This is a genomic window from Vibrio penaeicida (genome assembly GCF_019977755.1).
GTDB lineage: Bacteria > Pseudomonadota > Gammaproteobacteria > Enterobacterales > Vibrionaceae > Vibrio > Vibrio penaeicida.
The window spans coordinates 2,532,178-2,993,550 of record NZ_AP025144.1 but is presented as its reverse complement, the minus strand read 5'-3'; the positions used below and the strand labels follow the sequence as shown (position 1 = coordinate 2,993,550).

General features: G+C 44.2%; 400 protein-coding genes, 8 tRNA genes, 1 other RNA gene, 10 pseudogenes and 1 riboswitch (2 of these 420 cut by a window edge). Of the genes and pseudogenes, 251 read left to right on the top strand and 168 right to left on the bottom strand.

The window, feature by feature from the left end:
* From LDO37_RS13380 to bepA, 4 genes are all read right to left on the bottom strand, one after another.
* Window positions 1-285 carry the 5' portion of a DUF2069 domain-containing protein gene (locus LDO37_RS13380; RefSeq protein ID WP_101112919.1) on the bottom strand. Its footprint begins 132 nt before the window's first position, so 285 of the gene's 417 nt are visible here — the first part of the coding sequence; it begins with the start codon at window positions 283-285; its stop codon lies beyond the left edge, outside the window.
* 24 nt (window positions 286-309) lie between these two features.
* On the bottom strand, window positions 310-897 hold the full coding sequence (wrbA, locus tag LDO37_RS13375; RefSeq protein WP_126608727.1) for an NAD(P)H:quinone oxidoreductase: 588 nt from the start codon (window positions 895-897) through the stop codon (window positions 310-312).
* Window positions 894-1,244, bottom strand: coding sequence for an arsenate reductase (glutaredoxin) (gene arsC / locus LDO37_RS13370; RefSeq protein ID WP_126608726.1), 351 nt, complete (start codon window positions 1,242-1,244; stop codon window positions 894-896). Before arsC ends, wrbA begins: the two co-directional genes overlap by 4 nt.
* Before the next feature lie 116 nt (window positions 1,245-1,360).
* Window positions 1,361-2,818, bottom strand: coding sequence for a beta-barrel assembly-enhancing protease (gene bepA, locus LDO37_RS13365; RefSeq protein WP_126608725.1), 1,458 nt, complete (start codon window positions 2,816-2,818; stop codon window positions 1,361-1,363).
* A gap of 234 nt (window positions 2,819-3,052) precedes the next feature.
* Between bepA and LDO37_RS13360 the strand changes: the two genes are divergently transcribed.
* Together LDO37_RS13360 and LDO37_RS13355 are read left to right on the top strand one after the other, a co-directional pair.
* Window positions 3,053-3,283: a sulfurtransferase TusA family protein gene (locus LDO37_RS13360; protein ID WP_101112915.1), complete on the top strand. Its 231-nt coding sequence runs from the start codon at window positions 3,053-3,055 to the stop codon at window positions 3,281-3,283.
* Entirely contained in the window at window positions 3,283-4,359 is a 1,077-nt protein-coding gene (locus LDO37_RS13355) for an AI-2E family transporter (protein ID WP_126608724.1), read from the top strand. Before LDO37_RS13360 ends, LDO37_RS13355 begins: the two co-directional genes overlap by 1 nt.
* 64 nt (window positions 4,360-4,423) lie before the next feature.
* Here the strand turns inward: LDO37_RS13355 and bcp are convergent, their stop codons facing one another.
* Complete coding sequence (gene bcp / locus LDO37_RS13350) at window positions 4,424-4,894, bottom strand: thioredoxin-dependent thiol peroxidase (protein ID WP_126608723.1); 471 nt, start codon at window positions 4,892-4,894, stop codon at window positions 4,424-4,426.
* 17 nt (window positions 4,895-4,911) lie between these two features.
* Window positions 4,912-5,454, bottom strand: a complete 543-nt coding sequence (locus tag LDO37_RS13345; RefSeq protein ID WP_104402042.1) for a glycine cleavage system protein R — start codon at window positions 5,452-5,454, stop codon at window positions 4,912-4,914.
* A 302-nt stretch (window positions 5,455-5,756) separates the two neighbouring features.
* On the opposite strand from LDO37_RS13345, the gene dapA reads away from it, so the two are divergent.
* Together dapA and bamC are read left to right on the top strand one after the other, a co-directional pair.
* Window positions 5,757-6,635: a 4-hydroxy-tetrahydrodipicolinate synthase gene (gene dapA / locus LDO37_RS13340; protein ID WP_104402043.1), complete on the top strand. Its 879-nt coding sequence runs from the start codon at window positions 5,757-5,759 to the stop codon at window positions 6,633-6,635.
* 69 nt (window positions 6,636-6,704) lie between these two features.
* A complete protein-coding gene (gene bamC / locus LDO37_RS13335) occupies window positions 6,705-7,727 on the top strand; it encodes an outer membrane protein assembly factor BamC (protein WP_126608722.1) in 1,023 nt (340 codons plus the stop codon).
* A gap of 67 nt (window positions 7,728-7,794) precedes the next feature.
* On the opposite strand, the gene LDO37_RS13330 is transcribed toward bamC, so the two are convergent.
* Genes LDO37_RS13330 through LDO37_RS13315 form a run of 4 tightly spaced genes read right to left on the bottom strand, consistent with a single transcriptional unit; the run spans window position 7,795 to window position 10,144 of the window.
* Window positions 7,795-7,968, bottom strand: a complete 174-nt coding sequence (locus LDO37_RS13330; RefSeq protein ID WP_126608721.1) for a DUF2897 family protein — start codon at window positions 7,966-7,968, stop codon at window positions 7,795-7,797.
* A gap of 1 nt (window position 7,969) precedes the next feature.
* Window positions 7,970-8,644: a M15 family metallopeptidase gene (locus LDO37_RS13325; RefSeq protein ID WP_126608720.1), complete on the bottom strand. Its 675-nt coding sequence runs from the start codon at window positions 8,642-8,644 to the stop codon at window positions 7,970-7,972.
* Window positions 8,641-9,780 carry a succinyl-diaminopimelate desuccinylase gene (gene dapE, locus LDO37_RS13320; RefSeq protein ID WP_126608719.1) on the bottom strand — a complete coding sequence of 380 codons (1,140 nt, stop codon included), beginning with the start codon at window positions 9,778-9,780 and terminating at the stop codon, window positions 8,641-8,643. The genes LDO37_RS13325 and dapE overlap by 4 nt, the downstream gene beginning before the upstream one ends.
* A 16-nt stretch (window positions 9,781-9,796) precedes the next feature.
* On the bottom strand, window positions 9,797-10,144 hold the full coding sequence (locus tag LDO37_RS13315) for an ArsC family reductase (RefSeq protein WP_101112944.1): 348 nt from the start codon (window positions 10,142-10,144) through the stop codon (window positions 9,797-9,799).
* Between the two features lie 355 nt (window positions 10,145-10,499).
* On the opposite strand from LDO37_RS13315, the gene LDO37_RS13310 reads away from it, so the two are divergent.
* The gene (locus LDO37_RS13310; RefSeq protein WP_101112879.1) at window positions 10,500-10,781 is read left to right on the top strand and encodes a winged helix-turn-helix domain-containing protein; all 282 of its coding nucleotides are present in this window, start codon (window positions 10,500-10,502) and stop codon (window positions 10,779-10,781) included.
* 235 nt (window positions 10,782-11,016) lie between these two features.
* Here LDO37_RS13310 and LDO37_RS13305 read toward each other — a convergent pair whose 3' ends face one another.
* Entirely contained in the window at window positions 11,017-11,358 is a 342-nt protein-coding gene (locus tag LDO37_RS13305) for a DUF4156 domain-containing protein (RefSeq protein WP_126608717.1), read from the bottom strand.
* On the bottom strand, window positions 11,351-11,698 hold the full coding sequence (locus tag LDO37_RS13300; RefSeq protein ID WP_126608716.1) for a DUF2956 domain-containing protein: 348 nt from the start codon (window positions 11,696-11,698) through the stop codon (window positions 11,351-11,353). The genes LDO37_RS13305 and LDO37_RS13300 overlap by 8 nt, the downstream gene beginning before the upstream one ends.
* Window positions 11,699-11,772: 74 nt before the next feature.
* On the opposite strand from LDO37_RS13300, the gene LDO37_RS13295 reads away from it, so the two are divergent.
* From LDO37_RS13295 to LDO37_RS13285, 3 genes are all read left to right on the top strand, one after another.
* Window positions 11,773-12,225: a DUF2919 domain-containing protein gene (locus tag LDO37_RS13295; protein ID WP_101112943.1), complete on the top strand. Its 453-nt coding sequence runs from the start codon at window positions 11,773-11,775 to the stop codon at window positions 12,223-12,225.
* A gap of 116 nt (window positions 12,226-12,341) precedes the next feature.
* Complete coding sequence (locus LDO37_RS13290) at window positions 12,342-13,241, top strand: Dyp-type peroxidase (RefSeq protein ID WP_126608715.1); 900 nt, start codon at window positions 12,342-12,344, stop codon at window positions 13,239-13,241.
* Window positions 13,242-13,488: 247 nt separating this feature from the next.
* Window positions 13,489-14,622 (top strand): flagellin, encoded by a 1,134-nt coding sequence (locus LDO37_RS13285; protein WP_101112871.1) that lies wholly within the window; start codon window positions 13,489-13,491, stop codon window positions 14,620-14,622.
* A gap of 30 nt (window positions 14,623-14,652) precedes the next feature.
* Here the strand turns inward: LDO37_RS13285 and LDO37_RS13280 are convergent, their stop codons facing one another.
* A complete protein-coding gene (locus LDO37_RS13280; protein ID WP_126608714.1) occupies window positions 14,653-15,537 on the bottom strand; it encodes a LysR family transcriptional regulator in 885 nt (294 codons plus the stop codon).
* A gap of 125 nt (window positions 15,538-15,662) precedes the next feature.
* Here LDO37_RS13280 and LDO37_RS13275 point away from each other — a divergent pair, with 125 nt between their 5' ends.
* The 53 genes from LDO37_RS13275 to LDO37_RS13015 all read left to right on the top strand — a co-directional run bounded on the left by LDO37_RS13275 (window position 15,663) and on the right by LDO37_RS13015 (window position 72,689).
* On the top strand, window positions 15,663-16,562 hold the full coding sequence (locus tag LDO37_RS13275; protein WP_126608713.1) for an N-acyl homoserine lactonase family protein: 900 nt from the start codon (window positions 15,663-15,665) through the stop codon (window positions 16,560-16,562).
* Between the two features lie 472 nt (window positions 16,563-17,034).
* Window positions 17,035-18,168 carry a flagellin gene (locus LDO37_RS13270; RefSeq protein ID WP_126608712.1) on the top strand — a complete coding sequence of 378 codons (1,134 nt, stop codon included), beginning with the start codon at window positions 17,035-17,037 and terminating at the stop codon, window positions 18,166-18,168.
* A 415-nt stretch (window positions 18,169-18,583) separates the two neighbouring features.
* The gene (locus LDO37_RS13265; protein WP_126608746.1) at window positions 18,584-19,717 is read left to right on the top strand and encodes a flagellin; all 1,134 of its coding nucleotides are present in this window, start codon (window positions 18,584-18,586) and stop codon (window positions 19,715-19,717) included.
* 279 nt (window positions 19,718-19,996) lie between these two features.
* The gene (locus LDO37_RS13260) at window positions 19,997-21,130 is read left to right on the top strand and encodes a flagellin (RefSeq protein ID WP_224055235.1); all 1,134 of its coding nucleotides are present in this window, start codon (window positions 19,997-19,999) and stop codon (window positions 21,128-21,130) included.
* Window positions 21,131-21,597: 467 nt separating this feature from the next.
* Window positions 21,598-22,731, top strand: coding sequence for a flagellin (locus tag LDO37_RS13255; protein WP_224055234.1), 1,134 nt, complete (start codon window positions 21,598-21,600; stop codon window positions 22,729-22,731).
* A gap of 1,092 nt (window positions 22,732-23,823) precedes the next feature.
* Window positions 23,824-24,957, top strand: coding sequence for a flagellin (locus tag LDO37_RS13250; protein ID WP_126609867.1), 1,134 nt, complete (start codon window positions 23,824-23,826; stop codon window positions 24,955-24,957).
* A 171-nt stretch (window positions 24,958-25,128) separates the two neighbouring features.
* Window positions 25,129-26,259, top strand: coding sequence for a flagellin (locus tag LDO37_RS13245; RefSeq protein ID WP_126609868.1), 1,131 nt, complete (start codon window positions 25,129-25,131; stop codon window positions 26,257-26,259).
* Window positions 26,260-26,843: 584 nt separating this feature from the next.
* Entirely contained in the window at window positions 26,844-27,977 is a 1,134-nt protein-coding gene (locus LDO37_RS13240; RefSeq protein WP_126609869.1) for a flagellin, read from the top strand.
* Between the two features lie 76 nt (window positions 27,978-28,053).
* Window positions 28,054-28,458: a flagellar protein FlaG gene (locus LDO37_RS13235; protein ID WP_101112852.1), complete on the top strand. Its 405-nt coding sequence runs from the start codon at window positions 28,054-28,056 to the stop codon at window positions 28,456-28,458.
* A gap of 19 nt (window positions 28,459-28,477) precedes the next feature.
* Window positions 28,478-30,352, top strand: coding sequence for a flagellar filament capping protein FliD (gene fliD / locus LDO37_RS13230; protein ID WP_126609870.1), 1,875 nt, complete (start codon window positions 28,478-28,480; stop codon window positions 30,350-30,352).
* A 3-nt stretch (window positions 30,353-30,355) separates the two neighbouring features.
* Window positions 30,356-30,661 (top strand): flagellar protein FliT, encoded by a 306-nt coding sequence (locus LDO37_RS13225; RefSeq protein ID WP_101112849.1) that lies wholly within the window; start codon window positions 30,356-30,358, stop codon window positions 30,659-30,661.
* A 12-nt stretch (window positions 30,662-30,673) separates the two neighbouring features.
* Entirely contained in the window at window positions 30,674-31,084 is a 411-nt protein-coding gene (gene fliS / locus LDO37_RS13220; protein ID WP_101112847.1) for a flagellar export chaperone FliS, read from the top strand.
* Window positions 31,085-31,320: 236 nt separating this feature from the next.
* A complete protein-coding gene (locus LDO37_RS13215; RefSeq protein WP_224056031.1) occupies window positions 31,321-32,793 on the top strand; it encodes a sigma-54 dependent transcriptional regulator in 1,473 nt (490 codons plus the stop codon).
* A gap of 121 nt (window positions 32,794-32,914) precedes the next feature.
* Window positions 32,915-33,955 (top strand): sensor histidine kinase, encoded by a 1,041-nt coding sequence (locus LDO37_RS13210; protein ID WP_126608652.1) that lies wholly within the window; start codon window positions 32,915-32,917, stop codon window positions 33,953-33,955.
* Entirely contained in the window at window positions 33,955-35,370 is a 1,416-nt protein-coding gene (locus LDO37_RS13205; RefSeq protein WP_101112841.1) for a sigma-54-dependent transcriptional regulator, read from the top strand. The genes LDO37_RS13210 and LDO37_RS13205 overlap by 1 nt, the downstream gene beginning before the upstream one ends.
* Window positions 35,371-35,469: 99 nt before the next feature.
* On the top strand, window positions 35,470-35,781 hold the full coding sequence (gene fliE / locus LDO37_RS13200; RefSeq protein WP_101112839.1) for a flagellar hook-basal body complex protein FliE: 312 nt from the start codon (window positions 35,470-35,472) through the stop codon (window positions 35,779-35,781).
* A gap of 15 nt (window positions 35,782-35,796) precedes the next feature.
* On the top strand, window positions 35,797-37,536 hold the full coding sequence (gene fliF / locus LDO37_RS13195; protein ID WP_126608653.1) for a flagellar basal-body MS-ring/collar protein FliF: 1,740 nt from the start codon (window positions 35,797-35,799) through the stop codon (window positions 37,534-37,536).
* Entirely contained in the window at window positions 37,529-38,581 is a 1,053-nt protein-coding gene (fliG, locus tag LDO37_RS13190) for a flagellar motor switch protein FliG (protein ID WP_126608654.1), read from the top strand. The genes fliF and fliG overlap by 8 nt, the downstream gene beginning before the upstream one ends.
* A 54-nt stretch (window positions 38,582-38,635) precedes the next feature.
* Complete coding sequence (gene fliH / locus LDO37_RS13185) at window positions 38,636-39,436, top strand: flagellar assembly protein FliH (protein ID WP_126608655.1); 801 nt, start codon at window positions 38,636-38,638, stop codon at window positions 39,434-39,436.
* Entirely contained in the window at window positions 39,436-40,758 is a 1,323-nt protein-coding gene (gene fliI, locus LDO37_RS13180) for a flagellar protein export ATPase FliI (RefSeq protein WP_126608656.1), read from the top strand. The genes fliH and fliI overlap by 1 nt, the downstream gene beginning before the upstream one ends.
* Window positions 40,759-40,769: 11 nt before the next feature.
* Complete coding sequence (gene fliJ / locus LDO37_RS13175; RefSeq protein ID WP_101112829.1) at window positions 40,770-41,213, top strand: flagellar export protein FliJ; 444 nt, start codon at window positions 40,770-40,772, stop codon at window positions 41,211-41,213.
* A gap of 146 nt (window positions 41,214-41,359) precedes the next feature.
* Window positions 41,360-43,495 (top strand): flagellar hook-length control protein FliK, encoded by a 2,136-nt coding sequence (locus tag LDO37_RS13170; protein ID WP_126608657.1) that lies wholly within the window; start codon window positions 41,360-41,362, stop codon window positions 43,493-43,495.
* Between the two features lie 36 nt (window positions 43,496-43,531).
* Window positions 43,532-44,026 (top strand): flagellar basal body-associated protein FliL, encoded by a 495-nt coding sequence (gene fliL, locus LDO37_RS13165; RefSeq protein ID WP_126608658.1) that lies wholly within the window; start codon window positions 43,532-43,534, stop codon window positions 44,024-44,026.
* A 7-nt stretch (window positions 44,027-44,033) separates the two neighbouring features.
* Window positions 44,034-45,113 (top strand): flagellar motor switch protein FliM, encoded by a 1,080-nt coding sequence (gene fliM, locus LDO37_RS13160; protein ID WP_101112824.1) that lies wholly within the window; start codon window positions 44,034-44,036, stop codon window positions 45,111-45,113.
* Window positions 45,114-45,123: 10 nt separating this feature from the next.
* Entirely contained in the window at window positions 45,124-45,531 is a 408-nt protein-coding gene (gene fliN / locus LDO37_RS13155) for a flagellar motor switch protein FliN (RefSeq protein WP_101112822.1), read from the top strand.
* A gap of 2 nt (window positions 45,532-45,533) precedes the next feature.
* Window positions 45,534-45,917 (top strand): flagellar biosynthetic protein FliO, encoded by a 384-nt coding sequence (gene fliO, locus LDO37_RS13150; RefSeq protein WP_126608659.1) that lies wholly within the window; start codon window positions 45,534-45,536, stop codon window positions 45,915-45,917.
* Window positions 45,904-46,773, top strand: a complete 870-nt coding sequence (gene fliP / locus LDO37_RS13145; RefSeq protein ID WP_101112819.1) for a flagellar type III secretion system pore protein FliP — start codon at window positions 45,904-45,906, stop codon at window positions 46,771-46,773. The genes fliO and fliP overlap by 14 nt, the downstream gene beginning before the upstream one ends.
* 12 nt (window positions 46,774-46,785) lie before the next feature.
* Entirely contained in the window at window positions 46,786-47,055 is a 270-nt protein-coding gene (gene fliQ / locus LDO37_RS13140; protein WP_101112817.1) for a flagellar biosynthesis protein FliQ, read from the top strand.
* Between the two features lie 8 nt (window positions 47,056-47,063).
* On the top strand, window positions 47,064-47,846 hold the full coding sequence (gene fliR / locus LDO37_RS13135) for a flagellar biosynthetic protein FliR (RefSeq protein WP_101112815.1): 783 nt from the start codon (window positions 47,064-47,066) through the stop codon (window positions 47,844-47,846).
* A 24-nt stretch (window positions 47,847-47,870) separates the two neighbouring features.
* The gene (gene flhB / locus LDO37_RS13130) at window positions 47,871-49,001 is read left to right on the top strand and encodes a flagellar biosynthesis protein FlhB (RefSeq protein ID WP_126608660.1); all 1,131 of its coding nucleotides are present in this window, start codon (window positions 47,871-47,873) and stop codon (window positions 48,999-49,001) included.
* 119 nt (window positions 49,002-49,120) lie between these two features.
* Window positions 49,121-51,214 carry a flagellar biosynthesis protein FlhA gene (gene flhA, locus LDO37_RS13125; RefSeq protein WP_126608661.1) on the top strand — a complete coding sequence of 698 codons (2,094 nt, stop codon included), beginning with the start codon at window positions 49,121-49,123 and terminating at the stop codon, window positions 51,212-51,214.
* A gap of 55 nt (window positions 51,215-51,269) precedes the next feature.
* Window positions 51,270-52,730: a flagellar biosynthesis protein FlhF gene (flhF, locus tag LDO37_RS13120; protein WP_399481237.1), complete on the top strand. Its 1,461-nt coding sequence runs from the start codon at window positions 51,270-51,272 to the stop codon at window positions 52,728-52,730.
* Between the two features lie 13 nt (window positions 52,731-52,743).
* Complete coding sequence (locus LDO37_RS13115; protein ID WP_101112794.1) at window positions 52,744-53,631, top strand: MinD/ParA family protein; 888 nt, start codon at window positions 52,744-52,746, stop codon at window positions 53,629-53,631.
* Entirely contained in the window at window positions 53,624-54,358 is a 735-nt protein-coding gene (locus tag LDO37_RS13110; RefSeq protein ID WP_101112942.1) for an RNA polymerase sigma factor FliA, read from the top strand. Before LDO37_RS13115 ends, LDO37_RS13110 begins: the two co-directional genes overlap by 8 nt.
* A 44-nt stretch (window positions 54,359-54,402) precedes the next feature.
* A complete protein-coding gene (gene cheY / locus LDO37_RS13105; protein WP_000697871.1) occupies window positions 54,403-54,771 on the top strand; it encodes a chemotaxis response regulator CheY in 369 nt (122 codons plus the stop codon).
* Between the two features lie 59 nt (window positions 54,772-54,830).
* Window positions 54,831-55,553, top strand: coding sequence for a protein phosphatase CheZ (locus LDO37_RS13100; RefSeq protein WP_101112791.1), 723 nt, complete (start codon window positions 54,831-54,833; stop codon window positions 55,551-55,553).
* Window positions 55,554-55,562: 9 nt separating this feature from the next.
* A complete protein-coding gene (locus LDO37_RS13095) occupies window positions 55,563-57,794 on the top strand; it encodes a chemotaxis protein CheA (RefSeq protein WP_126608663.1) in 2,232 nt (743 codons plus the stop codon).
* Between the two features lie 13 nt (window positions 57,795-57,807).
* Window positions 57,808-58,950, top strand: coding sequence for a protein-glutamate methylesterase/protein-glutamine glutaminase (locus LDO37_RS13090; RefSeq protein WP_126608664.1), 1,143 nt, complete (start codon window positions 57,808-57,810; stop codon window positions 58,948-58,950).
* A gap of 9 nt (window positions 58,951-58,959) precedes the next feature.
* Window positions 58,960-59,736 carry a ParA family protein gene (locus LDO37_RS13085; protein WP_126608665.1) on the top strand — a complete coding sequence of 259 codons (777 nt, stop codon included), beginning with the start codon at window positions 58,960-58,962 and terminating at the stop codon, window positions 59,734-59,736.
* Complete coding sequence (locus LDO37_RS13080) at window positions 59,729-61,024, top strand: chemotaxis protein CheW (RefSeq protein WP_126608666.1); 1,296 nt, start codon at window positions 59,729-59,731, stop codon at window positions 61,022-61,024. Before LDO37_RS13085 ends, LDO37_RS13080 begins: the two co-directional genes overlap by 8 nt.
* Window positions 61,025-61,063: 39 nt before the next feature.
* Entirely contained in the window at window positions 61,064-61,558 is a 495-nt protein-coding gene (locus LDO37_RS13075) for a chemotaxis protein CheW (RefSeq protein WP_004407897.1), read from the top strand.
* Window positions 61,558-62,058 (top strand): DUF2802 domain-containing protein, encoded by a 501-nt coding sequence (locus tag LDO37_RS13070; protein WP_101112762.1) that lies wholly within the window; start codon window positions 61,558-61,560, stop codon window positions 62,056-62,058. Before LDO37_RS13075 ends, LDO37_RS13070 begins: the two co-directional genes overlap by 1 nt.
* A gap of 260 nt (window positions 62,059-62,318) precedes the next feature.
* Complete coding sequence (gene ccmA, locus LDO37_RS13065) at window positions 62,319-62,936, top strand: cytochrome c biogenesis heme-transporting ATPase CcmA (RefSeq protein ID WP_126608667.1); 618 nt, start codon at window positions 62,319-62,321, stop codon at window positions 62,934-62,936.
* A gap of 3 nt (window positions 62,937-62,939) precedes the next feature.
* On the top strand, window positions 62,940-63,608 hold the full coding sequence (ccmB, locus tag LDO37_RS13060; RefSeq protein WP_101112753.1) for a heme exporter protein CcmB: 669 nt from the start codon (window positions 62,940-62,942) through the stop codon (window positions 63,606-63,608).
* Between the two features lie 154 nt (window positions 63,609-63,762).
* Window positions 63,763-64,515 carry a heme ABC transporter permease gene (locus LDO37_RS13055; RefSeq protein ID WP_126608668.1) on the top strand — a complete coding sequence of 251 codons (753 nt, stop codon included), beginning with the start codon at window positions 63,763-63,765 and terminating at the stop codon, window positions 64,513-64,515.
* A 3-nt stretch (window positions 64,516-64,518) separates the two neighbouring features.
* Entirely contained in the window at window positions 64,519-64,725 is a 207-nt protein-coding gene (gene ccmD, locus LDO37_RS13050) for a heme exporter protein CcmD (protein ID WP_104402279.1), read from the top strand.
* A complete protein-coding gene (gene ccmE, locus LDO37_RS13045; RefSeq protein ID WP_126608669.1) occupies window positions 64,722-65,207 on the top strand; it encodes a cytochrome c maturation protein CcmE in 486 nt (161 codons plus the stop codon). Before ccmD ends, ccmE begins: the two co-directional genes overlap by 4 nt.
* On the top strand, window positions 65,204-67,180 hold the full coding sequence (locus tag LDO37_RS13040; protein WP_126608670.1) for a heme lyase CcmF/NrfE family subunit: 1,977 nt from the start codon (window positions 65,204-65,206) through the stop codon (window positions 67,178-67,180). Before ccmE ends, LDO37_RS13040 begins: the two co-directional genes overlap by 4 nt.
* Window positions 67,181-67,735: a DsbE family thiol:disulfide interchange protein gene (locus tag LDO37_RS13035; RefSeq protein ID WP_126608671.1), complete on the top strand. Its 555-nt coding sequence runs from the start codon at window positions 67,181-67,183 to the stop codon at window positions 67,733-67,735. It abuts the gene before it with no gap.
* Window positions 67,732-68,226: a cytochrome c-type biogenesis protein gene (locus tag LDO37_RS13030; RefSeq protein ID WP_126608672.1), complete on the top strand. Its 495-nt coding sequence runs from the start codon at window positions 67,732-67,734 to the stop codon at window positions 68,224-68,226. Before LDO37_RS13035 ends, LDO37_RS13030 begins: the two co-directional genes overlap by 4 nt.
* Window positions 68,223-69,443, top strand: coding sequence for a c-type cytochrome biogenesis protein CcmI (gene ccmI, locus LDO37_RS13025; protein ID WP_126608673.1), 1,221 nt, complete (start codon window positions 68,223-68,225; stop codon window positions 69,441-69,443). The genes LDO37_RS13030 and ccmI overlap by 4 nt, the downstream gene beginning before the upstream one ends.
* Before the next feature lie 406 nt (window positions 69,444-69,849).
* Window positions 69,850-70,608, top strand: a complete 759-nt coding sequence (locus LDO37_RS13020; protein ID WP_126608674.1) for an MlaA family lipoprotein — start codon at window positions 69,850-69,852, stop codon at window positions 70,606-70,608.
* 236 nt (window positions 70,609-70,844) lie between these two features.
* Window positions 70,845-72,689: an ABCB family ABC transporter ATP-binding protein/permease gene (locus LDO37_RS13015; RefSeq protein ID WP_126608675.1), complete on the top strand. Its 1,845-nt coding sequence runs from the start codon at window positions 70,845-70,847 to the stop codon at window positions 72,687-72,689.
* Window positions 72,690-72,771: 82 nt separating this feature from the next.
* Here the strand turns inward: LDO37_RS13015 and LDO37_RS13010 are convergent, their stop codons facing one another.
* From LDO37_RS13010 to LDO37_RS13000, 3 genes are all read right to left on the bottom strand, one after another.
* Window positions 72,772-74,067 (bottom strand): outer membrane protein transport protein, encoded by a 1,296-nt coding sequence (locus LDO37_RS13010; RefSeq protein WP_126608676.1) that lies wholly within the window; start codon window positions 74,065-74,067, stop codon window positions 72,772-72,774.
* A gap of 359 nt (window positions 74,068-74,426) precedes the next feature.
* Window positions 74,427-75,143 carry a DUF3379 domain-containing protein gene (locus tag LDO37_RS13005; protein WP_126608677.1) on the bottom strand — a complete coding sequence of 239 codons (717 nt, stop codon included), beginning with the start codon at window positions 75,141-75,143 and terminating at the stop codon, window positions 74,427-74,429.
* Entirely contained in the window at window positions 75,136-75,699 is a 564-nt protein-coding gene (locus LDO37_RS13000) for a sigma-70 family RNA polymerase sigma factor (protein ID WP_101112731.1), read from the bottom strand. The genes LDO37_RS13005 and LDO37_RS13000 overlap by 8 nt, the downstream gene beginning before the upstream one ends.
* A 606-nt stretch (window positions 75,700-76,305) precedes the next feature.
* Between LDO37_RS13000 and fadI the strand changes: the two genes are divergently transcribed.
* The 3 genes from fadI to LDO37_RS12985 all read left to right on the top strand — a co-directional run bounded on the left by fadI (window position 76,306) and on the right by LDO37_RS12985 (window position 81,042).
* Entirely contained in the window at window positions 76,306-77,613 is a 1,308-nt protein-coding gene (fadI, locus tag LDO37_RS12995; RefSeq protein ID WP_126608678.1) for an acetyl-CoA C-acyltransferase FadI, read from the top strand.
* A complete protein-coding gene (gene fadJ / locus LDO37_RS12990; RefSeq protein WP_126608679.1) occupies window positions 77,613-79,730 on the top strand; it encodes a fatty acid oxidation complex subunit alpha FadJ in 2,118 nt (705 codons plus the stop codon). The genes fadI and fadJ overlap by 1 nt, the downstream gene beginning before the upstream one ends.
* A gap of 268 nt (window positions 79,731-79,998) precedes the next feature.
* On the top strand, window positions 79,999-81,042 hold the full coding sequence (locus tag LDO37_RS12985; protein ID WP_126608680.1) for a hypothetical protein: 1,044 nt from the start codon (window positions 79,999-80,001) through the stop codon (window positions 81,040-81,042).
* A gap of 120 nt (window positions 81,043-81,162) precedes the next feature.
* Here the strand turns inward: LDO37_RS12985 and LDO37_RS12980 are convergent, their stop codons facing one another.
* The 3 genes from LDO37_RS12980 to LDO37_RS12970 form a co-directional block, all read right to left on the bottom strand.
* Entirely contained in the window at window positions 81,163-82,659 is a 1,497-nt protein-coding gene (locus LDO37_RS12980; protein WP_126608681.1) for an FGGY-family carbohydrate kinase, read from the bottom strand.
* On the bottom strand, window positions 82,652-84,319 hold the full coding sequence (locus LDO37_RS12975) for a glycerol-3-phosphate dehydrogenase/oxidase (protein WP_126608682.1): 1,668 nt from the start codon (window positions 84,317-84,319) through the stop codon (window positions 82,652-82,654). The genes LDO37_RS12980 and LDO37_RS12975 overlap by 8 nt, the downstream gene beginning before the upstream one ends.
* Window positions 84,320-84,490: 171 nt before the next feature.
* Window positions 84,491-85,297 (bottom strand): DeoR/GlpR family DNA-binding transcription regulator, encoded by an 807-nt coding sequence (locus LDO37_RS12970; protein WP_185829867.1) that lies wholly within the window; start codon window positions 85,295-85,297, stop codon window positions 84,491-84,493.
* Window positions 85,298-85,499: 202 nt separating this feature from the next.
* On the opposite strand from LDO37_RS12970, the gene LDO37_RS12965 reads away from it, so the two are divergent.
* A complete protein-coding gene (locus LDO37_RS12965) occupies window positions 85,500-86,342 on the top strand; it encodes a class I fructose-bisphosphate aldolase (RefSeq protein ID WP_126608684.1) in 843 nt (280 codons plus the stop codon).
* 191 nt (window positions 86,343-86,533) lie between these two features.
* On the opposite strand, the gene LDO37_RS12960 is transcribed toward LDO37_RS12965, so the two are convergent.
* Window positions 86,534-87,928, bottom strand: a complete 1,395-nt coding sequence (locus tag LDO37_RS12960; protein ID WP_126608685.1) for an FAD-binding oxidoreductase — start codon at window positions 87,926-87,928, stop codon at window positions 86,534-86,536.
* Between the two features lie 427 nt (window positions 87,929-88,355).
* On the opposite strand from LDO37_RS12960, the gene LDO37_RS12955 reads away from it, so the two are divergent.
* The 5 genes from LDO37_RS12955 to LDO37_RS12935 all read left to right on the top strand — a co-directional run bounded on the left by LDO37_RS12955 (window position 88,356) and on the right by LDO37_RS12935 (window position 98,741).
* On the top strand, window positions 88,356-89,417 hold the full coding sequence (locus tag LDO37_RS12955) for a substrate-binding domain-containing protein (RefSeq protein ID WP_126608686.1): 1,062 nt from the start codon (window positions 88,356-88,358) through the stop codon (window positions 89,415-89,417).
* 113 nt (window positions 89,418-89,530) lie between these two features.
* Entirely contained in the window at window positions 89,531-91,057 is a 1,527-nt protein-coding gene (locus LDO37_RS12950; protein WP_126608687.1) for a sugar ABC transporter ATP-binding protein, read from the top strand.
* A 52-nt stretch (window positions 91,058-91,109) separates the two neighbouring features.
* Window positions 91,110-92,117 carry an ABC transporter permease gene (locus tag LDO37_RS12945; protein WP_126608688.1) on the top strand — a complete coding sequence of 336 codons (1,008 nt, stop codon included), beginning with the start codon at window positions 91,110-91,112 and terminating at the stop codon, window positions 92,115-92,117.
* 10 nt (window positions 92,118-92,127) lie between these two features.
* A complete protein-coding gene (locus LDO37_RS12940) occupies window positions 92,128-93,117 on the top strand; it encodes an aldo/keto reductase (protein ID WP_126608689.1) in 990 nt (329 codons plus the stop codon).
* Between the two features lie 200 nt (window positions 93,118-93,317).
* Window positions 93,318-98,741, top strand: coding sequence for an NPCBM/NEW2 domain-containing protein (locus tag LDO37_RS12935; RefSeq protein WP_126608690.1), 5,424 nt, complete (start codon window positions 93,318-93,320; stop codon window positions 98,739-98,741).
* 103 nt (window positions 98,742-98,844) lie between these two features.
* Here LDO37_RS12935 and LDO37_RS12930 read toward each other — a convergent pair whose 3' ends face one another.
* A complete protein-coding gene (locus LDO37_RS12930) occupies window positions 98,845-101,622 on the bottom strand; it encodes an insulinase family protein (RefSeq protein ID WP_126608691.1) in 2,778 nt (925 codons plus the stop codon).
* Between the two features lie 232 nt (window positions 101,623-101,854).
* Here LDO37_RS12930 and sixA point away from each other — a divergent pair, with 232 nt between their 5' ends.
* Complete coding sequence (gene sixA / locus LDO37_RS12925; protein ID WP_126608692.1) at window positions 101,855-102,319, top strand: phosphohistidine phosphatase SixA; 465 nt, start codon at window positions 101,855-101,857, stop codon at window positions 102,317-102,319.
* Window positions 102,320-102,359: 40 nt separating this feature from the next.
* Here sixA and smrB read toward each other — a convergent pair whose 3' ends face one another.
* Window positions 102,360-102,890: an endonuclease SmrB gene (smrB, locus tag LDO37_RS12920; RefSeq protein ID WP_101112699.1), complete on the bottom strand. Its 531-nt coding sequence runs from the start codon at window positions 102,888-102,890 to the stop codon at window positions 102,360-102,362.
* A gap of 54 nt (window positions 102,891-102,944) precedes the next feature.
* Between smrB and prmB the strand changes: the two genes are divergently transcribed.
* Both prmB and aroC read left to right on the top strand, forming a co-directional pair.
* Complete coding sequence (prmB, locus tag LDO37_RS12915) at window positions 102,945-103,877, top strand: 50S ribosomal protein L3 N(5)-glutamine methyltransferase (protein ID WP_101112698.1); 933 nt, start codon at window positions 102,945-102,947, stop codon at window positions 103,875-103,877.
* Between the two features lie 197 nt (window positions 103,878-104,074).
* Window positions 104,075-105,160, top strand: a complete 1,086-nt coding sequence (aroC, locus tag LDO37_RS12910) for a chorismate synthase (RefSeq protein ID WP_126608693.1) — start codon at window positions 104,075-104,077, stop codon at window positions 105,158-105,160.
* Between the two features lie 83 nt (window positions 105,161-105,243).
* Here aroC and LDO37_RS12905 read toward each other — a convergent pair whose 3' ends face one another.
* The gene (locus LDO37_RS12905) at window positions 105,244-106,155 is read right to left on the bottom strand and encodes a LysR family transcriptional regulator (RefSeq protein WP_126608694.1); all 912 of its coding nucleotides are present in this window, start codon (window positions 106,153-106,155) and stop codon (window positions 105,244-105,246) included.
* Between the two features lie 105 nt (window positions 106,156-106,260).
* On the opposite strand from LDO37_RS12905, the gene LDO37_RS12900 reads away from it, so the two are divergent.
* Window positions 106,261-106,995, top strand: coding sequence for an SDR family NAD(P)-dependent oxidoreductase (locus LDO37_RS12900; protein WP_126608695.1), 735 nt, complete (start codon window positions 106,261-106,263; stop codon window positions 106,993-106,995).
* A 55-nt stretch (window positions 106,996-107,050) separates the two neighbouring features.
* Here LDO37_RS12900 and LDO37_RS12895 read toward each other — a convergent pair whose 3' ends face one another.
* The gene (locus LDO37_RS12895; protein ID WP_101112691.1) at window positions 107,051-107,674 is read right to left on the bottom strand and encodes a trimeric intracellular cation channel family protein; all 624 of its coding nucleotides are present in this window, start codon (window positions 107,672-107,674) and stop codon (window positions 107,051-107,053) included.
* A 210-nt stretch (window positions 107,675-107,884) separates the two neighbouring features.
* Between LDO37_RS12895 and LDO37_RS12890 the strand changes: the two genes are divergently transcribed.
* A complete protein-coding gene (locus LDO37_RS12890; RefSeq protein ID WP_126607032.1) occupies window positions 107,885-108,415 on the top strand; it encodes an elongation factor P hydroxylase in 531 nt (176 codons plus the stop codon).
* A gap of 20 nt (window positions 108,416-108,435) precedes the next feature.
* Window positions 108,436-108,705, top strand: coding sequence for a YfcL family protein (locus LDO37_RS12885; protein WP_101112687.1), 270 nt, complete (start codon window positions 108,436-108,438; stop codon window positions 108,703-108,705).
* A gap of 8 nt (window positions 108,706-108,713) precedes the next feature.
* Here the strand turns inward: LDO37_RS12885 and LDO37_RS12880 are convergent, their stop codons facing one another.
* From LDO37_RS12880 to mnmC, 3 genes are all read right to left on the bottom strand, one after another.
* Entirely contained in the window at window positions 108,714-109,151 is a 438-nt protein-coding gene (locus LDO37_RS12880; RefSeq protein WP_224055231.1) for a GNAT family N-acetyltransferase, read from the bottom strand.
* Between the two features lie 45 nt (window positions 109,152-109,196).
* Window positions 109,197-110,033, bottom strand: a complete 837-nt coding sequence (locus LDO37_RS12875) for a phytanoyl-CoA dioxygenase family protein (protein ID WP_126607031.1) — start codon at window positions 110,031-110,033, stop codon at window positions 109,197-109,199.
* A 142-nt stretch (window positions 110,034-110,175) separates the two neighbouring features.
* Window positions 110,176-112,188 (bottom strand): bifunctional tRNA (5-methylaminomethyl-2-thiouridine)(34)-methyltransferase MnmD/FAD-dependent 5-carboxymethylaminomethyl-2-thiouridine(34) oxidoreductase MnmC, encoded by a 2,013-nt coding sequence (gene mnmC, locus LDO37_RS12870; protein WP_126607030.1) that lies wholly within the window; start codon window positions 112,186-112,188, stop codon window positions 110,176-110,178.
* Between the two features lie 125 nt (window positions 112,189-112,313).
* Here mnmC and fabB point away from each other — a divergent pair, with 125 nt between their 5' ends.
* A complete protein-coding gene (gene fabB / locus LDO37_RS12865; RefSeq protein WP_101112683.1) occupies window positions 112,314-113,525 on the top strand; it encodes a beta-ketoacyl-ACP synthase I in 1,212 nt (403 codons plus the stop codon).
* 135 nt (window positions 113,526-113,660) lie between these two features.
* Here the strand turns inward: fabB and LDO37_RS12860 are convergent, their stop codons facing one another.
* Window positions 113,661-113,990, bottom strand: coding sequence for a winged helix-turn-helix domain-containing protein (locus LDO37_RS12860; RefSeq protein WP_126607029.1), 330 nt, complete (start codon window positions 113,988-113,990; stop codon window positions 113,661-113,663).
* A gap of 727 nt (window positions 113,991-114,717) precedes the next feature.
* Between LDO37_RS12860 and LDO37_RS12855 the strand changes: the two genes are divergently transcribed.
* From LDO37_RS12855 to purF, 11 genes are all read left to right on the top strand, one after another.
* A complete protein-coding gene (locus tag LDO37_RS12855; protein WP_126607063.1) occupies window positions 114,718-118,122 on the top strand; it encodes a hypothetical protein in 3,405 nt (1,134 codons plus the stop codon).
* Window positions 118,123-118,356: 234 nt separating this feature from the next.
* Window positions 118,357-119,868, top strand: a complete 1,512-nt coding sequence (locus LDO37_RS12850) for an O-antigen ligase family protein (RefSeq protein WP_224056030.1) — start codon at window positions 118,357-118,359, stop codon at window positions 119,866-119,868.
* Window positions 119,869-119,917: 49 nt separating this feature from the next.
* Window positions 119,918-121,063: a 4-phosphoerythronate dehydrogenase gene (locus LDO37_RS12845; protein ID WP_126609926.1), complete on the top strand. Its 1,146-nt coding sequence runs from the start codon at window positions 119,918-119,920 to the stop codon at window positions 121,061-121,063.
* Window positions 121,047-122,060 carry an aspartate-semialdehyde dehydrogenase gene (locus LDO37_RS12840; RefSeq protein WP_126609925.1) on the top strand — a complete coding sequence of 338 codons (1,014 nt, stop codon included), beginning with the start codon at window positions 121,047-121,049 and terminating at the stop codon, window positions 122,058-122,060. The genes LDO37_RS12845 and LDO37_RS12840 overlap by 17 nt, the downstream gene beginning before the upstream one ends.
* Window positions 122,061-122,268: 208 nt before the next feature.
* On the top strand, window positions 122,269-128,595 hold the full coding sequence (locus LDO37_RS12835; protein WP_224056029.1) for a FimV/HubP family polar landmark protein: 6,327 nt from the start codon (window positions 122,269-122,271) through the stop codon (window positions 128,593-128,595).
* 157 nt (window positions 128,596-128,752) lie between these two features.
* A complete protein-coding gene (gene truA / locus LDO37_RS12830) occupies window positions 128,753-129,544 on the top strand; it encodes a tRNA pseudouridine(38-40) synthase TruA (protein ID WP_126609923.1) in 792 nt (263 codons plus the stop codon).
* Window positions 129,545-129,838: 294 nt separating this feature from the next.
* Window positions 129,839-130,765, top strand: a complete 927-nt coding sequence (accD, locus tag LDO37_RS12825; RefSeq protein ID WP_101112675.1) for an acetyl-CoA carboxylase, carboxyltransferase subunit beta — start codon at window positions 129,839-129,841, stop codon at window positions 130,763-130,765.
* 42 nt (window positions 130,766-130,807) lie between these two features.
* On the top strand, window positions 130,808-132,082 hold the full coding sequence (gene folC, locus LDO37_RS12820; RefSeq protein WP_126609922.1) for a bifunctional tetrahydrofolate synthase/dihydrofolate synthase: 1,275 nt from the start codon (window positions 130,808-130,810) through the stop codon (window positions 132,080-132,082).
* Entirely contained in the window at window positions 132,072-132,602 is a 531-nt protein-coding gene (locus LDO37_RS12815) for an SPOR domain-containing protein (RefSeq protein WP_126609921.1), read from the top strand. Before folC ends, LDO37_RS12815 begins: the two co-directional genes overlap by 11 nt.
* 62 nt (window positions 132,603-132,664) lie before the next feature.
* Complete coding sequence (locus tag LDO37_RS12810; RefSeq protein WP_104401733.1) at window positions 132,665-133,156, top strand: CvpA family protein; 492 nt, start codon at window positions 132,665-132,667, stop codon at window positions 133,154-133,156.
* A 33-nt stretch (window positions 133,157-133,189) separates the two neighbouring features.
* Window positions 133,190-134,704 (top strand): amidophosphoribosyltransferase, encoded by a 1,515-nt coding sequence (gene purF / locus LDO37_RS12805; protein ID WP_104401734.1) that lies wholly within the window; start codon window positions 133,190-133,192, stop codon window positions 134,702-134,704.
* A gap of 98 nt (window positions 134,705-134,802) precedes the next feature.
* Here purF and LDO37_RS12800 read toward each other — a convergent pair whose 3' ends face one another.
* Window positions 134,803-135,693 (bottom strand): LysR family transcriptional regulator, encoded by an 891-nt coding sequence (locus LDO37_RS12800; RefSeq protein WP_126609920.1) that lies wholly within the window; start codon window positions 135,691-135,693, stop codon window positions 134,803-134,805.
* 231 nt (window positions 135,694-135,924) lie between these two features.
* On the opposite strand from LDO37_RS12800, the gene LDO37_RS12795 reads away from it, so the two are divergent.
* The 7 genes from LDO37_RS12795 to recR all read left to right on the top strand — a co-directional run bounded on the left by LDO37_RS12795 (window position 135,925) and on the right by recR (window position 141,906).
* Complete coding sequence (locus tag LDO37_RS12795) at window positions 135,925-137,028, top strand: response regulator (protein WP_126609919.1); 1,104 nt, start codon at window positions 135,925-135,927, stop codon at window positions 137,026-137,028.
* A gap of 124 nt (window positions 137,029-137,152) precedes the next feature.
* On the top strand, window positions 137,153-137,290 hold the full coding sequence (locus LDO37_RS12790; protein WP_167404833.1) for a hypothetical protein: 138 nt from the start codon (window positions 137,153-137,155) through the stop codon (window positions 137,288-137,290).
* A 169-nt stretch (window positions 137,291-137,459) separates the two neighbouring features.
* A complete protein-coding gene (locus LDO37_RS12785) occupies window positions 137,460-137,852 on the top strand; it encodes a YbaN family protein (protein ID WP_126609927.1) in 393 nt (130 codons plus the stop codon).
* 119 nt (window positions 137,853-137,971) lie between these two features.
* Window positions 137,972-138,517 carry an adenine phosphoribosyltransferase gene (gene apt / locus LDO37_RS12780; RefSeq protein WP_126609918.1) on the top strand — a complete coding sequence of 182 codons (546 nt, stop codon included), beginning with the start codon at window positions 137,972-137,974 and terminating at the stop codon, window positions 138,515-138,517.
* 36 nt (window positions 138,518-138,553) lie between these two features.
* A complete protein-coding gene (gene dnaX, locus LDO37_RS12775; protein WP_126609917.1) occupies window positions 138,554-140,863 on the top strand; it encodes a DNA polymerase III subunit gamma/tau in 2,310 nt (769 codons plus the stop codon).
* 92 nt (window positions 140,864-140,955) lie between these two features.
* Window positions 140,956-141,285, top strand: coding sequence for a YbaB/EbfC family nucleoid-associated protein (locus LDO37_RS12770; RefSeq protein WP_101112665.1), 330 nt, complete (start codon window positions 140,956-140,958; stop codon window positions 141,283-141,285).
* A gap of 21 nt (window positions 141,286-141,306) precedes the next feature.
* Window positions 141,307-141,906 carry a recombination mediator RecR gene (recR, locus tag LDO37_RS12765; RefSeq protein ID WP_101112664.1) on the top strand — a complete coding sequence of 200 codons (600 nt, stop codon included), beginning with the start codon at window positions 141,307-141,309 and terminating at the stop codon, window positions 141,904-141,906.
* A gap of 91 nt (window positions 141,907-141,997) precedes the next feature.
* On the opposite strand, the gene LDO37_RS12760 is transcribed toward recR, so the two are convergent.
* Both LDO37_RS12760 and LDO37_RS12755 read right to left on the bottom strand, forming a co-directional pair.
* Window positions 141,998-142,531, bottom strand: a complete 534-nt coding sequence (locus tag LDO37_RS12760; protein WP_126609916.1) for a DUF2799 domain-containing protein — start codon at window positions 142,529-142,531, stop codon at window positions 141,998-142,000.
* Window positions 142,532-142,693: 162 nt separating this feature from the next.
* Entirely contained in the window at window positions 142,694-142,942 is a 249-nt protein-coding gene (locus tag LDO37_RS12755) for a YkgJ family cysteine cluster protein (protein ID WP_126610062.1), read from the bottom strand.
* Between the two features lie 110 nt (window positions 142,943-143,052).
* Between LDO37_RS12755 and LDO37_RS12750 the strand changes: the two genes are divergently transcribed.
* A complete protein-coding gene (locus LDO37_RS12750) occupies window positions 143,053-143,949 on the top strand; it encodes a LysR family transcriptional regulator (RefSeq protein WP_126610061.1) in 897 nt (298 codons plus the stop codon).
* A gap of 40 nt (window positions 143,950-143,989) precedes the next feature.
* On the opposite strand, the gene LDO37_RS12745 is transcribed toward LDO37_RS12750, so the two are convergent.
* Complete coding sequence (locus tag LDO37_RS12745; RefSeq protein WP_126610060.1) at window positions 143,990-144,832, bottom strand: SMP-30/gluconolactonase/LRE family protein; 843 nt, start codon at window positions 144,830-144,832, stop codon at window positions 143,990-143,992.
* A 243-nt stretch (window positions 144,833-145,075) separates the two neighbouring features.
* Between LDO37_RS12745 and LDO37_RS12740 the strand changes: the two genes are divergently transcribed.
* The gene (locus LDO37_RS12740) at window positions 145,076-145,513 is read left to right on the top strand and encodes a YcgN family cysteine cluster protein (RefSeq protein WP_185829949.1); all 438 of its coding nucleotides are present in this window, start codon (window positions 145,076-145,078) and stop codon (window positions 145,511-145,513) included.
* Between the two features lie 89 nt (window positions 145,514-145,602).
* Here the strand turns inward: LDO37_RS12740 and LDO37_RS12735 are convergent, their stop codons facing one another.
* The 25 genes from LDO37_RS12735 to gap form a co-directional block, all read right to left on the bottom strand.
* Window positions 145,603-146,073 carry a glycosyltransferase gene (locus tag LDO37_RS12735; protein WP_126610058.1) on the bottom strand — a complete coding sequence of 157 codons (471 nt, stop codon included), beginning with the start codon at window positions 146,071-146,073 and terminating at the stop codon, window positions 145,603-145,605.
* Window positions 146,070-146,519, bottom strand: coding sequence for a glycosyltransferase family protein (locus tag LDO37_RS12730; protein WP_126610057.1), 450 nt, complete (start codon window positions 146,517-146,519; stop codon window positions 146,070-146,072). The genes LDO37_RS12735 and LDO37_RS12730 overlap by 4 nt, the downstream gene beginning before the upstream one ends.
* Window positions 146,520-146,558: 39 nt before the next feature.
* Window positions 146,559-147,449, bottom strand: a complete 891-nt coding sequence (locus LDO37_RS12725) for a glycosyltransferase family A protein (protein ID WP_126610056.1) — start codon at window positions 147,447-147,449, stop codon at window positions 146,559-146,561.
* Between the two features lie 511 nt (window positions 147,450-147,960).
* Entirely contained in the window at window positions 147,961-149,838 is a 1,878-nt protein-coding gene (locus tag LDO37_RS12720; RefSeq protein WP_126610055.1) for a BCCT family transporter, read from the bottom strand.
* 167 nt (window positions 149,839-150,005) lie between these two features.
* The gene (gene choV, locus LDO37_RS12715; protein ID WP_126610054.1) at window positions 150,006-151,226 is read right to left on the bottom strand and encodes a choline ABC transporter ATP-binding protein; all 1,221 of its coding nucleotides are present in this window, start codon (window positions 151,224-151,226) and stop codon (window positions 150,006-150,008) included.
* A 2-nt stretch (window positions 151,227-151,228) separates the two neighbouring features.
* A complete protein-coding gene (gene choW / locus LDO37_RS12710) occupies window positions 151,229-152,071 on the bottom strand; it encodes a choline ABC transporter permease subunit (RefSeq protein ID WP_101112940.1) in 843 nt (280 codons plus the stop codon).
* A gap of 99 nt (window positions 152,072-152,170) precedes the next feature.
* On the bottom strand, window positions 152,171-153,109 hold the full coding sequence (locus LDO37_RS12705; protein WP_101112651.1) for a choline ABC transporter substrate-binding protein: 939 nt from the start codon (window positions 153,107-153,109) through the stop codon (window positions 152,171-152,173).
* Window positions 153,110-153,137: 28 nt separating this feature from the next.
* Complete coding sequence (gene betA, locus LDO37_RS12700) at window positions 153,138-154,838, bottom strand: choline dehydrogenase (RefSeq protein WP_126610063.1); 1,701 nt, start codon at window positions 154,836-154,838, stop codon at window positions 153,138-153,140.
* Window positions 154,839-154,863: 25 nt separating this feature from the next.
* Window positions 154,864-156,324 carry a betaine-aldehyde dehydrogenase gene (gene betB, locus LDO37_RS12695; RefSeq protein WP_126610053.1) on the bottom strand — a complete coding sequence of 487 codons (1,461 nt, stop codon included), beginning with the start codon at window positions 156,322-156,324 and terminating at the stop codon, window positions 154,864-154,866.
* Window positions 156,325-156,343: 19 nt separating this feature from the next.
* On the bottom strand, window positions 156,344-156,952 hold the full coding sequence (betI, locus tag LDO37_RS12690) for a transcriptional regulator BetI (protein WP_126610052.1): 609 nt from the start codon (window positions 156,950-156,952) through the stop codon (window positions 156,344-156,346).
* Between the two features lie 586 nt (window positions 156,953-157,538).
* Window positions 157,539-157,898, bottom strand: coding sequence for a hypothetical protein (locus tag LDO37_RS12685; RefSeq protein ID WP_101112648.1), 360 nt, complete (start codon window positions 157,896-157,898; stop codon window positions 157,539-157,541).
* 138 nt (window positions 157,899-158,036) lie between these two features.
* Window positions 158,037-158,990, bottom strand: a complete 954-nt coding sequence (locus tag LDO37_RS12680) for a ChaN family lipoprotein (protein ID WP_126609090.1) — start codon at window positions 158,988-158,990, stop codon at window positions 158,037-158,039.
* Between the two features lie 393 nt (window positions 158,991-159,383).
* Window positions 159,384-161,390, bottom strand: coding sequence for a Fe(3+)-hydroxamate ABC transporter permease FhuB (gene fhuB / locus LDO37_RS12675; RefSeq protein ID WP_126609091.1), 2,007 nt, complete (start codon window positions 161,388-161,390; stop codon window positions 159,384-159,386).
* Complete coding sequence (locus tag LDO37_RS12670; protein ID WP_126609092.1) at window positions 161,390-162,301, bottom strand: iron-siderophore ABC transporter substrate-binding protein; 912 nt, start codon at window positions 162,299-162,301, stop codon at window positions 161,390-161,392. Before LDO37_RS12670 ends, fhuB begins: the two co-directional genes overlap by 1 nt.
* A complete protein-coding gene (locus LDO37_RS12665; RefSeq protein ID WP_126609093.1) occupies window positions 162,295-163,062 on the bottom strand; it encodes an ABC transporter ATP-binding protein in 768 nt (255 codons plus the stop codon). The genes LDO37_RS12670 and LDO37_RS12665 overlap by 7 nt, the downstream gene beginning before the upstream one ends.
* Before the next feature lie 12 nt (window positions 163,063-163,074).
* Complete coding sequence (locus LDO37_RS12660; protein WP_185829897.1) at window positions 163,075-163,791, bottom strand: siderophore ferric iron reductase; 717 nt, start codon at window positions 163,789-163,791, stop codon at window positions 163,075-163,077.
* Between the two features lie 130 nt (window positions 163,792-163,921).
* Window positions 163,922-166,060 carry a TonB-dependent siderophore receptor gene (locus tag LDO37_RS12655; RefSeq protein ID WP_126609095.1) on the bottom strand — a complete coding sequence of 713 codons (2,139 nt, stop codon included), beginning with the start codon at window positions 166,058-166,060 and terminating at the stop codon, window positions 163,922-163,924.
* Between the two features lie 272 nt (window positions 166,061-166,332).
* Entirely contained in the window at window positions 166,333-167,226 is an 894-nt protein-coding gene (locus tag LDO37_RS12650) for an AraC family transcriptional regulator (RefSeq protein ID WP_126609096.1), read from the bottom strand.
* Window positions 167,227-167,306: 80 nt separating this feature from the next.
* Complete coding sequence (gene rlmA / locus LDO37_RS12645; protein WP_126609097.1) at window positions 167,307-168,125, bottom strand: 23S rRNA (guanine(745)-N(1))-methyltransferase; 819 nt, start codon at window positions 168,123-168,125, stop codon at window positions 167,307-167,309.
* A gap of 79 nt (window positions 168,126-168,204) precedes the next feature.
* Entirely contained in the window at window positions 168,205-168,537 is a 333-nt protein-coding gene (locus LDO37_RS12640) for a hypothetical protein (RefSeq protein WP_101112639.1), read from the bottom strand.
* Between the two features lie 86 nt (window positions 168,538-168,623).
* A complete protein-coding gene (locus LDO37_RS12635; protein ID WP_126609098.1) occupies window positions 168,624-169,637 on the bottom strand; it encodes a DUF2860 family protein in 1,014 nt (337 codons plus the stop codon).
* A gap of 78 nt (window positions 169,638-169,715) precedes the next feature.
* A complete protein-coding gene (locus LDO37_RS12630) occupies window positions 169,716-171,353 on the bottom strand; it encodes an ATP-binding protein (RefSeq protein WP_126609099.1) in 1,638 nt (545 codons plus the stop codon).
* 10 nt (window positions 171,354-171,363) lie between these two features.
* On the bottom strand, window positions 171,364-172,074 hold the full coding sequence (locus tag LDO37_RS12625; protein ID WP_101112938.1) for a response regulator transcription factor: 711 nt from the start codon (window positions 172,072-172,074) through the stop codon (window positions 171,364-171,366).
* A gap of 328 nt (window positions 172,075-172,402) precedes the next feature.
* Window positions 172,403-173,290 (bottom strand): D-hexose-6-phosphate mutarotase, encoded by an 888-nt coding sequence (locus LDO37_RS12620; protein WP_126609100.1) that lies wholly within the window; start codon window positions 173,288-173,290, stop codon window positions 172,403-172,405.
* Between the two features lie 273 nt (window positions 173,291-173,563).
* Entirely contained in the window at window positions 173,564-174,559 is a 996-nt protein-coding gene (gap, locus tag LDO37_RS12615; protein WP_101112635.1) for a type I glyceraldehyde-3-phosphate dehydrogenase, read from the bottom strand.
* Between the two features lie 302 nt (window positions 174,560-174,861).
* Between gap and msrB (LDO37_RS12610) the strand changes: the two genes are divergently transcribed.
* The gene (gene msrB / locus LDO37_RS12610; RefSeq protein ID WP_101112634.1) at window positions 174,862-175,317 is read left to right on the top strand and encodes a peptide-methionine (R)-S-oxide reductase MsrB; all 456 of its coding nucleotides are present in this window, start codon (window positions 174,862-174,864) and stop codon (window positions 175,315-175,317) included.
* 299 nt (window positions 175,318-175,616) lie between these two features.
* On the opposite strand, the gene LDO37_RS12605 is transcribed toward msrB (LDO37_RS12610), so the two are convergent.
* Entirely contained in the window at window positions 175,617-176,447 is an 831-nt protein-coding gene (locus tag LDO37_RS12605) for a DUF2989 domain-containing protein (RefSeq protein WP_101112633.1), read from the bottom strand.
* 111 nt (window positions 176,448-176,558) lie between these two features.
* Here LDO37_RS12605 and LDO37_RS12600 point away from each other — a divergent pair, with 111 nt between their 5' ends.
* Window positions 176,559-176,843: a YeaC family protein gene (locus tag LDO37_RS12600; RefSeq protein ID WP_101112632.1), complete on the top strand. Its 285-nt coding sequence runs from the start codon at window positions 176,559-176,561 to the stop codon at window positions 176,841-176,843.
* A 108-nt stretch (window positions 176,844-176,951) separates the two neighbouring features.
* Here LDO37_RS12600 and ansA read toward each other — a convergent pair whose 3' ends face one another.
* Both ansA and sppA read right to left on the bottom strand, forming a co-directional pair.
* Complete coding sequence (ansA, locus tag LDO37_RS12595; RefSeq protein WP_126606571.1) at window positions 176,952-177,965, bottom strand: asparaginase; 1,014 nt, start codon at window positions 177,963-177,965, stop codon at window positions 176,952-176,954.
* A 282-nt stretch (window positions 177,966-178,247) separates the two neighbouring features.
* A complete protein-coding gene (gene sppA / locus LDO37_RS12590) occupies window positions 178,248-180,098 on the bottom strand; it encodes a signal peptide peptidase SppA (protein WP_126606570.1) in 1,851 nt (616 codons plus the stop codon).
* 170 nt (window positions 180,099-180,268) lie between these two features.
* Here sppA and LDO37_RS12585 point away from each other — a divergent pair, with 170 nt between their 5' ends.
* The 3 genes from LDO37_RS12585 (at window position 180,269) to LDO37_RS12575 (ending at window position 184,997) form a co-directional block, all read left to right on the top strand.
* A complete protein-coding gene (locus tag LDO37_RS12585) occupies window positions 180,269-182,272 on the top strand; it encodes an NADPH-dependent 2,4-dienoyl-CoA reductase (protein ID WP_126606569.1) in 2,004 nt (667 codons plus the stop codon).
* Between the two features lie 82 nt (window positions 182,273-182,354).
* Window positions 182,355-182,903, top strand: coding sequence for an NAD(P)H nitroreductase (locus LDO37_RS12580; protein WP_126606568.1), 549 nt, complete (start codon window positions 182,355-182,357; stop codon window positions 182,901-182,903).
* 114 nt (window positions 182,904-183,017) lie between these two features.
* Complete coding sequence (locus LDO37_RS12575; protein WP_126606567.1) at window positions 183,018-184,997, top strand: DNA topoisomerase III; 1,980 nt, start codon at window positions 183,018-183,020, stop codon at window positions 184,995-184,997.
* A 23-nt stretch (window positions 184,998-185,020) separates the two neighbouring features.
* Here LDO37_RS12575 and LDO37_RS12570 read toward each other — a convergent pair whose 3' ends face one another.
* Window positions 185,021-185,917 (bottom strand): LysR family transcriptional regulator, encoded by an 897-nt coding sequence (locus LDO37_RS12570; protein ID WP_126606566.1) that lies wholly within the window; start codon window positions 185,915-185,917, stop codon window positions 185,021-185,023.
* A 141-nt stretch (window positions 185,918-186,058) separates the two neighbouring features.
* Here LDO37_RS12570 and accD (LDO37_RS12565) point away from each other — a divergent pair, with 141 nt between their 5' ends.
* The 8 genes from accD (LDO37_RS12565) to LDO37_RS12530 all read left to right on the top strand — a co-directional run bounded on the left by accD (LDO37_RS12565) (window position 186,059) and on the right by LDO37_RS12530 (window position 194,685).
* Complete coding sequence (gene accD / locus LDO37_RS12565; RefSeq protein ID WP_126606565.1) at window positions 186,059-186,946, top strand: acetyl-CoA carboxylase, carboxyltransferase subunit beta; 888 nt, start codon at window positions 186,059-186,061, stop codon at window positions 186,944-186,946.
* A gap of 145 nt (window positions 186,947-187,091) precedes the next feature.
* Window positions 187,092-188,225 (top strand): peptide-methionine (R)-S-oxide reductase MsrB, encoded by a 1,134-nt coding sequence (msrB, locus tag LDO37_RS12560; protein WP_224055226.1) that lies wholly within the window; start codon window positions 187,092-187,094, stop codon window positions 188,223-188,225.
* Window positions 188,226-188,447: 222 nt separating this feature from the next.
* Window positions 188,448-189,365 (top strand): NAD(P)-dependent oxidoreductase, encoded by a 918-nt coding sequence (locus tag LDO37_RS12555; RefSeq protein WP_126607202.1) that lies wholly within the window; start codon window positions 188,448-188,450, stop codon window positions 189,363-189,365.
* The gene (locus tag LDO37_RS12550; RefSeq protein ID WP_126607201.1) at window positions 189,362-190,900 is read left to right on the top strand and encodes an aldehyde dehydrogenase family protein; all 1,539 of its coding nucleotides are present in this window, start codon (window positions 189,362-189,364) and stop codon (window positions 190,898-190,900) included. The genes LDO37_RS12555 and LDO37_RS12550 overlap by 4 nt, the downstream gene beginning before the upstream one ends.
* 15 nt (window positions 190,901-190,915) lie before the next feature.
* Window positions 190,916-191,680 carry a serine O-acetyltransferase EpsC gene (gene epsC, locus LDO37_RS12545; RefSeq protein WP_101112617.1) on the top strand — a complete coding sequence of 255 codons (765 nt, stop codon included), beginning with the start codon at window positions 190,916-190,918 and terminating at the stop codon, window positions 191,678-191,680.
* The gene (locus tag LDO37_RS12540; RefSeq protein WP_126607200.1) at window positions 191,680-192,573 is read left to right on the top strand and encodes a VOC family protein; all 894 of its coding nucleotides are present in this window, start codon (window positions 191,680-191,682) and stop codon (window positions 192,571-192,573) included. The genes epsC and LDO37_RS12540 overlap by 1 nt, the downstream gene beginning before the upstream one ends.
* Window positions 192,574-192,575: 2 nt before the next feature.
* On the top strand, window positions 192,576-193,781 hold the full coding sequence (locus tag LDO37_RS12535) for a M20 aminoacylase family protein (protein WP_126607199.1): 1,206 nt from the start codon (window positions 192,576-192,578) through the stop codon (window positions 193,779-193,781).
* Between the two features lie 4 nt (window positions 193,782-193,785).
* Complete coding sequence (locus LDO37_RS12530; protein ID WP_126607198.1) at window positions 193,786-194,685, top strand: LysR family transcriptional regulator; 900 nt, start codon at window positions 193,786-193,788, stop codon at window positions 194,683-194,685.
* A 1-nt stretch (window position 194,686) separates the two neighbouring features.
* On the opposite strand, the gene LDO37_RS12525 is transcribed toward LDO37_RS12530, so the two are convergent.
* Complete coding sequence (locus LDO37_RS12525) at window positions 194,687-195,388, bottom strand: SDR family oxidoreductase (protein ID WP_126607197.1); 702 nt, start codon at window positions 195,386-195,388, stop codon at window positions 194,687-194,689.
* 314 nt (window positions 195,389-195,702) lie between these two features.
* Between LDO37_RS12525 and LDO37_RS12520 the strand changes: the two genes are divergently transcribed.
* Window positions 195,703-196,629, top strand: coding sequence for a histone deacetylase family protein (locus tag LDO37_RS12520; protein ID WP_126607196.1), 927 nt, complete (start codon window positions 195,703-195,705; stop codon window positions 196,627-196,629).
* Window positions 196,629-197,117 carry an NUDIX domain-containing protein gene (locus tag LDO37_RS12515; protein WP_126607195.1) on the top strand — a complete coding sequence of 163 codons (489 nt, stop codon included), beginning with the start codon at window positions 196,629-196,631 and terminating at the stop codon, window positions 197,115-197,117. Before LDO37_RS12520 ends, LDO37_RS12515 begins: the two co-directional genes overlap by 1 nt.
* Window positions 197,118-197,854: 737 nt before the next feature.
* On the opposite strand, the gene LDO37_RS12510 is transcribed toward LDO37_RS12515, so the two are convergent.
* The 3 genes from LDO37_RS12510 to LDO37_RS12500 form a co-directional block, all read right to left on the bottom strand.
* Complete coding sequence (locus LDO37_RS12510) at window positions 197,855-198,406, bottom strand: GNAT family N-acetyltransferase (RefSeq protein ID WP_185829759.1); 552 nt, start codon at window positions 198,404-198,406, stop codon at window positions 197,855-197,857.
* The gene (locus tag LDO37_RS12505; protein ID WP_126607193.1) at window positions 198,382-198,672 is read right to left on the bottom strand and encodes a type II toxin-antitoxin system TacA family antitoxin; all 291 of its coding nucleotides are present in this window, start codon (window positions 198,670-198,672) and stop codon (window positions 198,382-198,384) included. Before LDO37_RS12505 ends, LDO37_RS12510 begins: the two co-directional genes overlap by 25 nt.
* A gap of 339 nt (window positions 198,673-199,011) precedes the next feature.
* On the bottom strand, window positions 199,012-199,335 hold the full coding sequence (locus tag LDO37_RS12500; RefSeq protein WP_126607192.1) for a hypothetical protein: 324 nt from the start codon (window positions 199,333-199,335) through the stop codon (window positions 199,012-199,014).
* 329 nt (window positions 199,336-199,664) lie between these two features.
* Between LDO37_RS12500 and LDO37_RS12495 the strand changes: the two genes are divergently transcribed.
* Window positions 199,665-200,420, top strand: coding sequence for an IclR family transcriptional regulator (locus LDO37_RS12495; RefSeq protein ID WP_126607191.1), 756 nt, complete (start codon window positions 199,665-199,667; stop codon window positions 200,418-200,420).
* On the opposite strand, the gene serC is transcribed toward LDO37_RS12495, so the two are convergent.
* Complete coding sequence (gene serC / locus LDO37_RS12490) at window positions 200,392-201,534, bottom strand: 3-phosphoserine/phosphohydroxythreonine transaminase (RefSeq protein WP_126607190.1); 1,143 nt, start codon at window positions 201,532-201,534, stop codon at window positions 200,392-200,394. The genes LDO37_RS12495 and serC overlap by 29 nt on opposite strands.
* A gap of 198 nt (window positions 201,535-201,732) precedes the next feature.
* On the opposite strand from serC, the gene LDO37_RS12485 reads away from it, so the two are divergent.
* On the top strand, window positions 201,733-201,975 hold the full coding sequence (locus LDO37_RS12485; protein ID WP_126609233.1) for a hypothetical protein: 243 nt from the start codon (window positions 201,733-201,735) through the stop codon (window positions 201,973-201,975).
* Window positions 201,976-202,012: 37 nt separating this feature from the next.
* A complete protein-coding gene (locus LDO37_RS12480) occupies window positions 202,013-202,702 on the top strand; it encodes an MOSC domain-containing protein (RefSeq protein WP_126609234.1) in 690 nt (229 codons plus the stop codon).
* A 71-nt stretch (window positions 202,703-202,773) separates the two neighbouring features.
* Here the strand turns inward: LDO37_RS12480 and LDO37_RS12475 are convergent, their stop codons facing one another.
* Both LDO37_RS12475 and LDO37_RS12470 read right to left on the bottom strand, forming a co-directional pair.
* The gene (locus tag LDO37_RS12475; RefSeq protein WP_126609235.1) at window positions 202,774-203,508 is read right to left on the bottom strand and encodes a glutamine amidotransferase-related protein; all 735 of its coding nucleotides are present in this window, start codon (window positions 203,506-203,508) and stop codon (window positions 202,774-202,776) included.
* Window positions 203,509-203,564: 56 nt separating this feature from the next.
* A protein-coding gene (locus tag LDO37_RS12470; RefSeq protein WP_224055501.1) for an IS3 family transposase occupies window positions 203,565-204,676 on the bottom strand; the annotation gives its coding sequence in 2 pieces (ribosomal slippage) (window positions 203,565-204,424 and window positions 204,424-204,676; 1,113 coding nt in all).
* Between the two features lie 113 nt (window positions 204,677-204,789).
* Between LDO37_RS12470 and LDO37_RS12465 the strand changes: the two genes are divergently transcribed.
* Window positions 204,790-205,629, top strand: a complete 840-nt coding sequence (locus tag LDO37_RS12465; protein WP_399483226.1) for an AraC family transcriptional regulator — start codon at window positions 204,790-204,792, stop codon at window positions 205,627-205,629.
* 493 nt (window positions 205,630-206,122) lie between these two features.
* On the opposite strand, the pseudogene LDO37_RS12455 reads toward LDO37_RS12465, so the two are convergent.
* The 4 genes and pseudogenes from LDO37_RS12455 to LDO37_RS12440 form a co-directional block, all read right to left on the bottom strand.
* Window positions 206,123-206,857, bottom strand: a pseudogene (locus LDO37_RS12455) (NUDIX domain-containing protein); the annotation flags it as partial.
* Window positions 206,858-207,375: 518 nt separating this feature from the next.
* Window positions 207,376-208,101, bottom strand: a complete 726-nt coding sequence (locus LDO37_RS12450) for a hypothetical protein (protein ID WP_126607218.1) — start codon at window positions 208,099-208,101, stop codon at window positions 207,376-207,378.
* 379 nt (window positions 208,102-208,480) lie between these two features.
* Window positions 208,481-208,571 (bottom strand) — tRNA-Ser (locus tag LDO37_RS12445).
* Window positions 208,572-208,699: 128 nt separating this feature from the next.
* Window positions 208,700-210,625 carry a sigma-54-dependent Fis family transcriptional regulator gene (locus tag LDO37_RS12440; protein ID WP_126607219.1) on the bottom strand — a complete coding sequence of 642 codons (1,926 nt, stop codon included), beginning with the start codon at window positions 210,623-210,625 and terminating at the stop codon, window positions 208,700-208,702.
* A 289-nt stretch (window positions 210,626-210,914) separates the two neighbouring features.
* On the opposite strand from LDO37_RS12440, the gene LDO37_RS12435 reads away from it, so the two are divergent.
* From LDO37_RS12435 to LDO37_RS12420, 4 genes are read left to right on the top strand one after another with little or no spacing between them, the layout of a single operon-like run.
* The gene (locus LDO37_RS12435; protein WP_126607220.1) at window positions 210,915-212,066 is read left to right on the top strand and encodes an NAD(+)/NADH kinase; all 1,152 of its coding nucleotides are present in this window, start codon (window positions 210,915-210,917) and stop codon (window positions 212,064-212,066) included.
* Window positions 212,059-213,042 (top strand): thiamine pyrophosphate-dependent dehydrogenase E1 component subunit alpha, encoded by a 984-nt coding sequence (locus tag LDO37_RS12430; RefSeq protein WP_101112598.1) that lies wholly within the window; start codon window positions 212,059-212,061, stop codon window positions 213,040-213,042. The genes LDO37_RS12435 and LDO37_RS12430 overlap by 8 nt, the downstream gene beginning before the upstream one ends.
* A 20-nt stretch (window positions 213,043-213,062) precedes the next feature.
* Window positions 213,063-214,076, top strand: a complete 1,014-nt coding sequence (locus LDO37_RS12425) for an alpha-ketoacid dehydrogenase subunit beta (protein ID WP_101112597.1) — start codon at window positions 213,063-213,065, stop codon at window positions 214,074-214,076.
* The gene (locus tag LDO37_RS12420) at window positions 214,073-215,194 is read left to right on the top strand and encodes an acetoin dehydrogenase dihydrolipoyllysine-residue acetyltransferase subunit (RefSeq protein ID WP_126607221.1); all 1,122 of its coding nucleotides are present in this window, start codon (window positions 214,073-214,075) and stop codon (window positions 215,192-215,194) included. The genes LDO37_RS12425 and LDO37_RS12420 overlap by 4 nt, the downstream gene beginning before the upstream one ends.
* 243 nt (window positions 215,195-215,437) lie before the next feature.
* On the opposite strand, the gene LDO37_RS12415 is transcribed toward LDO37_RS12420, so the two are convergent.
* The 6 genes from LDO37_RS12415 to LDO37_RS12390 form a co-directional block, all read right to left on the bottom strand.
* Complete coding sequence (locus tag LDO37_RS12415) at window positions 215,438-216,652, bottom strand: tyrosine-type recombinase/integrase (protein ID WP_126607222.1); 1,215 nt, start codon at window positions 216,650-216,652, stop codon at window positions 215,438-215,440.
* Window positions 216,652-216,849: a MerR family transcriptional regulator gene (locus LDO37_RS12410; RefSeq protein ID WP_022612936.1), complete on the bottom strand. Its 198-nt coding sequence runs from the start codon at window positions 216,847-216,849 to the stop codon at window positions 216,652-216,654. The genes LDO37_RS12415 and LDO37_RS12410 overlap by 1 nt, the downstream gene beginning before the upstream one ends.
* Before the next feature lie 95 nt (window positions 216,850-216,944).
* Window positions 216,945-217,895 (bottom strand): RecT family recombinase, encoded by a 951-nt coding sequence (locus LDO37_RS30235; protein ID WP_284190140.1) that lies wholly within the window; start codon window positions 217,893-217,895, stop codon window positions 216,945-216,947.
* Window positions 217,896-217,905: 10 nt separating this feature from the next.
* The gene (locus tag LDO37_RS12400; protein WP_221768522.1) at window positions 217,906-218,979 is read right to left on the bottom strand and encodes a YqaJ viral recombinase family nuclease; all 1,074 of its coding nucleotides are present in this window, start codon (window positions 218,977-218,979) and stop codon (window positions 217,906-217,908) included.
* A complete protein-coding gene (locus LDO37_RS12395; protein ID WP_022612939.1) occupies window positions 218,966-219,337 on the bottom strand; it encodes a hypothetical protein in 372 nt (123 codons plus the stop codon). Before LDO37_RS12395 ends, LDO37_RS12400 begins: the two co-directional genes overlap by 14 nt.
* 272 nt (window positions 219,338-219,609) lie before the next feature.
* A complete protein-coding gene (locus tag LDO37_RS12390; protein WP_126607223.1) occupies window positions 219,610-220,239 on the bottom strand; it encodes a LexA family protein in 630 nt (209 codons plus the stop codon).
* A 99-nt stretch (window positions 220,240-220,338) separates the two neighbouring features.
* On the opposite strand from LDO37_RS12390, the gene LDO37_RS12385 reads away from it, so the two are divergent.
* The 10 genes from LDO37_RS12385 (at window position 220,339) to kwaB (ending at window position 226,645) form a co-directional block, all read left to right on the top strand.
* On the top strand, window positions 220,339-220,524 hold the full coding sequence (locus LDO37_RS12385) for a Cro/CI family transcriptional regulator (protein WP_022612941.1): 186 nt from the start codon (window positions 220,339-220,341) through the stop codon (window positions 220,522-220,524).
* A gap of 20 nt (window positions 220,525-220,544) precedes the next feature.
* Window positions 220,545-221,147 carry a hypothetical protein gene (locus LDO37_RS12380; RefSeq protein WP_126607224.1) on the top strand — a complete coding sequence of 201 codons (603 nt, stop codon included), beginning with the start codon at window positions 220,545-220,547 and terminating at the stop codon, window positions 221,145-221,147.
* Window positions 221,144-222,091 (top strand): replication protein, encoded by a 948-nt coding sequence (locus LDO37_RS12375; protein WP_224055224.1) that lies wholly within the window; start codon window positions 221,144-221,146, stop codon window positions 222,089-222,091. The genes LDO37_RS12380 and LDO37_RS12375 overlap by 4 nt, the downstream gene beginning before the upstream one ends.
* 11 nt (window positions 222,092-222,102) lie before the next feature.
* Entirely contained in the window at window positions 222,103-222,807 is a 705-nt protein-coding gene (locus tag LDO37_RS12370) for a replication protein P (protein WP_126609785.1), read from the top strand.
* Window positions 222,800-223,771, top strand: coding sequence for a BRO-N domain-containing protein (locus LDO37_RS12365; RefSeq protein WP_185829930.1), 972 nt, complete (start codon window positions 222,800-222,802; stop codon window positions 223,769-223,771). The genes LDO37_RS12370 and LDO37_RS12365 overlap by 8 nt, the downstream gene beginning before the upstream one ends.
* Entirely contained in the window at window positions 223,758-224,093 is a 336-nt protein-coding gene (locus LDO37_RS12360; RefSeq protein ID WP_224055223.1) for a hypothetical protein, read from the top strand. Before LDO37_RS12365 ends, LDO37_RS12360 begins: the two co-directional genes overlap by 14 nt.
* A gap of 263 nt (window positions 224,094-224,356) precedes the next feature.
* Window positions 224,357-224,605 carry a hypothetical protein gene (locus LDO37_RS12355; RefSeq protein WP_126609787.1) on the top strand — a complete coding sequence of 83 codons (249 nt, stop codon included), beginning with the start codon at window positions 224,357-224,359 and terminating at the stop codon, window positions 224,603-224,605.
* On the top strand, window positions 224,605-224,940 hold the full coding sequence (locus tag LDO37_RS12350) for a hypothetical protein (RefSeq protein WP_126609788.1): 336 nt from the start codon (window positions 224,605-224,607) through the stop codon (window positions 224,938-224,940). Before LDO37_RS12355 ends, LDO37_RS12350 begins: the two co-directional genes overlap by 1 nt.
* Before the next feature lie 146 nt (window positions 224,941-225,086).
* Window positions 225,087-225,674 (top strand): anti-phage protein KwaA, encoded by a 588-nt coding sequence (kwaA, locus tag LDO37_RS12345; protein WP_126609789.1) that lies wholly within the window; start codon window positions 225,087-225,089, stop codon window positions 225,672-225,674.
* Window positions 225,671-226,645: an anti-phage protein KwaB gene (kwaB, locus tag LDO37_RS12340; protein ID WP_224055222.1), complete on the top strand. Its 975-nt coding sequence runs from the start codon at window positions 225,671-225,673 to the stop codon at window positions 226,643-226,645. Before kwaA ends, kwaB begins: the two co-directional genes overlap by 4 nt.
* A 33-nt stretch (window positions 226,646-226,678) precedes the next feature.
* Here the strand turns inward: kwaB and LDO37_RS30230 are convergent, their stop codons facing one another.
* Complete coding sequence (locus tag LDO37_RS30230; RefSeq protein WP_263422433.1) at window positions 226,679-226,813, bottom strand: hypothetical protein; 135 nt, start codon at window positions 226,811-226,813, stop codon at window positions 226,679-226,681.
* 183 nt (window positions 226,814-226,996) lie between these two features.
* Here LDO37_RS30230 and LDO37_RS12335 point away from each other — a divergent pair, with 183 nt between their 5' ends.
* The 7 genes from LDO37_RS12335 (at window position 226,997) to LDO37_RS12305 (ending at window position 231,574) form a co-directional block, all read left to right on the top strand.
* The gene (locus tag LDO37_RS12335; protein ID WP_126606835.1) at window positions 226,997-227,464 is read left to right on the top strand and encodes a hypothetical protein; all 468 of its coding nucleotides are present in this window, start codon (window positions 226,997-226,999) and stop codon (window positions 227,462-227,464) included.
* 210 nt (window positions 227,465-227,674) lie between these two features.
* Window positions 227,675-228,136 (top strand): hypothetical protein, encoded by a 462-nt coding sequence (locus LDO37_RS12330; protein ID WP_022612949.1) that lies wholly within the window; start codon window positions 227,675-227,677, stop codon window positions 228,134-228,136.
* 343 nt (window positions 228,137-228,479) lie between these two features.
* Entirely contained in the window at window positions 228,480-229,280 is an 801-nt protein-coding gene (locus LDO37_RS12325; protein WP_126609872.1) for an HNH endonuclease, read from the top strand.
* Window positions 229,281-229,669: 389 nt separating this feature from the next.
* Window positions 229,670-230,119, top strand: a complete 450-nt coding sequence (locus tag LDO37_RS12320) for a hypothetical protein (RefSeq protein ID WP_224055221.1) — start codon at window positions 229,670-229,672, stop codon at window positions 230,117-230,119.
* Between the two features lie 209 nt (window positions 230,120-230,328).
* Window positions 230,329-230,847, top strand: coding sequence for a hypothetical protein (locus LDO37_RS12315; protein WP_126608206.1), 519 nt, complete (start codon window positions 230,329-230,331; stop codon window positions 230,845-230,847).
* Between the two features lie 2 nt (window positions 230,848-230,849).
* Window positions 230,850-231,023, top strand: coding sequence for a hypothetical protein (locus LDO37_RS12310; protein WP_185829826.1), 174 nt, complete (start codon window positions 230,850-230,852; stop codon window positions 231,021-231,023).
* 272 nt (window positions 231,024-231,295) lie between these two features.
* Window positions 231,296-231,574, top strand: a complete 279-nt coding sequence (locus tag LDO37_RS12305) for a hypothetical protein (RefSeq protein ID WP_022611494.1) — start codon at window positions 231,296-231,298, stop codon at window positions 231,572-231,574.
* A 132-nt stretch (window positions 231,575-231,706) separates the two neighbouring features.
* Here the strand turns inward: LDO37_RS12305 and LDO37_RS12300 are convergent, their stop codons facing one another.
* On the bottom strand, window positions 231,707-232,024 hold the full coding sequence (locus LDO37_RS12300) for a CcdB family protein (RefSeq protein WP_126608207.1): 318 nt from the start codon (window positions 232,022-232,024) through the stop codon (window positions 231,707-231,709).
* Window positions 232,024-232,269, bottom strand: a complete 246-nt coding sequence (locus tag LDO37_RS12295) for a type II toxin-antitoxin system CcdA family antitoxin (protein ID WP_126608208.1) — start codon at window positions 232,267-232,269, stop codon at window positions 232,024-232,026. The genes LDO37_RS12300 and LDO37_RS12295 overlap by 1 nt, the downstream gene beginning before the upstream one ends.
* A gap of 67 nt (window positions 232,270-232,336) precedes the next feature.
* On the opposite strand from LDO37_RS12295, the gene LDO37_RS12290 reads away from it, so the two are divergent.
* Window positions 232,337-232,525 carry a T6SS effector amidase Tae4 family protein gene (locus tag LDO37_RS12290; RefSeq protein WP_126608234.1) on the top strand — a complete coding sequence of 63 codons (189 nt, stop codon included), beginning with the start codon at window positions 232,337-232,339 and terminating at the stop codon, window positions 232,523-232,525.
* A 358-nt stretch (window positions 232,526-232,883) separates the two neighbouring features.
* Window positions 232,884-233,633, top strand: coding sequence for a competence protein CoiA family protein (locus LDO37_RS12285; protein ID WP_224055220.1), 750 nt, complete (start codon window positions 232,884-232,886; stop codon window positions 233,631-233,633).
* Between the two features lie 291 nt (window positions 233,634-233,924).
* Here LDO37_RS12285 and LDO37_RS12275 read toward each other — a convergent pair whose 3' ends face one another.
* Window positions 233,925-234,461 (bottom strand): hypothetical protein, encoded by a 537-nt coding sequence (locus LDO37_RS12275; protein ID WP_022610427.1) that lies wholly within the window; start codon window positions 234,459-234,461, stop codon window positions 233,925-233,927.
* Between the two features lie 375 nt (window positions 234,462-234,836).
* Here LDO37_RS12275 and LDO37_RS12270 point away from each other — a divergent pair, with 375 nt between their 5' ends.
* From LDO37_RS12270 to LDO37_RS12165, 22 genes are all read left to right on the top strand, one after another.
* The gene (locus LDO37_RS12270) at window positions 234,837-235,256 is read left to right on the top strand and encodes a hypothetical protein (protein WP_126608209.1); all 420 of its coding nucleotides are present in this window, start codon (window positions 234,837-234,839) and stop codon (window positions 235,254-235,256) included.
* A 227-nt stretch (window positions 235,257-235,483) separates the two neighbouring features.
* Window positions 235,484-235,840 carry an antiterminator Q family protein gene (locus tag LDO37_RS12265; RefSeq protein ID WP_126608210.1) on the top strand — a complete coding sequence of 119 codons (357 nt, stop codon included), beginning with the start codon at window positions 235,484-235,486 and terminating at the stop codon, window positions 235,838-235,840.
* Between the two features lie 153 nt (window positions 235,841-235,993).
* Complete coding sequence (locus LDO37_RS12260) at window positions 235,994-236,398, top strand: M15 family metallopeptidase (protein ID WP_126608211.1); 405 nt, start codon at window positions 235,994-235,996, stop codon at window positions 236,396-236,398.
* On the top strand, window positions 236,398-236,802 hold the full coding sequence (locus LDO37_RS12255; protein WP_126608212.1) for a 3TM-type holin: 405 nt from the start codon (window positions 236,398-236,400) through the stop codon (window positions 236,800-236,802). The genes LDO37_RS12260 and LDO37_RS12255 overlap by 1 nt, the downstream gene beginning before the upstream one ends.
* 3 nt (window positions 236,803-236,805) lie before the next feature.
* A complete protein-coding gene (locus LDO37_RS12250; RefSeq protein WP_022610430.1) occupies window positions 236,806-237,000 on the top strand; it encodes a phage holin in 195 nt (64 codons plus the stop codon).
* A 27-nt stretch (window positions 237,001-237,027) separates the two neighbouring features.
* Window positions 237,028-237,462, top strand: coding sequence for a terminase (locus LDO37_RS12245; protein ID WP_126608213.1), 435 nt, complete (start codon window positions 237,028-237,030; stop codon window positions 237,460-237,462).
* On the top strand, window positions 237,440-238,933 hold the full coding sequence (locus LDO37_RS12240; RefSeq protein WP_224056028.1) for a hypothetical protein: 1,494 nt from the start codon (window positions 237,440-237,442) through the stop codon (window positions 238,931-238,933). The genes LDO37_RS12245 and LDO37_RS12240 overlap by 23 nt, the downstream gene beginning before the upstream one ends.
* Entirely contained in the window at window positions 238,934-239,191 is a 258-nt protein-coding gene (locus tag LDO37_RS12235; RefSeq protein WP_126608215.1) for a hypothetical protein, read from the top strand.
* Window positions 239,191-239,931 (top strand): hypothetical protein, encoded by a 741-nt coding sequence (locus LDO37_RS12230; protein WP_126608216.1) that lies wholly within the window; start codon window positions 239,191-239,193, stop codon window positions 239,929-239,931. The genes LDO37_RS12235 and LDO37_RS12230 overlap by 1 nt, the downstream gene beginning before the upstream one ends.
* Window positions 239,928-242,054 (top strand): portal protein, encoded by a 2,127-nt coding sequence (locus LDO37_RS12225; RefSeq protein WP_126608217.1) that lies wholly within the window; start codon window positions 239,928-239,930, stop codon window positions 242,052-242,054. The genes LDO37_RS12230 and LDO37_RS12225 overlap by 4 nt, the downstream gene beginning before the upstream one ends.
* The gene (locus LDO37_RS12220; RefSeq protein ID WP_022550650.1) at window positions 242,044-242,280 is read left to right on the top strand and encodes a hypothetical protein; all 237 of its coding nucleotides are present in this window, start codon (window positions 242,044-242,046) and stop codon (window positions 242,278-242,280) included. The genes LDO37_RS12225 and LDO37_RS12220 overlap by 11 nt, the downstream gene beginning before the upstream one ends.
* A 39-nt stretch (window positions 242,281-242,319) precedes the next feature.
* Complete coding sequence (locus tag LDO37_RS12215; protein WP_126608218.1) at window positions 242,320-243,285, top strand: hypothetical protein; 966 nt, start codon at window positions 242,320-242,322, stop codon at window positions 243,283-243,285.
* A gap of 26 nt (window positions 243,286-243,311) precedes the next feature.
* Complete coding sequence (locus LDO37_RS12210; RefSeq protein ID WP_022609969.1) at window positions 243,312-244,301, top strand: DUF5309 domain-containing protein; 990 nt, start codon at window positions 243,312-243,314, stop codon at window positions 244,299-244,301.
* A gap of 59 nt (window positions 244,302-244,360) precedes the next feature.
* Window positions 244,361-244,567: a hypothetical protein gene (locus LDO37_RS12205; RefSeq protein WP_022609970.1), complete on the top strand. Its 207-nt coding sequence runs from the start codon at window positions 244,361-244,363 to the stop codon at window positions 244,565-244,567.
* 26 nt (window positions 244,568-244,593) lie between these two features.
* Window positions 244,594-244,884, top strand: a complete 291-nt coding sequence (locus LDO37_RS12200) for a hypothetical protein (RefSeq protein ID WP_126608219.1) — start codon at window positions 244,594-244,596, stop codon at window positions 244,882-244,884.
* Window positions 244,884-245,456 (top strand): phage adaptor protein, encoded by a 573-nt coding sequence (locus LDO37_RS12195; RefSeq protein WP_126608220.1) that lies wholly within the window; start codon window positions 244,884-244,886, stop codon window positions 245,454-245,456. Before LDO37_RS12200 ends, LDO37_RS12195 begins: the two co-directional genes overlap by 1 nt.
* A complete protein-coding gene (locus LDO37_RS12190; protein WP_185829827.1) occupies window positions 245,453-246,061 on the top strand; it encodes a phage adaptor protein in 609 nt (202 codons plus the stop codon). Before LDO37_RS12195 ends, LDO37_RS12190 begins: the two co-directional genes overlap by 4 nt.
* Window positions 246,051-247,676 carry a hypothetical protein gene (locus LDO37_RS12185; protein WP_185829828.1) on the top strand — a complete coding sequence of 542 codons (1,626 nt, stop codon included), beginning with the start codon at window positions 246,051-246,053 and terminating at the stop codon, window positions 247,674-247,676. The genes LDO37_RS12190 and LDO37_RS12185 overlap by 11 nt, the downstream gene beginning before the upstream one ends.
* Window positions 247,673-248,125: a hypothetical protein gene (locus LDO37_RS12180; RefSeq protein WP_126608222.1), complete on the top strand. Its 453-nt coding sequence runs from the start codon at window positions 247,673-247,675 to the stop codon at window positions 248,123-248,125. The genes LDO37_RS12185 and LDO37_RS12180 overlap by 4 nt, the downstream gene beginning before the upstream one ends.
* 100 nt (window positions 248,126-248,225) lie before the next feature.
* Complete coding sequence (locus LDO37_RS12175) at window positions 248,226-249,590, top strand: tail fiber domain-containing protein (RefSeq protein ID WP_221768541.1); 1,365 nt, start codon at window positions 248,226-248,228, stop codon at window positions 249,588-249,590.
* Window positions 249,587-250,837 (top strand): hypothetical protein, encoded by a 1,251-nt coding sequence (locus LDO37_RS12170; protein WP_126608224.1) that lies wholly within the window; start codon window positions 249,587-249,589, stop codon window positions 250,835-250,837. The genes LDO37_RS12175 and LDO37_RS12170 overlap by 4 nt, the downstream gene beginning before the upstream one ends.
* Window positions 250,837-252,936, top strand: coding sequence for a hypothetical protein (locus tag LDO37_RS12165; protein ID WP_126608225.1), 2,100 nt, complete (start codon window positions 250,837-250,839; stop codon window positions 252,934-252,936). Before LDO37_RS12170 ends, LDO37_RS12165 begins: the two co-directional genes overlap by 1 nt.
* Here LDO37_RS12165 and LDO37_RS12160 read toward each other — a convergent pair.
* A complete protein-coding gene (locus LDO37_RS12160; RefSeq protein WP_126608226.1) occupies window positions 252,933-253,133 on the bottom strand; it encodes a hypothetical protein in 201 nt (66 codons plus the stop codon). The two genes, LDO37_RS12165 and LDO37_RS12160, sit on opposite strands and share 4 nt — an antisense overlap.
* A gap of 165 nt (window positions 253,134-253,298) precedes the next feature.
* On the opposite strand from LDO37_RS12160, the gene LDO37_RS12155 reads away from it, so the two are divergent.
* Both LDO37_RS12155 and LDO37_RS12150 read left to right on the top strand, forming a co-directional pair.
* Window positions 253,299-254,936 carry a hypothetical protein gene (locus LDO37_RS12155; protein WP_126608227.1) on the top strand — a complete coding sequence of 546 codons (1,638 nt, stop codon included), beginning with the start codon at window positions 253,299-253,301 and terminating at the stop codon, window positions 254,934-254,936.
* Window positions 254,937-254,938: 2 nt separating this feature from the next.
* Window positions 254,939-255,463, top strand: a complete 525-nt coding sequence (locus tag LDO37_RS12150; protein ID WP_126608228.1) for a hypothetical protein — start codon at window positions 254,939-254,941, stop codon at window positions 255,461-255,463.
* Window positions 255,464-255,667: 204 nt separating this feature from the next.
* Here LDO37_RS12150 and LDO37_RS12145 read toward each other — a convergent pair.
* The 3 genes from LDO37_RS12145 to LDO37_RS12135 form a co-directional block, all read right to left on the bottom strand.
* A tRNA-Pro gene (locus LDO37_RS12145) sits at window positions 255,668-255,744 on the bottom strand.
* An 86-nt stretch (window positions 255,745-255,830) separates the two neighbouring features.
* Window positions 255,831-257,627 (bottom strand): DUF3413 domain-containing protein, encoded by a 1,797-nt coding sequence (locus LDO37_RS12140; protein ID WP_126608229.1) that lies wholly within the window; start codon window positions 257,625-257,627, stop codon window positions 255,831-255,833.
* A 25-nt stretch (window positions 257,628-257,652) separates the two neighbouring features.
* Window positions 257,653-257,880 (bottom strand): YejL family protein, encoded by a 228-nt coding sequence (locus LDO37_RS12135; RefSeq protein ID WP_101112594.1) that lies wholly within the window; start codon window positions 257,878-257,880, stop codon window positions 257,653-257,655.
* An 83-nt stretch (window positions 257,881-257,963) separates the two neighbouring features.
* Here LDO37_RS12135 and yejK point away from each other — a divergent pair, with 83 nt between their 5' ends.
* The 4 genes from yejK (at window position 257,964) to LDO37_RS12115 (ending at window position 262,511) form a co-directional block, all read left to right on the top strand.
* Window positions 257,964-258,965: a nucleoid-associated protein YejK gene (yejK, locus tag LDO37_RS12130; protein WP_126608230.1), complete on the top strand. Its 1,002-nt coding sequence runs from the start codon at window positions 257,964-257,966 to the stop codon at window positions 258,963-258,965.
* A gap of 70 nt (window positions 258,966-259,035) precedes the next feature.
* Window positions 259,036-260,436: an Hpt domain-containing protein gene (locus tag LDO37_RS12125; RefSeq protein WP_126608231.1), complete on the top strand. Its 1,401-nt coding sequence runs from the start codon at window positions 259,036-259,038 to the stop codon at window positions 260,434-260,436.
* 237 nt (window positions 260,437-260,673) lie between these two features.
* On the top strand, window positions 260,674-261,786 hold the full coding sequence (gene asd / locus LDO37_RS12120; RefSeq protein ID WP_126608232.1) for an aspartate-semialdehyde dehydrogenase: 1,113 nt from the start codon (window positions 260,674-260,676) through the stop codon (window positions 261,784-261,786).
* 215 nt (window positions 261,787-262,001) lie between these two features.
* Window positions 262,002-262,511: a hypothetical protein gene (locus LDO37_RS12115; RefSeq protein ID WP_101112591.1), complete on the top strand. Its 510-nt coding sequence runs from the start codon at window positions 262,002-262,004 to the stop codon at window positions 262,509-262,511.
* Here LDO37_RS12115 and LDO37_RS12110 read toward each other — a convergent pair.
* The gene (locus tag LDO37_RS12110) at window positions 262,495-263,373 is read right to left on the bottom strand and encodes an ion transporter (protein WP_126608233.1); all 879 of its coding nucleotides are present in this window, start codon (window positions 263,371-263,373) and stop codon (window positions 262,495-262,497) included. The two genes, LDO37_RS12115 and LDO37_RS12110, sit on opposite strands and share 17 nt — an antisense overlap.
* 816 nt (window positions 263,374-264,189) lie before the next feature.
* Here LDO37_RS12110 and adhE point away from each other — a divergent pair.
* Window positions 264,190-266,907 carry a bifunctional acetaldehyde-CoA/alcohol dehydrogenase gene (gene adhE / locus LDO37_RS12105; RefSeq protein WP_126608959.1) on the top strand — a complete coding sequence of 906 codons (2,718 nt, stop codon included), beginning with the start codon at window positions 264,190-264,192 and terminating at the stop codon, window positions 266,905-266,907.
* 145 nt (window positions 266,908-267,052) lie between these two features.
* On the opposite strand, the gene LDO37_RS12100 is transcribed toward adhE, so the two are convergent.
* Window positions 267,053-267,733, bottom strand: a complete 681-nt coding sequence (locus tag LDO37_RS12100) for an SDR family oxidoreductase (protein ID WP_126608958.1) — start codon at window positions 267,731-267,733, stop codon at window positions 267,053-267,055.
* A 258-nt stretch (window positions 267,734-267,991) separates the two neighbouring features.
* Window positions 267,992-268,495 (bottom strand): VC2046/SO_2500 family protein, encoded by a 504-nt coding sequence (locus LDO37_RS12095; RefSeq protein ID WP_126608957.1) that lies wholly within the window; start codon window positions 268,493-268,495, stop codon window positions 267,992-267,994.
* A gap of 179 nt (window positions 268,496-268,674) precedes the next feature.
* Here LDO37_RS12095 and LDO37_RS12090 point away from each other — a divergent pair, with 179 nt between their 5' ends.
* Window positions 268,675-270,111 carry an IS1182 family transposase gene (locus tag LDO37_RS12090; protein WP_126608956.1) on the top strand — a complete coding sequence of 479 codons (1,437 nt, stop codon included), beginning with the start codon at window positions 268,675-268,677 and terminating at the stop codon, window positions 270,109-270,111.
* A gap of 148 nt (window positions 270,112-270,259) precedes the next feature.
* Here LDO37_RS12090 and LDO37_RS12085 read toward each other — a convergent pair whose 3' ends face one another.
* Together LDO37_RS12085 and sodB are read right to left on the bottom strand one after the other, a co-directional pair.
* Complete coding sequence (locus tag LDO37_RS12085) at window positions 270,260-271,573, bottom strand: 3-deoxy-D-manno-octulosonic acid transferase (RefSeq protein WP_224055217.1); 1,314 nt, start codon at window positions 271,571-271,573, stop codon at window positions 270,260-270,262.
* 163 nt (window positions 271,574-271,736) lie between these two features.
* The gene (gene sodB, locus LDO37_RS12080) at window positions 271,737-272,321 is read right to left on the bottom strand and encodes a superoxide dismutase [Fe] (RefSeq protein WP_101112586.1); all 585 of its coding nucleotides are present in this window, start codon (window positions 272,319-272,321) and stop codon (window positions 271,737-271,739) included.
* Window positions 272,322-272,653: 332 nt separating this feature from the next.
* On the opposite strand from sodB, the gene LDO37_RS12075 reads away from it, so the two are divergent.
* Window positions 272,654-272,986, top strand: a complete 333-nt coding sequence (locus tag LDO37_RS12075) for a Grx4 family monothiol glutaredoxin (RefSeq protein ID WP_101112585.1) — start codon at window positions 272,654-272,656, stop codon at window positions 272,984-272,986.
* 472 nt (window positions 272,987-273,458) lie between these two features.
* On the opposite strand, the gene LDO37_RS12070 is transcribed toward LDO37_RS12075, so the two are convergent.
* Both LDO37_RS12070 and rnt read right to left on the bottom strand, forming a co-directional pair.
* Window positions 273,459-274,784 carry a Na+/H+ antiporter family protein gene (locus LDO37_RS12070; RefSeq protein WP_126608955.1) on the bottom strand — a complete coding sequence of 442 codons (1,326 nt, stop codon included), beginning with the start codon at window positions 274,782-274,784 and terminating at the stop codon, window positions 273,459-273,461.
* Between the two features lie 72 nt (window positions 274,785-274,856).
* A complete protein-coding gene (rnt, locus tag LDO37_RS12065) occupies window positions 274,857-275,507 on the bottom strand; it encodes a ribonuclease T (protein ID WP_201797008.1) in 651 nt (216 codons plus the stop codon).
* A 234-nt stretch (window positions 275,508-275,741) separates the two neighbouring features.
* Here rnt and motY point away from each other — a divergent pair, with 234 nt between their 5' ends.
* Complete coding sequence (gene motY, locus LDO37_RS12060) at window positions 275,742-276,596, top strand: flagellar protein MotY (protein ID WP_370693428.1); 855 nt, start codon at window positions 275,742-275,744, stop codon at window positions 276,594-276,596.
* Window positions 276,597-276,688: 92 nt separating this feature from the next.
* On the opposite strand, the gene LDO37_RS12055 is transcribed toward motY, so the two are convergent.
* Together LDO37_RS12055 and gloA are read right to left on the bottom strand one after the other, a co-directional pair.
* Window positions 276,689-277,126 carry a DUF2753 domain-containing protein gene (locus LDO37_RS12055; protein WP_101111504.1) on the bottom strand — a complete coding sequence of 146 codons (438 nt, stop codon included), beginning with the start codon at window positions 277,124-277,126 and terminating at the stop codon, window positions 276,689-276,691.
* Window positions 277,127-277,323: 197 nt separating this feature from the next.
* Window positions 277,324-277,740, bottom strand: a complete 417-nt coding sequence (gloA, locus tag LDO37_RS12050; RefSeq protein ID WP_126606655.1) for a lactoylglutathione lyase — start codon at window positions 277,738-277,740, stop codon at window positions 277,324-277,326.
* Between the two features lie 182 nt (window positions 277,741-277,922).
* Between gloA and LDO37_RS12045 the strand changes: the two genes are divergently transcribed.
* From LDO37_RS12045 to LDO37_RS12030, 4 genes are read left to right on the top strand one after another with little or no spacing between them, the layout of a single operon-like run.
* Window positions 277,923-279,452, top strand: a complete 1,530-nt coding sequence (locus LDO37_RS12045) for an ABC transporter substrate-binding protein (protein WP_126606654.1) — start codon at window positions 277,923-277,925, stop codon at window positions 279,450-279,452.
* Complete coding sequence (locus LDO37_RS12040; RefSeq protein WP_126606653.1) at window positions 279,445-280,398, top strand: ABC transporter permease; 954 nt, start codon at window positions 279,445-279,447, stop codon at window positions 280,396-280,398. The genes LDO37_RS12045 and LDO37_RS12040 overlap by 8 nt, the downstream gene beginning before the upstream one ends.
* The gene (locus LDO37_RS12035) at window positions 280,395-281,180 is read left to right on the top strand and encodes an ABC transporter permease (protein ID WP_126606652.1); all 786 of its coding nucleotides are present in this window, start codon (window positions 280,395-280,397) and stop codon (window positions 281,178-281,180) included. Before LDO37_RS12040 ends, LDO37_RS12035 begins: the two co-directional genes overlap by 4 nt.
* On the top strand, window positions 281,177-282,562 hold the full coding sequence (locus tag LDO37_RS12030; RefSeq protein ID WP_126606651.1) for an ABC transporter ATP-binding protein: 1,386 nt from the start codon (window positions 281,177-281,179) through the stop codon (window positions 282,560-282,562). Before LDO37_RS12035 ends, LDO37_RS12030 begins: the two co-directional genes overlap by 4 nt.
* Before the next feature lie 64 nt (window positions 282,563-282,626).
* Here LDO37_RS12030 and nth read toward each other — a convergent pair whose 3' ends face one another.
* From nth to LDO37_RS11955, 15 genes and pseudogenes are all read right to left on the bottom strand, one after another.
* Window positions 282,627-283,307 carry an endonuclease III gene (nth, locus tag LDO37_RS12025; RefSeq protein WP_180958351.1) on the bottom strand — a complete coding sequence of 227 codons (681 nt, stop codon included), beginning with the start codon at window positions 283,305-283,307 and terminating at the stop codon, window positions 282,627-282,629.
* Between the two features lie 98 nt (window positions 283,308-283,405).
* Window positions 283,406-284,098: an electron transport complex subunit E gene (locus LDO37_RS12020; protein ID WP_101111482.1), complete on the bottom strand. Its 693-nt coding sequence runs from the start codon at window positions 284,096-284,098 to the stop codon at window positions 283,406-283,408.
* Window positions 284,095-284,724: an electron transport complex subunit RsxG gene (gene rsxG, locus LDO37_RS12015; RefSeq protein WP_126606650.1), complete on the bottom strand. Its 630-nt coding sequence runs from the start codon at window positions 284,722-284,724 to the stop codon at window positions 284,095-284,097. The genes LDO37_RS12020 and rsxG overlap by 4 nt, the downstream gene beginning before the upstream one ends.
* A 2-nt stretch (window positions 284,725-284,726) precedes the next feature.
* On the bottom strand, window positions 284,727-285,779 hold the full coding sequence (gene rsxD / locus LDO37_RS12010) for an electron transport complex subunit RsxD (protein ID WP_126606649.1): 1,053 nt from the start codon (window positions 285,777-285,779) through the stop codon (window positions 284,727-284,729).
* On the bottom strand, window positions 285,779-288,598 hold the full coding sequence (rsxC, locus tag LDO37_RS12005; RefSeq protein ID WP_224055216.1) for an electron transport complex subunit RsxC: 2,820 nt from the start codon (window positions 288,596-288,598) through the stop codon (window positions 285,779-285,781). The genes rsxD and rsxC overlap by 1 nt, the downstream gene beginning before the upstream one ends.
* Window positions 288,599-288,610: 12 nt before the next feature.
* On the bottom strand, window positions 288,611-289,189 hold the full coding sequence (rsxB, locus tag LDO37_RS12000) for an electron transport complex subunit RsxB (RefSeq protein WP_126606762.1): 579 nt from the start codon (window positions 289,187-289,189) through the stop codon (window positions 288,611-288,613).
* Window positions 289,189-289,770: an electron transport complex subunit RsxA gene (rsxA, locus tag LDO37_RS11995; RefSeq protein ID WP_101111487.1), complete on the bottom strand. Its 582-nt coding sequence runs from the start codon at window positions 289,768-289,770 to the stop codon at window positions 289,189-289,191. Before rsxA ends, rsxB begins: the two co-directional genes overlap by 1 nt.
* Before the next feature lie 546 nt (window positions 289,771-290,316).
* Window positions 290,317-290,392: transfer RNA gene (locus LDO37_RS11990), tRNA-Asn, on the bottom strand.
* Between the two features lie 203 nt (window positions 290,393-290,595).
* The gene (locus LDO37_RS11985) at window positions 290,596-291,171 is read right to left on the bottom strand and encodes an imm11 family protein (protein WP_126606763.1); all 576 of its coding nucleotides are present in this window, start codon (window positions 291,169-291,171) and stop codon (window positions 290,596-290,598) included.
* Between the two features lie 137 nt (window positions 291,172-291,308).
* Window positions 291,309-291,491 (bottom strand): AHH domain-containing protein, encoded by a 183-nt coding sequence (locus tag LDO37_RS30360; protein ID WP_233448307.1) that lies wholly within the window; start codon window positions 291,489-291,491, stop codon window positions 291,309-291,311.
* Window positions 291,484-291,735: a transposase gene (locus LDO37_RS11975; RefSeq protein WP_399480222.1), complete on the bottom strand. Its 252-nt coding sequence runs from the start codon at window positions 291,733-291,735 to the stop codon at window positions 291,484-291,486. Before LDO37_RS11975 ends, LDO37_RS30360 begins: the two co-directional genes overlap by 8 nt.
* Before the next feature lie 59 nt (window positions 291,736-291,794).
* The gene (locus tag LDO37_RS11970) at window positions 291,795-291,977 is read right to left on the bottom strand and encodes a hypothetical protein (RefSeq protein WP_224055215.1); all 183 of its coding nucleotides are present in this window, start codon (window positions 291,975-291,977) and stop codon (window positions 291,795-291,797) included.
* On the bottom strand, window positions 291,974-292,282 hold the full coding sequence (locus tag LDO37_RS11965) for a transposase (protein WP_221768601.1): 309 nt from the start codon (window positions 292,280-292,282) through the stop codon (window positions 291,974-291,976). Before LDO37_RS11965 ends, LDO37_RS11970 begins: the two co-directional genes overlap by 4 nt.
* 112 nt (window positions 292,283-292,394) lie before the next feature.
* On the bottom strand, window positions 292,395-293,168 hold the full coding sequence (locus LDO37_RS11960; protein WP_126610076.1) for a restriction endonuclease subunit S: 774 nt from the start codon (window positions 293,166-293,168) through the stop codon (window positions 292,395-292,397).
* A gap of 2 nt (window positions 293,169-293,170) precedes the next feature.
* Window positions 293,171-295,018, bottom strand: a pseudogene (locus LDO37_RS11955) (N-6 DNA methylase).
* Between the two features lie 738 nt (window positions 295,019-295,756).
* On the opposite strand from LDO37_RS11955, the gene LDO37_RS11950 reads away from it, so the two are divergent.
* From LDO37_RS11950 to LDO37_RS11935, 4 genes are all read left to right on the top strand, one after another.
* On the top strand, window positions 295,757-296,020 hold the full coding sequence (locus LDO37_RS11950) for a phage protease (RefSeq protein ID WP_185829735.1): 264 nt from the start codon (window positions 295,757-295,759) through the stop codon (window positions 296,018-296,020).
* Window positions 296,021-296,688: 668 nt separating this feature from the next.
* The gene (gene uvrB / locus LDO37_RS11945) at window positions 296,689-298,719 is read left to right on the top strand and encodes an excinuclease ABC subunit UvrB (RefSeq protein ID WP_126606786.1); all 2,031 of its coding nucleotides are present in this window, start codon (window positions 296,689-296,691) and stop codon (window positions 298,717-298,719) included.
* Window positions 298,720-298,989: 270 nt separating this feature from the next.
* Window positions 298,990-300,381 carry a quorum-sensing sigma-54 dependent transcriptional regulator LuxO gene (gene luxO / locus LDO37_RS11940; protein ID WP_126606785.1) on the top strand — a complete coding sequence of 464 codons (1,392 nt, stop codon included), beginning with the start codon at window positions 298,990-298,992 and terminating at the stop codon, window positions 300,379-300,381.
* A gap of 30 nt (window positions 300,382-300,411) precedes the next feature.
* Entirely contained in the window at window positions 300,412-300,759 is a 348-nt protein-coding gene (locus LDO37_RS11935; protein ID WP_101111490.1) for an Hpt domain-containing protein, read from the top strand.
* Here the strand turns inward: LDO37_RS11935 and yvcK are convergent.
* A complete protein-coding gene (yvcK, locus tag LDO37_RS11930) occupies window positions 300,748-301,635 on the bottom strand; it encodes a uridine diphosphate-N-acetylglucosamine-binding protein YvcK (RefSeq protein WP_126606784.1) in 888 nt (295 codons plus the stop codon). The genes LDO37_RS11935 and yvcK overlap by 12 nt on opposite strands.
* Before the next feature lie 211 nt (window positions 301,636-301,846).
* Window positions 301,847-301,990, top strand: a riboswitch (molybdenum cofactor riboswitch).
* On the opposite strand from yvcK, the gene moaA reads away from it, so the two are divergent.
* From moaA to moaE, 5 genes are all read left to right on the top strand, one after another.
* Window positions 301,978-302,970 (top strand): GTP 3',8-cyclase MoaA, encoded by a 993-nt coding sequence (gene moaA, locus LDO37_RS11925; RefSeq protein WP_126606783.1) that lies wholly within the window; start codon window positions 301,978-301,980, stop codon window positions 302,968-302,970. Its footprint overlaps the riboswitch before it by 13 nt.
* A gap of 66 nt (window positions 302,971-303,036) precedes the next feature.
* Window positions 303,037-303,549 (top strand): molybdenum cofactor biosynthesis protein B, encoded by a 513-nt coding sequence (gene moaB / locus LDO37_RS11920; RefSeq protein ID WP_101111493.1) that lies wholly within the window; start codon window positions 303,037-303,039, stop codon window positions 303,547-303,549.
* Between the two features lie 10 nt (window positions 303,550-303,559).
* Window positions 303,560-304,036 carry a cyclic pyranopterin monophosphate synthase MoaC gene (gene moaC, locus LDO37_RS11915; protein ID WP_126606782.1) on the top strand — a complete coding sequence of 159 codons (477 nt, stop codon included), beginning with the start codon at window positions 303,560-303,562 and terminating at the stop codon, window positions 304,034-304,036.
* A complete protein-coding gene (gene moaD, locus LDO37_RS11910; RefSeq protein WP_126606781.1) occupies window positions 304,036-304,281 on the top strand; it encodes a molybdopterin synthase sulfur carrier subunit in 246 nt (81 codons plus the stop codon). The genes moaC and moaD overlap by 1 nt, the downstream gene beginning before the upstream one ends.
* Window positions 304,282-304,284: 3 nt before the next feature.
* Window positions 304,285-304,740 carry a molybdopterin synthase catalytic subunit MoaE gene (gene moaE / locus LDO37_RS11905; RefSeq protein WP_126606780.1) on the top strand — a complete coding sequence of 152 codons (456 nt, stop codon included), beginning with the start codon at window positions 304,285-304,287 and terminating at the stop codon, window positions 304,738-304,740.
* 259 nt (window positions 304,741-304,999) lie between these two features.
* On the opposite strand, the gene LDO37_RS11900 is transcribed toward moaE, so the two are convergent.
* A complete protein-coding gene (locus LDO37_RS11900) occupies window positions 305,000-307,540 on the bottom strand; it encodes a glycosyl hydrolase family 18 protein (RefSeq protein WP_126606779.1) in 2,541 nt (846 codons plus the stop codon).
* Between the two features lie 685 nt (window positions 307,541-308,225).
* Here LDO37_RS11900 and LDO37_RS11895 point away from each other — a divergent pair.
* The 9 genes and pseudogenes from LDO37_RS11895 to LDO37_RS11855 form a co-directional block, all read left to right on the top strand.
* On the top strand, window positions 308,226-309,857 hold the full coding sequence (locus LDO37_RS11895) for an ABC transporter substrate-binding protein (RefSeq protein ID WP_126609182.1): 1,632 nt from the start codon (window positions 308,226-308,228) through the stop codon (window positions 309,855-309,857).
* Window positions 309,858-309,947: 90 nt separating this feature from the next.
* Window positions 309,948-310,868 (top strand): oligopeptide ABC transporter permease OppB, encoded by a 921-nt coding sequence (oppB, locus tag LDO37_RS11890; RefSeq protein WP_126609181.1) that lies wholly within the window; start codon window positions 309,948-309,950, stop codon window positions 310,866-310,868.
* Between the two features lie 14 nt (window positions 310,869-310,882).
* A complete protein-coding gene (gene oppC / locus LDO37_RS11885) occupies window positions 310,883-311,785 on the top strand; it encodes an oligopeptide ABC transporter permease OppC (RefSeq protein WP_126609180.1) in 903 nt (300 codons plus the stop codon).
* Window positions 311,786-311,841: 56 nt separating this feature from the next.
* Window positions 311,842-312,813 carry an ABC transporter ATP-binding protein gene (gene oppD, locus LDO37_RS11880; RefSeq protein ID WP_233448342.1) on the top strand — a complete coding sequence of 324 codons (972 nt, stop codon included), beginning with the start codon at window positions 311,842-311,844 and terminating at the stop codon, window positions 312,811-312,813.
* Entirely contained in the window at window positions 312,810-313,799 is a 990-nt protein-coding gene (gene oppF, locus LDO37_RS11875) for a murein tripeptide/oligopeptide ABC transporter ATP binding protein OppF (RefSeq protein ID WP_284190143.1), read from the top strand. Before oppD ends, oppF begins: the two co-directional genes overlap by 4 nt.
* A gap of 291 nt (window positions 313,800-314,090) precedes the next feature.
* Window positions 314,091-314,606, top strand: coding sequence for a hypothetical protein (locus LDO37_RS11870; RefSeq protein ID WP_126609019.1), 516 nt, complete (start codon window positions 314,091-314,093; stop codon window positions 314,604-314,606).
* A gap of 252 nt (window positions 314,607-314,858) precedes the next feature.
* On the top strand, window positions 314,859-315,797 hold the full coding sequence (locus tag LDO37_RS11865; protein ID WP_126609018.1) for a glutathione S-transferase family protein: 939 nt from the start codon (window positions 314,859-314,861) through the stop codon (window positions 315,795-315,797).
* A gap of 87 nt (window positions 315,798-315,884) precedes the next feature.
* The gene (locus LDO37_RS11860) at window positions 315,885-316,394 is read left to right on the top strand and encodes a helix-turn-helix domain-containing protein (protein WP_126607613.1); all 510 of its coding nucleotides are present in this window, start codon (window positions 315,885-315,887) and stop codon (window positions 316,392-316,394) included.
* A pseudogene (locus tag LDO37_RS11855) lies at window positions 316,394-317,233 on the top strand (IS3 family transposase); the annotation flags it as partial. The gene LDO37_RS11860 and the pseudogene LDO37_RS11855, both read left to right, overlap by 1 nt.
* 54 nt (window positions 317,234-317,287) lie before the next feature.
* Here LDO37_RS11855 and LDO37_RS11850 read toward each other — a convergent pair.
* The 5 genes from LDO37_RS11850 to LDO37_RS11830 form a co-directional block, all read right to left on the bottom strand.
* Window positions 317,288-317,372 (bottom strand) — tRNA-Tyr (locus LDO37_RS11850).
* 100 nt (window positions 317,373-317,472) lie between these two features.
* Window positions 317,473-317,557 (bottom strand) — tRNA-Tyr (locus LDO37_RS11845).
* A gap of 101 nt (window positions 317,558-317,658) precedes the next feature.
* Window positions 317,659-317,743: transfer RNA gene (locus LDO37_RS11840), tRNA-Tyr, on the bottom strand.
* 101 nt (window positions 317,744-317,844) lie between these two features.
* Window positions 317,845-317,929: transfer RNA gene (locus LDO37_RS11835), tRNA-Tyr, on the bottom strand.
* A gap of 102 nt (window positions 317,930-318,031) precedes the next feature.
* Window positions 318,032-318,116: transfer RNA gene (locus LDO37_RS11830), tRNA-Tyr, on the bottom strand.
* 274 nt (window positions 318,117-318,390) lie between these two features.
* Between LDO37_RS11830 and LDO37_RS11825 the strand changes: the two genes are divergently transcribed.
* From LDO37_RS11825 to LDO37_RS11815, 3 genes and pseudogenes are all read left to right on the top strand, one after another.
* Window positions 318,391-319,473, top strand: coding sequence for an efflux RND transporter periplasmic adaptor subunit (locus LDO37_RS11825; RefSeq protein ID WP_126607236.1), 1,083 nt, complete (start codon window positions 318,391-318,393; stop codon window positions 319,471-319,473).
* Window positions 319,474-319,475: 2 nt separating this feature from the next.
* Window positions 319,476-322,643: a multidrug efflux RND transporter permease subunit gene (locus LDO37_RS11820; protein WP_126607237.1), complete on the top strand. Its 3,168-nt coding sequence runs from the start codon at window positions 319,476-319,478 to the stop codon at window positions 322,641-322,643.
* A gap of 2 nt (window positions 322,644-322,645) precedes the next feature.
* Window positions 322,646-322,771, top strand: a pseudogene (locus LDO37_RS11815) (DUF1244 domain-containing protein); the annotation flags it as partial.
* A 6-nt stretch (window positions 322,772-322,777) separates the two neighbouring features.
* On the opposite strand, the pseudogene LDO37_RS11810 reads toward LDO37_RS11815, so the two are convergent.
* Window positions 322,778-323,895: pseudogene (locus LDO37_RS11810) on the bottom strand (IS3 family transposase).
* 176 nt (window positions 323,896-324,071) lie between these two features.
* Between LDO37_RS11810 and LDO37_RS11805 the strand changes: the two are divergent.
* Window positions 324,072-324,344 (top strand): hypothetical protein, encoded by a 273-nt coding sequence (locus LDO37_RS11805; RefSeq protein WP_185829956.1) that lies wholly within the window; start codon window positions 324,072-324,074, stop codon window positions 324,342-324,344.
* On the opposite strand, the gene LDO37_RS11800 is transcribed toward LDO37_RS11805, so the two are convergent.
* Together LDO37_RS11800 and LDO37_RS11795 are read right to left on the bottom strand one after the other, a co-directional pair.
* A complete protein-coding gene (locus LDO37_RS11800) occupies window positions 324,341-324,550 on the bottom strand; it encodes an IS66 family transposase (RefSeq protein WP_126610227.1) in 210 nt (69 codons plus the stop codon). The genes LDO37_RS11805 and LDO37_RS11800 overlap by 4 nt on opposite strands.
* A 179-nt stretch (window positions 324,551-324,729) precedes the next feature.
* Window positions 324,730-325,044, bottom strand: a complete 315-nt coding sequence (locus LDO37_RS11795; RefSeq protein ID WP_126610226.1) for an IS66 family transposase — start codon at window positions 325,042-325,044, stop codon at window positions 324,730-324,732.
* A 607-nt stretch (window positions 325,045-325,651) separates the two neighbouring features.
* Here LDO37_RS11795 and LDO37_RS11790 point away from each other — a divergent pair.
* From LDO37_RS11790 to LDO37_RS11740, 11 genes are read left to right on the top strand one after another with little or no spacing between them, the layout of a single operon-like run.
* Window positions 325,652-326,851 carry an ATP-grasp domain-containing protein gene (locus tag LDO37_RS11790; protein ID WP_224055212.1) on the top strand — a complete coding sequence of 400 codons (1,200 nt, stop codon included), beginning with the start codon at window positions 325,652-325,654 and terminating at the stop codon, window positions 326,849-326,851.
* A complete protein-coding gene (locus LDO37_RS11785) occupies window positions 326,845-329,130 on the top strand; it encodes a PEP/pyruvate-binding domain-containing protein (RefSeq protein ID WP_224056027.1) in 2,286 nt (761 codons plus the stop codon). Before LDO37_RS11790 ends, LDO37_RS11785 begins: the two co-directional genes overlap by 7 nt.
* Window positions 329,114-330,085 carry a creatininase family protein gene (locus LDO37_RS11780; protein ID WP_224055211.1) on the top strand — a complete coding sequence of 324 codons (972 nt, stop codon included), beginning with the start codon at window positions 329,114-329,116 and terminating at the stop codon, window positions 330,083-330,085. The genes LDO37_RS11785 and LDO37_RS11780 overlap by 17 nt, the downstream gene beginning before the upstream one ends.
* A gap of 2 nt (window positions 330,086-330,087) precedes the next feature.
* Window positions 330,088-331,782, top strand: a complete 1,695-nt coding sequence (locus LDO37_RS11775; protein WP_224056026.1) for a Gfo/Idh/MocA family oxidoreductase — start codon at window positions 330,088-330,090, stop codon at window positions 331,780-331,782.
* A gap of 26 nt (window positions 331,783-331,808) precedes the next feature.
* Window positions 331,809-333,176, top strand: coding sequence for a hypothetical protein (locus LDO37_RS11770; RefSeq protein ID WP_224055208.1), 1,368 nt, complete (start codon window positions 331,809-331,811; stop codon window positions 333,174-333,176).
* 27 nt (window positions 333,177-333,203) lie between these two features.
* On the top strand, window positions 333,204-334,433 hold the full coding sequence (locus tag LDO37_RS11765; RefSeq protein ID WP_185829925.1) for an MFS transporter: 1,230 nt from the start codon (window positions 333,204-333,206) through the stop codon (window positions 334,431-334,433).
* Between the two features lies 1 nt (window position 334,434).
* On the top strand, window positions 334,435-335,703 hold the full coding sequence (locus tag LDO37_RS11760) for a nucleotide sugar dehydrogenase (RefSeq protein WP_224056025.1): 1,269 nt from the start codon (window positions 334,435-334,437) through the stop codon (window positions 335,701-335,703).
* Between the two features lie 12 nt (window positions 335,704-335,715).
* Window positions 335,716-336,642 carry an aspartate carbamoyltransferase gene (locus LDO37_RS11755; protein WP_126609711.1) on the top strand — a complete coding sequence of 309 codons (927 nt, stop codon included), beginning with the start codon at window positions 335,716-335,718 and terminating at the stop codon, window positions 336,640-336,642.
* Window positions 336,632-337,891 carry an enolase-like domain-containing protein gene (locus LDO37_RS11750; protein ID WP_224056024.1) on the top strand — a complete coding sequence of 420 codons (1,260 nt, stop codon included), beginning with the start codon at window positions 336,632-336,634 and terminating at the stop codon, window positions 337,889-337,891. Before LDO37_RS11755 ends, LDO37_RS11750 begins: the two co-directional genes overlap by 11 nt.
* Before the next feature lie 23 nt (window positions 337,892-337,914).
* Window positions 337,915-338,187, top strand: coding sequence for a 2Fe-2S iron-sulfur cluster-binding protein (locus LDO37_RS11745; RefSeq protein WP_126607072.1), 273 nt, complete (start codon window positions 337,915-337,917; stop codon window positions 338,185-338,187).
* A gap of 2 nt (window positions 338,188-338,189) precedes the next feature.
* Entirely contained in the window at window positions 338,190-339,143 is a 954-nt protein-coding gene (locus tag LDO37_RS11740; RefSeq protein WP_126607073.1) for a fatty acid desaturase family protein, read from the top strand.
* 92 nt (window positions 339,144-339,235) lie between these two features.
* Here the strand turns inward: LDO37_RS11740 and LDO37_RS11735 are convergent.
* Window positions 339,236-339,499: pseudogene (locus LDO37_RS11735) on the bottom strand (integrase core domain-containing protein); the annotation flags it as partial.
* A gap of 15 nt (window positions 339,500-339,514) precedes the next feature.
* Window positions 339,515-339,817: pseudogene (locus LDO37_RS11730) on the bottom strand (integrase core domain-containing protein); the annotation flags it as partial.
* 714 nt (window positions 339,818-340,531) lie between these two features.
* On the opposite strand from LDO37_RS11730, the pseudogene LDO37_RS11720 reads away from it, so the two are divergent.
* Window positions 340,532-340,750: pseudogene (locus LDO37_RS11720) on the top strand (DUF1244 domain-containing protein); the annotation flags it as partial.
* A 78-nt stretch (window positions 340,751-340,828) separates the two neighbouring features.
* Here the strand turns inward: LDO37_RS11720 and LDO37_RS11715 are convergent.
* Window positions 340,829-341,884 (bottom strand): PLP-dependent cysteine synthase family protein, encoded by a 1,056-nt coding sequence (locus LDO37_RS11715; protein ID WP_126607075.1) that lies wholly within the window; start codon window positions 341,882-341,884, stop codon window positions 340,829-340,831.
* A gap of 257 nt (window positions 341,885-342,141) precedes the next feature.
* Here LDO37_RS11715 and LDO37_RS11710 point away from each other — a divergent pair, with 257 nt between their 5' ends.
* Window positions 342,142-342,609, top strand: a complete 468-nt coding sequence (locus LDO37_RS11710) for an Lrp/AsnC family transcriptional regulator (protein ID WP_126608175.1) — start codon at window positions 342,142-342,144, stop codon at window positions 342,607-342,609.
* Between the two features lie 219 nt (window positions 342,610-342,828).
* Here the strand turns inward: LDO37_RS11710 and tesB are convergent, their stop codons facing one another.
* A complete protein-coding gene (gene tesB / locus LDO37_RS11705; RefSeq protein ID WP_101115741.1) occupies window positions 342,829-343,689 on the bottom strand; it encodes an acyl-CoA thioesterase II in 861 nt (286 codons plus the stop codon).
* Between the two features lie 103 nt (window positions 343,690-343,792).
* Here tesB and LDO37_RS11700 point away from each other — a divergent pair, with 103 nt between their 5' ends.
* The gene (locus tag LDO37_RS11700; protein ID WP_126608174.1) at window positions 343,793-344,233 is read left to right on the top strand and encodes a YbaY family lipoprotein; all 441 of its coding nucleotides are present in this window, start codon (window positions 343,793-343,795) and stop codon (window positions 344,231-344,233) included.
* 160 nt (window positions 344,234-344,393) lie between these two features.
* On the opposite strand, the gene LDO37_RS11695 is transcribed toward LDO37_RS11700, so the two are convergent.
* Window positions 344,394-344,696 (bottom strand): MGMT family protein, encoded by a 303-nt coding sequence (locus tag LDO37_RS11695; RefSeq protein WP_101115745.1) that lies wholly within the window; start codon window positions 344,694-344,696, stop codon window positions 344,394-344,396.
* 44 nt (window positions 344,697-344,740) lie between these two features.
* Between LDO37_RS11695 and LDO37_RS11690 the strand changes: the two genes are divergently transcribed.
* The 7 genes and pseudogenes from LDO37_RS11690 to cas6f all read left to right on the top strand — a co-directional run bounded on the left by LDO37_RS11690 (window position 344,741) and on the right by cas6f (window position 351,349).
* Entirely contained in the window at window positions 344,741-345,481 is a 741-nt protein-coding gene (locus LDO37_RS11690) for a VP0952 family biofilm-associated protein (RefSeq protein WP_101115747.1), read from the top strand.
* A gap of 166 nt (window positions 345,482-345,647) precedes the next feature.
* Entirely contained in the window at window positions 345,648-347,636 is a 1,989-nt protein-coding gene (locus LDO37_RS11685) for a GGDEF domain-containing protein (protein WP_126608173.1), read from the top strand.
* 151 nt (window positions 347,637-347,787) lie between these two features.
* An RNA gene (ffs, locus tag LDO37_RS11680) (signal recognition particle sRNA small type) lies at window positions 347,788-347,884 on the top strand.
* Window positions 347,885-348,004: 120 nt separating this feature from the next.
* Window positions 348,005-348,286 (top strand): annotated as a pseudogene (locus LDO37_RS11675) (Tn7 transposase TnsA N-terminal domain-containing protein); the annotation flags it as partial.
* Between the two features lie 52 nt (window positions 348,287-348,338).
* Window positions 348,339-349,492 (top strand): IS3 family transposase gene (locus LDO37_RS11670; RefSeq protein ID WP_224055256.1). Its coding sequence is split into 2 segments (ribosomal slippage): window positions 348,339-348,585 and window positions 348,585-349,492, totalling 1,155 coding nucleotides; the frame shifts between segments, so codons are not numbered across the junction.
* A gap of 211 nt (window positions 349,493-349,703) precedes the next feature.
* Complete coding sequence (gene csy3, locus LDO37_RS11665; protein WP_126610347.1) at window positions 349,704-350,735, top strand: type I-F CRISPR-associated protein Csy3; 1,032 nt, start codon at window positions 349,704-349,706, stop codon at window positions 350,733-350,735.
* 8 nt (window positions 350,736-350,743) lie between these two features.
* Window positions 350,744-351,349: a type I-F CRISPR-associated endoribonuclease Cas6/Csy4 gene (gene cas6f, locus LDO37_RS11660; protein WP_126610345.1), complete on the top strand. Its 606-nt coding sequence runs from the start codon at window positions 350,744-350,746 to the stop codon at window positions 351,347-351,349.
* Window positions 351,350-352,179: 830 nt separating this feature from the next.
* On the opposite strand, the gene LDO37_RS11655 is transcribed toward cas6f, so the two are convergent.
* Genes LDO37_RS11655 through LDO37_RS11635 form a run of 5 tightly spaced genes read right to left on the bottom strand, consistent with a single transcriptional unit; the run spans window position 352,180 to window position 366,974 of the window.
* A complete protein-coding gene (locus tag LDO37_RS11655) occupies window positions 352,180-353,004 on the bottom strand; it encodes a class I SAM-dependent methyltransferase (RefSeq protein ID WP_004746578.1) in 825 nt (274 codons plus the stop codon).
* Window positions 353,005-353,015: 11 nt separating this feature from the next.
* Window positions 353,016-353,528, bottom strand: coding sequence for a peptide deformylase (def, locus tag LDO37_RS11650; protein ID WP_008220345.1), 513 nt, complete (start codon window positions 353,526-353,528; stop codon window positions 353,016-353,018).
* A 17-nt stretch (window positions 353,529-353,545) separates the two neighbouring features.
* Window positions 353,546-359,701 carry a non-ribosomal peptide synthetase gene (locus LDO37_RS11645; protein ID WP_126610343.1) on the bottom strand — a complete coding sequence of 2,052 codons (6,156 nt, stop codon included), beginning with the start codon at window positions 359,699-359,701 and terminating at the stop codon, window positions 353,546-353,548.
* Window positions 359,688-365,237 (bottom strand): type I polyketide synthase, encoded by a 5,550-nt coding sequence (locus LDO37_RS11640; RefSeq protein WP_126610342.1) that lies wholly within the window; start codon window positions 365,235-365,237, stop codon window positions 359,688-359,690. The genes LDO37_RS11645 and LDO37_RS11640 overlap by 14 nt, the downstream gene beginning before the upstream one ends.
* Before the next feature lie 60 nt (window positions 365,238-365,297).
* Entirely contained in the window at window positions 365,298-366,974 is a 1,677-nt protein-coding gene (locus LDO37_RS11635; RefSeq protein ID WP_004746586.1) for a non-ribosomal peptide synthetase, read from the bottom strand.
* Between the two features lie 380 nt (window positions 366,975-367,354).
* Here LDO37_RS11635 and LDO37_RS11630 point away from each other — a divergent pair, with 380 nt between their 5' ends.
* Window positions 367,355-368,101 (top strand): 4'-phosphopantetheinyl transferase family protein, encoded by a 747-nt coding sequence (locus tag LDO37_RS11630; RefSeq protein WP_158217698.1) that lies wholly within the window; start codon window positions 367,355-367,357, stop codon window positions 368,099-368,101.
* Window positions 368,102-368,798: 697 nt separating this feature from the next.
* Here the strand turns inward: LDO37_RS11630 and LDO37_RS11625 are convergent.
* From LDO37_RS11625 to LDO37_RS11615, 3 genes are all read right to left on the bottom strand, one after another.
* Window positions 368,799-371,981 carry a DUF1566 domain-containing protein gene (locus LDO37_RS11625; RefSeq protein WP_224055204.1) on the bottom strand — a complete coding sequence of 1,061 codons (3,183 nt, stop codon included), beginning with the start codon at window positions 371,979-371,981 and terminating at the stop codon, window positions 368,799-368,801.
* Between the two features lie 676 nt (window positions 371,982-372,657).
* Window positions 372,658-373,296 carry a pentapeptide repeat-containing protein gene (locus tag LDO37_RS11620; protein ID WP_126609721.1) on the bottom strand — a complete coding sequence of 213 codons (639 nt, stop codon included), beginning with the start codon at window positions 373,294-373,296 and terminating at the stop codon, window positions 372,658-372,660.
* A 43-nt stretch (window positions 373,297-373,339) separates the two neighbouring features.
* On the bottom strand, window positions 373,340-375,091 hold the full coding sequence (locus LDO37_RS11615) for a methanol/ethanol family PQQ-dependent dehydrogenase (protein WP_126609720.1): 1,752 nt from the start codon (window positions 375,089-375,091) through the stop codon (window positions 373,340-373,342).
* A gap of 463 nt (window positions 375,092-375,554) precedes the next feature.
* On the opposite strand from LDO37_RS11615, the gene LDO37_RS11610 reads away from it, so the two are divergent.
* The 4 genes from LDO37_RS11610 (at window position 375,555) to LDO37_RS11595 (ending at window position 379,507) form a co-directional block, all read left to right on the top strand.
* Window positions 375,555-376,727 carry a DUF1611 domain-containing protein gene (locus tag LDO37_RS11610; RefSeq protein ID WP_126609719.1) on the top strand — a complete coding sequence of 391 codons (1,173 nt, stop codon included), beginning with the start codon at window positions 375,555-375,557 and terminating at the stop codon, window positions 376,725-376,727.
* A gap of 2 nt (window positions 376,728-376,729) precedes the next feature.
* Complete coding sequence (locus LDO37_RS11605) at window positions 376,730-377,257, top strand: hypothetical protein (protein WP_126609718.1); 528 nt, start codon at window positions 376,730-376,732, stop codon at window positions 377,255-377,257.
* A gap of 159 nt (window positions 377,258-377,416) precedes the next feature.
* Window positions 377,417-377,809, top strand: coding sequence for a GFA family protein (locus tag LDO37_RS11600; protein WP_126609717.1), 393 nt, complete (start codon window positions 377,417-377,419; stop codon window positions 377,807-377,809).
* A 357-nt stretch (window positions 377,810-378,166) separates the two neighbouring features.
* On the top strand, window positions 378,167-379,507 hold the full coding sequence (locus tag LDO37_RS11595; protein WP_224055203.1) for a thrombospondin type 3 repeat-containing protein: 1,341 nt from the start codon (window positions 378,167-378,169) through the stop codon (window positions 379,505-379,507).
* A 62-nt stretch (window positions 379,508-379,569) separates the two neighbouring features.
* Here the strand turns inward: LDO37_RS11595 and pelG are convergent, their stop codons facing one another.
* The 18 genes from pelG to LDO37_RS11505 form a co-directional block, all read right to left on the bottom strand.
* Complete coding sequence (gene pelG, locus LDO37_RS11590; RefSeq protein WP_126607963.1) at window positions 379,570-380,943, bottom strand: exopolysaccharide Pel transporter PelG; 1,374 nt, start codon at window positions 380,941-380,943, stop codon at window positions 379,570-379,572.
* The gene (gene pelF / locus LDO37_RS11585; protein WP_126607962.1) at window positions 380,931-382,436 is read right to left on the bottom strand and encodes a GT4 family glycosyltransferase PelF; all 1,506 of its coding nucleotides are present in this window, start codon (window positions 382,434-382,436) and stop codon (window positions 380,931-380,933) included. Before pelF ends, pelG begins: the two co-directional genes overlap by 13 nt.
* Window positions 382,433-383,401 (bottom strand): HEAT repeat domain-containing protein, encoded by a 969-nt coding sequence (locus LDO37_RS11580; protein ID WP_126607961.1) that lies wholly within the window; start codon window positions 383,399-383,401, stop codon window positions 382,433-382,435. Before LDO37_RS11580 ends, pelF begins: the two co-directional genes overlap by 4 nt.
* Window positions 383,364-384,740, bottom strand: coding sequence for a PelD GGDEF domain-containing protein (locus tag LDO37_RS11575; RefSeq protein WP_126607960.1), 1,377 nt, complete (start codon window positions 384,738-384,740; stop codon window positions 383,364-383,366). The genes LDO37_RS11580 and LDO37_RS11575 overlap by 38 nt, the downstream gene beginning before the upstream one ends.
* Entirely contained in the window at window positions 384,737-385,285 is a 549-nt protein-coding gene (locus tag LDO37_RS11570) for a hypothetical protein (protein ID WP_126607959.1), read from the bottom strand. The genes LDO37_RS11575 and LDO37_RS11570 overlap by 4 nt, the downstream gene beginning before the upstream one ends.
* Window positions 385,286-385,294: 9 nt before the next feature.
* Complete coding sequence (locus LDO37_RS11565) at window positions 385,295-388,813, bottom strand: tetratricopeptide repeat protein (protein WP_126607958.1); 3,519 nt, start codon at window positions 388,811-388,813, stop codon at window positions 385,295-385,297.
* Window positions 388,814-388,846: 33 nt separating this feature from the next.
* Window positions 388,847-391,627 (bottom strand): endo alpha-1,4 polygalactosaminidase, encoded by a 2,781-nt coding sequence (locus LDO37_RS11560; protein WP_126607957.1) that lies wholly within the window; start codon window positions 391,625-391,627, stop codon window positions 388,847-388,849.
* A 190-nt stretch (window positions 391,628-391,817) separates the two neighbouring features.
* On the bottom strand, window positions 391,818-392,615 hold the full coding sequence (locus LDO37_RS11555) for a hypothetical protein (protein ID WP_126607956.1): 798 nt from the start codon (window positions 392,613-392,615) through the stop codon (window positions 391,818-391,820).
* A 1,205-nt stretch (window positions 392,616-393,820) separates the two neighbouring features.
* A complete protein-coding gene (locus tag LDO37_RS11550; protein WP_224055202.1) occupies window positions 393,821-395,848 on the bottom strand; it encodes an RCC1 domain-containing protein in 2,028 nt (675 codons plus the stop codon).
* A 252-nt stretch (window positions 395,849-396,100) separates the two neighbouring features.
* Complete coding sequence (locus tag LDO37_RS11545; protein WP_126607487.1) at window positions 396,101-396,604, bottom strand: hypothetical protein; 504 nt, start codon at window positions 396,602-396,604, stop codon at window positions 396,101-396,103.
* Window positions 396,605-396,637: 33 nt separating this feature from the next.
* Entirely contained in the window at window positions 396,638-397,144 is a 507-nt protein-coding gene (locus LDO37_RS11540; RefSeq protein ID WP_126607486.1) for a copper chaperone PCu(A)C, read from the bottom strand.
* The gene (locus LDO37_RS11535) at window positions 397,141-397,773 is read right to left on the bottom strand and encodes an SCO family protein (RefSeq protein WP_101115178.1); all 633 of its coding nucleotides are present in this window, start codon (window positions 397,771-397,773) and stop codon (window positions 397,141-397,143) included. The genes LDO37_RS11540 and LDO37_RS11535 overlap by 4 nt, the downstream gene beginning before the upstream one ends.
* Window positions 397,773-398,687 (bottom strand): heme o synthase, encoded by a 915-nt coding sequence (gene cyoE / locus LDO37_RS11530; RefSeq protein WP_101115179.1) that lies wholly within the window; start codon window positions 398,685-398,687, stop codon window positions 397,773-397,775. Before cyoE ends, LDO37_RS11535 begins: the two co-directional genes overlap by 1 nt.
* Before the next feature lie 12 nt (window positions 398,688-398,699).
* On the bottom strand, window positions 398,700-399,038 hold the full coding sequence (gene cyoD, locus LDO37_RS11525) for a cytochrome o ubiquinol oxidase subunit IV (RefSeq protein WP_101115180.1): 339 nt from the start codon (window positions 399,036-399,038) through the stop codon (window positions 398,700-398,702).
* Window positions 399,038-399,655 carry a cytochrome o ubiquinol oxidase subunit III gene (gene cyoC / locus LDO37_RS11520; protein ID WP_101115181.1) on the bottom strand — a complete coding sequence of 206 codons (618 nt, stop codon included), beginning with the start codon at window positions 399,653-399,655 and terminating at the stop codon, window positions 399,038-399,040. The genes cyoD and cyoC overlap by 1 nt, the downstream gene beginning before the upstream one ends.
* Before the next feature lie 16 nt (window positions 399,656-399,671).
* Entirely contained in the window at window positions 399,672-401,702 is a 2,031-nt protein-coding gene (cyoB, locus tag LDO37_RS11515; RefSeq protein WP_201797035.1) for a cytochrome o ubiquinol oxidase subunit I, read from the bottom strand.
* Window positions 401,703-401,730: 28 nt separating this feature from the next.
* Complete coding sequence (cyoA, locus tag LDO37_RS11510; protein WP_101115183.1) at window positions 401,731-402,618, bottom strand: ubiquinol oxidase subunit II; 888 nt, start codon at window positions 402,616-402,618, stop codon at window positions 401,731-401,733.
* 1,140 nt (window positions 402,619-403,758) lie between these two features.
* Window positions 403,759-404,709: a LysR family transcriptional regulator gene (locus LDO37_RS11505; RefSeq protein ID WP_263422431.1), complete on the bottom strand. Its 951-nt coding sequence runs from the start codon at window positions 404,707-404,709 to the stop codon at window positions 403,759-403,761.
* 287 nt (window positions 404,710-404,996) lie between these two features.
* On the opposite strand from LDO37_RS11505, the gene LDO37_RS11500 reads away from it, so the two are divergent.
* Window positions 404,997-406,286 carry an acyltransferase domain-containing protein gene (locus LDO37_RS11500; protein ID WP_126610292.1) on the top strand — a complete coding sequence of 430 codons (1,290 nt, stop codon included), beginning with the start codon at window positions 404,997-404,999 and terminating at the stop codon, window positions 406,284-406,286.
* Here LDO37_RS11500 and LDO37_RS11495 read toward each other — a convergent pair.
* The gene (locus LDO37_RS11495) at window positions 406,266-407,057 is read right to left on the bottom strand and encodes a thioesterase II family protein (protein WP_126610290.1); all 792 of its coding nucleotides are present in this window, start codon (window positions 407,055-407,057) and stop codon (window positions 406,266-406,268) included. The genes LDO37_RS11500 and LDO37_RS11495 overlap by 21 nt on opposite strands.
* 372 nt (window positions 407,058-407,429) lie before the next feature.
* On the opposite strand from LDO37_RS11495, the gene LDO37_RS11490 reads away from it, so the two are divergent.
* The 3 genes from LDO37_RS11490 (at window position 407,430) to LDO37_RS11480 (ending at window position 409,407) form a co-directional block, all read left to right on the top strand.
* Entirely contained in the window at window positions 407,430-407,984 is a 555-nt protein-coding gene (locus LDO37_RS11490) for a GNAT family N-acetyltransferase (protein ID WP_185829960.1), read from the top strand.
* Complete coding sequence (locus LDO37_RS11485) at window positions 407,977-408,450, top strand: GNAT family N-acetyltransferase (RefSeq protein WP_126610288.1); 474 nt, start codon at window positions 407,977-407,979, stop codon at window positions 408,448-408,450. Before LDO37_RS11490 ends, LDO37_RS11485 begins: the two co-directional genes overlap by 8 nt.
* An 84-nt stretch (window positions 408,451-408,534) precedes the next feature.
* Window positions 408,535-409,407: an alpha/beta hydrolase gene (locus tag LDO37_RS11480; RefSeq protein WP_126610286.1), complete on the top strand. Its 873-nt coding sequence runs from the start codon at window positions 408,535-408,537 to the stop codon at window positions 409,405-409,407.
* Window positions 409,408-409,412: 5 nt separating this feature from the next.
* On the opposite strand, the gene LDO37_RS11475 is transcribed toward LDO37_RS11480, so the two are convergent.
* The 5 genes from LDO37_RS11475 to LDO37_RS11455 all read right to left on the bottom strand — a co-directional run bounded on the left by LDO37_RS11475 (window position 409,413) and on the right by LDO37_RS11455 (window position 414,742).
* Window positions 409,413-410,057 (bottom strand): sigma-70 family RNA polymerase sigma factor, encoded by a 645-nt coding sequence (locus tag LDO37_RS11475; protein ID WP_126610284.1) that lies wholly within the window; start codon window positions 410,055-410,057, stop codon window positions 409,413-409,415.
* On the bottom strand, window positions 410,047-410,439 hold the full coding sequence (locus LDO37_RS11470) for a c-type cytochrome (protein WP_126610283.1): 393 nt from the start codon (window positions 410,437-410,439) through the stop codon (window positions 410,047-410,049). The genes LDO37_RS11475 and LDO37_RS11470 overlap by 11 nt, the downstream gene beginning before the upstream one ends.
* Window positions 410,440-410,527: 88 nt before the next feature.
* Window positions 410,528-411,133 carry a ferritin-like domain-containing protein gene (locus LDO37_RS11465; protein WP_126610282.1) on the bottom strand — a complete coding sequence of 202 codons (606 nt, stop codon included), beginning with the start codon at window positions 411,131-411,133 and terminating at the stop codon, window positions 410,528-410,530.
* A gap of 120 nt (window positions 411,134-411,253) precedes the next feature.
* Complete coding sequence (locus LDO37_RS11460; RefSeq protein WP_126610281.1) at window positions 411,254-413,146, bottom strand: metallophosphoesterase family protein; 1,893 nt, start codon at window positions 413,144-413,146, stop codon at window positions 411,254-411,256.
* 150 nt (window positions 413,147-413,296) lie between these two features.
* On the bottom strand, window positions 413,297-414,742 hold the full coding sequence (locus LDO37_RS11455) for a lipopolysaccharide biosynthesis protein (RefSeq protein WP_126610280.1): 1,446 nt from the start codon (window positions 414,740-414,742) through the stop codon (window positions 413,297-413,299).
* A gap of 345 nt (window positions 414,743-415,087) precedes the next feature.
* Between LDO37_RS11455 and LDO37_RS11450 the strand changes: the two genes are divergently transcribed.
* Entirely contained in the window at window positions 415,088-416,233 is a 1,146-nt protein-coding gene (locus LDO37_RS11450; protein WP_126609178.1) for a glycosyltransferase family 4 protein, read from the top strand.
* A gap of 119 nt (window positions 416,234-416,352) precedes the next feature.
* A complete protein-coding gene (locus LDO37_RS11445) occupies window positions 416,353-416,742 on the top strand; it encodes a hypothetical protein (RefSeq protein ID WP_101115198.1) in 390 nt (129 codons plus the stop codon).
* Window positions 416,743-417,147: 405 nt separating this feature from the next.
* Here the strand turns inward: LDO37_RS11445 and LDO37_RS11440 are convergent, their stop codons facing one another.
* The 8 genes from LDO37_RS11440 to LDO37_RS11405 all read right to left on the bottom strand — a co-directional run bounded on the left by LDO37_RS11440 (window position 417,148) and on the right by LDO37_RS11405 (window position 427,452).
* Window positions 417,148-418,164 carry a hypothetical protein gene (locus tag LDO37_RS11440; protein ID WP_126609587.1) on the bottom strand — a complete coding sequence of 339 codons (1,017 nt, stop codon included), beginning with the start codon at window positions 418,162-418,164 and terminating at the stop codon, window positions 417,148-417,150.
* Window positions 418,165-418,175: 11 nt separating this feature from the next.
* Entirely contained in the window at window positions 418,176-419,549 is a 1,374-nt protein-coding gene (locus tag LDO37_RS11435; RefSeq protein ID WP_185829921.1) for an OmpP1/FadL family transporter, read from the bottom strand.
* Between the two features lie 28 nt (window positions 419,550-419,577).
* Window positions 419,578-421,893 carry a patatin-like phospholipase family protein gene (locus LDO37_RS11430; protein WP_126609585.1) on the bottom strand — a complete coding sequence of 772 codons (2,316 nt, stop codon included), beginning with the start codon at window positions 421,891-421,893 and terminating at the stop codon, window positions 419,578-419,580.
* 41 nt (window positions 421,894-421,934) lie between these two features.
* On the bottom strand, window positions 421,935-423,536 hold the full coding sequence (locus tag LDO37_RS11425; RefSeq protein WP_126609584.1) for a Dyp-type peroxidase: 1,602 nt from the start codon (window positions 423,534-423,536) through the stop codon (window positions 421,935-421,937).
* Window positions 423,536-424,231 carry a hypothetical protein gene (locus tag LDO37_RS11420; protein WP_101115203.1) on the bottom strand — a complete coding sequence of 232 codons (696 nt, stop codon included), beginning with the start codon at window positions 424,229-424,231 and terminating at the stop codon, window positions 423,536-423,538. Before LDO37_RS11420 ends, LDO37_RS11425 begins: the two co-directional genes overlap by 1 nt.
* 15 nt (window positions 424,232-424,246) lie before the next feature.
* The gene (locus LDO37_RS11415; RefSeq protein WP_126609583.1) at window positions 424,247-424,903 is read right to left on the bottom strand and encodes a hypothetical protein; all 657 of its coding nucleotides are present in this window, start codon (window positions 424,901-424,903) and stop codon (window positions 424,247-424,249) included.
* A 75-nt stretch (window positions 424,904-424,978) separates the two neighbouring features.
* Entirely contained in the window at window positions 424,979-426,253 is a 1,275-nt protein-coding gene (locus tag LDO37_RS11410; protein ID WP_185829920.1) for a cytochrome P450, read from the bottom strand.
* 317 nt (window positions 426,254-426,570) lie between these two features.
* Window positions 426,571-427,452, bottom strand: a complete 882-nt coding sequence (locus LDO37_RS11405; protein WP_126609581.1) for a LysR family transcriptional regulator — start codon at window positions 427,450-427,452, stop codon at window positions 426,571-426,573.
* Window positions 427,453-427,724: 272 nt separating this feature from the next.
* On the opposite strand from LDO37_RS11405, the gene LDO37_RS11400 reads away from it, so the two are divergent.
* From LDO37_RS11400 to LDO37_RS11330, 15 genes and pseudogenes are all read left to right on the top strand, one after another.
* Window positions 427,725-429,068, top strand: coding sequence for an aspartate aminotransferase family protein (locus tag LDO37_RS11400; RefSeq protein ID WP_126609580.1), 1,344 nt, complete (start codon window positions 427,725-427,727; stop codon window positions 429,066-429,068).
* Window positions 429,056-429,874, top strand: a complete 819-nt coding sequence (locus LDO37_RS11395) for a 3-keto-5-aminohexanoate cleavage protein (RefSeq protein ID WP_126609579.1) — start codon at window positions 429,056-429,058, stop codon at window positions 429,872-429,874. The genes LDO37_RS11400 and LDO37_RS11395 overlap by 13 nt, the downstream gene beginning before the upstream one ends.
* A gap of 142 nt (window positions 429,875-430,016) precedes the next feature.
* A pseudogene (locus LDO37_RS11390) lies at window positions 430,017-430,978 on the top strand (TAXI family TRAP transporter solute-binding subunit).
* Between the two features lie 194 nt (window positions 430,979-431,172).
* Complete coding sequence (locus LDO37_RS11385) at window positions 431,173-432,189, top strand: substrate-binding domain-containing protein (RefSeq protein ID WP_185829919.1); 1,017 nt, start codon at window positions 431,173-431,175, stop codon at window positions 432,187-432,189.
* On the top strand, window positions 432,186-434,864 hold the full coding sequence (locus LDO37_RS11380; protein ID WP_224055200.1) for an ATP-binding protein: 2,679 nt from the start codon (window positions 432,186-432,188) through the stop codon (window positions 434,862-434,864). The genes LDO37_RS11385 and LDO37_RS11380 overlap by 4 nt, the downstream gene beginning before the upstream one ends.
* Window positions 434,851-436,047: a hybrid sensor histidine kinase/response regulator gene (locus LDO37_RS11375; protein ID WP_185829840.1), complete on the top strand. Its 1,197-nt coding sequence runs from the start codon at window positions 434,851-434,853 to the stop codon at window positions 436,045-436,047. The genes LDO37_RS11380 and LDO37_RS11375 overlap by 14 nt, the downstream gene beginning before the upstream one ends.
* Before the next feature lie 218 nt (window positions 436,048-436,265).
* On the top strand, window positions 436,266-437,264 hold the full coding sequence (locus LDO37_RS11370; protein ID WP_101115212.1) for a BMP family lipoprotein: 999 nt from the start codon (window positions 436,266-436,268) through the stop codon (window positions 437,262-437,264).
* A 292-nt stretch (window positions 437,265-437,556) separates the two neighbouring features.
* Window positions 437,557-439,098: an ABC transporter ATP-binding protein gene (locus tag LDO37_RS11365; protein WP_126608380.1), complete on the top strand. Its 1,542-nt coding sequence runs from the start codon at window positions 437,557-437,559 to the stop codon at window positions 439,096-439,098.
* On the top strand, window positions 439,098-440,195 hold the full coding sequence (locus LDO37_RS11360; RefSeq protein WP_101115214.1) for an ABC transporter permease: 1,098 nt from the start codon (window positions 439,098-439,100) through the stop codon (window positions 440,193-440,195). The genes LDO37_RS11365 and LDO37_RS11360 overlap by 1 nt, the downstream gene beginning before the upstream one ends.
* A gap of 11 nt (window positions 440,196-440,206) precedes the next feature.
* Window positions 440,207-441,181 carry an ABC transporter permease gene (locus tag LDO37_RS11355; protein WP_101115215.1) on the top strand — a complete coding sequence of 325 codons (975 nt, stop codon included), beginning with the start codon at window positions 440,207-440,209 and terminating at the stop codon, window positions 441,179-441,181.
* Between the two features lie 307 nt (window positions 441,182-441,488).
* Window positions 441,489-442,793 carry an inosine/guanosine kinase gene (locus LDO37_RS11350; RefSeq protein WP_126608379.1) on the top strand — a complete coding sequence of 435 codons (1,305 nt, stop codon included), beginning with the start codon at window positions 441,489-441,491 and terminating at the stop codon, window positions 442,791-442,793.
* A gap of 134 nt (window positions 442,794-442,927) precedes the next feature.
* On the top strand, window positions 442,928-443,239 hold the full coding sequence (locus LDO37_RS11345; RefSeq protein WP_126608378.1) for a Rho-binding antiterminator: 312 nt from the start codon (window positions 442,928-442,930) through the stop codon (window positions 443,237-443,239).
* Window positions 443,240-443,475: 236 nt separating this feature from the next.
* Window positions 443,476-444,150, top strand: a complete 675-nt coding sequence (locus tag LDO37_RS11340; protein ID WP_101115219.1) for a response regulator transcription factor — start codon at window positions 443,476-443,478, stop codon at window positions 444,148-444,150.
* A complete protein-coding gene (locus tag LDO37_RS11335; protein WP_126608377.1) occupies window positions 444,134-445,408 on the top strand; it encodes a sensor histidine kinase in 1,275 nt (424 codons plus the stop codon). The genes LDO37_RS11340 and LDO37_RS11335 overlap by 17 nt, the downstream gene beginning before the upstream one ends.
* A gap of 336 nt (window positions 445,409-445,744) precedes the next feature.
* Entirely contained in the window at window positions 445,745-447,388 is a 1,644-nt protein-coding gene (locus tag LDO37_RS11330) for a methyl-accepting chemotaxis protein (protein ID WP_126608376.1), read from the top strand.
* 189 nt (window positions 447,389-447,577) lie between these two features.
* On the opposite strand, the gene LDO37_RS11325 is transcribed toward LDO37_RS11330, so the two are convergent.
* Window positions 447,578-448,555: a chemotaxis protein CheV gene (locus LDO37_RS11325; RefSeq protein WP_126608375.1), complete on the bottom strand. Its 978-nt coding sequence runs from the start codon at window positions 448,553-448,555 to the stop codon at window positions 447,578-447,580.
* A 311-nt stretch (window positions 448,556-448,866) separates the two neighbouring features.
* Entirely contained in the window at window positions 448,867-450,867 is a 2,001-nt protein-coding gene (locus LDO37_RS11320; protein WP_126608374.1) for a bifunctional diguanylate cyclase/phosphodiesterase, read from the bottom strand.
* Window positions 450,868-451,652: 785 nt separating this feature from the next.
* Here LDO37_RS11320 and LDO37_RS11315 point away from each other — a divergent pair.
* From LDO37_RS11315 to udp, 7 genes are all read left to right on the top strand, one after another.
* Window positions 451,653-452,072 carry a CBS domain-containing protein gene (locus LDO37_RS11315; protein ID WP_126608373.1) on the top strand — a complete coding sequence of 140 codons (420 nt, stop codon included), beginning with the start codon at window positions 451,653-451,655 and terminating at the stop codon, window positions 452,070-452,072.
* A gap of 107 nt (window positions 452,073-452,179) precedes the next feature.
* On the top strand, window positions 452,180-453,685 hold the full coding sequence (locus tag LDO37_RS11310; RefSeq protein ID WP_126608372.1) for an MATE family efflux transporter: 1,506 nt from the start codon (window positions 452,180-452,182) through the stop codon (window positions 453,683-453,685).
* A 144-nt stretch (window positions 453,686-453,829) separates the two neighbouring features.
* Window positions 453,830-455,248 (top strand): SLC13 family permease, encoded by a 1,419-nt coding sequence (locus tag LDO37_RS11305; protein WP_126608371.1) that lies wholly within the window; start codon window positions 453,830-453,832, stop codon window positions 455,246-455,248.
* A 4-nt stretch (window positions 455,249-455,252) separates the two neighbouring features.
* The gene (locus tag LDO37_RS11300) at window positions 455,253-456,590 is read left to right on the top strand and encodes an ATP-binding protein (RefSeq protein WP_126608370.1); all 1,338 of its coding nucleotides are present in this window, start codon (window positions 455,253-455,255) and stop codon (window positions 456,588-456,590) included.
* Entirely contained in the window at window positions 456,577-457,050 is a 474-nt protein-coding gene (locus LDO37_RS11295) for a response regulator (RefSeq protein ID WP_101115228.1), read from the top strand. The genes LDO37_RS11300 and LDO37_RS11295 overlap by 14 nt, the downstream gene beginning before the upstream one ends.
* 160 nt (window positions 457,051-457,210) lie before the next feature.
* Complete coding sequence (locus LDO37_RS11290; protein WP_126608369.1) at window positions 457,211-459,499, top strand: zinc/cadmium/mercury/lead-transporting ATPase; 2,289 nt, start codon at window positions 457,211-457,213, stop codon at window positions 459,497-459,499.
* A 586-nt stretch (window positions 459,500-460,085) separates the two neighbouring features.
* On the top strand, window positions 460,086-460,844 hold the full coding sequence (udp, locus tag LDO37_RS11285; RefSeq protein ID WP_126608368.1) for a uridine phosphorylase: 759 nt from the start codon (window positions 460,086-460,088) through the stop codon (window positions 460,842-460,844).
* 76 nt (window positions 460,845-460,920) lie between these two features.
* Here udp and LDO37_RS11280 read toward each other — a convergent pair whose 3' ends face one another.
* Window positions 460,921-461,373, bottom strand: partial view of a DUF1887 family protein gene (locus LDO37_RS11280; protein ID WP_126608367.1) — the end only. Its footprint extends 711 nt past the window's final position; 453 of the gene's 1,164 nt are visible here — the last part of the coding sequence; its start codon lies off the right edge, out of view; its stop codon occupies window positions 460,921-460,923.

Sequence of the window (461,373 nt, the reverse complement as noted above, 5' to 3'; positions counted from 1 at the left end):
CACCACCGCAAGCCATCGCTCGCCTTCATTAACATACAAAATGGTCAGCGCATGCAGAAAATACAACATCAAAACAAAATTAGCCCATGCGTGTGTGTAAGGCTTACCTGCTAAAATACCCGGTAAGGGAAGTAGCAGTGGGACACACCATGCAAGTGCGAGTGTTACGCTATTGATATGAGGATGAGGAGATAGGCTGATCTGCCATAAAGCAACCCAGCCTAAAAGACCAATGTTTCCAGCTAACGCTAAGTATCGATACTTAATGGATTGAGATTCCGTCATACAGAGTCCTTAGGGCGATTAACCCTAGCTTTTCAGTTTTTTTGCACACTCTGCCAGACGTTTTCCAAGAGCAAAAGCTAACTGCCCTTCATCTGACTGGTTTGATTGTATCTGACTACCAATAGTGGATGCACCATAAGGAGTACCACCTTGTGATGTAGTGTGCAAAGCGGGCTCAGAATAAGGAATACCCAATAACATCATGCCGTGATGAAACAACGGAAGCATCATACTTTGAAGTGTTGTCTCTTGACCGCCGTGCATGGAAGAGGAAGACGTAAATACGCAAGCGGGTTTATCGATAAGGTCGCCACCGACCCAAAGAGGGGTTGAGGTGTCCCAGAAATGTTTGAGTGGTGCCGCCATGTTTCCAAACCAAACAGGGCTACCCATAGCAAGACCATCGCAGACTTTTAACTCGTCAAGCGTGAGAACAGGGTCGTCTGGTTCAGCGGGCTCACCTGAATTAACGGAATTGTCTGAAATTTCGTTGACTGTTCGGAGCAGCGCTTCGCACTGTTCAACAGAGGCAATGCCACGGGCAATCTGGCGAGCCAGCTTTTTGGTGCTTCCGTGGCGGCTGTAATAAAGGACAACAACCTTTATGCTCATAAAATTTCCAGAACCTGTTCTGGTGGTCGGCCAAGACGAGCAGCGTCGCCTTTAATGACAATAGGGCGCTCAATCAATTTAGGATTTTCGACCATAGCTTCAAAGAGTTGCTCATCAGTGACAGACTCATCGCCTAAACTTAGTTCTTTGTATATAGACTCTTTGGTTCGCATCATATCTCGTACGGAACTCAGACCCAGCTGCGCGTAAACGGTTTTCAGTTGCTCAACACTTAACGGGCTTTCCAAATACTTGATGACTTCTGGTGTAATGCCTTTTTCTTCAAGTAAAGCAAGTGTTTGTCGGCTTTTTGAGCAGCGAGGGTTGTGATAAATCGATACTGACATGTTGATTCCTTATTAGCTTTTTACCTTGCACACAGTTTGAATTCACAGACGGTAAGTTCTCAGGCTGTGGTGCTTATCTTTTCTAAGTGCCTATGTTTTCTAAGTGCTTATGTTTTCTAATTTTGAAGGGCGTAAAAGCGGTCGCGTTGCAGCCCTAGCTGGTCAATTCTTGCGTCATATCGCGCCTGTTTTAGGCTTCCAAGTTCTACCAGCTTACTGGCTTCGGCATAGAAACTGATGGCTTGCTTCCAATCCGCTTTGAGAGCAAAAATCTCGCCTCTCGCTGCTGCCTCTTCGTCTCGTTTGCCTTGCTGAGCGGTAGAATCCGCAAGCATTGCCCAGCCGTTTACGTCTTCTGGGTGAGAATGTGTGTAACGTTGTAAAAGCCGAGTTGCCTCATTATACCTTTCGCTTTCTACTAACAAGTTAGCGTAGTTGATTTCAAGTACAGGGTTGTTCGGCTTTTTATCCAGGGCTCTTTTTAGCATAGCCAGCCCTTTATCGTATTCTTTTTTATATAAATACAAGTCTGAAAGCGCATCTAAATAAAAATTGTTGTTTGGATCTTGTTTGTCTAACTGGACTAACAGCGTTTCTGCTTCATCCAGTTTTTTCATATCGAGCAATGCGAGGGCTTTACCGTATTTTAATGTCGGTACGATATCTCGATGAGCTTTCTTAAGCCTTCTGTCCATCCAATCTATGGCTGCTTCACTATCAATACCAGCGTGCCGTGCAATGATTCGTGCTCTGGCTAAGTTGTATTCGATAGATGGACCTAACCGTTTTGGAGGCATGCTTTGTGCTCGCGCGCGCGAATCCGTAATTCGGTCTTCAGGCAATGGGTGCGTCAGTAGCATTGGAGGCGGCTTACTCACGTAACGAAACTCATCCGCCAATCGACCAAAGAATTGCGGCATGGCTTGGGGATCGAAACCAGCTTTAGACATGGTGACAATACCAAAGCGATCGGCTTCTTTTTCATTAGAGCGAGTGTAGTTAATTTGGCTTTGAATCATCCCTGCTTGAGTGGCAGCAATAGCAGCAATACCTGCTTGAGGTGCGGCAACGGCAAGCAATAAAGAACCTACCAATGCAGCGATGGTTGCAGGAGAGCGACGAGCTTGGTCTTCCATTGCTCTCGCGAGATGGCGCTGAGTAATGTGTGCGATTTCGTGAGCAAGTACTGAAGCTAATTCGCTTTCTGTTTGTGCGTGTAGGAACAGACCAGAATGGAGTGCAACGTATCCACCAAAAAAGGCAAAGGCGTTGATGTCTCTATCTTGAATAAGGAAGAAGTTAAACGGTGTTTTTACGTCGTTGGCATTAGCAACGAGTTGATGACCAATGGTACTAATGTATTCGTTTAATACTGGGTCATTAACGATGGGTTGGCTTCTGCGCAACATGCGCATGTACGCATCGCCATACAATGATTCCTGATCGATCGTCAGTGTAGAGGCAGCAGCCGTTCCTATATCTGGCAATTCATACCCCGAATTCTGCGCCAGAGTTGGCTGACTCAGGAGAGCGGCCATGCTGAGGTACAGGGTTGAACGAGTAAATTTAAACATTCTGCTCCATTACATTGTCATTTTTATGTCGTATCGTGTAATTGGACTGTTGAACACAGATATGGTTCGCCTATCAATTTTTGATTGCTATTTATTTCATCAATGGGCGCAGTTTAAAACATAAAGAGCTCAAACATTTTGGCACGATCATCTCCACTTCTGCGAATGAAGTGGGAGACCATAGGTCCAAATGCTATTACAATACAGGCACAATAGTAAGTATTGGTGCTAAGAATGAACAGCTACACGCTTGATTTATGTGAAGAACGCTGCCCAATGGCGTTGCTTCTAGCGAAGCGTCGCGCAGCAAGCTTAAAAGAGAAAGAGACCTTAGTCATTCAAGTGCATGATAAAAGCTCAATACAAGATATGATACGATACTTTTCTTCATCCCTCTTTTCGGTCCATTTGGAAGAGAATGAGTGTGTGTCCACTTTAACCGTAGTAAGAGAGAGCGATTCATAATGTTCGATATGGTCAGCCGCTGGTATAAGCGACGTTTTTCCGACCCTCACGCAGTCAGCTTGGTTGCTATTCTTCTGTTTGGCTTTGCCACTATCTACTTTTTCGGACACTTAATTGCGCCGCTGTTAGTCGCAATAGTGATCGCTTACTTGCTTGAATGGCCGGTAATGCAAATGATCCGTTTGGGGCTGCCTCGTGCGGCGGCAGTGCCTATTGTGGTGTTGGCTTTTCTAGGTCTTATGCTAATGGCTGTTTTTGGTTTAATGCCAACCATATGGAGCCAAGTGGGTAACTTGATTAACGATATCCCTAATATGTATAACGGGCTTCAAGGGTTTATCGCTTCTATTCCAGAACAGTATCCAGAGTTGGCTAACCTCCAAATAGTCGAATCGATTGTTTCAAATGCTAAGAACAAAGTTCTTGGCTTAGGTGAAAGCGTGGTGAAAGGGTCACTGGCTTCACTCGTTAGCATTGCAACACTTGCAGTTTACCTAATCTTAGTGCCCTTATTGGTGTTCTTTTTGTTGAAAGACAAAGCAGAAATGATGTCAATGTTGAGTGGCTTTCTACCTGAAAATAGACGTTTAGCGACCAAGGTTTGGCGCGAGATGAACCAACAAATTTCGAATTACATTCGCGGAAAAGTGATGGAAATCTTAATCGTAGGTGGTGTCAGTTACGTGACGTTTGCCATTCTCGATCTGAGATATTCCGTTTTACTAGCAGTGGCGGTGGGTTTGTCTGTGCTGATTCCTTATATTGGTGCGGCGGCAGTGACTGTGCCGGTGGCCATTGTCGGGTTATTCCAGTGGGGGTTAACACCACAGTTTTACTGGCTTCTTGTTGCGTATGGCATCATTCAAGCGCTTGATGGCAACGTACTGGTTCCAGTGTTGTTTTCTGAAGCAGTAAATTTGCATCCAGTCGCCATCATTGTTTCAGTTCTGGTGTTTGGAGGGCTCTGGGGGTTCTGGGGCGTTTTCTTTGCTATTCCTTTAGCAACCTTGGTGAAAGCCGTCATTAACGCGCTGCCCAATACGGAATCAAAAGCCCCAATACCTAAATCCGATTAGCTTTAAATGTAGATATAAAAAAAGCCTCTGATATCAGAGGCCTTTTTGGTTTTACAGTAAATTCTTACGCAGATTGATTGAAATAATCCAATACAACTTCATGGTGCGTCTTAGTTTTGAACTTGTTGAACACATGTTCAATCACACCTTCTTCATTAATCAGGAAGCTGATGCGGTGCAGACCGTCGTACACTTTCCCCATGAATTTTTTCTCGCCCCAAACACCGAACTGTTCAGCAACGGTATGATCTTCATCAGAAAGTAGGGTGAAGTTGAGTTCATCTCGTTCGATGAATTTACCCAAGCGTTTTACTGGGTCGATGCTAACACCAAGAACCACAACATTGTGTGCATCCAGTTCGGCTTTGACATCTCTAAGACCTTTCGCTTGCACTGTGCAACCTGGAGTCATGGCTTTAGGGTAAAAGTAGAACAATACTTTTTTGCCCTCAAAGTCAGATAATGTCACGGTGTTACCGTCTTGATCTAATAGTGAAAAGGCTGGAGCAGGCGCGCCAGCAGTCAAAGTTTCCATTGAGCGATCCTTTATTTTTATTGGCTGTTTTTTATGAAATTTAGTGAGCCTTGAACCGATAGCTGTGAACACAGTAATTGGAAGTCTTCTTCCAACTGCATCAGGTTACATTCGCCATCGACGTGGGCTGTCAACGCAATATGAAATTGATTCTGTTCTTTTTCGACCTTGGATTTATCGATAGTTTGCGCACTGAGTGAAGACATACCGATTTGTCGGTCAGCAAAAAACTGAGTGAATTTCTCAGTCAACCCTAGTTTGTCTTCAGATTCAACAAAGACTTCTATCCGATAGACATGATCGGGGTGCTGATGAGGAGAGGTACGTTTCATGATCGTAATTAGATCATGTTCTTGACCTAAAAGAGGAAGGCGAGTTTCAACTCGGGCTAAGCTGTTGCTATTTCCAGACAACAACATAATCAACGTAAATTCGCTGCCAAAGAGTGCAATGCGGCTGTCGATAATATTGCATCCCGATTCGGTAACCAAATGGGTAATTTGGTTACTGATACCCGGGCGATCCGTACCAACAGCGGTAATCACTAAATGTTGTAACATGAGGAGGCAATTTTTCAATAACTGTTAATTTGCATGTTAGCACAGTTCCAACTATTCGCTCGGATACCCACTGAGAATTTCAGTGGGCAAACCTGAAAATTTACCCAATTCGATAAATTTTCGACCAATCCATGCTTAACCTCCAATTATTAACGTGAGATTGTCATCTAAGGCGCTCTGAACCCTTGTTTTATTCAAGGGTGTTACAGTACCATGCTAGAAGCCCATTTGAGCTGAGGTAGACCTGCTGGAGGTCGTTGAAGTGACGCCATTTGGTATAAGAATTTATTAAGGAGATGGACATGTTTTCTGGAAGCTGGGTTGCGCTTTTGACACCGTTTAATAATGAAGGTGAAGTGGATTTCGAAAGCCTGAAGCAACTTGTTGAATACCACGTAGAAGCGGGCACCGATGGAATCGTCGCTGTTGGCACTACGGGTGAGTCGGCCACTCTAACAATCGAAGAGCATGTCAAGGTGGTGAGCAAAGCAGTCGAGTACGCTGATGGTCGTATTCCTGTTGTTGCGGGAACAGGAGCAAACGCTACTCACGAATCTGTAACGTTTAGCCGCTTGCTTCAAGGCTCTGGTATTGTAGGTGTGCTAAGTGTTACGCCTTACTATAACAAACCGACTCAAGAAGGTTTATACCAGCACTACAAAGCCATTTCTGAAGCCAGTGATGTGCCTATCATTCTTTACAACGTACCAGGTCGCACAGCGGTTGATCTTCAGCCTGCTACCGTGGCTCGTTTAGCCAAAATTGAAAACATCGTTGCTTTGAAAGATGCGACAGGTGATTTAGAAAGAGTTGCAATTCACCGTGAACTTTGTGGCGAAGATTTTATCTTACTAAGTGGTGATGACTCGACAGGGCTCGAATTCTGTAAGTTAGGTGGTCATGGCGTAATCTCTGTAACGAACAATATTGCAGCAGCAGATATGGCGAAAATCATGCACTTAGCTCAAGATGGAGAGTTCGAAGAAGCGGAATCTATCAATGCACGATTGATGACATTGCACAAAAACCTGTTTATTGAAGCTAGCCCTATTCCAGTTAAGTGGGCTGCGCATAAACTTGGTTTGATCGCAAATGGTAGCCTAAGACTTCCAATGACAGAGCTTTCTGAAGAGGCTCAGCCAGTTATTGAAAAGTCTCTAGCAGAAGCTGGGATCAGCTAGGGTCAAACCAACGAACCCAATAAAGTTAACCCCGAAGCCAATAGCTTCGGGTTGTATTTAGGAGTTTTAATGAAGTTTTCACGTCAGCTAGTGATCAGTTCACTGGCTGTTTTTGTTCTCGCTGCTTGTTCAAGTGACCCTTCATCTCGCCGCCAGGCGAAAGATGATTTTTCGTACCTTGATTCAACGCCGCTAAAAGAGTGGTCGCTTCCACAAGGTGCCACACCGCAGTTCTATCCTAACTACGATATTCCAGCGGGTGAATACACGGGTGGAATTGGTAAGAACGTTGATATTCGTCCGCCGCAACAAATTTTGAACTTAATTCCTGGTGCACGTTCAGAAGTGAAAGACGGCGAAGCAACCTTGTGGTTGGTTCGAGAAACGGAACAAGAGAAAGTATGGCGAACCGCTTTACAGATGCTCTCAAACCAAGGCGTTCGGTTGAGAGAAAATACAAATACTCGTATCGAAACGGAATGGGTAACGTGGAAATCGAAAGATGAGGACTCTGAGATCGGCAGCCGCTATTCAATAGAAAAGTTGGAATCGAACCGTCGCTACGGTTTTAAAATTTCACTTATCGATTGGCGTGAAGGCAATCAAGTTAAGCCTGTTAAAGCGACTGACAAAGAGCGCTACAACATTCTGATGACTAACTTAGTTACGTCAACTTATGATCAGAATTTGCGTGCTGAAGCGGCGTTAAAGGCACAGGATCTAGTGAAGCGTATTCCTATCAGTCTTGGTAAAGACCGTAGCGGATTGCCTGTTATTATCGCTCGAGCGCCATACGCTACATTGTGGCAACACATGCCAACTATTCTGCCGCAAATTGGTTTTAATATTGAAGAACGAAACCAGTCCCAAGGTATTATCAAGGTGAAGTACGCCAAACCAGATGATGAATTCTGGCAAGAAATTGGTGTTAAGCCGTTAGACTTGAGTGGCAGTTCATTTACGTTCTTGATGGGTGACTTAGACAACAGAACATCTATCAACGTAACGGACAGTTCTGATAAGCCGATTAGTGAACAGTTGCTTACTGATTTAGCGCCCATCTTGGCTAAGATAGCTGAGAAGTCGCTTTAAGTTTGTTGATTTCACAAGTCGAAAGTCATAAATAGATCAGAAGAGCCAGTCGATTGACTGGCTCTTTTTATTTATCTTTTTCGTGGGCTTTTTTGTCTAGCTCGTTGAGTCTATCTAAGTCACTTTCCCTTTTAGAAGGTGTAAACTTCATTTTTGCAGTGTATTTTAGCGCCGCAATGTTGCCGATAACGACAGCCAAAACAATGGTGATAATGACCCAAGGGTTGGTTAGGAATTCCATCTTAGTCCCTCACATTTATTATGAAGCGATTGTACAGAGTATCCAGTAAAGGTAGCACCGCTGATTGCCCTTCAATAGGCGATAGGTGCAATGCCTCACGAATTATTTCAGTCGTTAATGAAGCGAGATTTTTACTCGCAACACTAAGGTAGCTTATGTGCCAAGGCTCGATTGCGACGCCGCCCAAATCTTCACGATAAGGAAGAAAAAAACCGAACTCTGGCATCGCTTCTTGTAACCATTCTGAAAAATCTTGTTGATGACCCGTTTGGTATTCCCAAGGCTCAAGTTGCAGCTGTATATTTTCAGGTAAACAGTTCTTAGCATAGACATCGAAATCCGTTCCCCAATGATGGCGGCTTGCACCTGGCAATGCCGACCAGCGCATAATGGCAACAGCCTTCTCTTCATCAGACAACGTAGAGATATCTATGGGGTTGGATTGACTGTCTAAGATAGCCCTTTGACCGGAATACTTGGCGTTCCAAATGGATTTTTGACGCTCATAGTCTCGAAATCCACTGGCGACTGCCAGTTCAAACCCTTTGTTTTTGGCTTCCTTGTGCAGGGCAATTAGTGCCTTTCCTGCTTCTGGGGAAGCTTGGATCTTTTGAGCACCAACGATGTGATCAATAAGATGGGATTGGGTTTGTCCGGTCAGTTGGGCTGGAGTCATTTGTTTGCCAATAGCTCTTCTAATGTCGCTTCGTACATGTCAGTCAGCAGCTCTAAATCTGCTACGCTTACACATTCGTTCACTTTGTGAATGGTTGCGTTAACTGGACCAAGCTCGATAACTTGCGCGCCCATGGTCGCAATGAAGCGACCGTCTGAAGTGCCACCTGTTGTTAGTAATTCAGGTTTCTTGTGATTCACTTTTTCGACAGCACGAACAATGGCTTCTTTAAGCTCACCTGTATCGGTTAGGAATGGGTGACCACTTAACGTCCAGTTAAGGTCGTAATCTAACCCGTAAGAGTCTAGCGTGGAATGCACGCGACGTTTGATTTCTTCGTCGGTCAATTCAGTACTGAAGCGGAAATTGAATTGAACATTGAATTCGCCAGGAATAACGTTCGACGCACCTGTACCAGAATGCAAATTTGGAATTTGGAAACTGGTCGGTGGGAAGTATTCATTACCCTCATCCCATTTCGTGGACGCCAATTCCGCTAACGCAGGCAATGCATGGTGCACTGGGTTATTCGCCAAGTGAGGGTAAGCGACATGACCTTGCGTGCCTTTAACAACAAGATCGCCAGTAATTGAACCACGACGACCATTTTTAACCACATCACCAACGTGCAGCGTACTTGAAGGTTCACCAACGATACACATGTCGATGATTTCGTTTCTCTCAACAAGGGTATCTACAACACGTGTTGTACCATTGATGAATGGACCTTCTTCATCTGATGTAATCAAAAATGCAATAGAGCCTTTGTGGTCAGGGTTTTCAGCAATGAAACGCTCAACCGCCACTACCATACAGGCGAGTGAGCCTTTCATATCCGCAGCACCACGACCATGCAAATGACCATCAATGACCGTTGGCTCAAAAGGTGGAGTGTGCCATTGTTCTAGAGGGCCAGCTGGCACAACATCGGTATGCCCTGCAAATGCAAACAATGGGGCTTCTGAGCCTCGGCGAGCCCAAAAATTGGTGGTGTCTTCAAACACCATGATTTCAATTTCAAACCCTAGCGTTTTTAAGCGGTTGATCATGAGTTCTTGGCAGCCTTCATCCAACGGAGTGACCGATGGGCGGCTAATGAGATCTTTGGCAAGCGCCAATACAGGGCTGTCTGTCATCCTTGAAAATCCTTACTTACTTAAAAATAGTTTGGTACTGATCGGCTTTGAAGCCAATGTGGTATGTATTTTCTACCACTAAAATAGGGCGCTTGATCATGGCTGGGTGCTCTACCAGCAATTCAACCGCAGTTTGTTCATTGAGCGAATCTTTTTGCTCTTGAGATAGCTGACGGAATGTAGTTCCACGCTTATTTAAAACTTGCTCCCACCCCAATTGCTCGCAGAAAGTTTCAACCATGGATTTATCGATACCTTGCTTACGGTAATCGTGAAAGTCGTATGCGATGTTTTCAGCTTCTAACCACTTTTTTGCTTTCTTAATTGTGTCGCAGTTAGGAATGCCATACATAGTATTTGCCATAGCGTTTTCTTGTCCTTTTTTCTTTCGAAGCCCAAATCCTATCAGGTTGAAAAAGTGGAGCAAGAGGAAACCGCGTGTGGGAGCAAAATTAACGTTCCATATTGAGCTTTTAGTAAGTAATTGGTGTTTATTAGTGAAATCGACTATTCCCAATAGAAACAAATCGGTTCACGTACGATAAACGAGAAGTTAATCACCTCCAATCTCATCAAATTTGATCACGCGCAACATTCCGCGTGCCAGAAAATCAATAATGTGAATAGACCCAGTTGGTGTGGGGAAATAATCAAGACCTCAATAGCAGGTCTCTAGGGCGACGAGCTCTAGTAAAAAAATACAGCGGTAGGAGGCATCAATGGAATTGAATCCTGTATTTGCGAGACGACTATATTTGGCTTTGTTGGTTGAAAGTCTAGAAAGACCCAATGTTCCTAAGCTGATTGAAATTACAGGTTGGCCTAGACGAACCATTCAAGACGTATTGAAAGCCTTACCAGGCTTGGGTATTGAGCTGATGTTTGTGCAGGATGGACGTCGCCATAACGACGGGTATTATCAGTTATCTGATTGGGGACCGTTTGATAGCCAATGGGTTTTAGATCGACAAAAAGACATTGCATCGACCCTAGGTTATTAGGGGCAAAGAAGGTTATTAGGGGTAAAGAAGGTTATTAAGAGAAAAGAAAGGGGCTAGGAGCAAATAAGGCGACTAGAAACCCAAATCCAGAATAAGATGATTCGGAACCACAAATCTTAAGATAGAACAGAGCTTAAGACAGATTGCGTTTGGTTGCTAAAAATCCGTAAGCCAGCCCACAACCTGTAGGCTGGTTTTTTGGTATTCGCGAATCAATATTGATAGAAATAATGAGTTACTTGCAAAGGTAAGCATTGCCTAGAAAGGTAACGGATGTTTTAAAGTGAATTGGACTGTTCAGGTAAACCCGGTTCGCACCTAGGCTTACTGCCTGATTTTTTATGTCATTTACCGCACCCTGAATCATGGCGTCGTTGTTATAGAACAAAAATGAGTACCAATGACCCTCACTACCAGTGACTTCACCTTTCCATTCACATCCCGAAGCGACAATGGCTGAATCAGCATACACAGAGACGCTCTGAGCGTCGGAAATCAATTTTTGCGACGGTGTGGCGCACGCCGTTATTAAAGGAATGATGGCAAAAGCAAGACAGCGCCAACCTAGCTTATACATATTGGTTGCCTATTACATACGCAATAAAGCCTACCCAACTCACGATAAGAAGAATCCAAGGCAATAGATTGGATGATTTCTCTGTTGTCGTTGGCTCGACCGGTTGATGTTCTTCAACCGAATCTGTTTGCTGTTTGCTCCTTTGCGCTTTTTTCTTCGCTTTATCGGCTTCACGCTGCCTTTCTTTCTGCTGTTTTTTGTACAGCGCAATGCCTTTTTCGATACCTTGCGCAATTAGCTTGGTTTGTTCCTTGGTTTGACCAGGCTTTTGCGTAGCTTTAGCAATTTTTTGCGCATCAGATTGTGTTTCTGCAGATGGAGTGTTTTTTTTCTGTTTCATTGCTAACCGGGGATTGATATGTTTGGCCTATAGGGTGAAACCCTAGTCTACCATTATGAAATGCAGAGGTGATAGTGCGCTATCCAATTGAAGACTACGACAAACATGGTTATCTAAAAGCGCCGATCTGGCTTTGGCTCGGTTGGATATTTCTAGCTAAGGCATGGGTAGTATTTGTTGTAGCAGGGGTCAGCCGAGAGTCTGGCAGTAAGCTTCTTGAAATCATTTACCCAGTAAAAGACACGCTATACCTTGGGTTGGCCATTGGTCTTCCTTCAATCTTGTTGATGTGGTTAATTGGCTTTCGAAACCCAGATAGAACATGGATAAATCGCTTCATTAGCTGGGGGAGAGGGCTCACCTTGCTATTGATCGCTGGGCATTTTGGTTTGGTTATTTATCAAATCACACTCGACAAAGGGGTGTTTAGCTGGTCGCATTCTATAACGGCTGTTTTACTCATTTGGTTTTTTTTGTTTGTTTGGAAAAGCCGTCGATTGAAAGAATGTTTGAAAATAACGAAATAAAGATCACACTTCTTTGATATTGCTTGCACTTTTTTGACTCACGTTTATGGCACTATATTTTTATATCCGTTCATCAAGAAACGGAACAATAACGCTAACTAAATGTGAGAATAAATATGTCGAATCCGCAAACTGCGATTGTACCGGAAGGAAGCCCTTTCGCGCTTTACTCTTTATTTAAAATCACGAGCGAACCTCAAACGGTATTGTCTTCGCTTCAAACGCTGCCAGCCTTAGTGGAAGAGATCAATCAGCAGCAAGGTGCCAATGTTAAACTGACGGTGTCTTTCACGCATCAATTCTGGTCGAAGCTGAATCAACCTATGCCTAGCGAGTTAGAACCCTTTCGCGAACTGGGCAAAGATAAGGTGATAGCACCATCAACTGATGTCGATTTTCTGATTCATTGCCATTCTGATCGTCACGACTTGCACTTTTTTGCTCTGCGTAAGTTCTTAACACCGATAGCTGAATGCGTAGACCTCGTCGATGAAACTTATGGTTATCGCTATCTCGACTCGCGTGATATGACTGATTTTGTTGATGGCACAGAAAACCCAGAAGGTGAACAGCGCCATCAGGTTGCCATTATCCCTGAAGGGGAGTTTTCTGGCGGCAGCTACGTGATGCTTCAGCGCTTCGTGCATAACTTGCCTGCTTGGAATCGGCTCAACGTGTCAGCGCAAGAAAAGGTGGTAGGAAGAACTAAGCCTGATTCAATTGAATTGGATGACGTTCCGGCGGCATCTCACGTTGGACGTGTTGATATAAAAGAAGAAGGGAAAGGGCTTAAGATTGTTCGCCATAGTTTGCCTTATGGCAGTGTGTCTGGTGATCACGGTTTGTTGTTTATTGCCTACTGCCATACGCTTCATAACTTTAAAGCCATGCTTGAGAGCATGTACGGTGAAACAGATGGAAAAACAGACCAACTCCTGCGTTTCACAACAGCGGTGACTGGGGCGTATTTCTTTGCACCTTCGCAATCCATGCTGTCTTCTTTAGAAATGTCGTGATGTTACCTTGTCAAAATGCAGATCGGCATTAACGCTGATTGAGCATAAGACTGTTTCATCATAACTAGCCCAAGCGATGTTAGTTGCACCATTCTTCTAACGTTTGCTTGGGTCTACCAATCCCATCTGTGAATCAACCAGATAACTGAAATTTCCCACCGGATAAAAAATATTCAAATTTTTGCTAAAGGTTTCTTTTTCACTGCCGCTATAAAGCTGAATACCCTTATTTTGAGTGTGCAGGTTTATGGCCGTTACGGTTAATACAAATGTTTCAGCGATGGTCGCCCAGAGAAATCTCGGGGTGGCGACTCAGGCGTTGAACCAATCTTTGGAGCGGCTTGCTTCAGGGAGTCGTATTAACAGCGCAAAAGACGATGCTGCGGGTCTGCAAATTTCCAATCGATTGGAAACACAAATGCGTGGTTTGGATGTCGCGGTGCGCAATGCTAACGATGGCATCTCCATCATGCAAACCGCAGAAGGAGCGATGAAAGAAACCACGAATATTCTGCAACGAATGCGTGATTTGTCGCTGCAGTCTTCAAATGGTTCAAATAGCCGGGCAGAACGAATCGCTCTTCAAGAAGAGATGAGTGCGCTCAATGATGAGCTTAATCGGATAGCAGAAACTACGTCGTTTGGCGGCAAAAAACTCCTTAATGGAACCTATGGCACTTCCGCTTTCCAAATCGGAGCCAGTGCCGGTGAAGCGGTCAATGTGTCACTTAGTAATATGCGTTCAGATACCCTTGCCATGGGCGGAGCAAGTTACATGGCGGCCGGAAAAGCGGACTCAAGCTGGACGGTTAGTGCAGGGCAAAACGAGTTTAACCTTAGTTTTACCGACAAGGCAGGGGACCTCGTTAATATCAATGTTCAAGCAAAAGTTGGCGATGATATTGAAGAGCTGGCAACTTACATTAATGGGCAAACCGATCAAGTTTCGGCATCTGTTAATGAAGATGGGCAATTACAAATTTTTGCTTCGGCAGATGTCGTTGCAAGCCCCATTACCTTCAGTGGCAGCTTAGCTTCTCAATTAGCGATGTCTGGACCTGCTCTAGAAACGGTTGATGACCTCGATATTACAAACGTTGGTGGTGCTCAACGCGCGGTTTCAGTGATTGACACGGCGTTGGAATATGTGGATAGCCACCGTGCGCAATTGGGGGCTTTTCAAAATCGATTCGACCACGCCATCAGCAATTTAGATAACATTAATGAAAACCTCGCGTCTTCCAATAGCCGAATCAAAGATACCGACTTTGCTAAAGAGTCGGTCGAAATGATAAAGCAGCAAATGCTGCAGCAAGTCAGTACCACTATTCTTGCTCAAGCCAAACAAGCACCAAATATTGCTTTGACTCTTTTAGGGTAGTCCCAGTACCGAACGATAACATGCGCTAAGTTACAATTGAGAAAACTTCATCTCAAGAAAGTGCAGCAACGCTTGTGTTTTCTGAGACAAATATTTCTTAGATGGATACACACCATAAATCGGTCCCGGGGTTTCCACTTGGTAGTCCGGCAGCAACTTAATCAATTGACCTTTCTTCACAAACTCTTCGCCAAACGTTGTTGGCAAAACGCCCAGTCGATCTCCATGAATTAACGCTTCAGACAGCGGTCCAAAATCATTACTGAAAACACGATATCGCGTTGCGATGACCTCATTATGATTGCCCTTAAAAACACGCCAATCTCTAGCTAGATAAGGGATGGTGAGTGATTCCATTTGATTTAATTGAGATGGGTGCTTAGGCAGTTTATGTTTTTTAAGCCATGTAGGGCTCGCAAATATACTCATTTTGGTTTGGTAAAGTTTACGTGCAACCAAACTAGAGTCTTTGAGTGGTCCGGGTCGGATTGCGACGTCAATTTGATCGCTGAGTAAGTCGTCAAGTTTATTGCTGATACGATATTCAATATCAAGCTTTGGATGCAAAGCCTGAAATTCGGCAATCCATGATGAAAGGCGAAAATAGGATAGGAAAATAGGCGAAACTACGGTGAGCTTTCCACTTATCGAACTGCTTTGTTCCTGCAAAAAAGAGACGCTATCAATTAATCCTTGTACATGAGGGCTCGCTTGTTGATTCAATATACTGCCAGCTTCCGTTAAGGACGCGGAACGTGAGGTACGCTGAACCAAAGCGACACCCAATTCTTTTTCCAGTTCCGAAAGCCTTCGGCTTACTGTGCTGGTGGGCATGTTGAGTACTTGTGCCGCCGCACCAAAACTGCCTTTATCGGCGATAGCTTTAAGTACTTGTAAATCATTGAAATTAATCATTGTGGGTGTTTTCAAGGTAACCAGAATTATCATCCCGAAAATGGGATGCTGCTTTCAGTGTATCGTATTTAATTATCATTTTTGGGTCTATAACATGACGGGAAATTCATGAGAGGATTCAAACAATGACAATACGTTGCATTCTGATCGGTCTATTAAGTGCTTCATTTTTGCCAGCACAAGCCAGTGTGATAAATCAAACTTCTAACCCCGCGCCAAATCCTGTCAACTTTTCCCAATTTTCGACTAAGGGTAACGTGAACGTTGCTATCAGCATTATTGATTGTGGTCGAATTGAGGCGCGAAAGCCCACGATGTTTAACCCGAAAGCATCCAACGATAACCCTATAGAAATGGTGAACAGTTGTTATGTTATCTCTCATCCGAAAGGCAAGTTGTTTTGGGATGCGGGTATTAACGACAAATTTGTCGCACAGAAGGATGGCATTGAAGTGATGGATGGCGCATTTCATTTTTCTGTGCAGAAAACTCTCTCATCTCAATTGGAATTGCTAAACATTGATGCTAATGACATCGAACATCTCGCGTTGTCGCATCTTCATTGGGATCATTCCGGTAATGCTTATAAATTTTCAAATGCGCAATGGTTAATCCAAAAACCAGAATATGACATCGCTTTCGATCAAGAAAAATTTAAAAACTACGGCTTCAATCAGGATGATTACGCAAGCCTAAAACCCAATGCAAAAGTAATAGAGGGTGATCATCAAGTGTTTGGTGACGGGTCTGTTGTTCTTATCTCTGCATACGGGCATTCGCCAGGTCATCAAGTTTTGTATGTTGATCTGCCTGAATACGGCCCCATCATTTTGTCTGGTGACCTGTACCATACTCGTGAAAACCGCAGGTTACGCGCCATCCCTATTTTTAATCAGGTAAACCAAAGCAAACTTGCCTTTGAAAAGGTGGATAAAATTTTAGAAAGAACAGGTGCAGAGCTTTGGATTGGGCATGATGCAGAGGAGTTTTACGAGAAAAAACACGCGCCGTATTGGTACAAATAGCGCATATACCTAGGTAAATTGAGGTTACTTGGGTTTGTAATCTGGAACGTCGTTTTTTACAGGGTTAATAAGGCTACTTAGTAAGCATACTGCAAAGTTGTCCTGAATTTGAGAGGTTGGTTTTTATTGAATCTTTACTTAGTGAAAATAACAACCTCCTTCTTATACCTTTATATATAAGGGGTGCAAGGGAAAAAAGAAATTTGTATCGGCAAAGGGAATACTAACTTTAGAAGGAAATGACAAAATATATCGCGTTTGGTTTATTTGTAACCACTTAAGCTAAAAAATCCATTTTTTCTTAAAAAACGCCTCAAGGAAAAAAACTTTGTGTCGTTAACTGGTTCATCTTGAAAATACCCAAGTGACTTTCGATTCTGATTAATTAGGTCACTTAGGTATCAATCAACTTGGTTTTCCGAAGCTGAAGCTCGGAAAGCGCAGTATCGGAAAATCATTTGGAGCAGTAATCATGGGCATGACAGTAAACACCAACGTATCGGCGATGACAGCACAACGCCATCTTAATAACGCGGCAAGCGATCTCACGACATCAATGGAGCGCCTATCATCAGGCTTCAAAATCAACAGTGCGAAAGATGACGCTGCTGGTTTGCAAATCTCCAACCGTTTGAACGTTCAAAGCCGCGGTTTGGATGTCGCAGTTCGAAACGCTAATGATGGTATTTCTATTGCTCAAACTGCCGAAGGCGCGATGAATGAAACCACCAACATCCTTCAACGTATGCGTGATTTGTCTTTGCAATCAGCGAACGGTTCTAACTCTAAATCTGAACGCGTTGCCATTCAGGAAGAAGTAACGGCATTAAATGACGAACTGAACCGAATAGCCGAGACAACATCTTTTGGTGGTAACAAATTACTAAATGGTACTTACGGCACTAAATCGTTCCAAATCGGTGCTGATAACGGTGAAGCTGTCATGTTGACACTAAAAGACATGCGCAGCGATAACTCGCTGATGGGTGGCCAGAGCTATCAAGCGGCTAACGGCAAAGACAAAGATTGGACAGTATCCGCTGCTGCATCAGATTTGACGATTAACTTGACGGACAGCTTTGGTCAAGCTCAGGCGTTGACTATTAACGCTAAAGATGGCGATGACATTGAAGAATTAGCAACGTACATTAATGGTCAAACGGATTTAGTGAAAGCATCGGTTGGCGAAGAAGGTAATCTGCAAATTTTTGCTGGCAATAATAAAGTATCCAGTGACCTAACATTTGGTGGTGGGCTTGCTGGTGAACTTGCCATGGGACTGAAGCAAGATGTTACTGTTGATAGTATTGACGTGACCACCGTTTCTGGATCACAAGAATCTGTCGCCATCATTGATGCTGCACTTAAGTATGTGGATAGTCACCGTGCAGAATTAGGGGCATTCCAGAACCGCTTCGATCACGCTATCAGCAACTTAGATAACATCAATGAGAATGTGAACGCGTCGAAGAGCCGAATTAAAGATACGGATTTCGCATCTGAAACCACTATGATGACGAAGTCACAGATCTTACAACAGGCTTCAACTTCAATTCTTGCACAAGCCAAGCAAGCACCTAACGCTGCGATGAGCCTATTAGGTTAATTAGATACTTGGCTAACAAACCCTAAAGATCAGAGCGTGCTCTGATCTTTTTTATTATCCCAACCTCAATAATTGGCTGATGCGCAGGTTATTCAAGTGAGTTGTCTTTAAAGAAACGAGCCTTGAGAGCGTTTACGAATGGAAGCTGAGCTGATTTCGATATGATTTTTTTGTCTACTTCATTTGATTAGTATAAATAGCGAATCTATTGCCCTCGATTTTTACACCGTCCAATGTGATTTCTAGCTCTCAATGTATTGATTTTATTTCAGTTTGAAAATTCATCTATTAACAGATGAATTTTTGCTAAAGATCTTTTCAATTGAGCCGTTATAAAAAGCACGAGAGAGAAATACGCTTGGTTTTCCGCGACGGCGGAGACCGTAATATCGGAAAATCAATTGGAGAATACATCATGGGCATGACTGTAAACACCAACGTATCAGCAATGACAGCGCAGCGTCACTTAAACAACGCAACCAGTGACCTAAACCTATCCATGGAGCGCTTGTCTTCAGGTTTCAAAATCAACAGTGCAAAAGACGACGCAGCGGGTCTACAGATCTCAAACCGTTTGAATGTACAAAGCCGAGGCTTAGACGTAGCCGTGCGAAATGCCAACGACGGTATTTCCATTGCTCAAACCGCCGAAGGTGCGATGAATGAAACCACGAACATCCTTCAACGTATGCGTGACTTATCCCTTCAATCTGCCAACGGTTCGAACTCAAAATCTGAGCGTGTGGCGATCCAAGAAGAAGTCACCGCATTGAACGATGAGTTGAACCGTATCGCAGAAACCACCTCGTTCGGTGGTAACCGCCTACTTAACGGAACGTACGGCACAGCCGCATTCCAGATAGGTGCCGATAACGGTGAAGCGGTCATGCTTACTCTAAAAGACATGCGAAGCGACAACTCTCTAATGGGGGGTAACAGCTACCAAGCCGCGAATGGTAAAGACAAAGATTGGACGGTGCCAGACGCCGCAACGGATCTGACCATTTCACTGACCGACAGTTTTGGTGACGCTCAGGTGCTGAACATCAATGCCAAAGGTGGCGATGATATTGAAGAGCTGGCGACGTACATCAACGGTCAAACCGACTTAGTGAAAGCGTCGGTGGGTGAAGGCGGGACACTGCAAGTCTTCGCAGGGAACAACAAAGTGGTTGGCGACGTGACCTTCGGTGGTGCCCTGGCAGGGGAGCTGGCGATGGGAGCGGCAAACAGCGTAACAGTCGACACCATAGACGTGACAACAGTCGCGGGTGCACAAGAATCGGTAGCGATAGTGGATGCGGCGCTGAAATACGTAGACAGCCACCGAGCAGAGCTGGGTGCCTTCCAGAACCGATTTGGTCACGCGATCAGCAACTTAGATAACATCAATGAGAACGTGAATGCTTCGAAGAGCCGTATCAAAGATACCGACTTCTCATCAGAAACGACCTCAATGACGAAAGCTCAGATCTTACAACAAGCGTCAACATCAATATTGGCACAGGCGAAACAAGCGCCAAATGCTGCGATGAGTTTGCTTGGCTAATCAAATTTAAATCCAAAAAATATGACTTTAAAGGAGCTGTTCAGGCTCCTTTTTGTTTTTGTTGAGCTTAAAATTAAAAATGCATGTTTTTATTGAAATATCATGGTTTTTTTCTTTTTGTAATTGGTTGTTTTTATAGTTTGGGTAATTAATTTAAATAAAATGATTAAAATTACTAAAGTAATCGAATTTGTTGCCGTTAAATAAAGTACAGAGAGAGGAATGGGCTCCATTAGAGAGGGAACCCATAAATACACAACTTAATTTGGAGAATACATCATGGGCATGACTGTAAACACCAACGTATCAGCAATGACAGCGCAGCGTCACTTAAACAACGCAACCAGTGACCTAAACCTATCCATGGAGCGTTTGTCTTCAGGTTTCAAAATCAACAGTGCAAAAGACGACGCAGCAGGTCTACAGATCTCAAACCGTTTGAATGTGCAAAGCCGAGGCTTAGACGTAGCCGTGCGAAATGCCAACGACGGTATTTCCATTGCTCAAACCGCCGAAGGTGCGATGAATGAAACCACGAACATCCTTCAACGTATGCGTGACTTATCCCTTCAATCTGCCAACGGCTCGAACTCAAAATCTGAGCGTGTGGCGATCCAAGAAGAAGTCACCGCATTGAACGATGAGTTGAACCGTATCGCAGAAACCACCTCGTTCGGTGGTAACCGCCTACTTAACGGAACGTACGGCACAGCCGCATTCCAGATAGGTGCCGATAACGGTGAAGCGGTCATGCTTACCCTAAAAGACATGCGAAGCGACAACTCCCTAATGGGGGGGAACAGCTACCAAGCCGCGAATGGCAAAGACAAAGATTGGACGGTGCCAGACGCCGCAACGGATCTGACCATTTCATTGACCGACAGTTTTGGCGACGCTCAGGTGCTGAACATCAATGCCAAAGGTGGCGATGATATTGAAGAGCTGGCGACGTACATCAACGGTCAAACCGACTTAGTGAAAGCGTCGGTGGGTGAAGGCGGGACACTGCAAGTCTTCGCAGGGAACAACAAAGTGGTTGGCGACGTGACCTTCGGTGGTGCCCTGGCAGGGGAGCTGGCGATGGGAGCGGCAAACAGCGTCACAGTCGACACTATAGACGTGACAACAGTTGCGGGTGCACAAGAATCGGTCGCGATAGTGGATGCGGCACTGAAATACGTAGACAGCCACCGAGCAGAGCTGGGTGCCTTCCAGAACCGATTTGGTCACGCAATCAGCAACTTAGATAACATCAATGAGAACGTGAATGCTTCGAAGAGCCGTATCAAAGATACCGACTTCGCTTCAGAAACGACCTCAATGACGAAAGCTCAGATCTTACAACAAGCGTCAACATCGATATTGGCACAAGCGAAACAAGCGCCGAATGCAGCGATGAGCTTGCTGGGCTAGTCGACTCTCTCGCGGGGAGGAGCGCCTGCCCATGACGTTCCTTCCCGCCTCTCTTTCTTATGAGAGGCAGGGAGAAAACAATGGGTGTAACGATCACAGTGGACATTAATCGAAACAAATACATAGACCGTTTTGCTGTTCTGACTTCTTAGTCGAAACAGCAAAGCGAATCTGTAAATGAAGACAGATTTCCACCATTTAATATCAAATTAAGAACTCATGATGAATAAGGCAGTGTTTTTCGGCTTTCTGCCGATAATCTTGAGTGTTTTTCTTACTTTGTTGTTTGTTTTTGTGATTAGAATTTGATTTGTGCTTTTAGCGTTAATATTTTTAAGTTTTGTCTGTTTTTTAACTAAAGAATTTTAACGTTGAGCCGTTACATAAAGTACAGAGAGAGGAAAGAGACTTAGCAAATACGCAAGGCTCTTTAATTACAAACAATCAACTAATTTGGAGAATACATCATGGGCATGACTGTAAACACCAACGTATCAGCAATGACAGCGCAGCGTCACTTAAACAACGCAGCAAGTGACCTAAACCTATCCATGGAGCGCTTGTCTTCAGGTTTCAAAATCAACAGTGCAAAAGACGACGCAGCAGGTCTACAGATCTCAAACCGTTTGAATGTGCAAAGCCGAGGCTTAGACGTAGCCGTGCGAAATGCCAACGACGGTATTTCCATTGCTCAAACTGCCGAAGGTGCGATGAATGAAACCACGAACATCCTTCAACGTATGCGTGACTTATCCCTTCAATCAGCTAACGGCTCGAACTCAAAATCTGAGCGTGTGGCGATCCAAGAAGAAGTCACCGCATTGAACGATGAGTTGAACCGTATCGCAGAAACCACCTCGTTCGGTGGTAACCGCCTACTTAACGGAACGTACGGCACAGCCGCATTCCAGATAGGTGCCGATAACGGTGAAGCGGTCATGCTTACCTTAAAAGACATGCGAAGCGACAACTCTCTAATGGGGGGTAACAGCTACCAAGCCGCGAATGGTAAAGATAAAGATTGGACGGTGCCAGACGCCGCGACGGATCTGACCATTTCATTGACCGACAGTTTTGGCGACGCTCAGGTGCTGAACATCAATGCGAAAGGCGGCGATGATATTGAAGAGCTGGCGACGTACATCAACGGTCAAACCGACTTAGTGAAAGCGTCGGTGGGTGAAGGCGGGACACTGCAAGTCTTCGCAGGAAACAACAAAGTGGTTGGCGATGTGACCTTCGGTGGTGCCCTGGCAGGGGAGCTGGCGATGGGAACGGCAAACAGCGTCACAGTCGACACCATAGACGTGACAACAGTCGCGGGTGCACAAGAATCGGTCGCGATAGTGGATGCGGCACTGAAATACGTAGACAGCCACCGAGCAGAGCTGGGTGCCTTCCAGAACCGATTTGGTCACGCAATCAGCAACTTAGATAACATCAATGAGAACGTGAATGCTTCGAAGAGCCGTATCAAAGATACCGACTTCGCTTCAGAAACGACCTCAATGACGAAAGCTCAGATCTTACAACAAGCGTCAACATCGATATTGGCACAGGCGAAACAAGCGCCGAATGCTGCGATGAGCTTGCTGGGCTAATCGACTCTCTCGCGGGGAGGAGCGCCTGCCCATGACGTTCCTTCCCGCCTCTCTCTTTCAAGAGAGGTGGTGAGACAGGCCACGAGAAGCATTGAGAAAAAAATGGGTAGAAGAGCAACACAATCGGTTCCAAACCAATTGAAAACAACAACCTAAAGGCAAATGAGATCCCAAACGATCGAGATCTCGCGCGGCATAGACCAGTTTGCTGTTCTGATTGAACAGTCGTAACAGCAAAAAGGTTTAAAGCGATATTGAAGTTTTAAACGATATCGTTCTTAAAGTTCAAGCAACTCAATAAGGTGCTTGAAGACATTAAACAGAGACTAAGGAGACAGATACGATTAGCTAAACAATGCTCAGGCTGATTTGCTTTTTAATATAACGGGGAAGTGGGATGGATCTATCTGGACGCGATAAGCGAATCGAGATCGACGCATTCATGGTAACTGGATAATTAAACTGCGAACTATCAACCTAAAACGCAATAACTAGGTCACGAGGGAAAATATTGGCAGAGTGAAATGTACTGAAGAAACCTTATAGTTCATACATTTATACAACACTTGCTCATATCGAATTCGTTTCATTAGAAGTGATCTATCCAGGGGTTGGGTAGTGATTCAGAACCATAGAGTACGGGTGCCTCGTCAGTAATTTACTGGACGTTAGAGCATCGATGTATTCTCTGAATTTCTACAGTTATTCTTGGTACTAGTTCCTCTAATTTCTATTTGTTTAGGCGTATCTAAAACATTAGATTTCTGAATAGGTATTACATTATACCTATGCCTCTCTATATCTTCATACTGCCGTTCTGGTAGGGGTCTTTTGTATCTAAACCAAATTGGATTATATTGTATTTTTATACAATTATAACTTCATGTATTTAAAGATAAATTTTTTTAAAGTTTATTTAAATAAAGATTTCAGTGGTTTAGATGTGTTTTTGTGCCATTTCTTAAGATTTATTTCAAAAATAGCTAAAGAAAATAAATAGTAAGTCGATACATTTTATGACTTTGAGAGAACTAATTGGTTTTCCGAGACGTCGGAAACCGCCCTTAACGGAAAATCAATGGGAGAAACACCATGAGTATGACAGTAAACACTAACGTATCAGCGATGACAGCACAGCGTCACTTAGGCAACGCAGCAAGTGACATTAATACATCAATGGAACGTCTATCATCTGGTTACAAAATCAATAGCGCGAAAGATGATGCAGCGGGTCTGCAAATCTCCAACCGCTTAAATGTTCAAAGCCGCGGTTTGGATGTGGCAGTACGAAATGCTAACGATGGTATTTCTATTGCACAGACAGCTGAAGGTGCGATGAAAGAAACCACTAACATCCTGCAACGTATGCGTGACCTATCTTTGCAATCTGCTAACGGCTCGAACAGTAAAGACGACCGAGTAGCGATTCAGGAAGAAATCACTGCATTAGATGACGAACTTAACCGTATTGCTGAAACCACATCGTTCGGTGGTAACAAGCTTCTAAACGGTACCTTCGGCAACGCATCATTCCAGATTGGTGCAGACAGCGGTGAAGCAGTAATGCTGGGTCTTAAGAGTATGCGTTCTGACACAACCAATATGGGTGGTCAAAGCTACCAAGCAGCTAACGCTAAAGGTGCTGATTGGACTGTTGATGGCGCAGCTGCTGACCTAACTATTGCATTCACTGACAAAGATGGTGCTGCTCAGAACCTCACCATTAACGCGAAAGCAGGTGATGACATTGAAGAAGTAGCGACATTCATCAACGGTCAAACGGATGCAGTAAAAGCGTCGGTAGGTGATGACGGTGTACTTCAAGTCTTTGCAGACAACAACAAAGTAGACGGTGCAGTTACGTTTGGTGGTGGTCTAGGTGGTGAGTTAGCCATGGGAGCAGCACAAGCAACGACGGTAAGTGACATCGACGTAACCACAGTATCTGGTTCTCAGCAATCAGTAGCGGTAGTGGATGCAGCGCTTCAATATGTTGATAGCCACCGAGCTGAACTGGGTGCATTCCAGAACCGATTCGACCACGCTATCAGCAACTTAGATAACATCAACGAGAACGTGAACGCGTCTCAAAGCCGAATCAAAGACACAGACTTTGCGAAAGAAACAACAGCAATGACTAAGTCTCAGATTCTGCAACAAGCATCAACCTCGGTACTTGCTCAAGCAAAGCAATCTCCAAATTCAGCGTTAATGCTGTTGGGCTAGTACTCGAAGTTTAAGGGCGGTCTAGGTGGTTGATTGTGTTGCAACCACCTGGCACACCACAGGGATAACGACGGTTTACCGTTATTGCAATAAATCGTCAATCCCGTGCCCAAGCAAAAGTTTTGCTTAAAGTGGTTTTTCTACGGACTCAAAGATTTTCAGGAGCTTTCAGTGGCATTAACGGTTAACACCAACGTATCTGCAATGGCAACCAGACACCAATTAAAAGGTGTTATGAGCGATGCAAATACATCACTGGAACGCTTATCTTCAGGTACGAGAATCAACACAGCAAAAGATGACGCAGCTGGTCTGCAGATCTCAAATAGACTCCATGTACAAACTCGCGGGATAGATGTAGCAATTCGCAATGCAAATGATGGGTTGTCCATCGTTGAAACGGCTGAAGGTTCGTTAGACGAAGCAACCAATATCATGTTGAGAATGCGAGATTTATCCATTCAATCTGCCAACGGAAATAACAGCGATGACGATCGTCAGGCACTGCAACACGAAGTGTCCTCTCTCAATGACGAACTTAATCGAATTGCTGAAACAACCAGCTTTGGTGGTGAGAAACTGATTAACGGAACATATGGAACCAAATCGTTTCATATCGGACCTAACACTGACGCCATTATGGTATCACTGACGGACATGCGCACAGATAGTGAGCGTATGGGAGGAGACAGCTACGAAGCACAAAATGGAAAAGACAGCGACTGGATAGTTACCGACTCAAGCAACGAATTAAATATCCAGTTTCAGGATGTCGCAAACCAACCCGTTAATTTGCAAATTGTGGCTAAATCCGGTGACAACATCGAAGAGTTAGCGACATACATTAACGGACAAACGAACGAGATCAGTGCTTCAGTCAATGAAAATGGGAAACTACAACTGTTTGCACCTAATCATGATGTAAAATCTGATCTTACGTTTGGTGGCAGTCTTGCCTCAGAACTTGCACTATCGAAACAGGGTCAACTTACCGTCGATACTCTCAACATCAGTACGGTGGGCGGCGCACAGCAAGCAATCGCGGTGCTCGATGCGTCATTGACCTATGTCGATAGCCAGCGTGGCCAGCTGGGAGCAATTCATAATCGATTCGAAAGTGGTATCTCTAACCTAGGAAACATGAGCATTAATGTGAATGACTCCAAGGGGCAACTTAGAGATGCCGATTTCGCAAAAGAAGCCACTAGCCTGACAAAGTCGAAAATTTTGCAACAAGCTTCAAACGCGATCATCGCGCAAGCTAATCAAATGCCTTCAGCGGCGACAAACCTACTGCACTAATCAACAAACCTACTGCACTGATCAACAAACCTAGTGCACCGACAAAACAACCAGCCGCATAAATTTCCAAGCCTAAAGCGCAACCATCTCAAATGTGTTGAGTTTCGTTCTTCTTCTTTCCACCCTTCTTAACTCAGTATTGCTAGAACCCATAACTCTCTTATCTTTACAGGCGCTAGATAGAGAGAACCAGCACTTCTCCCGTAGACGCTCTCTGAGGCTTCTAGTGAATCGAAATGTATTTTATACATAACGCTAGTGCTTAAGATGTAATTCACCCTATAGCAAGCTTTGTAGGCGTTTTTTTAAGAATCTAAGAATACTAACGCTTGGCGTTTTTTCTACTGTCGAAATCTTTTTATTACGACATTGTGAGCTCTTAGTGAAATGACCTGTAATGCTAACTTACTGATCATCATGCGGTTATTGAGTTCCCTGCACTTTACTCCATAAAAACATAAAAAAAACGTGTTTTTCTCTAAAGAACTTAATGGATCCGCCGTTAAAAGGAATGCGAGAAATGAGATGGTTTAGCGAGGTGAGAGACGCGACGCCATCATCCTTAATGTCAAAGGAGATCTAATATGACAATATCAGTAAACACTAATGTGTCTGCTATGACGGCTCAGCGTAACCTGAATAACGCTGCTTCCGACATGAACAGATCAATGGAGCGTTTATCATCGGGATACCGTGTAAATAGCGCGAGAGATGATGCCGCTGGGTTACAAATATCGAATCGATTGGATTCACAAAGTCGCGGTTTAGACGTGGCAGTGCGAAATGCAAACGACGGGATATCGATAGCTCAAACGGCGGAAGGGGCGATGAAGGAAAGTACTAACATCCTTCAACGTATGAGAGACCTTGCACTTCAATCGTCTAACGGTTCCAACAGCCGCTCAGAGCGGATTGCGATTCAGGAAGAAGTGGGTGCTCTAAACGATGAGTTAAATCGTATTGCAGAAACGACTTCATTTGGTGGCAATAAGTTGCTGAACGGTACATATGGTACTCAATCTTTTCAGATAGGTGCCAGTTCCGGTGAAGCTGTATTGTTGAAAATGGGTAACGTCCGTTCCGACCATGAAAGCATGGCAGGAAAAAACTACACAGCTGCGAATGCGAAAGATGGCAACTGGGTAGTGGATAGCGGAGCTACTGACATGACCTTTGCGTTTACGGACACAGAGGGTAACGCGCAAAACATCACTATCAACGCTTTGGCCGGCGACGATATTGAAGAAGTTGCAACTTACATCAATGGTCAGCAGGATTACCTAAAAGCTTACGTAGGCGACAATGGTGAGTTGGGTGTGTTTGCCCACAACCAAAAAATAGATGGCGATGTGACGTTCAGCGGCGGGTTAGCTGGAGAACTGAGCATGGGAGCAAGCGCTGATGTTGCGGTTAATGATATTGACGTAACAACGGTTGCTGGTTCTCAACAAGCCGTGGCCGTCATTGACGGTGCACTAACAAGTGTCGACAGTAAGCGCGCAGAGCTTGGTGCATTCCAAAGCCGATTTGACCACGCTATCAGTAACTTAGATAGCATTAACGAAAACGTGAACGCATCGATGAGTCGTATACGCGACACTGATTTTGCAAAAGAGACCACTCAATTGACGAAGTCTCAGATCCTTGAGCAGGCGAGTACATCTATCCTCGCTCAAGCAAAACAGTCACCATCCGCGGCACTGAGTTTGTTAGGTTAAATCTGGTATACTTCTGTGTAAGAAGCGTGCATAAGGGCAACCTTTTGTAAGCTATCAAGGTGGAGGTGAGATCGTTATGGACATATCATCCTACACATCGATTTCCCAGCCTTCTTATGGTAGTGGCACAAAGATTGCTTCTACAGCTGAGGATGTATCCAGTGCTAATGCGCTAAAAAGAGCAGAGAATGAGGATCCGAAAGAAGCGATTCAAAACGATTCCGCACAATCATTCGCTGAAGAGCGTACTAAGATTAATGCAGATGAGTTAGAAAAGCGGATTGATGAAGTAAATGATTTTATTTCTTCACTCAATAAAGGATTATCGTTCAAATTCGATGACGAGTCTGGGAGACGAGTTGTCACTGTATTCGATGCGGATACTGGTGATATCATCAAACAGATACCGAGCGAAGAAATGCTCGAAATATTAAGGCGCCTAGCCGCCAATTCCTCCGGGTTAATCGTGGAAAAGGTGTAATAGGTTTGAAGGTGAGAGAATGAGTGTAAACCCAATGGGTGGAATGTCTGGTATGGACATCAACTCTATGGTGAGCAAAATTGTGGATTCGGAGCGGCTTCCAAAGCAGCAACGGATCGATAATGAGCGCACCAAAGTTGAGACCAATATCAGCGCCTATGGTCGACTCAGGGAATCACTGGATTCTATGAAAGCACTGATGGCTCAGTTTCGTCAGGATAAGGCTTTCGCCGTACGTTCGGTGGAGTCATCCGATGAAGAAGTAGTTTCAGCTACAGCCACAACGGACGCAATCGCAGGCAGATATGCCGTCGATGTGGTGCAGCTTGCTCAGAACCATAAGTTGGGTTCTAACATTGTGGGTGAGAAAACTCGCTATGGGGCTGGTGAGCTGCAGATCCGTTTAGGAAACAGGGATTTTACTGTTGAAGTAAAACAAAATGCCAAGCTCATTGATGTTGTTAAAGGCATCAATGCAGCTACCGGCAATCCTGGTGTTCGCGCTGCCATCATCAACGATGTTGATGGTCAGCGCATTATTTTAGCTTCAGAAAAAACGGGTGTAGAAAACCAAATCTACGTTTCAGCTAACTCTGCTGACCCAAACAACCCCTTGGAAGCGCTTGAATACAAAACGCTAGAAGACAGGATGAAAGACCTGGAAGAAGCGCAAGCGGCACTCCTCAAATTACAAACTTCGCCAGTTTTAACTGCAGATGGGCAAGATGTTGCCGTTCTGGAGAACAAATATTCACCAAAGGAAATCGAAGAAGCCCTCGAAGGCAAACCGATCAATCCCGACGGTGCACTGCCTGTCTATGTCGTCAACCTACCGGGAATCGAAGAGCCGGTCATCATTGATGGCGTAGAGCAAAAGCCGCCTAAGCCGGAAGACACTATTCCCGGCTTCTCTGAAGCGGCGTCAGGGACACTACTTAGCTCTTACGAGCCCGGAACAGACGGGTTGGACGACAAAGCACGAGAGAAGTCGTCCGATATTCCTGGTTGGTCGCCAACAGCGTCAGGGACACTCACGGACTCCTATGTCACGGTGAAAGAACGTGACGCCATGCTGATGGAAAATGCGAAAGCTCAGCATGATAAAGACATCAAAGATGCACTAGCAAGAATTGAAGCTGCCCAAAAAGCGTTTGATGGCTACGGCGGTATGAATGAATTGCAAGAAGGTCAAGATTCTCTCGTAATCTTGGATGGCATTGCGCAAGTCAGTAGCGACAATAATGTTATCGAAAACGCGATTGATGGCGTAGATCTGACGCTAAAAGGCGTGTCAGACTCCAAGAAACAAACTGAAATCGGAATAGACTACGACAGAGAGCGCGTTAGAAACGACATCCTGACATTTGTTGATTCATACAATCAGTTCTATAAGCTCAGTAAAGAACTTTCGGGGGCTGACCCTGCCTCTGGTGTCGCTGGTCCTCTTTCTGGTGACAGTATTGTCCGTGGTGCTGAGTCGCGTTTAAAAACAGTGTTTACCACCGCGATTAAAGACGCACCAGAAGATATTCGAACCCTAACAGAGTTTGGTATTACAACAACACGTCAAGGTACACTTGAAGTGAACTACGACATGCTTGATCGCCAACTCAATAAAAACTTTACTAAGCTTGGAGAGTTTTTTGGTGGGAATGATGGCTTTGCAAAAAAAGTAGAAGACGCCATACATTCGATGACGGGTGTCACTGGTTCTATAAGTACTCGAGAGAAGAGCTTGTATGAGCAGAACTACCGTCTAAACGATCAGCAGGTTAATTTAGATCGTCGAATGGACAGCCTTGAACAAAGAACACATGATAAGTTTTCTGCTATGCAGGAAGCCACGAGTAAGATGCAGGCACAACTTTCTGGCATGATGAATGCATTTGGTTAATGTATGTCCAATATATTGACAGACCTAAGCGATCTGGATCAGCAGCTTCTATCTTTTTTGGAAAAAGATGAAATAATTGCTGAAGAAATTGTTGCTGTGGTCGATAAAAGAGAACAGTTGTTGCAAAGTGCTTTGCAAGAGTTTGAAAAATCGCCTGACCTCGTCAATAAAGAAGAGTGGCAACAAGCAGTGGAAAGAACACAGAAAATTGTGTTACTGATGCAGGCGAATACCAATAAAATTGCTGATCACTTGAAAAAGTACCGACACGGAAACAAGTCTGTTCAGCTTTATAAGAAGTTTCTATAAGAGAGGATTACCATGCGAGGTTCTTTACAGGCTTACAAAAAGGTTTCAGTAGACAGTCAACTGTCTGCGGCCTCTCCGCATAAGATTATTCAAATGCTGATGGCTGGTGCAATTGAGCGCCTGATTCAAGGTAAGGCTGCAATGCAGCAGGGAAATATAGCAACAAAAGGTGAGCGTTTAGGTAAAGCGCTAGACATTGTTATCGCATTAAGATCTTGCTTGTCTATGGATGACGGTGGTGATATTGCTAAAAACCTAGACCAGCTTTACGAGTTCATGATTACGCAAATCACTGTGGCGAATCAGAGTAATGAACCAAAGCCGATCGACGACGTGGTTGATATCATTCGTGAGATCAAATCAGCGTGGGATCAGATTCCAGCAGAGTTCCATAACTTAACCTCTGCAGAATTAGGCCAGTAATCACGGATTTAGGATGTTTTAGAACAAAACTCACATCCGCAAAGTGCTTGGTTGCCTTATTTTTTTTATCGCATAGAATAGAGTCATTATTAGAGCCTACTCTTTTAATGGCTTTTTTGTTTTTGCTGCGCTCTTAATGCCCATGAATTTGCACACTTTATTCGTAAATGAAACAAAGTTGCAGGGCTTAGGTATGTACGATAATGATTAAAATCTAAAGGCAAACACTTATTTCTATGCAAGGCTTGGCACAATTGTTGGTTATTGAAGATGATCAGCAGGTTAAACATAATTTAAGCATAATTCTTGAGTTCATCGGTGAACACTGTGAAGTTATCAGTACCGATGAAATCGACAGCATTGATTGGACCGCGACATGGGCTGGATGCATTTTAGGCTCCATAAACCATAAATCGCAGACAGCACCTCTTACTAAGATACTGAAACAATCCAACCATATTCCACTTCTAACACTAAGCAGTAACACCATTTCTGTGGACGATTTTCCACATTATGTTGGTGAGCTTGAACAGCCTTTGAATTACCCTCAGCTCAGTGATGCGTTGCGACATTGCCAAGAATTTCTTGGACGCAAAGGGGGACCGCTTCCGTCTGCCAGCCGAAAAAATACGCTTTTCAGAAGTTTGGTTGGTCAAAGTCAAGGCATACGAGATGTGCGCCATTTGATTGAACAAGTGTCTGCAACCGAAGCCAATGTACTTATTCTTGGCGAGTCTGGTACGGGTAAAGAAGTGGTGGCGAGAAACATCCACTATCACTCGCCGCGTCGAAACGGTCCATTTGTTCCTATTAACTGTGGCGCAATTCCACCTGAACTTTTGGAAAGTGAACTGTTTGGTCATGAGAAAGGCGCGTTTACGGGGGCAATCACTGCACGTAAAGGGCGTTTTGAGCTAGCCGAGGGCGGCACACTTTTCCTTGATGAAATTGGCGATATGCCAATGCCAATGCAGGTGAAATTGTTAAGAGTACTTCAAGAGCGCAATTCCGAGCGAGTTGGCGGTAACAATACAATCAAAGCGGATGTTCGAGTTGTTGCGGCGACGCACCGTAATCTTGAAAAAATGATTGAAGCTGAAAAGTTCCGTGAAGACTTATTCTATCGATTGAATGTTTTTCCTATCGATATGCCTGCTCTGAAGGATCGCAAAGAAGACATTCCACTGTTGTTAAAAGAATTGCTAACCAGAATGGAAGCGGAAGGTGGCATGCCGATATGCTTCACTCCACGAGCTATTAACTCAATGATGGAACATGACTGGCCTGGTAATGTCCGTGAGCTTGCCAATCTCGTTGAGCGCATGGTTATTCTTTTTCCAAACAGCTTGGTGGACGTTAATCATCTGCCCACCAAATATCGCTACAGCGACATTCCAGAGTTTCAACCGGAGAATCTTGGTTCAAGCCAATCCATTGAAGAACAGGAGCGTGATGCACTTTCTGACATCTTTTCGGAAGATTTCAATTTTGAAGAAAGCGCTCTCGATATGGAAGAAAACGCCAACAGTCCTCAGGAATTACCCCCAGAAGGCGTTAACTTGAAAGAGCTTTTGGCAGACGTTGAAGTGAATATGATCAGCCAAGCGCTAGAAGCTCAAGGTGGTGTCGTTGCGCGAGCTGCGGACATGCTAGGAATGCGCCGTACAACCCTTGTTGAGAAAATGCGTAAGTATAATCTCAACCGATAAGCGCGTTTTTGTCAATCAATTGACACTGACAATATAATTTAAACTTTTGATTTTTAACGACAAATAGCCTGGCATGCATTATGCATTACAGGCTATTGTTGTTTTTAGTCGGAAACCTGTCATGACACCATCAGAAATTCAAGAAAGTACCTCAGCACTTGGATCCTTAGAAGATCAGGTTGCGCGTTACAAACAAGTTTTGGATGTGATGCCAGCTGGGGTTATTTTACTTGATACACAAGGCAGTGTTTACGAAGCGAACCCTGAAGCAGAAAGGTTGCTTGAAGTTCCTCTGGTCGGTCAGAAGTGGTTTGAAATTATTCAGGCCGCATTCGCACCTCGAGAAGATGATGGCCATGAAATTTCGCTCCGAAATGGTCGTAAGGTACGTCTCGCTATTTCTGCATCTCAAACTGGACAGCTTATTTTGATCACGGATTTAACCGAAACTCGGTTATTACAAGCTCGTGTTGGTGATCTACAGCGATTGTCTTCATTAGGGCGAATGGTCGCATCTCTAGCGCACCAAGTACGCACGCCCCTTTCTAGCGCCATGCTTTATGCTTCCAATTTAGGTGCGCCAAATCTACCGGCTCCCACGCGTGAACGCTTTCAAACCAAATTGGTCGACCGATTACACGATCTCGAAAAGCAAGTGAACGACATGCTGTTGTTTGCCAAAGGTGGAGACAACAAGGTCGTTAAGCCATTTACAGCTGAAGATTTGCGAACCGAATTTCAACCCATGGTGGAAACCGCAATCAAAACCAGTTCGATTGATTACCATCTCGAATTGGAAAACCCTGATGCAATGTTGATGGGTAACGCAAATGCAGTGGCTTCGGCGCTCAGCAATCTTGTGATCAACGCAATCCAAATTTCAGGAAAAGGGGCACAAATAGATGTCTATTTCCGAGTAGTAAATAACGAATTAAAAATTTCGATTCAGGATAGCGGCCCTGGTGTCCCACCTGAATTACAGCAAAAAATTATGGAACCTTTCTTTACCACCCGATCTCAAGGTACAGGGTTAGGGCTCGCCGTTGTTCAAATGGTTTGCCGCGCCCATGAAGGAAGGTTAGAACTGATTTCAGAGCCGGGAGACGGTGCTTGTTTCACTGTCTGTCTGCCCCTTGCAACGACAAACTCTGGAGAAGAATGATGGCTCAAAGTAAAGTATTAATAGTTGAAGATGATGAAGGTCTACGTGAAGCTCTTGTCGACACCCTTGCTTTAGCAGGTTACGAGTGGGTTGAAGCAGATTGCGCTGAACAAGCTTTGATTATTCTGAAGTCAGAAGAAGTCGATATCGTTATTTCAGATGTTCAAATGGCAGGAATGGGTGGGCTTGCGCTGCTTAGGAATATTAAACAGCATTGGCCAAACTTGCCTGTATTGTTGATGACGGCGTACGCCAATATTGAAGATGCAGTTGCAGCAATGAAAGAAGGGGCCATTGACTACATGGCTAAACCATTTGCGCCAGAAGTGTTGCTCAACATGGTAAGCCGTTACGCCCCAGTAAAAAGTGATGATGAAGGTGATGCCGTCGTTGCTGATGAGAAGAGCCTAAAATTGCTTGCCCTTGCGGATAAGGTAGCGAGAACAGACGCAAACGTCATGGTGCTCGGACCAAGTGGTTCAGGTAAAGAAGTGATGTCTCGATACATACACAATGCATCTCAGCGAAGTGATGGCCCTTTTGTTGCTATCAACTGTGCCGCTATTCCCGATAACATGCTGGAAGCCACACTGTTTGGGTACGAGAAAGGGGCGTTTACCGGTGCCGTTCAGGCATGCCCAGGGAAATTTGAACAAGCGCAAGGCGGTACCATTTTGCTAGATGAAATCAGTGAAATGGACTTGAATCTACAGGCTAAACTGCTCCGTGTTTTACAGGAACGGGAGGTTGAACGTTTAGGTAGCCGTAAAAGTATTAAACTGGATGTACGTGTGTTAGCAACCAGTAACCGTGATTTGAAACAATACGTAGCTCAAGGCAATTTCCGAGAAGATTTGTATTACCGCTTGAATGTATTCCCAATTGCTTGGCCACCACTGTGCCAGCGTCAGGGGGATATTGAGCCGCTCGCCAAACATTTGGCGGAGCGCCATTGTAAAAAATTAGGCATGCCGGTTCCTAACGTTTCTGCTACTGCTTTGCAAAAATTAGTTTCGTACCCTTGGCCTGGTAATGTTCGTGAGCTCGATAACGTTATCCAGCGAGCATTAATATTAAGCGAACAAGGCGATATCGGGTCCGACCATATCCTACTTGAAGGTGTTGATTGGGAAGATGCGAACAGCTTGCAAGCCGTTGTTGAATCGGGTGATGTGGCCATACCTTCCGTTAAACCTATTGCTGAACCCGATAATGAGATCACAAAAACCATGGGAGCTTCTGCTGATGGTCTAGGTTCTGAGCTAAGAGAGCAGGAATACGCTATTATTTTGGATACTTTGGCAGAATGTAACGGGCGCAGAAAAGAAATGGCAGAAAAGCTAGGTATCAGCCCAAGAACCTTGCGCTACAAGTTAGCAAAAATGCGTGATTCAGGTATTGATATCCCTAACTGATAAGCGTCATACTTGCGCCACTGGTTAGTGGCATATTAATTGCAGCGTCAAAGAATAGAATGCAGTAACAAGTCAGAATATTGACGACAGAGGTGAACAATGAAAATTGGTGGAATGAATCAGGAAATGCAAGCGATGATGCTTGAAGCGACAAACTCCACTAAACCCGCTACAGGACAGCAGGTTTCCTCTGATTTTGGTGCGCTATTGGATAACGCCATAAACAACGTTAATGCGCTACAGAAGCAATCCGGAGAGCTAGCAACTCGATTTGACCAAGGCGACCCTAACGTATCGTTGTCTGATGTGATGATTGCTCGAAACAAATCTAGCGTGGCTTTTGACGCGACGATTCAAGTAAGAAATAAACTGGTAGAAGCTTATAAAGAGCTGATGAACATGCCAGTATAAAACAGGTAGTGACAAGTGGCTGAAGACAAATCAACAGATCTCGCGGTATCCGATGGTGGTGCAGTAGCAGTAGGAAGTGACCTGGATAACGAGAGTCAAAACCTAGACTTAGATGAGCAAAGCTCCTCGAAGTTTGACATGTCAATGGGTGATCTAGACCTATTGCGTCAGGTGGTTTTGGTTGTTGCTATTTCAATATGTGTAGCGCTTATCGTCATGGTGTTCTTTTGGGTGCGTGAACCTGAGTTACGTCCGCTAGGAACATATGAGACAGAAGAACTGATCCCCGTTCTTGACTATCTTGACCAACAGAAAATTGACTATAACCTCGAAGGGAATACGATTCGTGTTCCAGTGAGCGAATACAGCAACATCAAACTCAACATGACCCGAGCGGGCTTGAATCAACCGGATCCAGCGGGTGATGACATTCTTCTGCAGGATATGGGGTTTGGTGTTTCCCAGCGTTTAGAGCAAGAACGCTTGAAACTCAGCCGAGAAAGACAACTTGGTAAAGCTATCGAACAAATGCGACAAGTTCGTAAAGCACAAGTTTTACTCGCCTTACCTAAACAAAGCGTGTTTGTTCGCCATAATCAAGAAGCGTCAGCTACCGTATTTTTGACGCTTGGTTCCACAAACTCTCTTAAGCAAGAAGAAGTGGATTCCATTGTCGACATGGTATCCAGCGCCGTACCTGGCATGAAGCCGACACGAGTAACCGTAACCGATCAGCATGGTCGGTTGCTCAGCTCGGGGTCGCAAGATCCAATGGCAACAGCTCGCCGAAAAGAACATGAACTAGAACGCAAGCAAGAGCAGGCTTTACGAGAAAAAATCGATTCGGTTCTTATCCCTATTTTGGGTATCGGGAACTACACCTCTCAAGTAGACATTGAGCTCGACTTTAGTGCTGTGGAGCAAACTCGCAAACGATTTGATCCCAATACACCTTCTACACGCAGCGAATATACGTTAGAAGATTACAACAACGGAAATGTGGTTGCCGGTGTACCTGGTGCGCTTTCAAACCAGCCGCCTGCGGATGCGTCCATCCCTCAAGATGTGAAACAGATGAAAGATGGCTCTTTGCTTGGGCAAGGTTCTGTTCACAAAGAAGCCACTCGAAATTTTGAGTTAGATACCACTATTAGCCATGAACGTAGACAAACAGGTACCGTAAACCGCCAAACGGTGTCTGTAGCTATCCGTCATAAACCGAGCGTTAATGCGGAAACGGGTGATGTGACTTACCAACCGTTGGCTCAAGCAGAGATTGATGCCATTCGAAGTGTACTGATCGGTGCTGTTGGGTTTAATGAAACACGCGGTGATTTGCTGAACGTTCTTAGTGTCAAGTTTGCAGAACCAGAAGCCGAAGTCATGATGGATGTGCCAATCTGGGAACACCCGAATTTCAACGACTGGATTCGTTGGCTGGCAAGTGCGCTGGTTATCATCGCAATCATCTTGATTTTGGTACGCCCAGCGATGAAGAAACTTATCAACCCTCATTCGGAAGAGGACGAGGATTCAGAATTTGGTGCCGATGGACTTCCACTGTCGGCGGATGGCGATACCAGCTTGATTGGTAGTGATATCGACGCGGGCGATGCCTTTGAATTTGGTTCAGGTATTGACTTACCTAACCTGCACAAAGATGAAGATGTATTGAAAGCGGTGCGTGCACTGGTTGCAAACGAACCAGAGCTCGCAGCACAAGTAGTGAAGAATTGGGTGTCAGAAGATGGCTAACGACGTTGCAAAAACAGAAGATGGCGGTGAAAAAGGCTCGGAAATCGATATTGAGTCGATTCCTGGAGAGGAACGTGCCGCGATATTGCTTTTGAGCCTAAATGAATCGGATGCCGCAGGCATTATTCGTCATCTAGAACCCAAGCAGGTTCAAAGAGTGGGTAGTGCTATGGCGAGGGCAGCCGATCTAAACTCAGATAAAGTTAGCGTTGTGCATCGCGCGTTTCTGGAAGATATTCAGAAATACACCAACATAGGTATGGGTAGTGAAGACTTTATGCGAAATGCTTTGGTTGCTGCCCTGGGTGAAGACAAAGCGAACAACCTCGTTGACCAAATATTGTTAGGTACTGGCTCGAAAGGCTTGGATTCTCTTAAATGGATGGACCCTCGTCAAGTTGCCAGCATCATAGTGAACGAGCACCCGCAAATTCAAACTATCGTACTTTCTTATCTCGAAGCCGATCAATCTGCAGAGATCTTGTCGCAGTTTGCCGAGCGTGATCGTCTCGACTTGGTTATGCGTATCGCCAACTTAGAAGAAGTTCAGCCTTCTGCATTGGCAGAGCTAAACGAAATCATGGAGAAACAGTTCGCGGGTCAAGCCGGTGCGCAAGCTGCCAAGATTGGTGGTACTAAGGCTGCCGCTGAAATCATGAACTTCATGGATAACAGTGTCGAAGGCATCTTGATGGACCAAATCCGTGAACAAGATGAAGACATGGCGACTCAGATTCAAGATCTGATGTTCGTGTTCGAAAACTTGATGGAAGTGGACGACGCCGGTATTCAAAAATTGCTGCGTGATATTCCACAAGATGTATTACAACGAGCGCTTAAAGGTGCCGACGATGGTCTTCGCGAGAAAGTATTCAAGAACATGTCAAAGCGTGCAGCCGATATGATGCGCGACGACATGGAAGCGATGGCTCCGGTAAAAGTTTCCGATGTGGAAGCTGCTCAAAAAGAAATTCTGGCGATTGCCCGACGTCTTGCCGACAATGGCGAGCTCATGCTGGGTGGTGGCGCAGACGAATTCCTATAACCCCATACGCTCAATTAGTGAGCGCAGCTTGAACAATTCAAAATAGGTAGTGTGATGTCATTAGAACGTAAACGCGGCTTTCTACGACCGGATGAAGATGACATAGCCGAAAAAGCGGAAGCGTGGGGGTTACCTGACTATACAGGTGATGCCAATGCTAACGCCAAAGATACCGCCCTCAAATACGATCCTTCTTGGGTCCCCAACTTTGACACGCCCGAAGCTGAAGAGCCGGTAGAACTGACCGAAGAACAAATAGAAGAAATAAAGCAAGCCGCCTATCAAGAGGGCATGGCGTTAGGTCAAGAGAAAGGGTACCAAGACGGATTCGAAAAAGGTAAAGAAGAAGGGTTTACCGCAGGTCATCAAGAGGGTACAGAGCAAGGTAAGCAAGAGGGGCTTGAAGCTGGTCAAACTTACATTGAAGAACAAGTAAATCACTTTATGACGTTGGCAAGCCAATTTGCTCAACCTCTTGAATTAATGAATGCTCAGGTTGAAAAGCAATTGGTAGACATGGTTCTCACCATGGTTAAAGAAGTGGTTCACGTAGAAGTGCAGATGAACCCACAAGTGATATTGGATACGGTTCGTCAAAGTGTTGAAGCTCTGCCTATTGCGGGTCACGCTATCACAATAAAACTCAATCCCGAAGATTTGGCCATCGTTCTTTCGTCTTACGGCGAGGAAGAACTTAAAAATCGCAGCTGGACGTTATCCAGTGAACCATCTCTGAATCGAGGAGATGTGCATATTGAGGCCGGCGAATCGAGTGTGAGCTTTAAAATGGAAGAACGAATCCGTTCAGTCATTCAATCCTTCTGTGGTTCAAATCGGCATCAGGAGCAAGTGTAATGCTGGCTCTTGAAGAAAGACTTTCCAATTATAAAACCCAAGGTTTAACCACGAAAGCCATTGCTTCCGGCAAGCTAGTTCGCGTGGTGGGCTTAACGCTTGAGGCAACGGGGTGTAAAGCCCCTATCGGTAGCCTTTGTAAGGTTGAAACACTCAGCGGAGAAATGGAAGCTGAAGTGGTTGGGTTTTCAGGGGAAAGCCTTTATTTAATGCCGAGTGAACAAATTACAGGTGTTCTACCAGGCGCAAAAGTAACGCCAATTACCACTGACAGTGGTTTGTCGGTTGGAATGGAGTTACTTGGCCGGGTCATTGATGGTGTGGGCAATCCACTGGATGGCCTTGGTGATATCTATACAGAGAAAAAAGCCTCATTCAATGGTCAGCCCATAAACCCATTGGCACGAAAGCCGATTTCAGAACCGCTGGACGTGGGGTTGAAGGCGGTAAATGGATTACTAACGGTAGGCAAAGGTCAACGTATTGGCCTCTTTGCTGGCTCCGGTGTCGGTAAGTCGGTCACTCTCGGTATGATGACGAGAGGCACAACCGCGCAAGTGGTGGTAGTGGGGCTGATTGGTGAGCGTGGGCGCGAAGTAAAAGAATTCATTGAAGAGATCTTAGGAAAAGAAGGCCGCCAGCGTTCGGTCGTTGTTGCTGCTCCTGCCGACTCTTCACCTCTTATGCGTTTGAAAGGGTGTCAGACAGCGCTGACCATTGCGGAATACTTTCGCGATCAAGGGTTAGATGTTCTTTTGCTAATGGATTCATTAACGCGTTTTGCCCAAGCACAGCGTGAAATTGCCCTTTCTGTAGGCGAGCCGCCAGCGACCAAAGGCTATCCGCCATCGGTATTCGCTAAGTTACCAGCGCTGGTTGAGCGTGCTGGTAATGGTGATGATAATCAGGGGTCGATTACTGCCTTCTTTACCGTGTTAACGGAAGGGGACGACTTACAAGACCCGATCGCCGATGCGTCGCGAGCCATTTTGGATGGTCACATCGTGTTGTCACGCGAGTTGGCTGATGCTGGTCATTATCCTGCGATTGACGTCGAGAAATCCGTCAGCCGTGTTATGCCTCAAATCACAACAGATGAACACATGATGATGGCGAAAGCCGTACGTCAGGTGCTTTCAGTTTGTCGTAAAAACCAAGATCTTGTTTCTATTGGTGCATACAAACCAGGAACAGACCCAGCGATTGATACCGCTTTTACTCTCAAACCTAAATTGGATGAGTACGCGCAGCAGGGTATGGGAGAAGCGGTCCCATATGAAATGTGTGTGAATATGCTTCGCAGTATATTGCAGCCATCTTAAGAGAGGAATAAGTGAATAATGCTCTAGAGTTTTTACTTGAACAGGCGAAAGATAAAGAATCTCAGTCCGTGCTTGCTCTCAATAAGTCGAGAGCAGAGCTTGAAGATTACTACCGCCAAGTCGAGCAAATAGAAAAATACAGATTGGATTATTGCAATCAGCTGGTAGAGCGAGGAAAAGGTGGGCTTACTGCGAGTGAGTATGGACACTTAAATCGATTCTTAACTCAGCTAGATGAAACCTTAGCTAAGCAAAAAGCTGCAGAAGAACACTTTGTTTCACAGGTCAATAATTGTGAAGAACACTGGTTGGAGACTCGTAAAACCCGTCGTTCTTATGAGTGGATGATTGAAAAAAAAGCAAAGGATAAGCGCATTCAGCAAGAAAAAGTAGAGCAAAGACAAATGGATGAGTTTTCCACTTTGCAATTTGCTCGTAGAAAAAGTTCATTTTAGTCTTGTAACTAGAGTATATGAATTCAAATTGGCTCATTTTTTGCAAACTTTCTGACTTATATAAACTGAATTGAATCGCCGAAAGTCGACTGTTAATCGTGACGCAGTTGGTCACTAGAGTGAACCAACGCATAGAGAGTGTGTTTATGAGCCAAAATCCTCTGTCAGTGAACGAATCCGGAAGCAAATCCTATTTGCTGGGAAAATCCAACCAATCTACTGATTCTGCAAAAGAAAGTGAATCGGGAGGGTTTCTTAACGCGCTAAAATCTGTCTTTTCATCTGAGTCTGAGCCCACTGAATCAAGTAAAAAAATCAAAGTAGATGGTTCAGAAGAGTCTAGTAAAACAAAAGGTGAGCTAGGTACAGAGAATGTAGAAGGCAAAGGCTCTGAATCATCAAAGGTTGCCGCGGTGGCGGCAGTATCGACAGATGAAGCTGGTGGAGAAGAATCTGTCGACAAGCTTCTATCAAGTTCTGAGGAAAGCTCAGACGTAGCTGGCGATGTAAAAAACGCTAAAAAACAAAACGTTGACCAAACTATGACTGAGGGGAATGACTTGCTTGGTCGGCTCGACGATTCAAATAAAGCCTTAAAAACAAAAGACACTCCAACCGACGCTAATTCAGCTGAAAACATCGATTCCAATGGCAACAAGTTGCCACAAAATTCTGCGGTTGTCGCAGGGGCGGCAGGTCAGCCATTAAATGAAAAGGCTATTTCTGAGCAAGATATAGCAGACGCAAAATCCAAATACCTTCAACAGTCTAATGTCGACGCTTCTAACGGAATAGGCGCAGCTACTGTTGATAAAGCATCAGCAGAAACGAGTAAGCTTTCGTCTTCGCAAGTGACAGATGAAACAAGCAGTGACTTTGTGAAAGGCGCGGTCGCCGTTTCAGGAGGCATGGCTTCTGGAGGCATGATTGTTGCCAACCAAGGTCAAATAGCACAAACATCAGCTGGAGCAATGTCAAACCTCTCTGTTGATGGGGCACAAAGTGGAGCCGAGTCACTACATAAGACTGGACAAGCAGGAATGGTCCAAGGTACTTCCGAGCTAAGTGGTGAAGATGCGCAGCTTGCAGGTGCAGCAACCGCTAATAGCGCAGTCAGTCAAAACGGTTTGAAACACGCTAACCAAAGCCCTCAAGACGCACAGATTGACTGGACACAAAATACAGCGACTCAGTCAGCGATGGATTCTGATACTAAGCTTGCTACAACGTTTTCAGATACTCAAAAGGTTGACTTGAAAGGTGCTCAAGCCAGTGCCGTTGGAGCCGGAGTTATCGCAAATCAGGTAGCTTCAGAGACATCGTTTGATGGCCAACCACTGGCGGCTTCTGAACAACTTCAAGGTCAATATACCGAGCCAATGTGGACAACAACATCTTCAGAGATGAGCAAAGCGGAATTACAGGCAGCGAAAGGCGCGATAGAGTCTACAAACAATGCCAAAATGGCCGCTAGCGCAGCTCTTGCTGCCCATTTAGCAAATCCAACGTCGACTCCGTTGCCAGCCGATAGAATGGCGGCGGCTTCCGCGACACAAATTATGCCACAAGAAATCAATGCCGCAGCAATGAACCAGCAGATGATTGCACAAAGCATGACGGCTGGTGCAGCGACTCAAACCAGTAATGTGGCAGCAGCATCGGTAGCCGGAAGTGCAGCTGTTTTAGGCGCGACTAAACTGGCTAAAGGCAATGAAAATGGTCATGGCGAAAAAGCTGATTTTTCCCAACAACTCGCTGGTGTCGCGTCGCAACAAGGTTTAACCGCGGCACAAGCTAAAGCAGAGGGGCAAGCTGTAGCAACCACTCAGCAATCACCACTACAGTTATCTCGAGACGGTGCCGCGGCAGGTGATCAGCTCGCCGAACGTGTTCAGATGATGCTGTCTAAAAACCTCAAAAATGTCGACATTCGCTTAGACCCGCCAGAATTAGGGCGAATGCAAATTCGCATGACGATGAATAACGACATTGCGTCGGTTCAATTTACGGTTGCGAACCAACAAACCCGAGACATTGTTGAACAAGCAATGCCCAGATTGAGAGAAATGTTGTCTCAACAAGGTTTACAGCTTGCAGATACGTCCGTTCAGCAGCAAAATGCAGGACAACAGCAACAAAGTCAGTATGTTGCGGGGCAGGGTTCCGGAAAAGGTAAAGATGGCGATGGCATTGATAGCGAATTTGGCTCAGAGGGTGACGAATCGCTCGAAGTTAACGTTGATGTGAAACCAAACCGTGATGGAATCAGTTTTTACGCTTAACATTATAACTTAACCTTCTATTTAACCGAGACGTTTATGGCAGAAGAACAACAAGACGCAGACGCGCCCAAAGGAAAAAGCAAGCTCCTGATCATCATCATAGCGGTAGTCGTTTTACTTGCTGGTGGCGGTGGCGCAGCCTTTTTCTTGATGGGATCCGATCCTGCAGAAGAAACTCCAGTAGCAGAAGAAGCAGCAGTTCCCACTAATGAACCCGCTTCTTATGTCAATATCCCACAGCCGTTTGTATTTAACGTTACAGGGGATAAGAAAGACAGATTGGTGCAAATCAAAGTCCAAATTATGGTGAGAGGGAGCGAAAATGAGGGAACGGCAAAACACCATTCTCCTCTGATTGAAAGCACCCTTCTTTCTACGTTTGGAGTCGCTACTGCTGAGCAACTTCGTACTCCTTTAGGTCGTGGGCAGCTACGTGATCAGGCAACTGACGATATTAAAGCTGCTTTGAGTCAGCTAGTAGGGCAGCCTGTCATTGAGAAAGTGCTGTTTACTGACTTCGTAATGCAATAGGTATCCTGTGACAGACTTATTAAGCCAAGATGAGATTGATGCGTTACTGCATGGTGTAGATGATGTAGATGACGGAGATGATGATGATCTTGATGCCGGTGGTGGGTCCCCCGAGAACACATCCGACTATGATTTTTCGTCTCAAGACAGAATTGTTCGTGGTCGAATGCCGACCTTGGAGCTCATCAATGAGCGCTTTGCTCGGCACCTTCGAATAAGTTTGTTTAACATGCTGCGGAAAACCGCAGAGGTATCGATTAACGGTGTACAAATGGTGAAGTTTGGTGAATACCAAAACACCCTTTATGTACCAACCAGTTTGAACATGGTGCGTTTTAGACCACTTAAAGGTACAGCGCTTATTACCATGGAAGCGCGATTAGTTTTTATCTTGGTGGAAAACTTCTTTGGTGGTGATGGTCGCTTCCATGCTCGGATCGAAGGGCGAGAGTTTACACCGACGGAACGTCGAATTATCCAACTGCTTCTGAAAATCGTATTTGCAGATTATCAAGAAGCGTGGTCACCTGTTATGGGCGTTGAATTTGAGTATTTGGATTCAGAAGTAAACCCAAGTATGGCGAATATCGTGAGCCCGACTGAGGTGATCGTCGTGAGCAGCTTCCATATTGAAGTGGATGGTGGAGGCGGTGATTTTCATGTTGTGATGCCGTACTCCATGGTTGAACCGATCCGTGAGCTCTTAGATGCCGGTGTTCAATCCGATAAGATGGAAACTGACGTACGTTGGAGCTCGGCGCTAAAAGAAGAAATTATGGATGTTCCCGTCAATTTCCGAGTGAACTTGTTGGAGCGGGATATTTCCCTTCGCGACTTGATGGAACTAAGACCTGGCGACATTATCCCAATTGAGATGCCTGAGAACGCGACAATGTTTGTAGAAGAACTGCCAACATACCGAGTTAAAATGGGTCGCTCCGGTGATAAATTGGCTGTGCAGGTTTCTGAAAAAATTAAGCGTCCAGATGTGGTTAAATCCGATTTGGTATTCCTTGGCAATGACATGGAATCAGAACTAGATAGTGGCGATGAGTTTGAAGAAATCTCGCCAGAAACAAATGAGTAGGTGATTGAGTATGGATCCAAACGAAGATCAAAAACTGGCAGATGAATGGGCCGCTGCATTAGGCGAAGACCCGTTAGCATCTGGTGGCGATGATGATGTTGAAGCGGCTCCCCTTGAAGAATTGTCTAATGAGCCAGCTCCGATTTCTGAAGATGAGCGTCGTAAACTCGACACCATCATGGATATTCCCGTCACAATTTCGATGGAAGTTGGGCGTTCACAAATCAGCATTCGTAACTTATTACAACTGAACCAAGGTTCCGTTGTTGAATTGGACCGAGTTGCTGGTGAATCACTGGATGTACTGGTCAATGGAACTTTGATCGCGCACGGTGAAGTCGTTGTGGTGAACGACAAGTTTGGTATTCGTCTAACCGACGTTATTAGCCAAACTGAACGAATCAAGAAACTTAGGTAGCCATGAAAAAACTCTTTGGCTGGTGGTTGTTTCTGCCTGTGCCGGCATTGGCCTCCAGTGCTGGTCAGTTAGATATGGCTGCAACACTGGGATCTTTGCTCTTTGTTATCGCGATTATTTTCATATTGGCATGGGCATTAAAGCGAATGCGTTTGCCTAGTATGATGGGGCAAGATGGGCTAAGAATAGTTCGCCAGCTACCTGTTGGAACAAAAGAACGGCTAGTGATAGTGCAGGCCGGAGAAGAGCAGTTTCTCGTAGGCATAACCGCGAACTCTATAAATTTGGTTTCTAAACTGGACAAGCCTGTCGAAGACGCACAACCCGTGTCGGCACCCTTCGCCCAACAACTTAGTCAGTTATTGAAAAAAGATGAAAAAAAATAATTTTATCGCTGCCTTACTGGCAGCGTTTCTGTTTTTATGCCATTCGACCTCGGTGGTAGCGCAGGAAGAATTGGCGAGTACAATTCCGACGAATGCGGTAGGTTCGCAAAATATTGCGGTGGCGGAATCACAGACTGCAACAGGCTCTTCAAGTGCGTTTATCTCAGGTGGTGCTCCCGGAAGTGGTATTCCAGCGATAACGGTGACTACGAACCCTGATGGTACTGAAGATTACTCGATAAACTTACAAGTCTTGGCCTTAATGACATTGTTGGGCTTCTTGCCTGCAATGGTGATTTTGATGACGTCGTTTACCCGAATTGTCGTGGTGATGTCGATATTGCGTCAAGCTATGGGTTTGCAACAAACGCCGTCTAATCAGGTGATTATTGGTATTGCCATTTTTCTCACCTTCTTCATCATGTCCCCTGTAATAGACCGAGTAAATAATGAAGCCATTCAGCCATATGTAAATGAACAGATTACCGCTCGTGATGCGTTTACTTTGGCTCAAGTACCTATGAAGGACTTCATGCTTAAGCAGACGCGTGTTAAAGATTTGGAAACATTCGTCAATATCTCAGGGGCTCAGGTAAATAACCCCGAAGACGTGCCGATGAGTATTCTTATCCCTGCATTTATAACGTCGGAGTTGAAGACCGCGTTTCAGATCGGTTTTATGCTCTTTTTGCCATTTTTGGTCATCGACTTGGTGGTTGCCTCTGTATTAATGGCTATGGGTATGATGATGCTTTCTCCGATGATCGTTTCTTTGCCCTTTAAACTCATGCTATTTGTGCTGGTTGATGGTTGGAACCTCATCTTATCCACCTTAGCTGGCAGTTTTGCAATATAGCGGAGGGAATGTATGACTCCTGAAATGTTCGTTGACCTTTTCCGAGAATCGCTATGGTTGGTTCTGGTCATGGTATGCGCAATCATTATTCCCAGCCTTATTATTGGTTTGGTTGTTGCCATTTTCCAAGCGGCTACGTCCATCAACGAACAAACACTGAGTTTTCTTCCTAGGCTAGTTGTCACGCTCTTGGCTTTGATGTTATTCGGGCATTGGATGACACGTATGCTGATGGAGTTTTTCTTCGAGCTGATTGAACGCATGCCAACTGTTCTGCATTAGAGGCGGGTATGGAGTTTTCTGCAGACATCATTCTCGACTGGATAGCTAACTACTTCTGGCCTTATAGCCGGATTTCAGCGATGTTAATGGTCATGACCGTGACGGGGGCAAGATTTGTATCTACCCGGATCCGTTTGTATCTAGGTCTCGCTATTACGTTTGCGGTAATGCCCGCTATTCCCGCTGTTCCTGAAGATATCGAGCTATTGTCTTTTCAAGGTTTTTTAACGACGTTTGAGCAACTGGTGATCGGCATTGCCATGGGGACCGTTACTCAGTTTATGCTGCAAACGTTTGTTGTATTGGGTCAAATCCTAGGTATGCAGTCCAGTTTGGGTTTTGCGTCTATGGTCGATCCCGCAAACGGACAAAATACGCCCTTACTTGGTCAGTTATTCATGTTTTTGGCGACCATGTTTTTTCTATCGACTGATGGTCATCTGCAAATGATCCAATTGGTTGTTATGAGTTTTACCGCTTTACCTATCGGCCAAGGGGCGTTGAATTCGGTTGATTACCGAGAGCTCGCTTTGTGGTTTGGTACTATGTTTAAAATGGCGCTGAGCATGTCGTTGTCGGGTATTATCGCTCTACTTACCATTAACTTGTCGTTCGGGGTAATGACAAGAGCGGCACCTCAATTGAACATATTCTCGCTCGGTTTTGCGTTTGCCTTGTTAGTCGGTTTACTGATTTGTTGGTATATCATCGCTGGGTTGTTTACCCACTACGACTTGATTTGGCTCGAAGGGCGTGGGCAAATTTGCCGCCTTATCGATATGAATTGTTAGGTCAATAAGCACTAGGAGGCTTTTTTGGCAGAATCAGACGGTCAGGAACGCACAGAAGACGCCACGCCCAGGCGGCTAAAACAGGCGAGAGAAAAAGGGCAAGTCGCCCGCTCTAAGGAACTTGCTTCCGTGTCTGTTTTAGTGATTGGGTCTGTGGCGCTAATGTGGTTTGGTGAATCTCTCGCAAGAGGGCTGTTCACGGTGATGTCACGCCTATTCTCTTTGAGCCGAGAAGAAATCTATGACTTTGGCAAGCTCATCGAGATTATCTTCGGAGCCATGGTTTACCTGATACTTCCTCTCCTGTTGATTTTGGTTACTCTCTTTGTGGCAGCCTTAGCAGGTGCTGCTGGAGTGGGGGGGATCAGCTTTTCTGTTGAAGCTGCGATGCCAAAAGCGTCTAAAATGAACCCACTTAGTGGCCTGAAACGGATGGTCGGTATGCAGAGTTGGGTTGAATTGATTAAATCAATCTTGAAAGTGCTTTTGGTCGCGGGTGTTGCGTTTTACCTGATACAAGCGTCCCGTAAAGACCTGTTTCAGCTGAGTTTAGATTTGTTCCCAGCCAATATATTCCACGCTTTGGACATTCTGCTTAACTTCACATTGCTTATTAGCTGCTCATTGCTGGTTGTGGTGGCCATCGATATTCCTTTCCAAATATGGCAGCACGCGAATCAGTTAAAAATGACTAAGCAGGAAGTGAAAGACGAATTCAAGGAGACGGAAGGTAAGCCAGAGGTGAAAGGGCGCATTAGAATGCTTCAGCGTGAAATGGCGCAGCGTCGGATGATGGCAGATGTTCCACAGGCCGATGTGATTATTACCAACCCAGAGCACTTCTCTGTTGCGCTTCGCTACAATCAAAAAACCGACAAAGCACCCATTGTGGTCGCAAAAGGTACCGATCATATCGCGTTAAAAATTCGAGAAATCGCCAGAGAGCACGATATTTACGTCGTCCCTGCACCACCACTTGCTCGTGCACTTTATCATTCCACTGAGCTGGAACAACAAATTCCTGACGGTTTATTTACGGCGGTGGCTCAAGTACTTGCGTATGTATTCCAGTTGAAGCAGTTCCGAAAACGAGGCGGAGAACGCCCTACACTAAAAGAGAAGAACATGCCGATTCCACCAGACTTAAGACATTGATAATTCAATACTCTCGCTATCTATCGATAAGACAAATTTTTGACTATTCAAATGGACTGGAATTTGCATAATAGCCTTCACCTTGCGTTTTAACTTATAAATCTTCTATTTAGCTTCTTATGAAATTGAACCTGCCATTTGCAGAAAAACTGCCCAATATGAGTAATCGGGCAATGCCCGCAATAGGGGCTCCGGTACTGGTCCTCGCGACACTCGCGATGATTGTGTTGCCCATGCCTCCGTTTCTGCTGGATTTAATGTTCACGTTCAATATTGCGCTCGCAATGGTCGTTTTGTTAGTGACGGTATACACTCGTCGCCCTCTTGATTTTGCAGCGTTTCCTACGGTCCTACTGGTCGCGACTCTTATGAGGCTTGCGCTCAACGTAGCGTCTACTCGTGTTGTTTTGCTCTATGGTCACGAAGGACCAGGCGCGGCAGGTAACGTAATCGAAGCCTTTGGTAACGTTGTTATTGGGGGTAACTACGCTGTTGGTTTGGTTGTCTTCCTTATTTTGATGATCATTAACTTCATGGTTGTCACCAAAGGTGCAGGGCGAATTTCAGAAGTAAGTGCTCGATTTACTTTGGATGCATTACCAGGTAAACAAATGGCGATTGACGCCGATTTGAACGCAGGGCTTATCGATCAGGAGCAAGCCAGGACTCGGCGCTTTGAAGTGACCAAAGAAGCTGACTTCTATGGTTCGATGGATGGTGCGTCAAAGTTTGTTAAAGGAGATGCCATTGCTGGTATTTTGATCTTGTTTATCAACATCATTGGTGGTCTCTCCATCGGTATGATCCAGCACGACGTGAATTTTGGTGATGCAGTTCAAATCTACACATTGCTAACCATCGGTGACGGTTTGGTCGCTCAATTGCCGTCGCTCTTGCTCTCGATTGGCGCAGCGATAATGGTGACTCGCCAAAATACTGACGAAGATATGGGACAACAAATGGTGTTCCAGATGTTCGATAACCCGAAAGCGCTCATGATCACAGCGGGCATATTAGGGGTTATGGGTATTGTGCCTGGAATGCCACATTTTGCTTTCCTACTGCTGGCTATCATCGCGGGTGGTGGTGCTTACTACATCAACAAAAAACAGAAAGAAGAAGCGAATAAACCGAAGACTCCAGCGAAACAAGAAGCTGAGCCTGTTTCTCAGAAAGAACTGTCGTGGGACGATGTTCAGCCTGTAGACGTGATTGGATTGGAAGTTGGTTATCGCTTGATTCCGCTAGTTGACCGGGACCAAGGTGGAGAACTGCTTGAGCGCGTAAAAGGTGTCCGCAAAAAGTTATCACAAGATTTTGGTTTCCTCATACCTGCTGTCCACATTCGCGATAATCTCGAACTGCCACCAAACAGTTACCGCATAACGTTAATGGGCGTGGCAGTAGGTGAAGCCGAAATTCGTGCCGATCAAGAGTTGGCGATTAACCCTGGTCAAGTTTATGGCGTCGTAGAGGGTGAAGCCACCATTGACCCTGCATTTGGTTTAGAAGCCGTATGGGTGAAAGACGATCAGAAAGAAACCGCTCAGGCTCTAGGTTATACCGTTGTCGATTCGTCAACCGTACTTGCGACTCACTTGAGCCAGCTACTCACAAACAATGCTTCGCAGTTAATTGGTCATGAAGAAGTCCAAAATCTATTGGAAATGCTGGGAAGAAATGCACCGAAATTGGTCGAGAATTTTGTACCGGACCAGCTTCAGCTTGGTGTGGTGGTTAAAGTGCTACAAAACTTGCTCAATGAAGCCATTCCTATCCGAGATATTCGCACCATTGTTCAAACTCTGTCCGAGTATTCATCAAAGAGTCAAGAACCCGACATACTTACCGCTGCGGTTCGAATTTCGTTGAAACGACTAATCGTTCAGGAAATCAACGGGATAGAGCCAGAATTGCCAGTAATTACCTTAATTCCTGAGTTGGAACAAATATTGCATCAAACTATGCAGGCGTCAGGTGGAGAGTCGGCAGGCATTGAGCCAGGATTAGCAGAGCGATTGCAGTCCTCGTTGAGCCAAGCCACACATGACCAAGAGCTCAAGGGTGAGCCAGCAGTATTACTGACATCAGGTGTATTAAGAACAACGCTCGCAAAATTTGTGAAGAACACCATCCCGAACTTAAGAGTACTTTCCTATCAGGAAATACCGGATGAAAAGCAAATTAGAATTGTTCAGGCCGTCGGAAACTAAACATTGTTAGATTTGGAAAGCGATTTTGAAAATTAAACGATTTTTTGCCAAAGATATGCGCGGTGCGCTGCTTCAAGTGAAAGAAGAACTTGGATCGGACGCTGTGATCATGTCTAACAAGCGAGTGACTGGCGGCGTCGAAATAGTTGCGGCGATCGACGGCGACAGCGCGGCAAAAAATGGAAATAGAGATTCTAGCGCTTCTCGTAGCTCAAACGACTATTCACAAATGTCGTCTCCGAGAAGAGAACTAAAAGATGACAAAGTCAGCATAGGCGAGGGTAGCGGTTCAATGACTCGCCGTTTTGCCAACATGTTAAAGCAGTACAGCCAAGAAGCTGACTCAGAAAAAAGCACAGAAGCAGATTCATTGGAAGCGCTATTAAAGCGTCAATCTTCAAACAAAGACTCAGAACCTTACGATCGCCGTCGCTCTTCTTCACCTTCTGGAATGGGTGCCTCTGGACGCTCGCTTGCCGAAGAGTCTGGGTTATCTCGGTTACTCAAAGATGATTCTTCCACAGACAGGCGCGCACCTAAGTTAGATCCGACTCGATACGATAAAGGCGAACGCGACACGCGCGACAATGGAAATCCAGAAGAACTGGAGAACATGCGTGAAGAAATGACGTCTATTCGCCGTCTACTTGAGCACCAAGTTTCTGGATTAATGTGGCAAGAGGTTGAGCGTCGTGAGCCTCTAAGAGCCATGTTGATAAAGCGATTGGAGCGAATGGGGGTTTCTCAGGAGCTTGCAGATCAAATGGCATGCTACATCCCTGAAGACACCCCACCAGTACATGCTTGGAAAGCCTTGTTAGGTCTGATTTCAGATCAAGTAACCATTCCCCGTGAAGATATTTTAAAACGCGGTGGCGTTGTGGCCTTGCTCGGACCTACAGGTGTGGGTAAGACAACAACTGTAGCAAAACTGGCTGCGCGAGCTGCCATGGAGTACGGTGCCGATAATGTCGCGTTGGTGACAACAGATACCTATCGTATCGGTGCACACGAACAACTGTCGATTTATGGTCGAATTATGGGCTGTCCGGTAAGAGTTGCTAAAGATTCTGAACAACTTGCCGAAGTCATATATCAGCTTAGAAATCGAAGACTTATCTTAATTGACACAGCTGGTATGGGACAAAGAGATGTACGACTTTCCGAACAGCTAGATACGTTAATGCAGGAAAGCGGTGAAGTGATTAGCAGCTATCTCGTTTTACCTACAACAGCACAGCGAAAAGTGCTGCAAGAAACCATCGACCATTTTAAACGGATTCCTCTTTCTGGCTGTATTTTGACCAAGTTAGATGAGTCCCTGAGCTTAGGAGAGGTTATCAGCGTGGTTATTCAAAATGCCATCCCTGTGGCTTACATTGCCAACGGACAAAGGGTGCCAGAGGATATTGTGATAGCTCAACCTAAGTATATGCTTGCAAAAGCAAATGAGTTGCTAGAGAAGTCAGCGGAAGATGAACCTCACTATTGGAATAGTGAATCGGAAGGACTTTAAGCGGCGGACTACTATGAATAAAAATATGATACAAGATCAAGCCAGCGGCCTCCGTCGCTTAACGCAACCAACTCTTACTAAAGTAATTTCGGTTACTGGCGGTAAAGGCGGTGTTGGTAAAACAAATGTCACACTTGGTTTAGCACTTTCAATGGCGCGTCAAGGCAAAAAAGTTGTAGTGTTGGATGCCGATCTCGGGTTAGCCAACGTTGACGTAATGCTAGGCATTCGACCAAAAAGAAATCTAGGGCATGTATTGGCTGGAGAATGCGAGCTGAAAGACGCCATGGTCGAAGGACCTTTTGGCGTAAAAATTATTCCAGCTACTTCGGGTACTCAAAGCATGACAGAGTTGTCACCAGCCCAACATGCTGGTTTAATTCGTGCTTTCGGTTCTCTTGAAGAAGATATGGATGTACTTCTGATTGATACCGCGGCAGGTATTTCAGATATGGTCGTAAGTTTTTCACGTGCAGCTCAAGATGTCTTGATTGTGGTGTGTGACGAGCCTACATCCATTACAGATGCCTATGCATTGATTAAACTATTAAGTCGTGAACATCAGGTTCAACGCTTTAAAATTGTAGCCAATATGGTAAGAAGTTACCGTGAAGGGCGAGAATTGTTTGCAAAATTGACCTTGGTCACAGAACGATTTCTCAATGTTAGTCTCGAGCTCGTCGCTTGTATCCCTCTTGATGATAAAGTACGTCAGGCGGTGAAAAAGCAGAAGATTGTGGTGGACGCATTTCCGCGTTCTCCGGCTGCATTGGCTATCAGTTCGTTAGCAAACAAAGCATTAACTTGGCCAATTCCTAAAACTCCGAGTGGACATTTAGAGTTTTTTGTTGAACGCTTACTTAATAACAGAGAAGTAGCAGGAGAGCCTTTTGGTGACTAAGGCGCTGACATACGATCAATTTGGTAACCCAGGAAGCCAATCGGCTTTCTTGGAGCGTTACTCCGATCTTGTAAAGCGAATTGCCCATCATCTCATTGGTCGATTGCCACCTAGTGTATTGGTGGATGATTTGATTCAAGCAGGAATGATAGGGTTAATTGAAGCTCAGCAAAACTACGATGGAAGTAAGGGCGCAAGCTTTGAAACCTATGCTGGTATTAGGATTCGCGGCGCTATGTTAGATGAAATGCGACGTGGTGACTGGGTACCAAGATCGGTACATAAGAACAATCGAAGCATCAGTCAGGCGATAAATGAGCTAGAATCACAATTAAACCGTGATCCAACTGATGCAGAAGTAGCCAAACACTTAAATATGTCGCTAGAACAGTACCATAATGCGCTAACTGATATAAACTGTTCACGACTGGTAGGAATTGAAGACCTTGGTGTGTCAGAAGATGCAATATCTCCACACGAAGCGTCCGAAGATAACCTACCATTCAAAGGGGTAGCAGACGAATCTTTCCGACATGCCCTTATTGAAGCTATTAAAACTCTTCCTGAAAGGGAAGCCCTAGTTCTCTCGCTTTATTACGATGAAGAGCTAAATTTAAAAGAAATTGGGGAAGTATTAGATGTCAGCGAATCTCGCGTTAGTCAAATACATAGCCAATCTATGCAACGTTTACGAGCTAAGCTTAGTGCGTGGACAATTAACGAGTAATAACACTGACTTCGACCTCAGTGGAGGCAATTTTGAATAAAAACATGAAGATCCTCATTGTTGACGACTTTTCAACAATGCGCCGTATTGTTAAGAACCTACTTCGTGACCTGGGTTTCAACAACACTCAGGAAGCTGATGATGGTCTTACCGCTTTACCAATGCTCAAGAAAGGCGAATTTGACTTCGTCGTAACGGATTGGAATATGCCTGGTATGCAAGGCATTGACCTGCTTAAGAATATTCGAGCTGATGATGAGCTTAAGCACCTTCCTGTTTTGATGATTACTGCTGAAGCCAAGCGCGAGCAAATTATCGAAGCAGCACAGGCAGGGGTTAATGGCTACATCGTCAAACCTTTTACTGCTGCAACGCTGAAAGAAAAACTAGATAAAATCTTCGAGCGTTTGTAAAGCCATTATTACGCTTATAACAAACACACATACAGAGGCGTTGAAAGGGCAAAAGTAGAATGATTTCTTTAGAGCAAGCGAAAGAGTTGGTTAGCTTGTTGGAAGGCGACAAGCAACAAGAAGCTAACGATCTCGTCAAATCTATTTCAAAGACTATCGAGAATCCAGTGATCCATGAAATTGGAACATTGACTCGGGAATTGCACGATTCTTTAACGCAATTCAAAGTCGATCAGCGAATGAATGAAATCGCTACAGATGAGATCCCTGATGCGAGAGATCGTCTAGAGTATGTGATAGAAAAAACGGAAACCGCTGCAAATAAAACTATGGACGCGGTCGAACGTTCTCTTCCAATGGCAGACAACCTGCATGAGCATTTAATGCTGGTTCGCCCTCAATGGAACCGGCTTATGAACGGGCGTATTGAGCTGGATGAGTTTAAATCTCTTTGCCATCGAATCGATGAACTGATGACCCAGGTTGAGGGGGATAGCTCTGAGTTGAGAAGCCAATTAACGGAAATTCTTATGGCTCAGGACTTTCAAGACCTTACTGGACAAATCATCCGACGTGTCATTACCTTAGTTCGTGAGGTAGAAGACCGACTTGTCGAAATTTTGACGGCCTTTGGTGTTGAGCAACAAACAGACGAGCACGAAGAGGACAAAGCGAAGAATGGTGCCGAAGCAGAAGGCCCAATTATTAACGCTCACGAGCGTGAAGACGCTGTCGCTTCACAAGACGATGTTGATGACTTGCTGTCGAGTCTTGGCTTCTAGGGGTTATATATGAGTTACGAATTAGACGAAGATATTCTACAGGACTTTTTGGTCGAGGCTGGTGAGATCCTGGAACTGCTTTCAGAGCAGTTAATAGAACTGGAAAACAATCCAGACGATAAAGATCTGTTGAATGCAATATTCCGTGGTTTCCACACCGTAAAAGGCGGTGCTGGGTTTTTGGCTCTTACCGAGCTGGTAGACGTTTGTCACGGTGCGGAGAATATCTTCGACATTTTACGTAATGGCCAGCGATCTGTAAGTGCTGAGCTGATGGATACCATTCTGCAAGCACTTGACGCAGTGAACATCATGTTCGAAGCCGTTCAAGAGAGACAGCCGCTTACGCCTGCAGACCCAGTATTAATCGAAGAGCTTCATCGTTTGTGTAAACCTGAAAGTGCTGATGAAGCTGCCCCAGTTGCTGAAGAACCTGCTCCCGTCGCGGCTCCTGATCCTGTGGTGGAAGCGCCAGCTGCACCTGCTTCTAGTGATTCCACTGATGCAGGGTCAATTGATGAAATAACTCAAGATGAGTTTGAAGCTTTGCTCGATGAATTGCATGGCAAAGGTTCGCCATCAGCTTCAAGTAGTACGCCTGCACCAGCCCCAGCTCCAGCTGCAGACATTGCGTCTGGTGGTGATGACATTACGGATGATGAGTTTGAAAAGCTTCTCGATGAGCTGCATGGCTCAGGTGGCAGCCCTACTGGTGGCGCATCTGATTCTCCTGCCCCAGCTCCTGTCACACCAGCCGCTCCTGCCCCTGCAGCGCCTTCTGGTGGTATTGGCGGAGACTTAAAGACAGATGATGAATTTGAGAACTTGCTTGATCAACTTCATGGTTCTGGTAAAGGTCCATCTCCCGAAGAGCTTGAAGCTGCAACAAACCCTGTAGCTCCAGCTGCCGCAGCACCAACTCCTGCGCCAGCGCCAAAAGCTGAGCCGAAGCCTGCCGCTAAACCAGCACCTAAACCTGCTGAGAAGCCTGCCGCAGCGAAACCAGCAGCACCAGCGAAAGCGCAGACACCAGCAGCGGCAAAAGAGTCGAAGAAGCCTCAAGCTGACGCAACAGTTCGTGTTGATACATCAACATTGGATGACATCATGAACATGGTTGGTGAACTTGTATTGGTTCGTAACCGATTGGTTAGCTTAGGATTGAATAGCAACGACGAAGAAATGTCGAAAGCTGTCGCTAACCTAGATGTTGTTACTGCAGACCTCCAAGGTGCGGTAATGAAAACTCGAATGCAGCCTATCAAGAAAGTATTCGGGCGTTTCCCTCGAGTTGTGCGTGATATAGCACGTACCTTGAAGAAAGATATTGTTCTAGAAATGCGTGGTGAAGAGACCGACCTAGACAAAAACTTGGTTGAGGCACTCGCTGATCCATTGATTCACTTAGTTCGTAACTCGGTTGACCATGGTATAGAAATGCCTGATGTCCGTGTCGAAAATGGTAAGTCGCGTACAGGTAAAGTGATACTTTCTGCATCGCAGGAAGGTGATCATATTGAACTGAGTATTGTTGATGATGGCGGCGGTATGAACGCCGACAAACTCAGAAGCATCGCTGTTGATCGTGGTTTGATGGATGCGGATGCAGCGGGACGACTGTCTCCTAAAGAGTGTTATAACCTCATCTTCATGCCAGGATTTTCGACCAAGACAGAAATCTCGGATATTTCGGGGCGTGGTGTAGGTATGGACGTGGTTAAAACCGCGATCAATACCTTAAACGGGTCTATTGATATTGACTCCGAAATGGGTAAAGGCACCAAGATCACCATCAAGGTTCCGTTGACTCTAGCTATCCTGCCGACACTTATGGTAGGCGTGTCTGGACAACCATTCGCTTTACCATTAGCAAGTGTAAACGAGATATTCCATCTAGATTTGAGCAAAACTAACACCGTCGATGGTCAACTTACGATCATTGTTCGAGAAAAATCGATTCCACTGTTCTACCTTCAGCATTGGCTCGTTCCAAGTAGTTCTGATGGAAAGAAAAAGTCAAACCATGGGCATGTTGTTATTGTTCAATTGGGGAGTCAGCGTGTTGGGTTTGTCGTGGACTCTTTGATAGGTCAAGAAGAAGTGGTTATCAAACCACTCGATGAATTATTGCAAGGTACGCCGGGTATGGCTGGTGCGACAATTACCAGTGATGGTCATATTGCATTGATTCTAGATGTACCAAACTTATTGAAGAAATATGCCACTCGCTCGCATATTTAATTGAAGGGATAATATGGCGGTAAGAGTATTAGTAGTTGATGATTCGAGCTTTTTTCGCAGACGCGTAAGTGAAATTATCAACTCAGATCCGCGCCTAGAAGTAGTGGATATGGCCGTCAATGGTAAAGAAGCTGTTGAAAAAGCCATCAAAATAAAACCAGATGTAATCACAATGGACATCGAGATGCCCGTCATGGACGGCATCACGGCTGTTCGTGAAATCATGAAGGCGCAACCAACGCCAATTTTGATGTTTTCTTCGCTTACTCATGATGGTGCCAAGGCTACTCTAGACGCACTTGATGCTGGGGCTTTGGATTTTCTTCCTAAGAAATTCGAAGATATTGCTCGTAATCGCGATGAAGCTGTTACTTTATTGCAGCAGCGCGTACAAGAAATTTCGCGGAAACGTGTGTTTATGCGTCGTCCAATTGGCGGCGTATCCGAAAGCAGTATTTCGACTGGCGCGACTGCACGTACACCTGCACGTCCGGCGGCTTCTGCATTGCAAAGATCGGCTCCTGCTCCGGCACAAGAACGCAGTCGACCAGTGAGTGCCAAATTTCGAGCAACGGGTAAGAAATATCAAATTACAGCGATTGGTACTTCAACGGGAGGACCTGTCGCGCTACAAAAGATACTGACCAAATTGCCTGGCCACTATCCGCACCCGATTGTTCTTATTCAACATATGCCTGCTACGTTTACTGCTGCATTTGCCGCTCGTCTAAATTCTTTATGTAAGATCCAGGTGAAAGAAGCAGAAGATGGCGACATCTTAAAGCCTGGTTGTGCGTACCTTGCGCCTGGCGGTAAGCAAATGATGATTGATGGTCGCCCTGGTTCTGCAAAACTGCGAATTATCGATGGCGGTGAGCGGATGAACTACAAACCTTGTGTGGACGTAACCTTCGGCTCTGCAGCAAAAATCTACCAAGACAAAGTGTTGTCTATGGTACTAACCGGCATGGGGGCAGACGGTCGTGAAGGCGCGCGGATGCTTAAAACCGCTGGTGCGACCATTTGGGCACAAGATGAAGAGAGCTGTGTGGTTTACGGCATGCCACAGGCTGTGGCAAAAGCGGGCTTATCGACAGAAGATTTGCCTCTGGATCGAATTGCAGAGCGTATTCTGGTCGAAGTTGGACTATCCTAAGGAGCCAATGTGGTAGTTTGGAGCGTTGCTAACCAAAAGGGTGGAGTGGGAAAAACCACGACTACGGTTACTCTTGCTGGGTTGTTAAGCAAACAAGGTCACCGAGTGCTATTGGTTGACACCGATCCGCATGGATCGTTAACAACTTATTTGGGTTACGACTCCGATGAAGTTCCCTCGAGTTTGTTTGATCTTTTTCAATTAAGACAAGTTGAAAAGTCGACCGTTCAGACCTTAATACTGGGTTCGGATATCGAAAATATCGATATTATTCCAGCGCATATGTCATTGGCAACATTGGATCGTGTCATGGGTAACCGAAGTGGAATGGGGCTAATTCTAAAGAAAGCGCTAATGTCTGTTCAAGATGAATATGACTATGTGCTTATAGACTGTCCGCCGATTCTTGGTGTCATGATGGTTAATGCGCTTGCGGCAAGTGATAGAATATTAATTCCGGTTCAAACCGAGTTTCTTGCCATGAAAGGGCTTGAGAGAATGGTTCGCACATTGGCGATTATGCAGAAGTCGCGTCCAGAACCATTCAAGACCACAATTGTTCCTACGATGTATGACAAACGCACTAACGCCTCATTGCAAACACTAACTCAGCTAAAGAAAGGGTATCCCAATCAGGTATGGCCTTCCGCTATCCCTATTGATACGAAATTTAGAGATGCGAGTTTAAAACATCTCCCTGCCTCACACTTTGCATCAGGTAGTCGTGGCGTTTTTGCCTATAAGCAGCTATTACTTTATCTCGAGAGGTTAGCTTTCGATGATTAAAGATTCAGTGCTTTCTAGCGAACAGGCTTTAGATGAATATTTTACCTCGCTTCTTGATGAAGAGGGGTTGTTGTCGTCTGCGGAAGCAGAAGCACTTGATGCCAAAACAAGGGTGACAGAGGATACGCTCGCAGAATCGGACAATCCATCAGACTCTGTAATTGTAGACAAGCCGGATCTTGATATAGCTGGCGATGTCGTATCTGAGGATGATATACCGCTTTCTGAACCTGCAGAGTATTCTGTAGAATCGCCGTCAATAGCTGAATCGCCTGAAGAGTTGGAGTCGGAGCAAGAGAGTTTTAACCTCGACCCTCAACCTGAAGTACAACCCGAGCCTATTCCGTCCTATACTGAAACGGTATACAACGAATTTGAAGCACCTGATTTGGAAGATGTTCAACGTTTGTTGAGCCAACTCGAATCAACCAATATTGCTGATGAACCGGAAATTGATGAATTAATCGGTCAAAACACAGTTGAGATTGCGACACTTAGTGCCGAAGAGCCTGAAGTTGCAGTTGTCGATAAAACCGCTGTTGAAGAGGTTGCCACTCAGTTGGAGCCAGATGAAATTCAAGAGTGGGCGGTTGACGAACCAGAGGTAGCAATCGCTGAGCCAGACATCGCTATTGCAGAACCTGAGATCGTCGTTTCAGAGCCAGAGATAAATGTCGATGAGCCTGAAATTACCAAAGTAGAGAGTGCACCTGAAGTACAAAGACCTATTGTTGAAGATAAGGTCGAAGAGCCAGAGGTTGAAGTAGCAACCGAAGTTGAGGCTCAAACTAAAACAGGTGGTGATGCAGAGGATACTTGGCACACAGTCGCAAGGCATGAGGCGTTCCAAGTACTCTACTTTGATGTAAATAACGTGACTTTTGCGGTGCCGCTAGACGAACTAGGCGGGATTCATCGCAAGAACGAAGAATTGAATCACCTGATTGGTCGACCTGATTGGTATTTAGGTTTACAAACCAGCCGTAAAGAACAGCTTGATGTTGTCGATACAGCTAGGTGGGTTATGTCGGAAAAGCTGGTTGATGATTCTCATCGTGAGAATTATGAATATATTGTAATGCTGGGCGAAAGCCATTGGGGGCTCGCTGCTAATCAATTGATGGGCACCGAGTGGTTAGAGCCGGAAAAGGTTCGCTGGCGTGAAAGCGCAGGTAAGCGACCTTGGTTGGCAGGCATGGTTAAAGAGAAAATGTGTGCTTTAATTCATGTAGAAGAGTTAGTTTCCATGCTCAATGCCGGGCTGGATGTCAAAGCATTAGACAGTTAGTAGTAGAATTGTCGGTAGCGACACAGATGAGGATAAAACATGTCTCAAGCTAATGAAGTAGAAGTAAGAAAAGACCAAGTTAACGACGAGGTTCTGCAGTGGGTAACGTTTCAGCTAGAAGATGAGACCTACGGTATCAACGTAATGCAAGTTCGTGAAGTTTTGCGCTACACGGAAATTGCTCCTGTTCCAGGTGCACCAGATTACGTGTTAGGTATTATCAATTTGCGTGGTAACGTTGTTACTGTTATCGACACTCGTTCTCGTTTTGGTTTAATGCAAGGTGAGATCACTGACAATACACGTATTATTGTTATCGAATCTGAGCGTCAGGTTATCGGTATTCTTGTCGATAGTGTGGCTGAAGTTGTTTATCTACGTTCTTCTGAAATCGACACTACTCCAAGTGTTGGTACTGACGAAAGTGCTAAATTTATCCAAGGTGTGAGCAACCGCGATGGCAAGCTTCTAATCTTGGTTGATTTGAACAAGCTTCTTTCTGATGAAGAATGGGAAGAAATGGCTCACCTATAATGAGCGATGAGTTGTATTCTGTTTTACCTTTTGTAGCAGGTGGCTCCGTTTTAGTTGCCTTGTTACTGGTATTGTTTTTCCTCAGAATTCGGAAAAGTGGTCGTAAAAAAGTAGATCAGCAGCGCCAACAGGTTCGAGCTTTAGAGAAAGAGCTTCAAAAGACGAACAAACAATTGCTTGAAGTGAGATCCGTAATGGTCGGGCTTGGGCAGAAAGTGGCAGAGCAGCAGGATATAATTCAGCACTTAAACGAGCGCATTACCGAGATTGAACATACTGATAATGATGGTCGATTGTATACCCGAGCGAGCAAAATGGTTCAACTGGGTGCAGGTATAAACGAACTTATTGAAGAGTGCGAGTTACCTAAAGCCGAAGCTGAACTAATGATGTCTTTGCAAAATAAGATAGCAGGCAAAGAAAAAGTTCCTCCCCTTAGTGGTCGAACCGCTCCGCGTCGAAGACAAGATCAAAGGCGTCCTCAAAAAAACGTAAAATGATCAAAAAGATACTTCTACATAATTGAAAGGAGCCAATGGCTCCTTTTTTTATGACGTCTCCCATTCTGTATATCCCCATTTACCCCAGCAAATAACGCCTCTCTATTCTGAAAATTATATGATCTAGCAGGCATATTTATAAAAATATGACTTTTGATTAATGTTTTTTTACGCTCTTTCATGAATCTTGGTGGAGCATCCTGTTTAGTGTATTTAGCATTGTGCTAAGATATACCCTTAATAAAATCAAGACATTTACCATGTTAGACGTATCCAATCTTACTGCTGTCCGTGATGAAAGAGTGCTGTTCGAAGCGCTTTCTTTTGAGGTTAACCCAGGTGATTTAATCCAGGTTGAAGGGCGAAATGGAACCGGAAAGACAACACTGTTGCGCATTATCGCCGGTCTTGGAGATTCTGAAGAAGGCTCTATATGCTGGAAAGGTGAAAGCATTTTTTCTTCAAGGGAAGAGTACCACTCCGATCTTCTCTTTTTAGGGCACCAAACGGGTGTTAAAAAAGAGCTCAGTGCACAAGAAAACCTTGAATTCTATATGAACGTCCATCAAGGATTGAAAGACAAAAATGCATTATGGGAAGCGTTAGCTCAAGTCGGTCTTGCAGGAAGGGAAGACATACCCGTTGGTAAATTGTCTGCAGGGCAACAAAGGCGAGTAGCATTAGCAAGATTATGGCTTAGCGAGCACCCTCTTTGGATATTGGATGAACCGCTAACTGCAATCGATAAACAGGGTGTTAAAGTTCTAGAATCACTATTTGTCTCTCATGCGCAAAAAGGAGGAATGGTGCTCTTAACCACTCACCAAGATATGTTCGCAGACAACCCTCTTCTCAGAAAAATTAAATTGGGCGAGTAGTTAATGACCGGAGCAATGATATCAATAATAAGGCGTGAACTACTCATTGCCTTTCGTCGTCAGGCAGACATTCTTAATCCACTTTGGTTTTTCATTATCGTCGTTACTTTATTTCCTTTAAGTATCGGTCCCGAGCCAAATTTACTTGCAAGAATATCGTCCGGCGTCGTCTGGGTTGCAGCGTTATTGTCTGCTTTGCTGTCATTAGAAAGGCTCTTTCGAGATGATTTTCAGGATGGAGCACTGGAACAGATGATGTTGATGCCTGTTCCTTTACCGTTGGCGGTAATGGCAAAAGTTATCGCGCATTGGATTTTGACCGGAGTACCACTGATACTCATTAGCCCGTTGTTGGCAATCTTATTGTCTCTAGACTTTAATACTTGGAGTGCCGTGGTTTTAACACTTCTAGTTGGGACACCAACATTAAGTTTCATTGGCGCAATAGGTGTTGCTCTTACTGTTGGATTGCAGAAAGGTGGCGTTCTTTTGAGTTTACTCGTATTGCCTCTGTATATCCCGATACTGATTTTTGCGACCTCAGCGATAGATGCAGCTGGTCTAGGGGTCGCGTACAACGGTCAAATTGCCATACTGGGGGCAATGCTGGCTGGTGCAGCAACGCTAACGCCTTTTGCGATAAGTGCATCATTGCGCATAAGCGTCAATTGATATTGAACAAGTTTTTTTAGTTAACATTCCGTTAAAGTGTTAGGAATGTGCTACAGCTTTTTAAGTAACACATATAAATAATTAATATTACAACTTCCAAAGACCTAACCGTCTTAAAAAAGGAAGCCCTAGAAGTAAGAGTGAGACCTTAACCATGTGGAAATGGCTACATCCCTATGCCAAGCCCGAGAAAGCCTACCGGCTAAGCGATAAGCTTCTGCCCTGGTTTTCCATCTTGGCCGCCGTCTTTTTAGTCTCTGGTACCATCTGGGGGTTAGCGTATGCGCCTTCTGATTATCAACAAGGAGACAGTTTCCGGATCATCTATATTCACGTTCCTTCGGCAATTTGGTCGATGGGGGTGTATATGTCGATGGCAATCGCAGCCTTTATTGGTCTTGTTTGGCAATTACGTTTGTCGGACATGGCAGCAGCGGCAATGGCACCTATCGGCGCTGTTTACACTTTTATTGCACTGGTTACTGGTGCAGTATGGGGTAAGCCAATGTGGGGCACGTGGTGGGTATGGGATGCACGATTAACTTCCGAATTAATTCTTCTATTTTTATACCTTGGTGTAATCGCACTTTATCACGCATTTGATGACCAAAAGACAGGCGCTAAAGCGGCCGGTATTCTGGCTATTGTGGGCGTAATTAACCTTCCTATCATTCACTTTTCTGTTGAATGGTGGAATACCTTGCACCAAGGCGCAACGATAACAAAATTCGCCAAACCGTCGATATCTAACGATATGCTTTGGCCGTTGCTGTTGAATATTTTGGGGTTCGCTTTTTTCTTCGGTGCAGTCACAATGATCCGATTCAAAAACGAAATTATTAGCAAAGAAAGCCATCGTCCTTGGGTACAAGCGTTGGCGTCATCTCCAGCCAGTAGTAAGGAGTAGACAATGCATTTTGAATCTATCAGTGATTTTTTCGCCATGGGTGGCTACGCGTCCTATGTATGGGGTGCATTTGGTATTACGTTTCTTTCCATGTTGATACTGCTGTTTAGCAGCATCAAGCGCGGTAGGAATCTAATGAATGAAGTGAATGCCAAGATCGATCGCCAAGCGCGAATTGATGCCGCTAAGAATTTGGAGAACACCCTATGAATCCAAGACGCAAAAAAAGGCTCGGTCTTGTTCTTGCCCTAGTATTTGGCTTAAGTGCCACTGTTGGTTTGATGCTGTACGCCTTGAACCAAAATATGGATCTATTTTACACGCCAACTGAACTTGTTAATGGTAAGCCAGATGGTTCCAAACCTGAAGTTGGTCAGCGCCTAAGAATTGGCGGAATGGTCGTAAAAGGTTCTGTATCTCGCGATTCTCAATCGCTTAGAGTGCAGTTTGATCTGGCTGACGTCGGTCCCAAAGTCACGATTCTGTACGACGGAATTCTTCCGGATCTTTTCCGTGAAGGTCAGGGTATCGTTGCGCAAGGTGTCTTAAAAGATGCCACGACGATCGAAGCTTTTGAAGTCCTAGCGAAACACGACGAAGAGTACATGCCACCGGAAATTGCAGAAGCGATGAAAAAAGTGCATGAACCCTTAGAATATACAGATGCACAAAAATCGGAGAGCAAGCAATGATCGCTGAATTTGGGCATTTTGCTCTGATAGTGTCTCTTGGCTTTGCTGTCTTGCTAAGCTTACTGCCTCTGGTTGGTGCAACTAAAAACAACATCACGCTAATGAACACCGCAAGGCCGCTGTCTTGGGGAATGTTCTTACTCATTCTTGTCTCCTTTTTTGTGCTTCTTTGGGCATTTTATACCAACGACTTTACCCTTACGTATGTTGCAACTAACTCAAATAGTTTGCTTCCTTGGTACTACCGCCTAACCGCTGTATGGGGAGCTCATGAAGGTTCACTACTTTTATGGGTATTGATTCAAGCCGCTTGGACGGTTGCGGTTGCGACATTTAGCCGAGGAATGCCTCAAGAATCGGTTGCACGTGTTTTAGCCGTAATGGGAATGATCACTGTAGGATTTCTACTGTTTATCATCGTTACTTCTAACCCGTTTCTTCGCACGTTGCCATTCTTTCCTGTTGATGGACGTGATTTAAACCCTCTACTTCAAGATCCAGGTTTAATCATTCACCCGCCAATGCTTTACATGGGATATGTAGGCTTTTCTGTCGCGTTTTCATTCGCAATTGCTTCTTTGATGACTGGACGGTTAGATACCGCTTGGGCGCGTTGGTCTAGACCATGGACAACAGCCGCATGGCTATTTTTAACGTTAGGTATCGCATTGGGTTCTTGGTGGGCTTACTACGAACTCGGCTGGGGTGGCTGGTGGTTCTGGGATCCAGTAGAAAATGCCTCTTTCATGCCTTGGTTAGCGGGAACAGCGTTGATGCATTCACTGGCAGTAACAGAAAAGCGCGGAACATTTAAAGCGTGGACGGTGCTTTTAGCGATTTCTGCATTTTCACTCAGTTTATTAGGCACATTCCTTGTTCGCTCCGGTATTTTGGTCTCGGTGCATGCGTTTGCATCGGATCCTGCTCGCGGTATGTTTATTTTAGGGTTCTTGGTGTTCATTATCGGTGGTTCGTTACTGCTGTTTGCGTTGAAAGGTTCATCAGTTCGTGTGCGTGGCAGTTTCGCTCTATTTTCCCGCGAGAATGTCCTACTTGCCAATAACGTAATTCTTGTTGCAGCTTTGGTGGTAGTTCTAGTCGGTACTTTGCTGCCCTTGGTCCACAAGCAATTGGGGTTAGGGTCAGTTTCTATCGGTGCGCCTTTTTTCAATATGTTGTTCACGTGGTTGATGGTGCCTTTTGCTTTCTTGTTGGGTATCGGTCCTTTAATACGATGGAAGCGTGACGATCTTAGTAGTCTTAAAAAGCCGATGGCAGTGTCAGTTGTGATTTCTCTAGTACTTGGCGCGGTTTTCGTCTTCCTACTTGCTGACTCGTTTGAGGCGCTAGCCTATCTAGGGTGGGTAATGGCGATTTGGATCATCGCTATGCATGGTTTCGAACTGCATCAAAGAGCGACTCACCGACACAGCTTTAGTGTGGGAATTAAAAAGCTACAACGCAGCCATTGGGCGATGATGCTTGGGCATATTGGCATGGCGATCACCGTGATCGGTATTGCTATGGTACAGAACTACAGCATCGAGCGTGATGTGCGCTTAGCACCTGGAGAAAACTTCCAAATCCAAGGGTATAACTTCTATTTCCAAGGATTACGCGACAACGACGGACCAAACTACGATGGTTATATCGCGGATTTTGAAATCACGAAAGATGGCCAGTTTGTTAACGTTCTTCATGCAGAAAAGCGTTTCTACAACACGGCAAAATCCATGATGACAGAAGCAGCGATAGATCGTGGCGTCACACGTGATTTGTATATTGCAATGGGTGAGAGACTGGACGATGGCGATGCGTGGGCGGTACGCATTTATTACAAACCTTTTGTTCGGTGGATTTGGCTTGGCAGTTTATTCATGACCTTTGGTGGCATCGTGGCAATCAGTGATAAGCGATATCGATTCCGAAAGCCTTCTAAACGAGCAACAGAGCTGAAAGAGAAGGAAGCCTAAATGAATCGGAATATACTTTTTGCTCCACTGGCTTTCTTTATGATACTGGTCGCGGTTTTTGCAACTCAGTTAAGCCGCAATGCGGGTGGGGATGACCCAACAAAATTAGAGTCAGTATTGATTGGTCAGCCTGTACCCAAGTTTAAGCTTGAAGACTTAGCTGAACCCGGTCGATTATATGAACAAGACATATTTGTCGGTGAACCATTACTTATCAACGTATGGGCAACTTGGTGTCCGACATGCTATGCCGAGCATAAATACTTAAATGAGCTATCGGCTAACGGCGTGAAGATTATTGGTCTTAACTACAAAGATAACCGCGAAAAAGCAGTGCAGTGGCTTAATGAATTGGGCAACCCTTACTTGATCAGTTTGTTTGATGGTAACGGTATGCTTGGTTTGGACCTAGGCGTATACGGGGCACCTGAAACTTACATCGTTGATGCGAATGGTGTTATTCAGTATCGACACGTTGGTGATGTAAACGTGAAAAATTGGAAAGAAACATTGCAGCCAATTTATCAACGGTTAGTGGAGGAGTCTGCGAAATGATTAAGCAATTACGCAGTGTATTCCTTGCTATCGCTTTGTTCGCTTTACCTACATTGGCTAGCATAGAAATATACGAATTTGATTCTGTTGAGCAGGAACAGCTATTCAAAGAGCTGGGGCACACGCTACGTTGCCCTAAGTGTCAAAACAACTCCATTGGCGATTCTAACGCCGCCCTAGCGCAAGATCTCCGCCTCAAAGTCTATGAGATGTTGAAAGAAGGCAAAACGGAGCAGGAAATCATCGACTACATGATCGCCCGCTATGGAAACTTTGTTACCTATAATCCGCCGATAACCGTGGTTACCTCTATATTGTGGGTCGGACCCATTGGTGTATTGGTCATTGGTTTTGGGTTTATCGTTTTGAGAAGCCGTCGTAAGCACTCCCGTCAAGATTCCGTGAAATCTGAAGACTGGGACGCAGAAAAAGAAGCACAGCTACAAGCTTTACTCAAAGAAGAATCGGAAACGGGAGATGAGCGAAAATGACTTTTTTCTGGATAGCTACAGCCGTTATCATTGCTATCTCTAGCGTGCTTATTGCTTTTCCGTTAGTCCAGCGACGTGCTGTTGATGACGACGCGCGACGTGACGAACTTAATAAAGCGTTCTACAAAGATCGTTTAGATGAGCTAGAAGAAGAAGCAAAAGAAGGGTTAGTCGAAAATCAAGAAGATTTGATTGCAGATCTGAAGCAAACGTTGCTAGACGACGTTCCTAAAGCCAAGAAAAATGAAGCGACAACTCAGATTTCGACAATGGCTGTCGCCATTCCGTCGGTATTATTTGTTGCTGCGTTGTCTTACGGGATGTATTACCAATTTGGCGGTTCTCAGAAAGTGGTGGATTGGCATCAAGCTGAGAGCAACCTTCCTGCTCTTACCAAGAAGCTGATGTCGCCAGAAGGTCAAGCGCTCACAGAAGATGAGATGCAGGATTTGACACTCGCTCTTCGCACTCGCTTACATCATCAACCAGACGACTCAACTGGGTGGATGCTTTTAGGGCGTATTGCATTGGCAAATAGAGATGTGACCACAGCGATAGGCGCTATGAAAAAAGCGTATCGTATTGAACCTAAAGATTCCGATATTCAGTTGGGCTATGCGCAAGCTTTAATGCTTTCATCTGACGAAGTGGATCAGAATAAGGCACGCTCCTTGTTACACCTATTAGTTAAACAAGATCGAGTCGATTTACGAGTTCTTTCACTGCTCGCGTTTGATTCTTTTGAGCGTAGTGATTACGCGGCAGCCATACGTTATTGGGGAGCAATGCAACAAATGATTGGTCCACAAGATAACCGTTATGAAATGTTGGGTCGCAGTATTCAAAACGCAAAACTTAAATTGGGAGAAACCGCTGCGGTAGCAGGTAAATCAGTTCAAGTCAGTATTGCGTTAGCCGATGAAGTGAACCCTGATCCTAATGCTGTCTTGATCGTTTCAGTGCACAGAGCCGATGGTAGCCCTATGCCAGTCGCTGCTGCGCGTTACCCACTAGGGTCTTTTCCTAGAACAGTCGTACTTGATGACGGAAATAGCATGATACAAGGCATTAAACTATCGAGCTTAGATGAGCTTGTAGTGAAAGCCAGAATTGATGCGGATGGCAATGTTGCTAGCAGAGACGGTGATTGGCATGGTCAAAGCGACATTGCTAAATTAGGTGATAATGTTGCTTTAACTATAGATAAACGTTATTAATGGTATTGTTTTGTGTTTGGCGTCGTTATCAATTCAAGTTGATGAATGATATGAAATCATTAGAATAAAGAAAATTACTTGAGTGCGCTAAGAATTGATAATATACCCAAGTGACCTCAAGATGCTGAATTCAGAGCCTCATATTCTGTTCCAGTTCAAGGAGAAGAACGCAGTGGAATGACCAGTCCTTTCCAAGTTATTTGACGATGAAATGGGAAAGAATATGGGCTCCCAAGGGCGAGTTTAACTGGCTTTCATACTTCGTTACCGATTTTTGATTTAGAATGACTAGATCTTCAAATCGGTGTCTTGTCTGGAAGCCAGTTAATTCTCGCTGAACCAAGCACCTTGAGGTGACTTGGGTATTAGACCGGCAGAAGCCGGTCTTTGTTTTTGGTAAAGGACTATGTTGTTGAATAAAGTTAGTTCCTGGCTATTAGTGTTATTAGCCTCTTTTTTAGTCGGTTGCTCCTCTGTACCGGAGGAAGAACATGCCAGTCTTTCTCATCCGAATGACCCGTTTGAAAGCTTTAACCGGACAATGTTTGATATCAACTATGATTATCTGGATCCTTACATTGTTCGCCCAGTGTCAGTCGCCTATGTTGAAACAGTGCCTGAACCAGTTCGTGGTGGTATTGGTAACTTTCTGGCAAACCTTGATGAGCCAGCCAGTATGATCAATAACCTTTTAATGGGCGAAGGTGAACAAGCGCTTACAAACTTTAATCGCTTTTGGATCAACTCTACATTGGGCCTATTAGGGTTCATTGATGTCGCATCCGCTGCTGGTATCACACAGCAAGATGACCGTGCGTTCAGTGATATGCTTGGTTACCACGGCGTGGGTCATGGTCCCTATTTTATGGTTCCCGGATACGGACCGATAACGTTACGGAAAACAACGGATACTGTTGATGGCATGTATGTTCCGTTGTCTTATTTGAATTTTTGGGCAGGCCTTGGAAAGTGGGCTCTAGAAGGCTTGGAAAAACGTTACTTGTTGATTCCACAAGAAGGTACGTTGGAGTCGTCACCGGATCCGTACGCATTGTCTCGTGACGTTTACCTACAACGACGCGATTTTAAAGCGGGAATTGCCGAAACAGTAGAAGAAGAGGAAGAAGATTTCCTAGACGACTACTTAGATGAAGAATTTGACTAGGTGCCTGATTGGATGAATAGTTTGATTAGGCGAAAAGCTTAGGTAAAACATACAGACTTCACAAATTTGAAAGCCTGACGATAAATCGTCAGGCTTTTTTCTTTCTGAACCGTCGTATACCAAGGAATCTCATTGTCGGATCAAAAACCTCTCTATACTCACCTAAAAAGTAGAATAAACCTCGGGTACAGATCTTTGATCATATAAAAGTTAGATAACCCAACAACAGGAAGCGTATGTCAGAAACTAGCGATGTCGGAAAACCAGATCAAGCCAATCAAAATAATCGAGAATTAGAAAGCCAAGCGCGTGAAAGCGGTTGGAATACGATTCAGAAAATTTCGCCTTATTTGTGGCCGAAGGATAAACTTTGGGTGAAACGCAGAGTTGTCATAGCGATGGTTGCGCTGGGTTTATCCAAGTTGGTAGCCGTATTCACTCCGTTTTTGTACAAAGCGGTCGTCGATATAATGGCGACCGAAAATGATTCCCCCGAGTGGTTGTTGGCCTTGGGGGCTGCTGGGTTAGTCGTTGCGTATGGAATGAACCAAGTTTTGAAAATCGGTTTTGAAGAAATACGTAATGTCGTTTTTGCTAAAGTTGGGCAACACGCTCTTCGCTCCGTCGCGTTAGAAACCATATCGCATATTCACCGCCTTTCTCTTCGCTACCACCTTACGCGAAAAACAGGGGGATTAAGCCGAGTCATGGAGCGTGGCGTAAAAGGCATAGAGTTTTTGCTTAGATTTATGCTCTTTAGCATCGGTCCGCTCATTCTTGAACTGTTGCTCATTTCTCTTATTTTATTGTTTGCTTTTGATTTCTGGTACTTGCTGGTGGTGAGCTTAACCGTTGTTATTTATATCGTGTTTACTGCGAAGGTGACGGAATGGCGAGTACGTATTCGTAAAGAAATGAACGACAAAGACAAAGACGCGAACCAGAAAGCGATCGATAGCTTACTTAATTTTGAAACAGTTAAGTATTTTGGAGCGGAGAAGCGAGAGGCGAATCGTTACGACCAATCGATGGAGGGCTTTGAAGCCGCATCGATAAAAACGGTGAACTCACTTGCCTTACTCAACCTAGGGCAAGCCCTTTTGTTAAATGGCGGTATGGTACTCGCGTTGCTGCTTGCCGTTAGGGATGTTAATTCGGGTGTGTTAACTGTGGGTGGTTTCGTCATGGTGAACGCGTACATGATGCAAGTCATGATGCCGTTAAACTTCCTTGGGTTTGTGTATCGAGAGATTCGCCAGTCATTGATAGATATGGGAGAGATGTTTGATCTACTTCGCCAAGAGCCGGATGTGAAAGATAAAGAAAATGCACCCGATTTAGCGGTGTCAGCTGGAAAGTTAAGTTTTAAAAACATCGATTTCTTTTATGAATCTCAGCGCCAAATTTTAAATGACGTGAGCGTCTCGGTAGGCGCTGGAATGACTGTCGCTATAGTAGGTTCTTCCGGGTCAGGTAAATCGACCCTAGGAAGGCTTCTGTTTCGATTTTACGACGTAAGCGGCGGTAACATACTAATAGATGGTCAAGACATACGATATGTGACACAGGAAAGTCTACATAATGCGATTGGCGTTGTCCCCCAAGATACCGTGCTATTCAACGATACCATTCAATACAATATTGCCTATGGCAGACCTGACGCCTCACAGAATGAAATTATTGAAGCGGCAAAAGCGGCTAAAATTCACCATTTCATTGAACAGCTGCCAGATGGCTATCAAACCCAAGTGGGCGAACGAGGGTTAAAGCTGTCTGGTGGTGAAAAGCAGCGCGTAGGCATTGCCAGAACATTGTTAAAGAACCCGCCTATCTTGTTACTTGATGAAGCGACCTCGGCTCTGGATACAGAAACAGAAAGAGAAATCCAGGAGAGCTTGAAACTGATGTCGAAAGGGAGAACAGTGATAACAATCGCGCATCGTCTTTCGACCATAGTAGATGCAGATACCATCGTTGTGCTATCACAGGGGAAGGTTTTGGAGCAAGGAACACATCAGGCATTACTCGATTTGAAAGGGCAGTACGCGCAAATGTGGCAAAGCCAGCTTAAAGAAGTCTAATAAATTCCTGTAACTTCAAAACAAACAAAAAGAGTTGGCGCAATGCCAACTCTTTTATTTCCGCTTAGCTAATCCGTTTGGATTAGAACGTACGGCTGTACTGTACGCCTAGCAGGATTGCATCTGCACGTGTTGTACCTTCAATTTTGCTCAAAGGTAAGTTACTTTCTGATACTTTAACATCTTGACCTAAAAGGTAAGTGGCACCGAAATCTACGTTAGATTGGCTGTCGAGGTTATAAGTAAAGCCAGCGGAGAGCCAGTTGCGGTTTGAGTCAGGCACAGAAATTGAAGTTAACTCGTCTTGGGCACTCGTGTCGTGCATATAACCGGCACGAACAGTCCAGTCTTGACTTACAAAGTACGTACCACCGATAGAGTAGTGCATACCATTCTGCCACTTGTATTCGTTAAGAACGCCTGCTTTTTCAGCTTCTAGTTTTTCAAATACAGACCAGCCGATCCACTGCACGCTGTAGTGAACCGCGAAATCAGTGCCATCTAAGCGATGGTAACCAGAAAACTCTGCCATATCAGGTAGAGGCATGAGAAGTGTGTCGTCTTTAGATACCCCTTTGCTTGCAGTTACATCACCTTTTGCTTTTAAGGTAGGGCTATTTCGATAAGACAAACCAAAGCGGTTGTTTTCATCTAGCTCATATACTGTACCTAGGTTAAAACCTAGTGCCCAACCAGAAGCATCTACATCTAATGCTGTTTGTCCAGATAAATCACGAATAACAACTGGCGATGTGCTGACAGGAACATGTGTCAATTTGTCGCTCAGTTTGCGCTGCATTTTTCCTGAACCATAGATAATATCTAAGCCAGCACCAATACTTAGTTGTTCATTAATACGGTAAGAACCAGCAAGACCAATGTTCATGCTCTTAACATCAGTTAGGCCGCCGTATTCTGCGCCAACAAATGTGTCGTCAAATTGGGTTTTTGTACCAAAGTTAGAGTATACGTTAGCGCCTACAGCAAATTTTTCGTTCAAAGGAACAATAACGTGTAGGTTAGGTACTACGGAAGTATCGCCCGCATTACTGAAGTTGGAATCGACAGTAGACATGTAACCAGCAGTTGGACCTGCAAGTGCATTGGCGTAGGTGTACTTAGCGTCTTTAACTTCGATCATAGATGTAATCGTTGTTACACCAACTGACAGTGAAGTTTCTTCAAACAGCGCCATTGCAGCGGCGTTACGTGCCATTACAGAAGCGTTATCTGCAATTACAGCGTCGCCTGCAAACGCTCGACCAAGACCGGTCGCGGATTGTGCGTTAAGTTGGAAACCTGCAGCGATAGCTTGCTGAGATGCGAGAGCGATTGTGGTAGCGATGACCGTTTTTTTAAACAGACGCGACTTGTTCATAGGATTAACCTTATTATTGTATTCCCAGACATTAATTGTCGGGTGATATGTGTATCTACCCAGAAGGGCAGACAACCCTGCTTTATGTACTGATATAACTTTTAAGCTTGATTGAGTAGTTACTCAACGGCGGAGATAGTAATTCTGCGATTGATTAAATGAAATCCGACCATTGTTTAAATAAGCAGATAACAGTCAATAAAGCAAAATTTGGGGTGAGTAAGCACTCGTGAACTGTGAAGAAGTCTTGTTTATTCTTGATAGGGATTCTATGAGAAGAATTTTGAGCAATGTGAAAATAAAAAGGTCCGCTATAAGTCGCGGACCTCGATTAATTAATGAGTAGCTGGATTAAACACTTAGCCAGCAGGGTGTATAATGGGTTTTAATGTTTCAGCGATTTTCGCTACATCTTCATCCATACTTCCTACAATTACCATGCTTGCATCCATTAATGGCATGACAATGCCAGACATTCCATCTTTGACAAATGCCTGAGATTCAGGGGCAGGGATATTAGTAACAAAAAGTGTCACTCGTCCATGCTCCCCTTCAAATACCATATGCATCGCATTTGAAGCACCAAAACCACAGTGGTTTAAGTAATACACGTGATAAGGGAAGTTTTGCGAAAAGTGATACGCAAAAGGTTTCATTTTCACGTTAATTTGGCTAGATGAAACATTTTCATCAATTGGGTTGATGAATGGTTTCTCAGCCGTTACATGAGCCAAGGCCGTATTTGCCAACGTTGCGTAAGCTGGCGTAACCACAAGTCCACCCCAATTGACTTGTCCTGCTAAAAGCCCAAAAGCAAAGGCTACCGATGCCGCCATAGCGAGTGCTTTTCTAGCAAACCTAGGCCTTTCCGTTTCTGCGCTTTGGTTAAACAACACACGATCGGCCAACCCATCTGGCACATCGACTTTCATTGCTTTTTCTAGTTGTGCATCTAGACCTAAAATGTCATCGACAAATTTGGCATTTGCACTGTTTTGAGAAATCGCTAATTCGATTTCGTCGTCTCTGCCCTTTGGATCTGACATAATGCGACGGCGAAATTCTAAATCATCCATTATGCACCCCCATATCCGATTGAGAATCTTCAAGCATCTCTTTGAGCTGGTTTCTGGCTCTGAACAAACGTGTCATTACCGTGTTCTTATTTAATTCCAGAATTTGCCCAATTTCTTCACCGCTGAATCCCCCTACAACTTGGAGAAACAGAGGCTCTCGATACTCGACCTCTAATTTCATAATTTGATTTTGAAGCCACTGTTGCTGGTGATGCGGGTCGTCAGAAACCTTTGCATCGTTGCCGTGGTCATCAATATCCACCAATTCTAACTGTTTTCGTTCGAAGCGACGTGCGTTTTCACGGCGTAGAATGGTAATTAGCCAAGATTTTGCTGCTTTTTCGTCTAGCAGGCTATCTATTGCCCGCCAAGCACGTAAACAGGTTTCTTGTACCAAGTCTTCCGCAACATGACTGTCTTTACACAACCAGTACGCATAGCGATATAGGTCGGTGTGATAAGCGCGCACGAGCGCTTCGTATCTTTTTTGCTTGTCCATATCAGAATTGACCGGACGCTTCTCTTTTTTCTTTCCAAAAAAATCGATAATCGACACTTGAGCCTCCGTTTGCTCTCGCTGTGTCTATGGAAGGTCAACACCCGAGAGTTCTAACTCACTGAAAGTAAGCGAACTTCTAATTAAGAGGATGGTTTGGCATAAAAAGCCGAGCTTAGAAATTTCATTTCGGATCTTTCTTAAGCGATTATCCACTAGGCAGCATTGCATAAACTACAAATAAATTGATCTAATTCAAAATCCATATATGGAATCTGGTTATAGTACGTCTTGTCATCTGGTTAACCATTCGTGGTTAACACGTTGAGCAAGATGACACTTCCTTTTGAAGGCTGACTTTACTTTCTCCTAATCAGGAAACTGATTTTTTAATTTTAGCGATACGCTATATATCGATTCATGCCACACTTTATGTGTGGTTTTTTTTATCTAAAATTCCTGATTCACAGTTTTAATGTAACGCAATCTGATTATTTATCACAGTTATTACCCCGTCTTTTCTGCACTACACTTACGATTTCTTACGTGTAACTCTCTACATTTTAGTTCTAGATCACGCTATAAAATAAAAAGCGATTCAAACATGCGTTTTAATCTGATAACATTTTTGTTACATGACAGGTCTGACCTCTTTAAGGAGATATAATGGGCATTCAGGATTTAAGGACGCGTTCCGGAGAAAGGATTGCGGTTGTTGCTGGGCTAAGAACGCCGTTCGCAAGACAAAGCACCGAGTTTTCTCAGGTACCCGCTGTAGACTTGGGTAAAATGGTCGTCAGTGAAATGCTGACACGCGCCGATATTGATCCAGCCCTAATCGATCAAGTGGTATTTGGACAGGTTGTGCAAATGCCAGAAGCGCCAAATATTGCCCGTGAAATCGTATTAGGTACAGGTATGAATATTCATACCGACGCGTACAGTGTAACGCGAGCTTGTGCGACGAGTTTTCAGTCTGCGGTGAACGTGGCAGAAAGCATTATTTCTGGTTCGATTGATATTGGTGTCGCTGGTGGCGCTGATTCCTCTTCTGTACTGCCGATCGGTGTATCCAAAAAACTGGCTGCCTCTTTACTTGCTCTGAGTAAGGCAAAAAAAGCGGGGCAGAAGCTTTCTATTATGCGCAAGCTCTCCTTCAAAGACTTGATGCCAGTGCCTCCAGCAGTAGCCGAATATTCGACAGGGCTGTCCATGGGACAAACGGCAGAGCAAATGGCAAAAACACACGGAATTACTCGCCAAGCCCAAGATGAATTAGCTCATCGCTCTCATACTTTAGCTGCGCAAGCTTGGAAAGAAGGAAAAATTCGAGACGAAGTGATGACCGCTTTTCCCGAACCTTACAAGCAATGGATCGATACCGACAATAATATTCGTCAGGACTCAACCATTGAAGGGTACGCAAAATTGCGCCCAGCGTTTGATAGGCAATATGGCAGCGTAACGGCTGCGAATGCAACACCACTGACAGACGGAGCAGCGTCGCTGCTTATTATGCGTGAAGGTCGAGCCAAAGAGCTAGGGCTCGACATCATGGGCTTCATACGCTCTTATGCATTTTCGGCCATTGACGTAAAAGAGGATATGTTGATGGGACCTTCGCATGCGACGCCAATGGCACTCGATCGTGCAGGTATTAGTTTGTCGGATCTTACACTTATTGATATGCACGAAGCCTTTGCAGCACAAACGTTGGCTAACGTGAAGATGTTCGCCAGCGATAAGTTCGCTAAAGAAATACTAGGAAGAGACAAAGCCATAGGCGAAATCGATATGGATAAATTCAACGTTCTTGGTGGTTCTATCGCTTATGGACACCCATTTGCAGCAACTGGTGCGCGAATGATTACTCAAACACTGCGTGAGCTTAAACGCCGTGGAGGGGGATTAGCGTTGAATACTGCATGTGCCGCGGGTGGTTTAGGTGCAGCGATGATTTTGGAGGTGGAATAATGGCGGGTCAAAGTGCATTTACATTATCAATAGACGATCAAAATCTCGCGTGGCTAGCCATTGATGTTCCTGGCGAGAAAATGAATACGCTTCAAGCAGAGTTTTCGGATGAAATGCAGGCGATTTTGCTTGAACTGGAAGCTAAAAAGAACGAACTCACCGGATTAGTGATTTACTCGCTTAAACCCGATAATTTTGTGGCGGGTGCTGACGTAAGAATGCTGGATGCATGCACCACTGCGGAAGAAGCAGAAGGGTTAGCCAAACAAGGGCAGCAAATGTTCGCGCGTTTGGAAGCCTTACCTTTTCCATCCGTGGCTGCCATTCACGGACCTTGTTTAGGTGGTGGTTTGGAGTTAGCGCTTGCCTGTGACTATCGAGTGTGTACGGATTCAGATAAAACCCGATTGGGGCTACCAGAAGTACAATTAGGTTTGTTGCCTGGTTCAGGTGGAACTCAGAGACTTCCTCGCTTAATAGGGCTGCTGGGTTCTTTGGACTTGATTTTGACAGGCAAACAGCTTCGTGCAAAAAAAGCGAAGAAATTGGGCGTTGTTGATGCCAGTGTGCCCCAATCCATTTTATTGGATGTCGCCAAGACATTTGCGGGTAAAAAGAAAGCTAAGCGTTCGGCGGACACGAAAGAGAAGCTTATGTCTGGCAATCGCCTTGGTCGTAAATTCATCTTTGACCAAGCAATTAAGAAGACATTAGCGAAAACCCGTGGAAACTACCCTGCTGCCGAGGCGATTCTTGAAGTCATTGCTGAAGGCTTAGAAAAAGGCGCACAAGCCGGCTTGGCGATAGAAGCCAAAAAATTTGGTGAGATGTGCATGACGACTGAGTCTAAAGCGCTTCGTTCCATCTTTTTTGCAACCACTGAGATGAAAAAAGAGAACGGCAGTGAAGCTAAACCAAGAAACATATCGAAAGTAGGTGTGTTAGGTGGTGGGCTAATGGGAGCGGGGATAAGCCACGTATCGGTTGCGAAAGCGAACGTCCCAGTTCGTGTTAAAGACGTGTCTAACGATGGCATCTTGAATGCGATCAACTACAACCACAAATTGTTTGCTAAGCAGAAGAAACGTCGAATTCTAACCAAAGCGGGTGTGCAATATAATATGTCACAGCTGACGGGGGGAACCGATTATGTTGGATACCGCGATACTGATATTGTCATTGAAGCCGTATTCGAAGACTTGGCTCTAAAACAATCGATGGTGAAAGAAATAGAGCAACACGCGAAAGATACCACCATATTTGCTACCAATACGTCGTCTCTACCTATTCACCAAATAGCGGCAGAATGTGAACGCCCTGAAAATGTGGTCGGTCTGCATTACTTCAGCCCCGCTGAAAAAATGCCACTGGTTGAGGTCATTCCTCATGAAGGTACGTCTGATGAGGTGATATCCACCGCTGTCAACTTTGCGCGTAAACAAGGCAAAACTCCCATTGTGGTTGCCGATAAAGCGGGCTTTTTTGTTAACCGAATCCTTGCGCCTTACATGAATGAAGCTGCTCATGTTTTATTGAGTGGTGAGCCGATTGAAACTCTGGACGAAGCATTGCTCAACTTTGGTTTCCCTGTTGGTCCTATTACCCTGCTGGATGAAGTGGGAGTGGATGTGGGCGCTAAAATCATGCCCATCTTAATCGAGGAGTTGGGTGCTCGATTTAAGGCACCCGATGTGTTTGATACGTTGTTAAACGACGGTCGCAAAGGGCGTAAGAGTGGAAAAGGCTTCTATACGTATAAAGGCAAGAAGAAAGAGGTGGATAAGAGTGTTTATAAGCTGCTCAAGCTTACGCCTGAATCCAAACTTCCAGAGAAAGACATCGCGCTTCGCTGTGTTCTCCCAATGCTGAATGAAGCCGTAAGGTGTTTGGACGAAGGTATTATTCGCAGTGCTCGTGACGGTGACATTGGTGCGATCTTCGGGATCGGGTTCCCACCGTTTTTGGGGGGACCTTTCCGTTATATGGACCAGATTGGTTTGAAAGAACTGGTCGCGATCATGAACGAATACGCACAGAAATACGGCGATCGTTTTGCTCCATGCGATGGTTTGTTAACCAGAGCAGGTAACGAAGAAAATTTCTATACCGCTTCTTAACAATAAGAATAAAGACGAAGTTCATAGGCCAGCGTATAGCTGGCTTATTTTTTATCTGGCACGGGTGGCATTTTGATTACTTAGTGCGCGTGACAAAAGTATGACGATCTGAAGTATTGCTTCCCAAATTTGCACTAACTGCCGAAACGAGAATATTCCCTAAGTCGCGGAGAGAGTAGACTTCTATACCCAAGTGACCTCAAAGTGCCTGAATCCTGCACCTTGAGGTCACTTGGGTATAACTTAAAGATAGATATCAGGAGTGGCTATGCTAGGTAACACAATAAATTCCGACATTTATGTCGGCAGCGTAGTTGAAACGCTTGTCAATGAAATGGCTATTGATGCGCAAGCGCTTGCAACAACGAAATTTGCGCAGTATTTGGATAAGTTTGGAGTTGATCAAAACCCGTCTTTGAAGACTCTTCAAGGAGAGGGAGTGCTGAAGGAAGGGGCGTTAACACTAAGTTCTCAGCATAAATGGATAAACGGTGAAAGCAAGTCCGTCACTGATGTTTCCGTGTATAAGTGGAATACGGATGGTCTGAAAGAAGCGTTAGTTGAGACCGATACAGATTTCATCAACGTGAAAAACTTTGTAGATGTAAATGTAAACGCCTTGTCTGATACGGGAACGACGGTGAACGTTTATGGTGCCAAGCGCGGAGACATCTCTACGGGTAACGGTAACGATGTAGTAAACGTGCATGTGCAGTCGAACGGCGCCGCTTGGAGTAACCACTTCGAGATCGATACCGGAGACGGCAATGATACGATCAGTTTTTTTGAAATAGCAGGCGGTGATTACACAGAATTTAATATCTCCGCAGGCAAAGGTAATGATGTGGTTAATGTTGCTGGGTTGTCAGAAGCGGATTGTAATACTCATCGAATTGTCCACGGAGGAGAAGGCATAGATGCGCTCTACTTAAGTGGCAACAATGCGCTGGAATTTACAGGCTTTGAAGTTGTCATTGGCGATGGTGCTTCTGACTTACACATTACCCAAGAACTTCTGGATAACAACGTAGCAGGCTCGTGGGAAGATAATCCAGACGGCAGTGCCAATGTTATGGTTTTTACCGATGTGAACCTAACGATAGATGCTGGGTTGGTTGAATATGCGAGTTATTTTTCAACGTATACTGCTGAGGATTTGACTGGTGCTATGACTCAACGGCTTGCAGACTTTGGTGTGGATTACACAGCGCAGTACACAATAGCTGAATTTTATACGGAAAGTGGCGATTACTTGATCGTTACAGATACAAATGCCAGTGACTTGATCGATTCAGTGATCGATTATGTATAACTGGATGAGATGTGTCTTGCTCTACCTAATGAGCTGACCAAGGTAAAATGAAGTGTTCGGAGCAAGTTACCGAAAACTTCATTGTTACCTTAATGAATTACCGGATTTTTTTGTATCTGGTTAAGGTGTGCCTTCAATGAGTTTTTTGTAGGCTGTTATATAAGGTTCATAGGCCTCATGTAACTCACGTCTAGGTTTGTATACTTTTTTGGGCGTACAAATATCAGAAGTAGCCTGTTCAAAGTTTTCAAATAGTCCAATCGAAACGCCTGCAGTTATTGCGGTACCCAGTGCTGTTGCCTCTTTATTATCCATTTCTACGTAGGGTAAGTTGAGGATGTCTGCCTTCATTTGATTCCAAAGTGAATTGTTAGCCATTCCACTCACGCCTCTTATCTCTTTTACTTGTTCGCCCAGATCGTTTGAAAGCTGATTGAATGTAAGGGACAAGTCATATGCCAAAGCTTCCAAAAAGGAACGATACAGATGCGCTCTTTTGTGTCCCCAATTTAAGCCGACGAAGGCGCCCGAGTTTATATGGGCATCTGGAGGGCATGCACGACCTCCGAAGTGAGGGTTACAGAGCAAACCATCGGAACCTGGAGCGATAGACTCAGCCTCTTTTGATAGGGCTTCATAGTGGCTAATTTGGTCACCATCATCACCAAACATGATATCCACAAGCCATTTCTGAGTCAGCCCCCCACCATTGATGAATACCGAAGGGTGGCAGATATTAGGCAAAGGTGACCCAAATATTTCGCCCACTTTTTCAATGCGATCATAAGATGTAAAGGGCGTCGACATCGAGAGAATGGGATAGGTGCCGGCGATATCAACAGCGACGGTGTTAGAAAACCCTCCAGCACCAACAATACTGGCTGGTGTATCACCAAGCCCTGCCAGTATCGGTGTGCCACTCGGTATAGAGGTGAGCGTAGACAGCTTACGGGTTGTATGTCCAACAATATCGGTAGACTCAGCAATGTAGGGCAGCAGATTCAGATCAATACCGAGCTTGGAAGCGATGTTTTGATCCCACTGCTGGCTAGATTTGTTTGAAAGACCTGTCATCCAGAGTAGAGACTTATCAATCGCCCACTTTTCGGGTGGAAGCTCGGCAAGGTGCCCAACGATATAGCTAGTGACTGGCACAACTTTGACTGTTTTTGCAAAGTTTTCTTTTGATTGGCTTTCCATCCATTTCATTTTGGGTGCGAGTATGGGATACCAAGTACCGGTTACCTCACGAATCTCGGTGCCGTGCTCACGTGTTATGTTTTCATAATGGGGAAGAAAACGCGTGTCTAGCGACGTGGTATAGGGAAACGTTGGGGAGCCGTATTTATCGACCCCCAATACTCCTCCCATCATCCCTGATACACCAATGACGCAGACATCTTCGGCAGAAAAAGAGCCAGTTGCAAAGAGCTGATTTATTGACGACAACACGGAATCATACATCCGGTTTATATCGTAAGTTGCTTTGCCGCTGGTGTCTGTTTCAGGTGTATAGGTTTGTTTTTGTTCGTTTAGCAGTTTCCCTTTATTGCTGAAAACAGATAAAAGCATTCCACTAGAGCCCAAATCAATGGTCAATATCAGTTTCTTAGTCATAACTACCACCTTGTTTTAAATTTGCTTGATTCATTGATTGGTATTGAGGTACTGAGGAACCAAACTCACGATTAATGGTCACTTCTTCTTGGTACGCAATGATTTCGTTATTTAGCCTTTCTGGAGACCAATTAAGCTCACTGGCAGCGAGTTTTCCAATCGCGTGAAGTTGAGACAATCCGGCATCTTTCAATTGAAAGAAGATATTAGTTCGTCTTATCAAAATGTCAGTTAGATGAACGACGTGCTCGTTGCGCGCTATATAGCGAATTTCTGCCGCAGTGAGAGGAAAGTTAGACCCGAACATTTCTTTTCTGTCTTCTTGATACGAAGCCAGCTCAAACACTTGATGTGCGTTGCTACCAAAATTGCGTTGTATCCTCGCGACATCTTGGTCTGATAAAACGTCAACACTGGGAAGAGGTAAATGAGAGAAATCTTCGCCGCCGGAAATCGGTGTAACATGACTTAAACTTTTTGTTTTGCAAAGCTTTTCTTGGTTTTCGATAAAATCAATGGTTTCTTCTGCCATGAGCCGACAAGTACTCAGCTTTCCACCAGCCAAAGTATACAACCCTGAAGAACTTTGAGTGATTAGATGACGCCGAGATACTTTACTGGCATCCGGTATCGACTCTGTTTTAACTAAGGGTCTTAATCCTGACCATGCAGAAATAATGTCTTGTTCTGTCAATTCAGCGTTGGGAAACATTTCATTTGTCGCATTCAATACATGTGTAACATCGGATTCGGTTATCGTCGGGTTATCAATATCACCCTCGTAATAGGAATCGGTCGCACCTGCAAAGACATACCCTTCATCATTTTTAGGTAATACCCAATTCATGCGACCGTTATCGCTTGCCACGTGCATGAATACACCATGGTTAACTTTGAGTCTCTTATTGCTGAACGCTAGGTGGACGCCCTTGGACGGAGACATCAATCGGTGGGCAGTAGGGTCATCGATTAAGCGGATGGAGTCGACACCTGGACCACATGCGTTGATCACGTAGGACGCCGATATTTCATAGCTTTCATTGGATATTTGATTTGTCGCTTTGACGCCGCAGACTTTGCCTTTCTTATACAGTAAATCGGTCACTTGAGTGTAGTTCATGGCAACAGCCCCAAGAGATATCGCGCTTTTTAAGGTGTCTATAGTCAATCTGGCATCATTTGTCGCTAAATCATGGAACAGCCCAGCCCCATTGAGCCCATTTGAATTTAAATGAGGTTCTTTGTCTTTCAGCTTCTTCTTATTAAAGATTCGGCTCTTCCTATTTTTAGGGTTGCCCGAGACAAAGTCGTAAAAAGAGAGCGCTATCTTTAGCTGCCAAGGGGCGTATTTGCCTTGTGAATTTGATACGAACAGAATGGGCTGGGTTTTCGCTAGGTGAGGCGCTATGTTTAACTGGGTTTCTCTTTCTTTGCAGGATTCACGAACGACCTTGAGGTCAAGCGTTTCCAAATATCGTGCTCCCCCATGTATGAGTTTCCCTGAACGACTACTCGTTCCTGAAGAGAAGTCATTCTTCTCCAACAGCGCGACGGAGTATCCCCTTAATACGGCCTCACGGGCAAGAGAGACCCCAGAAATACCTCCACCGATTATCAAAACATCATAGGCTTTAGATGCAATATTGTTATGTAATTCCATTTCCTCTCCTTGGAAAATGACGGCTCAATATAACCTTGTGTAGTTTTTTATAGCATTATGGTGTTTTTGTGTAAAGGTGGATGTTGCTTTTTGTGTTTTTAAGATGTAAAAAAACCGAATCACTATGATTCGGTTTTGCAATGTGGAGTTGAAGAGCTCCAAGTAGACTAACTAAATGACTTCAATGCCATTTTCTTCTGCCCAACGTCGATACTCCAAAGGGAAGTCATCATCAACAATAAAGGCATCGAATACCGTTAAATCTGACACTTTGCTGAAGTTAATTCTTCCCAGTTTTGAAGAGTCACACACAAGGTATTTCTTTCTTGCTTGACGAAGCATCATTTGGTTTGACGGAACTTCAGCATGTGCTGGATGTGTCCAACCCGCGTTGAGATCGATAGCGGATGCACCGAAAAAGCCTCGGTCTAAATTGATAGACGCTAATGCTTGCTCCGTAACCGTGCCAGACAGTGCGTGAGATGTGTTCCTGTAATGCCCGCCAGGGACAAATAAGTCTACAATAGGTAAACGGACGGCTTTCTCGGCAATGTTTAGCGCCAATGTCGTCACGGATAAATGCTGAACATCATCAGATAAGTAATCTAGAATCATAGGGACAGTACTACCTGCATTGAGACCTATGCTTTCGTTAGACTTAATGAGCGCTGCGGCTTTTTGAGCGATAGTTTGCTTTGTCGTTAAATGAATGTTTTGTTTTTCTTCTAACGTGATTTCACTTTCATAGGGAGAAGGCGCAATGGATTCACTTTTAAGTTTAGCGCCTCCATAGACAACCGTGACTAACCCTTGTTTTTCAAAAGTAGTGAAGTCACGACGAATCGTCGCAATGTTGACGCCAAATTGTTTAGCCAATTGCGCGTTTTTTGCTACCCCATTTTTTCGGATTATTTGTAAAATCCGACTTTGACGTTGTTCAGGCAGCATGGTTTCTTCTGAAACGTCTCCTCTACTCATAAATGTTCCTTTGAGTTTAGTGAGCTGTAGGTTGTGAAATATCATAACATCGTACTGTTCTCAAGCTTCACGCCGTGCTTATGTGCTCGCGCGCTCTATTTATTTCTTTTTTTACTTTTATGTAGCTCTATGGTTGACATTATACTACATAAAGCTACATATTGTTTGGTGTGATAAATTCAGAAAAACATAGGGAAGTGTTATGGAAGGGAAAACAATTCGTCTCAACAGAATGTTTGATAACAAAAAAGCGGTCTTCGCTGCACTAGTGAACAGTATGTATTTGGGACCACAGCCAGGCATTACGTCGGATAGCGAGTTCAGGAGAATTCTACTTGAGCTATCGAACAATGGCTTAACGGGGGCAATGCTCTCGCCAGGGTATATAAAGCAGTACTCTAGCTTACTAGGACATCGACATTCCCCCGCCGTTATTATGTCGGTTGGTTGGACGGATAAGTGGCGCAATGCCGATTTATTAGGACACGATGGCTTCAAAGGGCAGCATGACTTTATTGCAACGGCTGAGCAAGCCGCTGCCTATGGGGCTGATGCTGTGCACGATTATGTCTTTCTTGGGTCGAGTAACCCTGCCGATGATGTCGCTGAAATGAAACGTTTAGGAACGTTAGTCAGGGAATCGGAGCGCCTTGGGCTTCCTGTTTTATGTGAGCCTTTGGCTCGTGGAACAAACGTTGCAGAGGGTGAGCAAAACAGACCGGAGTTTGTTGCGCTCGCCGCCAGAATGGCCGCCGAAGCAGGGGCTGATATCGTCAAAGTCGAATATACAGGGGACCCTGTAACATTTAAGACGGTCGTCGACTCAACACCGGTTCCTACGGTGATGATGGGTGGGGCAACGCGAAGTAGTTTCTTAGACTTTCTTGTGAGTTTGGAAAGTGCGATGACGGCAGGATGTTCAGGGGTGGCTGTAGGACGAAACCTCTATTTGCACGAGCGTCCAGCCGATGCAATCCGCGCTATTACCGATGTTATTTGTAAGGGGAGAGCGGCTCAGGACGCGGCTAAAGAGTATAATTTGTAGGGCACTTTGCTTCCTCATTTATGAGGGCTTTGGCGTCTTGTGGCGCCTTTTTTGATCGTATGATTCCCTCTTTTCCAGTGCAGTGTCTCGGAAGGTGAATCCAATGATGACAACTGCCATCCCCTCAAATAAAAATCCACCCGATACAAAGGTGGATTTAATGTGATGAGCGTTTTTTCGGTTAGCGCTTCTTAACCAAGAAGCATTCGGCAAAACAGAATGTTGTTCGGGTCCAACTTTTCTTTAATTTGTTTATGGATAAAGCCGACATCCGTTTGTATATAATGAGCTGAACGTTCCGCGCCAACCCCATGGTGATGAGCCAACGTACCATTATGTTCTTTTACAATCGCCGCCATAGTATCTTGGCAGTAGCGCCAAGTTTCCATTGCTTTCGCGTCGCTACCTTCCTCAATAAAGAAAAGTGCGTACATGCATGCGCCTGTTTGATAGGCATGAGAGAAGTGTGTATAAAACTGATCTACTTTATCGTTAAACGCTTCTTCTAAAGCTAGTGCACAATCTGCAGCGTGATTCCAAGGCAATGTCACTTCGACTGTGTCAAACATCTTCCCGTTGACGACATTACGATCTTTCATCATCGTTTCGCACTGGTAACGGTTAATAAACCAAGTGTCTGAAATATCGTCTGATAGTATTGTTCCCCCAACATTAATTACTTTTTTTCTTGCTTCGATGGTGAGCGCTGAGAGAGATTCCTCCGGTGCGATAAGGGAGAAGGTTAGCAGAGCAAAATCGCCTTTCGGCACCCCTTTAGAAATCGACTCTGTTATATGGTTTGTTTCCGCGATGTTGTATGCGCGAAGTAAACCCACAGGGAACCCACCATGTACCAGTTGACGTTGTGCATCAATCGCGTCTTGGTAATCGTTAAAGGCTACTGACGTAAACGAAGTCGGCAGTTTTCTGTGAACTTCGAGAGTCACGGATGTAATAACAGCAAAACTGCCTTCCGATCCAATAAGGAGTTTAATTAAATCTAGCCCGCCGGGTGTTCTAGCACTGGGAGTAGCCGTAATGATTTCGCCAGTTGCAAGAACCGCTTCGAGACCGATAACCGCATGCTCAATACCACCATAGTAGGTAGACGATGAGCCTGTTGCTCGAGTATTAATCCAGCCTCCAACCGTTGATATAAAGAGTGATTGAGGATACTGACCCAGTTCAAAGCCCCACTGTTCCATCGTTTTGAGAAGATCACCGCCGTAGACACCAGCACCGACTGTTATTTGGTTAGTTAAACGCTCTACGGATTCGATAGCATTAAGGTTTTCCGTTGATAGATATACTTCGGGACCGCCTTCAAAACTGCCAACTACGTTAGAGTGCCCCCCTAAAACAGAAATTTGGATCTTAAGTTTGTTCGCGAGTTTAAGAATAGTAGAAACATCATTGGAATTATCTGGCTTGAAAATCAAAATGTTTGAACGTTGTTTTTTTTGTTTAAAGTACCTAGGCCAATGTTCTTCAGGGTCCAAATCCTTGGTGTTTAGAACGTCATAATCAATCTTTTCGATTTGATTCGTTTCTAAAGCATTTAGAACCTCTTCAATTGTTTTCTCCATACTTTTTTACTCCACTTCATTTATGTCCATATATGAGGGTTGTATACCCGCACCTCTAACTCATCTAGAGTCCCTGTTTTATTTTTTAGCATTATGTAGTTTTGTGTTCAAGTTCTTTTGGCTTTATTGAGTTTTAAATACTAGTCTAGCGACGGTTATCAATGCATTGTATGGTGTGTTATACCTGTTTTTCATTTATTACCAGAATTATAATCTATTTATTTGTATTTATTATGGCTATATATTTCACTTGTTATCGATATGTTGGATTTGTAATTCTTTTTTCACTTCTTGTGCGATTTGAACTTGTAAAACGACATTATGCTAATTATTGTGGTGTTTATATGTTGGGTTGTGTGGTTTGGTGTTTAGTTAGTGCACTTCCATATAGCTAAATCAAGGAAGACGATGTTCAAGGAGAACTGAAATGAGGTTTACAAGAGAAAAAGAAAGTCTATTCAAGCGAGGGGTAAAGAGAGCAGCAGTCTCTGTTCTTACGGCTTGTATCGCATTTTCGACGGTTGCAGCAGAGAAAGAAGCCAACGGTTTTGTAGGTGATCCCGAAGAAACTTACTACATGAATGTTTTCGTATCAGGGGTTGAATATTGGTTCCCCGTATATGAAATGATGAAACAAGCAGGGAAAAAGCTGGGCGTGAAAACCGTTTACACCGGGACGCCAGAATATGATGTAAACAAACAGCTCGCGTCTTTTGAGCAAATCCTTGCGCGCAAACCAGCTGGGATTCTGCTCGCACCGATTAATCCAGACCCTTTCGTTGAGCCTATTAAGCGAGCCAGAGAAATGGGCATTCCGGTTGTAACTTTTGGTGCCGACTCTCCAAATAGCGAACGTACTGCTTATGTTACTTCAGATAATGAACGTGAAGGGATCTATGCAGCGGATGCGATTGCTGAAGATATGGGAGGAAAAGGTGAGTATGCCGTTTTAGAAAACCCTGGGCAAGATAATCACGATAAACGTGTAGCTGCATTTATTGGTCGAATGGAAGAAAAGTGGCCTGGCATGAAACTCGTTACGCGCGCCGCAAGTAATCAAGATCCAACCAAAGCTTACAACGCCTTGCTAACGATGTCTCAAGCACACCCAAATCTTGGTGCTGTATTTATGCCAGAAGCGAATTCGGCAATGGGGGCAGCGCAAGCAGCAAAAGAGCTAGGAAAAGGCATTCGAGTCTTTAATTGCGATATCAATGCAAAAGTTTTAGACATGATCAAAAACGAAGAAATCTTCGGTGCTCTTAACCCGAACCAGGGGGTTCAAGGGTTTATGGGAATGACATTGCTCTTCTTAGCGAAACACTCTGAGCTCATCGATCCGATGAATGACCATGTAGCCAAAGGCATCAACCCAATGCAAGTGCCTTATGTCGACAATGGATTCTCTATTGTAACAAAAGAAAATGCAGAACATTTTTATTGGGATACGTACATGAAGCGAAGAGAGTCCAAGGGTGTAAGAGACTAGCTCGCGTCAGCTTAAGAGGAAAGGGGGCGGAGCGGCGTGCTCCCTTATTCCAACCTTTGGCTTACGACAATAATAAAGACGAAGATCTATCTGTTTGCTGTAGGAGAGTTGTTGTGGATGGAAATGAAGTCCTAGAATTGAAAAATATCACCAAGAGATTCGGACCAACCGTAGCTTTATCAAACGTTAACTTTTCGTTAGCTAAGGGCGAAGTTCATGCGTTGTGCGGTGAGAATGGCGCTGGCAAGTCCACGTTAATGAAAGTGATCAATGGCATCTATCAACCTGATAGTGGGACCATTCTAGTAAAAAACAAAAGCGTTCATATTGATAGCCCACGAAAAGCCAAAGCGTTAGGCGTGAATTTCGTTCATCAAGAAATTGCACTCTGCCCTGACGTCACGGTGGCTGAGAATGTATTCATGTGTGGTGCTGAAAAAGGTGAAAAGTGGCGAATTAATTATTCAGAAATAAATAAAAAAACGCTCGATATCTTATCACAATTGATGCCCATTCAACCCGACATTAAAGTAAAAGATCTGGGTATATCGACACAACAAATCATTGAAATCGCTAAAGCACTCACAGAAGAGTGTGATGTTTTAATTTTAGATGAGCCTACCGCAGCACTGACTGAAAAAGAATCGGAAGCACTATCTAATATTATTCTGGATTTAAAAAATCGTGGTGTAAGTATTATCTACATTAGTCATAGAATGGCTGAAGTATTCGATTTTTGTGATCGAGTGACTGTATTAAGAGATGGAGAATACATTTGTACTAAGGAAATTAAAAATACCTCACCAGAAGATATCGTAAATAATATGGTAGGAAGGAAAATAAATGATCTCTACCCACCTAAAAGTAATGAAATCAAATCAAATGACACACCCATTCTGTCGGTAGAAAACCTTTGTGATAAAGAGCGGTTCAATAATGTTAGCTTTCAGCTTTATGAAGGTGAAATATTAGGAGTGGCAGGGCTGATTGGTTCGGGGCGCAGTGAGCTTATACAAACCTTATGTGGCTTGCGCCCTAAACAGTCAGCGAATATAACATTGGAAGGGAAAAAGACTCAGTTTAAATCTTATGATGACAGCTTGAATAACAAAGTAGTTTATTTGTCTGAAGACCGTAAGCAAGAAGGTGTGTTTCTCGATATGTCTATTCGAGAAAATATCTCTGTTTTGGGGCTCAATAATTTAAGAAAGAGTTTCGGAAGAATAGATAAACAAAAAGAAATAAAACAAGCTGAATTACTATCAAAAGTACTTACCGTAAAATATAGAGATATTGAGCAGCTGACAAGAGAACTCAGCGGTGGCAACCAGCAAAAAATTGCCATTGCTCGAATGTTAGCAATAGAACCGAAAATAATTATTATGGATGAGCCAACAAGAGGAATTGATGTTGGCGCAAAACATGAAATTCACGCATTACTTCGAAAACTAGCCAATCAAGGCGTCGGTATTATTATTATTTCTTCTGAATTGCCAGAAATAATCGGAGTGAGTGACCGAGTCATAGTTATGTATGAGAATTGTATATCGGGTGAATTAAATAGTGACGACGTTACAGAAGAAAATATCATTCGGTTGGCATCTGGATTAAATATTGAAAGTGAGGTGAAAGTCGGATGATGGTATTAAAATTTGACGGCTTTAACCGCAAGGATTGAATCAGGATAAAAATATGAAAACGGAATTTGTAAATAACTCAGGAATGACTGAGAAAGTAGAACATAAAGGATTACTTCCACTGATCTCAAGGTTTGCTGGGGCGCGTGAAGCAGCACTGGTTGCCATTATCGTTATTCTATTCGTGGTGATGAGTTTTGCTTCTCCTTACTTCCTCACATGGGCGAACATGCGTGCCATGCTTCTTTCTTTTTCAACGGAAGGCTTGGTCGTTGTCGGAATGACCATACTGCTTATCGTTGGCGGGTTCGACTTATCTGTCGGTGCCGTGATGTGCTTATCTATGGTGATAGCCGGTAAGCTTTTCCTCTTAGGCATGGACCCATGGGTTGCGAGTTTGGTTGCGATTGCAGCCTGTGCTGGCATCGGGAGCATTATGGGTGTTTGTGTGACAAAGGTAGGATTGAGCCACTTTATGACGACTCTCGCCTTTTTGGGGATAGCACGAGGGTTGTGCTTTGTTATCACTGAAGGGTCCCCTTTGTCGCTGTATAGCCTACCGCCAGAGTTCAAGTTTATTGGTCAAGGAGATGTGTTTGGTTTGCCATTTTCGGTGATCATATTCATCGCGGTTATATTTTTATCCGACTACATGCTTAGAAACCTATTGATGTTCCGACGTGTTTATTACACCGGAAGTAATGAAAAAGCAGCATTGTATTCTGGTATTCGAACTGACCGAATCAAATTTTGGACGACCGTATTGTGCTCCTCAATGGCAGGTCTTGCGGGCATTATCTTTATGTCTAAATTTGGTGGCGCGACGCCAACATTCGGTGTGGGGCTTGAATTAAACGTTATCGCTGCCGCTGTTATAGGTGGGGCAAGTTTGAACGGTGGTGCAGGAACGATTTTTGGCGCTATTTTGGGTATCGCGCTTCTTTCTATTGTGTCTTCGTCTCTTATTTTGCTCAACGTTCCCGTGTACTGGCAGGAGCTGATTAGAGGATTGATTTTATTATCAGCGATTGCGATTGACCACGTCATTCAATCTAAAAAATAAGGAGCCCGTGATGCAGTACAGGAAAATTGGTCGTTCAGACATCTCTGCTTCCGCGGTTGTCCTTGGTACCTGGGGGATTGGTGGCGGTTCTATATGGGGGAAAGAAGCGGATGAAAAGGAGCTGATTAATACGATTCATGCTGCGTTGTCTTCAGGGATCAACTTTATTGACACGGCTCCAGGTTATGGATTTGGTGAGTCAGAAAGGATTATTGGAAAAGCCATTAGAAAGCGTCGAGATGACGTTGTCGTGGCAACAAAATGTGGTTTGGTATGGGATTGGGAAGGAACCGAGCACTTTTCTACCGATGGGCAAACACTAAGGCGTAACTTGTCGCCACAGAGTATTCGTCTCGAAGTAGAAGAAAGCTTAAAGCGTTTGCAAATCGATTACATCGACCTTTATCAAGTGCATTGGCCGTCTCTATCACCTCATCACACGCCAATTTCAGAGACACTTGAATGCCTGATTGAGTTAAAGAGAGAAGGAAAAATACGGGCAATTGGGGTGAGTAATCTATCCGAAGAAGAAACATTGGCGTATTGCGAAGGCAATCATATTGATACGAATCAGATTCGCTACAGCATGCTTTGGGAGAAAGAAGCGAGAGCTACCGTAAACCAAAACCAGCGCTTGGGAGTCTCCATAATGGCGTATCAGGCGATGGAGCAAGGATTGCTTTCTGGAAAAGTGACGATGGACACCCAATTTGATGCCAATGATATTCGCAATGTAGACGCTTGGAACCCTTGGTTCGTCAAGGAAAAGCGCGCGCAAGTGTTACAGCAAATGGAAGCATGGAAACCGTTGCTAGATAAGTACAGTTGCACCATGGCACAGCTTATTGTCGCTGCTACTAGTCAGGTATCGGGAATTGATTTTGTGTTGTGTGGCGCGCGATCGGTTGGGCATGCCGAGCAAAATGCGAAGGCAGGATCGCTGAATATTGATAAGGAAGATGCAAATACCATGTTGTCACAATTGAATGCATTGAGTTGAAATTTCGAAGGGGCACTTTAACTGGTTGTATTTACGAAAATAGTAAAAAACTATTGTAAGAACACGTGTCCCTAAAAGTTTCAATTCACCAAATTTAAGACGTCTTGGCTGGGTAAATGTCGCACATAGATTCGAAACACTTGGTTGGAGTGTTCAATTAAATATATGTGTATTTTAGTTTTAGACACAAGGACGCAGTCATGAAAACACAGGGACATTTAAAGCGTTTACTTATAGCTACAAAGCACGTTCAAAAAGGTGCAGTCGCAGCTTTGTCATCCTTTTTTATCTTAAACCCGGTCCAGGCTAATGGACCGGGTTTAGGCAATCCAAATTTTTCATCTAATGATGTCTATACACATGTATCGCCGTTAATTGATGATACGACGGGGTTTATCCCACCTGATTATCCTGGTCGGGCTCATTATGGGCTCAATATGTTAACGATGGTCAATGGATATGCGGTTGGCGTATTTGCGCCAGATCATGGTCAAAATCCAGGAGGGTGGATTGCCCTTGATGTTTCTGACCCAATAAATCCCGTGAAGGTTAAACAAGTTTACGAGCCTGATGGTACAAATATTCATCGCACAGGTGACGCGATTCGAACTCGAGATTTTACAGAGGCTCATTCTTTAGGTTTGTCTGAAGGCCACCTTATCGTCACTCACAATTCCCGTAGCATTGAAATCTGGGATTGGTCAGATGTAAATAATCCTGTGCGGCGCTCGAAGTTAACATTCCCAGATATCATATTAGGCGGATACAGCAATATACCTTGGAATGTTTTCTGGCAGGCTCCTTACCTTTATGTCGCTCGAGGTACTTCGGGTATCTCCATTGTGGATACAACGGATGTCGATAATCCAACGTTGGTAAAAACCATCCCGCGTTCGGAACTGGGTGGTTTTGTTGTTGGCTCTGTATTGGCGTTAGGTAATGAACTGCATTTGGCGAGCCGTGAAGACCGAGGTGGTTTTTCAATTCTTAATATTGATGATCCACTTAACCCAGAATTAAAAAAGGTCGTGAACAATCTTCCTTATAACTTCTACATCAGTTGTTGGGATGGAAAATACGCGAATTTTGGACCTCGATCTTCCGCGAATAATTTAGTGACGTACGATACCACGACTACGCCAATGGCCTTGGTTAATGAACATGAAGGTGAATACGTTAATCTGTATTGTAACGGGCAAGACAATAAATTGTTTCTTGGGAACCAAGAAGATGTTGCTGTCATTGATGTTTCAGACAAACAGAATTTTGTCGATTTAGGTAAAGGTAGTTTAAATGCGAGCGGAAGTGACACGGATCATGGTCAAGTTTTCCCTTTTGGTAACATGGTGTGGGTAGGGAATGATCACGGGAGCGGAAGCGGATTTTTGGCTCACAGCGAGGGAAGGGATTTAACGCCACCTCAAATTATTAGAACGTTACCAGCACACGACGACACCAATGTATCTCCCACTACTCGTATTGGGCTAGCGCTTTCAGACAGCGTTTTGATGGACTCTGTGACTGATTTAACCTTTCAAGTTATTCCGGCAGGCTCTGTGACACCTATTGATGGCACGTACAGCGTCAATTTGGGTTTTGTGCATTTTTCGCCAAGCGCACCGCTGGGAGGGAATCAAATCTATCAAGTCGTTGTAAATGGCATTAAAGACTTTACTGGCAATGCTATGCCTGAAGTTCGCTATAGTTTCTCCACAGGTAATGTGGCATCGCACAATGTGTCTGTTTCTTTTCCTAATACTGTCGAAGTAGGTAGTTACGTAAATGCGACTGCCAATGCCAGTCCGATTTTTGGAGGCACCCTAGAATATTCGTGGAATTTGGGCGACGGAACCCCTCCGACTCCATTCAGTTCAAGCAACACAATTTCTCATCAGTATGATAAAGCCGGGCATTGGTCTCCAATTGTCACTGTGCGGGAAAGTGGTTTTACTTCGAGCGAAAGTGAAAGTTTAACGGTTCATTACCCCATATCAGCAAATCCCCCGAGTCATTCATCGACCATTGTGGGGTCTGCAAATCGGGTTTTCGTCGTGAATCCTGATAACGATACCGTATCCGCGGTTTCGGCTGTTGCGCCTTTTCAAAAACTCTGGGAAAGAGCGGTAATGCAAGGGCCAAAATCGCTCGCTACTGCGCCAAATGGCAATATATGGGTCGTAAGTGAAAAGAGCGACACGATTCATGTTTTGTCGGCTTCTAATGGCTCCGTCGTAGACATCATAAGATTGAACCGCGGTGCTCGCCCTAATGGAATAGCGTTTACGCCGGATGGGACGAGTGCGTTAGTTTCTCTCTATGGCTTAGGGGAGCTCATTAAAATTGATCCGAATACTCGAAATGTTATTGGTCGAATTGATATCGGTCACTCGGCTCGTGGCATTGCGATAACGTCTGATTCAAATAAGGCTCTGGTTACTCGATTTATATCTCTTCAAGAGAAGGCTGACGTCGCCGAAATTGATGTCAATTCGATGACTTTGGTTCAGAACATCTCGTTAAACAAAGATACCTCGACGATTGATGGACCCGACCGTAGCCGCGGAATTGCCAACTATCTTAACAGCGTAACAATATCACCAGACGAGAAATACGCTTGGCTTCCATCTAACAAGGCGAACGTAGACAGAGGGACATTTAAGGAGTCCGACCCAAATAAAGGGTTAACGTTCGAAACCACAGTACGAGCAATCGTTTCCCAAATTGACATGGCGACGCTGAATGAGGTGCCAGCTAGACAACTTGATATCGACAATAACGCACAACCAAAGGCAGCTGTTTTCAGCCCGCTGGGTGATTATTCTTATGTTGCAATGGAAGGGCGAAGCAACATAGAAGTATTGGATGCATACACGGGAGACGTGGTATCTCAGCTGGGTGGTTATGGTCTCGCACCGAATGGTTTGGTGAGAGTAGGCAATTATCTTTTTGTTCATAACTTCTTGTCTCGTTCGGTTTCAGTTTGGGATGTGAACGCGTTGGAGACTATCCAAGGTGATGCGCGACACATTGCGGAAGTTGATGTGGTTGCGACAGAGAAATTGTCACCGAGGACCTTAGCAGGTAAACAACTATTCCACGATGCAGCGAACCCACGCATGAATAAGGATGGGTACCTGTCATGTGCAAGTTGCCATGCGGATGGCGGATCGGATGGTAGAAACTGGGATTTCACTGATCGAGGGGAAGGCGTTCGTAATACTATTCCGTTGACGGGGCGAGCAGGGATGAACCATGGCAATGTTCATTGGACCGCTAACTTTGATGAAATTCAGGACTTTGAGAACGATATTCGCTTTGCATTTGAAGGGCGTGGGTTTATTCCTGATGCATTATTTGAGGACGTTAAGAACCCTCTAGGTCTCGCCAAATCTGGTATCAGTACCGACTTAGATAACTTAGCGATTTATGTTTCAAGCTTAACGACATTTAATAAAAGCCCCTATCGAAACGCCGATGGAACTCTTACTGCAAGTGCACAGACTGGGCGCTCTCTCTTCGTAAGCAAAAGCTGTGGTACCTGCCACTTTGGGAGCAACTTTACAGACAATAAACGCCATGATGTGGGCACCATTGATGCTTCTTCGGGTACAGGAATAGGAACATCACTAAACGGCGTTGGGTTTGATACACCAACACTTCTTGGGTTGGTGGATTCAGCTCCCTATTTTCATAACGGTAAAGCGGAAAGTTTAGGTGATGTATTACAAAGTACGGGTGTGCATTACATTGGGAACCAAACGGAACGAAACCATCTGATCTCGTATTTGTTAGAACTAGAATACGAAGGGTTAACCGTTGTTCCTTCAAGCAGTGAAGATTTTGAATATGGCAGTGATTTGCCCATTAAGTCTTCGAGTAATGGATGGGGACCAATTGAAATTGATCAAAGTGTCGGAGGTCAGGGAAGTAATGATGGAGGCACGTTAAGTATTGGTGGCGTGTCATTTGATAAAGGGTTTGGTACTCACGCTAACTCGGAAATTGTCTTAGATATATCCGGTAAACCTTATGATCAGTTTAGTAGCTTCATCGGTATAGATGGCGGCGCAGGTTCGTCAGGTTCTGCGATATTTGAAGTCTGGGTTGATGGTGATCTTAAGTATAGAAGTACTGTCTTAAGAGGCGGTGATCCTATTGAGTTTGTCGTGGTTCCTCTTTCTGTTACAGCAGAAGAAATAAAGCTGATCGCAACGGATGCTGGTGATGGCATAGGGTTTGATCATACTAATTGGGCTGATGTGAAACTGCGTTTGAATACCCCTTCGTATGTTTTCGCGTCTGATTTAAATGAGGAAAGTGCCACAAATGGGTGGGGTCCCCTAGAGAAAGACATGAGTGTCGGTTGGACAGAACTTGGAGATGGAGATGTTTTGTCCGTTGGCGGAACTCGCTATGCCAGAGGGCTTGGAGCTCATGCGAACTCATCGATTGTGTATGACATTTCAGAATACGATTTTGAAGAGTTCAGCGCTGTTATTGGTATCGATGATAAGGCTGGTAATCGAGGCAGCGTCGTCTATAAAGTGTTCGTTGATGGCGTATTGAGCTATGAAAGCGGCGTGGTTAGAGGGAGTGATGATGGCATTCGAATCAGCGTACCTCTTTATGATTTGAATAATGAAGTGCGCCTTGAAGCAACAGATGCCGGTGATGGTAACGGATATGACCACGCTAACTGGGCTGATGCTAAGTTTCGAGTTCGACAGGTAAGGCATGTTTATGCCGGTGACCTTCAAGCGACGGAGTCAATAAACGGTTGGGGACCTGTAGAAAAGGACATGAATGTTGGCCAGCAAGCGCTGGGAGATGGTCAGCCTATGTACATCGACGGTGAGTACTTTGCCAAAGGGTTGGGAGCACACGCAAACTCCCGAATAACCTACGATCTTACCAGCCAGCCTTTTAGCGCATTTTCCGCAACGGTCGGTGTTGATGATGGAACGGGTAATGCTGGATCTGTTGTGTTTAAGGTGCTTGTGGATGGGAATGTTAGGTTTGATAGTGGACTCGTGAGAGGAAGTGACGAAAGCCTTGAGGTATTTGTTCCAATTGGCGACCAAGATACAAATATAGAGCTTATAGTGGAAGATGGTGGCGATGGAAATGGCTACGACTGGGCGGATTGGGGTAATGCCAAGTTTGTTCTTAGTGACCGAACTTACAGTTACGCAAGTGATTTAGCTGAAGTGTCTTCTACTAATGGCTGGGGGCCGATAGAAAAAGACATGAATGTAGGTCAGCAAGCGCAAGGAGATGGTCAACCAATATCCGTGGGAGGAGTACAATATCCAAAAGGGCTTGGGCTACATGCTGACTCTGAAGTGGTTTACAGCCTGACGGGTACAAACTTTGATAGATTCAGTGCGGTCGTAGGCGTGGATGATGGGACTGGCACGGGAGGCTCTGTTATTTTCCAAGTGTTTGTCGATGATGAATTGCGCTATCAAAGTGCAATTCTTACTGGCGGAAGCGTGCCTGAGAACGTCGACATCCCGATTAGCCCTGAAAGCAGTGTCATCCGTTTAGTTTCCGGTTCGGGAGGTGATGGCATTGGTTATGATTGGGCGGATTGGGCCGATGCGAAATTCCGTCATGCGCAGTAAAGCCAACAAGAGTACTCGTCTGATTTACATGCTTGGTAGGTGAATTTTGGTAATTAGACGATTTTGGGACCGCAAGGGCGCGGTCCCCTTTTTGTTGTGCGAACTAACCGAGTTCCACGTCTTTTGGTCTCAACTGGAATTCTTCCACAGAGCCAATTTCTAACCCTTCATTCAAACAAGGATCATCTTGGTGTTCATTGCCTTTGCTATGCATAATCAAGCGGTTCGAGGTGCGAGGTTTTAATACGCTGACGACGAAGCGAATCATTTCACTGCGAGTCAGTGTTTTTAGCTCTTCGAGTACTTTGTCTCTTTGACTGAATTGATGATCTTTGTTACCAATCGCTACCCATAAACGCTGAGCTCGACCTCTTAAATTATTATCAGGTGTTGCGATTTGGCTCCAGAGCCCTTTCTTACTGCTTTGCCATTGGTATTCGTTGAGCTCAAGCAGCACCATGTAAAACGCATTTAAGAATTCATCTATTGCTGAAAGCAAATCAATCGGTGCAGCATTGGGCGATTGTACGTACAGCACTAAACCGGGATGGCGGTTTAGGGGTAAATTCCCCGTTCCTACCATATAACCAAGCTGTTGCTTCGTCCGAATTTCATGAAAGAAAGTCGCCGACATCAAATGGTTGGCTAAGGAATGCAGCGCAATGCTTCTCGGGTCAATTTCGGGTGATTGGTAGTAAATAACAATCGCAGAATCCGCTTGGTTACACTGAACTTCACGTTGAAATGTGCCATTACTTCCTAGCATGACAAGAGGGCGTAGTGATTCTTCATAGCGTTGGTCTTTTACACGCAGTGCATTTTTAATGGTCTCGGCAAGCTCAATCGACTGAGATTGATTCCAGTCACCATAGACAAACAGCTCCACATGTAATTCGTTCAAAATGGTGTCGACAAATTCAGGTAGCTCGTCCAATTCAATGGATTCTAACGCCTCAATTAGCTCCGGATAAGGGGGGTTATTCGGTTGAAGAAGCCCCGTCATCGCATTAAACAACTGAGACACTGGGCGATCTTTTGCGGCGTTTTTCCAATTGCGTAGCATTTGTTGTTTGATTGTATCGAAACGGCTAGAACGGAAATCTCGGTTTGCGAAACGGGTTAAAATAACATTGAGTAATTGAGGCTGCTTCTGGCTAAAGCCACTGAGCGTTAACGTTACACCGCCCTGATGCGCGTACATATTGTAGCCCATGCCTGCTATTTCAGCTTGGTAAGTTTCTTTTACTAAAGCGTCGAGAAACAGCTCAACGCATAACCGCGTTTGAACAATTTTTCGTGGGGTAGAAACGGCATGAGGGCTATCAATGGCAAGATAGAGCACCCCTTTAGGAACTCTAAAATCTTTCTCTTGAAGGTGCCACAAACGAAAACCGGGAAGATCTTGTATCAACTTGGGTTTGGTTTCATTCCCTTCCAAAGGCTGTGGCGTCAGGTCATAGCAAATGTATGGGTTGACCTCAGGCAGTGTTAGTTCAGGGTTAAGAGCAACTTCTTTCCAGCGGCTGGTTTGCTCGTCTGTAAAGCGCTTCACAGAATAGGGTGTGTCATACCATTTTGCGACTTTGTTGCATTCCACACCTTTGGCGATCAACGTCAATCGCATATTGTCTACCGTGAAATATTCGGTAACCTTGCTAAGCAAAGCGGTATCAAAATGAGCCATTTTGTAATCACCATACACCACGTCTTCTTCAGGGTAGTGGTGAAGGTTCATGACTAGATGGCTGACTAAATCGAGCGGTCTGGCTGCTTCTTGAAACTGAAAAGCAGATTCTAATACGGCTTGCTTTTCTTTATAACGCCATTCATCAAAACCAGAATCAGTGATTAATTTTATGTACGCAAAAGTGGCTTCAACAATATCATCGACGTGATCTAAGCCTTCCTGAGTTAAGGTGCAACTTACGGAGAACTCGCGGAAATTGCTGCCGCTCATTCCGCCGCCCGCAGCCAATCCATTGATCCAGCCAAGCTCTTTGAGATAAAGCATTAAACTCCCTTCTCCTTCATAACCCAATAGGTGGGCAAAGTAGGAAAGAGGTTTAGATGAGTAATGCTCGTCCATACAAGGTAAAGTGAAAGCGAGCACTAACTTACGAGAATCCTTCTCAGGTTCAACTTGGACGTAACACGAGGGTAATTCAGGGTTAGTAAGAGGAACCGTCACTTTCTTGCCAAACAAACGGCGGTTTTGAATAGGGGAGAACAAGTCTTCGACCCATCGCTCTAATTCATCCAACTCTTGTGGGCCGACTATGGCAAGCGTCATCAAATCGGCAGAGTAGTGGGTGCCATAAAATTCGATGATTTCTTCACGAATAGAACTTCCTTCTCTATCAGACAAGGTTTCAACGTTACCAACCGAAAACTTGGAAAAAGGATGTTCCGGGTTGACCACTTCTTTGTGTACTTGAAATAGCCGACGCATATCGTCTTTTAGCTTTAAACGGTATTCAGACTCAACTGCCTGACGCTCTTTTTCTAGGGCATCAGGGTTAAATAGAGGAGCAATGAAGAACTGGCTGAATCGTTTTAAACTGCGCTCAAATGCATTCGGTGACACATCGAAAAAGTAACAAGTGTGTTCAGTTCCCGTCCATGCGTTATTATTTCCGCCATGTTGGCTAATAAAAGCTTGAAATTCGCCTGTCTTCGGGTATTTTTCTGTGCCCAAAAACAGCATATGCTCAAGATAATGAGCCAGACCTTCTCTGTCTGAAGGATCGTCGAAATGCCCTACATTGACAGCTAGAGCAGCTGCCGATTTTTGAGCATGTTCATCGCGGACAATGAGAACTCTTAAGCCGTTGTTTAATTTAATATAACGATATTGGTTGCTGTCGTTGGGGCTCAGGTACACAAGTGTGTCTCCGTTATAGCTATTGAGTTAATTATGACTGCCTAAATGCGTGCTGCAAACCAAAAGCTGTCATTTTTTAATAGATTGTTAACGAAGTCAGAGTCTTTGGGCATTGACTTGATATAATTAAAGAGCAGTTCGGTTCAATTCATTGATGCGTGCTGCCCCGTAGATCGAAACAAAAACAAAGAAGCCGATAAAAGTGGTTCGGCATACAAACGGGTACAACCGAATGAAAATATTTATTATGCGTCACGGAGAGGCAGAAACGTTTGCCAACAGTGATGCTGAAAGAGCCCTGACTTCTCGTGGAGTCAATCAATCTGTTTTGGTCGCTAAGGCTTGTGCCGAGCAGGGTGAAGCAGAATTTAGTAAAGTCTTGGTTAGCCCTTATTTGCGTGCTCAGCAAACATGGAACGCCATCAAACAATATCTAACCACATCCGATCAAGAAACGAGTGACGACATTACGCCTTATGGCAAATCAGATTATGTCTTCGAGTACATTTGCGCTGCCGCACAAGTGCAGAATCTTGAATCCGTTTTGTTAGTATCACATTTACCGCTGGTCGGTTACCTAACGGCTGAGTTCGTGTCTGACATGACACCGCCTATGTTTCCAACGTCGGGTTTAGTGTGCATCGATTTTGATTTAGAAAAGAGAAAGGGTGAAATGCTTTGGCATATTCACCCTTAAATTTTTTTGAAGCGACTTGACTTGAACTCTGGGTAAGAGGTTATTTATCCGGAATACTGAGTAAGACTAACAGTGCGCCATCGCCGCCAAATTCCAATGGAGCTTGGTGGTATGCCATTACATCTGGGTGTTGTGCCAGCCAGACAGGCACTTTTTGCTTCAATATATGCTTACCGATTCCGTGCATGACACAAGCACAATGCACGCTTTCCTTTATACAATGAGAAATCATTGCGCCCAGTTCGCGTTTGGCTTCTTGTTGAGTCATACCATGCATATCCAAATACACATCCGGCACATAGACGCCGCGTCGTAACCTTTTCACCTCAAACTTCGATACATCAGAACGCGCATAACGAGTCGGTCCATCTTCATCTAGGTGAGGGATAAACTCATCCGAGAAGAAAAATTCATTGTCGGATGCTTCTCGCTTTACTCTTACGGCTTCTTTCTGTTTTGAGTTTCTGTTTGGTTGCTGGACTATGGTATCCTGTTGCAACTTTTTTACGCCCTTTACTGCGTCTCGAAACAGGTCAAAGCCGTCATCCTTATCGTTGTCGTTCTGGCTCATGAGATTCTTAAAAATTTGAAATATGCAGTATTGTAGCGCTTTTCGGAGGCAAATTTGGATAAGATTTTTGTAGATGAAGCGGTTTCTGAACTTCATTCGCTTCAAGATATGATTCGTTGGACAGTCAGTCGCTTTAACGCCGCCGGTCTTTTTTATGGTCACGGCACGGATAACGCTTGGGATGAAGCAGTTCAATTGATATTACCGACACTCTACTTGCCAATCGATGTGCCTTCTCATGTACTGAATTCCCGCTTAACCAGCAGCGAACGATTACGTATCGTTGAGCGAGTGGTAAAACGCATAAATGATCGAACGCCAACTGCTTATTTAACCAATAAAGCTTGGTTCTGCGGGTTGGAGTTCTTTGTTGATGAGCGTGTATTAGTGCCTCGTTCTCCTATTGGCGAGTTGATCGAAGCTCAGTTCCAACCTTGGTTGGTGGAAGAGCCAACACGCATTATGGATTTGTGCACGGGTAGCGGGTGCATTGCGATTGCTTGTGCTCATGCGTTCCCTGATGCGGAAGTGGATGCGATTGATATCTCTTCTGATGCGTTAGAAGTCGCAGAGCAAAATGTTCAAGACCATGGAATGGAACAGCAGGTTTTCCCAATCCGCTCTGACTTATTCCGTGACCTACCAAAAGACAAATACAACCTTATTGTTTCGAATCCTCCTTATGTGGATGAAGAAGACATGAATAGCTTGCCTGAAGAGTTTACTCACGAACCGGAGCTTGGCTTGGCAGCAGGAACGGATGGGTTGAAGTTGGTTCGACGTATTCTAGCGAATGCACCAGATTACCTAACCGACGATGGCATTCTGATTTGTGAAGTTGGTAATTCCATGATTCACATGATAAACCAGTACCCAGACATGCCATTCACATGGATTGATTTTGAAAATGGTGGTCATGGCGTATTTATGATTACCCGAGCACAAATGCTAGAGCATGCAGAAGAGTTCGCTATCTATAAAGATTAGTCGTAACGGTTAACTTATTGATTTAATATTTAAAACGCCAGTTTGATACTGGTGTTTTTTTTATTTTTGCTAGCAAGGGGTTTACAACGCCTGCCTATAAAGCGACTATGAAATCACGAAAAATGACAGGTTTGAACGAAAGACAGGGATGAAGCCTTTAAAAAGAGGTGAAATGTCTTTCAAAACAGAGGAAGTAAATGGCAGGAAACAGCATTGGACAACATTTTCGTGTAACGACATTCGGTGAAAGCCATGGTTTGGCACTGGGTTGTGTCATCGACGGATGCCCTCCGGGTCTAGAGCTAAGTGAAGCCGACCTGCAGGTGGATTTAGATCGTCGCCGTCCTGGCACGTCTCGCTATACCACGCAAAGACGTGAACCGGATGAAGTGAAAATTTTGTCGGGCGTATTTGAAGGTCAAACAACGGGCACATCCATTGGCTTGTTGATTGAAAATACTGACCAACGCTCAAAAGATTACTCCGAAATCAAAGACAAGTTCCGCCCGGGTCACGCCGATTATACTTACCACCAAAAGTACGGTGTTCGCGATTACAGAGGCGGAGGCCGTTCCTCTGCTCGTGAAACTGCGATGCGTGTTGCGGCGGGTGCTGTGGCTAAAAAGTACCTTAAGAAAGAGTTTGGTGTTGAAGTCCGTGCCTACCTTTCCCAAATGGGTGATGTGAAGATCGATAAGGTTGATTGGAACGAAATTGAAAACAATCCATTCTTCTGCCCTGACGTCGATAAAATTGAAGAGTTTGATCAACTGATCCGAGACCTCAAGAAAGAAGGTGATTCAATTGGTGCTAAGATCCAAGTGGTTGCAACGCAAGTACCTGTTGGGTTAGGTGAGCCAATATTTGACCGCTTAGACGCCGATATCGCTCATGCGTTGATGAGCATTAACGCTGTAAAGGGCGTTGAAATTGGTGATGGGTTCGAGGTAGTAAACCAGAAAGGCAGCGAACACCGTGATCCACTTACACCGGAAGGGTTTTCCAGTAATCATGCTGGTGGCATTTTAGGTGGGATTTCGACAGGACAAGATGTGGTTGCGAATATTGCACTTAAGCCGACATCAAGCATTACCGTTCCGGGTGAAACCATTACTCGGAAAGGTGAGCCTACTCAACTGATTACTAAGGGGCGTCATGACCCTTGTGTTGGTATCCGTGCCGTACCTATTGCAGAAGCTATGCTAGCCATCGTTTTGCTGGACCACTTGCTTCGTCATCGTGGACAAAACCACGGGGTGACAACGGAAACGCCTCAGATTTAGTCGCTAGTAGTGACCTAGTCTAATATAGGTTGATATTTGATTAGTTAAAGCGCTCTGATGAGCGCTTTTTTATTGTCTGAATTTTACTGAAAGTGCGACGGCAGTATATTCGCCAGTTCTTCCCAAATAACTTTAGCGGCTTTAGAACGAGTGGCTCTGCCTAAACACAATAGTTGAACGGGTTGAGTACAGGTAACATTGAATGGCTCCAGAATTTGGATAAGTTCTCCCGTACTCATTTCATTTCGAATTAGATTGGGGTCAACCATCGTGATGCCTAATCCTGATTTCACCATATCAATCAGTGCTCGGGCATCATCACAAATCAGAGTTTCGCGAATCGGAATAGGGTGTGTACTTCCTTCCGAATTCTGAAAGTGCCAGTAGCTGTGGTTGCTGCTTTTGCTCTTAAACACTAAGCACTGGTGTACATCCAGCTCTTCAGGGGAAGAAGGCGTTCCATGAGTAAGTAAATAGTCTGGACTGGCTACGCAAACCAAGCTCTTATCACCTATTTTCCTTGCCAGCATAGGAGAGTCTGGTAGGTTGCCAACACGAATTGCAATGTCTACCCGTTCCTCAACCAAATCGACATAGCTGTCGTTAAAGCTCAGCTCAAGCGTTATTTTGGGGTACTTATCTCTGAGCAATTTTATGTGCGGAAGCAGGTATTGATGACCAATTAAGGTTGAGCAACTTACTTTTACTTTCCCGACAGGTGCTTCTTGGAAATCAGACACAAACTCTTCTATGTCATTGAGAATATTTGGTATCCCTTCAGACAACTTCAGTAGCTTGTTTCCACTTTCGGTCAGCACGAGTTTGCGGGTGGTTCTTTGTATTAACCGTTGTTCAACTAATGACTCTAGCTGCGAGATCTTTTTACTGACTGATGATCTCGGCAGGTTAAGATCATTGGCGGCGCCTTGAAAGCTGCCTTTTATGGCAACCAAGCGAAAAATGGGAAGATAGGGAAGCAGCTTGTGTGTATTCATTTATTGGTATCCAAATGGAAACAAAATGATGAGTAATTGGTATCTAATCATGCTTATTACCATGAGGTAGTCTGAGTTTGTGTTCAACCGCAAGGAAAGAAAATCATGAGCTCTAACACAATTTTGATTACAGGTGCAACGGCTGGCATTGGTTTAGCAACAGCAAAATCGTTAAGTGAAAAGGGTCATCGCTTGGTCGTGACCGGGAGAAACTCAGAAAAACTAGAAGCGACTGTGAAATGCTTACAAGGAGAAGTAATCCCAGTTCTATGTGACAGCGAGAAAATGTCGGATATTCAAACTCTAGGGGAAAAGCTAAAGACGGATAACATCCGCTTAGATGGCGTGGTGCTAAATGCTGGCGTGTATTTTCCAAACGAATTGGAGACAACAACGTTAGAAGCCTTTGAGCTAACGATGAATGTTAATTTCAAGGCACCATACTTTACTCTTCAGGCATTGCTGCCTGTTCTAAATAACCCCACAAGCGTTGTTATGGTGTCGAGTCTTGTGGTGAAAAAGGCATTCCCCAGTTCGTCTTTGTATTCGGCGAGCAAAGCCGCGTTAGAAGGCGTTGTTGGGTGCCTGAATGTGGATCTCGCGGAGAAGGGGATTCGTATTAACAGTGTTAGACCGGGTGTAACCGCAACAGAGATTCAAGGAAAAGCGGGTATGAATGATGAAGCATTCGAAGGGCTTAAATCGTTCATGAATACAACGCCTCTTGGGCGTATTCTTGAAACCAGTGACATTGTTCCTGCCATTGAGTATTTGCTCTCTCCTGTATCTGAAGGCATGCGAGGTGGGAGTTTAGATGTGGATGCGGGGCATGCACTATAACGTGATTTCTCTGGCGTGCCATACGCCAGAGATAATTGATTGATATCACAATGCTTTAGTGCAGGGGCTCTTCGGTTTCCAATTGGAAGGAGGGCAGCTTCCATTTGAACCTTACGGCAGCCATTCTTAACAAATAACCCGCGATTAATGTTGCAATGGTGCTTGTAACTTCGTTGATACCAAAATACATCAGCGTTAAATAGAGCACAGAGGCAAGCAGGGCGACAGATGCGTAAAGTTCCTCATGCAAAACGAGAGGAGATTGGCGGCAGATCAAATCCCGAAGTAAGCCACCAAATACCCCTGTCACTACCGCAGATACGATACAAATAATGGGGTGCAATCCCATATTCAGCGCAACTTTTGTCCCGATGATACTGAAAACGATCAAGCCAAGAGCATCTAATCTTATGAACAGCCCTTTTAGTTTGATTACCCACTTTGCAATGCCTGTTGTAACAACACCAGCAACGCATGTAATCACCAGGAACTGAGGGTTTTCAACCCAAGTAAGGGGGTAATGTCCAAGCAAAATATCGCGCACAGTCCCACCGCCAATAGCGGTTGCGCTCGCAACAAACATAACACCGAACCAATCCATGTTCTTTCGACCAGCACTGAGTGCGCCAGTCATCGCTTCCGCTGTGATACCTAAAACATAGAGCGTGCTTAAAAGCATGGTTCCAGACCCAGCAAGTAGAGGAAAAAAAGAGCGGCAATTCTAGTGTGAAATGGCAGAGCTGGCGAGTAAAAATTAGTATGGCATGTGGTTATTTGGATTAGAAAACCTAATGTTGGAGGCATGATATAAGGACAGGACGTAAATTGGGTTTACAAATGAGAAAATCCAAGGAAAATATGCGCTAGAAAGTGACAACATCAAAGCCTTATGTCTCATCAATACACAGATCTTATCGATATATTTAATCGCACCTTCTATGAAGACTTTAATACAAGGTTGGAACTAGGAGGGGATGAACCTATTTACCTGCCTGCAGATCAAGAAAAAGACTACCACCGAATAGTATTTGCACGCGGCTTTTACGCCTCTGCAATGCATGAAATTGCTCATTGGATGGTGGCGGGACCGGAACGCCGGCTTAAAGAAGATTTTGGCTATTGGTATGAGCCCGATGGTCGAACTGAAGCAATACAAGCAGAGTTTGAACGAGTCGAACTTCGCCCTCAAGCGTATGAGTGGATTTTGTCGAAAAGCGCAGGCTTTCCTTTTACGGTCAGTTGTGACAATCTACACGGCGATTTTGAGCCAGATAGACTGAGCTTTATGAGCACAGTGCATAAAGAGGTTTTAGAGATCCTCGAAAGTGGGCTATCACCCCGAATGAGAAGCCTATCTGACGCACTGCGCCACTTCTATAAAACCGATTCTCTTCACCCTGACCAGTTTCAAGTGAAGTAACAGTGAAATAAGAGACCAGAATGATCCTAGAGTACGAAGAAAAAATGCTGGAATTGATTGATTCCAAAGTAGAAACTGCATCAGACGATGAGCTATTTGCTGGTGGCTACTTAAGAGGTCATATTTCATTGTCTGCAGCAGCATGTGAAGCTGCAGGGGAAACGGAAATTACGGATCTTAAAGTCCGAATCGAAGAAAGCTTAGAGGGAGCAAAATCTGAACTGACTCCTGCGGATCGCATTATTGTCAGTGAGCTTTGGCATCAGCTACATAAGTTACTGCTGAATTAGACCTCGCGTTATTCAGAATATTTTTCAAAAACGCATTGAGTTTTACAGGTCGTAAATCCTACATTTTCGTAAAACTGGTGCGTTTCCTTTCTCGTTTCACTGCACCTTACTCGCCACTTTCCTGAATGGCTAGACATCGCATGATCAACGAGTAACTTTCCAATGCCTAATCGCCTCGCTGACGGACATACTACCATTCCTCCGATTTCATAAAAGCTCTCGGACGCCAGCCTCAAAGCATGAAAACAATGAAGCCAACCAACCATATCCTTCTTTTGTTCTGAGTTTACTGATTCTGCGACGTATACCCAATGGTCACTGCTTTCAATGAGTTTGTTAAGCCGTAAACGTGCTTCGCTTTGGCTGGAATTTTTGTATTGTAGATGTTGAGAAAGTGGCATGATGGCATCCACGTCATCCGCTCTCGCTTTTCGTATAGTGAGCAAAGATTTTTCCTTATCTGAGTGAAGATTTACTGTTTCCACAAAACATTAATCGAATCCGCGCAGAGGTAGCAGAATGGTTTGCAGCCAGTTCTCTTTGGCGTAGTGGGTACTCCCATCTGTGACATGCAAAGTGAAAGCCTGCCTCGATTTTGCAGAGCGGTTAGGCGCACTGTAATGGGGAAGCAGCCCTTGAAAAATAACTAAACTACCCGCTTTGACTTCCACAGGAATACCGCTTTTTTCAGTTGGCCATGGTGTATCGTCAAGCTTAACCATTTCGATGTTATCCCCATCTCGATTAAACCGCTCTCGAAGAGGTCCTGTGTGACCTTTTGGCTCTACCCACAAACAGCCGTTTTCCAAGGTGGCATCCTCTATGGCAAACCAATACGTAACAACGCTTTGCGGTGTGGTGAAGAAAAACGTCGCGTCTTGGTGCCAATTCACGACACCACCAATTTTGGGTTGCTTGAAAATGTACATGGATTGACGAATTTCAGGTTCATCTACACCGATATCATTGGCTATGTCTCCAAGAACTGGTAGATGGCTGAACTCACGAAATACAGGGTCGAGTTCATGTAATGCATGACCGATTTTATTGATGCACAAAGCTTTTTGCTCAATCAGTTGACCGTTCTTATCGAATGCTTCCTCTTCAAAGAAGCAACGAACTTTTTCCGCCGAATCGAGAAAATAGCTGTCCCCAGTTCGATCATTGTCATTGGTAGTGAATATAGAAGTGGTGATATCTGGTTTCCATTCGTCAACAATCTTCGCCGCTCGTTGCTTCAATTCGTTCAACGTTTCTACGGGAATCATTTGATCAAGAACCAAATAGCCCTGCTCGTGATACTGCAAAACTTGTTGCTGACTTAGCATGGGTAAACTCTAAAATTTTGCCTGTTTGACGTCTAATATAGGGGGTATGTGGTTAATTGTAAAAGAAATGTTAACTTATGTGTGATGTTGATGGGCAATAAAATAAGGCGCTTAAAGCGCCTTATTTTCGATTATGGGAGGATTACAATCCCGTAATGGTTTTCCCCTTACGCAGCCTTCTAACCCACATTCGAGAGGGGTGCAGTTCATTTAACGTATCCACAGCGAATGGCATGGGGTCTTGGCAAATTTGAGAAGCCAATAGTTCACCTAATAACGGGGCAGAGCTTAACCCTCTGGAGCCCAAACCAACCATACAAAAGAGATCGGAATACACGGGGAGGTCAATGACATCTGCTTCGGTTTGATCGCGCAGGTTTGCATATTCGGTCACGATTCTGTCGTAGCGACCAACGGGACCGACAAAGGGTAAGTGGTCCCGTGAAACGCAGCGAATGCTTTGGCGTGAATCCCCTTCGGACACGTCGACATCTTGAGTCCAAGCTTGATTAGGTACGCAGTTGCGCAGCTTTTCTGCATTCTCATTCTGTGCGATTTGATCAAATTCCTTGTCTATGTTGTCTCGGTCATAACTCGCACCAATGCAGTGCTGCATATTGTTTGGGTTATGCGGTGTCAGATATCCGTCGTAGCAAAGAACCGTTTTGAGCTTCTGAAGGTTGTCCGTTGTCGGTATGTGGCTAACTTGCCCTTTTACAGGTGAGGCTGGGATTGTTTTTGAATGTTCGAACTGGCTGAATAAGTGCCCATTCGCAATAACGGCGACTTGATGAGTGAATGTCCCTTGCTCGGATAGTAGGCTCCAACCCCCCTCTACTTCCTCGACACTCTGTATTTCTGTGTCATACATACAGGTTAGGTGACCGCTTTCTTCCAATTCTCTAAGGATTTCATTTGTGAGCTGTTGAGGGCATAACCAACCTCCTAGCGGGTAGTGAACACTTCCCATATCAAAAGTCAGCCCCGTTTTTTCGCATGTCTGGTTTTGATCTAATTTTTGAACTAACTGCTCTGCAAAATCACCCTGTAGCATTTTGCTGAGTTTAGCTTCTGCTTTTTCATTCCATGCTAATTGGGTAACGCCGCACCATTCATGATCAAACTGAAGTGTTGCACTCATTTGCTCCACAAACTGCCTGGCGTACAAAAAGGCAGGAGCAAAAACACGGGAAACGCCTGAGTGAGTACCATTGAGCAACGGGTAGACCGCACCTTGGCGGTTTCCAGACGCTTGCTGTGCAGGTGACGAATCTTTGCAATACAGCGTGGTTTTAATGCCACGACGCGCTAAGCTTTTCGCCAAAGTAGCGCTGGCAATACCACCGCCAATAATCGCGACGTCTTGCACATTGCAGGTCCCCGAGCGATGAAACCATGGCTTAATGTTGGTTGTTGGCACCTTTTGCTCAATGGTACCCACAATCATGTCGCGCTTGGTTCCAAAGCCTTTGACCTTCTTCATAGAGAATCCGGCTTCAATCAGCCCACGACGCACAAACCCAGCAGCCGTGAAGGTGGCACAGGTACAATCTTGTTTCGCTAGCTTGGCCATGCCGTTAAACAGGTCTTGATTCCACATCTCGGGGTTTTTACTGGGTGCAAACCCATCAAGAAACCATGCATCGACAAAGCCTGTTTTAGGCGTTGGCACACTAGGCATGCAGTCTTTAATATCACCAAACCACAAATCCAGCGTTACAGCACCATCTGCAAGCACAATTCTGTGGCAGTCTGGCACGGCTATTGGGTAGTGCCTTTGAAGCTGCTCGGCGTATTCAGCAAGTTCTGGCCAAGATTGATGCGCTTTTTTGAGGTCGTCTTGCGTTACAGGAAACTTTTCGAAGCTGATAAAATGCAGCTCTTTTAGTGGCGTATTCGGATTGGTTTTTCTGAAAGCATCAAACCATTGCCACAGAGCCAAAAAGTTTAAGCCTGTGCCAAAGCCCGTTTCAGCGACAACAAATCGTCTATCGGAGTATTCGTTCCAACGTTCAGGCAATCGATTTTGTGACAAGAAGACATAACGAGTTTCTTCCAGCCCGTTTACATTAGAAAAATAAACATCATCGAATTGATCAGACACAGGGGTTCCGGCTTCATTCCAGCCTAGAACTGCGTTCTTAATGGTCGTCATAGTGGTATGATCTTGGGTAAATGTGCGAGACTATCGCGGATTGTACGTATTTCTGGGAAAGCTGACCACTTTTGTGTGGCAACTTGGTTATTATTCTACGGATTTTTGAATTATAGGAATGTCTCATGAAACGAGCCGTAATCACCGGTATGGGTATTGTTTCCAGTATCGGTAACAACGTCGAAGAAGTATTAGCGTCATTGAAAGCGGGTAAATCAGGCATTAACGCATCTGAGCAGTTCAAAGAAAAAGGGCTGCGTTCACAGGTGTGGGGTGATCTGAAAATTAACCCAGCTGAGCACATCGACCGCAAAAAAATGCGTTTTATGGGTGATGCTGCTGCTTACGCATACCTTTCGATGGAACAGGCTATTGCTGACGCAGGTTTAACTGAAGAGCAGGTTTCTAACGATCGCACAGGTATCGTTGCAGGTTCAGGTGGTGCTTCCTCTCTGAACCAAGCTGTGGCAGTGGATACGCTACGTGAAAAAGGCGTGAAGCGTATTGGCCCTTACATGGTACCTCGTACTATGTCTTCAACTGTGTCTGCTTGTTTGGCTACGCCATTCAAGATTCGCGGTGTGAACTACTCTATGAGCTCAGCTTGTGCAACTTCTGCACACTGTATTGGGCACGCTGTTGAGTTGATTCAACTTGGCAAACAAGATGTCGTATTCGCAGGTGGTGGTGAAGAGCTAGATTGGACTCTAACCATGATGTTTGATGCGATGGGCGCACTTTCAACGAAATACAACGACACACCTGAAAAAGCATCACGTACTTACGATGCGGATCGTGATGGTTTCATCATCTCAGGTGGTGGCGGTATGTTGGTTATCGAAGAGCTAGAACATGCTCTGGCTCGTGGTGCAACTATCTACGGCGAAGTTGTCGGTTACGGTGCAACGTCTGACGGCTTCGACATGGTTGCTCCGTCTGGTGAAGGCGCAATCCGCTGTATGAAGATGGCAATGCAAGATGTCGATGGCGTTGATTACATCAACACACACGGCACTTCAACGCCAGTAGGCGACGTGAAAGAGCTAGGAGCTATCCAAGAAGTATTTGGTGGCAACAGCCCAGCGATTTCAGCGACTAAAGCGATGACTGGTCACGCTTTGGGTGCCGCAGGTGTACACGAAGCGATCTACTCCACGCTAATGCTTCACCACAACTTTGTTGCACCTAGCATTAACGTTGACAACTTAGATGAAGCTGCAGAAGGTCTAGACATTGTGACTGAGACACGTGAGCAAGAGCTGACAACAGTGATGTCTAACAGCTTCGGCTTCGGCGGAACCAACGCGACTTTGGTAATGAAAAAATACCAAGGCTAAACAGCGGTAATATTATTGAAAGTTTCCAGAGCTGATCAGCCTAGCTGATCACACAGACGCGGAAAGTTCCCCAAGGAGAGCGGGGTTCAGTCCTTTTGTTCTGGATTTTACCGGTCTCGTTTGAGACCGGTTTTTTTATTCTGGTTCTCTTACCAACATGTAACCTTTCCCTCGCGATGTAACGATGTATTGAGGCATTTTGGGGTTGTCATCAATCTTTCTTCTCAATCGCCCAATTAACATGTCTACAGACCGGCTAGACATTGGGTGGCGCTTCTTTCCTAATGCCAATGAAAGTTCTTCTCTAGAAGAGTATTTACCCTTGTTACCAATTAAATGAAGAAGCAGCATATGTTCTCCGTCGGTTAGGCTTTTATTGATGTCTTGAGTTTTGAGTTCACGCGTTTCTAGGTGAAGAGAGTATTTTCCGAAGCTGACATGACTTTCAGAATGAAGGTGAGGCATGTGCTTTCGTTGGGATACGTTAATAATCCGTAGAGTCAGCTCTTCTGCGGTATATGGAGGAACTAGAAAATCATCGGCACCTGAATTAATAATTGAGAAAGCACGTTTTTTATCTCTACAAATAATAATTGAACTTAACTCTGAATTTCTTATGAAATGCCTTGTTCTATAGAAATCCGTTTCAGATGTTATATTCCTGTCTATGACAATAGTACTAAAGTTAATATTTTTATCTAATGTTAAGTATGAAGCATTATTTGAGAGACCACAGCTGTCTGAATAAAAGAATATATTGACCTTTATGTCTTTAAAAAAACGTGAAATGGGTTCCTTATAAACGTGCCTGTCGGTGATATAAGCTACATTATATTGTACCGTATTTATGCTTTTATTCATGTATTTCTCCCCAAAGTGGTTTTAGCAATCATTACTAATATTTTTAGGTGTTTTGCTTATCCTACGGTAATTTTTTGTATGTTCTAAAGTAACCGAATGTAACATGTAAGGATAATGCTAAAAAACTGAGCGATATCTAATTGCATTCCAATTTGTTGTGTTTTTTTCATGAAAGTAAATAGTTCTAAGTAACATATTGTAAATAATGTTAGTAACACATTGTAAATAGAAAATAATTTTCATTGTTTATGCGTATATATTTCTCGTTGCTGTTTTTAATAAAGCCATAACTATATTTGGCTTATCTTTTAACATAATTGAGAAGATTAATATGAAGCGCAAAGGAATATTGCAATTTATTTATGCATTGATGATTTCTATCGTCGTCACTGCATGCGGAGGAGGTGGAGGTGACAGTAGCAATCAATCTGTCAGTGACACTTCAGCCAAAGGTACGTTGAATTTAGTTTTGAAAGATGAAACGAATTCAAGACAATTTGAATCTTCCCCTGTGGAAGTAACCCAAGGGCTTTCTCGTTCTTCAAATGGTGTGTTTAAAAACACGACTGCATCATCTCTTGATTACGCCGAAGGTCAGTCTCGAAATGGTGATTTATCTCCTAAAGGGGCAACAACCAATGAACCGGCGTTAGACTTAAAGCTTGATAAGTTCACGATATCCGGTGTAGGTCCAGAAGGCGCGACGTTTACCGTAGACGTAAACGGTCGGGGTGGAAGGCAAATTCAAGGTCTTCTTAATGGTGAGTGGACTATTACAGTTTCAGCAAAAGATGGGAGTGGAAAGGAGTTTGCTCGGGGACAGCAAAATGTATTTGTTCGAGCTGATGAAACGACAGCTGCCATTATCAATTTGTCCTTAGAAGAAGGGAACGGTAGTTTTGATTTTGAAGTGTCTTGGCCGAAAAATATTGCATTAAATCCGGTAGTAACGGCTGAATTGCAATCTAGTAATGGCGTTTCTCTTTCAGGTTTTGACATTACTATTTCTGAAAAAGATGAGAATAACTGGGTAGCGAGAGCATCACTTAACGATCAAGTCGCTTCAGGTTATTACGCATTAGTTTTTACTGTACATGATGGAAATTCTTCTGGTGAGAAAGTACATCTTGCAGCGGGTTTCGCAGAAACGGTTCGAGTAATCAAAGGAAATCAAACGTCAGTATCTCAAGCTCTAAAAGGTGTTAAAGGTATTGGCAGTATTGATCTTGGGATTGAACTCGACATCAATGATAACTTACCTCTTGCAATTCTAGATTCTGAAACTTATCCGCAGCATTTTGCGTTTGACTCAATAACAGAGTTCACTGTTTCTGCTGATGTATCAGAAGACGATGCTGACTTTGGAAATATCATCAAAACTTGGTATTTGAACGGTCAGATGGTGGAAGTTGGACCGACGTTTACGATTAACGCGGCTACGTCACCTTTATCTACAACATACAACGGTCGCTACATCTCGGGTCATTATCGTCTAGATGTTGCTGGTGTTACGCCAACGGGTGAGCGAAGCGGTTCTGCAAGTTACGAGTTTTTGGTAACAGGTGACCAAGTTGCTGCGGTTCAACAAGGCTCTATAAATGGTCAGGTATTCCTTAACTTTGCTACTACAAAGCCTTCTTCGTACCAGTTGAGTGCTTTGGAAGTGAAGCTCAAAAACGTTGACGGAACCGAAGTCCAAGGTGCTGTTTTACTTCAAAATGACACGGGTTTATTTGGAGGTGAAAACATTGCTATAGGTGATTATGTCTTAGAAATATCTCTGGGTAATGGATACCTACCGTATTCAACTCCTATCAAGATTGAAGCAGGGCAGCTAAACGATTTGGGTATCGTGCAGCTAATGAATGGCACACAGACTAATATTTCGTCTACACAAGCTTCAACCGTTACGTTAGATGAAAAAGCCTCGATCAAATTTCCTATCAACGCATTTAAAAAGGCTGATGGCTCAGTTTATACGGGGAATGTAAATGTTTCCCACCGAGCGATGAATCCATCGGATGCTGCTTTTGTTGAGGCATTCCCTGGCGGATTTACAGGGATATCGACTGACGCGGATGGTCAACCTTTAGAAGTGGACATTATTTCATTTGGTGTGATTGGCGCGAAGTTGACAGATGACAATGGTAACCCACTAAACATAGCAGATGGCAAAACCGCTACTATCAGTATTGATGTTGCGAATCCAGAAACCGCTCCTCTAACCATGCCTTTGTGGCACCTAGATCCTGTTACCGGAAAATGGGTTGAAGAAGGCGAAGCGACGTTGCAGGGCGACAAATATGTTGGTGAAGTTTCCCACTTTAGTTGGTGGAACTTTGATTACTCCTGTGGAGTCACTGATTCTGGCCGTTGTCCTTGGATTCGAGTTCAATTCGAAGCCATCGATTTGCAAGGAAATGGAGTACCTTATGCCAAGATAAAACTTGAAGGTTCAACTAACTTTGCATATAGCAAAACAGTGACAACGGATTACTTGGGTAGAGTGAATACCAAAGTGCCTTTCTCGCCTCAAGCGACAGAGGATGAGTGGGAGTTCATTTCGTATACTGTTTCTGCACAACAAGCTAAACCAAACGCAAATGGTAGTTTGCTAAGCAGCAAGCCGACATCTATGCAGTTCTACCTTGATCATACCGACGGTGTTGCTGGGTATGGAAAACGTTATGCGAAGACCATTGTATTAGGGGAAGACGCACCTTACCTGACGGTTAAGGCTCTCGATGACGCGGAATGGCGTGCCGTTGAAAATTCAAGCGCACCTGTCAAAGTTCGTCGTCCAAACGATAGTGCTGCAAGCGCAGAAACCTCTGTGCTCATTAAAAACCCAGGAAAAGCAGACCTTAATATTTCGAGCTACGACTTTAAGAATACGGATGGTTCGCAAGCATCAGGTTGGTCGATTTCGGGTTATCAGCCTAATTTCTTGACAGCTTCAGGTAGTCAGCAAATTCAAGTTAAATATCAAGGGAGTAATTGGGAACTAGACCGAGCAGAACTTGTTATTGTAAGCGATGACCCAACGGGTGATACTAAAATACCTCTTGTGACTGTCGCTCCAAATCAAGCTGGTGTGGTTGAAACGATTACTTTGAATCCAATGCAAACGTTCTCAGGTCAAGTCGGGTACAGCACAATCAGAGATCCATACTCACCCACAGACCCATATGCGCCAACGGACCCGTATGCACCAACCGATCCTTACGCACCGACCGACCCGTACGCGCCAACGGATCCATACGCTCCGGTACCAACCGTTAAGTCTTACCACGCGTACAACAGCACTTGGGGTGCGTCAGTATACAAAGGCAATAACGCAAACGGTCCTTATGAATACCGTGCTTACTTTGCTTTTGACCTCAGTACAGTGCCTGAAGGTGTTCGAATTATTAACGCCAAACTGGTGAACAAATACAGAATAAACTCTGCAGTGAAATTATACGAAGGGAAACAATCTGAATCGCTGAATACAGACAATGCGGAAGAGGAATTCCGTTTGGCTTGTCAATTTGGAGATACGACTTGTTTGCTAGGTCAATTGAGCAGTGGTAATGCACCACTAGAGTTGAACTTCAACAAGATTGGGTTAGATGAAGTCAGAGAAGCGGTACTTGATGGATCTATTCTGAAATTTGCTGCCGTGGCAGAAAGCAATTCTGGTTCTAGCTACATCCGTTTTAGAGATTTGGAGCTGGTTGTCGAATTCGGCTACTAACAATGGGAATGCATAGGGAGCTAATCGCTCCCTATTTTTTACTGTATGACAATAAAATCTTTTAAAATATACGCTGATAACAAACTGAAAGAGTTTTGGCTGGTTTTTATTCCAATCGCTCTCGCTTTGTTATCCAACTTGCATTGGAGTGGCTTCTATTACAGCCATGATGTTCCCAAATGGTTGTTCATTGACCTTCTTCTTTCTGTTTTTGTGTTTGCTCATAGAGAGAGAGTGGGTTTTGTTAGGGCATATATAAGTACTGTTTTTTTGCTGACCGTTTACTGGATTGCTATTACGTTATTGTGGGCAAGCCACGTCTATGCCGGGTTGGAGTTTTTATTTCGTTTCGCATTATTTGGTGTCGCTTTTTCTCTGCTAATTTCATGCTACACAAGTGATCAAAGATGCAAACTTTTACTTCATAGCTCTGTTGTATCAGCGAGTCTATTTGTTTTCGTATTCTGCATTGAACGTTGGATAGGAGTTCCTGTTAGTAACGGAGCTTTTACTCCTATAGGCTTTACCAACAATGCAGGGCATGTATTTAATATCTGGATACCAGCTCTTTGTTATTTGACTTGGAAATCAAAATCGAATTACCTTCTTTGCTTTGTTGCTCTTTGCACCTTGATTGGCATTCTTTATGTTTTGAATATTTCACATATTAGAACAACGGTAATCGCAATTGCTATAGGTGTATTTTTATTATTATTAATTCGAAGTCGCAGATATATTCATCAAATACCATTTGCCCATAAGCGTGTTGTAATAACTATTATTGCGCTGAGCATTCTGGGCTTACTCGCAATGCAAACCAAAGTGCCGCTACCAAGAACAATTAGCCAATCACTAACGACGATTGAAAATCCAATAGAAAACTATCGACCAAGACTAAATATGGTAGTGAACAGTTGGGATATGCTGAGAGATAACCCTTTCGGTGTTGGTGCCAATAATTTTGAATTTATCCACCCTGAATACGCTAGGGCAGGGACAAAACACGGGTCAGACTATGTTAACGAGCGACAGATTCTAAAAACACCGCACAACTTTCTTACAAAAGTGTCAACAGAGTTAGGGTGGGTAGGCACGGCGTTGTTTTTAGCCATTTACATTTGGTTAGTCAGTAAAACGCTATCTTTGGCATTGTATAGGGAAAAGCAGGGGTGGATATTTGTAGCGTCCATTGCCTTTTTGCTGCACTCCTTAATGAGTCAAGTGTTTTTGTCTCCAATGAGCTATGTATTTGCAATCCTCCTTTTCTCGAGTTTAGTGAATACGACACGTCGATCTCCTGAGCATACAACAAGCAAACTAGCTTCTAAGTTATCTATTGTAGTTTTAATTTTACCCGCACTGAGCATCATGACAGTGGTATCTCACTTCTATCATTACCAAGGCGTACACCAGCGAGATATATCGAAAATTGAAAAAGCGGTTTCCATATACCCAGGGAATGAAGTGGCATGGTTTGATTTATCGAGATCGTATTTTCGCGATCCTCAAGACCTAGATAGTGCGATATGGGCGTCGGAGAAATTTTTGGCACTCAATCCGAATCATATTTATGGACGGTATTTTTATAGTGAGCTCCTAGTCTATAGGCGCAATTGTTCAGGGGCGGTTAAAACCCTTACGGAACTTCTTAGTCATTACCCTAGCTACTTGGCTGCTCAGTCATTGATGACAAAAGCACTGGATTGCCGCGCAAGAGAACAAAACAAACTTTTAACTCAGCGCTGATTGGGGCAGAATCAGTGCATCTTTTCTAACGTAACCTTGCTCAATTGAAATGAAAATCCTTATTGATGAAAACATGCCTTATGCTGAAAAGCTTTTTAGCCAGCTAGGTGAAGTGGTTTTGAAACCAGGACGTACCATGACTGCCGAAGATTTGGTCGATGTGGATGGCTTGATGATTCGCTCAGTAACAAAAGTGAATAAAGAACTGATTTCCAAAGCCAACAAATTAAAGTTTGTTGGGACCGCAACAGCAGGAATGGATCATGTTGATCAAGCGCTGCTTAAAGAGAAAGGCATTTTCTTTACGGCTGCGCCTGGCTGCAACAAAGTCGGTGTTGCTGAATACGCGTTTAGCGTGATGATGATTCTAGGGCAGCAGCAAGGTTTCTCTGTATTCGATAAAACCGTCGGTATTATTGGGGCGGGTCAGGTAGGCTCTTATCTCGCTAAATGCCTTCAGGGAATGGGTATTAAGGTTCTATTGAATGACCCTATTAAACAAGCAGAAGGCGATGAGCGTACTTTTACCGCGCTTGAAACATTGCTTGAACAGTCAGATATCATCACTTTACATACCCCAATCACACGTGATGGAGAGTACCCAACTCATCATATTCTCAATGAAACGCGTCTAGAAGCATTAAGAGCGAATCAAATCCTCATTAATGCTGCGCGTGGTCCTGTCGTTGATAATGCAGCGCTGAAGAAGCGTTTGCAACGCAATGACGGCTTTACGGCTGCATTGGATGTCTTTGAATTTGAACCAGAAGTCGACATGGATCTACTTCCATTGCTTGCATTTGCTACCCCTCATGTGGCTGGCTATGGTTTAGAGGGTAAAGCGCGCGGTACTACCATGATCTTTAACTCTTTTTGCGAGTTTCTCGGCAAGGAAAATCGGGTTTACGCATCTGAGTTGCTGCCAATAGCACCTGTGCCGCGTGTTCAGCTGGACAGAGCCTGGGACAACGCAACACTGCACAATCTTACTCAATTGATTTATGATGTCCGTCACGATGACGCCATATTCCGTCGTAATATTGCCCGAGCAGGTGCGTTTGATGAAATGCGCAAAAATTATTGGGATAGACGAGAATACAGTGCCGTCACTTTAGTGGGGAATCACGAGTGTAATCTCGAACCACTCGCTAAACTAGGTTTTAAAATTGAGGTAACAAATGAGCCAAGAATTTAATGTTGCAATATTAGGTGCAACAGGTGCCGTGGGTGAAACCATTCTTGAAGTGCTAAAAGAGCGTGAATTTCCAGTTGGAGAGTTACACTTATTGGCAAGCGAACGCAGTGAAGGTAAGACGTATCGCTTCAATGGGAAAACCATTCGCGTACAAAATGTGGAAGATTTTGACTGGTCACAAGTACACATCGCGTTATTTTCGGCAGGTGGCAGTCTTTCTGAAAAATGGGCGCCAATTGCGGCGGATGAAGGGGTTGTTGTTATCGATAACACGTCCCAATTCCGCTACGACTACGATGTGCCTCTAGTCATACCAGAAGTGAACCCAGAAGCGATTGCAGAGTTTCGTAATCGTAATATCATCGCGAACCCAAACTGCTCAACCATTCAAATGCTTGTTGCGCTTAAGCCAATCCACGATCAAGCTGGTATCGAGCGCATTAACGTATCTACTTATCAGTCTGTATCCGGTGCGGGTAAGTCTGGGGTAGACGAACTGGCGGGTCAAACTGCACATTTGTTGAATGGTAAGCCAGTGGAAGAGAAAGCATTCAGTCAACAGATTGCTTTTAACTGTATTCCACAAATTGACAAGTTTATGGATAACGGTTACACCAAAGAAGAGATGAAGATGGTTTGGGAAACTCAAAAAATCTTCAACGATGCTTCTATCATGGTGAACCCAACTTGCGTTCGAGTGCCAGTGTTTTACGGGCATGCAGAAGCCGTTCATGTCGAGACCAGAACACCTATCGATGCAGACCAAGTTGCTCAGCTTTTAGAGCAAACAGATGGTATCGAAGTATTTTATGGTGAAGAATTCCCAACCCAAGTTCGTGATGCTGGTGGTAAAGACCACGTTATGGTTGGTCGTATTCGAAACGACATCAGCCATCACAGCGGTATAAACCTCTGGGTTGTTGCAGACAATGTACGAAAAGGTGCGGCTACAAACGCTGTTCAAATCGCCGAAGTGCTAATTCGGGACTATTTCTAAGTATAACTATTTTAAAAGCCTCACATTGTGAGGCTTTTTTCTTGCTCCTATTTTGTTCAAAAAATGCAAAATTGAGTAAGAATGGTACGAATATCAACTCGGACACACATTTTTTCGTGCGGCCGCTATAGTTTTACGACATTTATCCGATATATTTAGCAGATCACATTATTATTCAAGATAAGAAAGCAAGAAAGCTGAGCCTTATATGCATCATTTTTTCAAGCGTTTGTTAACGCCCTTGCTTCTGATGGTCTCGACTCAAATTCCAGTGGCTACCGCTGATACCATCAGAGTTATTGGTTCCAACGGAGAGGTTTCAGACTCCCCACGCTTTGCTGAGCAGATCCGACAACCTGCCGCTCAGGGGCAACCCTCTTTGTTCTATGGTCCAACACGGGGAAACGAAACCCTGTGGGGTATCGCTACGGCTTTAAGACCAGCAAATAGCCTTACAGTTCAACAAACTTTGCTTGCGATTTATCGTCTTAATCCCCAAGCGTTTGAAGACCAAAATATCCATAGCCTGATTCCAGGTAGTACTCTTCGTATACCTTCGTTACAGCAAGTCCAATCTGAAAGCACTGCCAATGCAGTAAGAATTATGTCTGCTCACCAAGCTCGACTTGATGGGCAAAATAATAATCAAACAGCACAGCCTGTTGTAAGGCCTCGACCAGCGGCGGCACAGCCAAAGCCTGCTGAGCCGAAAATAGAAGTGCCGAAAGAAACCGTATCGACTCAGCCCAAACCTGAAATGGTGAAGGAAGAACCAAAAGCTGAGCCGATGGTTGATCCTAAACCTGCGATGAAAGATAACGGTCAAGTGAATGAGCTGAAAGAACAGCTCGATATGTCCGAAAGTGAACTTTCGTCGCTCGAAGAAAAGAACCACCAACTTCGCTTAATGCTTTCTGAAGTTCAAAATGAGGTAGAAACTCTCAAAGATGAACTAGGCGATGAAAATCGCATTAGAGATGAAGTTCAAAAGCTGCTTGATGCTGAAAAAATGAAGCAGCTAGAAAGCCAGCAAAATGCGCCGACGTTGATGGAAAGAATTGTCGGCAACCCATTATTGCTAGGCGCATTGGCGTTGGTCCCAGGCCTATTGATTGGTTTACTGGTCGTTATGCTTCTTAGCAGGCGAAAAGAACCTGAAGCGGAAGAAGAAGTTCAAGAACAAACTCAAGCAGAAATCCCACCAGTTCCTGCTAATGAAGACGAAGAAATTGATGAGATAAATCTGGATGATGACCTCATTGGTGATATTGAAGATGAAGAGCTATCTCTGGACGACGAGTTGTTTGGGGATGAGTCTGAAGTCGCGTTCTCTGACGAATCATTGGAAGAAGGCGACAAAGACAAAGAATCCGATGATGTCTTTGGCGACCTGAATGATGAAGACCTTGATTTTAATCTTGACGATGAAGGTGATGACCCATTCGCGAGTATCGGAGAAGATGGTGAGCTCGATACCGACTTAACGGATATTGAATCCAGCGCCACAGGAATCAGCGTTGATGCTGACGAACAAGCGCTCGGTCTCGAGGAAATGGAGCGAGCTCTTGATGAGATCGAACCTGAAATCGAAGAAGATACCTCAGGGGATGAGACAGAAGAGTTCGACCTCTCAGGCGATGACGAGCTATCCAATGATGATATTGATGCGCTGTTTAGTTCCGATGGACCAGAAGAGGACTTAGGTGCTGACGAGCTTGATCAGTCCACGTTAGACGATTTGTTTTCCGGTATAGATGACACCGAAACCGACGATGACTTGGATTTTGGAACTCTACTATCTACTAGTGAAAGCAGCGAAGATTCAGGCGATGCAGCGACCGATGGAATCGATCTTGAATCGGAACTGGGTGAAGATGCGTTTAACGAATTATTGAGTGAGGGAACCGACGATATTGGCGATGGAGACTCTGACCTTCTCGATGATATGTTGGAAGCAGGCACTGACTTAGATTCAAGTAGCACAGATTTACTAGATGACGTTTTAGATGCCGATGATTCCGAACTGAATTTAGAACCTGATGCACTCCTCGATGAAGCGCTAGAACAAGATGAAATAAGCAGCGATGCTGCTGACGATATCCTTGCTGAGTTCGATTTAAGTGCAGACAGCACTGACTTACTTGATGACGTTATTGATGGTCCGTCAGAAGACACAGAGCAATTGGATCCTGAGTCAACAGATCTATTAGACACTTTGTTGGACGAGTCGGATTCAAGTGACACCCCCGAATCGCTAGATGAAAATAGTACAGACCTTCTAGATGATTTTATTGACGACGACTCTAAAACCTCTATTGATGCGGATAGCACAGATCTTCTTGATAGCGTGCTTGAAGAATCAGATGAAGATGACTTTGATCTCGATATTCCGGAGTCGTTGGATGAAGACAGTACAGACCTGTTAGACGATGTTTTAGAGGAATCAAAGGCAAGCGTTGATCCAGAAAGTACCGATCTACTCGATGAATTAGTTGAAGAAGATTCATCCGTAGAAAGCGAGTTTGATGCGGATGATTTCGACCTAGGTTCTGATACACCAGATGACACAATTGCTCCATCTGAAACTCAGGGTGGCGACTTTGATTTTGATTTCGAGTCTGAAAGCCATCTAGATGATGACGAAGCTGAGCAGGCTGAGGTCGAAGATCCGGCAACAGAAGCACCAGAAGAGAACGCATTTGAGCAGGAACTTGAAAATGCGTTCGAACAAGAACCGTTAGAACAGGAATCCTCAGAACATACGAGTACTGATGAAATAGCGACCGCTGATACTATTGATGAAGTATCGGAAGAGGACGAATCAAAGGTAGCTCTGGAACAGATCGAGCCTGAAATTGATGACCAAGAGCCAGTTGATCAAGAGCTAGCTGATCCAGAGATTGAAGCCACTGATACAACTTCAGCTGACGAAACGGAGTCAAACACAGAATCAGCAACTCCTGAAGAATTTCCTGCTCAGCCAATACAAGACGCAGAAACAGCGTTTTCATTGAAAGGCCACGATGACGAGCCCCTCGATGTTTTAATGGGTGAAACTCGTGAAGAACCTGAATTCACCGATGCAAATATTGGTGAACTCGATGAAAGTGCACTGAAATCGGATGTCGATTCAATATCTGAAGACGGTGAACCTGTTGAAGATTGGCAAGAAGAAGCATTCTCAGGCGAAGTCAGTAATGACGAAGATGCACCAGATTTACCTGATATTGGCGAACTCCCTCAGAACGAAAGTGCACCTGAAGATAACGTTTCAAACACTTCTGAAGAAGAGATTGAGTCAGAAGAACCTTTACTAGAAGAGCCGTCGTTAGAAGAATCTTCTATAGATACCGAAGAAACTTCAAATGAAGAACTTTCGATTGACGAATCGACCATAGAACCAGGGCTGGAACCTGATATAAGCCAAGCTCAAAGTGAAGATATTGATATAACTTCTGATGAAAGCGTTGACAGTAGCGAGACGGACTTATCATCTGAAGAGCCAGAGCCAGAGCCAGAGCCAGAGCCAGAGCCAGAGCCAGAGCCAGAGCCAGAGCCAGAGCCAGAGCCAGAGCCAGAGCCAGAGCCAGAGCCAGAGCCAGAGCCAGAGCCAGAGCCAGAGCCAGAGCCAGAGCCAGAGCCAGAGCCAGAGCCAGAGCCAGAGCCAGAGCCAGAGCCAGAGCCAGAGCCAGAGCCAGAGCCAGAGCCAGAGCCAGAGCCAGAGCCAGAGCCAGAGCCAGAGCCAGAGCCAGAGCCAGAGCCAGAGCCAGAGCCAGAGCTCGATATGCCAAAGTCAGTGCCAAACGAGTTCGGTACACCACAAAATGAAGACTGGGATTTTGATGATACTGACCTTAGTGGTCTTGAGGAATTGTCAGATACGCCAGATTCAACAGATGATCTCGGCTTAAATGAATTGGACGATAACGACTTAGTCGCAGATCTCGACACTACAGAGTCAGAACCCTCCGTACCAGACGCAGCAGAACCTGAAGTTGCAGACGTTGAAGCTTCGGAGCCAGAAATTTCTGAGTCAGAAGATGCGGAATCAGTAGAAAGTGAAATCGCTGAAGAACTGGATGAACCGGACGCCATTGAACTTGACGATGCGGATTTAGGTGAGTTCGATGAATCTGCCGCATTGGATGCGATGGCAGATGAGCCAGCGCCACTGCCAGAAGATTTGGATGCTACCGAGCCAGTATTAGAAACCGCGGAACCTGAAGCTGCAGACGTTGAAACTTCAGAGCTGGAAATTGCTGAGTCAGAAGCGATTGAACCGGTAGCAAGTGAAATCGCTGAAGAGCTTGATGAACCTGACGCCATTGAGCTTGACGATGCGGATTTAGGTGAATTCGATGAGTCTGCTGCATTGGATGCGATGGCAGAAGAGCCAGCGCCACTGCCAGAAGATTTGGATGCTACCGAGCCAGTATTAGAAACCGCGGAGCCTGAAGGCGCAGACGTTGAAGCTTCAGAACCAGAAATTACTGAGCCAGAAGCGATTGAACCAGTAGAAAGTGAAATCGCTGAGGAGCTGGATGAGCCTGACGCCATTGAACTTGACGATGCGGATTTAGGTGAATTCGATGAATCAGCTGCATTGGATGCGATGGCAGATGAGCCAGAGCCACTGACAGAAGATCTGGATGCTACTGAGCCAGTATTAGAAACCGTGGAGCCTGAAGTTGCAGACGATGAAACTTCAGAGCCAGAAATTTCTGAGCCAGAAGCGGCTGAACCAGTAGAAAGCGAAGTTGCTGAAGAGCTAGAAGAGCCTGACGCAATTGAACTGGACGATGCGGATTTAGGTGAGTTCGATGAGTCTGCCGCATTGGATGCGATGGCAGATGAGCCAGAACCACTACCAGAAGATCTGGATGCTTCTGAGCCAGTATTAGAAACCGCGGAGCCTGAAGTTGCAGACGATGAAACTTCAGAGCCAGAAATTTCTGAGCCAGAAGCGGCTGAACCAGTAGAAAGCGAAGTTGCTGAAGAGCTAGAAGAGCCTGACGCCATTGAGCTTGACGATGCGGATTTAGGTGAGTTCGATGAGTCTGCCGCATTGGATGCGATGGCAGATGAGCCAGAAGCGATTGAACCAGTAGAAAGTGAAATCGCTGAAGAGCTGGATGAGCCTGACGCCATTGAACTTGACGATGCGGATTTAGGTGAGTTCGATGAATCAGCCGCATTGGACGCGATGACTGGTGAGCCAGCGCCACTGCCAGAAGATTTAGATGTTTCGGATATAGCTGGTGATACGGTAGACAGTGCTGATTCGATAGAGCTGGACGATGCGGATCTTGGGGAGTTTGACGAATCAGCGGCTATGGAAGCGTTGACGGACGAACCTCTCTCCATACAAGAAGCTCTTAATCCTGTTGACGATGATATTGCCGCCGAAATTGAAGCTGAAGAAGCCGCTCGTGTAGAAGAGGCTTCTGCTAGCGACCATGAGTTAGAAGAGCCTAATTCTCAAAATCAGCTGGATGTAAGTCCACCCACTGACACTTCGATTGAATTGGACGACTCAGAGTTTGAGGGTTTGGATGAATCCTCGGTTTCGGAAACACAGCCTGATGAAGCACGATCACTGCAAGAGGCTCTCAATCCTGTAGATGACGATATCGCTGCAGAAATTGATGCTGAAGAAGCAGCTCGAGTAGAAGACGTTTCTTTGACTGATGAAGAGTTAGGTGAGTTTGACGAGTCTGCAGCATTTGATGCGATGGAAGATGAGCTTGAGCCTCTTGATTCATTGGAGCCAGAACCTGTTTCCGAAGATTCGATTGAATTGGATGATTCTGATCTCGGTGAGTACGACGAAGCTGCTGCGCTGCAAGACGCATTTGACCTTTCTTCCTCCGAAGATAGCAGTACACCACTTGCTGATGAAGACCTAGCTCAATTTGATGAGTCAGCGACAATGGCTACGCTATTGAGTGAGCCAGAAGGTGATTTGGTTGAAAGGTTTGATCAGCCATTAGACAGTAAAGTGGTTGATAGTGCTGGCATGGATATCGACGCCATGCTGGATACAGGTGAAGACTGGAATGGTTTCAATCTCACGCCAGAACAGCAAGCTTCAATTTCAGAAGATGTTCCCGAAGAAGAAAAGGAAGTTTGGGGAACAGCTGAAGCGTTACAAGACCCTGAGGTTCGCGAAGAAGATTGGGAAAATCAACCAGATCTTTCTAGCGAAAAAGAAGCGGACCAGAAGTTCATGAGTGTAGATGAACTTATGGCACAGGTGGAGAAGGAAGAAGCCGAATCTGGTGACAAGCCAGATCCCGATGCTGAAGCTCTAGAGTTAAGTGTTGGGTTAGATGAATTCCCAGATGTGCTCGGTGAGGTAGAACCTTTTGATGTCGACGATAACAGTGAAGCCGCTGGCAAACTGGATTTAGCCAAGATTTATGTTGAAATGAACGATAATGAAGGTGCGATCAAGTTGCTCGAAGAAGCCATTGTTTATGGCGACGATGATGTACGACGAGAAGCCAAGTCCCTTATCGATAAATTGAATGAATAGTAGCGCATAGAGCAATTCTAACAGGCAGCCAATGGTTGCCTGTTTTTTTATTGAATAGATGACGCTGCGCTAAGCTTAGATGGCTTGGAGAACCTAGCACCATTGGGTTGTTTGGGTATATACTCTCCGCCCCCGTAAGACAGAGAAGTAAACGATTATGCGAATAGCGTTAGGCATTGAGTACGATGGTGCAAAATACTATGGTTGGCAACGTCAAAGAGACGTAACCAGCGTTCAAGAAAAATTGGAAAAGTCACTTTCCATCGTGGCAAATCACCCTGTAGAAGTCCAGTGTGCCGGAAGAACTGATGCGGGAGTTCATGGCACAGGGCAGGTGGTCCATTTTGACACGACCTCAGTACGGAAGATGGCGGCATGGACCATGGGAGTCAATGCCAATATGCCAAAAGATATCGCAGTTCGCTGGGCAAAAGAGGTTCCCGAAGAGTTTCATGCTCGTTTCACTGCAACAGCTAGACGCTATCGTTATGTGATCTACAACCACGCTTATCGTCCTGGAATTTTATCTTCAGGCATTAGCCATTATCATGGTGAGTTGGACGAAAAGAAGATGCATTTAGCTGGTCAGTTCTTGCTTGGCGAGAACGATTTTACTTCTTTTCGTGCGGTGCAGTGCCAGTCTCGTAGCCCTTGGCGAAATATCATGCATTTAAATGTGAGTAGACATGGTCATTACGTTGTCATAGACATTAAGGCAAATGCTTTTGTCCACCACATGGTGAGAAATATCACTGGAAGTTTGATTGAAGTAGGGCGTGGTAATCAAAACCCGGAATGGATTCAAAGGTTGTTGGAAGCAAAAGACAGAAGGCTTGCGGGAGCCACAGCTAAAGCGGAAGGGCTCTATCTTGTTGATGTGGATTACCCCGAAAATTTTGAGTTGCCAAGAGAACCATTAGGACCGATATTTTTACCTGACAACCTTTAAACGCTATCGTTGCGTTGATAGCGTAAATTGTTGATGCTTTTCTGTTGAATTAAAACCAGTTAGCGTCGCTTTAAACGGCAGAAAATATAAAATTAGTGTCGCATGATTTTGGTTCTTTTGTGGTCACCAAAAGTATTGAAAAGTTGTGAGTTATCGCACTTTGTTGTTGCTTTAAAATAGGTACAACCAGTTTTTGATCCACAGTGTGAGAATATTATGTTTTAATCCTCACGCATCATTCAGAATTTGTATCTTTCGCAATTAGGCGAAAGAGTTAATAGAAAAAGGTCTTCCATGAGTTGGCTTGAAAAGATTTTAAATAAAAGCAGTATCGTAAGCTCACGTAAAGCGTCCATCCCAGAAGGGGTTTGGACCAAATGTACTTCCTGTGAGCAAGTTCTGTATCATGCAGAACTAGAGCGTAACTTAGAAGTATGTCCAAAATGTGACCATCACATGCGTATGGGCGCACGTCGTCGCCTTGAGTCATTCCTCGATGAGGGTGAGCGCGAAGAATTAGCAACTGAGTTAGAGCCTCAAGACAAACTAAAATTCAAAGATTCGAAGCGTTACAAAGAACGTATTTCGACGGCTCAGAAAAACAGTGGCGAAAAAGACGCACTTGTTGTTATGAAAGGCGAATTGCTTGGATTGCCTGTTGTAACTTGTGCCTTTGAATTCAAATTTATGGGCGGCTCGATGGGTTCTGTTGTCGGTGCTCGCTTTGTCCGTGCTGTTGAAGCCGCAATTGAAAACAACTGTGGCTTGGTTTGTTTCTCTGCTAGTGGCGGTGCCCGTATGCAAGAGGCTTTAATGTCTCTTATGCAAATGGCTAAAACCAGCGCTGCCTTAGAACGACTATCCGCCAAAGGATTGCCTTTCTTCTCAGTAATGACTGACCCAACTATGGGTGGTGTTTCTGCAAGTTTGGCGATGTTAGGCGACATCAATATTGGTGAACCTAAAGCATTGATCGGTTTTGCTGGTCGTCGTGTTATTGAACAAACTGTACGTGAAGATCTTCCAGAGGGCTTCCAACGCAGTGAATTCCTTCTTGAGCACGGTGCGATTGATATGATTGTTGATCGTCGTGAAATGCGACAGCGCATAGGCGGTTTGTTGGCAAAACTGACTAACCAGACTTCTCCAATGGTGGTATCGGTTAACGATTCTCCAAATGAAGAGCAATACGAAGTACCAGTCGCGGACGAAAAAGAGTAAAGTATTCATTAAACAGCCGCTTAAGAATTAGTTAAGAGTTTAATGAGTCATATTCAAGTACCTAAAGCCACATCACCCTTATCGATGTGGCTTCATTATTTAGAAAACATCCACACTAGCGCCATAGACCTCGGTTTGGAGCGCGTACAGGCAGTCGCCGAAAAAGCCCAGCTAACCAAACCTGCTCCTAAAGTGATTACCGTTGCCGGAACGAATGGTAAGGGATCTACCTGTGCCCTTATGGAAGCGATCTTGCTTGATGCAGGCTATTCTGTTGGCGTATACAGCTCTCCTCACCTTATTCGTTACACTGAGCGAGTGCGTATAAATGGTAGTGAGTTGGAAGAGGCTAAACATGCGCAAGCATTCGATTTCGTCGAGAAAAAACGTGGCGACATCAGCCTTAGCTTTTTTGAATACGGAACATTAGCCGCTCTTCGCCTATTTCAAACAGAGAGCGTTGACGTAGTCTTGCTTGAAGTCGGCTTAGGCGGAAGACTGGATGCGACCAATGTAGTGGACCATGACGTATCCGTCATTACTAGCCTTGCGGTTGACCATGTTGACTGGTTGGGTGACGACATCAACGTCATCGGTTACGAGAAAGCAGGTATATTCCGCAGCAACCGACCTGCGGTATGTGGTCAGCCAAAGGCTCCTGCAACGGTTGCGGCACACGCTGATGATATTGGTGCTAAGCTACACCAAGTAGGGATTCAGTTTAGTTACTCCACGGAAGGCGACATATGGAAGTGGCGTTCAGGTCAGTTCGCTTTGGATGATCTTCCCCTTCCAGATCTCCCGCTACCTAATGCTGCAACGTCTTTAATGGCGCTTGGGTGTGCAGAGTTAGATATTTCAGACGTTAATATCGTAAAAGGTTTGAAAAGCGCAAAACTTGCAGGTCGAATGCAAAAGCTGTCTCAATCCCCTATGATTTTGCTCGATGTTGCCCACAATCCGCATTCAGCTGAGTATTTGGTTGAGCAGCTAAATAAACATTACCCCAATACGTCAATCCATATGGTCGTAGCAATGTTGCATGACAAAGACATTGCCGAAACACTGAAGGTACTCGCACCCGTTGCCACAAAATGGTATCCAGCTTCGCTGGAAGGTGAAAGAGCGGCTAAGGCGGAAGAGCTTATCATGCACTTGCCATCGAACACGGGTAAGTTTGATACGCCAACAGAGGCATTTGACGCAGCAAGAACACAGGCAGAATCAAATGAACTTATTGTCGTTGTAGGTTCGTTCCATACTGTTGGAGCCGTATTGGAGCACTGGGAATCAGAAAGGAGCCATGATGGCGAGTAGGTTTCAAAGTAGGCTGGTTGGGACCATTTTATTGGTCTCTGTTGGCGTAATTGTGTTACCCGATCTTTTAGATGGGAAGAAAGAGCACTTCAAAGAAGAGCTTGCCACTATTCCAATTAAGCCAGAGCTTGAGGGAACGGTAGAAGTATTTGAAGTGTTGGAGCCTGTTGAAGACGATTTAGTGTTACCAGATAGCCCAGTATCAGTCACTGTTTCAGAAGAACCTGAGCTTGAAAAGATAGAAGTATCACCAAGAGCTGTCGCCGAGAAAAATGATTATGCTGACAGTGCATGGATCATACAGTTAATGGCACTTAAAAATGTCGATAACGCGAAAAAGCTAGTGAAAGACCTTCAGAAACGGGGTTATCAAGCGCATATCAAGCAGGAGAACGCATTTTCAAGAGTTATCATAGGTCCCGATGTTTCCAAGCCTAAATTGGAAAAGCAAATCAAGGAATTGGAAAAAATCACAGGGGCGAAAGGTCAACTGTTGAAATTTAAACCACTAAATCCATAAGAAAACGTTTGCGTCGCGATTTTTTCTGTTAAAATGCGCGCCAACTTAAGATGTAGAACAGAATGAACTGGATAGATTTTGTCATTTTAGGGGTAATCGGGCTGTCCGCAGTGATCAGTTTGATTCGAGGCTTCGTGAAGGAAGCATTGTCTCTTGTTATTTGGTTTGGCGCGTTTTTTATCGCCAGTCATTATTACGCCAAATTAGCGGTGTATTTTACCAATATACAAGATGATATGTTTCGGAATGGAGCCGCCATTGCAGCTTTGTTTATAGCGACATTGGTTGTTGGCTCATTAGTCAACTATGTTATTGGACAACTGGTGCAAAAAACGGGTCTGTCTGGAACCGATAGAATTTTAGGAATCGTCTTCGGAGGGTTACGTGGAATTCTTATCGTGTCTGCAGTGCTGTTTTTCATTGATGCATTTACTGCATTGCCAAATTCAGAGTGGTGGATTAACTCGCAATTGATTCCTGAATTCAGCCGAATCATTGCTCCGTTTTTCGAGCACCTAAAAGAAACTTCAAGCTTTTTGTCTGGCACCGTGTAGTGCCAGCCTACTGTCAAAACCGAGGATTATGACATGTGTGGTATTGTTGGAATCGTGGGTACAACACCTGTAAACCAGTCAATTTATGATGCGCTGACTGTATTACAGCATCGTGGCCAGGATGCCGCTGGTATTATTACCATAGAAAGCAATCGTTTTCGTCTGAGAAAAGCGAACGGTCTAGTTAAAGATGTATTTGAAGCCAAACACATGCAGCGTTTACAAGGTACTGTCGGTATCGGTCATGCGCGTTACCCAACTGCAGGTAGTTCAAGTGCTTCAGAGGCACAGCCTTTCTACGTAAACTCCCCTTACGGTATTACCCTTGCTCACAACGGCAACCTAACTAACGCACATGAATTGCGTGAAAGCCTATTGGAAACAGCTCGTCGTCATGTAAACACGACTTCTGACTCCGAGGTACTTCTTAATATCCTCGCACATGAAATTGACTTGTCGAAAGACGTAACCAAAGACACTGTATTCTCTGCGATTTCAAATGTTCATAAGCAAATTCGTGGTGCTTATGCGGTTGCAGCGATGATCATCGGACACGGTATGGTTGCATTTCGTGACCCACATGGCATTCGCCCGTTGTGTTTGGGTAAGCGAGAGCTAGAGTCAGGTCGTACCGAGTACATGGTTGCATCTGAATCTGTTGCTTTAGATGCGGTTGGGTTTGATTTTGTTCGCGATGTCGCACCAGGTGAAGCGATTTATGCCACCTTTGACGGTGAGCTATTTACTCAACAGTGTGCTGAAAATCCTCAGTCAAATCCGTGTATCTTCGAGTTTGTATACTTTGCTCGTCCTGATTCGTTTATCGATAAAATTTCGGTTTACAGTGCTCGTGTTGAAATGGGCAAAAAGCTTGGCGAAAAAATTAAACGTGAATGGGAAGATTTGGATATCGATGTGGTTATCCCAATTCCAGAAACGTCTTGTGATATCGCATTGGAAATTGCACAGATAATTGACAAGCCATACCGCCAAGGCTTTGTAAAGAATCGTTATGTTGGTCGTACCTTTATCATGCCTGGTCAGCAACAGCGTAAGAAATCAGTTCGCCGTAAGCTCAACGCTATTCGTTCTGAATTTAAAGGTAAGAACGTATTGCTTGTTGATGATTCGATTGTTCGTGGTACCACTTCTGAGCAAATCATTGAGATGGCTCGTGACTCCGGCGCTAAGAACGTGTACATGGTTTCAGCTGCACCAGAAGTTCGTTTCCCTAACGTTTATGGCATCGATATGCCTAGTGCAAATGAGCTTATTGCGCACGGTCGTGATAACGAAGAAATCTGCCAAATGATTGGCGCTGATGCATTGATTTTCCAAACGCTGGAAGATTTGGTTTCTGCAGTTGGTCTTGGCAACCAAGATATCGCCCGTTTTGAAAGTTCGGTATTCAACGGTGAATACGTGACTGGCGATGTTGACCAGAAGTATTTAGATTTTCTTGATTCACTACGCAATGACGATGCGAAAGTGCAGCGCGAAATTCAACAAGATCTTGCGAATTTGGAACTTCACAACGAAGGCGCATAATAGTCTCATTAAGAAGTGAGTTCGTAAGACAGATTAAGAACGAAAATGCCAGAGTATATGATGCTCTGGCATTTTTTATTGTTTGGAGTAAACGTCAACTATTCTGGATGAAGTGTATTAAGTGAGTGCTGACTGAAAAAGTCGATGAGGAGGCGGACCTTTTCTGGTTGATGGTCTTTATGATTGTAAAGCATGTATACGTCTCTTGGGTTTGCGCTCCAGCCCTCCAAAACTTGAACTAAGCTTCCATCAGCAATGTACGTATCCAGCATCACGTTTGGCATTAATGTGATTCCCAACCCAGCGGAACAAGCACGCCTAACCACATTGAGTTCGCTTGCTTCAAGCCGACCGCGTTCATTAATAATTACGGTTTCATCTTCACTATTGGTTAGCTGCCACCGCATCAACGGGTGACCTTTCAATAACGCGTGTTCTCGTAAATCCTCAGCGTGTAAAAGTGGACGATGTTTGCTTAGGTACTCAGGGCTTGCGACCAAAATATCCTTTACTGAATTAATCTTCCGGACTATCAAACTGGAATCACGTTGGGGACCAACTCTGAAAATGATATCCCATTCGGTCGGATCAAGTTGGTCTGCCATATTGGTTGTCGTCAACTCAACTCGGATATCTGGGTATTCCGTCATAAATTGATTGAGCAAAGGCATGATCATTCGTTTTGTAATATTGGCTGGCGCAGAAATTTTTAGCTTTCCTGCAGCGCCTCGGCAGTCATCGGAAATATGTTCAGCCGCAGAAGCCAGCTGCTTTAGCAGAGGTGAGCATTCCACATAAAACCGTTCACCGGCTTCCGTAAGCGCCAATTTCCTTGCATGGCGGTTGAGCAATCTAAGATTGAGAGAGTCTTCAAGCGCTTGAATGCGGCGAGTGATCGTGGCAACGGGAATCATGGTTTTACGGGACGTTGCAGTGTAGCTGCCGTTCTCGACAACTAGACGAAAAAGGTTGAGATCATCAAGTTTCATTTGTAAGACACACAAAAAATGCAAGAGAAACAGTGTAACGTAACTTTTCAAAAGAAGGTTGTTTTAAGTCAACGATTTCTTGCAGAAGAAAGTACAGTCGTCAACGCAAATTGCGGCATGGGTAACATTTGCAAAGTTGTGGAAGTGGTGTTTTCTGACTACTTTTTATATTACTGAGCAAAAAAATAATAAGAACTATTTCGGAAGTATTTATTTTTTGAGGTTAGATCCATGATTAAATCAAGCGTATTGCAACATCAGGTGGCTGGAGGGGTTGCACTAGACAAGCCCACAGTTATGATCGTCGATGACGACGCCATATTTCGTCGTATGCTCACGAGCTATCTAGAGTCCAACGGTTATCGGATACTAGAAGCGGAAGATGGGCTCGATGGATTGAAACAACTTCGTTCTGAAGTCCCCGACTTGGTCATATGTGACATATCGATGCCCGTGTTGAACGGTATCGAATTTGTTGAAGAAGTGTGCTGGGAGTACCCATCCCTTCCTATGATTGTCGTTTCTGCAACCGAAGAAATGTCCGATGTAGCCAGAGCGCTCCGTTTTGGCATTAAAGATTTTCTTTCAAAACCCATCCCAAACATGGACCATTTGGAAAAAGCGATCAGTAATACTTTGGAAGACGCTGAATCCAATGATTCCGACCAACGAGACTTTGCAAGCCAGTGGTTTCGTGTGGACGAATCAGGTGACTTGCCAGAAGAACAAGAGCTTCATTGGCACCTGGACCATCTGCAAAATAACCCAAATATGGCTCGAGATCTGCTCGAAGCACTTCTACCTGAGAGAGACACAAAAACAGGCGGTTGGAAATGCACGTATCGTCTTCTCCAATCTTCAGAATCATTACCTTTAGTTTTTGATTATGCATGGGTGATGGACGGACATTTTGTTTTTTACTTGGTCGATGCAGCATCGGGTGGCGATCAATCAGTAGCGACCACTTTGCTGATTCGAGCGTTGTTTAACGACCAATTACGTAACAATAAGAGCGATACTGTTGACCTAAATCAGCTGATCGATGCGGTAGAGAAGGGGATTACATGCTCCGAATACGCATCTTCCATTAGCGCATTGTTTGGTGTGGTAGACATGACCGACAGCTCATTGATCGTGCACTCTGCTGGATTGGACAGTGTTTGGTCTAGTGGGGGGCAAAATAAGCATCTGCCCGAAGGTGTAAGGCTAGGAGAGGGATGTTTACGTAATAAATCTGAGTCGCCTCTCATTGTTCATAATGGTGGGCAGCTTACTATGAGTAAGTTAGGGGCAAGCAGTTTTTGTTTGGATATTTACCAAGGTAATTTGCAGTAAGGTTAACCCCTAATTTGTTAAGGAAAAGTGAGATCGTTGTTGCGAAGGTTAAATAACCTTTCATTTGTAGGTTTATTGAAAGTACTACGTCCTATATAGTCAGTCGTCTAATAACGAGGAGATAGTGAGCACCATGTCGGAACAAGATAACTACAAAGATCCATACAACTTTCTTTACTTTTTAGGTTTTATTGCTGTGTTACTTATACCTACGCTGCCTGCAACACTTACTTGGATTCGGGTATTTACCGGTTACCAGTAAATATGGTTTGGTATCGATGGATAAAAACGGCTTCTCAATAGAAGCCGTTTTTTATTGGCGCCTGCCTGAAAGCCCCTAGTCTTTGGTAGAGAGGTCTCTGAACCTAGTACCTTGATTGGGACCACTTAGGTATAATACTCCTTTGCAAAGGGTGCAGGAGAATCAGGTTATTAGTATTCGTCGTACAGCTTGGAATGTTTTAGGTTGGATCTCGTTGCTACTTGGCTTATTGGGGATCGTATTGCCATTGTTACCAACAACGCCTTTCCTATTGCTGACAAGCGCATGCTTTTTACGTGGAAGCCCGAGATTTTACGAGTGGCTGCACTCCCACCCTAAACTAGGTCCTGTACTAAATGACTGGCAACGACACAAATCGCTTAGAGCAAAAGTAAAGCGGCGTGCGTATGCCTTTATCATAATCAGTTTTTCGGTCTCCATATATGTTGCCCCAATTATGTGGGTAAAGGCTATGCTATTGGTGTTACTTTGCGTTTTATTGGCATGGTTTTCGCGAATACCTGTCCTCGACCCTGTTGCTGATAAAGAAGAAAATCACTAACATTAAGCGCCGCTGGAAAGCGGATTTCATTTTTCTTTTTCCAGTTCGCAGACTAAAGCGAATTGGAGTATTACAATGTGCGTTTATTGTTTAACGCCTAAGATTAAAAGATTGAGCCTATGACTACTGAAACCATCGCCCAAATCCAAGCGAGCATTAAAAGCATCCCAGATTACCCAAAACCAGGGATACTTTTTCGCGATGTAACCAGTTTGATGGAAGATGCTGCCGCGTACCGTGCGACGATTGCATTGCTTGTTGAAAAATACAAAGACATGGGATTCACAAAGATTGTGGGAACGGAAGCTCGTGGCTTTTTGTTTGGTGCGCCTTTGGCATTGGAGCTTGGTGTCGGGTTTGTACCTGTGCGTAAGCCAGGAAAATTACCACGCAAAACTATTGGTCAGTCTTATGAGTTAGAGTACGGAACCGATACTCTCGAGATCCATACCGATGCTATTGCTAAAGGCGATAAAGTGCTTGTGGTCGACGACTTACTTGCCACGGGTGGAACCATTGAAGCGACAGTGAAATTGATTCGACAACTTGGTGGCGATGTTGAACACGCAGCGTTCGTAATTAACCTGCCAGAAATTGGCGGTGAAACTCGCTTGAAAGAATTTGGTCTGAATGTATACAGCATCTGTGAATTTGAAGGGCACTAAGCCTTTTTGGTATTCATTCGTAATTGGAAAGCGTGAATGAGTTATTTAGCGTTAGCACGTAAGTGGCGACCACACCAGTTCAGCGAAGTCGTTGGGCAAGGTCACGTTCTCACTGCGTTGGAAAATGCACTAAGCCAGAACCGATTGCATCATGCCTATCTGTTCAGTGGAACGCGTGGTGTCGGCAAAACGACAATAGGTCGCTTGTTTGCCAAAGGGTTAAATTGTGAAACCGGAATTACGGCTAAACCGTGTGGTGAGTGTTCTACATGCAAAGAGATTGATGAAGGTCGATTTGTAGATTTACTCGAAATCGATGCTGCTTCTCGCACAAAGGTGGAAGATACACGCGAGTTATTGGATAACGTTCAGTACAAGCCTGCTCGTGGTCGGTTTAAAGTCTATCTTATAGATGAAGTTCACATGCTTTCTCGCCATAGCTTCAATGCGCTTCTGAAAACACTGGAAGAACCGCCTGAATATGTGAAGTTCTTGCTTGCCACAACGGATCCGCAAAAGCTCCCAGTTACGATCCTTTCCCGCTGTCTTCAGTTTCATTTGAAACCAATAAGTGTTGATAATATTCATCAGCAACTGGATCATATTCTTGGGCATGAGCAAATCACGGCTGAACCACGCGCATTAGGGATGATTTCTCATGCAGCTGATGGCAGTATGCGAGACGCGTTAAGCTTAACCGATCAAGCTATCGCGCTCGGAAACGGTGCCATTGATACCAGTACCGTGTCGAACATGCTGGGTACATTGGATACCGACCAAGCCATTCACCTGCTAGAGGCGATCAGCGCCCATAGAGCTCAAACGGCACTGGATGCACTGACTCGGCTCGCGCAAAATGGTGTGGATTGGGATGGGTTGCTCCAAGAACTTGCTACTCAGCTTCACCGAATTGCTATGTATCAGGCTTTACCTGCAACCTTGGATAAAGGGCAGCCGGATGCGGAGAAAATCGAGTTATTGGCTAAAGCACTTTCCCCAGAGGAAATACAGCTTTACTACCAGATCGTGATTAAAGGTCGCGAAGACATCGCTATTGCACCATCAGTTAAAATGGGTGCGGAGATGATTGTCTTACGTTTAATTGCCTTTAAACCAGCTGGTGCAAAAGCGTTACCTTTGAATGCTCAGCCAGAAGAAAACAAACCTAAAGAAGAAACTCCTACAAACAATAGTTCAACACTTGAACGACCATCTTCTGCTAGTGCTAACTCAGGTGTTCAATCGCCAGTTGATAATAAGCAGCACGTAAGTGGAGCATCTACAGCGCTAGAACCAACTTCGCCTGCGGATGCTGCGCGTGAAAAGCTTAAAGAAGTACGAAACCCTGCTCAGCAACAGCAACCAGCTTCGCAGTTTGTTTCGAATGAGCCTGCTCCAGATTATGGTGATATGCCAAACTACGGTGACTACGAGCAAGACACAATGCCACCGCAGTATGATGATCCGGCTTATGCTCAACCTTCCGCTTCGGCTCCAAATCCTTCGATTTCAAAATCATCGGTTTCAAATCAAAGGAATCAGCCTGTATCTCAAAGCAGCGCACCGGTACAGCAACAATCAGCACCTGCAAATCCTATATCGGGGCTCCGTCACCAATTAAGAAGCCGCCGTAATCAAGCAGGAAGCGAAAGCAAAGCGAACACTGAAAACCGAGGCATTGGCGCGTCGCCAAAAAAGGCTAGCGCGACACCCGCAAACAAAAAGCAGACGGCAGCAGAGCGCATAGCGCAATTTGCATCCGCTGGGCAGGTGTCGCCAGCTAATTCGTCAACTATTCGTTCTTCAAATACGAGTGCTGAAGAAAAAAAGGCGGTCAATGAACCTTATCAGTGGAAGCCTTCCAAGCCAGTAGAAAAACCGAAAAAGACCGAACTGACACCTACTCAGATAAAGCAAGCGCTAGAGCACACTAAAACACCTGAAATGGCCGCCAAATTGGTTGATGAATCGGTCGCCGCCGATCATTGGTCTGCCTTGATTCAAAAATTGAATACCGCAAAGTTGGTGGAACAATTGGCATTGAACTCTTCTTATCATAAAGAGGGGAATGCTATCCATCTGACATTGAGAGCTGCTCAAGCGCACCTAAATACCGAAAAAGCGCAAAAAGATTTAGCGGAAGCGTTGGCAACAGCGCTGGAAGAGCCTTGTGAGCTTATTGTCAAAATTGGCGAAGAAGGGGAATCTCCATTGGAATTAAGAGACAAACTGTATCAGAGCAAACTGCAACAAGCTCACGATAGTCTGGCTCAGGATCCTCACATACAGTTTATTACTGCTCGTTTTGCAGCCGAAATAGACGCCGATAGCGTGAGGCCAATCTGATTTACAGATGACAAATTGGAATGGGCGTTGAAAGCATGGTCTTTTACCCCCATAAAGAATTCATAACCTAAGATAAACCAGAGAGAAAAGAAATGTTTGGTAAAGGCGGTATGGGCAACCTAATGAAGCAAGCCCAACAGATGCAAGAGCGCATGCAAAAGCTTCAAGAAGAAATCGCGAACATGGAAGTAACTGGTGAGTCCGGTGCTGGTTTAGTTAAAGTAACCATTACTGGCAGCCACAGTGTTCGCCGCGTTGACATCGACGAAAGCTTGATGGAAGACGACAAAGAAATGCTTGAAGACCTGATTGCAGCAGCATTTAACGATGCCGCTCGTCGTGTTGAAGAAACTCAAAAAGAGAAAATGGCGTCAGTCACTGGTGGAATGCAAATGCCTCCAGGCATGAAAATGCCTTTCTAATTGACGCAGTAGATACAATTTATGCGAACCAGCCATATGCTGGAACAATTGATGGAAGCCTTACGTTGCCTACCTGGGGTTGGTCCCAAATCGGCGCAGCGTATGGCTTTTCATTTGTTACAGCGCGATAGAAAAGGCGGCCTTCAATTAGCGGATGCACTTTCTCAAGCAATGACAGAAATTGGTCATTGCAGCGAATGTAGAACGTTTACCGAAGAAGAAACCTGCCATATTTGTCTTAACCCTAAGCGCCAAGAAAATGGTCAGCTGTGTGTGGTGGAAAGCCCATCCGATATTGCTGCGGTTGAAGCGACAGGTCAGTATTCAGGTCGTTATTTCGTGTTAATGGGGCATTTGTCTCCGTTAGATGGAATCGGACCAAGTGATATTGGGCTTGATGTGCTCGATTTTCGGTTAAGGCGCAAAGATATTACTGAAGTGATACTGGCAACCAACCCCACTGTAGAAGGCGAAGCGACAGCCCATTACATCGCAGAGCTTTGTCATGCACACGACGTGGACGTGACTCGAATTGCTCACGGCGTGCCCATGGGAGGCGAGCTGGATCTGGTTGATGGGACTACACTGTCCCATTCAATATTGGGAAGACACAAATTGTAAAGGCTTCTTATACCGAAACATCCAGTCTCGACAGTTTTATAAAAATGCCGCAATTCTGCGGCATTTTTGTCTTAGAAGGCAACATCAAACTTTAGAAAGTAATATGAAATTGATAGCTTCTCGTCGTCTCAAGTAAACTTGCTCGTTCACTCACAAGACTTTTTCGCTCAGCATCCAATCGCTTGCGCTCATCCGGATCTAGACCATTTTTATCAAGTAGCTTTCTTTCAATGTCTAGGAGCTCTGTTTCAATATCTTTAAGTCGAGTTTCCTTAAGGTAGGCTTGACGACCAAGTTCATAATTCTCATTAAACTGATCGTTATCACACACACCGTAGTAATGTTGACCATTGCGCCCAACTTGATACCCATTTCTTGGCGAACAATACAGAATAAGGCCTTGTTCAAAACCCTCACTCCATCCCACTTTATCTACCTTTACGCCACCTTCTGAGCAATCTTTAGCGTAATCGTAAATAATGTTCGGGTTCACTCCCGTTTTACCTTGGTGGTATCCTAAGTCTCGCCAATGTGTGGTTTGGCATTCCTCAATGGACATAGAACTGCAGCCAGTTAGGAAGAAAACGGCCAGCAAAATTGAAAAGAAAATATTTCTTGTCGTCATTTTATTTATTATACCTGTTATGCAAATGTGAAACCCTCAGTATAAGTGACAATATTAACAATAAAAAGTTCGAGGAATATATCGCCATTTATTTTAACAGGCTGTAAAACGACCGAAATTAGGTTGAATGGTAATCAATGATGCCAAAAAGAATGCAGAAAACTAGGTCAGACGTTCCAATTCCGCAATGTTAGCCAGCGCGCCCGCATTGGTTGACCCGCACACAATTGGGCAAGGTTTAAATTGATGGCACACCTTAGGACGTTCTGGTTTTCCAAATAACTTACAGAGGTTGTCGTCGTTTAGCTGAATGCATCGCACACCAGCAGGCTTGCCATTCATCATTCCCGGAATAGGGGAAGAAATGCTTGGAGCAATACAACACGCCCCGCAACCTAATCGACAGTCCATAATAATCAACCTCTGAAAAATAGGGCGCGATATTAGCAGAAAAATTGGTCGATAACATCTTCATCAATTACTATTGCATCATGGCAACAATGTGTAGGTAAAGTGCTCTAATGATAAACAATGTGAATCTCGCGGATATTCGTTCTTTTGTATTGATTGCCCAACTAGGCAACTTTACCAAGGCAGCACATGCGCTTTCCGTATCGCGATCGCATGTTTCAAGGCAGATTAGCGCATTGGAAAATCAGATGGGAGTGACGTTACTGACTCGTACTACCAGAACATTAAAGCTCACTCAGGCGGGTGAACGTTTTTTCAAGCAATGTGAAAGCGCTTTAGAAAAGATTGACCAAGCATTAGTGGCCGCCGTGGATGATACTGAAGACGTGAGGGGGCTTATTCGGGTTAACTGTGTCGGTGGGCTGATTGGTGAAGACATCATTGCAGTTTACGTAAGTGAATTTATGGCCACCTATCCAGATACACAGGTTCATTTGGACTTCACCAGCCACAGAGTTGACTTGATAGATGATGATTTTGATGTTGCCTTTCGAATGGGCGATCTGCAAGATGCGGGGTTTGTCGCGCGTAAGTTATTGAACATTGAGATAGTAACGCTGGCTAGTCCTCAATATCTCGCCAAAACCGGAGCGCCGATTCATCCGAAAGATCTCATAGAACATCGTTGTTTAACCGGGTCGGTTAATCGATGGAGTTTTCAGTCTACGGAAAGCTGCAGTGATGAAATCGATGTGACTGTAGAGGGGCATTTAGTTTGCAAAAATGGTCGAGCGCTGATTCAAGGAGCGTTGCTTGGTAATGGCATTATTCGGGTGCCTGCAATGTATTGCCAAGACATGATTGATGCTGGAAAATTGGTCCCTGTATTGACCGAATGGCGCATACCTCATATCCCGCTTTCTGCCATATATCATAAAGATAAATATCAGCCCAAAAGGCTAAGAACCTTCATTGAATTCATAAAAAACAAATTTGATGCCGCTTAAGCGCCGTGCATATTTACACGGGCGCTTTGCCAATTTCAAATCAGTATTGGTAAACTAGCACTTCGCCTTCTAAAGCCATTGGCACCATAAGCGTTTTTTGCTTTTTGGAGTAATAGATATCGCCCGATCCCCTTGGTAAATCAATGGTTTTTTGAATCTCTCCTTGGGTTGAAACGGTAAATATAACCCCTTGTTTCCAGTCGGATACGATCAGATTTCCATCCTCATTAATTTGAATACCGTCTAAATTCCCAAACGGCTTTTCGGTCACACGTTTTATGGATTTAGTCTCGGGATTGATCTTTAGCAAACGTCCAAAAGGAGCATTAAGTGGGTCGCCATCGTTAAAAGAACCCCACGCAGCGATATATAAATCATCATCTATGAACTTAAGCCCGTTAGGATTTTCTAGTTCCGGTGTATCCATCCAAACCGACAAGGTGTTGTTTGCCAGCTTATAGATAGCTGATGTAAACATATCAGACACATAGACGTTTCCATCAGCGTCAATCTCGACGTCGTTAAGAAATTCGGCATTCTCAGCGTGGTGCGTGACCACCTTTCCGGTTGCTAAATCTATTTCTAGAAGGGCTTTCATATCGCTGACAAACAGAAGGTTGCCTTGTAGTGCGATCCCTTTTGGATTGTCTAAGCCGCTGGCGATTGTAGCGATAAATTGATAATCCGCATTCAGGGCGACGATGGATCCATCTCCAGGTTCGTTACCAGATTGAAGAGAAACAAAGTACACCCCTTTGTTTTCATTGAACACAACTGACTCTGCACCTGGCAAATTGGGGAGCCTTTCACTCAAAGTTGGTGCAGCCATTGCTTGTTGGCTTAAAATTAGAGAGGCAGTAGCCGCGAGTAATAGCTTTTTCATTTGAACTCCTATTTGTTGATTTAATTGTCAGGAGGGATAATAAAGCGTGCTCATTTGTTGATATATAGGGATTTAATCAAATGACTGTTGCCATATGGAAACAAAGGGTAATAAGTTTCGGCGGTTAAAGAGAGGGGCGTGTTAGACAGAGATTTAAATCACTTGCACTACTGGTGCTGAACAGATATAACGACGCCTCCTTAACGTACTTGGTTAAGGCGTGAACATTAAGCAGGAAAAATCATGGCACAATTTTGGGAAACAAAATCACTGGAAGTAATGACAGAAAAAGAGTGGGAATCTCTTTGTGACGGTTGCGGAAAGTGTTGCCTGCATAAGCTGATGGATGAAGATACCGATGAGGTTTACTACACCAATGTTGCATGCAGCTGGCTAAATGATAAGACCTGCGGCTGCAAAGATTACCCTAACCGTTTCCAATCTGGCGAAGAGTGCCTAAAACTGACTCGCGACAAAATTGACGAATTCCACTGGCTACCTGAAACCTGCTCGTATCGTGTTCTTGCTGAAGGCCAATCCCTGCCGGAATGGCACCCGTTAATCACTGGATCCAAATCTGCCATGCATGCAGCAGGTGAAAGCGTACGCAACAAAGTGGTCTATGAAATTGATGTGGTGGACTGGGAAGACCATATTTTGAATCATCCTAACACCAGATAAGAAATTTAATTCGATTATGTATTGTTAAAGAAAAAAAGCCTCATTGATTAATCCCATGAGGCTTTTTTGAGTCATTAGGTTTTTAATCGCTATACCATTTGGCTTTTTAGAAAGTCAACCAATCGTGTTCTATCTGCATTTTTAAAGCCACTCGGTGGTGTAAGAGTGTCGGCTTTTTTTATTAACTCCACCAATTCTTTTTCATCGAATGCTGGGTATACACCTACAAGCTCAGCAAACGAATTGATTGTGTCTAGCTGGTGGTCGTTGCGGTGTTCACCTAGTTTACTTAGCCTCGGGAAAAGAATAACGGGTTTACGGAGGTTGATGCATTTAATGATAGTACCCATACCTGCATGTGATATAACGACTTTTGACTCGTCCATTAATTTATCGAGTTCGTCTGGCTCCATAAATTTATCTGCTTTGATGTTTTTGGCTTCGTATTCCGTCTCACCAATTTGTGCATGGATTTCCATGGGCGAAGAGTCCGCATTGTCATCAATGATAGACACTAAGCGATCGAAAGGAAGTTGCGTTCCTACCGTTAATAAAATCATATCAATCTTCCGTAATAGTTAACGTCACATTTTTCGGCAACTTTTTCCCACTGAGATAGTACTTGTACACCCAGTTTCTTGGCTATTTTACCGGATAGAGACAATGTTTGAGAGTTGGCAACGCTATCAATCCAAATGGACTTTATACCCAAAAATTTACTTAGAAATAGCATGACAAGCCCTGGAGCTGCGCCTGTTGTAATGACAAGTTTGGGCTTTTCTTTCCTAAGGAGTTTCAAACATTGGAACAGTACTTTTACCGATTTGTATGCATCATCTCGACTAAAGTCGTCTACCTTGTAATAACGGTCTGCAACGATGAAGGATGGTTTTTTGTCGTATGTGCCCGCTACGATAACGTCATATTCGTCCAGCATTTCAGCGAGTAGACTCAGTTGTACGAAATGCCCACCGGGGGACGATATGAGAAGTACTTTGTTTTTCATTTTTGCTTACCTACTGACGGTTTTAACTGCTGGCTATTTTTAATTGCTTAGCGCGCGCTTCTTTAATTTAGTATCAATAATATTGGAAAGGTTGATTGGGAATACAGTGAGCTTTCGAGTTAGACTCATATTAAATATTCTCTTAATCATTGCACCATTGAGCACACGCTTGTACTTAAGGAGGACAAAGATAACGGAGTTTCTATATTCTTTTAAGCCGTGTTCACAACAGTATTCGTTTCTCTTTAACTCGATCAGCAAGCGTGATGTCATCACTGCAGAGTTGAACTGCTTAGTTAGCGAACCTTGCCCACTTGTCACACAATATACGGTGCTTTTCGACACGGAGAATGTTCTCAAATTCACGCCAACACGAAGCGAAAACATCAGGTCATTTGAAGCAATGACTTCATCGAAACGGATGTTGCTCTCTTTGATTAAAGACATTTTTATGACCTTACTCCAAGGCACATAAAACTTGTATCGAATGGATAGGTCGCCATTATTTAGGTAATCCGAAATCAGTTTTTCATATTCGATATGTCGATTAGAGAGCTGGTTGTTATGTAGATATATGCTGGTTGGACTGAAAAAGACCACATCAATATCATCAGCAGTTTCTTGATCCATTGAATCAAATGCTTGTTTAGTAAAGTAATCATCCGAGTCTGCGAAGACCGCCCAATGACCCGTTGCTATATCCAATGCTATGTTACGAGCCGCGCCTGCCCCTTTTACTCCAGAGTCGTTTACTTTAGTAAGGAGCTTTGCATTCTTGAATTGTTTTTGAATGTTCAACGGTTGGTGACTGTTGTCATCCACCACGATGATTTCAACATCATGTCGATCTGGGATACTTTCTAGAAGGATTTCAAGTGCTTGTTGGCTATTATAATGTGGCACGATGACTGAGTACTTTATCGTTTCCATCTTATTGTGTTTTCCCTAGCGTTGTTTGTACTTTCATCTCTATCTGAATATTAACGGTTGTCTAAAGTGATTAGTATGCCGTTGCCACTGACTCTCAAATATTTTCATGTGCAGGCAACAATTGTTGGGTATCTGTCTTAACTTTCAGACAGTAACGCTCCTAGAGCGGCGATATACCAAAGACACTGTATTTACGAACCTTTGTGGAATTTAGTTGTTTGAATAGCTCACATAATTAACCGAGCAAAATCCTATCACGCAGTCTACTAGTTGGGTACTCAATGAGGTCAAAACCATGAAAACTTACTACTCATTGGAGGTGCCAAGCCTCTGTGGTTGGTAATCAAGTCATACTATTGGTGGGAATCTAACGTTGGGAATTTGAGGAAGACGGCTTTAAAGGTGTGACCAAATTATGCAGGATACAAATGTAGGTGCAGTTATTTCATCAATTGAACATGAAGCTCGAACCGCAGGAGTACGAGCTTAAATTGCCTTTATTCAAAAGAGTTCAGCTTACTGCCTGATTAAATTCCATCCTTGCTTCTTGTGCTTGCTGAGACAAAAGTTCTTTGTTTTCCTTGGCTTTTGTCATAAGGCTCTGCAAAGTCTGAAACTCTTCTTGCATCTCAGCTGGTAGTTGATGGTCAGCTACATTTTCATCGTCACAATGTTCAAGCACATAGGCGCGAATACGTTTTTTCATCGCGATTAACTGATTGAACGCATCTCGCTCTTGCTCTGCCGCTTCTTGGGCGGCGTCTTTACTGCGTTCAAATCTCGCAAGTGCCATCCCTTCTGAAGACCAAGGATCCATATCGGGCAAGTCTTCGATATTGATGGTCGGCTCCACGTAATCTTCTTGGTGGCGAATATCCAAGCTGGTAGCTCGTACCGCGGATACCATTAACATAACGGAGATGACCAAAAGCGGTAATCCGCCCACAATTGCAGCGGTTTGTAACGTGCTTAATCCACCCAGAAACATCAATACTGTGGGCAGAAAAGACAAGGTAAATGCCCAAAACATTCGGTTCCAACGCATGGGCTCTTCCGACACATTGTTTTGAACTACTGATGCCAAAATGTAAGAAATGGAATCGAATGTGGTCGCGGTAAAAATGATGCAGAGTAGAGTGAACACTGCAATCACGACTTTGTTAAATGGCAGTGCGTTTAACATGGCAAAGATGGCTTTGGTCGCGCCCTCTGCATTTAATATAGCGACTACATCCAATTCTCCCGAGAGCTGGAGCGATAGCCCGTAGTTCCCCAAAATCATAAAGAACAAGAAACAACCTAGGGAGCCAAAGAATATCGAGCCAGTAACCATTTGTTTGATGGTTCTTCCGCGTGAAATACGGGCAACGAATAGCCCCATGCTTGGTGCGAAAACCAACCACCATGCCCAATAGAAAATGGTCCAATCCTGTGGGAAGTGCGTGTTATCAAAGCTGCCGTAACCGCCAAAGGGCTCTGCCCACGTTGCCATCGTAAAGAAATTAGACAGCATTCTACCAAGTGAATCTAACCCTGTTTCCAGCATGAAAATGGTAGGCCCTACCGCGAGTACAAAGGCCAGTAACCCCATGGCACCCCAAAAGTTGATGTTACTGAGAATCTTTATGCCTTTTTCCATGCCCGCATATGAGGAATAGGCGAAAATAGCGGTGCAGACCAAAAGTACGCCAATTTGGCTGTAGGTATTTTGAGGAATACCAAATAGTTGGTTGAGCCCCTCGCCAATCAACGGTGCCGCTAGCCCTAAGGTTGTTGCGGCTCCACCTAACAATCCAAAGATGAAAAGCACATCGATGATTTTTCCGGGGGCTTTTTTGGTTCGAGCTTCACCAAGTACCGGCATTAGTGCACTAGAAACCTTTAGCACTGGCTGTTTACGTACATAGAAAAAGTAAGCAATGGGCAATGCGGGGATCAAATAGATCGACCAAGCAATCGGCCCCCAATGAAAAATGCCATAGGTGGCCGCCCATCGTACCGCTTCTTCACTGCCGGCTTCTAGCTGGAACGGGGGAGATTGGTAGTAATATGCCCACTCAATACAGCCCCAATATAAGATACTGGCACCTATCCCTCCGCAAAAAAGCATGGCTGCCCAAGATGCAGTAGCGAATTCAGGTTTTTCATCCGCTTCTCCCAACTTGATTTGCCCCATGTCGCTGAACACAACATAAATCATAAAGAAAAAAGCACTAATTCCGAGAGTAAGGTAAAGAAACCCTAGTTTGTCTGTCATAAAGCTTTTGGCTATCGATATCCAGTGTGCCCCTTCAATAGGGAACAGAATGAGTGGAATCGTTATCAGCGTCAGCAGTGCGATCGCGCCAAAAAAAGTGGGTTTGTCGATAAGAGAAAAGGGGTTATTCACAAGAGATTTCCACAAAAAAATGAGTGGGTTATTATGAATTTGTGATTGAGATTTGGACAAACAAAGATATTTGTCCTGAGGATAAATTTTAGTGAGCAAATGTTGATTGTAAGTGAATAATTAATCCTAGCCTCTGTACTTGAAGAGGCTAGGGAATAAACTGTAATTTAAGCCGCGTTGTGGTGGTGCTTGCCCAATAACCCCGCGTAAAAATCACTGTCGTCGAGCACGCCAATCAGCTCATTGTTTTCGACCAGCAGAATCGGTAGACCGCTATGTTGTTTTAGGGCAATGGCTTCACGCATACCGATATCTGGGCTGGCTATGACAACGGAGTCTCTTTTTATATCACTGAGTGTGACAGATTCTTCACGCCAATCGACCAGTTTCAAATTCACTTTATTTTCTTGTGCCGATGAATTCCCCGAATAGGCAGAGCTGTCTAAGCAAAGTTGATTATTGCGTTCTTCAACCCAAACGTGTTGCGTCGGACAAATCTGCCATTTCGCACCATTTTGTTTTAAATCACTCACTGGCTGCATTAAAGAGCGACCTTTAAGCACGTTCAGCGGGTTGGTATGGGAGACAAAATCCTTCACATAATCGTTTTCAGGAGATAGGACAATCTGCTCTGGCTTACCATGCTGAATAAGTTTTCCTGACTCCATTATTGCAATGTTGTTGCCAATTTTTAATGCTTCATCAAGGTCATGGCTGACAAATAAAATGGTCTTGTTGAGCTTCTTTTGGAGTTGGATTAATTCGTCTTGCAGTTGCGCTCGAATTAATGGGTCTAAAGCCGAAAAGGGCTCATCCATCAACAAAATGTCGGTATCCATAGCGAATGCTCTCGCGAGCCCAACGCGTTGTTGCATACCGCCAGAAAGTTCATGCGGGTACTTACTTTCCCAATCCGCCAGTTCTACCATTTCAAGTTGTTCTCTGGCTTTTGCTCGGCGTTGCGTCTTTGACATGCCTTGCATCTCTAGCCCAAACGCGACGTTGTCGAGAACCGTTAACCAAGGCATTAAGGCAAACTTTTGGAATACCATCGATACGCGGTGAGTACGCAGCCGTTGCAGCGTATTTTCATCGCAAGACGATAGCTCCACTTGATTACCTTCGTCTTTAATTTGAAGCGAACCGCGAGTAATGCTGTTCAAACCATTCACTGCTCGTAACAGACTGGATTTACCAGACCCAGATAACCCCATAAGAACGCAAATCTCACCTTCCTTTACGGTCATCGTTACGTTATCGACGCCCACGACTTGCTGGGTCTGATCGATGATCTCTTGACGCGTTTTACCTTCATCCAGTAAATCCAAGGCAAGTTGAGGCTTATCACCAAAGACAACATCAAGGTTTTGAATCTTAATCGCATCCATGATTACACTTCCTTTTGATTCGGTGATTTGCAAAGTCGATCAAGAATGATGGCGACAAGCACAATGGCGAGACCTGCTTCAAAACCCTGAGAAATATTCACGGTGTTGAGCGCTCGTACCACGGGTTTCCCTAAGCCATCAGCGCCGACCAGCGCGGCGATCACCACCATTGAAAGCGATAACATAATGCACTGAGTGATACCTGCCATAATGCTTGGTAGTGCTGCTGGCAGCTCGACTTTGAAAAGCAGCTTCATTTTGCTGGCGCCAAATGCTTTTCCAGCCTCGATAAGTTCTTCTGGAACCTTTGTAATGCCTAAGTACGTCAGGCGAATTGGAGCTGCTATAGCGAAGATAATGGTAGAAATAAGCCCCGGAACAATGCCCAAACCAAACAATACCAGCGTCGGAATCAGGTAAACGAACGTTGGAACAGTTTGCATAAGATCCAATATGGGTCGAAGCAGGGTATAGAGCCATGGTCGGTGTGCTGCCATTACGCCCACTGGAATACCAATTAATACGGAAATCGTTGTCGCAGCAAATACCAAGACAAAGGTTTCCAGCATTTCTTGCCAGTAGCCTAGATTAAGAATGGTTAGCAAGGCCCCGATGATAAATATCACTAGGGGAATACTTCGGTGTAGATACCACGCCAATGCAGCGGTTAGAACAATTGGAATAGCGGGAGGCATCCACTTAAAGATGTCGACAACAAAAAGGATGACGGTTTCAAGGAGGATTGAAATGGCATCAAAAAAACCAGCACCGTTCATGGTGAGCCAATCAACGCCTGTTTCCATCCACTCACCAACAGGAATTTTGTTGTTAGTTATAAAGTCCACAATAAAACCTTGTTTAAGGATAAAACCCAAGTTAAGAATAAAATCTAAGTTAATAGAGGAAATTAACGCTAACAGGGGGCGAACACCCCCCAATTAATATTATGCGTTTGAATTAACGTAGCTATTTACGGCTTTAGCAGCATCGCTACCGGAAAGGGTTTTTACACCTTTAAGCCAAGCTTCAACTTGTTTTGGGTTGTCTTTCAGCCATTGAAGTGCTGCTTTTGAAGGTTTGACATTCTGGTTAAGAATCGCTTCCATCAAAGCATTTTCCATTTCGAGGCTGAACGCTAGGTTCTGCAAAAGTTGACCGACGTTCTTACACTCATTTAGGTAGTTTGCACGCACATTGGTGTAGACATTGGCTCCACCATAGTTAGGACCGAAGAAATCATCACCACCGTCGAGGTATTCCATATCGACGTTGCTGTTCATTGGGTGAGGAGCCCAACCTAAGTAGACGATCCACTGGTTGCGACGTACCGACCTTGCTACTTGAGAAACCATGCCCGCTTCGCTTGATTCAACAAGGCTGAAGTCTTTTAACCCAAATGCATTGCTGTCGATCATGGATTGAATAAGACGGTTTCCATCATTACCAGGTTCAATGCCGTAAATACGATCTTTAAATTTGTCAGCGTGTTTTGCTAAATCGGCAAAATTCTTTACGCCCGCATCGTAAACGTATTTAGGAACGGCAAGGGTGTATTTTGCCCCTTCTAAGTTGGCACGAACAGTTTCGACTGTACCAGCTTCACGGTATTTAGCGATATCTCCCTCCATGGTTGGCATCCAGTTGCCAAGGAAGATATCGATATCACCGTTCGCCATTGAGGAATATGTGACAGGCACAGACAGCAGATCGATTTTGGTTGTATAACCCAGACCTTTCAGAAGCTCAGACGTGACAGCCGTGGTTGCGGTAATGTCTGTCCAGCCCACATCTGAAAAACGTACTGTCTCACATTGGTTGGCATAGGCATTAGCCGCTATCGTGCTAAGTGCGAGTGTCGACAGGGTTTTTGTCATCATAGACATAGTAATTTCCTTGTAATAATTACTGACTTTAATCAATAGACCTTACGTCTCTTTTTGGTGTCTCTGTTCTTTGTTTCTCTTCCCAATTTGGTGCTATCCAAACGGGTAAATCTTTTCTTGCTAATAGTGGGTTGCCCAAAATAATGTCGGCTGCTCTTTCTGCCACCATAATGGTAGGCGCATTCAGGTTGCCATTTGGAATGGTTGGGAAAATGGAAGAGTCAACTACGCGCAGTCCTTGAATTCCACGTACGCGGCAGGCTTCATCCAATACCGCCATTACATCGCCATCGGCACCCATTTTGCAGCTGCATGAAGGGTGATAAGCACTCTCGACATTCTGCTTTACCCATTCATCAATCGCTTCGTCGCTGGTGATGGAAAGCCCTGGTTGAATTTCTTCACCGCGGTAATCATCCATCGCAGGTTGAGACAGAATCTCTCGAGTCAATCGAATGCAGTCTCGCCAGTCTTGTTGATCTTGTGAGGTTGAAATGTAGTTAAACTCGATTTTAGGCTTGTCTAAAGGGTTACTAGATACAATGGCAACTGTGCCTCGGCTTTCGGGTTTATTAGGGCCTACATGTACTTGAAAACCGTGATCTTCGAATGCGGCTTGTCCGTCGTAACGCATGGCAGCGGGTAAAAAATGGTATTGAATGTTTGGCCATTTCAACCCTTTCCGTGACCGGATAAACGCGCAAGATTCGAAGTGGTTAGTTGCGCCTAACCCTTTGCGAGTCAAAATCCACTCTGCGCCGATCAACCCTTTACTTACCAGTCCGAGTTTACTGTTAAGCGTGATGGGTTCTTTGCATCGATATTGGAAATAAACCTCTAGATGGTCTTGCAGATTTTCTCCCACACCGGGTAATTCATGTTTCAATTCCACACCGGCTTGTTCAAGCACGTGAGATGGACCAATTCCCGACAGCTGCAATAATTGAACGGAGCCGATTGAGCCAGCGCTCGAAATGATTTCTTTGTTCACATAGCATTTGGTTCGCTTGCCTGAACGTTCGAATTCAATACCAATGGCTTTTTTATCTTCCAGAAGAACGTTATGAACGACGACCCCTTTTAACAGTGTTAGGTTTGAGCGTTTAAGCGCACGCCTAAGGTAGGCGTTGGAAGTCGAAGCTCGTACGCCTTTGTCAACCGTCATGTGCATGGGGCCAAAGCCCTCTTGCTGATAACCGTTGTAATCCGAAGTCTCTGGGTAGCCAGCGTCTTTTCCGGCTTCTATAAAGGCTTGATACAACGGGTTCAGAGCCATGTCGTTACCGTTGCATGTGCCAACGGGACCCTCGCCACCACGGTATTCGTCCGCACCGCCCGACCAAGACTCTGCACGCTGGAAGTAGGGCAAGCAAGAGGGGTAATCCCACCCTTTAGCGCCTTGTTCTTCCCATTCATTAAAGTCACAAGCGTGACCGCGGACGTACACCATACCGTTGATAGAGGAGCTTCCACCTAAAACTCGTCCCCTTGGGCAATGAAGCTTTCTACCACCAAGCCCTTTCTCTTCAACGGTTTCGAATTGCCAGGCGTATTTTTCCGTGTTCATCGGATAAGAAAGAGCAGTGGGCATTTGAATAAAGATACTTTTATCCGTGCCACCCGCTTCAAGCAGCAGAACCTGATGTTCACCGCTTTCAGAGAGCCTATCTGCCAACACACAACCCGCTGAACCGGCACCAACGATAATATAATCGTAGCGTTGCTCCATTTCTTTATCTCCGTTTGGTTGCCGTTTAAGCGTATGGGCTTTCATAATCGCCAAGTTCAATCAGCACACTTTTGGTCTGAGTGTAATGACGTAACGTTTCCGGCCCGTTCTCGCGACCAATACCGGAATGTTTGTAGCCTCCAACTGGCATTTCTGCTGGTGAATCACCCCAAGTGTTTACCCAGCAAATGCCCGCTTGAAGCTGGTGGATGACTCTATGCGCTCGGGATAGGTCTTGAGTAAACACACCAGCTGCTAATCCGTAAGTGGTGTCGTTGGCTCTTTTGATAACGTCTTGTTCGTCTGAAAACTTCAGCACAGACATAACAGGACCAAAAATTTCACTTTGAACGTGTGGCATCCCATCTTCACAATTCACAAATACTGTCGGTGCAACAAAGTTACCGTTTTCCAACCCGTTGTCGGTAACCTGATAACCGCCAGTGAGTAGCGTGGCGCCACTTTGTTTTGCCGCTTCAATTGCGCCTAGCACTTTGCCCAAATGTTCTTTGGAAATCAGAGCACCGATTTGAGTCTGCATTTCGGTTGGGTCACCGACGATCAGTTTTTCAGTTCTTTCTTTTAATTGGTCAATGAATGCATCGTAAATGCCTTCGTGAACGTAAACGCGTGTACCGTGGGTACAAACCTCACCCTGCGTGTAGAAATTGGCAACCATAGCAGCAGAAACAGCGCCATCGAGCTTGGCATCATCAAAGATCACCATTGGTGACTTACCGCCTAGTTCCATGGTGACTTGTTTTAAGGTTTTCGCGCTGTCTGCCATGACTTGTTTTCCGGTTCCGGATTCGCCAGTGAAGGAGACTTTGGCAATGTCTGGATGTGCGGTAAGCATTTGACCGACCCGATGATCACCCTGCACGACATTAAATACGCCGTCTGGAAGCCCAGCTTGAGTAAAGATTTCAGCCAGCTTTAATACGGATAACGGTGTTTCTTCCGAAGGCTTAAAGATCATTGCATTTCCGGCAGCCAGAGCAGGAGCAGATTTCCACATAGCAATTTGAATAGGGTAGTTCCATGCTCCTATACCTGCACAAATGCCTAAAGGCTCGCGACGTGTATAGAAGAATTGGTTTTCACTCAAGGGTTGTTGCTCACCCTGCATACCGGGTGCTAGACCTGCGAAGTACTCAATCACATCAGCGCCAGTCACAATATCAACATCTATGGCTTCTTGGATGGGTTTACCCGTATCCGATACTTCCAATTTAGCCAGTTCGTCATTTTGTTCACGTAACAGAGCCACCGCTTTCAGTAAGATCCGGCTGCGCTCGGTTGGCGACATGGCGGACCAAACGCTAAATCCTTGCTTGGCAGATTGAATGGCACGTTCCAGATCTTGTTGGCTAGCCTGACCAATTTCAGCTAATGGCTGTCCTGTCGCAGGGTTATAGGTTGTGAAGCTTTCTTGCGAAGTTGCGTCACATGCGTGACCGTCGATATAAAGTGATTTCATATTCATTTAAAAGTACTGGCTGTCGTTATTTTGTGTTTAGTTGCTGCGTATAGAAAGTCAGTTGTTTGTCTAAGTAATCATTGATAATGAGGCGTGCTTTTTCCGCATCAATCCCTTTAGGGTTCAATGTTCCTCTTAACCAAACACCGTCGATTAAAGCGGCAATACCGTGGGCAATAATTTCTGCCTGTTCCTTCTCAAACAAAGCTTTTAGCTCAATTTTCAAATGCGAGAGAAGGCGTTTTTCGTTTACACGTTGAAGTCGTTTTAGTTCTGGGTCGTGGACTGAATAAGACCAAAATGCTAACCAAGTCTTTGCGACTTTGTTTTCTGCTTGGTAGCCCACAAAGTTGCCATCAATAATGGCGTTGATACGTTGTTGATGAGCGTCTTTAGGCAACTGACTTAATTGTTCAGTAATTGTTGAAGAGAGCTGACGAAGAATCTCTTTCATGGTTTCTTTTAGAAGACCATGTTTACCGCCAAAGTAGTGGTTAATGATCCCACTCGATACACCAGCTTCTTTGCTGATCAGTGAAATGCTTGCAGCATGCAACCCAACTCGATCGATAACGGTCATCGTTGCTTGAACAAGCTGTGGTTTCCTGATTTCTGGCATCCCAACCTTGGGCATGACGGCTTCCTTATTTTTAATTGAACGATCAATTAATAAAAATAATGCCCTAAAAATGCTTAGTACTCAAAACATTTTTTTTTAAAACGTCGCTCAGGATTTGACTAAAAGTAGGGAGATTAGAACCTTTTTTGTCTAAGAAATGTTAAATACCTCACCTTGAATAACATAGCGGGGAGTGAAGTGATTTTTACTTATCTTTTTGTATTTTATATTTATTTTTGATTTTCATTTAAAGGGGAGTTCAAGTTTGTAACGAAAGAGCACATATTTAGTACTGTTTAATTACATCGCTCATTTTGGTATGAATATTTTTTTATTTTTTAGCCAGATACTTTGCGTATTCAATAAGAATGATAAATACAAAGTGGTCTAATGAAAGTGAGTGAGCATACTTAGGTATGTTTGTAGGTGCTAAGATAGGTTGTCTAATAGTCTGAGTGGGAAATAGAAAGCCGTAAAAGAATGCCATAACGCAAGAAATTAGCATTACGGTTGTTGAGCGAAAGTTTCGCTTATTTAGTTAAGCACGTTAGCTATAAGAAGAAGGCAATGTCGGTAAAGGCTAATTTATACTGGCTTTAAGCTATACCAACAGTGCCAAGATTCCACCTATGGTTGCCGCTGCGGATAAATATTGCCCCGCGGAATAGGAAGTATCATCTTCTTCTTTAAACTTGTCAGGGTGATCCATTCCTAATGCACCATGAGCAAAGGATTCAACTTTGTCACCCACACCTTTATCTTCTGGATTTGCCGCGGCATCTTTTTCAATCTGCTGAAGTGCGGCAAGTAAGGCTTTGCCCTCATTGGACAACGTGACTTTGTTCTGCTCGACTTTGACAGCTGAACCGGGAACGGTATCTTCTACCGCTTTTGATTTTGCGCTGTTTGTCGCTGTGGCTGTAGGGGTAACCCTAACTGGCTCCGCTCCAATCGAAGTCATATTGTTCTCCTCAATATGGTCTGAATACTTTATCGGCAGATCTGCAAATAACTTTGACTATTTTTTCTGCCTAGCCTGATTATTTTTCCTACCCAATCTGATAGTTTTTTAAGCAAGAATCAGTCCATAAATTGAGGGTTACTCTTTTTCGCAGTTTAACCCTGAGTTTCGCTTACCTATTTGATGGTAAGCTTTCATTCTATTTTCTTGTTTTATGTATCTTGGTGGCAGCTCTGCAACCAACACTTGATAGCCTTTTTTGTCTGCAGTGATTTCCGTTACGGGCTCAATAATGGCAATGTTGAGATCTGGGTTTCTACGCTGGATAGACGCAGCAGTTCCAAGACCGTCGGACACATGAAATTTGCCAGCAGTGAGCAAGACTTTTTTATCGTAATTCTTGTTTAGATAGTGAACAATACTTTCCGCCATTGTTTCGTCCCAAGTAACTTGTGCAGCGTATTGGTTGGCGGTTTGTTCTGGTTTTCCGTGGTGCATAGAAGCCATGAATTTTTGTTTGTAGGGTGAATCGCTGGTGTCTATGTTTTCCGCAATAAATCCACGTTCTTCCTTGCTTAGGTTTTGAGTCCAACCGAGTCCTTTTCGGCCGATGCACTTAACGGTTTTCTTCGGCGCGTTTGCGGCTATAACATCCAGTTTATTCAAACGTGCATACTCAACCAGCGGGCGATAATCACTGGTGTAATTTGGCCAAGCATTACCCTGTTGAATTAGGGTTTGTTCGCCTATTTCTCCGTTCAAATAGTCGTTAATAAGACCTTGCTTGTCTCTAGAAAACTGTTCCATCGCAAGTGCGGTTGATAACCCTGATTGGTTCATGGCCGCGAACAAATCCGTTTGAAATTTATGAGTGCCAGCATGGCTGTGCCACTCACCGACTAAAATCACATCTGCGTTCTTTAATTCTTTGACTAATTGCTGCAAAGGCAACGCAGTTTCGGAGGAATAAATTTTATAATCGTAAAAGTTGGAAACAATCGCCGATGTTGGCGAAGTTACGGTTGATTGCGAAGTAGTAACGGCAGAGCAGCCTGCCAAAAGAAGCATGGGTAAAGGAATTATTTTTTTCATAGTCATCTCCGAAAGAGCGGGCAGTGTAGACCAGCCCTTATCATTATTCAACGAGTGAGAATGATTTTCATTAAGGGCTGGTGAGGTGACCCATTCTGATTCGTTTATACTTAGGGTCTGTTGATTTTTCGCGGTTAAATTTTGTTCGAGTTCTATGCATTTTAATCGCGGCGCAAGGTGTGTGGCCTAGTCATTCTAAGTAAATACCTTGCAACAAAGAGTAAAGTGCATAGAGCGGGGACGCCTAGTCGAACCCTTCGGGCAGCATTTGTGGTCTATTTCTACTACGTTATCGCCTATTGATGTAGAGCGACTACACCGAATAAGCTCTGCCTTGTATAAATAACCCACAAATTGCTGCAAAAATCATCTCGAAAGATCAACAGACCCTAATCACCCAGTGGCAAAGCGGTTTAAGTTACTTCTCATCAGAAGCAATAGGAAATAAGTACCACCAATGATAGAAACGACAATGCCAGCAGAGACTTGTCCCGGATAGACCACATTTTGCCCAAGCCAGTCAGCGAACATCAGCAGAGAAGCGCCTGTGAAGCCTGCGACCCACATTTGATCTTTTGCGCGCTTTGCTCCCAGCATAACCGCGACATGTGGAGCGAGTAAGCCAATAAACGATACTGGTCCCATCGTTGCCGTTACGGCAGAGCAAAGCATCGCAACCAAAATCAGCAGTAGCTTAAACTTAGCCGGAACATTTAACCCTCTTGCTTGAGCAAAACCTCGTCCTCCCGAGATTAGCGTTAGCCATCGATGGAGAGACAGCGCCAGCCCAGAAAGAACCACCGTACAGCCAAATAATGCAATGGCAGAGCCTGCTTCTACACGATAAGTTGACCCAGATAGCCAAGTTAGCAACAAATACGCAGTTTCACTGCCTTGTGCTAGCACGAAATGGATCAATGATTCTATTAGAGCTGTGAGTGCTATTCCCGTAAGAATGAGCATTCCGGGCGAGTATTCATGTTTTCTGCCAAGCAGCAGTAACAACCCTAGAACCGCGAGGCAACCAATAAACGCTAATGTGAATTGGAGTTCGAATAAGGTTGTTCCTAACAACATCATTCCTACAACCAAAAACAAACTAGCACCTGCTGAAATGCCAAGAATATCGGGGCTAGCCAACGGGTTATATATGATTCGCTGTAAAATGACACCAGCAATGGCTAGCCCAAATCCTGCGCTAAAGGCGGTGAGCATTCTTGGATATTGCTGGCTCCAAACAAATTCGGTGGGTACTTGCCATACCCAACTAGAGGCGTCGCCAGTGTTATAGAAAAATGCGCCTAGTATGACGAGTAATCCCGTACTGAACACGGCACTGTACAACGTTTTTGGTCGGTAACGGGCAGTTGAATTGGGTAAAGAAAGACTCATTTGGTCATGAGCTTTTAACTTACTGCGAGCAAACCAAACCAGTACAGGCGCACCAATGAGGGCTGTTGTGGTACCAGATGGAATGACGCTAATGGATACATAATTGATAGCGATGGTGAGCGTATCGGTAAACAGCAATAAACATGCGCCCAGCACCATACTCACCCAAAGTTCGCTTTTGGGAGTTCTGGCACCAGCAAAGCGAGCAATATTTGGTGCGATAAGCCCGATGAAACTTATAATGCCCACACTCGCAATAGCTGAAGAAACCAACCAAAGACCAAGCACAATGAGCCCAAAGAAAGCAGGAACTAGGTTAAGACCGCGAGCTTCAGCATTGGTATGCCCGAGCCTCAACAGTGCAAGGATTCTAGGGGAAATCAATAAGATGACGAGCCCAAGTAACAGTTGAGGGAAGAGCCAATCTACCTGTTGCCAGCCGTTCTGCGCGAGGTCGCCTGCGCCCCATATGAAAATGTCTTTTGCAAATTGGTCGTGAAAAAGAGCAATTCCCGTTGCGATCGCGCCAAAGAGTATATTAACCGCCATTCCTGCAAGCACGACTCGAAGACCAGATAGATCTTTCAAGCCGACAATACACATCACAACAGCCAGGCTGACCATTGCGCCAATGAAGGGCACCAATGTGGAAGTAAACGCACTCAATGTGGGTAGCCACACCGTGGCGCACATAAGTGCCAACCATGCTCCGGCAGATGTGCCTAACGTTAGCGGTGAGACTAGGTGATTTTGTGTCAGTTGCTGGAGAAGGCTACCAACCAACCCAAGAACAGCACCGGTCATGATAGCCATCAGTAATCGAGGAAGGTGGGCTTCTACAAAAAGTATTTCTTCAAATTCAACAGGTGAAAACTCTAAGCCGTAGAACTTTGACATAACCATGTCAGAAACGATGTGCCACTGCTGGTTAAGCGTGAGTTCACTGCCAATATAGCCAGACGCCAGTATTAGGGGGATTAACAATAAACCTATCCGTAGAATCGCCATTACTCACCTGCACTCGGTGCAACCGACTCTAAGCTTTCAGCGAGCGCTTCTGCTACATACAATAGAGACATGGCTCCACCATAGTTCCAAACAGGAGAAACCGAAGCGACTTTGTTATTTTTAACAAAAGGCATCGCGTTCCACATTACGGATTTCTCCAACTCGGATTCCTGTTTAAACGGCTTAAAGTACAGCGCGACACCATCACCAATGGAGTACAGTTTTTTCAAGCGCTTTTGAGTGACTCCCCACTGAGTGGTTGGCTGTGGTAGGGCAGGTTCAAATCCCAAAAGTTGAAGTGCTTCTTGGGTACTAGAGTTATCGCCGTAAAGGTAGACCGTCGTGGTACTAGCAAAACGAAATGCCGCTACCTTCGGTTTCTGACCGGCATAGGTTTTATCGAGTTTGATCTTTAGCGCATCAATCTTAGAGTACATTTGCTTGAGTCTACGTTCGGCGACATCGGATTTACCCAGAGCATGAGCAATTTGGCGAAAGTGTTTTATGGAGCGCTCTACATTGCCTGGTTCTTGTTTGTATGTGTGGTAATACAATACGGGTGCAATTTTTTCTAGGCGCTCGGTTAAGTCAATTTGTGGTGAACCAATAATGATGACATCGGGTTTTAGCTGTTCTAAGCGAGCGAGGTTTGGTTCCATACGCGTCCCAATATCTTCAACCGATTCTGGGACTTCAGGCTTAACCACCCAAGCTCTGTATTCAGGGATATTTGGTATGGCGACAGGTGCTACACCGAGTTCTAGAACTTGTTCGGCTATGTCCCAATTGAGAGCAGCAATCCTAACGGGAGTTTTGGGAAGAATCTGTTCGCCACGGCTATCTTCAGCGATGATTTGTGCCTGCAAAGTGAAGCTGAAAAAGAATAGGGTAAACAATGCTTTCTTTAACATATTATGGCTACCTTGTGGTCGTTGTTAGGGTGGTCTATCAGTGATACAGGAGTGTTATAGAGACTGGCTAATCGCTCTTCATCAAACAAAAGTTCACGTTTTCCTTCAAACAGGATATTCCCTTTTTTCAATGCGATAACGTGAGTGGCGTAGTGTAACGCTAAGTTCAAATCGTGAAGAATTACCAAGACACCTCTACCAGAATGTTGATTGAGTTGTTGGAGTAGATCCATCACTTGATATTGATGCTGGACATCCAAAGCGGAGGTGGGCTCATCAAGGATCAAAAAGTTAGATTGCTGCGCTAATAACATGGCGATCCAAGCACGCTGTTTCTCGCCACCAGATAGCTGGTCTGCCAGTTCATTGCTCATTGAGTGGACTTCTGTTTGAAGCATGGATGTTTCGATAATTTGATTGTCTTCACTATTCCATTGTCCAAAGACACCACGCCAAGGGTAGCGACCTAATCGAACTAACTCTTTTACATTCAACCCTGCAACTTCGGGCAACTTTTGTGGAAGATAAGCGACTTCCTTAGCCAATGATTTTGCAGAAAACTTTTCGAGTGGCTGCTGACCGAGCTGAATATGACCTTCTTCTGGACTGAATTGTTTAGCGAGCAGGTTAACTAATGTGGATTTTCCCGAGCCGTTATGACCCAAAACCACAGTAAAACCTTTGGGGTCAATGGAAAGTTCATCGATGTCCAATATGGTTTTTTCTTCACGAATGACTTTGATTTGATTGAGTTGATACATACGCTTTCGTTCTTAGTTTTGAATCGGGGACGAGTTCTTGAATCGAGGACAGTCTTCGCAAAGTGTCCCTTGAGTTGTCTTGTATACTAAACAACAGCTTTTTCTCACGTAGGAGAGGGCACCTTGTTTTTCTTCAATTCGACTGATTTGATCCAGAGGTAATTGAAATGCACTGAGCCACATGGCGGCATTGTTTCTTATGTCATCCAGAGTTAATTGAGGGTCAAATTCTTTCAGTCTTAAGCAACAATTTACGATAGCGTCAGCCAGCAAGTGCTTCACAAAACCTGGCCGACAACGATACTGTTGATCGAGTTGGGTTCTGTATTTTTCAAATAATACATTCAGTTGCAATGCAGCTTCGGGCACTAACTCTTGCACTTCACCATGTCGATGTTTTTGGTTTGAAAAGCAAAATCCCGTGACAAAAGAACCCATTTGGGACTGCCCGAAAGAATTGAAATCGGGCAGTGTTTTGAAGCCATATACGCTGATAAAGGCAATATATAGAGGTTGCCAAGTGGCCAAGTCCCAACATCGAGTTATCCAATAGCTTTTTCCTGCTTCAGGGTGCAAAACTTGCAGTTGAGAATACAGCTGATTGAAGAATGCCTCGCCGCTATGGTGCGAACGGAGCATTGATTCGTCTGGCTCCGTTATTTTACCTGATAGATAAGGCGTAATTTGTTCGCATGCACTGAAAAGTTGTTGGTGAAATGACTCTTGCACGGCTATTCGCTTTCCATGTTTTAAAATAGTTACATATACCCATGCATCTTGAGGTGACTTGGGTATGATCTTAAAACGCGAAAACAGGTGATGTTTACACACCACCTGTTTTGCGCTTTTTTACGGTTGATTAAAAATCAATTTTGACATTTAACTCCACCGTCCTTTCCTGACCGTACCAGCAGTAGCTTTCGTTCCAGCAGGTGTAGTATTCGGTGTTGAAAAGGTTATTTGCCACAACATTTGCCGAAGCCCCATTTAGGGAATCGCTGAATCGACTTAAATCGTATCCGAGCGACATATCGACGAGCGTGTAACTTTCCACTTTCCCAAGATTCTTATCAGTACTGTCATTTAATACAGCTTCACCAACGTAGCGAACACCGCCGCCTACACGTAACCCTTGCATAGCACCGTCGTTAACGTAGTAGTTTGACCAAAGGTTTGCAGCTTGCTCAGGCACAAATACTGGGACTTGACCGATGTTGTCTGGATTGTCATCTTTTGTGGTTTCGATATCGGTGTAGGTGTAGTTAGCGATGACATCTAGGTTTTCAGAGAGCAGTGTTCTGGCTTCAAGTTCAAGACCACGAGATCGTACTTCACCAATTGCGGTGTAAGGTGACGCTCCATCCTTACGAACACCGACATTTTTCTTCTTGATTTCAAACAGGGCAGCCGAAGCGGTAGATAAGCCATCTGCTGACGCATATTTAACACCAACTTCAATTTGCTCACCTACTTCAGGCTCAAGATTGTTGCCATCTTTATCCAGCTTCGCATTCGGTTCGAAACTGGTTGCAAAGTTTAGGAATGGCGAGAATCCATTTTCGAATTGATACATCGTACCAAGGCGATATGAGAACTTCGAGTCATTGTTGTCTGCGGTTGTTGTCGGTGGAGCGGCATAGGTCGTGCTAACTTCACTCTTCACATCATCGAAGCGACCACCTGCAATGAACACCCAATCATTCCAAAGAACCTGATCTTGGAAATAAGCGCCAAGTTGCTTCATTCTGACGTTTTGAGTCTGTGTCCAAGTTTTAGCAAAGGCACTTGGGTTTGCTGTGTTATTGTTTGGCGCATACAGATTAATGTCTGAAACATTGGCGAATGACTCGTATAAAGCCGAACCTTCAATTTCGCGATAATCGACACCAAATAGAAGGTAATGTTCAGACTCACCTACATTCGCAAAGCCGGATAATTGGTTATCAACACTGAACCCTTTTGACTTTTCGTCGGTAAGGTAGGCTGTTCTTTTCAATGTCCCTGTTGCAGCATCAAACGCACCACTCGCCGTCCCTTCTTGATAGAACTTTGAATCCATATAACGGAAGTTTTGCAGGAATGCCCAATCGTTGTTGAATTCGTGGTTAAACTTGTAGCCAGCTAACCAGAAATCACGTTTCATGGTGTTGTAATTTACGTCACCTGCATACGTTGAACGCGCAATTTTTTTACTTGGGTCCGTTGCTGTAATGCCTTCTAGAGGGATCGTAACATTGTGACCAAGGGCTGGGTCGTTTTGATAGTACAGATTAAAATTGACGAACGTCTTGTCAGACACGTACCAGTCAATAGATGGGGCGATCATGTATCGCTCTTCTTTAACATGATCGATCTGAGTATCCGATTTTCTTGCTAGAGCAATAAGGCGATAAGCCACGTTGTCACTTAGTGAGCCCGTTGTATCCACAGAGGCTTCAAGCAAGCTATTTGAACCAGTCGCCAAGTTAACCTGTGTGCTCTTTTCTAGCTGAGGTGCTTTCGCGATAACATTCACCATCCCACCCGGAGGCATGGTTCCATAAAGAACCGATGTTGGTCCCTTAAAAATCTCTAGTCGCTCAATGGCAACAGGATCAATTTGAGGTTGTACATTCCAACCCGGTAGCATTGGAAGCATTAAGCCATCGTAGTAATTGTCCGAAGAACTGAAACCGCGAATGTTTACCCAGTTCGATAAGACGACTGCGCCACCTTTGTTTTCTGTAGAGACACCAGGCGCGTATCGCAATGCCTGCATCACGGATTTTACGCCTCGTTGCTCAAGCTGCTCGCTTTCAATAACGTTAAGTGTTTGCGGCGTTTCTTCCGGCTCTAATACCGTTTTTGTCGCGGTATTTCGGTAGGCTTTACCAAAGACTTCAATGGTTTCTGTCTCTCCCGAATCCGCATTTACAAAAGGTGCGTAAGAAAAAGTAGCGGCAACAGCCAGTGCAATCACGGAGCGGCGCATTGTCGGGGTGTGGGATGGTTGGTTCATTAATACCTCAGCTATGTCCTTTTTAATCAGCGAGATGTTTACGCTGTAGTGACGTGTTCACGTTGTTTTATCAAGGAGAAGCGAGAGCATAACCATGGTTTACCTTATGGATAGGTTACCTTATGGTGGTTCTCTTTCAGCGGAGCCCGCCGTTTATGCCTTTTTTATTGTGAACACAAATGATAATGATTATCAGGTAGGAATCATATAGCTAATGATGAAGTGAAAATTAACAATTTGGTGCAACTCTCATTTTAATGATTAATTACTCATTAATTTTTAATGACAGGGAACCAGTACTCCATATAAGAGGTGTCGCTAGTGGCATTGAACCTGTGATCATAGACCTCAATTTCATAGCCATCTACACCCTGATATCCAGAATCAGGGAGCCAGAATAGAATGAACCATTCCACTAAGTCGGCTAACTTTTCTATTGGACCATGAACGGGTAACACCGCGTAATCGTGTTCAGGAATGTCTAGAGAGGAAAGTTTTGCTTTCGTCCGCTCACTTAACTGTTCGGCGTTTAGCCCTGACCAATATTCCAAGCCTTCTTCACCCATTACACTATGGGTAGCGTCAATGACACCAAGCTGGGGGGAAAGTCCCCGAACTTCTTTACACTTCGAATGAAGTTCTTCCCAGATTTGAGGAACCTTTTGCTTGAAATTAGGGATTTGGGCAAACAAGCCTTTTATTGGTTCACGGATGCCATATAAGGTCGAGGCTGCTCTGTGCTCTATTCGAATCTGGAAGTAGTCGGTATCGGGTTGAAATCTGGGAGCACTAGCGCTCGGACGCACGAGTGGGATTTTGATTCGGTTTCGATTGCCTTGTTGGCGGTATGCTCGAGGACTTAAGCCAAAGTATTGTTTGAATGCACGGCTGAAGCTGATTTCAGAATTGAACCCAAATGCGACTGAGATATCCACCATACGATCGTGAGAGGTGAGAATTTGTTCTGCGGCCAGACTGAGCTTAATTTCTCTGACGTACTGCGCAACGTTCAGCCCAGTCTTTGAGTGGAAAACCCTTTGAAGCTGCCAGCGCGACCAACAACTCTGCTTGGAAAGATCTTCCAAAGTAAGTGGCAAATCGACGTTGCTGTGGATATAGGACAGTAATTTTTCTATCCGATTTAATGAAGGGTCAGTAACGCTCAAAATATAGCTCAATCCGATTAACGATATCGTCTTACCATACCATGGTTTGTATTGATTCTAACCCTTCAAAACACGAGGGATTAGACTCTCTGGTAGGCTCTGATAATGAAGTCTGCCTCGCATTCAAACGTCGAAGAATTAGACAAAGATTGCCTGAATTCGTCCGTCGCTTTCCAAGCAAACGGCGTCATTTGAAGCAGGTCTAGCGCTTCGTTTCCATTTAAGGGCATCGTGTAATTCAACTTTTCTTCGCCCAATAAACTGAAGCCATCGATAGTTTCATGGGCTTCGTCATGTAGCCTGACGTCGTCGTATATGCCTTCACGAAGTTGATATAGGTGACGAGCAGCGGGTGTAACTGTAACAACGACGCCTTGGGGGCGAATAGCACGCTTGAGTTCATCTGCTTTGCAGGGCGCATAAATTCTCAGTACGGCGTCAAGAGATTGATCCGCAAAAGGCAAGCGATGGCTTGACGCCACACTGAATTGGCAACCTCTGTAACGCTTTGCAGCATAACGGATAGCGACTTTTGAAATATCGAGTCCAAACACCTTGGCGTGGGGGTTCGATGCGCGCAATGTGCTCTCTACTTGGTTGGTGTAATACCCTTCACCACAGCCTATATCGAGCAATTGCGCTGACGTATTGTCGAGCCACTTTCGACATGTATCCGCAACCGTATCGCGAAGCTTATCGTAGTGACCACTATCGAGAAAACGGCGCCGAGCCTGAGTCATCTCTTTATTGTCACCGGGATCTTTTGAGCGCTTATGATGTGCGGGCATAAGGTTAACGTAGCCTTCTTTTGCAACATCAAACTGATGGTTATTTTCACATCGATAATGATGCTGAACGAAATCAAGTTTCGTTTGGCAAAGTGGGCATTGATAAGACATGTTCAACTCGCAGAGACAATTGGGTCGCAAATTTTAGCGGTATAGGTCGACCATTGCAAAGATTCAAAGGCGTTGAACATCAATCCCGGTATTCGTCTAATAGGTGTTCCCATCGAGCATATTGTTGATGAGGAGAGGGCAGCCGCGCTGTCATGACATACAAACTGATTTTTGTGATGACGTTTTTAGCGACCGCTTCCGATAGACTGTCTGATTCGATCGAGTGAAAGGGGCTTTGCTCAATCTGCATATCGGAAGAATTCATTTCTCTGAACAATACCCATTCACCCGGTGGTGTCACTTGTTCTAATGAGGGAAGGGGCATCCATTTCATAATGTCGTTATGAGGAAATCGAGAGCAACCCGACAGAGTGAATAGTGCTGTAATGGCCAAAATGACTGTGATACGCATTGATTTCCTCCTTGAAACTCATTTGAATCGAAGTAAGTGAGCGATACCCAAGAAACGATGCGCTGCTTGGGTATTTGCTAATCATTCTAAAAGAAGTAGTTAACACCTGCTGAAATGTAATTGGATTTAGTGTCATGGAAATTGATGTCTGAATCTTCATTGCCAATACCACCAATGACACTAATACTTGCTCTTTCCCAACCAAATGGTTGCGCATAGGAATAAAGTGCGAATAAGTTGGTTATTGAGGTGTCTTGTTTTTTGTTAAACACGGGGTTTTTAGCATCAAAACCACGTTGTGCGATACCAGCGTGAACAACAAAGCTGTGCTTTCCTAGAGAATACTGCAGGCCTAAATCACCACCAAACTCTTTGAAGCTGTTGGCTTTGCCATCGGCATCACGAACGGTGTAGTTTAGAGCAGGCAAAAGTGCCATGTTGTCGGTTAGAGGGAAAACCGTTTCAACTGCCACTCTTTGGTATAGGCTGTTTCTTTCCAGCTTTTTCATATTTTCAGCGGACAAATTTTGCCCTTTACCAGATTTGTCGTTTTCTACGTCGTACTTAACAAAAGCGTAGCGGAACGTTAAAGGCAAAGTGGTTTCTGGTGAGTAGGCGATACGTCCACCTTGAGCGTTAGAATTTGTTGTTTTACGGGCAGATCCAATCAAATAGGCATCTTCCCAAACTTCATTGACTCCAGGGATTTTCGGGAAGTACGCAGCATTAATTAAGCCCACGCCATTCAGGTAGTGGTTCACACCAATTTCCGCTTGAAACTGTTCGTTAGTTACCTGATCTTCACTTTGACCTAAGTAAAATTGTGTATAGCCGCTATCTAATGTGTACTCCACTCGTACAAAAGGGAAGGCACCAATTCCAGATGTTGATTTTCCGCTGCTTTGTAGCGAGTCTGTTGTTTTGTTGTCATCGTGAGTATTAAGTTGAGATTGCTCGGTTCCAACTCCAACGTTCGCTGATAAAACAAATTGCCAGCCTGGATCAAATGGTGTTTCTTGCTCCGCAATTTCTGAGTTTGCGATTAGAGGAGTGCTCATCATCAAGCAAGTGATACCAACCGTTCTGTGTAGATATTTCATCCCTGTACCTTTTTAAATGTTGAGATTGAGTAGCTATTGTGTTCAATAATTGAACGCTACTCCATGCCAAAATAAAGACTAACTGTGACCGTTTGTGACAACTTTCGCTCGGCTTCCCTGTTGATCCTCTTCTGGTTTTGCGTTCCAAGATAAGATGAACTTTGCTCCACCAAGAGAAGACTGCGAAATCAGTACGTCACCTTCATGCCAAATGGCAATTTGTTTAACAATGGCTAAACCCAGCCCATGACCTGTTGTGGTGTCTCTTTCTTCATTGTCTACCTGTGTAAATGGGTCAAATATTGATTCCCATAACTCCTGAGGGATACCAATGCCGTCATCTTCAATGGTGAGCTGCCAAGTTTTTGGGTGGCGTTCAAAGGTGACAACAATGGTGCTTTTCGCAAATCTAGCGGCATTCGAAAGTAAGTTGTTCATTGCGCGGACCATGGCTCTTTGATCGACCATGATTTCTTCTTCCTGAAGTAAGGATGAGCAATTGAATTCGATATGAAGATCGGCGTGTTCCAATTGAAAGTGATGAATTTCAGCGCGCAATATAGGTTCAAGCACGCATGGAACGATTTGTTTCGCATTAGGAACACGGCGAGAATAACGTGAAAGAATTAATGTTTGATTGATGAGATGATCGAGGTCATCAATACTCTTTTCAACGACGTTGTTGTACTTTTCCCTTTGTTCCTTGGTGATGTCACCATTGAGCATTTCAAAAGCAAAGCGCAGGCGGTAAAGAGGGGTTCTTAAATCGTGTGCAATCGCGTTGGTGAGCTCACGATGCCCCAATATCAATTTCTCAACACTATCAGCCATGTTATTGAACGATGTGCTTAACTGCGCTACCACTGACATTCTAGATGTTTTTGCGCGTGCTTGAAGATCGCCTTTACCGTATTGATTCGTTGTTGCTACTAATCGTTTTAAATCGCGCCAAAGGGGGATAGCCCAAAGCACAATAACGGCGGCAATACAGAGCATGATCCCCATGATGATCGCGCCCATGAACTGAATTTGGATAGTGCTCGATTGGCTGTCCATTACTCGTAAAATATCGCTACCTTCAATTTGAGCGAACAAAACAAGCCCTCCTTCTTCACTCAGTTCAGAAGTGATTTCACCGGATAAAAGCAGGCTTACATTTTCTTCCGAGAGTTCGAGTGAATCCAAAGGCTCAATGGTCGCGTAAACGGGCATTTGTTGGGTAATCTTTTCCAGTTCGACTTCGCGCTGATCTTTGGGCGTTTTCTTGATTTCTCGTGCCAAAATATACATCGGCCCCTTAGCTTGCATCCTTCCATAATCGTTACTGGCTAAATCTGTAGCAAAATAAATGGCTTGTTCACTTTGATGAATTCGCATGAGTAACGCGGGAGGATCGGAAATCTGGTAAACAATTTCCCCTGCTTTTAGGCTTGATAATAAATCGGCGTCGTTTAATGGGAAGTCCGCGATCTCAATAATCTTCAAGTCCACACCAAAATGCGGTTGCAGCTCTTTTATGTATTGCGACCAGTTTTCCGACGGAATAGCGTCTAAGTCGTCTTGAAGGGTATAGAGCGTCGGACCGTAAATATTTTCATAAAAGTCTTTTGTTAATATATTGCTGATATGGTTGAGTGGGTTGGCGGAAAACGGGCTGAAAAATAATGCAATCGGGATAAGAATTACCAGCCAAAGAACAGAAAATGCCTTAATCATAGAAGCTCCGTTAGCGCTTATCTGCGCAGAGCTGATAGCCCTTACCGCGAACAGTTTTAATGATTTGAGGTTGGTTAGGATCGTCCAAGAGTGTTCTCCTTAACCGAGAAATCCTTCGATCGATTGACCGGTCCAGACCATCGTATTCATAACCCCTTATCTGCTGGACAATGTCGTCTCGTGATACGACTTTTCCGGGGTTTTGGGCAAGAAGGTGTAAAAGCTCGAATTCGGCCGTGGTTAACTGGATTTCATTGTTATTCATAGAAACTTGTCGTTTTTGCAAGTCAATCTTTAACGCGCCAAACGTCAGTACCGTTTGAGTATCTGCGGGCGTGTTGGTGCGTTTATTTCTTCGAAGTAATGCGCGAACGCGCGAAAGTAAAAGCCTTGGTTGTACTTGCTTTACAATGTAATCATCGGCACCCAACTCCAACCCCATCATTTGATCAATGTCGTCATCAAGCGCGGTTTGCATCAAAATCATGCCAAGGTAGTCGGTTCTCACTTGTCGGCAAACGTCCATACCCGATTGCCCAGGAAGCATGACATCCAATATGACAATATCAGGTTGCTCTGCCACAATTCGTTGTGCTGCATCTATTCCGTTGCTCACGTGTGTTACGTCGAACTCATGACCTTTTAAATAATCACAGATCAGCTCAGCCAGTTCCATATCATCTTCAACAAGCATTAAGCTGTATTGATTAGTAGGATCCATTAGATACATTTCCTCTCCTTGGGTATTGTGCCAATTTTATTTCAATCTCATTGACTGGACTGTGACGATTTGTGACTAGTAATCTGAACTCTGAACTGTCTCCAGAAAGGTTGTTTTGAATCATATCAGTAATGATGCGAACTAAAGATTAACAAATACTAATAGAGTAAGTTATTTGGGAGTTGAATGTGTAAAAAGATGTAAACAGCGGCTAATGAGTTAGCCGCTTGAAAATATGCCAATTGAATTGTGGCCAGTTGGAATTTTCTGGCCGAACTTAAACGCGCACTTCAGTGCCCAACAATGGCTTTGAAAGGTCTGTTAACGTTTAAGCGTTGTAAGAGAGCTTGGTAACAAGCTGATGACTTTCACCTGGCTGTAATGTCTTTCCTTCCTCAATAGTAGGGGCATGAAGAGTTGATTCCACACAAAGCATGGTTAGATAGCCATCGTCTTGCATGTCTCCCATACCTTCCGCTCCGTCTTTCCATGGATTCCAAAGTACGGCGGAATTGTGACCTTTATTTTCAACAACTAATGAGCGATTTAGGGATGCGTCAGCGACTTTAATTTGTCCTTCAGGCTGAGTGTAAACACGATCAATACTTTCAGTGAGTGTCAGTGTGCTACCACCTTGAGTCACTTGATTGCCGTTTAACCCGTCAATGAATTCTGACCCCATTCCTGTTGTTTCTGTATCGTGGATGTTGCCAACATTGAGGTAAGTATGAAGAGCACCGGAGAATGTCCATTCAGATGTATCTGTGTTTTTTACATCCAACGTAATAGTAAGATCGTCCGAGATTTCTACATTCAAAATGGCTTCAAACTGATGGTTCCACACCGCGAGTGTTTCGTTGCTTGTTTTCAAGCCAAGACTAACAATAACACCTTCGGCATTTTCTCTATGTTCAACCAATTCCCACAGGCTAGTACGTGCAAAGCCATGTGCTGGTGCGGCAATACGGCCAAACCATGGCCAACAAACCGGTACACCACCACGTAGTGCAGCTTTCCCATCAAAATTCGCTTCTTTACTCATCCAAATAAGGTCTTCTTGACCCGTTGGTTTGAAAGAAACAACGTGTCCGCCATGAAGTGAAATACCCGCGGTAGCTTTTTCATGCATCACTCGAACTATTTTAAGACCTTCATATTCTACGATTGTGACGTTATCTGAAAGTACGGTCAGAGCAGGGAGAGTTTTTAGTTCCATCTTCTTATCCTGATGTGTTATACCAATCGTAGTAAGTAATCACTCATTCTAGCTTGTTAAAACACTCGATAACTGCGTTAAAAAATTTGATTGTAGAATAACTACTTATCGAAATTTTTTGCCTTGTTCTCAAGCGTTTTTCCTTCGCTATTTATGAACACTTACTTACTTTGATTGGTGTTAATCTAATTTTGTTGATCTGCAGATAAACAAAAAGGCGACACAATGGTCGCCTTTTTTAATCTTTCATCAAAGAAAGTCTTTTACTAATGCTTACTTAGAGATGTGAGCAACTAGGTCAAGAACTTTGTTTGAGTAACCGATTTCGTTGTCGTACCAAGATACAACTTTAACGAAGTTTTCAGTTAGTGCGATACCAGCTTTAGCATCGAATACTGAAGTTTGAACTTCGCCAATGAAGTCTTGAGAAACAACTTGGTCTTCAGTGTAACCTAGAACGCCCTTTAGAGGACCTTCAGAAGCTTCTTTCATAGTTGCACAGATTTGCTCGTATGAAGCGCCTTTCTCTAGGTTAACAGTTAGGTCAACTACAGAAACGTTAGCAGTTGGTACGCGGAAAGCCATACCAGTTAGTTTGCCGTTTAGTTCTGGAAGAACAACGCCTACAGCTTTAGCTGCACCAGTTGATGATGGGATGATGTTCTGAGAAGCACCACGACCACCACGCCAGTCTTTAGCAGAAGGACCGTCAACAGTCTTCTGAGTAGCAGTAGTTGCGTGTACTGTAGTCATAAGACCAGAAACGATACCGAAGTTGTCGTTTAGAACTTTAGCGATAGGCGCTAGACAGTTAGTAGTACAAGAAGCGTTAGAAACGATGTCTTGGCCTGCGTAAGTGTCTTGGTTAACACCCATAACGAACATTGGAGTTGCGTCTTTAGAAGGACCAGTTAGAACAACTTTCTTCGCGCCCGCAGTGATGTGCTTACGTGCAGTCTCGTCAGTTAGGAAAAGACCAGTTGCTTCAGCAACTACGTCTACACCGATTGCATCCCACTTAAGATCTTCAGGGTTACGCTCAGCAGTTACACGTACAGTTTTGCCGTTAACGATTAGGTTTCCGCCTTCAACTTCAACAGTACCGTTGAAACGACCGTGAGTTGAGTCGTACTTAAGCATGTAAGCCATGTACTCTACGTCGATAAGGTCATTGATACCTACTACTTCGATGTCTGCACGCTCTTGAGCAGCGCGGAATACGAAACGACCGATACGGCCAAAACCGTTAATACCTACTTTGATAGTCATTATAGTTGCTCCACAACTTAATTTCTGATTAAAGATAACTGGTAGTAAAATTACAGAATCCAGTAAAAATCTGCAACAGATAATCAAGGTTAACTTGTCTAAAGTCAAAAAAAAGCGATGCTTTTTTTAACATATCTTTGCAAATGTATATTTTTTACACATGACTGGGTGGATCTAACGCCAACAATCATGCGTAGAAGTATTCAGTCAATATCTGTGTGTCAAAAATGACGCACAAGTCATATTTCGGTTAAGAAGTATGTGCTACAACCCCAGTCTTAGGCAAGACTTTGTTTAATAAAATGAATAAAAAACAAAAAAAATGGAGGAATATAAACGTGAACCAAAAGGCGCAACCAGTTGAAAAAACGGAAAAAGAGTGGAAAGAACAACTAACTGACGAAGAATATCGTGTTTGTAGGGCACACGGAACAGAAGCTCCTTTTTCTGGAAAATTACTTCATAATAAACAAAGCGGCGAATATCAGTGCACCTGTTGTCATACCCCTCTTTTTCACTCGGAAAACAAGTACGATTCTGGGTGTGGCTGGCCAAGTTTTGATGCACCGATTAACGAGGCTGCAGTTCGTTATATTGAGGATCTGAGTCACGGAATGAAGAGGGTCGAAATCCGTTGTTCAGCGTGTGATAGCCATTTGGGTCACGTTTTTCCTGATGGTCCTAAAACCACTGGCGAACGGTTTTGTGTTAACTCAGTGTCGTTAATTTTCAACAATACGAAAAAAGGTGACGTGTAACACATCACCTTTGAAAATTAATTTCACATATACCCAAGTAACCTCAAGATGCTTGATTCAGCGAGAATTAACTGTTTTTCAGACAAGACACCGATTTGAAGATTTAGTGGGTCTAAATCAAGAATCGGTAACGCAGTATGAAGGGCAGTTAAACCTCGCCCTTGGGAGCCCATATTCTGTCCTATTTCATCGTCAAAGAACTAGGAAAGGACTTATCATTCCGCTGCGTTCTCTTCCTTGAACTGAAACAGAATATGAGGCTCTGAATCCTGCATCTTGAGGTCACTTGGGTATGGTCTTTACCATTTTCTGAGTGTGTCTATTTCCGGAATCAAAGACGGTTTGTAAAGCCCACTTTTGACGGAATCAGCCACATCATCAGCCAAGTCGTTTAGCTTATCTAGCTTTTCCTCTGGGTATGGATACATTCTTCTAAGGTTTCTATCTGAGGCAATAGGTAGCTCAAACTCTTTGCCTACCATTGCCCAAATATATGCGTATTCCAAGTTCCCGAGCGATTGATTAGTACTGGCTAATGACTTAATCACCTCGTTATTTAGCTCACCTTTTTTGGTGAGCGTTAAGGCATTTTCAAGAAGAATGAGTGTCTTATTGCGATCTCGGTTCGCGTAGTAGGTAGCTAACGCATATTGAAGTTTGGCGGTATTGAGTTTCTCCGTTCCTTCCAATTGCAAGAACTCACGTTGGGCGTCATCATCGCCTTGTGTCCAGCGGAAGTACAACGCGTAAGGATCGGTTGACGACTTTAAGTCGTTTAATATGCGTTTCTGTTCATCATAGGTATGAACCAGCGCATTGAATCGACGTTCTTTAAGATCACTTTGGTCTATGGGTTGTATCTGAGCCGCTAACTCAAGACATTGTTGATATTCATGTAAGATCTCAAATTCTTTCAGTATCTTGTCAACGTTATTGTTTCTCAGCGCGTCATATCGGTGCCAGATGAGATTTGTTCTTGGTATGCGACATTGCCCGTCGCGCATGTTGAGTTTTTCACACCTAAGTGTCGGATTTGCTTCACACAATTCCCCTGTGTTTTGATGAGCTTCAAAACATCCAGAAAGCGTTGCTACAGAAGCGATACAAATAAGAAGTCGAGTTTTTATCATTGGCATCCCGCTTGTGATCTAATGCTCTAATTTGTTGTCCATTACTTGACTAAGCATAGTAGCCGGATATGGTCTTATTCAAAACCTATTTACTTAAAATTAGGAAAGAAAGTGAATGTAGAGCAACTTATTGAAGCAATGACCCCAGAGGTGTACGAGCGCTTAAATTATGCTGTAGAAACGGGTAAGTGGCCGGATGGTACTCCGTTAAACCAAGAGCAGCGAGACTCTTGTATGCAAGCCGTTATGCTGTATCAATCCAAGCACAATACTGAAGCGCAGCATATGTCTGTTGCAGCGGGCGGTGAAATTGAGTTCAAATCCAAAGTTGAGCTGAAGAAAGAATTTTCTAAAGGCGAAGAAGAGATTGCTCGAATCAAAATTGATAAAGAATAAATCAACAGCACATCGATAAAGAACGTCAAATACAAAGAGAGGAGGCAATTGCCTCCTCTCTTGTTTTTTCTAATGATCAATATTTCTCGTAGTGAGAAATGCATCATTCTACAGGCTCATTTCACCACGCAGGATTTTTTGCATTTGGCTTTTTATCTCTTCGTAGCCGAGGTTTTGACTCAGCAAGTAGTGCAATTTAGCAAGTGCTGCCTCTGGCGTCATATCGTACCCGCTGATAACACCAGCTTCTGCTAAAGCACACCCTGTGGCATAGCCTCCCATGTTTACCTTGCCAGCGAGACATTGCGTTAGGTTCACGACAATTACACCGCGTTCAGAGGCTTCTTTGAGATGACCCAATAGCTCAGGATTTTGTGGAGCATTTCCGACACCAAAGGTCAGAAGAATCATTGCGTTCACAGGTTGGCGCAGCGTATTTCGAATGACCTCGTGTGAAATGCCAGGGTACATAGTAATGACACCTATTGGCTGGGGGGTAATGCTATGCACTTTAAAATCGCCTGCAGGCTTTTTATCCACTTCAATGTAATTACTTACTTGAATGTTAATACCCGCTTCCAGCAGAGCTGGCAGGTTAGGGGACGTAAACGCATTAAACCCATCAGCATGCGATTTGGTACTGCGATTTCCCCTCATCAACTGGTTATTGAAAAATAGCGTGACTTCATTAATCGGGTAATTCGCCGCGATGTGTAATGCATTAAGTAGATTGGCTTGCCCATCGGATCTCAGCTCTGCTAGAGGGATTTGCGACCCCGTAACGATGACTGGCTTACCAAGGTTTTCAAGCATAAACGAAAGCGCCGAAGCAGTATAAGCCATGGTGTCGGTGCCATGAAGAATAACGAAACCATCGTAGTTGTTATAGTTGTCACGAATGTCATCAGCGATTTGCTGCCAATCCATAGGCGTCATATCGGATGAATCGATGAGTGGATCGTATTCGTGAATGGTGTAATCGGGCATTTCAGAGCGATGAAATTCTGGCATGCTTTGAAGTTGTTTTTCCATAAACCCAGCAACTGGAATGTAACCTTGATCAGATTTTTGCATTCCAATAGTGCCGCCAGTATAAGCGATGTATATGTGTTTTTTTTGCATAGGGCTATGTTTCTATTCGTTACACGTTGTAATTATGGCGGGATTATAGCGAATTCTGCTCAAAACCCCAGAAGGAAATACTGGAAGAGTGCATCCCAATTAACAAAAGTGTAATTGCGATAATAAAGCCCCCTTCACTGAACAAGACGAGCTTATCTAAACGGTTTCAAAGTTTGAGTTTGTTTATGGATAAGTTGTGTTTACAGATAAGTTTAGCAGCATAAAAAAATAGACGCCGAAGCGTCTATTTAAAAGGTTGTTGCTAACGTTTAAGTGTCAGAACTATTGAACTTGGCAATTTAAGCAAAATGCATAGTGCCCTTTAGGATCGTTAAAGCTCTGCATCACACTTAGGTCTTGCTTAAGTTGGTTGGCAACAGGCTGTAGCGATTGAGGTAACACGCTATTCATATCGATGCCTAGCTTCACAGAGATATTTTGCATCAACTCCTGAATGATCTGTTCGGTTGAAGATAGAGGCTCTTCTACCCAGTAAATGTTGTATGAATCCAGTTCTGCCAATTCAGCAGCCAGCTTAACGGCATCATCAAAGTCGCCCATTTGGTCGACTAACCCGAATTCCATAGCATCTTTCGCTGTCCAAACACGCCCTTGGGCGACTTTATCAACGTCTGAAATACTCATATCGCGGTTTTCGCCAACGAGACCAATAAAGCGCTGGTAGCCGTGCTCAATACCCAGTTGAATCGCTTCCGATGCTGCAGGAGTTAGCCCGCGTGTAACGCCAATACCAGAGAAAGGAGAAGTGCCGATACCATCGTTATAAATACCAAGGTTGTTCAGGCCTTTCTCAAACGTTGTAATCACGCTGAATATGCCAATGGAGCCAGTAAGGGTAGTCGGTTGTGCAACGATTTTGTCGGCACTCATCGAAATCCAGTAGCCACCAGAAGCCGCCAAGCTTGACATAGATACAACGACGGGCTTTCCAGCATTACGCAAAGCTTGTACTTCGTTACGAATGACTTCAGAAGCAAACGCACTGCCGCCTGGGCTATCCACTCGAAGTACAACAGCTTTAATTTTGTCGTCAATTCTTGCGTCGCGCATCAGTGATGCAATCGTATCACCGCCCACCGTTCCACGAGGTTGGAAACCATCCATAATCGCGCCACTGGCCACAATTACGCCGACGTCGTCAGCAGCAAAATTCAACTTCGGAGTCATTGTTGCCAGGTATTCGTAGTATCCGATGTGATTAAAGCTGTCGTTGCCATTACTACCAAACTCTTCAACCAATGCTTTTCTGACTTGCTGTCTGGTCGCCAGTTCATCAACTAAGCCAATGTTTTTGGAAAGCTGTGCTAAATCGCCTTTAGCTTCGTTGAGCAACTTCAACATGTCATCTTCACTAGGCGCAAGCGTGGAGGCTTCAATTTGGCGGTTTAGTGCAACATCATGAATGAACGCATCCCAAAGTTGTGTCAGCCAGCGAGACGCCGACTCTTTGGCTTCCTCAGACATGTCGTTACGAGTGAATGGCTCAATCGCAGATTTGTAGGTGCCGACTCGGAACACGTGCGTATTAACATCCAGCTTTTCTAACATGTCTTTGTAGTAAAGATTGTATGCGCCATAGCCTTGCATCAGTACTGCACCATCTGGTGCCAAGTAGACTTTATCAGCGTAACTGGCCAAGTAATACTGGCTTTGGTTGTAAAAGTCACCAATGGCATAAACAGGTTTGCCAGAGGTTTTAAATTCGTTCAGCGCTTTAGCAATGTAGCGAAGTTTGGTCAGATTGGTTTCTGGCATTTCACGCAGCGCTAAAACCAAACCCGTCACGTTGTCGTCGTTTTGCGCGTGTCTAATCGCTTCGACAATATCAAACAAAACGTTCTCTTTTGGCAGTTCACTGCCGAGTAACGATCCAGTGAAAGAATCCATAGGAGCAACGTAGCTGCTTTGCTCCACTATCGGACCGGACAAATTCATGACAAGCGCCGATTTTTCTTGCACAACAGGTGCAGTGGTATCGGCTTGGGTGTAAACGAAATAGATGATCGCTAAAGAAAATAAAAAGAATAGGTTGATGATGGCAACACGTAGGAAAGAAATCGCTTTCCATATCCACTTAAAAATCAATCCTATAACTCGAAATATCTTTTTCATGTCTTTCCAATACAAGTACTTAGCTAATCGCTCCATCCTACGTGATCTTAGCGAAGAAAAACACAGAAGATTGATCGTTGTTGTAAAAATGTAAACAGGTGTTTGATTTTTTGTTTTCTGGCTTTTAGAGTGGTCATACCATTACTATAAAATTAAAGTGAGCTCTCCCTATGTATTCTAATTTACTTTCGCCGCTGGACTTGGGTTTTACCCAGTTACGCAACCGGGTATTAATGGGTTCCATGCACACCGGTTTAGAAGAAGATAAGCAAGGTCTACACAAACTTGCTGCTTTTTATGCAGAGCGCGCGAAGGGGGGAGTGGGGCTAATAGTAACAGGCGGTTTTTCACCAAATTTACGGGGAAGGCTGCATCCGTTCAGTGCTGAGTTTAGTAAACGTAAACATGCTCAAGCCCATAAAGTTGTCACCGATGCCGTGCATGAAAACGGTGGGAAAATTGCGCTTCAATTACTGCATGCGGGTAGATATGCCATGCATCCTTTTTCTCAAAGCGCATCAGAAATCAGAGCCCCAATCGCAAAGTTCACACCCAGTGAAATGAGTGGGCGTCAGATCCGAAAAACCATTGGTGCATTCGCCAATTCTGCCTCCCTCGCGCAAGAAGCGGGGTATGATGGCATCGAAATCATGGGTTCGGAAGGGTACTTGATCAACCAGTTCATTTGTAAACGTACCAACATGCGTTATGACGAATGGGGCGGAGCCTATGAAAATCGCATGCGCTTTCCGATTGAAACGGTAAAAGCAATCCGCGAAAAAGTGGGTAAAGAATTCATCATCATATTCCGTTTATCTATGTTGGATTTGGTGGAAGAAGGCAGCACGTTTGAAGAAGTCGTCTTGCTGGCTAAAGAGCTGGAAAAAGCTGGAGTCACCATCATCAATACCGGTATTGGTTGGCATGAAGCGCGAGTTCCGACTATCGCAACACAAGTTCCGCGCAGTGCTTTTGCATGGGTAACGGAAAAAGTGAAGCCGCACCTTAATGTTCCGGTTATCACGTGCAACCGAATCAATACACCGGATGAAGCCGAGAAGATCATAGCCTCTGGCCAGGCAGACATGGTATCGATGGCGCGCCCTTTCTTAGCCGATCCTGACTTCGTCAATAAAGCTGAAGCACAGCAAAGCCACCTTATTAATACCTGTATTGGCTGTAATCAAGCGTGTTTGGATAACGTGTTCAAAGGCAAACGAGCAAGCTGCCTTGTTAACCCTAGAGCGTGTTACGAATCGGAAATTGTGGTTCAGCCTGCAGTGAAGAAGAAAAAGATTGCTGTTGTTGGCGCAGGACCTGCTGGGTTGTCATTTGCGACCACGGCTTCAGAGCGCGGCCACGATGTGGATTTATATGAACGCAATGATCGTATTGGTGGTCAATTCCGCTTAGCCATGCAAATCCCGGGTAAAGAAGAGTTTCGTGAAACCATCCGCTACTTTGCTAATCGCATTGATACCACAGGCGTTAACCTTAAACTGGAAACAGAAGTCACCTTTGACATGTTGGAGGGGTACGATGAAGTGGTGATGGCTTCTGGGGTGGCTCCTCGTGAAGTGAATATTGAGGGCTTCGATAATGCCGAGAAAGTGGTGGATTACCAGACACTGATCCGTGATAAGACAGCAGTAGGAGAGAAAGTTGCCATTATTGGCGCAGGTGGTATCGGGATTGATGTCGCCACCATGTTAACGGAACCAAATGGTCATGACTTGGATGACTGGCTGCATGAATGGGGCATCGATAAGAACATTGATCACCCTGGCGGTCTATACCCTTACCCCGACTCTGTCAGCGACAAAACCGTTTGGGTGTTGCAGCGTCGAAATGGACGAGTAGGGAAAGGGCCAGGCAAAACAACGGGCTGGATCCACAAGCGCACGTTAGAAAAGCGTGGCGTGAATTTAATCGGTGGTGTTCAATACCAGCGACTTAACGGAAAAGGCTTGTACATAGAGCATCAAGGTGATGAAAAGCTGTTAGATGCCGATACGGTAGTGGTTTGCGCAGGGCAAGAATCAGTAAGGCCATTTGAGTCAGATTGGAGCAAGCTTGGTGACAAGCTCCATATTATTGGTGGAGCCGATCATGCAGGCGAGCTGGATGCCGTTCGAGCTATTCGCCAAGGTGTGAAGTTAGCGGTAGCACTGTAAACACAGAAATAGCCCCTGAAAAACGGGGGCTAAATTTGAGTAGGTTTATGCTACATTTGAAAAAAACAAACAAGGACTTCAAATGGAAGCGTTAGACCTTTTATTGAATCGTCGTTCAATCGCTAAGCTTTCGGCGCCCGCGCCAGAAGGGGAAGCACTTCAAAATATCATCAAAGCTGGGCTTCGCGCCCCTGACCATGCTGGGTTAACCCCTTGGCGTTTTGTGATTTCACAAGGTGAAGGGTTGGCAAAGCTTGCAGATATTTTGGTATCAGCCGCTGAAGCGGAAAACAGTGAAGAAGCGGTGATAGAAAAACTGAAAAACGCCCCTTTTCGTGCCCCTATGGTGATTACCGTTATCGCCAAAGTTACTGAGCACGAAAAAGTGCCCGCACTGGAACAATACCTTTCTGCCGGATGTGCTGTTCAAGCCATGCAAATGGCCGCTGTCGCGCAAGGTTTCCAAGCGTTTTGGCGCTCAGGAGCCTGGATGTTCCACCCGAAGGTACACGAAGCATTTGGCTTAGAAGGCAAAGACGAAATCGTCGGCTTCCTTTACGTGGGTACTCCGGGCTGCACGCCAATGAAAGTGCCAGAGCGTGATTTAAGCCAATTTATCGAATTTCTATAGCGACCTAGATTCGGTATTAACACCAAACGACTGTATAAAAAAACAGTTTTTCTTGCATTCTGAAAGCCACATTAGATAATGTGGCTTTTGTTTTATCTGAATCTTTTCACATTTATGTCTCGACTCATCATTGCCGAAAAACCCAGCTTAGGGCGCGCGATTGCTGCAGCTCTACCCAAGCCTCAAAAAAACGAAAATGGTTTTATTCGTTGTGGGAATGGTGACATCGTTACTTGGTGTATCGGTCACTTGTTGGAACAGGTGGAGCCCGATGTCTACGATGAACGTTACAAAAAATGGAACATGAATGACCTGCCAATTGTTCCAGACCAATGGCAGCTCAGACCTCGTAAGACGTCAAGCAAACAGCTCACGGTGATCCGTAAGCTATTAAAAGAAAGTAGCCACCTTGTTCATGCTGGCGACCCAGATCGTGAAGGGCAACTGCTGGTGGACGAAGTGATTGATTACTGCAAAGTCCCCAAAGGCAAAAAAGAGAACATGGAAAGGTTGCTGATCAGTGACTTAAACTTACCTGCGGTCAAGCGTGCACTTTCTCAGCTTCGCAGTAACCGTGATTTCATTCCTCTTTCTGTATCGGCGCTCGCTCGTTCCCGTGCCGATTGGCTGTATGGCATGAACATGTCGCGGGCGTATACCTTGCTTGGTCAAAAAGCCGGTTATCAAGGCGTATTATCGGTAGGGCGTGTTCAAACCCCTGTGCTGGGTTTGGTGGTTCGTCGAGACGAAGAAATCGAGAATTTTGTCCCGCGAGACTATTTTACCCTTCATGCGCTGATCCCTTACCAAGATCAAAATAGCAGCTTTGATATTCGTGCTCGCTGGAAACCGAGCGAAGCCTGTAAGCCTTGGCAAGATGAAGAGGGCAGAGTACTCAACCGAAAACTGGTAGAGAACGTCGCCTCACGTATCGCTAATCAGCCTGCTACGGTAACGAAGTCGGAACAAAAACAAACCAAGCAAGCCGCGCCGCTCCCGTATTCACTTTCCGCATTACAAATCGATGCTGCAAAACGTTTTGGTATGAGTGCGCAAGATGTGCTGAATGTTTGCCAATCGCTGTATGAAAAACACAAACTGATTACCTACCCACGTTCAGATAGCCGATATTTACCGGTGGAGCATTTTGGGCAAGCTGCGTCGGTAACCGATGCTATTAGCAATAACGCTAAAGAGCTTGCTCAGGCGGTTCAAGGTGCAGACTTGTCCCGTAAATCAAAAGCGTGGAACGACAGCAAAGTCGATGCCCACCATGCCATCATTCCAACACCCAAAAAAGCATCGGTAAACGGGCTTTCTGGTAATGAAATGAAGATTTACCAACAGATTGCCCGTCAGTATCTTATGCAATTCTACCCACCAGCCGTATTTGCAGAAGCTAAGCTGATCTTTGATATCGCTGGTGGAACATTTGTTGCGTCTGGTAAGCAGTTGATTGATCCAGGATGGAAAATACTGATGGGGAAAGACAAAGCAGAGAAAGAAGAAGGTGTCGATACAGTTCCTCCCTTACCAGAAGGAACGGTACTTACTTGCCGTGAAGGTGAAATAAAAGACAGAAAAACAGAACCGCCCAAGCATTTCACCGAAGCCACATTACTTCAAGCCATGACGGGTATTTCCCGATTTGTGGAAGACAAAGAGCTCAAAAAAATCCTACGTGAAACCGATGGGTTAGGAACAGAAGCCACACGAGCTGGCATTCTAGACACTCTATTCAAGCGCCAATTGCTTACCCGCCAAGGCAAATCTATTTTAAGTTCTCCGGCCGGTAGAGGTTTGATTCATGCTCTGCCGAACGAGTCCACCTACCCAGACATGACCGCCAATTGGGAGCATCAACTTCAAGGTATGGCAGAGCGCAACCAAGCCTACCAACCTTTTATGCAAGCATTGGAATCCAAAATTACGGGTTTAATGGAAACAGTAAAACTTGGTCCTGTTCCAGAATCGCTCAGGCACTTACCCAAAGTAGAGCGACCAGCCTACAAAAAGCGCCGCAGCACTGGAAAAAGCACAGCGAAAAAGTCAGGGACTACGAGAAAGCGCGGAACTTCCACCAAAAAGAGTTAGTCAAACTCAACAAGAAAATTCCGTTAACCCGCTTTTGATTGCCGCAATAGATGTTCAATAAACATGGCGGTTTTCTTTGCCAAATGTTTTCTAGAGGCATAAAACGCATACAGAACCAAATCTTCAGGTTCATATTCAAGTTCAATGGTATTGAGAAGACCTGAATTGATTTCATCACAGCAAAATTCCGTTGGAAGTATGGCAAACCCAAGACCAGCCAATGCCCCTGATTTAGCAAGATGCCCACTGTTTACCCTAAATGAAGAGTTCACTTTCTGTGTGATAAGTTCGCCTTTTTTATTTTTGAAGATCCAAGGTGTGCCATTCAAAACGGAGAAACTGCTAATACAAGGTACATGATTTAAATCGGTAATCCGAAAAGGGGAAGGGTGAGCTTGAATGAGTTTCGGTGCTGCCACCACCACACTTGGCCAGCGTTTAATCTCTTTTGCAATCCAATTGCTGTCGGCAAGTTTCCCGCGGTGGAAACTCAAAACAACGTCAAACCCATCCAGCAAATCCTCTTTCGGGTGAATGCTGGTATCGCAACACAAGGAAATGGAAGGGTACTGAGAACAGAAAGACACAACAGCCTCAGCTAATGTAGGAGAGTCGGGCATCAGAATCCTAAGTTGTCCCATGGCTTCACTCGTGTGTTGAGTGATGTCTTCAAGCGCATCATTGAGTTTATTGAGCAGTGGTTGTGTGCGAGTGTAAAGCTGCTCGCCGGCTTCCGTTGGGGCTATCTTGCGCGTCGTTCTATCGAAAAGTCGTGTGCTTAGCTTCTCTTCCAATAATGCAACATGGCGACTCACGTTGGAGGTCGGTAAGTCGAGAAATTCAGAAGCTCTTTTAAAACTGTTGTTTTCATAGACACAATGAAAGCTCTTGAGCCATACCTGATCAATCTTCTCTAGCATTCTAACTGTCCCATATTGTTGGATTATGAATCCTATTTACGCCACTTTATTACCAAAAGTAGGCTTATACAATGCAATACCATGAAAGGTTTATCTGGAGAGTGCTCACAGATAGGTATGGTATTTGAATAAGGTTGCCCAATGAGTTGGTTAGAAAAGCTGTTAGATACAAAGAACATAATCAGAACACGAAAATCCACAATTCCGGATGGGGTCTGGACCCAATGCCCTTCGTGTGAACACACGCTCTATCGCGCTGCGGTAGCGGAAAACCTAGAGGTCTGCCCTAAATGCGATTATCACATGAGAATGGCGGCACGACGTAGGTTAGATGTCTTTTTGGACCAAGGAGATCGATGTGAAATTGCGAGTGAACTCCAGCCAAAAGATCTTCTCGGTTTTAAAGATTTAAAGCGCTATCAAGAGCGATTGACGCTTGCTCAAAAAAGCACGGGTGAAAAAGATGCCTTAGTTGCTATGAAAGGTGAACTTTTTGGGTTACCAGTGGTGGCTTGCGCTTTTGAATATTCTTTTATGGTCGGCTCCATGGGATCGGTGGTGGGTGCTCGTTTCGTTAGATCAGTGGAGGCCGCTATTGATGCAGAATGTGGGCTGGTGTGTTTTTCTGCTTGTGGAGGTGCCCGCATGCAGGAATCTTTAATGTCCCTAATGCAAATGTCCAAAACGAGTGCTGCCCTAAAGCGTTTATCTGATGCGGGATTGCCTTATATTTCGGTACTAACAGACCAAACCTTTGGTGGCGTATCGGCAAGTCTAGCGATGCTTGGTGACATAAATATCGGCGAACCTAAGGCCCGAATTGGATTTGCTGGGCGACGAGTCATTGAGCAGACGGTTCGCGAAAAACTTCCAGATGAATTTCAGCGAAGCGAGTTTTTATTGGAACATGGCGCGTTAGATATGATCGTAGATAGACGAGAAATACGTAGTAAAGTGGGTGGGTTATTGGCGAAGCTGACCAACAAAAATACGATTAATGGAAATATAACGGTGAAATCAAATCGTTAACCGAAGGAACGGTCATAGGTACGGTTAGGAGACTCCGCCTGTCGATTCTAAGAGGGAGAGAAATTTTCATTATCGCTGTAACTTTTTTGTGATTACGCCTGTCTTCTTATGTAACTCCATTGATAAAAATGACGTTAAGGAAGTTATGAATACAGTCTCGAAACTATTAGTGGGATTCTCTGTTCCTGTGATGTTCTTCTTGCTCAGTCAAACTGGAACAGCAGATACAATGGAAACCAAAGCTGCATCGGGTAAATCAGAAATAACAACGCTCGCCGGTGGGTGCTTTTGGTGTACCGAATCTGATTTAGAAAAACTGCCAGGCGTGCTGGATGTGGTGTCTGGATATTCTGGAGGAGATCTAGAAAACCCAACCTATCGCCAAGTTGCTTCTGGCGAAACGGGTCATATCGAAGTGATAAGCGTGACGTTCGATTCTAATGTGGTTAGCTATGAAGAAGTGTTGGACCACTTTTTCCGCCATATCGACCCGACAGACAACAAAGGGTCATTCGTCGATCGCGGTGCACATTACCGTCCTGCTGTGTTCTATCACAATGCGGAGCAAAAACAGATTGCCGAGCAATTTATGATGGAAATTGATAAGGCGATGATTTTCCCGAAACCGTTGAAAACCGAATTGATCGAGTTTGACACGTTTTATCCAGCAGAAGCCTACCATCAGGATTACTACAAAAAGAGTAGCCTGAAATACAACTACTACCGCTTTGCTTCTGGTCGCGATCAGTACCTAGATGAAGTGTTTGGTGATGATCGTAAAAAGAATCCGAAAACGTTGCGCCAATTGATCGACGCGAAAACTACCCCCTCAGCGAAGGTGTATGAGAAACCTGCGGATGAGCAAATTAAAGCAAAACTCACAGATCTTCAATATTACGTGACGCAAGAAGACGGTACAGAACGTCCATTCAACAACAAGTATTGGGACAACAAAGAAGCGGGTATTTATGTCGATATAGTCACGGGTGAGCCGCTGTTTTCGTCCACAGATAAGTACAAATCGGGTACGGGCTGGCCAAGTTTTACCAAGCCTATTAGCACGAGCTATGTGGTTGAGAGAACCGATTTTAAACTGGTGTTCCCAAGAACCGAGATTCGCAGTAAGTTTGGCGACTCTCATCTCGGTCATGTGTTTACAGATGGGCCCAAGCCAACCGGTCTGCGTTACTGCATGAACTCAGCAGCGATGAAGTTTGTTCCTGTAGAGCAAATGGATAGCCAAGGTTACGGCGACTACCTGTATTTGTTTGAGGCGTAAACAGCACTGAGTTTTTTCTAAAGCTAAGACCAACATACCTAATCCAAAAGAGGCGCTAACGACGCCTCTTACTTTTTACCTATCCCTCATTTATAACAGCCTTCCAGATCCACACAATCCCACGTTGCCAAAATTAGAACAATAAAGTCTCTTTGTTGTCATTCTTCACTTTCTTATCTTTGTCTACTATGACTCTATTGAGTGTTAATGGAATGTGACGAAATGAAAGATCAGCAGACGAAAAATCAAAATACGAAAGCGCAGCAAGCCATCGGTATTGTCGGGTTAGGCAGTATGGGGCATGGCATGGCGATGACACTCCTTCGCGAAGGGTTTACCGTTTATGGGCTGGACCCTTCTTTTGAGCAACAGGAAGCCGCTAAAGCTTTAGGTGTTACGGTAGTACCGGATACCGAATCCCTTTGCCTTTCGGTCGATAACATTCTTCTCTCTCTACCCACAGCAAAACACGTGCAATCCGTTATTGAAGGGGAAGGCGGCATTATCGAGCACGCCAAACCCAACACATTAATTATGGACACCACCACATCGGAGCCCGATGTTACCCGCTGTTTAGCCGAAAAACTTAACAGGCTTGGGCATCAAATGCTGGACTGCCCACTCAGTGGCGGTGCGGCAGGCGCTTCTGCGGGGACCATGGTGATTTTGGTGGGAGGTGAGCCAGAAGCACTTGAAAGAGCAACGCCATATCTAGACGCTTTGAGCGCAAAAACGGTGCACCTTGGCAAATCGGGTAGTGGGCATGTCGCCAAGCTGGTGAATAACCTCTTGTGTGCTGCCCATTTAGTTACCACGGCAGAAGCCATTACCTTGGGTGTGAAAGCGGGGTTGGATCCGGAACTTCTGATTGATGGGCTTAATGCCGGCTCAGGAAGAAGTGCGATCAGCGAGGTGAATTTCCCAAGATGGGTTCTGAATGAAAGCTTCGATTCCGGTTTCACCGCTCAGTTGATGCGAAAAGATTTAGGGTTAGCCAAACAATTAATAGAAGAGTGCCAGCTTTCGCTTCCAGTATCGGAAGATGTCACTCAGATTTGGTCAGACAGTCAATTCACCGTTTTAGGGTCAGAAGACTTTAATCGCATTGTCGATTACGTGCGCAAGGAGGCAAACTCATGAAAGTGAATGTCGAAAACCATGGCGAACAGCAAGTTGAATCATTGTTGAACTCGTTCTTAGGCTCAACCAGGTTCGGAAGTTGGGTAAATGGTCGTCTAGTTGAAGGCGATGGAGAAGAACTTTTTTTAACCAACCCAGCCACAGCAGGACGTTTTCTTAGCTATAAAGACGCAGGAGAATCGTTAGTCGATCAAGCCGCTGAAGCCGCGGTTGCGGCGCAAAAAAACTGGTGGAAAACAACAGCACCAGAAAGAGCGCGAGCCATGTGGAAATGTGGCGATGCCATTCGACAATCAGCAGACGATCTTGCTTGGTTAGAATCGATATCAGCAGGAAAACCAATTCGAGACTGCCGTGTTGAGGTGGCGAAAGTCGCTGAAATGTTTGAGTACTATGCAGGTTGGTGCGACAAGCTAACGGGCGACGTGATTCCGGTTCCGACCAGCCATTTAAACTATACGCGTCATGAACCCTATGGCGTTGTGACTCAAATTACCCCTTGGAATGCCCCCATCTTTACCGGCGGTTGGCAGATCGCCCCTGCGATATGTGCAGGAAATGCGGTCCTAATAAAACCGAGCGAGTTAACGCCATTAAGCACAACGGTTCTCGTGAAGTTAATTGAAAGTGCAGGCATTCCCAAAGGGTTAGTGAACGTTATTAATGGGTTGGGGCGCACAACGGGCGCAGCCGCGATAGCGCACAACGCGACGAAGAAAGTGGTGTTTGTTGGTTCACCCAATACGGGCAGTATTATTGCTTCTGCCGCGGCCCAGCGAGTGATTCCTTGCGTATTAGAACTTGGGGGCAAGTCTGCCAATATTGTGTTTAACGATGCTGACATCGACCGCGCAGTAATAGGGGCGCAAGCGGCAGTATTTTCCGCCGCAGGGCAAAGCTGTGTGTCTGGCTCACGTTTATTGGTGCAAAAAGGCATTTATGAGCAAGTGGTAGAAAGGCTGGCATCCGCCACGAAGAAAATCACGCAAGGGTTGCCGTGGGAAGAAAGCACCATGGTCGGTCCCATCAATAATCAGGCCCAGTTTTCTCACATCCAAAACTTGGTTCAGGCAGGGTTGGCGGATGGTGCGGAAGTCGCCGCTGGTGGCAACCACGCAAAAATTGCAGGCGGAGAGCAAGGATATTTTTATTCTCCGACAATTTTAGCTAATGTAAACAATGATATGTCCGTCGCACAGCAAGAGATATTTGGTCCGGTGGTTTCTGTTATTCCATTTGATGATGAAGAGCAGGCCGTAACCATCGCGAATGACAGCAAGTTTGGCTTAGCGGGGGCAGTGTGGACAAAAGATGTGGGTCTCGCGCACCGCATGGCATCGCAGGTTAACGCTGGCACTTTTTGGGTCAACAGTTATAAGGCAATCAATGTGATGTCGCCATTTGGTGGGTTCGGAGAGAGCGGGTATGGACGTTCTAGCGGATACGATGGATTAAAAGAATACACGCAGACCAAAAGCGTGTGGGTTGAAACCGCAAAGGAACCGAGTATGGCATTCGGGTACTCGGTGGAGTAGCAAAGGAGCAAGCAAATGTACGATTACCAAAGAACAGTAGACAAAGCGCGCCTGTGGCAATCCATTCAAGGAGAAGCGTTCGAAGTTATGCAGCAAATGCCATTGCTCGCGGGCTTTTATCAAAGACATATTCTTGAAAGACGCAGCTTTAATGACGCACTTTGTTCAGTGTTGGCGGAAAAACTCAAGGATGAGCACAGCGGGGCAGAAAAGTGGCACGACTTCCTGAGTGAGCAGATGTTGCGCTCGGGTGATATCGCCCAGTCGGCGATGCAAGATTTACTGTGCCAATTGGAAAGCAACGCCAGCATCAAAGATCACTCCACGCCATTACTCTACTTTGGTGGTTACCAAGCATTGCAGTGCTACCGAATTGCTCATTACTGCTGGCACAACAACATGCAGCCTATGGCGCTCTATATTCAAGCGAAAGTGGCCAGCGTATTTGGCATTGATATTCACCCAGCCGCAAAAATCGGCAGTGGTATTTTTCTTGATCACGCAGTGGGTATCGTAATCGGTGAAACGGCGGTAGTTGAAGACGACGTAACCATATTCCAAAGCGTCACCTTGGGTGGCACAGGTAAAGGCCAAGGAGACAGGCACCCTAAAATCCGAAAAGGCGCGTTTATTGGTGCAGGCGCGGTGATATTTGGGAACATCGAAGTCGGCGAAAATGCCAAAGTGGCAGGTGGCGCGGTAGTTGTAAAACCTGTTGAGCCCAATACAACGGTAGCGAGTTCGTTCTCCACGCCAATCGGTCATCCAAGGAACCAATAATGAGCAACAATCACCTAGGGATCGATCATCCGCTGGTTGCTGTCAAAGACATGGACAAAGCCTGTGAAGATTTCGCTAGGCTAGGATTCTTCATCAACCCCAGGCATCACCACCCTTGGGGAACAGATAACCACTTGTTGATGTTCCCTGAAAACTTCATTGAAGTGATCAGCATTTACGATCGAAGCACGTTGGATATGAAAAACGAACGCGGGTTTGCGTTTGGTCGATTCATCAGTAATTCGATAGAAAGACGTGAAGGGATCTCATTGGTTGCCTTGCACAGTGAAGATGCTCGCCAAGATCACCAATTGATGGAAGAACGTGGCGTTGAGAACAACGGGATAGTCGATTTTAGGCGTGTAGCGCATCGCCCCGACGGCACGGAAGAAGAAGCGGTTGTTTCATTGGTCATGCTGATCAATTCTGAAACGCCCTCTATTTCGCATTTCTTCTGTCACCAACACAAACCAGAGCTGGTGTGGGTAGAAGATTGGATGAACCACCCTAATGGCGCAAATGGCATTACCTGCGTAACGTACATTGCGCATGACCCAAGTGATCTTGAAGCGCGGTTCAGCGGTATTTATGGTGAAGCAGCCACGGATTTACAAGAAGGCTACCTGAAGGTGCAAACCGACAGAGGAATATTTGAAGTCGTGTCTCCAGACTTTGCACGCGCTCGATTCTCTGGTATCGATTTGCCCATCGATGAACAAGAACTCCCCACCGGCGTCGCGATTCGAGTGAGTACCACCTCGATGGATAAAGCGAAAAAACATTTGAACAAAAATGGGGTGGATTACGTCCAAACTGAAGAAGGCGGGGTCAGAATTCCTGCCCACTACGCTGGCAACACAATCATTGAAATCTACCCAGAAGAGGCGAAGTAAATATGAAGTCAGAATTGCCCATTGGAGAGGATTTACAGCAAGACATGCAGGCGTGGAGGCGTGACATACACGCTCACCCTGAAACCGCGTACGAAGAACACAGAACGTCAGAAAAAGTCGCGGCATTGCTAGAAAGCTTTGGTCTTGAGGTACACCGCGGTTTAGCGGGAACAGGGGTTGTTGCAACAGTAAAAGGGAAGCTAGCGAGTTCACAAGCGAACGATTCAGGGGTAAATGAATCAAAAGCAATAGGGCTAAGAGCAGACATGGATGCTTTAAACCTAACCGAACTCAATGACGTTGATTATTGCTCAAAGCACAAAGGAAAAATGCATGCCTGCGGTCACGATGGACACACAGCCATGTTACTCGGTGCCGCGAAATACTTATCTGAAAACCGCGACTTCGCGGGCACGGTCGTTTTGATATTTCAGCCAGCAGAAGAAGGGGAAGCGGGGGGGCGAGCCATGGTCGAACAGGGCTTGTTTGAACAGTTTCCCGTGGATGCGGTGTACGGCATGCACAATTGGCCTGGGCTAGAAAAAGGAAAATTTGCCGTCCATAACAGCGCTGTGATGGCTTCCATGGATTTATTCGATATCTCCATTACCGGTAAAGGCTGTCATGCGGCGATGCCACACCTTGGTGTTGATCCTGTGGTGATTGCCGGCCAGCTTATCTCATCACTACAAAGTATTGTCGGACGTACACTTAGCTCGCTAGAGTCTGGGGTCGTGAGTATTACTAAGATGCAAGGAGGCGAAGCCTACAATGTCATCCCCGACAGTGTAACGCTATCCGGCACCTGTCGAGCTTTCTCACCCGAGGTGCAAGAGCTACTGGAATCCCGCATTCGTACTCAAGTTCATCACATTTGTGAAGCCTATGGGGCGAATGGAAAAGTCGACTATCGCCGTATGTATCCACCAACCATCAATGTGCCCGAGTATGCCGAAAGGTGTTCAAAGGTCGCAGAATCTTTGGTCGGGGCAGAAAACGTGAAGCACTGCATGGCACCGAGCATGGGCGCTGAGGATTTTGCTTTTATGTTGCAGGAAAAGCCAGGCGCGTACATATGGGTAGGTAACGGTGTGGGCGAAGAAAGCGCAGAATTGCACAACCCACATTACGATTTTAATGACGACATCCTTTCGCTTGGGGCAAGCTATTGGGTTGAGCTTGTACACGCTCAGTTGAAACCGGAATAACCGTTTGAACCCAATTAACGAAAAGCGCGTGGCGTATTTTTATGAAGCCGTGATGTTAGGGACGATTCGCGCCGCGGCAGACAAGCTCAATGTTGCTCCTTCTGCGGTGAGCCGTCAGATTTCGATGCTGGAAGAAGAGCTCGGCTGCGTGCTGATAGAGCGCCACCGCAAAGGCGTTGCAACAACCGATGCTGGGGATATTGTCCTAAAATATTACCGTGAATCCATATCAAACCAAGAAGCGTGCCTAACCAGTTTAGAGTCGCTTCATGGTTTGCAAAGTGGCCATATAAAGTTGGCCGTTGGAGAAGGGTTTATTGGCGATTTGATGTCGGGGCCTTTACCTCAATTTCAGGCTCAGTATCCCGAGCTTACCTTTTCCGTCACCTTGGGCGGTTCGAACGATGTGATTCGCAAAGTCGAGCAAGATGAAGTGCATATTGGGTTGTTATTTCACCCCAGCAAACACCCCAATATACGTTCCCAAAGTATTGTGCTTAAGCCCATTTGCGCTATTGTTCCCCCCGATCATCCACTGACAACGGTGGATACTCCCGTCACCTTAGAAACTTTGCTTGAGTACCCAATAGGTCTACAGGATGTGGACTATGGTGTACGTCAGTTAATTGGTATGGCGGAATTTCAGCAACGAATCCGATTTCACCCCAAACTAACCACCGACTCAATTGCAGTGCTTAAACACTTCGTGCGTTCTGGAATGGGGGTAACCTTGTTGCCGGAGTTTGTGGTGGCAAGAGAAGTAGCCGACGGTCAGTTGGTTGCGATACCCATCGCGCACCCCATATTACAGCAAGGTGAGGTGCACTTAATTACGCGGCTCGGTCGCCAGCTCTCAGAAGGACCGCAAAAATTGGTTCAGCACTTAAAACGCTGGCTTGGGTAAATCACCAAGGAATCGTATTACCTTGGTAGTCGTAGAACCCACCACTTTTTTCTGCATCAATAGATTCGATAACTTCGTAAAGCCCCTTTGCAGACTCTTCCGTTGAAATAAGCGCATTTGGTCCGCCCATTTCCGTTTGCACCCAACCAGGGTGAAGAGCAACAACATGGAACCCATGTGGATGAAGATCGTTATGCAGGCTTTTCGCAACAGAGTTTACCGCTGCTTTGGATGAGCGATACAGATAGCCGCCGCCAGAGGTATTTTCAGCCATGCTGCCCACCTTAGACGAAATGCATGCTACGGTTTTTCCCTGACCAGAGTTAAGATTCTCAAAGAACGCTTCCACCAACTTAAGTGGGGCAATACTGTTGATCTCGAACACCTTTCGCCACTCTTCTACATCGGTATTGCCAAACCCATACCCTTTAGGACCGTAGTAACCCGCATTGTTGATCAACAAATCCACGCTTCCTACGTTCTTGATAAACGAGCTTTGGGCAAATTGATTCACGGCAGGGTAGTCGGTGACATCGAGCTCAACCGCCGTTAGAGCCGCTTCATTTTGAGCAAGCTCGATAAGCTCTGCGGAATTCTTTGCGTTACGGTAAGTAGCTGTAACAGTCCAGCTTTGGAGTAAGTAGTGTTTGACGAGCGCTAGGCCAATTCCTCGGTTTGCGCCTGTGATAACGACATGTGGCATGAGTCTATTCCAACGTTTTTCACGAAATAAGAAGAGTAACGGCAAGCCAACTGCTAAAGCAAATCAAAGCGAATAAAATCATAGCAGCGAGCGCACCAAAGAGTGTGCCTGAGATAAGCATCAGATTTTTGTTCATATCCATTCCATAGAAAGTGACAAGACGTAGACGATAGTGGATTCTTTATTTCTTGTAAATGAGAATTATTATCCCTAAAGGGAGAGGCGTATACCGTAAGTTTTGCGTCCACAGAACCTAGTAACTAGAGTGGGCTAAGGTATATACTTCTTCCAAACATCTTCACAACGATTTATTAATGATTCCGGTTATTTATCACCCGATCTATTCAGAGCTCTCTCTTCCACCGAAACATCGATACCCGATCACCAAATACCGCAGGTTGTACAAAAACGTAGTTCAAACATTGGAACACGATGCGCAGTGGCGTGAGACATTAGCGTTTGTGGAGCCACGCGCGCTTAACGCAGACCAAGTGGCGGCGGTGCATGATGAAACGTACATTCAGCTGCTGTTTTCTGGCGAAATGCCCGCAGCAAAAATGCGACGAATTGGGTTTCCGTGGAGTGAACAACTGATCACCCGAACTCTAACCTCCGCAGGGGGCACGGTAGAAACGGCAAAGCAAGCGATTGAACACGGTATCGCGCTGCATTTGAGTGGTGGATACCATCACGCGCACAAAGATTTTGGCAGTGGCTTTTGCCTTATCAACGATTTGGTTTTGGCTGCGCATGAAGCACTGAGCCACGAACACATTGATAAAGTTTTGATTATTGATGCCGACGTTCACCACGGTGATGGCACCGCAACCCTATGTGAAGATAGAAGCGATATCATTACTTTGTCGTTCCACTGTGATAAAAATTTCCCAGCCAGAAAGCCAACATCGGATATGGATGTACCACTTGCCCGTGAAATCGGAGACGAGGAATTTCTTTCAAGTTTTAAGCAAGTGGTTGAGATGGCGATCAATATTCATCAGCCGGATTTGATCATTTATGACGCAGGCGTGGATATTCATACCGATGATGAACTAGGCTATTTATTGGTGAGCACAGAAGGCATTTATCAACGTGATCACTATATGTTTTCAATAGCAAAAAATGCCGGTATTCCCATTGCCTCCGTAGTGGGCGGCGGTTACCGAACCGAGCATCAGGACTTGGTACCTATTCACAGGCAGCTAATTCAAGCTGCCATTAACGTGTTTAAGGATGATTGATGGAACACAGAATCCGAGCTGCAGGTATTCTCATCGAGGATGAAAAAATTCTCTTGGTGAGAGTGAAAGACCACACTGGGGTGTATTGGATCCCACCCGGTGGAGGAATGGAAAATGAAGATTCCACCACCAAAGACGCGTTGCGCAGAGAGTTTCGAGAAGAGACCAACTTACGAGTGAAAGTGGGCGATTTGATATGTGTGCGAGAGTTTCAAGAGCAGCACCCATTGCGATATCACGCCGAGTTTTTTTACTTGATAGAGAGTTATGAGGGAGAGCCAAGCAAGGAAAACCTGATAGGTCTTAACGATCAGGATTACATTCAAGATGTCGAGTGGGTAAGGCTGGATACCATAAAAAACCTGAGAGTTTACCCAGCGGAATTAAAAAGCTCACTGATAGAAGACGCACTCAACAAACGCTTCAGCACTCACCTTGGCAGCTATGTTCAAGGGGAAAACGAATCCAAGAACTGGCTTGAGGCGTAAATAAAACCCCAAGAAATCGATATTTGAAAGACCAAAGCCTCGCTATTGTGAGGCTTCATTTTGTTGACGTAATAATTAGAGATGGCAAGGTAGAAACCGCAAAGGCTTGTTTTCAATAATACAAACTCCTACTCCTGTTAAGCAATCCAAGCTTTTAGAGTTTAAGGACAAGTATAGGAATTACCTGAATGAGTAAATCTAACTACGACACCAACACTGGACGACGGTTTATCACTAAGGCAAAGACTTGTTTTAAGCTCCACATTTACATACCTGACAATTCAATTTATTGGCGTTCTGTGGGATTCATAAAGATAGGTAAGTTTTGAAACTGCGTGACGAGATTGGGCGTAAAGCGTGGGGACGTTTTTTGGATGCGCGTTCTTAACGAACCTGACTTATTTGCGCGTTTGCCACATACCTTAGAGCCTTATGAATCTATCGAACATGGTGGCATTGTAATACGTGCTACGTGGTCAGCAAGCGTAACTACATGAAACGCTCAATTTAAACACACAGACAGAAAGAGGCTTACAGGCAGTGCAAGAAAGTAATGATGGATGCAGCGCTGGAATACATACCTGTTATGAAGTGTATGGAGTGATTCAAGGACATGAAATTTTAATGAACATTAATGATTATTTTGAAGATAGCTTTAGCCAATTAGCAACAAATCCGCACATAAAGGCGGCTTTATTGTTTGAATTCATAAGAGTTTTTAAAACGTGTTAATTTTTTTATTTGAGTCTTTTTTCTGCACGTCTTTTTAGATCATTTTCGTACTGCTTTAGCGGGTATATAAACATATTTGGTTGTACTTTTGATTGAATCATACCCGCTTTCTTGTAAAAATCTAATTTGTCATCACGTGACTGCAAGAACAAGGCGTATACCGCGACATCTAATGATGACACATAGGCTGTTCTTATCGCATGACCTAGTAGTCTCTTTCCGCATCCTGTTCCCTGAATTGATTTACAGACGGCAATCTTGCTCAATAAGATGCAAGGAACCGAACTATACGTCATTTTCTTACGTTCATTGGCAGAAAGGTGAGACCTTTCAAATGAGTTACTACCCAGTGTGTAGTAACCCACTACAACTTTCACATCGCTCTCATCTCTGTAAAAACAGAGGTGAGGAATGCAGATTTTGCGCTCATACTCCTTGTCCATTCGTTTTGTAAGAAAAGAGTTAAAACTCTCTGTTCCACAATCAAATTTTGAGAAGTCATAATTATTTTGAGGGTCGTACCTCTCCATCTCTAACGTTTGACTTGTACCTGCCACGTTTCCTCCAAAGACATATCGATAATTTCTCTCATCAAGTCTGTTGGTTCGGCTGGATTATGTAGAGCATCCATAACCTCATCCCACTGACTTGACCTAATTTGTAGTCTCTTATGTTCTTCGATAACCTCTCTAGCTCTTACTACTGCAGACTCAGACACAAACTTACTTACTGTTGTGTTTGATAGTTCTGCGGCTGTTTCTAAAGAAGATTTCTCATTCTCAGAAATTCGAAACTCAACTCTCTCTTTCTTAATTGCTGTCATGATTTCCTCCCCGTTCACTATCAAACTCTATGGCTATTAAATGCAATGGGTATTCCTTCTTAATGGTTGAAGTCTTAACTTATTGAAAATTAATAAAAATGTTTTTCATCGTGTTGGTGTTTAACACAGGTATACCTCTAACATAGGCTCGGTATATATCTAGTATATTCCTCACATATGTCCGGTATATAACCGTACAAAGAATCTTAACCATGATATCAAGGAAGTCAACATGTTTTTGTACGGTTAATTACCGGTGATATTTAGCAAATACAAAGTGCAAAAGTATGACAACAACCACTCAATCGCGTGGCTTTATTTATATGGTCTAATAGGTTACTAATCTTCTAATGGGGACTTGTTTTGGCTTCCTGATTCATCTTTAGAATCATTGTTATTGCTTACCCAAAGCAGGATGAAAACACTAAAAAGCATTGCGCCTTTATCAAGGGTGTAAACCAAGCCACACCCAAAAATCACCAGTAGCACACCACTTAACTTACGTTTGATTGCGCAATTTGATCTTATCAATCTATAAGCAAAGACAGACGCTCCCAACATCAATATCCATTGCGCATCGAAGTCAGTTTTCAAGCCAAGGATAAATGCCATTGCGAAGGTAATGAAAAGAAGTTTAAGCCTAGAAGAAGGGTTCTTTAACATTGTCACATGCTACTGACTCTATGTTATGAAAGGTCAAAAAATATCAATGCATCAAAAATATCGATAGCTAAATCATCATTCACGCTCGCAAAGTATTCTCGGACATTTATCACCCAATTTAGTATGTGATACGTCGCATACACTTCGACTGACTCAATCATAACAATGAAATACATCTATCTAACTCGCCTTTTTTAATGCCTTTTCCGAGCCCATGTTCGCTTGTTCATCTCTGTACAATTGAGTATCTCGCGGTAGTATAAGCAACATTCAGTCGCGACCAGATCCCGCGCTAATCGATTTTTTCGAGTACGCCCAGAAGACACACTATGGAAAAGAAAAACCAAGGCATTCAGTCCGTTGAGCAAGCGTTCGACATCATTGATTTTTTTGCCGATCAAAAACACGCCATTTCGCTGAGCGATGCCGCAGCGCAACTGGACATGTCGAAAAGCAAGCTGCACAAATATCTGGCGAGCTTGCTAAGAGTTGGCGTAGTGGTGCAAGACGATGCAGGGAATTACCTTCATGGCTCTAAGTTGCTGGAACTGGGCGCAAAAATCCTTGGCAGAACCGACATCATTCAAACCTGTGAACCGTTTCTTCATGCATTAAGGCAAAGCAGCCAGCAAGCGGCGGCACTGGCGGTTTGGACACCCCACGGCCCAATGATTGTTCGTTTTTTCGACCACCCTTCACCTGTGTCGGTGAATTTCAAAATCGGCTTTTACGCCCCTGTCACTAGCAGCGCGGTAGGGCGATGTTTCGCGGCTAACCTGCCGACATCGGCGTATGAAGTTCTCGCTAAGAAAGAGCTGGGCGACAATTCACAGCATTGGCAAGCTTTTACCGAAAGCTGCGAGCAGATTAAAGCCGATTTTGTCTCGGTTCGAGAAGAGGTAAACCCTGTGATCCCCGGTGCCAAAGCGGCGGCGGCTCCTATTTTTGACGCCGTCGGGCAAATTGCAGCCAGCCTAATCCTTATCGGTTTTGACAGCTCTGAAACCGTAGAACAAAGCAGCCTAGATTTGATCAGCAATGCAGCGCGAGACATCTCTAAGCAGTTGGGCTATTTACCGAACTAACGGCGGAGTGCAAACGCTGCGAATGCTCTATTTCGAAGGCTTTCATAAAATGGATTAACGCCTCCACACCTTCATAAGGCATCGCGTTATAGATGGAGGCGCGAATGCCTCCGGTCACTTTATGCCCCTTCAATCCTTTCAGTCCTGCCTGATGAGCGCGATCTAAAAACCGTTGTTCCGTTTTGGGGCAGGTAATCCGAAACGTCACGTTCATGATTGAGCGGTAATCTGGGTGAATGTCATTGATGTACAAGTCGGATTCATCAATACATCGGTATAAGGCGCTGGCTTTTTCCTGATTTCGTAAGAAAAGTGCTGACACGCCACCTTGTTGTTCCACCCACTTCAGTACTTCTCCACATAAATACCACGCAAACGTAGGCGGCGTATTTGCCATCGAAAGCTGCTCTACCTGACGGCGATAATCCAGAATTTTAGGAATGTTGTGGCGATCCGCTCGGATTAAATCCTTTCTGACAATAGTGATCGCCAACCCAGAAGGGCCAATGTTCTTCTGAGTACCAGCATAGATTAAACCGTAACGGGAAACATCGATAGGGCGCGAGAGAATCGAAGACGACATATCCGCCACGATAGGCACGATCGTTTCAGGCAGTGCGTGATATTCGATACCATTGACGGTTTCATTCGGGCAAACAAAGACAAACTGGGCGCTCGGGTCGATGTGCCAGTCTTGCTCTGGTGAAATGGCGCGCAATCCTTCGCGGGTACAGGCGATATTCAGCTTACGAGGCAGACAAAACTTTTTCGCCTCTTCGTAAGCACCGCTTGCCCAATGCCCGTATACCAGAAAGTCGGCGCGTTGTCGGCTCATTGCTTCTCGCTGGTCGATCAAATTCAACGGCACCGCCGAGAACTGGCCACTGCCACCACCGTGAGAAAACAGCACATGGTAGTCGTCGGGAATCGACATTAATGCCCGCAGCCTTGCTTCGGTTTCTTCCCTGATAATGGCGAACTCATCACTTTGGTGGCTGAACTCCATTACAGACATACCCGTTTGTTGCCAGTTCAGTAATTCGCTTTGCGCCTTTAAGAGCACTTCGCTAGGCAGCATCGCCGGTCCCGCCGAGAAACTGTATACCTTTCCCATCTCACCTCTACCTCACAACTTCTGGTGTTTCTTATTCGCTAAAAAATGTTCACGCGTTTCTTAAAATCGTTAGTTGTACACTATTAGTGAATAACATATCCTAATATTAAATATTGGACAATAACATACTAAGAGAATTCTCAACCGTAAGCTCAACCATTTGAGAACACAGCTTTTTGGTAAGAAGCAGGAGAAGCAATGAGATATCGCGTGGACATTTCCCAAAACAACACGGCGCTTTTTTCCATTCACATCGAAGCGTTAAGCCAGGCAGCCTGTAAGGAAAAGCTCGAAATTGCACTGGAAGCGTTCCCCGTGACAGCCGGGTTTGAGCGACAGGTATTCGTATCCGACAGTGAAGAAAGAATCTTAAAAAGCGCGAATTCGCGCATTGAGGTGCTTGCGATCAATCCGGTATATCAGCCGTTAGGTTCAATGTAATTTCGTATTCGCCAGTGAATGGATGGAGGGAAGGGGCATGCGCAAAGTAGGAACGGTCACATCGCTGCTGACGGGTAAGGTCAGTTCAATAACAGAGGGTGTTACCAGCGGCATAGACAAACACCCTGTGGATACTCGCCATTGGGTGAATCTTCTGGGGTTAGTTGGCGATGAACAAGCCGACAAACGCTATCACGGCGGTGTGGAGAAAGCGCTTCACGCCTATGCCAGCGAACATTACGAACGCTGGATAGCCAAACTCGGTGATGCGCCTAGGTTCCATCAAATTGGGGCATTTGGAGAAAACTTAAGTACAAAAGGGCTGGATGAAGACACCATCTGCTTAGGCGACAACTACCAAATTGGTGAATGCTTAGTTCAGGTTTCTCAGGGAAGAATGCCTTGCTGGAAACTCAATATCCGTTTCGGTCGCCCTGATATGTCTCTTCTGCTTCAGGAAACGTTATGGACAGGGTGGTATTTTCGAATCCTGCGCGAGGGCAATATTGGCGCGGGGGACGACATCTATTTATGTGAGCGACCTTTCCCAGAATGGCCGATATCCAGAGTCACGGGCTTGATTTTTACTGGTTGTCTGGAGCAGGAAAAGCTTAAGTTGTTGCTGAATGCTCCTTTGGTGGATTCATGGAGAAAGCTGGTGGAACGCCGTTTATCAACCGGAAAACTCGAAGACTGGAGCTATCGGCTTTACGGAGCACAAAAGTAAGATCATCAGAAGTGCGGGCGCCTCGCACTGCTGTGGTGTCAGGGGATTACTGTTATGGGCTTAATGAGGGATCAGCCTCGCTGCGCTTTTTTTGCTTGGTACATGGCGACAAGCCCATCTAAGAACTGCCCGAGTAAGGCATTCATATGTTGAGTGGGCATAGCTTTGATCTCGCTTGGGGATTGCACAAACGGCTTGCCTTTCAACGTAGTCAGATCTTGTTGGCTGTTTTCAATCAGCGCATCGAATTGCTCCGGCACAAATTCCAGATGGCATTGAAACCCATACACCAAATCGCCATAGCGAACAATTTGCCTTGGGCAACCTTGGCTCGCAGCAAGCACTTTTGCATTGGTGGTAAGCCCCGGCATATCGCCATGCCAGTGCCCGACCTGTTCTTCTAGGCTAAAGCCAGTCAATAATGGGTCTTTAATGCCTTCAGGGGTGAGTTGAATAGGAAAACTGCCGATTTCGGGTTCTGGGCTGGTTTTATGTTTTGCTCCTAACGCTTCGCCAATCAACTGCGCCCCTAAGCATACGCCTACCACAGGCTTGCCCGATTCAATGGTGTGCAGGATAAGCGAACGCTCTTTGTTGGCATCAAAATGGGCGCATTCTTGAGTTGTGGTTTCGGGTTTTTGAGGGCCGCCAAGCACCACTAATAAGTCGAACGCGTCACTGTTCGCGGGCAGCGCGTCGCCAAGGTAAAGCTTGGAATAATGGGTGGTAAATTGGTTGTCTTTGGCCCACGTTCCGAAGTAGCCTTCACTTTCAAAATATTCGTGGATGATAAAATGCACGTTCATAGATTGTCTCCTTTAAGTTACAGGACAATCTTAGTGGTGGTGTAAACATCCCTTTTTTAGTGACACCCTAAATTAGAGTCTTCCGGCAATTTCAACTTAGCAAGATATTCCCAAGGGGTCAGGTCACCCAGCGAGCTGTGGGGACGTTCATCGTTGTATTCTCGAACCCAGTTTTCTGTTAGCTCACGTACCTCTTTTAACGTTCTGAACACATACATGTTGAGTATTTCATCTCGATAGGTCCGGTTGAACCTTTCAACAAACGAGTTTTGTGTGGGCTTGCCTGGCTGTATGAATTCGAGTTGTATGTCATGTTGTTCCGCCCATTCAGCTAAAGCCGTTGAGATAAACTCTGGACCGTTATCCATACGTAACTGACTCGGATAACCTCGCCAGGCGACGATGCGTTCCAACACGCGAACAACTCTTTGAGCGGGAAGATTCAAGTCAATTTCAATGGCCAGCACTTCACGGTTAAAGTCATCGATAACATTGAACGTCCTGAAGCGTCTACCACACATCAGTGAATCGCTCATGAAATCCATTGACCAACATTGATTGAACGTTTCTGGCACACAGAGAGGGGCAGGCTCTCTTGTTGGTAGCCGCTTCTTTCCACGACGGCGCTTATTCAACTTCAGTTCGCAGTAGAGTCGATGCACTCGTTTGTGGTTCCAGCGATACCCCCATCGCTTAAGCACTTTGAATAACATGCCAAAACCATATGCAGGATAACGTTCAACGGCTTCTTGCAAGGCGGCAATCACAGGGGTATCTCGGTGCTTATCTGGTCGATACCGATAGACCGAGTCACTGATGCCGACTAAACGACAAGCCCTACGCAGACTCACACAGTGACAATTATTGACGTAATCCACCCACTCTCGCCGAATCGTGGGCTTTACAGCTTTTTTTCGACGATATCCTTAAGGATTTTATGGTCGAGGCTCAGTTCAGCAAACATTTGCTTCAGGCGTCGGTTTTCATCCTCAAGCTCCTTCAGTCGCTTCACGTCTGAGGCTTCCATGCCGCCGTACTTGGACTTCCAGTTGTAGTAAGTGGCATCTGATATGCCATACTCTCGGCAGACCTCTTTGACCAACCTGCCAGCCTCAACTTCTTTCAGAATCTTGACGATTTGCGTTTCTGTATAGCGTGATTTTTTCATCAGTGTTCTCCATTTGGTTTAGTTTAAACCGAAGAACTCTAATTCTAAATGTCCCTAGTTTAGGGGATGATTACAGTGGAAGACCAAACCCGATAAGGATAGCCAGACACATGATGACGCCAACCCGACAAGACGTTTCCATTAACCAAGTCATAAAGGTTCGGCAGCACAGCGTGGCACTGTTCAAACGCATCTCGATGGAAAAAGGTTACGTGGATTCGTGGCATGGGCACGACTGGCATCAGGTAATTTTTCCGCTAAAAGGCTTACTGCAAACCCAAACCAAACACGCCCGATTTCTGGTTCCTCATACCTCAATTTTGTTTGTGCCAGCAGGGGTTGAGCACGAATCGGTAGCGCTCAGCGACACCCGGTTCATTGGTATTTACCTCAACCCTGCGCAGCTAAACCCAGAGCATTCCGAGTCAGATATAAGATGCCCAACCGAGGTTCAGGCGGTGTCGCTTTCTCCGTTCTTGCGCCACTTGCTGCTTGAGATAGAGCGTTTTTGTGAGAAACCAGAATCGGACGGCATACTGCGCAATTTGATTGCGGTATTAAACGACCAATTTGCCCTAGGAGAGCCCTTTCAGTTTAAAACGATGCTGCCAAGGGACAGACGGCTTAAAACCATATTTGAACGCTTAAGCGAAGCGCCAGCACAAAACCAGACACTGGCAGAGTGGGGGGAAGAAGTTGGCGCGTCGGAAAGAACCTTATCTCGCTTATTCGCCAGCGAATTCAGTATGTCGTTTGCCTTATGGCGTCAGCTCATCCGAATGGTGCACTCCCTTGCGCTGCTCGACAGCGATCTGCCTATCCAAGCAGTAGCGAGCCAAATCGGGTATGAGAACGACTCTTCCTACATCAAAACCTTCAAAGGCATGTTTGGCATTACCCCCAATCAATACAAAAAGCGCGTATTAGATGAAGACCCGCTATTTGCCGAGTAAGCGCCCGCTATTTCGCCTCGCCTTATTTCACCTGAGCAAACTTCAAGTAGGAATGCAGCTCACCGTTTTTGTGCTCAACCGCAGAGTGAACATTGTGATCCTGATTACCGACAATGGTGAACTGATAGGTGTTATCGCCCTTGGTAATGCTGACTTCCAATAACCCATATTCCAGCCGCCATGTGCCTTGGGTTTGGAAACGGTCGAACAATCGAAACTCGTCTAATGTGCCGTTTTCATGGAACATCACCTCGGTAATGTAACCGCCCGTGCAGGTTTTTATCCAGCGGGTATTCGCCACATCTTGGTTCGTGAAACCACGCTTGGATTCAAGCCAGTTTTGGAATGGCTCGCTGTTCAGGGCATCGGCACTGATTTCGGACTGCTCAACCAGCTCACTTTGGCCTTCACGGATAAACAGTTGTTGCAAAACAGGCATCAGGTTCAAGGCTGGCTCGGAATTCAACGTGAGTGGTGAATGAGCCGCACTGCTAGTTTGAGCAAAGAAAGTCTCTTGTTTTTTGTGCCTGCCAGTATTGCCTGCCAATTCCACCAATGCCAGCCCATCTTGATTGAGGAGTGCGCCGACCATTTGGCGATTAAACGGGTAGTTGATTTCGTCTTGCAAAAACTCGTTCACCGAAACCCATTTCGCTTCGGCTATTTCATCGACATCCTGAATGTTGATGGTTTCTTCCGTCGCCGTCAGTTTGCAGACGATGTACATATTCGACTTACCAAACTGAAACGGGTGCTTGGTGGTGATACCCAAAATGGACTCAAATTCTGCTGTAACCCCTGTTTCTTCCCATACTTCTCGCACCACCGATTCACCGATGGGTTCCCCAAGTTCCACATGCCCACCGGGCAGTTTATAACCCTTCATGCCGTGTTCTTTGATCAGCAAAATCTCTTTCTGGTCGTTTTGAATCAGCGCTCCAGCGCCCACGGTGTGAGTAGGAATAAACGGCACAAAAGTATCAGGCTTAGGTTTGTGAATCAGGGTTATGGCGCGTTCTTCACAGTTGTGAAAGGTAAAGCCCTGCGCTGTCGCTTCGCCAATAAGGTGGGATTGCTCAATGGGTAAGGTTAACCAAATCAGGTTTTTGCGGTTGTCTGTGGCATAGCTAAGCACCTCGCGCAGCTCACTGGCAAACGCGGCATTGCTATTAGGAACAGTTTCGGCAGAAAGGATGATGCCATTGAAGTTATCGAGCTCGAAGTCCAAAGAATTTCCTTATTGGGGCAGACGTTATTATTGATATAAGCCATAAAGTGCCTGAAATGGGTGAGAAATCCTAGAGGGGATGGTGAAAAAGCCGCTGAGTTTGAACTGACCCCCAATAGTTGGACAAAAATGAGTTAGTCGTATTACTAAATTAGGGTGTAACAGATTAGTGCATGTATGGAAAAGTAACACAAGGTTGAGGTGCCAAAAAACATGACATATACCTTCACCTAGTGAAAATGCCACGCATTGCGAATCACTCTTAAACAGTTATGTGCAAATGCAGTAATTTGGAAAAGCCGAATATAGGAAGGGGACCCCATAAAGGGTCCCCATTGAGCATTTTACAACCGCAAGTTGAAGAAGCCGCTGCCATTCTTATGTTACTATTTGTTCCCTACGAACTGACTGTAACAAGTGCTGCACGGGTCCACATACTAAGTATGCCTCATATTTAAAGACCAAGGGACGTATGCTTGGTCTGACGTAATAGTAGGCTATATCAAAAGTTTCTTCAACTACTTTCGAGTTGTCAGGTCACTAAGTAAGCAAAATGAGCCTTGAACATTAATACCTTGAACTCTAAGTAACTTTTCTGATGATAACAACGTAGTTCCAGTTGAAAGCAAATCATCTACAATCAGAACATTACCATTTAGAATCGGTCCTGCATAGCTAGTGTTTGGAGCAACAGGCTCGAAATAGTGTCGCACTTTATTCTCAATTTTTTTTAATGAGACCTCTTCACAAGGATCAAGCTTCCTGTATGTAGACAGTACTCTTTTTACAATGTTCTTGTGCCTAGCCTCAACCGCGCCAAGGTTAAAGTTTGCCAGCACAGTACCAACAGTTTGTTTTACAAAATAGTCATCTACATATACTGCGTCTAATTGCCTTGCTACACGATTGCCAAAATGAGTCACAACATTATGTGAGGACGGCATCCCTACAACAAAATCTATATCTAGACCATCACTCATTTGAGAGAGTATTTCTTTAAAACTAGAGCGAAAGCGAAAAAGTTCTCGGTTTGTTATTGAGTACGGTGACTTACGCTTCAAAGCATAAATAAAAGGGTTACCGTCTCTCTTAAAATCACCATGTTTTGTTCGCCTATAAACACATTTAACAGTAAGTGAGCCTTTATCTGAGATCACAGGGTTGCGTTCTACGCTTGTGACTAACCTTAGCTCATGAGCTTCATTCAAGCTAACCGAATGAGCTGTACAAATATCAATCCCCAAGCTATACCCTACGCTGTTATCTATTCATTTGCATATTACATGTTTCCCTGAGGAAGTGAAAGAGACTTGCACATAACGCTTTATAGACGGGCTTTTTCCGTCTTTGCTTTCCGTCTGTGTTGCTACAATTCATTATGAAACTCAACTTGTATCAACCTGTTAAGTGAATCGGCATATAGTTATGTGGGGCGAGGTACGGAAAATTCCGCATAAGAGATCAAAGTACGGATTAGATTAACTTGGTCTATTGATTTATTGGTGAGGAGTTCTGTTCACAAGTCCTGAGAAGGTTTGGGGCAAAAATGATATAACAAAACCACAACTCAAGAATTCCAAAAACGAAAAAAGCCGCTGAAAAAATCAGCGGCTTTTTAGAATGTGGCGGAGAGATAGGGATTTGAACCCTAGATACGCTATTAACGTATGCCGGTTTTCAAGACCGGTGCTTTCAACCACTCAGCCATCTCTCCGTTGTTGAGGCGCATAATATATAGGGTTAGAAATCTTGTAAACCCCTAAGTGGTTTGTTTGATTGAAAAAACGTCAAAACCATCAAAAAAGAAGTTTGGCTGGTTGTGCGGTGATCAGTTTGTGGGTTTTATCGCCGGTTGGGTGGGATCAATCCACAGCGCTTCATTCGTCTGTGTACTGTGCTTCGGTTAACCCCCAAGTAGTTGGCCGTTGCGGTAATGTTCCAGTTCAGGTTATTCAGCAGGGTTTCAAGCTGGGTATCCACGGGCAAGGTGGGTGCGTCCTGTTGGTATTTCGAGAACGAATCGGGCAGGTGTTCGGGGTGAATCTTCTCCCCTTGGCTAAACGCCAGCGCAAACTGCAATACATTGCTCAGCTCGCGAATGTTACCCGGCCAGTGGTGCTTGTTCAGCAGTTGAGTGGTGCCCTGGCTAATGGGAACGGGCTGGTCGGCGTATTCCAATAGAAGCTTGCTCGATAGCCATTTAATGTCCTTTCTTACCCGCAGGGGCGGCATCTCTAATTTGGCACCGGAAATACGGTAGTACAAATCTTCTCGGAATCGCCCTTGCTTCACCAAGTCTTCAAGGTTTTGGTGCGATGCCGCCAGTACCCGAAAGGTAACGGGAACAGGGGTGTGCCCGCCCACAGGGGTCACCTCTTTCTCGGCAATCACGCGCAGCAATCGGGCTTGTAAGGCGAGGGGCATGTCGCCAATTTCATCCAGAAACAGCGTGCCTCCATTGGCGCGTTCGATTAACCCTTTTTTGCCCTTTCTGTCTGCGCCCGTAAATGAGCCCGCGGTGTAGCCGAACAGCTCGCTTTCAATCAGGCTTTCTGGAATTGCGGCGCAGTTGATCGCCACAAAAGGGCGTTTTCCTCTTGATGCATCGTGAATCGCTTTGGCGAGGTACTCTTTGCCTGCACCCGTTTCGCCCGAGATCAATATGGAGATAGAAGAATTGGCAAGGGTTGAAGCCTTTTCTGCCATCGATTTCATGATCGGGTCGCGAAAGAACAGCCTTTCAAGCGGCTTAGCGATGGGGCGTTCTGTCGGAACGGATTTGGGTGTGACCGGAACGGGTTCAATTGCCTGAATGTAGAGCAAGTCACCGGATTGGGTGGTCACGGCAACCGGATTGGGGCAGTAGCGCCTTGAGTATTTCGGCAGGTCGTTGATGTCTAAATCCAGTAGGCTATCTAATGGTACGCCGCCAAGTTGATGGGCGTTTAACGGATTGGCTGTGGCGGAATGCCCTTTCATTAATATGCCGTAAGCCGAATGGGTTAACCCTACGATTTGTCCGTCGTCATTCACCGCGAGGGCGCAATCGGGGTCGAGTTCTAAAAACTCGGGGGTTTTACTCAGTTTCAGCACCCATTGATGGCGAAAGCTGGAGAGTAGGGTGGTCATCTCGATGCGCTTGGTAACGTTGCGAATCAATTGTAACGACAACAATTGGCTGCTTTTGGGTTCTGGCGAGTGCAAGGCTGAAATGTCCAACACCGCAGCGAGGTGCCCATCTACACCATAAATGGGAGAAGCGCTGCAGGTAAGTTGCCCGTGCGTGGCATCGAAGTGATCGGTTTGATGAACCGTAATAGGTTGACCAGTATAAATACACGATCCTACGCCACAGGTGCCTGCCCGTTCTTCCGACCAAGACGACCCCAAATACAATCCTGCGGATTTCAGCTCGTTTTGTTGAGTTGTGTTGCCAATGTAATCGACGGTGACGCCTTCGTGATCCGTCAGCAGCAGCACATAATTTTGGCCTGATATCTGTTTGTACAGCATTTCTAGGGCATGGCGCGCGGTGTGAATGAGTCGATCGGTTCGTTCCTGATGAAGTTTCAGTTCGTAGCTGGGCAGTATGTAGGCTTCTTTTAAGCTGGCTGGCGCTAACTGGTGAGTCTCGACGCAGCGTTTCCACGAATTGAGGATAATAGGGTCGCGCTCCACCTCGTTACCGCTTACGGCATGTTCCACCTCTTTTATGTGAGAGCGGATAAAGGTGTTACTGCGAATGGCATTCACTTCTGAACTTCTCATGATCGATTCCTTTCGATGCATACCCCAGTCACCTTAGGGCTTGAGTACATTAATACAGATCTAGCATTCACCCCACTAATTTGCATCTAAGAACGGCGTTGAAATCGGCTGTTTTGTGTGTTTCTCAATCTTGAAACGCTCTCGTGCAACACCTGTTGCAGCATCCTGTCGCGGTGCTACGAATTCCCTTAATGGCTTTTAAGATTCTCAATAAAAATCAATTGGATAGATTTATTTCAAAGTCGGCATCTTGCTTGCTCTAGTAAAGGAGCTATCAAGGAGAGATGTTGTGAATCAAGGTGTTGTCGGCATGATTGCCAATCCCGTCTCCGCAAGAGACATAAGACGTGTGGTCGCGGCTTCTGGAAGCCTAACGCTGAACGATCGCGTGAGTATCGTATTGAAAATACTGTCCGGTTTGAAAGCGGGCGGCGTGCATCAGGTGTGGATGATGCCTGATAAGACCGGATTATCGGACATGGTGCAGCGAGAGGTGAATCGCGGGCAAGCAGCTTTAGCTAAATCAGCCATATCTAAACAAGCCAGTTCCAAACAGGCTGCGCCTAAAAAAGTGGGCGAGCGACAAGGTTTTCCTGAGCTGAAACTTCTCCCCACCCCGATAACCGGAACCGATCAAGACACCATTAGCGCGGCACGTGAGTGCGAAGAGTACAAAGTTAGCGCAATAGTGGTGTTGGGAGGCGATGGTACGCATCGGCTGGTGGTTAAACATGCGAGAAACACACCCATTACAGGCTATTCCACGGGCACCAATAACGCCTTTCCCGAAACCATAGAGCCGAGCTTGATTGGCTTAGCCACAGCGCTGTACGCCAGTGGCCAAATCTCGAAAGAGACAGCGCTTTCGCCCAATAAGTTGTTACAGCTTCGCATTCAAGAGAAAGCCGACTCCGGCGCAGAAGGCAAAACTGCACTAATAGAAGACATTGCGTTAGTGGATGCGGCGATAACGTCCGATAGGTTTGTCGGCAGCAAAGCCGTTTGGCAACCGGATACGCTACGCGCGGTATACGTGACCTTTGCGTCTGCCATGCAAGTTGGGCTTTCTTCAATCATTGGCTTGAGTGCCCCCGTTGAACGTACGGATCCGTGTGGGCGGTTTGTCGAGCTTTCGAGCGACGCGGACGTTTCTAGTCTGACGAACACTTCTCGCCTAATGGTGCCTCTGATACCCGGAGCGTTTTTGCCTGTTGCGATTCAAACCCTTTCAACCCTTAACCCGAATCAGCCTGTCGGTCTTCGTTATGGCAGCGCTGCGATTGCGCTGGATGGCGAGCGAGAACACATCGTAGAGGCGCTAGATGATGTGACCCTCGAGCTGATTCCCAATGCTTTTTTTACCATCAATGTAGAAGCCTGCATGAACGCATGCGCTGCAAGGATGCTTTTATGTAATCAACAAGGAGAATGTGATGCCTAGTATCAGCGAATCACTGAGCAAAGAGAAATTGCTCGACGCTTATCGAATGATGAAAACCATTCGTGAGTTTGAGGAACGCCTACACGTGGACTTTTCACGGGGTGATATCCCCGGATTTGTGCATTTGTACGCGGGGGAAGAGTCGGTCGCGGTGGGGATCATGATGCATCTTCACGACAAAGACCGGATTGCGTCTACCCACCGTGGTCACGGGCACTGTATTGCCAAAGGGGTGGATGTGCACGCCATGATGGCGGAGATCTATGGAAAAGAAACCGGAGCGTGTAAAGGCAAGGGCGGTTCCATGCACATTGCTGATCTATCGAAAGGCATGATGGGGGCTAATGGCATCTTGGGGGCAGGTTCGCCTTTAGTGTGTGGTGCTGGCTTTGCGGCGAAACATTTGGGGCACGACGGTGTGGGCATCAGTTTTACTGGTGATGGTGCGTCTAACCAAGGCATGTTTTTAGAAAGCTTAAATCTGGCGGCGGTGTGGGAATTACCCGTAATTTTTGTGATTGAGAATAATGGGTACGCCGAATCAACTGCTGTGGATTGGGCGGTTGCGTCCAAGTCTTACATCGACCGAGCAACAGGGTTTGGTTTACCGGGCATTACCGTAGATGGCACTGATTTTTTTGCTGTATATGAAGCGGCAGGCGAAATTGTTCAGAAAGCCAGAAATGGTGATGGTCCGTCTTTGATGGAATGCAAAACGGTGCGTTTTTACGGGCACTTTGAAGGGGACGCGCAGACCTATCGCGCGAAAGGCGAGGTTGAAGACCTGCGAGAAAATCATGATTGCATCAAGAAATTTAAAGCGCAGGTGCTAAAAGCAGGCTTAGCAGAAGAAGGGGATTTTTCTGCCATTGATGGCGAGGTATTGGCGCTGATTGACGATGCAGTTCAGCAAGCGAAAGACGCACCAGAGCCGTCACCAGAAGCACTGCATCGCGATGTTTACGTGAGCTACTAATCGAATTCAAGGAGTGAAAGATGAGCAGACAATTAACCTTTAAAGACGCGATCAACGAAGCGGTCGATCTGGAAATGACGCGAGATGAAAATGTGGTAATGATGGGGGAAGACATCGTCGGCGGTACGGGCGCACCGGGCGAGGATGACGCTTGGGGCGGCGTGCTGGGTGTTACCAAAGGGCTTTACGCCAAACACCCTAAACAGATGATCGATACTCCGTTATCGGAATCCGCTTACGTAGGCGCGGCGATTGGGGCTGCAACCTGTGGGTTAAGACCGATTGCAGAGCTGATGTTTATCGACTTTATTGGCGTATGTTACGACCAGATCCTCAATCAGGCGGCGAAGTTTCGTTATATGTTTGGCGGCCGAGCGGAGACGCCTGTCGTCATCCGCGCCATGTGTGGTGCTGGCTTTCGCGCTGCGGCACAGCACAGCCAAATGTTGACCCCGATGTTTACTAACTTACCGGGGGTGAAGGTGGTGTGCCCTTCAAATGCCTACGATGCTAAGGGGTTGCTGGCGCAATCCATCCGCGACAACGATCCGGTCATCTTTTTGGAACACAAAAGCCTTTATCAAATGGAAGACGATGTGCCGCAAGAGGCTTATGCCATCCCATTTGGTGAAGCCAATGTGTTGCGAGAAGGGAACGACGTTACGCTGGTTTCTTACGGATTAACCGTCCACCGAGCAATGGAAGCGGCGAGCCTAGCAGCGAAAAAGGGCATTTCGTGCGAGGTTATCGACTTGAGAACGCTTTCTCCCATCGATATGGATACGGTGTTGGAAAGTGCAGAAGTTACGGGGCGTATTGTGTGTATTGATGAAGCCAACGAAAGGTGTTCCATTGCCGCCGATGTGTGCGCCAAAGTCTGTGAGCAGGGGTTTTCGTATCTGAAAGCGCCAGCGCAAATGGTCACCGCGCCTCATACGCCAGTACCTTTTTCTCCCAGCCTTGAAGATGCGTATGTGCCAAGTGCCGATACGATTTTGAAACGCATTGAGTACGTGATGAAGGAGGGGCTATGAGTTCAGAGAACACAGCGATCATCCCGATTGTTATGCCGAAATGGGGGCTTTCCATGACGGAGGGAACCCTGAATGAATGGCTGGTGGAAGAGGGGGATTCCATTGAAGTTGGTCAAGTAATCATGGACGTTGAGACCGACAAAATCGCCAGTATGGTGGAAGCGCCGGATGCAGGAGTGCTGAGGCGAAAAGTGGCAGAAGAAGGTGAGCTCTATGATGTGAAAGCCTTGCTGGGCGTTCTAGCAGACGATTCAGTATCGGATGAGGAGATCGACGCTTACATTGAGCAGTTTGAATCCGCCGCAGACGATGCAGAGGAAGAAGCTGAAGAGTCGCTTCGTTCTCAATTCATTGAGCTGAGTACGGGTACTGTTCGCTATGTGCATCGCGACGGCGAAGGTACGCCTTTACTGTTCATTCATGGATTTGGCGGCGATCTCGACAATTGGTTGTTCAACCTTGAAGCATCTAGCAATCCGGTGTATGCGTTGGATTTGCCTGGTCACGGGCAGTCGACAAAAGCACTCAATGGCGACCCGATTGAATGTCTGAGCCAGACTATTTCGGAGTTTGTCAGCACGCAAAACATTGAGTGTTGCCATCTTGTCGGGCATTCTATGGGCGGATTACTGGCAGCGAAGTTTGCGGTTGAAAATGCCAGCTCAGTAGCTTCGCTGACTTTGTTGGCTTCGGCAGGGTTAACGTCTGATATCAATGAAGACTACTTAGTTGGGTTTTCTGAGGCAGATTCACGCAAAGCCATGAAAGAAGCAGTTTTGCATTTGTTCGCCGACCAAAGTTTAGTAAATCGAGCCATGGTGGACGATTTGCTCAAATATAAGCGTCTGGATGGCGTAGATGCCTCGCTTCATCTGCTTCGCAATGCGTTATCAAACAACGGAAAACAGACCATCAATTTGGTGAAACCGCTGTCAGCGTTGGAGGTACCGATTGCCCTAATATGGGGTCAGGAAGATAAGGTGGTGCCAATCACCCCCGAGGTAGAGGATTCGAGCTTAAGTACTCATACCAGAATCGAACTTCTACCAGACGTAGGACATATGCCTCAAATGGAGGCAGTCGATAAGGTTAACGAGGTACTCGCTCGATTGCCTTAGCCTAAACGCAAAAAACCGCTGTAAAAACAGCGGTTTTTTTAACATGGTCGGACTGACTGGATTTGAACCAGCGACCCCTGACACCCCATGTTCATGCGCTTTTTTGGTGTTTTTCCTTTCTTTTACAGATGGTTATCATATGTTTTTTTGCTTTTTTTGCATGAAAATTAGGCGGAAATGGAAAAAATCATAATTGAGGAAAAACAAAGAGTTAGTAAATTGAAAACCACTGTATATTACCACCTAAATTTCGACCTCTTTTGCCGGGATTTCGTGCCACTCAATGTTGTTTGAATCGGTGTAAATTTTTGTGGTTTCAGGTCGGGAATGTGCCATTCTTTGTTGTGGGTTTTCTCCCATTTCTTGTAGCTTTTGAGCGGCTAGTCTGCGGATTTCGTGAAAGGTTGGTCTGAGGGATTTGGGGAGGTCGGAGTATAAATTGAGCTCGTCACGCACTTTTGAAAATGTTCTGCTGATGATTTTACTGGTGCACTGGAATTGGTGATCGCATTCTTTAGCGATGCCATTGGTCAGTTTATTTCTGCGGTGGACGACATAAGGGCAGATGAGTTTATCTTTTCGAGAGCGTTCAACGGTATCCTTTATGGCTTGAGTGACCGGAATAGCCACATAACTCGCTTTGCTGTTTTTGACTTTTTGTCGGTGGATATACAGAGTGCCGTATACCGTGACGCCATTTTGATGTGTGGGAACTTCAAACCACAATATCCCGCATTTGCCTGGTGCCGGCTTTTTTATGCTGTACTTGATCCGGTGCAGTTCTTTCACGGCATGAGTGGATTGAAGCGCAATTTCCATTGCTGTCCTGAGAAACAGCGGGGCTTTTTGATGGATTGCCTTAAAGTCGTCTATGGTCAAATCAAGCCTGTCTTTTGCCTTATCTTCTGGGTTTAACCGGCGGGGTTTCTTTTGCTCAGCAACATTGGTGTTTACTGCCGATTCATCCGCGAGGTAGGCAAAAACTTTTTTCAAAAAAGACACTTTTCGGTTGTAGACGTTTTTTGACTTGCTACCAAAGTAGTGATTCAGCCAATCATTGAGATCCATCAGTTTTATCTGTTTCGATAGCTTATGACCAAGCCGCTCAATAAGGCGATCGCAATCATTCAGAAAAACTGAGTAGGTGTCGGGGCTCATGTTTTCTTCGTCTGAAACCCGATTTTTCACAACCGCAATCCATTCCGATAGAGGTTTATTGAACTTGTCTGTGGGTTTAATGAATTTTTGACTCTCTAAACTGAATGACTCCATGGCTCGATGTTTGGCGTTATAGGCGATAGCAGCCTGTATCGCCTGATATTCTGTTGTCCCAACAGGAAACATTTTCTTTGTTCCATCAACGCAAGTGAATCGATAGCGAACTTTTCCAGCGCGTTTCTCTACATAGAGAAAATCTGGGAAATCTTTTCTGTTTGAGTGTCTTCGTTTTGCCGCCACTATTCCGTCTCCAGAAAGTTCAGTAGCTCCTGCGTGACTGAGTAGTTATCGGCTTCAACAAGTACTAGCCAGCGTCCCGTGGGCGTTTGCTCTCCTCTAAGCTTTCCTTTTTTTATCCAGTTTGTCACCGTTTTCGGACACATACCCGATCCAGGGTAGAACTCTTCAATATAATCTTTAGGTTTCAGCTTTCTCATATTGCTATCCTCTTACCATCCTGTAGTCATTCAAAAACGCCACGTTAGGTTGCATACGCTCAGCAAGAGCAGCCAAAGCGGTTAGGTGTCACTCCTCAATTCAAATCTTGCTCTGAAGATTCGAGCGCCCTGAGTTTAATCAACTGCTCTTTATAGGCTTTTCTTGCCTTAGTTTGCTCGGTATTTTTTAGATGTTTTGCATCAGCCACCACTTCGTTCAGTTCTCTCTCGCTTTGGGCGTGCTCAATCTTGAGCAAAATACCATCTAACGTAACAGTTTCCTCTTCGTCTGAAACCATAGGTGCATCTGCCGTCAGTTTGCTTCGAAGTCGTTCAGTTCGAGAACTGTTTTTCGCTGGAGTAGGATTGATACTTTTTTCTTCAACAGGCTCAAGCTCGTCGGGGGTATACACACCCATAATGACATCCGGAGTGTGTAATCTTGCCCACCGTTTTACTGCTAAATAAGCCAGTTGTTGTTTGGGGTCGGACGCCCAGAGCGTTGAGTTTCTGACTTGTGCCTGGGTTAAAAGTAGCTCGAGCACTCGCGGCTCATCTTCTCCTTTCAGGGTTGCCCAAGCGCGAACACCCAGACCCTGCTCATCTTCCGGTTTCCAGTTAGGTGCCTGATAGGATTTCCCACTTCCGTTTTGCCTAGTGGCGAACTTTCCAATGACCTTGTGCCAATCACCAAACCACTCATAGTTAATTCGGTCTTTGGTTGGCGCCATGGCAGTCACCACAGCGTTAACAAGCTGAGCTTCGTAGCCAAGCGTCCCGTTCACTACATGCGTCTTCTGCGCTACGGCGTGTGGATTCATACGCCATTGCATAGATTGAATCGTTATGGCGAGACAGTCTCCAGGACTGCCTCTGAGATGGGCTGGAATGGTCGATTTACCCGTAGCCATCAGCTCTGCAAAGCGCTCAAGCCTCCCCATTAAATCAGGGTCAAACATCATGGTGCTAACATCAAAGCCGCATGGAGCCGGTCCCGGCATTGCACCCAGTATGGACATTTCCTGGTCAGAAAGTTGTATGCTCATCATGGACTCCTTACGCTCTAAAAACGCGGCTATGTGATTCGGTAGTAAACTGTTTGGCGATAGCCGGCTCTGCCTCTTTCAAAGCTGTCGTATCAACGCGCTTGCTGCTTTGCGATTTCCAGGAGCAGAGCTTTTTACCATTTTCATCAAGTAACACTTCGGCGTTATCGCCCATGAAGTGCTTAATCGCGAAATCCAGTCCGCCAATGTGTTTGCCTCCAACCATTGGACCATATGCCTCTGTTTCCAGCGCTTTGATTTGGTCTTTGATGGTTTTAAATCGTTTGAAGACATCCAGTATTTCATCGGTTACCACGATACTTCGACCGTTATCCTTAGCATGCATGGTATCGAGATCATGAAGATTGAGTGGGGAAGGGGGTATGTCGGCAATGACATGCTCAAACCAGAAGACCTTCAGCTTTTGTGTCACGATGTCAGCCAAGTGATTATCATAAAGCATGGTGTAGATTCGAAAATCGTTGCCACCAATTAACACAGCCAAATCCCAGACTTTTTTGTCACACACCATCATGTAGTGAAGCATTTGCAGCATGTAAGTTTCAGGGACTTCGTCACTTTCTTCCACACATTCGATAACGCCGTTTTTCTCCATATAAGCGTTACCATTTCCCCACAAGTCCCGGCTTGCCCACTTGTCGGCAGTTTTACATTCAAGCCCTTTCTTAGCTCCGACTATATGGCGGTCGATGTTGGCCCGGAGCCAGGGCATAGTCTTGTGAATGTACGGGCTATTGCGTTTTTGTACTTTCAAACCGGTGCGCCTCGTATATTCACGAGCCACTGTTTCTTCCAGTTCAATGCCAAAGTGCACACGGTCATTATTAGAAAGGTCTTCTGGCTCTTCTCGCCCGGTCTTTTCCAACCAAACATCGTGAGGCGTTCGATAGGGACAGATACCGAGAATAGCCGCTACGTCGGAGCCTCCAACACCAAAACGCCTCTGAAAATGAAAGCTCTCAATGTCAGTCTGTTTCATACCATTGCGACGAGCCAGAATAATTAAGGACTTCACATATTCTTTGTGTATAGACGCGAGGGATACAGCGTTAGCGGTAGTCATAAAAACCTCCGTGTTTACGTAGATGAAAAATACGTTCCGCGAGCGTGCTGGCCAGAGCTTCAGCAGCGGCTTCGATCATGTATTGATAGCTGGTACGTTGAGCGAGGAAGCGTTCTGGCTCAGTTGTGCTTTGAGCCAGGGCTTTACAGATGTCACAGAATTCTTCGGTTTCAAAGGCGACAGACAATACATCATCAAAAGTCCACCTTTGAGAACCAATGCGAACTTCATTGTAATGAAGTAGATCTTTGGTCACTTCTTTAGTGATGGAATCTAGCGCATCTAAGACGTTATCCAGCCTCTCTTGTTCGACGAGATAACGCTGTAAATCCATAGTTACAATGCATGGGGTAGTCATGGATACACTCCTTAGACAAAGTCCAAAAGCGAATGTGTTCCCATTACTGCTATAAAGTAGAGATATTCGAGGAGCTGCTTATATGTTGCATACAATATGAGTGTCCACGAAAATGAGGTTCTCTATAAATGCGAACTAACAAAATTAGTTTAGAGTTCTAAACTAAAGCTGTCAATAGAAAGTTTAAAAAATTAAACTAGTGTTAAATTCTCTAAACTGTGACAAAAGAAAACCCGCAGATAGCGGGCTTATGGGAAATTATTTGGAATGGTTTAGAAGGTGCGACCACCAAAGATTATCACTCCAAGGATAAAACTCTCTTCTATAGGAACCAATTGCTCAGGCCAATTGGGATTATTAGGCTTTAGGAATAAGCGTTTGCCCTCAATGATAAGCTGCCGAAAGGTTACTTCTTCTTCGCCTTCTATGATTGCAATGACATACTTTCCATTAGTTTTGTCTGCTTCAGGGTCAATAAAAATTAAGTCTCCATCATTAAAGATAGGCTGCATGCTAACCCCCTGAACTTTGAGTACAAACGTACTGTCACTACAGGAAACAGGGCATCTATATCTGGTATTGTCTTCTAAGTTGAAGTCGAAGTCTCCTCCAACCTGTCTGGCTTGAGTCCAACTCAGCAGTGGGTAACTTCCTGCCAAGTCAGATTCGCTCCTAACATTTGATATAGCAAAGTTATTGGGGGCTCCCTTTCCTGAAAGTAACCAATCAGCCTGACAATCAAGTGCTTTTGACAATGCAAGAATGTAACCACCACTGGGTTTAGCAATCCCATTAAGCCACTGACTCACAGTGCCCTTTGATGCCCCTGTTAATTTAGCTACGTCGACTGCACGTAGACCAGAAGCATTCATTCTTTGTTTTATACGATCTGATGTGTCCATAGTTAAGAATTCTAAACCCTTTTCGGTTTGTTTTTATAGACTGATTGGTTTAATATGCTAAACTTTTCGAATGGTATAGGTCTCTCACGGGAGGAACCCATGAAGAAACAAGACACAATTAAGTATTTTGGCAGCGCAACCAATTTAGCTAAGGCACTCGATATTACTCTACCTTCAGTATCTCAATGGAAGAATGTCATTCCTGAGAAACAAGCACTTAAGTTAGAGAAAATCACTAATGGTGCTTTGAGGTACGACGCTACTTTATATGTGAAGACAGCTTAGCGGCTTTCGGAGAAGACGCCATGAAACAGCAATCACGCCTTAGATTGTTGAACTCGGCAATCAACAATTGGCTAGCGTTACCTAAAACTAGCCGCGCGACCATTACCGCTGAAATCATAGAGGCCGTTGAACGAATAGGGCTAACTTCCATCTTGGAAGAGCAGGGCATTACGTTCAACCATAGCGATGACATTTACAATGATATGAGGGTAAATGCTCAGAAGCTTTTTCGGTGGCTTGGACACTATGACGGTATCCATGATTTCAAAGATCGTATCTGGGATATTGAACAAGCCATAGTGGCAGCACTGCCATGTGATATCCGTATCCAATATCTCAATGATGCTTATGCGATACCCGATTTATACATAGGGACGACATCTCAGCAAAAAGAACATCTCAATTGTGACCGGATAGCGGCGTCACTTACGAAAGAAAATATGGAGGCTCAGCTTTCCGTCATTGAACTGCGAGACAACCCTGAGTCATCCCCCTCCATTTACAAAGCCCATCGAGAACTGAAAGAGTCCGTTGCGACTAGTTTGGCTGCCATCGACATTCTTGAACACCATTACCCTGAATTGTCCAACTTACACGATAACCATGGAAGGAGGAGACTATGAATGCTCAAGTTGAAAATATCGTTGTATTCCCCAAAAGTGAACAGGAAACCGCACGCAAAGCATCGCTAAAAGAGGGCTATTATCAGGTCGCGAATCAAATTGGATTGGCCTTGTGCAAAGTCTCATTAAGCAGTCGGGAAAGCCGATTGGTTCAGGCGATCTTGTTTAAGACCTTTGGATACCACAAATCTTCAGATTGGATTTGTTATGACCAACTGAGCGAGCTGACAGGAATCGACAGAAGTAATATCGGTAAGGTGAAAGCCTCATTGATTCACCGCCGGATCTTACTGCGTGATGGTAAGAAAATTGGCATCAATCCCGCGACATCGCAGTGGGTAATGAATATCAGAAATGGCTCAACTCGGTCAGCTCAAAGAGAAACCCAACCTTTAAGCGGGACGTCTGAGGAAGAAAAAAGAGTCAGAATCGACTCATGTCAGAGTCAAAAACGACTCAAAAAGTCTCTCTCGGACAGCGCACAAAAAGAGTCAGAATTGACTTTCGAAAAAGTCGAAATTGACTCACAGAAGAGTCAGTTTCGACCCCCACAAAAGAAAAACACTCTACAAAATACAAATAGAAAAAAAATAAATAAAAAAAAGAACCCCATTCCTCCAGACAAAAAACCGCTCCTTCCACCTGCTGTGGATTTTTCCGTATTCGAAAACATCACTCCAGAGCAGGTTTCTGAAATCAAACGGATCCGAAAATCCAACAAAGGCGGTCCCATTAGCCAACGTGTCGCTAACCAGCTTGCCAAGGAATTCGTTCAAGCCAGACAGTACGGATTCTCTTTGGAGGACTGCCTGACCGAGTGGGAATCTCGAGGGTGGAAGTCTTTCAAAGCAGCATGGGTTGCCCCTAAAGAGCGTTACCACTCAAAACCTTATCCCGACTTTCACAGCGGTGATACCAGCTGGGCGAAAGATCTCGGCTGGTAGTGGAGGCACACATGAAAAATGTTAATCAACTGAGCCAAGCGTATCGCAACAACCCAAAGCGGTTCTCAGACACGTACGCCCCTAAACCTGAGATAAAACAGTCGATTGAAGAAACCGCGGCTCAGATAGTCAATGAGCTGTTTGTTGAGTTGCAATCGATTTTTCCATCGTGGCGACACGCGTTGCCGGACGATGAAACGCTTGCTCGAACTAAGAAAACCTGGACCAAGGCGTTTATCGAAAATCAGATTGTGACCCATACCTTGTTGCAGCAGGGACTCCGAAAAGCCCGAAGTCACAAGAGCCCATTCTTTCCCAGTGCAGGCGAATTTATCGGCTGGTGTCTGGGGAGTCCAGAGCAACACGGTATCCCTGACGTTCGCAGTGCGTATCTGGAAGTGTGCCGAAATGCATCAGATCCACTCGAAGCCACCTGGACGCATCCTGCGCTGTACGTGATGGGGAGAAACACCGACTGGTATGCGCTGAGAACCCGGACGGAGAAAGACACCTATCCGGCTTTCCAAATCCAGTACTACAAAATTTTGGGCTGTCTCGCGCGTGGGGAGTCGTTTGATGATGTCATTCCCAAGGCATTGCCGAGTGTGCCAAAAAACTGTCCAACTCGTCGTGAACAGTCTCTTGAACGGATCCGGAGTCTACAGGACAAGTATGGCTTTCGGCACCAAGGCGGGGAGGCTGACCACGATGAGTAGCCAAAAAACCGTTGACAAGCTGGTACAGGTGAGCAAAACTGATTTCATTGCGGCAAAATCCGCAATCGGGATTTGCACCCCGTTCTTTACTCGGCGCAATGACGCCAGCTTCTTGATGCTGGTTTTTTATTGCGTAAATTCAGCGCACCTGTCGTTTATTCGTTCGAATTATGGTGGGCTGGATGAGGGCGCTTCGGCGCGCCGTTTCCGAGTATACGGTAGTGCAAACCTTGTCCAGCTCGCCGCCAAACGAGATTTGCACCTCCTTGGTGGTGATTTAGTAAAATCATACTCGGAGGTCATCATGCCTAACTCTATTCGCATATTTGATTTTTCTAGTGAACCCGTTCGTATCGTTTTAATCGATGACCAACCTTGGTTTGTCGCCAAAGATATTTGTCGCGTTCTTGGTGTTAAAAACCATAAAGATGTTGTTTTATCACTGGACGATGATGAAACTAAGGGGGTAGATATTACCGACCCCCTTGGTAAGAACAGACAAACCGCAAAAGCTATCAACGAATCAGGCTTGTATGCCCTGATCTTTAAATCTCGCAAACCCATAGCGAAACAATTTCGAAAGTGGGTGACAAACGAAGTCTTACCCCAAATCCGCAAAACGGGCGCGTACATTCCCAACCGCAGTATCGAAACCATTACCCCGGAGCAGTACCAAAGTCTGCGCTATATCGTGTGGTGCATCGGCAATCGGTTCCAAAAAAGCAACGCCGCCGAATTTGCGGCATGGCGAGCACTCAGACAATACGCAGGCGTGAACCGCGTCCAGCTCATCCCCAACGACAAACTCAACGACTGCATCGCCTTCCTTCAGCACCTTCAAGCTTCACTCGAACCTTTCAAAGAAGCGGTAAGCCAAGCCGAAACCCGACTGCTTCAGCGTAACTTTGTTTTGTCGGATCAGGATATTCGGCACATTGAGCAAGAAGCGAATGATGGCGAGTAAACTCGAGGCTGAGTTTGCTCTACAGGTGAGAGCGCTGAAATTGCCAGCGCCTCACCGAGAGTTTCAATTTCATCCCACCCGCAAATGGCGCTTTGATTTCGCCTGGCCAGAGCATGACCTCGCCGTTGAAGTCGAGGGCGGCGGATGGAGCCAGGGGCGACATACGCGCGGGAAGGGCTTCTCTGACGACCTGAAGAAGTACTCTGAGGCGATGAGGCTAGGGTGGCTTGTCTATCGCTGTGATGGCGCGCTGATTCGGTCAGGAGAGGCGATTCAGGTGGTGATGAAGCTGCTTGAAAGTGAAAAAAAGCGAGGGGGATAAATAAGGTCAAATCCTTCAGCTTTTCAGATCGAGTTAATTGAAGTACTCACCCCAGAGACCGGTTATTCCTTACGCGTTGATTAAAATTTGACTAGTGTCCACTTTCACGCCAGATAGTCGACAGAATGAAGTGCATAAGTCTAGATTGTGCAATGAATTGCATGGTATTCTGTCGAAGTGGTCAGAATACTGTGGGACACACTTTGAATGAATTATTCAGACATTTTTGTCCCATAAGAATTGTTAGCTTTCAAGGAAAGATTATGAAATACAAATGTAGACACTGTAACAATGTGTCGGATATACCTGATGGAGAATCACCAGCAAATTATCGCTGTGGGTATTGTAACAATTCATTCAAAGACGCAGTAAAAGTTACTGGTGAAGCTTCAGCGGCGGTAGGCTTAATTGGTGGAGCAGCATTAGGTGCTTCAATTGGTGGACCTGTTGGAGCAATTTTAGGTGGTGTTTTAGGAGCGCTCCTAGGCAAAGAGTCAAAAGGAGTTGGGTGATGTCTTTTGATGGAACTGCTCTAGGTATATTAATCGGGGTTGTATTTAGTTTTACATTTGCTTGTTTAGAGTTTTATAAACGGAAGGACTTCAAAGTTAATAACGTAGCACTCGTATTCCTAGCCGTGTATGCCATATCATCTGGTTTTGAGTTAATAATAGCAGCGCTTCATGGCGATCCAAATAACTTGCCATCCAGCTGGCGAGAGTATATTGGTGTTGCAGGTATGGTTGGTATTGGCTTATCACTGAACTACGTCATTAATGCAGTTAAAGAAGTGCTCGCCTCTAGTCCTGTAAGAAAGTCCGAAGAAACCGCGGAGAATAAAAGCTAACAAAAGCTTTAAACCGACAGCCAACGCATGGCAGTTTTGGTTTGTAGTGATTTTAGAGTTTAAGGTGGTTTGCAGAAATGGCATTTGTAAGTTTTTGGCTACTTAACTGGGTGTTAGAGCACCAGTAATCAAGCATGGATGAAAATATGAAGTTTGGTGAAATTTGGGACAAATTCGAATTATACATAATGTCTCTTTGGTTTCTATTTTTCTTAATCATAGTGATAACAGTAGATATTCCTATGTGTTTTGGAGACAACTGTCAATTCATTGGATTTTTGGAGGTTATTAAGAAGAACATAGTTCCTGCTATTTCTTTGCTATTGGTCTTATTTGGAATTATTTTTTTTTACCGCTTTGATTACAGGGTTTCAGGTAGTAAGAAATTACCTGTTGAAATTACAAAAATTGAAGACCTAAATTACGAACACCTTACATTTCTCACTACTTATATTATCCCCTTAATTTGTTTTAACCTTGCAAGTACAAGATATTTGGTAGCTTTAGCATTTTTGTTAATTGTCATAGGCATTATTTATGTAAAAACAGATAAGTTTTATGCTAACCCGACACTTGCTGTTTTAGGTTTTAGGCTATACAAAGTCACGGTTAAGACAAGGACAGGTATAAAAGAAAATATTGTTGTAATAACAAAAGATAGGTTAAGTGAACTTGATCAATTAAATACGTTGGATTTAGATAAAAAAGTATATTTTGCGAGGAAAGTCGAATGACTATTGAAAACTTAAAGGAAGAAATTTCATCTGTTATAACAGCGAAAGGATGTTCTGCTGAATTTTTCTTTCTTTTAGATAGCGATGAAGGAATGCGTGTTAAATCTGTTGATATTAACGAAGCTGATCAAACTAAATTAGCAGAAATGTTTACTGAATCATTGAGTAATAAAATTCTTCTTAACGATGATCTGTCACTTATTCCTATATCAAGTGCAGACGATCGGAAGAATGCTCTATACGAATATGATTTAGACGATATCCCTGATGAGCTATCTAACTTAAAAAAAATAATTGAAAGTGAAAAGTTTGACCCTTTCTCATTTAGTGATGACTCATTAAAACAACTGGAAGGTGTACTTATCTTAATTGGCAATCAAGACGTTCAACTTGCCATTTATAAGCATCATTATCCAATTACATTATTACAAAAAGATAGTGGTTTTAGCTTAACTAAAATGCGAGGTTCAAATAGGTTTCAGAAACTGGACCAAGACATCCTTAAAATTGATCCCAAGTTTCAGTTTATAAAATTGAATGGCAAATATTATATCCTCGATATTAAAGCACTAGAAAGGTTTTTTGGTTTCCATGATGCCATTAAAAACATTGCAACTCAGGGTGTAGAGAATATTAAAACATCTGACTTAGTAATGGACTGTGGCGTGTTTGAATCTCGTCTTGATGACATAACTTTTTCAAGAAAGTTGGTTAAATCAGCCAGTCAATCGCCTGTTTTATCAGTAATACCTAATCGTGAAATATTGTCTTTTACAAATACTCACCCTGCGTTAAAAGGCAAATTTAAATATAGTGCTGATGGCTCTCAATTCGATTTGAAAACAAAAAAATCTCAAAACTTATTTCTTAAGTTACTAAACGATGACTTCTTACAATCAGAATTGACTAAGAAATATTATGAGAGTGTAGCAAAAGATAATATAGAAGAAGCTGCTGAAAATGCGGCGTAATGGTACTCTAACAAGAGACTATGGCGTCAATAGCTAATTTTTAGCTATATTTTCATCCCACATGGCGCCATCTCTTAGCTTCAAACCGACAGCCAACGTCAGTATTTTTACGGTGCGTTGGTTACAGTCATTAAGGCGGTTTGTGACAGCTTCATTATAGCGTTGCATGCCTCTAATCAGGGTAGTATACCGCCACAAACTCACATGCATCTTTTAAACCATATGCACTTAATGTTGTGGCATAATCGCATGAGTTTAAGAATTAAGCGCTAACCCGTTAGGTGGGAACGTTCTGCTGAGATAGACGGATTGTTTCGGTCTAATAAGTTGTTATGCGAATAAAGAGGAAATATGGCAGATATAGTTACAATAGGAACTGCTTTAACAAGTCTAAAAACAGCTGTGGAACTAGCTAAAGCTGTTCGCACAAGTGCTTCTACTCTTGAGCAAGCAGAGGTAAATCTGCAAATAGCAGATCTCATATCAGCACTTGCAGATGCGCGAATTGAAGTGTCAGAAATTCAAACTCTATTGCTTGAGAAAGATGAATTGATTTCTAAGCTTCAAAAAGAGGTTGAGAACAAAGGAAACACTATATATGAAAAGCCGTATTATTGGTTAGAGACTAATGGTCAAAAAGAAGGTCCTTATTGCCAACGCTGCAAAGATGTAGATGAATTACTTGTTCGTCTTCAACGAGCCAGTTCTAAAGGGCGCTGGGCGTGCAGATCTTGTAAAGAGATATACATTGATAGTTCTTATGTAGCGCCTCCAAAGAGAAAACGTGTTGTTAGCACAGGGTTGGGCAGCCGCTGGTAAATATGCATACAAACAATTCAAGCAGACCAAAAACGCGTGGCATTTTTAGTTTGCGGTGAAATGAGTGTTTACGGTGGTTTGCGGAAACGCCATGGGGGCGCTTTTGGCAGCTTAATTGGCAGTTGTGTAAATCCGAAGTTGACTTTCCGCACGGAACTGACTGGTAGGTGATGGTACACTCGCCTAATATGCAACTCATTTGGTTTAATTATGCGTTATATCTATACTTTAATCTTATCAATACTATCTTTTTCCGCTCTGTCTAGTTCAGAGGTGGATGCTTGGTATACATCAAAAGGCGGAGATTATCTCGTAAAAGAATCTATACATGGCGTGGCTTATGGCTTGATTGGAGTATCTAAAGCGGGTGATATGGCGGTTTATTTCCAGTTTTGGGAAGAGGAATGTTTTTCACTTTTAGGTGATGGAGTGAAAGCTCATGACCCAATCAAGGTTAACGATCAATTAGTTCGGATGCTCCAGAGTTGTAATGGTAATTGGAGAACAATTTTTGCTGCCAGTGATAAGGGTCGTAAATATATAATAAATCAGTTTAAAAAGAAGAAATTCGTCGAGCTTAAGGGATACGATGATAGCTATAGACTGTTATTCTCTGCAAAAAACTTTACAAAGTTATTTAACTTAAAAGTATCTTCATCCGCTGCTATATAAGATTTACATAACACATATGAGCCTTCCGCCTGTCAATAGGCAATAACATTCTATTGGCTGCGATAGCAGCCAATCTTTCTCGAACATCAAAGTCATCTACTTCATTTTGTCATTTCGTTCACGAATGCGCGCCTCCACACACTTCTAAATATATGCGCACGAGTGCATTTCTGGTAAAGTAGTCAGCAATTTAGGGCAAGTTACGGATTTGCGGAGAATGGCTTTCCCGTCGGAGTTGACAACGTAGATGCTAAAGTGATTTCGCTAAGTCGATACCACCACAGTGTGGCAGGTTCTAGGAGAGGAGTCATGTCATTCGTGATGTTTATGAGGATGTATCAGTATGGCAATTAACCAAGTAGAGCGAGCCTATAAAGCTTGGCCTATATTGGCTCAAAGAGCTAGAGCTCGTAAAACGATTACATACAAAGAGTTAGGTGATGCTATAGGCGTCCATCATCGAGCCATAAGGTTCGTCTTAGGTGTCATACAAGACTATTGCTTGGCAGAAAAAATACCGCCTTTAACTATTCTGATAATTAACTCTACAGGAAAGCCTGGAGATGGCTTTATTGCATATGACTTAAGAAATTTTGGAGATGGTCTAGAAGAGGTATATGACTTTAAGTGGGAAGAACATGGCAACCCATTTGGTTTTTCTCTAGAAGGGCTCTCTTATCCAAATATTATTAAGTCATTGGTTGATAACCCTGACTCGTCAGAGGATATTTACAGTAAAGTAAAATCCCGTGGTATCAAGCAAATGTTATTTAGACAAGCTCTACTCAAAGCGTACTCTTATCAATGTGCGTTTACTGGACTTTCATTTGTGCAAGGGCTCGAAGCCGCCCATATAATACCTTGGAAGCATGCAACAGACGCACAAAGAATGGATGTGCGCAATGGTATTCTGTTAAATAGCTTTCATCATCGTCTATTTGATGCTGGTCTTATAACACTATCCAGTGAGTATAAAATTCGCTATCACGACCCAAATGGCAGCGACGGCGATTATTCTAAACTTGATCGCTTAATGTCTACCAATCTGCATGGAAAAACTGTCAACCTTCCACGCAAGATTAAAAATAGACCTTCAAGTAAATTTATAGCTGTCCATAACCGTTTACACGAGTGGGGAGAATAAACATATGAGACTTCCGCCTATCAATAGGCAATAACACTCTCTTGGCTGCGTCAGCAGCCAATCCATTTCGAACAACAAAGTCATCTAATTCGTTTCGTCATTTCGTTCACGAATGTGCGCCTTTACACGCTTTCAACTATATGCATATAGACGAATAACTGTTAAAGTAGTCGCGTTTAGGGTGGGTGACGGATTTGTGTAGAATAGCTTTCCCGTTGGAATCGATGACGTGGATGCTAGAGTGATTTTTCGCCATGTTGATACCGCCAAAAATAAGAACAATTAGACATGGTGCCTCCGCGTTAATCGATACCACCTCAGTGTGGCAGCCTCTAGGGTGGGGGAATCCATGTCATTCGTTATATTCTTATATGGTAATGGAGAGATAAATGGCGATTTTTGGCGCAGGATCAAATTGGGGTGGCACTGAAGTTAAAGAAAATTTTTTTGAAAATAACAAGTTTGTACTTGGCTGGAATGAAGACAACTCTAAAGATCTTTATGAGGCGGTTTCTCAATTAAAAGTCGGCGATATTATCTACTTAAAAAGTGTCAGTCCGAGGTACATTCGCAATATCGAAGTTAAAGGTATCGGTATCGTTACTAAAAGCTTTATTCAGTGCTTACAGTCCGGAGAGTATGGTACGGCTGATATATCTGATTGGAATGCACTGTTTATCAAGGTTAATTGGGTAAAGCAGACGAGCTTCGAAATTAAGGTGCCTGTTGACGAAGGAAAGCTTACAAACGTACGTCCTGCAACATTCTATGAAGAGTACCTCCCTTATGTCCAACAAAGAATCGTAAGCGAACTTACGTCATCGTTAGGACGCGTATAACAATCAACTCAAGCCTACCAAAAACGCGTGGCATTTGTGATTACGGCGAACTGTTTGGATTTATTACATTAGCATCTGCTTAAATTGGGTTGTATGCAAGGCGTGAAAATTTCAAATTTATCAATGGGATGTACTTCTTATAAACCAGCTTTCAGTTTTGCCTAAAGTACAGTCGTCAATAAGATGTCTCCATTTGAAAAGGAGATATCATGAAAGCGACGCATTTAGATGCTGAACAGCGCTATTCTCAAGTTAGGCTTAACACAGTAAAAGCCGCTCAAATTAAGCTGAATAAAATAGCTGAGTACAAGAGTATAGAACTCAAATGTATTGATAGTAAGGCCTTAAAAATGGCTAAATGGTGGGCGAACTCTGAAAAAAGGCAGGTAGATTGGGATTGGGTTGAAGGTTATTCAGCGTTTAAATTTAGGTATCCAAAGAGATTTGAGTTGGCCGTTTGGTCAAAAGGTGAACTGTTAAGTTTATCGTTAGGGCGCCCGACATATTACGGCTCTTCTATGAGGTTGGATTTCATCGAAGCAAACCCTGAAATATCTGGACCTAGGGTATTTCCTGCTACTCTGTTTACAATGATTACGTATGCTGAGTTACTTGGAGCAACCGAAATTCGGGTAATGAAACCTATTAATTCAGATGTAAGAAACTACTATCAGTCGTTTGGGTTAACATACGTGAGTAAAGGCGACTACTTGTTTATGAGGCTGTAAATATGAAGGAAGAGAAAGGAAAATTGATAGACATAAAAGGTGTCAAGGAAAGGAAAGGAGTAAGTAAGAATTTCCTAGATACCCTTGGCAACCAAGAAGAGCCAGAGGCTTTAGCTTCCGGTGGTCAGATGGATAAGATACTTGATGAGAATAACGATGATGAAAAAGACCAATAATCATAAAGACAAAAGTGATGTTGGGGAGAAATCTAAAGATATTGACCCTAATAAAATGACATCAGATCTCGCGAAGGCTCTTCATAAAGCTGCAAGGCGTTGTAAACTGCCAAGTTAGAAAAGTTGCATATGAAAAAGCTTCAACCGACCACCAACGTGTGACACTTTCAGTTTGCTGTGGGTCTAGTGTTTAAGGTGTTGTGCGGTAGTTGTTGTAGTGCGTGGCAGCAGCTTAAGCGGGCGTTATATGCCAATACAGCTAGGAAGTAAAAATGAACTTTGTATATGAATTTTTATATGTGCTTTCATTATCCAAAAGAACTCAATTAGCATTGATTCTTGGTGTCGTTTTTCACGTCGTAATTTTATTGGTCGGCAAATATTACATCGCTGAAATTGAGTTCCAAGGGGTAATGAAACCTTTGGAAGATGCCATAGTTGGGAAGCTATTACATAGATACGACAAGGTAGCTTTGTTTGCCTTGGTTTCGCTCTGGGTCTTGGCTTTTAAGTGTTATCGCAAAGATCGTAAAAGGCTATATAGCTTGTAGTTCTTACTTTGGGTGCAGGCATATAACAATGATTTCATTCAGATTCTCAACGCTTTGGGTTTGAATTGGCTTAAGTGTTTAAAGCGCATTGATGTAGCCGTTGTAGTGCGTTGGCAGCGGCATAAGCTGGCATTATATGCCAGTGATCAAAAAGTCTATTGCAGCAATTATTTCGTTTCTAAACGTACTTATTTCGTTGACTGGGGTCGCAAGAATCCCTACAGGTACACTAGCCATTTGGTGGGTAAGAATCACGAAGTCCCCTTCATCGATATGAATGATTGGACATAAATGACTTGGTACTTTTTTTTCTAGTAGTTCGATAGGCGTTAAAGGTATGACTAAGCGAGTATTAAGTGAATCTACCAACTCGCTTTGGACATCAACAAAATATGGATAAGCGGTAGCGGTGCTCTTGTCGTTGTTTTTATAAAGCGTAAATTGAGGCATTAGAATACTCGGTATGAATCGGAAAATAGTCCGTGTTTTGTTGTCAAATCGTTACAAGCTTCAATCGCTTCAGTGTTTTCCTCTAACCATTCGGCTTTTAATTGTTGTTTGACTTCCTTTTCTAATGCCTTCTCCATAGTAGCGGATAGATTGATGTTTAGGCGCTTAGCTTCGGCTAGTAACTCACTGTTTAAGCTAAGGTTTGTTGCTTTCTTTGGTGCATTCTTGCTATATGTGTTTCCCATAAAATAATCCTATGCGCATTAATAATGCGCATATAGTATAGGCGAAAGTTAAACATATAACAAAAGCATCAAACCGACAAACAATACGTGGCACTTTTATGAAGCCTTTTCTAACCGAAGTGGAGATCATATTGATTTATGGAATAAAGACGAAATCACTAGTGACGGAATGTTTAGACGATCCCTGTATGAGTTCTTTGGTGTTGTGTCTGATTTTAATGATAGTCGTGAAGTTTGGTTTTGGGAGGTGAAGTAAATGAGAAAAATTATCTCCCTTCTTATCAGTGCCCTTCTAGTAGGCGGTCTAAATTTTGGAATGTTTTTAGTTGCATATAGGAAGCTATCGTTCCCATATATGAGTGAAGAGCAAAGAGTCGCTAATGCACCATACATATTTGAGTATGTCTTACCCTGTTTTATAGTTGTTGCCATTTTTTCGGTGCTAGCATATATAGCCGCATCGAAGCTGTCTAATGGCTAACAAAAGCCTCAAACCGACAAACAACGCGTGGTACTTTTGGCTTACGTTGGGTTTTGTGTTTACGGTGGTTTTCGGAAACGCCATGGGGACGCTTTTGGCTACTTAATTAGTTGTTATGTAACAAGAGGATAGAATGAAGTTTTCGTTAGTTGACGGAGTTAGGCAGGAACCGTCTCCGAAGGTAAAAGGTTTATGTCAGTTTTGTGGCAAGCCTACGCTGTCTAAGTGTGGCACTAAAGTACGTTGGCATTGGGCTCATACACGCAAAGATTCATGTGACCCTTGGTGGGATAATGAAAGTCAGTGGCACAGAGACTGGAAAAACCATTGGGCAAATGACTATCAAGAGATTGTCGACTTTGATGAGGTCGGTGAAAAACATATAGCAGACGTTAAATTACCTAATGGTATGGTATTAGAGTTCCAAAACTCATCGATGTCGCATAAGGAATTACAGTCTCGTGAGCAATTCTACGGAGATATGATTTGGGTTGTAAATGGTAGGAACCTAGCCAAAAATATGAAGTTAAGGGCTGCATTACCAGACCCGAACCATGCATCTATGGTGGACATTGGCGTTCAAAATACGAATCATAAAACACACTTTATCTACTTCCATATTTCTGAATACCAACCAGATGAACTAATCGAAATACATTCATCTGATAAAATAGAGAGCTTAATTAAAGATACTCATGTTGGTCATTTTTTCTATGAGTGGAAACGACCAAAACAAGTGTGGTTAAATGCAACGAAACCAGTGTATCTTGACTTTGGCAAGGGCATTCTATGGCAGCTAAAACGCTTCAACGAATTCAGTTCTTTCTGTATTCAAGCGCATCGCAAAGAAGAGTTCTTAAGACGCTATGGAGCAGTTGCATAACAATCTGTTTAAGAGTGATTCGCAACGCGTGGCATTTTTGCTATGCGTTGTGTTTAAGGCGTGTTTTGTGCGTTGTCTGCGGTATAAGCTGAAGTTATAAATGCTCGCTCTTCTTTTGCTCTTTCAGCTTTTCTAGCTTATGGGTGTAATAAGCATTTTGGAAAAAGGCTAGCGTAAATACAAAGAAAAATAACCCAGTCTTTGTTGACTCACTTGAGTCGTTCCAATACCAAGCAACCATGCCGAATAAAAAAATACTGAATAGCACTTTGATAATAATTGATTGTATCATTAGTACATACCCGAAGATTGTAATGTTGTTCTATTCTCTAGCTCGTTGCGTGCTTTATTTAGCTCTTTTTTATTAAAATAGATGCAACCCCATATTACAATCGTTACCCAATGTTTCTTTCCCATCCTCTTAAGAGACCACAAGTCTTTGACCAGGTCTTTCCCACTTAGCACGGAAGCCCCAACACCAACATAGCCTGCGAAAGAGTCGATTGTTGAATGTACCGCAATATCTTTCTTTAACTCATCATTAGATAGCGACCAAATCCCCCATTGAGGGTTAACATACGTTGTATCAAGTGTTTTGGATATGATCTTACCCATTAATGCTCTGTTCGGGACGCTACGAATTAAACGCATGGCTTCAATCCTTTGAAGTCTATCCATATGGCGATACAAGACCATAGATGAAATAGCTTCTACTTCTAGTTCTCCAGCATCTACCAAGAGATTAGATGGGATAGAAGTAATCTTTGAAAGGATTTTAAGTTGCTCTTTTGTGTTTTTCGGTAGTGTGTATGGTAGGTTTTCTTTCATTGAGCTTATGTTATTAGTGACCTTTCAGAACAGAATATGGATTTTGCATTAGAATGCAACTAAGTGCTTAATGGTTGCGTATGAGATCACTTTAGGGTTAGTTGTAAGTGAAATCTGGAAAATCATAACAAAAGTTTTAAACCGACAGCTAACGCGTTGTATTTTTAGTTTTCAATTAATAATTGTGTTTAAGGCGCAATGCGGCAGCAGCGGTTTAAGTGGGCGCTATGTTCACCTAGTACTTTGAATATCCTCACAATTTCCAATGAAAGTATTGAATTATGCTCTATATAAGCTTTAGTTCCTGTTTTGGTATTAGTACTTTAGGCTTAGTTGGTATGAAGTATATAAATGTTAATGTGTTGGAGGTTAAAAATGGAATGGTTAGTGGGCTTAGGCGTTGTTGCTTTAGTCGTATTTTTTATTTCATCAGAATTAAAGGCGCGTAAAAAGCGCGCAGCATTGATAGAAACTCTCAAAAGTGAAGGTTTCTCTGAAGATTATAAAATGGTTGGTAGACCTTATGTTGTATTAGTTGACAAATCTAACCAAATGCTTGCATTTGTAGGTGTGGAGGTTAGTAAAAAAATTGAATTTAGCAAGGTGATCAGTTGGCAGCATACATATACAGAACAGAATAAAACGGTTAACGGGAGACACAAGCACTCATTAATTAACAACAAACTGGAGTTTACGATTAGCGACACTGATACACCTCTAATTCAAGTGTCGGTCGGTAACTACGAATATGCTAAACAGTGGTCAGCAAGATTCTCAGCTTTGTTTCAATCCTAGAAAATGAAGATAAAACATATGAGCCTTACGCCGGTAGATAGGCAATAATCATCTATTGTCTGCATTGACAGTCATTCAAACCGCCCAACACGTTCTCTGTCCCTTTCCTAATTGGTCATTTGCGATTATGGTTATCGCAAAGCAGTTGTGTCAGATGATGAGTGAAACCCTTAAGTGGTCTAAGATTTCATCGCATTATCTGCACGTTCAAAAAAGAGAGGACATTTATGGCGGAGCTTATTACTCATAACACTCCTTGGCTCTTAGAGCAGTGGGGACGATGGGCGAGGGTGAATAGCGACCTGACCGTGGGCTATCCGTCCATCACCACTTTCACGAAGTTACTGGGCTCAACTTTGCCTTCTCCGCTCATCAATGATGACGATGCCATGTTGGTGGACAGTGCCGTCGCCAGGCTCAATCACCGAGATGAAGAGATGGGGCAGGCAGTGGTGTTGTTTTACACCGGTGGCAGTAATGTCTCTCAAGTCGCCAGGTGGCTCGATATTGACCGACGCAGAGCGGATGTTCTGGTGAAATCCGGCACAGCTTGGGTTGATGCGGCGATAGACAACGTGGCTTAGCGCCTTGTCAAAATAGTTGATTTTTTGTACACAACCAACTAGATTAAATCCCATATTATGAAGATATGCGCCCTGAACTCAGTTCGGGGCGTTTTCGTTTGTAAACCCGGTTGCCTTAAGGTGCCGGGTTTTCGCGTTTTAAGGGCTATCAAAATGGCTTATCGACTGGGTAAACGCTCACGCCAACACTTAGTTGGGGTTCACCCTGACCTTGTACGTGTGGTTGAAAGGGCGATTAACATCACCTCCGTTGATTTCACCGTATTGGAAGGTTTGAGAGCTATCGAACGGCAAAGACGCCTGCTCAGTTCCGGTGCGTCAACAACCCTGCGAAGCCGTCACCTTACCGGTCATGCTGTTGACTTGGGGGCGTGGGTAGATGGAACAGTTGATTGGAGTTGGCCACTTTACTACAAGATTGCGGACGCCATGAAACAGGCGGCTGATGAGCTTCGAATTCCGATTGAGTGGGGCGGTGACTGGAGGACATTCAAAGACGGTCCACATTTTCAGCTTCCCTGGGCTCAATACCCAGAAGACGAAAAGGAGAGGGCTTAATGAGCATTTGGAATGTCCTTACCGGATTGGTCAAACCCGTCACCGACGTGATTGATGCGTTGCATACCAGTGATGAAGAACGCCTTCAAATTAAAGCCAAACTGTTTGAGATGCAAAACGTCATGGCCACACAGGTGATGGATTATGAAGCGAGGCTCCTGGAAGCGAAAGCTCAGGTTATCACCGCTGAAGCGCAAGGGGCGAGCTGGTTACAGCGTAACTGGAGACCCGTCACCATGCTGACGTTCTTGGCACTGGTCGTCGCAGATACCTTTGGTCTGACTGAGTTTCGTTTGTCAGATGAAGCCTGGACACTATTGCAGATAGGTCTGGGCGGCTATGTGGTGGGGCGCAGCGCAGAAAAAATCGTTCCTAAAGTCACCGACGTGATGAAAAAGGACTGAGGCATGGTCGAGAGAGCGGCGGTGACGACCACTTACAGCGCCTCTGCCATTACCGTGCTGGCTGGACTCACCATCAATGAATGGGTGGCACTGGGAGGACTTCTTATTGGGTTGGCGGGCTTAGCCATGAACTGGTGGTTTAAAAAAGAACACCTCAAACTGGTTCGAAGAAGGGAGCATGATGAAGATGAATCATAACTGGCTGCGAAATGACGGGGTGTGAGCATGCCGACATGCAAACGCACTCAACGCAGGGACAATCGATTCTTTGATGCCCTGGAAGCGGGCTTTGGCGTCGGAGAATCGGCACGCCGTGCTGGGTATTCCCGAAGAAGCACCTACGATTATCGAGACCAGGACGCAGACTTTGCCAAACGCTGGGAAGAGGCGATAGAAAGCCACGTTGAAGCCCTTGAAATTGAAGCGGACAGACGAGCCAGTATCGGGGTTGAAGAGCCAGTATTTTACAAGGGGAAAGAATGCGGACGGGTTCGAAAGTACTCAGACAATCTTTTGATGTTTCGCCTGAAAGCACTGGCACCGGAAAAGTATCGAGAACGCCGGGAATTGACGGGCAAAGACGGTGGACCAATTGAGACCGCCGTGTCATTTACTTGCATGGTACTAGAAGCCATTGATGGACAAACCCGATCTAAATAAAGCCATTGCCTTACTGGGTGACCGGAAATGGCGGTTAAACCATCTGTATTACATCGAGGACAAAAAAGGGCAGGGTGTACGATTTCAACTGAATGCGGCGCAGGAAAACCTGCTTCATAACCTTCACTATCTCAATCTGATTTTAAAAGCCCGGCAGATGGGATTCAGCACATTCATTCTTTTGCTTGCTCTGGACTGCTGTCTGTTCAATTCCAACTTAGCCGCTGGGCTGGTCGCGGACACGCTGGACAATGCCAAAGGCTTGCTCAGTCGTATCAAATTTGCCTATGAGCGTTTGCCCGCTGATATCAAACAGGCAGTGCCTGTGCTGACAGACAACGCGCTTGAGGTACGATTTGGCAACGAAAGTTCGGTGGAAGTCGGGGTATCACTTCGGTCGAGCACCAAGAACTTTCTGCACATTTCTGAATACGGCAAAATTTGCGCGCAATCGCCAGATAAAGCCAGTGAGATCCGTTCGGGTGCACTCAATACGTTGGCACACGGACAACTGGGATTCATTGAAAGTACGGCAGAGGGAAGAGGCGGGGACTTTTTCAACAAAACCGAGCAGGCGAGAAAGATACAGGACGAAGGACGTGATCTGCTGGACATGGAATGGAAGTTTCACTTCTTTCCCTGGTTTCAGGACCCGTCCTACCAAACCCGTGACCGTATTCGGATGACGGCAGACGAGATGAAATACTTTGATGAGCTTGCCACTGAGTTCGGTATTCAACTCACAGAAGATCAACAACACTGGTACGTACTGAAATGGCGCGAACAAGCCGAAGACATGAAAAAAGAATACCCGTCGACACCGGAGGAAGCGTTTTGTGGAGCGCGCGAAGGGGCGTATTTCGGCAAACCTATCCAGGCACTGCGACAGCGTGGAAAGATTGGTCGTTTCGAGTTTGAACCACGGAGTGTGGTCAATACGTTCTGGGATTTAGGGGTATCAGACAGCACCACCATTTGGCTGCACCAGGAAATCGCGGGCAAACACCGCTTTGTCGGGTACTACGAAAACAGTGGTGAAGGCATCGCGCATTATATTGACTGGCTCGACCGCTGGCGAACCCAACGTGATGCCCGTTTTGGTCGTCACTTCGGTCCTCATGATGTCGAGCACCGAAAACAGGGACTCGAAGCCAAATCCATCAAACACATCGCTGCGGAAATAGGTTTCGCGTTTGAGGTCGTCCCAAGAACCCCGGACAAACTCAATTCCATACAGTCGGTGAGAACCGTGCTGCCGGAGTGCGAGTTTGACGCTTCCGCGTGTGATGAAGGGATCCTACATTTGGAAAACTACAGCCGGGACTGGGATGAAAAATATGGCGTTTGGAAACGACACCCACGTCATGATGAGCACTCGCACGGGGCAGATGCATTCATGGTGTTCGCTGACGGGTATCAGTCAGACACCTCAGTGAAGGTTCCAGAGTATAAAGTGAGAAAGGTGGTTTAAATGCAGACAACGCAAATACTGGTCAGGGATAATCATTGGTCAGAAATTACGCTCTCTTCGACGGGAGTGATCTTATCAAGAGCCGCTGAAGGTGTGTTGCTGTCAGTGGGCAGCACCGCGCCATTGCAAAACCAACATGCCCATGAAATTTCAGGTGCTGACGCATACAAAGGGCTTTCAATAGGTGGCTTGTTGAGCACAGACAAAGTCTATTTAAAAAGCCTGAAAGGCGACCAGTATCTTGTGGTGACGTACTGATGGAATGGGATACAGGGCGCTTTGGTTTCAACCCCGGTATGACAGGGTTTCGCTTTATTCAGGTCGCCAAGTCTTTTAGACCATCGGATGTGCCAGGATTGATTGGGTGGTACGACGCCAGCCAGGCAAACACCATCACGCTAAACGGCAATGAAATTACGCGGATAGCTAACCGGGTCGCAACGGGTCAGCCCATCGAAGCGCTGGCCTTTGGTGGTCCCGATTACGTCCCAAGCCATGCGGTGGCTAACGGTATGCCCGCCGTTGTCTGGCCTTATACCGATAACAAAAAGGGACTGGGACTAGGCGTTGATGCCAGTGTCAAACATCTTTTCGTGGTCGCGGCGTATAAAAACGGAGTCGAAAATCAATTCAGTCAATACAACACCATCTATACGGCTCTCGCCGGTATCACCTGGTTTAGCCCAACCCGCGTGATGGGGACGTTGAATGCATCAAGCATATTCAATCAAGCGGAATTCGGTGTGTTAGCGTCGGTCAATGATGGACCGTTGACGAATGCGACCACCATACTGCCGCTTCCTCTTTCTGTGCTGCATTTTAGCCAATCCACCCAATTTGATGTCTCTGCATTTGGCTCTAACAACGGCAGTAACGACAACAATCGAGCATGGCAGGGGTGTGTATGTGAAGTACTGGCATTCAGCGGTGATGTTGCCCCTTCAGAGATACAGGCGATTAAAGATTACCTGTATCGCAAGTGGGGGATCCAGCCTTGAATGACGAGCCATTAGGCAAAGACCATGAACGCCTGACCAGTCATGTGGCCGGGCTTATCGACGCCTGTGAGCAATACTCCGAAGAACAAAAAGCCAGTCGTGACCGGTCACTGAATTACTACAACGGAGAAATGGACGATCTTACGCCAGAGGAAGGGCGCTCTGCGTCCGTATCAAAGGACGTTCGTAGTGTCATCAAAAAACTGATGCCCTCCATCATGCGTACTGTGTTATCGAACGACAAGATTGTCGATTACGAACCCGTTGGACCTGAAGACGAAGAGAGCGCTGAACAAGCCACCGACTACGTTAATCATGTGGTGGTACCGGAATGCGGAGCAGAGCAGGCCATTCATGATGCCGTGTTTGATGCTCTGTTGGTCAAAACGGGCGTATTAAAATGGACGGCTTACTCTCGAAAACAGATCAAGGTCTACGAATTCACCAACCAGCCTTCTTCGGCGTTACTTGGACTCGAAGGAGAGGCAGACATTGACATCATTGCGCTTCAGGAACGACCGGAAAAAGACACACCAGATAATGATCTCGACGCCCAGCGCTATGATTTTAAACTCCGGCGTATCGAAGACCAGATCGATATCCAGCTTGAAGCCATACCACGAGGCGCCTTTTTAATATATCCGGGCAGTACCAGTATTGAAGAGAGCCCGATTGTGGGGGAGCGCCAAATTGTGACCCGATCTGAACTGGTGAGTCGTGGTTACGATAAAGAAGACATCGCCAGCCTGCCTGAGTATGACCGAATTGGTGACGAGGATGACAGCCATTCGAGGCAAGGGGACGACTGGAGTGACAACCGAACGCAAACGTCGAGCGCCATGGACTCTGTCCTGATTTATGAACTGTATGTGCGGCTGGACCTGGATGACGATGGCATTGCTGAACTTTACAAGATGTGTTTTGCCGAGTGCAGTCGGGACCAGGAAGGAAAACACCTGATCCTGGCGATGGAAGCGGTCAGTGACGTGCCATACGCCGAGGTGGTGGCAGAGCGTGAAGCGCACCAGTTTGAAGGTCATTCGGTGGCAGAAGACGTGGTGGACATACAGCGTATTAAAACCGCTTTGCTCCGGGAAACCCTCGATAACATCTACTGGCAAAACAAAAAGCAACCCGCACTCGACCCTTCAAAGCTGACAGAAAGTGGGATAGAAGCCGTCTACAACCCGGCATTTGGTAAACCGATTACCTTGAAGTCCGGGGCGAACGTTCATGATGCGGTTCAGTGGATGGAGGTGCCGTTTGTGGCAGACAAGTCCTTTGGCATGATGGATTACCTGGACAATGTCGTTCGCGACCGTACCGGTATTACCGACCAGTCTGGCGGACTCGATCCTGAGGCTTTTCAGGGTATGACCGCCACCTCTGTACAGTTGATGTCTGAAAGTGGGATTGCCCAGGCGGAAATGATCATCCGTTCTCTTACACGTGGCATTAGGAAAGCCTTTAAAGGGCTACTGAAACTGGTGATTGCTCATGCGGACGAACCTCGCACGGTACGTCTTCGCGGGGAGTGGGTTGAATACGACCCTCGCCACTGGAATGTGGATATGGATTGCAAAGTGAATGTTGGGTTGGGGGCGGGTTCAAAAGAACGAGACCTGACCGTACTGCAATTGATCCTCGGTTTACAGAAAGAGATTTTGGCGTCTATCGGTGCCGATAACCCCTTTGTCAAACCCAACCAGCTATACAACGTTTTGGAAAAAATCACCGAAACAGCCGGTTTCCCCAGTGCAGAACCGTATTTCACCAAACCCAATGAGGAAGAGATTGCGGCAAAACTGCAACAAGAGGGACCAACCGAGGCAGAAAAGAAACTTCAGGCGCAGATGCAGTTGGAGCAGATGAAAGCGAGTGCCAAGTCCGCCATTGAACAGGCCCAGATGGAAGCAGACATTCGAGTACAACAGGCAGAATTGGAAAAAGACACCCAGCTTCAAATGATGAAGGCGCAGCAAGCCCGCGAACTGGCGGTAATGAAAGGCGAACTCGACCTATTAAAACACCGTGAAAAACTGCAATTTGAGCGGGAAAAAGCCGGGCTTGAGGCTGGAGAGTTAAGCCCGTTTACGGCTGGACATTTATACGATGGCACATAAAGCGTCACCCAATGGGGAAGCCGAAAGGCTATTGAACCACCCCCTTATTCACCAAATTTTGGACGATCTGGAACGCGACGCGTTGGACGCGATAATCAATACCAATGACGAAAGACATCGCGCAGAAAACGTTTGGGAAGTTCGTTCTATCCGATCTTTACGGCAGAAGTTAAAGACCCTCGCTGAGGGCAAGACCATCCTGCCTAAAAAGGGCACCGTAGCGTAATGCATGGTGCGAACCGACGACATGAGAGGACGTTGAGACATGCCAGAGCAAGAACAACACCTTGAAGGCGATATCACCATCGACAAGGATACGGCAGACAGAGCATTGGAAGAGGATCACGAGTTTGACACCCTTGAAGATGCGATGGACGCACTCGGAGACGATGACACCGTAATCGACGAGCCCACCGAACCTAACGATTTGGACTCAACATCGGACGATGGTCTGTCTTTGGATGCCGAAGAGGCATCTGACGAGGCGGACTTTGAAGACGACAATGATGAGTTAATCACGTTAGATGATGGAGAATCTGTTCAGCTGGACGAGCTGAAAAAGGGCTATTTCCGTCAAAAGGATTACACCCACAAGACTGAAGCCCTGGCGCAGGAGCGCAAAGCCGTGGCGACTTTACGAGAGAACTACGACCAACAGGCTCAGTCACTCCAAACAGCGTATCAAAACCTGACCCAGTTTTTGGAAAGCCTTATCCCACCCGAACCGGATTTGGGACTGGCACAGAGTGATCCCGCCGCTTTTCAGTATCAAACCGCCTTGCGCAATAGTGCGGTCGCGGAAATTGAGAAAGTCTTTGCGGCGAGTGAGCAAGCACAGAGCACCATACAGGCAGCCAGTGAGCAAGACAAAGCCCACGTGCGTTCAGAAGAAAACGCAAAACTGCTTAATGCCATGCCTTTGCTTAAGGATCCCGGTCGTCGGGCGTCGTTCGATGCCGCGAACAAAAAGACGGCTCTGGAGTTTGGTTTTTCTGAACAGGACATCGAGTCGACAGCGGATCACCGTATCTTGCAACTGGTGCATTACGCCCGAATTGGCAAGGTCGCGGAGAAAAATCGCAAAAATGCTCGTCGCCGTCTGACTGAAAAACCGAGCAAGGGCAACCGGTCCACGCCTGCACCAGGCAAACCACCCAAAAATCGAGAGGCCATGAAACGCTTAACCGAATCAGGGACGTTGGAAGACGCCATGGCGGTGGATTTCGACTGATCCTTTGAAAAAGAGAGGAAAGCCAAATGGCAAAGCTAGCCAATACCTTTGTGTCTTCGGATGCGGTGGGTAACCGCGAAGAGCTGTCTGATGTGGTCAGCCGCATCACCCCTGAAGATACCCCCATCTACTCCATGATCAAAAAAGAAAAGGCAAAATCGACGCACCCGGAATGGGAGATTGACGAGTTAGCCGCGCCTGGAGAGAACTTTCATCCAGAAGGCGACGAATTTGATTTTGACCGCATTGACACTCCCGCTCGGGTCGGAAACTACACACAAATCTTTCGAAAATCCTGGGCAGTCTCCCGGACACAAAATTCGGTGGATAACGCAGGGAATGCCGAGAAGATTAAGTACCAGAAGCTGAAAAAGGGCATCGAGATCCGAAAAGACATTGAATATGCCCTGTTAGATAACAAGGGGTCGGTGGCAACGGATCCAAGGAAGATGGGCGCGTTGACCTCTTGGTATGAAACCAACGTTGATCGCGGCGCTCTCGGTGCGAACGGCGGTTTTAACGCGGCGACAGGGCTGACCGAACCGGCGACGGCGGGGACTCAGCGGGCGTTCAGCAAAGCCTTACTCGACACGACCATGCAGCAGGTCTATCACTCGGGGGGGACGACGAAATTTGCGGTGTGTTCACCCTACGTCAAATCGGTGTTCACCACCTTCATGTCCGATCCTAACGTGGCGCAATTTCGTTATGCCACCACGGGAGGCAAAAACACCATCATCGCAACGGCAGATGTGTACGAAGGGGACTTTGGAAAAGTGATGATCGTTCCCAATCGGGTGCAGTCTGCAAACGCGGCGATGGCCTCTAATGTACACCTTCTTAATCCCTCTCTTTTGAGCGTCAAGATGCTCGACAAAATCAAAAACGTTCCCAACCTTGCTAAAACAGGCGATGCGGAAAAAGGCGTCGTGCTCGGGGAAGGGACGCTTTGCGTGAAAAACGAGAAAGGGTTGGGGGTCATCGCGGATGTGTATGGGCTGAGTGCAACCCAATAATCGACAGGTTATGGCACCGAGTAACTTGCGTCCTCGGTGCCAACTAAGGAGTGACTGAAATGAGTAGAAGCAGAGCCGACCAGGCAACCACACCAAAAGAGAACACACTTACCCCGATTATTTTACGCCGGGACTACTGGGATGAGAGCGGGGAGAGGCATTCACAGGGAGCGCAGGTCAATGTATCGGTGCCGACAGCGAAAGCCCTAATACAAGCAGGGAAAGCGGAACGCGCCGATCCTCTGCCAGGCGAAGCGTTGTCATGACCATTCAAGAGGGTGCCTGGACGCTGGTGGACCATGATCCTTTGACGGGTCGAATGGTGTGGCGAACGGAGCAAGATGGAATGACTCATTTTCGCACCGACTACCCGGTGGACGCCGTGATTGATGATAATGAAAGGGCGTTCAATGAGAGTTTACATCAACGATTTGGTGATGGTCAGCGGATAGCTTCCATCCCTTTGAATGTCTACTTTGAACAATTGCATGAGGCTCACTTACAAGGGGATAAGCAGTATCTTAGCCAGTGGCTTAACGACCCGAATAACCGCGCCTTCCGGACGTTTAAAGGAAAGGTGTGATGATCCAGGACTATTCTGAACTCATTGCTGAAGCGTCCCATCGTTCAGGTCTCACTAACATTGCTCAACGCGCCAGGATGTTGGTGGGGATGGCTGAAAAAAATCTGTCCAAGCGTTTGCGACTGGCGAACATGGAAGCGGTGGCAGAACTGACAACAGACGCCAGCGGATCAGCCAGTCTTCCTTCTGACTATCAGGAAATGCGGTCTATCCGTGTCTGTGGTCGGGAAATCAAACGCCTGCCGCTTGATGTGTGGCTTGAGGGGCGTCAATGGGGTTTTGCCATTCAAGGAAAGGCACTGAAATCCTCATACCCGTCCAAAGTACACCGACTTGTTTACTATGCGACGATCCCCAGTCTTGAAGCCGAAAACACCAGTTGGTTATTGGATGATGAGCCTGAACTCTACCTTCACGCGCTGCTTTTCCAGATCTACACCGCGAGCAACGACATCGACAAAGCTCAGGCAACCGCCAGCTATCTATCCCTGTTGATTGAATCCGCAAACCAAGCCGACCATATGTACCGGCACGCGGGGACGCGCATTCACCTTGGAGGGATAGTGCCGTGACCGCGGAAACGGTGCTGACCAACGTGCTGTTGGAAATCGGGCTGGACAATCCCTCTGCCCAGCTTACCAGTCATGAATACGAAATTCGCCAGATCAAAACGTTCATGAATGCGGCAGGGTCCGAAATAGCCCGCCGAGCAGAATGGTACCATCTGGTGAAAGAGCAGGTGGTCTCTGGCGGGGTGAGTGAGGCGACCCTACCGGATGATTTTCAAATGCTGACCGAACACAATGCCGTGCGTCTGAATAAGGCGGGCTTCCATCCCGTCAGGCTCGCATCCAGCCCTGAAGTATGGGCGTTATTGTCAGAACGTCCATCCGCGCAACCATACTGTCATCTCCATGCAGGAAAAATTCTGTTTTCACCCGCGCTTGAGACGGAAGGCGCAACCGTCCGTTATGTGTCAAAGCATTGGGTTGAAGGTAAAGCCGAAGTGACTCAGAACGGGGATAAGTTGCTTGTCCCTGAACGGCTGATTGAAAAAGGGACCATTTGGCGTTGGAAACGTCAGAAAGGCTTGCCGTTTGATGATCTTTTAGCGGAGTTTGAAGCCGACTTTGTGACGGAAATTCAAGCTGACCGAGGGGGAGAAGATGCGCATTAACCCTGCTCGTGTGCGCTCACTGAATCGAAAAAATACCCCGAGTGACAAGTCTCCGTCCGCCCAAAATCAAACCTATATGGCGCCTGTAGGCGGCATGATGACCAACACGCCTTTGGCAAGCCCACAGCGTCAAACCGCACTGGTTTTAGAAAACTTCTGGCCAACGGCAACAGGCATTGAACCTCGTGGCGGGACAAAACAACGCTGCACGATTTCCGGGGGAGTAGAGGCACTGTTTCAATACCGTGCTGGGATCCAACCGACCTATTTTGCAGCAGACACCAACCATATTTATGAATTCTCTGATGCCACCTTGTCTGGCTCTACCTTATCCGCCGTTGTGACCGGACAGACCAGCGCCGACTATTCTGTTTTGGAAATGCAGACCGACGGGGGCGCATTTTTGACCATTGTAAACGGACAAGATCATGCTCAAATTTACGACGGAACACACTGGCAGCCGATCACCAATACGTCCACACCGTTCGCCATCACGCAGGTTGCAACGGATCGGCTTAGCCACGTGTGGTCATACCGCAATCGTACCTTCTTTATCGAACGAGCAACGATGAATGCCTGGTACCTGGGCATCAATTCCGTGGCGGGTCCCGCGAGCAGGCTCCCGTTGTCGGGGGTATTCAATAAAGGCGGAGCCCTGTTATTTGGGGCAACCTGGTCTTCCGACAGTGGTGCGGGTATGGATGATCGCTGCGTCTTTGCAACCAATCAAGGGGAATTTGCTGTCTTCAGTGGAGGCAACCCCGGCGATGCATCAGACTGGCAGTTAAACGGGGTGTATGACATCGGTGAGCCACTGGGCAAAAATGCCATCATGCAAGTGGGTGGCGATCTGATAGTTGCCACGAAAGCCGGTTTGATGCCCATCTCCGCCGCCACAACCAAAGATCCGTCCCAACTCAAACTGGATGCCCTCAGCTATCCGGTCGACACCGACTGGCGACGTGAAGCCATTCTGTCAGGCAATATTAGCGGATGGCGCCTGATCAAATGGGACAGCCGTAACATGGCCATTGTCGCGCCGCCAAATCGTGACGCAGAACAGGGCTATTGCTGGGCCGTGAATATGGAAACCGGCGCCTGGACGAAGTTTACCGGATGGCGAATTGGTGACATTTTTGTTTTGGGGAACCATCTCTATTATGGCGATGACAGAGGCAATATTTATCGCTGTGATGTCGGCGGGTTCGATAATAACAGCGCATTTGAATGTCGCGCCTGTTTCAGCTTCGATAACCTTGGAATGCCAGGCGCACTGAAAACAGCGCATGCCGTGAAAGGCATATGGCGCTACCGCACACCTTTTTCAGTCCGCCACACCATCGGCAAAGACTATAAGCCTGCTTTTGGTGCCGCTCTTTCTGTTCCACTATCCACAGGCGGGCAGCAGGGCAAGTGGGACGAGTCATACTGGGATCAAGTTCAGTGGGCAAACAACGACGATGGCTATCAAATCAAAGAAAAATGGGAAAGCGTGTCCGCGCAGGGTGAAGTATTGGCACCCCAAGTCCAAATCACGTCTGCCCAAAGTTTCAAACTGGACTGCGAATTGGTATCGATTGATTTGATGTATTCGACAGGGGGGCTTGTCGTATGAAACCCACCTTTCCCGTCTGCGATTGCCAGGCTGAAATCAAAGCGTTTGTTGAAAAAGGTCTATGGCAAGGCACACGTCATTTTGGACCCTGTCACTGCTTGGGGTTTGCCAACGATTCTGAGGGATTGGTGGCGGGCATGGTGTACCACAACTACGACCCTCACGCCGGGGTCATCGAACTGTCTGGGTATGCGGCAAGACGGGACTGGACGAACAAGCGGTGGGTTCACCTTGTCTTTGATTATCCCTTCAGAAGTTGGGATATCCGCCTTCTGGCAGGTCGGCACAGCGAACGCAATCGTCTGGTTCGTCGCATCTGGCGCAGAGTCGGTGCGTGTGAATATCTGATCCCCGAAATGTGGGGGGCAAATGAAGCCGAAGCCATTGCCGTTTTAACCCGTCAGCAGTGGGCGCAATCAAAGTTTAGAGGAGCATCTGAACATGGGTAAGAAATCCTCCCCACCACCACCTCCAGCTCCGCCGCCACCAAAGGAAACGGCGGCGGCACAAACATCGACCAATATTGGGACGGCGATTGCGCAGCAGGCATTGAACAATGTCAATCAAGTTACCCCAGGCGGGAGCTTAACGTATTCTCAATCAGGCTCACACACCTACACTGACCCCGGAACCGGCCAAACGCACGTTATCCCAACTTACACCGCCACTCAGACACTGAGTCCTGAAAATCAGCGTATTCAGAACAAAACCGAAGAAGCGCAACTTAACTTTTCCACCTTAGCGGCAGATCAGTCTGCCCGCCTGAAAGGACTGCTTGGTCGTCCTGTAGACGCGAGTACTCTGCCTGAAAGCGGGGATGCAGATGCCATTCGTCAGACAAACTTACAGAGAGTGGGTCAAGGTCCGGTATTGCAAACCGAGTTAGGTGACGTGGGCGATGTTCAGCGTCACATCGCGGATGCCGGACCCATCACACGCACGTATGGCACGGACTTTTCAAAAGATCGCCAACGAGTAGAAGACGCGTTGATGGCGAGAATGTCACCAAGATTAGAGCAAGATCGCCAGCGACTGGAAAGCCGCCTGGCGTCCCAAGGCATTCGTATAGGCTCTGACGCGTACCAATCGGCGATGGACGACTTCAGCCGCCAGACCAATGATGCACGTTTTGGCGCAATACTGAATGCTGGACAGGAACAAAGCCGTCTGACTGGATTAGCCGCATCACGGGCTAACTTTGAAAACGCCGCTCAGGCTCAGGCGTTTAAGCAAAATGCCGCGAACGCGCAGCTGAACAACAGTGCGCAGTCACAGGCATTTCAGCAAGAGTCGGAGCGGGTGGGACAGCGTAACGACGCTCTTCAGCAGATGCACCGCAACCGAGCCCAGGGCATCGGGATGGACAATCAGACGACGACTCAGGAAGTCAACGCCGACATAGCCCGCTTTGATGCCATGAACAATGCTCGCAACCAGGCATTGCAAGAGCGGTTTGCCCTTCGCAATCAGCCCATCAATGAAATCACGGCATTGATGTCAGGCTCGCAAGTGACTCAACCCAGTTTCATTACCCCCCAGACCGCGCAGCTGGCAACCACAGATACTGCCGGTATTCAGGCAGGGTATGACAACGCGATGAGCAACCGGTATGCCCGACTGATGGCCAACCGAGGTCAGAACATGGGATTGGCAGGCAGTCTGTTTGGCGGACTTGCCGGTTTGGGTGGTGCGGCGATCATGGCGTCAGATAGGCGGGTGAAGAAAGACATCAAGAAAGTGGGTAAGACCAACGACGGACAACCGATTTACACGTTCCGCTACAAAGACAGTGACGGTATCCAAATGGGCTTGATGGCTCAAGATGTGGAGAAGAAGAAACCGGAAGCTGTGATAGAGCGACCTGATGGCATCAAAATGGTGAATTACGATCTCGCATTAAAGGGGGCAAAATGAGTACACAGCCTTTTATTTTCGGCGGTAACACAGGTCGCTCTTACCAAGACATTAAACGGATCCGTGACCAAGCCGAAGCGTTAAAGCCTTCTGGGCGTATTTCTGGTGGTATTTCAGGTTTCGGTGACGGGCTGTCGGCACTTGGTCGCGCTTTGTTGTATCGGATGACGACAGACAAAGCAGACAAGCTGGAAGAAAAGGGGCGCCAGAGTTTCAATGCCGAGTTTCACCAATGGGCAAATCAGCCTGATTTCAAGTCTTCAGAGATAGCCCAACAAAGTCAGAAACCACCATCGACCTTTGGTGGGATAGATCCCCGCCTGGTAAAGATGAGCAGCAACTCTTTTGCCACGCCTGGACAACAAGCCCTAATGCAGATGGTGCTCAAACGTCAGATGGATGCCAGTGCACCCTCCGATCCGCTGAAGCAAGTACAGCTTCAGAAAGCACAGTTGGAACTCGAAAAAATGCGTAACCCTGAACGCGCCGTTATCCAAGGGGCAGATGGGTTTAAATATTATCAAGACACCGGTGAACGGGTATTGCCCGGTGTGGAGATACCTAACGATCCCTTGCGCGACATTCAGCTTCAAAAGGCACAGTTGGAGCTTGAAAAAATGCAGAGTCCACAAGAAAACTATCGTCAAGTGTCCGGTGATACTGCTACCGCGATGGGCTTGGATGGTAAAAAATTCTACAACATTGCTCCCGATGGCAAAGTGTCTCAAATTGGCGGCGCTGGTGTGAATGTTAATGTTGGCGGCTTCAATGAATCACAAGCAAAGGCGGCTGGTTTTGCTGATCGAATGATCCAAAGCGAAAACGTTCTTCGTGATGTTGAACAAGCCGGTACTGGTATTCTGGACAACATTGCGTCGAAACTCCCCGGTAGTAACTTCATGGTGAGTGACGACTACAAACTATACGACCAAGCGCAACGTGATTTTATTAATGCGGTGCTTCGTCGTGAAAGTGGAGCGGTTATTTCTGATCAGGAATTCGACAACGCCAGAAAGCAGTATTTTCCACAGCCGGGCGATACAACGGAAGTCATGGAACAAAAGCGCAGAAACCGTGAAACGGCAATTTTCGGGATTGGTCGTGCCGCTGGTGGTAACTACAACGCACCACAGATAAAAGTGGCTCAAGAAAACGAAGGTAGTCTTCCACAGGCGGGTCAGGTTATCGGTGGCTATCGCTTCAAAGGCGGTGATCCGGGCGATCAAAACAACTGGGAGAAGCAATAATGGCTGGTCCCTGGGAACAGTATCAAAAAGCAACACAACAGGCAGAAGGTCCTTGGTCAATTTACAAAAAACCGGAACAGCCTGCTGAATCTGCTGGACAACAAGGGCAACCTTTTGAACCTCCAATTTTGTACACGACTAAAGACGGCGGGCGTATCTATCGAAGTTCTGACGGCAAGCTGGGTTATGTAAGCGAAGGTTTCGCAACAAGTGACCAAAATACTATTGCACGATTACTGGAAGGGGCAACACCTGCCGAAGCGTCTGAATGGGAACCCATCGTTGATTCTGGCGGGGCTGGCGTGTCAGGTATGCGCGGTGCTATTCAAGGATTGACGTTTGGGCTGGGTGATGAAATTGTGGCGCGTGGAGCATCCACACTGTCAGGGCGCCCCTATGAACTAGAACTGAAAGCAGAACGCCAACGTTTAAAGCAAGGTCGTGAAGAACACCCTGTATCAACTTATGGGGGCGAATTCGCTGGTGGAATGGCAACAGCTTTGACTGGTATCGGTACTGCAGGACAGGCAGCGACCCGCACAGGGCAAGTTGCACGGACTGCTGGTTTAGGTGCAGCCGAAGGCGGTATCTATGGCTTTAATTCTGGCGAAGGAGATTTTGAAAACCGCGTTAAGTCAGGCGGCAATGGCGCTGCTTTCGGCACTTTTGGTGGGGTAGCTGCCCGCCCTGTAGGTGCCGGTTTGTCCAAGCTTGGCGAGTCAGGAAAGTCCGTGTTCCAAATGCTGATTGGGCGTGGTCAACCTCAAAGGGCACAAAATGCCATCGGAACTGCCCTTGAACGATCCGGTCAACAAGGTGAAGAAGTTGTGGCCGCGTTACGTCAAGCGACAAGTGAAGATCAGCCACAATATGCTATAGCGGATGCTTTGGGGCGTCCTGGTCAGCGTATGCTATCTGGTTTGATTCGATCTACCCCAGAAGTGGCGCAAGAGATTCAAGACTATCTTATTTCACGACAAGCCGGGCAAGGCAATCGTGTAGCGTCGTTTGTTGCTGATGCTTTTGATGCACCAAACAGTGCCAATGCGACAAAGGAAGCAATGGAACAGGCGCGCAATAGAGCTGCAAATGCGAACTATAGTGCGGCCAGAAACAACGCTGATCCGGTCGATGTCCGTGGTGCGTTGGCTATCATTGATGACCGTATTGGTGGCATGCAAGGCAGCGGTGTCCGCGGTGATGGTATCGATGCAAAATTACTCACATTCCGAAATCGTCTAGCCGCTGCTACACCGGAAAACACCAAGTTTAAACCCACCCCAACAGCCGTTGAACTTTCAGATTTCAACCGTGTTTTGGGCGTAAAACAAGACGTACAAGATGCTATCGGGGCAGCACGACGGGCGGGTAGAAATAACGAAGCCCGCGAACTGGGAAAATTGGTTAGTTCTCTTGATGAAGCTTTGGAGGCATCCAGCAGAGGATACCGTCAGGCAAATGATGCTTTTGCCCGTGCTTCCCGCGAAATTGATCAAGTGGCTTCGGGTCAGCGTGCTGCCGGGTCACGTTCTCGCCCTGAAGACACCGTGGCGGCCTTCAACAAAATGACTGATGGTGAACAAGCCGCTTTTCGGGCTGGGTATGCTGATCCTCATATTGCCCGTATAGAAGCTAGCGCTGTTGGTTCAAACGCGGCACGTCCGTTTACTTCACAGAAGTTTCAGCAGGAAGCGGCTGTAATGGCAACTGATCCCGAATTACTTACTAGGCGCTTAAAGCGGGAAAACCAGATGTTTTCAACGAACAATACCGTGCTTGGTGGTAGCCGAACTGCTGACAACTTGATTGATATGGAAGATGTCAGCCACTTCGATACCGGAGCGTTAGCTCTTTTGCTTCGTGGACAGATCATTGATGGAACTACCCAACTTGCAGGGCCAGCGATTAACCGATTACGGGGACACGGGCCTTTAGTACGTGAAGAAATGGCGCGCATGTTGACCAGCAAAGGTGATGAAGGTGCAAGCCTTATTCAGCAACTATTAATCAACAAACAGAAAGAACAGGCAGCGCGTCAAATTATGATTGACCGCATGACGGCGGCGGGTGGTGTGGGTGCAGGGATATCTCAGGACTAAGCAGTGTTACTACCAAGGTATACGGCAACCATGCCAATAATAGCAGGTACGCCAATTGCCAGAATTGAATGCCAATCCCAGTCATCTTCTTTGTTTAACCGCCAAAAGCCATAGATAGCCCACAACGTAAGCACGTTTGCCACGAGAACCAAGGCAAGTATGTCAAAGCCGTCTAGCGGTGGATCGAAAATAGTCATACGGCAATTGTAAATTATCCAAGGGTATAGCGCATCTTTACAGATGCGCTATTTGCACTCTACGGATAGGTTTTTCAAGCTAAGATTATGCTAAATCAACAGATTATTTTACTCAGCCCCGCCAGTCGGGGCTTTTTTGTGACTAATTTCTAGGAGATGCAAATTATGCCATTCAACGCGAGTGGATTCTTTCAGCGTCTATTCAGCTGGCGCGATGACCGTGATGCAGGAGTGAAAATTCTTGCTGAACGTATGGATCAGGAAATGGATGGGATCGTTGCCGGTATCAATGACATCGTGTCTGGCAATGTTGACTGGAAGGGGTCAATGACGGGTGTGTTCGGTACCTCAGCGGCACCGGCTTATTCTTTCCAGGAAGACTCAGATACAGGCATATATCGAGAATCTACCAACACGTTGGGTTTCAGTCTCGGTGGTGTCTCAGTCGCTCTGTTGGACGAAAACGGTTTTACGGTCAACGGAGCGGTTGACGCAACCAAGTTTAATGCGGGTGGTACTGAGTACAACACAACAGCCGGCGGTTGGTTCTTCAGTAACTGGAACACGGATACACAAAAGGGCATGGCTTTATTTGCTGACAACAATGAAATGTTTATCAAGAATGTTGCAGCAAGCAATCCGACAGCAAACTCAATTGCGCCAAGTGTCCTGAAGCTCTGGGATGGTGCAAACTGGAAAAACGTACTGACCGAAGGAAGCGCGGATTTTGGCAGATATGGCAATACACACCAATTTACAGTAGGCGGTGACGCGAATACTTATTACCCAGTAAGAATTGATGGTCCAAGTAACTTTGATTTCGCTGATATTGGGATTAGTCGCCATTATAACTGGCCAGCGCCAAACTCATGGAACACATCCACGCACAAAGGCGGGTTAACACTGAACTTTCGTTGGTCAGGTGACGGCAATTGGGGCGGCAATGATAAAACAATCCGTATCGTGCAGTTCGCAGAGTCCTACACGTCAATGGTCGGCGGCATTCAACTTTCAACAGGCGGCGTTATTGTCTGGCTACGTGGCGGCGGTGCCAGGTATAACCTCACGAGTTCAAACGGCAAGGTGACGAGAGTTCAGATATACGCTACCTCTGCAGGCTATACAGATTCAAGACCCACCAATTTTGTGCCAAGAACAGGCACACCGGATCAAATTAGAGCAAACAGACAAGCAGAAATCGATTCTTACTGGCCAGTACGAGGCAACAGAAACGGCGTATTCGGTGACATGGTCGTCAAGAGAAACTCTGCAAGTTCTAAGCTGCTGGATTTGAGGAATGCTACGCCAAACAGCTGGGCATACATTGCAATATCATCAGGGATTGAAGACCAATACGCGGGTGATAACACCGTGCACATCGGCTTTGCTGACTTTGCCACTGCCGGACAACCCGCTAAGAGTTTGCATTTCAGAGTGGGTGAGGGAAATACAAATCATACCCGCCTTGCAGTCCATAAAAATGGTGTGAATGTACCCAATAAGTTGACGGTGGGGTATTTCGTTTGCGGCGGTAATATTGAGCTCAAGTCTAATCAGAGACAGCATATTACTTTTAAAAACGCTCAAGGAGTCGCTAAGGCTTACATATACAAAGATCACGATACAACGTTTTTAACGCATACTGCCGAATCAAGGTTTGAGCAGGATGTAAAGGTCGGGGGTGATTTAGATTGTGATCGAGTTCTATTGAAAGGCAAGGTCATGGTGACTGGCGCGGCAGGATTAGGCGCTCCAACAGGCGCTGCGGTTCCCCCCGTTGGAGGCTTATTTGTGAGGTGGTAACCATGGCGGCTGAGTTTTGGTTTAACGACAGTGGAACACAACGCAAGGCGAAAGAAATCTATTTCAATGACAGTGGCACGCTGAGAAAAGCCAAGGAAATTTGGTACAACGATAACGGAACTATGCGAAGGGTGTTTAATACGGACTCTAGCCTAAGAATCAATATTCAAACTCAAAACGTTTATAACATGTTTTACAACTTCATTTCTGGTACTCAGGGAAGAATAAACGGACAATCTATATTTAGTTTTACCGATAGATTAGAGGTATCTGGTACATATTTTATACTGGCCATAGGTGGAAGAACGACAGATAACCAGTGTTTATTAAGGGTTTCAACCTCATCAAATGGGTCGCATACAAAAATTGGAAGCTTGAATAGCGTTAGAGTCAGGTTTGGAGCTCAATCTACTGTTCTTAGTTGGGCTAACAACACATTACAATATGAGGTTATTAGCTCTGAGTTAACTAACTATCTTAAATCTTCGGTTAGCTCTGCAAACCCAATGATCATAGAAAAGGTATAAACAGACTAAACGGGTCTCTTTTTAGGGGCTTTTTTTATGGGCGAAGATCATGCTTGAGAAATGTCTAAAACTTAAAGATAACCCGGAATAAACCGCGAAAAGTGGACTACTGTATATTACCACCTTGTTACCACGTTGTTACCACCCTTGAGTGTTTTATAAAATGAAAAAGCCCGTAACTCATTGAGCTACGGGCTAAAATCATGGTCGGACTGAGAGGATTTGAACCTCCGACCCCTGACACCCCATGACAGTGCGCTACCAAGCTGCGCTACAGTCCGATAAAAACAATGTAATCCCTTTCAAGAGGATGAGTCAACGATTTTTAGTCTTTACAATGAACAAGTGATTGATATTTATTCACCTATCACTGCTCGGTGTAAAATCTTTTCTGTTCAGTTAAGCCCTGCATCAAGATAGAAAGCTTAGGGTTGTCGTCGCGTTTTCTATTGTATTCAGAGTCGTACACTTTGTAATTACCAAAACGGTCGACAACGGTTGTTTCACCATCCGCAATCATTGCAACTTCACGTCGGTTTCCGGCGATTATCCAGCTTCTTTCATCAGTATCGAATAAGCTGCGCCCGCTGCTGTAGTCCGTCGGGTTTGAACTGACACCAAGGATTTGGTGCATCAACGTTGGCGATAAATCCAGATGACTGGTTTTATGTGTAAATTCTACTGCTTCTTTTCCAGGCCATTGAATGATCATAGGTACTTGAAGCTGGAATCGGCTGTAGTTGGTGCTAGAACCCCAAGAGCTACTCTTGGTTTCATTGAATTCGGTGCCATGATTTGAAGTAACAATCACCACGGTATTATCGGTCAGTTCTAATTTTTCTAGCTGTTCAAACATTGATGCCAATAGTTGGTCTGCTTGCATCGTTGAACTCATATAGCCTTCTTTCAGCTGCGCTTCTAATTGGCTGCCTGGACGGGTTGGATGAGCTGTTTCAAAGTTGGCTAAACCATTGAGTTCGACATAGCTAAACCAAGGTTGGTTAGGTTTAGACTCTAGCCAAGTGGACCAATTAGAAATCGCTAACTTGTCGTCAGTGGATTCCAAAGTTGTTAAGTCGTCCGGCAGAAGATCTTTGAAAATAATGTCTCGGTATAGCTTGTCGGCAAAGTTGTCGCCACTGAACAAGCCAAAGTTGTAGTTTTTCTTTTCCAAAAGCTGGATGAATAAAGGTGCATCTTGTTGCGCTTTTATGCTTTCGGCGTAGCTGCTTGGTAAACCGTAGAACAATCCAAACACGCCGTACATGTCATTACTGGCACTGTAATGGTTGGTGTAGTTTAAGTGCTGGCTCGCATAGGCGTTTAGCGTTGGCATGGTGTCAGCGGTAACGGCATCGGCTCTTAGGTTATCGACCATGACGATTAAGACATTTAAGTTTTTGCCTCGGCTTTCGTACACCAATGGCTCAATCGGGTACTGAACCAGTTTTACATCGCCAGAATAGCTATCAAGTCTGTCCAAATATTCTTCTTTATCCAGTAAGCCGTGTTTTTCCATAAAGCTTTTTGCCGTCATTGGGTAAGAAAGCGGAAAGTTTGCGCGTTGGCTGGTAATTGGGTTGTAGAAGAATGCATCAGCCCAGATGTAGATTAGGTGGCTTGCAATAAAACACACGAAGAAAACAGCAGCCAGCGGCTTACCAATGTGTTTGTGTGCAAGTTTACGTTTTTTGCGCCATACCCATTCAGACAGGGCTATTTGCATCAAAAAGATGACAGGCACGAAAATAAAGAATTGTTGCCACTCAGGAGTGAAATTACCTTCTTCACTCATCAATAAATCCATGACGACTGGATTCAAGTGAAGGTGAAGGTTCTGATAAACCTGAGTATCAAGCAGTAAGACAGTAAGACCAGTGGTGGCAAAACACGCTGAGAGGAATCGGAATAATTTCCGCGATGGCACCAAAAAGGTGAGCGGAAATAGCACCAATATGTAGATAGCAAAAATCAAAAAAGCAAAATGCCCAAGCCAAGATACGGCTAAATAGACTTGCCCTAGCAGGGTGTCGGGCCATGGGGACTGAGTAATGTACCGAGTACCAATCAGCATTGCCGCAATGATATTGAAGAAGGCAAACCAATGCCCCCAACTCACAAGACGAGAAACGCGTTCACTGTATGTATTTTCGCTATCTACCATTTATATTTCAGTCTTATTGATTGAATTAGTGCGTTGCATCGCTATCGACGGATGAGATAAGTGCTTGAGCGAATTTTTCAGCAATTACCTTACGTTGTGAAGCAGGAACGTTTTGATTTAAGACATTCGTTGCGATATTTCCCGCGATCATCAATGAAAGCTCAGTATTTGCGCCGTTTTTGTCAAGTACGGCTGCAATCTCAGCCAAGATAGATTCAACTTGTTCGTCACTGTATTTAGATGTTATCGGCATATAGACTCTGATAATGATAGTAAAAGCGGCTTATGATAACCTACTCTCCCTCTCAACTGAAACTAGAACACGACAAAATTATTATGAGTCTGCATCTTTCAAACGTCATCCTTCATAAGCTGGTTAAAAATGAGCAAGAAGAATTGACTGTTAATTTTCGCCAAGAGTCGCTTCCTAATGAAGGGTCATCCGAAAACCTGGTTGCCGAATTGCATCGGGTTTTTAATAGCAAAGCAGGTAAAGGCTTTGGTACGTTTAAACCAGACAGCGATTTTAAAGCATGGTTGCAAGAACTTCGCCAAAATGAGAAGAGCTTTTACGATTTTTCTCAGATAAGTGCTATCAGGTTAAAAGAAGAATTGTCTAAGTACCCATTTGCGGATGAAGGCATTTTGGTTTTTGCTGAGTATCAATCACTTGCGACTGAATATTTGTTTGTGGGCTTGCTTCCATCAAATGAAAGCTTGAAAGTGACAGAAGGGCTAGAAATCAGTGCAACAGACTATCTTGATATCAGCAAAATGGATATTGCGGCAAGAATAGACCTATCGACTTACGCGACAGACGAAGAATCGAACCGGTATCTTACGTTTATTAAGGGGAGAGTGGGGCGCAAAGTCTCGGATTTCTTCTTAGATTTCCTCCAAGCGGATGTCGGGCTTGATACGAAAGTGCAGAACCAAGTTCTCATGCAGGCAGTGGAAGATTTTTGCTCGGACTCAAAACTTGAAAAAGAAGAAGCCACTCAATATCGTAAGCAAGTCTTCGATTACTGTAATGAGCAGATTAAATCGGGTGATGAAGTTGAAATTCGTGAGCTGTCTGGCGAATTGCCAACAAGTAATGATGGGACCAGTTTCTTAGACTACACTCAAGAGCAAGGCTATGATCTTGAAGAGAGTTTTCCTGGTGACCGTTCTACCGTTCGGAAATTAACGAAGTTTGTTGGCGCTGGTGGTGGTGTTTCTATCAATTTTGACAGTTTGCTGCTAGGCGAGCGCATTTTTTACGATCCAGAAACAGACACGCTAACACTAAAAGGTACGCCGCCTAACTTGCGAGATCAGTTAACGCGTCGTTCATAGAACTCGAATAGATAAGGTGGTTGTAGAGCCACCTTATCTAATTAACTCACGCACAATAAAGAGCTATTTTATGGATGAAAGTAGCAAAAAAAACATCAAGTTCCTTATCTTTGCTGTCTTGTTGGTTTGGGGCGTTATTTCTACCGTCTTTTATGTTCAGTTTAGCCAGTTGCGTCAGGAAGCAGAATCTGTAGATTTGTTGTCTAGCCAGATAGAAGAATTCCGCTATACCCTCTCTTTCCCCGATCCTATTCGAGCTCAACATATTGAGCAGATGTCTCTTAGCCTTGAGCTGGTTAAATCCGTTGCTGTTCAGATAGAGTCCGGCACAAACGCAGGTTTCTGGAGCCCAGAAACGGCGCAATTGGTCTATCTGACCGATCGATTTGTAGAGCGGGCTGAAAACTATTTGAATGTTGCAATGGACATTCGTGGGCTGTCGGACCAAATTCTCAAGGCGAAAAGCAGTGAAGGTGTTCCCGATGGGTTAGTCACTCTTTATAATGAGCTTGGTGCTTATATGTTTAGCTCGTTTTATGCGGATACTAACCTTAACCCTCCCAATTTCATGACGCTTGAATCGATAATGCTTCGGTCTGAGCAATTTGACGCTTCTTATAAAAGACAGATTCAAACTTTGTTATCTCAATCCTCGATTATTTTGGCTGAGCACGCGCAGCTTAGCTATGTGACAGAAGAGATCATCAAGCATTCGATAGTACGAGAAATAGATGAGGTGAAATTTGGCTTTAAGGAGTCTGAAAAAAGGATTTTTACGCTCACCCTTCTCTTGGGTGGGGTGTTGATTTTCGCTCTCTCGTGGTTTGTGTATAGAGGGGTATCTCGATCTACTCGGTTAGGGACAGTAAGTACAAAACCCGAGGGAGATGAACTAAGCAGTCAATCTAAAAATACTTCTATAGTTCAAGGGTCGAGTACATCGACTCAAACTGTAGCTGGCGAAATGGATGGAGATCCACTTGTCAGAAGTGAAAGCCTTCAAAATTCTGATTTGCCAAGTGCGCACTCCCAAAAAACAGGCTCGCATACGTCATTCGTTTTACCGAGTGAAAGCAAGAACTCGACGAGTATGAGTGAACCTGTCAACGTGTCAAATACGGCTCTTCCGAGTGGTTTTGACCCAGATACGATGCTTGAAACCTTTGATCATGATGAAGAGTCTGTTTTGATGGTTCTCAATGTATTTTTGCAAGACCATGGCGATGATGTGAATAAGCTGAAAGATGCACTGGTAAAAGAAAAAGATCAGGCACATCGAATCGCGCATAGCTTAAAAGGCGTTGCAGGCAATTTAGGTGCTACCAGCCTTCGAGACATTTGCGCCGAAATAGAGAATGTTTTGAAAGAGGGCGCTTTTCCGTCAGAGCAATCAATATTAGAGCTTGAGCGATGTTTGAAGCTTACTGTAGATGATGTTGAATCTTACTTGGGTGCAGTAAATACCGCTTAGATTCTTGATAGATAGAAACACCATGGAATTTCCATGGTGTTTTTGTTTTTAACCCCATTCCGCAAATCTCCGCATCTACTTTTTTCTTAATCCTGACGAAGTAAACAATTCCAAAAGTCGTCAATTTCCTCTGTATCGTGGTTTTTTTGTGTATTTAGGCTGAAAAGGCTTGTTTTCATGTCTCAAAAATCTTATAGATGGGGGGGTTTGTTTAAAAAGAGACATGGAGTGTAAACAATGAGAGTAGGTCTTGTAGGCTGGCGTGGTATGGTCGGTTCGGTTCTGATGCAGAGAATGGTCGAAGAAAAAGACTTTGATGTCATCGAGCCAGTTTTTTACAGCACCTCGCAGGTTGGTATTCCAGCCCCAAACTTTGGTAAAGAGGCTGGTGTTCTTCAAGATGCGTTTGATATTGAAAGCTTGAAACAGCTTGATGCCGTTATTACTTGCCAGGGTGGCAGCTATACAGAGAAAGTATACCCAGCGTTGCGTCAGGCAGGTTGGAAAGGTTACTGGATCGATGCAGCGTCGACACTCCGTATGGCTGAAGACTCCATTATTACACTTGATCCCGTTAACCTAGCGCAAATTCAGCAAGGTATTCATGGCGGTACAAACACATTTGTTGGCGGTAACTGTACGGTTAGTTTGATGCTTATGGCATTGGGTGGGCTATACGAAAAAGGTCACATTGAGTGGATGAGCGCGATGACGTATCAAGCGGCTTCTGGCGCTGGCGCGAAAAACATGCGAGAGCTTATCTCTCAAATGGGCGTAATCAATGATTCAGTTAGCACGGAATTAGCTAACCCAGCGAGCTCTATCCTCGATATCGACAAAAAAGTAGCAGACACACTGCGTGCCTCTTCTTTCCCAACAGACCAATTCGGCGTACCTCTTGCGGGCTCTTTGATTCCTTGGATCGACGTTAAACGCGAAAACGGCCAGAGCAAAGAAGAGTGGAAAGCTGGCGTAGAGGCAAATAAGATCTTGGGCTCTCAAAGCTCACCAATCCCTATTGATGGCACATGTGTTCGTATCGGTGCAATGCGTTGCCACGCTCAAGCATTAACGATTAAGCTGAAGCAGAACATCCCATTGGATGAGATCGAAGAGATGATTGCAACCCACAATGACTGGGTGAAGGTTGTTCCAAACGATCGCGATATCACCGCGAAAGAATTAACACCGGCTAAAGTAACTGGCACGTTATCTGTTCCAGTAGGTCGTTTACGTAAAATGTCGATGGGAGACGATTTCCTTAACGCATTTACCGTAGGTGATCAGCTACTTTGGGGGGCTGCAGAGCCGTTACGTAGAACATTAAGAATTATTTTGTCTGAAAAGTAATATTTTCAATGACATGAATTCCTTTGAAAGCGCTTCTAATCCAGAAGCGCTTTTTTTTGATTTCAATTTGACTTAATCCCTTTCCATTTTTTCTACATTCGCAGGTTCGCTCTTTCCTAATTATTTCCTAGCGTTTACGTACTTCTGACTGGCAATTTTTAACATCCAACTATACTCAAGTTATAAAGTACGGATTGTGAGCTGAAGGAAAGGCAATGCTTAGGCTGAATTATGGGTTTTCAATGTTTGAAGGACTAATGGGAATGACGGTGTTCTCGTTAATGGCAGTCACCGCTGCACCTAAGTTTTTCAGTATGCAGAAAGAGTACAACCAAGCGCTCATTGAGGGGTTAGCCAGTAAGGTTACGCATGCTGCGGAAGTGGCTAATTTACAAGCTATTGAAGAAGGCGTGGAACAAGATGAATTCGGTATGCTACAAGGGTTTGGGCAACTGCAGTTTGGTTACCCAAGCGTTAGAATCGGTGGTTTAGCGAACTTTGTTGATATAAATATGGGGTATCGCCATACCGACAAGCCTTGGGTTTGGGTCGCGCATCATGCGGTTCACACCAATCGAAAAGATTCTTGGTTGTTGACGCGTTCCGAGTGGGTTGAACACCCAAGCCGAAACGGTATCTTAGAAACGCAGTGCTATATAAGGTATACCGCGCCGATGTATGTGGGTGACCGATTTATTGTCGAAAGTGTTACTCGCGGTTGCTGATTTTATTTTTCTTTGCTTCATCCATTTCAACAGGTACGACTCTCGCGTCTGGTGACGCTAATTCTCCTCCACAATGCTTACAGTAAAGCGCATCTGACTCATGCCCATTGCTTGAACAGTTAGGGCATTTAACTAGGTTTCGATGCGCATTCATCTCATGATTCAATTCAGCTGTAATGATCCCCGTAGGCACCGCCAAAATAGAGTAACCCAGTAACATGGTCAGTGATGCAATGGCCTTACCGATAGGGGTTTGAGGCACGAGATCACCATAGCCAACTGTCGTAATGGTTACGATTGCCCAGTAAATACTTTGCGGAATGCTCGTAAAACCGTTATGTGGTCCTTCGATTACAAATATAAGCGAGCCAAAAATGGTGACCAATATGGCGACGGTGCTGAAAAAAATCAGAATTTTCCTGCGTGACATTAACAGAGAGCGAAGCAACAGGTTGGAATCTTGAAGATAGCGAACCAACTTCAAAATTCTGAAAATACGCATTACACGGAGTAAGCGAATGACTGCAATAAAAGACGCAGAAGGGAAAAGGAGTACAAAATAAGTGGGCAATATGGCTAGTAGGTCGATGACACCGTAAAAGCTTTTGGCGTATGCACTAGGTTTTGGTGAGCAGTAAAGCCTAAGTAGGTATTCGACTGTGAATAATGCTGTAAAGGCATACTCTGCATAAAGAAGCCTAGTGGACCAAATACTGTCTGCCGGTAAAGTGGAGTCCACAACCAGTACGGTTAACGATGCCAAAATAGCGATGATAAGCGATATGTCGAAAATTCTTCCTGCTGTGGTATGAGTACCGAAAATAACGACGTAAAGATGATGTTTTAAAGCGTGTTTTGGCATGTTGAATAAATATTTGAAATTCTTGCCCGTATTTTAACCGAATTCGAGTAGATAAAAAGCCCAAGTAAAATGCAAAAAATCGTGTGTAACCGTTAACGTATTGGGTATATAGGCTAAATATGCGTGCTAAGACCACAACGTTCAACTCGCCAGACGGGTTTTCTCTCATATCTTCTGTTAGAAAAAACGCGTTTGGATGTGGTATAAAAGCCATCTTAAAAGTCACCTAAAAGGTAGGGGAATTATCTTCTGTAGGTGAAGTATATTCTAACGATTTACTCTGTTCGGAAGTGTATTCGTTACTCGTTGCCAGCATGGGGTGATGAATGTGTTACAGGCTGTGAAATAAGTGGAAATGAAAGATGTTTTGTACGAATATGAAAAGTTATTAAAAAACACGTTGTGTTCATCTGTCTGAAACGGTTGCATGGTTGAGTAACCAGTTGCACCTCAAGTGTGGAATTGGAGTGTTTTGTTCTAGAAATGAACAAAAATGAAATTTTCTTACAGAGTGCTGTTGTTTTTTTGTATTTAATTATTTGTTTGATTCATTTTTGAGCACATTGTTATTTGCTCAGATATACTTAATTATCAATCACTTATTTTAAATTTCCTTTTTCATGTACCCAGTAAGTAGTATTTAATTTTTCATAACTGATCTGAGTCAATTTTTTTCATACCCTGAAATATTATACTCAGTCCTGAAAGCAATTTACTAAGACTGTGGTTCGATAAGCGATTGACGAAACGTTGAAAACTTAAGGCAGCAACCTTAATAAAAAGTTTTTAATATTTTTCTATTTTAGGAGATTCATTATGCCTGTAACTAATCTGGCTGAACTTGATGCAATGGTCGCACGTGTTAAAGCGGCTCAAGCAGAATTTGCTACTTACTCTCAAGAGCAAGTAGATAAAATTTTCCGCGCAGCATCTCTAGCCGCTAACCAAGCTCGTATTCCTCTAGCACAGCAAGCGGTAGAAGAGTCTGGTATGGGTATTGTTGAAGATAAGGTTATCAAAAACCACTTTGCTTCTGAGTACATCTACAATAAGTATAAAGATGAAAAAACATGTGGTGTTCTAGACGAAGACGAAAGCCTTGGCACAATGACCATCGCAGAGCCTGTGGGCATCATCTGTGGTATCGTTCCAACAACAAACCCAACTTCTACAGCAATCTTCAAATCTCTTATCTCTTTGAAGACGCGTAATGCGATTATATTCTCGCCACACCCTCGTGCAAAGAATTCTACGAACGACGCAGCTAAGCTTGTTCTAGATGCGGCAGTCGCAGCTGGTGCTCCAAAAGACATCATTGGTTGGATCGACCAACCTTCTGTTGAGCTTTCTAATGCACTAATGAAGCACGACGACATCGCACTTATCCTTGCAACTGGTGGTCCAGGCATGGTTAAAGCAGCTTACTCTTCTGGTAAACCAGCAATCGGTGTTGGCGCAGGTAACGTTCCTGTCGTTATCGATGAAACTGCAGACATCAAACGTGCAGTCGCTTCTATCCTAATGTCTAAGACTTTCGATAACGGTGTTGTATGTGCTTCTGAGCAGGCAGCTATCGTAGTTGATGATGTTTACGACGAAGTGAAAGAGCGTTTTGCTTCTCACAAAGCTTACGTTTTAAGCAAAGATGAAGCAGCGAAAGTACGTAAAATTCTTCTAATCGAAGGTAACCTAAACGCAAAAATCGTCGGTCAGCCAGCGCCAGCTATCGCTGAAATGGCAGGTGTAACGGTACCAGCAGACACGAAAGTACTTGTTGGTGAAGGTTTGGGTAAAGTTTCATACGACGACGAGTTCGCTCACGAGAAATTGTCTCCAACTCTTGGTTTGTTCCGCGCTGATAATTTCGAAGATGCAGTGGCTCAAGCGGTAACAATGGTTGAGATTGGCGGTATCGGTCACACATCTGGCTTGTACACTGACCAAGACAAGAACGCAGACCGTGTTCGTTACTTTGGCGATAAACTAAAAACAGCTCGTATTCTAATCAACATCCCAACGACTCACGGTGGTATCGGTGACCTGTACAACTTCAACGTTGCACCTTCACTAACATTGGGTTGTGGTTCTTGGGGTGGTAACTCAATCTCTGAGAACGTAGGTCCTAAGCACCTAATTAACAAGAAAACTGTAGCTAAGCGAGCTGAGAACATGTTGTGGCATAAACTACCTAAGTCTATCTACTTCCGTCGCGGTAGCCTTCCAGTTGCACTTGGCGACCTTGAAGGTAAGAAGCGTGCATTCATCGTAACAGACCGTTTCCTATTCAATAACGGTTACGCAGATGAAACCATCAGCATCTTGAAAGCGAACGGTATGGAAGTTCAAACGTTCTTTGATGTAGAAGCGGATCCAGTATTGTCTGCTGTACAAAAAGGTGCAGATTCAATGAAGAGCTTCCAGCCTGATGTCATCATCGCGCTTGGTGGTGGTTCACCAATGGATGCTGCGAAAATCATGTGGGTAATGTACGAGCACCCAGAAACAGCATTTGAAGACCTTGCAATGCGCTTTATGGACATTCGTAAGCGTATTTACAAGTTCCCTAAAATGGGTAAAAAAGCAGAAATGGTTTGTATCCCAACCACTTCAGGTACAGGTTCAGAAGTGACACCGTTTGCGGTTGTTACCGACGACAAAACTGGTGCGAAATACCCACTAGCCGACTACGAACTAACGCCTCAAATGGCTATCGTAGATGCTAACCTAGTAATGAACATGCCTAAGTCTCTATGTGCATTTGGTGGTTACGATGCAGTTGTTCACGCACTTGAAGCTTACGTATCAGTTCTTGCGAACGAATACTCTGATGGCCAAGCTCTACAAGCGCTTAAGATGCTAAAAGAGTACCTACCATCTAGTTATGCGAACGGTTCTAACGACCCGATTGCACGTGAGAAAGTTCACAATGCTGCAACTATCGCTGGTATCGCATTTGCTAACGCATTCCTAGGTGTTTGTCACTCAATGGCGCACAAGATTGGTGCAGAGTTCCACCTTGCGCATGGTATGACTAACGCAATGTTGATTGATAACGTTGTACGCTACAACGCAAACGACAACCCAACTAAGCAGACTGCATTCTCTCAGTACGACCGTCCACAAGCGCGCCGTCGTTACGCTGAAGTTGCAGATCACCTAGACCTAACTCAACCAGGTGACCGCACGGCTCAGAAGATCGAGCGTCTTCTAGGTTGGTTGGACGAGCTTAAAGATAACTTGGACATTCCTAAGTCTATCCAAGCTGCAGGTGTGAACGAAGCTGATTTCCTAGCGAAGATTGATGAACTAGCGGTAGACGCGTTCGATGACCAATGTACTGGTGCGAACCCACGTTACCCTCTAATTTCTGAGCTGAAAGACGTGATGTTGTCTGCATACTACGGTAAGCCATACATTGAAGGTGAAACTTTCGAAGGTACAACCGTAATTAAGAAAAAAGCAGACCAAGTTGCAGCAAAGCCAGCACCTAAAGCAGCTGCAAAGGCAACAAAGAAAGAAAAAGCAGAAGCGTAAGCAAGATGCTTGAAAAAGGTTCTCGCTAGCACTCGATAACCTTTCGGGAAAAATAAAGCTCCACCATTTGGTGGAGCTTTTTTGTATCGTTCCTATAAAAAGTCGCAAATAAACCGTTTGTTCATCTAACCTGAGTTCAGGTTATCTATGCTTCTGAAGCCATTACGCGACCATTAAAATAGTCATTGGAGACTATGTATTCAGTGTTTCTAATCATTTCATCCTGCACATATGCCCAATCACCATTGGCACTGTCCTTAGCGCGAAATTGTGTGGGTATGACACCTCCCACACGGATGTTAAACGGGTCGAGCTCTTTCGCCCATGTTTGAGTAAATCCAACAATCATCGCAGAAACATTCTCGTGCCCTTCTGGCAGATTGTGTTGCTGGTGAGAAGTTAAATTTACAATAACCCCCGATTTTTTATGCATGCGCATCCTCAGAGCACTGGCTTTTCCGTAACCATATAGGGACGAAGCCAATGATGACAATTTGTGAGTGAACTCCTCTCCTTGTTCACTGCCAAATAGTCTTGGAAGCGGCATGCTGGGCCAATTATTAATCAGCACATCAACACCATTTGGAAACCGCTCGTCAATGTAATTAAACAAAGACTGAATACTCTCGGAAGAGTGGTCTGGAAGCGGGTAATAGTAAATACTGTCTGACAAAGTGCGGCAGCGTTTTACGGTATCTAAAAGCGCTATCGAATCTGTGTCAGCGACAACAACGCGAGCCCCTAAAGAGGTAAAATGCACTGCTAATGTACTGCCTAGCCCTGAACCTGCAGAAGTGATTAAAACCACTGAGTTTCGTATATCCATTGGGATACCTCACTCTAGTTAACGTATTGTTATTATTTGGTTCTTTAAGTTATTCACACTGAACTCTGGATAAGTCGTTATTAAGCGCGGAGTAACGTGTGAATAACTATCATGGGTAAAATATCGAGCGCATGATGTGAATAACATCATAGTTTTCTGATGAAAGGGTTTTGGGGTGATTCTTTATGATTTGAGTCTCGCTAGAAATGCTTGCGATCTGAAAATTGTCTCAAAAATGAGATTGCATCTTGGCTTAGATTAAGCCGACATCTTAAGTTTGTGTAGTAGGCTTGCTTCAGACATCTGCTTATAGATTTCCTGAGGAACAACGTTGGTGGTCGTTGTTTCAGCGAGTTTGCGGCGTTCGTGGCCTGAGAGGTTGTGATAAACCTCTTCAGGTAGATCATGAGTGCCTTGAGGTAAGTAGGCTAGAGCATCAGGGGAAAGTCCGTGAGCGAGTCTTGCGCTAGCGATACCCGATTTATGAAATAAATTTGCCTGCAGTGCAGAACGTTCATAGGATTCTTCACTAGAACGAAGTGCCTGAGGTTCGGCTAAGTCAAACTGTTGTCTCAATCTATCATCGCTGATTTCTTGAGTCTCAACGGCTTCAACGGGGGTATTGTCTCGAACATCGTTTGAAAACATGGATACAAGTAAAGCAAAATCGGCGCGACGCCCAGTGTTGACTGCCTGGCTGATGCCAGAGCCCACATTGAGTTCGCTAATGATAGCCGCTTTGTCTAATGTATGAATGTTCATGACGCTCCTCGCTCGATGTTCTTTTAGCGGCAGGAGAATCGTTAACTTTAGGAAATTTTGAGTTTTTTTCGATTTAGAAAAATAGGCGACCAAATGGTCGCCTCAGACTGCTGACAAAGGTCTAGCCATCAGGCTAGACCTTTGATCTAATAGGGGTATCAAAATATGGATATTCCAACATGCTTCAAGAACCTTCTCCTCAACAGTACGAACTTGAAATGGTCACCATGGAACAGCTTGTTCCTAAAAACCATTTGGTTCGCAAGATTGATAAAGTCATCGACTTCGAATTTATCCGTGATGAAGTCGCTCATCTCTATTGTAAAGATAATGGGCGCCCACCCGTTGACCCTGTGCGCTTGTTTAAAATCATTCTCCTTGGCTATCTCTTCGGAATAAAAAGCGAGCGACAGCTCGTGAAAGAAATTGAAGTGAATGTCGCCTATCGTTGGTTCTTACGAATGTCCTTAACGGAGAAGGTTATCCATGCCTCGACACTCAGCCAAAACCGCATTCGTCGCTTCAATGGTACGGACATATTCGAACGTATTTTTATCAATATCGTTGAGCAGGCTATGGCTAAGGGCTTAGTGGCGGGGCAACAATTATTCACTGATAGCACTCACCTAAAGGCAAATGCCAACAAGAACAAACACACCAATGAAGTAAGAGAAGTTCGGGCTAGTGCTTACCTTGATATGCTTGATGAAGACGTCGCATTAGACCGAGAAAAAGAAGGAAAGAAGCCACTTAAAGCACGAGAATCTGAGCCTAAAATCAAGAATACAAAAGTCAGCACTACAGATCCTGAAAGTGGGTTTATGACCCGTGATAACAAGCCACAAGGCTTCTTCTACCTTGACCATCGCACTGTAGATGGACTGCATGGGATTATCGTGGATACCCATACTACCGCAGGGAATGTCAATGACTCTCAACCCTATGTCGGACGACTGGATTATACGTTAGAACGGTTCAACCTTAATCCAATAGCGGTCGGGCTGGATGCGGGCTATTTTACGGCACCAGTCGCAGAGTCATTAGAGCGGCGAAGTATTTTAGGTGTGTTTGGTTACCGAAGACCCTCACGAACAAAGAATACCTTCAAGAAAAAGCACTTTATCTACCACAAAGGAAGTGACAGTTACCAATGTCCAAATGGGCAAAATCTCATCTATAAAACGACCTCAAGAGACGCTTACAGAGAGTATCACTCCGACCCGAAAGAGTGTGCGTTCTGTCCACTGAGGGAGGACTGTACCCAAAGCAAAAACATGAAGAAGGTAATTACTCGGCATATCTATACCGATGCCGTAGAGAGAGCCAACGAAATGCGGCTTTCTCCCTACGGAAAGAAAACGTATAGACGGAGAAGTGAGACGGTCGAAAGAAGCTTCGCCGATGCGAAACAGCATCATGGTCACCGTTATGCTCGGTTCCGAGGTCTGACGAACGTGCAAATGCAGTGTTGGCTTGCAGCCACCGCTCAAAACATCAAGAAGATAGTTTTAGTGGTGAGTTATCTTCGAAAAAACGGTCTAAATATGCCCCAAATACGTCAAATATTAGCTTTTTGCTGCCAATTAAAGAATTGGGTACTTCCAAACTTCGCATGACAAAAAATATCGCGATCGCGGCCTACGGCACTCAAAAAAGAGAACCCCACTGCGAAAAGTGGGGTTCGTCATCAATCTGAGGCGACCAAATGGTCGCCTATTTTTGATCTAACAGAGTATTTCGCAAGTTACCTAGTATCTTTAGTACTCATTCACTCTTTTTGTAAATCACAGAATGATGATCTTTTACAAACTTATTCACTTGCTCAACATAACTGGCGGATGATGAGTATTTCCTACTGTCGTTAGACGCGACGATATTCACCAACACCAGATGACAAACTGCAATCAAGAAGAACAACTTAAAGCGCTCTGGTTTGCTTTCTAAAAACTGCTTAACACCGTATAGAATAGGGATGATGGCGAAAGGGTAGGCGAGCATTAAGTGCCAATAGTTGAATGTGATAGGGGCTAATGCTGCGCATATCAGAATCGCAATGAAGACACCAAAAGCATAAAGTGGCAGCCAATCTTCTTTTGTGGCGACGTCTTCAGATTTCCGAATCATTGGTTTTACGTGTTTCCATAAACGCCAGCTATAGCGCGCAGACACGACAACTGTAAATGCACCCACTCCAAATACCCAAGCTTTCCAGATGTAGACTAACGCTAATCGAGCAAACTCTATTGTCGTGATCCATTCAAATGTACTATTTGCGATGGCTTTGTTAGAGAACATCATGGATCCATAGCGAATCCAATAAAGCACAGATTTTAATACAGGATATACATGGGTTAATCCGTAGCCGATATAGCGGTCGCTTTCTTGTACAATTTGATCATTGTTCATCATCTCGATGAAATATGGAATCAATGAAGCTCCAGTCACCAAAACCCCACAAATAACGCCTACCCAAGAAACTTTCCCTAAGCCACGATACAGCAAATAAAACGAGACAAACGCTAACAACGGCCATGAGAAATGAAGTTGCATTGCCATACCAATGGAAAGCACATGCAAAAAGCTGTACCCAAAAGACACTCCCTCACGCATTTTGAAAGCAGTCCAAAAATGAAGTGCAGCAAAAAACAGAAGGTAAGAAGGGTTATAGAGAACGTTGTCGTATTGCATCCATGGGCTAAACCAAACGAGCAATACAAAAACCAGTCGCACTGGTTTTGAGAAATAATGTTTAAGAACGGCATCTAAGATAAAAACAGAAGCAATACGGATGGCGATCAAAAAGGCCATTGGAGCCCAAGGGGAATCCCATAAAAGAAGAGGACCACCTACAACCAATGCTGAGAGATAACCGGGTACATTGCCGACTGTACTGCCATAGTTACCAAACGGGAGCCAATTACCGGCATAAGCGCCCATATAGCCTTTTAGAAGCATTTGGTCTTGGTCGCCATCTAGTAGCTGATTTCCCGAGTAATAAATGGAGAAGAGGGTGCCAGCAGCCAAAATAAGAAAGAACAGAATTTGAAAGTGCTTTTCTAAATAAGCGTCAAATTTCACGATGTGCCTTTGAGGGATTAAGAGATATGGTGAATATCCTACCTTTTTACATGTTTACATCAAGTTGCAATTCGCCCAGATTTCAAAAAAACAAGAATGCAAAAAAAGAACATAAAAAAACCCACGCTTATCGCATGGGTTCGAATTTTCTATCTGTACTGTCTTACTTTGCTAGGTTTTCTGCTACGAAGTCCCAGTTAACCAATGCCCAGAATGCACCCATGTAATCAGGACGAACATTACGGAAATCGATGTAGTAAGCGTGTTCCCACAGATCAACAGTTAGAAGAGGAGTAATACCTTCTTCAGTAAGTGGTGTTGCTGCGTTTGAAGTGTTAACGATGTCCAAAGAACCATCAGACTTTTTCACAAGCCAAGTCCAAGAAGAACCAAAGTTATTGATTGCGGAATCAGTGAACTTTGCTTTGAACTCTTCGAAAGAACCGAATGATGCGTTGATAGCGTCAGCTACTGCACCTGTTGGTTCGCCGCCAGCGTTTGGTGCTAGGCAGTGCCAGTAAAACGTGTGGTTCCAGATCTGTGCTGCATTGTTGAAAATACCGCCCGTTGAAGATTTGATGATTTCTTCAAGAGATTTGTTTTCGAATTCAGTACCAGGTACTAGACCGTTCAGCTTTACCACGTATGTGTTGTGGTGTTTGCCGTGGTGAAAATCTAAAGTTTCCGCAGAAATATGTGGTTCTAGCGCATCTTTAGCGTAAGGAAGAGCTGGTAGTTCAAATGCCATTGCTCGATTCTCCATTGTATGTGAAAGAGTGCTACCTCTTTCGGATTGCTTCCAGTGTGTATTTTATTATTAAGTCTTTTTGACTTTTATATGAGCCAATACTGTCTGTATCCAAGAAAACTCAAGATACTAAGTTCAGCGCAAATTTTTGATTTAGTTTAGCAAGTTTTTACTTTATTAAAAGAAAAAGCAGAGAGTTTTTTAAAACTTAGAATGGGAACCCGGTGTCTGATAGATTAAAAAGTAATAACCCTAGTCATTAAGGACTTTTTATTCTGACTTAAACCAGTAGAATGGTCTGAATAGTTAACGCATCCATTAACGAGGACGCAATGGAAACCATCGACAAAATCAAGCAACAGATTGCTGAAAATACAATCCTTCTTTACATGAAAGGCTCCCCAAAACTGCCAAGCTGCGGTTTTTCTTCTCAAGCTTCTCAAGCGCTTATGGCGTGTGGCGAGAAATTCGCCTATGTAGACATTCTGCAAAATCCGGATATCCGCGCAGAGCTTCCAAAATACGCTCAGTGGCCGACATTCCCACAGCTTTGGGTTGAAGGTGAGCTAGTTGGTGGTTGCGATATCATCATTGAGATGTTCCAGAAAGGTGAACTACAGCCTCTTATTAAAGAAGCTGCAGCGAAAATTGAAGACGCAGAATAATACTTTTTGCGCTTAAGAATTTTCTGTACTTAAGCTTTCTGTATTTAAGCTTTTTGTATTTAAGCTTTTTGTATACAAAAAGAAAGAAAAGGCTTGGTGATTTCGATCACCAAGCCTTTTTTATTTCAATAGACCTTTATACCCAAGTGACTTCAAGGTGCAAGATTCAGAGCCTCATATTCTGTTTCAATTCAAGGAAAAGAACGCAGCGGAATGACGAGTCCTTTCCAAGTTCTTAGACGATGAAGTGGGGCAGAATATGGGCTCCCAAGGGCGAGTTTAACTGGCTTTCATGCTGTGTTATCGATTCTTAATTTAGAACCACTAGATCTTCAAATCGATGCCTTGCTTGAAAGCCAGCTAACTCTCGCTGAACCTAGCATCTTGAGGTTACTTGGGTATAGGGCTCAACAGATTTTTTTAGAACAACAGTTCTTTTAAAAACAACAAGTGTTAGGGGCTGCTATAAAAACTACAACACCATCGCTGCAATCCAGCCAAAGGCGATGAGCGGTATATTGTAGTGAACGAATGTCGGAACCACAGTTTCCCATATATGTTCATGCTGCCCATCCGCATTTAGCCCAGATGTAGGCCCCAATGTGGAATCTGATGCTGGTGAACCTGCATCTCCTAACGCGGCAGCTGTACCGACTAAAGCCACAGTTGCAAGGGGAGAGAAGCCAAACGTAATGGCTAAGGGTACATAAATCGTTGCCAAGATAGGAATGGTCGAAAACGACGAGCCAATGCCCATTGTGACCAGTAAGCCGACAATCAACATTAACAGCGCGGCTAAGGGCTTGTTATCCCCAATAGAGGTAGAAAGCGCTTCTACTAGCGATTCAACGCCTCCAGTTTGTTTCATTACGGCTGCAAATCCGGCAGCAGCTATCATGATAAAACCTATCATTGCCATCATGTGAACACCTTTAGTGAAAACATCTTGCGTTTCTTTCCACGCAATAACGCCACCAAATGTGAACACCATAAAGCCCGCTAAGGCACCAATAATCATTGAACCAGTAGCCAGTTGCACGGCAAGCGCTGTCACAATGCCGACTATAGCTATCCAAATGTTTTTGCTTTTCACTTCTGGCTGTTGATTTTGAGCTGAGTTATCTAACGTTATCTCTTTATAGTCCCGTGGCTTGCTGTAACTAAAGAATAACGCAGTGAGTAAGCCAAATATCATTCCGGCTGCAGGGAGTAACATGGCAACAGGAACTTGCGATGCCACGACATCCAAACCGTTGTCGTGCAAGTTCTTAAGCAAGATGTTGTTTAGAAAAATCCCACCAAATCCAATAGGTAAAACCATGTAAGGGGTGATCAACCCAAACGTGATCAAGCAAGCAATTAAACGTCTGTCTAGCTTGAATTTGGCGAACACTTGCAAGAGAGGTGGGATCAGAATGGGGATGAACGCAATGTGCACGGGAATGATGTTTTGAGACGACATGGTAACTAAAATGAGCGCAACAAGAATGAAGTATTTCAATCCAGTGGACGCTGTTTTACTTTCCGAGCCATTTATCTTTCGAATAACGGCATTGGCGAGCATATCGGTAATGCCAGACTTCGAAATTGCCACAGCAAATGTGCCAAGCATGGCATAGCTTAGAGCGATGGTTGCTCCGCCGCCCAGACCGCTTTCAAACGCGGATACAGCTTCATTGAGTGACATTCCAGATACAAGGCCGCCAACGACGGCGCTAAAAGTGAGTGCAACGACAACGTTGACTCGCATCAGAGCGAGTACCAACATGATGCACACAGAAATTACAACGGGGTTCATATATTTCTCAGGTAGTTTTAGATGTAGTGTTTGCGAATAAGTTTTAAGATTTATTGTTGTGAAATAACGGTATTAAGATTCTGTTTCTGTATGAAGTGGCCACCCACCCAGTGCTTTCCATTTGTTTACGATGCCACAAAACAACTCTGCGGTTTTTTCTGTATCATAAAGCGCTGAGTGAGCTTCTTTGTTATCGAACTCCATTCCTGCCACTTTACATGCCTTTGCTAGTACAGTTTGTCCATATGCAAGACCACTTAGGGTTGCTGTATCAAACGTTGCGAACGGGTGAAAAGGTACTCGCTTGAGTTTGCTTCTCTCGCTTGCCGCCATAACAAAGTTATGATCAAACGTCGCATTGTGAGCAACAATAATGGCGCGATTACAGTCTGCTGCTTTTTGTTCCTTACGCACGAGCTTATATATTTCTTTGAGTGCTTCGGCTTCTGTGACTGCACCTCGAAGAGGACTGAACGGGTCGCGAATGCCATTGAATTCAAGTGCTTCTTTTTCTAAATTTGCCCCTTCAAACGGCTCGACATTGAAATGAATGGTCGACGCTGGCACTAAGTTGCCTTCTTCATCCATTTTTAACGTGACGGCACAAATTTCTAGAAGTGCATCGGTTTTTGCATTAAATCCAGCTGTTTCCACATCAATTACGACAGGGAAGTAGCCTCTAAAGCGTTGTTTCAATGTAAGGTCGCTGTTTATCTCAGTCATATTTATTCTGTTCCATGTGACAAGCATCGCATTATACCCAAGCGATACCGTTTAGCGATACTTAATCCTTTCTAAAGACGAATAGAAAATCTGGCGGGGTTTTTGCATTGATAATGTAAATTTACATAAAAGCGTCAATTAGAGGGGCTTTTGTGGCAAAAGCGGCAACGCCAAGCCGTTTTGATGAAAGAAGAGATAGTAATGAAGAAAAACATGTGGTTCAATTTTAGCCTTATGGGTTTAGCTATGGTAGCGTCGAGCAGTGCTTCCGCCATGCAAACTCGTTATGTGGCTAATCCTGGTCAGTCGAAATGGGAAATGTCGGTGAATACACCATTAGAGTGCCAATTGGTGCATCCCATACCTAATTACGGCTCAGCTGTGTTTACTTCTCGTGCTAGCAAGAAAATCAATCTCGACTTTGAATTAAAAATGTATCGCCCTATGGGAGAAACTCGCAACGTTTCATTGGTATCGATGCCGCCTATATGGAGAGCGGGAGAAAATGCAGAACAGATTTCCAATTTGAAGTTCTTCAAGCAGTTTGATGGTTACATTGGGGGGCAAACTGCTTGGGGACTTCTCTCCGAACTTGAAAAGGGGCGTTATCCGACTTTTGGCTATGCGGACTGGCAAAGCCGCGATAAAAGGGTAGAGGTTGCTCTTTCATCGGTACTGTTCCAACACTCTTACAATGCTTTTAGTATGTGCATTAGCCAACTATTGCCGTACAGCTTTGAAGATATTTCCTTTACGATTTTGCATTATGATCGCAATAGTGACCAACTAAACAAAGCCTCACAAAAACGGCTGGCCAAAATTGCCGAGTACGTGAAACACAATAAGGACATCGATTTGGTTTTGGTCGCGGCTTATACCGACTCTAGTGGTGGTAAAAAGGGCAATCAGAGCTTGTCCGAACGCCGAGCTGGTGTATTGAGTGAATACTTCCAGTCGATAGGGTTACCGCAAAATAGAATTGAAGTCCAAGGGTTCGGTGAGAGAAGACCAGTAGCCGATAACAGCTCTCCTCTTGGTAAAGACAAAAACCGTCGAGTAGTGATTTCGTTAGGGCGTACACAGGTTTAGTAAAAGATTCGGTTAAACAAAAAAAAGAAGCGCCAATCGGCGCTTCTTTTAGTTTGTTTCTTCGATTTCACGAAAGTGCGGAATTTGTACGATCAGTTTAAGCGGAAGCTAGCAATGATTTCGCAGTTCGTCGCTGTATCGATATGCTGTACTTGCTCGGCAACTTTTGGATTCGGGTGGCGCTTCATGAAATCAATCAGAGCTTTACGGCAACAGCCTAGGGAATCTACAAAGCTATCACAATGCGTTTTAGGGCACTGAGGGACCAGAGAGAGAATCTTCTCTGATGCAAGCTGCAAGTATTTCAGCTCGTAATCGTTATCACCGTTCTCGCGCCAGAATTTTGCCAGATTGTGGCAAGAGATTACGTTGATCGTCAGCAAATCGTCGACCTCGACTTCTTGCTCATCAATCAATGTTTCTGAAATAGCTAATGCTTGCTGGTAATGAATGATACTGCGCTGAAAGTCTTTTTCCTGCAAGGCGACATCGGCTTTCAGTGTATGCTGTTCCCAGTCTCTAACATTCATTGTCAATTCTTCCGTACGATCATAAAACATATATTCCAAATATATTAAATGATAATTGTTTTCATGTAAAGTGATGGCTTTATTTATAATGCGCTAACCGCCGAATTATATTCGGTAATTTCACTTAAAATGGAGACTGAAAATTACTTAAAAAGAGGCGAATAGAAAGCTCGTTTCTACAGAAGTAAGTTTTTCACTTAGCCTTTCAAACCAGCGGATGCTGATTTGTTTTGAATCAATTCGATCATATAGCCATCTGGGTCTTTAACAAATGCAATATGGGTTGTTCCGCCTTTTACTGGACCAGGCTCACGAGTAATGTTGCCGCCCGCTTCACGAATAGCATCACAAGTTTGATAGATATCATCAAAGCCGAGTGCCACATGACCAAATGCTGTACCTAGGTCATATTCGGTTGTGCCCCAGTTATACGTTAGTTCTATCACGGCGCCTTCAGATTCGTCTGAATATCCCAAAAAGGCGAGTGTATATTTGTATTTCTCATTTTCATTGGTGCGCAGAAGCTTCATGCCTAAAACTTTGGTGTAAAACTCAATTGAGCGGTCAAGATCACCAACACGAATCATGGTGTGTAGAATGCGTCCGTTTGACATTGTTGTTCTCCAAAAATCTTTCATCGTTAAGAGTATAAGAATATCGAATACTTGCGCGCTCTCAAAGCAATTCTGCTCTCCGTTTTCTTCTTTTGATAAATCTCATAGTTGCAGATAGACAGAGCAATCAAATTACGATTCAATAGCAACCCGAATGTTATAACGTATCAGGAAGATTTAAATTGAAAAAGCTCGCCCTATTTTTGTTGGTTGGACTTGGTCTGCTCGCGTATTTTTCGTTGGACAAAAAAGACGAACCACAAACACTTACTATTTCAGGTCCATTTGAGTTCAGTAGCCAAGACTTAGCAAAAGATGGTTTTTTGTTTTCCCGATTACAAGTCGTTGAAGCGCTAGTGGCAATTAACGAGCAGTCAGAATTGGTGCCGTTGCTGGCGGAAAGCTGGGAGCAAAGTGACGATCGGTTAACCTGGACATTTAAAATTCGTGATGATGTCACGTTTCACGATGGTTCCCCGCTCAATGCCGATGCTGTTGTGTTTTCTTTGAAACAAGCCATGTCGAGACCAGGGGTTATTAAAAGAGCCCCGATTGAATCCATTCGCGCTCAAGATAACAGTGTTGTGATCAGTCTGTCGAACCCCTTTGTTCCTATGTTGTCGGTTCTTGCACACTACTCGACCTCTATTGTTTCGAAGAAATCATTTAATGCCGCGAACGAAGTGACCCACTTACATGGTACGGGTCCCTATAAAATCGAAAACTTGGTGCCACCACACAAAGCATTGGTCAGCACCAACGAAAATTATCGTGGTGTTCAACCTAAGATTGCCCAAGTGAGTTACTTAGCGGGTCATCGCTCAGAGAGTCGAGCATTGTTGGCGCAATCGGGCCAAGCGGATTTAGTGTACACATTGGATCCACTGAGCTTGGAGAGTTTAAATGCCTCTGACAATTTAAAAACACACGTTATCTCTATGCCGCGCACGGTATTGATAAAACTTAATAATGAACATCCATTCCTTAATCACTCCGATATTCGCAAGGCAATAAGTTTAGCGTTGGATAGGAAAGGCATCGCTGATCATGTGCTTCGTTTGCCTGGGTCTGAAGCTTACCAGTTGTTTTCACCCGCTTTAGGTGTTTGGCACATGGGTAACTACGGTGTGAGCGCTCGAAATCTAGATACGGCAAAAAGCCTATTAACAGATCATGGCTGGACGTTAAATGGCGATAACAAACTAGAGCGTGAAGGAAAGATTTTTGAGATAAACTTAACCACTTACTCTGATCGCCCTGAACTTCCCCTAATTGCGACTGCCATTCAAGCGCAGTTAAGCGATGTAGGAATCTCGGTCGACATTTCTATCGACAATTCTAGTGCTATCCCATCAAAACATCATGATGGTACGTTGGAAATGGCGCTTGTCGCGCGTAACTTCGGCACGTTGGCAGATCCGTTAGCGTTGCTGCTTAACGATTTTGCGAGCCATAAAGGCAGCGATTGGGGACCAACGAATTGGTCTTCTTCCGAGTTTACCCGTCTATTGAATCGGTTATCAGTTCAAGACAACGAGACGGAATATCGCAATTTGATTCCAGAAGCTTCTAAGCTGCTGGCGGATGAAATGCCCTTGATTCCAATCAGCTACTATCAGCAAATTATCGCCGTTAATCAACGCGTTCAAAACTTTTCCTTTGACCCATTTGAGATCAACTATCGAGTTGCGGAGATGGAGCTGAATGACTAGCTTCCTCTATAAACGATTTTGCCAAGCGATATTTGTCGCTTGGTCGGTGGGAACCGTAACGTTTGTGCTCATGAGGTTGATTCCAGGAGACATCGCTTATCGAATTGCTGCGGGGCGTTATGGCTATGATTATGTCGATGAAAATGCCGCTCAGGCAGTGTCCGCAGAGCTAGGGTTAGATAGAAGTGCGATAGAATTCTACTTTGAATGGCTATGGGATTTGCTTCATTTTAACCTTGGCTATTCGCTTGTGAGCGGAGAAAAAGTGACAACCGAGTTGATTCACCAGCTCGGTCATTCCGTGATGCTCGCATTGGTTGCCATGATCATTTCGCTTTTCATTGCCATCCCTGTTGGCGTGTACTGCGGCAGAAGAGCCGGAAAGTTGTCTGATACTTTCTCACTTTTTGTGTCCATTATGATCAAGGCACAGCCCGTATTCTTGATTGGCTTAGGTTTGGTCATCTTGTTCGCTTTAAAACTTAACTGGCTGCCAGTGGCAGGTTTTGGGGATGCGAGCTTTATTGTTCTTCCCGCCATTACGTTAGCGTTGAGTATGGCTGCAATGTCTAACCGGATCATCAGAAACGCCACCCACAATGTGCTTGGTTCCCAGTATTTCTTGTTTGCGCGCTTGAAGGGGTTAAGCCACTCGCAAGCGTTTGAAAGACATGCCCAGGTGAACATTGCGTTACCCGTTATCGCCTTTGTTGGCATACAAACCGTGACCTTGATTGAAGGCATTGTGATGATCGAATCTCTGTTTTCCTGGCCAGGAATAGGGCACGCGTTATCCCATGCTATTTTTGCGAGAGATATTCCTGTGATACAAGGCGCTGCATTGATGATGGGGTTGTTATTTGTCTTGATCAATACGCTTGTGGATGTCGCTAATTACCTGCTTGATCCTCGCCTTAAATCCAATGTTGCGGTGGAGATACAATGAAACTGAATCTATCGCAATGTGTTGGACTGACATTACTGTCCGTACTATTTGTCTTCGTGGTACTCGAAAAATCCTTTTTTAACAGTGACCCATACCAGCAGAATCTTACGTTAGTATTTGCTGCTCCCGATATAGCAGAACCATTGGGCAGAGATCATTATGGTCGAAGTAATATGGCTCGCTTATCAGATGCTATCCAAACGTCGTTTTTCATGGCGCTAACTTGCGTTTTAACGTCAGCTATTCTTGGATTGATCGCAGGTATTTTGGCTGGATGGAAAGGAGGATGGTGGGATAGAAGTTTATCTTGGGTATTGAACCTTGTTTTGGCGATGCCTGGTTTAATTCTTGTACTTCTTTTTGGCGCAATTGTACCGGGATCGTTTTGGATACTGTACGTCGCTATTTCTCTTATTCTTTGGGTTGAATACTTCCGTGTTGTCCGATCGAGAGTGATGGGGCTTGTTGTGTCGCCAGAAGTTGAAGCGTCTAAGCTGTACGGTTTTTCTGATTTCTATATTTTTAAGCGTCATTTTTGGCCGGAACTTAGAAAAGATCTGTACACCTTAGCGTGTTTTGGTGCTGGTAACTCCATTCTTACTCTTGCGTCCATAGGCTTCTTGTATGTTGGATTAAAGCCGCCAGAGGCTGAATTAGGGTTAATGATGGTTGAACTGTTTCGATACTACCAACAAGCTCCTTGGGTTCTGGCTCAACCTATTATGGCTGTGTTTCTTCTGGTAATGGGATTCCACCTTCTGGCTAGAGGAGAGAAATCATGACGTGTTTACTCGATGTTCAGAACTTGTCGATTTCCAGTTCTGAAGGCGTATTAGTTGATCCTGTATCTTTTAACGTCAAGGATGGAGAGGCGCTTATTATCCTTGGCGAAACAGGGTCGGGTAAAAGCCTATTAGCCAATGCCATCATAGGCAACCTCCCTGAAGGGTTGTCTTATAACGGAGAGATAGCACTCTTCGACCGCTCTCAATCGACACGAAGTACGAAAGAGCGAGAGGCTTTATGGGGTAAAAAAGTCTCGGTATTGCCGCAAGAGCCTTGGTTTGCGTTAAGCCCTTTGATGAACGCTGGCGAGCAGGTTAAAGAGGTGGATCAGTTGGTCAATTCGATTGAAGATTCCGCTTTGCAAGCTCGACTTACAGACGCATTTAAGCGTGTACAACTTTCTGGCGATGAAACCAAGTTACCAAGTGAGCTTTCTGGCGGCATGGCGCAACGTGTCGCGTACTTGTGTGCTACGCAAGCGGGTGGAAAACTGCTGATAGCAGATGAACCGACAAAAGGTTTGGATGCCAGTCGCCAAAAGCAAATTGGCGAACAGTTAAAAGCGCATAAAAAGAAAGGCGCGGTACTTGTCATTACTCACGACATTGAACTCGCCGAATCTTTGCGGGGCGAAGTGATTGTTATGCGTAAAGGTGTGGTGTTAGAACGAGGTGAGGGGGAAAAAGTGATCGCCTCTCCTCAGTCTGAATACGCTAAGTCCTTGATTGCAGCGCACCCGAAGAACTGGGTAAATCGTGAAAAACGTACTGATTCGGCACCTCTTATTTCCGCTGATTCTTTGAAAATGACCAGAAATGGGAAAGCACTATTTTCTGATTTGAGTTTTGATGTGTACGAGCAGTCTGTGGTTGGAATTAGTGGTGACAGCGGAAAGGGAAAATCGACCCTTGCGGATATACTGCTTGGTCTTATCCCCCCGACTGACGGCAAAATAATCCAGCATCAAAATATTGCAAAAGGGCAAGCACTCAAGCTATATCAAGATCCTCCAAGCGCATTGTCTAGAGCGGTAAACTTAAATTCACTATTGCGAGACTTAAAACAGCTCGTAGAGTTTGACGATAAAACCGTGCAGAGGTTACTGGATAGATTGAACTTAGACGCTAGTGTTCTTGAAAGGAAAATTACGCAAGTGTCTGGTGGCGAGCTTCAACGGTTTGCGATTCTTAGAACATTGCTTATGAAGCCGAAATTACTGATTGCTGATGAGCCGACCTCTCGATTGGACCCAATCACAGCGGCGAATACGTTGAAGCTACTGGTCGAGTTAGGTGAAGAGCTGAAGTTTACTTTAATCTTAATCAGCCACGATAAGATCGCGTTGAAAAAGCTTTGTGATCAAGTCATCCAAATTTAAACCGCATCAAAAAGGGAGTAATCGCTACTCCCTTTTTCTTTAACTTTTCATCTTCCAAAAGCAGTTACTTACTCTTCTTAAGCTTCTCTTTTAAGACTTCGTTGATGAAGCTTTTGCGCCCATACTGTTTTGTAATAATACATTTGTCTAAATCGAACCCTCTTGCAGGGCAGTATTCACGACCGTAGTAGATAATCTGGAGGTGTAGATCGTTCCATTTCTCTTTTGGGAAAAGACGTTTTCCATCTCTCTCTGTTTGTTCAACGCTTTTTCCGTTAGACAATCCCCAACGGTACATAAGACGGTGTATGTGTGTATCGACCGGAAAAGCGGGCACATTGAATGCTTGAGCCATAACCACGGAAGCTGTTTTATGTCCTACGCTAGGCATTGCTTCCAAAGCTTCAAAGTCCTTAGGTACCTCACCACCATGTTGCTTGATGATCATATCGGAAAGGTGCCATATCCCTTTGGATTTCATAGGGGACAAACCACAGGGCTTGATGATTTCTTTTATCTCTTCAATGCTCAGTTTCACCATATCATAGGGGTTATCAGCACGAGCAAAGAGCTTAGGTGTGATTTGGTTTACACGTTCATCCGTGCATTGTGCTGACAATAAAACAGCAACGAGCAGAGTATAGGGATCTTTGTGATCTAAAGGGATGGGGACTTCAGGGTAGAGGTCATCAAGAATATTGACTATAGCCTCTACTTTCTCTTTTTTTGATATAGGTTGATTCATTTAAGGCTGCTTCCAGTATTTTTATCTAGGTATTCTTGTTCGCTTATCTTTATGCGCATATCTTTCATATGCTTAGTGTTACGCATATACACTTACGTTTATGCATTAGTCACTCGCGCTCGCTCAATTTCTGGCTTTTCTTCTTTTGGTTGGCGCGACTCTAGTTGTTTGTCTATTAGGTTCTTGGCTGCAATCAAAAACCCTACACCAATGAATGCACCGGGTGGAAGAAGTGCCAGTAAGAAACTGTTATCAAATTGGAACACTTCTATACGCAAAACAGTCGCCCATGACCCAAGCAAAATATCCGCACCGTCAAATAGAGTACCGTTGCCTATAACTTCACGCATCGCACCAAGCACCACTAGCACAAGCATCATTCCCATTCCCATCCAAAACCCATCTAACGCGGAAGGTAAAACAGGGTTTTTAGAGGCAAACGCTTCTGCACGACCAATGATGATGCAGTTGGTTACGATGAGGGGAATAAAAATACCAAGTGAGAGGTAAAGTCCATAGGCATAAGCGTTCATTAGTAGCTGAACACAGGTAACGAGCGACGCGATAATCATAACGAAAACCGGTATGCGCACTTCTTTAGGTACGTAGTCTCTCACTAGGGATACCACGACATTTGAGCCAACCTGAACAAGCAAAGTTGCTAGCCCAAGCCCTAATGCGTTGGTCACAGTAGATGAAACCGCAAGCAATGGGCATAAGCCAAGAAGCTGAACTAATGCTGGGTTATTTTCCCAGATCCCATTCTTTATCAGAGTTTTGTGATCTGTCATGAATCGCTCCCACAGTTGAATGGCATCGAACTAATTTTTTGTTGGTTCTGGGTTGCATACCAAACCGCTTTTTTCACCGCTTTTACTACAGCTCTAGGTGTAATCGTAGCGCCTGTGAATTGGTCAAATTGCCCACCGTCTTTTCTGACTCCCCAAGCTGCATCTTCTGGGTCAGTAACGGATTTGCCATTAAAGGAGAGGATCCAATCCGATATCCGAAGGTCAATTTTGTCACCTAATCCAGGAGTCTCTTTATGAGAAAGAATACGCGTACCCAAAATTTCACCGGTAGAGGAAATACCTACAATCAGTTTGATTTTTCCATTGTAGCCGTCGGGTGCAATCGCTTCTATAGCATACGCTGAGACATCGCCTTGCTTGGAGGCAACATAAGCATGGACAGGATCAGGACCAAGCGCTGGAGACTCAATGATCATACAAGCAGAAAAGAGCTGATTGTCGTGCATGTTTGATGGTACAACTTCGTTGAGAACCGACATCAGTTGTGCTTGTTCTTGTTCTTGAATAGTCGATTTGGTTAAGGCGTTAGTGATGGCAACCAATCCTGTAGAAGCACAGGCAAACATGGCAAGAACAGCGCCATTCTTTTTAATTGCGTTCAGCATGTTTACCCCTTATGCCCGTAAGTTCGTGGCTTAGTATAGTAATCGATGAGAGGCACACACATATTGGCGAGTAATACGGCAAACGCTACACCATCAGGGAAACCTCCCCACGCTCGAATAATAAAGACTAAAGCACCAATTAATGCTCCAAACAGCAATCTACCTCGAACAGTCGTTGACGCAGATACCGGATCTGTTGCGATGAAAAATGCGCCCAACATCGTTGCGCCAGATAACAACTGCATAGTAACAGGGGCGGTTTCTCCTGGGAGTAGAAGAGTAAAAATAAGCGACATGACAGCCAATGACCCTAAGAACGCAGCAGGGATATACCATTGAATTATTCGCAACTTTATTAATGCGAGTCCGCCCGCAAGATAAGCAAGGTTCACCCATTCCCATCCAGCTCCGGCAATGCCTGAAAACTGAGGCTTTTGGGTGATTTCGCCTAGTGTAAGACCTGATTGCAATGATGTTTTAATGGTGTCTAACGGCGTTGCCATTGTAATTCCATCGATGCCAGTTCTTACCTGCTGAAGAGAGAAGCCATCATGGTTGAAACCAGTAAAGATGAGTGACAAAGCATCAGAGAAGTCGACCTGAAATGGGCTGATACTTAAAGGCGATAGCCAGCTTGTCATTTGGACGGGAAAAGAAATCAGCAGTACAACGTAGGCAACCATCGCGGGATTAAAAATATTCTGCCCTAAGCCACCGTATAAATGTTTTGCAATCACAATGGCAAAGAAAATACCGATAACGAGCATCCACCAAGGGGATAGAGGAGGGATGGCAACGGCTAATAACCAAGCTGTAACGACTGCGCTGTAATCACGAAGTGCTGAAACTGGGTTACGCTTTCTCACTACCATCACGATTGCTTCGAAACCTATCGCTAAACCAATGGCAAACACAAGTTGAATGAGCGTACCCCAACCGAAGAAGTATATTTGAGCGACAAGTCCTGGTAGCGCACACAAAGCCACCCACCTCATTAGATCGGGTGTGCTGCGTCGATTACGTGCGTGTGGAGAGCTAGCAATAAAAAATGCCACTAGTCGTTTTCCTCAGATTGATTACGTTTCTGTTGTTCGGCTTTTCGAGCTTTCGCCCTTGCAATGGCTGCGGCTACCGCGGCTTTTTTCGGGTCTTCCTCAACAGGTGTTTCCGCTGGTGGCTCATCCGAATTCAAATCATCATTTTCTGTTTGAGCTTGTTTCGCCTTACGCGCTTTCGCTCTTGCAATGGCAGCGGCTATCGCGGCTTTTTTCGGGTCATCCTCAACAGGTGGTTCCACTGCTGGCTCGTTTGAATTCGAGTCGTCACTTTCAGCTGCTTGCGCTTGTTTCGCCTTACGCGCTTTCGCCCTTGCAATGGCTGCGGCTACCGCGGCTTTTTTCGGGTCTTCTTCAACAGATGTTTCCGCTGGTGGCTCATCCGATTTCAAATCATCTTTTTCTGTTTGAGCTTGTTTCGCCTTACGCGCTTTCGCTCTTGCAATGGCTGCGGCTACCGCGGCTTTTTTCGGGTCCTCTTCAACAGGTGTTTCCGCTGGTGGCTCATCCGAATTCAAATCATCATTTTCTGTTTGAGCTTGCTTCGCCTTACGCGCTTTTGCCCTTGCAATGGCAGCGGCTACCGCGGCTTTTTTCGGGTCCTCTTCAACAGGTGTTTCCGCTGGTGGCTCATCCGATTTCAAATCATCATTTTCTGTTTGAACTTGTTTCGTTTTGCGTGCTTTTGCCCTTGCAATGGCAGCGGCTACCGCGGCTTTTTTCGGGTCTTCCTCAACAAACGTTTCCGCTGATGGCTCGTTTGAGCTCGAGTCATCACTTTCAGTTGGTTGAACTTGTTTCGTTTTGCGTGCTTTTGCCCTTGCAATGGCTGCAGCAACTGCGGCTTTTTTCGGATCGTCTTCAGGAGTTGCTTTAGCCGGAGATTCGATTGAATCCAAGGTTTCAGCCCCTTTCGATTCAGATTGCTGTTCCTTGCGCGCTTTCGCTCTTGCAATAGCAGCGGCTACCGCATCTTTCTTCTCGTTTCCTGCAGTTTCCGCTTGTTCTGGTTGAGTTGATTTTTTTGCCTTTGCACGGGCAATAGCTGCAGCGACGGCATCTTTTTTACTTGTGTCTTGCTTATCTTTCGAATCTGAATCAGTCGTTTCGTTTGCTTTTAAGGCTTTACGTTCTCTCGCTTGACGCTTGCGCTCTTCTCTGAGTTTTGCCATCTCGCTATTATCTGGTTCAGATTGTCCAGATTTCATTGCCTCAGCTTGTTTGGCTTTTGCGCGAGCAATGGCTGCTGCAACAGCCGGTTTAACTTCATCTGTTGCTGCTGTTTGTGCTTTCTGAGATTTAACTCTAGCAATGGCTGCCGCAACGGCATCTTCACCGTCACCGGTCTTCAAATCTTTACGGCGCGCTTCTGCGGCTTTCTTGAATTTATTTTCACGAGCAAGCTTATCGCGCTCCATTCGAGCGTTCTTTTCTTCAAAGCGTTTTTTAGCTCGCTCAGCAGCGATGGCTTCTTCTTTACGGGTACGAATTTCCGCTTTCGCTTCACGGTAGTAGTGGACTAAGGGGATTTCACTTGGACAGACAAATGCACAAGCTCCACATTCGATACAATCTTTTAGATTGAGTTCTTCGCACTTATCGTAATCTTGATCCTTTGCATACCATTGAAGTTGTTGAGGAAGTAAAGACGCCGGGCATACGTCTGCACATTCGCCACAGCGGATGCATTCCATCTCGTAACGCTCAACAGGCAGTTCCCGACGCGCGGGCGCAAGAATACAGTTAGCTGTTTTTGTGATGGGGACGTTAGCATGCGGAAGAGCAAACCCCATCATTGGTCCACCCATAATAAGGCGAGGCGCTTTTTTATCGGCTTTATAATCTGCGTGTTCCAGCAGGTGTGAAACAGGTGACCCGATCAAAGCCCAAACATTACGGGGTTGTTTGAAGGTTTTACCTGTCAGAGTCACTACGCGCTGGATAAGAGGCTCGCCGTCAATGATTGCACGCTTGATGGCATGCATTGAACCCACATTTTGTACCAATATGCCTATGTCCGCTGGAATACCATTTGCTGGTACTTCCATATCGGTCAGTATTTTGATGAGTTGCTTTTCGCCACCAGAAGGATACTTCGTCGGGATGACTCGAATAACCAGATCTTTTGCCGTAGCAGCAGCTTGCAGTGCTTTGATGGCTTCTGGTTTATTGTCTTCGATACCGATAATGGTGAGCTCTGGTTTAAGTATGTGCTCAACAATTTCTATGCCTTTGATGATCTCTTCTGCATGTTCTTGCATTATTCGATCATCAGCGGTTATGTACGGTTCGCACTCAGCAGCGTTGACGATGAATATTTTTGTTTTAGCCAATCCCGATTGGATTTTTTTTGCCGTTGGGAAACCGGCTCCTCCCATTCCAGACACGCCTGCCTGACGAATAGCTTCAATTAAGTCGTCTGATGTTTCTTGCTGGTAATTCGCAATGGGGTTCTTTTTCCCCCACTCATCTTTTCCGTCGGGTTCAATAACGACGGACAATTCTGTCAGACCAGACGGGTGAGCTGTCGTTCTGGGCTCTATTGCGGTAATGGTTCCAGATGTCGGGGCATGAATTGGAAGCATGAAGCTTAATGAACAGCGAGTCAGCGGCTGACCTTTGGTTACGTGATCACCTATTGATACCGCGAGATCACCGGGTTTCCCAATGTGCTGTTTTACAGGAATAACCAGCTCTTGCGGAAGAGGTAATACCTGCATTTCTGACTGGTTAGATTGGCGCTTATTTTCTGGTGGGTGAATACCACCGGGAAAATCCCAGAGGTAACCAGAACGAATTTTCTCAATGAGTGACAACATGCCCAATCCTTCTTATTGTAATTTTTGAGGTTGAGAATCGGTGACGTTAACCACCGGTATTGTGTTTAATTGCCACTTCCATGTATCTGTTGTTTGCGCAATTGGAATCATTTCGATGCAATCCGTCGGGCACGGTGCAACACAGAGATCACAGCCAGTACATTCGTCTTTAATAACGGTGTGCAGCGCTTTGTTGCCTCCTACAATGGCATCTACTGGGCAAGCTTGGATACATTTTGTGCAGCCTATACACATATCTTCGTGTATGTAAGCGACCTTTTTGATGCTTTTTTCTGGGTCGTGTTCCGGTTCTCCCGCTTCAACCCCCATTAAATCGGCCAGCTTTTCGATAGCAGCCTGCCCACCTGGAGGGCATTTAGTGATGGAGTCACCATCTGCAATGGCTTCAGCATAAGGGCGGCAACCAGGGTAACCACACTGACCACATTGAGTCTGAGGTAAAATTTCATCGATTTGATCCACAATCGGATCAGCTTGAACTTTGAACTTTATTGAAGCAAAACCAAGGATCGCACCAAAGATAGCCGCTAGGGCTGCAAGTGCAATGATAGCAATTAGAATTCCACTCATTACAGTTTCACCAGCCCTGTAAAGCCCATGAATGCGAGTGACATTAACCCGGCGGTAATCATTGCTATAGATGCACCGCGAAATGGCATTGGTACGTTAGCTGCGGCAATACGTTCACGCATAGAAGCAAACAAAATCAAAACGATGGAGAAGCCAGCAGCAGCGCCAAAGCCATAAACGATGGATTCAATGAAATTGTGATTCTCATTAATGTTGAGTAACGCTACACCTAGAACGGCACAGTTTGTGGTAATCAATGGCAGAAAAATACCAAGTAGGCGGTAAAGAGTCGGGCTGGTTTTGTGCACCACCATTTCGGTAAACTGCACAACAACAGCGATAACCAGAATAAAACTCATGGTGCGGAGATATTGAATACCTAGCGGCGTTAAGATGTAGGTTTCAACGAGGTATGCGCTCACCGATGCCAAAGTAAGCACAAATGTCGTAGCCAAGCCCATGCCTATAGCTGTTTCAAGTTTTTTTGAAACACCCATGAAGGGGCATAAGCCTAAAAATTTTACAAGAACGAAGTTGTTGACCAAAACGGTGCCAACAAGCAGCAACAGATACTCTGTCATGGCATCTCAATAAAAATAAATCAGATCTTAATATTATCCTGCTTTGTTACGTATTTAACAACCGAGATAGAGCAAGGTTTTTTGGTATTTGACTGTTTATTAGTCAGTTAATTATAGAATTATGATTCTAAATTTGAAAAACGCCAAGTTGTTGAGAATTAATATCATTTAGGTTGCGTGTGGCGACGATAAAAGCGTAGCAGGTCAGTTTCTGTTGGTCGAAATTTGAACGTGAGTGGAGTGTTGAACAAGTACTCTTACGAAACATAAGCTTAGAGTGTTTTTAATTGACCAGAGCGAGGGGATCATATCTTTTAGCTTGGGTTTGAAATACACCTGTCGCCAATCAACGAGCTCTGAGACATTGGTTTGGAACAAACCAGTCGCTATAAACGGAAAAAGCCACTCTTTTCGACATGGCTTTTGGAAGTTTGGCTCCCTTTGTCGGGACTCAACGTGGGCGGCGAGCTCTGAGACATTGGTTTGGAACAAACCAGTCGCTAACAACGAAAAAAGCCACGTCTTTCGACATGGCTTTTAGAATTTTGGCTCCCCCTGCGGGACTCGAACCTGCGACATACGGATTAACAGTCCGCCGTTCTACCAACTGAACTAAGGGGGAACAAGACGGGTACACCACATCTTTCAACGGGGCAGGATACTATCACCGGGTAAACATAAAATCTACTAGAAATGAGAAAAAAGGCTCAAATATTTCTCAAGCGACGGATGAATCAAGAAATCGGGTATTGCGAGAAGGCACTCTGAGGCTGGCGGGCGAAAACAGCCTTGGTGAGGAGTAAATGTGGAAGATGAAGCCGCTACTTAGTAATCGAAAACATCCAATAGATCCAAGTCGAAATACACACCGCGTAAATCATTCTTATTACATAACGCCTTTAGCTTCTCATCGCAATACAACAAGTTACCCCCTTGCATTAAAGACTTGAAAACGTGCTTATCAGTAACACTAGACTCGATGAAGTTGAGAGATTCCAAGCCAGCTGGATACCCATCGATGTATTCGTGCTTCGTACTGGCTTTGTCTTCCTCACCAAAACTCATGACATTGAAAGCCTGAAACTTTTCATCATCAATCACGATAGGTAAGAGCTCGCCATCAGAGCCGATATATGGCTTTAACACTTCTACCGCTCGTTGCGTTAGTACTAGGAAAGAACCCCAAACAGATATATCTGGAATTTTTATAGACGTATTGTCGTGAGCTGTGAATTTGACACTCTCTTCTACCCAAACATCGGACAACCCTTTTGAGGCTATGGGTTCACTGTAGAGCCTATCCAATAGAGCATCGTCACCCGCATCGATGGCCCGTTGAAAAGGGTCATGTTCGAGAACTTTGAAGTGACGATTGATGTTTCTTATCTGATATATACTCATTGAGCTGGTTTCCAAGATGGATCTTTCTTCATAAGAATTTGGGAAGGGTGAGAGCCATCTTTTAGCTGAGATTTAATTCTGACAAGTCTGGCTCTAAATGCGCCTTCATTGTTGCGAATATCAGCCAATTTTCCAACTCACCTCTGATAGTTATTGCCATGTATGCGCGAGTGAGTCGGCGCTTTTGGTGTAGTGTAACGTCCCTTGTAAGTGGTCGAACGTGGTAGCCAAATACCATTCATAGAGTCGTTGATACCTATCCCATACATGAACATCTGCAAGCGAGCGTTAATCATTGCCTTAACACGACCATTACCCATAACGATATGATGTGCTGCATGGTTTGGAGATGGCTGCGGCTCTGCAATGGAGTCGGTTTTCATCCTCAAGCTCCTTCAGTCGCTTCACGTCTGAGGCTTCCATGCCGCCGTACTTGGACTTCCAGTTGTAGTAAGTGGCATCTGAGATGCCATACTCTCGGCAGACCTGTTTGACCAACCTGCCAGTTTCAACTTCTTTCAGAATCTTGACGATTTGCGTTTCTGTATAGCGTGACTTTTTCATCAGCGTTCTCCATTTGGTTTAGTTTAAACCGAAGAACTCTAATTCTAAATGTCCCTAGTTTAGGGGATGATTACAAGGTACATACACATGACCAATTGTTCAAAGCGCTCTCGACGCTTTGAACGCTCACTGGGCACTCGATGACGCCACTTGTAAAAGCCACTAGGTGAGACATCAAGAGCGTGACACATGTGAGTGACTTTGTATTTCTCAACATAACTGTCGATGAACTCGTACTTCACTCTTGCTGCTTCGCGAAGTACGCCGAGACCTTTTTTAGGAATTCCATTTCATCTTTGAGTCGCTTGTTCTCGCGCCTTAGCGCTCGAAGCTCTTCGGACTCTTTCTTCGAATAATCAACACCGTCTAGGGTGTTAAACTGTTTATCCGATAGACGTGTGAACTGACGCTTCCAGTTCCGTATTTGCTGAGCACTGATGCCCAGCTCTTGAGCAACCGAGACCGCCGTTCGACCTGGAAGACTGGCAAGATGCACTGCTTCTTTGCGGAATTCTTCGCTGTACGCTGGATTACGATGTTTAGTCATAAATCACCTCTCAATTAGACCCTAGATCTAACTTAGTAAAGTGTCTACTAAACGTGGGGTACTCGGAAGGGTAACGCCGCGCTCACCGGTAAATTAGGAGCGCAGCGCCTTGTTATACGCTGCTCAATGCCTTCTTTATATCTTGTTTAAACTTATTATAACTTCCACAAGCATCTCGAAACTCACTGGCTATCTTTGCAATTTTTTTCTGAGTTGCAGGCTTCACCCAAATTCTAGCAATATCCTGAGGGTATATTTCAACTTGACCACTAGATCCATTAATATATCTAGTAATTTGTTTCTGACCCATTTCGGACATAAGAAATGCCCCTATATACCAAGCCAAATCTTCATCAGTAAATCGAAGGATTGTGATATGTCCATCTACAACAGCAGGAAAGTCATGATCATAGACGGCGACTCGACCGATGGTTCCATCACCTGTCGAATTTATAAGAACGTCATTCTTTTGTATGCCGGCGCGATGCTTGGTTTTCTCATACGTTTCTTTACTAACTGATCTAGCAGTTTCAAGGTCCACATATCCAGCTCTAATACAAACTGATTTTAGAGCGCAAATATTTGCACCTTTATCATTAACTTGCTTGCCGTAGTCATCAGTCATACCGAACCAATTAAGTGAAGACGGGTCAGTTTCAACATCAGCGTATTTAGGTTGGGTTCCCCTATGGATAACGCCTACGAGTTTTTCATTCGTGGATAATTGAAAAGAACCTTTAGTTCCTTCCAGCTCATCACATACCGAAACATAATCTTCTTGATGAAATTCAGGTTCATAAATATGGTTATTTGAATATAAACCAGATTCAGGGTCATTTAGATCAAGATAAGTATCGGTTACTTTTCTAATTGCTAGCTTAGCCATATCTATTGCTCCGCCTTGGTGAACTGAATATTAGCTTGAACAAAAGCAGATATTTCATCTAAATCGGATAGTATATTATGATCTTTATCAACGATTAGATTTCCTGTTTTATCCTTCCCTGGGTTTTCAGTGAGTGCAAAAATTGGGTCGGGATCTAGTTCTACGTCAGAAAAATCTTCTAGAGGAGTCTCTCGTTTTTGGAAAAATCCAACGCAAGTTTTAGTGTTTGTAAAAGGCTTAAACATGTCGCCACCGAGTCCAACAACGGCTAATATCTTACAATGCTTTAGAATATATCTACGAATGTATTCATCACCATAATTTTTAAAAATACCTCGAGGTAAAACAATAGCCATTCTCCCGTGTGGGTTTAGCATATTAACGCATCGCTCGATAAATAACTTATCTCTGGATAATTTATTTACTCTTTTTCTGCCACCATTTTTTTGAGGTTTATGAGCAATATGGTACTTTGAGAGGGTATCATCTGATGAGATATCTCCTGCAAATGGAGGGTTAGTTGCAATGATATCAAATTTACGTAATTCTGATTTTCCATCAGACTTGATAATAAATTTGGATTTAGTTTCATCATCTCAGTTAACATTATTTAGCCCATCACAGACGGCTATGTTTGACCGTCCGTCTCCCCAAATAAGCATGTATGCCTTTGCGACTTTTGCAATTAGAGGGTCATAATCCATGCCATAAACACATTCAATAGCATAGTCTTTTTTATTTTCTATTATTTCATTTTCATCATCTCGTTCTTTCTCAATAGTCCTATAGACATGACTCATGGCAGAAACTAGAAAGCCTCCACTACCGCAGGAAGGGTCAAATATGGTTTCACCATCCTTAGGGTTAAGTATTTCAACACACATATCTACAACATGTCTTGGTGTGAAGTACTGACCTTTATCCCCCTTCATGCCTGGGTTAATCATAATTTCAAATGCAGCACCTAGAACATCTGCATCAGATTTCAAAAGGTATACCTTTTGTAAGGCTGAGACGCAAAACGCTAATGTCTCATCCCCCAAGTTCAAAGTTTCACCTTCTAGAAAAACGCCAGACCATCTCTTAGATGCATTTTTGAACAATGAAATTATTCTTGTCTTTGCATCTTCTGGAGCTTCAAGAATACCTACTCTAAACTGAGCAGAAGAGTTGTCATTTTTTAAGTTAGCTCTTTCATCAAAAAGCTTCGCAAAAATAAGTTTGAATATTTCATCAAAAGCATCAACACCTTCATGAGCTTTGATGTAATTTTCACACTCTTTAATTATTGAAAGAAAATCCTTTACAGGCTCCAACTCTTTCCTAGTTATGGGAGAGTCAACATCTGTTAGCGATTCTGATTTCTTTGGAATATTTCGTAATTCTCTCCATGTAGCTTCTTCTTGGTCTTCTTTTGGCTCAATTCTCAAAAGATAGACATGAGGAGGCTCACCGTTGCTCCATAAGCCAATTCTACAGCCAGTAGCATTCATATAGACTTTAAGCTGTTCAATTCCATCATTTCTCTTTGGCCGCTTAACTTCAATAAAAACTCTTGCAGTAGATTTTTTACTATCTGTATATACAACGATATCAGCAGCTTTTTTGGCTTCGGCAGCTCCTACTTTAACTTTTACTTCTACATCTATTTGGTTAAATGTATAGCCGTAAACCTCAACTAATCTGTATAGCCACCACTGCCGAACTTTCTCTTCAGGTTTGTTGTTTACTTTATAGACACGACTTCTTATTGGGCAATAAATATACTCTTCATCACCGACAGCGTATATGGTAAATTCCTCAGGAGCTTTGTCAGGTCTAGTCTTAGATTTTTCCGTTTTATAATGCATGTATTCGTCTTTTCATAAAGTAAATGTTGTTAATTAGGGTTTGCGTATAACATTTTTAATAACCGGCGGGCTCGTTTTCCGGTAGAGCAACTTTCATCTAATCTACCATAAGCCACTAAAAAACAAAGCATATACATCATATTTTGCACTCTGCCAACATACAAAAACGAGCAGGCGCTTTATCACTTTTAAATAGTGCATGTTATCTAAGGATGGGTAACGATAATCTTCTTTATTAACAATCACTTATTAATCACCCTCAAGAGCAATTGCATGATTGTTTTTGTTCGTGTGACGCTTGTTTAGTAGAAAGTTGATGTGCATTACCTATTCATAAAATACAGACATAGGTACTAAATTTAATTAAGTGCTCAATATTAGTTTAAAATTTGAACATGTTTGCGGTCGCTCTGTCGACAAAGCAAACCATTTCACATACTCAAATTTAACTCAAAACCAATAAACCGTATAAAATCCCTGTTGAAAACCACAAGTCAAACCAGTAGCACTTGTAATTGGTACTAATGCAGCATGCTCCAAGCTGAATTCAAATATTAGAAATGCTAGGGCGTATTTAGATATAAAAATAAAGTCGAATAAATACTCTAACAGGTTTCGGGGGCGCAAACGAGTTTGAGCATAAAGTACTTCCTTCAAATCACTTATTCACGGTTTTCCCTAAATACACACACTAAGGTGAATCACACCTAGCCCCTCTCGCCCTTCAATATGGAGAGCATGAAAACACAGACCTTACCCTCAAACCCAGTCGCGCAGGCGATACTGACCGCAGATTTATCTCTGTCTGAAGACGGTTGGTGTCAACTGCTGCCTGCTGGCAAATTCAAAGCGCCAGACGGTCGACCCACCGAGCCAGAAAGCGGGTATTGGTATTTAGATGCGGAAAGTGCATATGCCTTTATTGCTGCTACCAAAGCTGCGCGTCACAAAGTGCTGGTGGATTACGACCACCAATCTTTTTACACCGAACAAACGAGATAGAGAGTTCCTGTATCAGCTTGGTTGACGTCAGCCAACGATATGGAGTGACAAGAAGGTAAAGATTCCTATGTGTGCTCAGATTTACCCGTAAATACATTCTAGGCTGAGCTGTTCGTGCGGAAGTGCTCATTTTATGCGAATTCTTTTCTCAAACTTATCGGTTGACTACACAATTTTCTGTCAACACTCAACGAGAAAGATTTGAGAAAAAAATCTTAAAAAAAATCTTTACAATCACATAACCCTTGCACGGCAAAGCCTAATCGAACTTATCCACCAAAATTGTGGATAACTGTGTTAATTGATTTTTGACAATTATTTTTTGGGCTGTTTTAGAAAGAGTTTCCCAGCAATAAATAGGGAATGAAGATGCTCTAACAAATTGATTTTACGTTGTTTAAGTGTTTTTAATGCTTGAAGTTGTGGATGTGAATAAAAATGCACTTAGATGACAGTATCGACATATCTAGCAAAATTTTGGGGAAAACTCGTGGATGAAAAATGGTGTTTTATTGCGGGGTTTTTGTACAGGGCTGAAAAAGATACCAGATAACGTTGTCAGTATCTAGCGGTAAATGTGCCGTAGATCGGACTTTTAGTCACTCTATGTATTGCCTCTAGAGTTAAAGCAAAAGACAATACCGTTAAACTTAGGTTAGGGAATAAAAATGAGCAAGACGTACGATCTCGTCTCCAAATATGTACCTTCGGGCGATCAACCTACTGCGATCAAAAAGCTTCTAGACGGGTTAGACTCTGGACTAGCACATCAAACGCTCTTAGGGGTGACCGGATCGGGTAAAACATTTACGTTAGCGAATGTTATTGCTGAATCTCAGCGACCAGCAATTCTTCTCGCTCCAAATAAAACGCTTGCCGCCCAGTTATACGGGGAGATGAAAGCCTTTTTCCCAAACAACGCTGTTGAATATTTTGTCTCTTACTACGACTACTATCAGCCAGAAGCCTATGTACCTACAACAGATACGTTTATAGAGAAAGATGCCTCTGTGAACGCGCATATTGAGCAAATGCGTTTATCTGCAACAAAGGCTCTACTAGAAAGAAAAGACGCCATTATTGTTGCATCCGTTTCAGCCATTTACGGTTTAGGAGACCCGGACAGCTATCTAAAGATGATGCTCCACGTAACCAGAGGGGATGTGATAGGTCAACGAGATATTCTAAGGCGCTTGGCTGAACTTCAATATTCTCGAAATGATGTCGCTTTCGAGCGCGGTCAATTTAGGGTGCGTGGCGAAGTTATTGACGTATTCCCTGCCGAATCTGAGCAAGATGCAGTACGCATCGAAATGTTTGATGATGAAGTAGACTGTATTAGTGTGTTTGATCCGCTGACTGGCGTGGTTAAGCAACGAGATCTTCCGAGGTTTACCATTTATCCGAAAACTCACTATGTTACGCCTCGTGAGAAAATCTTGGATGCTATTGAAGAAATAAAAATCGAGCTTGAGCAACGCAAAAAACATCTGATAGAAAATAATAAGCTTCTTGAAGAGCAACGAATTTCGCAACGTACTCAATTTGATATTGAAATGATGACCGAACTTGGGTTTTGCTCCGGTATTGAAAACTACTCGCGTTATTTAAGTGGTAGAAATGAGGGGGAGCCGCCGCCGACTTTATTCGACTATTTGCCTGCAGATGGTCTTTTGGTTATCGACGAATCTCACGTTACCGTACCCCAAATTGGTGCGATGTATAAAGGCGACCGTTCGCGAAAAGAAACCTTAGTTGAATTTGGCTTCCGATTACCTTCCGCATTGGACAACCGTCCGATGAAATTTGAAGAGTTTGAATCCATCGCACCTCAAACTATTTTTGTATCTGCGACACCTGGAAATTACGAACTAGAAAAGTCGGCTGATGACATCGCCGATCAAGTCGTCCGCCCAACAGGATTGTTAGATCCTGAATTAGAAGTTAGACCCGTTGCCACGCAGGTGGATGATCTACTCTCTGAAATTCGAATCCGCAGTCAAAAAAGTGAACGTGTTTTGGTAACGACGTTAACGAAACGAATGGCGGAAGATTTAACGGAATACCTGCACGAGCATGGCGTAAAAGTTCGTTACCTGCACTCTGATATCGATACGGTTGAGCGAGTTGAGATTATCCGAGATCTTCGCTTAGGTGAATTTGACGTGCTTGTTGGGATTAACTTACTTCGAGAGGGGCTTGATATGCCTGAAGTGAGTTTGGTGGCGATATTGGATGCTGACAAAGAAGGGTTCCTTCGTTCGGAGCGTTCTTTGATTCAGACTATTGGTCGTGCAGCGCGTAACCTAAGTGGTAAGGCTATTCTCTATGGAGATAGGATTACTAAATCCATGAAAAAAGCGATGGATGAGACGAACCGCCGTCGAGATAAACAAAAAATGTATAACGAAGAGCAAGGTATTACACCTCAAGCGCTTCAGACTAACGTAAAAGACATTATGGAGCTTGGCGATATCGCTAAAGCCAAAGGGAAGCGTCATAACAAACAAGTTCCCCTATCTCAGGTTGCAGAGCCATCGAACAGCTATGAAGTACTCTCTCCACAGCAGTTAGAGAAAGAAATTTCGAAGTTAGAAGGTCAAATGTATCAGCATGCTCAAAACTTAGAGTTTGAGCTGGCGGCTGGAAAACGAGATGAAATAGAAAAGTTGAAAGCGCAATTTATAGCAAACAGCTAAGGTCTACCGATCTCTCGAGATGATTTTTGAGCTGAATTTAAATCAAAAAAATAGCCAATAGAAATCGTTCTATTGGCTTCATTTTGTGAATACTTTGTTCACTAACAACGTCAGTTGGCTAGGTGACCCATTAGGGTCATACATGAAGTTGCACATAGCGTGCCATGTTTATTTCACCCTTTCTTTTACATTTTATTCTGTTTAGGCTATTATTTTTCGCAAAATGCGATTCATATTGCAACTACATTACTAAAGTGCAACGGCTAGGTTATGCAAGACACAACAACTAATCCGAATCCAAAATATCTTCTCATGGTAGAAGATACCGCTTCGGTTGCAGCGTTATACCGATCCTATCTTAATCCACTTGGCTTGGATATTACTATTGTCGGGACGGGAATAGATGCAATAAAAAGTCTCGAAAAGCGAACTCCTGATCTCATTTTACTCGACTTACGCCTACCTGATATGACCGGGATGGATGTCCTTTCGTCAGTAAAGTCCAATTACCCTGATGTTCCTGTCATCTTTATGACTGCGCATGGTTCAATAGATACCGCAGTTGAAGCGATGAGAAAGGGGGCTCAGGATTTCCTTATTAAGCCATGTGAAGCAGATAGGCTTCGTGTCCCGGTTAATAATGCTCTTCGAAAAGCTGGAAAGTTGCGTTCTCCAACCAGTGAACCTGATAACAACTATCAAGGCTTTATTGGCAGTAGCCAGACCATGCAGGCGGTTTATCGAACGATAGATTCCGCAGCTCCTAGTAAAGCTTCACTTTTCATCACTGGGGAAAGTGGTACGGGTAAAGAGGTGTGTGCTGAAGCCATACACGCTGCGAGTAAACGTGGTGATAGTCCTTTTATCGCGATCAACTGTGCTGCCATCCCTAAAGATCTTATAGAAAGTGAGCTTTTTGGTCATGTTAAAGGTGCCTTTACAGGTGCATCAACGGATAGGCAAGGTGCAGCAGAGTTAGCTGATGGTGGAACTCTATTCTTGGATGAATTGTGTGAGATGGACTTGGATCTTCAAACCAAGCTGCTTCGATTTATCCAAACGGGTACTTTTCAAAAAGTGGGTTCTTCCAAAATGAAAAGTGTGGATGTGCGTTTTGTATGTGCAACCAACCGTGACCCATGGAAAGAAGTGCAAGAAGGGCGTTTTCGTGAGGATTTGTATTACCGACTTTATGTCATTCCGTTGCATTTACCACCGTTGAGAAACCGTGGGGAAGATGTAGTCGAAATTGCGTATTCATTACTTGGGCATATGTCTCATGAAGAAGGGAAAGGTTTTGTACGTTTTTCCCAGCAAGTACTCGATAAATTTATTGAGTACGAATGGCCTGGTAACGTTCGTCAGTTGCAGAACGTGCTGCGTAATGCCGTGGTACTTAACCATGGGAGTGAGATCACACTTAATATGCTACCGCCACCCTTAAATTTGCCTTCGGTATCAGAATTGAAACAAGCGAATGCAACCGACTCAATTTCAACTAAACTCTCTATAGAAGAAATACGACCACTTTGGCTTACTGAAAAAAGTGCGATAGAGCAAGCAATTGAAGCCTGTGAAGGTAATATTCCGAAGGCAGCAGGTCATCTAGACGTCAGTCCGTCTACGTTGTATCGCAAGCTGCAAACTTGGAAAGAACAATAAAGAGAAACACAACAAGTTTAAGAGGGCAGAATGAAAGCAGTCGTCAATACAGACAAAATAGACGAGTTGAGTCGAGACATCGGAGAAGAGAACCTTCCCATGCTTTTTTCTATTTTTATTGGAGAGTTAGTCGATTACGCTGAGGCGCTAGCAAATGGTCCGTCCGAGCGAAGCGAAGCTGAGGAGCAATTGAAGTCGATCAGCCATTCACTGAAAAGCAGTGCAGCAAGTTTTGGTGCTGAAAGGTTATGCGAATTTGCAACAAGGTTAGATGCTCGATACAAAACAGGTGAAGACATTAACACGTCAGAAAATAGGGAAACAATGATCACCTGCTTGCACTTAACTCGAGAAGAATTTCTCAAATTAACCCAATAGATTTTCTATTGCTTTCTGCAGTTTAGTTCTATCATGTCGCCATTGATGATTGGCTGAAGCTAAATCAATGGTGACTATTTCACGTACACCAGTGAACGCCTCATAATCGTCTTTTCCGAGTAATACGTCTATCTCACGACCATCACAAGCTCGTTGGCACCAAGTGAGTTTTTCTTGCAGCGTCATGCGTCCGGCAGGGCCATATTCTGGCGATAAGTTTTCGACAAACACGAGTTTAGCTGTTGAGTTTCTTGCTATCGCTTTACCCAACTCTGGAAGCAATAGTGGGGGCATAATACTTGTGAGAAAACTGCCAGGTCCCAATACAATGCAGTTCGCTTCTTCAATGGCCTTTATCCCTTCCTTAGTCGCTTGAACTTGAGGCTCCAAGTATAAACGCTGTAGATCGTACTCAGTTTCATCGACACTGGTTTCACCACGTACCCATTCACCTGAGACAGACAGCGCTGTTAGATCTGTGGGGTGCTCCGTCATTGGGACGATGTTGATATCGACTTTAAGCATATCTCTAATTAAATTAATTGCTTCTAGAGGTCGAATTGAAAGGTTATCTAAGGCGGTGAGCATTAAGTTTCCAAGATTGTGGTCATTTAACTCGCCTACACCCTTGAAGCGGTATTCAAACATCATAGAACCGATAGAAGGTTCCGTTATCAGCTGATTAATACAATTTCGTGTATCACCCCAGGCGATCCCGCCTTGGCAATCGCGAATTCGACCAGTTGAACCGCCATTATCGGTTGTAGTGACAATACCTGTTGCGTTATTACCGAAATCTTTCAGCGCAGCTAACATTCTTCCAAGACCGTGCCCGCCGCCAATAGCGACCACTTTTTTATTTTTATATAGCGTCATAGTCGTTCATATATCGCATTTTATTTTATTGATTAAAGTGTATACCCTTCGAAGAGGTATAAGAGAAATTCTGTATTGATAGCTCGATACTTTGCCTACAGAATCGCTAAATTTCTACCAAATAAGCTGTACAACCCCGAGTTTTTGCAATTTTGACTGGTATCCCACACTAATATTAAGTATTTTATTAAGACGCTGCCACGTATTTTCGTGGCTGCCATAACTCCGAGCTTTCACTGCTAAGTTCGCAAATTAGCGAATAAGAGGTGTCAGCCAGTGGCAATTTGGTCACAAGGGTTTGTTTGGAAATGAACAAGCCTCCCGTGTTTGGAAAGGTGTTCCGTGGCGCAACAATTCGAAGATAAATTCAATCGCAAGTTTTACTACTTGCGCTTATCAGTTACTGATGTTTGTAACTTTAAATGCACATACTGTTTGCCTGATGGATATCAACATCCTTCGGGGCAACGCAATTCATCCTTTTTAACTCTCCCCGAAATCCGACGCGTGGTTCATGCATTTGCTAGTTGTGGTACGGATAAAGTCCGCATTACTGGTGGTGAACCGAGTTTACGTAAGGATTTTACCGAAATCATTCACGAGATTGCTTCAACACAAGGTATTCGCAAGGTTGCCACTACAACCAACGGGTATCGTATGGAGAAGCAAGTTGGTGAATGGAGAGAGGCAGGTCTTACCAACATAAATGTAAGCGTCGATAGCTTGGACTCTAGGATGTTCCATCAAATTACTGGTGAGAATAAATTCGCTCAAGTCATGGCTGGGATCGATAAAGCATTTGAAGTCGGCTTTGAACAGGTAAAAGTGAATGCAGTTCTGCTCAAAAATTTGAACAGTAGCGAGTTACCCGCGTTTTTGCATTGGATCAAAGATAGACCGATTCAACTTCGGTTTATTGAGCTTATGCAAACAGGAGAGATGGATGAGTTGTTTAAACATCATCATCAATCTGGCGTAAGTATTCGCAATCATCTCATTGCCAATGGTTGGCTGCTCAAGCCAAAAGCGCTTAATGACGGTCCAGCTCAAGTCTTTATTCACCCTGACTACCAAGGGGAAATAGGGCTTATCATGCCGTATGAAAAAGATTTTTGCGAAAGCTGTAACCGATTAAGAGTATCGGCTAAAGGTAAGTTGCATTTGTGCTTGTTCGGTGAGCATGGTGTTGAGTTAAGAGATTTATTACAACACGATCATCAGGATATTGAGCTAATAAATCGCATTTCTGAGCAGTTACAAACTAAATCTGTTAGCCATTTTTTGCACGATGGAAACTCAGGTATGACACCACACCTCGCATCTATCGGCGGCTAAATAATTTAAACGCTGGTGGATTCCCGCCAGTAAACAATTTCAATCTATAACACGTAAGGTGAGCAAATGGGGCACGCTGAAAGTAAATTTGAACCTGCAAACATTGCTGTTTTAACGGTTTCTGATACCCGAACGGAAGAGAATGATACCTCTGGTGGCTATTTGGCTGAGCACTTGCAAGAAGCTGGTCATAATCTTGCTGATAAAAGCATCGTTATTGACGATATGTATCAAATCCGGGCTGTCGTCTCAAAGTGGATTGCTGACGATACGATTCAAGCGATAATGATTACTGGTGGTACAGGATTTACTTCTCGCGATAGTACCCCTGAAGCGCTTGTTCCATTATTCGATAAGCAAGTCGAAGGGTTTGGTGAACTGTTCCGTGCGGTTTCTTATGAAGAGATAGGTACGTCAACCATTCAATCCCGCGCTATTGCAGGGTTTGCTAATCACACGGTGATTTTCGCAATGCCTGGCTCGACTGGAGCATGCCGCACAGCATGGACAAAGATCATTAAGCAGCAAATGGATGCCAGTCATCGTCCGTGCAATTTTATGCCTCACCTCAGCAAATAAGAGGAGCATCATGAATCAATTTACCCATATTAATGCTTCTGGCGAGGCAAACATGGTTGATGTGTCTTCAAAAAATGACACAGTTAGAGAAGCCCGCGCAGAAGCCTTCGTCCACATGTCGCCAGAAACACTTCAATTGATTGTTTCTGGCTCACACCATAAAGGTGATGTGTTTGCTACAGCACGTATTGCTGGTATTCAAGCAGCAAAGAAAACATGGGATCTGATTCCACTTTGTCACCCATTGCTTTTGTCTAAAGTTGAAGTTCAGCTCGAAGCAATTGAATCAGAAAATAAAGTTAGGATTGAATCTGTTTGTAAACTAGCAGGAAAAACTGGCGTAGAAATGGAAGCGTTAACAGCGGCTTCCATTGCAGCTTTAACCATCTACGATATGTGTAAAGCGGTTCAAAAAGACATGGTTATCAGCCAAGTCAGGTTACTTGAAAAAACGGGTGGCAAGTCTGGTCATTTTAAGGTGGAATAATGATAAAAGTTCTATTTTTTGCTCAAACTCGTGAGTTAATTGGCGTAGATGAACTCGAACTTGACGCGACGTTTGAAACGGCTGAAGAACTGCGATCTCACCTTGAGAAAAAAGGTGATAAGTGGGCATTGGCACTGGAATCCGGTAAGTTGCTCGTCGCTATTAATCAGACACTTTGTTCATTAGATTCACCTCTGAAACATGGTGATGAGGTCGCATTCTTTCCGCCTGTTACAGGAGGGTAATGAATGGCAAATGTATCTGTTCAGATTAATGACTTCTCTCTTTCTGATGAATATGATCGACTGGCAACAGGTACTTCGGCGGGTGCTGTGGTTACGTTTGTTGGAAAAGTGAGAGATATGAATCTAGGGGACAATGTTGTTGGGTTGTCTCTTGAACATTACCCAGGGATGACTGAAAAATCGCTACTCGATATTTGTGATCAAGCCAAACAGCGTTGGAACATTGAAGCGATGACTGTTATTCACAGAGTAGGGGACCTCGATATTGGTGATCAAATTGTATTCGTTGGTGTTTCCAGTGCGCACCGTGGTGATGCGTTTGATGCTTGTGAGTTTGTGATGGATTTCCTTAAAACCAAAGCACCATTTTGGAAAAAGGAACGTACTACGGATTCAGTTAGATGGGTAGAGTCTCGAGAGTCTGATGCATTGGCAGCAAACCGATGGGAACAAAAATAGTCCGCTGATTTGATATGGTTTGATGGGAGTAATAGGTTAACCAATTAACGTTAACTACATAACGTTGCAAAAGGTCTAACTTTCTAAAAGTCAGCTTTCAAAAGTTTTCTCTTCAAAAACTCTATTTCAAGAACGTTGTCTAAAAGAGTTCTGCAATCAAAAATAAGGAAACCGGTCAGTGGAGATTTCTCTGACCGATTTCTTTTTATTTTGAGCTTAAGCAGAACATAAGCTCAATGGTTGTTTACCTAGCTATTTGTTATTTAGCTACAGTACAAACAGTAGACCAGCTACCGTCTGAACCTGGTACAGAAGTGGTGTACCAGTTTGCTTTGTAGATGACACCGTTGTGAACCAATTGGTCACCTGTTTTAGCGTGATTAGGGTTACCTGCCCAGTCTACTTGTGGCCAGTTAGGGTATACGTTGATACCTGTTACATCACAAGTTGGGTCTACAACGTTCTTCTTAACTAGAACCGCAGCTTGAGCAGAGCTTGACGCTTTACCATCACTTACAGATACAGTGAAGTTCAATGTTGTGTCTACATTGTAGCTAGCAGCAGTAAAGGTTACTTTTGAACCTTGAACTGTCGCATTTAGACCTGCTGGAACATCCCAAGTGTAAGTTAGAGTGTCATTGTCAGCATCAGTTGAAGCACTTGCGTCAACCACAACTGTTGCGCCAGCGCTAACTTGTGCAGGAGCCGAAACTGCTGCTACTGGTGCAGTATTCACGCCTTTAGCACTTACAGTAACAGCGACACGGTCAGTTGCTGCTGCGCCTTCGTTATCTGTTACCGTTACTTCAAATACGTAAGTTTGAGTAGCCGTTACAGCTGCGAAATCAACAGAAGCTACCGCAGCATTTGCGCTAGTGATAGTGACCGCTGGACCCGATACTTGTGTCCAAGCGTAGCTTGCGATTGTGCCATCAAGATCTTTAGAAGCACTTGCATCAAGCGTTACTTTTGCTGGGCCTTCTACAGAAACGTCAGCCCCTGCTTTTGCAACTGGAGTACGGTTACCACCGATAGTCGCAAGACCCTCGTGCATAGCATTTAGGATGTCGCCGTTATCCGCATCGATTTCCCAAGAGAATAGACCTGCAAGACCTAGGCTACGAACGTAAGCGCCTTTGGCTTTCACAGAGCGATCATCATCAAATGAAATCAGTTTTCCGTTTGAACGGTTCCATACATAAGGAGCTTCAGCTACTTCGTCATAGCCGTATTCAAAGCCATTGATACCTTGGTTGTTTGCACCAAGCATATTCGCTTTAATACCTTTGTAATCAATTACGCCTGCTTCCCAAACGCCTTGCTCTTCAGTACCTGTAAGTTTACCTGAACCAGTACCTGTCATTGGGTCTGTAGGATCTGTCAAGCTAGAAGGCATTACACCATCCCAACCACGACCGTACATAGCAGTACCTACGACAAGTTTATTAGCAGGAACGCCTTGAGCTAGAAGAATCTTAATTGCGTTATCAGTGGTGTATGCAGGACCTTTGTAAGGTACGCCATCAGCGTCTGTACCAGTTCCATCACACTGACCTGGGCGCATAAAGTTACCACAGTACAGTGCTGTTTGGTGTCCAGGAACATTGTTCCAACCGCCGTAGAAGTCGTAAGTCATCGCAAAGATGTAGTCCATGTGCTGAACTGCCGCTGCGTAATCTACGTCTTCCAATTTATCGTAGCCAACACCAATAGCGGAAGTTAGCTCGTATGTACGACCTGTTTCAACTTGAAGTTGATCAAGCATTACACGCAGTTCTTGCATAAGAGCGATATAAGCAGGACCATCATTTACTGGGTCACCTAAATTAGCGTTTTGACCACCGCCACCTGGGAATTCCCAGTCAATATCAACGCCGTCGTAGAATTTCCATGTTGTAAGGAACTTCTTAACCGATGCAACAAATGTGTCTCGGTTAGCTTTCGTTGTGAAGTCAAAGAACGGGTCAGATAGTGTCCATCCACCGATAGAAGGGATGATCTTAAGGTCTGGGTTACGTTGCTTAAGCGCCATCATCATGGCGTAGTTGCCTTTGATTGGCGAGTTGAACGTGTGACCAGCATGTTTGAAATCTTTCATGAATGCGGCCCAAGGGTCGTGGATTACGACTTCATAGTCGTTCACACCCTGACATGCATCTTGAAGAGCTTTGAAGCTATTTCCACCTACAGATTTCAGAGATTCATTTGGTCCACAGATAGGGATGAAGCCATATAGGATATGCGTTAGGTTGTCTGCAGGGATATTATCTACTGTGTAGTTTCTGCCGTAAATTCCCCATTCAACAAAGTAAGTACCAACAACAGTATTTGGGTCAGTGTTGTAAGTTTTGTTGTTAGGATCAACATTCATAACCAATGGCTTCAAATGAGAGCCGTCAGTGTCTGCAATTGTAATTTCTTGGGGTGCACTCTTGCTACATCCAGTTGCATCACAAGCTGCGACCTCTAGGGAGTAAACACCACCTTTACCGTATTGGAAAGCTGCTGTCGTCGTTGAACCAGAAATTGGACCAGATGCAACCTCAACACCGTCAAAGAAGACTTTGTACGTATCTCCTGTTGTACCACTCCATTGGTTAAACTTCACGGCAATATCAGCAAGGTCTTTATACTGAACCATTTGGTTGTAACCTTTAACCGTTTGCATCTCCAAAACTACTTTAGAGAACTGTAGGTTATTTGAACCATATACGTCGATAGTTGGTGTTGCTGGTGCGGCGATGACGGAACCTGATAGAGCCAGTCCAACACCGATAGCGCATAAGCTAAGATGTTTCATTGTATTTCTCTCATTCCTTGTATAAATAGTTGCCTCAAAAGCACAGAGGCGAAAGATTCGATGGTCATAATTGCAACCATCCGAACCAGTGTTTATGAGAGGCAAAGTTTTGACAAAGAAAAATAAAATGCTTTTGAATCGACATAAAAAAAGTAAAAATTAGTTTCTTATGCGTTACAAAAAAAGTGATGGTGCCTCGATTTTTTATAAAACCTGACATGCTTGTGTTGCACTTATGAATTTTTGCACTACTCCCAAAAATGTGAGTGACTATTGTCACATTTATGTTGAAAGCTTGTGGCATTTTGTGGGGTGCCAATCGACTTGATTTGTATATAGTGTTAAAATATTTGTTCAAATATAGTATAAGATTCTGCAATATTGATTATTTTTAGAACATGTTGGTTTCTATGTTTGGCTCAGGCGCTATCTAAGTGTGTTTGAACCACTATTTTTAAAATTATCAGAGTAATTGTCTGAAAAATGCTGTAATCCCAAAAATTAAACGGTTTTTTACTACATTTTTATGGCAAATTACTTCAATGATTGGTAGTGTGTTGCGCAATCTTCTTTAGGTTTAGAAAACGCTGTACGCTTTTTCGCGCTAAATTTTTCTAAATGCCCTCCGTTCTGGCAACTAAAGAAGACGTCATGGATGCAATCAAAAAAACTTGGAGTTTAATGCATGTATAAGAACAAAATCACTCAAGCACTTCTTCTAGGTGCTGGTATGGCAGTGGCTGCCACTTCGTTCTCCTCTCTTGCTGCTGATGTTCCAGCAGGCACAAAATTAGCGAAGGTTCAGGAACTGGTTCGTGGTAACGGTGCAGAAATTGAGTCTGTTGATCCACATAAAGTATCAGGTGTACCTGAATCGCATGTTATTCGAGACCTGTTTGAAGGTTTGTTAAACCAAGACGCTAACGGCTCTTTAGTTCCTGGTGTCGCAGAATCGTGGGAAACCTCAGATAATCAACATTACACATTTAAGCTACGTAAGGACGCTAAGTGGTCTAATGGCGATAAAATTACTGCTCATGATTTTGTATTCAGTTTTCAGCGCCTTGTTGACCCTGCAACAGCTTCACCGTACGCAACTTATCTAGGTGATGCCGGTGTAGTCAACGCAAAGGAAATTGTAGAGGGCACAGTAAAATCACATGAACTAGGTGTTAAAGCTATTGATGACTTCACTCTGAAAGTTTCCCTTAAAGCACCAATTCCATACTTCCTGAAAATGCTTGGTCATACCTCAGTTAAACCTGTTCATAAAGCAACTGTAGAGAAGTTTGGCGATGCTTGGACGAAGCCAGAGAACTTCGTTGGTAATGGTGCGTATGTTTTATCACAGCGTGTAATTAACGAGAAAACGGTTCTGACTCGTAGTGAAACTTACTGGGACAATTCAAAAACAGTTGTCAATAAAGTAAGCTTCATGCCGATTGAAAGCCAAGTAGCAGAAATGAACCGCTTTTTGTCGGGTGAGCTACATATATCTGATTCAGTTCCTAATGAGCAATTTAAACGCTTAGAGAAAGAATACCCAGAATCTGTTCTAATTTCGCCACTATTCTGTACCTACTACTATGGTTTCAATAACCAACAACCTCCATTTGATGACAAGCGAGTCCGTAAAGCACTTAGTTATGCAATTGATCGTGATGTAATTACTAAAGCAATTTGGGGGCAGGGTCAGCAACCAGCTTATGCTTTCACTCCACCAATCACTGCTGACTTTACTCAAATCACCCCAGAGTACGCGACTTGGACGCAAAAAGAGCGTGTGGAAAAAGCGAAAGCATTATTAGCGGAAGCGGGCTATAACAAAGCGAACCCTCTGAAAGTCAACCTTCTGTACAACACTAACGAAAACCACAAAAAAACTGCAGCAGCGGTTCAATCTATGTGGAAAAAGTCGTTGGGTGTTAACATTTCCATAGAAAACCAAGAATGGAAAACGTACGTAGACAACTCTGAGCAACATAATTTTGAAGTTCGTCGTGCAGGTTGGTGTGGCGATTACAATGAAGCGTCTACCTTCCTATCAACAATGCGCTCAACTGCTAGTTACAACTATCAGGATTTCCAAAGCAAGGAATTTGATAAGTTGCTTGATGAAGCATTTTTGGCGGTTAGTGATGAAGAGCGTGAAGCAATTTATCACAAAGCAGAGTTTTTGCTTGCAGATGAAATGCCAATCGCGCCAATTTTCTTCTACACCAAGCCTAGGCTACTCAATCCACAGGTTGGTGGTTTCCCATTCGAAAATGCTGAAGAAATGATCTACACAAAAGATCTATATCTTAAAGCGAAATAACAATTTATAAATATAAGTAAAAAATTACTGCACGGATTCGTTCGTGCAGTCTTCTTTTGTCTTAACGTCACAGACTGAAGAGAACAATATATGTTTAAGTTCATTTTAAAACGAGCAGTAGAAGCGATTCCAACGCTATTGGTGCTTATCACAGTTTCGTTTTTCCTCATGCGATTTGCTCCCGGCAACCCATTTTCCACAGAACGTGGTATTCCGCCGGAAGTGATGGAAAACATCAATGCTAAATATGGATTAGATAAACCTGTTCATGAACAGTATTTTACGTACTTGGGTAATATACTGACTGGCGATTTTGGTCCGTCATTCAAATTTAAAGATTTAACTGTAAATGAACTAGTGGAACAAGCTTTACCTGTTTCCGCAAAAGTGGGAGCAGTAGCCTTTATTTTTACAGTCATCATGGGGGTATCTGTTGGCACTGTAGCTGCGCTCAAACAGAATACATGGATTGACTACTCGATAATGTCAACCGCCATGCTTGGGGTGGTTTTACCCTCGTTTGTTCTAGCTCCTGCGTTGATTTATATCTTTGCAATACATCTCGACATCTTTCCTGCTGGTGGATGGAATGGTGGAGCATGGAAGTATATGGTGCTACCTGTTATAGCAATGTCATTACTCTATGTCGCAACGTTTGCCCGCATTACACGCGGTTCAATGATTGAAACATTGAACAGTAACTTTATCCGAACAGCTCGAGCAAAGGGATTAAGCTATCGTTACATCATCATTAAGCATGCATTAAAGCCAGCATTGTTGCCTGTAGTGTCTTATATGGGCCCTGCATTCGTAGGGATAATTACAGGGTCGGTTGTTGTAGAAACTATCTTTGGTCTCCCTGGAATTGGTAAGTTGTTCGTAAACGCCGCTTTTAACCGTGACTACTCGCTGGTGTTAGGTATCACTATTTTGATTGGTCTGCTGTTTATTGTATTTAATGCCATCGTTGATATTTTGCTGGCTGCCATTGACCCGAAAATTCGTTACTAACAGAGGTATAGGTTATGTTGACGAAAAAAGAAAACCGCGACGCGGTAGAAAAGTTTGCAGAAAATTTAGAAATTGAAGGTCGCAGCCTTTGGCAAGATGCGCGAATCCGTTTTTTACGGAATAAAGCGGCGATGGTGAGTTTAGCCATTTTGTTTGTTATGACTTTAGCTGTAATCTTCTTGCCAATGATTGCGCCGTACGCCTACGACGATACCGATTGGTATGCGATGCACGTTGGTCCAAATGCGGAACACTGGTTTGGTACTGACAGCTTAGGACGCGATCTGTATGTTCGAACTCTTATTGGTGGTCGTATCTCACTGATGGTGGGTGTAATGGGAGCGATTGTAGCCGTTCTTATTGGTACCATTTATGGGGCAGCATCAGGTTTCATCGGTGGTAAAACTGACCGTATCATGATGCGTATCCTAGAAATTCTGTATGCAGTACCATTCATGTTCTTGGTTATCGTTCTAGTGACCTTTTTCGGACGTAATATCTTTCTGATTTTCGTAGCTATTGGTGCAATTGCTTGGTTAGATATGGCACGTATAGTACGCGGTCAAACTTTAAGTTTGCGCAACAAAGAGTTTATCGAAGCGGCACATGTTTGTGGTGTGAGTAACTGGAAGATCATTACTCGCCATATTGTTCCAAACGTATTAGGTATTGTTGCCGTTTATTCAACTTTATTGATTCCTAGTATGATTTTGACGGAGTCATTCCTCTCATTCCTAGGTTTAGGTACTCAAGAACCAATGACGAGTTGGGGCGCATTGCTTCAGGAAGGTTCACAAACGATGGAGATTGCTATTTGGCAGCTTGGTTTTCCAGCCGCATTTATGGTTGTGACCCTATTCTGCTTCAACTATGTCGGTGACGGCCTGCGTGACGCACTGGATCCAAAAGATAGATAAAAAAATAATTATCGGATCCTTTTAGAGCAATTAAAAAATTACACAGGAAAGCAATGATGAGCTTGTTAGATGTTAAAGATCTGCGAGTCGAATTTACCACGCAAGATGGTATCGTCACCGCAGTCAATGATCTTAATTTTACTCTGAGCCAAGGGGAAACCCTTGGTATCGTAGGCGAGTCTGGCTCGGGTAAATCCCAAACTGTATTCGCCATCATGGGGCTTCTTGCTAAAAACGGCATTATTTCTGGTAGTGCAAAATTTGAAGGTCGCGAAATTCTGAATTTGCCTGAAAGCGAACTTAATCGCGTTCGAGCAGAACAGATAGCGATGATCTTTCAAGACCCTATGACATCACTCAATCCATATATGAAAGTCAGCGATCAGTTGATGGAAGTGTTGATGCTGCACAAGGGCATGGGTAAAGCGGAAGCATTCGAAGAGTCTGTTCGTATGTTAGAAGCCGTTAAAATCCCTGAAGCTCGTAAGCGTATCACCATGTACCCACATGAGTTTTCGGGCGGTATGCGACAGCGCGTTATGATCGCAATGGCGCTATTGTGTCGTCCGAAACTATTGATTGCAGATGAACCTACGACAGCATTAGATGTAACGGTTCAGGCTCAAATCATGGACCTATTGAATGAGCTTAAGAGCGAGTTCAACACCGCGATCATTATGATTACTCATGATTTGGGCGTAGTAGCGGGTTCGTGCGACAAAGTTCTTGTCATGTATGCGGGTCGTACTATGGAGTACGGTTCAGTAAATGAAATCTTTTACAATCCTAGTCATCCTTATGCTGAAGGCTTGTTAAAAGCCATTCCGCGTTTGGATACCGAAGGCGAAATTTTGCCAACGATTCCAGGAAACCCACCTAACTTGCTTCGCTTGCCTCCAGGCTGCCCATACCAAGAGCGCTGTCATCGCGTGACAGATAAGTGTATGACTGATGCACCTGAGCTGGTTAACTTTGGCGACGGACGTCAAAGAGCATGTTTTTCTGATTGGGAGGCTTGGAAGCGATGAGTGATGAAAAAAAGCTATTGCTTGATGTTAAAGATTTAAAAGTACACTTTAGCATAGCCCCTAAATCTGCGTGGCCTTGGACAAAACCGACGCCTCTGAAAGCCGTTGATGGCGTTAACATTCGCCTTTATGAAGGTGAAACGCTCGGTGTGGTTGGGGAATCTGGTTGTGGTAAATCCACCTTTGCTCGTGCCGTGATAGGCTTAGTCGAAGCGACCGAGGGTGAGGTGGTATGGTTAGGGCAAGACTTAACCAAAATGCAAAACGTTCAGCGACGTAATACGCGTAAAGAAATCCAAATGATATTCCAAGATCCTTTGGCTTCATTGAACCCGCGTATGACAATCGGAGACATCATTGCAGAGCCACTGGAAACATTTTATCCAGAGCTATCAGCGAATGAAGTCAAAGAACGTGTTCGCGAAATGATGACGAAAGTGGGTCTGCTACCGAACGTAATCAACCGCTACCCGCATGAATTTTCCGGCGGTCAATGTCAGCGAATTGGTATTGCTCGTGCTCTAATTCTTCGCCCTAGAATGATCATTTGTGATGAGCCTGTATCAGCACTCGATGTTTCCATTCAGGCACAGGTTGTTAACTTGTTGAAAGAACTTCAGAAAGAGCTTGGATTAAGTTTGGTTTTTATTGCTCACGACCTTTCTGTTGTTAAGCACATTTCCGACCGTGTGTTGGTTATGTACTTGGGTAATGCCGTTGAGCTTGGTGAATCTAAAGCGTTGTTTGCAGAACCAAAGCATCCATATACGCGTGCACTGATGTCTGCGGTACCTATCCCTGATCCAGAGCTCGAACGAGAGAAGAAGATAGATATGCTTGAGGGCGATCTTCCTTCTCCAATGAACCCACCTTCAGGTTGTGTATTCCGTACTCGTTGCCCTGAAGCGACTGAAGCATGTTCGCAGAAAAAGCCTGAAATTACGGGAGACGACGTACATGCCGTTTCTTGTTTCATGGTTAACTAAATTCAGCCTGTGACAGGCTTAAGCGCGGTGCCTTTTTGGACCGCGCTTTTTTTGTATAAAAAATATTAGCCTTCTTTTTATCCAACTCTTCGTCTTCTTACAGCCTAAATTTGTCCGATATTTCAATCTCAAAGCGTGTATTCCACACTAAAAAATTACGTATTATTCGTTGTATTAACATTTAAATGTAAACAAGATGTAAATAAAATGTTTTACAAAAGTTTATTTGAGAGTAAGAATGTACTATTAGTTAAGCATGAATACGCTTTATTCAGTGCGCTGGAGGCTCATATGAAAAGACTGTATTACATCACTAAAGATTTAGACGATGCAGAAGAAATCTCTGATGAAGTACACGCAAATGGAATTGATGATCACCATTTCTATGTATTAAGTCGAGATGATAATGGGATTAACACTCATCACTTGCATGGTGGTGCATCCCTTGAGACGGCTCATATCATTTCAGGCACACAAAAGGCCTTGATAGCCGGAGCGGTCGCTGCTGGCGTTCTTATTCTTTTTCTAACGTTCTTCACTAACTTATTTGCTTCTTCCAGTTTTGTTCCGTTTGCTTTGATTTGCATTATTGCCTTAACAACAACAGTGATTGTGAAGATGACTGGTGGTTCGTTCGACAATTACTTTATGAGTTTGTTTAATCAACACCTCGATGATGGCGAAGTGGTTATTGTCATCGATGTTGAGCGCGATCAAGCGCACCGAGTTGAAGACATTTTGAATCGCCACCCTAAAGCCGAATTTATTGCCGATTGCTCGAGTATTGGCTCTCCAATCCCTGATTAAATGTATCTTCGGTCAACAAAATATCTAAGGGCTGACTTCTTGTCAGCCTTTATTTTTCGTCCCTATTTTTGAAGCTGTACGGCTGCTTATTCAAATATTTCGATGAAGTTGAACGGTATAAAGTAGTCGTTTCTTTATCATACATTTGTAGACTAACCCTATATCAACCAGACCCTAAAGTTTTAGATAAATGACTTTTGTGTCGAGTTGACTATGTTCAAAAAAAGAAAACCGTCAGAGAAGGACAAAAACATGGGTAAGTTAGTTGAAGGCGTTTGGCATGATGTTTGGTATGACACAAAAGCAAGTAATGGAAAGTTTGTTCGAGAAGATGCCGGTTTTCGCCATTGGATCGAAGACAAACCAAATGCTGAATTTCAGCCCGAGTCGGGACGTTATCACCTATACGTCTCGTTAGCTTGTCCTTGGGCGCATCGAACGTTAGTTTTTCGAAAGCTTAAAGGGTTAGAGGAACACATCTCGGTATCCGTAGTGAGTGCAGATATGCTCTCTGAAGGTTGGCAGTTTGATCAGCCAGAAGAATTGTTCGGTTTTACTCGAATGCATCAAGTGTACACGCAAGCTAAAACTGACTACACGGGAAGAGTGACTGTCCCTGTGCTTTGGGATAAGAAAACCAAAACCATTGTTAGCAATGAATCTTCTGAAATTATCAGAATGTTTAACAGCGAGTTTAATACGCTAACAGGCAATAATGACGACTATTACCCTGAGTCACTTCGTAAAGAAATAGAGAAGTGGAATGAATTTGTTTATCCAAACATCAACAATGGTGTTTATCGCTGTGGCTTTGCAACAACGCAAGAAGCTTATGAAGAAGCGTATGATCAGCTATTTGATGCGTTGGATACTGTTGAAGAGCAGTTAGCCTCTCAACGCTATTTAGCGGGTTCTCAGATTACAGAAGCTGACTGGCGCTTGTTTACCACACTGGTTCGTTTCGATGCGGTATACGTAGGGCATTTCAAATGTAATAAGAAACGCATCGCGGATTACCCAAATATTCAAGGGTATTTGAAAGAGCTGTATCAAGTTGACGGTGTTAAAGAAACCACTAATTTTGAACACATAAAAAGGCATTATTACTTCAGCCATACCGGGATTAACCCAACTCAAGTGGTGCCAAAAGGACCTGCGTTGGATTTGGATAGTCCTCACGGCAGAGATTAGAGAAATACTCAAGATTCAGGTAATAAAAAACCAGCTCAATGTGAACTGACCCCCAATAGTTGGACACCAATTATTGGGGGTCTTTTTATGTCCAAATACAACCGAGCATTGAAATGCTCAATAGCGAAACAATACCTACAAGGCGAAAGCTCATCTCAGGAGCTTTCTCGCCTTCATTCCATACCATCGCGTCAAATACGTTACTGGGCACAAGTATTCGATATTCATGGCTCTCAGGCATTTATGCCTCATAGTTTTGCAAAAAATGCGCAAACTAAACTGCAAGCTTTAACTCATATGTGGACGAATGGTTGGTCTATCAGTCACACTAGTGCGGTTTTAAACTTTTCTTCCCCTGGCACAATCGCTGTTTGGCTCAAACAGTACGAAAGAGATGGCTTTCAGGGGCTTGAACGTAGCAGAGGACGACCCGTAATGAGTAGGCACCCTTTTATTCAAAACAAGAGCGATGACGAGAAAACACTGGAAGAGCTCAAAGAGGAGTTAGCGTACTTGCGAGCAGAGAATGCTGTCCTAAAAAAGTTAGAGGAGCTGGAACAGGAGAAACATCGTCGAACAAAGAAAAAACGAAAGTAGTTCTAGCTCTTAAAAATCGATATCTACAGCAACATCTCTTGCATGCTCTTAAGTTAGCAAGAAGTAGCTTCTATTATCATGCGCAGTCGAACAACGCCATCGAAAGCTATCAAGATGAAAAACGGTTAATTGAGAAAATATATCATGACCATAAAGGGAGATATGGCTATCGTCGTATTCATTTAGAGTTAAGGAGACAGGGCGTCATGCTTAACCATAAGACAGTTCAACGTCTAATGGGGTTACTAGGCTTGAAATCAACGGTCAGACCTAAGCGGTACAGCTCTTACAAAGGAGATGCTGGGACAACCGCTCCAAATGTACTTGAACGGGACTTCAATGCAACGAAGCCTGATGAAAAATGGGTAACTGATGTCACTGAGTTTAAAGTTCAACAACAAAAGGTGTATCTATCACCAATTGTTGATCTGTTTACTCAAGAAGTTGTCGCTTACAGGGTTGCTAAAAATGCGTGTTTACCTCTGGTTACTGACATGCTGACTGAGGCGGTTGCGACCTTAGCTAAAGACGCTAAGCCCATAGTGCATAGCGATCAAGGTTGGCAATATAGGCATAGGAAGTATCAGCAAACTCTCGCTGAACGGGGATTAACTCAAAGTATGTCACGAAAAGGAAACTGCTTAGATAACGCAGTAGCAGAGAACTTCTTTGCCTTACTGAAAACAGAAATGTACCATAATCAGCACTTTGAAGATGCCGATGACTTAATCGCACATATTGACGAATACATCGAGTATTACAATACGAAACGCATCAAGGTGAAACTAAAAGGCCGGACTCCGACGGAATATCGAAATCAGGCCTTAAAAGCCGCTTAACAGAAATGTCCAACTTTATGGGGTCACTTCAATGAGCTGGTTTTTTATTTTATATGGTGGAGGGGGACGGATTCGAACCATCGAAGGCAGTGCCGGCAGATTTACAGTCTGCTCCCTTTGGCCACTCGGGAACCCCTCCAGGGTGTTTTTATGCTTCGAAGAGCAAGCTTGAAAGATGATTTCCCAACACATCAATCAAGTTGTCTGATGTTTAAAAGGAATAAACAACAGATTAAATATGGTGGAGGGGGACGGATTCGAACCATCGAAGGCAGTGCCGGCAGATTTACAGTCTGCTCCCTTTGGCCACTCGGGAACCCCTCCAGGGTGTTTTTTATGCTTCAAAGAGCAAACTTAAAAGATGATTTCCCAACACATCGATCAAGCTGTCTGATGTTTAAAAGGAATAAACAACAGATTAAATATGGTGGAGGGGGACGGATTCGAACCATCGAAGGCAGTGCCGGCAGATTTACAGTCTGCTCCCTTTGGCCACTCGGGAACCCCTCCAGGGTGTTTTTTATGCTTCAAAGAGCAAACTTAAAAGATGATTTCCCAACGCATCAATCAAGCTGTCTGATGTTTAAAAGGAATAAACAGCAGATTAAATATGGTGGAGGGGGACGGATTCGAACCATCGAAGGCAGTGCCGGCAGATTTACAGTCTGCTCCCTTTGGCCACTCGGGAACCCCTCCAGGGTGTTTTTTATGCTTCTAAGAGCAAACTTAAAAGATGATTTCCCAACGCATCTATCAAGCTGTCTGATGTTTAAAAGGAATAAACAGCAGAATTAAATATGGTGGAGGGGGACGGATTCGAACCATCGAAGGCAGTGCCGGCAGATTTACAGTCTGCTCCCTTTGGCCACTCGGGAACCCCTCCAGGGTGCTTTTTATACTTAGCTACCGTTTTCCCAACTCAGTAACCAAGTGCGGAGCGCATGATAGCAAACTCGATTATGCTGTAAAGAGATTTCTTAGATATTTGGCGTGAATGCTGACTTTTTGGGCAAGAGCAACAAAAATTGGGCGTTTTGTATTAATTTTATGCGTAGCAACGGGTTACTTACCCATTAATTCGCAAACTTTACATTCCTTTACGCTCAAAGCCGTATCACTTGATAGAATTGCATTTATACAAACTTCGAGCTTTCCCTATGAAAACTAAATCGATAATTCCTGCTCTTTTATTCACTTTTATCTTTATCAGCCCAGTAGTATCTGCAAAAGGTCCTAGCGGTGACAGATCAATCGCTGTTGTTACTTCGGAAGTGGCAACGCACGAGATTTCACAGTCGCTCTCTTTGATTGGAAAGCTGGAAGCGAGTGAGAGCGTTGTGATTGCCCCAGAAGCGGCAGGCAAGGTCGACAGTATATTGATTCAGTCGAATCAGGACGTAAAGAAAGGTCAGTTGTTGGTAAAACTGAGTGATGATAAAGCGAAAGCATCTGCGGCTGAAGCTACTGCGTATTTATCTGACCAGCAGAGGATTTTAAAAGAGTACCAACGGCTCTTAAAAAAAGGCGCTATTACTCAAACGGAAATTGATGGGCAAAAAGCGGCAGTAGAAATCGCGAAGGCGCGTTTAGCTGTCGCAAAAGCGAGTTTAAATGACTTACATATAGATGCACCATTTTCTGGCACTGTCGGATTTGTTGATTTTAGCCGAGGTAAATTAGTCAGTATTGGTGAGCAATTACTTACGCTAGATAACCTAACGTTGATGGAATTGGATCTGCAGGTACCGGAGCGCTACCTAGCCCAATTATCTGTTGGCATGTCGGTTATCGCTGAAAGCCAAGCATGGGGAAATACCGCGTTTCAAGGCAAAGTGGTCGCTATCGATCCACGTATAAATCCTAATACGTTGAACCTGAGAGTGCGAGTGCATTTCAATAACCCTAACAAGCAACTCAAGCCGGGAATGCTGATGGCTGCGACGCTTGATTTTCCTTCATTAAATGCACCAATCATCCCGGTTCAAGCACTTCAATACTCGGGCACAAAACGCTTTGTTTTCGTCATTGATGAAAACAATCAGGCGCACAAAACGGAAATTCTGCTTGGTGCACGTATCGATAACCAAGTTGTGGTAGAGAAAGGCTTAGACATTGGTCAGAAAATCGTAACTCAAGGAGTCGTAAACATGCGTGACGGTGCAAAAGTTCGCGAGGTTAACGCTTCGAAAGGACAGAGCAAAGGTAACGCAGACAAGAATGCGTCGCAGAAGGAGCAATAACCATGTGGTTATCTGATGTTTCTGTAAAGCGCCCTGTTGTTGCCATTGTCCTGAGTTTACTGCTCTGTGTGTTTGGTTTGGTGTCCTTTTCAAAGCTTGCTGTTCGTGAAATGCCCGACATTGAAAGCCCCATCGTTACTGTCAGTACTCGTTATGATGGCGCTTCGGCTACGATCATGGAAAGCCAAGTTACGTCTGTATTGGAAGACCAACTTTCTGGCATTAGCGGTATTGACGAAATTACCTCAGTTTCTCGAAATGGTTTTTCACGGATCTCTATCAAATTTGAGCTCGGTTACGACTTAAATACTGGCGCTAGTGATGTGCGAGATGCCGTCGCTCGCGCACAACGTCGACTACCGGACGAAGCGAATGATCCGATTGTTTATAAAGACAATGGCAGTGGGGAAGCTTCGGTATACATAAACTTAAGTTCTTCCGAACTCGATAGAACACAATTGACCGATTACACCGAACGCGTATTGGTGGATCGGTTTTCACTGATTTCCGGGGTGAGTTCCGTCAATATCTCCGGTGGTCTCTATAAAGTCATGTATGTGAAGCTGAAGCCTGCATTAATGGCAGGAAGAGGGGTAACAACAACCGACATCACGAGCGCTTTGCGTAGCGAAAATGTGGAGAATCCAGGCGGTGAAGTGCGAAACGACACAATGGTTATGTCGGTACGTACCGCTCGTCTATATAACACCCCAGAAGATTTTGACTACTTAGTCGTAAAACAAGCCAGCGATGGGACACCGGTCTATCTCAAAGATGTTGCTGACGTATTCATTGGTGCACAAAACGAAAACTCGACGTTTAAAAGCGACGGTGTCGTCAACGTTAGTTTGGGCATTGTGCCCCAATCGGACGCCAACCCGCTTCAGGTAGCAAAAGCCGTTCACCAAGAAGTTGAGCAGATCCAAAAGTTTCTTCCTAAGGGAACACGACTGGCTATCGATTATGACTCGACGGTCTTTATCGATCGCTCAATCTCCGAGGTGTATAACACACTCTTTATAACGGGCGGTTTAGTTGTTCTCGTTCTGTACATATTCATTGGTCAAGTTAGGGCAACATTAATTCCAGCGGTTACCGTGCCTGTATCGCTTATTTCATCATTTATAGCGGCTTACTACTTTGGCTTCTCAATCAACCTGATCACATTGATGGCGTTGATCTTGTCGATTGGTTTGGTTGTGGATGATGCGATTGTTGTCGTCGAAAACATTTATCACCATATTGAGCGTGGAGAGTCGCCGTTACTTGCGGCGTATAAAGGCACAAGAGAAGTTGGCTTTGCTGTTGTCGCGACCACTCTAGTTTTGGTGATGGTATTTTTGCCTATCTCATTTATGGAAGGAATGGTTGGCTTATTGTTCACCGAGTTTTCGGTTTTACTCGCAATGTCCGTCATTTTTTCCTCTTTGATTGCCCTTACATTAACGCCCGTATTAGGCAGTAAGATCCTCAAAGCCAACGTTAAGCCTAACCGATTCAATCGGTTCATTGATTCGATGTTTGGCAAGTTAGAAAGCATTTACAGACGAGCGTTGTCTAAGGCGGTGGCTTGGCGAGTGTTTGCACCCATAATTATTCTTGGGTGTATAGGAGGGAGCGTTTATTTGATGGAGCAAGTGCCTTCACAATTGGCACCAAAAGAAGACAGAGGCGTTCTATTTGCGTTTGTGCGTGGTGCTGATGGCACCAGTTATAACCGAATGAATGCCAATATCGACATTGTGGAGCAACGCTTACTCCCACTGCTAGGACAAGGCGTATTGAAATCTTTTAGTGTTCAATCGCCCGCTTTTGGTGGCAGGGCGGGGGACCAAACTGGTTTTGTCATCATGATCTTAGAAGATTGGCAAACTAGAGACAAAACGGCTCAGGAAGCTTTGGGAATGGTTCGCAAAGCATTAGGAGATATTCCTGATGCTAGGGTGTTCCCAATGATGCCCGGCTTTAGGGGCGGATCAAGTGAGCCAGTTCAGTTTGTACTTGGGGGCTCGGATTACCAGGAACTGCAAAAGTGGGCGAACCTAATAAAAGACAAAGCCAACGATAGCCCATTTATGAATGGAGCAGAAATAGACTACTCAGAAAAAACGCCTGAATTGGTTGTGAGTGTCGATAAGCAGCGCGCAGCAGAATTAGGAATCAAAGTAACGGACGTCTCTAATACGCTGGAGGTGATGCTGGGTGGTAAAACAGAAACCACGTTTATTGAGCGTGGGGAAGAGTACGATGTTTATCTTCGTGGCGATGAAAACCACTTCAACAGTGCAATGGATCTTAGCCAAATTTACATGCGAACACGAAGCGGCGATCTGGTGACTTTAGACGCAGTCACTAAGATAGAGGAAGTCGGCTCATCCATTCGTTTATCACATACCAATAAACAAAAATCCATCACTATCAGTGCGAATCTTAACGATGGGGTAACGTTAGGGGAAGCGTTGGATCATTTGGATAATCTCGCTATTGATAACTTACCAAGTGATATCAGCGTGACGTATTCTGGAGAGTCGAAAGAATTCAAGGAAAACCAAGCCAGTGTATTGATCGTCTTTGCTTTGGCATTATTGGTCGCTTACCTGGTGTTAGCTGCACAGTTTGAGAGTTTTATTAACCCACTCGTTGTCATGTTTACTGTTCCAATGGGCGTTCTTGGTGGGTTTTTAGGGCTATTCTTTATGGAACAAGGGCTCAATATTTACAGCCAAATTGGCATGATTATGTTGATAGGCATGGTAACCAAAAATGGGATATTGATTGTTGAATTTGCCAATCAACTTAGAGACAAAGGTGTTGAGTTTGAGCAAGCGATAGTCGATGCCGCAGCGAGACGTTTACGCCCGATCCTAATGACGGCGTTCACCACGCTTTCTGGCTCTATCCCGTTAATATTATCGAGTGGAGCCGGCTACGAAAGCCGAGTGGCTGTGGGTACGGTAATTTTCTTTGGAATGGCGTTTGCCACATTGGTTACTCTGTTTGTGATTCCAGCGATGTATCGATTGATCTCTGCTCGTACACATTCACCTGGCTATGTAGAATCGAAGTTAAACGCTGAGCTAGCAAGAGACGTAAAAGCACGTTCATCTCACGGTGAGATCGCTTTGAAATCATTAAATCCAAAACCCGAATTGAACACAAATAAGGAATAGCAATGGTCGATTTTAATTACAAGAACTTAAGCCAAGAAGAACAAGATAAGCTAGATGCAGCGGTGTTCCGTCGTCTACTTAGTCACTTGGACAATAATAAAGACGTGCAAGATGTAGATGTAAACATCCCTTTTTTAGTGGCACCCTAAATTAGACTCTTCCGGCAATTTCAACTTAGTGAGATATTCCCATGGGGTCAGGTCATCCAGCGAGCTGTGGGGACGTTCATCGTTGTATTCTTGAACCCAGCTTTCCGTTAGCTCACGTGCCTCTTTTAACGTTCTAAACACATGCATGTTGAGTATTTCATCTCTATACGTCCGGTTGAACCTTTCAACAAACGAGTTTTGTGTGGGCTTACCTGGTTGTACGAACTCGAGTTGTATGTCATGTTGCTCCGCCCATTCAGCTAAAGTCGTTGAGATAAACTCTGGACCATTGTCCATACGTAACTGACTCGGGACTCGGATAACCTCGCCAAGCGACGATACGCTCCAATACGCGGACAACTCTTTGGGCGGGAAGGTTCAAGTCAATTTCAATGGCCAGCGCTTCACGGTTAAAGTCATCGATAACATTGAACGTCCTGAAGCGTCTGCCACACATCAGTGAATCGCTCATGAAATCCATTGACCAGCATTGGTTGAACGTTTCTGGCACACATAAAGAAGCGGGCTCTCTTGTTGGTAATCGCTTCTTTCCTCGACGGCGTTTATTCAACTTCAGTTCGCAGTAGAGTCGATGCACTCGTTTGTGGTTCCAGCGATACCCCCATCGTTTAAGCACTTTGAATAACATGCCAAAACCATATGCAGGATAACGTTCAACGGCTTCTTGCAAGGCGGCAATCACAGGGGTATCTCGTGCTTATCTGGTCGATAGCGATAGACCGAGTCACTGATGCCGACTAAACGAAAAGCCCTACGCAGACTCACACAGTGACAATTCTTGACGTAATCCACCCACTCTCGCCGAATCGTGGGCTTTACAGCTTTTTTTCGACGATATCCTTAAGGATTTTATGGTCGAGGCTCAATTCAGCAAACATTTGCTTCAGGCGTTGGTTTTCATCCTCAAGCTCCTTCAGTCGCTTCATGTCTGAGGCTTCCATGCCGCCGTACTTGGACTTCCAGTTGTAGTAAGTGGCATCTGAGATGCCATACTCTCGGCAGACCTCTTTGACCAACCTGCCAGCTTCAACTTCTTTCAGAATCTTGACGATTTGCGTTTCTGTATAGCGTGACTTTTTCATCAGCGTTCTCCATTTGGTTTAGTTTAAACCGAAGAACTCTAATTCTAAATGTCCCTAGTTTAGGGGATGATTACACTACCACTGATGAATTGATAGGGTTGTTTGTTAGTACTAACTAGCGTGTCTACATAAATCATGAGAGGACTAGAATGTTGTCCCTAAGTATAATATTCGCATTGAGTTTAGCTATTGGTGTTTTTGTTCTCGATGCACAAAAAGTTCACATTTGGCTCTCGAATCATATGGATGAGAAAGAGCTAGAGAAAAACAATCCAGAAGAGCTGAAAAAGCTGAAGAATAATACCAACGCTAGCAATAAATCACCTGATGCAACCGTAAATTTTATTCAATTTACGGTTAACCTTGCCTCTACTCAGCCCAATTTTCTGGGAAATACAGGTTCAACTGTAAATGAGCTTAAATATATGGTTATTACTCCTACCTACTAAATTAAGCTTTTGGGTAAAATTTGCCCTTTAATACTGTAGAGTTTATTAATGTTCCGAAGAGCTATATCGGGTTTGCTGACTTTGCCTTTCGGCTGAGCATCCTGCGCTTCAACAAATTTACGGCGGGCATGAGCCATACAGTAAGCATGTGTAAGCTTATATTCTTTGCAGGCAGCGTTATACCCTCCATAGACGTTGGTGTTCAGACACCCTTTAAAACCTTAGAGTAAATCGAGTGGCACTTCTCCAGATCTGGATGGGTCGTAATAGAACAACACGCTCCGTTGCTCTGGTGGCCAACTCATTGATACCCAAATATATTTATCTTAAGCTGCGGCTTTACAGGGCTTTATCAGCACCTGGATACCGGTTTAATCCATTGCAATTAAATGCCTTCGTTCTGCTTTTCTTTGAGTGGGTTCACCATAGGCTGAAGTACGTTTGCTGATTTAATTACATAGTTGGACGGTGTCGCTCTGGAGATATCGCCACCGTAACGGCTGGACACCTTTTCGATTCGGTAGAACGGAAGAACGTCCACATATTTGGAAGTAATGACATGAGCAATCGGGCTGACACTACCCAGTGAATCAGGCAGCGAATGCTTGGGCATCTGAGCCGTTACCATAGATTGACCGTCTTCAGTATCGAACGCCGCTTTTTTCTGCATGTATTGCAGAACACAAATTTCGGCGGGCACTATATCCAGTTATTTGAAACCATCTCTATGAATCACACATAACATACGCTTGATGTGAAGTTTTTTATATCGCCATGCACCTACGGCTGATTGTCCTATTCAGAATGTAGCCGAACCAGTTATCCACAAAGCTTTATTGTAAAGCACCCAGTTAGTTATCTTCTTTTTTGATTCACCCATGTCACCAATGCACCACTCATCAAAAAGGCTCAGATGGTAGATCTTTAAAAAGGTTTCACTGATTTAGGCAAGAACGCCGTAATGTATCGAGCCGTGAATAGTCATTATATGTGTCATTTACATTTGGTTGTTATGTGTACAAATAAGGCTTTATAGAAATATAGGTTAGATAAGCATGACTACTTTATACTCAACTTTGAGAAGAGAATGTATATTTTTTATAAGTTTAAACCAAATAAAGTAGAGTATATTGATGTTTTTTAAATGAGTTGTTAATATCCGTTTGCGTTCGTGTTGCTTTGTTGATGTTTTTGTAAATAAAGCATTAGCAGTAGGTTGTGTGGTTATGTATTCTGATAGTGTGCATGTATTAATTACGTCGAAGGATGCTATTGCTATATAGTTTGAAATTATTATGGAAGAAAAGATGAAGCATGTATTAATTATAGGTGGTTATTTTAATAGGTTTGATTCCTTTGAGAACATCAATACTAAAATTTCCTTGATTCAAGAAAAACACATGATCCATGACCTACATATGGAAGCTTGTGAGAAAATTTATACAGTCGACAAGTTTGAACCGGAAGAAGCACTAGCTATTGCCAAAGAATTACACGCTGATAGCCCAATTGATTACATTTTTTCATTCATTGAAGAAGGGCTTTACACTGCAGCTTATATCTCTAAAAATTTAGGCGTAGCAGGAATGGATTATGATGTACATACCTTGTGTTTAGATAAAATCCAAATGAGAGAAAGATTATCAGGAACAGAATTCTCTATTAATAGTATCCAAACAGAAAATTACGAAGATGCATTAGATTTTTTCTACGAAAATGGAGGGAAAATCGTATTAAAGGACCCATCTGGATGTAGGAGTGAAAACGTATTTATTTGTAAATCAGAAAGTGAACTTGAGAAAGCATGGGCAGTTACCCATGTGTCCAAAGTTTATGTCCGACTTCTAGAGGAATATTTGGATGGGAGAGAATATACCCTAGAGTGCTTAAGCTTAAATAATAACCACATATTTTTGGGGGCAACTAAAACTTATCTTCACTCAGGAATGCCTGTTGAGGATAGGCATATTTTTCCTGCTCCTGATGTGACACAGGATGAATACTTTAGATTAGAATCATTTTGCAAAAGACTTCTGAACCAAATTGATTTCCAACATGGCCCAATGCATATCGAAGTTAGATTAAGCGAGTCTGGGATTAAGTTAATTGAAATTAATAACAGAACTGCAGGGGGCTTTATATGGCAACTGGTTAAACTATCGACAGGTATCGATATGTTGACGGAAACTATATTAAATGCATTCAACGAGAATACAAAACTAAAGCAAGATGGAATTACTAAGAAAAGCAATTACATGGCTAGTTTTGTTATTTATGAGTCTGTTGATGTCGATAAGCTCAGAAAGGAACTAGAAAACTTAATGAGTGTCTCTACACTTTATTGTATGCCAAAACAGAGAAACAAGACATCAGGTGAAACCTTTGATGGTGGTGATGCCCTTGGTTTTCTGGCCGGTGAAATGAAAGAAGGATACCTGACACAACTCGACAATTGGATAAATAAAGTAGAAGAAAAAATATTATTAAGCCGGATTGATGTATGTTAATTAATATCAAAGAAGTATCTCCATCCTTGAGAAGCGTTGGTGGAAAGTTTTCTGGACTAAAAGAGTCATTAGATTTTGGCTTCAATGTCCCAAAGACTCTTGTAGTTACGACGGAAAGTTTCGACGAGTTTTTAAAAAGCAAAAATATTGATGAAGATGTCGATAGACTATACCGATATCTTTTTGAGGACGATTTAGCTTCAGCATATAGACTACTCCCTATATTGCGTTCAAAAATAGAATCAGAAAGAATACCCAGAGAGTTATTGATTGAAATAGTAAATTTTAAAAAAAATAATGGAATAAAAAAATTAGCAATTAGATCCTCCGCCGATATTGAAGATGGTTGTAATAAAAGCTGGGCTGGACAGTTTGAGAGCCATCTAGATATCGATGACGATGGAATTGAAAATAGTATATTAGCATGTTGGAGCTCACTATTTAGTGAGCGAGTTGTAGATTATTCGCATAGAAATGGATACACAATATTTCCACCTAAAATGGCCATCGTAATACAAGAGATGATTCCTGCTTCTATATCTGGTGTGTTGTTTACCTCTGATCCTCAAACCATGCAAAGTGAAACTATTATTATAGAATACTGCGAAGGTCTAGGTGAAAAACTAGTCTCTGGAAATATTACTCCAGAAGTATTCAAATTTAAAAAAGCAGATAAGGATAGAATAGAATCGATTAGTAAGGTATTAGGTGTTTCTGAATCTGAAGCATCAATATTTATTTCTCGTATCATTGAGCACGAAGAAATTTCATCTATAGCGAGAGATGTAGAATGGGCGGTATACAATGGTAAGATTTATTTACTACAGAATCGGGCTATTACCACTATTTCTAATAAACTACCAAATAAATTTGAAACCAATGAGGAAAGCTGGCAATTGCATCTCGCTAGGAATATGTCTGTATTCCACAATAGCCTAATGATTGAAGGGCATTATATGCACTCCGTCGACTTTGGTATTGTGAGTCCCGTAAGGTTTCTCTCTATTACAGCCTCAGGAACGCAAACTAAGCTTTATGCTGAAGAAAAGTCGTTGATGGAATATAGTGAGAGTGTAACAAGAAATGTTTTGAGTGATCAATGTTTCTCTTTTATTTCTCGTACCTATTCTGAAAAGATTACTGTGTTAAATAACGCTTCCCAAAACATGGGAAATAAACTAACACCGGATAGCTTCAAGAAGTTTTGCGATGCGTATAGAGAACTTGCTGCAGGATTGAGCCTCACCATTATTGGAGGCCAGAGTATTGAAAAAATCATGAATGACTTGTTGGTTAATAAGTACATGATAAATGAGTCAACCGCAAAGCTTGTCATTGGAAAATTGTCTAAGATAGAAGATAAGTCTCCGTATGAAATGGCAATTGAGGAACTCAAAAGTATTAAGCTGAAAGCCAAAATAAACGTAAATGATAGTTTTTTTCCAGCGGAACAGATCGATATTTGGGTCGAAAAATTCAAACATATTTCCGTGAACTTTTGCGAAAGGCCGTTGACAAATATTGATGCAATTGAAATCTACAACAATATAGATACAGTGGAGCCGCTAAGTTTAAACTCAGTCGACCAAATATTGTTGGGAGAATGGTCTAATGATGAAGAGTTAATAACCCTAGCTGAGATCATTAAAAAGCTTACTATTCTTAATGAAAGAAGAAAAGAAGCATTTTGCATTGCTTCTCTAGCATTACAACGGGCGTTTAAAGAGTTGGCCCTAGAATATAAGGTTCCTACTTGGAAAGATTTTTTCCGACTATCGTACAAGCAAATGAATCAAGTTATTTTAGGTGATATTGAACTTATAAATGGCGAAAATAATGAAGAAATTGTTGTCTATTTTAACAAAGATCTAGTAGTGAAACGACTCTCCAAATTGGATCTTAAAGTAATACCATCTGTAAGCGGATTTAAAGATGTTGAAACTCATAATGGCGAAAAAATAAAAGGTTATCCTGTAAGTCGAGGAATTGTAATCGCGAATGTCAAATGCGTTAATGATCAGAATGATTTTTATAAAGTTAAGCGTGGAGATATTATAGTTTCCCATATGACTTCCGTTGATTTTTGCCCGTTGTTTGACAAAGTGTCAGGTATAATTACGGAAGAAGGGGGCATGACTAGCCATGCTGCAGTGGTGGCAAGAGAATACGAGATACCATGTGTGGTAGGGGTTAAAGAAGCTATCTCCAATTTCAAAGATGGTGACCTAATTAAGTTATGTGGTAACACGGGGGAAATATCAATTGTCCACACTAAATAAAATAACAGATCTCACGTTAGATGAAATAAATAATGTGGTAGATCTAAGTATTATCCAACCAATTGTAGATGCCACGTCTTATGACAATTTTATTGATGGTTTGCATTTCGAAGGTTTGGTATTACCAAATCTTATAAAAGAATGTTTGTCAGAAAATATGTACACGGAATACAAAGAAACGGTAATCGGCCAGTTATTACCACACATGAAGTCATTAAAAAATGTTGAGTTCAATTGGCATCATGATAAGAGTCAACTGAATTCAATAAAAGGCAAGAAAGTGATATTTAACGTTGATCCTGTAGAGCAACATGGTCCGCATCTAACACTTGGAACAGACATTAATATCTCGAACGGTATTATTAAATATCTATGTGGTATAAAGGGCTTAATTCAGTTGTCTGGAATAAATATTGGTTGTATGAGGTGGGCGCTAGCACTTGGTGGAAGTTTTTCTGTTAGTGAGTCGTTCCTTAATGAATATATAGAACGATATATCGACAGGCTTTTTAATCTTGGAGCTAGTGAAATTGTTTTAGTATCAACACACTTAGCTCCTAATCACCATTCGGTCTTGGATAATATACTTTCCAAATATAAAAACGGAAGTGTTAACGTACTCTATCCACTACTCCAGTTAGAAGAAACTAACTTAGACTGTCATGCTGGTGTGATTGAAACAGCTCTAAGCGCTTACCTAGGAAATAGAGTTCGATATGAGCTGTTTAATAAACAGCTATTTACTGATGCTCTAAGTACTGAGTACATATACTCAATCAGTAATCTTCAACTTCCGGAGTTTTCTAAAGCAGTGAAAAGAAAGCAATGGAATGGCATCGTTGGAGATTTCTCACTTTTTAAGTATGAAGAAAATAATTGTGTTGAGTATGATTTAAAATTACTGGGAGAAAAATATTTTCGTACTATGGTTAGTGGCTTAGCTAAAAGATTATAACTATGAGTAAGATCGTTATAATTGGCTATGGTTACATGGGCAATTTATTTAGAGAAACTTTTTTGAAGCTTGGATACAGAGATATATCCATCGTTGAACCAAGAGTAAGTAATGGGATTGGATTCTATAGTGATTTGTTTGAATTTTGGTCAAAGAATTTTAGCAAAGATAACTGCTATTATTTCGTGTGTTCACCAGCGTCAACACATGAATATTATCTCAATCTTCTGTTACAGAATGATGCAAAAAAAATTTTTTTAGAGAAACCAGGTGTTATTGATAATTATAAATATAACTATTTTTTAGAACTAGCTAAAAAGAAGAATGCACAGGTGTTTATCGGTTATATACTGAGACAATCTTCTCTATTCTCATCATTTAAGAATGAATTATCTAGCTTTCTTAAGCGCGGATTTAAAATATCAAAAATTGACGTAGACTATAAAAAATATAAGATTAACACTTCGAGGGACAAGTTCGATCTAGGAGTTTTTGAGGAGTTCTTTCATATAGCTGATATGGTTTTGAATAATATTTTAAATTATATTTCCTTCCACCATGTAAGCATAAATAACCAAGTGAATAGAGACGGTAGACTATTACACCTTGATTGCAGTATTAAAATGAATAAGAGTGTTCTCGTACATGTCAACTCATCATTTATATCTTCAGAAAAGTTGCGTAGATTTGATCTGCTCTTAGATAAAGGAAGTGAAAATATAAACGTTGTCATAGAGTTTGATAAAGAAAACTATGACTCTTTACTGATATATAAAGATGGAGTCTTATTAATGTCTGATACAAAAGAATCTAATATTAAACTTGAAAATGAACTGTCTGAAATATTAACGTCTTTTAAGTGTGGAGATGGGAGTAATAATAATTTACATACATTACAAGACTCATACAAAATAGCCATGTTGAACAGGAATATAGTTCAATCACTAACAGGAAAGAATAAAATGACAATGATTTTCGACAAGGAAACCCTATATAAAGGGGCTTCTAATGGTAACACGTTTATTATCTGTGACATCCGTGGTAATAGAGTTGCTAATGTTGAAAATCTACTAAAAAAGCGCGAAGATGAAAACGTTGACTCAATATTGATATTAGAAGATTCAAAGATATCAGATTTTAAGGTTAGAGTTATAGAAAAAGATGGGTCTGAATCAAAAGCGTGTATTAATGGTTTTCTTTTGATTTGGGAAAAGTTTTCAAACACTGAAATAGGAACTATTGAAGGTAAAGAGAAGTTATTTAATCTAAAAAAGATGAATAATAAAGTAAGCCTTTCTTTAGATAAGCGTTATTCAGTTCACCAAGAAGGTGATCTATATTTTATTGATTTTGTTGAACCACATGTAGTAAAAGTGAATAGTGTTTGTTACAACTCTAGATTGACGCTCGCCAATGATCTCCAAAATAGATATAAGAACGGTGTGAACATCAATTTTTTAGAAAGCTATGAGGGGCATGACATCGAAATATCTACCTTCGAGCGGGGAGTAAATGATTTTACACTATCATGTGCGAGTGGTTCATTATCTACAGCTATCGTATTAAACGAATTAGCACCTAATAAAGATGCCAAATATGTCGTAACTAGCAAGGGTGGAAGACATGTCGTTTATATTGATAAACGTTATGTTGAAGTAAGCTGTAGTCGCATCGATTTAAAATTAAACTTGGTCTAATGAATATAACTGATAATGGAATCAATATGCTTGATAGTTATTCCGCTTCTATAAAAAAATTTGATTCAATCAATTATGATTATAATTGTATAGATGAAATTAAAGTTAATAGCGATGTAAAACTGAATGATTACCTGAAAGGGATTTATTCAGAAGCAAAACATATGAAACCGGTATGTGAACGCTCAAGAAGTATATTACGAGCTTGTCTAGAAGAAGTGATATGTAAGGATTCTCAGCTTGACAACAATGACCTTACGGACGCTCTTCAGGATTTCGATATATACCCAGTGATAAAAACAGTTGAGCATGCTGAATTAATGCTACATAAGAATACAATACTGAGCAACTATTTACATAGCTATGCAGCACGAAGCGTTGGAGTTAGACATTTCTTTTCAAAACAATGTACAAGAGTAAAGTCGATAAACTGTAATAAATCACTAACTGGACCAGCCATTATACCTAGAGGTGAAGGAAAGTACCTGAAAATTTATGGGTTAGGTATTAATAAACTATCCAAAACGCCGGTTGTTTGCTTAAACAATATTACCACAGATTTTCAATACATTAACAGTGATAGAGAAATCATGTTATGTACGGATTATCCAAAGATATTGGAGAAGTATAACAACACTTACTATGAACGTTCTGTCTACTTTATTAATTGTGTTAATCGTTATATATGGAGAAATATTGAGTTTAATAGCAAATCTGAAATTGTACTTTTTGACGAAGATTTTGTTTGCGAATTGGTTGCCCGATTATTATTAGACCAAGATAACGCATTTTACAAACTTTTCTCCAATCAAGCTGCCTTAATCTATTTACTCAATGAAAGAAAGAAAGCGAAAGAGTCTAATGTTCGATGTCAAATTGATGGTACTACTGATTTTTTTTGGTACCGAGGTAAAAAATCATTAAACAGTTTGAAGTTAGAAATAACAGAAAATAGCAAGCTACGACTTGTGTGTCCAGTTGGAAAGATCGAACCAATAGAGTTCGAAGCGCGTAAGTTAGCTAAACTTATGGATGAAAGGATTATTTATCCAGACAACACAATTAGCTATTTCGTTACTAGTCTTTTCCCTGGTGTTGTGAATTTAGGCGGTGGCAGTCAATCGGAATATCTTCCAAAAATTAAAGAAATACTTATTGCCACGTGCAAAAAATTCAACATTCTTAACATAGGTCAACAAGATACATTAGAAGAGAATCAAATTTCAAAGCTTCTTTTTTATGGGTTATTGGAAGCCGATCAATCGCTTGATTTGGCGCTATGTCAAATGGATGGAAATGATGACCTCGACCAACTTATTGAGGATAAACTTAGATACACTTTAAAGGAATCCGTAGGTGAATTAAATGCGTTCAAGTATTTACTTTCATTGTGATTTTTAATTGACATGGAAAATATGGTTATGTTTAAGAGATATTTTAATCTTGGACCTGTTGTATACAGTATTGCACTTGCTAGGTTTATTTCAGCGTGTGGCGCATTTGTTCCTCCAATGCTAATTATCATATTACATGACAAATTAGGGATTTCATCAGAACTAATTGGTTATATTGTGGCAGCATATGCCATTGTAGCTATGCTAGGAAGTATTGTTTCCGGTTTTCTTTGTGATCGATTTAAAACAGGAATCATCGTAATTTGTTCGATGTGTGTCACAACGACTGGATACTTATTGAGCGCAGCTGTGTCAGAGTCAGTATATGTTATTCTCACACTGGGGTTATCTCAACTAGGCATTGGACTTACTTATACATCAACACTAACACTTTCACTAAAATTGAGTAAACCAATTAATAGAGCAAACATAGTTTCTCTCAACTACTTATGCTTCAATCTAGGTTCTGCCATTGGGCCTGCTATTGCTGGCTATTTGTATTTAGAAAAATATGAAATGTTATATATAGGTAGTGGCATCGCTATATTTGTTGCCGCTATAACCTTATTTACTTCACTCTATATAAATGATGCCTTAAGCCCGATTTACAGAAATGAGAGTTACAAAAATGATCAGGTAGATGTAGCGAAAGAAGGCACACTAAGTCGATATGATATCATTATCTATTCTACGATATGTTTTTTGATATGTTTTACATTTGCAACTCTAATGTTCACGCTACCTATAACAATGAATGTTTTATTTGCTAATAAAGGGGCGCTTTATTTTGGCTATTTAATGTCTTTAAATGCTTTATGTGTGATTATGTTGACACCAATAATCGTACATTTTTCTAGAAATATATCGTATGGAAGTATGTTGTTATTGTCTCCTGTTTTTTACTTCGTGTCGCTAGCGGTTATTTTTTTGGACGACAGTGTTTTTTTGGTGTTTATAATTTCAACGGTTCTTTGGTCTATTGGTGAAATAGTTTATCTTACATATTCAGAACTCTTTTTGACTGACTATGCTAGTGAAGAAAATATAGGGAAAATATCTAGTATACCCACTATATGTTATCAATTAGCAAGTGTTGCATCACCTCTGATTTCTGGCTATTTGATTAACTTTGGTAGTAGTGATGCACCATTAAAAATATCTATGGTTTTTTCCGTTCTCGCGTTGATTAATTTGTCTGGTTTTATCTTAAAGAAGAAAAGAATCAAACTTGGACTAAAATGTAATAAAGGAATATAAATTGTTTAAAGAGTATAAAATAGCAGTTATCGGTATGGGTTATGTTGGTTTACCTCTTGCTCTTAGTTTCGGTACTAAATATAACACTATTGGTTATGATATTAGTAAAAAAAGAATTTGGGAACTTAAAGATAGGATTGATATAAACTCAGAACACGAATTTGAAGAATTTGTAAGCGCATCATACCTACAGTTTAGTGATGATTCAAACGATCTTAAGGAATGTGATATTTTTATTGTCACAGTTCCAACGCCGGTCACTGAGTGTATGACGCCAGATTTTAATCCTTTGATTAGTGCCTCAAGTTTGGTTGGAGCGTCAATAAAAAAAGGTTCAGTCATTATATATGAATCTACAGTTTACCCTGGTGCAACAGAGCAAGTGTGTGTTCCTGTAATAGAAAGATCATCAGGTCTAAAATTCAATACGGATTTTTTTGTGGGATATAGCCCAGAGCGAATAAACCCTGGGGACGAAAGAAAGTTTAAAGATATAGTTAAGCTCACCTCAGGCTCTACTCCTGAATCGGCTCGATTCATAAACAATCTCTACTCATCGGTTGTAGAGGCAGGTACTTATTTATGTGACAGTGTTCAGGTCGCCGAAGCTGCGAAGGTTGTTGAGAACATTCAAAGGGATGTAAATATTGCATTAATGAATGAGCTTTCAATCATATTCAATAAAATAGATTTAGATATTCACTCTGTACTGGAGGCGTGCAGAACAAAATGGAACTTTATCAATTTTGTTCCAGGGTTAGTCGGTGGTCACTGTATCGGAATTGACCCGTATTATCTCATTGCTCGTGCATCTGATGCGCACGTAACGCCCAAGTTAATATCGACAAGTCGTAAAATTAATGAGTCTATATCTGATTATGTTGTAAGCAATGTGCTTGAGCACCTCTCTAAATCTAATATAAATAATTATAAACAGAGTGTTTTGGTTCTCGGTGTAACGTTTAAGGAAAACTGTTCTGATATTAGAAATTCAAAGGTCTTGGATATTATTTTTTCATTGTTAAATAATGATTTGGATGTGGATGTATACGATCCAATTGCAGATGCAAAAGAGCTTGAGTCTGAACACAATATTTCATTGCTAAAAGATTTGCCGAGAAGAAAATACAATTGCGTTATATTTGCAGTGAATCATGATGATTTTATAGAGATATCTAGTAAGAAATACCTAGACTTCCTAGAAAATGATGGCTCTGTGTTTGATTTGAAAAATATATTACCACAGGAAATGGCAAGTTTCCGCTTATAGTAAGAGTTTATTATGAAACAATTGATAAATGTAGATGAGTTAAACCTTAATAGAATTACAAATATACTAGATCTGTCCAAAGCTCTTCTGGATTCTGATGGTGAAAAATATAATAGCTTATGTTTGGGGAAAATATTATCAATAGTTTTCTTAAATGAAAGTTTAAGAACAAGTGCGATACTGAAGGCTGCCATGTACAAATTGGGCGGAAATATAATTGAAGTATCAAACTATGTCGATGAAAGTAGTTTAGATGTGTTTAATTCTATATTGCCACTATCAGATTTATCTGCAATTCGAGCGGATTATGTTGAATTCGATGATCTTAATTCTCGATTCAATGTCCCGTTGATTAATAGTTTGTGCAATAGAGATGAGCACTCACTTAGTTCGTTGTGGCATCTTTTAACAATGGATATATTACTCAACGGCATTAAAGGTAAAAAAGTTGGCCTATATGGGCAAACTGCACACTGTCGGCCCTATCTTTCTCTTCAGAAGTTGCTTTCTAAGGTGGGGTGTGATTTTTATATAGACCCTGTAATGGATGAACTTGGTAATCCTAATGTTGTTGATGATTATATAGTAAGTAATGGTGCAAGTATTACAAAATGTAATATTGCGGATTTTATATCTAAAGTGGATGTATTACTTATTTCTGATGGTCAACCAATGGGTGGGAGTAATAACGATGATAACCAGTTACTTTTGGAGTATTCAAAAAGATATAAAGTATTTGATGAGAAATTAATTAATAAATTGCCAGACCACGCTATTGCAAATTATATGATGCCTCGTAAGTTAGTTGATGAACGCAGTACTATAGACGAATCGATATTGAACCATGAGAAGTTTTATAACTCTAAAATGATGGATTTTGGTGTGTATTCAACAATGGCTCTTATTATTGATATTTTGGGGCTTAGCTGTGATGTTTAAGATTGTCGATGCATGTGTCAGTTATCATGAAATACCCTTTAAAAACGGTTTTACCTTGTCTAAAGGAAGGGAACTTCTGAAAATTAGATTGAGGAACATAACTCTAACGGTATCTTTCTTAAACGGTCAGAATATAACATCTGATGCCAGTATTTTCGATAGCGACTTGTGGGCTAAACCTCCACATGTTTATGGAGATGGGGATCGAGAGAAAAATCTGAGCTACTTTAGTCATGGCGTTGAATACATATTTAGTAAAATTGTTGGTAGAGTATTTTCAGACCCAATTGAATATGAGGTAGAACTCATTTCTTTAGCAAATGCTTTTGACAATGAATTCTGTACCAACTACGGGTATTTAAGCTCCGAGATTATGCGCTATATGCTCATCTCGCCTTTCAGTGTCAGTTTTTCGGTATGTTACAAAAAGAATGTAGGTAGAACACTATTATCAGATTTATTGTTGGGAGAATTAAAAGAAAAATACTTTCCTTTTCTCAGTCGTATATTTGGGAGCGACGAAAGTAGAGAATTAATTGATTTTAATGTCGAAAGTAACGAAAGATTATCAGTACCACTTCTAAATACAATGGATTTAAGTGTATCTTTGGTCGAGATAAAGAGAACATTAAAAGAGCAATCGATTCGCCAATTAAAAATTAAAATTGATCCTAGTGGGTCGTCCGTAGAAAAATTGGTTAATATTATTTCTATTATTGATAGTGATTTTCCGGGTGTTAAACTTTACTTAGACGCTAATCAGTCATTTTCTACCTATGAGCAGTTTTGGGAAATGTTCTTAACACCGGTAATGAATCAAGTTCCTAATTTTAATGATTATGTTTTAGGGTATGAGGAAGTTATTAGTAGCCCTTTGACATCTGAAATTGATAAAAGATTAGTATCTAATCCTACCATATATTTGGATGAGAATGCAGGAAGCCTCGAATCTCTCAATAAAATAAGGGAGATGGGGTATGGAATAGCATTGAAGTCAACACGCCCATTGGGAGTACTCGCTATACAGATAGTTTATTGCCAATATCACGGTATTGATACTTGTATCCAGGATCTTACATTTTCAGGAAATACACTTAAAAGTAATTTGTTACTCAGTACTTATACTAATACTTCTATTGGCATCGAATCAAATTTTGGATATTTGGTTGAAAATACTGAGTATACAGATGTTAGTTTGTGCGAATGGAATAACATAGTGTCTTCCGGTGATGTCTTTTTAGCATATTAAACTTTAGTATTGATAGGTAACAAATGTATCTAATAATCATAAATGGAATTAAATATTCTTTACCCAAGGGAGTTAGCGTGGGTCAGATGGCTAATAAAATTGTGGATTTTCCTTTTGGCTGTTTAAAGGGTAAGTGCGGTAGATGTTTAGTCAAAGTAATAGAAGGGGATACTGGACACATTAATAAAACCGAAAGAGAGTTTTTGAAGTTAATGGATTTGGACGATGGTGAGCACCGCTTACTCTGCAAGATTGATGTTAATTCTAATTGTAAAGTTGAGTCGGCTACGGGATAAGTATGATGTTTGAAAGAAAAATAACAAATGAACTTAATGAGCTGAGCACTCTAAACAACTATCGAGGTGTATTAGGCGTACTTTCAGATTGGTTTTTTGTCTCCACGGCAATCGGAATCTCTATATATTCGGAAAGCTTAATTATTTACTTGTTTTCTGTTGTTATCATCGGGGCAAGGCAAAAGGGCTTGGCAACACTGTTACACGAGTCTGCGCATCGTGTTCTGGCCAGAAATATAACACTCAATGATTTTCTGGGAAAATACTTTACAGGGTATATGGTATTTCAAACATTCAAAACATATGCAAAAAGTCATGTGGTTATGCATCATAATTATTTGGGGAATGTCAAAAAGGACCCAGACTTTAAACTTTATATAGATTCAGGGCTATATGATGATATTAGTAAGCGAGAGTTCGTCTTTAGGTTTTTGATATCACCCTTTCTTTTTAGTCGAACACCATACTATATTAAATACCTCGTGGTTAACCGGCTTGGAAATATAAAGGATAGTGAGGTAAGACTGCTCTTGGTTTATTGGTTTGTTATAATTTCAACAACGATGTACCTTGGTCTTTTTAAATATTTGGTTTTGTATTGGTTTGTGCCGCTGGTTACAGTATTTCCTATTATCGGGTGGTTTGTTGAAATGGCAGAGCATTACCCAATTATTGAAGATAGTAAAGGGGTACGAAAAACGCGCAACCGATTTAGCAGTCCATTAGAGATGTTTTTGACGGGCCTTCATGCTGAGAACTACCATCTTACCCATCATTTGAATCCATCAATACCTTATTGGAATCTCAAAAAGGCACATGAAATTATGATGAAAGATAAGGAATACAGAGAAAGTAACGAGATTGTTGGAGGCATATTCTCTTCCTCGAACGGTAAACCTTCTCTTTGGAAGATGCTTTTGAGTAAGCGGTTCGATAGCGACGATATATCTGTTTAGTTGAGTTTAGATATGGTTTCTTTTGTCTCTCAATTATTTAACTGTGTGATTCATAGAGATGGTTTCAATTTTTTTAGCTGAAGTCCGAGCTTCTAATTCTGCTCTTGAAACTGCTCTTCCTTGCTCTGGTAGTGCTGAGATACCTCTTCAGACGGAGGAGTTTGATCAGATATCTCAGTAATCGTGTCTATCAGGGTTAACCCATTTAACGAGCTATGGGGGCGTTCCCAGTTGTAGTAGTGTTGCCCCTCTAGTTACAGATCCTGCTTTTCTGGCCCCACAATGACATCTATGGTCGGATATAACTCACTTTTATCTGTTTTCTTCGAGCGTTCCACTTTGCTATTCAAGTGAGGTTAGTTATGTAGTGGTCAACTAAAATTGGCCACGGTTTTAGAGTTTTCCCAATATAGTCGTTCTGATTCATCGGGAGTTAGACCACCATTATATTGATGGGGCCTGAGTTGGCTGTAGTAGCCCGTGATATATCGAGTTATGTGTTCTCTTGCTTCGTTAAAACTCCGATAACCCGACACTGGTATCCATTCTGTCTTTAAGCTTCTGAAGAACCGTTCCATCGGACTGTTGTCCCAGCAATTACCTCGCCTAGATAAGCTTTGCTTGATTTGATAACGCCACAACAGTTGCCGATAAGAACGGCTGGTGTAAAACTTCCAACTTTGATTCGTGTGTTGAATGCATCTAAAAGATCAAAGATCCGTTCTCTAGGAAAGGTATAAAGCTTTGTTTTAGTTTGAGTACGATGTTCAGACTTAACGCTATGCACAGTATTGATTTGAACTTTATCTATTGTCCTTGTATAGGATAGAAATGAGTTTGAATACTTATGATGCCAGGCTGCGAGGTTGATGTGCTGTTCAGCAAAGTCGGCTAGCCTTTTTTTGTTTAGTAGAATCGCGTTAAGTGGTGTGTTCGTTTCAGTAGCGAGCTGCTCAGCCTTGCGATAGTTGTATTCGTTAAAAAGGGTTATGTAACCGATGATTTTATTGGTGTTTTGAATTGACTTGGGTAACCAATATAGACCACTTGGATCGTCTTCGGTTGTTGGGTCAATGGTACCAAACTCTAGATCGTCAACGAACGCTCTGAAACATGAAACCGGGTCTGGAAAATCTTTTCGACGTTTTGCCAGATAATTCATGAACAACGCTACAGCACTGGCACTCTTTTGATGCCAAGAGGACGATTTTTTTCGTTTTTCGTATGCATACTTTGCATAGGAGCTGAGTAGGCTCTGATTTACGAAGATCAAAGGGAGGATAAATACATTTGCATCTCGTACAGTCATTCGTATCGTAATCTTGGCAACTAAAACTGTGATAATTTTATTTCTTTTGATGGTTTGATTAGTTAATTATAACTATTAAGACGTTCAAAATATCGATCTGATGATTCTGGCGGGGTTCTGCCGTAATTGCTTTAGCAAATGGTATAAAGCAGAAGCTGATGACCAAGGGTTGGAATTGTCTATAGATGATGCGAGAGAACGCGTTTATGGGATGACTTATGGCGAGTGGAAAGTAAATCACCAGTTGCCAGCTACTCCAGAACAGTTAGCGGCATTTGAAGCGCGATCAAAAAAGTAGTGAGTAAGAAAAAGCGCCTTTCGGCGCTATTTTAGTTTTTAATATAGTGGCAAAAGCCATCCCGAAAAATCAACATACCTAGCGCCCAAACTTTTGCTCTAGCTCATCAAGATAGGGTGACAAATCCCCAATATGAATGTTAAGCCATTCCGAGTTGTAGTAAGTATCAAGGTATCGTTCACCACTATCGCATAGCAGGGTGACTAATGATCCTGTTTCTCCCTTAGCGTGCATTTCAATCGCTATTTGAAGTACACAATACAGATTTGTTCCTGTTGATGCGCCCACTTTTCTGCCAAGTTTTCTCTCTAACCAATGTGCTGTCGCGACGCTGGCGGCATCTGGGATCGTGCGCATTTCATCAATAACGCCGGGAATGAAGCTTGGTTCAACACGTGGTCGACCTATGCCTTCAATTCGGCTGCCCATGTTCAAGGTGATTGCACGATCACCAGTACGATAATAGGCGTGAAACACAGAATTTTCTGGGTCTACAACACACAGTTTGGTCGGGTGCTTTTGGTAGCGAATAAATCGACCAATTGTCGCAGACGTGCCACCCGTTCCTGCGCTCATCACTACCCAAGTTGGAATGGGATGATCTTCTTGCGCCATTTGCTCGAATATACTGTTGGCAATGTTATTGTTCCCACGCCAATCAGTCGCTCTTTCAGCGTAAGTAAACTGATCCATATAGTGACCGTTTAGCTCTTCCGCCAATCTTCGTGATTCTGAATAGATTTCATCTGTACGGTCGACAAAGTGGGCTTCTCCGCCATAAAACTCGATCTGTTCTATCTTTGAGCGAGCCGTTTTCTTAGGTACAACCGCGATGAAGCGTAACCCGAGTAAGCGAGCAAAATAGGCTTCACTTACCGCTGTACTTCCTGAAGATGATTCAATAACCGGAGTATCAGGACCAATCCAACCATTACAAATTGCGTACAAAAATAGCGATCTTGCTAGCCGATGCTTGAGCGAACCTGTGGGGTGAGTACTTTCGTCCTTCAAGTAAATATCAATGCCTTCAATGTAAGGCAAGTTGAGTTTAATGAGGTGTGTATCGGCGCTTCTTTGGAAGTCGGCCTCTATTTTTCGGATTGCATTATTGGTCCAGTCATGGTCAATACTCATTGCAAACAGCTCCTTGTTTACGACTTTCCACGTTTGTTGTAATTAACTCGCCAGTCACTTGGCTCAAGCGATAGCTTTATAGCTCAGGTAGCGACGTATTTTAAAAATATCGCTTTAAAAGCAAACCAAATTCAAAAACCATGTTACTTCAGATTTTTTTTGGATATATAGAGTACGCTCGAAATGTAAGAAAATGTTTATTGTTTTTATACATTGTGGCCTAATTAAGGGAATTTATTTCTACATTTGAATTTTTTATGAGTAAACCATCACTGGATAGAATAGACAGAGAGCTTCTTATCCTATTGCAAAAGGACAGCACTTTGTCTTTGAATGAGCTGGCAGAACAAGTCCATCTCACAACTACTCCTTGCTGGAAGCGGCTTAAAAGACTCGAAGAAGAAGGGTTTATAGACAAACGCGTTGCGTTGTTGAACCCTGAAAAACTAGGGTTGTGTTTTACAGCCTTTGTCATGGTGAAAACCAGTGATCACTCTCATGAATGGTATACCACGTTTGTAGAAACGGCTTCTGATTTTCCAGAGGTAATGGAGTTTTATCGGATGGCGGGAGAATACGACTACATGATGCGTGTATTAGTACAAGACATGAAATCATTCGATGACTTCTATAAACAGCTCGTCAATAGTGTGGATGGGATTACTAACGTCACCTCTACTTTTGCAATGGAGACATTAAAATACACAACAGCGCTGCCTGTTTGAGTCAATCTTCGTCAATCCATGTAAAGGTCCGTAAAGTTCTTAGTAATCGCTATTACCCTGTCTAAACTGATTGTTAAGCGAACAGTTTAGACAGGAGACAACATGAAAGCACTCTACATAACGCTCACAATCATGACTAAGAATGAAAAAACGGCAGCGAGATTCGCTGCCGTTTGTTTGTGTGAGGGTTTGTGGTTTTTCAAGATGGTAATGCGAAGGCTATTTCACAAACCGCATTACGCCTTCTTGAACGGCAGAGGCAACTAATGCGCCTTGCTGATTGTATATTTCCCCACGTACGAGACCGCGTGTATTACTTGCAGTAGGGCTGTCTATGGAATACAGCAACCATTCATCCATTTTGAATGGGCGATGAAACCACATAGAGTGATCGATTGTCGCTACTTGAAATTTTGGCGTCATTAGAGACACTTCATGTGGATGTAAAGCCGTTACCAAGAAGCCCCAATCGGACGCATACGCTAACAGGTATTGATGAATCAATTGATTATCAGGTACTTCACCATTGGCTTTAATCCAAAGGTATTGTGTCGGGTCGGTCTTTTGGGGTTTTAGTGGATTAACCACAGTTACAGGGCGCACTTCAATGGGCTTTTCACCACAAAATGCGCGCTTGATTTTCTCGGGTAAGAAATCAGCAATTTGGTTCGCGAGTACAGACTCTGAGGCATAGTTTTCTGGCCCTGGAATGTCTGGCATCGTATTTTGATGTTCAAATCCAGGTTCATCACCGTGGTAAGACGCTGTTAAATAAAAGATCGGACGTCCATTTTGAATCGCTTTCACTCGTCGCGTGCTAAAGCTGCGACCATCTCGCAGGTTTTCAACATCATAAATAATGGATTTTTCGGGATCACCCGGAAATAAAAAATAGCTGTGAAACGAATGCACAGTTCTATCACTATCTACCGTATAGCGAGACGCTGAAAGTGCTTGCCCAATAACTTGTCCACCATACACTTGTGGCAATCCAAGATTTTCACTTTGCCCACGGAAGAGTTCCTTTTCTAGCTGTTCTAACTGCAACAAATCAAGCAGCTCATTTAATGGTTTACTCATCGTACCTCCGTCAAAGTTATGTCAATTAAATACCTTGGATAACGACAAAAAACAAGTTTGGGCGATATACTCGCACCACATCCATTAACTCGGAATAAAAGTGATGAAGAAACTATTGGTACTCGTAATGACTGCCGCTGCTGGCATTGGTCTGGTTGGTTGTCAAAACGCTGAAGAGTCTTCCGCTACCGTTGAAGTAAAACCTGTAGAAATGGCTTTTGTTGAAGGCTCAATCTACTACCGTGAACGTATTGCCTTGCCCGACAACGCGCAGGTATCAGTATCACTACAAGATATTTCACTTGCCGATGCCCCGTCTGTGCTTCTCGCTAAACAAGAGTTTGAAGCTAATGGAAATCAGGTGCCGTTCTACTTCAAGTTAGACTATAACAAAGCGAATATCCTGCCTCAGCATACATACAGTGTTAGCGCTCGCATTGAAGTGGATGGTGAGTTGATCTTTATCACCGACACCGTTTTCCCAGTTATTACCGATGTTAATCAAACGCATAAACTGGACCTTATGTTGGTGAATGCGCGCTAACGCCAACGGAAATACGGGTTATTCGTTGCTTCTTTTCATCCTTTTTCTACAAAGAAACGGCTAGAGGCGAAGGGCGAGTGGTCAGATTTTTTGAGCATTCAGTTGTCATTACTACTGAATGCTCAATTTTCAATTCATACTCAGAGAAATGAAGTGAGCGTTACAGCTCCCATTGATAATCTTTTAAGCGAATTTTCCCCGCCAAATTTACCACCACGCCTTCTTCTTCAAGTTTGCCTTTCTGTCTGTCGAAGCTCGACCCTTTTAACGAGATCTCGCCACGACTGTTGATCACTCTGTGCCAGGGTAATTTGCTGTTTTTAGGTAGGTTTCCAAGAGCTTTCCCTACATGTCTTGCATAGCCAGGATATCCCGCTAGTTTTGCGACTTGTCCATAGGTGGACACATTACCATATGGAATTTGGTGAATTACTGCAAAGATTTGGCTTAAAAATTGATCCATACTGAGATTGTCCTAGTTCGTCCACGGAATATAAGGAGAGAGCTATGGTGTTTTCGTTGCTCCAGTTCGTTGTTACCACATTACTTGCGATTGTTTGCGCAAGGGCGTTGAGTTTGAGTGGTGGTGATATTCCTGTTTTGGCTTTAGTTATACCCGCATTGTGGATTCTGCCGCAAGGCGGCATTGCGGGACTGATTCTTTTAGCGTCTTTGGCAGTGTATGGTTTTACATTGCCATTGCAACCCATCGCTATGTCTTTGAGTGTTTGGATCTTATTCCCGCTACTAATGGTGACTTTCTCAAGGCGCAGTAGCATTTATGTTCTCATTACCACTGCAGCGACCATAGTCGTTATGCAAGTTGGCATAATGGTGACTCAGGCAGAAGGTAAAATTCCTGGTGAGTGGGGGATAACTCTAATTCAAACGCTATCGGTCATAGCGACTTGGTTTGCCGCTCGGCATTGGAAAAGCTCTTCTCAGCACAGCTGGTGGACACTTTCACTTATATTAGCACTGTGGTTAGCAGGGTGGACCCATGCCGCGCTTATTGCTTTGTGTATCGTTGGTATCATCGCATCTGCCGAAACTCTGCCTAAATTATCCAAATTTAACTGGAACAAGTTACTTTGCTGGACACTACCTACAGTAGGGTTTGCCGCCATTGTCGCGTCTAAAGCGGTAGAAATCCCCAACCCAGTATTTGTGGTGTGGATATTCTTTTTAGGAACGGCATGGGCGACAGATTACGTGCTGAGATCAGCGGATGAACACGATGATTCTTAAAATGCTTTATCCCATAGCTCAAATTTAGTGCATATGTTTATCAATAAGTCACTTTTTGAACTAGCCTCACATTAATGAGGTGTTGTTCTGTGTTTATCTTAGTAGCTCTTTTCTTTGTTACATTAATGTGAAAGATAGATGTGTTTTACGGCACAGAGAGCGATAAGTGAAAAAAATTGCAGCCCTGTTGAGCGCCTTATTGGCACTACAACTTATGGGAATAAAAGTGGTTTATGGGCAAAAATCTCAATATATAGTCGCAACTGAAGCGGATGATGTCGTAACCCATTTTTTGTTTGATATGGTATCCGAAGAGTTCTCTGTCGAGGTCGTGTACAAAGACATGCCCGATTTTGAATCCGTTCTTGGCTCTGTTGCGAGAGGAGAGAGTGACTTTGCTGCAAACGTCACTCACACTGACGATAGGGATGTACTTTTCGAGTTTTCAGCGCCAACCAACATTGAGTACACCTACTTATTTAGCCCATCAGGGGTAAGCCTTAGCGAAGCTGAAATTATCGGTGTACCTAAGAACACCATCTACGCCGATCTTATTTCTCATAACTTCCCAAACATCAAACTTATCGAATATAACGGCTATGAAGAAGCTAAGAACCTTTTACTTTCAGGGGAAGTCAACGGAGTCGTGGATGCGATAAATCAACTTAAAGCAATGCTGACGATTGGACTAGACGCACAACTACTTAACGATCAAATCTCTATAAAACCCGTCTCAATCATCTCACCTAAGGGGCAGAATAAAGACGAGATCCAGCGCATTGTCGATTTTGTTCACTCTGAATCCATGCAAAAAAAGCTTCGTAGTCATATAAGCCAATACCAGTTTGATATTCGTAGAGATGCCCTTAGACGAGACATGTTGGTGCTTGGGCTGAGATCTCACCAAACATTTCGAGTGAAGTTAGAAAATGCCTATCCGTACGTCGAATACAACGACAAAGGCTTGGTACGTGGGATCAGTGCCGATACGGTAAAACAAGCGTGCCATTTACTCACATTTACGTGTGAAATCGTCAGTACACATGATGAAAGTTGGGAAAGCATGTATGGTGACTTGATAGACAAAAAAATCGATATTCTAGCGCCGTTAACTATCTCGGAGCAGCGTAAAAACATTGCTTATTTCAGTGTCCCTCACTATTTTCCTGAAGCCATTATCGTGAAGCGCCTTGGTTTTAAACCTGATGTTTATCGCCACGTTTCAGAACTGATTACGGAACGTATTGGAGTGGTGAGAGATGACTTCTTCGATGAGTTACTTAGCCAATTACTGCCACAAAAAACCTTTATCCGGTACTCAAGCCAAGAAGAACTTGTGAATGCATTAGTCAATGATGAGATCGATTACATTGCCGTAGATAAAGCAACCCTCAATATCTTATTAAAAGAGCAAGAGTTATTGCCCATTACTCAAGATTACAGCATTGAAAGTTTTCACAGTTCGGAAATAGCGCTGGGCTTCCCTAAAACAACTCAAGGAGAGGTGCTGGCAGCATTATTTTCACGTGCCATTCGCATGTTAGACACAGCGAGCATTAATAGCACTTATGACAAGCAACCAGATTGGCGCAACACGTTAGAGAGGGAGCAAGATCTCGCCAATAAAACCAAGCGCTTGTTCATGGTCGCCATTGCCTTTGTTTTACTCGTTGCCTACCTACTGTATCGCCAAGCAAATACAGACAGCTTAACCAAATTGGAAAACCGCCGGGCTCTAAACCTCAAATACAGTCGAGGCATCAAGCCATGGCAAACTGTGATTTATCTCGATATCAACGATTTCAAGCAGATCAACGATCAGTTTGGGCACGACGTAGGAGACAGAGTCATCCAAACCTACGCGTCTATTATTCGGAGAAACTGGAAAGGTAATTGGTATCGAATTGGAGGGGATGAGTTCATTCTCATTTGCTCCAAGCCTTTACAAGATAAAATCAAAATCCTTAAAAACCTCAAGCTGTTTTCATTTTATATGGCTGAAAGAGATAGAGACTTATCGGTTTCCGTGTCTATTGGTGTGTTTGAACCTCGCCAAAAAGAATACACGTTACGAGAGATTTTAATTCGAGCCGATGAAGCCATGTATCAATCCAAGCGAAAAGGAGAGCCGACCTTCGTCGATACCGATTCGTAACATACAGAAATTGCTCACTTTGCGTAATCTTTCGTCATTCAGAACAAGAATGTGCTAATAATTAATAGAGAGGGTTGCAATCGGGGGGCGGATACTGAATAATCCATCCTGCCTTCGGGGATACCCTTGGGCACTACAGAATCTATGGAGGCTCTGGTCCTCCCGCAACACTAACTTGTGAACTCGGTCAGGCCCGGAAGGGAGCAGCCGCAGCAGGCGACGTGTGTGCCGGGATGTGGCTGGGGTCTCCGCCCATTTGATGTTTGCAAAATAACTTAGCATAAATTGCAAAGAAGTTAGCAAATTTGCACTATAAGTCAGCATAGTCTATTTTTTGTTGTAGGTTTACAACAAATGTGATGCGCACTATGTTCGACCAAACCAAAAAATCTTCCCACGTTCACAACATCTGCAAGTTCATGAGCTTGAAAAACGATGCTGTCGTACGCACCCTCTCTGTTTTAGAATTTGATTTCTGTTTCCACCTCGAATACAACCCAGACGTAAAAGAATACATTTCTCAACCATACGGTTATCACTATCATTTTAATGGTCGCAAGTGTCGTTACACCCCTGACTTCTTGGTCTGTGATCAAAAAGAACAATCTTCTTTTGTTGAAATTAAGCACTCAAGCCAAATTGATCCGCCCCAGCAGTTTTGGACACCAAGTTAAGTGAGTACAATCACTAACGAGGTGAACAATGACAACTAACAAAAAAACTAGAATTAAACATTCCCCTGAATTTAAGGCAGAAGCTTTGAAGCTATCAGAGAAAGTGGGAGTTGCTGCGGCAGCGAGGCAGCTCGGGTTGCATGAATCCCAGATCTACGGTTGGCGTAAGGCAATTAAAAAAGACACCAGTACCAGTCAGCGTGAAAGAGATCTCGCTGCCGAAGTCGCCAAGCTCAAAAGGCAATTGGCTGAGCAAGCTGAAGAGCTAGATATCGTAAAAAAGGCCGCCACCTACTTCGCGAAAAATCTAAAGTAGATTGCTATGAATTTATGCTAGAACACCTTCTGTGTTTCAATGTGGTCCGCATGGCTAAGGTGTTCGAAGTTTCACGAAGTGGGTTCTATTACTGGATTAAGCATCGCCACAAGGCCATCCAGCGTGAGGCAATACGCCAAAAGCTTGATGAAAAAGTCAAAAAAGCTTTTGACAATAGTAAGGGGCGTGATGGCTCAAGGCGCATCCAGAAAGAGCTAGCTGAGAATGGGGATAGCCGTAATGTTAAAACCATTGCCGCCAGTATGAAGCGTCAGGATTTAACGCCGAAAGCGGCACGCAAGTTTAAATGTACGACGGATAGCAAGCATAAGATGCCCGTAGCGCCGAACTTGCTAGCTCAAGACTTTAACGCAACGGCTCCGAATCAAAAATGGGCGGGAGATATCACGTATCTTGCCACGAGCGAAGGCTGGTTGTATCTGGCTGTCATCATCGACCTTTACTCACGACAAGTGATCGGTTGGTCAATGGATACGAGGATGACGGCAACTCTGGTCTGCGATGCATTATCAATGGCTCTGTTCCGTCGAGGGTTCCCTGAGCATGTTACTGTCCATAGTGATCGAGGTAGCCAGTATTGCTCAAAAGACTATAGGGACATAATAAGTGCTTATAACCTAAAACAAAGTATGAGTAGAAAAGGAAACTGTTGGGATAATGCGTGTGTTGAGAGCTTCTTCCATTCTATGAAAGTCGAGGCGATCCAATACGAACCGATCATGACAAGAAATGAGATGCGCCAAACGGTCTTCGAGTACATTGAGGTTGATTATAATCGGATGAGAAGGCACAGTGCTCTTGGGTATCTAAGCCCAGTTAACTTTGAACAGCAAAATGTCGCTTAATGAAGTGTCCAGTCTTGCTGGAGCAGATCAACGGGGCAACTCAATCACCAGTTGTCACGCTTACACAGAGAATGCGATAGGGCTTGCTAAGCGAGTAAACCCGATAGAAGTACGTTTTAGTGGAAGAGATCACTTTTTGAACCACGCCTTTTGGTCGATAGAATGCAGTAGCGAAACTATTCTTATAAAAAACTATAGGGATTAATCGTTTATGGAACTTTGCACTCAGCTGAACTACGTTCGATCACTCTCTGCTGGCAAAGCATATTTCTACTATCTATCTAAAAGTGGTGAGATGTGTCCCCTTGAAATTGATAGAACTAGGTTGCGCGCACCAAAAGGTGGTTATGCAGAAGCATATAAAGGGGGCAAGTTCGTAAAAAAGAATGTTGCTCCACAAGATTTAGCCCACTCCAATCCTCAGTTCATCGAAGAGTGTTATGTAAAGCCAGGTGTCGATGATATCTATTGTGCATTCCCCCTTCGAATTCGAGCCAATTCTCTAACCCCAGATATCTGTAGTGACGATGAAGTGCGCAGTAAACTTTCGTTACTGGCTAATACTTATAAAGAGCTCAATGGGTATCAGGAGCTTGCTCATCGATACGCAAAGAATATACTGCTTGGCCGTTGGCTGTGGCGCAACAGAGAGTGTCGAAACCTGTCGATAGAAGTGACCACCAGTGATTCGCAAACCTTGATTATAGAAAACGCAACAAGGCTTTCTTGGTATGGTCATTGGGATGAGGCTTCAGCAGAATGCATAGAAAAGCTCACAGCCTATTTGATGCGAGCCCTTTCCGATCCGACCGAATATTTCTACATGGATGTCAAAGCTAAAATTGGAGTTGGTTGGGGAGATGAGGTTTACCCAAGCCAAGAGTTTTTAGATAGCCGAGAAGATGGTGTTCCGACTAAGCAGTTAGCTACCGTCGAACTATTGAACGGAAAGGAAACCGCTGCGTTTCATGGTCAAAAAGTTGGAGCAGCGTTGCAGTCGATTGACGATTGGTGGCATGAAGACGCAGATAAGCCATTAAGAGTGAATGAATATGGAGCAGACCGAGAGTACGTTATAGCAAGGCGACATGTTTCCTATGGAAATGACTTTTACAAGTTAGTCAGAAATACAGAAAATTGGATTGAGACTATGATAGCTTCTCAGACCATCCCAAATGACGTGCACTTTATTATGTCGGTCTTGATCAAAGGCGGCCTCTTCAATTGTTCCAAAGCAAAGTAAGGATGGCTATGACGAAGCGTTACTATTTCTTAATACGTTTCACGTCTGCTAACGCTGATTATGAGTTGTTAGCAGGGCGTTGTATCTCTCAAATGCACTTGTTTATGGTCAATAATCGACAAGCCATGAATAAAATAGGCGTGAGCTTTCCGGACTGGAACGAATCTACAGTTGGCCAAATCATTGCCTTTGTTGCTGACGATAAAGAGATGATGATTGGGCTCTTTTTTCAGCCATATTTTTCTTTGATGGTAAATGAGGGTTTATTTGAGATCTCTAGCGTATGTGAGGTGCCGGACACTGCGATAGAGGTGAGGTTTGTTCGCAATCAAACAATTGGTAAAAGCTTTCTGGGCTCCAAGAAACGTCGAGTAAAACGTAGCATGGCGAGAGCTGAACTACTTGATGCTAGAACATCATTACCAGTCACTAATGAAGAGCGTGTCGTCGATAGCTTCCATCGAATACCAATCTCCAGTGGTTCATCTGGGGAAGATTATATGTTGTTTGTACAAAAGGAGTTTGTCGGTGAGCGCGGTGCAGCAAACTTTAATAGCTATGGTTTAGCCACCAATCAAGAAAGAAGAGGGACAGTTCCTGACTTACGTTTTTGACCCTTTTTTTGAAAGTTCTTTTTAGATATTTAAAAACAGGGAGTTACAGGCATAATAAGAAAAAGGGTATTTTGGTGAATTGTGACTTTAAGCACGCAGAATCAAATGGTTAGTGACTATATTTTATAGTGCCCTGCCGAATAGGTAGCTAATAAATTGTACGCCAATAAGGCCCGCGCAAAGTCGTCGTGCCCTGCCGAATAGGTAGCTAATAAAACATGTTGTTTTTGGCGGAAGCATTGAAAGATGTGCCCTGCCGAATAGGTAGCTAATAAAATGGAGTTCAAGAAGGACTCTTTCGACTTCAAGTGCCCTGCCGAATAGGCAGCTAAGAAAAGGCCTGGAAGAAAGCAACCAACCTGCTGAACAAGCAGTTAGAGTCAAAACCATCAAGTTTAGGCTTGGTGGTTTTTGTTTGAAGTTTAGTTAAAGTCACATCGAGTCGGTTTTTGTCCGTCTTCGGCTCAGTTGGTTCACAACGTCAGCTAGCTCGCTTTTGCCCCATTATTAGTTTCGCTCAACAAGCTCGTGTTCGTAAACAGCGGTAATTTACCCAAACTGAGCTTATGTTAGGATTACTATAGTTATGCAGCATTTGTGAATTTCTTTGTTGAGTGTGGTGAAGTTGCTTCAGGATAAAAACATCTTAGCCCCACTACTCTGAACGTTAATTAGATGGAACGCCCCACACCAACGCTAAAAATAGTGATGTAGAGGAACATTTCAAGATGCTGTTATTTAGTTATTGATATATATCGGAAAGACTATCTTACATCCTCCCCCGTCGCCAGTGGTGAGAGGGGAGGGGGACGCAGATTGCAATACTGAAATTAGTAAGGCATCAAAGCGGTTTCGATCAAAAAGAAGTGCTGTGTCAGTTCGCCTTTCTCCAATTCGTGACAGATTTTGCGGGCTGGGAGAAAACCATTATTCTCAAGTAGATCATCAAGGCGATCTAAACAGTAGCCCCAAAAGAGTCCCTCAAACACTTGAATCTGAGTATTGTCGTCGATGATTAGGTTTCTGTCGATCAACTTGCCTTCATCTTCATGCCATATTCTGCGACAGAGTTGATAGTGTGGGTTATCACTCAACAATCCGCCCTCGTGCATATATGTCCAGGTTCCGTCGCCGGCCACCAAGCTTTTCATGAACTCAAGATCCATTAGCTCAATCACCAGTTTACCCTCGGGCTTTAGGTTGCTTTTGAGTTGCGCAAGTAAGCCGTCTAGATCCTTAAGATTATTGGCAATACCAAACAGCATCAGCACCAAGTCAAACTGGGTATCCAGTTTGAACTGGTTGAGGTCCGCGACCTGATAGTGTTCGTGATGACTGGCTTGCTGTTGCGCATAGTGAATGGCTGCTGGCGAAATATCGAATCCCGTACAGTGCACCTGTCGGTTGGCAAGCTTCGAGGTATACAGACCCGGACCACAGGCAAGATCCAATACCTTATCGCCGGGCGTTAGGTAGCGCTGGTAGAGAAAATCAACCTGACGCGCGATCTCGTCGAGTTTACGGCTGGCAAATTCACTGTTTTGATCCAAATGCTCCTTGAGCATACGCTCGCTAAAGGCCGGGTTACCAAAGTCCATCAGCAAGTGAGGGCACTCTTCTTGGCGGAGGAAGTCGTTCAATAACTGCTTATTCATAGTGAGTACTCTTAAGCCGCCGAGACTTTAGCCCGTTGGAATTTCTTGATCTTCTTCATCGCCATCTTGCGTTTGAGCGGAGACAGATAGTCGATGAAGATTTTGCCATGTAAGTGGTCGATTTCGTGTTGCATGACAATCGCCAGATAGTCATCGTCTTCGATGGTAAATGCTTCTCCCTGGCGATTTAATGCTTGCACTTTGACTCGCTGGTGGCGTTGTACCTTGGCATACACACCAGGGACGGACAGGCAGCCTTCTTCACTGTCGATCAGTCCCTCATGCTCGATGATTTGAGGATTAATCATGATCAGTGGCTGATCACGATTTTCTGAGATATCAATAATAAGCACAGCTTCACTGTGGCCAACTTGAGCGGCCGCAAGTCCAATGCCATTGTCGGTATCGTAAAGGGTGTCTAACATATCGTCGATCAATGTTTGCACGGTGCTGACGTCGTCAACGATCTGATAGGTCACACGAAGTCTGTCATCTGGCACTTCGATAATAGGTCTGATAGCCATTGTTGTTTTCCTTTTATTTATTCTTGAATAACCAACGATTGTTGCGTGAGTAATGGTTCACTGATTGTCGAACTTACCCCTTGTATCATGTCGACAAACGCGGTGAATAAACGTTGTAGCATGGAGTAAGAATATAGGTCCTGAGCACATTCCACGACGACAGAGCCGCGGCCATTGTTGATGAAAACCGTAAATACGGTATCGAATCGGCAGTAACGGTTGTCGAGCTCTAACGACTGCCCTGTTGGTAATGGGGCGCTGTCCTGACCATGAAATGCGAATACGTTCTGGACCAGAGGCGCGTAATTGTAGCATCGACGTATACCGGAAACATATGAGATTGTTTGATTAACAGGTCGATGCGCCAGAAACGCACGATTAGTGTTAATTCGCTCGCGGAGGTCGTTAACGTCGGTGTTGGTCTGTGAAATTGACACGCGAGTCGGGATCACATCGACAAAATAGCCGATAGTGTCGAACAAACCGACATCCACCCTAGGCGAGTACGGGAAGCCGATGACGATATCAGCGCGTTCTGCCACCCGCGCTGCCGCGGTTTGATATAGGGCGAATGCGGTTTCAAATAGGGTGCCCTGCGCTGCATTGGCCAGTTGTGTGAGCTGACATAACACCGCGGGCGTTATATCAAATTGTTGGCGAAAGCCGAGATTACTGGGTAGATCACTGCGGTCGTTAGAGGTGAATTTAAGGATACCTTCGTAGCCTTCAAACTGCTTGGTCCAAAATGCCTTGAGTGATTCGTCGTGTTCGGATGGGGTCGCTGTCGTAACAGCGTCGCTATAATCCAAGAAGTCGTACGGTGATGGGTGAATATCCTGTTGGTGGTAGGCATCAATCAACGCCTTGAACATAAACTGCATGCTCGCGTCATCGGCGATGATGTGGTGGATGTTGATAAAGACAACAGACTGTTGTGTTTCGGCGATGGACATAAGGTCGAAACGGATCAGAGGACCGAGCTGAAGATCAAAGGGGGTTTCAGCCAGGGTTTGGCACAGTGCGATTGCGTCGCCTAACGTCTCAACAGGATGGACAGTGAGCTCCATCTCCTGTGGTTCCTGCACAGTCATATGCAGGTTATCTTGCTGATCGAAGGTAAACACGGCATTTAACACACGGCTATGACGCATCAGGGTGTTTAGCGCCTGTTGTAATGGCAGAGCGTGCAGCGGCTTATCGAACAACCGAGCTTGTGGAATGTTGTACAAGGCTTTGTGAACGGCGAACTCGTGCGAAAAATACAGGTTTAGTTGTGCTGGGGTCACAGGATACATTGTCCTTTGAGAGTGAATCAGTGCAAGCGATGATCCATGCTCCTCTTGTGTCAGCGCTGAGTTCTCACTTAGCCATAACGCCAGTTCAGCCACGGTTTGATGACGCAAAAAGTCGACAAAACCAATGTTATGTCCGGTCAGGGCACTCAATCGATGCAGTACTTTAGGTACCAATAGTGAATGGCCGCCAATATCAAAAAAGCGTGCGGTGACACAGAACTGGTCATCATGAATAAACTCAGTCCAACAACGGTGGATCTGGGCTTCCAGATCATTGCGGGGGAGAATCGACGCTTCATTCGTATCGAATTCATATTGGCTGAGGGCCCGTTGGTCCACCTTACCGTTGACGGTCAGAGGCAGGTGCTCGACAAAAACCAGTCCAGATGGCACTTGAAAGGGTTCAAGCGTGTTGCGCAGGTAGCTCATCACGGTACTGCGCATATCAGCGACATTGACGTCAGTGTCGTTGGGGACCAGATACGCAACAATGTGTTTATCCGGTGTTTCAACCACACCAACGTGGGCATTTTTGACCAGAGGGTGAGCCAACAGAACGTGGTTGATGCCAGACAATTCAACACGATGGCCACGGATTTTGACCAATTGATCGCGTCGACCTATATATTCGATGTCACCTTGCGGGTTGTACCGAGCCAGATCGCCACTCAGATACAAATAGCGACAACCGTCCAGCGAGTAGAACGGATTGAGGCGATACTTTTCCTGATTGAGTTCCGGTCGATTATGGTAATTGGGCTTGAGCCAGGGGGCCCCAATGGCGATTTCGCCTACCTGACCGCATTGACTGGCATCAAGCTCAGCCCCGATTAGATAGACGTGTGTATCATTGATGGGCTGCCCGATTGGGACGCTGTGATGATGATCGCGTAGTGACAGGATATCAAACCAGGTTGCAAAGGTGGTCGTCTCGGTAGGGCCATAGCCATTGACGAACTGAGTAAGATGGCAATGGGGACTGGCGAGGAATGCTCGTACCGTATTGAGGTTAAGCGCATCCCCCCCAATCAACAGTCCCGTTAGATGTCTCAAGGTTTGCGGACGAGTAGTGGCAATATCGTTGAACAGCGAGACCGTTAGCCAAGCCGTGTTGATGCCTTGAAGCGCCAACTGACGAGATAGTTTAGGGTAGTCGAGCAAGGTTTCTTTATCAACGACCGCACAACTCAGCCCATTGACCAAAGGGACAAATATTTCCAGCAGTGAGGCATCAAACGCCGGAGATGAGGCGACAAGAAAACGCGTCTGTTGCGACAACTGAAGAAAATTCGGCGCTTGGGTGAGTCGCAAGATTGACTCAAGACAGATCTCGACGCCTTTTGGCGTCCCCGTTGAGCCTGAGGTATACAGCAAGCAGGCTTCGTTTTCGCTGGCGCTGGATGGCGCTGAGCTGTAGTTGGTGAAGTGGAGAGGGCTTGCACCTATTGTCATCAAGAGCACGTCTGACTGCCCTGTTGAACTAAGCCCTATGCTGCCACGTAACCTCGCATCATCAATGATGAATTGAAGCCTTTTCTGAGGGTAACGACGATCAAGCGGAACAAACGAACAGCCGTTTAGCAGTAGAGCGAAGATGGTCACAATATACTCATAGCTAAGCTCAAGCTGAACGCCGACACGCTGCCCGTTGGTGATGCCAGCGTGAGTTAAGGCCAATCTCAACTGCTGTACGTCTTCACTCAACTGACGATAGTGGTAGTGGGTCTCATGGGTCACGACAGCAATTTGTTGGTCAAGGGATGCCCAGACATTCTCCAGCCTTTCCAATACCGGCTCAGGACGATAAGCAGGCCCCTTTTTAGGTGCGTGTTCGCCAAGCGAATGAGGTTGATTCACTTTGAGGTTGACTGATTTGATAAGCCTTTGAGTGAAGAGGGTGCAGATGCTGCCTACATATTCTGGGTAAAGCAGGTGTGGGTTAAACTCAAATTCGATCTCGATGTGCCGATTGACGACAAAGCAATGCGCAAACAGATCGAAACGCGCACTGACGGTCGGCAAAGGGAAAAACTGACTGTCACAGTGAGCGAGTGTTAACCCTCGGTCGTGCCCGGTGTTTTGCAGGGCAATCCCAACTTGTAAGCGATCCAGATTGATTGAGGGCTGTTGCAGGTTCAGATGCTGTTGGATTTCATCAAGATAGGCTCCGGCATGACTCAGACAGTGCTGTAATGTCTGGTGGGCGGAGAGGGCATCGCTGTCACGCTGGTAGCGAAAAGGAATGGTATTGACGAACATACCTATGGTGTCAGCAAAGCCTTCTCGATTGGCGGTGGGAATGGCTAAAACCACCTCTTCCAACGCAGAAAACTGACACAGGGCTTGCCCAAAGTGATGGGTTAACAGACTGAACAGGCTAATTTTTTCTTCTTTAGCCTGAGTGATTAACTTTTCACTCAGCTCGCTTGGGAGTGAGACACGATGTGGCGGAATAGAAGACGACTGCGCGTCCGCCTGTGGCAAAGGTCGGGCGGCTTTGGGCAGCACGTCTGGTAAGCGACAATCAAACAGGTGCTGGCGCCAAAAAGCCAGATCGGCTTCCAGCGCGGACGGACAGCGCTGGTTAGCCATGGTTAGACAATACGCTTGATAGTCGTGCTGAACGGTGTCACTGAGGGGGTAACCCTTATGCAGACAATCATAATGATCACTGATGGCCTGGAGCAGCAGTTGGACCGACCAACCATCTAAAATTAGATGGTTCGAGAACAGCAGTAAGATGTGCTGGCCGGGGCCAGTGGTCAATAAACGCACACGCAGCATCGGCGCTTGGTGCAGATCGAATGGCGTGGCGACTTCTTGCTCGAACGTGGTCCGCCAGTCTGAGTGACTCAGGGCCTGAAAATCCAGTGCATGCTGAACCGGTTCCAATTGAACTTCACCGTTGCTCTCGACAAACCGACAATTAAAGATGCCGTGCTGACTGACGGTATGCTGGCAGGCTGATTTGAAACGCTGATGATCGATGTCACCGCTCAGGGCATAGCCCAAGGCGATGACATTGTCTAATGGGCGCAACTGTTCAACGTACCAGAGACGGCGCTGAGCGGGGGAAATCGGCCATGTTTTCTCTAGGGCAAATGAAGTTGGCGAAGTCGCGGAGCGGTGGACGTCTAGTCTCTCAATCTGCGCCGAAAGGGCTTGAATACTAGGGTTGTCCAAAACCTGTTTGACGGTCAGTTTGATATTGAACTCTTCGTTCAACGCGTTGAGCAATTGGTAGATCTGTAATGAGTTACCGCCTAGCTCAAAGAAACTGCGTGTGGTCGGGATGTCTGAGTCATGGGTGTCGAGCACACTCTGATACAAGGCGTGCACCTTCTCACCAACGGTACCTGTTGGCGCTGGTGGGGTTGAACGGTAAGAAGCGCATTGACGGATTTGGTCTTCAATAGCCTCAATATCAAGTTTACCGTTTCGTGTCAGAGGGATCGCGCTCAATAAGACAAGTCGCTCAGGGATCATGTAGGCGGGGAGGACTTCGGCAACGTTTTGGCGTAACTGACGCTCTTGCTCGATGCTGTTGTCTGCGACTTCGATGTAGGCGACTAATCTTTCATTCAGTGTCGTCTTATCACAGCGTACATAGCACTGCTGAACCACCGCCTGCTGATGAAAGGCCTCTTCGACCTGAGTGAGGTTGACGCGCAGACCACGGATTTTGACTTCGTGATCCTTGCGGCTGACGAATTCTAAGTTTCCACACGGTAGTCTGCGCACCAGATCCCCGGTGCGGTAGTGTCGTTCGCCGTTATAAATAAAAAATTTACGTTCTGTTTCATGCGGGCAGGTGTAGCCTCGCGCTAAGCCCAGTCCACGGGTGATCAATTCGCCAACCCGCTCGCCGATGACGGGTTGGTTCTGGTCATCGATGATGTCCACTTCTGTCCCCGTGATAGCGCGGCCGATAGGCACACTGGTGTGACTATCGTTGAGCCCGAAAATATCGAAGGTGGTGGTGAAGGTCGTGTTTTCGGTCGGGCCATAGCCATTGAGGAAGGTGTCTAGCTGACAGTGGTCGCTGCGGAGAAACTTGCGCACCAGCTCAAGATTGAGCGCGTCGCCGCCAATCATTAGCGTCTTTAGTGTCGATAACGCTTGTGGATGGCGCGTGACAAGGGTGTTAAACAGCGCCACTGTCAACCACAGGGTACTGACATTACCGATGTTGATTTGGTGCTCGAACTGTTCAAAATCGAGCACATCTTGTTTCGCTATCACATAGATTTGCGCGCCATTAAGCAAGGGCAGCCAAATCTCAAGTGTCGATGCATCAAAGCCAATCGACGAACAGTGGGCGATGACATCCTGAGTCTGACACGTGATGTGGTCACTATTGCTGACCAGACGAAGTACGCCCGTGTGCTCGATTTCCACCCCTTTCGGTCGCCCCGTTGACCCGGACGTATACATGATATAAGCCAGCGGTGCCGAGACGGGCTCAATTTCGGGTGCGGTTGCCGTGTTGTGGTGGCGTAAATCGTCATAAATATAGACAGGCACAGTGGTTTGGTTGAGTGGGCGATCACTGATGATACAGGTCGCGTGGCTATCCTGAGCGATAAACGTCAGTTGTGACTCAGAGAAACTATCGTCCACTGGCAGATAGGGGCGCCCTGTTTTTAGGATCGCTAGCATGCTTACCACCGCAGCAACGCTGCGGTGCATAGAAACCACCACAGGAGCAGAACCATGAGGGTGATGCTTGAGGATCGCATTGGCGACCTGGTTGGCGGCGGCATCCAACTCGCCATAGCTGAGTTGCTGATGGTGATCTGCGATGGCGATATCGTGGTAATGGCGTTGAACGACGTCAGCGAACTGGTGATGAATAAGATGCCTGTCACGACTGTACATGGTGGTCCCCAAAGAAATTAACGAGTTCTAAGTATTCGATTAAGTGCTGGATAAATTGCTCAGGTTGCGGGAAGTTGAGCCCTTCAGCCTGCAATAACGCGTGCGTGTTATCGACGACGACATTGCCATAATCTGGAGCAATGACATCGTCATCCGAAGTGTCGCTGAGGTAATAGGACAGGATTGGGTACAAGGCGTTATTGTGATCGGCATTGCGGGTCGCTTGTTGCCGCCATTCAGCCAGAGAGACACCCTCTATTTGGTATCCTCGCGTTGCCAGGTGGCTAAACAGGTCATTCATTTGGGCCACGTAAGGGGTGGGCAAGTTGTAGACCTTGTTTTGATTGGTCAGACAGATGGTAACAATCAGTTGTGACATGAAATCGACCGGAGTGATGTTAATTTCATTGTCGATGACGGGGTAGCAGCCGAGCTGCAGACAGCCTTTCACATACAGCCAGATATGATCGTTGTCGGCATTGAAAGTCCCATGTAACGAATGGCCAACAAGGCTTGAAGGACGGACGACATTGACTGAAAAGCCGCGCGCCACCGCTTGCTCTAGCAAGACTTCCGTTGCCCATTTGGAGCGCGCGTACCCATTAAGGTGCTTAGCGGGTTGGATTGCCCGAGTTGGCAACGACTCGACATAGTGGTTGTGACGGTTGAGCTCTGACACACAGGCTAGGGTCGACACAAAGTGAATGTGTTTCTGGCGACACTGGGCGGCGAGCTCAAGGACGGAGAGCATGCTTAAGGTGTTGCTGGCTTTGAGTGTCGCATAGTCGAGGATGTGGTTGACATGAGCGGCGTTGTGCAACACATCGGTGATTTCCTGACTGAGTTGCTCGTAGCAGGAAGGCTCCAATCCTAACTTTGGTTCCGCGACGTTACCGCACACTACGCGCAGTTTTGTTGTGTCGGTGTCAGGGGCAAAGCGCTCCAACTGAGCGAGCATACGTTGTATCGCGTGAGCGTTATCTTTTGCTCGGACTAACGCCACCACGTGAGCAACATCATGTCGGTGTAACAGTTGGGCGACTAAGTTAATGCCGAGTAGGCCCGTGGCTCCTGTCACCAGAAAGACGCGTTCGTCGGTCTCGGCTGGAGCCGACACTGGCCACAGATCGGCGCGAAGGCCTAAGTCATCGTATTGCTCGGATTCGGACTCGTGGTGACGCCCACAGATCAAGTCCGCCAGATGATCTATGGTCGGAGCGTCAATGAACTCACTGAGAGAAACATTAAAGTCGAGGGTTTGTTTAACGCGTTTTGCCAACTGGGTGAAGACCAATGAATCCCCGCCGCACTCGAAGAAATGGCTAGAGCCTGTCACATCAGTGCTGTCTAAGAGCTCCTCAAACAGAGAGGTCAGAGTGTTTACCACGGCGCCGCGATCTCGGCTGACGGAGGACGAAGCGGCCAACAGGTCAATGGTGTGACTTAAGGTCGGCTCATTCATAAAGGCATGAAGCGGCAGCGTCATTGAGAGTTGAGAGCGGATTTCGGCGACAAGCGTAGAGAAGACAATCGACTCTCCGCCCATATCAAAGAAATTGCGATTGGGGTCAATGTGGTCGACACCAAGCAGGTGGCAAAAAATCTCGGTGACCTTGCGCTCGATCGTTTCCCTCGATAGTGCTTTAGTTGTGTCGTCGCGGTTAGCCACTGCATGAGTTACCCATTCTGAGAGGCGAGGATAAATATCATGGGTTGAGGCGACGCAATGTGATAGAGAAAGATGATCGAACACCCAGGAGAACGCGTTATCACAGTCCTGATGATTGATGGCTAATGCTTTGATGTCCGGCGATAGTGTTGGGTCATTCTGAAGATCCCAACCATCCCAGGAGATACTCATCCAACGCGTTGATTGGTGCGAGCGAGTGAATGCAAAGTCGTTCATAAACTGGTTGGCGTAGGCATAAACACCAAGATTAAAGCCGCCTAATTGGGTGGAAATTGAGGACATTAACAGGCAAAAGTCTGGCTGATGCTTATCACACAGCGACGCCAGAGCCAGAGTTCCGTCGACTTTGGCCTGATAGTGTTGAGCGATCATTGACGTGGGGCTGGAGAACACAGGTTTGAGGCCCTCCAGTGCGGTGTAGGCAGCACAGTGAATAACACCACGCAGCGGTCCAAGCTGATCATTGAGCTCGTCCACTTTGCTCATAAGAGCGGGCCCGTCTGCGACGTCAACACTGGCATAATGGACGCGAGATGAGTCGAGCAGCGCTGAGAGTGCCTGACGGTTCTCTAGTTGGCTCGTCAGTGCTTGAGGCAGATCAGAGAGTAAGGTGACGACCTGCGAGCCAGGCTTACGTCCGGTGAGTACGACCTCTAGCTGAGTGTGTTCGATAAGGTACTGGGCCCAGCTTAAGCCTATTTTGCCCAACCCTCCGGTGATCATCACATAGCCGTTGTGTTGCCAGACGTACGGTTCGGAACTGGCCTGAACGGGAACCAACGTCTTGTGCCAGACATACTGTTCGTCGACATAAACCGATGATGCATGTTGGGTGAAAGCGTCTAGATCGGTGGTGAGGATCCGCTCGTCGTCGGGGTGATGACCGATGAGACGCACGGTGAGGTGTGGTGCTTCTTGCGCAATGACCGTCGTTAAACTGCTGAGTGCGCGTTGGTAACACTCGGACAACTCGTGACTCATCGTTGGATGGGTTACTTGCACGAGGATATAGCAAGTCTTACTGTCATCGGCCGTCAAGCGTTCCAGTTGCTCAAGAAAGGCAGATAACTGCGACGGAGTGATGCTCTCTCTGGGGTGAAAGCCACGATAGATCAGCTGGCCTTCACGTTGGTACCAACCTGAGTAGTGTGCGACAGGAGACATGGAGTCTGCAGAGTGCGTTGGCCTAGGATGGCATAGCCAACTGTCTTGATAAAACCATTGGTCCACTGCGCGTTTAAGTCCAGTGCCTGACGACACGGGGGGGGGGGGCTGATAAAACTCAGTCTGGTTAAAGCCAGGCCCTGGCAGGTTGCACTTCTGCCATGTCAAAGGTGGGAGGGAAGCCCAGGCTATATTCCCGCCAAGAGACCAGAATTGGCCAAGGAAATCGGTTAAAGCAGGGGCGTCGAGTTGGTCGGGCACCTGGAGCAGCACAGTCGACAGTTCCGCTTTGTACGCGATGAACATATTGCTCATCGAAGTGCTGACGCCAATATCGGTCAATACACAGCGCGATGTATTTAACGCGCGTAAGATGCCGGTCATCTGGACGGGCTGAAGCAGTTGCTCAATCCAGTATTCTGGGTTGGCGACGCGGCGAAAGGCGACTTTTTTCCCCTTTAAGTTCGAGTAGAGGTGACCTTTCACTGAATGATAGGTGATCGAAGTCAGTACTTCCCGCAACGGAGCCACGGCGCGGGAAAGCATCGGGTTGTGAAAGGCTTTATTGGTCTGGAGGATTTTGCAGCGAATCGCGTCTTTGTGCAGCGTGGCTGCTAATTGATGGACGGCTTGGGTTTCACCGGCTATGACCGTCATGTGTTCGCCATTGCACGCAGCAATGGTCAGCGTGCCTGATAAATACTGACGGGCACGGGCTTCACCGGCAAAGATCGCGATCATTGCTCCCTCGTCACACGCTTGGATATGAGACGCGCGGCAGGCAATTAAACGCACCGCGTCCTCCAGTGACCAAAGTCCTGCAATCGCAGCAGCTATCCACTCGCCAAGGCTGTGGCCAATGTAAGACTGGAACGAAACCCCTTGTTGTTTCAGAGTCTGAGCCAGAGCGTATTGGATGGAAAACAGGATCGGTTGGGCGTATAGGGTCATCCGAGACTGCAGATCGGGATCATAGTCAGGATCCAATGCGACGCGTTTGAGATCCGCTGGCATACCCGGCTCGCGCTCAAATAACGCGATGCACTGATCAAAGAGTTCGCGAAAGCGCGTGCAGTGTTCGTACCTATTCAGTGCCGCTCCTTGAATAGCGCTGCCCTGACCTTCCACCACCAGAACCGACTCAGGGTGGGAGATTGCGTGTACGATCTCCCGCCGTGGCGTTCTCAATGACTGGATCAGTTGTGCCACGGAATCGGCGACATGATAGCGACGGTATGGTTCGTCGAGACGACACTGTCTTTGGGTGCCTGTAATATCGGCGAGCGCCGCCTCAGGATGGCGTTCGAGCCAGTCAGCCAGCTGCTGTTCCTGGGTGGTCAGTGTATTGTTGTGACGGCTGCTCATTGGCACGATATAGCGCTCAGACTGAAGTGGGGACTGGGGTTGGCGTGTGTCTGGTGAGGCTGACAGGATCAGGTGACAGTTGGTGCCCCCCATGCCAAATGAACTGACGGCTGCGCTTTGTTGGTGAACTGGGTACGGCGCGTTAGCTGTCGGGACATAGAAGGGTTTCTCGTCCATGTGGAGTTCTGGGTTGTAGGCTTCGAGGTATGGCGAACCGAGCATCAGATTGTGTTTCAGGGACAGAGCCACTTTGATTAATCCTGCAACACCTGCGGCGGTGTCGGTATGGCCAATATTCCATTTGACACTACCTAATGCGTACTGCGTATCTGGTGTGGCTGACGGATAACGACTGGCCAAGGCTTCGAGTTCAATCGGGTCACCGAGAGTCGTTGCCGTTCCATGACATTCGATAAACGCGATGTCAGAGGGGGTTAACCCACTGGATGACAGGGCGCGTTCAATCACTTCGACCTGACCGTCGATACTTGGCGCGGTGTAACCCACCTTGCGCGTACCGTCATTATTGGTGGCTCCTCCTTTGATCAGTGCGTAAATGGGGTCATTATCGCGTAGGGCATCAGACAAGCGCTTTAAGACCACCACGCCGACACCGCTGGCAGGCACGGTTCCGTCACTGTCAGCGGAGAAAGGCAGACAGCGACCTTGCTTCGACAGCACGCTGCCTTCCATGTACTCAGACCCTTGCCCATGCGGAGTATTGATGCTGGCTCCGCCCGCTAAAGCGAGATCACTTTCTCCGGCTATAAGGCTTTGACAAGCCTGATGGACCGCCACTGACGATGATGAGCACGCGGTAGAAATGGTATAGGCGGGGCCCTGTAGATTGAGTTGGTAGGCGATTTGGGTTGCGACACAATGATGGCTGTTGCCTAAGGCCAGTGAGTATTGCAAGTGATTGTCTTTCTGATAGGGAGAGTTGGCCAGGCAATGGGTGTAATACTGATTGGCGCCCACACTGAGGAAAGACCCAATACGATTGTTGGCCTGGTGTTCAACCACATTGGCATCGGCCAGTGCCAGAACGCTGTGTTCTAGCAGTTTTCGATGTTGCGGATCCATTAATTTGGCATCGCGAGGCGACATATTGAAGTAAGCCGCGTCAAAATGGTAAGGGCGATCCAGTATCCCTTCTGCTGCGACTCGGTCTGCGTTGACCGCGCCGCTCGGCAGATCGGTGGCGATGTGATGATTCACCAGCAATTGCCAGTAATGATCTTTGTCCTCAGCCCCAGGAAAAGCGCAAGAAATGCCGACAATTGCGACATCGGTGACGTTGTTAGTATTTGAAATCATAATTATAAAAGTTGTCGTAGTAGATGGGCGCTGCAGGCCTTTGACCTACAGCGCATGTAATTACTGTTCAATCAGGCTATCGATCAATTCGGCTTGTTCAGAGACGGTCGTGTGGGCGAAGAGGTCACTCACCTTTACTTTGAGGCTGAATTGCTTATTCAGCTCGCGCTGCAGCTTCAGCAGCAGCACCGAATTTCCGCCACATTCAAAGTACCTGTCGTCCAAATCTATCGCAGGGTTACCGAGTAGCTTGCGCCAGATGGTAAGGATAAGATCAGCGCTGTCCTCACTGGATTGTGTGTAACACTGACGTTCATTGAGATGATGATGCAGTGCCGGGACGTCAATCTTGCCATGCGGAGTGAGAGGAAACTGCGCCACTTTCACGATGTGAGTTGGGCACATGTACGCAGGAAGGATAGCGTTTAAACGGTGTCGTATCGCGAGTTCATCGAGCTGGGTTTGGCAATAAAACGTCGCTAACTCACCGTTCAATTGTGTGGTGACAGACTGCACTTGATTGTCACAAGATTGGATAGCGCGATCAATTTCGTTGAGATTAACGCGGTAGCCATTGTGCTTGACCGTATTGCCAATCCGGTGAGAGTAGACCAATTGTGCGTCAGCGTTCCACATCGCCATATCCGCGGTTTTGAAATAGCGAGTCCCGTCAATCACCTTAAAGCTTTGCTGAGTAAGGGGGTCATCGTGTAGATAGCCTTCCGAGACGCAGGGGCCGCCAATGTAGATTTCCCCGATCTGATTTGGGGTTGTGATTGCCTGGCCATGCTGGTCGACGAGCAAAAGGGTACTGTTTGATAGTGGATTGCCTAATGGGAGAGTAGCTTCCCATTGCTGGCAATGATAAGACACGTTCCACACTGAGGTTTCAGATGGCCCATAGCAGTGTACCAACTCAAAGTCATAGTCAGGAAAGTCATGTTTGATCGCATTCGACTTCAATTCCTCACCACCAAAGTAAAGTCGACGGATCGTCGGTTGGTGGATGAAGTGATTCAAGACCCCGAGATTGACAAGTGCCGTTGTGACAAAGGCCATTGTGATTTGATGCCGTTCAATCGCTTGTTTGAGTGCCGGGGCATTGAGCAGCGTTTTTTCTGGCAACAAGCACAGGGTGCCTCCATTGAGCAACATGACCCAGAGTTCAAACTGAAAGGCATCGAAGGCGATCGATGATAACTGTGGCATACAGTCAGTCGCAACGATATCACTGTGGGTATCGATAAAGCTCAAGATATTGGTGTGGCTGAGTTTGACGCCTTTGGGCTCACCTGTCGAACCGGAAGTGAAAATCACGTTCATGATCGGGCTAGGGTCAATGTGCGCTGGCACTGTGTGAAGAGGCTCAAGGAGCAGTAATGAATAGTCGAGAGTCAAGTCGACTGCCAGATCGAGGGGTTGGCGGGTAATGACAGCGCGAGATTGTGATTTATCAAGAATATATTGCTTACGCTGTTGAGGATAGGCAGTGTCTAAGCAGACATAGGTGCCGCCTGCCTTCAGTACACCCAATATCGAGACAACCAATTCAATGGAAGATGGAAAGTGGAGCACAACAAGCTGGCCGGAGAGCCCTTGACTTACCAACGACTGAGCAACCAAGGTGGCACGATGATTCAGTTGTTGGTAGGTCAATTGTTCCTGTTCACTGTTCAGCGCTACCTTATTGGGCTGAGCGGCGACGATTTGGTTAAATCTGTTGATCACTGATGACATGTTAGATCCTAGCTACTGGTTTTATTCATCATCAATTCCTTAAGTTATCTGAGCTGACGACGTTGATTGAAGTTAATTATCGGTAATTAATGTATCCGGCACGTGCGCTATAGTGTTGGGAGGCGAATCTTAGGACTCGCTGTTTGCGATTTTTATATTATTGAAATTATTAATAATTATTGAGGTTATTCTCCTCCCGAACAGTGCTCGCGCATCATCCATGCCCATAACAAAATCGTCAATGTTGCATATCAACTGGTTTGATATAGATCTCATTTTGGACGAGGGGTTAACTATTTGTCTCATCCATGAAAAAACATGGCTTGATGGCCATCGTATTGAGCAGTATGGTCGGGCTTTTATGTTCGAATTGGTGAGCTATGTATCGTGATTTTCTGAACTGTTTGGATTCTGTACCCGCGCCGAAAGCGGGAATCTCGCACATTGAACGCTATATCGCTCAGAGTGGGCGGGCGGTGTTGTCTCAATGTCATTTTGCTCTCCCTGAATGCGACCCTGAATTAGCGGCGACGCTCAATATTACTATCCCCCTATCCGTACAACGAAGCGTAGCAAAGCGCCAGGCAGAGTTTATTGCTGGAAGGTACATGGCCAGTTTAAGTATGTCGGTCTTGTCAGTGGTTGAGCAGAAGGTCTTGATTGGTTCTCATCGAGAGCCACTGTGGCCACAAGACATGACTGGGGCCATATCCCATACTGGCGCTCGTGCTGTGGCGCTGGTTGCAGAGCAGGCGGTTCACCCTTTTGTCGGTATCGATGTCGAACATTGGCTAGATGCGGTTACGGCAGCTGAGATAGAGTCGCAAATCTGTCAGGGGCGTGAATTGATGCTTTTGATCGAGCAAGGGTTGAAGCGTGAGGAAGCAACCTCGCTGATTTTTTCGGCCAAAGAGAGCTTGTTCAAAGCGACGTTTCCTTTAATAGGTCGGTATTTTGGGTTTGAAAGCGCCTGTGTCGTCGAGTTTGATAGGACCGACCAAACACTCGTTCTGGCGCTTGAGCCGTCTCTTGCACGGCACTGCTTAGGACAAAACTTATTTCGATGCGAGTGTTTTTTACAGGCGTCAACGGTGACAACTGTTATCTTAAGTTCTTCTCGTAGATAGTAGCTTTAGCGTTAACACATTATTTTCAATATCTATATATTGCCTGGGGTTTATCATCGATATCATATGTGCAGCCTAGCACGCTGACTGCTGCGCTGTTGGCAGTACACACCGAATGCAGAAGAAATTAAGCTTGTGCTAGAACAAGCTTAATTTCTAGCTGACGGTTGCTATAAGTACTTACAAATGCAAAGTTTAACCTTACGGTTTGAATACCTATGCATAACTTGTCCAATGTAAAACCAGATTGTGGCATCTTTTGATTAATAAAAGTTATCACAAAGGAATAAACTAGGTCTCTCATCTAACCAATAAATGTCCAAAAGTGAGTTAGAAATGAACTGTAGTAAAGTAACAACACTGCTTTCTTATAACGTGAAGAATTTGAAATCTATTGCTGCAATTTTATGCTAACTAATGTTGCAAAGTAGACTCTAACTGGCTGAAATGTGGTAGATGATTATGCTAACTTATATTGCAAACATCACCATTAAAAAAGCCGCTTTTTATAAGCGGCTTTTTGCTATCTAAACTTTTTCAAATCAAAGTACGTTCGCTATCAATATCTGACGTATTCTTAGTGCAAAAATAAGAACTTTGAAAATGCATTTTAGGTTATTAAGCCAGCAGTGATTCTGCTGGCTTTCATGATTGACGCGCTTAACAATGAGCGCCGCTCGGCTGGAGGGTGTAAGGTTTAGTCATTGTAAGATACACAAGAAGCATAGTTTTTTAACCGCGCTGAATGAGATCTAGTAATATTATTCACTAAATCCACAGAGTAAAACCGACTGTCTTTAGCTGGGTGATTCGTCCAGTAATCGTAAAATCCTGGCCAGCCGTAGTTTGCTGTTAGGTCGCCTAAGTGATAGACCAAGCTGTAAAGCTCATATCGATTGGGTCTTTTCCAATTGGTACGTCCCATGAATTTTAAATAGCCAAGTCCGTTACAGTATCGGTCCAGTTGACCACCTTGACCATAGTTGGAGCTCGTTGGATCGTTTTCCCAACCCCATCCATCGTAACGAAAGCGAGCAAACTCACCGTCTATTCGAGATTCCTTGTAAGTAGCGCCATAAGTGCTTCCGTAGTTGTAGCGAGAGTCATCCAGTTTGTAACCCAGTTGCTTCATCACTTCGATACTTGGTGTCGCGGTAAATAACTTGTCATCGGCTTCTCCTGAATCACCTTCGATGACTTTAAGGCAATACCCTGCGGCATTGTACCTATCGGTATCATTCACGTCTCCTCCACATGGGAGAAGCCCAGTGGTTACCGTGATTGTTATGCCATTGCTGGTCAGCCCATCGATTGTAAACCAGATCGTTGTAGTTCCCCTTTCTTTTCCAATTAGCACACCAGATTCATTTATGCTTACCACATCGTTATTGCCTATATGCCACGTTAACGGTTTGTCAATGAGAGACGAACTCGATCCGTCGCCATAAGATCCACGTGGATATAGCTGTGTCGACTGATTTTCTGGAATACTACTCATCTCAGATTTCAGCGATAAATTGTACAGCGTGCTTTTGTCGTCATATGCAAGAATAGATTCTTCAGAACTGGTTGTTTCTGATGCAGTGTCAGTGTTGGTTGATTCTTCAGATTCGGTTGTCGCTTGTTCAGTGTTATTGGCAGATTCTAACTGAGTGGAAGCTTGCTCCGTCTCATCTGTGTTTGATGCAGACTCAGTCGTTGCTTCAGAGTTGGTGGATTCTGATGTGGTCTCTGTGCTGGTTGAATCGATGGATTCAGTTGCAGCTTGCTCGGTATCACCAGAGTTTGATGCAGACTCAGTCGTTGCTTGCTCAGTGGTTGTTTCAGAATCGGTGGGTTCTGATGTGGTCGCTGTGCTGGTTGAATCGGTGGATTCAGTTGTTGTTTGCTCTGTCTCACCAGAGTTTGACTCAGACTCAGTCGTTGCTTGCTCAGCGGTCGTTCCAGAGTCGGTTGATTCTGACGTGGTCGCTGTGCTAGTTGAATCGGTGGATTCAGTTGTTGTTTGCTCTTTATTACCAGAGTTTGACCCAGACTCAGTCGTTGCTTGCTCAGTGGTTGTTTCAGAGTCGGTGGATCCTGATGTGGTCGCTGTGCTGGTTGAATCGGTGGATTCAGTTGTTGTTTGCTCTGTATCACCAGAGTTTGATTCAGACTCAGTCGTTGCTTGCTCAGTGGTTGTTTCAGAGTCGGTGGATCCTGATGTGGTCGCTGTGCTGGTTGAATCGGTGGATTCAGTTGTTGTTTGCTCTGTGTCACCAGAGTTTGACTCAGACTCTGCCGTTGCTTGCTCAGTAGTTGCTTCAGTGTCGGTGGATCCTGATGTGGTCGCTGTGCTGGTTGAATCGGCGGATTCAGTTGTCGTTTGCTCTGTGTCACCAGAGTTTGACTCAGACTCAGTCGTTGCTTGCTCAGTGGTTGTTTCAGAGTCGGTGGATCCTGATGTGGTCGCTGTGCTGGTTGAATCGGTGGATTCAGTTGTCGTTTGCTCTGTGTCACCAGAGTTTGACTCAGACTCAGTCGTTGCTTGCTCAGTGGTTGTTTCAGAGTCGGTGGATCCTGATGTGGTCGCTGTGCTAGTTGAATCGGTGGATTCAGTTGTTGTTTGCTCTGTATCACCAGAGTTTGACTCAGACTCAGCCGTTGCTTGCTCAGTGGTTGTTTCAGAGTCGGTGGATCCTGATGTGGTCGCTGTGCTGGTTGAATCGGCGGATTCAGTTGTCGTTTGCTCTGTATCACCAGAGTTTGATGCAGACTCAGTCGTTGCTTGCTCAGAGGTTGTTTCAGAATCGGTGGGTTCTGATGTGGTCGCTGTGCTGGTTGAATCGGCGGATTCAGTTGTCGTTTGCTTTGTGTCACCAGAGTTTGACTCAGACTCAGTCGTTGCTTGCTCAGTGGTTGTTTCAGAGTCGGTGGATCCTGATGTGGTCGCTGTGCTGGTTGAATCGGCGGATTCAGTTGTTGTTTGCTCTGTATCACCAGAGTTTGACTCAGACTCAGTCGTTGCTTGTTCAGTGGTCGTTTCAGAATCGGTAGATTCTGATGAGGTCTGTGTGCTGGTTGAATCGGTGGATTCGTTTTCGCTCAAGATACTGGAGTCAGTATCAGAGTCATTATCGGTGTTGGTGCCGTCAGTTGGGTGATCGACGTCTGGTTCGTTAATTTCAGTAGTGGGCTCGGATTCACTTTCGCTTGAGGTACTGGAGTTAGTATCAGAGTCACTATCGGTGTTGGTGCCGTCAGTTGGGTGATCGACGTCTGGTTCGTTAATTTCAGTAGTGGGCTCGGATTCACTTTCGCTTGAGGTACTGGAGTTAGTATCAGAGTCACTATCGGTGTTGGTGCCGTCAGTTGAGTGACCGACATCTGGCTCGTCTACTTCAGTGGTGGATTCAGATTCATTTTCGCTTGAGGTACTGGAGTCAGTATCAGAGTCACTGTCAGTGATAGTATCGTCAGTTGAGTGATCGACGTCGGGTTCGTCTACTTCAGTGGTGGATTCAGATTCGTTTTCGCTTGAGGTACTGGAGTCAGTATCAGAGTTACTGTCAGTGTTGGTGCCGTCAATTGGGTGACCCACGTCGGGTTCGTCTATTTCAGCGGTGGACTCGGATTCGCTTTCGTTAGAGCCACTTGTGTTATCAGAGATGATTGTGCTCTGGTTTGTGGTATTTTTCTCATTAGTGTTGGGCGTTTCGCCACCCTCAATAACTGCTGTTGTGCTTGCCTCCGGCAGAACAGTTACAGTTTCTTTTGGTTGTGTTGAGTTAGTACTTTGATCCAATGTAATAGCGTTTTTTGCAGGAACGGTATTCGTTTCAGAGTCTGCATTACAACCGACTAGGATGATCATTGTTAAGGGTATGAATAGTTTAAACATGCCTATAAAAATTCCTCGTAAATCTATTTTTGACTGTTATATGAGTAATGGAAATTAATTATTCATGTTAATTGAATAAGAAGTCAGTCAATTAGGAGTTACATAATCTACAGGTGAAAAATAAGTAAAATATAAACGAGTGTTTGAAGTTTTAATAACTAATTTCGAATCGATGATTTATTCTCCTCTCCGGAATGTGTGTAAAAAAGTGTGCTAAATTGTAATTATTGTAAAATGCTAACATTTTAATTATAAATGTGTCAAAAAGGCGCTTGGAAAACATACTATTTAGTATTTAAATAAAACCTTATAAAATAAGTGGTTAGGTGTTTTGAGGATTACCGTGTTTTAATGGCTGAGTTATTTATTTTCTTTTAAAACAATTACATATAATTTTTCTGAACTTATTTTCCATTGTGTATGAAGTGGGTTTTTGAGAATGGTTATGTGACTGTGGTGATTGTGAGGCTATTTTTCTTTTATATTGAAATTATGTTTTAAATATGCTTTCAATAATTAAATTATTAACTATAAGAGCTTTTTTTGGTTATTTTTGAGCTTAAAAGGAAGGGTTTTGGTAGAGTGTTAACAATATAAATTTACAGGTCAGTGCTTTATTTATTTTCATAGAGCTAAAAAAAACCAGTTCTGAGGAGGTTAGAACTGGTTATATGTATTACCAATTATGAGGGCAATGAGTACAATCCTGCATATTCGCATCTTGAAAAATGGCATAGTGCTTTCGGGAACCTGTCATATCGACATCCTTTAAGTTAGCACCATAAAACTTCGCTTCTTGAAGGTTCGAATTCCTCATGTTGGACTTAAAAAAGTCCGTTTTTGTCGCCCATACCATTTCTAAATTTGCGGCTTCCAATATGGCTCCATGAAAAGTCGCTTTGGAAACACGGGCAAATTCAAGGTTTGCCCCTGTAAGATCGGCACCATTGAAAGAAGCGACTTGAGCAAACATCGCCCAGCCTTTTATCGCTTTCATTTTGGCTCTATCAAACTTAGCAACCCTTGCATTGGCGTGACGAAGATCGGTTCTAAACAGCTTTGCTTCAGTAAAATCTGCTTTCTTTAAATTAGAATTTTTTAAAATGGAATGGCTTAGGTTTGCACCTCTAAAATTAGAACGCTGAAAATCAGCACCAGTGAGTTCCAAGTTGGATAAATCTTGACCGCTAAAGTCCATCTCCGCGCATTGAGTATAAGGCTTCATTTCACAACCATTGATTGTAGGGAACGAGAGCTCTTCAGCAATTGAAAATGGTGCACTTAACAGAACAAGCGAATATAAGGAAATACGCATATTTTCCTCTACTTTCGATTGGCTTATTAATATAGAGTACATATCAGTTAGCCCAATCCGGTATTTCGAAAACCCAAAAGCTCCCTCCTTGAGGCACTGGTTTAGTCAATTCCGCCATATCTCCTCCCCACAAAGGAACAGCACCCCCATAGCCAGACGCAACACCGATATATTGCTTGCCGTTTAGTGTCCACGTCACAGGGCAAGAGATGATGCCGGAGCCCGTTTGGAACTTCCAAAGCTCCTGACCTGTTTTAGCGTTAAAAGCTTTTAGGTAGCCATCGCCAGTACCGGTAAATACCAAATTGCCTTTAGTCGCTAACACGCCCGCCCAAAGTGGCAGCGGTTCTTTATGCTCCCATTTGATACCTCCGGTGATGGGATCCATCGCCCGTAATATACCCACATGGTCATCGTACATTTTCTTGATCCGAAATCCTTGGCCTAGATAAGCAGCGCCTTTCTTGTAAGTGACATGCTCAGTCCAGTAGTCTTCTTTCCAATGATTACCTGGAACATAAAACCATCCAGTATCTTGACTGTACGCCATAGGATTCCAGTTTTTACCACCCAGAAACGGAGGGGAGACTTCAATGGCTTTACCTTGTCTTTCTCCTTGTGCGGGTTTTGGAGGGCGCTGCCCCTCAACTTCCGCAGGTCGTCCTGTGTTATCGATATGGGTGGCCCATGTGATGTTGTCCACAAAAGGAAAGGCGCGAATAAAGCCGCCATCTTCGCGGTCTATAACATAGAAAAAGCCATTTCTGTCAGCGTGAGCGGTTGCTTTGACTGTTTTCTCTTCTTCTTGGTACTCGAATAAAATCAATTCGTTATTACCAGAAAAGTCCCATGCATCGTTCGGAGTATGTTGATAAAACCATTTCACTTCGCCAGTTGTAGGGTCGACGCCAACCTGACCAGACGTGTATAGGTTATCGTAATCACGAGGGTTTCCGCCTTCTGATGTGCGTTTCCACGTATTCCATGGTGCTGGGTTGCCTGCGCCTATGATAATGGTGTTGGTATCTATGTCATAGCTGGCACTTTGCCAAGGTGCCCCGCCACCATGATGCCATGCCTCAACGAGGTTGCCGTCTTTATCTCGTGGCCAAGAAGGGGCATTAGCATCACCTGTTGGTGTGCTTTCCTTACCGTTTAGTCTACCCATATGTCCTTCGACAAAAGGTCGCATCCAGATCTCTTTACCAGTATTAGGATCACGCGCATAAAGTTTCCCAACAACGCCAAATTCGTCACCTGACGAGCCATGAATAAGAAGAACTTGACCTGTCTTACTGTCTTTGACTATCGTTGGTGCACCGGTCATCGTGTAACCTGCTTTGTAGTCTTCAAACCGGACTTTCCAGACCACTTTGCCACTCTTTCTATTCAAAGCGACCATGCCTGCATCTAACGTACCGAAAAAGACATTGTCACCAAAAATAGCGGCACCTCGATTGACTACGTCACAACAAGGTCGTATTCCTTCAGGAAGCCGATGTGCGTAGCTCCAAAGCTTTTTACCCGTTTCAGCATCTAATGCAAATATCCGCGAATAGGAGGCAGTAACGTAAATGATCCCATCGTACACCAATGCCTGTGTTTCTTGCCCTCGTTGCTTTTCATCGCCAAAAGAGAAAGACCAGGCGGGAGTGAGTTTGCTCACGTTTCCTACGTGAATGTCGGTTAAAGGGCTATACCGTTGCGCTTTGGGTCCCATGCCATACATCAACACGTTTTCAGGTGTGACTGCGTCATTTGCAATGTCTTGCCAAGTGACTCCTACCGCCGTCATGGGAAGTGTTAAAAAAAAGCAAAATAATAAACTGTATCTCAGAGAGCGTATTTTGGACCTGACACCTGTGAGCCAGCCGTATAACGTTCTCATTAACCTATTTAGTTGCATAATAAACCTCGTGTTTATCGCCAATTGTGGTATCTATCAAAGGGAGGGGTTGCCTCCTAAGCATTGATACATATAGGGGGCAAGTTGAATATTGTGCGCCTACCACAACTCGCACGAAATCCGACGGTAGAAGTGCTTTTCTCATCCCTTAGTCTTAATAACTAAGTCGGGTTTGAGCCATTTTGATCAGAAATGTGGGTTTGTTCACAATGATAATTATTAGCATTGGAGGTGTGTATGCGGCACGCAATGACTGTGCTAGCATTATATTTCCATGTTTTTAGTGTGGGCAATAGGTGTTGTAAGTTGTTGGCTAATGTCCTCCTAAACGAACAGTTTTCTGGGTGACAATATGTGTAACTTAGACAAGGATGTTGTTGGTTGCGGTAATGAAAAAGGTAATGGGAATGACTGCCTCGTTAGGTCCGACTTTTCTGTATTTATAGAGCCGGAAAACGGACGAATTCAGACGGCGATCATTTATTGCGAAGGTCATTTTGGAGATGATATATGCCATCTCGCCAACGGGCTTATTGTTGCGAGTGCGCATTTTGAAGTGCTTGCGGTTATTGACAGCACAAAGGCGGGACAAGATAGTGGTGTAGTGCTATTTGGTGTGGCAAATGGCATTCCAATATGCCGAGATCTGACGACTGCACTCCTGTACTCGGACAATACCCCAGATTTTCTAGTGTTCGGTTGGTATGCCTCGGGTAAGGTTATCAGTGAACAGGAAAGGCAAGTAATATTAACGGCTATTGAATACGGCATTCATATCATTCATGGCGGGTACGATACTCTCAATCAAGATCCGGTCATTACCGCAGCATGTAAAAAATACGATGTTCAAATAAGAGACTGGAGTTTTTTGCATTCGGGTGAACCTTTTCATCGATTTACCAATAAAATAAAAGAGGTTTCCGCCCCACGTATTGTCATCATGGGAGATGATTCGGCAATCAGTCGCCTCTCAACCGCGAATACGTTAGCAAAAGTATTGACTGAGTATGGCTTGAACGTTACGAAAATTGCAACGAGTCAAGTGGGGCTAACACATGGCACTTTCTACGGTGCTGCGCTTGAATTTGTTCCCCCTAAGTTTTACGCCGGAGAACTTGAGAGCGTCATTTTAAAAGCTTACGTTGCTGAGCGCCCAGATCTCTTTATCGTGGAAGGGCACGGAATGTTTCGAGCTCCCTCTTTTTATACTAGCGCTGCCATTATCTGCGGTGCTAACCCGAGTGCCATCATTCTTAACCATACTCCTAAGCCAGCTCCAAGATGTGGTCTCCATCCGGTACCAGATTATGGGTTGTATGATGAAATACAGTTAATCGAAATGTATTCAAAATCTCATGTCATTCTAGTGACGCTGAACACACAAGGTCTTTCGACCAAACAGCGGCAATCCGCCATGAGCGATCTAGCGGTGAAAAGTGGCCGCCCAGTATCCGATTTGTTTGCGCAATCAGACGAACTTCTCCTTGAATGTGTTCTCACGACATTTCCGTACCTGAGGCGATGAAAATGGGTGACGAAACAAATGGGTCACAAAATCGAAAGCAAAAGAAAGGGACACCGATATTACGTCGGTATCGTGGTAATAGCCTACCTCTGTTATATAAAGTTATTCTTATTTATGGGGTAACACTATTGGTCTTAGTTTCCTTAGGGAGGTATTTTGTAGCAGAGCGAGGGCAGGACACTCAAGATTCGTTACCCGTATTAGATTTGAAAGTCTCGTTGGCTGGGAAAATGGCGACAAATCGTGCTCGACTTCAGTTGATGAAAAGTAAGTTGATAGCGGTTGAGTGGCGCGCTCACAATCGGCGATATCAGACTTTGTTAGACCAGATAGACGAAAAAATTGATTATTACGACATGAGTATTGATGAAATCAAAAACATAAACGTCCTAGGTTCCTACACACCAGAGGAAATGAAGGCGCTGCGGGCTGCGTTAAATGAATCACTTCGCTCCGAAGTGGAATATGAAGATATTCTGAATGAATACCAAATGCTGGTGTTAAAACTCATGTTGAATGTCGATAGATAAAAGAATGAAAACCACATTTTGAACTAGCCGCGCTGTTAGGTTTTTATTCTCAATCTTAGCTGCCTCATCCCAATCATTCCCCCACCTCTCCTGACAGGTTTTGTCGGGGTTGTATGACACCATTAACCTTCCGTTCTCTTACAGAAAAGGAAGGTTCATATGATTCAGGGAAGCTGTTGCTGTGGAACCATTAAATTTGTACTTCACTCGAAACCGAAGTTTCTTGGTATTTGCCATTGCAGCCGATGCCGAAAATTAGGTGCATCAGAGTTCTTTATGGTTGAAAAAGCGAGTTTTGAATGGGTATCTGGCAGGGATGAAGTGGTTGAGTATGCCCCTGAGCCTCCTTTCATTTTCAAGCGATGTTTTTGTAAAAAGTGTGGTTCGAGCCTTGGCGAGGTTTTGTCGGATGAGTCGGAATTCCCTGTTGTAGCAAATGTCTTGGATTCCGATCCTAATCTTAAGGTTCTGTTCCATGAGCATGCCGCCACCAGACCGTCATGGCAGCTCATTCATAGTGGCGCAAAAGTGTTTGAAGCCGATCCTCATTAAAACATCACTCTCAACAAACTCGCTTTTAAATTTTCCTTAAAACTAAGAGCCACAAAACATCGAGAGGCAACTGCGAATTGAAAAGCTTTGCCACTGTGATTTGAAAGATCTTGAGCTGATTAGAAAGGAAATTTGTATCCGGACGAATAGTGATATTTCACTTAGTAGTGAAATATTCTGACACATATTTGAAGAGCAGTTTTTGATAGCAAGGTTGTGATCGATTTTTAGTGTGATGAACTGGTCGGATTTGATTTTTAAATTGTGACAATGAAGCAACAGTAAAGAATTAGAGAGTGCGTGATTTATCCATTTTTATTACATATGTGCTTAATTGTATAAAAAATGGAAATAATTATGATAAATGCAGTTCTCATGTCGGCATTGGCAACTTCATTCTTACCTATTGGGCAGGTTGAAGATATCGCTCAGGCAGCGCCAGTTCCGCAGCAGCTTAATGCCAGTGCTTTTGCGACTGGTTCAACTGAAGCAGCCTATAAACCTGTTTGTCAGACCATTCAACTCGATGCTTCCTACAATGCCACATTGAATACTGGTAGCGGCGTTTGTGTTCACTTCTCGGTCGCTGAGCCTACCAAGATCACCAGCATTATGAACCAGCTGGATGATGTGACGGATGCTTCATTAAAGCTTTATCACCATATTAATGGTCAGTTTAAACAAGTTGGAACTGAATCTGTTGTGGCAGGAAAGGGGAGCGAAGTTCTACACAGCTTGAACCAAGCTGGCGAGTATTATTGGCAAATTACCGTTGCTAAAGCAACCAACGATGCCATTTTGTTCGGATCCATTACGACGAAGCATTTTGATGAACACGAAATCAACGACACGTTCGAAACCTCTACACCATTTTCTGAAGGATGGCACAGCGTAACCGCTAACATGGATACAGGAATTGATGCCGACTACTACTTGTATGAAGCAACCAGTACCGATGGTGTTAAGCTATTCCTTGATGATCAATTGGCACCAAATAGCTGGAAACTCGAAGTATTACGTGTGAATTCTCCAACGTGGGTGGAATACCAAGGTGGGGTAGAACACTTAATTTTAGGGCTAGCAAACCAAGAGCGTATGTTAGTGCGTGTTACAGCCAATGCATCTGCCGCGGCAACAACCGAATCGTATGCCTTATCTGTGGGTGCACCTGAGGTGGTTTCTCCTAACTACAAATACGCACCAGGTACTTTCTCCGGCAGTGTTAGCCTGCAAGGTCGCGTTAACAAAACTACGTACTTCAATGCTGCAACACCATACGATACGTTGAAGTCGTTTGTTATCATGCCACGTTCCAACATAAGCTCGGCTCTTAACTGCCGTATTCGACTGTATGATGCAACCAATAAACAAATTGGTGTTTACGGATGCGAACGCTCTCAGCAAGTGAACTTTGAAGAAACCAATGATTTTAAGAAGCCGATTCGTGCTCGTTTAGAAATGTACCATGCGGATTTCGCGAATCGCGGTACGGTTTACTACAACATCGGTCTGAACGCTTCATTTAATTACATTGCGGATTTAGACGGCGATGGCATGTCTCAAGCCTTTGAAAATCAACATGGCTTGAATGATCTGTCGGCACTTGATGCAGCTTTGGATACAGACAGCGACGGCGCGACTAACCTGCAAGAATATCAAGCAGGAACCGATCCAACCAATGCGATAAGCAAGCCTTAGTTTTACGTTCTAATTCTGAAACTATCATGCTGTGAAGCCCTACCTTAGCGTAGGGCTTTTTGTTAGGCGCGTTGCAACATAAAGGTGTGATAAACCAAATTTGAAAAATGCTTATTCAGCATCAAAAATCCGACAATACTGGTGAGCACCATCGATATGACAAAGCCGTATCCGTAGTAAATGGGACCATAGTCAATGCTGATATGAGCAAATGAAAAGTTGAGCACAGCCATGATGAATGAAAGTATCAGAGCCGAATACCGTTTATCCAAATAGAACATCACGTTTAAAATGGCCATAACTAATACTTGAAAACTCACGCCCACTAAATCTACATACAGCAAGTGTAAATAGGCTAAGTCGATACCGAGTATGTTGAGAATATCTTCTGCCCATACAATGAGTAACGCTAACGTAATGCCTTGAACTTTGAATATTTCGTAAATGCTTTGCCTACATGCAACGACAATGTTGTTTTTCAAGTGGACGATGGTTTCCAACGTTTCGCCTTCGCGCACGGCGTCATAAAATTTTAGGCAAGCCGCTGCGAAGTCGGTTTCCATACGGAGTATAAATACCGCCATACCGGGCATGATGGCAAGGTAAGCGATAAATATAGGCAAATCGTAAATATACGATGCTCGAAAGATGGCGATAACTTGATGTGAGGTTTCCTCTCGTGCCCAAAATACGAACTTATCTAACCATACGCCTAAGTAGTAGAAAGCTCCGCAAAAAATCAGTGAGTAAAAGGCTTTGCGAGGGTTTAGAAAATCAAAAGCAACAATATGGGTTGGAGGGTAGTGACGAATAACATAAAAAAGAAAGGTGAAAGTGAGCAACGCTTGCCCAAGACAAAAAATAAACAAGAGCCCGAAAAGACCATTGGGCTCAATGATGTAATTCGCCAGTACCATTGAACAGTAGCTGACAGCGATAACCGTGAAAATGCGGTAATACTCTTTCATGCCACTTAAAAAAATGATGACAAGCCATTGGTTACAAAGCAGCACTGTTGTAACAAAAATAGTGACCTTTACCAGAGCAGGTAACTCGGGTGATAAGAACAGGGCGATGCTGCATATACCTCCTCCAAGGATACTTACAACGGTCATTGCGCCAAATAAGTTGGGAATAATATGACGTTCTTCTTTCGCGTAGATAAGATCAGAGATAAAACGGGTAATGAGAAGCTGGATAAGCCCACTTATGATGAGAGAGCATGCCATCATATAGGTCACAATCACTAAAAATTGCACAATAACAATGGCTGGAGAAACAACGGAAGCGCTGATAATCCCTATCGTAAGCAGGGCCAGAATAGACATAATCCAGGGGCCTGAACTGACCATGCCCGCTAACCCATAGGCTTCAAATATGGAAAGCAGTGAATCCCTTTTCAGTATATTTTTTATTTCGAAGCCTATTCCTGCCATTGAATGGATTCCTTGTATAAATTTTGATACGCCTCAAACATGTCCTTGTCTTGGTAGTATTTACAGACACGTTGCCGCCCATTGTCCCCTTTTTTTTGCCAGACCTTTGGTTCCTTGAGTAACTCAACAATGGCTTTTGCCCCTTCCGTAGGGCTTGCCATAGGGATGACCGCGCCTGCAGAGCCAAAGGCATCATCGCTGTTGTCTGCACCTTCAATGATTTCGCGACAGGCTCCGACTTCAGTTGAAATACAAGGAATACCAGATGCCATCGCTTCTAACAGCACGAGAGGCTGTGCTTCGCTGATAGACGTTAGGATGAGTGCACCTAGCTTGGGCATCATTTCAGTCACGTCTTGGTTACCCAACAAAGAAACCTTATCGCACAGTCCAAGGCTCTCTATGAGTAACTGGCATTCCTTGAGGTAGTTCTCATCTTCTTCTGATGGACCGATAATCCACCCCTCTATATCAGGGACCGATTCCGCCGCGATTCGAATGGTTCGAATGAAGGTTTTAATGTCTTTGATTGGGACAACCCGTCCAATTAGCCCAATCACATGAGGCGGTGTGTTCGGCCTTTGTTGGTAAGCCTGTTCGAATCGAGATAGGTTTATGCCATTTACAATCACTTTGGTTTTGGTTTCGGGGGCACCATCTTGATGCTGGCGTTTGCGGTTCCCTTCGAATAAGGAAATGACCTGAGATGCTTGGTGATAGGCTGTTAACCCTAATTGCTCGAAAAATTGAATCCATGTCTTTCTTACCGCCTCCATTTCTCGATGCATACTGATATCAATAACGCTGTGTCGGTCTTTTATCCAACTGGCTTGGGAAAGATCTATTTTCCGTTCTTTGGTGTATATGCCGTGTTCCGAAATGACCAGAGGTCGACCAGTTACCTGATGGCAAAGGCTACCTAGGAATCCTGCGTACCCAGTAGAAATACTGTGGTATATCTTGGCTGGCGGTAAAGACTGGCTGATGCCTGCAAGAATGAAAAGCGGTTGATAGATGTTTCGAAATGTCCAAAAAAAATCAACGAAAGATTCTGTAGGCGCGTTGTTAATGTATTTTTCTGTCAGGATCTGCCATGAGTTTTTACTATGGAGAAAATCGTTAAGGCATAATTTGCGGTTTCCTACCGCTAGAGCAAATTGTTTGAGTAAATCGCCTGAAATTGGGGTGTCTGGATTTTCAAAGGAATCGAGAAGTGTTTTCCAAATTAAGAATGCTTCTTTGTCGCTCTTCGTATGAGCATTTCCCGTGTTTGGGTGCTCATTGAGCAAGTAATGCACTTCAAATCCAACCACGTTATCTGGGAAGGTGTACTTGGCTTCATCATAAAAATCGGGGTGTCCGCCAATAAAAATTAGGTGAAAAGTGAAATCAGGGAGCCCTGAAATGATTTGATGCACCCAGCTCGATACCCCGCCTCTTACATAGGGGTAAGTCCCTTCCAATAATAGGCAAACATCGACGTCTTTTTTCATGACCAAAACGCCTTAAGCTGGCTTAACTTGGAGCTTTGACCCGATGGGAAGTAAGCCAAGTATTGCTGAAGCTTTTGGTAATCTTTGGCTATGTAGGCGGCTTCGGCAAGGTAGGGAGCAACTTGTGTCATCTTTAACCCTCCAGTTTGAGCTTTGGATAGGTGGATCTCGGCTAGCTCGGTCTTCTTTTGTTCTAAATAAACTCGCCCTAGTAACAGGTTGAATGGTGCTTTTTCTTGAATGTTGTTGGCTGAAATTAAAAACGCCTCGGCTTGCTCTAAGTAGTAATTTTTAATAACGCCATCCGCGATACCCAAATAACAGAGTTCCCAGTATTGCTGGGCAATATCAAAGGCAATTTCGGCTTTATTACTTTGTTTATACTGCTTTTTAAATAGAGAGATGGATTGGTTAACGTCGGTTTCTATGGTTTCTAGCGAGGCATAAGCTAAAAGCCGAACATCGTCGTCTAAGTCTTTTAACGCCAATTGAAGAAGGGGAACAGATTGCTGCTTAGGCAAATACTGTACGGCTTGAATGGCAAGCAGTCTTCTGGCTGAATCTTTGTTGTATAAAAGAATTTCTCGTAGTGCCCCCGCACCAAAGTGGGGTTCAATTTTTTCTTTATCAGGGGTAGACAAATCGAGGTGCTTACAAGCTTGCCACGTAATGTCGGAATGAGGGTGGGGGAAATGAAGGGACACGACGATACTTATCGTTGACCCTATAAAGCCAACTATCGGCAGAAAAAGGTGGAAGGTGAAAAGGAAAACGAACGTCGTTGTCCGATGAACTTGCAAATTTTGTGGCATCGCTTTCCAAACAAACAACGCCATACTGGCGCTGGAAAAAATGTGTAAACTTAAAGCGACTAACCACTCCGAGGCTACAGGCGAAGGCTGCATCAGAGGGTATACCGCCATGGCTTCAGTAGCGATGGCTTGCAAAAATAGCCATATGGTCATTTACAATTCCTAGTTCTCGCATGGCGGCATCGATGTCTTGATCATCTCGATCTATGACCCAAGGACCCCAAATACTGACTTCATTTCGGTTGTCACCTAGATCGTCTTGAAGAAGCTTTTCTAAGCGCCCAACATACTGTGCTGCGTGGCTGGCATTGGTGAGTGGTAATAGTACGGCTAGCGCTGGTTTTCCTGAGGACGTTGTAAACGACCAATAGACATCGGCACCTCTACGAAACTTGACGATAGATTGAAGTGTTTCATGGTGAGTGCCAACATGATCGACACAATACACAAGGGTGCTGTCAATGCCTTGGTCAAGCCTGTTTTGCTCAGCTCGGTCAATGTATCGAAGAAAAGCTTCTTTGTCGGATTCTTGCAAAATGGGCGCGACGATGGCGTCGCAAAGTAAGTCGGCAGCATGATTGGCAACCAGAGACAAAAGCGCAATATTAGCAGGCGTTAACATAAAGAACTTGGCGCTTTCCGCCACAATACACCCTTGCAGGTCATCGTGTGTGTCGACCATCGGAATACAAAGTTGGTAGCGTGAGCTGTGGGTGTGGTGTTCATCTAATTTAGCAGGGGAGAGCAGTTGTTTGCGCTCCATCATGTCCTTGAACATGGGGTCGCTTGTATCCAACAAATGATCGGTGCCGATCTCGGCGTGGGGTAATGGGTTCAGCTTTTCATAACCAGCGCGCTGTTTTCTATGTGCGGTATCCTTGCTATCAACACTGTAAATGCCACCGACTTCGATACCTCCAATTTCTGACAGTAAGTTGAGAATCGGTTCTCCTAAGAATTCCAATCGGCGCTCGTTGTGCAATGTCGCAATCTTTTGCAGCTCACTCACGCTTGCCCGTAAGCTAACCGTTTGGCCGGCTGTTCTTTGTTCAAGTTGGTCATGAGAGACTTTAAGTAGTTGATAACTCTGCGCTAGGCTTGCCCTTCTTTGGTTTATGTATTCAAACTCGGCTAAGTTTTTTTGTGTTATATCGTCCCACTGGTCGCGAAATTCTCCAGCAATCATGATGATTAACATCATTCCAACCGAGACATAGCTAGGGAAGTATTCAATCAGGTTTGACCGTTCTAAAAGCGCTGCGAGCATAGCAGACATAGCAAGTGCGCAGATCACGCCTTTAGCAAAGCCATAGCGAAGAGAAATCAGAAGCGGACCAATGATCGGCCACAAAAAACTGTCATGGGAATTCGGTAATAACACGCCAGAGCGTGTCCAAACGTAGGTCGAAATTATCGCAACCACAAGTGTTTCAAGCCAAGCAACGGTATCGTGCTTAAACCCCATTACGAGATGGCGCAGGAATTTTCTCATTCAGGGTCACTCGAGCTTGTGGGCTCTGGCAGTTGCTCAATATCGATGCCATCAAGTAGGGCTTCAAGAACGATATGCCCTGTGCGACTGACGCTTTCTCTTCCCCATCCACTTCGCGACCCCGTTGCGCGCCAATACACGGTTTGTTTGTCTGCCGATATGATCTCTAAAGAGATGCCGACTGCGGGCTCCCCATCCAAACCACTCTTGTAATGCCACTCCTCGATGGAACCCGTTATTATGTAGTCTGCATTCTGCTGTAAGAGCCAATCTTTGGCATGATTCTGTTTGATGGAAGTGTCCAATATGCTGGCTAAATCGTTGTTCTCCATGACGGGGTAAAGTTCTGCATTGACGCCTTTTTTGTATAGCTGAGCTCTAAGAATTCGCTCCACTTTCTCGGCAGCCAATACTGTGTTTGAGTGGTTCTGCATCGGCATGATGACCCATGTTTTATTGGAGTATAAAGTGACGCTGTCTGGCACGTGGTAAGTGGCACATGCAGTAAGCCCTAAAAGTGTCAGTGCAATGGTCAGATATTTCATAAGGTATCCTTAAAATCCATATTGATAACCAAGCGAAATTTGCATGGATTCTTGCCCGTTTCGATCTTGGCTTTGCCAATCCACAGTAAGAGACAACTCGTCGTTCCCTACTAACCTCCAGCCAATGCCAGAGCTTACAGCGAGACCAGAGCGATGTGTTTTCGTATTGTAATTTGCTGCCATATCGAGCCAATAATTGGGTGACGGCGTCGATGTGCCAGCAGCGCCTGGAGCTCCGTGCCAAAGCCTGTGTCCTAGCGAAATTTGTTCGTAATCTTCGTTAATGAGGGTGCTGGTGGTAATAGGAAAGCGAGAAGAGAGCCACTGATTGGTTTTATCCAGAGGGTCATCTGAAAGGTGTGCTTTTTGCGTCGCATAATTGGCGTAAAGCTGCCATGCCGGGTCATTAAAGAACAATTGCTCTGCAGCTCGAATGTTGAGATCCCATCCATGCCCGACGTTTTCCCCAAACCGAGTAGTAATGTCATGCCAATTGAGCTGAGCAGTGAGTGACTCATAAGCGGTCGGTTGGTAAGTAATATTTCCACCAATTCTGTTGGATTGACCGATTAAATGCAGAAGTTGGCTTGCTGAAATAGCATTATCCACTCCCACATTGAGCGACAATTGCCATTGTTTATTTAGTTTTGGCTTATATATGGCGCTGACACCCATTCTATTGTCACCAATGCCGTCTGCTAAATCGAAGGCAAGTAACCAAGAGCGTGTATCTTTTAGGTGTGCGTAATTGCCTTTGACGCGCTTTTCACTGGAGGCATACGCTGTAGGGAATGTGTCCACCGATTCCGTGATTTGATAATGGGTACTCGCTTTCCAATTTCCATTTTGATGAGGCGAAAAATATTCAACGGAATAGGTCGACATGTCCCATTGGGTATTAGTAAGAACCGACGATTTGATGCCATGGGCGTAGTCTTGCCTTTTTGGGGCATGCATTTTTCTTAATTGATACTCAAGCGCAGGTTGCCCTATATCCCCAAGTGCGTTTTGACCAAGCTGCCACGCGTTATAATGCTGACCTGTGAACTGAAGCGCTTGATACTGTTCTGTAATACTCAAGTTTAAGCTTTCGCTCAACAAACGTTGGACTTCTTCTTTGTCGTTGGTTTGTATGGCCAGCGAGAGTGCTTGAGAATCCGGCAAAACAATATTGTGAGTCTTACTCCAGTGATACCAAAATACCGCGTCATCTGGGCTTACGTTGTTCATATAAACTTGAAACCGCTGCTCAACGTCTTTGGTGGAAGTTTGCGCCAAAATATCCGACTGGACCTTTGGCTTAGCAATTGATGGTGAAACAAAATACGCCACTAAGGACTGATACGCTGCGCGACCGCTTTTTGATTGAAACAGTTGGTTGGTCAACTGTATGGCGACGTACTTTCTGAGCTCATAAGCTTTCCGTATTTCACCAGAGTTTTCCAACGATTCAGCGTAGCTAAGGAGTGCAGGAGCACTGTTTCTTTCATTGGTTTGTAGAAGTTTTGTGTACCAAAAATCGGCTTCTTTTGTGTACTTGAGCGTTTTGGCTGAATTAGCGAAAACAAGCCACATTTCAGGGGTCTGGCTTAGCGGGTGTTTGTTATTGTTATACACACTTTCTACTGTTGGTAGGTCTTGGTATTCGAGCGATAGCCACAGCAAACCGCTAACGGCTGCCGGATTATGAGGAGAGATTTTCAGTGCTTGGTCATAATGGGCATAAGCCAGCCCGATATTGCCTTTATCTACCTCCGATAGGGCGTAATAGATTTGAGCGTCAGTATTGTTATCAAAAACGCCTTCTTTCAACGCTAATGCTTTAATGGCTTTAAATCTTTTTTTATCTTTTATATTCCAAGCAGCTTGCAGTGCTTCATACAATGCTGCGCCATTTTGGTTCTTTTGGAAAATGGATGTAAGCACGTCAATCGTATTTGGTGTTAATGGCGTATTGAGGCGAACATAGCGGTAGATATCAACCTGCTGATAGGAAGATTCGATTTGCTTATTAATGGCAAGGAGTGCCAATCCTCGGTTGTTGGTTTCCCATGCCAGTGACAGGACTTTGTTTAGGTATTCGTTGCCTGCGTTAAGCCAATCTTTCGGGGTGGTGAGTACGTCTAGTGCTTTGTTTGGTTCGAACATTTGGATGAAAAACGCGTAGAAAAACTCAGCTTCTTTCGTAGTTGGAGTGTGTTGTTGTGCTAGGAGATGCCAAATGGCGACGACCTGTTTGGTTTGCCCTAAATAAGACAAAAGCCGAGCTTCGTGGAAGAGCAAGTTTATGTCGTTGGGTCTGAAGGTTTGTAATTGCTTCAAAAGTGACAGGGTATAAATGGTACCTCTCGCTTTTTCTGACGCGTTCAACCAATTGGAGTACTCGATTATATCGAGCTTGTTTCGTTCGACTAAGCGCTGATAAAAGGCGCTCTCACTGGCTAAATCTCCCATAGCACGGGCTTCTTCAACACCGTTTCTGAGTTGAAGGTTACTGGGGTTATGATCGAGCAGCGCTAAGCTCATTTTTAATGCATTTGGAATATCGTTTACCCACGTATAGAGCGTATGCAGTTGAGCAAGATCTTCGGGGTAAGGGTCGGATACGATGGTCGTTTCTAGCAACGAGATACTTTCTCGAAGTCGCCCTTGAGAAACGGCGAGTTTAGCAGTGATACTTATCAGGGGAGGGGAAGGAGCAAGCTTTGACAGCACTTTAAGTTGGGAGATAGCAAGTGGCGTGTTTCCCACTGATATTGCGTACTCTACCGTTAACCGTATGTATTCAGGGCGAAGTTTTAACTCTCCTTCGTAGGTTTTTACAAATGTTTCCCCTTCGTGGAAAGATCCCGATGACGTGAACAAATCAAGCAGACGTTTGGCATTCTCTAGAGAGGGGGTCTCTTCAAAAATGTCTCGCTGTATGGTTAAGGCATTTTGGTAATCCGCACTCTGAAGTGCTAAATCGATAAGTTCGAAGTAATGATCCGTGCTTTTAGCATGAGGTTGCAATATCTCAAAGCTCAGGCTTGGCAGTGCTATAGATTGGGCTCCATCGGCGAATGCGAGCGCGTATTCCCGACTTTTTATTGGTATAGAATTGCTGATGAAATCGCGAATTTCGGCTTTTGTTTCCTGATCGCTTTTCTCTAAGTGGTAGCTCTTTAGTAAAATATCGAGATACAAAACTTGGGTATCCCAATCTTTCGTACCATCCGTTTTGAGCAGTAAAGGTTTCGCTAAGTTTTTTGCAGTTTCGTAATCCCCGCTATCGCTTAACGTGGCGATCATCTGCCGTGATATGTCTCTATTATCAGGGGCTTTGCTACGAAGTTCTTTCAAAAATGCGAGTGAAACGCTTGGTGATTCAGAGCGAGACAATTGTTCGGTAAGATTTTTTTCATCAGGGGTAACGATCCACAGCGCTAACGTCGCGCAAACCACCAAAGCAACCAGTGTTGTTTTGGTGATGAACAGATTACCTTCATGATCAATATCATATCGAACGGTCTTCTTTTGGCTGCACATACACTGCGCTCCTGAGTCTTTTAGCGTTCATATTTAGGGGCAAGTAAGAGACCCACTCACGTAGCCAGACGTTTTCATTAAATATTTGGTGTGATTCTTTTTGATAGTTTGAGTTTCAAAAGGCAGTGCAGTTTGCAACTTACATTGTGCAGCATTAGCAATGACCATTTCTAAAGGCACGTAGCTTTCAATTTCCCAATACACTTTATAAGACTCTGCGCAGTTACCTTTCGTACATTTTGCTGTTTCCCATTTAAGGATTTTTCCATTTGAATGAACGAGTCTTGTTTGGTTTTTCTTTTGCACTCTTTCGATAAATCTTGTTTTTGGTGACGTGAGAATGAAGTAGTTACCGTCTGGTCCTTGATTCCATCCTGCCAATTGGCTGAGTTGTATATCGGGTGTAAAGCTTGTGTCGTTAAATCGTACACTTCGGATCCCTGTACTGCTAACGAGCCAATCTCCATCCAATGTTTTGGCTATACCTGTTTCGTACAAGGACTGTGCTTGTTGGGCGTAATCACTCAGATAAAGAGGAATTAACGTTTGTTTTTTTGCCCATTCGTGTAGGTTAATGATCACCTTTAAGGAGGCAGGGTACGCACCGGAATACATATGATAGTAAATACTGACACTTTTTATGCGGCGCGGCTCGCCTGTTAGTTTGAACGTCTCTAAAACACGTTGATACCCATCAAAATGTTCGGTCCATAGGTTGGTGTACATATTTTCATTTAGAACGGGAGCATAGACTTGTACTGCGCTTGTATACCAAGCAATGGTGGGTGATATAGGCGCAAATTTCCCTCCGCCATTGACTAGAAATGTATTTCCACCATTTACGTTGAGTAGGTTTGCGTCTTCCGCAATCCTAAGTACACTTTCTGTCGGGTTTGCAACGCCTGACCACAGTATGAGTTTGGTCTGTTTGCCTTTTGGGGCTAGACGTTGATTTATATAGTCGGCACTACCTTTGATTTCTTTGTGAAAATCTAATTTGTAGCCTTCAATAGGAAGGTTATCTCCATATATTTTCTCTTTAACGGTTTGTCTTTTATCCCAAAAGAATGGGTGGCTAAAGGTATGAGAGGCAATCTCAACGTTGGGTAAGGCAAATATTTTTTTTGCTATGACTTCTAATTCGGCACTTTTAGAGGGGTAAATGCCCTCTTTGGATATCTCGCCTTGAATGATAGAAATGGTTTGAGGCAATTTAAATGGTTTGAACACCTTTTGGTATAGCGTCTCGGCGGTATACTGCTTTTTCGGAAACCAACTTACTGACGGGAAGCCATCACCATCTACGTGGCTCGTCAAAATCCGTCGCCCAGAATTTGTGGTGACGTCTGCGATGGGAATATCGGGAAGATTAAGCAGTTTTCCAATCATTTGAAATGGGTCTATGAGCCAAGTTTCTCTCTGATTTGCGAGGTTTAAGACAGGTAATGGACTAAGTGAAGCTCCGCCCCACTTGGCTTTAAACATCAATGTAGAAGAGCGACCGGTTGAATCTTTGATTTGAATTAAAGGTGTGATGTCTTTATCAGTGGGCTGCCATTTTGGGTAGCGCTCAAACTCACTGAGAGGTAAAGGGTAGTGGTTTGAAAGCCATTCATTACCGCGAGATATGTCCAATTTACCTGATAGAAATCCATCTAGTTTTACCCCCATCTTGCTCAGAAGATCTTGATCCTGAGGCAGCGTTTTGATGAATAAAATAGGAATACGGTTAAGTGCACTTCTTATCCAGTCGGTGAGTAGCGGTGTGTTGGTGTAAGTTTCTTGTTCAAGCCAAAAAAAGATGGCTGCATAACGGGTTAAATCAAGATCAGCGAATTGAGGCTGGTTGACATCCATACATTCCGGTACATATCCATTGTACTCAATTGGCATCGAGAACATCCGATGGCATCGGGACAGCGTATAGGTTTCAAAGCTGCTGTCATATACCCCAAGCACACGCTTTGGAATGGGCTCTATTGTACTTATGCCGAATTGATAAAGCATTCCGTCACTGATGTAAGGTGTATAGCCTTCCCTGATCAGTTTTTTTGCGGCGTTTCGCTGTTCTTCTCTCTGGCTTGCTGGGAGATAGTCGATCACTATGACCTCTAATCCCGAATTTTTTATGGGTTTGAGTTTTTTGCTTAACCAATTGGAGTCAGAAGAGCTCATTTTTACGTATTGTTGATTGGTTGGCTTGTACCCGTAATAAAGAGACTCTGCGACGACGCCAGCAATTTTTGATGCCACGCTAGGCAGTACCTCAAAGCCTCGGTTAACTAATATTTCTGGTGAGTCGGAGGTTTGTGCTAATGAGCGAATGATGTCGATAAGGGCGGCTTGTTGATGTGTTTTTTGCGTTTCTGTATGCGCGAATAAAAAGTAACTGTCTAGTGTGTCAAGAAATATACCGTCAAACCCCCGTTTACTGTAATTCTCAGCCTCTAAGAGTATGTGGTGTTGCCACGGTTTGGATGACAAGTCCATGACATGACTGTTCCAGTTTTTGTTCTTTGTTTTAACTGAACGTATCAAAGATTTAGGTATGGTTTGACCGCTTAGCTCTCCGACACTCAAATATGCAAAAACGCGAGTGTTGGCTTTGTGCAAGGCTTTAATGTTCCGATCTGAGATTAGTGTGGGTGTGACGACAACACGGTCATAATTAATGAGCTCTCTGACAGAATCTATCGCCCCATAATAGAAGGCGATAGATTCACTTTCTTTAGCAGCAAATTCAGGACCTTTTGCAGCAAAAACAGAAATAGGCAACAAACTTATGAGAAAAATCCATATTCTCAGAGTAGGCATAATAAATACGCATCAATTTTTATATTGGTTATAGTAAAAATGTAGTTACAGCAGGCGGTAGATGCAAAGTTTTTGAGGAAATAAAGTACAAAGTACGTTGGTGTAAGTTTATGGAAAATTTAAGAAATGCACGTTTATCTGTGATAGCGAGGCGAGCACATCACTGCCTCAAATGCTTTTAGAGATTATATCAACGCCAGAAAAACAAACTGAATGATGTGCACGCTGAAATAACAACGAGTACTGCCGTAATACCGTATTGAACATCAGGTTTTATGATGTGTTGCGTTAACGCGGGTGCCACCATAAAGTTGCGCCCTCCCCAACCTCTGTCTTTCATGTGAAAACATAAACTTAAGAACATTAAGTGGCTGGATGTGACAATTCGTGCGTGAAAGAAGTCATCTGCGTAAATGGCGACAGCAATAGAAGCTGTTTGGGTGATCAGTAAGGTGAGCTTAGGGAGCACCCACTTATATTCCACTAGCAACATTTGCAGTACCCATGCGCAATAGAGCACGATGAGCTGCCAAGGCACGCTGGTGCCGAAAAGTATGATAGATCCATTTTCATTTAGGTATGTTTCTTTTCCGCTAACAAGCCAAAGGTATATGGATATCGCGAGGTATGCCGACAGGAAGAACGAAGAATGTGCCTGTTTTTTCCATTGTACGTACAGGAAGCCTACGGTGTGGGCAATGATGAATGCTTTCATACCAATGTCGAAGCTGCCTAAACCAATGATGCCTGTTAATAGCAAAAAGCAGAGTAGGTTAAAGCTGGTTTCTAGCAAAAAAATACGTTTGAGTTCACGTGCATTATCAACGGGTTTTACAAATGACCAAAATAGAGCTGGCAGAGCGAGCGTAAGGAAAAAACCTACCCATACAGAGCTTTCTACAAGCGTGTAAAACCCTTGCGCGTAAGCTAAGCAAAACATCAAGAATAAGAGTGATGATAAAGGTGGGTAGTAGGTGCTGTTAGTCATATTTTTTTGATTGAAGTTTCGCTTCGGTTTCCAATTTGTCGGTATAAATCTTTGTGTTTTCTATGTGTCTACCGTTGTAATGAATACACAATATTAAGTTTTCTGATTGAGCTTAATGTCGGACATGCAGTAGCTCAAGAACCATGAGAATGGAGAGTTACTTGAGCGACTTTGTTATTCAAGCATTTCGGCAAAGCGGAGAAGTGTAGCTGAAAGCTGAGACTAAATATACAGCGAAATTAGAGGTTGGCATTGTACGAGATACATAACGCATTGATAACATATGTAGGCAGAGCCATAAGTTAATAATCTTCATTTTCTCATTAGTTGTTAATAAAAGAAACGGAGGGCAACTTTCTGTTATTTGTACGATTATTATTCGAAATTGGTCTGTGGTTTGTGAAAAATGGATTGCCTTTTGAGCACCATGAAAAAGCCAACTATTCTGTTCGGACATCACAATTGGCTTTTTTAGCGCTAGGGGATGCGTATTTGGATTCCAATTGTTAACCAGTTTGGATTAATTGTTTAATCTTTCCGAGGTGGAATAGGCGAATATCTTGCTCGTTGTTTATAAGAACAAACCTTAAGAAAGAGGGATCAAATTTGGTTTCCACTGACATCCGAAGAAATCATTAAAGATTATAGCCATCAAATTTTTCTTAAAGCTCAAGCGTGGCTGGTTATTCTTTACTTACATCACGTTAAAAAGCCAGAAACAGAGTTCTGGCTTTGGGTTGGGTATAAACCCAGATTGATTAAGATGTTGAAGGGAAAGTAGGGGACTGTCATTCTAATAGGGAATGTTCCCAACCCAAGTATTATCAGCTTCAATAATATCTTCTTCAATACAGCTAAATCTTGAAGTTTTGTGGGATATTGACCTTGTTGGACGGTTTTCTTGCGATGTCTGATATTTTTTCATTTAAAAACAACAGTTTAATATGTTTTTGGTTTTCTTACCTTATTTTAGTCAGGTGAACCTAAAACCCTACAATTTGAATCTGGTGCTAAATAATAAATTTCATGGTAAAGGTGTTGGTTTGTTTTAAATCAGGGTCTTATTTTTTTGGTAGGCAGTTTTTCTATTTATTATGTTTAAATACGAATGGAGATTTTTGACTAATTAGAATTGTCTAAATAAATGATTTCGTACAACTATTTGAGTGTACTCATATTGCATATTGAAAATATTTACGATGGAGCTAATCGTATGACGTTTCTATTCGTTCCACTTTGGGTTCAAGACTGCTCATCACTGAACTGATATCTGAGTGGGAAAGTAGCCCCCACGTGACTATGTCTTTTTGCTCTGTGATGACTGAGAAGGCGTAAAGAGAGCTATATATGCTTTCGATATCTTCCAGAGTGCCCGTCAAATTCAACGAGCTATCACCACCTCTACTAGTATCTCCCCAAGTGACAACACTGCCGTCCTCTTTTAATGCTACAAATGCACTTCGAGCGGAATGTATTGATGAAACGTTGACCAATTCTGCCGCAACGGATGTGCTATCACCACCATCATCGGCATCTCCCCATGTCACAACCGTACCGTTGGTTTCGAGAGCAGCAAACGCATCTCGTGTTATTGTAATCGTTGAGATACTGGTAACCGTCGGGGTGTAAAAATTGGGTTTCGTTGCCGTGCCATATAGAACGCCATCGATTGACCCCCAACCGACGACGGAGCCATCTTCCAACAATGCAGCGAACCCATACCTTGAGCCGTAAACAGAGGAAGTATTTGTTACGCGATTGGCGAGTGTACCCATATCGCCACCATAGTTATTAAAGCCATGTGCTGTCAGCTCGTTGTTAGTCTTGATCATGGCGAAAGAAAGGTCATTACTGATGACAGTTGAGACGCCTGATGCTGCATAATTTGGAATTGCAGAAATCGGTAAACCTCCGGCAGCGTCAAGCCCCCAAAAATAAACCGTATTTGACTGGTCTACCGCGGCAAAAGCATATTTTCCACCGATGACACGATCGATGTTAGAAAGAGATAAGCCCTCTAAATCACCGCCTCGCAGCGGATCACCCCACACGACAACTGTTCCATCAGATTTTCTCGCAGCGAACGCAAACTCTGTGCTAACAATTTCTATTACATTGGTTAAATTCAATTGGACGGCACTGCTGTCACCACCTCGTGAGCTGTTCCCCCAGGTTACGACCGTTCCATCGGATTTTAATGCAGCAAAGGCATGGTTGTTTGAAGTGATCGCCGTTACGTTAATGAGGTCATCTTTGACTGAACTAGAATCGCCTCCACTGGATGCCAGCCCCCAGGTTACTACACTTCCATCGGTTTTTATCGCAGCAAAAGAGCTGTAGCCAGCGACTATCGAATCTATATCGGTTAACTGAGACGCGACAGAGATCGAGTTTCCTCCATTATTTGTAATCCCCCAAGTTACTACACTCTTGTCATTCATAAGTGCGGCATAAGCAAAAGGGTTAGTGGTAATACTATTTACATGTGTTCGCTTGAACTTCGCAAAGCTCGTATCAGAAATTGTTCCATTAGAATCTGTTACTTTAACCTCAAGGGTTAGCGTTTTTTCAAAATCAGATAGAGTGAATAGATACTGCGGGCTTGTACTCACTTCTACATCATCAATAAGCCACCGATAGAATGTCGTTCCTGCACATTCAGTACAGCTAATCGTTGGAATTATGGTCGAATCCGGCACCATGTCCCCAGAAATTGATATCTCAGAAATCTCTGACAGTGATGGCTCAGGCTCAGGCTCAGGCTCAGGCTCGTGTTCAGGTTCAGGCTCAGGTTCGGGCTCGGGTTCTGGCTCAGGTTCAGGTTCAGGTTCAGGTTCAGGTTCTGGCTCAGGTTCGGGTTCAGGTTCGGGTTCTGGCTCAGGTTCGGGCTCGGGTTCTGGCTCGGGTTCAGGTTCAGGCTCGGGTTCAGGTTGGGGTTCTGGCTCAGGTTCGGGATCTGGCTCAGGTTCAGGCTCTAATTCCGGGTTAGGCTCCACAAGTTCTGGTTGTGGGGGAGTGCTTTCGGAGTCCTCCGGTGTTGGAGGCACGTCATTTTTTGGGGGATCTGTATCATTTTCATCGGATGTGGTTGGGGTATCTTGCGTAATATCTTCAATAGCTGAGCATACTATTTCTATTTTACCGTTATCCGTCCTTGGGACTAGAGTACAGTGTCCATCGGTATAACAACCGGTCAGTGATAGAGATAGAAAAATAGTGAGAGGATGTCGCATTGCCCTTTCCATGTTTCAATGTATAGGTCCAATGAGGTTGATTTGGGCTCGCCCTAATTATTAGTTATAGATAAGAGTGTAGTTTATTTATAAGCTCAAAGGCGAATAAATAATACTCAGTAAACTCACGCTGAATAGAGTAGTGGGGCTTTGCTGTCTAAATTGGAGGCGTTAAGTAGCTCAGGGAGGAAACTTTACGCTGCTCTATAGATAAATCTGTATTGAGCAGCTGGATTTACTTAACTTTAACCGTTAGTTTTTAACGAGTTGTCGAGTGGTGACTAAGCATAGAGTTGTAAATTGGTCGGTGAGAAACGCTTGTTTTCCCGCAATGCGTTTGCTGCTGAGGACCATGGTTCTATCGGTGAGTTTTCCTTGGAAGTCCCACTTACTAAATGCTTCGTGGCGCGCGTCTGCACAAGGTGTTTGCAATACGTAGCTTTCGGTTACCGAGGTGTCACAGGTTCCATTGGCATTTTTTATACCATGGAATGTCACGTGGCTGTCTCTATCGCGGTAGTTGGTCACGGCTAAAGCGTTGAACAAATGTATATCGTTAGAGTCGCTTTTGTAAGCGAGCATACGGTGTGGGTTCTTTTTTAAGCTGGAGCGTGCGAGTTCTCGCAATTCTTCTGCACATGGTAGAGCTTGCTCGGTCGCAATGATGTCCATTGATGTCGTCACAGGTGTTTCCTCTGCAACGAGAGCAGGGGAAAACACGAGAGAGCCAGAAAGCAGAACTAACGTAGGTTTCATGCATGCTCCTTGGTATTCAGATGTATTTTCAAACTATTTTGCTTTGACAGACATAACAGGAAAGTCGAGAGTATAGCGCTCTCCGTTATCGCGTATCAATGTGACTTTTATGGTTTCACCCGCTTTAAAACGCTGAGTTAATCCCATTAGCATTAAGTGATATCCGTTGGGCTCTAACTTGAAAGTCTCGTTAGGTTTGACTTCAATCACCTCTATTTTTCGCATTGCCATTCGGCTGTCGCGTAAGAACATACGGTGGAATTCAGTATGTTTCGCAGCATCGGTCTCGACGTGCGTAAAGCGAATTGTATCTGCACCTTTGTTTGTGATGTTCAGATAACCCGACGTCACTTTAATGCCTGGAATTGTAGCTTTGATTCGAGCGTAATCGACGTAAGCCTTGTCCGTTAAGCGCTGAACTTCACTTGATGGTAAAGGGTCTGGCTGATAGAAAGGCTTTTTGGTTTTTTCGTAGTAGGCGACGGAAAAAGCCAGCAAAAATGCGATAAAACCCACAATGCCAATTTTGGCTAATTTCATGAAGCATTTCCGGTATTTGAATTGTACTCTTCCAATGCTCTCTCAATACGAGCCGCTAGCTCTATAGGCGTTGTACTGTGGCTTAGAGAGTCAACGAGCTGCCCTGCAGGGTCGATGATATAAAACCGGGAAGCGTGGTCTACTGTATAGGCAAGCTCAGACGATGACATGTCAACCAAATCAATATAAACACCGTATTGATCGGTAATGGTTTGAATCTCTTCTTCTGTGCCAGTTAAGCCCAAAATTTGTTTGTCGAAATACTGTGCAAACTCATTAATTGATTCTAAGTCGTCTCGCTCTGGGTCGACGCTCACAAAGAACCCTTGTGTCTTATCGTATATCTCTTCAGATAGATATTTGAACGATGCAGACATTACCCCCATTGATGAAGGGCAAACTTCAGCACAATTTAGGTAACCAAAATACAAAACAACAACCTTGTCTTTATATTCGTCAAGGTCGACAGAGCCACTAGCACTGTTTAAGTGGAATTTTCCACCTAAGTCTTTGAACTGGCGAGGTTTCTCTCCTATAGGGAGCGTTGTATTGTCCACGTAGAGTGCAAGAATACCTGCCAGAGCAAGGACACCCAATGCTAATACTATCTTCACTGGGTTTCGAATCATTAGATGAATTCCTTGAGTTGAAGTATGTTCACCGATGCTTGTTGAGTTTCATGGATTTCTGACGGAGAGAAGTCGATAGAAATCAAAATGCAGAACACCATAATACAAACGATAGAGAACAGCATTTGTTGCTTACCCCATTGCTCGGTTGGCATTTTTTGAAAACTTACTTTCGCTAAGTACAACCAGTACATGCTGACCAGACCCATACCTAAAGCATACCAACTACCGGCATAGCCTAAGTAAGTTAGAGCCAAAGAAGCGATAGCAAAAGCAACGATATAACCCATGATATGAGTACGCGCTTTATCTACACCTTCTTTAATCGGCAATACAGGAATCGATGCCGCTTTGTAATCATCGAAACGATAAATGGCGATTGCGTATGAGTGTGGTATCTGCCAAATACAAAAGGTAAGGAATACAATTGCAGCACCAAGATCCAATTGGTTGGTTACTGCGCAATACCCAATGACCGGAGGACAAGCACCAGACAAGCCACCGATTAACGTTCCATGTACAGAGTGTCTCTTGTAGTAAAGGCTGTAGAAGCCAACATACACAACAAACCCAAGAACACCGAACCAGAAAGCGACTGTAGAGGTGAAGAAAAACAGAGTAGAAAACCCTGCAATACCCAGAATGGTAGCCCAAGCTAAAGCATTGGACACTGGGACGACTTTTTGTACTAGCTCACGTTGGCAAGTGCGCTTCATCTTGGCATCGATGTCTTTATCGATGAAGTTATTGAAAACGCAGCCTGATGCAACGATGAATGTCGTACCTAAACACACGGCAAGGAAAAGGGCCCAGTCAATCTGGCCTTGAGAGGCCAGAAAGAAGCCACCAGCCGCAGCAACTAGGTTGCCGCGGATAATGCCAGGTTTAGTGAGTTGTAAATAGTTCGAAATCATTATGTATTCCGATTAGTGACCCATCAGCATATTGTGGTTCAGGTGTTCCATAATCCAAAGCGAACCAATTAATATGATGGCAACTAAGACGACCACGAATACTGCCGAGGTCGTGTTCCACATCTGCTCGGAAGAGGTATTCATGTGCAAGAAGAACACCAGCTGAACCAAAATTTGCGCAACAGCACAGATCAAGATAACGCCGATTTTCAACTGTGGAGAACCTATATCCATCATTACCATAGCGAATGGGATCACTGTGAGTAAGACGGAGTAAATAAGACCCATTACATATTCTTTAACGCTGCCATGTGCTTGACCGCCATGACCGTGTTCTGCAGTCTGTGCCATTACATCACTCCCATTAGATAAACCACACTAAACACACAAATCCAGATTACATCTAGGAAGTGCCAGAATAAGCTTAAGCAAGACAGACGTGCTTCGTTGTCTTCAGTAAAGCCATCTCGTTTAAAGTGGAAATACAAAACGATCATCCAAATCAAACCAGCGAAAACGTGCAAACCGTGCGTGGCTACTAATGCGTAGAAAGACGACCAGTATGCACTGCTGTCAAACGTTGCACCTGCTGCGCTGAAATGATGGAACTCATAAAGTTCCATAATCAAGAAGCCCAGACCTAAAGCAAAGGTTGTCCAAAGCCAGAACCACATGCCTTTCGCATCGCGCTCTTTCGCTTTCAGCATACCCATGCCGAAGGTGAAACTACTAAGCAGTAGCAAAGCGGTACCGCCTGCTACAAACCACAGGTTGAATAATTCACTTGGTTCTACAATGCCCGCAAAGCTATTTGAGAAAACAGCAAATGTGGCAAACAACGTACCGAATAATAAACAGTCGCTTAGGATATAAATCCAAAAGCCAAAGATAGTGTCGCCAGCGTAATCATGGTGGTCATGATCATCGTGACCACCATTGTCCAGCACTGCTTTATCATGTGCAGTCATATTATCTCCTAAATCCTTAAACCGCTGGGGATGCAGGTTTCGTGTCAGTTTCTTTCGACGCAGGGTTAAATTCAGGGCGCTCCTGATAAACCTTGTCTAGATGAGGACCTTCAATTGCCTCAACTTCAGAAACTTCAACGTAGTAATCTTTATTGCGCTGGAAGCTGTATACGATCCAAGACACGATCATGCCTAGGAAGCCAACAACAACCATCCACCAGATATGCCATACAAATGCGAAGCCCATAATCAGCGAGAAGAAGCTGATTACTACACCTGCCCAAGTGTTACTTGGCATGTGGATTCGCTTGTAGCGGTCAGGTTTTTGATACGCCATTCCATGTTCTTTGCGGTAGTGGTGCTCGTCTCTGTCATGAATTTTTGGCAGAGTTGCAAAGTTGTAGAATGGAGGTGGAGAAGACGTTGCCCACTCAAGAGTACGGCCATTCCAAGGGTCACCTGTTTCGTCCATATTTTGCTTACGGTCACGAATACTGATGAATACTTGGTAGAACTGAGCGGCAATACCAGCTGCGATGATGGCAACACCGAATGCAGCAATCATAAGCAATGGTGCCCACTCTGGGTTGTCTGTCGCATTTAGACGGCGAGTCATGCCGTTGAAACCAAGTACGTATACCGGCATAAAGGCAACGAAGAAACCGATAGTCCAAAGTGCACAAGAAACCTTGCCCCACTTCTCGTTCAGTTTGAAGCCAGTTGCTTTAGGGAACCAGTATGTAAAGCCAGCAAAGTAACCGAATACTGCACCACCAATGATTACATTGTGGAAGTGAGCGATTACGAACAAGCTGTTGTGTAGTACAAAGTTTGCTGCAGGTACCGCTAGCATTACACCTGTCATACCACCAATGGTGAAGGTAACAAGGAATGCCATTGTCCACCACATACTTGCCGTGAACTCTACACGTCCTTTATACATGGTGAAGAGCCAGTTAAATATCTTAACCCCGGTGGGTATGGATATTATCATGGTGGCTATTCCGAAGAAGGCGTTAACACTTGCCCCAGCCCCCATGGTAAAGAAGTGGTGTAGCCACACGACAAACGAAAGAACCATGATTACTGCCGTCGCCCATACAAGAGACGTATAACCAAACAGTCGTTTACGAGAGAACGTTGCACAGATTTCCGAAAAGATACCAAACGCTGGTAGAACCAGAATGTATACCTCTGGGTGACCCCATGCCCAAATCAAGTTCACGTACATCATCTGGTTGCCACCCATATCATTGGTAAAGAAATGGGTACCAATGTAGCGGTCAAGAGTCAGAAGTGTCAGCGTAACGGTAAGAATAGGGAAAGCAACGATGATAAGTGCGTTGGCACACAAAGAAGTCCAAGTGAACACAGGCATTTGCATCAGCTTCATTCCTGGAGCACGCATGCGCAAGATGGTAACAACGAAGTTAACACCTGTTAGAAGCGTACCGATACCAGAGATCTGGAGCGACCAGAGCCAATAATCCACACCAACCCACGGGCTGTATTCCATTCCTGAAAGAGGCGGATATGCCAACCAACCAGTCGAAGCGAATTCACCAACGAACAAAGAAAGGTTGATTAGGATTGCACCTACAACGAATAGCCAGAAACTCAAGGAGTTTAGGAATGGGAAAGCAACGTCGCGCGCACCAATTTGAAGAGGCACAACAACGTTCATCAAACCGACAACCAAAGGCATGGCCACGAAGAAAATCATGATTACGCCGTGAGCCGTAAAGATTTGGTCGTAGTGTTCGGGGGGCAGATACGAGGCATCTACCGTCGCTAATGCTTGCTGCGAACGCATCAATATGGCGTCGGAAAAACCCCGAACCATCATGACTAGCGCAACGATGATGTACATGATACCAATTTTCTTGTGGTCAACAGAGGTTAACCATTCAGCCCACAAGTATTTCCATTTACCCATGTAGGTAATCAAACCTAGCAGACCGAGACCACCAAGGATCGCGGCAATCATAACGGGCAAAATAACTGGGTCAGTGTACGGAATGACGTCCCAGTTTAGTTTTCCGAATATTAAATCAGGTTCGGCATGTACGTCGCCTTTATAGGCCATTTTGAGCTCCTGAATGTTTCTCGATGATATCTTTGAATCGCAATGGATCGACAGATGAGTAGTAGGTCACAGGGTGGTATTTTTTGATCTGCTCTTTTGCATTAGCAGTCAAAGCGTCGTAGCTAGTGTCATTCAGCACTTGCTCAGACAATTTCACTTTGTTCACCCATTCGTCAAAACCAGACTCACTAACGGCATGAGCCTTAAAGTGCATGTTCGCGAATCCGAAGCCGCTGTAGTTAGCAGACATACCGCGGTAGACGCCTTCTTCTGTAGCCATCAAGTTGACGCGATTTTCCATTCCAGCCATTGCGTAGATTTGGCTACCAAGCTGAGGAATAAAAAATGAGTTCATTGTGGTGTCAGAAGTAACGAGAAACTCCACAGGACGATCGGCTGGGAAGGCAACTTCGTTTACGGTTGCAATTTGTTGTTCAGGGTAGATGAACAACCATTTCCAGTTCATGGAAACAACTTGGATAGTTAGAGGTGTCTTGTCTGACTCGATTTCACGGCGAGGATCAAGAGAGTGGGACGTTTCATAAGTAATCCAACCCAATGCCAAAATGATAAGACAAGGAACAGCCCAGACTATCACTTCGATTTTAGTGGAGTGCTCCCAGTTTGGTTTGTACTCGGCTTCTTTGTTAGAAGAGCGGTACTTGTACGGGAAGTACACGCACATGAACAACACCGGAACAATGATGATGGCCATGAGTAAAACAGAAGTGATAATCAACGATTCCTGAGCTTGACCAACGGGTCCCTTAGGATCGAATAACACCATGTTACTACCGAAGAATAGTACGCCTAATAAAATCAGCCCTACGACTGATGTTAATATTAATGCAACTTTTATGTTACATTTTATTTTCATTTGTCCTCCCTGGAACTCACAACCAGAATAAATTCAAAGACAATACTTAAAATACGAAGTATCCAAATACATAGATCAATCACTTCGCTTTGAAGAAAATTGCACGTGAAATGACGTCAAACAAAAAGGAAAGATTTTGTTAACAATTCATTATCATTTAAAACAATTAACTTACAAAATGCAGTGATATTGGAACTTAGATACTAAAGCGTGAATTAAAGTACCAAATTGTTAAATTAGCAAGCTTTAACTTGTTCAGAACTGTAAATTTCAATCTATGTATAAATTACAAAAATATTAATTTCATTTTTCCAAAAAATGAGGTAGTGCAAGACTTAGGCCTGTAGTGACCTGTTTTACAGAGCGAATTATATATAAGCCACTTAATACCCCTTATTTTATTGTGAGATTATTTTCTTGGTGGGTCTTTTTTCGTTATTAACCATAATTTATTAATGGTTAAAGGTTGGTATCGATAGCGATATTTTCTTTTGGCGTGCACAGCTTTTATTGTGCGTTTAATTGGCTATCAAACCGTGAAATTACACTGGTTTTTCTTTATGGTTTGATGTCGAGTTACTTCGGCTGATTTATCCATGCCACCAGTAGGGTAATGGCTTGTGAGGAGATTAAGCTTGTTATGCTTATGGGTATTGTCATACGTTAACATTTTCAGTTACGTTCGCTCTCTCTCGAGTACGTATTAACAACAAAGTGGAATAGCGCCTAAAGTGCCTTTTCTTAGAGTTTAATTTCAACTGTTACTCATCATTAAAAGTGCTATATACCTAATTTAACTTTCACATAGGCACATTATTATTGTGCCTATTGTTACAAATTGAATTAAATTACTCTTTGCTAAATTATTCATCAGAGAATTTAGGAAAAAGAATAACCAGCAATGTTTGTTTGAAGTATTTCTCTTTATAACTTCATGAAACACTTTTGGTTAAACATTGGTCACTGTGGTTTTAATTTAACCATCTCTATAGTGGTTATAGCGCATATTTAAATGAAATAAGTATCAAGAATGTTAAAGGGCAGGGCTCAATACCTATGGCATTTTTGAGGTCGTTAAATTTGATTTATTAACATATACCCAAGCATTCTTAGGCTACTTGGGAATATGCATCAACTGATTCAACAACCCTTATATGACATACCTGAAAAAATATCAGCGGCAAGAAGAAAATCTATCAAGTGCCTGATCCGTGCCGGAATTTGTTTTCTAGAAGGATACACCAGGTTAAAGATCTTGGGTTCGCTTCTAATGCCACAAGCCACCTGAATCAACTCACCAGTATCGATCTCTTTTTGTACGGTACATGGAATCAATAACCCCACTCCAACGCCCATCAAAGTGAGCTTCTGCATTACTAGCGGAGAATTGCAACAGTGATAGTTCTTCGGCGCAATGGCGACCATCTTTCCGTCGCAATAGAGCTTTTGTAGGTTGTTACTAGCGGATTGCTGTTCGAGTAAAACCCAATAATGTGACTCTAGCTCCTCCGCTGTGTTGGGCATCCCATGTTTTGCGATGTACTCGGGGCTTGCAAATAGGTGGGCACTTTGCTCGAACATTTGTCGAGCGATCAAAGAACTGTCTTGCGGGCTGCCAACACGTAACGCTAGATCGATGTTTTCTGCCACTATGTCTGACTTATGGTCGTTCAGGATCAAATCGAGTTCCACCTCAGGGTAGATCTCTCTGAATTCTTCTAAGATAGGCAGAACTTGATTCAGAGCGATATCGTAAGTCATCGTTAACGATACTCGCCCAGACACCTCTTTGGGGGCGATGATGGATTCGATATGTTCAAACAAGTAAGGTAATTGCTTAACTTCTTGGTAAACCTTCTGTCCTTCTCTTGTCACCGAAAGCTTTCTGGTTGAACGCTGTATTAATCTAGAACCTAGCTGAGTTTCCAGCTCTGACAATTGCTTACTGAGTTTAGAGCGATCTGTTTTTAATTTTCTAGCCGCTGCAGCAAAGCTCCCAGCTTCGACTATCGCTGCGAACATTGCCATTCTTTTTAGGTGAGAAAAGCTATTAGCATTCAAAATTGCAACACTCCATGTCCATATTTGCATCTAGTGATTATTTTAAATTTATAAATAATTGAATGTACTGCGGTATTTAAAAGTATTCTCAATACAAAATAGCAAAAGCCGAGCAGTAGGCTTCGGACCCGAAAATCTTTCAAATTTGCACAAATGAGCACGACTTTCGTTGATTCGACGTCAATTTTCTAAATCAATCAATAAACTATAAAAAATCTGGAATAACGATCTGAATTTTTCAAGTATTCCGTATTTCGGACAGCTATTAGTCACGTTTGCTACATCAGACTCGTAGTTCCATTCAAGGAGCGAAAACCATGTTTCATCCAGAAAAACGTCAAGATTTTATGTTGGATAATCAAGAAGCAAAAACACTCTTCATGCAATCGGGTGGTTCAAAAACAGATAGATCAATAATAGATGGCTCAATGATAGATAGCCCCATAACAGGTCTGGGAAACACAAAAACACCAAGCTATGGACCTAACCATTTCAATCACATTCAAGAGAGTATGGGAGGAAGTTCAGCATACTCGAGATCCAAACCTGCTGTTGTTTTTATGTTTAGCGGCCTTGAGGAACAGCCTCATCGTTGCGCGAGATCTTTGTACGAGAACTTTGAGTTTTTTCACGAGAGAGTAGAAGAGTGTTTATGGCATCTCACAAAAACGGATGTGCACTTAGCGGATGAAACGGAGTTCTTCTTTAGTGAGTGCCAAGTACACAGCAAGCAGCCTGTAAGTCAGGTGCAGCTCTTTGTATTTGAATATGCTCTCGCTTCGACACTTATCCATTGGGGGGTTAAGCCTGATGCGCTTATTGGTGACAGCCTTGGTGAATACGTAGCGGGCTGTATAAGTGGGTTACTGAATATTGAAGATGTGCTCGCCATGGTCTGCTCTCGCCAACGTTTGATGGATGATGCACAAGCTGGTGCAATGTTTGCTGTTCCCAAGGGGAAAGCGGAAGTTGTGAAATGGTTGGATGATTGGAATAACACACACCCTAGCTCCGATCAAAAGATCTCCCTTTCCTATGTGAGTACTCCGCATAGATGTGTTGTTTCGGGAGGAGCAGAGCCTCTAAGTCATTGGTTAGAGCAATATGTTGAGAATGCAGAAGGTGGAGAGTACGTCTCTCAAAGGTATGCACTGCACTCCAATTTGATGACAGATGTATCCAAAACGCTCGGCACTTATATCGAGGGTGTGCCCAGTTACCCGATTCATACGCCTTTTGTTTCCACGATAACGGGAAGATGGGTACAGCAACGAGACGTTGAACATTCGCAATACTGGGCGAGTCAAATTCAACAAACGGTTCAATTTGCAAAAGGGCTGCAATGTGTCTCTGAGGATTTGGGGAATTGTATACTCGTTGAAATTGGTCTCGGCGAAAGCATGTCAAAGCTCGTTGAACAGCAAAGGATCAATAGCTTATGTGCTTTTCCTTTGCTGCCGGACATTTTGTCTGAAGACTTGGTACTGCCTGCCAATTTCCCATGCGATTGTATTCTGACATCGGTAAAAACACTGGGTCAATACGGGGTCAATATTCGCTGGGACCGTATATTAAGCAAAACGGAATCAGATTGCTGGTTGAGCTAAACCCGTTCTTTTTTCGGTAACGCGCTGAATAATATCGACAAGCTTTTTGCTTACAGACTCAAATTGCTTGTCGATAAAGAAGTGGTCACCCTCTATCATCTCCAATTCAAAGTCGCCACAAAAGTGTGCCTGCCAGTTCGGCAACGAATCAGGTGGAATGATGGTATCACTTGTGCCACCCAGTAGCGTGACGGGAATGTTGAGTTGTTCAATAGCGCTAACTTTGTGCGTTTCGGCAAGCTTAAAATCCGCTTTCAAACCAGGCAATAGTATGGACATGAGTTCATCATGCTCAATAATTTCGTCTGGTGTTCCGCCCATTTCCTTTAACTTTATTTTAAACCCTTCATCCGATAGTCCGTGAATCGGGTCTCGAGTGTTCAATTCATGAGGTGCTCTTGATGCCGCCGGAATGAAATGAATAGGCATCGGCATTTTATGCGCTTTGAAATAGCGGATAAGCTCAAAACCAATTCGTGAACCAAAACTGTGCCCCCAAATGACATAGGGTTTGTCGATGATAGGGGTTAATACTTCCGCTAAATCCTCCACTAACGTATCCATGCTTTGGTACTGTGCTTCATTTAATCGGCTGCCTTTTCCTGGTAACTGTACCGCGCAAATTTCGGCATTCAGTTCCTGCAAAGCACTATAGGGAACAAATGAGTTTGCGTTGCCTCCGGCATAAGGCAGACAGATTAAGCGTAACGGGGCATTAGGTTTTGGTTTTGGAATGGCAAGCCAGCGATCAAGTGAAGTGTTTCTGCGCATTTTCAATCCTTTATTGTCAGAAGGCTAGGAGAATAACGAGGAATACAGAGAATGGATACCCTTGTTTCATTTTGGTGATACTGGCATCCAGTTAAAGACTTCACTCTGCTCCGATAGGTAGGTGTGGGCTTCATTGATAAGCCACTGAATTATTTTGGAAAAATGGGTGATAAGTATTAGAGCGAGCAAAGACAGTTTCGCTTGAAATTTCTGTGGGTATTATTGATTTCATAGCTGGAATTACTCCGTCTTCAACTCTATGATGTGCCGGAATATCAAACAATGTTCGCTGAAAACAGTGTATGAAGGTTGCTAGCGTATAGTCGCGCTAGCTCCACAAGAGGGAGAGAGAAATACCAAATGGAGAGGGAAGTGTTTGAAATTGTTACGGAACGACTGATATTAAGGGATTTTGAGATCCAAGATGTCTCCTCATACATAGAGTTGACTCAAGACTCAAAGTATCAGCGCTTCTATGATGAAGACGATTGTTCGATAGAGAAGGCTGAATTTTTGGTTAATCTTTTCATTGAGCAAGCGCATGAATTACCACGAAGTAAATATCAGCTCGCTATCGTTTTACAGCAAACAGGTGAAGTGATTGGCACGTGCGGCATTCGATTGGAAGCCGATCAGCAAGCTTCTATGGGATGCGGTGTGGCGCGTGAGTTTCAAGGTGCTGGGTACGCGCAAGAAGCAGCAGAAGCTATAGCAGGGTTTGGATTTGAAAAGCTGGCGGTTCACCGTTTGTATGCAGAAACGATTGGAGCAAACAAAGCCGCGATAGCGATGTGTCGTCAATTTGGAATGAGAAAGGAAGCTCGGTTTATTGAACATCGATACTTTAAAGAACGTTGGTGGGATACCGTTATCTACGCTATGTTACGTTCGGAATGGGAAATGAGGAAAGGAAGCCAAGATGATTAGCCTACAACCAATGAGCTCACAACATTTGAACCAAGTATCGGAGCTGCATGTCGCAGAAGAGCAGTTAAAGTTTGTCGGTACAATGGAAGAGATTTTGGTGAACGTAGATAACAAAGTACACCCGCATGTGATGGTGAATGAAAGCGACAAGGTGGTTGGGTTCTTTCTTGTCGATACGACCTACGGTGAGCAGTACGACTTTGCTGTTTGTGGAGCGCTAGGGCTGAGAGCTTTCTTTGTCGATACACGTTACCAAGGAAGTGGCTATGGTAAACAAGCCGTGGCTGCGCTTCATTCCTATTTGCAGCAGTGTTATGAGACGTTTGAATTCATTTATCTTACGGTGAATTGCAAAAACCCTGGGGCTTATCGTTGTTATGAGCTCAATGGTTTTAAAGACAATGGTGAGCTTTACCATGGCGGTCCGGCAGGCCCTCAACACATTATGAAAATGTCGTTCAAATGACTGAAAAAACTATTTAACTCGCATTCTGGAGTTTCAATGTACTGAGAACTAAGCTTGATGTAATTCACTTTGAATAGGGTGGCTATGTCCTCATTTATACGCTTAGTTTGGGTTGTGTTGGTTTCAATACCAATCAGTACAATGGCACTCGCATCCACCGGCCACAACACCTTTCGTGATATTGCGTATGGTGCACACAAGAAGCAAAAGTTGGACGTTTACTTTCCACAATTCGCTAAAGATGCTCCGGTGATCTTTTTTGTTCACGGTGGTGCATGGAGAATTGGCGATAAGGGAGCGCGATCTCAGGTAAAATCCAAAATAGACAAGTGGGTAAAAGAAGGGTTCGTTTTCATTTCGGTGAATTACAGAATGTTACCGGAAACCCCGCCGTTGGTTCAGGCTCAAGATGTGAGAGATGCGTTAATATTTGCACAGAATTATGCTTCGAAATGGGGTGGCAGTCGGCACAAGTTCGTTCTTATGGGACATTCAGCTGGTGGGCATCTCATTTCTCTGGTTTCCGTCAAACCAGAGCTCATTACTCAGCGAGGTGCAACACTTTGGCTTGGTACTGTGTCACTTGATACTGCGGCGTATGACATTGTAAAAATCATGTCTGCAGATAGAGTGAATCGCTTTTACAAAAAAGCTTTTGGTGAGAGCCAAAAAACTTGGAAACTCGCTTCACCGTTACTGCAACTTCAATCTTCGATTCCTCCGTTTCTCGCTGTATGTTCTTCCACGCGAAAACAAGATTCCTGCCAACAAGCCGAGGTTTTCGCGGAGAAGGTGAATCTTCTTGGCGGTTACGCAAAAGTGCTTCCTGTCGAGCTTTCTCACCGTAAGCTCAATGTGAAATTAGGCGAAGACTCACCTTATACTCAACAAGTCCATACGTTTATTATGCAGTTACTCTCTGCACATTTATCTCTACAATCCGACGAACAACCCTAGGCGATTCATTGCTTGTTCCATTCGGCTAAAACGTGGTGGGTAATGGTATCGCATCGGTTACCAGCAAATTCGTAGAGCGACATCGACTCTTTTTCCATATGAATTCGAATTTGCGATTGCAATTGCATTCTCGCTCTCCGATATCGTGTTTTAACCACGGTGACATCGAGCCCCAAAGAGTGGGCAGTTTCGCTGGAAGATAACCCCTGTACACAGCGCAATATGAACACCGAACGGTAGTTAAGCGGTAGCTGATCAATTTCATTTTCAAGGAGTTGAAGTATGTTCTGGTTCATAACGGGCTCCGAAACAGATTGATGAAATTGATCGCTGGGTATTTCTCGGTCGCCATAATACTCAAGCCTCTGTTCCGACCTTAGGCGATTTAACGCGACATTTCGAGTGATGACAGAAAGCCATCCCGCGTATCCTGTTGGACCACGAAACGTAGATAAATTCTGCAATGCACGTAGATGAGCTTCCTGAACGATGTCCATGGCGTCATCAGTATTGTTCGTGAACCCACGAGCGATCCGAAACATTAGTTGATTATAGCGACGGATGAGTACTTCAGCCGCTTGGTTGTTACGCGCTAACGTGAGTTCAATGAGTGCCAGATCGGAGTAGGATGTGAGTGTATTATCTGTCATCGTGTAACCCTTTGCATTCTTCGGAGTGCTGATCCAGTGTTTTTAAATAGGCGATAATGGCGACTCGCTGTGTTTGGCTTGTTACGCCTGCTACTGTCATTTTAGTGGCAGGAATCGCTTTTCTTGGATTTTCTAGAAAACGATTGAGTGTGTCTTCATTCCAAACCCAGTCAGAATCAAGCATTGCTTTGCTGTATCGATAATTTTTTTGAGTACCAACTTTTCTTCCAAATAAGAAGCAGTGTTTAGGTCCCGTTCGGTTATAAGAGGGAGAATGGCACCCAACGCAGCTTTGGTACAGGTGTTCACCTTGAGCAACCGTGCTGGATTGTGAAAATGGCACGAAACCCAATCCAATAAATAATAGATAAAGATGGCGCATTTTGATTCCTTAATCGAGTTGAATGAGCAAAGCCATTAGTAAAAATCGCTTTGCTAACATTGGTTTTGTTGTCGACAACAAATGTGGGTTAGGAAAAAAAGGCACCTGGCACTGGGTCTAAACCTAATGCGTTCCTTAAGATTGCCCAATGCATGGCTTCGTCGGCTAAAATGCTGGCAGCAGCTTTGGAAAAATCGCGGTTATCAAAAAGTGGGATCGCCCCCGCATAGGCACTCACTGCACCTCGCTCCAATTGAGCGGCAAACATGAGTACATCGGAAGGTTGCTTTAATTTCTCGACTGGAAATTGATACTGTTTGAGGGGTTCAGATGGGGTTCCACCTAACTGTGTTACCACAGAAGCCAGCAATTCAATATGCTCTTTATGATGCCCTTGAAACTGAACGGCAACGTTTAATAGATCTTTGCTTAGTAACTGGCTTTCTGCACCAAGCTGATAAGCGGCAACGGCTTCTTGTTCTGCCTCTATTGCAGTATTTAGAATGACAATGTCACTTTGTACGGCGTTATCTGACAGCGCTTTTTGTCCGTGATAATTGGCTTGAGCGGAATAGCAACCACTCATCATGGTGAGTGCAGTTGCTGAAAGTGTTGCTGCGCCAAACCCTTTTAAAAATCCGCGGCGGTTGAACATATCCTTGTGATAAATATCATTCGTTTCTTTGATGCTCATGTGCTTTCTCCTTGTAAAGCGCAGCCAATACACTGCGCATAATAGGTAAAGACGCACTCATCAAAGAAAAGGAACAAACTTTTTTTAAAAAATGACTATAAGCTGCTTACTGCTTACTGCTTACTGCTTACTGCTGCGGCTAAGAGGTAGAAATTCGATTTCGCTACCTTCCCCTGTGAGAATAGAAACGCGCTCTGGTTTTCCTTTCTCATCGAGTTTTACTTCTCCAATAGCAGTGGCATTGACCAGTCTTCGAGTTCCTTCGATGCTTGGGCTACGCTTTTGGACTTTCAAACGCTTTCGCTTGGTAAAAAAGTTAAGTGGTGAGCGAGGAGAATAAAGCAACCGATCCGCATGATCGCAAAACCCAAGAAGCGGCTCTGGAAACTGAGCTTTGATGCCGCTACATGTAATCTGGTGGATGTTTGGGCTGCACTTGCGAAATCGTAGCTTGATATCGTAGGCAAAAGAATAGTGGACATCTCCCGACAAGATAACAAAGTGGGTAGGTGTTTTTGTGTGAGTGAAAATGCTGAGTAAAGTATTTGCGCTACCGGGGTGTGCCATCCAGTTTTCAGCATCGATCATCAAAGGTTGACCTATCATAGTTGCCGCTTTTTGGAGTGCTTCGATAAATTTCACACCAAACATTGGCGCAGCAGAAACCACAATAACTTTGTCTTGATGCATTAGCTCTTGTTGAAACTCAATGAGCGCTTCCCAGTCCATCAATCCAGAGGGCTTGTTCATTTTTGATTCTGAGCGCCAGCGGCGAGTTCGAGTATCCAAAACCACAACTTTGGGCGAGGTATGTATGGTGTAGTGCCATTTCTCAAATTGGTACAAATGCTGTATGAAAGCATCTTGATTCTGTACATTTGGCGAATCAAAAAAGGCATTGGCCAATGCCAAAAACTCCGAGTTGAAATGAGAGGGCTCGTTTCCCCATCCCTGACAAAGCCAGTAACTCAGTAAACCATTACCGATGATTCTTTTGGAAAATACGTTGTTGTATGCCGCTTTTTCCCAACCAATGGTCAGGTTCCAGTCATCGGTGACATCGTGGTCGTCAAAGATCATGTAAGTAGGCAAATGTGCAAATAGCCTATGAGCAAAAGGCAACCCTTCTACAAATTGTGCAATTTGGGTATTTTCTCTTTCCCATCGAGTTTTGAGCTTGTTTGTGACTGTCGTTGGCGGGCACGAATAAGCAACATGCTTCCAAAGTTGTGGCGACCAAACCAGCAAATACATGGCGAAGAACTCTGAAAAGCTGATCAAGTGGTTGCCGCAATCTCTAGAACTAAAAACCGGAGACGGCATAGAGGGCATAAACGAGAATAACCAACTTCTTTCTGCTTGATAGCTAGGTAGCAAAGATTCGCGACCGTAAAAGCCGTCTGCATGGGCGTGTAAGTCTGCGGTCGATGCGATTTTGGCATCGTGGAATGTTTCATTAGGCAACCCTAGCAAATCGATCACTTGCACAATCGCACTCAGCATCGGACCAGCGACATGGTCTGCATAGATTTGATCGCCGGCCATTAACAGCATATCGGGGCGCTCATCCCAAGGTTGCTTGGCTATTTTAGCGTCTGCCGCGATCAGTGCGTCTTTTCCGTTATGGTGTGGGTTTCGACATGAACCGTGCAAAATATAATCGGCGGTAGATGGTATTTTTATCGAGAGTCTTTTTTCTTCTTCATAGAGCAAGTGCGGACACAATTCGATGAAGTTACCTTTCTGAGAGATAAATTCGTATTCAAGGCGTTCGTCTACAGGGAAATTGCCGTGAAAATGAGCAAGGGTAACAAAGGCACGAGTACCCACTTGAATTGGCTGACACTGGTTTAGATCGTGAGAGAAGATCGCTTTGTCTGAGTCTTGCTGATAAAGCTGAAAGTGACCAGACAGTGGCTCTGTGGTGACCACCCAAAAAACCAACTCATTCGATGTGGCTTTTCTAAGCATGGGACCTGCAATCAGGAATGGTAATGGCGAAGACTGATTCATAAACTCTCTATCGAATAACGCTTACAACTGCTTTGCTATCGAAAACAGACCCTATTTATTGAGTTTATCCGGAACGTGCCGTTAGAGCACGGGTATTGTTAGCAAATCTAGCATTTTGACCGCGTTTGATTTGGATCGTGTTCGGTAGCACTAGTGCGCCGTTGGCATATGAGATTTCACAAAGTTGCTCAATTTGATTTTGAGTGATTCAGGAATAGGGATAATACCGAAAAGCAGGAATCCTATGGTTGCAAACACCGAGACGATCATGCCCAACACTATGCTGGGAACAAACGTGAGGGATGCATCAAGCCATTGGTGCAGTTGCCAAGCTGAAAATGCAATCATAATACTTTTTATCCAGTTGGCGTGTCGGTAAGGTAGTGGTTCTTTTTGCTGGCTAACCAAATAGATCAGCATTAAACGAACGGAATAAGCGCCACCAAGAACCGCAATGACAGCAATGACCCCGAATTGTGGTACAAGCCAAACGTATCCAGCGACAGCAAATACCGCGCAGGCACACTGGATCCACATTTGTGCTTGGCTGGAATCCCCGCTAAAGCAGCCTAAGTTTAAGTAATCTCCAGCGGTTTTTATCATGTTCACCAAAATCAGCCCCACTACGAGCGTCGCCGACATGTGATAATCGGATGGTAGCGCTAGGGTGATAAAACCAGGCACCGTGAGTATCATCAGCATCCCCAGATAAATACCTAAGTTGGTCCCAAGCATCGCATTATCGGCACAAATCTGTTTACCATTGTGTTGCTGTAGCAATGCGATTCGATTGGGGAACCACCATAAAGCGTAGGGTTCTAGAGCCAGCCCTAAAATTAAGGCAAACTTCACTGCAATGGCATACACCGCAAGCTCTTCTACTCCTATAAAGCTCGCAAGTAGCCAACGATCTAACCCTGTAATCATATAGATACACAAGAATCCGCCTAACGTCGGCAAGGCAAATTTCAATAGCAATTTTGAGTATTTAAGCTGACCAAAAGACCCCATTTCTTGTTTTTGGTACCCAAGCAAACACAGCATTAATAGCACGCTCGATACCATGCAAGAAATCAAGACAGCATCAATGCCATAGCCAGCTTCAAGCAAAATGAAAGTCATCAGTGCTTGCCCTAAGGCTTTCATTACATTTAATACACAAAACCGTTTTGCGAGATCGTTCATTCTCATAAGTGTCATAGGAATAGTAATTAGCCCATCCAACAAAATGGGAATGGCAAGCAAAACGATTTGATAGCTTTCGAATGCTGCTGGCAACACTCGAATGAGTAAAGGAAGCGTGATGAAAATAATAAACGCTCCAATGCCACTGAAAAGAACACTGAGAGTAAAGCAGTTAGAAATGAGCGCTCGTTTGTGTTCACCTTCTGACGTCCCAACATATCGGTACATCGCGTTTATGATGCCGAAGCTAAACATAATGGTTCCGATATCGGCTAGCAAAAGCAGTATTTCAAGCGACCCGTATTCCACTACAGAGAGCTTTCTTGTGAGATATGGGATCATCATAAGGGAAACCCCTTTCATCATAATGATTCCAATGGCGTAGTACGCCGACTGTGCTAATGCTTTCATTCGCTTCTTGCCTTCTGTTTTGATTTCAGGCGATAAAGACTTCAACTTGCGATTTGCTTCATACCAATTAAATCAAGGTGGAGGTCACTTGGGTATAGACATTAACTTAGGCAGAAAACATGCCAAACCATAACTTTTTGAAAAATAGATAAAAAAAGATAGGTGAAGAGAAAGCTACACAATTTGAAGATAAACCAGCCGTGTACATTCATATTGCTTTTCAAATTGAGAACTTATGACCTTTTCTTTTGTTTTTTGAATCTAATTGATTGATTTTAAATAGAGAAATGATTGGCGTGTATTTTGCTGTGTAGGGAACAAGGTACATCAAGTGAGAATTTGGTCATGAAGAAAGTGGCATTTATTACGCCCACCTATCCGGCATTAAGCGAAACCTTCATACAGACAGAAGTGGACTCTATTCAAGCGTGTGGGCATCAAGTCTGTGTGTTTACATTTGAAAAAGAGCATTCGGATAATGTGTTTAACTATGACGTTGTCACTATTGGTGAGAACGTCCCGATGCGTATGCTGAGCCACACTTCGTTGCTCGGCGGATTAAAGGCTCTCCACTTTGTTACGAATCAAAATGGCTTGCCGAAGAAATCGCTCTACTATTACGGCGCTAAATTGGCTTTGCAATTGGCAGAGAAGGGCGTTGACCACGTTCATGCGCATTTCTGTCAGCATACTGCTGCCCACGCGATAGTCGCTGCCAAAATATTGAACATTGGTTGTTCTTTTGTAGGACACGGACACGACGTGTATGAATCCCCACTCGATATCGACAGAAAAATAGAAACCAGCGATTTTGTGGTGGCTGTTTGCAAAGATATGCAACGTGACTTCGATAGTATGGCAAAAGGAAACATAAAGTTGTTGCACTGTGGTGTAAAAACAGAACGATTTGTTATGCAAGAAAAGTCACCGACTGAACATGTTCGATTGGTGTTTTTAGGAAGATTGGTCGTAACGAAAGGTGTCCATTATCTAATCAATGCTCTGCTTCCATTGATCCATCATTACAATATCAGCTTAGACATTATTGGAGATGGGGAGATGAGAGAAGAGTTAGAATCTCAGGTTAACCGCCTTGGGCTGGACTATTATGTTCGATTTTTGGGTCCACAACCCCATCATTGGGTGAAAGATCACTTGGCAGAATATGATTGTTTGGTCGCACCGTTTTGTTTTTCCGACACAGGGTGTGTCGATACTGGTCCGCTGGTTCTAAAAGAGGCGATGGCGGTGGGAACCCCCGTGATTTGCTCAGACATTATGGGATGCAAAGAAATTGTCACCTCTGAAACTGGATACTTGGTTCCGGAAAAAAATGTGGCTGAGCTATCACAGAAAATCTCGGAGTTTGCTCAACTTTCGTTTGAAGAGAGAGCGCAAATGGGGCGTGCTGCGAGAGATAGAGTACTAAGACATTTCAACGCAATCGATCAGGCTAAACAGCTTTCGAACTGGATAGAAAACTTGGCTTAAATTGGCATTAAAAACCTTTACCTACCCATGACGTTACTATGACAAATGTTGCACTTTCATTTTATAAAACAATTTTGCTGTACGGGGAATTTGGAATTTAATTTGAAAGGATAAACGTTATGAAAACACGCAACGTAATAGTGCCTCTGGCACTTCTTGTATCGACTCAAATTTGGGCGGGGATTTTTGGCGATAGCGTAAGCACAAAGTTTGAAAACTATCAGGAAATGGAAGCGTCCGGCATTGTCGAGCAGGGCTGGCTTCCGGCTTTTCTGCCTAAATCTGCCATTAATATCCAAGAAAAACACGATCTAGACACGAATGTCGTTATGGCAACATTTGAATATGATCCACAAGATACTGGATCTGTTCAGGAAAACTGCGATTTGAAGTCTGAGTCGGAGCAAGGTTCACGTTATGCTTGCTCTCATGGGGACAGCGATGCCTTTATCGAACTTCGTAAAGATGGAACGGGCACATTTTCAAGTCAGCCTAAAGTGATTGAATAATTTGATTTCAAAACAATGCCTTGCTTGGTATTCCATCGCATCGTTGTTTAGTAAGTAATCGCAGAGTTCGATTTCTTGGGTTTTAATAAGAAAATGCACAAAGCTGAGGCACAAGCAAAGCTTAGGCACAAAAAAATCCCCAGCTTAGTGCTGGGGATTTGACATTAATGTATCTTGGTTTTTATAGATATTGATTTTTTATAGTGTTGCTATTTCTAGTTTTCTGACGGTGTCAGAGACCGACTTGTTGTCGGTTAGTTTGCAAGCAAAGGTGCTTAAAAGCGATATTTTGTACAATACACCATTCTATTTCAAAATGTAAATGTAAAATGATGAAAAAACGTCTCGCTTTTTGAACACCCGTACTCATTGAGATTAAGCTCATTATAACTGGCTGAATAAGGGTTATTTTTTAGCCGGTATGTTTTTTTCCCCATTAACGAGAATATCCAAATATTGGGTGAGCCTTTTTTGCATTTTGTCTTTGCACATCTCATCATCGCTGGCTAACTCTTGTTTTATAAGCAAAAGCTCTTGCGACAGTTGCGTTACAAACTGAAGTTTTTCTTTTCGATATTGGTTTTCTAATTGCTGTCTCAGTACCGCTGGGTTTTGTACTTTCTTAGGAGTGATAAAGGATTTAAGGGTTTCGACGATCCTATCCAGTAAGTTGTAAACCAAGTTTGCAGAAAACCCCCCAAGCAAAGCGGTTGTTATGCGAATAGCTGCGTGATTTGCCTCTGAATTTGTATCAACGGCTATCATGTCTGTCGTGGATTGTGCGACGGCGTCTAAGTTGATTGGAATAAGCTGAGTGAGTGTAATACCTGATATCAATCCCACCACAAATCGAACCCAATATGAGCTCTCGTGTTTTGGATCATAGACGCCTTGGGTAACAAAACTATTGGCTTTGAATAGCCCAGCAAAGGAAGCACCAATCGCAGACGCGGCTAACAGAATGGCTTGCACATACAACAAATCGGTGCCTTGCAAATCGAACATACTTGCGACCATATTTTCATTGTTAACGGCTCCTGAAAGGCTCAGCCCAATCAATGAAAAAAGGGAAACGAGCGCTACGGCCATCATTCTGCGAATCAATGGCACACTGCCCAAGAATAAGAAGGGAGGTGCCTTTTTGTTTTCGTCATACATCAGCAGGATAGTTTGAGGCTTCGCAGGGGCGACTAACTCTGAGAGTTGATTGTAGATATCGGTTACCTGATGTGCGCGGACATCTTGCTCCTCTGATAAGCCTGAGTTAAGCAGTCGCATTAGATTTCCTGGAACGGTGATCCCTTTTGAAAATGCGTAGTGTGCAAGTGCTTCACATTCATGTTCCAACTGATCTAAAAAAACGCTGTTGGTTACTATTGTAGATTGCTGTTTTTCTAGATCTTCGGTGTGCGGTATATCCATGGTGCACCTTCCTAAAACGTGTAGTTAAGCTGTGCCATAAATATATGGGCATAGAGGTCCAGATCAGCCGATAACGTACCGCGAGGTATATTGTTTCCACCTTCGAGATCAATCGTGACTGGGGTAAATTTGATGTACTGATAACCCATATCGAGTTTCACGTTTTCGTTGTACTGATAGCTCATGCCTAATCCAACATTCCAGCGATCATTATTTGGTGCTCGCGGGCTAACAGCATCAGCTGGTGTAGGGTTCCAATCGTATGCGAAACCCGTGCGCAGTTTTATGTCTTGGTTGTATTGATAGCCCATTCCTATAGCGACGAACCAGCTGTCGTGCCAATTGTTGTCTACTATCGTATCCGCCAAACCGTTCCCGTAAGTCACGGTACTATCTGTGAATGCGCTCCAGCCAAATCTATTGGCGTTACCATACAGCTCGAAATCTTCATTTAACTTATGTAATACCCCAATTTGAAACATAGAAGGCGTATCAATATCAAATTGCGCACTGCCCGTTGGGCTGCTGACGGTGACGCCTAAAGATGCAGCCGCACTTACTAAGGCAGCGTAGTTGGCTGACGATCCTGTAAGTTCTACATCGCCGTTGAATGAATGTGAAATTTTGGAGCGATAAGACAAACCAAACCGAGTGTTTTCGGTCATCTGATATTCGGTTCCTAATGAAAAGCCGAAGGCGAGATCTTTACCCGTAATGGTGCTGGTTACATCGGTATCAACACTTGGAGATGTCGTGGATGTTGCGACCATCGTGCCTAGTTCTACGGTGTAATATTGGAGATTTACCGCCGCTCCAAAAGACCATTGGTCGTTCATTTTCCATGCGACTGTTGGGCTTAGGTTATAAGCGAAAAGTGCCGTTTTGGTGGCCGTGTAACGAGAAACGGCGGTATCAGGGTAATCGGAAACGTATGCGTAGGGAGCACCAATGCTAAGCCCCAGTACTAACCCCGGCTGGTATTCATGGGTAAAGTACAAAGCACTGCCATAGGCGGTATCTATAGGTTGCTTTGGCTCGGCTGGATACCCTGAAACATCCACAGTTCCAGACGTATATGGCGCTGTTGCAGTGGCATTTATTAGTTTGGAGGTCGGCATATCTAATACCGCTCCAATGGAAAAGCGTGTTCCATCAAACCGTGCAATAGAGGCAGGGTTTGAAAACATGGCGCTGATATCATTAGCGCCTGTCCCGTTGGTTGAATAAGCGCTTCCCAAACCTTCAGCACTTTGGTGCAAAAAGTGATAGCCATTCGCCAACGCATTACTGATGGGCAATACTGCAATTACTGAAGATAGAAGCGAATAGGACATCACTTTATTCAGCTTGAATTTGACGTTGTTTATCGATTTTTTATTATTCATTGAGTACATCACTTATCCATAAGTTAGCTTAAGCGCTTCGTCGATTAGAGAAGGAATCTTCTGATTCTGAAATGCTTTGTTCTTGATTAAATAGGGTCTGATAGGCCACCTGATACCCGAGTGCGCGATAGGCTTCAAACTGCGCTTCATCGAAGAATTGGTCTCCGGATGATTGGTTAGGAAACTCTGGGTTTTTGGATTGATAATTGGCGATGTACCGATATTTATCGAAATAGTCATCGTTGCTAGGAACGTCGGTAGACATCGTATCTTCTGGATTGGTCATGACCGATTTTATGTAAAGGACTTTTCCGACTCGCCCATTTCTATAGTGGATTTCTCCATGAGCATGCGCTTGATTTTTTTGCTTTATCTCGTCTAGCCCGGTCATGGTGATTTTGATACCAAAGTCGGTTTGAATCATTCGTATGGTATCCATCAAGCCAGAGAAGGTTCCCTCTGAATCTGCTTCTGCATCGGATATGATGATGAGCCTGCATTCACGACGAACCAGTTCGTACAACCCTAGGTTCTCGAAATGACCACCATCAGATAAGTTGATGTAATTCTGACTAGTATTGATATTGCCTAACAGTTCTCTGAGAAAGTAAGAAGGACCGACACGGTCATTTCTGAATAGCTTTTTCCACCAAGCACGGCTAGAACTCTGTTCTTGGTCATGGATTTTAGATGGGTTCTTTACCCAATAGTCATAACGAATATTGAGCATTGCCAGTAAGAATACGAGAGGTTTTACGGTGTTTCGCCCCATATTTGGCGCAACTGCTGCTCCCGATATTGCCGTGGCGGTTCCGAGGTTAATGCTTGGCTGAGATGCTTCAAGATCTTGAGTCTTACAAAACCCCGTTTTATTACTTCCGCTAAAGCATTTGGAGAAGATGAAGTTTTCGCCCAGTCGATCTTTTTTATAGGCGTTGACGCTTTGTCCACCATTCAGAGTACAGTTGATCAAAGAGTAAGGCGCATATTCGCTATCCAATTCTGAGAGCTTTAGTTTGTCGGTATGGATGATGGGGGCATGAGGAAAAGGGCTCTGTTTTTTAAACAAATAAGCGAGGCTTAACCTATCGCGATAGAATCGATTTACTGCGGTAAAATTGGCACTGCCAGTAAACTGGTTAAGAAACATGAGCGCTATTGTTAGCGACACGATTGCGACATAGCTTGTCTCTTGAGTGACAAGCGAATCACTTACATCCAACACCACTACCCAGCATGCGAAAATAGCGGAAAAGCCGATACAACCGACAACAAGCTGATTACTGATCTTGCTTAGATTTGAAATAACTTTTGCTAGAAGCAAACTGCATACAATGGCGATAGCGAAGCCATTAATGCCCATTTGGTGCAATGATATCCCCCATAGTACAAGCGTTTGATACCATTCAAGTGCCAAGGGTTGAGCTTCAATAATGGCGCTGCCGAATATCGCTGAAACATTAATGGCGATTGCTGAGGTGATTCTGTCTCGCCAAATCCAAGACTGGTTGTTTGAGGAGCTTAGGTTTTCAGTGGCGTTTGTCGTCAGTGCGGAACCAATATAGTTAAGTAACAAAAGCAACATGAGTGATTTCGTCACTGGGAAGTGTGCACCTAAACCAATGTGCTCTAACCACGAGGCATAATCGCTATAAAAGCCAAGTGGTGGTGTCGAGAGAAACGCCATTATCATGGCGAAAATAAGCAGATAAGGCAGCACAACTAAGGCGTTAAGTACGATACCCCGAAGAAATATGGCGGGAACACGTATTGTGTCTAGACCGCCATTGGGAGCCATATAATTCGAGTTGTTCCGTAAGTGGCGGAATTCACTCGGCTCTACATCGCCTTGCTCATGGGTAAAAAGAGCATCGATTGCTTCCGTTTTTTTATCGGCGTACTGCTCGTTTGTCACCGCCCCCGTCATCGCGCTTGAAAATGCAGAACCAATGTAGCCTCCACCTGAAACCGTAGAGAGATAATCAACGTTATTAAGTAGGCCGCTTTTTTTGAATGCTTGAATGACACCGAGATTAAATGTAGCGGAACGAATCCCACCACCAGAAAAGCATAATCCAACTAAGCCAGGGTGAAGAACACTAGAGTCCTCATTCCACATCTGTTCTTGGTTTTTATCTGCAAGGGACTCGATGGTTTGATTAAGAGGAACAGAACGCTGATCCCAAGGTATCAGCGTCTGCTCAAAATCAGGCAACGAGCGGGGGGAGCGCTCTAATGCCTGACCATCTCTATTTATTACCTTTCGTTGCAATACGTGTTTCAATTCTTCCGGTAGCACTACTTGATAGAGATAATGATTGTGCTTTGTTATTTGATCAGCCATATGACGTCCTTGTCTTTTTACACGTATTAGGTCACGAGACCCTAAGTAGGGTCGATAATGCCTTCTGCTAACATTCGCAATGCAGTGAGGCTTGGGATAAAGAAGTAATCACCACCTCGCGTTTCCACGAATCTTGGGATATGAGAGCAGAAAAATGGCTTCTTGCCGGTTTGTTCGTTCCCTTGAATGAGCATGCTGCCATCCGCCGAGACGTCAGGGTTATTAGACATATTACCGATGATTGGGTCTTTCTCATTGGAGCGTTTAAAATCGTTGCCGTAGTTCATCCATTGCTGTTGAACAAACTCGAATTGGCGCTCTATATCGGCATTTAACGCCATGAATATAATGCCTTGATTGCCCGAGTCTTCAGGCGATTCGCTCACGGTGCCATAAGGTAGACCACGGCGAAGGATACGTCGGCGATTTACCAACGCGCCTGGCGTATTGAACGCATCTTTCACACCGTATTCGAGTGCACCTCGTGGGTTGGCTCTACGAACGTGTGAGCCCATTGGGCATGCCGAGCCTTTTATGTCATCACTGTAGTTGAAAGCCGTGAGTTGCTGTTTTAATTCGAGGTACTTTTCTTTATTTGCAGTTGTCGGATTTTCTTTTGCGTTTTTCTGCGCTTTGCGTAATTTATCGTGAAACGCATCAGCTTCCTTTTGAGTTGGGAAAGAGGCTATTGGGGCACCATTCTTCCAGCGACCAACAAATTTCGCCGATAGCGCTTCACTTCCGCCTTCAAAATCTTTGCCGACTTCTTCACTGTAACGTTTGAAAGATTTAACGTTTTGGTGGAGTTTTCGATACACCATAAAAGTGCCATTTTTAGCCAATAGTGGTGGTGTTGGAGCTTTAGGGTATTCAAACGATTCGTCTCGATGTCCAAGTATAAATTCGCCTGTTTCTAGTGGCTCCCAGCCTTCCATTTTAGATGGGTCTTTCCCTGTTGGCTTTCCGGCTCCAAGGACGCGTTCGGCCGGTGCACCTGTTCCTTTGAAAAAAGGATCGCTAATGCCATCTACATAGCCAAAGTGTTCTTTTGGTGTGACTTTTTCATTTTCTCTTAATGCTGCAGCGTCTTGATAAGGGAGTAACTCTCCATTCCCAGCACGGTGACCTTGCAACAACTCTACGCCTGCATCACATATTTCTATCAACCTAAGCAGCTCTTTGTAGCGAATTTCAATGTCTGCTTGAGTTTGTCCATTTATCGATAACCAAAGATGCACTTTTTCTGGCGAATGCCAAATAGGGTCCCAATGCTCGGGTGCGCTTGATAGGTCGTCTCCGAGTATGTCTTTTCTCGCTGGCATACCCATCGCAAAAGCTTGTGGAAAAGATTGAAGTGACTGCTGCGGCACACCGATTGCCTTTAACCCGTTATAAGTAAAACCAACGTTGGTGGTGGCCAAAGGCTTAGGGACTGGCTCTTGGTTTGGACCTGGCTGCCCCCATGGGACAGAGGTTGTGACGTTATTGATGATTTGTCTTAAAAAGCGCCTTGCATCGGCTTCTTTTCGTACCGACAGAAATAGATAGCGCGCATGTGGGTAACCAAATCGTCCATAACCCTTAATAATATTACCTTGGATATCGTGGAGATCTATTGCAGCAGGGGAAGGCGTATCTGACATTATTCTGTCTCCAGTGATGGTTTGTTTTCGGCGACAGAAGATGCGCTGTTCTGGCTATAGATATGGGCGGTTGTTGCGACTTCTTCTAAGCTACTCGCCCCTGCGCTCCAACTCGGTGATGAAAGATTGTCGATGTCTATTGCTCGTTCAAACTCTCGAAACAGTTTTTGAATTTCATGAGCTGGCTTACCCTGGTTTGCGTACACAAAGCGAGAAAATTCTTGCTTCAAAAATAAGCTTTTCAGTTGAGCTTTTAGAGACAAGTCGTTCGAACCATTAAAAAAGAGCTGGTTATCGATTTGGCATTTTTTAACGTATTCGATGAATTGGTCTGCATTGCTTACTTCGTCAAAAGCGACGCAGTGTTGCCAGATTTTCTTCACTTCCCCTTCAGCGTGTTGCCACATGTCGTAGAGGTAGGAGTCCAGATCGCCATAAAAATTGCTACTGAAAACGAGATATTGAGACTGTAAGTGTTCCTCTCTCGCGGGATGACCTTGATAAAACACATCTGAGAGCACGTAAAAGCGGGCTAAATAGGTGTTGGGGACCTTAGCCATCGGGCTGAACCTATCTAACGGAAGCGCATGTAGGTAGTCTCGAAGTATTGCACTGTATGAGGTGTCGTCTTTGCACCCGTTAATGATTGGGCACAATGCTGTTAAGCCGTAGGCGTTGCCACTGGTATTAGACATGATTTATTCCTCTCTTTAACTGGCTTTAGCAAGGCGTTTTTCTACGGCTTCGGCAGAAAGGCTAACGATAGGAGAAGGTGCCATCATTCCAATGTGATCTTGTAGCGAAAGAGTCAGTGCGTCGTAACGCTTTTGAAAATCGTCCGCTGATTCATTGGCTGGCGTTTCTTTAATGAATTCTGAGAGTGAGCTTCGAATGTGCTGCCCAGACTTCACGTCGTTCGAAGCCGCCATTGGGTAGGCGCTGTAGTAGTGGTTTGTCCATACTTGATTTGATGTGATGTAATCGTGAAAGGGTTGCAGTGGCACTGAGCCCGGGTATTTCACGTTGTTTTTCCAGAATAGATCTAAACCAGATGGAATTGCGCTATGGAAAGAGTCAACGTATTGAGCCCAACTGCCATTAAAATTGCTAAAGAAGAACATATAGCTGTACTTAATGGTTTCTTTGGGCTGTGATTCTGAAAGCCTAGGAAATTCATTTGGTTTAACGATCGCCCACCGAGCGTAATGAATCAGAGAAAGCGTGGTTAACCCATTTAAAGACGCCCCAACTAATTTCATGGCTCCAGAGTTAACTGTCCAAAATATGAATTTATTTAGCCAACGCCAATACCATTTTATTGGTGTAACTACGTTCATGGCATACGCCTTACCCGCAATATTTGACATACCACATTCCTGTATAAAGTGATGGATTTTATTATTGTCTACTGGCGCTTTTAGGCAGACCGGTAGACTTGTTGATTATGCGACTTTTGATGGTTTCTCTATTGTCGTATCCGGTGATGTCTCATCGGTGTGACGGGATAATTGCTCGTGTGTGATCGTTAGACTTATCGGATAGGGTTCACGATATTGAACTATTCCAAGTTCTCCTTTGCCTCTGAGAATATGCTCCGACTTCAAGATTGCTTTCAGAATATTAGGGATTTGGATTAGGTTAATGTATTGACCGAAGCAGGTATGCATACCGTAACCAAAATGCATGTAAACGTGCCTTGGGCGATCTAACTTAAATGATTTGGGGTGAGGTAAGTCGCGCCCATCCAGCATTGCAGACTGTGTAGCGACAAAGACTTGCGTTCCTTTCTTTATTTTCTTAGAACGCCATGTGCCTTGCGCTATCGTGTAATCACAATTGGCAATACGGAAAAGACCTGCACCAAAGGATTTAAAACGCAAAGTTTCAAGAACGAATTGCTCTAAGGTGTGCATGTCGTCTAAATGTGCGGCACGTTGCGCCTTTGTAAAAAGTGCTTTGTTATCTAATAGGTAATCTAATACGAGAATAGCGCATTTCGAGGTAGTAGGGACTAAGCCTATAATTATGCCAATTAAGTTGTTGCGAATATCGTAGTCGGTCATTCCTGGTGTACCAGACTCTTGTAACTTCAAACATCGTTCTAAAATATCGTCTTTCTGATCACGTTCGCTAGCTGGGAGCATTCGTCGTTCTTCGATCAAATGATCGATATGAGCGCGTAAGCTAGCGGCGTCTCGTATTGCGGCCTCTTCAATTTCTTTTGGGCAGTCTGGGTAGAAAAGGTACTGAAATAGGTTACAAGTCCAGTTAAATAACTTTTCTGGCTCGATCCCAGAAACACCTAGATATTCGGCAGTGAATTGGCATGGAACAACACTGGTTAGCTCTGAAACTAACTCAATTCTCCCTGTACTGTTTTCCATAATTTGTTTGGCGAGTTTATCGGTTAGTGGCGCTACGATTTTATCTAGGTCGTCACGTCTAACCGCTAAACGCATATTCGACACATCTCTCGTGTAGTCCGGTATATCATCCATTCCTAAAAAGAAGTTACTGCCGTCGGTGATTACTCGCATTTTATCGGCGTAAGTTACACCTAACTCATTGGGACGAGACAGTGCTTCCTGAATGTCTTTAAATCGGGTAATCAGTGCGTAATTCTTATAAAGAACATTGGGTTGAACAAAACGGAGTATCGAAAATATCAGGGGGACGTTGTTCGACGCCCACGCTTTTAGTCGCGCGATTATGCTCATAATTTCTGCCAATTGACGTTTATCTGTTTGCGCACACCGTGAGATTCTATGTCTCATCTAGTGTGAACCAGTGCATTTATTGTTAGAGGAGTGGTTGTTTAAATTAATATGCAACCATTCCTTATAAATATATCGGTCTTAAATGCGGTAAACTGAAAATATCTTCAGATTAGGATCACAAGGCAGTGAGAATGTAACTGATATGAATGTAAACGGTACGTAATGTTGATCTGTATGTGAAAATGAAAAGTTAATATAAAGTTATTTTAAATTAAGTCTTCATTTATACAAAAAATACGCTATAAGGCACGCTGCTTTTATCGCTCCAGTGACCGAATCCAGCGAATGAATGAGGTAATGTGAGGTTCACTCAACTTATAGCTTGGGCAAATCAAGTAATAGCCATAAGGGCTGTCGAAGCTTAGATCGAGCGGGTTTATGAGCGCTCCAGAATCGAGTTCTTTTCTCACCATAAAATCGGGCAAAAGGGCAACTCCACAGTTTCGTGCCAACAAAGGCAAAGACATATAAAAATGTTCAAATGCGACAGGGTAATAATTGGGCGAAATTTGAGTCTGGCTTTTGTTCAGCATCAGCTCCCAAAGCTGAGGGCGGGTCGATTGGGGGAGCAGGGGTAAGCTGAGTACTTCATCTATTGAACTTAGGTTACCAACGCTTGGATTAGCAACTAAGATGAGCTTTTCTTGAAATAGCCATTCCGAATGCTCATAGTGCTTGGCTATTGGTAGGCAACGAATTGAAACATCAGCATCTATCCCTCCCTTGGGTAACCGCCCATCCCCAGTGTTAACCGATATTCTTAAGCGCTGATTTTGTGCGAGAAGCTTGTCTATTTCAGGCAGAAGCCAAAGGTTGGCAACAGAAGGGGACACATTAAGTTGCAGTAAGTTTGTTTCCGAATGGGTTTGTTGCATTTCGGCACTGGCTGTCTGAATGGCTTCTATGCCTGGTACGACTTTACTGAGGTACTGGTTTCCCGCTTCTGTCAGTACCAATCCACTTCCTTTTCGGATAAATAGGGCTTGCCCAAGCTGAGTTTCAAGTAATTGAATTTGTTTACTTATTGCCCCTTGGGTTACGTAAAGCTGTTTGGCTGCCTCCGAAAAGCTGAGGCACCTTGCGGCAACAATAAAGGCTTGAAGCGCTCGGCTAGAGGGCAGGTGTTTGGTTAACTGCATGGTGGCTACTTTCCGTATGGGTGAACAACTTCTGCTTACTTAAGATTTTAGAGATTAGATTTAAAGGTGAATCACCATTATTCCATTTACTCATACTAGTGAGAATAATTCGCTTGTCGGGAAATCGCAAAGCTTTATCTTGGTTATTAATTAGTCAGAGGCTAAGTAAGCCGAAGCTAAGTGATCATAAGCTAAGCAAACGAAAAGTTAAGCAACCGAAAGTTAAGCATTCAGAAATTAAACAAGCCAAATAAGGCACGTAAGGATTCGCCATGACTCATCTCATTCACCGACATTGCCACCACGTACCTCCCACAGTGAAAAATGGGCAAGGCATCTATCTTTACGATCAAAATGGCAAGCGTTATTTAGATGCGTGTGGCGGAGCAGCGGTCTCTAACCTCGGTCATAACAACCAAAAAATTAAGAATGCCATGATGCGACAAATGGAGGCATTACCATTTGCTCACAGTGGCTTCTTTACAACCGATGTTGCAGAAAGATTAGCCGATACATTGGTGTCTGTAAGTCCTAGCTCACTTAACCATGTTTACCTTGTTAGTGGTGGGTCAGAAGCCGTTGAATCGGCACTGAAACTTGCGCGCCAATACTATTTGGAAAAAGGTCAGGGGAGTAAATCTCAGTTTATTGCGCGCCAACAGAGTTATCACGGAAATACGTTAGGTGCGCTTGGCGTTGGTGGCAATGAATGGCGTCGCGCTCCATTTCGACCGTTGCTGAAAACGACGCATCACATTTCCCCGTGTTATCCATATCGAGATAGGCTGGAAAGTGAGTCCGAATTTGAATATGGGCAACGTGTCGCAAACGAACTAGAAAATAAGATTCTTGAAGTGGGTGCAGAGAATGTGATGGCGTTTGTCGCGGAAACAGTGGTTGGGGCGACAGCGGGTGCATTGGTGCCTGTAGAGGGGTATTTTGCTCGTATACGTGAAATTTGCAGCCAGTACGATGTGTTACTGATTTTAGATGAGGTGATGTGTGGAGTAGGCAGAACAGGGTCATTTTATGCATTTGAACAAGAGGGGATCGTACCCGATATTGTGACTGTTGCGAAAGGTCTCGGTGGTGGATATCAACCCATTGGCGCAGCCATTGCGAGCAGCCAGATCTACAGAACCATCGCCAATGGTTCCGGTTATTTTCAACATGGGCATACATTCAATGCGCACCCAATGGCTTGCGCTGCCGCATTGGCGACAATCAATGAAATTGTTGAAGGAAACAGCGTTTCAGATGTTCAGGTCACGAGTGATTTGCTTTTTGAAAAGCTGAATGAAGCGTTTAGTGATCACCCAAATATAGGTGATATTAGAGGAAGAGGATTATTCATTGGTATTGAATTTGTCGAGGATAAAAAAACGAAAATGCCTTTTTCTTCAAATAGCCAATTGGAAAAAAAGGTGAAGAAAATGGCGATGGAAGAGGGGCTAATGTGCTACCCAATGAAAGGCACCATCGATGGTCAAAATGGTCATCACGTGTTGTTGGCGCCACACTTCATCATGACACAACCGCAAGTATCAGAATTGGTTGAAAAACTACAAGCAACCTTTAGCCGACTGTTTTCATTGGAGGCAGTATGCCAGCCATAATCGTTGCTCCAAATGGCGCACGAAAGATGAAGGGCGATCACCCTAATATCCCAATATCTATAGAAGATGTTGTTAAAGATGTGAAAGCCAGCGCGCAAGCTGGCGCAGCGATGGCACATGTGCATGCTCGAACGTTAGAGGGAAAGCATACACTTGGGATACGAGAAAACGCTGCTCTGCTTTCTGAACTCAAGGCTGAATTAGGGAATCAAATTCTGATTCAATTGACCACGGAAGCTGTTGGGCAGTTTTCACCAACAGAACAAATGATCTTAATTGAAAAAGTCCGTCCGCCCGCAGTTTCGTGTGCCATCAAAGAACTGATTCCAAATAAAGCGTCTGAAGCGACAGCGCGAGACTTTTTCAGCTTAGCCAACCAACAAAACATTCTCATACAGTGGATTGTTTATGATCAAACGGATCTCACGCGCTACTTTGATTTGCTCAACCGACAAATTATCCCCAATACGAACCAGCATTTATTGATTGTTCTTGGGCGCTACCACAAACAATTAGAATCTCAACCCGCTGACTTATTACCCATGTTGACTCCACAGCTTCTTAATTCGGATATTGCTTGGGGCGTGTGCGCTTTTGGGCGATTGGAACAGCAGTGCCTTATCTCTGCTATGTTATTAGGTGGAGATGCACGGGTTGGGTTTGAAAATAATCATTTTTTACCAAATGGAGAATTGTCTCCGGGAAACGAGTACCAAGTCGCTCAACTTGTTCAGCAAGCAAACGCACTCAACCTGAATGTGATCAATGCTAAAGAATTTGAGTCAATATTGAGATGTGACGAATAACTTCATGTTTTAAGATGAAAATTTCGCATACTAAATTAGACTATGTTATTTGTTAAAGTTGTAAAACTTACGTAAACGGAACTATGTTTCCAGAGACAGAAACGCATGTGTGTTGCATGCTAACCAACAGAAGGAAAGGGATATGACGTTCTTGAAAACGGCTTGTGTTGTGATGGGGTTGACTGGTGCATTGGGTTTAGCAACAACCGCGAACGCAGCTGATGACTTTGTAACTATTGGTACAGGTGGCGTTACAGGTGTTTACTACCCAACGGGAGGCGCTATTTGTCGTCTGGTGAATAAAGGGCGTAAAGACCTTCTGTAGAGAGTACTGGTGGTTCGGTTTATAACATCAACACGATTCGTGCTGGTGAGTTGGATTTGGGTATTGCTCAATCAGATTGGCAGTATCATGCATACAATGGTTCAAGTAAGTTTGAAGACAAAGGTCCATTTAAGGATCTTCGTGCTGTATTTTCTGTACACCCAGAACCGTTTACTGTCGTAGCACGTGCAGATGCAGGCATTAAGACATTTGAAGATCTTAAAGGTAAGCGAGTAAACATTGGTAACCCAGGTTCAGGTCAGCGCGGTACGATGGAAGTACTGATGGGCGAGCTAGGTTGGACAATGAAAGACTTTAAACTTGCCTCAGAGCTGAAAGCGTCTGAGCAGTCTAAAGCGCTTTGTGACAACAAAATTGACGCAATGATCTACACAGTTGGTCACCCAAGTGGAGCAATTAAAGAAGCAACAACATCTTGTGACAGTGTGATTGTAGAAGTAAGCGGTCCTGCTGTAGCGAAACTTATTGCCGACAACAGCTTCTACCGCGTAGCAACCATCCCAGGTGGTATGTACCGTGGTAATGCGGAAGATGTACAAACGTTTGGTGTGGGTGCAACGTTCGTAAGTTCTACTGACGTAAAAGAGAAAGTGGTATATGAAATCGTGAAAGCGGTATTCGAAAACTTCGATACCTTTAAGCGCCTTCACCCTGCATTCAACAACCTGAAAAAAGAAGAAATGGCAAAAGATGGTTTATCTGCGCCTCTTCATGCTGGTGCAGCAAAATACTACAAAGAAGCTGGCTTAGTGAAATAAATCATATCGCTTTTTAGTCAAAACCCGCTTAGCTAAGCGGGTTTTTTTGTGCCTGATGTACCGTCAAAGCTTCCTGGCAGCAAAGTGAATATTTTTCTTTAACAGCTCAACATGTTCAATCTATTGGTAATTTACACATAATGCGTGATGACTGTCTATACTGAATGAAAGGTATGATTGAGATGGAACTTACTATGCTGATAGCTCTTGTTAAACAAGCCTTGGCGCGAATTCTCATAGCGCCTGCTCTTTTGCTTGTCTTTTCTATCCCCAATGTGATCGCAGAAGAAAACAGCAAACGAACCTATTATTTTGTAGGCGCTTTTTTAGCTCATCCTTATGTTCGTGATATCAAGTTAGGATTTAAATACGCCAGCAAGAAACTGAATGTGAATATTGCCACGCTAGGACCGCAGGGGCCGGATTGGAATGCTCAATATAAAGCGATGGAAACCGCTATTGCCGCCAATCCTGACGGCATTATCGTCCCTCTCTGGGTAGATAATGTTTTGCCATTGATAGTGGAAGCAAGAAAGAAAGGCATTGAAGTTATTGCTATTGAAGCGGCGCCTGAAAACCACAATGCCAATACTTACATTGGTCTGGACAACTATCAGGCAGGTCTCCTAACCGCCCGCGAGCTCGTACGTATTGGTGGCAACAAAGGTAAGCTCGGTTTAGTTCTTAATTTAGCCAGTAATACAGCCTTAAAAAAACAAGGCGTCATCGATGGGTTAAAAAATACGGAATGGGAAATCGTTGCCGAAGTGGACGATAAAACCAATACCGATCAAGCGAGTCAAGTCACCATGAAGCTCTTGCGTGATCACCCAGATATTAGCGGGTTAATAGGGCTGAACTCCAGCTCTGGTGTAGGGATAGGAAATGCGATAGGTCAGCTTGGATTAATGGACAAAGACTTAGCAATAGTGGTTCATGATCGAGAGGACACGGTGCTCGAATTTATTGAAGGCGGTGTGATTGATTCCTCGATCGTCGCGAAAACAGCCATGATGAGTTATCTCTCCATTTCCTTGTTGGAGGACTACCACAATCGAGTAGACGAGGATATTCCGGTAGCCAATGATATCTCATCCATTGGTATCACCCTGCTTCCTGAGGTGGTGAATATTGGCGCGGTCGTCGTCAATCAAGAAAATGTTGCTCATTTTTTACGAAAGAATCTAGTAAATAGCTGGAAGGCTGAATGACCTTTAAAACCAAACTTTTTGTTTTTACTCCACTGTTGGTTGCACTCACAATCGTGCTTTCGATTGTCGCTTCTAATGTGTTGATGAGAAGTGAAATAAATCGTCAAAACGAGGCGCGTTTGCATAACGCCACGAGTTCTCTACAAAGACGAATTTCAGATGATTTCCCTCATATTCATCGCCAATATGAAGCGTTTCGCAATAGCGGCTCTACACAATTCTTAATGGGTGTTGAGCGAGGTAGCATTTTTACCGCTGAAGATTTTATCGGTGTACTCACTTTCTATCCAGATGTTCGCGAGTACCTACTTGAGTTTTCACGCCTTTACGATATTTCCAGCTATGCGATTTATTTACCGGCTGATCCTAACTCTTCTTCTCCCGTTTTTGATGAAAATGTTAACTATCTCTATGCGCAATTTAATGGTCAATTAGACGGGATCATCATCAATGAAACGACCTTGATTCGCTGGGACTCGCGTAACTTTCTGCGTAAAAAAGACATCGAACCCATTCTTAACTTTCCTAAGAAATTCGTCGGTTCTCCTCGTACGGAATTAACAACACTGTCGGACGGCAGTATAGGCATTAGCTACAGCTTCGAGCTCGATAATGGTGGTGTACTGGTATTGCAAAGGAGCTGGGATTTTGATTTGGCGATTCAAGAAGTGGATCTAGGGGTAGAAATTTCGCTATACGACGAATCTAGAAATCGGATTGACGGTTCTAATTTGTTTACAAAGCTTGAGGACGATATTCGCATTGGTACAGGAAAAAAACAGTTAGATCTTAAAGACATTGATGGACAAATTCACACGGGGCTCGCCTCCACGATAAAAGATAAAGGTGTTGTACTTGGGTATTTGGTTACCTCTATTTCTCAGCAAGTGATAGAAGATGCCACTAAGCGTGTTGCTGTGTTACTGATTGTTTCTGGTTTGGTACTCGTTTTGTTAGCTGCTGCGATTGCAATATTAATGGCGCGTTCTTTCATTGAGCCTATATCCCAACTAATTAAAGATTTTAGTGCGATTGCTAACGGAAACATCAATCACAAAATCAACATTACCCGACGTGACGAATTTGGTGAGTTAGCCCGTAATTTTTATTTCATGCAAAGCGCCATAAAAGACAACATCACCGAGCTAAATTTGAAGATTCAGGAGCGAGATGTCGCTGAAAGAAAAGTGAGAAAGCTCAATGAAGAGCTGGAAGATCGGGTGATGTTAAGAACTGAAGAGTTACGCCATGCAGTTAATGAAATGGAGAAAGCCAAAGAAGGCGCTGAAAAAGCGAACCGAGCTAAGTCGGAGTTTTTGGCAAATATGTCCCATGAAATTCGCACTCCGATGAATGCGATTCTTGGGTTTTCTGAAATTCTTCATTCGGAAGAAGCCAATCCTAAAAAGCTCAACTTCATTAATAAAATCAGAACTTCAGGCAAAGCTCTTCTTCATCTTATTAATGACGTTTTGGACTTATCAAAAGTGGAAGCCGGTAAACTAGAGTTTCATATGGCGCCGACATCTGTACCCAAAATGTTTGAAGAGTTGCACGATATGTTCGACCACAAGGCAACCAGTAGTAATCTTGCACTTATCTATGAAATTGAAAAAGGCATGCCTGAAAGCCTGCTCATGGACGAAAATCGACTAAGGCAAGTGTTCATCAACCTGATTGGTAATGCCGTAAAGTTCACCACGCAAGGTTATGTGAAGGTTACGGCTCGAGCCATTCCCGTTGAAGAAGACTTTAGGTTGGAATTTGAGATAGAAGATACAGGGATAGGGATCAAAAAAGACCAGATAGACAAAATATTTGGGTCATTTGAACAGGCAGAAGCAACGGAAAGCCGCTTTGGTGGGACAGGTTTAGGTCTTGCTATTAGCAAACAAATAATTGAATTGTTGGGTGGGCAAATTTCGGTCTCCAGTGAGTTTGGTTCAGGTACAACGTTTACCGTAACTCTGCCATTGGTTAAGCCAGCTACAGCCATTGAAGGAGAAGATGCTCCAGTAGATGAAAACCTCATTGTTTCATTTGAACCAGCCAAAATTTTGATAGCGGATGATGTGGATTACAACCAAGAAATTCTGGCTCAGTTCTTAACGGATTTCCCATTCACGATTGACTATGCGGACGATGGCATCCAAATGCTAGAAAGAGTAGAGAAGAGTACACCTGATCTAATTTTGATGGACATAAAAATGCCCAATATGGATGGTCGAGAAGCCTCTGAAATATTGAAGGATGACCCTCGTTATCAGGATATTCCAATCATTGCAGTAACAGCGTCTGCATTATCAGAGTCACTCGAAAGTCACATAAAGCACTGTGAAGGTTACATCACGAAACCTGTTGATAGAGATAGCCTTATTGAAGAGCTTAAAAGATTCCTCGCCTATACTAACGTGAGTAGGGTGATGAATGGCGCAGTAGCATTGCAGTCACAATCTATTGAAGTAGAAGGGGAAATTAGAGTACCTAGCGGGGAAGTGCTTTCCAATATTCGAACGTTAGCCGTCGATGGTTTTATCGATGATATCCAAGAGATGGTGCAGCCTCTTGCGACCGACTTCCCTGAGTTTACAGAACGTGTCGTTAAATTCGCTCACGAGTTTGATGATCAGAAAATAATCGATATGGTGGATGATTACATTAATGAGCGACCATGATATTTCAATACTTATAGTGGACGATAGCCCATCAAATTTAGGTGTCGCTTCCGGCTTTTTAAAAGAGTTGGGTTATAAGATTGCCACTGCAAATAATGGTAAAACTGCATTAAGCCGGGTTGAGAGAATCAAGCCTTCATTGATTCTTTTGGATGTAAATATGCCTGAGATGAATGGCTTTGAAGTTTGCCAAATTCTTAACAGCAACCCTGAATTCGTTGATATTCCAATCATCTTTCTTACGGCATTGACAGACCAAGATGCAAAAGAAAAAGCCTTTTCTTCTGGTGCAGTGGATTACATAAGCAAACCTTTTCAAAAGAAAGAGCTGATCGCTCGCGTGCAAAATCATTTGAGCATTAGTCAATCCAAAAGAGAGCTGGAGAATTTAGTTCAAGAAAAGACGGATGCAATAAATCAGCTAAGAAGTACGCAAAACAAGTTGGTGGAATCTGAGAAAATGGCCTCACTGGCTAAATTGGTCTCGGGTGTTGCTCATGAAATGAATACGCCTATAGGGAATTGCATCAGTACTTTTTCAGCTATTCGAGACACAATTGATACGTTAGAAAATTCGATTGAAAGTGGTGCTCTTTCTAAGAGTAATATGGTCTCAACGTTAGAATCTATCCGTGATTTCACCACGATCGGTCTTAACAACACATCGAAACAATCCCGTTTAATCGATTCATTTAGAGAACTCGACGCCGTTGGTGCCGAAACCCGAGTTCAGCCGGTTAATGTAGGGCGCTTTATGACAGAAGGGTTGGAATCGGTCGCAACGAGGGAAGAGCTCGGTGTAAGCTTTAATGTTGAGTGCGACCCTGCACTGACCGTCAAACTCAATACTTGGATAGTGCATGATGTGCTACAAAAGTTGGTAACCAATACCTATCACCATGGATTTTCTGGAGATAAGCAAGGGGAGATTTGGGTCAATGTGCGCCACAATAATGGGCAATTAGAAGTGGATTACAGTGATGATGGTAAGGGGGTGTCTTCTGATGTCGAGGAAACGTTATTTGAACCCTTTATCACGACAGAGAGGAGCCAAGGGTTCGTCGGGTTAGGATTGCATGTTGCCTATATTTTGGTTACTCAATACCTAAAAGGGCGCATTGAGCTGATAAAATCATCAAAAGGAGCTCGCTTTACCTTCTGTTTTCCATGCGAAATATCCTAATGAATGTTTCAAGTTGTGAACGAATTGTTGATTTTGTATACAAGAATTGTGCTCAAAATATTTGCGCAAACGATTAACTATTGTTCGAATTGAATATGTTCTTCTTCACAGTCGTGAATCATGTCAAGAATCTGTAAAAAATTGGGCGATAATTACACAGGTATTTGGGGATAGGTGCTAATTTTACTACTTTATACCAAATGACATGGAGAAATTGGATGATGACCTTTAAGTCAGTCGCGGTAGGTGTAGCGCTTGGACTAGCAACTTTTGCTTCTCAAGCAGCAGATTTTAAACCGTCAGTTATCTTTGATATGGGCGGTAAATTTGATAAATCTTTCAACCAAGCGGCTTACAATGGTGCGGAAGCATTTAAGAAGGACACGGGAATTAAGTACGGTGAGTTTGAAATCACTAACGAAGCACAACGTGAGCAAGCAATGTTGCGTTTGGCTCAACGTGGTCATGATCCTATTGTGGCAGTTGGTTTCCAGCAAGCACCTATCGTTGAAAAAGTAGCGAAGCAATTTCCAAAAACGAATTTCGTTATTATCGATTCAGTGGTAGACCTTCCAAACGTTCGTAGTGTTGTGTTTAAAGAGCACGAAGGTTCTTTCCTTGTAGGTGCTCTAGCGGCAATGAAGAGTGAATCAAACGCTGTTGGCTTTGTCGGCGGCATGGATATCCCTCTAATTCGTAAGTTTGCTTGTGGTTATGAGCAAGGTGCGAAATACATCAGCAAAGACACGAAAGTTGTACAAAACATGACAGGTTCTACGCCTGCCGCATGGAACAACCCAACGAAAGGTGCAGAGCTAGCGAAGTCTCAGTTCGACCAAGGTGTTGATGTTGTTTACGCAGCAGCTGGTGGTACTGGCGTTGGTGTTTATCAAGCCGCAGTTGACGAGAAAAAATACGCGATCGGCGTAGATTCAAACCAAAACCACCTTCACCCTGGCGTGATGCTTACGTCTATGGTTAAGCGTGTGGATGTCGCTGTTAAAGATGCATTCATGGATGCTTACGCAGGTAAATTTACTTCAGGTGTTCAATCTCTAGGTCTGAAAGAAGAAGGTGTAGCGTGGGCTCTTGATGAGCACAATGGCAGCCTGATTGGTCCAGACATGGCGTCGAAAGTAGAGCAAATTCGTGACGACATTATCGCTGGTAAAGTAGTTGTCCACGATTACTTCTCAAATAGCGCTTGTACTTACTAATATAGTAGTAAGAAATGCCGGACATGGCTGATCTGTGTCCGGCTTTTTAGTTTCTGAGCCCCAAGTATTGAGTATAAATATAATTATCAATATTGGTGGTGCTGTGGCAGATGTTACTGAGTTATATTGCGAGAACAAGCGGTGAAAATGAATAAAGAATTCAGTGAATTGAATTCAATGAGCTTTTCAAAAGTCGCATTTATAATCTTAAAGTCTAAAGATTTGTCGTTGCAAAGATACACATCAAAACCAACGTTAGTTATCGATTCATTCAGTCACTCAGGGAGAGAGAATGAGCAGTCCTGCCATTGAGTTAAAACTCGTTAATAAGCGCTTTGGCGCGGTTTGGGCAAATAAAGATATTAATTTTGCTGTCCAGCCAGGCACCATTCACGGCATTGTGGGGGAGAACGGTGCGGGTAAATCGACGCTAATGTCGATCTTGTACGGCTTTTATGAAGCGGATTCGGGATCCATTCACGTTGATGGAAAGCAAGTTGCCATAAAAAACTCTCAAGACGCCATCGATCTTGGAATCGGAATGGTTCACCAGCATTTCATGTTGGTAGAAACCTTTACGGTTATTGAGAACATTATGCTCGGCGCTGAAAGCCACAGCTTGATTTCTCATAGCGCAAAAGATGCTGAACAGGCATTGCATGAAATTGAAACGAAGTACGGTCTAGAAGTTGATAACCACGCGCTGGTTTCCTCGTTGCCTGTTGGTTTACAGCAACGAGTCGAGATATTAAAAGCGCTGTATCGTGGTGCCCGTATTCTTATCTTGGATGAACCTACGGGGGTTCTTACACCACAAGAAACTGAGCAGCTTTTTGATATTTTACGCACCTTAAAAGAGCAGGGTGTGACCATCATACTGATCACCCATAAGCTAAAAGAAATTATGTCGGTAACGGATAATGTATCCGTTATGCGAGCAGGTGAGATGGTAGCGTATCGACCGACAGCTGAAACCAATCCGCAAGAACTTGCAGAACTAATGGTGGGTCGTAAGGTTCTTCTCAATGTCGATAAATCAGAAGCTGAGCCAGAAGAAACGCGCATTGATGTGAAAGATGTCAGCTATTTTGATGATCGTGGCGTCAAGCGTCTCAAGAACCTTAATTTCCACGTCAAAGCGGGAGAAATCCTTGGAGTGGCAGGTGTTTCTGGTAATGGTCAGTCAGAGCTTCTTCATGTCCTTTCTGGCACGTTGGTACCTCAAGAAGGCGAGCTGAGAGTGTCGACCTCCAAAGGTTCACATCAATTTACCTCATCAGTAAACCGTGATGCTGCACTTATGCGTGAACTGAGTATTGGTCACATACCGGAAGACCGTATCAAGCAGGGACTGGTGAAAACTATGCCGGCGGCAGAAAATGCCATCCTTGGCTTCCATCATAATGAAGAATACGGCTCTAAACTTCTTGATTTGAAAGCCATTGATGGTGCCACGCGCGACATGATGGAGCAATATGACGTAAGACCCGTCGACCCTTATCTTAAAAGCGCTAATTTTTCCGGTGGTAATCAACAGAAGCTGATTATCGCGCGTGAAATGTTGAAACATCCCGATGTCATTTTGGTTGGTCAGCCGACGCGTGGTGTGGATATTGGTGCTATCGAGTTTATTCATAAAAACATTATTGCAGCTAGAGATAACGGTGCTGCGGTACTTCTTGTTTCCACAGAGTTGGACGAAATAATGTCTCTATCTGATCGAATTATTGTAATGGTCGACGGTGAGATATCGGGTGAAGTTAAAGCGAGCGAAACCGACGAGAAAGGTCTTGGTCTGCTCATGGCCAATGCCAGTGCTGAAGGAGAAGCATAATGAACAAGACCGTACCTGGATGGGTAAATGTAGCGCTGGTTCCGCTGCTTCAGCTGATTCTCGCTTTGGTGGTATCTAGCCTCGTCGTGTTATTGGTTGGAGAAAGCCCTGTGGCGGCATTCTCTGTCATGATTCAAGGAGCGACTAACCTCGAATATGGTGGCTTAAGTAACACGCTTTACTACTCGACAAACTTTATATTCACGGGGCTTGCCGTGGCTGTGGCTTTTCACGCTGGTTTATTCAATATCGGTGGTGAAGGGCAAGCGTATATCGCTGGTTTAGGTATCGGCATATTAATGTTATTGCTTGATGGCATTTTGTCTGTCTGGTTGATGGCACCGCTAGCGATTATTGTTGCCGCAGCCTTTGGTGCGCTTTGGGGTGCAGTCCCTGGTTACCTACAAGCTAAGCGTGGATCGCACATTGTTGTTACCACCATCATGTTCAACTTTATTGCGTTTTCTGTGATGGGGTACGCCTTGGTAGAGCATATTGCTAAATATGGCGGTAACTCGACAGATTCACGTTATTTCAACCCTGAAGCGGTGTTCCCTAAGCTGCATGAATGGGGCGCTGCAAACGGGTTTGAATTGCCATTTTCCCTACTTAACCCATCGCTGCTTATTGCGTTAGTCATGGCGTGGTTAGTATGGCTGTTATTGTTCCGCTCTCGTTTGGGCTATGCCATCCGAGTCGTTGGGCAAAATGCGTCTGCTGCGGAATATGCAGGTATTAATGCAAAGAGGATCATCATTATCGCGATGACCATATCTGGTGGCTTAGCGGGCATGATGGCTGTTAATGAAGTGTTTGGTGCGCATAACCGCCTCATTCTAAACTTCACCGGTGGCTTTGGATTTATAGGCATCGCTGTAGCACTTATGGGGCGGAATCACCCTGTTGGCATCATCATTGCGGCGATTTTGTTTGGTGCTTTATATCAAGGCGGAACCGAGCTGCAATTTGAAATGCCGAGCTTGAACCCTGAGCTCATCATGGTTATCCAAGGCTTGGTTATCTTCTTTACAGGCGCGATGGACAGGCTTATTCGCGAGCCAGTAGAGCGGCTCTTTACTCGTCAAGCGAAAGCATAGGAGGTGTGACGATGGAAATTTTTAACTGGCTATTGTCCACTTTTGATTCGACGATTCGTTTGGCTATACCGCTTATCTTTGCTGCTATGGCTGGGATATTTTCAGAGCGATCTGGTATTGCTGATATTGGTCTTGAGGGCAAGATGTTGTTCTCTGCCTTTGTTGCTGCAGCAACGGCTTATGCACTTGGTTCTCCTTGGTTGGGGTTATTGGCAGGTATTGGCGCGTCTGTTCTATTGGCGCTGGTTCATGGTTATGCGTCAATCATTCAAAAGGGTGACCAAATCATTTCCGGTTTGGCAATCAACTTTTTTGCTTCCGGGATGACGATAACCCTTGGGCACGCATGGTTCTCTAGAGGCGGTCAAACGCCAACACTGCATAACGACCAGCGTTTCTTACCTATTGATTTACCTGGTGCGCAGTGGTTAGGCGAAAATGTCCCTGTTATTGGTCCGATTTACTCTGAACTTATTTCTGGGCATAACATTCTTGTCTACCTTGCGTTTGTTGCGGTAATTGCGACTTGGTGGGTATTGTTTAGAACTCGCTTCGGCTTACGCGTACGTGCTGTTGGTGAAGAACCTAATGCAGTGGATACGGCGGGTATTTCAGTATTCTCGTTACGTTTTAGAGCCGTACTCGTGACAGGTGTATTGTGTGGATTGGCTGGTGCTTATCTCTCTACCGCCCAGAACGCAGGTTTTGGTAAGGAAATGACGGCAGGGCAAGGTTATATTGCATTGGCGGCGGTGATATTTGGTAAATGGCATCCTAAAGCAGCGTTTTTCGCCTGTTTACTGTTCGGTTTCTTATCGGCACTGGAAACGCGCATGCAAGGTGTAGAAATCCCACTAGTTGGTGTACTTCCAACCCAAGTATTCTCTGCGTTGCCTTACGTTTTAACCGTTGTTCTCTTAGCTGGTTTCATCGGAAAAGCCGTTGCCCCTAAAGCGATTGCTAAGCCATACACTAAAGAGCGATAGGGAATCAATAAATAGATTTTTTTGAATCTATTCAATTACCCGCTAAAAGCCAGTTGAGGAATCAATTGGCTTTTTTATCGACTAAACGATTCAGAATGGAAGATGACCTATACTTCTACATAAATTCAAATTGGTTCACTGATTTAAGAAAAGCAAAAAAGAAAGCTAAACTGGAATTTGCGCTAAATCGGTATAAAGTTCTTTAAATTAACGAGCAAACGTTTGCCTTTTTTGGTGATATTGCCGCTCATTAACATGCGAGCTACAATCGCGCTCCCAACTTGTCCCTTAATAAGTTTTATTGATTATGAAGTTTCCCGGTCAAAGAAAATCTAAACATTACTTCCCAGTGCACGCGCGTGATCCACTGGTGACACAAGCGCAAGAAAGCAAGAAAATGGCACGCACTCACATTGTTGGTATTGACCAGACTCTCGTGGATATTGAAGCCAAAGTAAGCGATGAATTTATCGAAAAGTTTTCTTTGAGTAAGGGACACTCACTGGTTATAGACGATGAAACGGCAGAGAATTTGTACAACGAGTTAAAAGACCAAGGGTTAGTCACCAACGAGTTTGCTGGTGGTACGATTGGAAATACTCTACACAATTACTCGGTTCTTGCCGATGACAAATCTATCCTGCTAGGGGTAATGAGCCAAGACATCAAAATCGGAAGCTACGGTTATCGGTACCTATGTAATACATCTAGCCGGATGGATCTGAATTACTTGCAAGGCGTGAATGGAGCTATTGGTCGCTGCTTCGCATTAATCAGCGAAGACGGTGAACGTACCTTTGCAATCAGTGAAGGTCATATGAATCAGCTGAAGCCTGATAACATCCCAGAAGCCATATTCAAAAAAGCTTCTGCACTGGTGCTGACCGCTTATCTTGTGCGTTGTAAGCCTGGCGATCCTATGCCTGAAGCAACAATGAAAGCTATCGAATACGCGAAAAAATACGACGTGCCAGTAGTTCTCACGCTGGGAACAAAATACGTTATTCAAGACGACCCTGAATTCTGGCAAACATTTTTGCATGACCATGTATCAGTGGTAGCGATGAATGAAGATGAAGCAGAAGCATTAACAGGGGAAAGCGATCCGCTTTTAGCTTCCGATAAAACACTTGATTGGGTCGATTTAGTGCTATGCACAGCAGGTCCGGTTGGGTTATACATGGCTGGCTTTGCCGAAGACACAGCAAAACGGGAAACGTCACTCCCGCTGCTGCCTGGAGCTATTGCAGAATTCAACCGCTACGAGTTTAGCCGACCGGTGCTAAAAGCCAATACCGCTAACCCTATTAAGGTGTATTCGCATATCGCACCTTATATGGGGGGGCCGGAAAAAATAAAGAACACCAATGGCGCAGGCGATGCAGCACTATCAGCGTTGCTGCATGACATGGCGGCTAACCGCTACCATAAAGAAAACGTGCCGAATTCAAGTAAACATCAGTACCCGTACTTGACGTATTCTTCTTTCTCTCAGGTGTGTAAATATTCGAACCGCGCAAGTTACGAGGTGTTAGTTCAACATTCGCCTCGTTTATCGCGAGGTCTTCCAGAGCGCGAAGATAGCTTGGAAGAGGCATACTGGGAGCGCTAATTTTGTTTTAATACTTTGAATTCAATACTTTGAAAACCGCCTATTTGGGCGGTTTTTTTGTTTTGTTCTCGCAGAACCTATCACCTTGAGGTGGTTTGAGTATAGGTACCTTGAGGTACTTTGAGTATGGTGTCATGATTAATTCAACCGAAACGCGACAAGGAGTGGACCCGATTATGATCAGTTGCGATAAATACGACTTCATTGAGCTGGCATGCCTATTCAAATTGAAAGTGAGTTTAGCTATGTTGTCTGGCGAGCAAATAGAAGGCGTCGCTCACAATACAAAAATAGGTGCTGATCGCGTTGAGTATTTGATTCTCACACACTGGGTTGTAGATGAGACGGACGCCAAGGAAACCGCTGTACGACTAGATGATATACATACTATGAGCGCAATAACGCCTAACCCACACTTCACAACTATTCACATTAATGATGTTTAATGATTTCTCATGCGGTATCCCCTTACTCGTTGGCTAGGTAGGTAATAGAAAAGGTTTAGATATTAAATTTCAACAAGTTAGCTTTTTCAGGCTTGAATTGTTGCCTCCGCCCCTCAACGTTTTCTGTCTCATTTTAATTCTCGCTCTTCTACATAAACCGCATTCTTTGGTATGCAACAAGATTTTTCCAATCTCTGTCTGATACTATTCACACGTCAGATTTAGAGGCTAAATACATGAAAATTCTAGTGATTGAGGATGACGCAACAACAAGGGAATTTGTTTCTCAAGGGCTGCGTGAGCATGGTTATATCGTGGATGAAGCAGGAGATGGCCAAGAAGGTTTAATGATGGCTGTCAGCTGCGAATATCAAATGATTATTCTCGATCGGATGTTACCTGCATTGGATGGGATGAAGGTTCTTGCGGCGATAAGAGCAACCGAAGTCAATGTACCTGTCTTAATTTTAAGTGCAATGGACAGTGTTGAAGACAGAGTCAGTGGTTTGCAAGCAGGCAGTGATGATTACCTAACGAAACCTTTTGCCCTCGCAGAGTTGATTGCTCGTACAGATATCATTGTACGTCGCCATAAACCCGTAACTCAAGTTCTTAGCTATTTGGAATACGAAGGTCTTAAATTGGACTTGAAAGCGCATCGGGTCACTTTTCTCGATAACGAGCTGCATTTGCAACCTAAAGAGTTTCAGCTACTTCAGTATTTCATGGAAAACGAAGAACAGGTCATTTCTAGAATGCGTTTGTTTGAGGCGATATGGCATTATCATTTTGATCCTAGAACTAACGTAATCGATGTGCACATTGCCAATCTTCGTAAAAAACTGGACGAAGTTGGCGGAACGAATCTACTCCATACCGTTAGGGGAGCAGGTTATGTCCTTCGCTGTTGATCATGATCTTACGCGTTCCTCCGTTTTTAAAATTTTGCTCCTGCTCGTTATATCCATTGCTCTGCTCTATTCCTTATTTGTTCATCAGGTCTTTGTTCATTCAGAGTCATTTCACCGGCAGCAACTAACCAAGCAACTTCGAGATGAAATTCAGGAGTTTGACGAAGCCAATCTCCGAGGTGTTGGCGAAGTCGAAAGATTGATCCTTAGAAAGCGTGAATCAGAGAGCCCTTTCGTCTATCACATTAACCGTATTTCCATTCCACCCTCATACCCTGTTGTGCGAAAGAAAGTAAGCCATAACCAAGTCATTCTTTTTGATGGTCGTACGCTAGAAATAGGTATCAAACCCGAGCTGTTGCAATCGTACCGATCTCAAGTGGTTCCGATGATTGTTTCCGGTGTTTTGATACCCGTTACATTGATGTTTATCGGTGCAGCAACATTCGCCATTGTGATACTACGCAAGTTGCATAGGGTCAATCATGCGATGAATCGCTTTCTTTGTGGTGAAAAAAAGGTGAAATTGCCCGTTTCGACCAGTGATGACGAATTCGATATTTTGGCAATACATCTCAATTTTATGATAGAGCAGATGGAAAAGAATGAAGAGACTCTCAAAACTCTCTCAATTGGTATGGCACACGATATGCGAACGCCAATGGCTCGCTTAAAATTGAGACTCGAAGAGCTTTCCAACTCTAAAAGTTTGGCAGAACCAGAACTTCATAAGTTAATGGCTTGCCAAGACGAATTGGATATGTTGCTCGCCCTTTTTAACAGTATGTTGGAGATTGCACGCTTAAACAGTGGGCAAATGGTCATCAGTGACGACGTCGTAGACTTGAGCAAAATTGCCCATGATGTGACAGAGTTTTTGATACCGCTCGCTGAACAAAAACAGCAAATAATGACCCTGAGGCAAGATGGTCAATGCCAGCTTATTGGTGATCGCTCTCTGATGTTCCGAGCATTGTTTAACTTGGTAGAGAATGCGGTGAAGTACACACCTGAGTATGGTCGGATCGAGGTGATTGTTGACAGTTTAGGTGTTGTTGTCAGTGATTCGGGAATAGGAATTGCTGATACCGATAAGCCTCACGTTTGCGAACCTTTATTTAGAGCAGATAAGAGCCGCAGTGAAATTGGAAATGGAATAGGCCTAGCGCTGGTTGATGCCGTTGTCCGACAGCATCATGCGCAGCTCTTGTTTAAAGATAATTGTCCAGGTTTGAGGGTTAGAATCTACATTAGTTAATTCTAATCCCCATACAAAAAATGTTGTTTAAAATTAAAATAAGTGGTATTTAGTACACCCATACGGAAAGAGCGAAAGTCGGTCTTTAACTCATTGTTATATAAATGTTTGTTATGAATGTAAAGCAAACGTTTGGCTGCTTTTCTACGGTAAAAGGGGAAGATGATACGGGTCAAAAGTAACTCAATTTAATCATAGTTTTGAGGTGTTAATTTGACTCTGGTGACGTCGGTAAGCGTCACGCTTATATAGAATTTCGTTACCTCCGTTTAACAGGTTTCTGTGCGGGTATGTGATATTAATTTTTAGAGTATTTACTCTATATATAGGTGAAGTATGAATTGGTTATCTAACCTCTCTTTGAGAATGAAAATGGCGTTACCTGTTACGGTAATGATTCTTTTATTCTCCTCAATCACGTTATACAACGTCCAATTGTTTGGTGCGCAAAACCGAGCAAATAATACCTTGAATAACGATATTCAACCGGTATTGGAAAAACTCGAAGATGCCTATCGGGATCTCTACCAAGTGATCTCGGCGGCGCAGGGGTTGATGCTAGCAAACGGTGATCAGGAAGAAATTAAAAAGCAAAAGTTTGAATTCGAAGATAACGCCTATAAAGCGCTACCTCGTTTGAAAAGCCTCTATAGCTTGTTAGATGGAGAAGTATTGCCATCGAGCTCGAAAGCAAGCATTGATCAGCTCATCAAAGCAACAGAGAGATGGATTGATAAATACGAGACTATGTTCGCTGACCCACAGCAGGCTCAAGTACTGTTTAGCCAAAACCAAGCGGGTCTAATGAGTGATTTTGCGATTATGCGAAAGGAGCTTAAATCAGTTCGTAAAGCGATTGAAAATGTGCAGGCAAACCTTCGAACAGAAGCCAATGAAGCTGCAAGAAGTTCCGAGTTGGCGCTTGAAGTGGGCAGTGGATTAGCGATTCTAATTGGTGCTTTCTTAACTTGGCTGCTATCAGGGTGGATTATTGCACCGATTCGTCGACTCAATGAAAACATGGCGGAAATTGCATCAGGCGAAGGTGATTTAACAAAACGTGTGGAAGTAGAGTCTTCGGATGAAATAGGCGAACTTGGTCGAAATTTCAATACGTTTGTACAATCTTTGCAGTCCACAATTGGTGAAGTTGTTGATGCCACTCATCACGTGCGCAACGAGATGAATCAATTTAATCAAATCACTGGAAATGTGGTGACGGGAGTAACTTCCCAGCAACAAGAAAGTGAGATGGTTGCAGCGGCAATCAATGAAATGCGAGCCACCAGCGAAAGTGTAAGCCAAAATGCTCAAGAAGCGGCGAGTGCGAGTGAAGCTGGGCATTCAGAGGTGCAGCAAGCAGCTAATGTCTTAACGCAAACTGTCACATCTATTAAAGGGCTGGCAGACGAACTTGAACATGCAGGTACGGTCATACATACGCTTGATTCAGACGTGTCTAACATCGCTTCTATTCTGGATGTGATTCGTGGTATTGCAGAGCAGACAAACTTACTGGCGCTCAATGCTGCGATTGAAGCGGCGCGAGCGGGTGAACAAGGGCGAGGCTTCGCAGTTGTTGCAGATGAAGTTCGTGCATTGGCGAGCAAAACTCAAGATAGTACTGGTGAGATCCAGGTTATGATCGAGAAATTGCAGGCAGGTGCAAAAGAAGCAGTAACGGCGATGGAGTCTAGCCAACAAGGTGGTGAGCGTACCATTGAGAAGGCGAATACAGCTTCAAATTCTCTGAATGAAATCAGTCGTTCTATTTCAATTATCAATGAAATGAACTCTCAAATCGCAACAGCAGCATTTGAACAAACGACAGTCAGTGAAGACGTAAACAGCAATATTCAGCGAATTGCCGATAACAGCCAGCAGATCGTCCATGTAGTGGAAGACGCTAATGATTCTTCTAAGAACTTGGCTATTCAATGCGAACGCTTAGATAACCTTGTGGGGCGTTTTAAAGTATAGGCTTACTAGTCTCTTAAGTATTTTCTCGAAGAGAGACTCCAAGTTAAGAAGTAAAGCCCTGAGTGATATCACTCAGGGCTTTTTGACGTTTTAGAGGCTTAACGGGTCAGCTATTGTGAAAGGATAGGTTCTAGTACGAATAAAAAAAGCTGCTTGATAAGCAGCTTTAGTCAATCGATGAAATGGTCGTTATACGAAGATGTATTGGTCCATCATTGTGATCATACGGCCAATTTCAGGTTTAGTTATCGTGTCGTTCGCACCTAGTTGTAATGCTTTCTCACGGTTGTCATCACTCATTAAAGAGGAAAACATAACAATTGGCATTGCGCTGTATGTTTCATTGTCTCGTAGCCTTTTAAGCAGGTGCATACCATCCATGCGAGGCATTTCTACGTCGGTAACAACGGCATCAACGAATTCGCTAACGGGTACGTCTTCTTTCTTAGATAACGCTTCGAACTCTGTTAGTTTATCGAGCGCTTCCCCTCCGTCCTTACAGGTAATTATATTGTACCCAGCCGACCGAAGTGTATTTTCAATAAGGCTACGGATAAACGCTGAATCATCAACAACCATAACTGTACGAGCTTGACGCTTGGTTACCATTCTCTGGTTTAGATCTACATTCTTATCTATAGTGACATCGTATTTTTCCATACTCAGTTCTGGGTTGATGTCAGCGATGATTTTCTCGAAATCCAAAATCATGATCAAGTTGCCTTCTTGTCGAACAACGGCAACAACACAATCATTTTCGCCCGCTTCTAAGAATTGACTTGGTGACTCAACATCTTCCCAAGAAATTCGGTGAATTCGGCTAATACTGTCGATCAGAAATCCGTTAGTCATTCGGTTAAAATCCGTAACAATGACAAACTTGCGCTCGAGATCGGATTTAGTTGGTACGCCTAACCATCCTGCTAGATCAACCAACGGTGTTAGTTTTTCTCGAGAAGAGAACACACCAACCATATGAGGTTGAGCATTAGGGTAGTCCGTTGTCTCTGGAACCTGAATTACCTCGCGAACTTTCGCAACGTTAATACCGTAATAGCAGGTTTTAGTCGTACCGTCTGGAAGTTGTTTTTGTAGATGAAATTCTATAATTTCAAGCTCATTTGTACCACTTTCGGTTAAAACCGTACTGTTAAGGTTGTTACTCATAGATACCACATTTCAAGTTATGACTGACAGGCAGTTATTGATGTTTATTTTAGTATATACCCAAGTAACCTCAAGGTGCTAGATTCCAAAAGATTGCTAAAAAATGTGCCTAGCGACATCAGAAGGCAATGCTAGCAACAATTCCTTGGGTTAAGACTTGGTGAAGCCCAGTAATACACTGACATTATAGTTAATACTGAGGAAATGCAGAAATTTACTATATGGGTCGCCATGCATCGCTATTGGGAACAATTTTATCAACACTTTCAGGTTTATCGGCAGACACCGTCTTCGCTTTAATGACTTTCTCATTAATTTAGCGACCGTTTTAGCTCCATGTTTTTGCGTTGTGATACGTAGTCCATTAATTGACTGATTGGGAGCGCTCTGGAGTAGCGAAAGCCTTGTCCAATTGTCACCCCAAGGCGTTGTAATGTCCGTTCTTCTTCTTCTGTTTCAATACCTTCAGCAATAGCCTGCATACCTAATGTTTGGCACAAGAAATTGATGACTTTAATGATTTGAATCGATTCTTCTCTCTTGTCTAAATCCATAACAAATTTTCGGTCAATTTTTATTTCATCAAAACCGTAGCTGAGTAGGTATTCCAACGAAGAAAAACCCGTACCAAAATCATCCAAAGAAAATCTTACGCCACTTGCTCTAAGGTGTTGAAGGTTGTCATTCACCTCTTTTTGCTGCTGAACTTTTGCTAGTTCGGTTAATTCCAAAACAAGTTTGTTCAGTGGGAAGTTATAGCGGCTCGCCAAAGACAGCAATTTTTGAGAAAAGTGAGCCTTGCTTAAAGAAAGAGGAGATATATTAATAGAAAGCGTAAAACTGTTTGGGCAAGTATGAATAGATTGCTGCCAATCTTTAAAGACTTTTTCGATTATCGCTAACGTAAGCGCATGCATAGTGCCTGTTTTTTCTGCTCGTGTGATAACTTCCCACGGAGAAGAGCGATCGTTTTCTTCAAGTCGGAGCAGCGATTCAGCACCAAAGATATCAAATGTTGTAAGGTGCATCTGAGGCTGGTAATGCATGTGGAATTTTTGGGTGGCAATAAGCTCTTCGATAAAAGAATCAATGTATATCGTGTGCTTAAGAGCACTTTCGAATTCCTCATGGTATTCACAATAATCCAGCTTAAGCTCTGTCGCTTCGAGCAGAGCAATTTCCGCACAATGTATGAGGAGCTCTGCTTCTGATGCGTCTTCGGGGTGCCTAGATATACCGATGTTAATGTTAACGTCTAAAGGGGTGAGGCTATCTTGTATGTTTGAGAAGATTGACTTGCTATCCGAAAGCTCACAAGCAGGCAAGAATAGAAAGAAGTCATCGCCACCCAATCGGCATACCGATGCGTTTGCTGGGCTGTGTTGAGTAAGAGCAAGGCTGGTTCTCTTTAGAATGTCATCACCGTGCTGTTGCCCGTACTTTAGGTTTATCGAGGAAAAGTTGAGGATATTGATCCTGACGAGGGTTCCGTAGGTACCGAGCTTTTCTAACGTCTTATTCATATTTTCTAGAAATGCTTGACGGTTAAGGTTACCCGTTAACGGATCTTTTTGTGCCAAAGTCGTTAATAACTCGTTGTTTTTGTTTATAGCTTCGATGTATCGGGCCGCATGTAACGAGGAAAGATTATAAGCATCCACAAGATCGGAAATCTCATCTCGTTCTTTTTGGGGGTAGTCTTCAATTTTTGTTAAGTGCTCATATTCGTTTTGCTCTCTCTGAAGATTAAATTGAGAAGAGAGGTGTTTCAGTCGATGTGCGACTGTTTTATGGAATGAGCGCCTAACTATAATCAGTATCAACAGAGATATAAGAAGGAGTGAAGCAAGGAAGATCGATATGGACAGCGCAAAGAAGTTCAGCAGATACTCTGGGTTTACGTAAGCCTCTATATGACCCACGCTCATCTCCTCGCCATAGGTATTGACGTAGCTTAATGGAAATTTGTGTTCCCATTCATTCCATATTAACTCTTTTGTTGGGACGCCTAGCTCACGAGTTTGAGCCAGCATTTCACCTTCAGACCAAATAGAAAAATGCAGGAAAAGATGGTCGTTATCGAAAGTAGCGGTGATAGCGGAAAGTTGTTCAAAATCGAAGTTGTAAATAGCAGAAGCAGTAGAACGCTCAACTGAATTAACACGCGAGTACGCATTTTTTTTCATCTCAGTTAACGATAAGTAGTAGCTGGTAGCAGAAAGCATAAGCAATGCTGCCAACGTAAGCCAAAGAAGAGGCTTCTTAACTTGAGTAGCAACTTTACTGGCTATGGATACAAATTCTTTTCGCATAGACCTCTTGTCCGTGGATAATCCCTAACATCACTTCCTGCTATTTCAGGAAGTTACGTTGACTTGTCATTATGCTAGCTTGTTATATGTTCTAGGCTAACCAAAAAGTTCTCACACCTTTGTTTTTTTGGTCGGATCTTCAATAGTGATACACCTATGTTGGGCTTTACCATAAAAAACATAAAGATAACGCACCAATGTGCATATCGGTATTGTTCGCTTGCGCTCAAGTGATAAATTAGTAACTTAATTATCACTAAGGCTTAGAGGAACTCTTTTCGACCACAATATTGATTTCATTAGCGAGGCGAGAGAAAGCTGGAACAAAGTTCAAATTTTCTGCCATTCAGTCATATTGTTAATCTTTATTAGCGCTATTAAAAAGTGTAATAGATTTTAATGAGTTAACTCGATTTTTTTTAAGTGAATGTTTATTAAGTGACTTATTGCTTCTAAGCCTTGGGATACATGCGTTAAAGGATGCGAAATACCCTTAATAAAGATATTGATATGGAAGCAATGTTACTGGCCTTAAAGTGGAGTATTTCTGAGCGTGTCATCACGATTTATCCTGAACTGAAACGTATTATTAGTGAGATAGGTGGCACCTATTAACAAAATAGTTGAATTCCATTTAGTAATTACAAGAAATTGGACGACACTTGATCTATACCCCCACAATAGAGCAGCTTAAGAGTCTCGTGGTGGCGGGTCGGGATACAATTGGAATTTAAGAGCAAATGTTACCTAGGTTAACTGCGCTTAGGGACATATAAGGAGCGAAGATGGAATCATTAAAAGTGAAAGATTACATGGTGCACCATGCAGTTACCTTTTCTAAGGACATGTCTTTGACCGCAGCACTCGATAAGGTAATGAGCTCACAGCATATGGGCGGACCCGTTATTGACGAGCGAAAGCAGGTCATCGGATTTCTTTCTGAACAAGATTTGCTCGATAAGCTCGTAAAGGTAAGTTACTACTGCCAAGATACACATATAGTCGGAGATTGTATGAGTTCAGATGTGCTAACGGTGACACCTGAAATGTCCGTCATTGAGCTGGCAGATATGATGAAAGTTGGAAAGCCCAAAGTTTATCCCGTCGTTAACGTTGATGGAAAATTTTTAGGGATCATAACGCGAACCGAAGTGCTTAAAGCTATTGGCGTAAACTTAAAAGATTGTTTCCAACATCCGGTCTAAATTATCGCGAATGTGTGAAATCTCGATAATGAAATGAATTATTAAGGCGCATATTGCGCCTTTTTTGTTATTGTTTCCTACCAAGAATAAATTATAAAGGTGTCAATATGGCAGAGGGAGAAGCTAAGTTTGTAACTGGTTCGACGATGAAGCACATACTTACTATGTCTGGTGCAGGCTCGGTGGGTTTATTGGCATTATTTGCGGTCGATCTTCTTGATATGCTGTTTATCAGTATGTTGGGGCAAGTTGAGCTAGCTGCTGCAGTTGGGTTTGCCGGAACATTACTGTTTTTCTCTACCTCGGTCTCCATTGGTTCTTCTATTGCAATGGGAGCGTTGGTATCGAAAGCTTTGGGGGCTAAGCAGCATGAAAAGGCTGTGAGGCTTGCTAGCAATACGCTGGTGGTTTCTTTCTTTATAACGTTGGTCGTTACCTTGTTCATGTACGCGTATTTGGATGAGTTGCTCAGTACTGTGGGCGCAAAAGGAATGGCGTTGGAGCGTGCCAAGGCTTATTTGCAGATCATGTTGCCAAGCAGTCCATTCTTAGCGTTGGCAATGGCCTGTGGAGCAGGTTTACGCGCAAGCGGCGATGCAAAGCGAAGCATGTGGGCAACACTGTCTGGCGGTATAGTGAATGCGATATTGGACCCTATCTTCATTTTTGGCTTCGACTGGAACGTCGAAGGCGCTGCGGCTGCTTCCGTTGTAGCACGATTCACGGTTCTATACGTTTCATTCGTGCCTTTAATTAAAGTTCATAAATTGGTGAAATGGCCAAATGTAACCGAGGTTGGAAAGGACTTACGTACCATTTTAACTATCGCACTTCCTGCTGTTATCACAAACACTGCAACGCCCATTGGGAATGCTGTAGTTACAGCCAATATTGCCCAATTTGGCGAAGATTATGTCGCGGGTTTTGCGGTGATAGGTCGTGTCATACCGGTCGCTTTTGCGGTGATTTTTGCACTATCGGGCGCCGTAGGACCGATTATTGGGCAGAATTATGGCGCAGAAAGGGTAGATAGAGTAAGGGATACTCTGCGTAACTCTTTGTTATTTGTAACGGTTTACTGTTTGCTTGTGTCAGGGATTTTGTATCTCGTACAAGATTTCATCATTTCTGGGTTTAGCCTTACTGGTGATGCACAAATCATAGTAGCTGCATTTTGCACCGTAGTATCGCTTAGCTTTGTTTTCAATGGAGCACTGTTTGTAGCGAATACCTCGTTCAATAATTTGGGAAAACCGATTTATTCGACCGCTTTGAATTTAGGTAAAGCGACTTTAGGGACAATTCCATTTGTATACTTAGGTGCCGAGTGGTTTGGCGCTTTAGGTGTGTTGTATGGGCAGGCAGTAGGTGCTGTTGTATTTGGCATATTGGGCATTGGCGTGTTACAGCATCATGTTCAATCGATGTTTGCATCTCAAAAATCAACACCAGAAATCATCCCTGAGGAGATCGACCCAGCAACAACAACCGTTAATATGGCCCCCTTTTGTAACTGTGATCCAGTCATGATGGAAGAAGTCACCGCTCAGAAACCTGTTTGTGAAATGGCGAAGGCGACACAGCAGCGTAACTCGCACTTACCAGAGGTGTAATTTTCAGAATTGGCTTGGAAGATAATTAGGACCTAAGGACCCTAACGAATAAGTTTGCATATTCATTGATCTAACGCCATGAGCTTGCTTCCTTATATCGCGGATAATATCTACATCCGCAGTATAAGGAAGCACAGTCGTCATATGCGTCAGTACATCAAGTATTTCGTTCCAATTTTTATTCCCCTCCTCGTTTGGATGTTGCCTTTGACGGCGTTTCCATTTGAGGGGATGACCATACTTCAGCAACGTGTCATTGCTATCTTTTTGCTTGCCGCACTATGTTGGGTTTTTGAGCCCATTCCTATTTACGCCACATCAGTCGTCATTATTGTATTGGAGTTGTTATTGCTTTCCGATAAAGGGCTCATCTTTTTTCGAATGGATCAAGACCAGCCGCATTTTGGTGAACTGCTCAAACACAGCGATATAATGGCAACGTTTGCTAGCCCTATCATCATGTTGTTTCTTGGCGGGTTCTTTTTGGCAATGGCCGCCACGAAATATCGTTTAGACGTGAATTTAGCTCGTGTTCTGCTCAAACCATTTGGTAGCAGCCCAAATAACGTGATGTTAGGGTTAATGTTGATCACTGGTGTCTTTTCCATGTTCATGTCTAATACCGCGACAACAGCGATGATGCTATCTATTTTAGCTCCGGTAATTGCAGTCTTCGGTCCGAAGGATCCTGGTAGAATCGCATTTGCTTTGTCCATCCCCGTTGCTGCAAATATTGGTGGAATCGGTACCCCTATTGGTACGCCACCCAACGCCATTGCTTTGAAATACCTAACAGGTGATAACGTGATTGCTTTTGGCGAATGGATGGTATTTGGTGTGCCATTTGTGGTTGTCATGATGGCACTAGCATGGGTTGTAATCGGTCGGTTTTACCCAGCCAATGAAAAGAAGATTAACCTGAATATTAAAGGAAAATTCCTTAAAACCCCCAAAGCCATAACCGTTTACGTAGTGTTCGCGTTAACCATTCTACTATGGCTAATGGGATCGTCTCATGGGATGAATTCCTATACCGTGGCACTTATTCCTGTCGCCGCATTCTCTTTAACTGGAATTATCAATAAAGAAGATCTTAAGAAGATTTCTTGGGATGTTTTGTGGCTAGTGTCTGGCGGTATTGCGCTGGGTCTTGCTCTCGATAAAACAGGGTTAGCTCGATTAGTTGTGCACAGTATCCCATTCGATGAGTTCTCTCCCTACGTTGTACTTGTTGGAGCCGCCTTCTTATGTTTGTTAATGGCAAACTTTATGTCTCATACCGCGACAGCAAACTTGCTTATGCCAATCATGGCTGCATTAGGTATGTCTATGACTTCGTTGGCACCGTTAGGAGGGGAGGTAACACTTATACTCGTTGTTACTTTCGCGGCATCGCTTGGCATGTCTTTGCCTATTAGCACGCCCCCGAACGCGCTGGCTCATGCGACAGGTAATGTGGAGAGTCGTCAAATGGCGAAAGTGGGCGTTATCCTCGGAGTTGTTGGTGTTTTATTAAGCTTTGTGTTGGTCTGGATCCTTCATGCAGTTGGACACATAGGATAAATGGATGCATAACAGTGTAGAAAAGATTGTTGAACACTATTTCTCTAATCCTCAATGCTATCTATCTTTAGAAGCAGGTGAACCATTACTGGTGCAAGGTGAAGAAAATCGCAGGCTTTTTTATGTGGTTTCTGGGGAATTAGAAGGCTTAGTTTCTTTTGCCGAGACCAATGTAAACACGAAGGTCTTTAGTGCGTCAGAAGGGGCATTTATTGGCGTTCATAGTTTTTTTTCTGGTAATTACCTAGCCTCATCCAGTGTTGTTTCTCGATCCCCAAGTGTGTTGGCTTGGATTGACAACGACACACGCCCGATAGACGAAGACTGCTTGGGGTCATTAACCCAACAATTCACACCCGTTATATTGAATGAGTTATCTCGTCGCCAAAAACGGGCAATGCAAGAATCCGTAGAAAAAGAACAAGCTCTTACCCAACTTCATACCGCTGAGCAGATGACAACATTGGGGCAGCTGGCCGCGGGGATTTCTCATGAGTTGAATAATGCGGTGGGTGTATTAAGCAGCAAAACGGAGCGTCTACAAGATGTAATTCTTGCCTTACTCGAAGAGCTGCATCCCGGAGCCAGTCAGTTCGTCGATGCAGGGTTAATGAAAGGTCAAAACGTGGGTTCAGCAGAAGTTCGCGCACGGGCAAAAGAGATTATTGACAAACACGGCTTAGATAGAAAGATCGCGAAATCCTTAGCCAGAGCTTTGTCGGTTAACGACTTAAACCAAGATTGGCTTAATACACCGGAAGAGGCGGTGAAATATTGGGGAGTTGGGCGCGATTTACATGACATGAGAGTGGCTTCTCGCCATGCGGTTAGCATTGTTAAATCGGTTAAGCAGCTTGGAAGGGGAGACTCTGAAGTAAGCGAGCCTGTTGACGTGAACGAAAGTATTCATAAAGCGCTTGCCCTACTTCAAAATGACTTGCGCCGAATAGATGTTCGTTTTAGCCCAGCTGCGACAGCGGTGATCGCCGGAAGTGAAAGTGAGTTGGTTCAAGTTTGGGCAAACATACTGAAGAATGCCTGCGATGCCTTAACGCCTACCAATAATCCTGGAATCGATATTATTACTCGTGTGAGCGACGCACACATCAAGGTGACGATCGCCAATAATGGACCTGAAATAGAAGAAAGTATCCGTAGAAAAATCTTTCACCCCAACTTTACGACCAAGAAAGGCGGGTTGTCGTTTGGGTTAGGGCTAGGGCTTTCAATAGTGAAACGAATTGTGAGCCGTTATCAGGGAACGGTGGTGGTAAAAAGTGACCCTGAAAAAACCATTTTCAGAATCAAATTACCCATGGAGGTTGGTAATGGAAAAAATTAATGTTATTTGCGTAGATGACCAACGAGAAGTGCTGAGTGCTGTGGTGCAAGACCTTGCGCCATTGGAGGACTGGTTAGAGATAGAGGACTGCGAATCCGCAGAAGAGGCTCTTGAACTCATCGATGATTTGGACGCAAAGGGAGAACATATAGCACTGATCATTTCTGATCACGTTATGCCCGGTAAGTCGGGTGTCGAACTACTCACGGAGATCTCTGAGGATAGACGATTTACTCATACAAAAAAGGTACTTCTCACAGGGCAAGCCACACACCAAGACACCATCAGTGCCATTAACAAAGCACGTATAGAAAGCTACTTCGAAAAACCGTGGAATGGAACCGAGTTGGTCGACTGTGCTCGAAGGCTGGTAACGGAATACATTTTTGATGCAGGAATGGAATACGAATCGTATCAATTACAATTGGATCAACAAACAGTGTTCAGTCGTTTGAGGTAATTTTCACAAAAACAACCTTTGCCAAAAATAAGCTTGACCTTAGACTCGACTCCAAGGTGTATAGTCGATATCAGTTAACGCATACGACTTACTGTTCATATGCGAGCCCAAAAAATTAGCCATGAGCTATTGGGTACAAACGATAAAAAGGATAATGACTATGTGCATAAAACACGAAGGCTGCAGTAACAAAAATACTGCTACTACTCTGTCTATTAGCAGTTGCGCTCCTATCGCTCCATTAGACAGTAATACCAAAATTGGAAGCTGTTGTGACAGCGATGCATGTTCTGGTGGAGGCGAAATTTCTTCGATAGAAGAGGAAAGTGAGCGGCTGCCAGAAGGTGATACACTTTCTGGCAGTTGGAAAATATTGGGTATGGACTGCCCATCATGCGCTCGTAAAGTTGAAAATGCGGTCTCTTCACTTTCTGACATTTCAAAAGCAAAGGTTCTATTCGCCACAGAGAAACTGGTGGTGCAATATTCAAAAACGGAAACCTTGGCTCTGGTTGAGCAAGCCGTTCTCAAAGCTGGCTTTCAATTCGAACAGTCTCAAAGTTCTAAGCCGTCCAATTCAAATGAAAACAAATGGTCATCGGTTTTTAAAAGTAACCTAAATATTATTGCGTTATCCAGCGCAATGGCGATTTCAGCCATCATCAATCAAACTTCTCCAGTCATAGCCTCGTGGCTATTTACGCTGGTTTGCCTTGCCGGTCTTTATCCCGTAGCTAAAAAAGCGGTTCAGTTAGCGAGAAGTGGGACGCCTTTTGCAATCGAGACCTTGATGAGTGTCGCCGCAATTGGTGCTCTCTATCTCGGTGAAACCGTCGAAGCGGCGATGGTATTGCTGCTGTTCTTGCTCGGTGAAAGGTTGGAAGCGTATGCCGCTTCGAGAGCGAGAAGCGGGGTTCAGTCTCTCATGGCGTTAGTCCCTGAAACGACGATTCGCATTGAAGGCGATGCTCGTGTTGAAGTGGCTGCCTCCGAGTTGGTCATTGGAGATGTTATCGAAGTCGCACCTGGCGATCGTTTACCTGCTGATGGAAAGTTGTTAAGCAGTAGTGCCAGTATTGATGAAAGTGCGCTAACTGGCGAGTCGGTACCCGTCGAAAAGCAGACAGGTGAGCAAGTGATGGCGGGATCTGTCGTTGCTGACAAAGTGATTAGGCTAACGATTACTTCCGCACAAGGCGAAAATGCGATAGACCGCATTCTCCATCTAATTGAAGAAGCAGAGTCCCAAAAAGCGCCTCTAGAACGTTTTCTAGATAAATTCAGTCGCTGGTATACGCCACTGATGATGCTGGTTTCTCTATTAGTTATTATTACGCCTCCCTTATTCTTTTCGCAGCCTTGGGAAACATGGGTGTATCGCGGATTAGCTTTACTATTGATTGCATGTCCTTGCGCTTTGGTAATTTCAACGCCAGCAGCTATTACTTCGGGATTGGCCACTGCAGCCAAACGTGGTGCGCTGATAAAAGGGGGAGCGGCTCTCGAACAACTTGGCAATATTGAATCTATAGCGTTCGATAAAACAGGCACGCTGACCCAAGGCAAACCTGAAGTGACGGATATCATTTCTTTAAACGAGCTTTCAGAGGAATCTCTCCTTAGAGACGCCGCTTCGGTAGAAGTAGGGTCATCACACCCATTGGCAAAATCGTTAGTAAAGAAAGCGGAAGCTGCTGGTATAGCACTGCCAGAGGCTGAAAATAAGCAAGCGCTGGTGGGAAGTGGGATAACCGGTATTGTGAATGGGAAATCTTTATCCTTGATTTCACCTTCCAAGTTTCAAGGTACTGTTGCTGAAGTCGATAGAGAGCGGGTGGAATCCCTCGAGTCCAAAGGAAAAACAGTTGTATTGGTTATTATCGATGACGTACTTGAAGGGTTAGTTGCATGGCAAGACACACTGCGTTCCGATGCAGCTGAAGCCATTCAAAAGCTAAAAAGTCTAGGTATCGACTCGATAATGCTAACTGGTGACAATCCATTAGCGGCTAAGGAGATGGCACAACAAGTATCAATGGATTACAAAGCGAGTCTATTACCTGCTGATAAAGTCACTTACGTAAATCAGATGGCTTCTCTAAAAAATACCGCAATGGTTGGAGATGGTATTAACGATGCCCCAGCGATGAAAGCCGCGTCAGTCGGTATTGCAATGGGAGGTGGAACGGATGTTGCCCTTGAAACAGCTGATGCTGCTTTAACTCATAGCCGACTGGTAGAATTACCTGCAATGATTGAGCTATCTAGAGCAACGTTAAGAAATATCCAGCAAAATGTCGCACTAGCGTTAGGGCTTAAAGGCGTATTTTTGGTTACTAGCTTATTGGGCATTACTGGTCTTTGGGTTGCTGTACTTGCTGACAGCGGAGCAACAGCATTAGTGACATTAAACGCCTTGCGTCTGCTACGATTTAAACCGCAGGCTTGAGGGAAGCCCTTGAAAGGGCTTCTTGATACTTCTTTTTAGATTTAGTGCCCTAGGTACTTACTCAATTCATAACTTTTTAAGGATGGTTTGTTGTTTGAACCATCCTTCTTCCATCCTATTAAGTGCTCCATACCTAAATAACCTCAAGATACTTAGTTAAACTCGACCTTGGGGGCTCATATTCTGTTCCACTTTCTCGTCGAAGAACTTTGAAAGAGCGAGTCATTCCACTGCGTTTTTTCCTTGAATTGAAACGATACAGCAGCTGTGTATTTGATTCTTATCCGGTAATCCTCATGAAAATTTGCATTTTAGTGTGATGCAAATCGATAAAATGTGAAATTCGTTGTTAATTGCTAAATGAATACGTGAATTTGATCACCAATTGTTGGCTTCCAGTCAGTTACAGTAAACCTGTACCCATTAATCAATCTAAATATCCCCAAAGCTTTTATCAAGCTGAACTCGAATGAGTTCGGCTTGTTCTCCTTTTTTCTGGAGAAAGTGAAAAAATAAAGTGAAGGATAGAATTCCTTTTATAATTTATTGGGGTGACAGAAACAAAACGACAACAAAGGAGTCCTTTATGTCTGAAGCTGTATTTCACTTAGGTGTTACCAAAGAAGCTCTTGCTGGTTCTACATTGGCTATCATCCCTGGTGATCCTGCTCGAGTTCAAAAAATTGCTGAGCAAATGGAAAACCCTGTATTTTTGGCAAGCCACCGTGAATATACGTTGTACCGTGCAGAATTAGATGGAAAGCCTGTTGTTGTTTGTTCTACAGGTATAGGCGGTCCTTCAACTTCTATTGCTGTTGAAGAGCTTGCTCAACTGGGTGTCCGCACCTTCCTACGTGTAGGGACTACTGGTGCAATTCAACCGCATGTGAATGTGGGCGATATGATTGTAACCACCGGGTCTGTTCGCTTAGACGGTGCTAGCCTTCATTTTGCACCAATGGAATTCCCAGCTGTAGCTGACTTTGACATCGCGACAGCGATGAAGGAAGCGGTTGTTGAAGCTGGCGCGACTGCGCACACAGGTGTAACGGCATCAAGTGACACTTTTTACCCAGGGCAAGAGCGCTACGATACGTTTTCTGGTCGTGTTGTTAAGCGCTTCCAAGGTTCTATGCAAGAGTGGCAGGACATGGGGGTTCTAAACTTTGAAATGGAATCTGCCACACTGCTAACCATGTGTGCGAGCTCTGGGCTTAAAGCGGGCTGCGTCGCAGGTGTTATTATTAACCGTACTCAAAAAGAAACGCCTGATCACAGCACACTGAAAGAGACAGAAGCGAAATCGATCAAAATTGTAGTCGAGGCTGCACGTAAAATGCTGTAAAACCAGCAAACACATGAAACGAAAAAGGGCATCAATGATGCCCTTTTTGAGTATTGGGAGAGAGGCTTAGCGAGCTTTAGTCTAAATCTTCGTGCCCACCAGCATCTTTAAACCAATGAGTGAGGTTTGACTTTAGATCTTTTAACTCATCGGGTCCGATTAATGCTAACCCTAAATCTTCCGCACGAGTGATGTCATTGTGACGAAGCGGTCGAAAGCTCACCAACATAGCACGAGCTTGCAAGCCTCCCAGCAAATCTCTGAGTGACTCCAATTTGTAAAGTGTGTCATCTCCGTCGTCTCTCATGCCTTTCGTTTTACATTCAATAATGTGCAACTTGTTATTGACGACTGTCGCGACATCTAATTCATTCCGTACTTCTTTTTCACCCAATTGGCGATAGACCTGAACGTTCAATGAGCGATCTTGAATGGTAGGAAGTTCATCCTGAATTTGTTTTACGGTGCTGTGTACTAGGTTTTCCAACCATTCACCATTTGAAAAGCGCCGTGCGTCTTCGTTGGCAAA

What these genes read in the sequence shown, in the direction of transcription:
- fabB (WP_101112683.1), top strand. Translation starts at nt 112,314, where the DNA reads ATGAAACGAGCCGTAATCACCGGTATGGGTATTGTTTCCAGTATCGGT.
- LDO37_RS12525 (WP_126607197.1), bottom strand. Translation starts at nt 195,388, where the DNA reads ATGCCACATGTCGTTATCACAGGCGCAAACCGAGGAATTGGCCTAGCG.
- LDO37_RS12580 (WP_126606568.1), top strand. Translation starts at nt 182,355, where the DNA reads ATGGAAGCGTTAGACCTTTTATTGAATCGTCGTTCAATCGCTAAGCTT.
- LDO37_RS13020 (WP_126608674.1), top strand. Translation starts at nt 69,850, where the DNA reads ATGTTGTTGAATAAAGTTAGTTCCTGGCTATTAGTGTTATTAGCCTCT.
- nth (WP_180958351.1), bottom strand. Translation starts at nt 283,307, where the DNA reads ATGAATCAACCTATATCAAAAAAAGAGAAAGTAGAGGCTATAGTCAAT.
- LDO37_RS12935 (WP_126608690.1), top strand. Translation starts at nt 93,318, where the DNA reads ATGAAAACACAGGGACATTTAAAGCGTTTACTTATAGCTACAAAGCAC.
- LDO37_RS11615 (WP_126609720.1), bottom strand. Translation starts at nt 375,091, where the DNA reads ATGACGGCGGTAGGAGTCACTTGGCAAGACATTGCAAATGACGCAGTC.
- LDO37_RS12550 (WP_126607201.1), top strand. Translation starts at nt 189,362, where the DNA reads ATGAAAGTGAATGTCGAAAACCATGGCGAACAGCAAGTTGAATCATTG.
- cas6f (WP_126610345.1), top strand. Translation starts at nt 350,744, where the DNA reads ATGACGAAGCGTTACTATTTCTTAATACGTTTCACGTCTGCTAACGCT.
- LDO37_RS11330 (WP_126608376.1), top strand. Translation starts at nt 445,745, where the DNA reads ATGAATTGGTTATCTAACCTCTCTTTGAGAATGAAAATGGCGTTACCT.
- LDO37_RS12365 (WP_185829930.1), top strand. Translation starts at nt 222,800, where the DNA reads ATGAGTAGCCAAAAAACCGTTGACAAGCTGGTACAGGTGAGCAAAACT.
- LDO37_RS13240 (WP_126609869.1), top strand. Translation starts at nt 26,844, where the DNA reads ATGACAATATCAGTAAACACTAATGTGTCTGCTATGACGGCTCAGCGT.
- LDO37_RS11505 (WP_263422431.1), bottom strand. Translation starts at nt 404,709, where the DNA reads ATGCAAATATGGACATGGAGTGTTGCAATTTTGAATGCTAATAGCTTT.
- LDO37_RS11375 (WP_185829840.1), top strand. Translation starts at nt 434,851, where the DNA reads ATGAGCGACCATGATATTTCAATACTTATAGTGGACGATAGCCCATCA.
- LDO37_RS12075 (WP_101112585.1), top strand. Translation starts at nt 272,654, where the DNA reads ATGGAAACCATCGACAAAATCAAGCAACAGATTGCTGAAAATACAATC.
- LDO37_RS12135 (WP_101112594.1), bottom strand. Translation starts at nt 257,880, where the DNA reads ATGCCGATAACATCTAAATACAGTGACGAACAAGTTGAATCTATCTTG.
- LDO37_RS13290 (WP_126608715.1), top strand. Translation starts at nt 12,342, where the DNA reads ATGTCGAATCCGCAAACTGCGATTGTACCGGAAGGAAGCCCTTTCGCG.
- accD (WP_101112675.1), top strand. Translation starts at nt 129,839, where the DNA reads ATGAGTTGGCTTGAAAAGATTTTAAATAAAAGCAGTATCGTAAGCTCA.
- fliN (WP_101112822.1), top strand. Translation starts at nt 45,124, where the DNA reads ATGGATCCAAACGAAGATCAAAAACTGGCAGATGAATGGGCCGCTGCA.
- oppD (WP_233448342.1), top strand. Translation starts at nt 311,842, where the DNA reads ATGAGCTTGTTAGATGTTAAAGATCTGCGAGTCGAATTTACCACGCAA.
- rlmA (WP_126609097.1), bottom strand. Translation starts at nt 168,125, where the DNA reads ATGTCTTATCAATGCCCACTTTGCCAAACGAAACTTGATTTCGTTCAG.
- sodB (WP_101112586.1), bottom strand. Translation starts at nt 272,321, where the DNA reads ATGGCATTTGAACTACCAGCTCTTCCTTACGCTAAAGATGCGCTAGAA.
- LDO37_RS12330 (WP_022612949.1), top strand. Translation starts at nt 227,675, where the DNA reads ATGCGTTATATCTATACTTTAATCTTATCAATACTATCTTTTTCCGCT.
- LDO37_RS12885 (WP_101112687.1), top strand. Translation starts at nt 108,436, where the DNA reads ATGATCCTAGAGTACGAAGAAAAAATGCTGGAATTGATTGATTCCAAA.
- LDO37_RS12185 (WP_185829828.1), top strand. Translation starts at nt 246,051, where the DNA reads ATGCGCATTAACCCTGCTCGTGTGCGCTCACTGAATCGAAAAAATACC.
- LDO37_RS11460 (WP_126610281.1), bottom strand. Translation starts at nt 413,146, where the DNA reads ATGAATCAGTCTTCGCCATTACCATTCCTGATTGCAGGTCCCATGCTT.
- LDO37_RS12320 (WP_224055221.1), top strand. Translation starts at nt 229,670, where the DNA reads ATGGCGATTTTTGGCGCAGGATCAAATTGGGGTGGCACTGAAGTTAAA.
- LDO37_RS13255 (WP_224055234.1), top strand. Translation starts at nt 21,598, where the DNA reads ATGGGCATGACTGTAAACACCAACGTATCAGCAATGACAGCGCAGCGT.
- LDO37_RS12960 (WP_126608685.1), bottom strand. Translation starts at nt 87,928, where the DNA reads ATGGAGAAAACAATTGAAGAGGTTCTAAATGCTTTAGAAACGAATCAA.
- bcp (WP_126608723.1), bottom strand. Translation starts at nt 4,894, where the DNA reads ATGGAAACTTTGACTGCTGGCGCGCCTGCTCCAGCCTTTTCACTATTA.
- LDO37_RS11480 (WP_126610286.1), top strand. Translation starts at nt 408,535, where the DNA reads ATGTCCTCATTTATACGCTTAGTTTGGGTTGTGTTGGTTTCAATACCA.
- LDO37_RS12240 (WP_224056028.1), top strand. Translation starts at nt 237,440, where the DNA reads ATGGACAAACCCGATCTAAATAAAGCCATTGCCTTACTGGGTGACCGG.
- LDO37_RS12605 (WP_101112633.1), bottom strand. Translation starts at nt 176,447, where the DNA reads ATGATAAAAACTCGACTTCTTATTTGTATCGCTTCTGTAGCAACGCTT.
- moaC (WP_126606782.1), top strand. Translation starts at nt 303,560, where the DNA reads ATGAATCAATTTACCCATATTAATGCTTCTGGCGAGGCAAACATGGTT.
- LDO37_RS12900 (WP_126608695.1), top strand. Translation starts at nt 106,261, where the DNA reads ATGAGCTCTAACACAATTTTGATTACAGGTGCAACGGCTGGCATTGGT.
- LDO37_RS12575 (WP_126606567.1), top strand. Translation starts at nt 183,018, where the DNA reads ATGTCTCGACTCATCATTGCCGAAAAACCCAGCTTAGGGCGCGCGATT.
- LDO37_RS11745 (WP_126607072.1), top strand. Translation starts at nt 337,915, where the DNA reads ATGTATCTAATAATCATAAATGGAATTAAATATTCTTTACCCAAGGGA.
- LDO37_RS11580 (WP_126607961.1), bottom strand. Translation starts at nt 383,401, where the DNA reads ATGACCATATGGCTATTTTTGCAAGCCATCGCTACTGAAGCCATGGCG.
- LDO37_RS12245 (WP_126608213.1), top strand. Translation starts at nt 237,028, where the DNA reads ATGCCGACATGCAAACGCACTCAACGCAGGGACAATCGATTCTTTGAT.
- LDO37_RS11415 (WP_126609583.1), bottom strand. Translation starts at nt 424,903, where the DNA reads ATGTCAAATATTGCGGGTAAGGCGTATGCCATGAACGTAGTTACACCA.
- fadJ (WP_126608679.1), top strand. Translation starts at nt 77,613, where the DNA reads ATGGCGGGTCAAAGTGCATTTACATTATCAATAGACGATCAAAATCTC.
- LDO37_RS12375 (WP_224055224.1), top strand. Translation starts at nt 221,144, where the DNA reads ATGAATGCTCAAGTTGAAAATATCGTTGTATTCCCCAAAAGTGAACAG.
- LDO37_RS11740 (WP_126607073.1), top strand. Translation starts at nt 338,190, where the DNA reads ATGATGTTTGAAAGAAAAATAACAAATGAACTTAATGAGCTGAGCACT.
- LDO37_RS13280 (WP_126608714.1), bottom strand. Translation starts at nt 15,537, where the DNA reads ATGATTAATTTCAATGATTTACAAGTACTTAAAGCTATCGCCGATAAA.
- LDO37_RS12540 (WP_126607200.1), top strand. Translation starts at nt 191,680, where the DNA reads ATGAGCAACAATCACCTAGGGATCGATCATCCGCTGGTTGCTGTCAAA.
- LDO37_RS12380 (WP_126607224.1), top strand. Translation starts at nt 220,545, where the DNA reads ATGAAACAGCAATCACGCCTTAGATTGTTGAACTCGGCAATCAACAAT.
- LDO37_RS12285 (WP_224055220.1), top strand. Translation starts at nt 232,884, where the DNA reads ATGAAGTTTTCGTTAGTTGACGGAGTTAGGCAGGAACCGTCTCCGAAG.
- LDO37_RS12220 (WP_022550650.1), top strand. Translation starts at nt 242,044, where the DNA reads ATGGCACATAAAGCGTCACCCAATGGGGAAGCCGAAAGGCTATTGAAC.
- LDO37_RS11300 (WP_126608370.1), top strand. Translation starts at nt 455,253, where the DNA reads ATGCATAACAGTGTAGAAAAGATTGTTGAACACTATTTCTCTAATCCT.
- msrB (WP_101112634.1), top strand. Translation starts at nt 174,862, where the DNA reads ATGAATAAAAAACAAAAAAAATGGAGGAATATAAACGTGAACCAAAAG.
- LDO37_RS12370 (WP_126609785.1), top strand. Translation starts at nt 222,103, where the DNA reads ATGAAAAATGTTAATCAACTGAGCCAAGCGTATCGCAACAACCCAAAG.
- aroC (WP_126608693.1), top strand. Translation starts at nt 104,075, where the DNA reads ATGGCAGGAAACAGCATTGGACAACATTTTCGTGTAACGACATTCGGT.
- LDO37_RS11470 (WP_126610283.1), bottom strand. Translation starts at nt 410,439, where the DNA reads ATGCGCCATCTTTATCTATTATTTATTGGATTGGGTTTCGTGCCATTT.
- LDO37_RS11560 (WP_126607957.1), bottom strand. Translation starts at nt 391,627, where the DNA reads ATGCCTACTCTGAGAATATGGATTTTTCTCATAAGTTTGTTGCCTATT.
- LDO37_RS11860 (WP_126607613.1), top strand. Translation starts at nt 315,885, where the DNA reads ATGTCCAAATACAACCGAGCATTGAAATGCTCAATAGCGAAACAATAC.
- LDO37_RS11900 (WP_126606779.1), bottom strand. Translation starts at nt 307,540, where the DNA reads ATGAAACATCTTAGCTTATGCGCTATCGGTGTTGGACTGGCTCTATCA.
- LDO37_RS12195 (WP_126608220.1), top strand. Translation starts at nt 244,884, where the DNA reads ATGATCCAGGACTATTCTGAACTCATTGCTGAAGCGTCCCATCGTTCA.
- LDO37_RS12425 (WP_101112597.1), top strand. Translation starts at nt 213,063, where the DNA reads ATGAGCAGACAATTAACCTTTAAAGACGCGATCAACGAAGCGGTCGAT.
- uvrB (WP_126606786.1), top strand. Translation starts at nt 296,689, where the DNA reads ATGAGCAAGACGTACGATCTCGTCTCCAAATATGTACCTTCGGGCGAT.
- LDO37_RS11600 (WP_126609717.1), top strand. Translation starts at nt 377,417, where the DNA reads ATGATTCAGGGAAGCTGTTGCTGTGGAACCATTAAATTTGTACTTCAC.
- LDO37_RS13080 (WP_126608666.1), top strand. Translation starts at nt 59,729, where the DNA reads ATGATTAAAGATTCAGTGCTTTCTAGCGAACAGGCTTTAGATGAATAT.
- LDO37_RS12270 (WP_126608209.1), top strand. Translation starts at nt 234,837, where the DNA reads ATGGAATGGTTAGTGGGCTTAGGCGTTGTTGCTTTAGTCGTATTTTTT.
- LDO37_RS12440 (WP_126607219.1), bottom strand. Translation starts at nt 210,625, where the DNA reads ATGAGAAGTTCAGAAGTGAATGCCATTCGCAGTAACACCTTTATCCGC.
- LDO37_RS13315 (WP_101112944.1), bottom strand. Translation starts at nt 10,144, where the DNA reads ATGGCAAATACTATGTATGGCATTCCTAACTGCGACACAATTAAGAAA.
- LDO37_RS12905 (WP_126608694.1), bottom strand. Translation starts at nt 106,155, where the DNA reads ATGAATACACACAAGCTGCTTCCCTATCTTCCCATTTTTCGCTTGGTT.
- LDO37_RS11340 (WP_101115219.1), top strand. Translation starts at nt 443,476, where the DNA reads ATGAAAATTCTAGTGATTGAGGATGACGCAACAACAAGGGAATTTGTT.
- LDO37_RS12745 (WP_126610060.1), bottom strand. Translation starts at nt 144,832, where the DNA reads ATGAAAAAGCTATTACTCGCGGCTACTGCCTCTCTAATTTTAAGCCAA.
- LDO37_RS12740 (WP_185829949.1), top strand. Translation starts at nt 145,076, where the DNA reads ATGGCACAATTTTGGGAAACAAAATCACTGGAAGTAATGACAGAAAAA.
- LDO37_RS12355 (WP_126609787.1), top strand. Translation starts at nt 224,357, where the DNA reads ATGAAATACAAATGTAGACACTGTAACAATGTGTCGGATATACCTGAT.
- LDO37_RS11435 (WP_185829921.1), bottom strand. Translation starts at nt 419,549, where the DNA reads ATGAATAATAAAAAATCGATAAACAACGTCAAATTCAAGCTGAATAAA.
- moaE (WP_126606780.1), top strand. Translation starts at nt 304,285, where the DNA reads ATGGCAAATGTATCTGTTCAGATTAATGACTTCTCTCTTTCTGATGAA.
- LDO37_RS13115 (WP_101112794.1), top strand. Translation starts at nt 52,744, where the DNA reads ATGAATAAAAATATGATACAAGATCAAGCCAGCGGCCTCCGTCGCTTA.
- LDO37_RS13250 (WP_126609867.1), top strand. Translation starts at nt 23,824, where the DNA reads ATGAGTATGACAGTAAACACTAACGTATCAGCGATGACAGCACAGCGT.
- def (WP_008220345.1), bottom strand. Translation starts at nt 353,528, where the DNA reads ATGGCTATCAGACCTATTATCGAAGTGCCAGATGACAGACTTCGTGTG.
- LDO37_RS11635 (WP_004746586.1), bottom strand. Translation starts at nt 366,974, where the DNA reads ATGTCATCAGTGATCAACAGATTTAACCAAATCGTCGCCGCTCAGCCC.
- LDO37_RS12815 (WP_126609921.1), top strand. Translation starts at nt 132,072, where the DNA reads ATGGCGAGTAGGTTTCAAAGTAGGCTGGTTGGGACCATTTTATTGGTC.
- LDO37_RS12480 (WP_126609234.1), top strand. Translation starts at nt 202,013, where the DNA reads ATGCGCAAAGTAGGAACGGTCACATCGCTGCTGACGGGTAAGGTCAGT.
- LDO37_RS12810 (WP_104401733.1), top strand. Translation starts at nt 132,665, where the DNA reads ATGAACTGGATAGATTTTGTCATTTTAGGGGTAATCGGGCTGTCCGCA.
- LDO37_RS12640 (WP_101112639.1), bottom strand. Translation starts at nt 168,537, where the DNA reads ATGCGTATCACAGTCATTTTGGCCATTACAGCACTATTCACTCTGTCG.
- LDO37_RS12750 (WP_126610061.1), top strand. Translation starts at nt 143,053, where the DNA reads ATGATAAACAATGTGAATCTCGCGGATATTCGTTCTTTTGTATTGATT.
- LDO37_RS12325 (WP_126609872.1), top strand. Translation starts at nt 228,480, where the DNA reads ATGGCAATTAACCAAGTAGAGCGAGCCTATAAAGCTTGGCCTATATTG.
- LDO37_RS11710 (WP_126608175.1), top strand. Translation starts at nt 342,142, where the DNA reads ATGAGTAAACCATCACTGGATAGAATAGACAGAGAGCTTCTTATCCTA.
- LDO37_RS11620 (WP_126609721.1), bottom strand. Translation starts at nt 373,296, where the DNA reads ATGCGTATTTCCTTATATTCGCTTGTTCTGTTAAGTGCACCATTTTCA.
- LDO37_RS11315 (WP_126608373.1), top strand. Translation starts at nt 451,653, where the DNA reads ATGGAATCATTAAAAGTGAAAGATTACATGGTGCACCATGCAGTTACC.
- asd (WP_126608232.1), top strand. Translation starts at nt 260,674, where the DNA reads ATGAGAGTAGGTCTTGTAGGCTGGCGTGGTATGGTCGGTTCGGTTCTG.
- LDO37_RS12205 (WP_022609970.1), top strand. Translation starts at nt 244,361, where the DNA reads ATGAGTAGAAGCAGAGCCGACCAGGCAACCACACCAAAAGAGAACACA.
- LDO37_RS12165 (WP_126608225.1), top strand. Translation starts at nt 250,837, where the DNA reads ATGGCTGGTCCCTGGGAACAGTATCAAAAAGCAACACAACAGGCAGAA.
- LDO37_RS12585 (WP_126606569.1), top strand. Translation starts at nt 180,269, where the DNA reads ATGTATTCTAATTTACTTTCGCCGCTGGACTTGGGTTTTACCCAGTTA.
- LDO37_RS11775 (WP_224056026.1), top strand. Translation starts at nt 330,088, where the DNA reads ATGAGTAAGATCGTTATAATTGGCTATGGTTACATGGGCAATTTATTT.
- cyoE (WP_101115179.1), bottom strand. Translation starts at nt 398,687, where the DNA reads ATGATTTCGAACTATTTACAACTCACTAAACCTGGCATTATCCGCGGC.
- LDO37_RS11385 (WP_185829919.1), top strand. Translation starts at nt 431,173, where the DNA reads ATGCTGATAGCTCTTGTTAAACAAGCCTTGGCGCGAATTCTCATAGCG.
- LDO37_RS12835 (WP_224056029.1), top strand. Translation starts at nt 122,269, where the DNA reads ATGCATCATTTTTTCAAGCGTTTGTTAACGCCCTTGCTTCTGATGGTC.
- epsC (WP_101112617.1), top strand. Translation starts at nt 190,916, where the DNA reads ATGTACGATTACCAAAGAACAGTAGACAAAGCGCGCCTGTGGCAATCC.
- betB (WP_126610053.1), bottom strand. Translation starts at nt 156,324, where the DNA reads ATGAATATGAAATCACTTTATATCGACGGTCACGCATGTGACGCAACT.
- LDO37_RS12665 (WP_126609093.1), bottom strand. Translation starts at nt 163,062, where the DNA reads ATGTATCAACTCAATCAAATCAAAGTCATTCGTGAAGAAAAAACCATA.
- fliI (WP_126608656.1), top strand. Translation starts at nt 39,436, where the DNA reads ATGCTGGCTCTTGAAGAAAGACTTTCCAATTATAAAACCCAAGGTTTA.
- betI (WP_126610052.1), bottom strand. Translation starts at nt 156,952, where the DNA reads ATGCCCAAGGTTGGGATGCCAGAAATCAGGAAACCACAGCTTGTTCAA.
- LDO37_RS11870 (WP_126609019.1), top strand. Translation starts at nt 314,091, where the DNA reads ATGAAAAGACTGTATTACATCACTAAAGATTTAGACGATGCAGAAGAA.
- LDO37_RS12735 (WP_126610058.1), bottom strand. Translation starts at nt 146,073, where the DNA reads ATGATTTTATTAACGGTAGGAACGCAACTTCCTTTCGATCGCTTAGTG.
- LDO37_RS12840 (WP_126609925.1), top strand. Translation starts at nt 121,047, where the DNA reads ATGAGCCAAGAATTTAATGTTGCAATATTAGGTGCAACAGGTGCCGTG.
- LDO37_RS13205 (WP_101112841.1), top strand. Translation starts at nt 33,955, where the DNA reads ATGGCTCAAAGTAAAGTATTAATAGTTGAAGATGATGAAGGTCTACGT.
- LDO37_RS13035 (WP_126608671.1), top strand. Translation starts at nt 67,181, where the DNA reads ATGAATCGGAATATACTTTTTGCTCCACTGGCTTTCTTTATGATACTG.
- LDO37_RS12770 (WP_101112665.1), top strand. Translation starts at nt 140,956, where the DNA reads ATGTTTGGTAAAGGCGGTATGGGCAACCTAATGAAGCAAGCCCAACAG.
- LDO37_RS12385 (WP_022612941.1), top strand. Translation starts at nt 220,339, where the DNA reads ATGAAGAAACAAGACACAATTAAGTATTTTGGCAGCGCAACCAATTTA.
- LDO37_RS13005 (WP_126608677.1), bottom strand. Translation starts at nt 75,143, where the DNA reads ATGGATGATTTAGAATTTCGCCGTCGCATTATGTCAGATCCAAAGGGC.
- LDO37_RS11715 (WP_126607075.1), bottom strand. Translation starts at nt 341,884, where the DNA reads ATGAGTATTGACCATGACTGGACCAATAATGCAATCCGAAAAATAGAG.
- fliD (WP_126609870.1), top strand. Translation starts at nt 28,478, where the DNA reads ATGAGTGTAAACCCAATGGGTGGAATGTCTGGTATGGACATCAACTCT.
- flhA (WP_126608661.1), top strand. Translation starts at nt 49,121, where the DNA reads ATGAAATTGAACCTGCCATTTGCAGAAAAACTGCCCAATATGAGTAAT.
- LDO37_RS12535 (WP_126607199.1), top strand. Translation starts at nt 192,576, where the DNA reads ATGAAGTCAGAATTGCCCATTGGAGAGGATTTACAGCAAGACATGCAG.
- fliQ (WP_101112817.1), top strand. Translation starts at nt 46,786, where the DNA reads ATGACTCCTGAAATGTTCGTTGACCTTTTCCGAGAATCGCTATGGTTG.
- fliE (WP_101112839.1), top strand. Translation starts at nt 35,470, where the DNA reads ATGAAAATTGGTGGAATGAATCAGGAAATGCAAGCGATGATGCTTGAA.
- LDO37_RS11430 (WP_126609585.1), bottom strand. Translation starts at nt 421,893, where the DNA reads ATGGCTGATCAAATAACAAAGCACAATCATTATCTCTATCAAGTAGTG.
- kwaB (WP_224055222.1), top strand. Translation starts at nt 225,671, where the DNA reads ATGACTATTGAAAACTTAAAGGAAGAAATTTCATCTGTTATAACAGCG.
- LDO37_RS11950 (WP_185829735.1), top strand. Translation starts at nt 295,757, where the DNA reads ATGAAAACACAGACCTTACCCTCAAACCCAGTCGCGCAGGCGATACTG.
- LDO37_RS12515 (WP_126607195.1), top strand. Translation starts at nt 196,629, where the DNA reads ATGGAACACAGAATCCGAGCTGCAGGTATTCTCATCGAGGATGAAAAA.
- LDO37_RS12250 (WP_022610430.1), top strand. Translation starts at nt 236,806, where the DNA reads ATGGTCGAGAGAGCGGCGGTGACGACCACTTACAGCGCCTCTGCCATT.
- LDO37_RS11380 (WP_224055200.1), top strand. Translation starts at nt 432,186, where the DNA reads ATGACCTTTAAAACCAAACTTTTTGTTTTTACTCCACTGTTGGTTGCA.
- LDO37_RS11450 (WP_126609178.1), top strand. Translation starts at nt 415,088, where the DNA reads ATGAAGAAAGTGGCATTTATTACGCCCACCTATCCGGCATTAAGCGAA.
- ansA (WP_126606571.1), bottom strand. Translation starts at nt 177,965, where the DNA reads ATGCAAAAAAAACACATATACATCGCTTATACTGGCGGCACTATTGGA.
- LDO37_RS12150 (WP_126608228.1), top strand. Translation starts at nt 254,939, where the DNA reads ATGGCGGCTGAGTTTTGGTTTAACGACAGTGGAACACAACGCAAGGCG.
- LDO37_RS12630 (WP_126609099.1), bottom strand. Translation starts at nt 171,353, where the DNA reads ATGATTAAGGCATTTTCTGTTCTTTGGCTGGTAATTCTTATCCCGATT.
- LDO37_RS11865 (WP_126609018.1), top strand. Translation starts at nt 314,859, where the DNA reads ATGGGTAAGTTAGTTGAAGGCGTTTGGCATGATGTTTGGTATGACACA.
- LDO37_RS12975 (WP_126608682.1), bottom strand. Translation starts at nt 84,319, where the DNA reads ATGGAATTACATAACAATATTGCATCTAAAGCCTATGATGTTTTGATA.
- LDO37_RS11975 (WP_399480222.1), bottom strand. Translation starts at nt 291,735, where the DNA reads ATGAAAAAGTCACGCTATACAGAAACGCAAATCGTCAAGATTCTGAAA.
- LDO37_RS11935 (WP_101111490.1), top strand. Translation starts at nt 300,412, where the DNA reads ATGAAAGCAGTCGTCAATACAGACAAAATAGACGAGTTGAGTCGAGAC.
- LDO37_RS12705 (WP_101112651.1), bottom strand. Translation starts at nt 153,109, where the DNA reads ATGTCTATGATGACAAAAACCCTGTCGACACTCGCACTTAGCACGATA.
- LDO37_RS12945 (WP_126608688.1), top strand. Translation starts at nt 91,110, where the DNA reads ATGAAAACGGAATTTGTAAATAACTCAGGAATGACTGAGAAAGTAGAA.
- LDO37_RS12495 (WP_126607191.1), top strand. Translation starts at nt 199,665, where the DNA reads ATGGAAAAGAAAAACCAAGGCATTCAGTCCGTTGAGCAAGCGTTCGAC.
- LDO37_RS12635 (WP_126609098.1), bottom strand. Translation starts at nt 169,637, where the DNA reads ATGAAATATCTACACAGAACGGTTGGTATCACTTGCTTGATGATGAGC.
- LDO37_RS13325 (WP_126608720.1), bottom strand. Translation starts at nt 8,644, where the DNA reads ATGACTCCAGCCCAACTGACCGGACAAACCCAATCCCATCTTATTGAT.
- LDO37_RS11295 (WP_101115228.1), top strand. Translation starts at nt 456,577, where the DNA reads ATGGAAAAAATTAATGTTATTTGCGTAGATGACCAACGAGAAGTGCTG.
- LDO37_RS11655 (WP_004746578.1), bottom strand. Translation starts at nt 353,004, where the DNA reads ATGAATAAGCAGTTATTGAACGACTTCCTCCGCCAAGAAGAGTGCCCT.
- LDO37_RS12555 (WP_126607202.1), top strand. Translation starts at nt 188,448, where the DNA reads ATGAAAGATCAGCAGACGAAAAATCAAAATACGAAAGCGCAGCAAGCC.
- oppC (WP_126609180.1), top strand. Translation starts at nt 310,883, where the DNA reads ATGTTGACGAAAAAAGAAAACCGCGACGCGGTAGAAAAGTTTGCAGAA.
- LDO37_RS11785 (WP_224056027.1), top strand. Translation starts at nt 326,845, where the DNA reads ATGTTAATTAATATCAAAGAAGTATCTCCATCCTTGAGAAGCGTTGGT.
- LDO37_RS12485 (WP_126609233.1), top strand. Translation starts at nt 201,733, where the DNA reads ATGAGATATCGCGTGGACATTTCCCAAAACAACACGGCGCTTTTTTCC.
- LDO37_RS12685 (WP_101112648.1), bottom strand. Translation starts at nt 157,898, where the DNA reads ATGACTTCGATTGGAGCGGAGCCAGTTAGGGTTACCCCTACAGCCACA.
- LDO37_RS13300 (WP_126608716.1), bottom strand. Translation starts at nt 11,698, where the DNA reads ATGAAACAGAAAAAAAACACTCCATCTGCAGAAACACAATCTGATGCG.
- LDO37_RS13170 (WP_126608657.1), top strand. Translation starts at nt 41,360, where the DNA reads ATGAGCCAAAATCCTCTGTCAGTGAACGAATCCGGAAGCAAATCCTAT.
- LDO37_RS11960 (WP_126610076.1), bottom strand. Translation starts at nt 293,168, where the DNA reads ATGGCTAAGCTAGCAATTAGAAAAGTAACCGATACTTATCTTGATCTA.
- LDO37_RS11895 (WP_126609182.1), top strand. Translation starts at nt 308,226, where the DNA reads ATGTATAAGAACAAAATCACTCAAGCACTTCTTCTAGGTGCTGGTATG.
- LDO37_RS12725 (WP_126610056.1), bottom strand. Translation starts at nt 147,449, where the DNA reads ATGGAAACGATAAAGTACTCAGTCATCGTGCCACATTATAATAGCCAA.
- fhuB (WP_126609091.1), bottom strand. Translation starts at nt 161,390, where the DNA reads ATGGCGATTCTACGGATAGGTTTATTGTTAATCCCCCTAATACTGGCG.
- moaD (WP_126606781.1), top strand. Translation starts at nt 304,036, where the DNA reads ATGATAAAAGTTCTATTTTTTGCTCAAACTCGTGAGTTAATTGGCGTA.
- gap (WP_101112635.1), bottom strand. Translation starts at nt 174,559, where the DNA reads ATGACTATCAAAGTAGGTATTAACGGTTTTGGCCGTATCGGTCGTTTC.
- LDO37_RS13055 (WP_126608668.1), top strand. Translation starts at nt 63,763, where the DNA reads ATGTGGAAATGGCTACATCCCTATGCCAAGCCCGAGAAAGCCTACCGG.
- LDO37_RS11630 (WP_158217698.1), top strand. Translation starts at nt 367,355, where the DNA reads ATGTATCGTGATTTTCTGAACTGTTTGGATTCTGTACCCGCGCCGAAA.
- truA (WP_126609923.1), top strand. Translation starts at nt 128,753, where the DNA reads ATGCGAATAGCGTTAGGCATTGAGTACGATGGTGCAAAATACTATGGT.
- betA (WP_126610063.1), bottom strand. Translation starts at nt 154,838, where the DNA reads ATGGAGCAACGCTACGATTATATTATCGTTGGTGCCGGTTCAGCGGGT.
- fliH (WP_126608655.1), top strand. Translation starts at nt 38,636, where the DNA reads ATGTCATTAGAACGTAAACGCGGCTTTCTACGACCGGATGAAGATGAC.
- LDO37_RS12970 (WP_185829867.1), bottom strand. Translation starts at nt 85,297, where the DNA reads ATGAGTAGAGGAGACGTTTCAGAAGAAACCATGCTGCCTGAACAACGT.
- LDO37_RS12390 (WP_126607223.1), bottom strand. Translation starts at nt 220,239, where the DNA reads ATGGACACATCAGATCGTATAAAACAAAGAATGAATGCTTCTGGTCTA.
- LDO37_RS12160 (WP_126608226.1), bottom strand. Translation starts at nt 253,133, where the DNA reads ATGACTATTTTCGATCCACCGCTAGACGGCTTTGACATACTTGCCTTG.
- LDO37_RS12520 (WP_126607196.1), top strand. Translation starts at nt 195,703, where the DNA reads ATGATTCCGGTTATTTATCACCCGATCTATTCAGAGCTCTCTCTTCCA.
- LDO37_RS11540 (WP_126607486.1), bottom strand. Translation starts at nt 397,144, where the DNA reads ATGAAATTAGCCAAAATTGGCATTGTGGGTTTTATCGCATTTTTGCTG.
- LDO37_RS12430 (WP_101112598.1), top strand. Translation starts at nt 212,059, where the DNA reads ATGCCTAGTATCAGCGAATCACTGAGCAAAGAGAAATTGCTCGACGCT.
- luxO (WP_126606785.1), top strand. Translation starts at nt 298,990, where the DNA reads ATGCAAGACACAACAACTAATCCGAATCCAAAATATCTTCTCATGGTA.
- LDO37_RS12020 (WP_101111482.1), bottom strand. Translation starts at nt 284,098, where the DNA reads ATGACAGATCACAAAACTCTGATAAAGAATGGGATCTGGGAAAATAAC.
- LDO37_RS12505 (WP_126607193.1), bottom strand. Translation starts at nt 198,672, where the DNA reads ATGACAGCAATTAAGAAAGAGAGAGTTGAGTTTCGAATTTCTGAGAAT.
- LDO37_RS12230 (WP_126608216.1), top strand. Translation starts at nt 239,191, where the DNA reads ATGGAATGGGATACAGGGCGCTTTGGTTTCAACCCCGGTATGACAGGG.
- LDO37_RS11545 (WP_126607487.1), bottom strand. Translation starts at nt 396,604, where the DNA reads ATGAAACCTACGTTAGTTCTGCTTTCTGGCTCTCTCGTGTTTTCCCCT.
- fliS (WP_101112847.1), top strand. Translation starts at nt 30,674, where the DNA reads ATGCGAGGTTCTTTACAGGCTTACAAAAAGGTTTCAGTAGACAGTCAA.
- LDO37_RS11500 (WP_126610292.1), top strand. Translation starts at nt 404,997, where the DNA reads ATGTTTCATCCAGAAAAACGTCAAGATTTTATGTTGGATAATCAAGAA.
- LDO37_RS12940 (WP_126608689.1), top strand. Translation starts at nt 92,128, where the DNA reads ATGCAGTACAGGAAAATTGGTCGTTCAGACATCTCTGCTTCCGCGGTT.
- LDO37_RS13090 (WP_126608664.1), top strand. Translation starts at nt 57,808, where the DNA reads ATGGCGGTAAGAGTATTAGTAGTTGATGATTCGAGCTTTTTTCGCAGA.
- LDO37_RS12475 (WP_126609235.1), bottom strand. Translation starts at nt 203,508, where the DNA reads ATGAACGTGCATTTTATCATCCACGAATATTTTGAAAGTGAAGGCTAC.
- LDO37_RS11290 (WP_126608369.1), top strand. Translation starts at nt 457,211, where the DNA reads ATGTGCATAAAACACGAAGGCTGCAGTAACAAAAATACTGCTACTACT.
- LDO37_RS12845 (WP_126609926.1), top strand. Translation starts at nt 119,918, where the DNA reads ATGAAAATCCTTATTGATGAAAACATGCCTTATGCTGAAAAGCTTTTT.
- LDO37_RS13345 (WP_104402042.1), bottom strand. Translation starts at nt 5,454, where the DNA reads ATGTTACAACATTTAGTGATTACCGCTGTTGGTACGGATCGCCCGGGT.
- LDO37_RS12315 (WP_126608206.1), top strand. Translation starts at nt 230,329, where the DNA reads ATGAAAGCGACGCATTTAGATGCTGAACAGCGCTATTCTCAAGTTAGG.
- LDO37_RS12310 (WP_185829826.1), top strand. Translation starts at nt 230,850, where the DNA reads ATGAAGGAAGAGAAAGGAAAATTGATAGACATAAAAGGTGTCAAGGAA.
- LDO37_RS13310 (WP_101112879.1), top strand. Translation starts at nt 10,500, where the DNA reads ATGGAATTGAATCCTGTATTTGCGAGACGACTATATTTGGCTTTGTTG.
- ccmE (WP_126608669.1), top strand. Translation starts at nt 64,722, where the DNA reads ATGAATCCAAGACGCAAAAAAAGGCTCGGTCTTGTTCTTGCCCTAGTA.
- LDO37_RS11335 (WP_126608377.1), top strand. Translation starts at nt 444,134, where the DNA reads ATGTCCTTCGCTGTTGATCATGATCTTACGCGTTCCTCCGTTTTTAAA.
- LDO37_RS12680 (WP_126609090.1), bottom strand. Translation starts at nt 158,990, where the DNA reads ATGAAAAAAATAATTCCTTTACCCATGCTTCTTTTGGCAGGCTGCTCT.
- LDO37_RS12420 (WP_126607221.1), top strand. Translation starts at nt 214,073, where the DNA reads ATGAGTTCAGAGAACACAGCGATCATCCCGATTGTTATGCCGAAATGG.
- LDO37_RS12895 (WP_101112691.1), bottom strand. Translation starts at nt 107,674, where the DNA reads ATGCTTTTAAGCACGCTCTATGTTTTAGGTATCACAGCGGAAGCGATG.
- wrbA (WP_126608727.1), bottom strand. Translation starts at nt 897, where the DNA reads ATGAGCATAAAGGTTGTTGTCCTTTATTACAGCCGCCACGGAAGCACC.
- LDO37_RS11605 (WP_126609718.1), top strand. Translation starts at nt 376,730, where the DNA reads ATGGGTGACGAAACAAATGGGTCACAAAATCGAAAGCAAAAGAAAGGG.
- LDO37_RS13210 (WP_126608652.1), top strand. Translation starts at nt 32,915, where the DNA reads ATGACACCATCAGAAATTCAAGAAAGTACCTCAGCACTTGGATCCTTA.
- LDO37_RS11455 (WP_126610280.1), bottom strand. Translation starts at nt 414,742, where the DNA reads ATGAAAGCATTAGCACAGTCGGCGTACTACGCCATTGGAATCATTATG.
- LDO37_RS12125 (WP_126608231.1), top strand. Translation starts at nt 259,036, where the DNA reads ATGGATGAAAGTAGCAAAAAAAACATCAAGTTCCTTATCTTTGCTGTC.
- LDO37_RS12090 (WP_126608956.1), top strand. Translation starts at nt 268,675, where the DNA reads ATGCTTCAAGAACCTTCTCCTCAACAGTACGAACTTGAAATGGTCACC.
- LDO37_RS12170 (WP_126608224.1), top strand. Translation starts at nt 249,587, where the DNA reads ATGAGTACACAGCCTTTTATTTTCGGCGGTAACACAGGTCGCTCTTAC.
- LDO37_RS11465 (WP_126610282.1), bottom strand. Translation starts at nt 411,133, where the DNA reads ATGAGCATCAAAGAAACGAATGATATTTATCACAAGGATATGTTCAAC.
- ccmD (WP_104402279.1), top strand. Translation starts at nt 64,519, where the DNA reads ATGCATTTTGAATCTATCAGTGATTTTTTCGCCATGGGTGGCTACGCG.
- LDO37_RS12570 (WP_126606566.1), bottom strand. Translation starts at nt 185,917, where the DNA reads ATGCTAGAGAAGATTGATCAGGTATGGCTCAAGAGCTTTCATTGTGTC.
- LDO37_RS11395 (WP_126609579.1), top strand. Translation starts at nt 429,056, where the DNA reads ATGCCAGCCATAATCGTTGCTCCAAATGGCGCACGAAAGATGAAGGGC.
- LDO37_RS11755 (WP_126609711.1), top strand. Translation starts at nt 335,716, where the DNA reads ATGAAACAATTGATAAATGTAGATGAGTTAAACCTTAATAGAATTACA.
- dapA (WP_104402043.1), top strand. Translation starts at nt 5,757, where the DNA reads ATGTTTTCTGGAAGCTGGGTTGCGCTTTTGACACCGTTTAATAATGAA.
- LDO37_RS11445 (WP_101115198.1), top strand. Translation starts at nt 416,353, where the DNA reads ATGAAAACACGCAACGTAATAGTGCCTCTGGCACTTCTTGTATCGACT.
- accD (WP_126606565.1), top strand. Translation starts at nt 186,059, where the DNA reads ATGAGTTGGTTAGAAAAGCTGTTAGATACAAAGAACATAATCAGAACA.
- rsxA (WP_101111487.1), bottom strand. Translation starts at nt 289,770, where the DNA reads ATGACAGAGTATCTGTTGCTGCTTGTTGGCACCGTTTTGGTCAACAAC.
- LDO37_RS12400 (WP_221768522.1), bottom strand. Translation starts at nt 218,979, where the DNA reads ATGACTACCGCTAACGCTGTATCCCTCGCGTCTATACACAAAGAATAT.
- LDO37_RS12055 (WP_101111504.1), bottom strand. Translation starts at nt 277,126, where the DNA reads ATGAATGTTAGAGACTGGGAACAGCATACACTGAAAGCCGATGTCGCC.
- fadI (WP_126608678.1), top strand. Translation starts at nt 76,306, where the DNA reads ATGGGCATTCAGGATTTAAGGACGCGTTCCGGAGAAAGGATTGCGGTT.
- LDO37_RS12395 (WP_022612939.1), bottom strand. Translation starts at nt 219,337, where the DNA reads ATGACTACCCCATGCATTGTAACTATGGATTTACAGCGTTATCTCGTC.
- LDO37_RS11440 (WP_126609587.1), bottom strand. Translation starts at nt 418,164, where the DNA reads ATGGATATACCGCACACCGAAGATCTAGAAAAACAGCAATCTACAATA.
- LDO37_RS13355 (WP_126608724.1), top strand. Translation starts at nt 3,283, where the DNA reads ATGTTCGATATGGTCAGCCGCTGGTATAAGCGACGTTTTTCCGACCCT.
- LDO37_RS12040 (WP_126606653.1), top strand. Translation starts at nt 279,445, where the DNA reads ATGACTAGCTTCCTCTATAAACGATTTTGCCAAGCGATATTTGTCGCT.
- LDO37_RS12465 (WP_399483226.1), top strand. Translation starts at nt 204,790, where the DNA reads ATGACGCCAACCCGACAAGACGTTTCCATTAACCAAGTCATAAAGGTT.
- flhF (WP_399481237.1), top strand. Translation starts at nt 51,270, where the DNA reads ATGCGCGGTGCGCTGCTTCAAGTGAAAGAAGAACTTGGATCGGACGCT.
- LDO37_RS12140 (WP_126608229.1), bottom strand. Translation starts at nt 257,627, where the DNA reads ATGGTAGATAGCGAAAATACATACAGTGAACGCGTTTCTCGTCTTGTG.
- serC (WP_126607190.1), bottom strand. Translation starts at nt 201,534, where the DNA reads ATGGGAAAGGTATACAGTTTCTCGGCGGGACCGGCGATGCTGCCTAGC.
- LDO37_RS13275 (WP_126608713.1), top strand. Translation starts at nt 15,663, where the DNA reads ATGACAATACGTTGCATTCTGATCGGTCTATTAAGTGCTTCATTTTTG.
- LDO37_RS11825 (WP_126607236.1), top strand. Translation starts at nt 318,391, where the DNA reads ATGAAAACTAAATCGATAATTCCTGCTCTTTTATTCACTTTTATCTTT.
- yejK (WP_126608230.1), top strand. Translation starts at nt 257,964, where the DNA reads ATGAGTCTGCATCTTTCAAACGTCATCCTTCATAAGCTGGTTAAAAAT.
- LDO37_RS11625 (WP_224055204.1), bottom strand. Translation starts at nt 371,981, where the DNA reads ATGTTTAAACTATTCATACCCTTAACAATGATCATCCTAGTCGGTTGT.
- recR (WP_101112664.1), top strand. Translation starts at nt 141,307, where the DNA reads ATGCGAACCAGCCATATGCTGGAACAATTGATGGAAGCCTTACGTTGC.
- LDO37_RS12275 (WP_022610427.1), bottom strand. Translation starts at nt 234,461, where the DNA reads ATGAAAGAAAACCTACCATACACACTACCGAAAAACACAAAAGAGCAA.
- LDO37_RS12030 (WP_126606651.1), top strand. Translation starts at nt 281,177, where the DNA reads ATGACGTGTTTACTCGATGTTCAGAACTTGTCGATTTCCAGTTCTGAA.
- sppA (WP_126606570.1), bottom strand. Translation starts at nt 180,098, where the DNA reads ATGAAAAAGATATTTCGAGTTATAGGATTGATTTTTAAGTGGATATGG.
- LDO37_RS12755 (WP_126610062.1), bottom strand. Translation starts at nt 142,942, where the DNA reads ATGGACTGTCGATTAGGTTGCGGGGCGTGTTGTATTGCTCCAAGCATT.
- rsxG (WP_126606650.1), bottom strand. Translation starts at nt 284,724, where the DNA reads ATGCTGAACGCAATTAAAAAGAATGGCGCTGTTCTTGCCATGTTTGCC.
- LDO37_RS11575 (WP_126607960.1), bottom strand. Translation starts at nt 384,740, where the DNA reads ATGAGAAAATTCCTGCGCCATCTCGTAATGGGGTTTAAGCACGATACC.
- LDO37_RS12100 (WP_126608958.1), bottom strand. Translation starts at nt 267,733, where the DNA reads ATGGATATACGAAACTCAGTGGTTTTAATCACTTCTGCAGGTTCAGGG.
- ccmB (WP_101112753.1), top strand. Translation starts at nt 62,940, where the DNA reads ATGACCGGAGCAATGATATCAATAATAAGGCGTGAACTACTCATTGCC.
- LDO37_RS11325 (WP_126608375.1), bottom strand. Translation starts at nt 448,555, where the DNA reads ATGAGTAACAACCTTAACAGTACGGTTTTAACCGAAAGTGGTACAAAT.
- LDO37_RS11350 (WP_126608379.1), top strand. Translation starts at nt 441,489, where the DNA reads ATGAAGTTTCCCGGTCAAAGAAAATCTAAACATTACTTCCCAGTGCAC.
- LDO37_RS11820 (WP_126607237.1), top strand. Translation starts at nt 319,476, where the DNA reads ATGTGGTTATCTGATGTTTCTGTAAAGCGCCCTGTTGTTGCCATTGTC.
- LDO37_RS11595 (WP_224055203.1), top strand. Translation starts at nt 378,167, where the DNA reads ATGATAAATGCAGTTCTCATGTCGGCATTGGCAACTTCATTCTTACCT.
- LDO37_RS12265 (WP_126608210.1), top strand. Translation starts at nt 235,484, where the DNA reads ATGGCGGAGCTTATTACTCATAACACTCCTTGGCTCTTAGAGCAGTGG.
- fliP (WP_101112819.1), top strand. Translation starts at nt 45,904, where the DNA reads ATGAAAAAAAATAATTTTATCGCTGCCTTACTGGCAGCGTTTCTGTTT.
- LDO37_RS12260 (WP_126608211.1), top strand. Translation starts at nt 235,994, where the DNA reads ATGGCTTATCGACTGGGTAAACGCTCACGCCAACACTTAGTTGGGGTT.
- LDO37_RS11770 (WP_224055208.1), top strand. Translation starts at nt 331,809, where the DNA reads ATGCTTGATAGTTATTCCGCTTCTATAAAAAAATTTGATTCAATCAAT.
- rnt (WP_201797008.1), bottom strand. Translation starts at nt 275,507, where the DNA reads ATGACTGAGATAAACAGCGACCTTACATTGAAACAACGCTTTAGAGGC.
- LDO37_RS11695 (WP_101115745.1), bottom strand. Translation starts at nt 344,696, where the DNA reads ATGGATCAATTTTTAAGCCAAATCTTTGCAGTAATTCACCAAATTCCA.
- LDO37_RS11310 (WP_126608372.1), top strand. Translation starts at nt 452,180, where the DNA reads ATGGCAGAGGGAGAAGCTAAGTTTGTAACTGGTTCGACGATGAAGCAC.
- LDO37_RS12210 (WP_022609969.1), top strand. Translation starts at nt 243,312, where the DNA reads ATGGCAAAGCTAGCCAATACCTTTGTGTCTTCGGATGCGGTGGGTAAC.
- apt (WP_126609918.1), top strand. Translation starts at nt 137,972, where the DNA reads ATGACTACTGAAACCATCGCCCAAATCCAAGCGAGCATTAAAAGCATC.
- bepA (WP_126608725.1), bottom strand. Translation starts at nt 2,818, where the DNA reads ATGTTTAAATTTACTCGTTCAACCCTGTACCTCAGCATGGCCGCTCTC.
- LDO37_RS12070 (WP_126608955.1), bottom strand. Translation starts at nt 274,784, where the DNA reads ATGAACCCCGTTGTAATTTCTGTGTGCATCATGTTGGTACTCGCTCTG.
- LDO37_RS13285 (WP_101112871.1), top strand. Translation starts at nt 13,489, where the DNA reads ATGGCCGTTACGGTTAATACAAATGTTTCAGCGATGGTCGCCCAGAGA.
- LDO37_RS11425 (WP_126609584.1), bottom strand. Translation starts at nt 423,536, where the DNA reads ATGTCAGATACGCCTTCCCCTGCTGCAATAGATCTCCACGATATCCAA.
- csy3 (WP_126610347.1), top strand. Translation starts at nt 349,704, where the DNA reads ATGGAACTTTGCACTCAGCTGAACTACGTTCGATCACTCTCTGCTGGC.
- oppF (WP_284190143.1), top strand. Translation starts at nt 312,810, where the DNA reads ATGAGTGATGAAAAAAAGCTATTGCTTGATGTTAAAGATTTAAAAGTA.
- LDO37_RS11965 (WP_221768601.1), bottom strand. Translation starts at nt 292,282, where the DNA reads ATGACTAAACATCGTAATCCAGCGTACAGCGAAGAATTCCGCAAAGAA.
- LDO37_RS11985 (WP_126606763.1), bottom strand. Translation starts at nt 291,171, where the DNA reads ATGAGTATATATCAGATAAGAAACATCAATCGTCACTTCAAAGTTCTC.
- fliL (WP_126608658.1), top strand. Translation starts at nt 43,532, where the DNA reads ATGGCAGAAGAACAACAAGACGCAGACGCGCCCAAAGGAAAAAGCAAG.
- LDO37_RS12875 (WP_126607031.1), bottom strand. Translation starts at nt 110,033, where the DNA reads ATGCTAAGTCAGCAACAAGTTTTGCAGTATCACGAGCAGGGCTATTTG.
- LDO37_RS12305 (WP_022611494.1), top strand. Translation starts at nt 231,296, where the DNA reads ATGAACTTTGTATATGAATTTTTATATGTGCTTTCATTATCCAAAAGA.
- cyoC (WP_101115181.1), bottom strand. Translation starts at nt 399,655, where the DNA reads ATGACTGCACATGATAAAGCAGTGCTGGACAATGGTGGTCACGATGAT.
- LDO37_RS12620 (WP_126609100.1), bottom strand. Translation starts at nt 173,290, where the DNA reads ATGGAACTAAAAACTCTCCCTGCTCTGACCGTACTTTCAGATAACGTC.
- LDO37_RS11320 (WP_126608374.1), bottom strand. Translation starts at nt 450,867, where the DNA reads ATGCGAAAAGAATTTGTATCCATAGCCAGTAAAGTTGCTACTCAAGTT.
- LDO37_RS13010 (WP_126608676.1), bottom strand. Translation starts at nt 74,067, where the DNA reads ATGAACAAGTCGCGTCTGTTTAAAAAAACGGTCATCGCTACCACAATC.
- LDO37_RS12800 (WP_126609920.1), bottom strand. Translation starts at nt 135,693, where the DNA reads ATGAAACTTGATGATCTCAACCTTTTTCGTCTAGTTGTCGAGAACGGC.
- udp (WP_126608368.1), top strand. Translation starts at nt 460,086, where the DNA reads ATGTCTGAAGCTGTATTTCACTTAGGTGTTACCAAAGAAGCTCTTGCT.
- cyoD (WP_101115180.1), bottom strand. Translation starts at nt 399,038, where the DNA reads ATGGCACAGACTGCAGAACACGGTCATGGCGGTCAAGCACATGGCAGC.
- LDO37_RS11555 (WP_126607956.1), bottom strand. Translation starts at nt 392,615, where the DNA reads ATGACTAACAGCACCTACTACCCACCTTTATCATCACTCTTATTCTTG.
- LDO37_RS11355 (WP_101115215.1), top strand. Translation starts at nt 440,207, where the DNA reads ATGGAAATTTTTAACTGGCTATTGTCCACTTTTGATTCGACGATTCGT.
- rsxB (WP_126606762.1), bottom strand. Translation starts at nt 289,189, where the DNA reads ATGAGTGGAATTCTAATTGCTATCATTGCACTTGCAGCCCTAGCGGCT.
- LDO37_RS13075 (WP_004407897.1), top strand. Translation starts at nt 61,064, where the DNA reads ATGTCTCAAGCTAATGAAGTAGAAGTAAGAAAAGACCAAGTTAACGAC.
- LDO37_RS12335 (WP_126606835.1), top strand. Translation starts at nt 226,997, where the DNA reads ATGGCAGATATAGTTACAATAGGAACTGCTTTAACAAGTCTAAAAACA.
- LDO37_RS12255 (WP_126608212.1), top strand. Translation starts at nt 236,398, where the DNA reads ATGAGCATTTGGAATGTCCTTACCGGATTGGTCAAACCCGTCACCGAC.
- fliO (WP_126608659.1), top strand. Translation starts at nt 45,534, where the DNA reads ATGAAAAAACTCTTTGGCTGGTGGTTGTTTCTGCCTGTGCCGGCATTG.
- LDO37_RS11700 (WP_126608174.1), top strand. Translation starts at nt 343,793, where the DNA reads ATGAAGAAACTATTGGTACTCGTAATGACTGCCGCTGCTGGCATTGGT.
- LDO37_RS12760 (WP_126609916.1), bottom strand. Translation starts at nt 142,531, where the DNA reads ATGACGACAAGAAATATTTTCTTTTCAATTTTGCTGGCCGTTTTCTTC.
- LDO37_RS11765 (WP_185829925.1), top strand. Translation starts at nt 333,204, where the DNA reads ATGTTTAAGAGATATTTTAATCTTGGACCTGTTGTATACAGTATTGCA.
- LDO37_RS12095 (WP_126608957.1), bottom strand. Translation starts at nt 268,495, where the DNA reads ATGAACATTCATACATTAGACAAAGCGGCTATCATTAGCGAACTCAAT.
- LDO37_RS12360 (WP_224055223.1), top strand. Translation starts at nt 223,758, where the DNA reads ATGATGGCGAGTAAACTCGAGGCTGAGTTTGCTCTACAGGTGAGAGCG.
- oppB (WP_126609181.1), top strand. Translation starts at nt 309,948, where the DNA reads ATGTTTAAGTTCATTTTAAAACGAGCAGTAGAAGCGATTCCAACGCTA.
- LDO37_RS12655 (WP_126609095.1), bottom strand. Translation starts at nt 166,060, where the DNA reads ATGAACCAACCATCCCACACCCCGACAATGCGCCGCTCCGTGATTGCA.
- LDO37_RS11535 (WP_101115178.1), bottom strand. Translation starts at nt 397,773, where the DNA reads ATGATTCGAAACCCAGTGAAGATAGTATTAGCATTGGGTGTCCTTGCT.
- LDO37_RS11305 (WP_126608371.1), top strand. Translation starts at nt 453,830, where the DNA reads ATGCGTCAGTACATCAAGTATTTCGTTCCAATTTTTATTCCCCTCCTC.
- LDO37_RS12110 (WP_126608233.1), bottom strand. Translation starts at nt 263,373, where the DNA reads ATGCCAAAACACGCTTTAAAACATCATCTTTACGTCGTTATTTTCGGT.
- LDO37_RS12625 (WP_101112938.1), bottom strand. Translation starts at nt 172,074, where the DNA reads ATGGATCCTACTAATCAATACAGCTTAATGCTTGTTGAAGATGATATG.
- LDO37_RS13070 (WP_101112762.1), top strand. Translation starts at nt 61,558, where the DNA reads ATGAGCGATGAGTTGTATTCTGTTTTACCTTTTGTAGCAGGTGGCTCC.
- msrB (WP_224055226.1), top strand. Translation starts at nt 187,092, where the DNA reads ATGAATACAGTCTCGAAACTATTAGTGGGATTCTCTGTTCCTGTGATG.
- cyoA (WP_101115183.1), bottom strand. Translation starts at nt 402,618, where the DNA reads ATGAAAATAAAATGTAACATAAAAGTTGCATTAATATTAACATCAGTC.
- LDO37_RS12730 (WP_126610057.1), bottom strand. Translation starts at nt 146,519, where the DNA reads ATGAAAAACAAAGTACTTCTCATATCGTCCCCCGGTGGGCATTTCGTA.
- LDO37_RS13225 (WP_101112849.1), top strand. Translation starts at nt 30,356, where the DNA reads ATGTCCAATATATTGACAGACCTAAGCGATCTGGATCAGCAGCTTCTA.
- LDO37_RS13305 (WP_126608717.1), bottom strand. Translation starts at nt 11,358, where the DNA reads ATGTATAAGCTAGGTTGGCGCTGTCTTGCTTTTGCCATCATTCCTTTA.
- sixA (WP_126608692.1), top strand. Translation starts at nt 101,855, where the DNA reads ATGAAAATATTTATTATGCGTCACGGAGAGGCAGAAACGTTTGCCAAC.
- LDO37_RS12180 (WP_126608222.1), top strand. Translation starts at nt 247,673, where the DNA reads ATGAAACCCACCTTTCCCGTCTGCGATTGCCAGGCTGAAATCAAAGCG.
- LDO37_RS11360 (WP_101115214.1), top strand. Translation starts at nt 439,098, where the DNA reads ATGAACAAGACCGTACCTGGATGGGTAAATGTAGCGCTGGTTCCGCTG.
- LDO37_RS13265 (WP_126608746.1), top strand. Translation starts at nt 18,584, where the DNA reads ATGGGCATGACTGTAAACACCAACGTATCAGCAATGACAGCGCAGCGT.
- LDO37_RS12215 (WP_126608218.1), top strand. Translation starts at nt 242,320, where the DNA reads ATGCCAGAGCAAGAACAACACCTTGAAGGCGATATCACCATCGACAAG.
- kwaA (WP_126609789.1), top strand. Translation starts at nt 225,087, where the DNA reads ATGAAGTTTGGTGAAATTTGGGACAAATTCGAATTATACATAATGTCT.
- smrB (WP_101112699.1), bottom strand. Translation starts at nt 102,890, where the DNA reads ATGAGCCAGAACGACAACGATAAGGATGACGGCTTTGACCTGTTTCGA.
- LDO37_RS11365 (WP_126608380.1), top strand. Translation starts at nt 437,557, where the DNA reads ATGAGCAGTCCTGCCATTGAGTTAAAACTCGTTAATAAGCGCTTTGGC.
- cheY (WP_000697871.1), top strand. Translation starts at nt 54,403, where the DNA reads ATGAAGATCCTCATTGTTGACGACTTTTCAACAATGCGCCGTATTGTT.
- LDO37_RS11405 (WP_126609581.1), bottom strand. Translation starts at nt 427,452, where the DNA reads ATGCAGTTAACCAAACACCTGCCCTCTAGCCGAGCGCTTCAAGCCTTT.
- pelG (WP_126607963.1), bottom strand. Translation starts at nt 380,943, where the DNA reads ATGGCAGGAATAGGCTTCGAAATAAAAAATATACTGAAAAGGGATTCA.
- LDO37_RS11610 (WP_126609719.1), top strand. Translation starts at nt 375,555, where the DNA reads ATGTGTAACTTAGACAAGGATGTTGTTGGTTGCGGTAATGAAAAAGGT.
- dnaX (WP_126609917.1), top strand. Translation starts at nt 138,554, where the DNA reads ATGAGTTATTTAGCGTTAGCACGTAAGTGGCGACCACACCAGTTCAGC.
- ccmA (WP_126608667.1), top strand. Translation starts at nt 62,319, where the DNA reads ATGTTAGACGTATCCAATCTTACTGCTGTCCGTGATGAAAGAGTGCTG.
- LDO37_RS13270 (WP_126608712.1), top strand. Translation starts at nt 17,035, where the DNA reads ATGGGCATGACAGTAAACACCAACGTATCGGCGATGACAGCACAACGC.
- LDO37_RS30230 (WP_263422433.1), bottom strand. Translation starts at nt 226,813, where the DNA reads ATGCAACGCTATAATGAAGCTGTCACAAACCGCCTTAATGACTGTAAC.
- LDO37_RS11690 (WP_101115747.1), top strand. Translation starts at nt 344,741, where the DNA reads ATGGTGTTTTCGTTGCTCCAGTTCGTTGTTACCACATTACTTGCGATT.
- rsxC (WP_224055216.1), bottom strand. Translation starts at nt 288,598, where the DNA reads ATGTTGTCACTCATTGAGAAAATTCGTTCTGGTTACCTCTGGGATTTT.
- LDO37_RS13030 (WP_126608672.1), top strand. Translation starts at nt 67,732, where the DNA reads ATGATTAAGCAATTACGCAGTGTATTCCTTGCTATCGCTTTGTTCGCT.
- LDO37_RS12155 (WP_126608227.1), top strand. Translation starts at nt 253,299, where the DNA reads ATGCCATTCAACGCGAGTGGATTCTTTCAGCGTCTATTCAGCTGGCGC.
- LDO37_RS30235 (WP_284190140.1), bottom strand. Translation starts at nt 217,895, where the DNA reads ATGAGCATACAACTTTCTGACCAGGAAATGTCCATACTGGGTGCAATG.
- LDO37_RS11345 (WP_126608378.1), top strand. Translation starts at nt 442,928, where the DNA reads ATGATTAATTCAACCGAAACGCGACAAGGAGTGGACCCGATTATGATC.
- LDO37_RS11410 (WP_185829920.1), bottom strand. Translation starts at nt 426,253, where the DNA reads ATGAGCATAATCGCGCGACTAAAAGCGTGGGCGTCGAACAACGTCCCC.
- LDO37_RS11400 (WP_126609580.1), top strand. Translation starts at nt 427,725, where the DNA reads ATGACTCATCTCATTCACCGACATTGCCACCACGTACCTCCCACAGTG.
- purF (WP_104401734.1), top strand. Translation starts at nt 133,190, where the DNA reads ATGTGTGGTATTGTTGGAATCGTGGGTACAACACCTGTAAACCAGTCA.
- folC (WP_126609922.1), top strand. Translation starts at nt 130,808, where the DNA reads ATGAGTCATATTCAAGTACCTAAAGCCACATCACCCTTATCGATGTGG.
- LDO37_RS13360 (WP_101112915.1), top strand. Translation starts at nt 3,053, where the DNA reads ATGAACAGCTACACGCTTGATTTATGTGAAGAACGCTGCCCAATGGCG.
- LDO37_RS12235 (WP_126608215.1), top strand. Translation starts at nt 238,934, where the DNA reads ATGCAGACAACGCAAATACTGGTCAGGGATAATCATTGGTCAGAAATT.
- LDO37_RS12965 (WP_126608684.1), top strand. Translation starts at nt 85,500, where the DNA reads ATGGAAGGGAAAACAATTCGTCTCAACAGAATGTTTGATAACAAAAAA.
- LDO37_RS12860 (WP_126607029.1), bottom strand. Translation starts at nt 113,990, where the DNA reads ATGCCTCACCTTCATTCTGAAAGTCATGTCAGCTTCGGAAAATACTCT.
- LDO37_RS11485 (WP_126610288.1), top strand. Translation starts at nt 407,977, where the DNA reads ATGATTAGCCTACAACCAATGAGCTCACAACATTTGAACCAAGTATCG.
- LDO37_RS12855 (WP_126607063.1), top strand. Translation starts at nt 114,718, where the DNA reads ATGAAGCGCAAAGGAATATTGCAATTTATTTATGCATTGATGATTTCT.
- LDO37_RS12890 (WP_126607032.1), top strand. Translation starts at nt 107,885, where the DNA reads ATGTCTCATCAATACACAGATCTTATCGATATATTTAATCGCACCTTC.
- LDO37_RS13330 (WP_126608721.1), bottom strand. Translation starts at nt 7,968, where the DNA reads ATGGAATTCCTAACCAACCCTTGGGTCATTATCACCATTGTTTTGGCT.
- LDO37_RS30360 (WP_233448307.1), bottom strand. Translation starts at nt 291,491, where the DNA reads ATGGGTAATGGTCGTGTTAAGGCAATGATTAACGCTCGCTTGCAGATG.
- LDO37_RS13260 (WP_224055235.1), top strand. Translation starts at nt 19,997, where the DNA reads ATGGGCATGACTGTAAACACCAACGTATCAGCAATGACAGCGCAGCGT.
- LDO37_RS13235 (WP_101112852.1), top strand. Translation starts at nt 28,054, where the DNA reads ATGGACATATCATCCTACACATCGATTTCCCAGCCTTCTTATGGTAGT.
- LDO37_RS11570 (WP_126607959.1), bottom strand. Translation starts at nt 385,285, where the DNA reads ATGAAATATCTGACCATTGCACTGACACTTTTAGGGCTTACTGCATGT.
- LDO37_RS13040 (WP_126608670.1), top strand. Translation starts at nt 65,204, where the DNA reads ATGATCGCTGAATTTGGGCATTTTGCTCTGATAGTGTCTCTTGGCTTT.
- dapE (WP_126608719.1), bottom strand. Translation starts at nt 9,780, where the DNA reads ATGACAGACAGCCCTGTATTGGCGCTTGCCAAAGATCTCATTAGCCGC.
- LDO37_RS12300 (WP_126608207.1), bottom strand. Translation starts at nt 232,024, where the DNA reads ATGCCTCAATTTACGCTTTATAAAAACAACGACAAGAGCACCGCTACC.
- pelF (WP_126607962.1), bottom strand. Translation starts at nt 382,436, where the DNA reads ATGAAAAAAGACGTCGATGTTTGCCTATTATTGGAAGGGACTTACCCC.
- ccmI (WP_126608673.1), top strand. Translation starts at nt 68,223, where the DNA reads ATGACTTTTTTCTGGATAGCTACAGCCGTTATCATTGCTATCTCTAGC.
- LDO37_RS11495 (WP_126610290.1), bottom strand. Translation starts at nt 407,057, where the DNA reads ATGCGCAGAAACACTTCACTTGATCGCTGGCTTGCCATTCCAAAACCA.
- LDO37_RS12985 (WP_126608680.1), top strand. Translation starts at nt 79,999, where the DNA reads ATGCTAGGTAACACAATAAATTCCGACATTTATGTCGGCAGCGTAGTT.
- LDO37_RS11370 (WP_101115212.1), top strand. Translation starts at nt 436,266, where the DNA reads ATGATGACCTTTAAGTCAGTCGCGGTAGGTGTAGCGCTTGGACTAGCA.
- LDO37_RS13095 (WP_126608663.1), top strand. Translation starts at nt 55,563, where the DNA reads ATGAGTTACGAATTAGACGAAGATATTCTACAGGACTTTTTGGTCGAG.
- LDO37_RS11420 (WP_101115203.1), bottom strand. Translation starts at nt 424,231, where the DNA reads ATGTCTAATACCAGTGGCAACGCCTACGGCTTAACAGCATTGTGCCCA.
- LDO37_RS12500 (WP_126607192.1), bottom strand. Translation starts at nt 199,335, where the DNA reads ATGTTAAAGAACCCTTCTTCTAGGCTTAAACTTCTTTTCATTACCTTC.
- choV (WP_126610054.1), bottom strand. Translation starts at nt 151,226, where the DNA reads ATGGATGCGATTAAGATTCAAAACCTTGATGTTGTCTTTGGTGATAAG.
- gloA (WP_126606655.1), bottom strand. Translation starts at nt 277,740, where the DNA reads ATGTCAAACGGACGCATTCTACACACCATGATTCGTGTTGGTGATCTT.
- LDO37_RS12410 (WP_022612936.1), bottom strand. Translation starts at nt 216,849, where the DNA reads ATGAGAAAGCTGAAACCTAAAGATTATATTGAAGAGTTCTACCCTGGA.
- fliG (WP_126608654.1), top strand. Translation starts at nt 37,529, where the DNA reads ATGGCTAACGACGTTGCAAAAACAGAAGATGGCGGTGAAAAAGGCTCG.
- mnmC (WP_126607030.1), bottom strand. Translation starts at nt 112,188, where the DNA reads ATGACGACCATTAAGAACGCAGTTCTAGGCTGGAATGAAGCCGGAACC.
- yvcK (WP_126606784.1), bottom strand. Translation starts at nt 301,635, where the DNA reads ATGACGCTATATAAAAATAAAAAAGTGGTCGCTATTGGCGGCGGGCAC.
- LDO37_RS12295 (WP_126608208.1), bottom strand. Translation starts at nt 232,269, where the DNA reads ATGGGAAACACATATAGCAAGAATGCACCAAAGAAAGCAACAAACCTT.
- arsC (WP_126608726.1), bottom strand. Translation starts at nt 1,244, where the DNA reads ATGTCAGTATCGATTTATCACAACCCTCGCTGCTCAAAAAGCCGACAA.
- LDO37_RS12035 (WP_126606652.1), top strand. Translation starts at nt 280,395, where the DNA reads ATGAAACTGAATCTATCGCAATGTGTTGGACTGACATTACTGTCCGTA.
- LDO37_RS12955 (WP_126608686.1), top strand. Translation starts at nt 88,356, where the DNA reads ATGAGGTTTACAAGAGAAAAAGAAAGTCTATTCAAGCGAGGGGTAAAG.
- LDO37_RS11475 (WP_126610284.1), bottom strand. Translation starts at nt 410,057, where the DNA reads ATGACAGATAATACACTCACATCCTACTCCGATCTGGCACTCATTGAA.
- fliR (WP_101112815.1), top strand. Translation starts at nt 47,064, where the DNA reads ATGGAGTTTTCTGCAGACATCATTCTCGACTGGATAGCTAACTACTTC.
- LDO37_RS11640 (WP_126610342.1), bottom strand. Translation starts at nt 365,237, where the DNA reads ATGATTTCAAATACTAACAACGTCACCGATGTCGCAATTGTCGGCATT.
- LDO37_RS13100 (WP_101112791.1), top strand. Translation starts at nt 54,831, where the DNA reads ATGATTTCTTTAGAGCAAGCGAAAGAGTTGGTTAGCTTGTTGGAAGGC.
- LDO37_RS11645 (WP_126610343.1), bottom strand. Translation starts at nt 359,701, where the DNA reads ATGTACAGTCGTGACAGGCATCTTATTCATCACCAGTTCGCTGACGTC.
- LDO37_RS11550 (WP_224055202.1), bottom strand. Translation starts at nt 395,848, where the DNA reads ATGCGACATCCTCTCACTATTTTTCTATCTCTATCACTGACCGGTTGT.
- LDO37_RS12980 (WP_126608681.1), bottom strand. Translation starts at nt 82,659, where the DNA reads ATGACTAAGAAACTGATATTGACCATTGATTTGGGCTCTAGTGGAATG.
- tesB (WP_101115741.1), bottom strand. Translation starts at nt 343,689, where the DNA reads ATGAGTAAACCATTAAATGAGCTGCTTGATTTGTTGCAGTTAGAACAG.
- LDO37_RS12670 (WP_126609092.1), bottom strand. Translation starts at nt 162,301, where the DNA reads ATGTTAAAGAAAGCATTGTTTACCCTATTCTTTTTCAGCTTCACTTTG.
- LDO37_RS11790 (WP_224055212.1), top strand. Translation starts at nt 325,652, where the DNA reads ATGAAGCATGTATTAATTATAGGTGGTTATTTTAATAGGTTTGATTCC.
- adhE (WP_126608959.1), top strand. Translation starts at nt 264,190, where the DNA reads ATGCCTGTAACTAATCTGGCTGAACTTGATGCAATGGTCGCACGTGTT.
- LDO37_RS12350 (WP_126609788.1), top strand. Translation starts at nt 224,605, where the DNA reads ATGTCTTTTGATGGAACTGCTCTAGGTATATTAATCGGGGTTGTATTT.
- LDO37_RS12115 (WP_101112591.1), top strand. Translation starts at nt 262,002, where the DNA reads ATGCTTAGGCTGAATTATGGGTTTTCAATGTTTGAAGGACTAATGGGA.
- motY (WP_370693428.1), top strand. Translation starts at nt 275,742, where the DNA reads ATGGGTTTAGCTATGGTAGCGTCGAGCAGTGCTTCCGCCATGCAAACT.
- LDO37_RS11565 (WP_126607958.1), bottom strand. Translation starts at nt 388,813, where the DNA reads ATGTGCAGCCAAAAGAAGACCGTTCGATATGATATTGATCATGAAGGT.
- bamC (WP_126608722.1), top strand. Translation starts at nt 6,705, where the DNA reads ATGAAGTTTTCACGTCAGCTAGTGATCAGTTCACTGGCTGTTTTTGTT.
- moaB (WP_101111493.1), top strand. Translation starts at nt 303,037, where the DNA reads ATGGGGCACGCTGAAAGTAAATTTGAACCTGCAAACATTGCTGTTTTA.
- LDO37_RS13015 (WP_126608675.1), top strand. Translation starts at nt 70,845, where the DNA reads ATGTCAGAAACTAGCGATGTCGGAAAACCAGATCAAGCCAATCAAAAT.
- LDO37_RS12795 (WP_126609919.1), top strand. Translation starts at nt 135,925, where the DNA reads ATGATTAAATCAAGCGTATTGCAACATCAGGTGGCTGGAGGGGTTGCA.
- LDO37_RS13215 (WP_224056031.1), top strand. Translation starts at nt 31,321, where the DNA reads ATGCAAGGCTTGGCACAATTGTTGGTTATTGAAGATGATCAGCAGGTT.